465 protein-coding genes, 23 tRNA genes, 3 rRNA genes, 1 other RNA gene, 7 pseudogenes and 1 riboswitch (1 of these 500 cut by a window edge) are annotated in these 459,626 nt (G+C 42.6%); of the genes and pseudogenes, 387 read left to right on the forward strand and 112 right to left on the reverse strand.

All coding sequences use genetic code 11. From position 1 onward, the window contains the following. Positions 1–42: 42 nt before the first annotated feature. Positions 43–489: an Hsp20/alpha crystallin family protein gene (locus OKIT_RS03715; protein ID WP_007745441.1), complete on the reverse strand. Its 447-nt coding sequence runs from the start codon at positions 487–489 to the stop codon at positions 43–45. A gap of 166 nt (positions 490–655) precedes the next feature. On the opposite strand from OKIT_RS03715, the gene OKIT_RS03720 reads away from it, so the two are divergent. The 5 genes from OKIT_RS03720 to OKIT_RS09630 all read left to right on the forward strand — a co-directional run bounded on the left by OKIT_RS03720 (position 656) and on the right by OKIT_RS09630 (position 11,801). Continuing rightward, positions 656–4,126: a PD-(D/E)XK nuclease family protein gene (locus tag OKIT_RS03720; RefSeq protein WP_007745443.1), complete on the forward strand. Its 3,471-nt coding sequence runs from the start codon at positions 656–658 to the stop codon at positions 4,124–4,126. Further along, positions 4,123–7,701, forward strand: coding sequence for a helicase-exonuclease AddAB subunit AddA (addA, locus tag OKIT_RS03725; protein ID WP_007745444.1), 3,579 nt, complete (start codon positions 4,123–4,125; stop codon positions 7,699–7,701). The genes OKIT_RS03720 and addA overlap by 4 nt, the downstream gene beginning before the upstream one ends. Positions 7,702–8,018: 317 nt before the next feature. Continuing rightward, positions 8,019–9,227 carry a tryptophan synthase subunit beta gene (gene trpB, locus OKIT_RS03730; RefSeq protein WP_007745445.1) on the forward strand — a complete coding sequence of 403 codons (1,209 nt, stop codon included), beginning with the start codon at positions 8,019–8,021 and terminating at the stop codon, positions 9,225–9,227. Positions 9,228–9,358: 131 nt separating this feature from the next. After that, positions 9,359–11,584 carry an alpha-galactosidase gene (locus tag OKIT_RS03735; protein WP_007745446.1) on the forward strand — a complete coding sequence of 742 codons (2,226 nt, stop codon included), beginning with the start codon at positions 9,359–9,361 and terminating at the stop codon, positions 11,582–11,584. A gap of 61 nt (positions 11,585–11,645) precedes the next feature. Further along, positions 11,646–11,801, forward strand: a complete 156-nt coding sequence (locus OKIT_RS09630) for a hypothetical protein (RefSeq protein ID WP_007745447.1) — start codon at positions 11,646–11,648, stop codon at positions 11,799–11,801. Here the strand turns inward: OKIT_RS09630 and OKIT_RS03740 are convergent. Beyond that, positions 11,798–13,201: a DHA2 family efflux MFS transporter permease subunit gene (locus OKIT_RS03740; RefSeq protein WP_007745448.1), complete on the reverse strand. Its 1,404-nt coding sequence runs from the start codon at positions 13,199–13,201 to the stop codon at positions 11,798–11,800. The genes OKIT_RS09630 and OKIT_RS03740 overlap by 4 nt on opposite strands. 22 nt (positions 13,202–13,223) lie before the next feature. Then, positions 13,224–13,643, reverse strand: coding sequence for a MarR family winged helix-turn-helix transcriptional regulator (locus tag OKIT_RS03745; protein WP_007745449.1), 420 nt, complete (start codon positions 13,641–13,643; stop codon positions 13,224–13,226). 123 nt (positions 13,644–13,766) lie between these two features. On the opposite strand from OKIT_RS03745, the gene OKIT_RS03750 reads away from it, so the two are divergent. From OKIT_RS03750 to OKIT_RS03765, 4 genes are all read left to right on the forward strand, one after another. Further along, complete coding sequence (locus tag OKIT_RS03750) at positions 13,767–14,435, forward strand: 2,3-bisphosphoglycerate-dependent phosphoglycerate mutase (protein ID WP_028291883.1); 669 nt, start codon at positions 13,767–13,769, stop codon at positions 14,433–14,435. A gap of 131 nt (positions 14,436–14,566) precedes the next feature. Then, a complete protein-coding gene (locus OKIT_RS03755) occupies positions 14,567–14,845 on the forward strand; it encodes a hypothetical protein (protein WP_007745451.1) in 279 nt (92 codons plus the stop codon). Then, positions 14,846–15,457, forward strand: coding sequence for a DNA-3-methyladenine glycosylase I (locus OKIT_RS03760; protein WP_007745452.1), 612 nt, complete (start codon positions 14,846–14,848; stop codon positions 15,455–15,457). It begins immediately after the preceding gene. A 138-nt stretch (positions 15,458–15,595) separates the two neighbouring features. Beyond that, a complete protein-coding gene (locus tag OKIT_RS03765) occupies positions 15,596–16,630 on the forward strand; it encodes an AI-2E family transporter (protein WP_007745453.1) in 1,035 nt (344 codons plus the stop codon). A 5-nt stretch (positions 16,631–16,635) separates the two neighbouring features. Here the strand turns inward: OKIT_RS03765 and OKIT_RS03770 are convergent, their stop codons facing one another. After that, on the reverse strand, positions 16,636–16,926 hold the full coding sequence (locus tag OKIT_RS03770; RefSeq protein WP_007745454.1) for a GNAT family N-acetyltransferase: 291 nt from the start codon (positions 16,924–16,926) through the stop codon (positions 16,636–16,638). Positions 16,927–17,034: 108 nt separating this feature from the next. On the opposite strand from OKIT_RS03770, the gene OKIT_RS03775 reads away from it, so the two are divergent. From OKIT_RS03775 to OKIT_RS03820, 10 genes are all read left to right on the forward strand, one after another. Then, a complete protein-coding gene (locus OKIT_RS03775) occupies positions 17,035–17,217 on the forward strand; it encodes a hypothetical protein (protein ID WP_007745455.1) in 183 nt (60 codons plus the stop codon). Between the two features lie 73 nt (positions 17,218–17,290). Further along, positions 17,291–17,743 carry a dCTP deaminase/dUTPase family protein gene (locus OKIT_RS03780; protein WP_028291884.1) on the forward strand — a complete coding sequence of 151 codons (453 nt, stop codon included), beginning with the start codon at positions 17,291–17,293 and terminating at the stop codon, positions 17,741–17,743. Positions 17,744–17,745: 2 nt separating this feature from the next. Then, on the forward strand, positions 17,746–19,152 hold the full coding sequence (gene radA, locus OKIT_RS03785; RefSeq protein ID WP_007745457.1) for a DNA repair protein RadA: 1,407 nt from the start codon (positions 17,746–17,748) through the stop codon (positions 19,150–19,152). 26 nt (positions 19,153–19,178) lie between these two features. Continuing rightward, the gene (pgmB, locus tag OKIT_RS03790) at positions 19,179–19,850 is read left to right on the forward strand and encodes a beta-phosphoglucomutase (protein ID WP_007745458.1); all 672 of its coding nucleotides are present in this window, start codon (positions 19,179–19,181) and stop codon (positions 19,848–19,850) included. Positions 19,851–19,899: 49 nt separating this feature from the next. Further along, complete coding sequence (gene rdgB, locus OKIT_RS03795; RefSeq protein WP_007745460.1) at positions 19,900–20,481, forward strand: RdgB/HAM1 family non-canonical purine NTP pyrophosphatase; 582 nt, start codon at positions 19,900–19,902, stop codon at positions 20,479–20,481. Positions 20,482–20,503: 22 nt separating this feature from the next. Then, entirely contained in the window at positions 20,504–21,997 is a 1,494-nt protein-coding gene (gene gltX / locus OKIT_RS03800; RefSeq protein ID WP_007745462.1) for a glutamate--tRNA ligase, read from the forward strand. Between the two features lie 79 nt (positions 21,998–22,076). Then, on the forward strand, positions 22,077–22,895 hold the full coding sequence (locus OKIT_RS03805) for a phosphoribosyltransferase (RefSeq protein ID WP_007745465.1): 819 nt from the start codon (positions 22,077–22,079) through the stop codon (positions 22,893–22,895). Positions 22,896–22,923: 28 nt separating this feature from the next. Further along, positions 22,924–23,484 (forward strand): hypothetical protein, encoded by a 561-nt coding sequence (locus tag OKIT_RS03810; RefSeq protein ID WP_007745468.1) that lies wholly within the window; start codon positions 22,924–22,926, stop codon positions 23,482–23,484. A 107-nt stretch (positions 23,485–23,591) separates the two neighbouring features. Next, positions 23,592–23,870, forward strand: a complete 279-nt coding sequence (locus OKIT_RS03815) for a hypothetical protein (protein WP_241778174.1) — start codon at positions 23,592–23,594, stop codon at positions 23,868–23,870. 182 nt (positions 23,871–24,052) lie between these two features. Further along, positions 24,053–24,262 (forward strand): hypothetical protein, encoded by a 210-nt coding sequence (locus OKIT_RS03820; protein ID WP_007745478.1) that lies wholly within the window; start codon positions 24,053–24,055, stop codon positions 24,260–24,262. Between the two features lie 381 nt (positions 24,263–24,643). Here the strand turns inward: OKIT_RS03820 and OKIT_RS03825 are convergent, their stop codons facing one another. The 8 genes from OKIT_RS03825 to OKIT_RS03855 all read right to left on the reverse strand — a co-directional run bounded on the left by OKIT_RS03825 (position 24,644) and on the right by OKIT_RS03855 (position 28,282). Beyond that, on the reverse strand, positions 24,644–24,964 hold the full coding sequence (locus tag OKIT_RS03825; RefSeq protein ID WP_007745480.1) for a hypothetical protein: 321 nt from the start codon (positions 24,962–24,964) through the stop codon (positions 24,644–24,646). Positions 24,965–25,015: 51 nt separating this feature from the next. Beyond that, a complete protein-coding gene (locus OKIT_RS03830) occupies positions 25,016–25,273 on the reverse strand; it encodes a hypothetical protein (protein ID WP_007745482.1) in 258 nt (85 codons plus the stop codon). A 40-nt stretch (positions 25,274–25,313) separates the two neighbouring features. Beyond that, positions 25,314–25,517: a hypothetical protein gene (locus OKIT_RS03835; protein WP_007745484.1), complete on the reverse strand. Its 204-nt coding sequence runs from the start codon at positions 25,515–25,517 to the stop codon at positions 25,314–25,316. 144 nt (positions 25,518–25,661) lie between these two features. Then, positions 25,662–26,042 carry a hypothetical protein gene (locus OKIT_RS03840; RefSeq protein ID WP_007745485.1) on the reverse strand — a complete coding sequence of 127 codons (381 nt, stop codon included), beginning with the start codon at positions 26,040–26,042 and terminating at the stop codon, positions 25,662–25,664. 153 nt (positions 26,043–26,195) lie between these two features. Continuing rightward, entirely contained in the window at positions 26,196–26,369 is a 174-nt protein-coding gene (locus tag OKIT_RS09635; protein ID WP_007745487.1) for a hypothetical protein, read from the reverse strand. A 105-nt stretch (positions 26,370–26,474) separates the two neighbouring features. Next, entirely contained in the window at positions 26,475–26,870 is a 396-nt protein-coding gene (locus tag OKIT_RS03845; RefSeq protein WP_007745489.1) for a hypothetical protein, read from the reverse strand. A 3-nt stretch (positions 26,871–26,873) separates the two neighbouring features. After that, the gene (locus OKIT_RS03850) at positions 26,874–27,278 is read right to left on the reverse strand and encodes a hypothetical protein (protein WP_007745491.1); all 405 of its coding nucleotides are present in this window, start codon (positions 27,276–27,278) and stop codon (positions 26,874–26,876) included. 122 nt (positions 27,279–27,400) lie between these two features. Further along, positions 27,401–28,282, reverse strand: coding sequence for an Rgg/GadR/MutR family transcriptional regulator (locus tag OKIT_RS03855; RefSeq protein WP_007745493.1), 882 nt, complete (start codon positions 28,280–28,282; stop codon positions 27,401–27,403). A 391-nt stretch (positions 28,283–28,673) separates the two neighbouring features. On the opposite strand from OKIT_RS03855, the gene OKIT_RS03860 reads away from it, so the two are divergent. Then, positions 28,674–28,967: a bacteriocin immunity family protein gene (locus OKIT_RS03860; protein ID WP_007745495.1), complete on the forward strand. Its 294-nt coding sequence runs from the start codon at positions 28,674–28,676 to the stop codon at positions 28,965–28,967. Between the two features lie 175 nt (positions 28,968–29,142). Here OKIT_RS03860 and OKIT_RS03865 read toward each other — a convergent pair whose 3' ends face one another. Further along, entirely contained in the window at positions 29,143–29,736 is a 594-nt protein-coding gene (locus tag OKIT_RS03865; protein ID WP_007745497.1) for a TetR/AcrR family transcriptional regulator, read from the reverse strand. A 108-nt stretch (positions 29,737–29,844) separates the two neighbouring features. On the opposite strand from OKIT_RS03865, the gene OKIT_RS03870 reads away from it, so the two are divergent. From OKIT_RS03870 to OKIT_RS03885, 4 genes are all read left to right on the forward strand, one after another. Beyond that, the gene (locus tag OKIT_RS03870; protein ID WP_007745498.1) at positions 29,845–31,326 is read left to right on the forward strand and encodes an MDR family MFS transporter; all 1,482 of its coding nucleotides are present in this window, start codon (positions 29,845–29,847) and stop codon (positions 31,324–31,326) included. Positions 31,327–31,672: 346 nt separating this feature from the next. Further along, positions 31,673–32,641, forward strand: a complete 969-nt coding sequence (locus tag OKIT_RS03875) for a D-2-hydroxyacid dehydrogenase (protein ID WP_007745502.1) — start codon at positions 31,673–31,675, stop codon at positions 32,639–32,641. A gap of 108 nt (positions 32,642–32,749) precedes the next feature. Continuing rightward, the gene (locus OKIT_RS03880; RefSeq protein ID WP_007745504.1) at positions 32,750–34,456 is read left to right on the forward strand and encodes a glycerophosphodiester phosphodiesterase; all 1,707 of its coding nucleotides are present in this window, start codon (positions 32,750–32,752) and stop codon (positions 34,454–34,456) included. 24 nt (positions 34,457–34,480) lie between these two features. Continuing rightward, on the forward strand, positions 34,481–36,274 hold the full coding sequence (locus OKIT_RS03885; protein ID WP_007745505.1) for an ABC transporter ATP-binding protein: 1,794 nt from the start codon (positions 34,481–34,483) through the stop codon (positions 36,272–36,274). Here the strand turns inward: OKIT_RS03885 and OKIT_RS09490 are convergent, their stop codons facing one another. From OKIT_RS09490 to OKIT_RS03900, 3 genes are all read right to left on the reverse strand, one after another. Continuing rightward, positions 36,275–37,555, reverse strand: coding sequence for an MFS transporter (locus OKIT_RS09490; protein ID WP_007745506.1), 1,281 nt, complete (start codon positions 37,553–37,555; stop codon positions 36,275–36,277). Positions 37,556–37,736: 181 nt separating this feature from the next. Continuing rightward, positions 37,737–38,027: a hypothetical protein gene (locus OKIT_RS03895; RefSeq protein WP_148126053.1), complete on the reverse strand. Its 291-nt coding sequence runs from the start codon at positions 38,025–38,027 to the stop codon at positions 37,737–37,739. 191 nt (positions 38,028–38,218) lie between these two features. After that, entirely contained in the window at positions 38,219–39,067 is an 849-nt protein-coding gene (locus OKIT_RS03900) for a helix-turn-helix domain-containing protein (RefSeq protein WP_007745508.1), read from the reverse strand. Positions 39,068–39,490: 423 nt separating this feature from the next. Between OKIT_RS03900 and OKIT_RS03905 the strand changes: the two genes are divergently transcribed. Beyond that, positions 39,491–41,152, forward strand: a complete 1,662-nt coding sequence (locus OKIT_RS03905) for an ABC transporter ATP-binding protein (protein ID WP_007745510.1) — start codon at positions 39,491–39,493, stop codon at positions 41,150–41,152. On the opposite strand, the gene OKIT_RS03910 is transcribed toward OKIT_RS03905, so the two are convergent. Beyond that, positions 41,109–41,930, reverse strand: a complete 822-nt coding sequence (locus tag OKIT_RS03910; RefSeq protein WP_007745516.1) for an alpha/beta fold hydrolase — start codon at positions 41,928–41,930, stop codon at positions 41,109–41,111. The genes OKIT_RS03905 and OKIT_RS03910 overlap by 44 nt on opposite strands. 328 nt (positions 41,931–42,258) lie before the next feature. Between OKIT_RS03910 and lplA the strand changes: the two genes are divergently transcribed. The 14 genes from lplA (at position 42,259) to OKIT_RS03980 (ending at position 57,592) form a co-directional block, all read left to right on the forward strand. After that, positions 42,259–43,278, forward strand: a complete 1,020-nt coding sequence (lplA, locus tag OKIT_RS03915; protein ID WP_007745518.1) for a lipoate--protein ligase — start codon at positions 42,259–42,261, stop codon at positions 43,276–43,278. Beyond that, positions 43,271–44,407 carry a thiamine pyrophosphate-dependent dehydrogenase E1 component subunit alpha gene (locus OKIT_RS03920; protein WP_007745519.1) on the forward strand — a complete coding sequence of 379 codons (1,137 nt, stop codon included), beginning with the start codon at positions 43,271–43,273 and terminating at the stop codon, positions 44,405–44,407. The genes lplA and OKIT_RS03920 overlap by 8 nt, the downstream gene beginning before the upstream one ends. A gap of 1 nt (position 44,408) precedes the next feature. Continuing rightward, a complete protein-coding gene (locus tag OKIT_RS03925; RefSeq protein ID WP_007745520.1) occupies positions 44,409–45,389 on the forward strand; it encodes an alpha-ketoacid dehydrogenase subunit beta in 981 nt (326 codons plus the stop codon). After that, positions 45,382–46,680, forward strand: a complete 1,299-nt coding sequence (locus OKIT_RS03930; protein WP_007745521.1) for a dihydrolipoamide acetyltransferase family protein — start codon at positions 45,382–45,384, stop codon at positions 46,678–46,680. The genes OKIT_RS03925 and OKIT_RS03930 overlap by 8 nt, the downstream gene beginning before the upstream one ends. 2 nt (positions 46,681–46,682) lie before the next feature. Beyond that, positions 46,683–48,092, forward strand: coding sequence for a dihydrolipoyl dehydrogenase (lpdA, locus tag OKIT_RS03935; RefSeq protein ID WP_007745522.1), 1,410 nt, complete (start codon positions 46,683–46,685; stop codon positions 48,090–48,092). Positions 48,093–48,153: 61 nt separating this feature from the next. After that, complete coding sequence (locus OKIT_RS03940) at positions 48,154–48,954, forward strand: tyrosine-protein phosphatase (protein WP_007745523.1); 801 nt, start codon at positions 48,154–48,156, stop codon at positions 48,952–48,954. A gap of 137 nt (positions 48,955–49,091) precedes the next feature. After that, positions 49,092–49,949: a helix-turn-helix domain-containing protein gene (locus OKIT_RS03945; protein WP_007745524.1), complete on the forward strand. Its 858-nt coding sequence runs from the start codon at positions 49,092–49,094 to the stop codon at positions 49,947–49,949. Positions 49,950–50,076: 127 nt separating this feature from the next. Continuing rightward, complete coding sequence (locus tag OKIT_RS03950) at positions 50,077–50,940, forward strand: ABC transporter ATP-binding protein (protein ID WP_007745526.1); 864 nt, start codon at positions 50,077–50,079, stop codon at positions 50,938–50,940. 2 nt (positions 50,941–50,942) lie between these two features. Further along, complete coding sequence (locus OKIT_RS03955) at positions 50,943–51,884, forward strand: hypothetical protein (RefSeq protein WP_007745527.1); 942 nt, start codon at positions 50,943–50,945, stop codon at positions 51,882–51,884. After that, entirely contained in the window at positions 51,881–53,161 is a 1,281-nt protein-coding gene (locus OKIT_RS03960) for a hypothetical protein (protein WP_007745528.1), read from the forward strand. Before OKIT_RS03955 ends, OKIT_RS03960 begins: the two co-directional genes overlap by 4 nt. Before the next feature lie 247 nt (positions 53,162–53,408). After that, a complete protein-coding gene (locus tag OKIT_RS03965; protein ID WP_007745530.1) occupies positions 53,409–54,617 on the forward strand; it encodes an aminotransferase class I/II-fold pyridoxal phosphate-dependent enzyme in 1,209 nt (402 codons plus the stop codon). 43 nt (positions 54,618–54,660) lie between these two features. Then, positions 54,661–55,695: a PTS sugar transporter subunit IIC gene (locus tag OKIT_RS03970; protein WP_007745532.1), complete on the forward strand. Its 1,035-nt coding sequence runs from the start codon at positions 54,661–54,663 to the stop codon at positions 55,693–55,695. Positions 55,696–55,736: 41 nt separating this feature from the next. Continuing rightward, positions 55,737–56,831 carry a YibE/F family protein gene (locus OKIT_RS03975; RefSeq protein ID WP_007745533.1) on the forward strand — a complete coding sequence of 365 codons (1,095 nt, stop codon included), beginning with the start codon at positions 55,737–55,739 and terminating at the stop codon, positions 56,829–56,831. Then, positions 56,828–57,592 (forward strand): YibE/F family protein, encoded by a 765-nt coding sequence (locus OKIT_RS03980; protein ID WP_007745535.1) that lies wholly within the window; start codon positions 56,828–56,830, stop codon positions 57,590–57,592. Before OKIT_RS03975 ends, OKIT_RS03980 begins: the two co-directional genes overlap by 4 nt. Before the next feature lie 10 nt (positions 57,593–57,602). Here OKIT_RS03980 and yidA read toward each other — a convergent pair whose 3' ends face one another. After that, positions 57,603–58,433, reverse strand: coding sequence for a sugar-phosphatase (yidA, locus tag OKIT_RS03985; RefSeq protein ID WP_007745537.1), 831 nt, complete (start codon positions 58,431–58,433; stop codon positions 57,603–57,605). A 37-nt stretch (positions 58,434–58,470) separates the two neighbouring features. Here yidA and OKIT_RS03990 point away from each other — a divergent pair, with 37 nt between their 5' ends. The 3 genes from OKIT_RS03990 (at position 58,471) to OKIT_RS04000 (ending at position 61,881) form a co-directional block, all read left to right on the forward strand. After that, positions 58,471–60,168, forward strand: a complete 1,698-nt coding sequence (locus OKIT_RS03990) for a phospho-sugar mutase (RefSeq protein ID WP_007745538.1) — start codon at positions 58,471–58,473, stop codon at positions 60,166–60,168. Positions 60,169–60,302: 134 nt separating this feature from the next. Next, positions 60,303–61,280, forward strand: coding sequence for an alpha/beta hydrolase (locus tag OKIT_RS03995; protein ID WP_007745539.1), 978 nt, complete (start codon positions 60,303–60,305; stop codon positions 61,278–61,280). A 43-nt stretch (positions 61,281–61,323) separates the two neighbouring features. Further along, a complete protein-coding gene (locus tag OKIT_RS04000) occupies positions 61,324–61,881 on the forward strand; it encodes a cysteine hydrolase family protein (RefSeq protein ID WP_007745540.1) in 558 nt (185 codons plus the stop codon). A gap of 34 nt (positions 61,882–61,915) precedes the next feature. Here OKIT_RS04000 and OKIT_RS09380 read toward each other — a convergent pair whose 3' ends face one another. Beyond that, entirely contained in the window at positions 61,916–63,985 is a 2,070-nt protein-coding gene (locus OKIT_RS09380; protein ID WP_007745541.1) for a GW dipeptide domain-containing protein, read from the reverse strand. Positions 63,986–64,220: 235 nt separating this feature from the next. Between OKIT_RS09380 and OKIT_RS04010 the strand changes: the two genes are divergently transcribed. The 10 genes from OKIT_RS04010 (at position 64,221) to OKIT_RS04055 (ending at position 77,778) form a co-directional block, all read left to right on the forward strand. Beyond that, entirely contained in the window at positions 64,221–65,402 is a 1,182-nt protein-coding gene (locus tag OKIT_RS04010) for an NAD(P) transhydrogenase subunit alpha (protein WP_007745542.1), read from the forward strand. Then, positions 65,399–65,707: an NAD(P) transhydrogenase subunit alpha part 2 gene (locus OKIT_RS04015; RefSeq protein ID WP_007745543.1), complete on the forward strand. Its 309-nt coding sequence runs from the start codon at positions 65,399–65,401 to the stop codon at positions 65,705–65,707. The genes OKIT_RS04010 and OKIT_RS04015 overlap by 4 nt, the downstream gene beginning before the upstream one ends. Beyond that, a complete protein-coding gene (locus tag OKIT_RS04020; RefSeq protein WP_007745544.1) occupies positions 65,704–67,116 on the forward strand; it encodes an NAD(P)(+) transhydrogenase (Re/Si-specific) subunit beta in 1,413 nt (470 codons plus the stop codon). Before OKIT_RS04015 ends, OKIT_RS04020 begins: the two co-directional genes overlap by 4 nt. Positions 67,117–67,185: 69 nt before the next feature. Then, positions 67,186–69,231 carry a glycosyltransferase-like membrane protein gene (locus OKIT_RS04025; RefSeq protein ID WP_007745545.1) on the forward strand — a complete coding sequence of 682 codons (2,046 nt, stop codon included), beginning with the start codon at positions 67,186–67,188 and terminating at the stop codon, positions 69,229–69,231. Positions 69,232–69,302: 71 nt separating this feature from the next. After that, a complete protein-coding gene (gene uvrB / locus OKIT_RS04030) occupies positions 69,303–71,324 on the forward strand; it encodes an excinuclease ABC subunit UvrB (RefSeq protein WP_007745547.1) in 2,022 nt (673 codons plus the stop codon). A gap of 72 nt (positions 71,325–71,396) precedes the next feature. Then, entirely contained in the window at positions 71,397–72,128 is a 732-nt protein-coding gene (locus tag OKIT_RS04035; RefSeq protein WP_007745549.1) for a glucose 1-dehydrogenase, read from the forward strand. An 82-nt stretch (positions 72,129–72,210) separates the two neighbouring features. Next, a complete protein-coding gene (uvrA, locus tag OKIT_RS04040; RefSeq protein ID WP_028291887.1) occupies positions 72,211–75,084 on the forward strand; it encodes an excinuclease ABC subunit UvrA in 2,874 nt (957 codons plus the stop codon). A gap of 134 nt (positions 75,085–75,218) precedes the next feature. Continuing rightward, positions 75,219–75,854: an NAD(P)H-binding protein gene (locus OKIT_RS04045; RefSeq protein ID WP_007745551.1), complete on the forward strand. Its 636-nt coding sequence runs from the start codon at positions 75,219–75,221 to the stop codon at positions 75,852–75,854. A gap of 155 nt (positions 75,855–76,009) precedes the next feature. Next, a complete protein-coding gene (locus OKIT_RS04050) occupies positions 76,010–77,284 on the forward strand; it encodes a solute carrier family 23 protein (protein WP_007745552.1) in 1,275 nt (424 codons plus the stop codon). Between the two features lie 113 nt (positions 77,285–77,397). Next, the gene (locus OKIT_RS04055; protein WP_007745554.1) at positions 77,398–77,778 is read left to right on the forward strand and encodes a hypothetical protein; all 381 of its coding nucleotides are present in this window, start codon (positions 77,398–77,400) and stop codon (positions 77,776–77,778) included. A gap of 16 nt (positions 77,779–77,794) precedes the next feature. Here OKIT_RS04055 and OKIT_RS04060 read toward each other — a convergent pair whose 3' ends face one another. Next, the gene (locus OKIT_RS04060) at positions 77,795–78,439 is read right to left on the reverse strand and encodes an NAD-dependent epimerase/dehydratase family protein (RefSeq protein WP_007745556.1); all 645 of its coding nucleotides are present in this window, start codon (positions 78,437–78,439) and stop codon (positions 77,795–77,797) included. Beyond that, positions 78,436–79,077 (reverse strand): carbonic anhydrase family protein, encoded by a 642-nt coding sequence (locus OKIT_RS04065; protein WP_007745562.1) that lies wholly within the window; start codon positions 79,075–79,077, stop codon positions 78,436–78,438. Before OKIT_RS04065 ends, OKIT_RS04060 begins: the two co-directional genes overlap by 4 nt. 369 nt (positions 79,078–79,446) lie before the next feature. Between OKIT_RS04065 and OKIT_RS04070 the strand changes: the two genes are divergently transcribed. The 3 genes from OKIT_RS04070 to OKIT_RS04080 all read left to right on the forward strand — a co-directional run bounded on the left by OKIT_RS04070 (position 79,447) and on the right by OKIT_RS04080 (position 81,090). After that, positions 79,447–79,851, forward strand: a complete 405-nt coding sequence (locus tag OKIT_RS04070; RefSeq protein WP_007745564.1) for an MAG6450 family protein — start codon at positions 79,447–79,449, stop codon at positions 79,849–79,851. A gap of 146 nt (positions 79,852–79,997) precedes the next feature. After that, entirely contained in the window at positions 79,998–80,447 is a 450-nt protein-coding gene (locus OKIT_RS04075; protein ID WP_007745565.1) for a GNAT family N-acetyltransferase, read from the forward strand. Between the two features lie 307 nt (positions 80,448–80,754). Continuing rightward, complete coding sequence (locus OKIT_RS04080; protein WP_241778173.1) at positions 80,755–81,090, forward strand: hypothetical protein; 336 nt, start codon at positions 80,755–80,757, stop codon at positions 81,088–81,090. A gap of 167 nt (positions 81,091–81,257) precedes the next feature. Here OKIT_RS04080 and OKIT_RS04085 read toward each other — a convergent pair. Then, positions 81,258–81,330 (reverse strand) — tRNA-Arg (locus OKIT_RS04085). Between the two features lie 214 nt (positions 81,331–81,544). On the opposite strand from OKIT_RS04085, the gene gap reads away from it, so the two are divergent. Together gap and secG are read left to right on the forward strand one after the other, a co-directional pair. Beyond that, a complete protein-coding gene (gene gap / locus OKIT_RS04090) occupies positions 81,545–82,570 on the forward strand; it encodes a type I glyceraldehyde-3-phosphate dehydrogenase (protein WP_007745567.1) in 1,026 nt (341 codons plus the stop codon). A 120-nt stretch (positions 82,571–82,690) separates the two neighbouring features. Then, positions 82,691–82,927 (forward strand): preprotein translocase subunit SecG, encoded by a 237-nt coding sequence (gene secG, locus OKIT_RS04095; RefSeq protein ID WP_028291888.1) that lies wholly within the window; start codon positions 82,691–82,693, stop codon positions 82,925–82,927. Between the two features lie 39 nt (positions 82,928–82,966). Here secG and OKIT_RS04100 read toward each other — a convergent pair whose 3' ends face one another. Then, entirely contained in the window at positions 82,967–84,205 is a 1,239-nt protein-coding gene (locus OKIT_RS04100) for an aminopeptidase (RefSeq protein ID WP_007745572.1), read from the reverse strand. A gap of 101 nt (positions 84,206–84,306) precedes the next feature. Here OKIT_RS04100 and OKIT_RS04105 point away from each other — a divergent pair, with 101 nt between their 5' ends. The 15 genes from OKIT_RS04105 to rbfA all read left to right on the forward strand — a co-directional run bounded on the left by OKIT_RS04105 (position 84,307) and on the right by rbfA (position 100,571). Beyond that, positions 84,307–85,194 (forward strand): GH25 family lysozyme, encoded by an 888-nt coding sequence (locus OKIT_RS04105; RefSeq protein ID WP_028291889.1) that lies wholly within the window; start codon positions 84,307–84,309, stop codon positions 85,192–85,194. After that, positions 85,191–86,195 carry a Gfo/Idh/MocA family protein gene (locus OKIT_RS04110; RefSeq protein ID WP_007745577.1) on the forward strand — a complete coding sequence of 335 codons (1,005 nt, stop codon included), beginning with the start codon at positions 85,191–85,193 and terminating at the stop codon, positions 86,193–86,195. Before OKIT_RS04105 ends, OKIT_RS04110 begins: the two co-directional genes overlap by 4 nt. Positions 86,196–86,202: 7 nt before the next feature. Continuing rightward, positions 86,203–86,275, forward strand: a tRNA-Arg gene (locus OKIT_RS04115). Between the two features lie 220 nt (positions 86,276–86,495). Next, positions 86,496–87,674 (forward strand): PTS sugar transporter subunit IIC, encoded by a 1,179-nt coding sequence (locus tag OKIT_RS04120; RefSeq protein WP_007745578.1) that lies wholly within the window; start codon positions 86,496–86,498, stop codon positions 87,672–87,674. A 56-nt stretch (positions 87,675–87,730) separates the two neighbouring features. After that, entirely contained in the window at positions 87,731–88,726 is a 996-nt protein-coding gene (locus OKIT_RS04125) for a D-2-hydroxyacid dehydrogenase (protein ID WP_007745580.1), read from the forward strand. A 126-nt stretch (positions 88,727–88,852) separates the two neighbouring features. After that, positions 88,853–89,527: a glycoside hydrolase family 73 protein gene (locus tag OKIT_RS04130; protein WP_007745581.1), complete on the forward strand. Its 675-nt coding sequence runs from the start codon at positions 88,853–88,855 to the stop codon at positions 89,525–89,527. Between the two features lie 83 nt (positions 89,528–89,610). Then, a complete protein-coding gene (pcrA, locus tag OKIT_RS04135; RefSeq protein WP_007745583.1) occupies positions 89,611–91,860 on the forward strand; it encodes a DNA helicase PcrA in 2,250 nt (749 codons plus the stop codon). A 2-nt stretch (positions 91,861–91,862) separates the two neighbouring features. After that, the gene (gene ligA, locus OKIT_RS04140; RefSeq protein WP_007745586.1) at positions 91,863–93,920 is read left to right on the forward strand and encodes an NAD-dependent DNA ligase LigA; all 2,058 of its coding nucleotides are present in this window, start codon (positions 91,863–91,865) and stop codon (positions 93,918–93,920) included. Next, positions 93,907–95,076, forward strand: coding sequence for a CamS family sex pheromone protein (locus OKIT_RS04145; RefSeq protein WP_036593739.1), 1,170 nt, complete (start codon positions 93,907–93,909; stop codon positions 95,074–95,076). Before ligA ends, OKIT_RS04145 begins: the two co-directional genes overlap by 14 nt. A gap of 101 nt (positions 95,077–95,177) precedes the next feature. Next, positions 95,178–95,648, forward strand: a complete 471-nt coding sequence (locus tag OKIT_RS04150; protein ID WP_028291891.1) for a ribosome maturation factor RimP — start codon at positions 95,178–95,180, stop codon at positions 95,646–95,648. Between the two features lie 2 nt (positions 95,649–95,650). Continuing rightward, positions 95,651–97,072 (forward strand): transcription termination factor NusA, encoded by a 1,422-nt coding sequence (gene nusA, locus OKIT_RS04155; protein WP_007745591.1) that lies wholly within the window; start codon positions 95,651–95,653, stop codon positions 97,070–97,072. A 6-nt stretch (positions 97,073–97,078) separates the two neighbouring features. Continuing rightward, entirely contained in the window at positions 97,079–97,420 is a 342-nt protein-coding gene (rnpM, locus tag OKIT_RS04160; RefSeq protein WP_007745593.1) for an RNase P modulator RnpM, read from the forward strand. 28 nt (positions 97,421–97,448) lie between these two features. Then, a complete protein-coding gene (locus tag OKIT_RS04165) occupies positions 97,449–97,706 on the forward strand; it encodes a ribosomal L7Ae/L30e/S12e/Gadd45 family protein (protein WP_007745594.1) in 258 nt (85 codons plus the stop codon). After that, positions 97,703–100,213 (forward strand): translation initiation factor IF-2, encoded by a 2,511-nt coding sequence (gene infB, locus OKIT_RS04170; RefSeq protein WP_007745599.1) that lies wholly within the window; start codon positions 97,703–97,705, stop codon positions 100,211–100,213. Before OKIT_RS04165 ends, infB begins: the two co-directional genes overlap by 4 nt. Next, positions 100,206–100,571 carry a 30S ribosome-binding factor RbfA gene (rbfA, locus tag OKIT_RS04175; protein ID WP_007745601.1) on the forward strand — a complete coding sequence of 122 codons (366 nt, stop codon included), beginning with the start codon at positions 100,206–100,208 and terminating at the stop codon, positions 100,569–100,571. Before infB ends, rbfA begins: the two co-directional genes overlap by 8 nt. A gap of 66 nt (positions 100,572–100,637) precedes the next feature. Here the strand turns inward: rbfA and OKIT_RS04180 are convergent, their stop codons facing one another. Beyond that, positions 100,638–101,963 (reverse strand): LCP family protein, encoded by a 1,326-nt coding sequence (locus OKIT_RS04180; protein ID WP_007745602.1) that lies wholly within the window; start codon positions 101,961–101,963, stop codon positions 100,638–100,640. A 72-nt stretch (positions 101,964–102,035) separates the two neighbouring features. Between OKIT_RS04180 and OKIT_RS04185 the strand changes: the two genes are divergently transcribed. The 6 genes from OKIT_RS04185 to OKIT_RS04210 all read left to right on the forward strand — a co-directional run bounded on the left by OKIT_RS04185 (position 102,036) and on the right by OKIT_RS04210 (position 107,966). Beyond that, on the forward strand, positions 102,036–102,704 hold the full coding sequence (locus OKIT_RS04185) for a phosphatase PAP2 family protein (protein ID WP_007745604.1): 669 nt from the start codon (positions 102,036–102,038) through the stop codon (positions 102,702–102,704). 93 nt (positions 102,705–102,797) lie between these two features. Continuing rightward, positions 102,798–103,442 carry a deoxynucleoside kinase gene (locus tag OKIT_RS04190; RefSeq protein ID WP_007745606.1) on the forward strand — a complete coding sequence of 215 codons (645 nt, stop codon included), beginning with the start codon at positions 102,798–102,800 and terminating at the stop codon, positions 103,440–103,442. Between the two features lie 86 nt (positions 103,443–103,528). Then, the gene (locus OKIT_RS04195) at positions 103,529–104,830 is read left to right on the forward strand and encodes an ABC transporter permease (protein WP_007745607.1); all 1,302 of its coding nucleotides are present in this window, start codon (positions 103,529–103,531) and stop codon (positions 104,828–104,830) included. 11 nt (positions 104,831–104,841) lie between these two features. Next, positions 104,842–105,513 (forward strand): ATP-binding cassette domain-containing protein, encoded by a 672-nt coding sequence (locus tag OKIT_RS04200; RefSeq protein WP_007745610.1) that lies wholly within the window; start codon positions 104,842–104,844, stop codon positions 105,511–105,513. 46 nt (positions 105,514–105,559) lie between these two features. Then, complete coding sequence (gene serS, locus OKIT_RS04205; protein WP_007745611.1) at positions 105,560–106,876, forward strand: serine--tRNA ligase; 1,317 nt, start codon at positions 105,560–105,562, stop codon at positions 106,874–106,876. Positions 106,877–107,009: 133 nt separating this feature from the next. Next, complete coding sequence (locus OKIT_RS04210) at positions 107,010–107,966, forward strand: Dyp-type peroxidase (protein WP_007745612.1); 957 nt, start codon at positions 107,010–107,012, stop codon at positions 107,964–107,966. Between the two features lie 91 nt (positions 107,967–108,057). Here the strand turns inward: OKIT_RS04210 and OKIT_RS04215 are convergent. Then, positions 108,058–108,131: transfer RNA gene (locus OKIT_RS04215), tRNA-Thr, on the reverse strand. A 250-nt stretch (positions 108,132–108,381) separates the two neighbouring features. Between OKIT_RS04215 and OKIT_RS04220 the strand changes: the two genes are divergently transcribed. Both OKIT_RS04220 and OKIT_RS04225 read left to right on the forward strand, forming a co-directional pair. Continuing rightward, on the forward strand, positions 108,382–108,618 hold the full coding sequence (locus OKIT_RS04220; RefSeq protein WP_007745613.1) for a hypothetical protein: 237 nt from the start codon (positions 108,382–108,384) through the stop codon (positions 108,616–108,618). A 12-nt stretch (positions 108,619–108,630) separates the two neighbouring features. Continuing rightward, positions 108,631–109,329, forward strand: a complete 699-nt coding sequence (locus OKIT_RS04225; protein WP_028291893.1) for a hypothetical protein — start codon at positions 108,631–108,633, stop codon at positions 109,327–109,329. A gap of 89 nt (positions 109,330–109,418) precedes the next feature. Here OKIT_RS04225 and brnQ read toward each other — a convergent pair whose 3' ends face one another. Further along, positions 109,419–110,783: a branched-chain amino acid transport system II carrier protein gene (gene brnQ / locus OKIT_RS04230; RefSeq protein ID WP_007745615.1), complete on the reverse strand. Its 1,365-nt coding sequence runs from the start codon at positions 110,781–110,783 to the stop codon at positions 109,419–109,421. 355 nt (positions 110,784–111,138) lie between these two features. Continuing rightward, positions 111,139–111,220: transfer RNA gene (locus OKIT_RS04235), tRNA-Leu, on the reverse strand. Between the two features lie 287 nt (positions 111,221–111,507). On the opposite strand from OKIT_RS04235, the gene rpmB reads away from it, so the two are divergent. The 12 genes from rpmB (at position 111,508) to OKIT_RS04295 (ending at position 126,890) form a co-directional block, all read left to right on the forward strand. Then, on the forward strand, positions 111,508–111,708 hold the full coding sequence (gene rpmB / locus OKIT_RS04240; protein WP_007745617.1) for a 50S ribosomal protein L28: 201 nt from the start codon (positions 111,508–111,510) through the stop codon (positions 111,706–111,708). Between the two features lie 87 nt (positions 111,709–111,795). Then, positions 111,796–112,146: an Asp23/Gls24 family envelope stress response protein gene (locus OKIT_RS04245; protein WP_028291895.1), complete on the forward strand. Its 351-nt coding sequence runs from the start codon at positions 111,796–111,798 to the stop codon at positions 112,144–112,146. Positions 112,147–112,155: 9 nt separating this feature from the next. Continuing rightward, positions 112,156–113,820 (forward strand): fatty acid kinase ATP-binding subunit FakA, encoded by a 1,665-nt coding sequence (locus OKIT_RS04250; protein WP_007745622.1) that lies wholly within the window; start codon positions 112,156–112,158, stop codon positions 113,818–113,820. Positions 113,821–113,929: 109 nt separating this feature from the next. Continuing rightward, positions 113,930–115,960: an ATP-dependent DNA helicase RecG gene (gene recG / locus OKIT_RS04255; protein ID WP_007745624.1), complete on the forward strand. Its 2,031-nt coding sequence runs from the start codon at positions 113,930–113,932 to the stop codon at positions 115,958–115,960. Position 115,961: 1 nt separating this feature from the next. Then, positions 115,962–117,008 (forward strand): phosphate acyltransferase PlsX, encoded by a 1,047-nt coding sequence (plsX, locus tag OKIT_RS04260; protein ID WP_007745625.1) that lies wholly within the window; start codon positions 115,962–115,964, stop codon positions 117,006–117,008. After that, entirely contained in the window at positions 117,005–117,256 is a 252-nt protein-coding gene (gene acpP / locus OKIT_RS04265; RefSeq protein WP_007745627.1) for an acyl carrier protein, read from the forward strand. The genes plsX and acpP overlap by 4 nt, the downstream gene beginning before the upstream one ends. Before the next feature lie 86 nt (positions 117,257–117,342). Then, positions 117,343–118,038 carry a ribonuclease III gene (gene rnc / locus OKIT_RS04270; RefSeq protein WP_007745636.1) on the forward strand — a complete coding sequence of 232 codons (696 nt, stop codon included), beginning with the start codon at positions 117,343–117,345 and terminating at the stop codon, positions 118,036–118,038. Further along, a complete protein-coding gene (gene smc, locus OKIT_RS04275) occupies positions 118,035–121,577 on the forward strand; it encodes a chromosome segregation protein SMC (protein WP_007745638.1) in 3,543 nt (1,180 codons plus the stop codon). Before rnc ends, smc begins: the two co-directional genes overlap by 4 nt. A 1-nt stretch (position 121,578) precedes the next feature. Then, positions 121,579–122,685 (forward strand): signal recognition particle-docking protein FtsY, encoded by a 1,107-nt coding sequence (gene ftsY, locus OKIT_RS04280; RefSeq protein WP_007745639.1) that lies wholly within the window; start codon positions 121,579–121,581, stop codon positions 122,683–122,685. 1 nt (position 122,686) lies between these two features. Further along, entirely contained in the window at positions 122,687–123,001 is a 315-nt protein-coding gene (gene ylxM, locus OKIT_RS04285) for a YlxM family DNA-binding protein (RefSeq protein WP_007745640.1), read from the forward strand. Beyond that, positions 123,001–124,506 carry a signal recognition particle protein gene (gene ffh, locus OKIT_RS04290; RefSeq protein ID WP_007745641.1) on the forward strand — a complete coding sequence of 502 codons (1,506 nt, stop codon included), beginning with the start codon at positions 123,001–123,003 and terminating at the stop codon, positions 124,504–124,506. The genes ylxM and ffh overlap by 1 nt, the downstream gene beginning before the upstream one ends. Further along, positions 124,503–126,890 (forward strand): endonuclease MutS2, encoded by a 2,388-nt coding sequence (locus OKIT_RS04295; protein ID WP_007745642.1) that lies wholly within the window; start codon positions 124,503–124,505, stop codon positions 126,888–126,890. Before ffh ends, OKIT_RS04295 begins: the two co-directional genes overlap by 4 nt. Here the strand turns inward: OKIT_RS04295 and OKIT_RS04300 are convergent. Next, a complete protein-coding gene (locus OKIT_RS04300; RefSeq protein WP_007745643.1) occupies positions 126,887–127,330 on the reverse strand; it encodes a flavodoxin domain-containing protein in 444 nt (147 codons plus the stop codon). The two genes, OKIT_RS04295 and OKIT_RS04300, sit on opposite strands and share 4 nt — an antisense overlap. 521 nt (positions 127,331–127,851) lie before the next feature. On the opposite strand from OKIT_RS04300, the gene thrS reads away from it, so the two are divergent. The 9 genes from thrS (at position 127,852) to OKIT_RS04345 (ending at position 139,114) form a co-directional block, all read left to right on the forward strand. After that, positions 127,852–129,840 (forward strand): threonine--tRNA ligase, encoded by a 1,989-nt coding sequence (gene thrS, locus OKIT_RS04305; protein WP_007745645.1) that lies wholly within the window; start codon positions 127,852–127,854, stop codon positions 129,838–129,840. Continuing rightward, positions 129,837–131,177 (forward strand): C1 family peptidase, encoded by a 1,341-nt coding sequence (locus OKIT_RS04310; protein ID WP_007745646.1) that lies wholly within the window; start codon positions 129,837–129,839, stop codon positions 131,175–131,177. The genes thrS and OKIT_RS04310 overlap by 4 nt, the downstream gene beginning before the upstream one ends. Positions 131,178–131,399: 222 nt before the next feature. Then, positions 131,400–132,614 (forward strand): SAM-dependent methyltransferase, encoded by a 1,215-nt coding sequence (locus tag OKIT_RS04315; protein ID WP_036594064.1) that lies wholly within the window; start codon positions 131,400–131,402, stop codon positions 132,612–132,614. Between the two features lie 160 nt (positions 132,615–132,774). Further along, positions 132,775–133,308, forward strand: coding sequence for a hypothetical protein (locus OKIT_RS04320; RefSeq protein WP_007745648.1), 534 nt, complete (start codon positions 132,775–132,777; stop codon positions 133,306–133,308). 490 nt (positions 133,309–133,798) lie between these two features. Next, positions 133,799–134,740 (forward strand): ABC transporter ATP-binding protein, encoded by a 942-nt coding sequence (locus OKIT_RS04325; RefSeq protein WP_007745649.1) that lies wholly within the window; start codon positions 133,799–133,801, stop codon positions 134,738–134,740. Between the two features lie 108 nt (positions 134,741–134,848). Then, a complete protein-coding gene (locus OKIT_RS04330; RefSeq protein ID WP_148126054.1) occupies positions 134,849–135,529 on the forward strand; it encodes a hypothetical protein in 681 nt (226 codons plus the stop codon). A gap of 288 nt (positions 135,530–135,817) precedes the next feature. Next, positions 135,818–136,720: a SagB family peptide dehydrogenase gene (locus tag OKIT_RS04335; RefSeq protein WP_007745651.1), complete on the forward strand. Its 903-nt coding sequence runs from the start codon at positions 135,818–135,820 to the stop codon at positions 136,718–136,720. Positions 136,721–136,739: 19 nt separating this feature from the next. Continuing rightward, complete coding sequence (locus OKIT_RS04340; RefSeq protein ID WP_007745653.1) at positions 136,740–137,738, forward strand: hypothetical protein; 999 nt, start codon at positions 136,740–136,742, stop codon at positions 137,736–137,738. Positions 137,739–137,770: 32 nt separating this feature from the next. After that, positions 137,771–139,114 carry a YcaO-like family protein gene (locus OKIT_RS04345; RefSeq protein WP_169311634.1) on the forward strand — a complete coding sequence of 448 codons (1,344 nt, stop codon included), beginning with the start codon at positions 137,771–137,773 and terminating at the stop codon, positions 139,112–139,114. Positions 139,115–139,207: 93 nt separating this feature from the next. Here OKIT_RS04345 and OKIT_RS09700 read toward each other — a convergent pair whose 3' ends face one another. Further along, a complete protein-coding gene (locus tag OKIT_RS09700) occupies positions 139,208–139,549 on the reverse strand; it encodes a hypothetical protein (RefSeq protein WP_028291897.1) in 342 nt (113 codons plus the stop codon). Between OKIT_RS09700 and OKIT_RS09850 the strand changes: the two genes are divergently transcribed. After that, positions 139,506–139,742, forward strand: a complete 237-nt coding sequence (locus tag OKIT_RS09850; RefSeq protein WP_422385585.1) for a hypothetical protein — start codon at positions 139,506–139,508, stop codon at positions 139,740–139,742. The genes OKIT_RS09700 and OKIT_RS09850 overlap by 44 nt on opposite strands. Before the next feature lie 236 nt (positions 139,743–139,978). Here the strand turns inward: OKIT_RS09850 and OKIT_RS04355 are convergent, their stop codons facing one another. Further along, entirely contained in the window at positions 139,979–140,488 is a 510-nt protein-coding gene (locus OKIT_RS04355) for a recombinase family protein (protein ID WP_007745659.1), read from the reverse strand. 422 nt (positions 140,489–140,910) lie between these two features. Between OKIT_RS04355 and OKIT_RS04360 the strand changes: the two genes are divergently transcribed. From OKIT_RS04360 to OKIT_RS04450, 19 genes are all read left to right on the forward strand, one after another. Beyond that, on the forward strand, positions 140,911–141,672 hold the full coding sequence (locus OKIT_RS04360; protein ID WP_007745660.1) for a class I SAM-dependent methyltransferase: 762 nt from the start codon (positions 140,911–140,913) through the stop codon (positions 141,670–141,672). Positions 141,673–141,860: 188 nt separating this feature from the next. Next, positions 141,861–142,136 carry a hypothetical protein gene (locus OKIT_RS04365; protein WP_007745662.1) on the forward strand — a complete coding sequence of 92 codons (276 nt, stop codon included), beginning with the start codon at positions 141,861–141,863 and terminating at the stop codon, positions 142,134–142,136. Between the two features lie 124 nt (positions 142,137–142,260). Beyond that, positions 142,261–144,327: a MobQ family relaxase gene (mobQ, locus tag OKIT_RS04370; protein WP_007745664.1), complete on the forward strand. Its 2,067-nt coding sequence runs from the start codon at positions 142,261–142,263 to the stop codon at positions 144,325–144,327. A 72-nt stretch (positions 144,328–144,399) separates the two neighbouring features. Further along, a complete protein-coding gene (locus tag OKIT_RS04375; RefSeq protein WP_007745666.1) occupies positions 144,400–144,687 on the forward strand; it encodes a type II toxin-antitoxin system RelB/DinJ family antitoxin in 288 nt (95 codons plus the stop codon). A 3-nt stretch (positions 144,688–144,690) separates the two neighbouring features. Next, entirely contained in the window at positions 144,691–145,005 is a 315-nt protein-coding gene (locus OKIT_RS04380; RefSeq protein WP_007745667.1) for a type II toxin-antitoxin system mRNA interferase toxin, RelE/StbE family, read from the forward strand. Positions 145,006–145,150: 145 nt separating this feature from the next. Then, positions 145,151–145,765, forward strand: coding sequence for a hypothetical protein (locus OKIT_RS04385; RefSeq protein WP_028291898.1), 615 nt, complete (start codon positions 145,151–145,153; stop codon positions 145,763–145,765). Between the two features lies 1 nt (position 145,766). Further along, the gene (locus OKIT_RS04390) at positions 145,767–146,102 is read left to right on the forward strand and encodes a CagC family type IV secretion system protein (RefSeq protein WP_007745670.1); all 336 of its coding nucleotides are present in this window, start codon (positions 145,767–145,769) and stop codon (positions 146,100–146,102) included. A 20-nt stretch (positions 146,103–146,122) separates the two neighbouring features. Next, positions 146,123–146,485, forward strand: coding sequence for a hypothetical protein (locus OKIT_RS04395; protein ID WP_007745056.1), 363 nt, complete (start codon positions 146,123–146,125; stop codon positions 146,483–146,485). Beyond that, positions 146,454–147,113, forward strand: coding sequence for a TrsD/TraD family conjugative transfer protein (gene trsD / locus OKIT_RS04400; RefSeq protein ID WP_007745057.1), 660 nt, complete (start codon positions 146,454–146,456; stop codon positions 147,111–147,113). The genes OKIT_RS04395 and trsD overlap by 32 nt, the downstream gene beginning before the upstream one ends. 11 nt (positions 147,114–147,124) lie before the next feature. After that, positions 147,125–149,143: a VirB4 family type IV secretion system protein gene (locus tag OKIT_RS04405; RefSeq protein ID WP_007745671.1), complete on the forward strand. Its 2,019-nt coding sequence runs from the start codon at positions 147,125–147,127 to the stop codon at positions 149,141–149,143. Then, positions 149,136–150,557: a type VII secretion protein EssB/YukC gene (locus OKIT_RS04410; RefSeq protein WP_007745672.1), complete on the forward strand. Its 1,422-nt coding sequence runs from the start codon at positions 149,136–149,138 to the stop codon at positions 150,555–150,557. The genes OKIT_RS04405 and OKIT_RS04410 overlap by 8 nt, the downstream gene beginning before the upstream one ends. After that, the gene (locus OKIT_RS04415) at positions 150,558–151,712 is read left to right on the forward strand and encodes a phage tail tip lysozyme (protein WP_007745673.1); all 1,155 of its coding nucleotides are present in this window, start codon (positions 150,558–150,560) and stop codon (positions 151,710–151,712) included. Positions 151,713–151,726: 14 nt separating this feature from the next. Next, on the forward strand, positions 151,727–152,344 hold the full coding sequence (locus OKIT_RS04420) for a hypothetical protein (protein ID WP_007745674.1): 618 nt from the start codon (positions 151,727–151,729) through the stop codon (positions 152,342–152,344). Beyond that, positions 152,331–152,699 (forward strand): thioredoxin family protein, encoded by a 369-nt coding sequence (locus OKIT_RS04425; protein WP_028291900.1) that lies wholly within the window; start codon positions 152,331–152,333, stop codon positions 152,697–152,699. The genes OKIT_RS04420 and OKIT_RS04425 overlap by 14 nt, the downstream gene beginning before the upstream one ends. Next, the gene (locus OKIT_RS04430) at positions 152,700–153,170 is read left to right on the forward strand and encodes a hypothetical protein (protein ID WP_007745676.1); all 471 of its coding nucleotides are present in this window, start codon (positions 152,700–152,702) and stop codon (positions 153,168–153,170) included. 1 nt (position 153,171) lies between these two features. Continuing rightward, positions 153,172–154,683 carry a VirD4-like conjugal transfer protein, CD1115 family gene (locus OKIT_RS04435; RefSeq protein ID WP_007745677.1) on the forward strand — a complete coding sequence of 504 codons (1,512 nt, stop codon included), beginning with the start codon at positions 153,172–153,174 and terminating at the stop codon, positions 154,681–154,683. 23 nt (positions 154,684–154,706) lie between these two features. Continuing rightward, positions 154,707–155,579 (forward strand): conjugal transfer protein TrbL family protein, encoded by an 873-nt coding sequence (locus tag OKIT_RS04440; protein ID WP_007745685.1) that lies wholly within the window; start codon positions 154,707–154,709, stop codon positions 155,577–155,579. 262 nt (positions 155,580–155,841) lie between these two features. Continuing rightward, on the forward strand, positions 155,842–156,057 hold the full coding sequence (locus OKIT_RS04445; protein WP_007745687.1) for a hypothetical protein: 216 nt from the start codon (positions 155,842–155,844) through the stop codon (positions 156,055–156,057). A 3-nt stretch (positions 156,058–156,060) separates the two neighbouring features. Next, the gene (locus OKIT_RS04450) at positions 156,061–157,185 is read left to right on the forward strand and encodes an ArdC-like ssDNA-binding domain-containing protein (RefSeq protein ID WP_007745688.1); all 1,125 of its coding nucleotides are present in this window, start codon (positions 156,061–156,063) and stop codon (positions 157,183–157,185) included. Between the two features lie 43 nt (positions 157,186–157,228). On the opposite strand, the gene OKIT_RS04455 is transcribed toward OKIT_RS04450, so the two are convergent. Then, positions 157,229–158,098, reverse strand: a complete 870-nt coding sequence (locus tag OKIT_RS04455) for a LysR family transcriptional regulator (protein ID WP_007745689.1) — start codon at positions 158,096–158,098, stop codon at positions 157,229–157,231. 100 nt (positions 158,099–158,198) lie between these two features. On the opposite strand from OKIT_RS04455, the gene OKIT_RS04460 reads away from it, so the two are divergent. The 5 genes from OKIT_RS04460 (at position 158,199) to OKIT_RS04475 (ending at position 161,303) form a co-directional block, all read left to right on the forward strand. Next, positions 158,199–158,678: a YbaK/EbsC family protein gene (locus OKIT_RS04460; protein WP_007745690.1), complete on the forward strand. Its 480-nt coding sequence runs from the start codon at positions 158,199–158,201 to the stop codon at positions 158,676–158,678. A gap of 17 nt (positions 158,679–158,695) precedes the next feature. Continuing rightward, positions 158,696–159,478: a PhzF family protein gene (locus OKIT_RS04465; protein WP_007745691.1), complete on the forward strand. Its 783-nt coding sequence runs from the start codon at positions 158,696–158,698 to the stop codon at positions 159,476–159,478. Positions 159,479–159,534: 56 nt separating this feature from the next. Continuing rightward, positions 159,535–160,230: an aspartate/glutamate racemase family protein gene (locus OKIT_RS04470; protein ID WP_007745692.1), complete on the forward strand. Its 696-nt coding sequence runs from the start codon at positions 159,535–159,537 to the stop codon at positions 160,228–160,230. A gap of 591 nt (positions 160,231–160,821) precedes the next feature. Beyond that, entirely contained in the window at positions 160,822–160,890 is a 69-nt protein-coding gene (locus OKIT_RS09855; RefSeq protein WP_081466759.1) for an SHOCT domain-containing protein, read from the forward strand. Positions 160,891–160,964: 74 nt separating this feature from the next. Further along, positions 160,965–161,303: a DUF898 family protein gene (locus tag OKIT_RS04475; RefSeq protein WP_007745695.1), complete on the forward strand. Its 339-nt coding sequence runs from the start codon at positions 160,965–160,967 to the stop codon at positions 161,301–161,303. Between the two features lie 61 nt (positions 161,304–161,364). On the opposite strand, the gene OKIT_RS04480 is transcribed toward OKIT_RS04475, so the two are convergent. Further along, positions 161,365–161,943 (reverse strand): PBECR4 domain-containing protein, encoded by a 579-nt coding sequence (locus tag OKIT_RS04480; RefSeq protein ID WP_007745697.1) that lies wholly within the window; start codon positions 161,941–161,943, stop codon positions 161,365–161,367. 318 nt (positions 161,944–162,261) lie between these two features. Here OKIT_RS04480 and OKIT_RS04485 point away from each other — a divergent pair, with 318 nt between their 5' ends. After that, positions 162,262–163,302 carry a site-specific integrase gene (locus OKIT_RS04485; RefSeq protein WP_007745699.1) on the forward strand — a complete coding sequence of 347 codons (1,041 nt, stop codon included), beginning with the start codon at positions 162,262–162,264 and terminating at the stop codon, positions 163,300–163,302. Between the two features lie 145 nt (positions 163,303–163,447). Here OKIT_RS04485 and OKIT_RS04490 read toward each other — a convergent pair. Then, positions 163,448–163,519 (reverse strand) — tRNA-Glu (locus OKIT_RS04490). Positions 163,520–163,629: 110 nt separating this feature from the next. On the opposite strand from OKIT_RS04490, the gene ssrA reads away from it, so the two are divergent. The 3 genes from ssrA to OKIT_RS04500 all read left to right on the forward strand — a co-directional run bounded on the left by ssrA (position 163,630) and on the right by OKIT_RS04500 (position 166,651). After that, positions 163,630–163,977, forward strand: a transfer-messenger RNA (tmRNA) gene (gene ssrA / locus OKIT_RS09505). A gap of 206 nt (positions 163,978–164,183) precedes the next feature. Further along, positions 164,184–164,432: a hypothetical protein gene (locus OKIT_RS04495; RefSeq protein WP_028291903.1), complete on the forward strand. Its 249-nt coding sequence runs from the start codon at positions 164,184–164,186 to the stop codon at positions 164,430–164,432. A gap of 1,778 nt (positions 164,433–166,210) precedes the next feature. Continuing rightward, a complete protein-coding gene (locus tag OKIT_RS04500) occupies positions 166,211–166,651 on the forward strand; it encodes a hypothetical protein (protein ID WP_007745703.1) in 441 nt (146 codons plus the stop codon). A 775-nt stretch (positions 166,652–167,426) separates the two neighbouring features. Here OKIT_RS04500 and OKIT_RS04505 read toward each other — a convergent pair. From OKIT_RS04505 to OKIT_RS04530, 6 genes are read right to left on the reverse strand one after another with little or no spacing between them, the layout of a single operon-like run. Next, a complete protein-coding gene (locus OKIT_RS04505) occupies positions 167,427–168,746 on the reverse strand; it encodes a virulence-associated E family protein (RefSeq protein WP_007745706.1) in 1,320 nt (439 codons plus the stop codon). A 2-nt stretch (positions 168,747–168,748) separates the two neighbouring features. After that, positions 168,749–168,964, reverse strand: coding sequence for a hypothetical protein (locus OKIT_RS04510; protein WP_007745708.1), 216 nt, complete (start codon positions 168,962–168,964; stop codon positions 168,749–168,751). 1 nt (position 168,965) lies between these two features. Next, complete coding sequence (locus OKIT_RS04515) at positions 168,966–169,238, reverse strand: hypothetical protein (protein WP_028291641.1); 273 nt, start codon at positions 169,236–169,238, stop codon at positions 168,966–168,968. After that, positions 169,231–169,794, reverse strand: coding sequence for a hypothetical protein (locus OKIT_RS04520; protein WP_007745712.1), 564 nt, complete (start codon positions 169,792–169,794; stop codon positions 169,231–169,233). Before OKIT_RS04520 ends, OKIT_RS04515 begins: the two co-directional genes overlap by 8 nt. Next, positions 169,794–169,985, reverse strand: coding sequence for a hypothetical protein (locus OKIT_RS04525; RefSeq protein WP_007745713.1), 192 nt, complete (start codon positions 169,983–169,985; stop codon positions 169,794–169,796). Before OKIT_RS04525 ends, OKIT_RS04520 begins: the two co-directional genes overlap by 1 nt. Beyond that, positions 169,975–170,163, reverse strand: a complete 189-nt coding sequence (locus OKIT_RS04530) for a hypothetical protein (protein ID WP_007745714.1) — start codon at positions 170,161–170,163, stop codon at positions 169,975–169,977. The genes OKIT_RS04525 and OKIT_RS04530 overlap by 11 nt, the downstream gene beginning before the upstream one ends. 176 nt (positions 170,164–170,339) lie before the next feature. On the opposite strand from OKIT_RS04530, the gene OKIT_RS04535 reads away from it, so the two are divergent. From OKIT_RS04535 to OKIT_RS04565, 7 genes and pseudogenes are all read left to right on the forward strand, one after another. After that, a complete protein-coding gene (locus OKIT_RS04535; protein WP_007745715.1) occupies positions 170,340–171,425 on the forward strand; it encodes a helix-turn-helix domain-containing protein in 1,086 nt (361 codons plus the stop codon). Between the two features lie 41 nt (positions 171,426–171,466). Continuing rightward, complete coding sequence (locus OKIT_RS04540; protein ID WP_007745716.1) at positions 171,467–172,636, forward strand: tyrosine-type recombinase/integrase; 1,170 nt, start codon at positions 171,467–171,469, stop codon at positions 172,634–172,636. Between the two features lie 404 nt (positions 172,637–173,040). After that, positions 173,041–173,637, forward strand: coding sequence for a helix-turn-helix domain-containing protein (locus OKIT_RS04545; protein WP_028291642.1), 597 nt, complete (start codon positions 173,041–173,043; stop codon positions 173,635–173,637). 100 nt (positions 173,638–173,737) lie between these two features. Next, on the forward strand, positions 173,738–174,592 hold the full coding sequence (locus OKIT_RS04550; RefSeq protein ID WP_007745718.1) for an aldo/keto reductase: 855 nt from the start codon (positions 173,738–173,740) through the stop codon (positions 174,590–174,592). Between the two features lie 40 nt (positions 174,593–174,632). Then, positions 174,633–175,049 carry a cupin domain-containing protein gene (locus OKIT_RS04555; RefSeq protein ID WP_007745719.1) on the forward strand — a complete coding sequence of 139 codons (417 nt, stop codon included), beginning with the start codon at positions 174,633–174,635 and terminating at the stop codon, positions 175,047–175,049. Next, complete coding sequence (locus OKIT_RS04560) at positions 175,049–175,366, forward strand: carboxymuconolactone decarboxylase family protein (protein WP_007745720.1); 318 nt, start codon at positions 175,049–175,051, stop codon at positions 175,364–175,366. The genes OKIT_RS04555 and OKIT_RS04560 overlap by 1 nt, the downstream gene beginning before the upstream one ends. A 42-nt stretch (positions 175,367–175,408) precedes the next feature. Continuing rightward, a pseudogene (locus OKIT_RS04565) lies at positions 175,409–176,145 on the forward strand (SDR family oxidoreductase). Between the two features lie 126 nt (positions 176,146–176,271). Here OKIT_RS04565 and OKIT_RS04570 read toward each other — a convergent pair. From OKIT_RS04570 to OKIT_RS04580, 3 genes are all read right to left on the reverse strand, one after another. Continuing rightward, positions 176,272–176,919, reverse strand: a complete 648-nt coding sequence (locus tag OKIT_RS04570) for an NAD(P)H-binding protein (protein ID WP_028291643.1) — start codon at positions 176,917–176,919, stop codon at positions 176,272–176,274. Between the two features lie 71 nt (positions 176,920–176,990). Continuing rightward, positions 176,991–178,328: an MFS transporter gene (locus tag OKIT_RS04575; RefSeq protein WP_007745724.1), complete on the reverse strand. Its 1,338-nt coding sequence runs from the start codon at positions 178,326–178,328 to the stop codon at positions 176,991–176,993. A gap of 115 nt (positions 178,329–178,443) precedes the next feature. Continuing rightward, positions 178,444–179,856, reverse strand: coding sequence for an NAD-dependent succinate-semialdehyde dehydrogenase (locus OKIT_RS04580; protein ID WP_007745726.1), 1,413 nt, complete (start codon positions 179,854–179,856; stop codon positions 178,444–178,446). Positions 179,857–180,056: 200 nt separating this feature from the next. On the opposite strand from OKIT_RS04580, the gene OKIT_RS04585 reads away from it, so the two are divergent. From OKIT_RS04585 to OKIT_RS04605, 5 genes are read left to right on the forward strand one after another with little or no spacing between them, the layout of a single operon-like run. Further along, a complete protein-coding gene (locus tag OKIT_RS04585; protein WP_007745727.1) occupies positions 180,057–180,320 on the forward strand; it encodes a hypothetical protein in 264 nt (87 codons plus the stop codon). Beyond that, positions 180,317–181,303 (forward strand): aldo/keto reductase, encoded by a 987-nt coding sequence (locus tag OKIT_RS04590; protein ID WP_007745729.1) that lies wholly within the window; start codon positions 180,317–180,319, stop codon positions 181,301–181,303. The genes OKIT_RS04585 and OKIT_RS04590 overlap by 4 nt, the downstream gene beginning before the upstream one ends. An 11-nt stretch (positions 181,304–181,314) precedes the next feature. Then, the gene (locus OKIT_RS04595; protein WP_007745730.1) at positions 181,315–182,184 is read left to right on the forward strand and encodes an alpha/beta hydrolase; all 870 of its coding nucleotides are present in this window, start codon (positions 181,315–181,317) and stop codon (positions 182,182–182,184) included. Between the two features lie 29 nt (positions 182,185–182,213). Next, entirely contained in the window at positions 182,214–184,745 is a 2,532-nt protein-coding gene (locus OKIT_RS04600; RefSeq protein WP_007745731.1) for an ATP-binding cassette domain-containing protein, read from the forward strand. A 24-nt stretch (positions 184,746–184,769) separates the two neighbouring features. After that, complete coding sequence (locus tag OKIT_RS04605) at positions 184,770–185,225, forward strand: flavodoxin (RefSeq protein ID WP_007745732.1); 456 nt, start codon at positions 184,770–184,772, stop codon at positions 185,223–185,225. 63 nt (positions 185,226–185,288) lie between these two features. Here the strand turns inward: OKIT_RS04605 and OKIT_RS04610 are convergent, their stop codons facing one another. The 3 genes from OKIT_RS04610 to OKIT_RS04620 are packed head-to-tail and all read right to left on the reverse strand — an operon-like array spanning position 185,289 to position 187,988. Next, a complete protein-coding gene (locus OKIT_RS04610) occupies positions 185,289–186,593 on the reverse strand; it encodes a ferric reductase-like transmembrane domain-containing protein (protein WP_007745733.1) in 1,305 nt (434 codons plus the stop codon). 16 nt (positions 186,594–186,609) lie between these two features. Next, positions 186,610–187,296, reverse strand: a complete 687-nt coding sequence (locus OKIT_RS04615; RefSeq protein ID WP_007745734.1) for a flavodoxin — start codon at positions 187,294–187,296, stop codon at positions 186,610–186,612. 53 nt (positions 187,297–187,349) lie between these two features. Then, positions 187,350–187,988 (reverse strand): NAD(P)H-binding protein, encoded by a 639-nt coding sequence (locus tag OKIT_RS04620; protein WP_007745736.1) that lies wholly within the window; start codon positions 187,986–187,988, stop codon positions 187,350–187,352. Positions 187,989–188,522: 534 nt separating this feature from the next. On the opposite strand from OKIT_RS04620, the gene OKIT_RS04625 reads away from it, so the two are divergent. Then, the gene (locus tag OKIT_RS04625) at positions 188,523–188,936 is read left to right on the forward strand and encodes a MerR family transcriptional regulator (protein ID WP_007745737.1); all 414 of its coding nucleotides are present in this window, start codon (positions 188,523–188,525) and stop codon (positions 188,934–188,936) included. A 60-nt stretch (positions 188,937–188,996) separates the two neighbouring features. Here the strand turns inward: OKIT_RS04625 and pdxT are convergent, their stop codons facing one another. The 3 genes from pdxT to OKIT_RS04640 form a co-directional block, all read right to left on the reverse strand. Next, the gene (pdxT, locus tag OKIT_RS04630) at positions 188,997–189,575 is read right to left on the reverse strand and encodes a pyridoxal 5'-phosphate synthase glutaminase subunit PdxT (protein WP_007745738.1); all 579 of its coding nucleotides are present in this window, start codon (positions 189,573–189,575) and stop codon (positions 188,997–188,999) included. A 10-nt stretch (positions 189,576–189,585) separates the two neighbouring features. Then, complete coding sequence (gene pdxS / locus OKIT_RS04635) at positions 189,586–190,470, reverse strand: pyridoxal 5'-phosphate synthase lyase subunit PdxS (protein ID WP_007745739.1); 885 nt, start codon at positions 190,468–190,470, stop codon at positions 189,586–189,588. 99 nt (positions 190,471–190,569) lie between these two features. Next, positions 190,570–191,367 carry an AAA family ATPase gene (locus tag OKIT_RS04640; RefSeq protein ID WP_007745741.1) on the reverse strand — a complete coding sequence of 266 codons (798 nt, stop codon included), beginning with the start codon at positions 191,365–191,367 and terminating at the stop codon, positions 190,570–190,572. Between the two features lie 294 nt (positions 191,368–191,661). Between OKIT_RS04640 and OKIT_RS04645 the strand changes: the two genes are divergently transcribed. The 10 genes from OKIT_RS04645 to adhP all read left to right on the forward strand — a co-directional run bounded on the left by OKIT_RS04645 (position 191,662) and on the right by adhP (position 202,022). Continuing rightward, complete coding sequence (locus tag OKIT_RS04645; protein WP_028291644.1) at positions 191,662–192,456, forward strand: hypothetical protein; 795 nt, start codon at positions 191,662–191,664, stop codon at positions 192,454–192,456. Between the two features lie 14 nt (positions 192,457–192,470). Then, entirely contained in the window at positions 192,471–193,844 is a 1,374-nt protein-coding gene (locus OKIT_RS04650) for an MATE family efflux transporter (protein ID WP_007745744.1), read from the forward strand. A gap of 73 nt (positions 193,845–193,917) precedes the next feature. Further along, positions 193,918–194,400, forward strand: a complete 483-nt coding sequence (locus OKIT_RS04655) for a CtsR family transcriptional regulator (protein ID WP_007745749.1) — start codon at positions 193,918–193,920, stop codon at positions 194,398–194,400. Beyond that, entirely contained in the window at positions 194,393–196,858 is a 2,466-nt protein-coding gene (locus OKIT_RS04660; protein ID WP_007745750.1) for an ATP-dependent Clp protease ATP-binding subunit, read from the forward strand. Before OKIT_RS04655 ends, OKIT_RS04660 begins: the two co-directional genes overlap by 8 nt. Positions 196,859–196,909: 51 nt before the next feature. Next, positions 196,910–197,356, forward strand: a complete 447-nt coding sequence (locus tag OKIT_RS04665) for an NUDIX hydrolase (RefSeq protein ID WP_007745751.1) — start codon at positions 196,910–196,912, stop codon at positions 197,354–197,356. Between the two features lie 114 nt (positions 197,357–197,470). Beyond that, positions 197,471–198,817 (forward strand): ABC-F family ATP-binding cassette domain-containing protein, encoded by a 1,347-nt coding sequence (locus OKIT_RS04670; RefSeq protein WP_007745752.1) that lies wholly within the window; start codon positions 197,471–197,473, stop codon positions 198,815–198,817. After that, on the forward strand, positions 198,814–199,665 hold the full coding sequence (locus OKIT_RS04675; RefSeq protein WP_007745753.1) for an aldo/keto reductase: 852 nt from the start codon (positions 198,814–198,816) through the stop codon (positions 199,663–199,665). The genes OKIT_RS04670 and OKIT_RS04675 overlap by 4 nt, the downstream gene beginning before the upstream one ends. Before the next feature lie 267 nt (positions 199,666–199,932). After that, positions 199,933–200,322 (forward strand): DUF488 domain-containing protein, encoded by a 390-nt coding sequence (locus OKIT_RS04680; protein WP_007745754.1) that lies wholly within the window; start codon positions 199,933–199,935, stop codon positions 200,320–200,322. Then, the gene (locus tag OKIT_RS04685) at positions 200,303–200,836 is read left to right on the forward strand and encodes a DNA-deoxyinosine glycosylase (RefSeq protein WP_007745755.1); all 534 of its coding nucleotides are present in this window, start codon (positions 200,303–200,305) and stop codon (positions 200,834–200,836) included. Before OKIT_RS04680 ends, OKIT_RS04685 begins: the two co-directional genes overlap by 20 nt. Before the next feature lie 133 nt (positions 200,837–200,969). Continuing rightward, positions 200,970–202,022, forward strand: a complete 1,053-nt coding sequence (gene adhP / locus OKIT_RS04690) for an alcohol dehydrogenase AdhP (protein ID WP_007745756.1) — start codon at positions 200,970–200,972, stop codon at positions 202,020–202,022. A gap of 50 nt (positions 202,023–202,072) precedes the next feature. Here the strand turns inward: adhP and OKIT_RS04695 are convergent, their stop codons facing one another. Further along, positions 202,073–203,248: an AbrB/MazE/SpoVT family DNA-binding domain-containing protein gene (locus tag OKIT_RS04695; protein ID WP_007745757.1), complete on the reverse strand. Its 1,176-nt coding sequence runs from the start codon at positions 203,246–203,248 to the stop codon at positions 202,073–202,075. 135 nt (positions 203,249–203,383) lie between these two features. Here OKIT_RS04695 and OKIT_RS04700 point away from each other — a divergent pair. Continuing rightward, positions 203,384–203,471 (forward strand) — tRNA-Ser (locus tag OKIT_RS04700). Between the two features lie 269 nt (positions 203,472–203,740). Here OKIT_RS04700 and OKIT_RS04705 read toward each other — a convergent pair. After that, entirely contained in the window at positions 203,741–204,100 is a 360-nt protein-coding gene (locus OKIT_RS04705) for a helix-turn-helix domain-containing protein (protein ID WP_007745758.1), read from the reverse strand. A 29-nt stretch (positions 204,101–204,129) separates the two neighbouring features. Here OKIT_RS04705 and OKIT_RS04710 point away from each other — a divergent pair, with 29 nt between their 5' ends. The 4 genes from OKIT_RS04710 (at position 204,130) to OKIT_RS04725 (ending at position 207,525) form a co-directional block, all read left to right on the forward strand. Next, a complete protein-coding gene (locus OKIT_RS04710; RefSeq protein ID WP_040610075.1) occupies positions 204,130–204,426 on the forward strand; it encodes a DUF739 family protein in 297 nt (98 codons plus the stop codon). Positions 204,427–204,482: 56 nt separating this feature from the next. Next, positions 204,483–205,475: a hypothetical protein gene (locus OKIT_RS04715; RefSeq protein WP_007745762.1), complete on the forward strand. Its 993-nt coding sequence runs from the start codon at positions 204,483–204,485 to the stop codon at positions 205,473–205,475. Positions 205,476–206,223: 748 nt separating this feature from the next. Further along, positions 206,224–206,745, forward strand: a complete 522-nt coding sequence (locus tag OKIT_RS09385) for a GNAT family N-acetyltransferase (protein ID WP_007745764.1) — start codon at positions 206,224–206,226, stop codon at positions 206,743–206,745. A gap of 465 nt (positions 206,746–207,210) precedes the next feature. Further along, positions 207,211–207,525, forward strand: a complete 315-nt coding sequence (locus OKIT_RS04725; RefSeq protein WP_028291648.1) for a hypothetical protein — start codon at positions 207,211–207,213, stop codon at positions 207,523–207,525. Between the two features lie 69 nt (positions 207,526–207,594). Here OKIT_RS04725 and OKIT_RS09770 read toward each other — a convergent pair. The 11 genes and pseudogenes from OKIT_RS09770 to OKIT_RS04765 form a co-directional block, all read right to left on the reverse strand. Further along, positions 207,595–207,684: pseudogene (locus tag OKIT_RS09770) on the reverse strand (restriction endonuclease subunit S); the annotation flags it as partial. Beyond that, positions 207,653–207,760, reverse strand: a pseudogene (locus OKIT_RS09515) (helix-turn-helix domain-containing protein); the annotation flags it as partial. The pseudogenes OKIT_RS09515 and OKIT_RS09770, both read right to left, overlap by 32 nt. After that, positions 207,757–208,179 (reverse strand): sigma-70 family RNA polymerase sigma factor, encoded by a 423-nt coding sequence (locus tag OKIT_RS04730; protein ID WP_007745766.1) that lies wholly within the window; start codon positions 208,177–208,179, stop codon positions 207,757–207,759. The pseudogene OKIT_RS09515 and the gene OKIT_RS04730, both read right to left, overlap by 4 nt. A gap of 329 nt (positions 208,180–208,508) precedes the next feature. Then, positions 208,509–208,697, reverse strand: coding sequence for a cysteine-rich KTR domain-containing protein (locus OKIT_RS09520; protein ID WP_081466745.1), 189 nt, complete (start codon positions 208,695–208,697; stop codon positions 208,509–208,511). A 21-nt stretch (positions 208,698–208,718) separates the two neighbouring features. Next, complete coding sequence (locus OKIT_RS04735; protein WP_007745767.1) at positions 208,719–209,369, reverse strand: ABC-2 transporter permease; 651 nt, start codon at positions 209,367–209,369, stop codon at positions 208,719–208,721. Then, entirely contained in the window at positions 209,369–210,103 is a 735-nt protein-coding gene (locus OKIT_RS04740) for an ABC transporter ATP-binding protein (RefSeq protein WP_028291649.1), read from the reverse strand. The genes OKIT_RS04735 and OKIT_RS04740 overlap by 1 nt, the downstream gene beginning before the upstream one ends. Position 210,104: 1 nt before the next feature. Then, a complete protein-coding gene (locus OKIT_RS04745) occupies positions 210,105–210,320 on the reverse strand; it encodes an AbrB/MazE/SpoVT family DNA-binding domain-containing protein (RefSeq protein WP_007745769.1) in 216 nt (71 codons plus the stop codon). Between the two features lie 238 nt (positions 210,321–210,558). Continuing rightward, a complete protein-coding gene (locus tag OKIT_RS04750) occupies positions 210,559–210,795 on the reverse strand; it encodes a restriction endonuclease subunit S domain-containing protein (RefSeq protein WP_028291650.1) in 237 nt (78 codons plus the stop codon). After that, on the reverse strand, positions 210,788–210,967 hold the full coding sequence (locus tag OKIT_RS04755; protein WP_007745770.1) for a PDDEXK family nuclease: 180 nt from the start codon (positions 210,965–210,967) through the stop codon (positions 210,788–210,790). Before OKIT_RS04755 ends, OKIT_RS04750 begins: the two co-directional genes overlap by 8 nt. 32 nt (positions 210,968–210,999) lie before the next feature. After that, positions 211,000–211,518, reverse strand: coding sequence for an HTH domain-containing protein (locus OKIT_RS04760; RefSeq protein WP_007745771.1), 519 nt, complete (start codon positions 211,516–211,518; stop codon positions 211,000–211,002). Then, positions 211,511–212,074: pseudogene (locus OKIT_RS04765) on the reverse strand (replication initiation protein); the annotation flags it as partial. The pseudogene OKIT_RS04765 and the gene OKIT_RS04760, both read right to left, overlap by 8 nt. A gap of 268 nt (positions 212,075–212,342) precedes the next feature. On the opposite strand from OKIT_RS04765, the gene OKIT_RS04770 reads away from it, so the two are divergent. Continuing rightward, positions 212,343–212,675, forward strand: coding sequence for a hypothetical protein (locus OKIT_RS04770; protein WP_007745774.1), 333 nt, complete (start codon positions 212,343–212,345; stop codon positions 212,673–212,675). 546 nt (positions 212,676–213,221) lie between these two features. Here the strand turns inward: OKIT_RS04770 and OKIT_RS04775 are convergent. Next, entirely contained in the window at positions 213,222–214,088 is an 867-nt protein-coding gene (locus OKIT_RS04775; RefSeq protein ID WP_050804051.1) for a virulence-associated E family protein, read from the reverse strand. 1,155 nt (positions 214,089–215,243) lie between these two features. Here OKIT_RS04775 and OKIT_RS04780 point away from each other — a divergent pair. The 4 genes from OKIT_RS04780 (at position 215,244) to OKIT_RS04795 (ending at position 223,318) form a co-directional block, all read left to right on the forward strand. Then, complete coding sequence (locus OKIT_RS04780; RefSeq protein WP_007745779.1) at positions 215,244–215,819, forward strand: PASTA domain-containing protein; 576 nt, start codon at positions 215,244–215,246, stop codon at positions 215,817–215,819. A 242-nt stretch (positions 215,820–216,061) separates the two neighbouring features. Next, the gene (locus OKIT_RS04785; protein WP_007745780.1) at positions 216,062–220,813 is read left to right on the forward strand and encodes a type ISP restriction/modification enzyme; all 4,752 of its coding nucleotides are present in this window, start codon (positions 216,062–216,064) and stop codon (positions 220,811–220,813) included. Positions 220,814–220,876: 63 nt separating this feature from the next. After that, positions 220,877–222,640, forward strand: a complete 1,764-nt coding sequence (locus OKIT_RS04790; RefSeq protein WP_007745786.1) for a DUF262 domain-containing protein — start codon at positions 220,877–220,879, stop codon at positions 222,638–222,640. Between the two features lie 60 nt (positions 222,641–222,700). Continuing rightward, positions 222,701–223,318 (forward strand): HI_0787 family protein, encoded by a 618-nt coding sequence (locus tag OKIT_RS04795; RefSeq protein ID WP_007745787.1) that lies wholly within the window; start codon positions 222,701–222,703, stop codon positions 223,316–223,318. A 250-nt stretch (positions 223,319–223,568) separates the two neighbouring features. Here the strand turns inward: OKIT_RS04795 and OKIT_RS04800 are convergent, their stop codons facing one another. From OKIT_RS04800 to OKIT_RS04820, 5 genes are read right to left on the reverse strand one after another with little or no spacing between them, the layout of a single operon-like run. Next, positions 223,569–224,126, reverse strand: coding sequence for a hypothetical protein (locus tag OKIT_RS04800; RefSeq protein WP_007745788.1), 558 nt, complete (start codon positions 224,124–224,126; stop codon positions 223,569–223,571). After that, entirely contained in the window at positions 224,116–225,015 is a 900-nt protein-coding gene (locus tag OKIT_RS04805; protein ID WP_007745789.1) for a hypothetical protein, read from the reverse strand. Before OKIT_RS04805 ends, OKIT_RS04800 begins: the two co-directional genes overlap by 11 nt. Then, a complete protein-coding gene (locus OKIT_RS04810) occupies positions 225,015–225,569 on the reverse strand; it encodes a hypothetical protein (protein WP_007744868.1) in 555 nt (184 codons plus the stop codon). The genes OKIT_RS04805 and OKIT_RS04810 overlap by 1 nt, the downstream gene beginning before the upstream one ends. Before the next feature lie 19 nt (positions 225,570–225,588). Beyond that, the gene (locus OKIT_RS04815) at positions 225,589–225,780 is read right to left on the reverse strand and encodes a hypothetical protein (RefSeq protein WP_007744870.1); all 192 of its coding nucleotides are present in this window, start codon (positions 225,778–225,780) and stop codon (positions 225,589–225,591) included. Further along, on the reverse strand, positions 225,770–225,958 hold the full coding sequence (locus OKIT_RS04820; RefSeq protein ID WP_007744872.1) for a hypothetical protein: 189 nt from the start codon (positions 225,956–225,958) through the stop codon (positions 225,770–225,772). The genes OKIT_RS04815 and OKIT_RS04820 overlap by 11 nt, the downstream gene beginning before the upstream one ends. 756 nt (positions 225,959–226,714) lie before the next feature. Between OKIT_RS04820 and OKIT_RS04825 the strand changes: the two genes are divergently transcribed. Both OKIT_RS04825 and OKIT_RS04830 read left to right on the forward strand, forming a co-directional pair. Then, positions 226,715–227,665, forward strand: coding sequence for a hypothetical protein (locus OKIT_RS04825; RefSeq protein ID WP_007745790.1), 951 nt, complete (start codon positions 226,715–226,717; stop codon positions 227,663–227,665). A 93-nt stretch (positions 227,666–227,758) separates the two neighbouring features. After that, positions 227,759–228,922: a tyrosine-type recombinase/integrase gene (locus OKIT_RS04830; RefSeq protein WP_007745792.1), complete on the forward strand. Its 1,164-nt coding sequence runs from the start codon at positions 227,759–227,761 to the stop codon at positions 228,920–228,922. Positions 228,923–229,339: 417 nt separating this feature from the next. Here the strand turns inward: OKIT_RS04830 and OKIT_RS04835 are convergent, their stop codons facing one another. Genes OKIT_RS04835 through OKIT_RS04840 form a run of 3 tightly spaced genes read right to left on the reverse strand, consistent with a single transcriptional unit; the run spans position 229,340 to position 230,426 of the window. After that, positions 229,340–229,960: an NAD(P)-dependent oxidoreductase gene (locus tag OKIT_RS04835; protein ID WP_007745794.1), complete on the reverse strand. Its 621-nt coding sequence runs from the start codon at positions 229,958–229,960 to the stop codon at positions 229,340–229,342. Between the two features lie 35 nt (positions 229,961–229,995). Further along, positions 229,996–230,196 carry a nuclear transport factor 2 family protein gene (locus OKIT_RS09810; protein WP_341348851.1) on the reverse strand — a complete coding sequence of 67 codons (201 nt, stop codon included), beginning with the start codon at positions 230,194–230,196 and terminating at the stop codon, positions 229,996–229,998. Continuing rightward, positions 230,106–230,426: a nuclear transport factor 2 family protein gene (locus OKIT_RS04840; RefSeq protein ID WP_007745796.1), complete on the reverse strand. Its 321-nt coding sequence runs from the start codon at positions 230,424–230,426 to the stop codon at positions 230,106–230,108. The genes OKIT_RS09810 and OKIT_RS04840 overlap by 91 nt, the downstream gene beginning before the upstream one ends. 109 nt (positions 230,427–230,535) lie before the next feature. Between OKIT_RS04840 and OKIT_RS04845 the strand changes: the two genes are divergently transcribed. The 21 genes from OKIT_RS04845 (at position 230,536) to OKIT_RS04945 (ending at position 248,469) form a co-directional block, all read left to right on the forward strand. Then, the gene (locus tag OKIT_RS04845) at positions 230,536–230,919 is read left to right on the forward strand and encodes a MerR family transcriptional regulator (protein WP_007745797.1); all 384 of its coding nucleotides are present in this window, start codon (positions 230,536–230,538) and stop codon (positions 230,917–230,919) included. A gap of 159 nt (positions 230,920–231,078) precedes the next feature. Beyond that, on the forward strand, positions 231,079–231,300 hold the full coding sequence (locus tag OKIT_RS04850; protein WP_007745798.1) for a hypothetical protein: 222 nt from the start codon (positions 231,079–231,081) through the stop codon (positions 231,298–231,300). A gap of 124 nt (positions 231,301–231,424) precedes the next feature. Then, a protein-coding gene (prfB, locus tag OKIT_RS04855; RefSeq protein WP_148126086.1) for a peptide chain release factor 2 occupies positions 231,425–232,544 on the forward strand; the annotation gives its coding sequence in 2 pieces (ribosomal slippage) (positions 231,425–231,496 and positions 231,498–232,544; 1,119 coding nt in all). 113 nt (positions 232,545–232,657) lie between these two features. Then, positions 232,658–233,548: a phosphate ABC transporter substrate-binding protein gene (locus tag OKIT_RS04860; protein ID WP_007745804.1), complete on the forward strand. Its 891-nt coding sequence runs from the start codon at positions 232,658–232,660 to the stop codon at positions 233,546–233,548. Between the two features lie 35 nt (positions 233,549–233,583). Continuing rightward, complete coding sequence (locus tag OKIT_RS04865) at positions 233,584–234,486, forward strand: phosphate ABC transporter substrate-binding protein (RefSeq protein WP_007745805.1); 903 nt, start codon at positions 233,584–233,586, stop codon at positions 234,484–234,486. Between the two features lie 3 nt (positions 234,487–234,489). After that, positions 234,490–235,449 (forward strand): phosphate ABC transporter permease subunit PstC, encoded by a 960-nt coding sequence (gene pstC, locus OKIT_RS04870; RefSeq protein WP_007745806.1) that lies wholly within the window; start codon positions 234,490–234,492, stop codon positions 235,447–235,449. Next, positions 235,449–236,345, forward strand: a complete 897-nt coding sequence (gene pstA, locus OKIT_RS04875; RefSeq protein ID WP_007745807.1) for a phosphate ABC transporter permease PstA — start codon at positions 235,449–235,451, stop codon at positions 236,343–236,345. Before pstC ends, pstA begins: the two co-directional genes overlap by 1 nt. Before the next feature lie 2 nt (positions 236,346–236,347). After that, positions 236,348–237,202: a phosphate ABC transporter ATP-binding protein PstB gene (gene pstB, locus OKIT_RS04880; protein ID WP_007745808.1), complete on the forward strand. Its 855-nt coding sequence runs from the start codon at positions 236,348–236,350 to the stop codon at positions 237,200–237,202. Continuing rightward, complete coding sequence (pstB, locus tag OKIT_RS04885) at positions 237,202–237,966, forward strand: phosphate ABC transporter ATP-binding protein PstB (RefSeq protein WP_007745809.1); 765 nt, start codon at positions 237,202–237,204, stop codon at positions 237,964–237,966. Before pstB (OKIT_RS04880) ends, pstB (OKIT_RS04885) begins: the two co-directional genes overlap by 1 nt. Positions 237,967–237,993: 27 nt before the next feature. After that, on the forward strand, positions 237,994–238,680 hold the full coding sequence (gene phoU / locus OKIT_RS04890; protein ID WP_007745810.1) for a phosphate signaling complex protein PhoU: 687 nt from the start codon (positions 237,994–237,996) through the stop codon (positions 238,678–238,680). Positions 238,681–238,694: 14 nt separating this feature from the next. Next, positions 238,695–239,039, forward strand: a complete 345-nt coding sequence (locus OKIT_RS04895; RefSeq protein ID WP_007745811.1) for a phage holin family protein — start codon at positions 238,695–238,697, stop codon at positions 239,037–239,039. Positions 239,040–239,042: 3 nt separating this feature from the next. Then, positions 239,043–240,002 carry an HPr(Ser) kinase/phosphatase gene (hprK, locus tag OKIT_RS04900; protein ID WP_007745813.1) on the forward strand — a complete coding sequence of 320 codons (960 nt, stop codon included), beginning with the start codon at positions 239,043–239,045 and terminating at the stop codon, positions 240,000–240,002. Beyond that, positions 239,983–241,005, forward strand: coding sequence for an NAD(P)H-dependent glycerol-3-phosphate dehydrogenase (locus tag OKIT_RS04905; protein WP_007745815.1), 1,023 nt, complete (start codon positions 239,983–239,985; stop codon positions 241,003–241,005). The genes hprK and OKIT_RS04905 overlap by 20 nt, the downstream gene beginning before the upstream one ends. 5 nt (positions 241,006–241,010) lie before the next feature. After that, on the forward strand, positions 241,011–241,886 hold the full coding sequence (gene galU / locus OKIT_RS04910; RefSeq protein WP_007745816.1) for a UTP--glucose-1-phosphate uridylyltransferase GalU: 876 nt from the start codon (positions 241,011–241,013) through the stop codon (positions 241,884–241,886). Positions 241,887–241,989: 103 nt separating this feature from the next. Then, positions 241,990–242,931, forward strand: coding sequence for a thioredoxin-disulfide reductase (trxB, locus tag OKIT_RS04915; RefSeq protein ID WP_007745817.1), 942 nt, complete (start codon positions 241,990–241,992; stop codon positions 242,929–242,931). A gap of 25 nt (positions 242,932–242,956) precedes the next feature. Then, positions 242,957–243,388 (forward strand): RapZ C-terminal domain-containing protein, encoded by a 432-nt coding sequence (locus OKIT_RS04920; RefSeq protein WP_007745818.1) that lies wholly within the window; start codon positions 242,957–242,959, stop codon positions 243,386–243,388. Continuing rightward, entirely contained in the window at positions 243,385–244,365 is a 981-nt protein-coding gene (locus tag OKIT_RS04925; protein ID WP_007745819.1) for a gluconeogenesis factor YvcK family protein, read from the forward strand. Before OKIT_RS04920 ends, OKIT_RS04925 begins: the two co-directional genes overlap by 4 nt. Next, a complete protein-coding gene (gene whiA / locus OKIT_RS04930; RefSeq protein ID WP_007745820.1) occupies positions 244,365–245,312 on the forward strand; it encodes a DNA-binding protein WhiA in 948 nt (315 codons plus the stop codon). The genes OKIT_RS04925 and whiA overlap by 1 nt, the downstream gene beginning before the upstream one ends. A gap of 53 nt (positions 245,313–245,365) precedes the next feature. Further along, complete coding sequence (locus OKIT_RS04935; RefSeq protein ID WP_007745822.1) at positions 245,366–245,968, forward strand: ATP-dependent Clp protease proteolytic subunit; 603 nt, start codon at positions 245,366–245,368, stop codon at positions 245,966–245,968. Positions 245,969–246,093: 125 nt separating this feature from the next. Continuing rightward, a complete protein-coding gene (locus tag OKIT_RS04940; protein WP_028291664.1) occupies positions 246,094–246,318 on the forward strand; it encodes a hypothetical protein in 225 nt (74 codons plus the stop codon). Between the two features lie 15 nt (positions 246,319–246,333). After that, positions 246,334–248,469 (forward strand): AAA family ATPase, encoded by a 2,136-nt coding sequence (locus OKIT_RS04945; protein WP_007745824.1) that lies wholly within the window; start codon positions 246,334–246,336, stop codon positions 248,467–248,469. Positions 248,470–248,521: 52 nt separating this feature from the next. Here OKIT_RS04945 and OKIT_RS04950 read toward each other — a convergent pair whose 3' ends face one another. Together OKIT_RS04950 and OKIT_RS04955 are read right to left on the reverse strand one after the other, a co-directional pair. Next, the gene (locus OKIT_RS04950; protein ID WP_007745826.1) at positions 248,522–249,487 is read right to left on the reverse strand and encodes a LacI family DNA-binding transcriptional regulator; all 966 of its coding nucleotides are present in this window, start codon (positions 249,485–249,487) and stop codon (positions 248,522–248,524) included. Between the two features lie 108 nt (positions 249,488–249,595). Then, positions 249,596–250,705: an aminopeptidase P family protein gene (locus OKIT_RS04955; protein ID WP_007745830.1), complete on the reverse strand. Its 1,110-nt coding sequence runs from the start codon at positions 250,703–250,705 to the stop codon at positions 249,596–249,598. Positions 250,706–250,745: 40 nt separating this feature from the next. Here OKIT_RS04955 and OKIT_RS04960 point away from each other — a divergent pair, with 40 nt between their 5' ends. Genes OKIT_RS04960 through OKIT_RS05020 form a run of 13 tightly spaced genes read left to right on the forward strand, consistent with a single transcriptional unit; the run spans position 250,746 to position 264,109 of the window. Next, complete coding sequence (locus tag OKIT_RS04960; protein ID WP_007745831.1) at positions 250,746–251,711, forward strand: phosphoglycerate dehydrogenase; 966 nt, start codon at positions 250,746–250,748, stop codon at positions 251,709–251,711. Beyond that, positions 251,711–252,622 (forward strand): proline iminopeptidase-family hydrolase, encoded by a 912-nt coding sequence (locus OKIT_RS04965; RefSeq protein ID WP_007745832.1) that lies wholly within the window; start codon positions 251,711–251,713, stop codon positions 252,620–252,622. The genes OKIT_RS04960 and OKIT_RS04965 overlap by 1 nt, the downstream gene beginning before the upstream one ends. A 50-nt stretch (positions 252,623–252,672) precedes the next feature. Then, positions 252,673–253,257 (forward strand): Holliday junction branch migration protein RuvA, encoded by a 585-nt coding sequence (gene ruvA / locus OKIT_RS04970; protein ID WP_007745833.1) that lies wholly within the window; start codon positions 252,673–252,675, stop codon positions 253,255–253,257. Beyond that, entirely contained in the window at positions 253,254–254,273 is a 1,020-nt protein-coding gene (gene ruvB / locus OKIT_RS04975; protein WP_007745834.1) for a Holliday junction branch migration DNA helicase RuvB, read from the forward strand. The genes ruvA and ruvB overlap by 4 nt, the downstream gene beginning before the upstream one ends. A gap of 17 nt (positions 254,274–254,290) precedes the next feature. Then, positions 254,291–254,908, forward strand: a complete 618-nt coding sequence (locus OKIT_RS04980) for a pyroglutamyl-peptidase I (RefSeq protein WP_007745836.1) — start codon at positions 254,291–254,293, stop codon at positions 254,906–254,908. Beyond that, positions 254,901–255,980, forward strand: a complete 1,080-nt coding sequence (gene queA / locus OKIT_RS04985; protein WP_007745838.1) for a tRNA preQ1(34) S-adenosylmethionine ribosyltransferase-isomerase QueA — start codon at positions 254,901–254,903, stop codon at positions 255,978–255,980. Before OKIT_RS04980 ends, queA begins: the two co-directional genes overlap by 8 nt. A 57-nt stretch (positions 255,981–256,037) precedes the next feature. Further along, complete coding sequence (locus OKIT_RS04990) at positions 256,038–257,021, forward strand: choloylglycine hydrolase family protein (RefSeq protein WP_007745840.1); 984 nt, start codon at positions 256,038–256,040, stop codon at positions 257,019–257,021. Positions 257,022–257,075: 54 nt separating this feature from the next. Further along, positions 257,076–258,926 carry a translation elongation factor 4 gene (gene lepA / locus OKIT_RS04995; RefSeq protein ID WP_007745844.1) on the forward strand — a complete coding sequence of 617 codons (1,851 nt, stop codon included), beginning with the start codon at positions 257,076–257,078 and terminating at the stop codon, positions 258,924–258,926. Beyond that, complete coding sequence (locus OKIT_RS05000) at positions 258,923–259,621, forward strand: hypothetical protein (protein ID WP_007745845.1); 699 nt, start codon at positions 258,923–258,925, stop codon at positions 259,619–259,621. Before lepA ends, OKIT_RS05000 begins: the two co-directional genes overlap by 4 nt. Next, positions 259,614–260,675 carry a zinc-binding alcohol dehydrogenase family protein gene (locus tag OKIT_RS05005; RefSeq protein WP_007745846.1) on the forward strand — a complete coding sequence of 354 codons (1,062 nt, stop codon included), beginning with the start codon at positions 259,614–259,616 and terminating at the stop codon, positions 260,673–260,675. Before OKIT_RS05000 ends, OKIT_RS05005 begins: the two co-directional genes overlap by 8 nt. Positions 260,676–260,696: 21 nt before the next feature. After that, positions 260,697–261,458: an RsmE family RNA methyltransferase gene (locus OKIT_RS05010; protein ID WP_007745850.1), complete on the forward strand. Its 762-nt coding sequence runs from the start codon at positions 260,697–260,699 to the stop codon at positions 261,456–261,458. Positions 261,459–261,461: 3 nt separating this feature from the next. Next, a complete protein-coding gene (locus OKIT_RS05015; protein WP_007745851.1) occupies positions 261,462–261,863 on the forward strand; it encodes a hypothetical protein in 402 nt (133 codons plus the stop codon). Further along, on the forward strand, positions 261,863–264,109 hold the full coding sequence (locus OKIT_RS05020) for a RelA/SpoT family protein (protein WP_028291667.1): 2,247 nt from the start codon (positions 261,863–261,865) through the stop codon (positions 264,107–264,109). Before OKIT_RS05015 ends, OKIT_RS05020 begins: the two co-directional genes overlap by 1 nt. Positions 264,110–264,140: 31 nt before the next feature. Here the strand turns inward: OKIT_RS05020 and OKIT_RS05025 are convergent, their stop codons facing one another. Continuing rightward, on the reverse strand, positions 264,141–265,073 hold the full coding sequence (locus OKIT_RS05025) for an N-acetylmuramoyl-L-alanine amidase family protein (RefSeq protein WP_028291668.1): 933 nt from the start codon (positions 265,071–265,073) through the stop codon (positions 264,141–264,143). Between the two features lie 61 nt (positions 265,074–265,134). Between OKIT_RS05025 and hisS the strand changes: the two genes are divergently transcribed. The 48 genes from hisS (at position 265,135) to OKIT_RS05260 (ending at position 299,891) form a co-directional block, all read left to right on the forward strand. After that, complete coding sequence (gene hisS / locus OKIT_RS05030; RefSeq protein ID WP_007745854.1) at positions 265,135–266,403, forward strand: histidine--tRNA ligase; 1,269 nt, start codon at positions 265,135–265,137, stop codon at positions 266,401–266,403. Beyond that, the gene (gene aspS / locus OKIT_RS05035; protein ID WP_007745855.1) at positions 266,400–268,175 is read left to right on the forward strand and encodes an aspartate--tRNA ligase; all 1,776 of its coding nucleotides are present in this window, start codon (positions 266,400–266,402) and stop codon (positions 268,173–268,175) included. Before hisS ends, aspS begins: the two co-directional genes overlap by 4 nt. Before the next feature lie 64 nt (positions 268,176–268,239). After that, positions 268,240–270,138, forward strand: coding sequence for an acyltransferase family protein (locus tag OKIT_RS09530; RefSeq protein ID WP_007745856.1), 1,899 nt, complete (start codon positions 268,240–268,242; stop codon positions 270,136–270,138). A 160-nt stretch (positions 270,139–270,298) separates the two neighbouring features. Continuing rightward, the gene (locus OKIT_RS05045; protein WP_007745857.1) at positions 270,299–271,072 is read left to right on the forward strand and encodes an aggregation-promoting factor C-terminal-like domain-containing protein; all 774 of its coding nucleotides are present in this window, start codon (positions 270,299–270,301) and stop codon (positions 271,070–271,072) included. Positions 271,073–271,301: 229 nt separating this feature from the next. Then, on the forward strand, positions 271,302–271,610 hold the full coding sequence (rpsJ, locus tag OKIT_RS05050; protein ID WP_007745858.1) for a 30S ribosomal protein S10: 309 nt from the start codon (positions 271,302–271,304) through the stop codon (positions 271,608–271,610). Positions 271,611–271,629: 19 nt separating this feature from the next. Beyond that, entirely contained in the window at positions 271,630–272,361 is a 732-nt protein-coding gene (gene rplC, locus OKIT_RS05055; protein ID WP_007745859.1) for a 50S ribosomal protein L3, read from the forward strand. Between the two features lie 14 nt (positions 272,362–272,375). Then, the gene (gene rplD / locus OKIT_RS05060) at positions 272,376–272,999 is read left to right on the forward strand and encodes a 50S ribosomal protein L4 (protein ID WP_007745860.1); all 624 of its coding nucleotides are present in this window, start codon (positions 272,376–272,378) and stop codon (positions 272,997–272,999) included. Continuing rightward, the gene (gene rplW / locus OKIT_RS05065; protein ID WP_007745861.1) at positions 272,999–273,298 is read left to right on the forward strand and encodes a 50S ribosomal protein L23; all 300 of its coding nucleotides are present in this window, start codon (positions 272,999–273,001) and stop codon (positions 273,296–273,298) included. Before rplD ends, rplW begins: the two co-directional genes overlap by 1 nt. 14 nt (positions 273,299–273,312) lie before the next feature. Then, positions 273,313–274,152 (forward strand): 50S ribosomal protein L2, encoded by an 840-nt coding sequence (rplB, locus tag OKIT_RS05070; protein ID WP_007745863.1) that lies wholly within the window; start codon positions 273,313–273,315, stop codon positions 274,150–274,152. Between the two features lie 12 nt (positions 274,153–274,164). Next, on the forward strand, positions 274,165–274,446 hold the full coding sequence (gene rpsS, locus OKIT_RS05075) for a 30S ribosomal protein S19 (RefSeq protein WP_007745865.1): 282 nt from the start codon (positions 274,165–274,167) through the stop codon (positions 274,444–274,446). Between the two features lie 10 nt (positions 274,447–274,456). After that, a complete protein-coding gene (gene rplV, locus OKIT_RS05080) occupies positions 274,457–274,819 on the forward strand; it encodes a 50S ribosomal protein L22 (RefSeq protein WP_007745867.1) in 363 nt (120 codons plus the stop codon). A gap of 2 nt (positions 274,820–274,821) precedes the next feature. After that, complete coding sequence (rpsC, locus tag OKIT_RS05085; protein ID WP_007745869.1) at positions 274,822–275,637, forward strand: 30S ribosomal protein S3; 816 nt, start codon at positions 274,822–274,824, stop codon at positions 275,635–275,637. After that, entirely contained in the window at positions 275,637–276,068 is a 432-nt protein-coding gene (rplP, locus tag OKIT_RS05090; RefSeq protein WP_007745872.1) for a 50S ribosomal protein L16, read from the forward strand. The genes rpsC and rplP overlap by 1 nt, the downstream gene beginning before the upstream one ends. Beyond that, entirely contained in the window at positions 276,068–276,277 is a 210-nt protein-coding gene (gene rpmC / locus OKIT_RS05095; protein WP_007745874.1) for a 50S ribosomal protein L29, read from the forward strand. Before rplP ends, rpmC begins: the two co-directional genes overlap by 1 nt. A 10-nt stretch (positions 276,278–276,287) precedes the next feature. Further along, positions 276,288–276,554, forward strand: coding sequence for a 30S ribosomal protein S17 (gene rpsQ / locus OKIT_RS05100; protein ID WP_007745875.1), 267 nt, complete (start codon positions 276,288–276,290; stop codon positions 276,552–276,554). A 21-nt stretch (positions 276,555–276,575) separates the two neighbouring features. Then, positions 276,576–276,944, forward strand: a complete 369-nt coding sequence (gene rplN / locus OKIT_RS05105) for a 50S ribosomal protein L14 (protein ID WP_007745876.1) — start codon at positions 276,576–276,578, stop codon at positions 276,942–276,944. Between the two features lie 11 nt (positions 276,945–276,955). Then, on the forward strand, positions 276,956–277,225 hold the full coding sequence (gene rplX / locus OKIT_RS05110) for a 50S ribosomal protein L24 (protein ID WP_007745877.1): 270 nt from the start codon (positions 276,956–276,958) through the stop codon (positions 277,223–277,225). Positions 277,226–277,243: 18 nt separating this feature from the next. Then, positions 277,244–277,786 (forward strand): 50S ribosomal protein L5, encoded by a 543-nt coding sequence (rplE, locus tag OKIT_RS05115; protein WP_007745878.1) that lies wholly within the window; start codon positions 277,244–277,246, stop codon positions 277,784–277,786. 120 nt (positions 277,787–277,906) lie between these two features. Then, on the forward strand, positions 277,907–278,308 hold the full coding sequence (rpsH, locus tag OKIT_RS05120) for a 30S ribosomal protein S8 (protein ID WP_007745880.1): 402 nt from the start codon (positions 277,907–277,909) through the stop codon (positions 278,306–278,308). A gap of 39 nt (positions 278,309–278,347) precedes the next feature. Then, positions 278,348–278,884, forward strand: coding sequence for a 50S ribosomal protein L6 (gene rplF / locus OKIT_RS05125; protein WP_007745882.1), 537 nt, complete (start codon positions 278,348–278,350; stop codon positions 278,882–278,884). A gap of 31 nt (positions 278,885–278,915) precedes the next feature. After that, the gene (rplR, locus tag OKIT_RS05130; RefSeq protein WP_007745884.1) at positions 278,916–279,272 is read left to right on the forward strand and encodes a 50S ribosomal protein L18; all 357 of its coding nucleotides are present in this window, start codon (positions 278,916–278,918) and stop codon (positions 279,270–279,272) included. An 18-nt stretch (positions 279,273–279,290) separates the two neighbouring features. Continuing rightward, the gene (rpsE, locus tag OKIT_RS05135; RefSeq protein WP_007745885.1) at positions 279,291–279,788 is read left to right on the forward strand and encodes a 30S ribosomal protein S5; all 498 of its coding nucleotides are present in this window, start codon (positions 279,291–279,293) and stop codon (positions 279,786–279,788) included. A gap of 10 nt (positions 279,789–279,798) precedes the next feature. Then, on the forward strand, positions 279,799–279,981 hold the full coding sequence (rpmD, locus tag OKIT_RS05140) for a 50S ribosomal protein L30 (RefSeq protein ID WP_007745886.1): 183 nt from the start codon (positions 279,799–279,801) through the stop codon (positions 279,979–279,981). Then, complete coding sequence (rplO, locus tag OKIT_RS05145; protein WP_007745887.1) at positions 279,982–280,443, forward strand: 50S ribosomal protein L15; 462 nt, start codon at positions 279,982–279,984, stop codon at positions 280,441–280,443. It abuts the gene before it with no gap. Between the two features lie 4 nt (positions 280,444–280,447). After that, a complete protein-coding gene (gene secY, locus OKIT_RS05150; RefSeq protein WP_028291670.1) occupies positions 280,448–281,794 on the forward strand; it encodes a preprotein translocase subunit SecY in 1,347 nt (448 codons plus the stop codon). A gap of 1 nt (position 281,795) precedes the next feature. Continuing rightward, the gene (locus tag OKIT_RS05155) at positions 281,796–282,362 is read left to right on the forward strand and encodes an adenylate kinase (RefSeq protein ID WP_007745890.1); all 567 of its coding nucleotides are present in this window, start codon (positions 281,796–281,798) and stop codon (positions 282,360–282,362) included. Between the two features lie 68 nt (positions 282,363–282,430). Beyond that, complete coding sequence (gene infA / locus OKIT_RS05160; protein ID WP_007745892.1) at positions 282,431–282,649, forward strand: translation initiation factor IF-1; 219 nt, start codon at positions 282,431–282,433, stop codon at positions 282,647–282,649. A 41-nt stretch (positions 282,650–282,690) separates the two neighbouring features. After that, the gene (rpmJ, locus tag OKIT_RS09535) at positions 282,691–282,810 is read left to right on the forward strand and encodes a 50S ribosomal protein L36 (protein WP_011677525.1); all 120 of its coding nucleotides are present in this window, start codon (positions 282,691–282,693) and stop codon (positions 282,808–282,810) included. 57 nt (positions 282,811–282,867) lie between these two features. Then, complete coding sequence (gene rpsM / locus OKIT_RS05165) at positions 282,868–283,239, forward strand: 30S ribosomal protein S13 (RefSeq protein ID WP_007745894.1); 372 nt, start codon at positions 282,868–282,870, stop codon at positions 283,237–283,239. 27 nt (positions 283,240–283,266) lie between these two features. After that, positions 283,267–283,665, forward strand: coding sequence for a 30S ribosomal protein S11 (gene rpsK, locus OKIT_RS05170; protein ID WP_007745896.1), 399 nt, complete (start codon positions 283,267–283,269; stop codon positions 283,663–283,665). A gap of 24 nt (positions 283,666–283,689) precedes the next feature. Next, the gene (locus tag OKIT_RS05175) at positions 283,690–284,637 is read left to right on the forward strand and encodes a DNA-directed RNA polymerase subunit alpha (RefSeq protein WP_007745898.1); all 948 of its coding nucleotides are present in this window, start codon (positions 283,690–283,692) and stop codon (positions 284,635–284,637) included. Between the two features lie 26 nt (positions 284,638–284,663). After that, positions 284,664–285,059: a 50S ribosomal protein L17 gene (gene rplQ / locus OKIT_RS05180; RefSeq protein WP_007745900.1), complete on the forward strand. Its 396-nt coding sequence runs from the start codon at positions 284,664–284,666 to the stop codon at positions 285,057–285,059. Positions 285,060–285,152: 93 nt separating this feature from the next. After that, the gene (locus OKIT_RS05185) at positions 285,153–285,953 is read left to right on the forward strand and encodes an ATP-binding cassette domain-containing protein (protein ID WP_007745901.1); all 801 of its coding nucleotides are present in this window, start codon (positions 285,153–285,155) and stop codon (positions 285,951–285,953) included. Continuing rightward, positions 285,929–286,744 (forward strand): energy-coupling factor ABC transporter ATP-binding protein, encoded by an 816-nt coding sequence (locus tag OKIT_RS05190; protein ID WP_007745902.1) that lies wholly within the window; start codon positions 285,929–285,931, stop codon positions 286,742–286,744. The genes OKIT_RS05185 and OKIT_RS05190 overlap by 25 nt, the downstream gene beginning before the upstream one ends. After that, positions 286,737–287,528 (forward strand): energy-coupling factor transporter transmembrane component T family protein, encoded by a 792-nt coding sequence (locus tag OKIT_RS05195; protein ID WP_007745904.1) that lies wholly within the window; start codon positions 286,737–286,739, stop codon positions 287,526–287,528. The genes OKIT_RS05190 and OKIT_RS05195 overlap by 8 nt, the downstream gene beginning before the upstream one ends. A gap of 4 nt (positions 287,529–287,532) precedes the next feature. Next, a complete protein-coding gene (gene truA, locus OKIT_RS05200) occupies positions 287,533–288,291 on the forward strand; it encodes a tRNA pseudouridine(38-40) synthase TruA (RefSeq protein ID WP_007745906.1) in 759 nt (252 codons plus the stop codon). Further along, entirely contained in the window at positions 288,275–289,126 is an 852-nt protein-coding gene (locus OKIT_RS05205) for an SseB family protein (protein WP_007745908.1), read from the forward strand. The genes truA and OKIT_RS05205 overlap by 17 nt, the downstream gene beginning before the upstream one ends. Before the next feature lie 93 nt (positions 289,127–289,219). Continuing rightward, positions 289,220–289,666 carry a 50S ribosomal protein L13 gene (gene rplM / locus OKIT_RS05210; protein ID WP_007745909.1) on the forward strand — a complete coding sequence of 149 codons (447 nt, stop codon included), beginning with the start codon at positions 289,220–289,222 and terminating at the stop codon, positions 289,664–289,666. An 18-nt stretch (positions 289,667–289,684) separates the two neighbouring features. Continuing rightward, the gene (gene rpsI, locus OKIT_RS05215) at positions 289,685–290,077 is read left to right on the forward strand and encodes a 30S ribosomal protein S9 (protein ID WP_007745910.1); all 393 of its coding nucleotides are present in this window, start codon (positions 289,685–289,687) and stop codon (positions 290,075–290,077) included. A gap of 118 nt (positions 290,078–290,195) precedes the next feature. Further along, a complete protein-coding gene (locus tag OKIT_RS05220) occupies positions 290,196–291,302 on the forward strand; it encodes an ABC transporter ATP-binding protein (protein ID WP_007745911.1) in 1,107 nt (368 codons plus the stop codon). Then, a complete protein-coding gene (locus tag OKIT_RS05225; RefSeq protein ID WP_007745912.1) occupies positions 291,299–292,120 on the forward strand; it encodes an ABC transporter permease in 822 nt (273 codons plus the stop codon). Before OKIT_RS05220 ends, OKIT_RS05225 begins: the two co-directional genes overlap by 4 nt. Then, positions 292,117–292,923 (forward strand): ABC transporter permease, encoded by an 807-nt coding sequence (locus tag OKIT_RS05230; protein WP_007745914.1) that lies wholly within the window; start codon positions 292,117–292,119, stop codon positions 292,921–292,923. Before OKIT_RS05225 ends, OKIT_RS05230 begins: the two co-directional genes overlap by 4 nt. Beyond that, positions 292,920–294,008, forward strand: a complete 1,089-nt coding sequence (locus tag OKIT_RS05235) for an ABC transporter substrate-binding protein (protein WP_007745921.1) — start codon at positions 292,920–292,922, stop codon at positions 294,006–294,008. Before OKIT_RS05230 ends, OKIT_RS05235 begins: the two co-directional genes overlap by 4 nt. Continuing rightward, on the forward strand, positions 294,008–294,910 hold the full coding sequence (locus tag OKIT_RS05240; RefSeq protein WP_028291671.1) for a DMT family transporter: 903 nt from the start codon (positions 294,008–294,010) through the stop codon (positions 294,908–294,910). The genes OKIT_RS05235 and OKIT_RS05240 overlap by 1 nt, the downstream gene beginning before the upstream one ends. Positions 294,911–295,018: 108 nt before the next feature. Further along, positions 295,019–296,824: a glutamine--fructose-6-phosphate transaminase (isomerizing) gene (glmS, locus tag OKIT_RS05245; RefSeq protein WP_007745925.1), complete on the forward strand. Its 1,806-nt coding sequence runs from the start codon at positions 295,019–295,021 to the stop codon at positions 296,822–296,824. A gap of 10 nt (positions 296,825–296,834) precedes the next feature. Next, positions 296,835–298,151, forward strand: a complete 1,317-nt coding sequence (locus OKIT_RS05250; RefSeq protein WP_007745927.1) for a glucose-6-phosphate isomerase — start codon at positions 296,835–296,837, stop codon at positions 298,149–298,151. A 35-nt stretch (positions 298,152–298,186) separates the two neighbouring features. After that, the gene (locus OKIT_RS05255; RefSeq protein WP_007745928.1) at positions 298,187–298,504 is read left to right on the forward strand and encodes a heavy metal-binding domain-containing protein; all 318 of its coding nucleotides are present in this window, start codon (positions 298,187–298,189) and stop codon (positions 298,502–298,504) included. A 172-nt stretch (positions 298,505–298,676) separates the two neighbouring features. Next, a complete protein-coding gene (locus OKIT_RS05260) occupies positions 298,677–299,891 on the forward strand; it encodes a phosphoglycerate kinase (protein ID WP_007745929.1) in 1,215 nt (404 codons plus the stop codon). A 56-nt stretch (positions 299,892–299,947) separates the two neighbouring features. On the opposite strand, the gene OKIT_RS05265 is transcribed toward OKIT_RS05260, so the two are convergent. Together OKIT_RS05265 and OKIT_RS05270 are read right to left on the reverse strand one after the other, a co-directional pair. Further along, positions 299,948–300,295, reverse strand: coding sequence for a DUF1516 family protein (locus OKIT_RS05265; RefSeq protein WP_241778165.1), 348 nt, complete (start codon positions 300,293–300,295; stop codon positions 299,948–299,950). Positions 300,296–300,384: 89 nt separating this feature from the next. Beyond that, positions 300,385–302,508 carry an ATP-dependent Clp protease ATP-binding subunit gene (locus OKIT_RS05270; protein WP_007745932.1) on the reverse strand — a complete coding sequence of 708 codons (2,124 nt, stop codon included), beginning with the start codon at positions 302,506–302,508 and terminating at the stop codon, positions 300,385–300,387. Positions 302,509–302,685: 177 nt separating this feature from the next. On the opposite strand from OKIT_RS05270, the gene OKIT_RS05275 reads away from it, so the two are divergent. The 3 genes from OKIT_RS05275 (at position 302,686) to OKIT_RS05285 (ending at position 303,936) form a co-directional block, all read left to right on the forward strand. Next, positions 302,686–303,375: a hypothetical protein gene (locus OKIT_RS05275; protein ID WP_007745933.1), complete on the forward strand. Its 690-nt coding sequence runs from the start codon at positions 302,686–302,688 to the stop codon at positions 303,373–303,375. Continuing rightward, a complete protein-coding gene (locus OKIT_RS05280; RefSeq protein ID WP_007745934.1) occupies positions 303,372–303,560 on the forward strand; it encodes a protein YkzS in 189 nt (62 codons plus the stop codon). Before OKIT_RS05275 ends, OKIT_RS05280 begins: the two co-directional genes overlap by 4 nt. A 112-nt stretch (positions 303,561–303,672) precedes the next feature. Next, a complete protein-coding gene (locus OKIT_RS05285) occupies positions 303,673–303,936 on the forward strand; it encodes a phosphocarrier protein HPr (RefSeq protein ID WP_007745935.1) in 264 nt (87 codons plus the stop codon). A 141-nt stretch (positions 303,937–304,077) separates the two neighbouring features. Here OKIT_RS05285 and nagB read toward each other — a convergent pair whose 3' ends face one another. After that, complete coding sequence (nagB, locus tag OKIT_RS05290) at positions 304,078–304,785, reverse strand: glucosamine-6-phosphate deaminase (RefSeq protein WP_007745937.1); 708 nt, start codon at positions 304,783–304,785, stop codon at positions 304,078–304,080. A gap of 291 nt (positions 304,786–305,076) precedes the next feature. Between nagB and OKIT_RS05295 the strand changes: the two genes are divergently transcribed. The 23 genes from OKIT_RS05295 to OKIT_RS05410 all read left to right on the forward strand — a co-directional run bounded on the left by OKIT_RS05295 (position 305,077) and on the right by OKIT_RS05410 (position 333,306). Further along, positions 305,077–305,877: a Cof-type HAD-IIB family hydrolase gene (locus tag OKIT_RS05295; RefSeq protein WP_007745938.1), complete on the forward strand. Its 801-nt coding sequence runs from the start codon at positions 305,077–305,079 to the stop codon at positions 305,875–305,877. A 214-nt stretch (positions 305,878–306,091) separates the two neighbouring features. Then, positions 306,092–307,819, forward strand: a complete 1,728-nt coding sequence (ptsP, locus tag OKIT_RS05300; RefSeq protein WP_007745939.1) for a phosphoenolpyruvate--protein phosphotransferase — start codon at positions 306,092–306,094, stop codon at positions 307,817–307,819. A gap of 54 nt (positions 307,820–307,873) precedes the next feature. After that, on the forward strand, positions 307,874–309,169 hold the full coding sequence (locus OKIT_RS05305) for a glycosyltransferase (RefSeq protein WP_007745941.1): 1,296 nt from the start codon (positions 307,874–307,876) through the stop codon (positions 309,167–309,169). A gap of 13 nt (positions 309,170–309,182) precedes the next feature. Further along, complete coding sequence (locus OKIT_RS05310; RefSeq protein ID WP_007745943.1) at positions 309,183–310,214, forward strand: LTA glycolipid anchor biosynthesis glycosyltransferase, IagA/BgsA family; 1,032 nt, start codon at positions 309,183–309,185, stop codon at positions 310,212–310,214. After that, positions 310,211–311,239: a lysylphosphatidylglycerol synthase transmembrane domain-containing protein gene (locus OKIT_RS05315; protein ID WP_007745945.1), complete on the forward strand. Its 1,029-nt coding sequence runs from the start codon at positions 310,211–310,213 to the stop codon at positions 311,237–311,239. Before OKIT_RS05310 ends, OKIT_RS05315 begins: the two co-directional genes overlap by 4 nt. After that, the gene (locus OKIT_RS05320; protein ID WP_007745948.1) at positions 311,226–311,480 is read left to right on the forward strand and encodes a YkuJ family protein; all 255 of its coding nucleotides are present in this window, start codon (positions 311,226–311,228) and stop codon (positions 311,478–311,480) included. Before OKIT_RS05315 ends, OKIT_RS05320 begins: the two co-directional genes overlap by 14 nt. Continuing rightward, complete coding sequence (locus OKIT_RS05325; RefSeq protein ID WP_007745958.1) at positions 311,480–313,714, forward strand: LTA synthase family protein; 2,235 nt, start codon at positions 311,480–311,482, stop codon at positions 313,712–313,714. The genes OKIT_RS05320 and OKIT_RS05325 overlap by 1 nt, the downstream gene beginning before the upstream one ends. 404 nt (positions 313,715–314,118) lie before the next feature. After that, positions 314,119–315,684 (forward strand): 16S ribosomal RNA (locus OKIT_RS05335). A gap of 95 nt (positions 315,685–315,779) precedes the next feature. After that, positions 315,780–315,852, forward strand: a tRNA-Ala gene (locus OKIT_RS05340). 212 nt (positions 315,853–316,064) lie between these two features. Then, positions 316,065–318,952: ribosomal RNA gene (locus OKIT_RS05345) — 23S ribosomal RNA — on the forward strand. Positions 318,953–319,025: 73 nt separating this feature from the next. Further along, a 5S ribosomal RNA gene (gene rrf, locus OKIT_RS05350) occupies positions 319,026–319,142 on the forward strand. Together the 16S, 23S and 5S rRNA genes with 1 tRNA gene alongside form the textbook arrangement of a ribosomal RNA operon. A gap of 192 nt (positions 319,143–319,334) precedes the next feature. Continuing rightward, positions 319,335–320,186, forward strand: a complete 852-nt coding sequence (gene kdsA, locus OKIT_RS05355; RefSeq protein ID WP_007745963.1) for a 3-deoxy-8-phosphooctulonate synthase — start codon at positions 319,335–319,337, stop codon at positions 320,184–320,186. After that, positions 320,173–321,126 (forward strand): KpsF/GutQ family sugar-phosphate isomerase, encoded by a 954-nt coding sequence (locus tag OKIT_RS05360; RefSeq protein WP_007745965.1) that lies wholly within the window; start codon positions 320,173–320,175, stop codon positions 321,124–321,126. The genes kdsA and OKIT_RS05360 overlap by 14 nt, the downstream gene beginning before the upstream one ends. Positions 321,127–321,256: 130 nt before the next feature. Beyond that, positions 321,257–321,880, forward strand: a complete 624-nt coding sequence (locus OKIT_RS05365) for a helix-turn-helix transcriptional regulator (RefSeq protein WP_028291766.1) — start codon at positions 321,257–321,259, stop codon at positions 321,878–321,880. Between the two features lie 132 nt (positions 321,881–322,012). Continuing rightward, positions 322,013–324,649 (forward strand): pyruvate, phosphate dikinase, encoded by a 2,637-nt coding sequence (ppdK, locus tag OKIT_RS05370; protein WP_007745968.1) that lies wholly within the window; start codon positions 322,013–322,015, stop codon positions 324,647–324,649. A gap of 131 nt (positions 324,650–324,780) precedes the next feature. Next, positions 324,781–326,082, forward strand: a complete 1,302-nt coding sequence (locus OKIT_RS05375) for a GntP family permease (protein ID WP_007745970.1) — start codon at positions 324,781–324,783, stop codon at positions 326,080–326,082. Between the two features lie 30 nt (positions 326,083–326,112). Further along, positions 326,113–327,270 (forward strand): glycerate kinase family protein, encoded by a 1,158-nt coding sequence (locus tag OKIT_RS05380; RefSeq protein ID WP_007745972.1) that lies wholly within the window; start codon positions 326,113–326,115, stop codon positions 327,268–327,270. Between the two features lie 7 nt (positions 327,271–327,277). Next, positions 327,278–327,772, forward strand: coding sequence for a phosphatidylglycerophosphatase A family protein (locus tag OKIT_RS05385; protein ID WP_007745973.1), 495 nt, complete (start codon positions 327,278–327,280; stop codon positions 327,770–327,772). A gap of 42 nt (positions 327,773–327,814) precedes the next feature. Further along, on the forward strand, positions 327,815–328,624 hold the full coding sequence (gene thiD, locus OKIT_RS05390) for a bifunctional hydroxymethylpyrimidine kinase/phosphomethylpyrimidine kinase (RefSeq protein ID WP_007745974.1): 810 nt from the start codon (positions 327,815–327,817) through the stop codon (positions 328,622–328,624). Between the two features lie 20 nt (positions 328,625–328,644). Next, a complete protein-coding gene (locus tag OKIT_RS05395) occupies positions 328,645–329,511 on the forward strand; it encodes a YitT family protein (RefSeq protein WP_007745975.1) in 867 nt (288 codons plus the stop codon). Between the two features lie 198 nt (positions 329,512–329,709). Next, positions 329,710–332,376, forward strand: a complete 2,667-nt coding sequence (locus OKIT_RS05400; RefSeq protein WP_007745976.1) for a cation-translocating P-type ATPase — start codon at positions 329,710–329,712, stop codon at positions 332,374–332,376. Between the two features lies 1 nt (position 332,377). Beyond that, a complete protein-coding gene (locus OKIT_RS05405) occupies positions 332,378–332,821 on the forward strand; it encodes a hypothetical protein (protein WP_007745977.1) in 444 nt (147 codons plus the stop codon). 2 nt (positions 332,822–332,823) lie between these two features. Further along, positions 332,824–333,306, forward strand: a complete 483-nt coding sequence (locus tag OKIT_RS05410) for a SprT family protein (RefSeq protein WP_007745978.1) — start codon at positions 332,824–332,826, stop codon at positions 333,304–333,306. A 36-nt stretch (positions 333,307–333,342) separates the two neighbouring features. Here the strand turns inward: OKIT_RS05410 and hpf are convergent, their stop codons facing one another. Continuing rightward, entirely contained in the window at positions 333,343–333,915 is a 573-nt protein-coding gene (gene hpf, locus OKIT_RS05415; RefSeq protein ID WP_007745980.1) for a ribosome hibernation-promoting factor, HPF/YfiA family, read from the reverse strand. Between the two features lie 184 nt (positions 333,916–334,099). On the opposite strand from hpf, the gene OKIT_RS05420 reads away from it, so the two are divergent. Further along, positions 334,100–334,183 (forward strand) — tRNA-Leu (locus tag OKIT_RS05420). 114 nt (positions 334,184–334,297) lie between these two features. Here OKIT_RS05420 and pnuC read toward each other — a convergent pair. Further along, complete coding sequence (gene pnuC / locus OKIT_RS05425) at positions 334,298–335,032, reverse strand: nicotinamide riboside transporter PnuC (RefSeq protein WP_007745982.1); 735 nt, start codon at positions 335,030–335,032, stop codon at positions 334,298–334,300. A 243-nt stretch (positions 335,033–335,275) separates the two neighbouring features. Here pnuC and OKIT_RS09645 point away from each other — a divergent pair, with 243 nt between their 5' ends. Then, complete coding sequence (locus OKIT_RS09645; RefSeq protein ID WP_148126082.1) at positions 335,276–335,455, forward strand: hypothetical protein; 180 nt, start codon at positions 335,276–335,278, stop codon at positions 335,453–335,455. 12 nt (positions 335,456–335,467) lie between these two features. Here the strand turns inward: OKIT_RS09645 and cysE are convergent, their stop codons facing one another. From cysE to OKIT_RS05440, 3 genes are read right to left on the reverse strand one after another with little or no spacing between them, the layout of a single operon-like run. Next, complete coding sequence (gene cysE, locus OKIT_RS05430) at positions 335,468–335,980, reverse strand: serine O-acetyltransferase (protein WP_036593866.1); 513 nt, start codon at positions 335,978–335,980, stop codon at positions 335,468–335,470. A 32-nt stretch (positions 335,981–336,012) separates the two neighbouring features. Continuing rightward, the gene (locus OKIT_RS05435; protein WP_007745987.1) at positions 336,013–337,152 is read right to left on the reverse strand and encodes a trans-sulfuration enzyme family protein; all 1,140 of its coding nucleotides are present in this window, start codon (positions 337,150–337,152) and stop codon (positions 336,013–336,015) included. Between the two features lie 25 nt (positions 337,153–337,177). Continuing rightward, on the reverse strand, positions 337,178–338,089 hold the full coding sequence (locus OKIT_RS05440; protein WP_007745989.1) for a PLP-dependent cysteine synthase family protein: 912 nt from the start codon (positions 338,087–338,089) through the stop codon (positions 337,178–337,180). A gap of 89 nt (positions 338,090–338,178) precedes the next feature. Here OKIT_RS05440 and OKIT_RS09815 point away from each other — a divergent pair, with 89 nt between their 5' ends. The 3 genes from OKIT_RS09815 (at position 338,179) to OKIT_RS05450 (ending at position 341,562) form a co-directional block, all read left to right on the forward strand. After that, on the forward strand, positions 338,179–338,313 hold the full coding sequence (locus OKIT_RS09815; RefSeq protein WP_277868710.1) for a hypothetical protein: 135 nt from the start codon (positions 338,179–338,181) through the stop codon (positions 338,311–338,313). Positions 338,314–338,385: 72 nt separating this feature from the next. Further along, positions 338,386–339,567, forward strand: a complete 1,182-nt coding sequence (locus OKIT_RS05445; protein WP_007745994.1) for a serine hydrolase domain-containing protein — start codon at positions 338,386–338,388, stop codon at positions 339,565–339,567. A 234-nt stretch (positions 339,568–339,801) separates the two neighbouring features. Next, positions 339,802–341,562, forward strand: coding sequence for a thiamine pyrophosphate-binding protein (locus tag OKIT_RS05450; RefSeq protein ID WP_007745997.1), 1,761 nt, complete (start codon positions 339,802–339,804; stop codon positions 341,560–341,562). Positions 341,563–341,641: 79 nt separating this feature from the next. On the opposite strand, the gene OKIT_RS05455 is transcribed toward OKIT_RS05450, so the two are convergent. After that, positions 341,642–342,571, reverse strand: coding sequence for an L-lactate dehydrogenase (locus OKIT_RS05455; RefSeq protein ID WP_007745999.1), 930 nt, complete (start codon positions 342,569–342,571; stop codon positions 341,642–341,644). Between the two features lie 233 nt (positions 342,572–342,804). On the opposite strand from OKIT_RS05455, the gene OKIT_RS05460 reads away from it, so the two are divergent. The 4 genes from OKIT_RS05460 to secA all read left to right on the forward strand — a co-directional run bounded on the left by OKIT_RS05460 (position 342,805) and on the right by secA (position 348,656). Beyond that, positions 342,805–344,166 carry an FAD-dependent oxidoreductase gene (locus OKIT_RS05460; RefSeq protein WP_007746001.1) on the forward strand — a complete coding sequence of 454 codons (1,362 nt, stop codon included), beginning with the start codon at positions 342,805–342,807 and terminating at the stop codon, positions 344,164–344,166. A 76-nt stretch (positions 344,167–344,242) separates the two neighbouring features. Beyond that, the gene (locus tag OKIT_RS05465; protein WP_028291763.1) at positions 344,243–345,544 is read left to right on the forward strand and encodes an ATP-dependent helicase ComFA; all 1,302 of its coding nucleotides are present in this window, start codon (positions 344,243–344,245) and stop codon (positions 345,542–345,544) included. After that, on the forward strand, positions 345,534–346,217 hold the full coding sequence (locus OKIT_RS09775) for a ComFC family protein (RefSeq protein WP_007746003.1): 684 nt from the start codon (positions 345,534–345,536) through the stop codon (positions 346,215–346,217). Before OKIT_RS05465 ends, OKIT_RS09775 begins: the two co-directional genes overlap by 11 nt. A gap of 69 nt (positions 346,218–346,286) precedes the next feature. Beyond that, positions 346,287–348,656: a preprotein translocase subunit SecA gene (gene secA, locus OKIT_RS05475; protein ID WP_007746004.1), complete on the forward strand. Its 2,370-nt coding sequence runs from the start codon at positions 346,287–346,289 to the stop codon at positions 348,654–348,656. A 24-nt stretch (positions 348,657–348,680) separates the two neighbouring features. Here the strand turns inward: secA and OKIT_RS05480 are convergent, their stop codons facing one another. The 3 genes from OKIT_RS05480 to OKIT_RS05490 all read right to left on the reverse strand — a co-directional run bounded on the left by OKIT_RS05480 (position 348,681) and on the right by OKIT_RS05490 (position 351,161). Continuing rightward, positions 348,681–348,962 (reverse strand): hypothetical protein, encoded by a 282-nt coding sequence (locus tag OKIT_RS05480; RefSeq protein ID WP_007746006.1) that lies wholly within the window; start codon positions 348,960–348,962, stop codon positions 348,681–348,683. Between the two features lie 277 nt (positions 348,963–349,239). Next, positions 349,240–349,875 (reverse strand): YigZ family protein, encoded by a 636-nt coding sequence (locus tag OKIT_RS05485; RefSeq protein WP_007746008.1) that lies wholly within the window; start codon positions 349,873–349,875, stop codon positions 349,240–349,242. Continuing rightward, positions 349,872–351,161 (reverse strand): replication-associated recombination protein A, encoded by a 1,290-nt coding sequence (locus OKIT_RS05490; protein ID WP_007746009.1) that lies wholly within the window; start codon positions 351,159–351,161, stop codon positions 349,872–349,874. Before OKIT_RS05490 ends, OKIT_RS05485 begins: the two co-directional genes overlap by 4 nt. 238 nt (positions 351,162–351,399) lie before the next feature. On the opposite strand from OKIT_RS05490, the gene rpsL reads away from it, so the two are divergent. The 5 genes from rpsL (at position 351,400) to ribF (ending at position 356,383) form a co-directional block, all read left to right on the forward strand. Next, positions 351,400–351,813: a 30S ribosomal protein S12 gene (gene rpsL, locus OKIT_RS05495; protein ID WP_007746010.1), complete on the forward strand. Its 414-nt coding sequence runs from the start codon at positions 351,400–351,402 to the stop codon at positions 351,811–351,813. 12 nt (positions 351,814–351,825) lie between these two features. Next, positions 351,826–352,296, forward strand: coding sequence for a 30S ribosomal protein S7 (gene rpsG, locus OKIT_RS05500; protein WP_007746011.1), 471 nt, complete (start codon positions 351,826–351,828; stop codon positions 352,294–352,296). 14 nt (positions 352,297–352,310) lie between these two features. Then, positions 352,311–354,422 (forward strand): elongation factor G, encoded by a 2,112-nt coding sequence (gene fusA / locus OKIT_RS05505; RefSeq protein WP_007746012.1) that lies wholly within the window; start codon positions 352,311–352,313, stop codon positions 354,420–354,422. Positions 354,423–354,534: 112 nt separating this feature from the next. Beyond that, positions 354,535–355,431 (forward strand): tRNA pseudouridine(55) synthase TruB, encoded by an 897-nt coding sequence (truB, locus tag OKIT_RS05510; RefSeq protein WP_007746014.1) that lies wholly within the window; start codon positions 354,535–354,537, stop codon positions 355,429–355,431. Continuing rightward, on the forward strand, positions 355,418–356,383 hold the full coding sequence (ribF, locus tag OKIT_RS05515; RefSeq protein WP_007746016.1) for a riboflavin biosynthesis protein RibF: 966 nt from the start codon (positions 355,418–355,420) through the stop codon (positions 356,381–356,383). The genes truB and ribF overlap by 14 nt, the downstream gene beginning before the upstream one ends. Here ribF and OKIT_RS05520 read toward each other — a convergent pair whose 3' ends face one another. Continuing rightward, a complete protein-coding gene (locus tag OKIT_RS05520) occupies positions 356,384–356,914 on the reverse strand; it encodes a GNAT family N-acetyltransferase (RefSeq protein ID WP_007746021.1) in 531 nt (176 codons plus the stop codon). Positions 356,915–357,006: 92 nt separating this feature from the next. Between OKIT_RS05520 and grpE the strand changes: the two genes are divergently transcribed. The 4 genes from grpE to OKIT_RS05540 are packed head-to-tail and all read left to right on the forward strand — an operon-like array spanning position 357,007 to position 360,736. Continuing rightward, positions 357,007–357,588, forward strand: a complete 582-nt coding sequence (gene grpE / locus OKIT_RS05525; RefSeq protein ID WP_007746022.1) for a nucleotide exchange factor GrpE — start codon at positions 357,007–357,009, stop codon at positions 357,586–357,588. A gap of 12 nt (positions 357,589–357,600) precedes the next feature. Further along, on the forward strand, positions 357,601–359,445 hold the full coding sequence (dnaK, locus tag OKIT_RS05530; protein ID WP_007746026.1) for a molecular chaperone DnaK: 1,845 nt from the start codon (positions 357,601–357,603) through the stop codon (positions 359,443–359,445). Between the two features lie 33 nt (positions 359,446–359,478). Beyond that, entirely contained in the window at positions 359,479–360,414 is a 936-nt protein-coding gene (locus OKIT_RS05535; protein WP_007746030.1) for a DnaJ C-terminal domain-containing protein, read from the forward strand. Between the two features lie 16 nt (positions 360,415–360,430). Continuing rightward, positions 360,431–360,736, forward strand: a complete 306-nt coding sequence (locus OKIT_RS05540; RefSeq protein WP_007746031.1) for a DUF7671 family protein — start codon at positions 360,431–360,433, stop codon at positions 360,734–360,736. Here OKIT_RS05540 and OKIT_RS05545 read toward each other — a convergent pair. After that, the gene (locus OKIT_RS05545; protein ID WP_007746032.1) at positions 360,725–362,680 is read right to left on the reverse strand and encodes an alpha/beta hydrolase family protein; all 1,956 of its coding nucleotides are present in this window, start codon (positions 362,678–362,680) and stop codon (positions 360,725–360,727) included. The two genes, OKIT_RS05540 and OKIT_RS05545, sit on opposite strands and share 12 nt — an antisense overlap. Positions 362,681–362,897: 217 nt before the next feature. Between OKIT_RS05545 and OKIT_RS05550 the strand changes: the two genes are divergently transcribed. The 5 genes from OKIT_RS05550 to OKIT_RS05570 all read left to right on the forward strand — a co-directional run bounded on the left by OKIT_RS05550 (position 362,898) and on the right by OKIT_RS05570 (position 368,729). After that, positions 362,898–363,386, forward strand: a complete 489-nt coding sequence (locus OKIT_RS05550) for a toxin-antitoxin system YwqK family antitoxin (RefSeq protein ID WP_007746033.1) — start codon at positions 362,898–362,900, stop codon at positions 363,384–363,386. Between the two features lie 67 nt (positions 363,387–363,453). Continuing rightward, complete coding sequence (locus OKIT_RS05555) at positions 363,454–363,909, forward strand: nucleoside deaminase (RefSeq protein ID WP_028291761.1); 456 nt, start codon at positions 363,454–363,456, stop codon at positions 363,907–363,909. A 95-nt stretch (positions 363,910–364,004) separates the two neighbouring features. Beyond that, positions 364,005–365,657 (forward strand): glycosyltransferase family 4 protein, encoded by a 1,653-nt coding sequence (locus OKIT_RS05560; RefSeq protein WP_007746035.1) that lies wholly within the window; start codon positions 364,005–364,007, stop codon positions 365,655–365,657. After that, the gene (locus OKIT_RS05565) at positions 365,657–367,189 is read left to right on the forward strand and encodes a glycosyltransferase (protein ID WP_007746036.1); all 1,533 of its coding nucleotides are present in this window, start codon (positions 365,657–365,659) and stop codon (positions 367,187–367,189) included. Before OKIT_RS05560 ends, OKIT_RS05565 begins: the two co-directional genes overlap by 1 nt. A 127-nt stretch (positions 367,190–367,316) precedes the next feature. Further along, entirely contained in the window at positions 367,317–368,729 is a 1,413-nt protein-coding gene (locus OKIT_RS05570; RefSeq protein WP_007746037.1) for an NAD-dependent succinate-semialdehyde dehydrogenase, read from the forward strand. Between the two features lie 76 nt (positions 368,730–368,805). Here OKIT_RS05570 and OKIT_RS09390 read toward each other — a convergent pair whose 3' ends face one another. The 4 genes from OKIT_RS09390 to OKIT_RS05595 all read right to left on the reverse strand — a co-directional run bounded on the left by OKIT_RS09390 (position 368,806) and on the right by OKIT_RS05595 (position 372,206). Further along, the gene (locus OKIT_RS09390) at positions 368,806–369,150 is read right to left on the reverse strand and encodes a hypothetical protein (RefSeq protein ID WP_007746039.1); all 345 of its coding nucleotides are present in this window, start codon (positions 369,148–369,150) and stop codon (positions 368,806–368,808) included. Positions 369,151–369,174: 24 nt separating this feature from the next. Further along, complete coding sequence (locus OKIT_RS05585; RefSeq protein ID WP_007746041.1) at positions 369,175–369,699, reverse strand: MarR family winged helix-turn-helix transcriptional regulator; 525 nt, start codon at positions 369,697–369,699, stop codon at positions 369,175–369,177. 143 nt (positions 369,700–369,842) lie between these two features. Beyond that, entirely contained in the window at positions 369,843–370,904 is a 1,062-nt protein-coding gene (locus OKIT_RS05590) for a branched-chain amino acid aminotransferase (RefSeq protein ID WP_277868709.1), read from the reverse strand. A 30-nt stretch (positions 370,905–370,934) separates the two neighbouring features. Beyond that, positions 370,935–372,206, reverse strand: coding sequence for a PTS sugar transporter subunit IIC (locus OKIT_RS05595; RefSeq protein WP_007746043.1), 1,272 nt, complete (start codon positions 372,204–372,206; stop codon positions 370,935–370,937). 367 nt (positions 372,207–372,573) lie between these two features. Between OKIT_RS05595 and OKIT_RS05600 the strand changes: the two genes are divergently transcribed. Next, positions 372,574–372,783 carry a hypothetical protein gene (locus OKIT_RS05600; RefSeq protein WP_007746044.1) on the forward strand — a complete coding sequence of 70 codons (210 nt, stop codon included), beginning with the start codon at positions 372,574–372,576 and terminating at the stop codon, positions 372,781–372,783. On the opposite strand, the gene OKIT_RS05605 is transcribed toward OKIT_RS05600, so the two are convergent. After that, on the reverse strand, positions 372,784–373,449 hold the full coding sequence (locus tag OKIT_RS05605; RefSeq protein ID WP_007746045.1) for a histidine phosphatase family protein: 666 nt from the start codon (positions 373,447–373,449) through the stop codon (positions 372,784–372,786). A 40-nt stretch (positions 373,450–373,489) separates the two neighbouring features. Here OKIT_RS05605 and OKIT_RS05610 point away from each other — a divergent pair, with 40 nt between their 5' ends. Together OKIT_RS05610 and OKIT_RS05615 are read left to right on the forward strand one after the other, a co-directional pair. Further along, complete coding sequence (locus OKIT_RS05610) at positions 373,490–374,263, forward strand: alpha/beta hydrolase (RefSeq protein ID WP_007746046.1); 774 nt, start codon at positions 373,490–373,492, stop codon at positions 374,261–374,263. 18 nt (positions 374,264–374,281) lie between these two features. Then, complete coding sequence (locus OKIT_RS05615; RefSeq protein WP_007746047.1) at positions 374,282–374,611, forward strand: hypothetical protein; 330 nt, start codon at positions 374,282–374,284, stop codon at positions 374,609–374,611. A gap of 1 nt (position 374,612) precedes the next feature. Here OKIT_RS05615 and OKIT_RS05620 read toward each other — a convergent pair whose 3' ends face one another. Beyond that, the gene (locus tag OKIT_RS05620) at positions 374,613–375,527 is read right to left on the reverse strand and encodes an NADP-dependent oxidoreductase (protein WP_040610081.1); all 915 of its coding nucleotides are present in this window, start codon (positions 375,525–375,527) and stop codon (positions 374,613–374,615) included. A 117-nt stretch (positions 375,528–375,644) separates the two neighbouring features. Between OKIT_RS05620 and OKIT_RS05625 the strand changes: the two genes are divergently transcribed. From OKIT_RS05625 to OKIT_RS05650, 6 genes are all read left to right on the forward strand, one after another. Continuing rightward, positions 375,645–376,559 carry a lactate/malate family dehydrogenase gene (locus tag OKIT_RS05625; protein WP_007746049.1) on the forward strand — a complete coding sequence of 305 codons (915 nt, stop codon included), beginning with the start codon at positions 375,645–375,647 and terminating at the stop codon, positions 376,557–376,559. A gap of 42 nt (positions 376,560–376,601) precedes the next feature. Further along, positions 376,602–377,747: a tRNA guanosine(34) transglycosylase Tgt gene (tgt, locus tag OKIT_RS05630; protein ID WP_007746051.1), complete on the forward strand. Its 1,146-nt coding sequence runs from the start codon at positions 376,602–376,604 to the stop codon at positions 377,745–377,747. A gap of 36 nt (positions 377,748–377,783) precedes the next feature. Beyond that, the gene (yajC, locus tag OKIT_RS05635; RefSeq protein WP_007746053.1) at positions 377,784–378,167 is read left to right on the forward strand and encodes a preprotein translocase subunit YajC; all 384 of its coding nucleotides are present in this window, start codon (positions 377,784–377,786) and stop codon (positions 378,165–378,167) included. Between the two features lie 39 nt (positions 378,168–378,206). After that, a complete protein-coding gene (locus OKIT_RS05640) occupies positions 378,207–378,899 on the forward strand; it encodes a metal-dependent hydrolase (RefSeq protein ID WP_007746055.1) in 693 nt (230 codons plus the stop codon). A gap of 18 nt (positions 378,900–378,917) precedes the next feature. Then, positions 378,918–379,865 carry a DHH family phosphoesterase gene (locus OKIT_RS05645; protein WP_007746061.1) on the forward strand — a complete coding sequence of 316 codons (948 nt, stop codon included), beginning with the start codon at positions 378,918–378,920 and terminating at the stop codon, positions 379,863–379,865. 139 nt (positions 379,866–380,004) lie between these two features. Then, positions 380,005–381,375 carry a DEAD/DEAH box helicase gene (locus OKIT_RS05650; RefSeq protein WP_007746063.1) on the forward strand — a complete coding sequence of 457 codons (1,371 nt, stop codon included), beginning with the start codon at positions 380,005–380,007 and terminating at the stop codon, positions 381,373–381,375. Between the two features lie 52 nt (positions 381,376–381,427). Here the strand turns inward: OKIT_RS05650 and rpsT are convergent, their stop codons facing one another. Beyond that, entirely contained in the window at positions 381,428–381,694 is a 267-nt protein-coding gene (rpsT, locus tag OKIT_RS05655) for a 30S ribosomal protein S20 (RefSeq protein ID WP_007746065.1), read from the reverse strand. A gap of 18 nt (positions 381,695–381,712) precedes the next feature. Further along, positions 381,713–381,982 (reverse strand): 30S ribosomal protein S15, encoded by a 270-nt coding sequence (rpsO, locus tag OKIT_RS05660; protein WP_007746067.1) that lies wholly within the window; start codon positions 381,980–381,982, stop codon positions 381,713–381,715. Between the two features lie 228 nt (positions 381,983–382,210). On the opposite strand from rpsO, the gene OKIT_RS05665 reads away from it, so the two are divergent. The 6 genes and pseudogenes from OKIT_RS05665 to OKIT_RS09835 all read left to right on the forward strand — a co-directional run bounded on the left by OKIT_RS05665 (position 382,211) and on the right by OKIT_RS09835 (position 386,599). Beyond that, entirely contained in the window at positions 382,211–384,109 is a 1,899-nt protein-coding gene (locus OKIT_RS05665) for a ribonuclease J (RefSeq protein ID WP_007746070.1), read from the forward strand. Beyond that, a complete protein-coding gene (locus OKIT_RS05670; RefSeq protein ID WP_007746072.1) occupies positions 384,102–385,061 on the forward strand; it encodes a hypothetical protein in 960 nt (319 codons plus the stop codon). Before OKIT_RS05665 ends, OKIT_RS05670 begins: the two co-directional genes overlap by 8 nt. Before the next feature lie 103 nt (positions 385,062–385,164). Further along, a pseudogene (gene infC, locus OKIT_RS05675) lies at positions 385,165–385,808 on the forward strand (translation initiation factor IF-3). Then, complete coding sequence (rpmI, locus tag OKIT_RS05680) at positions 385,789–385,986, forward strand: 50S ribosomal protein L35 (RefSeq protein ID WP_007746074.1); 198 nt, start codon at positions 385,789–385,791, stop codon at positions 385,984–385,986. The pseudogene infC and the gene rpmI overlap by 20 nt, the downstream one beginning before the upstream one ends. 22 nt (positions 385,987–386,008) lie before the next feature. Beyond that, a pseudogene (gene rplT, locus OKIT_RS05685) lies at positions 386,009–386,410 on the forward strand (50S ribosomal protein L20); the annotation flags it as partial. 108 nt (positions 386,411–386,518) lie between these two features. Continuing rightward, positions 386,519–386,599: a HeH/LEM domain-containing protein gene (locus OKIT_RS09835; protein WP_341348852.1), complete on the forward strand. Its 81-nt coding sequence runs from the start codon at positions 386,519–386,521 to the stop codon at positions 386,597–386,599. Between the two features lie 71 nt (positions 386,600–386,670). Here the strand turns inward: OKIT_RS09835 and OKIT_RS05690 are convergent, their stop codons facing one another. From OKIT_RS05690 to OKIT_RS05700, 3 genes are read right to left on the reverse strand one after another with little or no spacing between them, the layout of a single operon-like run. Continuing rightward, the gene (locus OKIT_RS05690; RefSeq protein WP_007746077.1) at positions 386,671–387,687 is read right to left on the reverse strand and encodes a peptidylprolyl isomerase; all 1,017 of its coding nucleotides are present in this window, start codon (positions 387,685–387,687) and stop codon (positions 386,671–386,673) included. A 58-nt stretch (positions 387,688–387,745) separates the two neighbouring features. Next, complete coding sequence (locus tag OKIT_RS05695; protein ID WP_007746078.1) at positions 387,746–388,012, reverse strand: hypothetical protein; 267 nt, start codon at positions 388,010–388,012, stop codon at positions 387,746–387,748. Positions 388,013–388,019: 7 nt separating this feature from the next. Continuing rightward, positions 388,020–388,442, reverse strand: a complete 423-nt coding sequence (locus OKIT_RS05700; RefSeq protein ID WP_007746079.1) for an HIT family protein — start codon at positions 388,440–388,442, stop codon at positions 388,020–388,022. A 41-nt stretch (positions 388,443–388,483) separates the two neighbouring features. Here OKIT_RS05700 and OKIT_RS05705 point away from each other — a divergent pair, with 41 nt between their 5' ends. The 3 genes from OKIT_RS05705 to trmB are packed head-to-tail and all read left to right on the forward strand — an operon-like array spanning position 388,484 to position 390,919. After that, complete coding sequence (locus OKIT_RS05705) at positions 388,484–389,215, forward strand: ABC transporter ATP-binding protein (protein WP_007746080.1); 732 nt, start codon at positions 388,484–388,486, stop codon at positions 389,213–389,215. After that, on the forward strand, positions 389,212–390,270 hold the full coding sequence (locus tag OKIT_RS05710; RefSeq protein ID WP_007746082.1) for an ABC transporter permease: 1,059 nt from the start codon (positions 389,212–389,214) through the stop codon (positions 390,268–390,270). The genes OKIT_RS05705 and OKIT_RS05710 overlap by 4 nt, the downstream gene beginning before the upstream one ends. Continuing rightward, entirely contained in the window at positions 390,254–390,919 is a 666-nt protein-coding gene (trmB, locus tag OKIT_RS05715) for a tRNA (guanosine(46)-N7)-methyltransferase TrmB (RefSeq protein ID WP_007746085.1), read from the forward strand. The genes OKIT_RS05710 and trmB overlap by 17 nt, the downstream gene beginning before the upstream one ends. Here trmB and OKIT_RS05720 read toward each other — a convergent pair whose 3' ends face one another. Further along, a complete protein-coding gene (locus OKIT_RS05720) occupies positions 390,920–391,243 on the reverse strand; it encodes an LPXTG cell wall anchor domain-containing protein (protein ID WP_007746086.1) in 324 nt (107 codons plus the stop codon). Between the two features lie 39 nt (positions 391,244–391,282). Between OKIT_RS05720 and ytpR the strand changes: the two genes are divergently transcribed. The 5 genes from ytpR to OKIT_RS05745 all read left to right on the forward strand — a co-directional run bounded on the left by ytpR (position 391,283) and on the right by OKIT_RS05745 (position 396,285). Further along, the gene (gene ytpR, locus OKIT_RS05725; RefSeq protein ID WP_007746088.1) at positions 391,283–391,891 is read left to right on the forward strand and encodes a YtpR family tRNA-binding protein; all 609 of its coding nucleotides are present in this window, start codon (positions 391,283–391,285) and stop codon (positions 391,889–391,891) included. Between the two features lie 6 nt (positions 391,892–391,897). After that, positions 391,898–393,223 carry a UDP-N-acetylmuramate--L-alanine ligase gene (gene murC / locus OKIT_RS05730; RefSeq protein WP_007746096.1) on the forward strand — a complete coding sequence of 442 codons (1,326 nt, stop codon included), beginning with the start codon at positions 391,898–391,900 and terminating at the stop codon, positions 393,221–393,223. A gap of 68 nt (positions 393,224–393,291) precedes the next feature. Continuing rightward, positions 393,292–394,014 (forward strand): Bax inhibitor-1/YccA family protein, encoded by a 723-nt coding sequence (locus OKIT_RS05735; protein ID WP_007746097.1) that lies wholly within the window; start codon positions 393,292–393,294, stop codon positions 394,012–394,014. Positions 394,015–394,125: 111 nt separating this feature from the next. Further along, the gene (locus tag OKIT_RS05740; RefSeq protein WP_007746098.1) at positions 394,126–395,640 is read left to right on the forward strand and encodes a peptide chain release factor 3; all 1,515 of its coding nucleotides are present in this window, start codon (positions 394,126–394,128) and stop codon (positions 395,638–395,640) included. Between the two features lie 57 nt (positions 395,641–395,697). Then, the gene (locus OKIT_RS05745; protein ID WP_007746099.1) at positions 395,698–396,285 is read left to right on the forward strand and encodes a hypothetical protein; all 588 of its coding nucleotides are present in this window, start codon (positions 395,698–395,700) and stop codon (positions 396,283–396,285) included. A gap of 39 nt (positions 396,286–396,324) precedes the next feature. Here the strand turns inward: OKIT_RS05745 and OKIT_RS05750 are convergent, their stop codons facing one another. Continuing rightward, a complete protein-coding gene (locus OKIT_RS05750; protein WP_007746102.1) occupies positions 396,325–396,801 on the reverse strand; it encodes a ribonuclease H family protein in 477 nt (158 codons plus the stop codon). Between the two features lie 53 nt (positions 396,802–396,854). On the opposite strand from OKIT_RS05750, the gene OKIT_RS05755 reads away from it, so the two are divergent. The 15 genes from OKIT_RS05755 to gloA2 all read left to right on the forward strand — a co-directional run bounded on the left by OKIT_RS05755 (position 396,855) and on the right by gloA2 (position 409,881). Next, positions 396,855–398,078, forward strand: coding sequence for an FtsW/RodA/SpoVE family cell cycle protein (locus OKIT_RS05755; RefSeq protein WP_028291757.1), 1,224 nt, complete (start codon positions 396,855–396,857; stop codon positions 398,076–398,078). Beyond that, positions 398,075–398,647 carry a 16S rRNA (guanine(966)-N(2))-methyltransferase RsmD gene (rsmD, locus tag OKIT_RS05760; protein ID WP_007746107.1) on the forward strand — a complete coding sequence of 191 codons (573 nt, stop codon included), beginning with the start codon at positions 398,075–398,077 and terminating at the stop codon, positions 398,645–398,647. Before OKIT_RS05755 ends, rsmD begins: the two co-directional genes overlap by 4 nt. Then, positions 398,640–399,113: a pantetheine-phosphate adenylyltransferase gene (gene coaD / locus OKIT_RS05765; RefSeq protein WP_007746109.1), complete on the forward strand. Its 474-nt coding sequence runs from the start codon at positions 398,640–398,642 to the stop codon at positions 399,111–399,113. The genes rsmD and coaD overlap by 8 nt, the downstream gene beginning before the upstream one ends. Beyond that, positions 399,110–400,204 carry a SepM family pheromone-processing serine protease gene (locus OKIT_RS05770; protein WP_028291756.1) on the forward strand — a complete coding sequence of 365 codons (1,095 nt, stop codon included), beginning with the start codon at positions 399,110–399,112 and terminating at the stop codon, positions 400,202–400,204. The genes coaD and OKIT_RS05770 overlap by 4 nt, the downstream gene beginning before the upstream one ends. Positions 400,205–400,278: 74 nt before the next feature. After that, positions 400,279–401,253 carry a competence type IV pilus ATPase ComGA gene (gene comGA / locus OKIT_RS05775; protein ID WP_007746112.1) on the forward strand — a complete coding sequence of 325 codons (975 nt, stop codon included), beginning with the start codon at positions 400,279–400,281 and terminating at the stop codon, positions 401,251–401,253. Further along, positions 401,186–402,232: a type II secretion system F family protein gene (locus tag OKIT_RS05780; RefSeq protein ID WP_241778169.1), complete on the forward strand. Its 1,047-nt coding sequence runs from the start codon at positions 401,186–401,188 to the stop codon at positions 402,230–402,232. The genes comGA and OKIT_RS05780 overlap by 68 nt, the downstream gene beginning before the upstream one ends. After that, on the forward strand, positions 402,229–402,558 hold the full coding sequence (gene comGC, locus OKIT_RS05785) for a competence type IV pilus major pilin ComGC (protein WP_007746116.1): 330 nt from the start codon (positions 402,229–402,231) through the stop codon (positions 402,556–402,558). The genes OKIT_RS05780 and comGC overlap by 4 nt, the downstream gene beginning before the upstream one ends. Further along, a complete protein-coding gene (locus tag OKIT_RS05790) occupies positions 402,545–402,961 on the forward strand; it encodes a type II secretion system protein (RefSeq protein WP_007746117.1) in 417 nt (138 codons plus the stop codon). The genes comGC and OKIT_RS05790 overlap by 14 nt, the downstream gene beginning before the upstream one ends. Beyond that, positions 402,954–403,136, forward strand: a complete 183-nt coding sequence (locus tag OKIT_RS05795) for a hypothetical protein (RefSeq protein ID WP_007746118.1) — start codon at positions 402,954–402,956, stop codon at positions 403,134–403,136. The genes OKIT_RS05790 and OKIT_RS05795 overlap by 8 nt, the downstream gene beginning before the upstream one ends. Then, complete coding sequence (locus OKIT_RS05800) at positions 403,126–403,560, forward strand: competence type IV pilus minor pilin ComGF (RefSeq protein WP_036593609.1); 435 nt, start codon at positions 403,126–403,128, stop codon at positions 403,558–403,560. Before OKIT_RS05795 ends, OKIT_RS05800 begins: the two co-directional genes overlap by 11 nt. Before the next feature lie 169 nt (positions 403,561–403,729). Next, positions 403,730–404,527 (forward strand): class I SAM-dependent methyltransferase, encoded by a 798-nt coding sequence (locus OKIT_RS05810; RefSeq protein ID WP_007746121.1) that lies wholly within the window; start codon positions 403,730–403,732, stop codon positions 404,525–404,527. Positions 404,528–404,533: 6 nt separating this feature from the next. Next, a complete protein-coding gene (locus OKIT_RS05815) occupies positions 404,534–405,727 on the forward strand; it encodes an acetate/propionate family kinase (RefSeq protein ID WP_007746122.1) in 1,194 nt (397 codons plus the stop codon). 130 nt (positions 405,728–405,857) lie between these two features. Further along, positions 405,858–408,554 (forward strand): bifunctional acetaldehyde-CoA/alcohol dehydrogenase, encoded by a 2,697-nt coding sequence (gene adhE, locus OKIT_RS05820; protein ID WP_007746123.1) that lies wholly within the window; start codon positions 405,858–405,860, stop codon positions 408,552–408,554. A gap of 70 nt (positions 408,555–408,624) precedes the next feature. Beyond that, entirely contained in the window at positions 408,625–409,485 is an 861-nt protein-coding gene (locus OKIT_RS05825; RefSeq protein ID WP_028291754.1) for a glycoside hydrolase family 73 protein, read from the forward strand. A gap of 15 nt (positions 409,486–409,500) precedes the next feature. Beyond that, on the forward strand, positions 409,501–409,881 hold the full coding sequence (gene gloA2 / locus OKIT_RS05830) for an SMU1112c/YaeR family gloxylase I-like metalloprotein (RefSeq protein ID WP_007746125.1): 381 nt from the start codon (positions 409,501–409,503) through the stop codon (positions 409,879–409,881). A 50-nt stretch (positions 409,882–409,931) separates the two neighbouring features. Here gloA2 and greA read toward each other — a convergent pair whose 3' ends face one another. Beyond that, positions 409,932–410,420, reverse strand: coding sequence for a transcription elongation factor GreA (greA, locus tag OKIT_RS05835; RefSeq protein ID WP_007746126.1), 489 nt, complete (start codon positions 410,418–410,420; stop codon positions 409,932–409,934). Positions 410,421–410,499: 79 nt separating this feature from the next. Next, on the reverse strand, positions 410,500–413,121 hold the full coding sequence (locus OKIT_RS05840; protein WP_007746127.1) for a YfhO family protein: 2,622 nt from the start codon (positions 413,119–413,121) through the stop codon (positions 410,500–410,502). Positions 413,122–413,179: 58 nt separating this feature from the next. Between OKIT_RS05840 and OKIT_RS05845 the strand changes: the two genes are divergently transcribed. Together OKIT_RS05845 and OKIT_RS05850 are read left to right on the forward strand one after the other, a co-directional pair. Next, positions 413,180–415,231 carry a penicillin-binding transpeptidase domain-containing protein gene (locus OKIT_RS05845; protein WP_028291753.1) on the forward strand — a complete coding sequence of 684 codons (2,052 nt, stop codon included), beginning with the start codon at positions 413,180–413,182 and terminating at the stop codon, positions 415,229–415,231. Continuing rightward, positions 415,231–416,193, forward strand: a complete 963-nt coding sequence (locus OKIT_RS05850) for an ADP-ribosylglycohydrolase family protein (protein ID WP_007746129.1) — start codon at positions 415,231–415,233, stop codon at positions 416,191–416,193. The genes OKIT_RS05845 and OKIT_RS05850 overlap by 1 nt, the downstream gene beginning before the upstream one ends. Positions 416,194–416,226: 33 nt before the next feature. Here OKIT_RS05850 and rnjA read toward each other — a convergent pair whose 3' ends face one another. Next, positions 416,227–417,942, reverse strand: a complete 1,716-nt coding sequence (gene rnjA / locus OKIT_RS05855) for a ribonuclease J1 (protein ID WP_007746131.1) — start codon at positions 417,940–417,942, stop codon at positions 416,227–416,229. 114 nt (positions 417,943–418,056) lie between these two features. On the opposite strand from rnjA, the gene OKIT_RS05860 reads away from it, so the two are divergent. Genes OKIT_RS05860 through recN form a run of 9 tightly spaced genes read left to right on the forward strand, consistent with a single transcriptional unit; the run spans position 418,057 to position 424,954 of the window. Further along, positions 418,057–418,653, forward strand: a complete 597-nt coding sequence (locus OKIT_RS05860; protein ID WP_007746134.1) for an LOG family protein — start codon at positions 418,057–418,059, stop codon at positions 418,651–418,653. 42 nt (positions 418,654–418,695) lie between these two features. Further along, the gene (gene efp, locus OKIT_RS05865) at positions 418,696–419,259 is read left to right on the forward strand and encodes an elongation factor P (RefSeq protein ID WP_007746135.1); all 564 of its coding nucleotides are present in this window, start codon (positions 418,696–418,698) and stop codon (positions 419,257–419,259) included. 1 nt (position 419,260) lies between these two features. Further along, positions 419,261–419,797, forward strand: coding sequence for an Asp23/Gls24 family envelope stress response protein (locus OKIT_RS05870; protein ID WP_007746137.1), 537 nt, complete (start codon positions 419,261–419,263; stop codon positions 419,795–419,797). Between the two features lie 4 nt (positions 419,798–419,801). Next, the gene (nusB, locus tag OKIT_RS05875) at positions 419,802–420,194 is read left to right on the forward strand and encodes a transcription antitermination factor NusB (RefSeq protein ID WP_007746138.1); all 393 of its coding nucleotides are present in this window, start codon (positions 419,802–419,804) and stop codon (positions 420,192–420,194) included. A gap of 6 nt (positions 420,195–420,200) precedes the next feature. Next, positions 420,201–421,418, forward strand: coding sequence for an exodeoxyribonuclease VII large subunit (gene xseA / locus OKIT_RS05880; protein ID WP_007746139.1), 1,218 nt, complete (start codon positions 420,201–420,203; stop codon positions 421,416–421,418). After that, entirely contained in the window at positions 421,402–421,632 is a 231-nt protein-coding gene (xseB, locus tag OKIT_RS05885; protein WP_007746140.1) for an exodeoxyribonuclease VII small subunit, read from the forward strand. Before xseA ends, xseB begins: the two co-directional genes overlap by 17 nt. Further along, positions 421,622–422,449: a polyprenyl synthetase family protein gene (locus OKIT_RS05890; protein WP_007746141.1), complete on the forward strand. Its 828-nt coding sequence runs from the start codon at positions 421,622–421,624 to the stop codon at positions 422,447–422,449. The genes xseB and OKIT_RS05890 overlap by 11 nt, the downstream gene beginning before the upstream one ends. Beyond that, positions 422,446–423,276: a TlyA family RNA methyltransferase gene (locus tag OKIT_RS05895; RefSeq protein ID WP_007746142.1), complete on the forward strand. Its 831-nt coding sequence runs from the start codon at positions 422,446–422,448 to the stop codon at positions 423,274–423,276. The genes OKIT_RS05890 and OKIT_RS05895 overlap by 4 nt, the downstream gene beginning before the upstream one ends. A 22-nt stretch (positions 423,277–423,298) precedes the next feature. After that, a complete protein-coding gene (recN, locus tag OKIT_RS05900) occupies positions 423,299–424,954 on the forward strand; it encodes a DNA repair protein RecN (RefSeq protein WP_007746143.1) in 1,656 nt (551 codons plus the stop codon). Between the two features lie 24 nt (positions 424,955–424,978). Here the strand turns inward: recN and OKIT_RS05905 are convergent, their stop codons facing one another. Further along, positions 424,979–425,299, reverse strand: a complete 321-nt coding sequence (locus OKIT_RS05905) for a hypothetical protein (RefSeq protein WP_007746144.1) — start codon at positions 425,297–425,299, stop codon at positions 424,979–424,981. Between the two features lie 178 nt (positions 425,300–425,477). On the opposite strand from OKIT_RS05905, the gene gmk reads away from it, so the two are divergent. Both gmk and rpoZ read left to right on the forward strand, forming a co-directional pair. Further along, entirely contained in the window at positions 425,478–426,089 is a 612-nt protein-coding gene (gene gmk / locus OKIT_RS05910; protein ID WP_028291752.1) for a guanylate kinase, read from the forward strand. Position 426,090: 1 nt separating this feature from the next. Then, on the forward strand, positions 426,091–426,414 hold the full coding sequence (gene rpoZ, locus OKIT_RS05915; RefSeq protein WP_007746146.1) for a DNA-directed RNA polymerase subunit omega: 324 nt from the start codon (positions 426,091–426,093) through the stop codon (positions 426,412–426,414). Here the strand turns inward: rpoZ and OKIT_RS05920 are convergent. Then, positions 426,411–427,064 (reverse strand): VTT domain-containing protein, encoded by a 654-nt coding sequence (locus OKIT_RS05920; protein WP_007746147.1) that lies wholly within the window; start codon positions 427,062–427,064, stop codon positions 426,411–426,413. The two genes, rpoZ and OKIT_RS05920, sit on opposite strands and share 4 nt — an antisense overlap. 61 nt (positions 427,065–427,125) lie before the next feature. Between OKIT_RS05920 and OKIT_RS05925 the strand changes: the two genes are divergently transcribed. The 20 genes from OKIT_RS05925 (at position 427,126) to OKIT_RS06020 (ending at position 433,917) form a co-directional block, all read left to right on the forward strand. Then, entirely contained in the window at positions 427,126–427,521 is a 396-nt protein-coding gene (locus OKIT_RS05925) for a S1 RNA-binding domain-containing protein (protein WP_007746148.1), read from the forward strand. Positions 427,522–427,610: 89 nt separating this feature from the next. After that, a tRNA-Val gene (locus tag OKIT_RS05930) sits at positions 427,611–427,683 on the forward strand. Between the two features lie 34 nt (positions 427,684–427,717). Continuing rightward, positions 427,718–427,790: transfer RNA gene (locus OKIT_RS05935), tRNA-Thr, on the forward strand. A 22-nt stretch (positions 427,791–427,812) separates the two neighbouring features. Next, a tRNA-Gly gene (locus OKIT_RS05940) sits at positions 427,813–427,884 on the forward strand. A 21-nt stretch (positions 427,885–427,905) separates the two neighbouring features. Further along, positions 427,906–427,989 (forward strand) — tRNA-Leu (locus OKIT_RS05945). A gap of 73 nt (positions 427,990–428,062) precedes the next feature. Then, a tRNA-Arg gene (locus tag OKIT_RS05950) sits at positions 428,063–428,136 on the forward strand. A gap of 64 nt (positions 428,137–428,200) precedes the next feature. Beyond that, positions 428,201–428,274, forward strand: a tRNA-Pro gene (locus OKIT_RS05955). Positions 428,275–428,295: 21 nt separating this feature from the next. Beyond that, positions 428,296–428,369 (forward strand) — tRNA-Met (locus OKIT_RS05960). A gap of 13 nt (positions 428,370–428,382) precedes the next feature. After that, positions 428,383–428,456: transfer RNA gene (locus tag OKIT_RS05965), tRNA-Ile, on the forward strand. 18 nt (positions 428,457–428,474) lie between these two features. After that, positions 428,475–428,564 (forward strand) — tRNA-Ser (locus tag OKIT_RS05970). A gap of 26 nt (positions 428,565–428,590) precedes the next feature. Then, positions 428,591–428,664, forward strand: a tRNA-Met gene (locus OKIT_RS05975). A 56-nt stretch (positions 428,665–428,720) separates the two neighbouring features. Next, positions 428,721–428,795 (forward strand) — tRNA-Asp (locus OKIT_RS05980). A 29-nt stretch (positions 428,796–428,824) separates the two neighbouring features. Beyond that, positions 428,825–428,897: transfer RNA gene (locus OKIT_RS05985), tRNA-Phe, on the forward strand. Positions 428,898–428,916: 19 nt separating this feature from the next. Further along, positions 428,917–428,987: transfer RNA gene (locus OKIT_RS05990), tRNA-Gly, on the forward strand. A gap of 2 nt (positions 428,988–428,989) precedes the next feature. Then, positions 428,990–429,063: transfer RNA gene (locus OKIT_RS05995), tRNA-Ile, on the forward strand. 68 nt (positions 429,064–429,131) lie between these two features. Continuing rightward, positions 429,132–429,221, forward strand: a tRNA-Ser gene (locus OKIT_RS06000). Between the two features lie 215 nt (positions 429,222–429,436). Further along, positions 429,437–429,970, forward strand: coding sequence for a hypothetical protein (locus OKIT_RS06005; protein ID WP_007746149.1), 534 nt, complete (start codon positions 429,437–429,439; stop codon positions 429,968–429,970). A gap of 250 nt (positions 429,971–430,220) precedes the next feature. Next, complete coding sequence (locus tag OKIT_RS06010) at positions 430,221–431,267, forward strand: acyltransferase (RefSeq protein WP_028291750.1); 1,047 nt, start codon at positions 430,221–430,223, stop codon at positions 431,265–431,267. A gap of 192 nt (positions 431,268–431,459) precedes the next feature. Next, entirely contained in the window at positions 431,460–432,848 is a 1,389-nt protein-coding gene (locus OKIT_RS06015) for an FAD-dependent oxidoreductase (protein ID WP_007746152.1), read from the forward strand. 94 nt (positions 432,849–432,942) lie between these two features. Continuing rightward, the gene (locus tag OKIT_RS06020) at positions 432,943–433,917 is read left to right on the forward strand and encodes a GMP reductase (RefSeq protein WP_007746154.1); all 975 of its coding nucleotides are present in this window, start codon (positions 432,943–432,945) and stop codon (positions 433,915–433,917) included. 7 nt (positions 433,918–433,924) lie between these two features. Here OKIT_RS06020 and OKIT_RS06025 read toward each other — a convergent pair whose 3' ends face one another. Both OKIT_RS06025 and OKIT_RS06030 read right to left on the reverse strand, forming a co-directional pair. Beyond that, entirely contained in the window at positions 433,925–435,256 is a 1,332-nt protein-coding gene (locus tag OKIT_RS06025) for a nucleobase:cation symporter-2 family protein (RefSeq protein WP_007746156.1), read from the reverse strand. Beyond that, on the reverse strand, positions 435,246–435,842 hold the full coding sequence (locus tag OKIT_RS06030; protein ID WP_028291749.1) for a xanthine phosphoribosyltransferase: 597 nt from the start codon (positions 435,840–435,842) through the stop codon (positions 435,246–435,248). Before OKIT_RS06030 ends, OKIT_RS06025 begins: the two co-directional genes overlap by 11 nt. A gap of 60 nt (positions 435,843–435,902) precedes the next feature. Further along, a riboswitch (purine riboswitch) is annotated at positions 435,903–436,000 on the reverse strand. 222 nt (positions 436,001–436,222) lie between these two features. Here OKIT_RS06030 and OKIT_RS06035 point away from each other — a divergent pair. The 16 genes from OKIT_RS06035 to OKIT_RS06110 all read left to right on the forward strand — a co-directional run bounded on the left by OKIT_RS06035 (position 436,223) and on the right by OKIT_RS06110 (position 450,870). Further along, positions 436,223–436,693 carry a DUF2975 domain-containing protein gene (locus OKIT_RS06035; RefSeq protein ID WP_007746158.1) on the forward strand — a complete coding sequence of 157 codons (471 nt, stop codon included), beginning with the start codon at positions 436,223–436,225 and terminating at the stop codon, positions 436,691–436,693. Next, the gene (locus tag OKIT_RS06040; RefSeq protein ID WP_007746159.1) at positions 436,690–436,920 is read left to right on the forward strand and encodes a helix-turn-helix domain-containing protein; all 231 of its coding nucleotides are present in this window, start codon (positions 436,690–436,692) and stop codon (positions 436,918–436,920) included. Before OKIT_RS06035 ends, OKIT_RS06040 begins: the two co-directional genes overlap by 4 nt. Positions 436,921–437,274: 354 nt before the next feature. Next, positions 437,275–438,012, forward strand: a complete 738-nt coding sequence (pxpB, locus tag OKIT_RS06045; protein ID WP_007746160.1) for a 5-oxoprolinase subunit PxpB — start codon at positions 437,275–437,277, stop codon at positions 438,010–438,012. Beyond that, positions 438,009–439,034 (forward strand): 5-oxoprolinase subunit C family protein, encoded by a 1,026-nt coding sequence (locus OKIT_RS06050; RefSeq protein ID WP_007746161.1) that lies wholly within the window; start codon positions 438,009–438,011, stop codon positions 439,032–439,034. The genes pxpB and OKIT_RS06050 overlap by 4 nt, the downstream gene beginning before the upstream one ends. 2 nt (positions 439,035–439,036) lie before the next feature. Next, complete coding sequence (locus tag OKIT_RS06055; protein WP_007746162.1) at positions 439,037–439,459, forward strand: acetyl-CoA carboxylase biotin carboxyl carrier protein; 423 nt, start codon at positions 439,037–439,039, stop codon at positions 439,457–439,459. Then, positions 439,456–440,775, forward strand: coding sequence for an acetyl-CoA carboxylase biotin carboxylase subunit (locus tag OKIT_RS06060; protein WP_007746164.1), 1,320 nt, complete (start codon positions 439,456–439,458; stop codon positions 440,773–440,775). Before OKIT_RS06055 ends, OKIT_RS06060 begins: the two co-directional genes overlap by 4 nt. 11 nt (positions 440,776–440,786) lie before the next feature. Next, a complete protein-coding gene (locus tag OKIT_RS06065; protein ID WP_007746165.1) occupies positions 440,787–441,587 on the forward strand; it encodes a putative hydro-lyase in 801 nt (266 codons plus the stop codon). Positions 441,588–441,598: 11 nt separating this feature from the next. Further along, the gene (locus OKIT_RS06070; RefSeq protein ID WP_007746166.1) at positions 441,599–442,348 is read left to right on the forward strand and encodes a LamB/YcsF family protein; all 750 of its coding nucleotides are present in this window, start codon (positions 441,599–441,601) and stop codon (positions 442,346–442,348) included. A 24-nt stretch (positions 442,349–442,372) separates the two neighbouring features. Further along, positions 442,373–443,617, forward strand: a complete 1,245-nt coding sequence (locus tag OKIT_RS06075) for an NRAMP family divalent metal transporter (protein ID WP_007746167.1) — start codon at positions 442,373–442,375, stop codon at positions 443,615–443,617. A 129-nt stretch (positions 443,618–443,746) separates the two neighbouring features. Then, positions 443,747–444,763, forward strand: coding sequence for a LacI family DNA-binding transcriptional regulator (locus OKIT_RS06080; protein ID WP_007746169.1), 1,017 nt, complete (start codon positions 443,747–443,749; stop codon positions 444,761–444,763). Between the two features lie 234 nt (positions 444,764–444,997). Continuing rightward, positions 444,998–446,161 carry an acyltransferase family protein gene (locus OKIT_RS06085; protein WP_007746176.1) on the forward strand — a complete coding sequence of 388 codons (1,164 nt, stop codon included), beginning with the start codon at positions 444,998–445,000 and terminating at the stop codon, positions 446,159–446,161. Next, positions 446,137–447,690 (forward strand): AMP-binding protein, encoded by a 1,554-nt coding sequence (locus OKIT_RS06090; protein ID WP_007746177.1) that lies wholly within the window; start codon positions 446,137–446,139, stop codon positions 447,688–447,690. Before OKIT_RS06085 ends, OKIT_RS06090 begins: the two co-directional genes overlap by 25 nt. Next, the gene (locus OKIT_RS06095; RefSeq protein ID WP_007746178.1) at positions 447,690–448,706 is read left to right on the forward strand and encodes an aliphatic sulfonate ABC transporter substrate-binding protein; all 1,017 of its coding nucleotides are present in this window, start codon (positions 447,690–447,692) and stop codon (positions 448,704–448,706) included. The genes OKIT_RS06090 and OKIT_RS06095 overlap by 1 nt, the downstream gene beginning before the upstream one ends. Beyond that, positions 448,706–449,473 carry an ABC transporter permease subunit gene (locus OKIT_RS06100; RefSeq protein ID WP_007746179.1) on the forward strand — a complete coding sequence of 256 codons (768 nt, stop codon included), beginning with the start codon at positions 448,706–448,708 and terminating at the stop codon, positions 449,471–449,473. Before OKIT_RS06095 ends, OKIT_RS06100 begins: the two co-directional genes overlap by 1 nt. Continuing rightward, entirely contained in the window at positions 449,473–450,189 is a 717-nt protein-coding gene (locus OKIT_RS06105) for an ABC transporter ATP-binding protein (protein WP_007746181.1), read from the forward strand. The genes OKIT_RS06100 and OKIT_RS06105 overlap by 1 nt, the downstream gene beginning before the upstream one ends. A 117-nt stretch (positions 450,190–450,306) precedes the next feature. Continuing rightward, on the forward strand, positions 450,307–450,870 hold the full coding sequence (locus OKIT_RS06110; protein WP_007746183.1) for a dihydrofolate reductase family protein: 564 nt from the start codon (positions 450,307–450,309) through the stop codon (positions 450,868–450,870). A gap of 34 nt (positions 450,871–450,904) precedes the next feature. On the opposite strand, the gene OKIT_RS06115 is transcribed toward OKIT_RS06110, so the two are convergent. Next, positions 450,905–451,129, reverse strand: coding sequence for a hypothetical protein (locus OKIT_RS06115; RefSeq protein WP_007746184.1), 225 nt, complete (start codon positions 451,127–451,129; stop codon positions 450,905–450,907). Positions 451,130–451,221: 92 nt separating this feature from the next. Continuing rightward, complete coding sequence (locus tag OKIT_RS06120) at positions 451,222–451,944, reverse strand: GntR family transcriptional regulator (protein ID WP_007746185.1); 723 nt, start codon at positions 451,942–451,944, stop codon at positions 451,222–451,224. 204 nt (positions 451,945–452,148) lie between these two features. On the opposite strand from OKIT_RS06120, the gene OKIT_RS06125 reads away from it, so the two are divergent. The 3 genes from OKIT_RS06125 to OKIT_RS06135 all read left to right on the forward strand — a co-directional run bounded on the left by OKIT_RS06125 (position 452,149) and on the right by OKIT_RS06135 (position 456,133). After that, the gene (locus tag OKIT_RS06125; RefSeq protein ID WP_007746187.1) at positions 452,149–453,519 is read left to right on the forward strand and encodes a glycoside hydrolase family 1 protein; all 1,371 of its coding nucleotides are present in this window, start codon (positions 452,149–452,151) and stop codon (positions 453,517–453,519) included. A gap of 16 nt (positions 453,520–453,535) precedes the next feature. Further along, positions 453,536–454,864 carry a PTS sugar transporter subunit IIC gene (locus OKIT_RS06130; protein WP_007746189.1) on the forward strand — a complete coding sequence of 443 codons (1,329 nt, stop codon included), beginning with the start codon at positions 453,536–453,538 and terminating at the stop codon, positions 454,862–454,864. A gap of 117 nt (positions 454,865–454,981) precedes the next feature. Then, on the forward strand, positions 454,982–456,133 hold the full coding sequence (locus tag OKIT_RS06135; RefSeq protein ID WP_081466746.1) for an MFS transporter: 1,152 nt from the start codon (positions 454,982–454,984) through the stop codon (positions 456,131–456,133). On the opposite strand, the gene OKIT_RS06140 is transcribed toward OKIT_RS06135, so the two are convergent. Together OKIT_RS06140 and OKIT_RS09650 are read right to left on the reverse strand one after the other, a co-directional pair. Further along, positions 456,130–458,145, reverse strand: coding sequence for a KUP/HAK/KT family potassium transporter (locus tag OKIT_RS06140; RefSeq protein WP_007746192.1), 2,016 nt, complete (start codon positions 458,143–458,145; stop codon positions 456,130–456,132). The two genes, OKIT_RS06135 and OKIT_RS06140, sit on opposite strands and share 4 nt — an antisense overlap. A gap of 181 nt (positions 458,146–458,326) precedes the next feature. Then, positions 458,327–458,644: a MarR family winged helix-turn-helix transcriptional regulator gene (locus OKIT_RS09650; RefSeq protein ID WP_241778168.1), complete on the reverse strand. Its 318-nt coding sequence runs from the start codon at positions 458,642–458,644 to the stop codon at positions 458,327–458,329. Positions 458,645–458,665: 21 nt separating this feature from the next. Here OKIT_RS09650 and OKIT_RS06150 point away from each other — a divergent pair. Then, positions 458,666–459,289, forward strand: a pseudogene (locus OKIT_RS06150) (alpha/beta hydrolase); the annotation flags it as partial. A gap of 49 nt (positions 459,290–459,338) precedes the next feature. Here OKIT_RS06150 and OKIT_RS06155 read toward each other — a convergent pair. After that, positions 459,339–459,626, reverse strand: the end of a protein-coding gene (locus OKIT_RS06155) for a heavy metal translocating P-type ATPase (RefSeq protein ID WP_007746195.1). 1,509 nt of this gene lie beyond the right edge of the window; 288 of the gene's 1,797 nt are visible here — the last part of the coding sequence; its start codon lies off the right edge, out of view; it ends in the stop codon at positions 459,339–459,341.

Consider the following 459,626-nt stretch of genomic DNA (forward strand, 5'->3'; position numbering starts at 1 on the left):
ACAAACAAAAAGCCGCTGCTCATCACAGTGGCTTTTTTGGATTTACTGAATTTCAATATGATGTGCTTGATTCTCATCAGACTTTGGTAAAACAAGCTTCAAGATGCCATCTTCATACTTAGCGCTGATCTTGCTTTCATCAACACCAGGGAGATAGTAGCTGCGAGAATAACTGCCAGAGCGGCGCTCACTGGCAACGAGATGATTTTTCTTATCTCTTTGCTCCGAATCACGATTCAGCGTGCCCGATACGGACAGATTATTGTTAGCGTAATCTATTTTAATATCCTTTTTGTCTAATCCGGGCAGTTCAATCTGTAAAGCGTAAGCTTTGTCATCCTCGGAAATATCGGTCCGCATCAAAGGATTACTCCGACGCATACCGTTCCAAAACTCATCACGCGGGCCAAAGAAATTATTCATCAAATTTCCCATCATATCGCCGACGTCCATCAGTCCATCATTCCTATCAATTAAATCATTTGCCATATTCAATACCTCCTATTGCTAAGTGATATATCATATCTATCGCTTACACCTATTATAATAGTCAGTATTGGTCAGAAAGTCAATAAAGGTCAAACAAAAAAATTAAAAAATACTTTACCAGCCTACATAAATCGAGCAAAAATCTGTACGATGCTAAAATTGGCTTATGACCTTAAAGATTATCCGAGCCTTTGCTGATAGTGATTTTCGCTCCGAGTTATTGGCTCGTATACATAAAAAATATCAGGCGGATCCGCAGGCACGTTTTTTCTATGTGGTACCCAATCATATTAAATTTTCGTCAGAGGTCGGTGTTTTAAAAGATTTTGGGACTCTGTTGGGTGCTAAAACTCAAGATAACCAGGCCTTTTCACGCTTGCAGGTTTACTCTTTCTCACGCCTGGCTTGGGCCTTGACCAAACAAGAAGAGGGGAAAACGGCGCTGACTGATTTATCAATCGCCATTCTAGTTGGACAAGTCTTGCGGGATCTGCCCTTAGCACAATTGGGAATTTTTGCGCGTTCTGCCCGTTTGCCAGGGTTTGTGGCCAATGTTGCCGCACAGCTGCAGGAAATTTGGGATTCCGGATTGACTGCCGCTGAGTTAGGGGTAACACATAGCGGCCAAGATCGTTTAGCTGACAAAATTCATTTTCTGGCGATTATTGAAGCACAAGTTCTGCCTTTACTGGCAGACTTTGAGCTGCCTGAGGATAAGCTGAAAAATTTTGCTGAAGATTTGGCAGATTTAGACTTATCGCACGCAAATTTCTATTTTGAAGGTTTTTCTAATTTTACCAATACTGAGATGTCTGTTTTACAAGCAATTATTGCCTTGGATAGACAAGGCAGTGATTCTGAAGTGACGGTCGCTTTGATCGGCGATAGTGCGAGTGATCGTTTTGGGGATGGCAATCTCTTTTTTAAGACGAACCGCTTGATTAGAGAAAATTTTCCTGATGCCCAGATCGAACGGATTCATCGCGATCGAAATTTATCTATGTCGCAGCAGAATTTTGAAAAGAGCTGGCGTGAATTAGAAACGCAGGGTTTTGCCCAAGAAAAACGCCCATTGCCTCAGATGTCGATCAGGACCGTCAGCAGCCAGGAAAACGAAGCGGCTTTTGTTGCCCGCTCGATTCGCCGCAAATTGGTCGACGATCCAACTTTGCGGGCACGTGACATTTTGGTGATTGCTCAGCGTTTGGACAATTACAAAGATATTCTGCCGCACTTTTTCCAGCGCTATGATCTGCCTTATTTCTTGGACAGTGATACCCGCATGTCTGATCATCCTTTAGCTTCTGTTTTAGAAAGTTTGTTGACACCAAGTGCAGAATTCGATTACGAACGGGTTATGCGGATTTTAAAAAGCGGCCTATTCCAATGGGAATCCGAAACGAATTTTCAAGAGTCTTTTGATTATCTGGAAAACTTTGTTCTGGCAGCTAACCCTAAAGAGGCTCTTTGGCGTAATGGTGATTTTCAGTATGTCGCGGTCAGTGATGAACAGGATGTGGCCAAAAGCGATCCACAAGACCAGCGAATCAACCAAATGGTTAATCAGATGCGTGTCTATATTGTGCAGCTGCTGGATAGTTTTAAGGACCGTTTTGCCAAAGTGACTACTTATGAGCAGGCGGTCAGGGCCTTAATGGCTTGGCTGCTGGATTTTAAAGTCGATCAGGTCTTTATTGCACAAGCCAATCGCGGCGATGACCGAGGCGTTCAGGCTTGGAAAATGCTGATAAACAGCCTGGAACAGATCGATCATTTGATTGCCGACAAGGAATTTGTTGGCCAGGATTTTTTGCAGATGTTAAAAGATGGTTTTGCGGCGGCCACGTTTTCAGGCATTCCGGCCAGTCTGGATCAGATTACAATTTCAGAAAGCGGGATTGTTCAGCGGCAGGATTATCGTTTACTGTACTTTATTGGTGCGACTTCAGACAGCCTGCCGGCGCAGATTGATTCTAAAAGCCTATTGGATGACTCTGATCGTCAGCAATTAATCAGTGATTTTGCTGAAGCCAAAAAGGATTATTTTTTGCAGGACACAAGTCGTCAGCAAATGGCTGCCGAGAATCTGCGTTTTTATTCGACCGTCTTATCCGCCACAGAATCAGTTGTCTTCAGTTATCCAAAATTTAGAAGCGATGGCAAAAAAAATGAGCTTTCGCCATATTTGTCCCGCCTGTCATTGCCGGAAGTCTCGGACTTGCACGAAGTCAAAGTGCCGGATCTGCCTGAAAAGAAGGCGGATCTCGTTAATTATTTGGGCAATGCCAATAGCTCGGTTACTGCCGTCAGTCGTAGTGCAAAAGCATATGGGACTGCTTTTATTGACGGCTTATATTCGTTAATTTCCTTGCGAAACGGCAACTTTAAGAAAGTTTTGGCTGCTAGTCATTATGAAAATCAAGTCGTGACTTTGAGAAAAGATCTGGTCGATAAGCTTTTTGGCAAAGATTTGCGTTTATCAATTTCTCAAATCGAACGCTATTTCAGTAATCCTTATGAATATTTTCTGCAGTATGGCCTGCGTTTGAAAAAACGGAGCCAATTTACCCTGGATCCTGCGCTTTCAGGCAGTTACTATCATGCGATTTTTGAAAAAGTCGTTGATAGGATGATCGAAAAAAAAGTCGCATTTCGCGATTTAAGCAATCAAGAACTGGATGAAAGCAGTCGTCAGGCTGCTGAGAGCCTGCTGCAGCAAGAAGATTTTCAGATTCTGGATTCAGATGACCATTTCCAGGCTGTTGCTAAAAGCCTCACACAGGATGTTGCATTGACTTTCCGTCTGATGCGGCTGTCCAATGCCTTTAACCAATCACGCCCTATCCGCACTGAGGCAGCTTTTGGCCGCTTGGATCAGGATAACAAGCAGGCGCCTTTGATTGGTCTGGATTTCACTTTGGAAAACGGCAACCGCTTATATCTTCGCGGGAAAGTCGACCGCATTGATAGCCAGGATCAGAATCATGATTTTGCGACAATTATTGATTACAAGTCCAATGGCAAACAATTTAATTTTCGCGATGCTTATGTTGGCAGTGAGCTGCAGTTGTTGACTTATTGGATGGATCTTTTAAAAAATACACAGCAGCTGGGATTTCGCCAGTTGGGCGGGGCTGTTTTCGCCCAGATTAAAAATCAGCCGGCCACAATCGCAGATATGCTGTCCAAGGGTGTGCCGCTGGACCAGGTCTTTGGCCAAAATGCACAGTTTCAGCGGCCGGATTTCCAATTCCGTGGTCTTTTACTGGACGATTCAGCCTATTTGGATAATTTGCAGCATCTGGAAGCTGGCGAGAAGGCCGATTTTTATCATTTTTCGTTAACAAAAAATGAACAGCATGCTGTTAGCGATGATGTCTTATCTAAAGAAGATCTGCAATTATTGATGAAACATGACCAGGATAAACTGGTCCAAGCCGGCAATGCCATTAGTCAAGGGCGTTTTCCTTTGTATCCTTTGCGGGAGGGCGACCAGAGATCTGCACTGACTTATTCCGATTATAAGGAAGTTATGAATTTCGATCGTTCTTTTGGCGATCGTTATCATGATTTGAATGTTTATCCCAATAACAGAAAAGGCATTTTGGCCTTATTGAAAAAGGAGCAGGAAAAATGAACTATTCTGAAAACCAAAAAGCTGTTATTTTTCATGCTCCTGATGAAAATCTGCTGGTTGCTGCTTCGGCTGGTTCTGGCAAGACAACTGTTTTAATTGAACATGTCTACCAGCAGCTGTTGGCAGGCCAGGATATTGATCGTTTTCTGATTTCGACTTTTACAGATGCCGCAGCTTCGGAAATGAAAAGTCGTCTGGAAAAACGCATTCGTCAAGGGATCGGAGAGACTAGCGCAAAGGCCGATAAAAAACATTTACAGGCGCAGCTGCTATCGTTGAATAGTGCGGCAATCGGGACTTTAGACGCTTTTTCATTAAAAATTATCGAACGATATTATGCGGCAATCGGCTTGGACCCGCGCTATCGCATTTTGGCTGATCAGACCGAAAAAGATTTGCTGATTCAAGAAGTGATTGATAATACTTTTAATTCGTCATATAAAGACAGCCGTTTTCTGGAACTGCTCGCGAATTTTTCTTCAGCCAGCCGAGATCAGGATTTGAAAAAACTGGTCATTAGATTGAATTCGATGGCCGAAGCGCGTGCAGAAGCCGATGAGTGGCTGGATTCGCTCGGCCGCCATTATCGCTTGGGAAATAGTTTGACTGCTGGCGATTTTTGGCAGCGCTTATTAGCGCCCCAATTATCCGATAAGGTTGTTGAAGCTTATTACCAGATCGTCTCAGCCAAAGAGAAGATTGAAAAATTGCAGGATTATGGCAGTTACGAACCTTATTTGACTGATGTTGCCGCCATGATGCAGGGACTGATTAACAGTTTTAAAAGTAATGACTGGCAGCAGATACGCAATTATTATGATCAGCATCCTTGGCCGAAATCCGCTCGCAAAAAGGGCAATACACCTGGTGAAGCTGAGTATTTCAAACAATTCGTCGATAAGCAGATCAAGGCTGCTCGGGATTCGTATCGCTCAATTGCCACGGATTTCCTGCTTCTTAACGAAAAACAATGGCTGCTGATTAGCCAAAATGCCGATAAAATTGTCACAGAATTAGTTGAGCTGACAAAACTATTTCGGAAACATTTTGCTGCTAAAAAACGCGATCTATCGCTGCTGGATTTTTCAGATGGCGAGCAGTTTGCCTATCAGATTCTCAAAGTTCCCAGTATTCGTGAAGAAGTTCAAAGCAGTTATCATGAAGTGCTTGTCGATGAATACCAAGATATTAATGATTTGCAGGAAAGTATTCTCACGAGTGTGGCAAACAGCCACAATATGTTTATGGTTGGCGACTTAAAACAGAGTATTTACGGTTTTCGTCAAGCTGACCCGAAGAAGTTTACGGAAAAATATCGTGCCTATGGTCGGCATCAAGGCGGTCGTCTGATCGAATTAGCTGATAATTATCGTTCAGAAAAAAATGTCACGCAGTTTTCGAATTCCGTTTTTGATCAATTAATGGACCAGAAATTAGGCGGAATTGATTACAAAGGGGATGTCCAATTAAAGGCGGCCAATAAAGATTATCCGGCTGACTTGAAGAAAGTGGCTGAAATATCGATCGTGATCGATGACGGCCAACAGACAGAGGCGGATTTTGGCAAGACTGATGCCGAACTGGAATTGATTGCGGCTAAAATTCAGGATTTAGTTGGCCACGAGCAGCTTTTTGACCGCGACTCAAAAAGCATGCGGCCAGTTCAATTTAAAGATATTACCATTCTTGGGCGCTCGCATGCTTGGGAAAACGAGCTGCAGGCTGTTTTTGCCAAACACAATATTCCAGTGAATGTCGCGGCTGGTAATTTTCTGCAGGAATTTGAAATTTCTGTGATTTTAAGTTTCTTAAAAATTATTGACAACCCGCATCAGGATATTCCTTTGGCAGCTGTTTTGCGGTCACCGATTTATGGCTTGGACGAAAATAAATTGGCCGAGATTCGCACAGTGGATTTAAAACACGATTATTTTACAGCCGTGAAAACGTATGCTGAAACCGGCGCCGACGCTGATTTAAAAGATTTACTGGTCAACTTTCTCCAGCAGCTGAATCGTTATCGGGAAATCGCGGCTGATAACCGGATTGTTGATTTGATTTGGCAGATTTACGATGACACGAATTGGCCAGAATATGTTTCGGCGATGGTCGGCGGAACACAACGTTTAGCCAACTTGCACGCTTTATACGAATACGCTCAGCAATTATCAGACAATCGTTTTGTTGGTTTATTCAGTTTTATTCGCTATGTCGAACAGCTGATGAACGCGACTGAAGATTTTTCCCAAGCGCCGGCGGATATGGGCGAACAAGCTGTCTCAGTTATGACAATTCATGCAGCCAAAGGTTTGGAATTTCCAATCGTCTTTCTGCTGAATCTCGACAAAAAAATTGATGCACGCGATACACAAGGTGTGATGGTAGCGGATTTTGACGAAGGTGTCGGGATTGATCTGGTTGACCCTGTTTCACGCGTGAAAATTCCAACCTTGCAAAAAATGGTTGTTGCAGAAAAGATCAAAGAGAAAAACTGGGCTGAAGAGATGCGGCTCTTGTACGTTGCTTTAACGCGTGCCGAACAGCGCCTGTATCTAATTGGTGCTAGCGGATCGCAGACTGATTTAGCTTTATCTTGGGAGACACCTGTTTCAAAAGACCCGGCCGTGCTGGCTGTGCAGGATCGATTGCGTGCGACGAGCTATCAGCAGTGGATTGGTATGGCTTTAGCTAAGACTGGCCGGATTGATTTGACGGATTTGGTCAAACAAGCTGATCAATCCGACTTGGTATTTTCAATCAAACTGGTCGACTATAGCCAAATTATAGACATGGCTGCACAAGAAACGGAAAACGATACGGCCGCAGTGACGGCTTCAGATATTAAATCCGACCCGGAAATTAATTTATCACGGGCAGAAAAAATTCTCGATTACCGATATCCCTTTCAGACGGAAAGTAATCTGGCGGCCTATCATAACGTCAGTGAATTAAAACGTGTTTTTGAGGATCCAGACGCTTTGCTTTTGCCGGAAATGGATGATCAACCAGCTGCAGAAATCACGGAATTGCCTAAGCCGGATTTCGCCCAGTCCAGCCAGGGAACACATATTAGTTCGACAGATAAAGGGACTGCCACGCATTTAATCTTGGAAAAAATTGACTGGCATAAAGAACTGACCACAGATTACCTAACGAATTTAATTCATCAGACTATTAGCGATTCGGACCTGGCCCAAGCGATTGAATTAGACAAGCTGGAATGGCTGATACATTCTGAGTTAGGCAGGCAGATTCAAGCGCATGTTGACAGTCTCAGACGTGAGGAAACGTTTGCCATGCTCCTGCCGGCCGAAAAACTCTATCAGGGTATCAGTAGCGGCGATCAAGTCTTAGTTCACGGTATTATTGACGGCTATTTTATTGACGGTGATGATGTTATCTTGTTTGACTACAAGACGGATCGTTTGACGAAAAATTATATGGCTGATTTGTCGGCGCGTTATGCCGGGCAGCTGAATATTTATGCAACTGCTTTGGCAAGCATGTATCCAGGCAAAAAGGTGGCTGATCGCGTGATAGCAGGCTTAGAAGGCGAGAAACTGATTCACTTATAAACAACTATTTTTAATTTATTGTTTTTTCCCTTGACTTTATGATCAAAACGGTTAAAAATGAACACATCTTTTAAGAAAGGAAATCTGATGATGGCAATTACTTTGAATCGTTGGCAAAACTGGCGTAGCAGAAAGTAAGTTTACTCTAAGCGTAGACTTGCTTTGATTTGTATTGAAGAGAGTCTATGCCGTCACGATTTCCTTTTGAATCGAATTCAGCCGCATAGCTAAGATGAATCAATCGCTATGCGGCTTTTTGTATCTAAATGGTCGTCCGTCTAGACTCCGTAAAAATAAAAATAATGAGGAATTAGACAATGACAGAAGAAAATACAGCAGCACAAGTAAAAAGAACCGGCTATTTTGGTGATTACGGCGGACAATATGTCCCTGAAGCCGTCAAAACAGCTTTGAATAAATTGGAAAAGGTTTATCTGCAATATAAAGATGATTCAGAATTCCGCACAGAGTTGGCTGGATATTTAAAGGACTATTCCGGCAGGGAAACGTCGCTCTATTACGCCGAATCACTGACCAAATATTTGGGCGGCGCAAAAGTCTACTTAAAACGCGAGGATTTAAACCATTTGGGTGCCCACAAGTTAAATAATGTTTTGGGACAAATTTTATTAGCACGGCGCATGGGCAAAAAGAGGGTCGTGGCCGAAACAGGGGCTGGCCAGCATGGTGTCGCTACAGCCGCGGCAGCTGCTAAATTTGGTATGTCCTGTGATATTTTTATGGGTGCCATGGATATGCAGCGGCAAAAATTGAATGTTTTCCGCATGGAAATGATGGGCGCAACGGTTCATTCTGTTTCAGCCGGTACAGCCACCTTAAAAAACGCAGTTGATGCAGCCTTAGGCTACTACGCTCAGCACCTAGACGATACTTTTTACGTCTTAGGTTCAGCAGTCGGCCCGCACCCTTATCCGACGATTGTCAAAGACTTCCAGAGTGTCATCAGCAAAGAAGCTCGTCGCCAGATTCTTGAAAAAGAAGGCCGCCTGCCCGATGCGATTATTGCCTGCATTGGCGGCGGATCAAATGCCATTGGTGCCTTTGCAGAATTTATTCCTGACAAAAATGTGCGTTTGATTGGTGCTGAGGCAGCCGGCAAAGGTGTTGATACGCCAGAAAACGCTGCCACGATGACTAACGGCCGCCCTGGCATTGCTGATGGTATGTTTTCCTATCTTTTACAAGATGCACAAGGCGGCGTGCTGCCAGCTTATTCAATTTCTGCAGGTCTTGATTATCCAGGCGTTGGTCCTGAACATTCATTTTTGAAAGATACGCATCGCGCTGAATACTACGCAATCACGGATAAAGAAGCCGTTGACGCATTTCTATTGCTGTCGAAGCTGGAAGGCATTATTCCGGCCCTTGAGAGTTCACACGCTGTGGCCCAAGCTGTCAAGATGGTGCCAAAAATGTCTAAAGACCAGATTGTGATTATTAATCTGTCGGGACGAGGCGATAAAGATGTTGAACAAGTTGCCCACTATATCGGCCGGGACTTGTGAAAAAAGGATTATGGCTGCTGAATGATTGAAATTAAACCCTAGGTTCAATACAATAATCATATACGGTAAGCGCTTACTTATTTTGCAAGTATTATGTAAGCGATGCTTTAAATGATTATAAGGGGTAATTCATGTCAATTAGTGTCAATCAGCAAGCAAAAGTGTTTCATCTGCAGACAGCTCACAGCAGCTATATTTTTCATGTGATGGCAAACGGTGATTTAGGCCAATTATACTTTGGCCGCAAAATCCATGTTAAAGATCACTATGACAATCTGGCCAAACGCGAGCGGCGCGAAGCGATGGTTGCCTGGGGAAAGGACTTTGATGATTTTCAGCCCGATAATTTGAAGACCGAATATGCTGCTTTTGGCCGCGGCGATTTTAGAGATCCCGCTTATCAGATTGCAGCAGAGAACGGCAGCCGAATCAGTGAATTGGCATATGCCGGCTATCATATCGAAGACGGTAAGGCACGTTTGTCCGAACTGCCTTCAGCATTTAGCCAACCATCTGAAGGTGTGCAGACGTTGACGATTGATCTTGCTGACCCATTGACTGGTTTGCAAGCCAGCCTGCATTACAGTGTCTTTGAACAGGAAGATGTGATCGTCCGAAGCACGACTTTTAGTAATTTAAGTGACAACAAAATTATTTTAAGGCGGGCTATGAGTGCACAATTGGATCTGCCGGACAGCCGTTTCCAGATGATTAGTTTTGCCGGTTCTTGGGCGCGAGAAAGACAAGAAGTCAAAAATGCTCTAAAGCCCGGTATCCAGAGTGTCGGCAGCCTGCGAACCGCTTCGAGCCATCAGGAAAATCCTTTTATCATGCTGGCACGGCCAGAAACTAGCGAAGATACAGGCGACGTCTTTGCCTTTAATCTAATTTATTCTGGTAATTTTCTTGATCAGGTCGAAGTGAATCATTATGATCTGACACGTGTTTTAATTGGCATTCACCCTGAAGAGTTTGCTTGGACGCTTGATCCCAACGAGAGTTTTCAAACACCTGAAGCCGTCTTGAGCTTTTCTAAGCAGGGTTTTAACCAATTGAGCCAGCAGCTGACGAATTTTTATGCCAATCATTTAGTCAATCCGCGTTTTGCCAAACAGCCGCGGCCGATTTTAGTCAACAATTGGGAAGCGACTTACTTTGATTTTAATGAAGATAAATTATTGGCAATCGCCAAGAAAGCTGCTGAATTAGGCATTGAGCTTTTCGTCCTGGATGACGGCTGGTTTGGCCATCGCGATGACGACCACACGTCTTTGGGTGATTGGTTCGTCGACAAAAAGAAACTGCCTCAAGGCTTGCCTCATCTAGCTGACGCTGTGCACGGGCTGGGTCTGAAATTCGGTCTCTGGTTTGAACCAGAAATGATTTCCATGGCCAGTGAGCTTTACAAAAAGCATCCAGACTGGCTAATCGTTTCGCCAAAACGTCAGCCAATCGCTGGCCGCAATCAGTATGTTCTCGATTTTACGCGTAATGAAATTGTTGACACTGTTTTCCAAATGATGGCGCAGCGCATTGAAGAATCGCATCTGGATTATGTGAAATGGGACATGAATCGCTACATTACTGATATGTTCGGCAGCCAATTACCAGCTGACCGGCAATTAGAAATGGCACATCGTTACATCTTGGGTGTTTATCATCTATACCAGCGTCTGATTGATCGTTTCCCAGATGTCTTATTTGAATCCTGTGCTTCGGGCGGTGGCCGCTTTGATTTGGGCATGATGTATTACGCACCGCAGGCTTGGACCAGTGACAACACCGATGCACTTTCACGGATCCAAATCCAATATGGGACTTCTTATGGTTATGCACCGTCGATGATGGGGGCCCACGTTTCTGACGTACCTAATTATCAGACTGGTCGCATCACGCCGCTATCGACACGGGGACGCGTTGCCTATTTCGGTGATTTGGGTTACGAACTGGACATCACAAAGCTGTCCGAAAAAGAACAGCAGGAAATTAAAAAACAGGTTGCTTTTTACAAACGGCATCGGCAGCTTTTCCAATTCGGTACTTTTTATCGCTTACAGAGTCCTTTTGCCGGCGATAAAAATGTCGCCAGCTGGGAAGTTGTCAATGCTGACCGGACACTAGCAATTGCGGCGAGATACCAGTTTCTCAATCGGCCTAATCCAGCCTATCTGCGCCTGTATTTTATGGGCTTATCGCCAGATCGCCTATATCGCATCAATGGCAGTGAGGAAACATTTTTCGGTGACGAACTGGAAGACGCCGGTTACGCCGTTGATCAGATTTTAGACATTAATCAGCCAATGACTGCTTCAGCAGATTTCAGTGCCCATCTATTCATTGCACAAGCTGTCGAGTAAAAACCTCAACGATTATTTTCGTTGAGGTTTTTACTATATATAATGAGAACAAGGAGCCCTTATGACGATAATCATTGTTCTGGCACTGTTGCTGATTGCGGTTGTTTTGTTGCTCGTTTTTGCAAGAAGGTCATACAGAGAAGCTCGACAGGCTGGCAAAAATCCGATTATTGCAGCTTTTTCGGCCATATGGGATTTACTTTTAGAGCGTCTTTAAGCGGTTTGCCTGCTAGTCTTGTCCTTGCCTTTGATTTGAAAGGCGACGATTAGAATCAGAACAGCCAGTACAAAAGCGAAAATAAAGGCAAAGCGCGAAGCAGACATGAATCTGGCTGCTGTGTTTTGCAGCGGATGCAGTGTCCCGCCGAAGACCAGCAGGCTATTTGTAATTGAAGTTGATAAAGCACCCATAATCTGCTGACAGGTATTCATAATTGTGCTGCCGTCACTGGAATGTGCGGCTGACAGGCTTCTCAGTGAATAACTTTGAGCCGGCGGAAACAGCATGGCCGAGCCTGACAGCAGCATACTTTGGGCAGAGATAATATAAGGAATGCCGCTTTTTAAATTGATGATCGACATCATAATCAAGCCGGCGATAAAAATCACAGTACCTGTCAAGACGAGATATCGAGCACCGAAACGGTCAGATAGACGGCCGGCGATCACGGAAATCACGGCGTTTAACACACCGGCTGGTAGTAAAATCCAGCCCGTCGTATTTGCTTTCTGGCCTAAACCGTTTTGCAGCATTTGCGGCAATAAGTACATGGCGGCCAGCACAATACCGAAGTTAAAAATAACAATCAAAGTGCCATTGCGATAGCGCGAATTGGTTAGTATTTTGAAATTCAAGATGGGACGGTTGATACGCAATTGCCGATGGATATAAATAAACAAAATCAATAGGGATAGCAAAATCAGAATGATCACGATCGGAGAGGCGATGCCTAAGTTGCTGATAAGGCCGACCGAACTGACCAGCAAGCCGAAACCAAGCATAGACAAGATAACCGACAGCCAATCAACTCTTGGATGTGTCTGTTCGATCACATTAGGCATCGTGAAAATCGTCAAGAGCAGTGATAATAGCAGAAAAGGCAAAAAGAGCCAAAAAATCCAGCGCCAAGACAAAGAATCAATAATAATTCCTGATAAAGTCGGGCCGATGACTGGTGCAAAACCCATAACGACACCAATCACACCCATGACGCTGCCGAATTTATTGCTGGGAAAAATAATCGTGGCAATTGTGAACATAAGGGGAATGAAGAGACCGGTAGCGATTCCTTGGATGGTTCGGCCGATCAATAAGACGGTAAAACTGTTTGCGCAGGCCGCAATCACCGATCCTAGAGCGAAAATAAAAATCGCAAAAATAATAATATCTTTGGTCTTAAACCAGTGTGAAATTAGAGTCGATAGTGGTAACGCTAAACCGATCATCAGCATATAAGCGATGACCAGCCACTGTATCGCTGCTGACGAGACCGAAAAAGTCTCGCGCAAGACGGGCAGCGCGATGTTAAGCGAAGTCTCGGAAAATAATCCGAGAAAATTAACGACTAAAATACCTAAAATGACCACAAAGGGCCGACGAACTTGTTTATTTGCCATTTTTTGCTCCTGAAAGATAGATTTATGATTGATCGCTGATTTTATTTAATAAATCAGCGAGCTCCTGCTTTTGCTGGTCATTGAGCCGATTTAAAATTGTCCGGCCGGCCTGGCTGCCGTTTATCTGCAATTCATGACACAGCTGGCGGCCTTTTTCTGTCAGATAAACTTGTTTGACACGCTTATCTGCGCTTGAAATACCTGTCTGAAGCAAAGATTTGCTTTTTAGGCGCTCAATCATTCGGCATGCAGCCTGATGACTGATTTTGAGATAATTTTTTAGATCAACAATATCCGCATCCGGATGTGCACGAAAGTAAAACAAAGTCTCTGATTGGTTGGACGTCAACTGATGCTTTTTGAGGTCGACGCTGCGCCAAGCAATCAGCTGATGACCCAGTTTTAAAATTTGGCGTTCAAGTGTAAAGTCCTGGTCTGACAAAGGAACCTCCGTTCAAGAATTATACAACAGGTTGTATAATTTGAGAAACAGTTCGCAGTCAGAACCAACCAGCTTCACGTTTGATACTGCACAATCCAGATGAATTTTCGTTACTATTTAACTATGAGTAAACTTGTTTTAATTCGTCATGGCCAATCAACCGCTAATCGTGATAATGTCTTTACGGGTTGGTCGGATGCACCTTTGACTGATAAAGGCATTGCCCAAGCGCATATTGCCGGGCGTGAGTTAGCAGAATCGGACACTCAATTTGATATCGTCCTCACTTCAGTCCTGCAGCGCGCAATCGTTACCAGCTACATTGTGATGGACGAAATTCATCAGCCTTGGCTGCCGATTATAAAAAGCTGGCGTTTAAATGAACGCCATTATGGCGCTTTGAAAGGCTTAAACAAGGCTAAGACTGCCAAAAAATATGGCGACCAGCAGGTTCGTGAATGGCGCCGCAGCTATACCTTGATGCCGCCGCTTTTACAGCATCCTGATCAGGACCGCCGTTATCGGGCATCGGCCGTGATCGAACCTTTGGGCGAATCAGCTGAGATGTCTTGGCAACGTGTCAAACCTTTTTGGGAGGACCAAATCGCGGCAAACTTAAGGGCATCGAAAAATGTTTTGCTGGTCGCTCACGGCTCTTCCATTCGCGTTCTTTTAAAATTCTTGGATCGGGTTAATGATGCGGATTTTATGAATGTCGAAGTTGGAAACGGTGAGCCGATTGTCTATGATTTTGATAATCAATTGCACATTCTCTCTAAGACCAATCTGTAAAATTAGTACCGAAAATGCCCACAGACATTGTTTTGCAGATACAGCTTTCGATTGATTAAAGTTCAAGTCCCTATATTTTAATTTATTTTCATGCAATACTAGGCAGTATAAAATGAATTGAGGAGGTAATTATGGATGATCAAACATTAATGAAGAAAGCGCTGCTGTCGACGGCCTTGCATTTTTCTTATAAAAATCTGAATCTGCCTGTCTGGATTTCGGCCATCAATGGTGAATTTATTTCTGCAGCCGAATCTTACGACGCCGATGTGACGGATGTCCAATTGTATTTCACAGGATCTAAAAGCGGCGATAATTACCACGCATCGGGTTCCTTTGAATTTGCAGGCGGTACTCAGACGGCTGATCTTGATATTCCGCTTAGTGATGGCCAGGCTGAGGCTGAATAAGTGACGGTTTTATCGACACAATCTTTAAAAGCCGATGATGGCAAACGGCGTTGTCAATGGCTGACAAACTATAAAGTTTGGGACGATATGACTGTTTATCATGATAATGAGTGGGGCCGTCCTAGCCATAATTACCGTTATTTATTCGAGCTGCTTTGTTTGGAGACTTATCAGGCTGGTTTGAGCTGGGAAATTGTTTTGAAAAAACGCGCTGCATTTCAACGTGCTTTTTTTAATTTTGATATTCAAAAGGTCGCCGAATTAACCTCAATCGATTCTTTGATGGCTGACAGCGGCCTGATTCGCAACCGCCTAAAACTACAGGCGACAATTAACAATGCGCGTGCCGTTTTAAACACGCAGAAGCAGTATGGCTCTTTTGATAACTATCTTTGGCATTTTACCGATGGTCAGATAATTGACCACCACATTACCGATCCTGTCCAGATTCCGGCACAAAATGATTTATCGCAGTTGGTAGCCAAACAGATGAAAAAAGATGCCTTCAAGTTTACCGGCCCGGTGACAATATACTCTTATCTGCAAGGCGCCGGCGTTATCAATGATCATGAAGCTGTTTGTGCTTTCAACCCGAATCGGCAATTAGACTAATTATCATTTTTCTATTCAAAAATTAAAATATTGTCAAATATCCGTTTGCTGCAGTGAATTTTTGTTCTAATTGTGCGTAACAGCCCTTTCGTCCTTTGGACCGTCAAGTGACAAAAAATATGAAAGCAGGTCATATATATGGATGATTTTATCCAATTTTTAAAACGGAAGAATGTCAAGCTCTATCTGACACTAGCACTTTTAATTCTTGTGATTTACTTTTTACGTGCTTTCATGGGGATTGTTCTATTGACAACAATTTTCGCTTATTTAGCCATTAAATCCAGCTTGTATTTTAAAAAACGCTTTCAAGTTCCTTATCTGCTTGCCGTGGTGTCCTTGTACATATTGATCTTGGGATTATTGGCGGCAGCTATTTCTTACGCTGCGCCTTTGCTAGTCGACCAGCTTAAGGTCATTCCACAAATGGTTTCCAAAGCGATCATTAACCACCCGCTTTTAAATCGCAGTATTAACCGATTAGTGAATCGCTTCATTCATAGTAGCGAGATGGTGTCCAATAGCCGGAACGTCGTGGTAACGGGTTTTCGTGAAGCCGGCCATGTCGGCCGCGGATTGACACATTTTGTGCTGGCTGTTTTTCTTAGCTTTGTTTACAGCATTTCCCGCCCACGGATTCTTTCATTCGGCAAAGAATTTTTGAAATCGCCTTATCACGAATTTTTCGGAAATGTGCATTTTCTGGCACGCAAATTTGTGTTGATCTTAGGCAAAATTATCGAAACGCAGCTGCTGATCTGTACGATTAATACTTTTTTAATGACTATCGGTCTTTTCTTTTTGAGAATGCCTGACTTGCTCCTGCTGGCAATTATCGTCTTTCTTCTTGGCCTGATACCCGTTGCAGGCGTTTTAATTTCTGTCATTCCACTGACAGTGATTGCTTTTGCTTCTGGCGGCCTTATTCGTGTTGCCGAAGTGATTGTGCTGGTTATCGTGATTCACATGTTCGAATCATATTTTCTGCATCCACGCCTTATGGCCGACCGGACGGATTTACCTGTCTTCATTGCTTTTATTACCTTAATCGTGATGAGCAAGCTAATTGGTGATTGGGGACTGATTGTGGGATTACCGATTGTCTCCTTTTTCTTGGATATTTTTGGTATTCACAGCTCTGAAAAAAGCCGCAAGCCGAAAAATAATGGTTGAGTATTTTATGCTTTAAAAGTAAGTTTGGCGTATTCGGGATTTTTTAAAAATGCTGCTTTAGCATAGGGACAAACAGGCTTGACGCGTTTTCCTGCAGCAGCAGCATCGCTTACTGCCTGTTTGAGTATTCTGCTCGCTAAGCCGTGCCCGCGATAGTCGGGATCTACTCGAATACTGTCGATACTGATCGCATTCTTTCCAGCGATTTCGCTGTATAACAGCTCGGCTATTGTTTTGCCATCCGAATTTTCAATGAAATAGCGGCCATGTTCCTGCTTAATTGCATTTTCTGTCATAAGTCTATTTTACAAAGCTTCGATGGCTTTTATAATGGGGTTGTAGCTATTAATTTTGGGAACAAATAAAAAATCTCCAATCAGATTTATCGCAATAGGGAGAGCAATATGAACATGAAATTTGTCAAACGCGGTCATTATACGGCTGAGGAGTTACGGGATATTCATTCTGGTACGGCTCAGCAAATGGACTACTTGAACAAACACATCGAGAGCATGGAACAAACCTACGAGCGGCATATGCCTAGTGGTGATCATATGCTGGATGAGTATTCAGAAAACAGCAAGTAAATTAACCGAAGACAGCTTCGGTTTTTATTTTGGCCTTTTTTAAATAATCAGCTGATTCCGTATAATGAGTTATATGACAAAAGAACGCGGATTTGAAATTGTTACAAAATACGAGCAGGCAGGTATTCAATTACCAAAAAGAGCCACTGCTCATGCCGCTGGCTATGATATCCAAGCAGCTGCTGATATGCTGATCCCGGCAGACGGCACAATCAAATTGGTTCCAACCGGTTTGAAGGCTTATATGCAGACGAACGAAGTCCTGTATTTGATCAATCGTTCTTCAGGACCGTATAAGCGCGGCCTGGTGCTGCCTAATTCAGTCGGTGTGATTGATGCTGACTACTATAATAATGAAAAAAATGAGGGCGAGATCTTTGTGCAGATACAGTCAATCTCTGGCCAAAATGTTCAGATTAAAAAAGGCGACCGGATCGTGCAGGCAATCTTCATGCCCTTTTTGACTGTGGACGATGATCGTGCAGCCGGCCTCCGTCAAGGCGGATTTGGTTCGACAGGGGAGTAAAGTTGGCAAAACAAAAAACACAATTTGTCTGTTCTAACTGTGGATATACGAGTGCCGGTTATTTAGGACGCTGCCCGAATTGTGGTCAGTGGAATACGTTAGTCGAAGAAAAAATTGTGCCGGATACCGTTGTTAACCGCAAGGCTAGAATCAGTCTTGATGGCCGCGTGGCCAAGCCGCAACGTATATCGGAAATTTCCGGCAACGAAACACCGCGTGTTCAGACCGGCATGCAGGAATTAAATCGTGTCCTAGGCGGTGGTATTGTACCGGGCAGCCTGGTTCTAATCGGTGGGGATCCTGGCATTGGCAAATCTACCTTGATGCTGCAGGTATCCGGCCAGCTGACCGAGACCGGTGGCAGTGTTCTCTATGTTTCTGGTGAAGAATCGGCCAACCAGATTAAACTGCGAGCTGATCGGCTGGGTGTTGGTTCTGACGATTTTGTTGTCTATCCGGAGACAGATATGCAGCAGATCGAATCTGTGATTCAGCAGATGGAGCCTGATTTTTTGGTGATTGACTCTGTTCAAACAATGCAGGAACCCGATTTGCAGTCTCCAATCGGATCTGTTGCCCAAGTTCGTGAAGTGACGGCTGATCTGATGCAGATTGCCAAGACGAACGGAATTACGATTTTTATTGTTGGCCATGTGACAAAAGACGGTGCAATTGCCGGGCCGAAGATTTTGGAACATATGGTGGATACGGTTCTTTATTTTGAAGGGGATGCCAATTACAAATACCGTATTTTAAGAACGGTCAAGAATCGTTTTGGGTCAACCAACGAATTAGGTATTTTTGAGATGCGTGATCGCGGCCTGCGCGAAGTATCTAATCCTTCAGAAATTTTTCTAGAAGAACGCTTGGCCGGCGCGACAGGGTCCTCAATCACGGCCAGTATGGAAGGCACGCGACCGATTTTAGTTGAAGTACAAGCTTTGGTCGCGCCGACTGTCTTTGGTAATGCACAGCGTGTCACGACTGGTGTTGATCGTAATCGTGTCGCTCAAATCCTGGCTGTTTTGGAAAAACACGCTAATCTGCTGCTGCAGAACCAAGATGCCCACGTGCGGATTACAGGCGGCGTCAAAATTGATGAACCGGCGGCTGATTTGGCAATTGCACTAGCCGTGGCGAGTTCTTATCATGAAAAAGCGACCAGCCCTTCGGATGTCTTTTTAGGTGAAGTCGGCTTGGGTGGTGAAGTCCGCTCGATTTCATTGATTGAAGATCGTCTCAAAGAGACAGCCAAGCTGGGTTTTAAGCGTGCGATTATTTCCAAAAATAATCTTCCGGGAACGATTCTGCCTGAGGGTCTGCAAGTGATTGGTGTCGCGACGCTGGAAGAAGCGCTGAAAATCGGGCTGGGCTTGCAGCGTTATACGAGGCAGGACAATTTGAACTGATTTATAATAGCTTTGCGAGGTAATTTATGGCAGTTTTTTCTGATATCAAAGGAATGACTTTTGATTTGGATGGCGTCATCACAGATACGGCCAGTTTTCACGAGAAGGCTTGGCACCAGACAGCTAATGAAGTTGGTACTGTTTGGACACAAGCTTTGGCTGATCAGCTTAAGGGTCTATCGAGAATGGATTCTTTGGCTTTAATCTTAAAAGCTGGTCATCATGAAGACGACTATACACAGGCCGAGAAAGTATCATTGGCTGAGAAAAAGAATCGTTACTATCAGCAACTGATTACAAAATTAACCGCCGATGATTTGCTGCCGGGCATTGGGGCTTTTTTAAATGAATTGAGGTCGGCCGGATACCGAATGAGTATTGCCAGTGCTTCTAAAAATGCAGTCACTATTCTCAAACAACTGCAGATCACGGATTATTTTCAAGGCATTGTCGATCCAGCTAGTCTTAGTGCCGGCAAACCCGATCCGGAGATTTTTATCAAGGCTGGAGAATTGCTTGCGCTTCCGCCAATGGCTCTGATTGGGTTGGAGGATGCGGCCGCTGGTGTCCAGTCGATTAAAGCGGCTGGTCAAACGGCTTTAGGCATTGGTTTAGCAGCTAAAAAAGCTGAACCGGACTTATATTTTGACCGAACTCAAGACATTACTTTGGCAGCCATTCATGACAAAATGAATTGATTGCATTAAAAGCGCCAAAGACAGGCGTTTTTTTACTATCATAAAACATATGAATAAAATAATTCTCGCAAGCAAAAACGCTGGTAAGACAGAAGAAATTCAATCTTTGCTGGGAGATCAATTTCAAATTGTTGATCTCAACCATTTGAACAAAGTTCCTGAAATTAATGAAACTGGTCGCAGTTTCAAAGAAAATGCTCAAATCAAAGCACGTGCTGTAGCTCAAGCCTATCCGAATAATTTTGTCATGGCTGAAGATACGGGCTTGGTCATTGATGCTTTGGATGGCCGACCGGGTATCTACTCGGCCCGTTATGCTGGTGATCACGATGACAAAGCTAATATTCAAAAAGTGCTGACCGAATTAGAAGGCGTCCCAGCAGAAAAACGCACAGCTCATTTTACAACCGTGATCGTTTTAATCGGCTTGGCAAAAGAAATTGTTGCCCAAGGTCACAGTCAAGGCCTGATCTTAGATCATGAAGAAGGCAAAGATGGTTTTGGTTACGATCCGATTTTCTTCTCGACAGAGTTGCACAAGACTTTCGGCCAGGCCACGACAGCAGAAAAGAACACAGTTTCTCATCGCGCCAGAGCCTTAAAAGATTTAATTTCGCAAATTACAGCTTGATCGCGTAAACTATACTATTGTTATGACTGAAAAAATTCGTGTTAGATACGCTCCTAGTCCGACGGGGCACTTACATATTGGTAATGCTCGGACAGCGATTTTTAATTGGCTTTTTGCACGCCATTATCAAGGGCAATTTGTTATTCGTATTGAGGATACTGACTTAGCCCGCAATGTGGCCGGCGGAGAGAAAAGCCAGCTGGATAATCTGAAATGGTTAGGCGTTGATTGGGACGAAGGGCCGGACAAACCAAATCCGGAATATGCGCCTTATCGGCAGACCGAACGCGCTAAATTAGGCATTTATGACCGTTACATCCAGGAACTTTTGGATCAAGGCAAAGCCTATAAATCCTATAAGACTGAAGAGACTTTAAAGGCTGAACGAGAAGCACAAGCCGCTGCTCATCAGGCACCACATTATGTCTATGAATATGCAGGCATGGACGCTGACCAGATTAAAGCTGCTCAGGTAAAAGATGAAGCCGCCGGCTTAAAAGCCGTTGTCCGTTTTCGCGTGCCTGAAGATCACGACTACCAGTGGCAGGACATTGTTAAGGGCAAAGTCAAAATCAATTCCAAAGAGATCGGCGGCGATTGGGTTATTCAAAAAGCCGATGGCATGCCGACTTATAATTTTGCCGTTGTGATTGATGATCATTTGATGGAAATTACCCATGTTCTGCGCGGCGATGACCATGTCAGCAATACGCCTAAACAGCTGATGGTTTATGATGCTTTAGGCTGGCAAGCACCTAAGTTCGGTCACATGGCACTGATTATTAAAGCCGAGACGGGTAAAAAACTGTCCAAACGTGATGAAGATACGCTGCAGTTTATTGAACAATATCGTGAACTGGGTTATCTGCCGGAAGCCATGTTCAACTTCATCGGCCTGCTAGGTTGGTCGCCGGTTGGTGAAAATGAAATCTTCACACGCGAACAGTTTAAGGACATGTTTGACGAGACACGTTTTACAAAAGCCAATGCTAAATTTGATGCCAAAAAACTGGCTTGGGTCAATAACCAGTGGATGCGGGCTGAAAAAGACCGTGTCATGCCGCAATTGATCGCTGAATTGGTCAAAGCTGGATTGATCAGCCAACAAGAAGCGGATCAACAAGCCGATCATTTGGCCAAGATTATTGAAATTGCCGGCGTTGATGGGATTAAAGCCACGAGTGAAATTGCGCCTTTGGCCACTTATCCATTTTTCAAATTACACGGAATTTCAGACGAAGATAAAGCTGCCTGGCTGGATACCGAAGCAGGTAAACAAGTGACGTCCGCTTTTGCAAAGGCTGCTGCTGCATTAACCACTGGTGACTTCACAGCTGAAAATCTCATGAAACTAATTCGTCAATTACAAACTGACCTGGCGATTAAGGGCCGTCCCTTGTGGAATCCGATTCGCTTGATCACGACACACGAAGTGCAAGGACCGAATCTGCCGGAAATTCTGGCTGTGATGGGCCGGGATTGGACCTTGAAAAACATTCAGGAAACATTGGTCTAATTCATACCCTAAGGCAATATAATCCGATCTTGCAACTGTTCGTAATGGCTTACTTTATAATAGTTAAGAAGGAGGAATTATGCCAAAGTATTTTTACCGCACGATTGATGATTTAAACAATTTAATTAAGGAAAATTTGGCCAGACTGCAGTCTTATAATTTTGATTTGATTGTCGGTTTACCAAGACGAGGCATGATTCCGGCCACTTTGATTGGTTTGTTTTTAAATAAACCGGTTGTCAGCTTTAACGAACTAAATGCCAATATGGCTAGTGAAAAAATTGGTTATCGTTTGCAGGAAGAATCAGCCAAATTTCCGAAATCCTACAGCAATATCCTGTTAGTTGACGATTCGACCGACGAGGGTACCGTCTTTGAACAGGCCGCGGCTAAACTAGATGACGCGACAGCTAAAAAAGTGACGACTTTATCTGTCTATGCGACGGAAAAAGGCGGCCATCGTGTCGATCTTCACTTGGAAACATTAGAAGAACCCAAACTTTACGAGTGGAATATCCTGCACAAAAAAGCCGCTTTAGCCGATGCCGCGATGCGTTTTGAAGGAATTATTGCGACAAATGCCTTGACTGGCGAATGGATTCCGGTCACTTTGCCCAGTTATCCGATCAAAGTCATCTATTCTGGATTGCGGGAAAAGCACCGCGACAAGCTGGAAAGCTTTTTGAACCGCCATGGTGTTCATTTTGATGAATTGAAGATGGAGATTGTTTCATCCCGTCAACTAAAGCAAATCGTCGCTGATGAAAAAATTGATTTGGTTTACGAAAACGATATGTTTATCACGCGTGATTTGGCTGACACAGTGGCCGTATACAACGTTGCCGGCAATTTCTTGGATAACGCCAATACCACTGATGAATTGAGTTATGACGATTAAAGCGGACTAGTTGACTAGGTAGGATGCGATGAATAAAGCCGAGTGGATAGAAGAATTCAAAAAAATCAACGGTCGCGATCCCAGGCCTAGCGAGTTTCGCGAAGCTTTGAATCGTCAGGAGTTCAGCCTTGATGATAGTGGCGCTGATCAACCTTTGCCTGCTGTTGGCGAAGATGAGAGTCAATTAAGCCGCAAAGAAAAACGCCGTTTGGAAAAAGCGGCGCGTGGCAAGAACCGGCACAATGGCATTAATGCCTTAATCTTATCAATGCTAAGCCTACTGTTTACGCTGTCGCCAATTCTGATTGTGCTCAATCCCCGTGTAATTTTAAACGCGGGCAGCGTCAGCAGCAATGATAATACCGGGTCATTTGTGGCCGCTTTATTCTTCTTTGGCGTGCTGCTTTTGCTGCTATCATTACTGTTTGCGATCATGAGCCTCTTTGAGAGCCCCAGGCAGATGGCTATTATTGCTTTTGTGTTTTCTCTGATCAACGCTTTTTATGTGTATACAGTTGTAAACTTTACACAGTTTTCTGCCATGGACTTTCAAAAGGTCGTTAGCATTTTCCAAAATATTTTCCGTTAAATTGAACGAAATTGAAAAAGGATATCTTTAACAACGATTAAGGGTATCTTTTTTGTTATTCTTAAATTGCTATTGGTGGTTCATACTGTCGCTGGAAAGGGCAAAATATGGCAGCAGATGCAATTCAATCAATTCGTTCATATTTTCAAACGTGGGTTGATCGAGATTTTTTAAATATTGACTGTCTCTTTGACTGGGATATTTATTATCGTGAATGTTACGGTGCATGTTATAGAAATTTAGATGAACTTCATTTATGGATCGAAAGTCAGCTAAAAAAACAAGTAGTGTTAGACTGGCACATTCACGATGTCTATGAGGATGGCCATTATTTTTTTTGTCACATGGACTTTTCGAGCAAAAGAGAAGGAAACATATGTTTTTGATGGTTTGTCCAAAATAAAATTTAACAGTCAAAATAAAATTTCGGAGATTATTGAATATGAGACAAAACATGACGTATTTTATCCCTTTAAAAAGAGTTCCTATGGTCGACAATGATGACGATAGCAAAAAAAGAAGTTGAAAATCTGAATCAATTAATTAAGCAGAATGGCAGTAAGAACTGATGAAAAAAATTATTTACAAAAAAATTCTTGGCCAAGCCATGATTATGTGGCTGTTGCAGATTTTATTTGCAAGCTTTGTGGCAATCTATAGGCTCAATGTTTTTAAAATGTCTATCGATTTTGCTTTTACCGTGGGAACTGTGTTGATCATCGCTTACGCATTAAGCGTAGCTGGATATCTCGGTTATCGCAGAAACACTGCTAAATGATGAATGATGGATAATACGCGTTGCCTATACCAAAGAAAATCACTTTTTAAAGTAGAAAGAAAAGTTATAAAACTTGTCCGGATTGCCGAACATATGAACTTATATTTTAATTTTAAGCAAGAAAAACCTATCTAGTTGGAACTAGATAGGTTTTTCTGGTCTTTAGGACCGTTTAACTCTGCCAATGATAATCCAAATAACCAGGAAAGCAATGATGTAGATAACAGACTTTGTTGAAAGGGTAAAAGCAGAGCGCTAAAGCTGAAAGCGCTGCTAAGAAGCCACTAAGGCCTTTTTTATTTTGATGTCATGACGATACTTTCCTTTCGTTTTCACTGAATTTTATAAAAGTCTATGCTGTTTGCTACGTGCTGACTTGGTTCAATATTTTCTTGTCAAAACTAGGCCATCTGGCTTTCCGCTGATGTCATATGCTCTGAGAATCTGCAGCAGGACATCAGCGGATAGCAGGCGAATAACTCGATAAGCTTGCAGCAAGGGGATGCCGGCCTCAGTGAGGACTCGGCGTAGTTGATGATCAAGACTGATATTGGCTGAAGGGGAATCATTGATTTTTCCAATGTTGCCGGCTTTGACTTTTGTTAAACAACTCAGCTTTTTAGCTAGAGGGCCAGTCACTTGAATCTCTGTTTCTTTGTTGTTGATCTGCAATTGTAAAATTTGTTTGTCTTGTCTGATCAATAATCAGCTCCTATGACTAAGGAATTATCTAGATCATTCTTCTGTCAGTTTTCATTTAGGATTAGTGTTACTGGCAAGTGCTCGTTTTTTAGCCTGGTGTTTTCGATAAGAATATTCGACCCAGCCCCAAAAGAAAAAGAAGATAAAAGTGCTGGGCATGTCTAAGATACTTCGTTTGACATAAGTAGCAACTTGATAACCGTGGCCGGCTACAAGGTCGATGATGCCGCGCAGACCAAAAGAGATCACTAAGTCAAAAATCAGGAAAAAGAGGACATAGCCTAAAGTTGTCTTGATCAGTTTTTTCAAATTTGCGTTTCCTCTTTTCTTAGACAAGTTGTATCAAGGATTACTTCTCTTGATGATCTTTATTATCTAGATGTTCAGCTGTATAGCCCGCAAGGAAAGCCGCAATCAAGACAACGATGATTTGTGTGATGAACAACCAAGTACCCTTTAAGAACGTGTTGAGGAAAAATTCATTGATGCAGCCAGCAATTAAGACACTGATTCCAGCTGCTAAAGCCGCTGCTTGTGCATTTTTGTTTTTCATTCGCATTCCTCCTTATTTTGGCGAAGAGATGATAATCGGTGACCAATTTTTTTGAATAGACTATCTGGAGAAGGTTAACCAAGAATCTTACTAGTGGATATATTTACCCATAAATTCCACCATGGTCAATGCCATTTGCTAACATCACGATACCGCCTTTGCCCTTCTAACGAAGGCCACAATCAAATTCAGTATGATCCAGATCACCAAGACAGCAGCATAACTAAGAAGAGTCAAAGCCCAATGATCAATATGAAAAATGGCCAAGGCTTCTGTAGGCAGATAGAGACACAAGAAGATAATCAGGCCTGCTTTTGTCTTGCCTAAACGCTGGAAACTATGGTCCAGTCTCATAAACAATAGAGGAAAAGCAATCGTAAAACTAACAAAAGCAGAATTGAGTGAAACAGTTGATTGCCCTTGAATCAAAAAGACAGTTAAGCCTATTAATAGCCAGACGAACAAGGCTGTTTGACAGACCATTTTCACGTATTGAACTGGCTGAAATTTGCTTGTTGTTTCCATGATGGCACCTTAGTAGGTTCGTTACTCTGACCTGATTAGGCTTTCCCTTCTTAGAATTAAGTTCAGATTAGCACTTTCAATATGCGTTTAAGCAAAACTAGCTAAATGAGCGAATTAGCAACTCTGTTCGTCACTTATTTTACGAACAGCGTTTTATTTTTTATTTTGACGATCCAGATGGCTACCCCAAAAACCAACTAACACGCCAAGCACGATCAATACATAGCCGGCTAAGTCATGATAGGGAAGCTTAAGACGATTACTAACCCATAAGATGACTAACAGAATGATCACTGAGATTGTGCGAAAGCAAAAACCTTTTTTCATATCCTATCATCCTTCAATGAAATTACCTCTGTTATCCTCTCTGAATTCTGATTTGGTACAGAAAAACCCATCTTTAGATGGGTTTTAATAGATGAAACCTTAATATTAGTAGCGGTCTAGGAAGAACAAGTTCCTAAACCAGTGTTTAAAATTTGCTTTGAACCAGGCTGGGCTGGGCATAAAGATCATGATCGATAGATAAAAAGACAAATAGAGTAAGAGCCCTGTCATAAATTGGCCGACCGGCTGGATTTGTAAGAAGGAGATTGGCAATAAGACCAAAGCGACAACATCCGAGATGATCGTCCACAGTAAGCGACGAGACGGGTTATAACTGTTGTACAAGAAATAAAAACGTGCCACAGCCCATAAGGTAAGTAGGATAAAAGCGATACTAGCCAGATTGGTTGGTCTCAGTATTTTCGGCCCGCTGATCATGGTGAGCAAAAACAAGACTAAAGCCAGCCATTTACCTATAATTGTTACTTTTGATAAAGTCATTTTCTACCTCACTACGTGTATACCATAGAATTTATGTGTTTTGTAATTGAAAGATAACTCTACATATTTATAGTTTACTTGAGAAACATTATAACCAATTGCACCAATAATAAAACTTAGAGCAGGTGCGGCCTCACCTGATGCAAGCCCAACAATTGTGCCACCGATATAAAATAGCTGATCCACTTGGCTTTTAGTCATTCTAATAGAAACGTAACCAGATGTTTTTTCTAGAACTTTGCCTACCGCGGCTCCTTGCCCAACATTCGGGCTCATATAAGGCTGATTATAAGTTGTGGCTATGTTGCTATTAATCGGACTAGCAGTGTCCGCAAAGGCTGCTAGTGGCGTGACTGCTGTCGACAGTGTTACTGCAACCAAGGCTGAAGCTAGAATTTTCTTCTTCATTTTTTAATTTTCTCCCTTTCTTAGAATTAAGTTCAGACTACTGCTTTTAATATGCATTCAAAAAAATTCGCTAAATAAGCGAATTAGCAACTCTTTTCATTACCTTTTTTGCGAGTAAAGCTTCATTTGTTAGAGCTTAAGTATTTTTGAAGATAATCTTCATAGGAAGAAGCTAGGCGATCAGCGCCTAAGTCACGAAGCTGTTGGATCAAAATGCGATTCTTGTCACGACCTTTTTCGATGTCTAGCTCAAATAAGTTTTCTAGAAATTGGACTTTGAAACGTACAAGCAGCAGAGGCTCATCTTTACCTAATAGGTGTTTGACCTTAGCGAGCATTGCTTTCGCCTCTTTTTGTTGGTTTTTTCTGAATAAAAGGTCAACAATATTAGTCAAAGTAGTCAAAATATTGCTATGTAAAGGGCCTACCTGATCCTTATAAACGAGTTCTTTTGCGACCACTTCTATCATTTTAGTGGAAGCCAGGGGTGCTGTATTATTAAAAACTGATAAATTGAAGGCATCCCAATTTTGAAGCTGCATAAAATGGTCTTCTAATTGCTCAACGATTGTCTCTTTAAGATGGAACCGCCCTTCTGATTCTTTAATTAATGCAGCAAGCGTTGTTAATTCGATCAGATTGAGCACATTACCATCGTGTCCAAAATCTTCTTGCAACTGCTTGGCGTTAGTTTCTATCGTACTTAAATCGTTAGCCTCGTAATCACGTCTGACTTCTCTTAGAAATTGCCCATACCGACCCCTGAGACTTAAATCAATTTCCTTTGTCGAAGAAACTTGTTCGTAAAAGGAATCTAAATCTACATTCATCCTTTTTAAGAGCCGGGCTAAATCCAAAAAGGTAAGATGATTTTTGCCCACTTCAAATTTGTTTAACGAGGAATAAGAGATGATTCCTTGAGCTAGTTCCTGTCCTGAAATGTGATTGCCTTTTCTAATTTCTCTGAACAGCTTGCCGGCTTTTTTAAAATCTTCCTCGTACATTTGGAATTATTATGACATATATCTGATAGTATGGTAAACAAAAAAGGGCTAATATCATGAAAAAACTAATTCGAAATTTCCAATTATTATTTCTGACCATTTTGGGTGTATATATCATTATCGATCCAGATGGACAAGGAAGTGAATATATTAAAAATGCTTTTAATATCTTGATTATCAAGTAAAATTTTCGCACAAGCAGATGGGGTTCAAGTTAGATTTTCGGCCTGCCTGTCTTTTGCTTGTCTTCAAACAGAAAAGTGCTATATTATTAAGCTAATGGCTGGATATACTCAAAGCATATAGATGGTCACATACGGTTAGCTGCTGGATACAGTTTTCAAAAGCGTGCGAAAGATTAAATCATTCAATCGAGAGAAAGGGCACAATCATGAAAAAAGATAAGGGTTTGAGTAATGAAGACCACATCCTGCAGGAAATCAATCTGATTTTAACAACCGATATTCGTGATGACGAACGATCACTTTTGGTTGATGGTCAGCATGCCTTGGAAAAGAAACAGTATTTTCCCAGAATTGTCAGTAGGCTGCAAGGTGGCCTGACACCTCTGGCTGTTAGCCGAAAAATGTCAGAGAGCGTCAAGGGACTTTATCTAGAACTGATGAAATTTAGTGATAAAGGCTTTGGTCATGGCATGTTTATGGTTTGGGGAAATTCTTTTTAAGTAACACGTGAATCTTAGCGGTCTCGCGCCTGCATTGGAGAAATGATTTTGATCATGCACAGGAAAAATGATTTCTAACTAAAAAGCGTTTAGTTGCCGCCGAACGCCATTCAAAATGAACCGGCAGTTGCTAGCTTAACGGTGTAACATTGCGTTTTTTCAAAAATAAACATAGTCACTCATGTTCTAAATAAATCGGTAGAATAATCTCATCGATGAGCAGTTCTAGTGCGGCTTGATCGGTATTTTCTCTAACAAAGACGCGATAGCGCAGCCAATCAAAAGGAAGCAATTTCAGTGTTCTTGATAGATTTTGTTTGACGGGTTCTCCACGATTAGCTGCTCGTTGCAAAACACGGTCAATCGCATGAATATCAATGTCGGAATTTTCGCCGATGATCCCAGGAAGAGAATCGGTATACATATCGGGCTCGGTCAGAATTTCTCTGATCAGGCTTTTGCCAATGACATCCACACTAACCAAAAAACGCTTCATCACTTGGAAAAGATCTTCGCGCAGATCGCTGCCGCTAAGGGTTACTTCATCCACTTTACCGTTGTTTTCCCGGCGAATTTGGTCTTGGAGTGCGGCTAAAGCCAGTTCAAAAGGTGTCTTCCAGCGACGATAAATAACCGGTTTGCTGGTTGCAGCCTGCTGAGCGACTCGCTCAAATGTTAAAGCCCGAAATCCATCTTCATTAATAATTTTTCGTGCGGTAATAAATATATCTTTTTCTAGTTCCTGCCCGCGTCGTCTTTTTTCAGCCATAATTTTCCTATTAAGAAACTTTAAGTATCTTATTGACTTTCCGTCCTAAGAGTAATATAACATTTCTTGTTAAGAAACTTTTAGTATCTTAAACAAAAAGGAGACATCATGCAGAAAAGAGAAAATACCATTTCCAAATCCACGATGGTAACTGCTTGGATTTTGGTTTTGGGAGCGATTGCACCTTTATTAGATTCGACAATGGTGAATATCGCAATTCATAGCCTGGTTAAAAATTTGAACAGCTCAATTTCAACCATACAGTGGACTATTACAGGTTATGTGTTAGCGACAGGAATAGCTGTCCCTTTTTCCAGCTGGTTGTTAAACAAATTTGATGGCAAATTTGTTTTTGTATCCGGTGAAATACTATTTGTCCTGGGTTCTATTCTTTCAGCTTTAGCTGGCAACGCACAATTTTTAATTGGCGCGCGCTTAGTGCAAGGATTTGCTGGCGGCATTATCATGCCTTTATTGACGACTTTACTGGTTCAAACGGCTGGTCAAAAAGTTATGGGGCAAATGATGGCAACTGTTGGGCTGCCGATTATTCTAGGGCCTTTGGTGGGGCCGGTAATTGGCGGCGTCATTATTCGATATTTATCTTGGCAGTGGATTTTTTGGGTTAATGTCCCTGTAGCACTGATTGCGATCATTTTGATTCTGTTAAAAATGCCGAATTACCCGGCACAAAATAAATCGGCCAAAATGGATTTTGTCGGTATATTTTTCATTGCTGCAGCGACAACGAGTATTATTTATGCGATTGTGCGTGCAGCACGAGATGCCAGTTTCTTAAATCAAAGCACGCTCTGGTTCATGGGCTTGGGCCTGATTTTATTGCTTTTGTACTTAGCTTGGGCCTTTCGGCTCAAAGAAAAAGCTGTTTTGCCTCTCAGTTTATTTAAATATCGTTCGTTTAATGGATCGGTGCTTGGGTTATTAATTGCTGGCACTGTTTTAAATGGCGCTATGCTGGTATTACCTTTGTTTTTTCAAAACATCCGCGGTATGAGCGTGATGGCAGCCGGGCTGGCTCTGATTCCACAAGGCATTGGTATGCTGGTCTCTAGGACGCTCACTGGCAGATTAACGGATAAGATCGGAGCTAAGTATGTGGTTTTAGCGAGTCTGGTGGTCACTTTTGCCGGTACAATTCCTTTTTATTGGATTGATGGCCAAACGCCATATTGGCTGATCGCTTTTGTTCTTTTAATTAGAGGAATCGGTGCTGGCGGTATCTTGATGCCTCTAATGGCTGACTCGTATACAGGTATGGAGGGCCGATTCATTCCGGCCGCTTCGATTGGTTCGCGTACCATTCAAAACATTGGCAGTGCCTTTGGATCGGCGATTGTCACGACCTTAATGACGGCTTACTCGCACACTCAGATAAAACAATTCAAAGTGAATTTAGCGAATGGCCACTTTCAAATGAAACCGTTAAAGATGCACCAATTTATTCTGCAGCACTTGGATTTGATCCAAGCACATTCCTTTCAGTATGCCTTTCTGTGCATTGCGATCGCTGCTTTATTAATTGCTTTGCCATGTATTCTTTTAACCAACAGAATGAAGAGCGACAAATGAACGGCTTATGATGACCGTTAATGGAGTGATAAAAAAAGACCTCAAGCGGTCTTTTTATTATGATTCGTTAATTTTTGTTTAGTTGTTTGCTGCTTAATTTGGTGTCGCTTCTGAACTTTTCGAAGTTTTGCCTGTTCAAGTATTTCTGCCGAAGCAGTCTTCGTATTTGTCTGCATAATTGATTTGACTCCTTTATTCATCAACTCAAAGCCAGACAACAGTATAACAAGCCGAAATTAAACCATGATTAAGATCTGTGAAGTCACGATATCTCGTTTGCGCTGTTCGCCTGACGCCCAGGTATAAAATTAAGCTAATGCGATTAATAAAGTAGAGGCAAACAGTCATGAAAATAGTCCTTTTAGATGGTTATGCTTTAAATCACGATCTTGATTGGCAGCAACTAGATCAGCTGGGAGAGCTTGACCATTATGATCGAACGGCCGTTAATAATAATGAAGAAATTCTCCAAAGAATCGGTCAAGCAGAGATTGTTCTGACACATAAAACGCCTTTAAACGACCGGGTGATTAGCCAGGCGCCCCGATTGCGCTACATCGGTATTATGGGAACGGGCTATGATGTTGTCGATATTCAGAGTGCTGATCGTAATCATGTTGCCGTGACGAATGTGCCCACTTACGCCACTGATGCGGTGGCGCAATTTACTTTTGCCTTATTGCTTGAAGTGGCGAGCCAAGTAGGCCTGCATAACCGTTTGGTACACGAAGACAAATGGCTGTGCGTCCCTAATTTTACTTTCTGGGAACGGCCTTTATTCGAGCTGCAGGGCAAGACTTTGGGGCTGATCGGTTATGGCCATATTGCAAAAAAAGTTGCCGAACTGGGGCACGCTTTTGCCATGAAAGTCATTTTTTACAATCATCGCCCGAAAAAAGACCACCCATCATGGGCTGGACAGGTGGATTTGGATGAGCTGTTGACAAGGTCCGATGTCATCAGCCTGCATACTATCCAGACCCCGGATACAGTTAATTTAATCGATCGCAGCAGCCTGAAAAAAATGAAAAAGAGCGCGATTTTGTTAAACACAGCACGTGGCAAACTCGTGAACGAAACTGATCTCGCTAAGGCGCTGAATCGGGGAGATATTTATGCTTTTGCTACTGATGTCGTCGGCACTGAACCAATTAGTGCTGATAATCCCTTGCTGAAAGCTAAAAATTGCTACATCACGCCGCATATTGCTTGGGCACCCTTTGAGACCCGAAAGAGGTTGCTGGATATCACTGTTAGTAACTTGACCAATTACTTGGCTGGCAAGCCAAGTAATCTTGTGCATTTTTATAAGTAAAAAAAGACATTTGACTTGTAACACCAATCATTAACACATGTTTTGTCAGCAGCCGGCGCTGCAAAAATACGCACAAAAGCACAAACTTATCGGGTGAGGATAAACAGAATGCCTTTTAGACAAGCACACAAAAGAAAAATACCTGGCAGCATGGACATGACGATCATCGTTATTTTAGTTTTTCTGCTGGTTTTTAATTGGTTGGCAAATTTTCTGTTCCAATTCGCTAATCAATTGATGCCACAGATAGACCATATTTTGAGTTGGCCTTTAAGCAACTGGCTTAATTTATTTTTAGGCTTAGCTTGCTATATCCTCATCTGGCTGGCTTTTGTTTGGTCAATCCAATTGTTCTTTTTTTATTTTCTTGCCATTAAGCATCGCAATACCCGCTGGTCTGGCATGCGGCTGCGATATTTTCATCCAGGCCTGCACATGATGTGCTTGTGGCTATTGTTAGCTGCCTTACCCTTAGCAAACATTGGTTATAAATTGCCTTTGGCAACTTTGATTAAACTGCCTGATTTTATCATTCAGCCATTTGCTGGCAACATTTTTCTGATAGCTGCTATTTTATTAGGTCTGATATGTTTTTGGCTATTCACGATCAAATTTCTTCAGGTCATTCCGGCTGTGATGTCGGGCCAGTCTTTCTTTCAAGCTCTCCGATATAGCTGGAAAGAGATGCCGACTAAAAAAATCCTTCATTTGTGTTTGATATTATTTATCAATGTCATCGTGCTGTCTGTCATAACAGGAATTGTGTTTGCCGTCCAGACTCTCGTTGATCACTTGGTATTTTTATCGGCCCGCCTGTTTGCTAATAGCCTGATGATTTTATTCACAGCTATTTTATATGCTGCGACTTATGAATTGCTGAAAAATATTTTTAAACAATCTTTTCCTGTCGAAAATCATTTTCTTTATCAGAAACGCCGCCCTCGTATTTCTTTTCAGCAAGCCGCTGCAGCTGTCTTGGCTACGGTCGCTGTTGGCGCGGCTTCTTGTCTATTAGCTGATAATTTCTTTCCCCGACTGGACAGAATACCTCTTGTAATCTCACATAAAGGTTCCAATGGCAATAACGGTGTGCCAAACAGCCTGCAAAGCCTCGTATCAACGGTGCGTGTTAAGCCTGACTACATCGAATTAGATGTTCACTATACAAAGGATCACCAATTTGTTGTAGTGCACGATGATAACCTGAAGACTTTGACTGGCCACAAATTGCAAGCTGAGCATGTGACTTTAAAGCGATTGAAGAGGCTTACGATGACCTACCGTGGTCATAAAGCGAAAATGGTTTCTTTGCGCGAATACATGAATCGCGCCCAAGACCATCAGCAAAAATTACTCGTCGAGATTAAAACACCACCCATGGTGCAACAGTCTTCGACCTTGACAAAAACTTTCTTGCGTCAGTATGGCAGTGCTTTGCTTCGACATGGTGATTTATTGCATTCTTTGAACCAGAATGTGATGCGTCAGATCCACACGAAGCAGCCACGCTTAAAAGTTGGCTTTATTGTTTCTTATAATACGGAGTCTTTGCCAGGAGGAGACAACAATTTTTATACGACCGAGTACAGTACTTTGAATAATATGCTCGTGAAAAAGATTCACAGACAGCATAAACGTATTTTTGCTTGGACGGCCAATGATCGACAAGCTATGCAGTGGCTCAGTGTCATGAATGTGGACAGCATTATTACGGATTATCCACAAAGACTGAAAAGCATTCTAGCGGCCCCCAGGCGTCTATCATACAATCAAGCCTTGTTGCGTTATATGCTGACTATTCGCCAAGTGTATTAATTAGGTGTATTTTTATTCTTAGACATGGCAAAAAGAAAATCTCTAACAAAATATTTGGGCCTGTATTTTAAAAGTCTGCTGCTTTTTTGGCGGGCTGATAAACTCGATAGCAGTATTTTAATTTTAGTCATTCCGTTAAAAGCGCTGATACCGTCACTGCTGACTTTTTTTGCCCAAGAGATGCTCAATCAGCTGAGTGTTGGCCGTTTAAACTATGAAAATTTCTTATTTTGGGGAATTAGTTTTTTTGTCTCTTTGATCACGATTCCGTTGGCAACTAATGTTCAGGGAGTTTTGACAGACCGCTTGATTGCTTTTGTGAATACGAGCCTCATGAACAAGACGAAAGAACTGCAAGGCTTGGCTAACTTTGAAGATGCTGATTTTTACGATCAGGTTCAAGTCATTAATTCGCAAAGTTCTTGGCGGCCGGTTAACTTGATTGTGTTTGGAACCAGCGTGATTAGCAGCTTTATTACGATTGTTTCCATGGGTGTGCTGTTGGCGACTTACAACCCACTGATTGCCTTACTGATCCTGGTCTCAATGATTCCTGAGAGCTTGGTTTCATATCGTGTACAGCAAGAAGCTTTTGAAACAATGGTCGGTGCAAGCAGTGACGCGAGAAAAATGCAGTACGCCAGTCAAGCCGTGCTGAACAAGGACTTTACAAAAGAAATTCGCTTGTTTAATGCTTTTGACTTTTTTATTAAACGCTATCAGAGGATTTTTTGGCAGATTCATCATGCTGTTAACCAAAGAAGAGCCAAGAAAATGATTATTGCTTTAGCTTCCATGACGGTTAGCAGCTTGATCAGTATTTTGGCTCTTTTATGGTTTGTTTTCTCGATTCAGGCTGGCCGTTTTCGCGTGGGTGCCTTATTAACACTTACCAGCGCGATTGGTTATATCGCCGAGAATATTTTTTCAATGATCGAAGACAGCAGCTTGCTGTATGACACTTTGCTCTACATGGAGAAGTATTTTAATTTCCTGAAAAGCAGCGATACGATCGATAAAAGAGGCACAACCAAAGTCGGCACAGTCAAAGGCATCAGTTTCAAACATGTTAGTTTTACTTATCCTCATAGTCCGCGGCCCGCTCTGAACGATGTGAATTTCGATGTGACTAAAGGCCAGAAAATTGCGATTGTCGGCGAAAATGGTTCCGGTAAAACAACTTTGATGAAATTGCTGCTGCGTTTTTATGATCCTAATCAAGGCCATATTCAATTGAATGGCCAGACCGTCCAAGAATTTGATTTATTCAGTTATCGTTCTTTGTTTTCAGCCGTATTTCAAGATTATGCGAAGTTTTCACTGACGGTCAAAGAAAATATTGCCATCTCAGACCTGGACAAACAAGATGACAGTCAGGCTTTAATTGACGCCATGAAAATATCTGGCTTTGATCCAAATAAGGGTGTATCGGAAAGCTCCTTGCTCGATGTGCAGCTGGGTAAAGAATATGAAAATGGCACTGAGCTGTCTGGCGGAGAGTGGCAAAAATTAGCTTTGGCCAGGGGCATTTTTGCCAATCGGCAAATCTTAATTCTCGATGAGCCGACAGCTTCGTTAGACCCGAGAAGCGAATACTCGCTGTTTCAAAAATTTGTCCGTATTGGCGCTGATAAAACTGTGTTCTTTATTACGCATCGCCTGAATTCTGTGACGATCGCTGATAAGGTCTTGGTTCTGAACAAAGGGAAAGTCGTGGCTTTTGATACGCATGAAAATCTTTTAAAAAATAATGATTATTATCGCGATTATTATTCAATTCAAAATAAAGCTTTAAAGAAAGAAGCGGATACTAAATAATTATTTCTGTTCCGATATTAGGGCCGTTTCCCGGTGATGATTAATTACGACAAAGGCCCAGCAGGAGAGCAGCAGCATCATAAACCCGCCAAAGATAAAGACGGCAAAAACATCTAATCGGTCAAACAAGATCCCGAAGACAATCGTTCCGGCTGGCATCAGCACTGAGCTGAGCGTCTCGTCCATGGAGAAGACGCGTCCCTGCATCTCTTCTGGGATATGCTGCTGCATGTAGACTTCAACCGGTGTGTTTGAAAATACGAGCAGGAGGCCCAGTACAAGATTAATTGTGATAAACACTAAAGCATAAGCGGCTTTTGGCAAAGTCAACAGCGATGGCAGGCCAATCAGGGCAATGATTAAGGAAAAGACAGCCAAACTGAAGTAAGCCACTTTTAATGATTGGTTTTTCAAGGGCAGCCGGCTCAAAACCAGACCACCGAGGAACATGCCGCCAGCAAAGGCTGATTCTGTTAATCCATATTGTGTGTTGCTGAGATGTAGTCTGTCCACTAAAAAGAAAGGCAGGCCAACATTGATCGTTGCAAAGAAAAAATTGATGACGCCAGAGGATCCGGAAAACATCAGATATAATTTGTTTTCCCACAAGAATCTAAGGCCTGCCATAAAATTGGATCCGAGATGGTTTTCTGTGCCTTCAGTCTGCATGCCTTGATTGCTTATCGGACGACGAATCTTGGTAAACTTGAGAACTAGAATTGCGATCAAGGCAACGGTTTCAAAAATCACTTCTAAATAAGCGAAGACATTTAGTGTGACAAGTGTGTACACCACAGCCCCGAGAACCGGTGCTAAAAACTCGGCCAGTGACGAAATCGACTGGTTCAGTGAATTCGCTTTTTGAAGATCATCTTTATTGAAGAGCTGCGCCAGACTTGCCTGCACGGCTGTGGTCAAAAAACCATCAGTGATCGCTAGCAAGGCAATTAAGACGACCAGTATCAGGAAATAAGCTTGTGGAAAGGCAGTGAAACAAAAAGCAAACAATAATAGCGAGATAATCGTACCAAGCTGCGATGCCACCATGATTTTTTTATGGCTATAGCTATCAACAGCGTAACCGACAAAGGGCGTCAGGCATACGCTGATTAGCGGCCCCGTGATCAAACTGACTCCCATGCCTAAGGCCGAGCCTGTTCGCCGCAGAATATACAAGCTAATCGCAAAGGAAAGCATTTCACTGCCAAAAGTACCAAAAAATTTGATAATCAAAGTCTTGGTTAGATTGTTATTTACTGGCTGCATAGACATTGATTTCATACTAACAGTTTAGTCTGCAGGAGGCATTTGGCTCGTTAATGGAGCGACTTCGTCTGTGTGCCGTGAGCCTGCGATTCAGATCATAGTTATATTCTCATTTTGAAAAAGGCCTTAATTTTAAGCATTAATTCTAAATCACTCATTTCTGTGATTCCTTCATTGATACAAATAGACTGGTTCTTTATCTCTTGCGATAGTTGACGAGATCATAGCCAGCTTGTATCAGCAAGGCGATCAAAGAGACAAGGACAATGGCTAAAAAGTAATGAGGAGAGTGAGTGTTCACATGGAGTAGCAAACTAAAAATCAGGACATTCAATAACCAAGAGAAGGCAAAAAGTAAATCATGCTCAAGCTGCTGGGCAAGACCAGCCTGGATAATCGGAAAAGCGATATTAACCGTTAACACCGTGGCCGCACAACCCAGCTGCCAAAGGAACCAGAGCAGGTCGTTATGAATGAATAATGCCAAAAGAGCTATAAAAACGATGTAAACAATTAGAACTTGATTCCGTCGATTGTTCATCCTATTGGACGTATTATTTTTCCTCCCAGTTAAAAATTGAATTAATCGTAACTCATTATTTTTCTTTTGGAAGAAAGCTATCTTATAGTCGTTATGTTCACCAAATTGAAAGTTTTTAACGCAAATACTACGCAATTCTAAGTATTCGGAAAGGAATGTTTGGTCATATAGACCTCAAAAGTAGAAGCCAAACTGTTTGAACCCAGAGATCTGAGCGACCCATCAATTAATTGCTGGTTCCTAACACGAGCTGTCGATGCATCTAAAGTTAAGAGATTCTTCATGAAGAGGAACTTAAAACGCGTAACTAGATCGTTTTGATTCAAGCGTAAGTTTTCAACTTGCTTCACGATTTCTTTAGCCAGTTGATACTCCTGTCTCTGGTACATTAAATCAGCAACATTGATGAGCGCCAGCGCTGATACGCTTTGCGAATAAATTAATTCTTTAGTAATCGTTTTAACCATTTGAGAAGTTAGCAAAAAGGAACAATTGTTGAAAATGGCAACTTCTAATTTCCCCCAATAGTTAACTTTTAACAGGTATTCAGTGATTCTTTGAGTAATCAGTGGATTTGTTTCATAACTTTGGTCAACACTTTTGGTTAAAGAAATTGCTGTCGCAGCCTGGATTAAACTTTGAAAATTCTGATCCTTTTCGTAAACGGCACACAATTCTTGACTCGCTTTTTTAAGAGTTGGCAGATCATTTTCCTGATAAATGCTTTCAAAACCATCGAGAAATTTTCTGTAGGACGCCGATGCAGAGCTTGTTTGCACTTGATTGTAAAAATCGTCAAGACTATAATCCATTTTCTGCAACAAAGGAGCCAAATTAAAAAAAGAGAGCTGAATCGTTCCGGCTTCGAATTTGTTAATCGTTGACGGAGAAAGAATCCCTGATGATAGTTGAGCAACGCTGAATCCTCGGTTGTTTCTAATTTTATGAAATAATTGACCAGCGTTTGTTTTTGATAATCTATCCATTTGCAGGTTATTATTACATAATCAGAATTAAAAAGAAAAGGACCTCTTAAAAGCAGGAATGAAGACATCATTACCTTTACTGGTGTTGGAATCAGTTATTATCAATTTTTTTGCATAATTATGAAACGCTGTGTATATCAACGAGTACAATAAAGCCATGATTAACTGACAACAACTTAACTGAGAAGGTCTCATGATTTTATCTTCATCGTGTTTGGAACATGCAAACACAAGAGATTTTTCAGAAGATGAGTTCTCAAGTGTAGTTGAGGTGTTGTTACATAAGTTAATAGATCTATCGTTTCATTTACATAAATTTATTTTTTCTAAGCGGACCTTTTCTATCCTGACAGACTCATTTTTTTAAACAGTTGCGGCTCTTCATAAATATAGTCAATCAAGAAAAGAAAGTGTGGTTTATCGGTGCCTTTAGCTAAATATATTCGTCGAGCTTGGAAAGAAAATTTAATCGTGTTGTTTTGGGTCGTGATCGGGTCATCCTGTACGACTTTGTATGGCCTCAGTACTGCTAATATTTTAACCAGCGCTGTTGCCTTCAAATTTCGTGCTGTCATCATCTGGGTCGTGGTCCTGTTATTGACCAGCGTGATTTGGTCGCTGCAAATTTATTTTGAAGCGGTGACCTTAACTAAGTCGATCCAAAAAATGGATACCTTAATTCGTCAAGATATTACGAGTTCCTTATTGAACAGGTCTGTGAGTGCTTTTCATGAGAAGAGCAGCTCCGTCTACGTCTCTTGGCTGACAAATGATATTTCAACCATTAATGAATTCGGTTTTGGTAATCTGGAAATGGCCCTGAGCCAATTTTTAACGATCCTCATGAGTATCGGTGCCATGCTGAGTTTTCATTATTCGATGATTATCACAATTATCGTTTTATCTGCTTTGATGTTGTTAGCTCCGAAGATTTTTACAGCTAAAATGAATCAGGCATCTTTAAAGGCCACACAAGCAGCTGAAAGAGCGACGAGCAAAATGTCTGATTTTTTGTTGGGCTTTGATGAATTAGTCATGATTAATCGTCCGCACCTTATCCATCGTGAAATCACAAAAGCTTCGCAGGATTTGGCCGATAAAAGAGTGAAATTTGCTAAAGCCAGTGCAACCATGTCTGCCAGCTCGAATTTCACGAGTCTGATTAGTCAAGTGATTTTAGTGGCCCAAGCTGCGCTGCTGTTTTTTATGCATCTCGTCTCAGCTGGTGCGATTAGCGGTGCCCGTTACTTTTCAGCGACGATTTTTGCTAGTCTCACTGGTATGATTGCTAACTTGGTTGAGGTGGGGACTGTGAAACCCGTGTTTGCTAAATATGGACAATTGCCTGAGATAAAAGAAGAGCCAAGTAGTGTTCGCATGACGCCAACGGCCAATTTGAGCAACGCTGTTGATAGTGATGCTGCGATTCAGTTAACGAATTTGTCTTTTAGCTATCCGAATAAAGAATCAGATATTCTTCACGGGCTGACGCTAAGCTTTCAAAAAGCAAAAAAATATGCGCTGGTCGGTGAATCCGGTAGTGGGAAAAGTACGTTGCTGGATTTGATTGCCGGCAAACTTGATCATTACCGTGGTGTGATTGCGGTCAATGGGCAAGATTTGCAAAACATGACGCCAGCAGATCTGCGTAAACAACTGGTTTATTTAAATCAGAAACCACATATTTTTAATGAGTCGCTGCTTTTTAATCTCACTTTAGGCGAGCCAATTAACAAGAGCAGCCTGCAAAATGTACTTTTCAAAAGCGGCTTGATCAGCTTGATTGATTCCTTACCAGAAGGTTTGGATACGATCATTAGTGAAAACGGCCGCAACTTATCCGGCGGGCAGCAGCAGCGGATTGCCATTGCTCGAGGCCTGATTGAGCAGGGCAGCATTTGGCTTGTCGATGAAGCAACTTCATCTTTGGACCGTGAGTCAGCCATTCAGATTGAACAGACTTTATTTAAGATCCAGGATATTACTTTAATCATCGTGACGCATCAGTTACACGATGCATCATCACGTTTGTTGGATCAAATTATTTATCTGAAAGATGTGAATCAGCCGGTCGATGCCGATTGATAAAGTCAATCACTACCTGGTTGAATTCGGGAGCTAGTTCCAAATGAGGGATGTGGCCCGCGCCTGCAAAGACATAACTTTCAGCTAGCGGATTCATCTCGGCTGCTGCTTTAGCCTGTCCGGCCGGCCATAATGGCGATTTTTCACCGGCTAAAAACAAGTGCGGCTCAGTTTCTAAAGGAATTTGATCCCGCCAATCTTGGCTTAAAGAATCGATCAAGAGCGGTTCGTTGAAGTCAAAATCGAAAGGTCGATAGACTTTGCCTAAGGCGATTTTGAATTGCTGGTCAACGGGAATGCGTGTGAATCTGGTCGTGCGGATTTTCTTGACTAACTCCAAGAAATTTGACCAACTGCTGTCATATTGTCCAAATTGCCAGCCCTTGTCGTTAATTGCCTTGGGTGATTGATCTTCCGTGACAACGGCCTGCAGGCGCTGGCTGCCGAATAAAGACAGATAGGCAAAAATAGTTGAAGCACCCATGGAGTGGCCAATCAGGACAATTTTTTGTTTCAACTGCAAATGGTCAATTAATTCAGCTAGATCCATGGCGTGACGAGAAATTCGCATACCGAAAGGGACGCTCTGGCTTTTGCCATGATTGCGCCGGTCATAAGTGATCACATGAAATCCAGCCTTCGTGAAATCAGAAATCTGTCCGACCCAAGTCATCTCGCTGCCGGAATAGCCCTCAATTAAAATCACAGGCAGTCCGGATGGATCACCGAGTTCGTGATAATCAAGTTTGACATGGTCATTTGTATAAAAAAAGCTCATGACTACAGTATATAAATTCTCGCGCCGGCTGTTTCAATTCGAGCGGCCTTTCTTGTGAAATGCACATTTCTGATTTTAAAAAATATAATTTATGATTTAAAAATATTACTTTTCAAGGTACTTGTGTTGGATATGCTTTCCGATGTGAAACGCGGACTGATTGCCTGAAACATCGCTCATTTATGAACAATCACGCCGGTTAGAAAATTTTTTTAAAAGTCTTTTTATGAGCATGATGGCAGACTTATCTTGCAGTGTTAGAATTGTCTTGTGAGATGAAAACGCTTACAAAAAGGGCAGACTGCATTTCACAAAGTAGAGGTAATCAATGCAATATATTAAATATTTTGGCACAGATGCTTACACAAATATCGCAATGGACAGCTGGCTTTTATATCATTTAAAGCCTGACCAACCGGTCTTCTCGCTCTGGCAGAATCGCAACGCTGTCATTGTCGGTCGGAATCAGAACACCTTTGCCGAAGTAAATCAGGATTTTATTGATGAACACCACACACAGGTAGTCCGGCGGGTTTCTGGCGGCGGCGCTGTCTTTCATGATTTGGGGAATATTTGTTTCACTTTTTTTGTACCGGTCAAAAGTAGTGCTGAAGTCGATTTTCATAAGTTTGTCCGCCCGATGTATGATGCTTTGCACGAAGTCGGCATTGAGGCAGAGATCAGCGGCCGAAATGATTTAACGATTGACGGTAAAAAAATCAGCGGCAATGCACAGCGCTATGCCGGCGGTTACTTGATGCACCACGGGACTTTGCTTTGGAATTCTGATGTTGACAGTATGGTGCGTTCGTTGAATGTTGCTGATGAGAAATTCATCTCAAAAGCTGCTAAATCAGTGCGCGCGCGAGTGGGCAATATCAAAGACTACGCGCCAGCTGATTTAACGCTGGAAAAATTCTGGCAGGCTTTGCAATATTATCTGACAGATGAAGGCCGTGATACAGAATACGTCTTATCTGATCAGCAGAAAAAAGGAATTTTGGATTTGCGCGATCAGCAGTTTGCGACTTGGGATTGGAATTACGGCACGAGTCCGAAATTTAATTTTACGAACCATGAAAAGTTTACGGGTGGCGCCATTGATGTTTCTGCCAATGTTGACCAAGGCCGTATCCAGGCAATTGATTTTCGCGGTGATTTTCTCGGCGTACGGGATTGGCGCGAAATCAAGGATCGTTTTATCGGATTGCCCTTTGATCCGGATGCTGTTTATCAAGTATTGCATGCAAACGCCGGCGGGCATTATTTCGGATCAATTGACGATCATGGTCTAGCCGCCATGTTCTCTGCTGGTGCTAAAAATGTTCAGGAGGAAGAAAATGTCTAACATCTCAAATCTTAATCACCAGATTTTGGATTTTGCAACTCAGCTCAAGGCACAGGATGATAATTTTCCGACATTGTCCGTCTTAAATAATGATGGCCAGATTGTCGATGAAGAGGCTTTAAAGCGTGCTGATCTGAGCAATGACGATCTCGTTAAATTGTTCAGCAGTATGCTGTTGAACCGCCAATTGGATATTCGATCGACAAAATTGGCTAAACAGGGCCGTTTCGGTTTCTTTGCGCCGACTGCCGGTCAAGAGGCTTCCCAGATGGGGACGGCTTTTGCGTTTCGTGCTGAGGATTGGCTGTTCCCGGGCTATCGGGATATTCCACAGGTTGTCGCTAAAGGCTGGCCGATTTATAAAGCCATTCTTTGGAGCCGCGGGCATGTGCTGGGCAATGAATTTAAAACAGAAGATGGCCAGCCGGTTAATTCCTGGTTTCCGCAAATTATTATCGGCGCCCAATACGTGGAAGCAGCCGGTGTCGCTTTGGGCTTGAAAAAACGTGAACAAAATGCAGTCGCTTATGCCTACACAGGAGATGGTGGCAGTTCGCAAGGCGACTTTTACGAGGCACTGAATTTTGCCGGCGCCTATCACGCTAATGCCGTCTTCTTTGTTCAAAATAATGGTTATGCAATCTCAATGCCGCGTGCTGATCAGACAGCAGCAGCGCATTTGGCAGCAAAGGGCTGGGCAGCTGGTTTGCCAAGTATCGTCGTTGACGGCCAGGATGCCATCGCTGCTTATTTAGCGGCTAAAGAGGCACGCGCTTGGGCTGTTTCCGGCAAAGGCCCTGTTCTGATTGAACTGCTGACAAATCGTTTTGAAGCACACTCAACAGCCGGTGATGATCCGCTGCGTTACCGCAGCAAGGAAGATATTGCTGATTGGTGGAAGAAGGATCCTTTAATTCGCATGCGCAAGTATCTGACGGACCAAGGATTGTGGAGTGAGGATCAAGAAAAAGAGACGATTGCTCAGATTGACGCGCGGATTGACGCGGATATTAAAAAAGCCGATCAGGTTGATAAGCAGAAAATCAGCGACTACCTTAAAAATACGCTGGAAGTACCTAGTTATGTGATGCGCGAACAGATAAAGAAATTTGAAAGCGAGGGCAGATAAAATGGCTGTGAAGAGTTATATCGAAGCTGTGAGAGATGCACAGGATCTAGCGCTGGGCCGTGATGAGAATGTGCTGATTTTTGGGGAAGATGTTGGTAAAAACGGTGGTGTTTTCCGTGCAACTGACGGCCTGCAGACTAAATACGGCGTTGACCGCGTTTTCAATACGCCTTTAGCCGAATCGGGCATTGGCGGACTGGCAATCGGACTGGCCTCACAGGGTTTTCGCCCGATTATGGAAATCCAGTTCTTCGGTTTTGTCTATGAAACGATGGACTCGATTGCCGGGCAAATGGCTCGTAACCGTTTTCGTTTTAATGGCACGCGCCAGATGCCGATTGTTGTACGTGCGCCCTATGGCGGCGGTACAAAGACACCGGAAATGCATGCTGATAACCTAGAAGGCCTGGTGGCACAAAATCCAGGCCTGCGAGTTGTGATGCCGGCGAATCCGGCTGATGCCAAAGGTTTGCTGCTAAGTGCGATTGCATCAAATGACCCTGTTGTTTTCCTGGAAAATATTCATCTCTACCGCTCTTTGAAAGGCGAAGTCGCAGACGGTTATTATACGACTCCATTGGACAAAGCCGCGATTGCACGTGAAGGCAAAGACGTTTCGATTATTACCTATGGCGGCATGACACCGGTCGTCTTAAATGCGGCTGAGAGCCTAGCTAAAGAAGGCATTGACGCTGAAGTTGTCGATTTGAGAACTGTTTCGCCTTTGGATATCGAGACGATCGGGAAGTCAGTAGAAAAGACCGGCCGTGTTGTTGTGGCTCAGGAAGCTCAGCGGATTGCCGGAATTAGTGCGTCAGTGATGGCCGAAATTTCCGAAAGATTTATTTTGAGTTTGAGGGCACCGATTGGCCGTGTGTCCGCTCCGGATACCGTTTATCCATTTGCTCAGGCTGAAAACGACTGGATGGCCAACGCAGATGATGTCATTGCCAAAGTCAAGGAGGTAGTCAACTATGACTGAAATTTTTAAAATGCCGGATATTGGTGAAGGCATGGCTGAAGGCGAGATTTCAAATTGGCTGGTCAAAGTCGGCGATCAAGTAAAGACCGATGATTCAGTCGCCGAAGTACAAAATGACAAACTGCTGCAGGAAATTCTATCGCCTTATTCCGGTAAAGTGACAAAGTTATTTGTCGATGCTGGAACCACAGTTCAAGTGGGCCAGCCCTTAATCGAATTTGATGGTGACGGCAGCGGCAGCAGCGCTGAAACGCCAGCTGCGGGAGCCGCCGTACAAGACAACAGTACTACCAGCACGCCTGCTCCAGCACCTGCACCTGCACCTGCGGCTAGTGAACAGCCGCAAAGTTCGGCACCAGCAGCACCGGTAGCTTCTAACGGTAACGTTTTGGCTATGCCTTCTGTCCGCCACTTTGCTTTTGAACATCATTTGGACCTGGCACAAGTGCCAGCCACCGGCCGCCATGGCCACATCACGATGGCTGATGCGCAAAAAGCTGTTGAGCAGCCTCAGCAGACAGCTGCACCGGCCGCTAGCGCTGCGCCAGTTTCAGCTAGTCCGGAACCAGCTCCAGCACCAGTCGAAGTTAAAGAAGGCCGTGTTGCGATGACGCCGATCCGTAAAGCGATCGCAAAAGCCATGGCGACACAAAACGCGACGATTCCGACGGTTACGAATTTCGATCAGATTGAAGTTTCTAAACTGGTTGAGCATCGCAAACAGTTCAAAGCCATGGCAGCTGACCAGTCGATTCATTTGACTTATTTGGCTTATGCTGTGAAGGCTTTAGCCGCGACTGCCAAGAAGTTCCCAGAGTTGAATGCCTCAGTCGATATGGATAAACAGGAAATTGTTTATCATGACGATATCAATATCGGCGTTGCGGTTAGCGCGCCAAACGGCCTCTTCGTGCCCGTAGTTGCACAAGCTGATCGGAAGTCTATTCTGACAATTGCCCAAGAAATTGAAGATTTGGCTGCCGCTGTTCGTGACGGATCAATTAAAGGTAACCAGATGCATGGCGCGACGATTACGATTTCCAATCTTGGTTCGGCGCGCGGTACTTGGTTTACGCCGATTATCAATGCTAAAGAAGTGGCAATTCTTGGTCTGGGTTCGATTGTCAAAGAGCCGATTGTGGCTGATGATGGCTCGATTGTCGCCGGTCAAGTGATGAAGTTCAGTCTTAGTTACGATCACCGTTTGATTGACGGCATGTTAGGGCAGACATCTTTGAATTATTTCAAGACGCTCATGGCTGATCCAGCTTATATGCTGATGGAGGTGTAAGGATGGTTGTTGGTGCACAAGCTACTGAAGTAGAGACGGTTGTGATTGGTTCGGGCCCTGGCGGCTATGTTGCGGCGATTCGGGCAGCTGAATTAGGTCAGAAAGTGACCTTGATTGAAAGCGGCGAGATTGGCGGTGTTTGTTTAAACGTTGGCTGTATTCCTTCTAAAGCTTTGATTAATATCGGCCACCATTATCGCGATGAAATGACTGAGCAGCCTTTCGGATTGCACGCGACCGGCGTCAGCTTGGATTGGGCCGCGACACAGGATTGGAAACAGAAAAAAGTCGTCGAGCGTCTGACTGGCGGCGTGGCCATGTTATTAAAAAAACATCATGTCGATATCGTTCGCGGAACGGCTTCTTTCAATGATAATGAACAGATTAATGTCATTGAAGGGGACAACCACGAATTGTTCCAATTCAAAAACTGCATCATTGCGACTGGTTCACGTCCTGTACAGATCCCTGGATTCGAGTTCGCTAATCGGATCGTTGATTCGACCGGTGCCTTGAGTCTGCCAGCTGTTCCCAAACATTTAATTGTGATTGGCGGCGGCGTGATCGGGTCGGAGTTGGGCGGCCTCTATCTGAATTTGGGAGCCAAGGTGACGATCATCGAGGGCTTGGATCACGTGTTAAACGGCTTTGATGCTGAACTAATCAAGCCTGTTTTAGATGACTTTAAAGCCCAAGGCGGCGAAATTTATACGAGTGCCAAAGCCAAGTCGGCTGTTCAGACCGACAATGGCGTGGCTGTGACCTTTGAAGCTGATGGTAAAGAACAGACTGTGACCGGTGATTATCTGCTGGTTTCAGTAGGACGCCGGCCTAACACAGATGAACTGGGCCTGAATAATACGAACGTCAAGCTTGATGAACATGGTTTGATTCAAGTTGACGACCGCATGGCAACAACGGCTGCGCATATCTACGCGATCGGGGATGTCACAGCTGGGCCGGCCTTGGCACATAAAGCCAGTTTCCAAGCCAAGATTGCCGCGGCTGCCATTTCTGGCGATCCGCAAGCACGTGATTTACACTACTCGCTGCCTGCTGTTGCTTATACGAATTACGAATTAGCTACGACCGGCGAGACACCTGAGAGTATCAAAGAAAAGAACTTGGATGCCAAAGCCTATAAGTTTCCTTTTGCTGCTAACGGACGTGCGCTGGCGATGAATGCCGGAACTGGTTTTATTCGTTTGATTAGCGATAATCAAAGCAAGGCACTGATTGGGGCTCAGATTGTCGGTCCGGGTGCTTCGGATTTGATTTCGGAGTTATCTTTGGCGATTGAAAATGGGCTAACAACTGAAGATATCAGTTTGACGATTCATCCTCATCCGACTCTTGGCGAGGCAATTATGGATGCTGCAGAACTAGCTGACGGCCTGCCGATTCACATTTAGAAATCTTTTAGGACAGCACCGCTGGCAAGTTTTATTTCTTCAAATTAGTTAAGATTAATTTATGGATAAAAGACGCGTTTTGCCGGTAATCGGCGGTTTTAATTTCAGAGATATTGGCGGTTATACCTCTTTTGACGGACGCAAAATCAAGTGGGGCAAGGCTTTTCGAACGGCCGGTATGGCAGACTTGTCGCCTGAAGATTTGAAATATTTAGAAGATCGGCAAGTGGACACGATTATTGATTTTCGCACTGAAGCTGAAGTGGCTAAAGGCCCCGATCGTGTACCGGCACATGCTGTTGATATTAATATTCCAGCTATGGATTTTGACCGGACCGAATCGACTGTGGATTACGCACAGTTGAGCAAAGAGTACGATCAAAAAGGCTACGGCTATTTGAATATGATCAATAATTATGAACATCTGATTTCAGACGAGTATTCCAATATTGCTTACCGCAAGTTTTTCGATCTTTTAATGACGGAAAACAAGACTTTGGCTTATCACTGCACAGCTGGCAAAGACCGGACAGGGGTTGCCTCTATGCTGCTGATGTCAGCCTTGGGCATTAATGAGGCTCAGATCAAACACGATTATTTGATTACGGACCGCCTGTCGACTGAAGTTGTTCGTAATAAAATTGAGCACATGAAAGCCGAGGGTGCTACACCTGACGAAATTGAAAACATCCACTCTATGTGGTCGGTGAACATTGATTATATTCAGCGTTCCATTGATACAGTCAAACGCTTGTCTGGTGATCCGATCACTTATTTGCAAAACTATCTACAGCTTCAGCCGGCTGATATTCAGCTGCTGCGCGATAAATATTTATTCAGTGAACCAACGGGCAAGCAATAATCACGGTGAGATATTCATAAATCCCTCATTCAATCATGAGGGATTTTTTGCTGTCGTAAACGCCGTTAGTCCATCAAATAATTAATGGGAACAATATATTTATCTTTATTTTAGTATAAATGATAATATAGTCATATATGATCAATGGTCGTCTAATTAAAGAAGCGCGAGAGAAACTAAATTTAAGTCAAGGGGAACTGGCACGTGGAATCACGAATCAAGCTTCAATTAGTCTCTTGGAGAAAAATAATCGAGCACCGAGTGTCAAAGTGCTTTCGCAAATCTCCGACCGTTTAAATGTTGATTTGAATGATTTATTAGGTAATCCCAACAAAATTAAATTTCAAGATCAGCTTTCAAAAGCCGAACAAGCAGCCCAACAGTATAACTATCAGGCGGCGCTGGACATTTTGGATGGTATTGACATCTCTACCATTCACAACGATAGAGATAGAGCGAGGTATGGCTTTTTAAGAACTGTTTCCAAAATGTGGATCAGCCAAGATTTTAAGTCGGCAATTTTCGCTTTTTCTCTTTTATTGGAGAATACGCCGAAACAGGATGATATTTATTACTTTTTGCTGCTCAATGGGATTGGTGTCGCTTATTATCAAAATGACAATCATCAAGAAGCTGCCGTTTACTTCCATCGGATCGTTGAACAAATAGGCCATTTCAACGCAGATCATGCACATTTTTATTGGGCATTATTCTTGCTGAGCAATTTAGCGAAATTTTATTCTCGAGAATCTGATTTGCCTCTCAGTAATCAATTAGCTGAACAAGGTATCCGAATAGCAAAGAGCCATTCAACTACCTTGTTTGTAGAAGATTTTTACTACGTTTATGCTTTCAATTTATCTGAAAACGGGGCTGATACAGCAAAGGTAATTTCCTATTATCGCCTGGCAGAAAGCTTCTCAGTATTCAATCAAGATTCGATAGTGATGAATAAAGCTCGTGAAAAAATAACTCGCCTCGAAAAAAAGATATAAACAGGTTTTTCTTCCAAAAAATAGTTAAAAGCAATATTAAAACTAATTTTTTTATTTTTAATAGACATATATAAAGATTTTTGTGAGTAATTTGCCTATAATGTAAACAACAAGCGAGGGGATTGGCATGATTCTGGAAATCACTCATTTATCTTTTAACTACAAAAACGTCGATATTTTTAAAGACGCATCTATGCAGATTGAAAAACCCGGTGTTTATGGTTTGGTGGCTCCTAATGGTTCTGGGAAGACGACGCTGCTGGACTTGATTGCTGGTTTTTTATCTCAGCAGCGAGGCGAGATTAGGATTTTCGGGCAGTCTAATAAGCAGTTGAAATCCCTAGCGCCGAAGATTAGTTATGTCCAGGACAACCGCGTCCTCTATCAATACCTCAGTGCACAAGAACACCTGAATATGGTAGCGGATCTGTATCATGTGTCAAAAGAGCGTGTCGCGCAATTAGTGAAACAGTTTGCTCTGACCAATTTTCTGACACGTCCAGTCTCCAGCTATTCGCTTGGTCAAAAACAGCGTATTTTGATTGCGATGGCCATGGTCACGGATCCACAACTGATCTTTTTAGACGAACCCCTCAATGGCCTCGATCCAGACAGCGTGATTATTATTAGAAATGTTTTAAAGCAGCTGGCCTTGGAAAAGAAGACGGTTTTGGTCTCTTCTCATAATTTGGATGAACTGGCGAAAACCACAGACACTTTCTTTTACGTGAAAAATAAGCAGCTTTTTTCAGAACAGATTGAGCATTTTGCTAACCTGTCATTTAAGACTGACCAGCCTGAACAAATGCAGCAATTCTTGGAGGATGCTGATTTTCAAGTTAAACGGGACGATGGCCGGCTGGTCATTTTGGTTGCTTCGGATAGAATCATTGACTTAATCAGAAAGATGGATCAGCAGCATTTAGATTTTTCCGATCCTAAAATTTATGTCAACAGCCTAGAAGACCAATATCAAAGGATCTTTGATTAATCATGACCCGCGCCAAAGTACTTTCTCATGTAGCAGAAATAAGCTTCTTTAAAAGCTGGTTTTTCTTCATTGATCTGGCTTTTATTGTCGTTTATGTGATCCTTTTTGTTATTTCGATGTTTTTAGGTGTTCAACAGCAGACTTTAGCCTCTGACAGGCAGTTTGATGCACAGCGTTCAACCATTGGCAGTGCCATGTATGGTGTTGCCCAACAAATTAACGACAATCCCGAGATGCCGAAAAAACAGCTGGCTTATCTACGGCATGGTCTGGAGTTAGCTGCCAACGTATCCAATGCGATCAAAAAACAAGAAAACGCTTTGAATAACCGTCAGGGAAATTACTTGCCATTAACGATTCAAGTATCTCGCCAGGCCGATATTTTAAATCAGAGTCAAGGGCCGATCCAAGCCAGTGATGCTGATATTTTTCGTGCGAACGCTGCTGAAGCCCGTCGTCTGATGAAAGCACATTTGAGTTTTGAGTTTAACGATGCCAGTTTTAATTTTCCGAATGTTTTCTTCCTTTTCACGAGTTATTTCTTTAATCCGCTAAGTATTTTGCTGTTTTTGGTGATCCAGCTGGCCTTCTTTCTGCTGGAAAAGGAACGGAAAAATGAGCGTTTGTTGCAGACGCTGGCTGATGAAAAATCCTTAGCTTTGGGAAAAATGTTATTTGCCTTAAAACGTTTTATCACCGATCTGCTTGTCATCTACATTCTAGCTAGCAGCACTTTTCTCATCTTGGATCACCCGCTGCTCAAGTCTGGATCCAGCAGTTTTGCCTATCCGATGACTTTCCTTGGTATGACTCAGCCCTTAATTAAGTTATTATGGCCCTTGTTTGTGATTGGCCTACTGCTGGCTTTGCTGGTCAATGCCTTACTGCCGCTGATTTACCAAAAGGTGGTCAATCGGCCTTTGTCGAGGGGGATGAGACTATGAAATTTTTAAAGCTCGAATTTCGCAAACTGTGGATTTCCAGTCATTTTCTCAAGGCTGCTATCGTGATTTTCTTACTGCTTTTCGCCTATTTAGCTTATGAGAAAGGCAGCCAGCTGCTTTTTTTAAATCACTATCGCCAGACTTTGGTTCCAAACACACACTATAAATCCTCAAACAAATATCTCGGTATTAATTCAGCCATCGTACGCAAGGATACACGAGCAGAATTAGCCGCGCTGGATCGCGGGCAGCATGCCTATTTCCATTGGTTTTCCACGACCATATTTGATCAAGCCCACCAAATTAATTCCTACGGTTTCCAGCCTAACCAAGCGACGGATTATGTCTTGCTAGAGCAGCACCGGCGCTTTTTATATGGCGGCGGCCCTAGTACTAGTTATGCTCAAGACACGCTAGACTATTTAACTTACTTACAGGACCACAATATTCAAGCGTTGTATCCTTATGGTTTTTTCTTGCATTATGATCTTTTTTTGGATAGCCAAAGCCGGAGTAGCAGGCAGATACGCGATTATTTACAGTATTGGAACCATTATTTTTTCCTGAAAGGCTGGTATCTGCTGTATGCCTTTTTACAGAGCAGCTATGGGCCTTTGCTGCTGCTGATAGGGTTGATTTTCCTGTTTGGTGGTCGATTCGCATCAGAATTAGATCATCACCATCCTAATTGGCGTTTACTAAAAACTTACGGTCAAAGCCGGCATGCTTTATATGCTGAGCAGCTATTATCTCAGGTTATTCTGGCTATGACCGTCATTTTTCTGCCGTTAGCAGTCTTCTTGCTGCTGATGGCAATCTTTGGTCAAGCTGGCAGCTTGCGATATCCGGTTTGGATGGTGACCTATAATCACGCCTTCTCGATGTTCAATCTCGGGAAATTGTATCCTTTGTACCAGTATCTTTTAACAGCTTTGCCCTTGTTATTGTCCTTGATTATTTTTGTGTTTGCCTTGAATGGTATCTTGTCGCTTCTGATCAAAAATCAAAAATTAACCAATGTGGCGACTTGCTTGTTTTTGCTGGCCGGTCAGATGATACCGCCGAATTATTTGAATATTTTTTCTTATTTCCAGATTGACCATATGGTGACAGGCTACTTCGCTAATTTAACGGAAAATGGCCAGTATTATGCTGGATTTGCTAGCGAGCTGCTGCTGATGGCCAGCCTGCTGCTGTTTGTGATTGAATTTTCCGTCCTTTATCTTCTTGATCGGCGGGCTAACCGCGGCCACAGTCTCTCTAAGTCAGTCATGTGAGTAAGTTTGTGAATCATTGAAAATGTCACAAAAAATGATTGACAGACTTGTTTTTTTCCGTTAAGCTTAGCAGTAATTTCGATGGCAGATCAGATGTCACAAATGCACAGTTACTATTACTGGTTTACGCGCTAACCCGTGTTGCCAGTTTGGTCGCGGGTTTAAATCCTGGGACCGCTAAGATTTTTTAAGCACTCTTGGGATGAACTCGGAGTGCTTTTTTTATTCGAAATTAAGGAGAGAGAAGATGCCGCAAGTTAGAAAAAATTTAGAGAGATTGACCAACACCGTGGTACAAGGCACAAAACCGAGTATGATCTTGGCTTTGAATCAAGAATTCAAAGGGATTGACGATATTGTCATGCTGACGATTGGCGAGCCGGATTTCAACACACCAGAACACGTTAAAGCAGCTGCTGTCGCTGATATTCAGGCTGATGATTCTCATTATGGGCTGTCTAAGGGAACAGCTCTTTTGTTGAAAAACGCTGCCAGCTTTTTGAAGGATCGTTATGGCTTGGATTATGATCCTAAGACTGAATTGCTGACGACCATCGGCGTCACAGAAGGGATTTTTGACACGATGAAGACGCTGCTGAATCCTGGCGACGAAGTGATTATTCCACAGCCGACGTTCCCGGTCTATGGTGCTGCAGCCACTGTATGCGGGGCAAAAGTTGTTCCTGTACCAACGGTTGATGACGACTTTTTGTTGACCCCTGCTAGGCTAACGGCTGTTTTGGCAGAGCATCCCAAGGCTAAAGCGATTGTGCTGGCAAGTCCCGGAAACCCCACCGGTGTCGCTTATAGCGAAACTCAGATTGCAGCTTTGGCAGCCGTCTTAAAACAGCACGATATTTTCGTGGTTTCCGATGAGATTTATTCCGAGCTGACTTATGACCGGCCGCATGCCTCTTTTGCAAAAGCCCTGCCAGAACAGACGATTTTGTTCAACGGTGTTTCTAAGTCTCATGCTATGACTGGTTACCGTTTGGGCATTATTGCTGCACCTGCTGCGATCATTTCTCAATTAGCCGTAATCCATGAATTAATCACGACGACTCAGCCTAACGTTGTCATGGCCGCCGGTGCTGAAGCTTTCGGACCGGGTGAAAATGACGCTGAATCTATGCGGGCTGAATATAAAAAACGACGTGCATTTCTCATATCGGCTTTTGATCAAATGGGTCTGCATTACGTGTATCCGGATGGTGCTTTTTATTTCTTTGTCAAGATTCCGGATTATCTCGAGCAGGATGGTTTCAAACTGGCACGGCAGATTGCCAAAGAAGCCAAAGTTGGTTTGACACCCGGTGTTGCTTTTGGACAGGCCGGTTATATGCGAATCTCCTATGCGACATCTTTGGCGCAATTAAAAGTGGCTGCTCAACGTCTATCTGCATTTTTAAAGATGCAAAAAGCCAAACAGCCAAGCGTTACTGACGCTGATATGTAAAAAAATTCCATCAATAAGCCCTCAGGGCGTTAAGCAGGTTTATATGAAAAAAGAAAAAAATTCATTTATTTTAAATATTTTAAACGGCCTCAGCATCGGCGTTGTGATTACGCTGATTCCTAGTGCGGTTTTAGGTTCTTTGATGCGAGCTTTCGGCAGCAATCCCGCCGCCTTGTCCGTGATTCAAATGACTAGCATGGCACAAAGCTTGCTCGCAGTGATAGCGGCATTCGCCGTTGGACAGGCTTTTCGTTTTTCAATGATTGATACGGGTTCAATGGCTTTAGCAGCTTTTATGGGTTCTGGTGCTGCCAGCATTGGAGCTAAAGGCAGCTTCGTGATTGCCGGTACCGGCGACATTATCAACATTGGTGTGACACTGGTGATTGCGGTTGTGCTGATCAAATTAATCCAGTCGCATTTGGGCCAGCTAAAGGTCATTTTATCCCCGATTCTTGTCTTGGGAATTGCCGGCGGCTTGGGCCGATTCTTATTTCCCTACGTTCACTGGATTACAACCGAAATTGGGGCCGGCATTAATCGCTTGACTGATCTGCAGCCATTAGTTATGGCACCGTTAATGGGACTAATCTTCGCTGTCCTAATTCTGTCGCCAATCTCATCAGCCGGCATTGCGATTGCAATCGGTTTGACTGGCATCGGATCCGGCGCGGCTAATTTAGGTATCACGACTGCCAGTTTCACCTTGGCGATCATGGGTTCTTCTGTCAACACTTTCGGTGGGACAATCAGTCATTTTATCGGCACACCAAAAATTCAAATGGCGAATATGCTCAGCAAACCTAAATTGTTCATTCCGATCATGATTGTCTCTGCGCTGGCTGGTTTGGAGGCCGCAGTATTACAAGTCGGCGGTACGCCTATGTCAGCCGGCTTTGGTATCTCGGGACTCGTTGGCCCCCTGGGTGCCTTTCAAACGGGCACAACCAATATCCTGCTGCTGATCGTGGAGTTTGTACTTATTCCAGCGCTGCTGGCTTTTGCCACTCATTTTATTTTTGTTAAGAAAACTGCATTCATTAAAGCATCGGATTTGAAACTACCTGATGCTGCATAAAAAGCGCGTGCGCTTTTTTTATTTGCGCTAAAATGCAGGTAATGTCTTTTTCCCGCAGCAAACTCCTCAAATGGGCCATTCTTTTGTTGGCTGTCATCGGCTTAACAGCCTTGACACACTTTGATACTGTTTTCTATCAGACGCCTATTGCCCAAGTTGTTCGAGTTAAAGAGAACGACAGCCATCGTACGCGAGATTATTTTGCTAATGAAGACCGTAGCGCGACACAGCAGCTGACGGTTAAATTTTTAAATACGAAGCGCAAGAATCAGAAGATAACGATTAGCAATCAATATGTTGCTTCGGAAGTGCTGACGCAAAAATATCGTGTTGGTCAGCGTTTGCTGTTAAGTCATAAAAAATGGTGGAGCATCATCGGCCAAAAGCGGGATACTTTTCTTGTTTTCACGATTACTTTGATGCTGGCTTTGACCATCGGGCTGACAAAAAAAGTCAGCTTGCGGATTATCGGCAGTTTGGGCCTGAATTTTATCTTCTTTATTCTAGCGATTTTGTTGGACATCAATTTTGAAGACGCACCAGCTGTCTTCATCTTCGCGATTTTGACCATCGTTTTTGCTTTTATTACTTTATTGTTGGTGCTGGGCAGGCGCAAGCAATTTGTGATTGTCTTTTTGTCGACAATTCTGTCAACGGCCGCCGGTGTTGGGATTGGCGCGATCACGATTGCAGTCAATCATGCTAGTGGGATTCATTTCGAATACATGGACTTTATCACACAATTTCCGATCCCACTCTTTTATTCGGAACTGATGATTGGCGTGTTAGGCGCAGCTATGGACGAGTCCTCAGATATTACGGCCATGATGTTTGGTATGCAGCGTGAACGGGCAGACCGTTCCTTTGGCGAGTATTTTGTTTCCGGCATGCGTGTTGGTCGGGATATTGTTGGCTCTTTAACGAATGTCTTATTCATGGTCTTTATCGCCAATACATTGCCGATGGTCTTCCTATATTTAAGAAACGGCAATACCTGGTCCTACACGATTGATATGACCATGATGCTGGGATTATTATCCACGGTGATTTCTGCGATTGGCATTGTCCTGACTGTGCCGATCACATCTTGGCTGTCGGCCAGTTTGTTGTCAGCTGAAAAGAGGCTTGCCCGATGACGACTTTTGTTTGGTTAATTATCATTTTGTTTCTTCTAATGATTTTGGTGGCGGGGAAACACGGTTTTAAGGCCTTTATCGGCCTCATCATCAATCTTGCCGCAATCTTTCTGCTGATTATTCTGATTAATTGGCAGTTTAATGTTTATATCGTGACGGTTGCGATCAGTTTTATAATTCTGGCCGTTTCCATTTATCTTTCCGCTGATAATCAAGAAGTGACGAATCATGCCTTTGTGGCTAGCCTGATTGTCTTATTAGCGGTTGTGCTGCTGATTATTCCGATTAATTATTTAGCAAACGTCCAGGGGTTTTCATCTGAGTCGTCAGAAGAATTGGAGGGGTTGCTGTTGGCTGTAGGCTTGAACTTTCATCGTATTGCTTTTATTGTGACTGTAATTGCCAGCCTCGGTGCAATTGCTGAGGCTAGTATGGCGATTTCAGCCGATCTGCATGAATTGATCGAAAGCACGCCTGATATTACAAACGCCAATCTGTATAAGCAGGGCAACATTATCGGTGCTCAGATTATCGGGACGGCTTTGAATACGCTTTTCTTTGGTGTTTTGGGCGAGAATTTAACCTTGGCTATTTTCTACATTCGCCTGCATTACAGTTTTGCTCAGTTAATTAATGGCAAACTGCTGGTGGCTGCGATTATTGATTTATTCATCGCCATGATCGGGGTGTTGTTAACGATTCCGGTCACGACTTGGATCGTTGCCCATGTTCATGCCAAAAAAAATAAGCTGCAGAATTGATTGCTGCAGCTTATTTTTCTAACTGTTCTTGATTTAAGACAAACTTCTCAATTGCAAAAGCGACGCCGTCTTCATCATTGCTCTTCGTGATGAATTGAGCCTTCTCTTTGGCTTCGTCAATCGCGTTAGCCATCGCCACACCAACACCGGCAGCTTCGATCATAGAAATATCGTTTCCCTGATCACCGATAGCCATCACATCGCTGATGTCGATATTTAATTTCTCAGCCAAGGTCTTGACCGCACTGCCCTTTGAGATCCCTTTATGAATGAATTCCAAGAAAATAGGCGAACTGGGGACGACTGTAAAACGATCATAAACCCACTGCGGCAATTCTTTTTTGACTCTTTCGATGATTTCAGGCTCATCGATGAACATAATTTTGGCTAGGACGTCAGATTCTTTTAAGTCCTGCATGCGGACGTGACGTACTTGACAGTTAGTTAATTTAGACTCGTATTTTGTATATTTCGGTGCTGACAAATAGGGCGTATAAATATAATCGGCTGTTTCAGCGTGGACCTTGACACCGATTTCACCGGCCAATTTATAGATATCGCGATAGTCCTGAATGCTGACAGGCGTCTGGGCAATCATTTTTCCGGAAGTGGTTCTGATAGTTGCGCCGTTGTAATTAATTGCATATTGGTCATCGCGACCAGCGATCCCGAGCTTAGCATAATAAGGTTCGGTGCCTGGCAGTGGACGCCCGGAAGTAATTACGGGTTTGACTCCCTGCTTGATCGCTTCTTCCAAAACGTCGATTGTATGTTTGGTTAATTCGTTTCTGCTGTTCAGCAGAGTGGCATCTACATCAATTGCTACTAATTTTATTGTCATACAACTATTTTAACCAAGAAAAATTTACAATGATCATATGGTTAAAGAAAAAACAATACAAGAGAAAATAAAAGACTGGGAAGTCGCAGATCTTCCCGAAGGATTACGTTTAGAGTTTGCTAACGCCAGCCAGGCACAGCTGGAAGATGCCTTCTATCAGGATCTTAATTTTGGGACGGCTGGCATGCGCGGTCTGCTAGGAGTCGGTAGTAACCGCATGAATATCTACACGGTTGCCCAGACGACAGAAGCGTTGGCGCGGCATATGGAAAAGCAGGGTGATGATGCTAAAAAACGCGGCGTCGTGATCTCCGGTGATTCGAGAATTAATTCTGAACTATTCAAAAAGGTATCAGCTGAAGTTCTGCGGGCGCATGATATTACAGTTTATTTGTTTAATGGACCGCATCCGACGCCGGAATTAAGTTTTGCCGTTATGAACCTGCATACTTATGCCGGCATCATGATCACGGCCAGCCACAATACAAAAGAATATAACGGATATAAATTATATGGTGAAGACGGCGGCCAGTTACCACCAAAACCCGCAGATGAAATTGTCGCAGAGCGTGCTGGTGTCACAGATATCTTTCATATCAAACAGGTAGCTGGTGGAATTAAAAAAATCGGTGCCGACATGGATAAGGCTTATTTGGAGCATGTCAAGACCGTCACGATTAACCCAGAACTGATCAAAAAGTGGGGAGATAAATTAACGATCAGTTTCACACCGCTCCATGGTGCCGGTGGTGATTTGGGTTCGCGTGCTTTAAAGCAAGCTGGCTTTAATAAAGTCTCAATTGTTAAAGAACAATTCGAGCCGGACGGCACTTTCCCAACCGTGAAATATCCAAACCCTGAGTTCCATGAAGTCTTCAAGCTTTCCGAAGGTTATCAGACAGATTTGGAATTGGCTGTTGATCCTGATTCGGATCGGATGGGTGTCGGCTATCGTAAAGCAGATGGCAGTTATGCCTATCTGACAGGCAACCAGATCGCGGCTTTGATGGTCAATTATATTTTGACGGCTCAACAGCAGGCTGGCACGTTACCGAAAAATGGCGCGATTGTAACCTCCAATGTTTCCTCTAATCTGCCAGGTCTGATTGCTGATTCCTTTGGTATTAAGCAATTTACGGTGCTGACCGGCTTTAAATATATTGCTGATAAAATCGTTGAATTTGATGCCAAACAGGATTATCAATTCGAATTTGGTTTTGAAGAGTCTTACGGTTTTTTGATCAAGCCTTTCGTGCACGATAAAGATGCTGTTCAAGCGATTACTTTAATGTCTGAACTGGCAGCCTATTATAAGGACCGCGGCATGACGATCGGCGACGGCTTGGATGAAATTTATGCTAAGTTCAGTGCCTTTGCCGAGTCTTCTGAAGCCACAGAGTTCCCCGGCGAGCAAGGCCAAGCTCAGATGGCAGCTGTGATGACGCGCTTTAGAAATCAAGGGCCGAAAAATTTTGGCGAAGTCGCTGTAAAGACCGTTGAAGACAATGAATTGCGCGTCTCCAAAGATTTGACGACTGGTGCCAGCAAACGCATTTCTCTGCCTAAGGCTAACGTGATTAAATACTGGCTTGTCGATGGTTCTTGGATTGCCCTGCGGCCATCTGGTACAGAACCGAAATTAAAGGTCTATATCGCGGCTAAAGGTGAGGATATGGCTGCTGCCAATAAACAGTTAACCTATTTAAAAGATCAGATTAATCAGCTTTTGAAATAATCGTTACCCAAAAATCCCAGTTGCAAGCGGGATTTTTTTGTGTCCAGTTTTCCAAAAAATAGCGCCTTTTGGTCGTAACTGTTAGAATGTCTTTCAAGTGCATGGATTGCCTTAATTTATTTTACGAGGTGCTAATGGCAAAGAAAAATTTTAAAAATACAAGCCGGCTGCTGCTGGCTTCGGCCGGGATTGTGTCGCTGTTTTTTTTGGCCAGCGAGTATTTATTTCGCTTGGCTTTTAAGCGGGTTGATTACGTACCCGAAACATCGGCCGATAAGCAGAAATACGCTGATGACTATTGGCGCTATGTGGATTGGTTTAAAAAAGTCGATAAAGAGCACTGGACTTTTACAATTTCCGGTGAAAAAGAAGATATGTCGGCTTATTTTATCCCGGCCAAAGACGGTAGTTCCGATAAATCGGTGATTATTTCCCATGGCTATAAAGGTAATGGCGAGACCATGTCAAATTATGCGCAAATGTTTTACGACATGGGTTTTTCAGTGCTGCTGCCCGACGATCGTGGGCATGGCGAGAGTGCTGGGAAATATATCAGTTTCGGCTGGCTGGACCGGCTGGATTATCTGCGCTGGCTGCAGAAATTAATTGTCCGTCTCGGCGACAAGACGAAAATCGTCCTGTTTGGTGTCAGTATGGGCGCTTCAACGGTTGAGATGCTCAGCGGAGAAGACTTGCCGCCGCAGGTACGTTGTATTATTGCTGATTGCGGTTATTCCAGCATTGACGAAGAACTGGTTTTCCTGCTGAAACACCAGTACCATCTGCCGAAATATCCCTTTTATCCCTTTGTCAGCACGATCAATCACCATCGCTTAGGCTATTATCTCGGGGATGTCTCCTCAGTGACGCAATTAAAGAAAAACAAGCTGCCGATTTTCTTCATTCACGGCGAGAAGGACCGCTTTGTACCCAGTTATATGGCGCTGGAAAATTATCAAGCAGCACAGTCAGCTAAAGATTTGTGGATTGTTGAAAACGCCAGCCATGCTGAAAGTTTTTGGGTTGATCCTGAAAATTATAAACGGCACGTTGAACACTTTTTGCATCACTATTATGAACCTAACGCGCAGGTACCCAAGACAGTTCAATGAAAAGATTATAATTGTTTTAACAGCAAAAGGAGAATCTTGTCAGATGGCTAAAAATGAAGCATTACTGATTATTGATTACACGAATGATTTTGTTGACAATAAAGGCGCTTTGACCTGCGGCAAACCGGCCCAAGTTCTTGACAGCCGGATTGTTGAACTAGCTGACCAAATCAAAGCTGACGGTGGTTGGGTGATTCTGCCAACGGATCTGCATAAGAAAGATGATCCTTATCATCCTGAGACTAAATTGTATCCGCCGCATAATTTAGCCGGCAGCTGGGGTCGGGAATTTTATGGCAAGCTGGCACCTTGGTATGATGCTAACAAAGATGACCCACAGGTTTATATGTATGATAAGACGCGTTACAGTGCCTTTGCTGGGACTGACTTGGACTTGCGTTTGCGTGAACGACATGTTGATACACTGCATCTAGTTGGCGTCTGTACGGATATCTGTGTCCTGCACACGGCTGTTGATGCTTACGATTTGAATTATCAACTGATCATTCATGAAAACGCTGTTGCCACGCTCACACAAGCGGCACAGGATTGGGCCTTGGCACATTTTAAAAATGTGATTGGCGCGAAGGTAGTTGATTAATATAAATAAAAACCGCAACCTTGAGTCGCGGTTTTTATTTAACAACAATATTCATGCTTCTTGGTGTGCTGAAGCCGATTGTTTTTTCATTTTGGTTAACATTTTGCCAGGTTTTCGTTGAAATCCAGTAAGAATTGCCCCAAAAAATTGGATCTGAGATTTGGAAGTATCCTGGCCGATAACCGACAATGCACATGACATGAAAATTAGCCGGATTGACAGTCCAAGTATAAGATGCCCAGGTAACAACTGGATTACCTTGTTGCAGCTGGTAGATAACATCATTCACATTAGCACCGGTCATGTTGCTAATACCGTTATAAAATTTCTTGGTCGCACGTGCCAACGGTTCAGCATAGACTGTCTGTGTTTGAAAAGTGCCGCCGCCAAAGGGATTGCCGTGAAAACCGTTATAAGGGGAAATGGACCAGCCATAGCCGGTGGCATTATAAATTTGGCGCAAGGATAGGTACCTGCCCTTGACTGACAAGGCTGTTTGCAGAGAAGCCCCTTCACACCCTTCGGGTGCGCCTTCTTGGTTTTGATTAAAATGGTGAAACGATAAAGTTACTGATTGATTCGGGAACAAGAAGGCACGCTTATCCAGCCAATAAATGGTAATACCATCTTGAACTTTTAGATAGGTATAACGGTTACCATCGCCTCGAAGTGTATAAGCTTCTTGCAGAACCTGAACTTTATGACCATTACGATTACGGTCGCTGCCGTTGGCGGAGAGCGTTTGCCAGTTCGTTAGAGCTGGATTATTGAAGTAAAAATCATCCGTTCGGTTAATCGTATTAATAATCGCCTGATAGCTGACATTCTTGTATGAAACACTAGCTAAAACAGCTCTTTGATCTATCCAATATGTCTGATTACCATCTTTAATTTGGTCATAATCATATTCTTGTCCGTTAGCCCTGCGTGTTCTGACAGCGTTTAAAATAATTACTTCACGGCCATTAAGCTTCTGTCCCTGATTGCTAGCTGCTAAGGTATTGATGTTTGTTAGAGCAGGACCGTTATTGTAGACGGCATCATTTCTGGACGAGTCGCGAATAGTAGCAGTTTGATTTATCGGAGTCTGGTTGATGATACTTGCAAAATCACTTATCGCTAATGATCGGCTGTCAATCCAAAAACTTTCTCCGTTTTCAGGATTAGTAACTTTGGCATATTCATAGCTTTGGCCTGTTGCGCGTTGTGTCACGGCTAATTCGGTTACCTGCAGATAAAGGCCGGCATATCGGTTTCCATAGCCTTGGGGAGAGAGGCTGGCCGCATTTGTTAAGGCTGGGCCATTATTGTAAATGCCGTCATTCCGCTGATTTGTTACCTCTGCATATTGATTGACATTTTTTTGACTAGTGATCACAGCATATTGGCCCAGAGTTAATGCTCTGCGGTCAAGCCAATAATCTTGGTTTGAGACCGGATCATGCACTTGGACATAATAATAATACTGGCCGTTTCCTCGCAGTGTCTCTGCTTCTTTTAGGACGGTCACTTGACGACCATCAACATTTTTTGCTGAATTATCTGCTTTTAGAGCGGCCCAAGTGCTGAGAGCTGGGCCGTTGTTGTAAATACCATCATTGCGTTGTCCTGAAATGATAATTGCCTGGTATTGCACATCTTTTTGGCTGATCATGGTGGCTAAAATTGCTCTTTCGTCAATCCAGAAAATTCTTTGATTGGCCAGATCCTGTACTTTAGCATAATCATATCTTTGACCGTTGCTGCGGACTGTATTGACAACTGCTAGAACATTAACAGAACGGCCGTTAAGTTGGCTCCCATTACTTTCTGGAGCCATAGTGTCTGCACTTGTTAGGGCCGGCCCATTTGCAAAAACACCGTCATTACGGCTGCTATCAAGAATTTCGGCTGTCTGGTTGATATTTTGATTGCCGGTAATCGTAGCTGGGAAAGTAGGTGGATTTGGTTTGTCGGCATGGCTCGTGGTTTGTGTGCTTTGCCGAGTTGGCGCTGAGGAAGCTTCACTGCTAGAAGATTGCATATTACCGGCAGTGTCAGCGTTCACGAAAAATTGACCGTTGATACCGAGACATGCGGCAAGAATTAATCCTGCAATCACCATTTGGACTATCTTATTTTTTTTAAACACAATTAAGCGACCCCCAAGAAGCTATGCAACTGTTTTCTCAATTTAAAAAACCGAAATCTTCTTTAATTATGCGGTGTTTGGCAGCGGATTGACCAAAAAAATCCAAAAATGTGCAAATGAAAATTTATTTTTCACAAGAATGTAATAGAATAGGAAAGCGTGGAAGCGTTTGCAAGTGATTGCAGCTTCAAACACGAAAGGGGGTTTTATGGCAATTGTTGTTTCTGCTCTTAAAGAAGCTGCCGGCGAAAATCGTGTCGCATTGACACCTGATACGGCCGCAAAACTGATTAAGAGCGATTTTGAGGTGAGCATCGAAAAGGGAGCTGGCGAAAAGGCTTTTTATAATGATGATTTATATGCAAAGGCTGGTGTCAAACTGGTCACGCGAACAGAGGCATTAAAGGCCGATATTGTCACAGTCGTTAACGAACCTAGCGAGGCAGTTTTATCCAAATTGTCTCAAGGACAGACGATTATCGGAATGCTGAATCCGCTTGGAGATAAAAAAGGGATGCAGCAGCTGGCCAAGGCGGGTGTCAGTGCCTTGGCTTTTGAACTGCTTCCGCGAACTGTGTCAAGAGCTCAGAATCTTGATGCCAATTCATCGCAGAAATCGATTGCTGGATATAAAGCGGCTCTACTGGCTGCTGATACCTATCCGCAATATTTTCCAATGATGATGACAGCTGCCGGAACGGCGCGTCCAGCCAAAGTATTAGTTATTGGTGCAGCTGTGGCTGGCTTGCAAGCCATTGGTACTGCCCATCGTTTAGGTGCAGTTGTTTCTGGTTATGATATTCGTGAAGATGCCCGTGGCCAGATTGAGTCGCTGGGTGCCAAAGCATTGATTTCCAAAGTCCAGGTGAAAGATGAAAATGGTTATGCCCGTGCCTTGAATGATGATGAAAAACAAGCACAACAGGCTGAATTAGAAGGCTTTATTGCGGAGAATAATGTCATTATCACGACAGCTCAAGTCCCTGGAGGCAAGCCACCGGTTGTTGTTTCAAAGAAAGCTGTAGATGAAGCGAAAGCCGATACGGTCTTCATAGATTTGGGGTCATCAAAATTGGGTGGCAATGTAGCCGGATCCCAACCTGGCGAGACCATCGTCACAAAGACTGGTGCAATTATTGTTGGTGCTGGTGATTTAGCGAGCCGTGTAGCTCGATCAGCTTCGGATATGTATGCCAAAAATGTCCAGAATACAATCAACTATATTGTCAAAGACGGCCAGATTCATTTTGATCTTGATGATGATGTTTTGACAGACCTGCTGGCAACTTATGGCGGCCAGATCAATTCGAATTTTCTGCGCAGCCGTATGGGTATGGAAAAAAGGCCAGTACAGCCAAAGCAGGAACAGGGAGCGGAGGAAGAAAAATGAGTGAAGAATTATATGCCAATTTGGCTATCTTTGTTTTAAGCCTGCTGGTTGGTTTTGAGGTTATGTCGAAAATTCCATCCACGCTGCAGACACCGATGATGTCTGGTGCAAACGCGATTCACGGTGTGGTTGTCGTTGGTGCCTTTGCTATTGCAGCCGAGGCCAATAATTGGCTGTTGTATGTGCTGACTTTCTTTGCTGCACTATTTGCTGCAATCAATGTCGCCGGTGGCTATACGGTAACAGACAGAATGCTAGGTATGTTTGACCGCAAGCCAGCTAAAAAAGAGGAGGACAAAAAATGACAGGTCTGACAACAACTGCATCTCTCATTTATCTGATCTCGGCCTTTTGCTATGTGATTGGCGTGCATTTGATGCGCAGCCCTAAGACGGCTAAAAAGGGGAATGGCCTCTCATTTGTCGGTATGATTCTGGCTGTCATCATGATTTTGATTGAAATCCTGGTCTCTGGCCGTGTCCAAGTTGGCGCCTGGATTGCTTTGGCTGCCGGATTGGCTTTGGGTATTTTTTATGGCTTTAGCAAGGCAAAAAGAGTACCGATGACCGATGTGCCGCAGCTGGTTTCATTATTTAACGCCGTTGGTGGCGGTGCAGCTGCTGCGATTGGCGCTTTTGATTACATGACAGCTAATGGGCACTTGCCGCTTGTTTTATCAATTCCGGTGGTCTTAGATATCGTCATTGGCGGGATTACATTTTCTGGTTCTTTGATTGCCACTGGCAAACTTTCCGGGAAGGTTTCTGGAAAACCGATTACATTTCCAGGTTCAAAATTTGTCAATATCCTGGTCGTGATTGCGATCGTGGCTGCTGCCATCTTAATGATCACGCAAGTTGACAATAGCTGGTACCTTGTCTTGGCTTTGCTGGCCAGCTTGGCTTTTGGGCTCTTGATGACACTGCCGATTGGCGGTGCAGATATGCCGGTCGTTGTATCATTGTTAAATGCCTTTACTGGCCTAGCAGTTGCTTTTGCCGGATTCGTGATTAACAATCAGGTTTTGATTATTGCCGGTGCGCTTGTTGGTGCTGCGGGCACGATTTTGACCTTGCAGATGGCTGATGCGATGAATCGGTCAGTCGCTAATATTCTGGCAGGTGGATTCGGGACAGATGATTCTCAATCCGTTTCCCCTGCTGGCCAGACGGATGTCAAAGTGGTCGAAACATCAGCTGACGATATTGGTTTGCAATTAGCCTATGCACATAATGTGATGATTGTTCCTGGTTATGGTTTGGCGGCCGCTCAGGCCCAGCATGAAGTAGCTGAGTTAGCCAAACTGCTGACTGATAACGGGATTAATGTTGATTACGCCATCCATCCGGTCGCTGGACGTATGCCTGGCCATATGAATGTGCTGCTGGCTGATGTCAATGTGCCTTATGACCAATTGAAGCAGTTGGATGAAGCTAATTCCATGTTTGAGAATACCGATGTTTCCTTGGTTATTGGTGCAAATGACGTGACGAATCCATTGGCTCGCGAATCGGGGAATGATATTTCCGGAATGCCTATCTTGGATGTTGATAAGTCTAAGTCGGTTGTTGTTATCAAACGCTCGATGAGCAGTGGATATGCCGGTGTTCCAAATCCATTATTCTCTTTGCCGAATACAAAGATGTTCTTCTCGGATGCTAAAAAAGGTCTGCAGGATATTATCGCTTCAAGCAAGGAATATATCAACCAATAAAATTTTATTGGCTATGTTGAACAAACGTCTCATTTTTGAGGCGTTTTTTTATCCTATACTTTAATTATTGTGAGTCAGGAAAAGAATTCATTTCGGTATATATACCGGGCGTTAACCGCTATTTTACTGTTTATTTTATTAACGGGTGTCGTTGTTAATACTTTTATGTCCGGAAATGGCAGCTTTTTGCCAGGCAACTTCTTAGTCTTGCTGCTGTCTGCATTGCTGCTGCTATTATTCAGAAAAGCCGATCAGTTTTTTAAAAAATGCAGTTTGACGGCCAACCGCGGCATTTTAATTGGCCTGTTGTTGCTATTTGCCTTATTGGAAATCTATTTGTTGCGGAACTTTATTCCGTCACTTATTCATGACCCTTTCCGCCTGCGCTCGTTCGCCTATGATTTAGCAAACGGCAGGCAGGGACGGTGGGGGATTTATTTTGCCCAATATCCGCAGATTGTTTCGCCAACTATCTTTTACAGCTGGGCCGTCCGCTTGGGCCATTTCATTTTATTGGATAAATTTGCGATTCAGTCAGTCATTTCCTTTACATTATTGAATGTATTCTTGGCTTTGTGTCTGTTGAATGTTTATCAGGCGACGAAAAAAATTCGGTATTTGAATTTGACCGCCATGCTTTTTTTCTGTCTGCCGATGCTTTACAGCTATAATCTTTGGATTCTGTATACGGACCTGCCGGCGATGATTACTTGGGCACTGGCTCTTTTTTTACTGCAGTATGCGATCGAAAAGAAACGCCTGCCATGGAAACTGCTGCTGCCGTCAGCTGTGATTTTTTATTTTGGTATGAGCAGCAAAGCCAGCTTTATTGTGGTTCTGCCGGCAATTCTGCTGTTGATGTTTTTCTTGTTTTGCTGCCGGAATCATGCTTTTGCGCCCGTACTAAAACTTTTTTTGGTCCTTTTTGCTGTGATCGCGCTCTCTTTTCCAATTAATACCAGGTTGGCAAACAGTTACCATTTTTCCAGCAGTTCTCGTTACGAATTTCCCATCACGCATTGGATGTCAATGGGGCTTAATCAAGTTTCTGCGGGCCAGTATAATCAGCAGGATGTCAACCAAATGGCCGCCCTGCCTAACAAGTCTCAGCGCAGCCGCGTCGCCGGCCGCCGTCTGCTAAATCGGATCAAACAGGAAGGCCCCCTTGGCCTTTTAAGACAATTTATTCAAAAATTCGCTGTGCTGCTTTATGCGGGAAATATTTTTGATCGTTATCATACGGGTTTTATTCTCGCGCCGCCTTTTTATGAAAATCATGCCCAGCTGATCAACAATGCAGTATCGACATTGTCCCGTGCATCTTATATCGCGATTTTTGCACTGGCTTTTTGGAAACTTAAAAAACGTCTGTTTCAGTCACAATACGACGATCAGGCTTCTGCGGCCGCTTTTGTCAACATCATTCTGCCCTTAGCCGGGCTGTCTTTTTATGCGCTGCTTTGGGAAGTGAACGGCCGTTACGGTGAAATTGCCATTTTGCCGATTCTGCTGCTGGCCATCCAGCCAACCAAAGAGAACACAACAGCGAACAAATTATCGGAATCTAGATTAACTTTGATCACGCTCATTTTGCTGACTCTTGTCTCTGCTGCTGGAGCAGCAGCGGCAGCCTTTGATATTGATTTGGTTAATTTGAATCAGCAGGTCATCGACGGAGATCCTGATGATCGTTTGGCCAAACAAACTTTTCTGCCGGTTTTAGGCAACTATTCTAATTACGGTGCCGGCTATGATCGGGAAGACAAAAGAATCCGTCCTGGGCAGTCGGTGTCGCAAGCAGTGACTATTTCTGGAAGCCGTTTTACGCGTCTGCGTATCATGCGTGAACAAAAACAGTTCGGCGAATTAACCATTCGTTATCAAGGCAGAATCATTTTTAAAAAAGGTCATTTTGCTAAGAATAAAACTTGGGTTCATCTTCAATATCGTTTCCGGCCTGGCCGTTATCTGATAACTTGGCACAATAACACCCGTCATGCGATTGGGATCGTTTCGCAGGCCGGACACGGATATCCTTTATCAATGCAGCCAATGTCAGGTAGTCATTTCCAAGATCGTTATCTGATCTATACCTTTGAAGTTCTGAAAAAATAATTTCGTTAAATTTAATATGTGGTAGGGGAACGCCAGTTCAAAGCTCTAACGAAAAATGCGATAATGGAACTATGGAATTGGAAACGCGTTTACCTGGAAATTTTAAATTAAATAGTCAATACCAGCCGACTGGTGACCAGCCGACCGCGATTAAGCAGCTGACTGACGGACTTAAAAATGGTATTAAAGAACAGATTTTGTTGGGTGCTACAGGCACAGGCAAGACTTTTACGATTTCAAACGTGATTGCTGCTGCCAACAAGCCGACTTTGATCTTGTCCCATAATAAGACCCTGGCCGGCCAGCTTTATGGCGAGATGAAAAGCTTCTTCCCGGATAATGCAGTCGAGTATTTTGTTTCTTACTATGATTATTACCAGCCGGAAGCCTACGTGCCTTCTTCGGATACCTATATTGAAAAAGATGCCAGCATTAATGATGAGATTGATAAGCTGCGAAACAGTGCCACCAGCAGTCTCCTGTCGCGTAATGACACAATTGTCGTAGCTTCTGTTTCGTCGATTTTTGGTTTGGGCGATCCGCGCCAGTATAAAGATCACGTGATCAGCCTGCGTGTCGGGGATGAATATGGGCGCGATAATCTCATGCGCCACTTAATCGACATCCAATATGTGCGAAACGATATCGATTTTGCCCGTGGCACTTTCCGTGTCCGCGGAGATGTCGTCGAAATATTCCCGGCTTCAGAAGATGAAAAAGCGATTCGTGTCGAATTTTTCGGGGACGAGGTTGACCGTATTCGAGAGATTAATCCGCTGACTGGCGAGATTTTATTGGAGGATGACTTTATTTCAATATTCCCAGCCAAACATTTCATGACTAACGATGATATTTTAAAGACGGCTACCGATGGCATCCGCCAGGAAATGGTTGAATCGGTGAAAAAATTTGAACAGCAGGGAAAATTGCTGGAAGCGCAGCGTATCAAGCAGCGGACTGAATACGATATCGAAATGCTGCTGGAAATGGGTTATACAAACGGCATTGAAAACTATTCGCGTTGGATGGATGGCCGCAAACAAGGGGAACCACCTTTCACACTGTTGGATTTCTTCCCGAAGGATTTTCTTTTAGTTGTTGATGAGAGTCATGTGACAATGCCGCAGGTTCGCGGTATGTTCAACGGCGATCAGGCACGAAAAAAGACCTTGGTGGATTATGGTTTTCGTCTGCCCTCGGCTTTGGATAATCGCCCGCTCAAATTAAATGAATTTGAAAAGCATGTGAACCAGATTATTTATATGTCGGCAACACCTGGTGATTATGAACTAGCACGTGTGGCTCCTGAACATATTGCTGAACAGATTATTCGGCCGACTGGTCTTTTGGACCCGGAAATTGAAGTGCGGCCGATCATGGGCCAGATTGATGATCTCCTTGGCGAGATCAATGAACGTGCCAAAAAAGACGAGCGTGTCTTTATTACGACATTGACCAAGCGCATGTCCGAAGATTTAACTTCGTATTTGAAGGAAAATGGCGTGAAAGTTCAGTACTTGCACAGCGATATTAAGACCTTAGAACGATCGGAAATATTGCGTAATCTGCGTTTGGGCAAATTTGATGTGCTGGTCGGGATTAATCTGCTGCGTGAAGGTTTGGATGTTCCTGAAGTCAGCCTTGTTGCAATCTTAGATGCTGATAAAGATGGCTTTTTGCGCAACGAGCGGTCATTAATCCAGACGATCGGGCGTGCCGCGCGTAATTCGAACGGGCATGTGATTATGTATGCGGACAAAATCACAGAAAACATGCAAAAAGCCATTGATGAAACCGCTCGACGCCGGAAGATCCAAATTGCTTACAACGAAAAACACCACATTACGCCGATGACGATCAAAAAACCAATTCGCGGTGCCATTGCTATTTCACACGAAGTTGCTTCAAGTGATGAGTCCAAGATGGATCTCACTCAGGTCGCCTTTGCTGATATGCCTGCTGCTGATCAGCGGGAAATGATCCAAAGCCTGACTGATCAGATGAAGGCTGCTGCTAAGCGTATGGACTTTGAAGAGGCTGCTCAGTTGCGGGATGCTGTTATCGAGTTCAAAAACAAGCTGAAGAAAAAGTAAACGCTGGATTTAGGCAAAGCTGTATAATTAGACCGTAAAGTAAATTTATTCACAAATTCGGAGGATACAGCTATGGTTGATCGTTTGAAAGGCAAAGTAGCGATTATTACGGGTGGCAATGGCGGCATCGGCGAAGCAATTGCGGCCGATTTCATTGCGGAAGGCGCGAAAGTCGTTATCACAGGACGCAATGGCGAAAAGGGCCAACAGGCAGCTTCAAAACTCGGTCCTGATGCCTTATTTATTCAGCAGGATGTCAGCAAAGAAGCTGACTGGAAAAAAGTTGTCGACAGTACGATTGAGAAATTCGGCAAATTCGATATTCTTGTGAATAACGCCGGTGTTGGTGGTGTGGGGAAACCTTTGGCAGAAATGTCATTGGCCGAATTTAACTGGACACAGTCTATCAATTTGTCCGGGAATTTTCTTGGCGTTCATTTTGCTTTCAAACAAATGTCTGAGCCGGGTTCAATTGTTGACGTCTCTTCGGTTGCAGGTTTGCGAGGTCTGCCTGGTGCCGCTGACTATTCTGCATCGAAAGGCGGCACGCGCTTATTGACCAAAGCTGCTGCTTTGGAAGCTCTGCAAATGGGCAAAAAGATTCGTGTCAATTCCATTCACCCAGGTTGGATTGATACAGATATTATTCCTGATGAGATGCGGGCAAGCGTGATTGCTATGACCCCGATGCGCCATTTGGGACAGCCGAAAGATATTGCCAAACTGGCGACTTATCTCGCCTCCGACGAAAGTGCCTTTACGACTGGCGCTGAATTTGTTGCCGATGGCGGTATCATGGCCTAGTTTCTGCGAATAATCATCAATGATTTCTTAAAGCGAACAAATGTTCGCTTTTTTTGTAGCAAAAAGCCTTAAAATATTATCTATGGTGAAGAAATACATTTCGATTCGCGGGGCGCGTTCCCACAATTTAAAAAACATTGATGTTGATATTCCGCGCGACAGCCTGACTGTCCTGACCGGCCTATCTGGATCTGGCAAGTCCAGCTTGGCTTTTGACACCTTGTATGCTGAGGGGCAGCGCCGCTATGTGCAGAGTCTGTCAGCCTATGCTCGGCAGTTTTTAGGTCAGATGGAAAAACCCGATGTCGACTCGATTGAAGGACTGTCGCCGGCCATTTCTATTGATCAGAAGACGACCAATAATAATCCTCGGTCGACGGTCGGAACTGTCACGGAAATTAATGACTACCTGCGTTTGCTGTTTGCACGTATCGGCCGGCCGGATGCACCTAAAGACGGTACAATCGTGATGGTGACTGTCGACCAGATGGTTGAAAAAGTGCTAAAACTGCCTGAGCGCTCCCGCTTGCAGATTTTTGCGCCAATTATCGAAAATCAGCCCGGTACGCATGAACAATCTCTGAAAAATGCCAAAAAATTGGGTTATATTCGTGCCCGTATTGATGGTGAGATTGTTGAGCTGGATGAAGAACAAAACTTGTCTTTGAATCGTGAAAGCAGTCATACGATTGAGATCATGATTGACCGCATCATCTTAAAAGCTGGTTCGCGATCCCGCCTTTATGATGCTATGGAGGCCGCAACTCGAATCGCGGATGGCAAGGTAACCGTTGAAGAAGTCGACGGGCCAACGATGAAATTTTCTGACCATTATTCGGGTGCTTTAAAGGATTTTCGTGTCGGCCGTTTGGAACCGAGATTGTTTTCTTTTAACGCACCAATGGGTGCCTGCCCAGTCTGCCAAGGGTTGGGTGTGCTGCGCAAAGTTGATATTGATCTTGTGGTCCCGGATGACTCGCTTTCGATTAGGCAAGGCGCAATTGCGCCTTGGAACCCTATTTCTTCTAATTACTATCCGTCTATGTTGTCACAGTTTGCCGAGCAGAATGGTATTAATGAAGACACACCTTGGCGTAAATTACCAAAAAAACAGCGTGACATGGTGTTGAACGGCACTGGCGAGAAGACATTTCATTTCCATTATGAAAATGATTTCGGCGGAGTCCGTGATGTTGATACTGAATTTGAAGGCGTTTTGAATAATATTCAGCGGCGTTTTAACGACTCTAATTCTGAATTTACAAGGGATGTGATGAGTCAATATATGGCTGAGATGTCTTGTCCGGCTTGTGGTGGCTATCGTTTGAACCCGGCGGCGCTGTCAGTGAAAATTCATCATTTGAATATTGGGCAAGTGGTGGACCTGGCAGTTTCCGATGAATTGTCTTTTTTCAAAGCATTGAAATTAGGTAAAAACGATCAAGAAATCGCCGCACCGATTGCCAAAGAAATTTCCGACCGTTTGGGTTTTCTCGTGTCAGTTGGCTTGGGCTACTTGACGCTTTCCCGTTCTGCCGGGACCTTATCAGGTGGAGAGAGCCAGCGAATTCGTTTGGCCACCCAGATTGGATCGAATTTATCAGGTGTCCTTTACGTACTGGATGAGCCGTCTATCGGACTGCATCAGCGAGACAATGATATGCTTTTGAATTCGCTCAAAAAGATGCGCGACCTTGGTAACACACTCGTTGTTGTCGAACATGACGAAGATACGATGCGGGCGGCTGATTATTTGATTGATATTGGCCCGGGTGCCGGCGACAAAGGTGGCGAAGTGATGGCCGCCGGTACGCCTAAACAAGTAGAACGCGTGGCTAAATCCATTACAGGCCAATACCTGTCGGGGAAGAAATTTATTCCAGTACCGGAAAAACACCATCCAGGCAATGGCGAGTTTGTCGAAATAGATGGGGCAGCGGAGAACAACTTAAAAAAGATCAACGTTAAATTTCCCTTGGGCAAATTCATCGCTGTGACTGGTGTTTCTGGGTCGGGTAAATCCACGCTAGTCAATTCGATTCTAAAACGCGCGCTGAAACAAAAAATTAACGGTAACTCAGAAAAACCCGGCGCCTATAAGTCAATTAAAGGTTTTGAACACATTGAAAAAGTGATCGACATTGATCAATCACCGATTGGTCGGACACCGCGGTCAAATCCAGCAACTTATACGGGTGTTTTTGATGATATTCGCGGCTTGTTTGCTCAGACTAATGAAGCGAAGATGCGTGGTTATGCCAAGGGACGTTTTTCTTTCAATGTGAAAGGCGGCCGTTGTGAAAACTGTCAAGGCGATGGCATTATCAAAATCGAGATGAACTTCCTGCCGGATGTCTACGTCACGTGTGAAGTCTGTGGCGGTACGCGTTACAATTCCGAGACTTTGGAAGTTACCTACAAAGGTAAAAATATTGCCCAAGTGTTGGATATGACGGTTGATGAAGCATTGCCTTTCTTTTCTGCAATACCAAAAATTGCTCGTAAACTGCAGACAATTAAGGATGTCGGCCTAGGCTATGTCCAATTAGGACAGTCTGCGACGACTCTTTCGGGTGGTGAAGCTCAGCGCATGAAATTAGCCAGTGAACTTCATCGTATTCAATCTGGCCGTAATTTTTATATTTTAGATGAGCCGACCACGGGCCTGCATACTGATGATGTTAAACGGCTCTTAGAAGTACTGCATCGTTTGGTTGATGCTGGAAATACGGTGCTTGTCATCGAACATAATCTGGATGTCATCAAGACAGCCGATTGGGTGATTGATTTAGGCCCTGAAGGCGGCCAAGGCGGCGGCCAAGTCATCGCTACGGGAACACCTGACGATGTTGCTCAAGTTAAAGCCTCTTATACTGGCCAGTATTTAGGACCGATTATGAAGCGTGATCGCGACCGCCAGGCCAAATTAGATAAACAAAAAATTGCAATGAGTTAAAATGTTGGCATGAGTGCGTTTTCACGATGCTAAGCGGCTCTGGGTGTCTTAATCAGTTTCTTTTAAAATCAAATTTTGTTTTTGTTTTTGTTTTTGATGATTAATTCGCGAACGAAGAAAAGAGGTTCGAGGAGATGAAGATTGCAATTATTGGTGCGACCGGCATGGCAGGAAGATCGATCTATCGCGAGGCAGCCGGACGCGGGCACGAGGTGACAGCTTTTGTGCGGGATTTAAATAAGGCTGAGGGACTCCTTGGCCCAGGCCGTTTTATTAAAAAGAGCCTCTATCAAATTGGTGCGGCAAACTTGCACAGCTATGATGTTGTGATTAATGCTTTTGCCAATCATACACATCCGATTGAAAATTTTGATGCTTTGAGTTATTTATTGCGGATTGGCCGCAAAATTGATAGTCGTTTTATTTTTATTTTAGGTGCTGCCTCGCTTAAAAGAGAAGACGGGCAGCTGTTATATGACAGCTTGTCTAAGCTGGCTAATAACGAGGCCTGGATTGATGAGCCGAAATTTGGTGTCGATGCACTTTATGTTTTACAGCACGATGCTCAAAATGTGAATTGGACGGCGATCTCGCCGCAGCAGGAATTTGTCGACGGGCCAGCCTCCGATTATAGAACAGGCCGAGATGAATTAATTTATGCTGAAGATGGCAAATCCCATGTGACGACAGGCAATATTGCAAGGGCCATTCTCAATGAAATCGAGGAACCGCGTTTCATCGGCGAACGTTTTACAGTTGCTGACAAATAACTATTGACAAGCTGGGATTGGACTGTTTTAATTACTCTCAGTGCAAAAAAATAGAAAACAAGTGATTCAGATGCTTTAACGCAGCCTTGCCCATTTATTGGGTAATGGTTGCGTTTTTTCTTATTTAGCACAAAAACGAGAGGAATTGAGAAATTATGGAAGAGAAACACGCGAATGGCGCGATTTATGACTTGTATGAACGGCCGCCATTTCCAGCTTTATTTGGTTTAAGCTTGCAGCATTTGTTCAGTATGTTCGGAGCGACTGTGCTGGTTCCGTTGCTGGTCGGCTTAAATCCTGGTGTGGCAATTTTTTCGTCAGGTGTTGGTACACTGCTTCACATGCTGATAACTAGAGGAAAAATCCCGGCTTACATGGGCTCGAGTTTTGCCTTTATCATTCCAATGGGCAGTTTGATGAAAGCTTTCGGCTACCCAGCTGTTGGGCAAGGTGTTTTGTCAGTTGGTGTTGTCTACCTGATTGTGGCTTTGATTGTTGCTAAAGCCGGATCTGCTTGGATTGACAGAATTTTTCCGGCTTCGGTCGTTGGCCCGATTGTCATGGTGATCGGTCTATCTTTGGCATCTACCGCTGCTCAGAATGCCACGATCAACTCCGCAACAAGTAAATACGACATTAAGATTTTTATCGTTGCTTTGCTAACACTGGCTGTCACGATTTTATACAACATGTGTTTCAAAGGCTTTATGGGGATGATTCCGGTTCTGTTAGGGATTATAACCGGATATATTTTCGCGGTGTTGTTTGGCTTGGTTGATTTTAGTCGCGTGATGACCGCACCTTGGTTTGCGCTTCCGAACTTCAACTCGATTTTTGAAAGCAGTAGGTTTTATCCTTCAGCTGTATTAAGTATGGCGCCGCTAGCTCTGGTTACTATTTCCGAGCATTTGGGCCATATCATGGTGCTGAATAAAATCACAGGCCATAATTTCTTTAAAGATCCCGGACTCAGTCATACATTGGCTGGTGATGGTACAGCTTCAATTGCAGCATCATTGGTTGGCGGCCCATCAGTAACTTCATACGGGGAAAACATTGGCGTTATGCAGATGAGCCGTGTCTACTCTGTGTGGGTCATTGGTGGCGCAGCTGTCCTGGCTGTTCTATTGAGTTTTATCGGTAAATTGTCCGCTTTGATTGAGACGGTTCCTGGCGCTGTCATCGGTGGCGTTGGATTCATGCTTTATGGTGTGATTGCGGCAGCCGGCCTGCAGGTGATTGTTGATAGTAAAGTTGACTATTCAAAAAAACGCAATCTAATGGTAGCAGCGCCAATTCTTGTGATCGGCATTGGTAATTTCCATCTGCAGCTGTCAAACGGATTGGATTTTTCCGGTGTTGCTTTGGCAACGGTGATCGGTATCCTCTTGAATTTGATTCTGCCTAAAGTTGCTGCATCTGAAAAGTAAAATAGTTATTATAAAAGCCCGAGAAATCGGGCTTTTTTGCTAGACAGCACTTTTGCACAACCCATATAATAAGAGTAGATACAGGTTGAATTTCCTGAGAAAGCAGGCCCAATATGTATAATGACAAGACACTATTCAAATTCTTTCTGTTGTTTATGAAATTGATTGTGGCCATTGGCCTACTGCTGATTATTTATCCACTTGTTGTAACGGCAAGTGATAATTATGCTTTGATGTCTTCGGGAAATTTACTGGCAAAGTCGTCGATCGTGATTGCTTTTCTGACAGCCCTGTTAAACATTTTTCAAATCGTTTGTCTCTTCGTTAATTTGGGGGCAAAGATGCGGGTTGTCTATATCGTCAGTGTGTTTGTCAGCAGTATTTTATTGATTTTCGTTTCGGCCGTCTGGTTGAGCATTTATTCCTTCATGTTTTTGGGCCTGAGCTTGGGGATTCTCGGTTTGATTCTAATCTCTTTGCAAGCACGAAAATAACAGCCTCTTAATCATGTTATGGCCGCCGTTGCGTCAAAATTGATTTGCCGCCCCGCATGACTTTGGTAATTTCGTCGGCTAAGATTGTCCGTTTGATGGGCAGATAGCCGCTGATCCATTTTTTTAAAAAGGGTAGACGGTACAGCAGGTGAATGCCCCATTCAGCAATCAGCGTGCTAGGTTTAGCAGCATCAATGACCAGCCCTGGATAGATAATGACACTTTGTAGTTTGGCAAAATCGGGCTGCTGCAAAAATCTTTCAGCCGCGATCTTATGTTGCATGTACTTTTTCAGGACAAGAGGCGCTTTGTTAGCAGAAATAAATATCAGTCTGGCTGGCTTTGATTGTTTAAGCAAAAAATCAGCAATATTCTGCAAGGGCAGTACAATCGCGTTCTCGTAGGTGATGCCTTGTTTGGGTTTTTCAAACAAAATACCAATCGCATCAATGATCCAATCGGCATTTTTAGCAGCATCCTGCCAAGTCTGATCTTTTGTCACATCAGATTTGATCCAAGTCACTTCATCAGCCCAGGCCGCTTGACCTTTTTTCGGTCGGCCGTGCCGTGAAACACTGATCGTTTGCCAGCCTTGTGCTTGAAAAGTTTTCAGTAATTGCTGCCCGACAAAACCACTGCCGCCAAAGACCAGTACTTTCATGATGGCTCCTTGGCTTGAAAATAAAGCAGCGGCCGGTCATTCATGGCTTGGATTTTTCGGTTGTTATGTTCATAAAGCTGGTGGAATTCTTTGAGCTGCAGGGCCGATAATTCGACAGGGTGCGTCATCACATACCATTCGACTGTTTCAGTCAATGGCGGCGTAGTCAAAGAACCTAAGTAATGAAAGTAAGAACGGTCTTTTGGCAGCAGTTTTTCGACATCACAGGCAAATTTCTCTGAGGCACCTAGTTGATGCAGGATCGAGGTAATTGCTGGGGATGTTTGCCCAACAGTCAGGAAAACGGCAATCACTGCCAGCTGGCCATCTGCTGCTTCATGAACAAAATGAACTTCGGCCGGAAAATCCTGTCCGTCAAGCAAGTGTTCGCTGGGTGCGTGAAAATGAAACTGCTGTAAACTAAATGGCCGCTGATTAATCATGGCTTGGCCAGATGATCCAACTTCGATGCCGCGCCCCGTATCTTTAGCGTAGCTGGCCACTTGACTGTAGGCCAGCTGCAAATCCGCAGCTGATGGCATTTTTTTAGCTTGAGCAAAGTGCAAATCCATCGGCGACTGCCGTTTCCCACTTTCAAATGGCCAACTCTCTTGATCTTCATAATTAAGTTTTGCCATGCGGCGCCCTCCAATTTGAAAAACAATCTATTTGTTGCCAAAAATCAGTACTTGATATCTAAATTATGACACTTGTTTAAGGATTTAGACATTTTACCAGGTCGCAGACAGAACTCATAAATTCGCCCCAATACTTCCAAATCTCTAGATGTATATTCTAAAAAAGGAAGAGGACCTATTGGAATCTGTTTGAGAAACTTATAAAGATTATTCACCCAATGAGATTGAAAATTTAACTCATCAGGAAAAACCATGGCAAATTGCACGAGAGAAATCCGGTGCTAAAGATGGTGAAAGATCTTCGGAACCTCTTGATCCCAATGAAATGGCATCGTTTTACAAGAATGAATATGCTAGCGATGACATTTAATGGATAAACGTAACTTAAGAAAGCAGCAGAAGAAACACGATAAAGGGAACAAAGGTACAAAATTAACCAAAGCGACTGATCGCGGTAAAGAGAAGTTCGAAATATCTATTCGCGAATCTTTAAATAATAATTTCGATTTTAATTGTCTGAGTAAAAAGGGCAATAGGTTGTTCAATAATTTTATAAACAAGACTGTTGGCCAAGGTCTATATTGGGAAACCGTTGAGGATAACTTTTTAGAAGATAAACATGGAAGCCCATTTAGAGATGAAGATGTTAATGGGCAATCTAGAAGAGTGACTCACTATCAAATGAATAAAGGCGGTCGACTCTTTGGATATAAAGAAGGTAATGACTTCATTTTGTGGAAAATAGATGAAGGACACGATGTTGATGGCGAATAAAGTATTTTTTATTGGTTAACTTATAAATCAAAGCCCACCGGATTAACTTTCGATGGGCTTTTTTGTTGCACTTGAATTGTAAATTCGTCGCTTAAATTGTATGTGGCACAGCTCTTTGCTATACTTGCGAATGAGGTGGAAGACACATGGAGCTCCGCATTGAACCGGTAACGCATGATAATTTTCGAGCAGTAATGGCGCTGACTGTTTCGCCGAGTCAGTGTTCATATATTGAGCCTAACGCTAAATCACTAGCGGAAGGGCAGTACGATCCGCAGTTTGATTGGCATCCGTTTGCTTTAACACGTGACGGGACTGTCGTCGGGTTTGCAATGATTGGTGCATTCAATGCCTCGAAAAAATATATTTGGCTTGACCGTTTCATGATAGATGCGAACCAGCAACATCAGGGACTGGGTGCACAATTTTTAGTCTTGCTCAAAGCATTTATTCCAGCGCACTGGCCCGTCCAAGACATTGTGTTAAGTTACTCGGCAGATAATTTAGTCGCAAGACAACTATATCTGAGTCAAGGATTTGTGCTGTCACCATTGCATGATGGAGACGATCCAATGATGGTTTACCATATCGAGTAGTTTCACGAAAGTAGGAAACTTAATCTAAACCCTGATCGAAATTTTGATGTTCGAGAAGATCTTAATTATGGAACTATGGAAAAATAAACAAGCAATCTCCTTGAGCGTAAATTTAGGAAACATTAGGAATATCTGGAATCATAAATAGTTCAAACACCTTCGATTAATTTCGAGGGTTTTTGTTATACAATCGTTAGGTCTAGAGGCAATAAATAAATGGATGAAATTTTTTCAACTCAATATTTGTATCCAGGAATTATTAGTTTGTTCGTTTCCATCATCACGACTTATCTAATTTCTTTTATTAATGAATTATGGAACATTAGAAAATTTAAAAAAGTACTTACGAGTCTACATTAATCCTCTAATTGAACAGATAAAACTTTTTGATCCTAGTAAGGGAATTAATGATCTCAAAACTTCTAACCTTGCAAATGGATATTTAAGAAGAATCAAATATTCACTTGAAAATGAATTAAATAGATTGCATACTTCTTATGCTTTTCAAGACATGAGAATTTCTGAATACACTTTATCTAACTTAAAAGATGTAATTGATCTTTCGCAAAAATATGAGTTTATAGGCATTAATCCAGGAGGACAAAAAATGAATTTTTGGAAGTCAAGAAAAGCAAAATGTTAAAAATCCTAAATAACTGGGAGACGAATGTTAAAGAATTATTACAAATTAAAGATTGATTAAAGATAAATTAAAACCGCCGGACTGATGTCTGGCGGTTTTTTGTGTCTGAATATGCACGTTTATTTGCCACACATACGCTACAAATGCCCATATATCGGCATAAAAAATGCGCAAGGAGGGAATCGAACCCTCATCTCAGGAACCGGAATCCTACGTGATGATCCATTACACTACTCGCGCGAACATTACTATTATACTAGATAAGCAGGGAAATCTATTTTTGTTTTCAGGCTTTTGGACAAAGTGGTATTTCCAATAAGATTTTGTGAAATGTATAACCTGTGTCAAGGCAAAAAAAGCTTGTCAGACGGGCTAATGGTCAAGCTTTGTCAAAAGCCCGTGTTATACTATTTACGGACAATATCCAAATATTCATAAGAGGAGAAAATTTTCTATGACTGTAAAGATTGGTATTAATGGATTCGGACGTATTGGCCGTTTGGCTTTCCGTCGGATCCTTGAGTTACCAGATGAAGCCTCTGATATTGAAGTTGTTGCGATCAACGATTTAACAACGCCTTCAATGCTGGCTTATCTGCTCAAGTACGATACCACTCATGGCACATTGAACGCCGATGTTTCAGCTAATGATGAGACAGCTACTTTGACGGTTAACGGCAAAGACTATCATATCTATTCTGAAAGAGATGCTCACAACCTTCCTTGGGTTAAGAACGATGGTGTTGAATATGTTCTTGAGTGTACTGGATTCTACACTTCCAAAGAAAAAGCACAGGCTCATATCGATGCCGGTGCTAAGCGTGTATTAATTTCTGCCCCAGCCGGCGCTGTACCAACAGTTGTTTACGGTGTTAACCAAGACATTCTGACATCTGCCGATACAATTGTTTCTGCTGGTTCTTGCACGACCCAGTCATTGGCACCAATGGCACGTTTGCTGCAAGACAAGTTTGGTGTTGAAGTTGGTACAATGACGACTGTTCATGCCTACACTTCTACTCAGATGATCCTTGATGGACCTCGCGGTTCTAAGAAGCGTTCTAACCGTACAGCTGCTTCCAACACGATTCCTCATAGCAGTGGTGCTGCCAAGGCTATTGGTTTGGTTGTTCCTGAAGTTGACGGCAAGATGAACGGTCATGCTCAGCGTGTTCCAGTTATCGATGGTTCTGTGACTGAATTGACAAGTATTTTGTCAAAGAAAGTTACTGTTGAAGAAGTGAACGATGCCTTTAAAGAATATACAAAGGGTAACGAAAGCTTTGGTTGGAACGATGATGAAATTGTCTCTTCTGATATCATCAACGATACTCACGGTGCTGTTTTTGACCCAACTCAGACTCAGATTGTCGCTGGCGGTGATTTCCAGTTGGTTAAGACTGTTTCATGGTATGACAACGAATACGGTTTCACATCCAACATGGTCCGCACTTTGCTCCACTTTGCAAAATTAGACTAATTTTATATAGATAAGATGAGCCATAAATTGTATTGATTAGAACCTCGGTTTTTCCGAGGTTTTTTGTTTCTGCACAATGCTCTTTGTCAAACGGAATCAATCTGATATACTGAATGGAGTATGGCACAGTTGATTTTAACAGCATTAGTCGTTATCGGTATCGTCTTGATTATTTGTATTATGATGCAGCCCAGCAAACAGCAGGACGCATTGAATGCTTTGTCAGGCGGCGCCAGCGACCTCTTTCAGGCACAAAAGTCACGTGGCTTTGAGGCTGTCATGAAAAGAATTACAGCAATCCTTGGCGGCATTTGGTTGATCCTAGGCTTGCTGTTAATGCTTTTGCAAAATAGATAATAAGCAAATTAAAAGCGATTCCATTCAGAATCGCTTTTTTTATGCCCAATCACCATTTCTGAATACTGGAATAATACGGTCGTCTTGTGTGACACCGTCAATAGCCATATCGCTAGAACCGATCATGAAATCCACATGTACATCGCTTTGATTCCAGCCATATGATGCAAGTGTCCTCTCATCAAGTTCTTCACCCTTTTGAATATTAGTGTTGTATGCCTGGCCGATAGCAACATGGTCTGAGGCATTTTCGTCAAATAATGTGTTATAGAACAAGACACCTGCATCATTAATCGGCGAGTGGAAGGGAACGAGACTAACTTCGCCAAAAGAATGCGAGCCGGTATCTGTAGCGATCAGGTCTTTTAATACGGCCTCACCGCTTGAAGCTTGTGCCTTAACAATCTGGCCATTTTTGACTTGCAGAACAATATCTCGAATCAGATTGCCACTGTAGCTTAATGGCAGCGTTGAAGCAATTGTACCGTCAATATGGCGGTTATCCGGCGCTGTAAAGACTTCTTCAGTTGGCATATTAGGAATAAAAGGATTACCACTTTGATCGACTGAACTAGCAGCCTCCCAACGATGGTGCTCTGCTAAGCCAATCGTAAAATCACTTTTGGCCGACTTGTAACGCAGTTCTTTAAAATTCTGTTCTGTCAGCCAATCAGCATGGGCTTTTAATTCAGCGACATGCTGATCCCATTCGGCGATTGGATCATTATCTTCACTGATGCGGACTGTTTTTAAAATTTCCTGCCAAAGGCGTTCTGCAGCTTCTTGACCATGCAAATCCGGAAATACTTTTTCTGCCCAAGCAATCGAAGGCGCTGCCACGACAAGCCAGGAAATAACATCGGCAGTCGTTTTTTGAGCGACCGTTTTTAACGCCGGCCGTAAAGCTTGCCGCCTATTAGCAATCACTTGAGGGTCAATACCGCTTAAATTATCAGGGTTGTCAGACATAATTGAAATTCTTGTCGCGTTTTTCCGACCAATCAGATCGTCGCCCCAGACTTTTAAGTATTCGGGCGTTTCACTAATGACTGCCGGACTCGCATGCAAATAAAATTCCCTTGTTTCTAGTGCATTGTGCCATTGAACCTGTACCTGCACAGCACCGGCTTGATAGGCGCGCTTGACCAATTTTTCAGCAAAATAATCAGTTTCTGTATTCGAGTAGATAACGACTGTCTGCCTGGGCGCTACATGAGCACCTTTCTTGATAATCAGATCAGCAAACTTGTCGATTTGTTTATTCAATGCTGGAAACATATTTTTCTCCCTGACGGCAACGTTTTGGTTGGATACCTGGTCTGCCTGGTAACCATCAACATAATTATAGCGGACGCCAAGACTTAGTTATAATAAGAAAGGTGCAGAGGAAACGGAAAAATAAAAAGAAAGGGATGCTGGATTACATCTTTTACATCCTTGTTATTGCAGGTTTTCTTTGGACGGTCAGTTTGTGGGTCTTTGCAAGTGTTCCTAGCCAAAAGAGCCGGCCTGCTGTGCAATCATCTTCTAGTTCTAAGCCAATCAAACAGGCGCTTTCAAAAAGTGAAGTTTCAAAAAGTTCTAAACGTCAATCAAGCCGCGCCTCGAGCAGTTCTGATAGTCAGAGTGGCGGCAGTACTCGGTCTAAATTGGCTAGCGGCAAGTTTGCTAGAGGAACAACTTTGAGCTCGGATCAGCCCTATAGCGATTATTCTTATTTGCGTGCGCAGGGATTAAGTTTTGTCTATTTTCGCGCCACGACTGGCGGCAGCGATTTTGATGATCTGTATATGTCATCTCTGAAGTCGGCGCGGGACGCAGGTCTGTCGGCCGGCGCGGTGCTGATCTATGATTCTTTCACGACAGCTTATGCAGCTTATTTATATTTCGTGCAGAATGTAGGCCGTCAAGTAGGGAACTTACCGATCGCTATTTCTGTAACCGATGACGATATTACTGACAACAATTCAATTGCCAATCTGCGTGGCCTGATTTTGGATCTGAGGTCCTATTATCCAAAAAATTCTGTCATTGTCCGCTGCGACAAGGCAGTCTACGATCGGATTCAAGCACAGCTGGCGCCATTGAATATGAGGTATTGGCTGCTAGAAAACAGTCTGGACAACACCAATACGGTTAATCAATTTGTACAGTATAATGCCAATGGGAAGGTTGGTTCCGGTATTCGTTCTTTCCGCCTGCCTTTGTCGATTTTTAACGGCAGCCTATCTGATTTAAAAAACCTATCAAGGGAGATTGAAAAATGATAAAGCTCGGTCTTGTTGGTACACACTGGATTACCGCACAGTTTGCTCAAGCGGCTATTGAATCACAAGGATTTATCATATCGGCTGTCTACTCGCGCAGCAAAGAGACGGCTGATGATTTTATTAAACAGATTGGTCAGCCAGCCGCGGCATTTGACAATTTTGATGCATTTTTAGATTCCGGTATACAGGCAGTCTATCTTGCATCCCCAAATTCATTTCATTTTCGGCACGCACAGTCTGCTCTCAAACATGGTCTTGATATCATTGTTGAGAAACCAAGTTTTTCAAACACACATGAATTTCAGGAAATTATGAAGCTGTTGGCTGAAAATCCTGAGCGCCGTTTCTTTGAAGCGGCTCGGAACGACCATGATCCTATTTTCAAGATTATCAAAGACAAGATTACCGATTTGAAGACAATACAAGGTGCCAACTTGGTTTATGCCAATTATTCAAGTCGTTATGATCAATATTTAGCTGACCCGCTGCATGCACCGAATGTTTTTACTAGGAAATTCTCCGGTGGTGCCCTATACGATTTAGGCGTTTACCCGCTTTACGATGCCATTGGCTGGTTCGGTTACCCTGACAAAGCTGTTTATCATCCGCGTCTGCTTGAAAACGGCATTGATGGTTCTGGTATCATCAGTTTGGATTATGCTGCTTTTACGGTGAACATTCTGATTTCCAAGATTTTTACGTCTTCGGCACCAAGTGAGGTCTTCGGATTAAAGGACCGTTTGTTGATTGACAGTCCCTCAGAATTAAATCGTGTCGAGCTGATTGACGGTCAAGGCCATCATGAGCAATTAGCATTAGGGACAGAGCAAAATCCATTGCTGGCAGAAGCACGGGATTTTGCTCGGATACTGAGTGATCGACATTCAGAAGCTAATCTTGTAGAATATGAGAATTGGCTTGTAACCGCGTCTCAGATTAATCAGCTGATGTTTGATCTGAGAGAAGGCGCTGGCATCCACTTTGCCGCCGATGATTGATTTTTTTGGCTCAGTAGTTTAACGGGATAAAACACGGACCTCCTAAGTCTAAGCTCCCGGTTCGAGTCCGGGCTGGGCCATTATGACAATAAAACCGCCATCGTTGAAGTGGCGGTTTTTGTTTGCAACGAACATTTCTTGAATCGAATCTTCTTTTAGTCCTTTAAAAACGTTTTAATTGTAAGCGTTTTGGTACATGAGCGGCAAGGCTTAACGAAATTGTTTTATAATATGTTGTTCATATACTTCACAAGCATTTGTGAGTAAAATAACATTGAAGGATTAAAGGAAGGATAGTAGATGAGTGGGAAAGAAAGTAGCCCGGTGGCTGTTTTTTCTGGTGCCAAATCGGATTTACGCGGTTTTGGTGTCAAGATATTAACAGGATCGGCACAAGGAATTTTAATTGGTGTTTTACCAAGCGCTGTGATGCGCTATATTTTGCAGTATTCAGGTTTATTGCAGACCCATGCTGGTGCAAATTTTAACGCAATTCTGAATTTGTTTATGGTGTTTATTCCATTTTTGATTGGTATGGCTATTGCCTTTCAATTCAAAATGAATGCCCTGAGTACAGGTGTTATCGGAATTGCCGTAGCGGCCTCTTCCGGGTCGATTCGATGGATTGCCGTTCACAGTTATTTATCGCCTATTGCTAAAGCGGCTAAATCGGCACCCTTGACTGGTACGTTTTATCAAGCACAAGGTGCTGGTGATGTCATTAATGCGATGGCTGTGTCTGCAATTGCTGTTTTGGTAACTTGGTTGGTTGCAAGATATTTGAAAGGCTTTGGCTCAGTTGCCATTATCTTGGGACCGATTCTGATTGGCGGCGGCGTTGGTTTAATCGGTACGATGATTGCGCCTTATGTTGCTGATATTACGACTTGGATTGGTGATATTGTCCGCTGGGCATTTGATCAGCAGCCATTTATTATGGCACCCTTGGTTGCGGCTCTGTTTGCTATGATTATTGTGACCCCTGTGTCAACAGTGGGTATCGCCTTGGCAATTAATTTGAATCAAATGGGTTCTGGTGCAGCTGCCATGGGCGTTGTTGCAACGACTGTGGTATTGATGATTAATTCTTGGTTTGTCAATAAAAAAGGTGTCACCGTCGCAATCTTTTTGGGCGCGATGAAGGGCATGATGCCATCGGTGTTTAAAAAGCCGATTACATTAATTGCTTTTGCGCTTTCTGGTGCAATTTCAGGCCTGACAGTTGCTTTGTTTAATATTCAGGGAACTGCGACAACAGCCGGTTTCGGCTGGATTGGTATGGTTTCACCCATTCAATCATTTGTGAATAATAATGCTGAAAAAGCTGATACGGCCAACTATATCAGCAATTACATCAATCCGTTTCTGGCTTTGATTGTCTGGTTTGTGGTCCCTGTAATTGTTGGCTTCTTAGTTGATTTTCTGTTTAGAAAAGTTCTGAAACTTTACCGTGCGGCAGATTTTCAGCAAGAGTTATAGTAGGAACTTTGTGAATTTTTAGATATAATGAGAATTGTACTTTTATGGAGGAAAGAATGAAAATTTTTGCTTACGGAATTCGTGATGACGAAAAACCATCTCTTAAAGAATGGGAAGATGCTCATCCTGATGTTGAAGTTGGATATACCGAAGAATTACTGACACCTGATTCAGCTAAAGAAGCAGCTGGATCTGATGGCGTTGTTGTTTATCAGCAGCTGCCATATACGCGTGAGACTTTGCAGGCATTAGCCGACCAAGGTATTCACCAAATGAGTTTAAGAAATGTTGGTATCGACAACATTGATCTTGATGCTGCTAAGGAACTTGGTTTCAAGATTTCAAATGTTGCTGCTTATTCGCCAAATGCGATTGCTGAACACGCCGCTATTCAATTAGCACGTGTTCTGCGCCGCAGCAAGGAACTGGATGCCAAAGTTGCTAAACGTGATTTGCGTTGGGCACCAACAATCGGACGTGAAGTTCGCATGCAGACAGTCGGTGTTGTTGGTACTGGCCGGATTGGTCGTGTTTTGATCCAAATTCTTCAAGGATTTGGTGCCAAAGTTGTTGCCTATGATATTTTCAAGAACCCTGAGATTGATAAGCAGGGACTGTATGTTGACAGCTTGGATGAGCTATACGCACAGTCTGACGTTATTTCTTACCATGTGCCATCTGTCAAAGAAAATATCCACATGATCAATAAAGACACTATTTCTAAGATGAAAGACGGTGTTGTGCTGGTCAACGTTGCCCGTGGAGATCTGATGGATACAGATGCCGTTGTTGCTGCTTTGGATTCCGGCAAAGTATCTGGTTTGGTTATGGATGTTTATGAAAACGAAGTCGGTATTTTCAATGAAGATTGGGAAGGCAAGAAGTTCCCTGATGCCCGCCTGGATGATTTGATTGATCGTCCAAATGTTCTTGTTACACCTCATACAGCCTTCTATACGACGAAAGCCGTTTTGGAAATGGTTCACCAGAGTTTCGATGCCGCTGTTGCCTTTGCCAAGGGTGAAGAGACAAGAAACGCTGTTAAATTCTAAAAAATACGAACGATTGTTTTTTGAAAATCCGCATAAATGCGGATTTTTTTATTTATTATTTATTAGACTTAATCTTTAAATAGCTTTGATTATGTAGACTTATCATTTGAAGGTTATCACTCCGCTATGAAGCGTTTGCTCAAATATTTTAAATTATTTTTCTTTCGAATCGGTCAATTTGTGAAAGGAAACAAAAAAATACATCTGATTTTGTTTTTTCGTCTTGGCCTAGCACTTACGGTCTTTACGACTTCTTTTGTACTAACTTATTATGTATCGGTTCAGCAGCATCTGCCTGGCAGGCACGCAATACCTAAAAAAGAAAAGCAAGTCCTGTCGCAGCAGCGTTTTATTGATCGTGTCGCACCTTATATTCAAAAACGACAGCGAACAGATCATATTCTGTCGTCAATTACAATTGCTCAGATGATCCTAGAATCTGATTGGGGTAAAAGCAGGTTAGCCGCACAATATCATAATTATTTTGGTGTGAAAAGCTGGTCCCGGAATCCTAAAAAAAGTGTTGATCTCCAGACACGCGAATTCAGCGGCAACAAGTGGGTGACTGTGACCGGCCGTTTTTCTGTTTACGAAAATTGGCAGGAATCTGTCCGTCAGCATAATCAGCTATTTCTTAAAGGAACCAGCTGGAATAAAAATCAATATCAAGATGTTTTGAAAGCCGAAAATTATCATCAGGCTGCACACGCTTTAGTCAAAAATGCCTATGCAACCGATCCGGACTATGCTGACAAATTGATTACTCTGATTGTGAAATATCATTTAGATATCTACGATTGAGCTTTTTAATCCATTAATTTTTACACAGCGACTTTGTCTGAATAGAGAAAATTATTTGAAAATTCAATGTTAAAATAATTTGAGTGAATGATTTATTAGCAGGTTTGAATGATAAACAAAAAGAAGCGGTTCTAACTACCGAAGGGCCGCTTTTGATTATAGCTGGCGCCGGTTCTGGCAAGACGCGTGTTTTGACGCACCGAGTTGCCTACTTGGTTCAAGAAAAACAAGTGACGCCTTGGTCGATTTTAGCGATTACTTTTACAAATAAGGCGGCCGCCGAGATGAAGGAACGAATTGCCAGTCTCGTTGATGAAGAGGATGCACGTGCTATTTGGGTTTCGACTTTTCATGCACTTTCAGCACGGATTTTGCGGCGTGATGTTGAGAAAATCGGTTTTACGAGCAGCTTTTCTATCTTGGATACAAGCGGCCAAAAAGTCTTGATCAAGCATGTTTTAAATGATTTAAATTATGATACGAATCAATACGATCCAAGATCAGTATTAGCTGCGATCTCTAATTTTAAAAATGCACTGCAGACGCCTAATGACGCGAGAAATGCCGCCAAGACCGTCTTTGACGAAGCAGTTGCGGAATCTTATGACCTGTACCAGCGTCGTTTGACACAGTCTCAGTCGATGGATTTTGATGATTTAATCATGCGAACGATTCAGCTTTTTAAACAGGCGCCAGATGTACTCCATTATTATCAGCATAAATTCCGCTACATTCATGTCGATGAGTATCAAGACACCAATGATGCACAATATAAACTCGTAGAAATGCTGGCAGCCGGTGATTTTGGTTCTAGGAACCTGGCTGTCGTAGGTGATTCTGACCAAAGTATTTATGGCTGGCGCGGCGCAGATATGAATAATATCCTGAATTTTGAAAAAGATTTCCCTGGTGCCAAGACGGTTCTGCTGGAACAAAATTATCGTTCGACGAAAAATATTTTAATGGCTGCTAACCAGGTAATTAAAAATAATATTGAACGCAAGGCTAAAAATCTCTGGACTGACAATGACCAAGGCGATTTGATTCACTATTATCGCGCGCAATCTGAATCCGATGAAGCCCGTTATGTCTTTAAAAACATTCAAGCCGGCGTCCAAAAGGGCCGCAGTTTAAACGATTTTGCGATTCTTTTCCGAACCAATGCCCAGTCGCGTGTTTTCGAACAAGTTTTTAATGCCAATCAGATGCAGTATACGATTGTAGGCGGTACGCGTTTCTTTGAGAGAAAAGAAATTCAAGATATCGTTGCCTACCTGCAGCTAGTGGCTAATAGTGATAACGATACGGTTTTTGAGCGGATTATTAATGAACCTAAGCGTGCCATTGGTGCAAGTTCGATTGAAAAACTACGTTCTTTTGCTGTCAAAAAGGATCTGTCCTTCATGCAGGCAATTGCCGTTTTGACCGATGAAAGCCTGTTATCGGCCAAGGCACAAAACAATTTTCGCAAGTTCGCGGCCATGATCAAGGGATTTATGGATCAGTCTCATTTTCTATCTGTTACCGAATTGACCCAGGAAATTTTTGACAAGACGGGGATCCGAGAACAATATGTACAAAAAGATGACCTGGAGTCTCAGGCGAGAGTCGAAAACTTGGATGAGTTCTTGTCTCAGACTAAGCAGTTTGATGATGATTATGATCCAGAAGTTTCCGAGACGCAGAATCAGTTAGTGGATTTTCTTGGGCAGACAGCTTTGGTCAGTGATTTGGACTCCTACGATGAAAGTGCCGGCCAAGTTACCCTTATGACTGTCCATGCTGCAAAAGGTTTGGAATTTCCAGTGGTCTTTATTGTTGGCCTGGAACAAGGTATTTTTCCATCAGCTCGCTCGATGATTGAAAGAGACGGCTTGGAAGAAGAACGGCGTTTGGCTTATGTCGCTATTACGCGAGCACAGCAGGAACTGTATTTAACGAACGCATACGGACGCCTTTTGTACGGCCGGACACAAAGTAACGACCCGTCAATTTTTATTGATGAGATCGATGATGCCCTTTTGGACAAAGAAAATCCCACACCGACCGTACCATCCTATAGCAGCTATGATCAGCCGATGCCTTTTGACCGTAAGAGCGATACGACAAGCAGCCATCGGGAATATCGGCCGGCTTTTGCGACGACCTATAAAGGGACCGGCGCTGAAAAAAAAGATTGGCAATTGGGAGATCAAGTTAAACATAAAACTTTCGGTATTGGACGAATCGTAGCTATCAAACAGGATGGTGATGATAAATTGCTTAAAATTGCATTTGCATCGAAGGGTATCAAACAGCTGATGGCTTCCTTTGCACCGATTGAGAAAATATAATCATGAATCCAGAAATCAATTTCACACCAATCGAACAGCTCAGCTTCACTCAGGCTCAGCAGGAGATCAAGGATCTTTCTGACGAACTGATCAAATGGGGCCGCGAGTATTACGAAGACGATAATCCCAGTGTTGAGGATTATGTTTATGATGCAAATTATGCTCGTTTGGTGGCTTTGGAAAAAGCTTATCCGACACTCGTGATGCCTGATTCGCCTACACAACGGGTAGCAGCGGGCAATGCAGCGGATAGCGGGTCGCGTGGTCTGGCTAAAGTTGTCCATCCGGTTCCTATGCTGTCTTTAGGGGATGTTTTTTCGATTCAGGAATTAATGGATTGGGACGCTGTGACGACGAAAAATGCCTCAAGCCAGCAGCACTATAACTTGGAATTAAAAATTGACGGCTTGGCTATTTCTTTGAAATACGAAAATGGCCGTTTGATCCAGGCTTCGACACGAGGGGATGGTTCGATCGGTGAGGATGTTACAGCAAATGTCCGCACGATCAAAGAAATTCCAGAAACTTTATCTGAGCCTTTGACCATTGAAGTACGCGGCGAAATTTATATGGGAAAAGCTTCATTTGCCCGTTTGAACCAGGAAAGAGACGAGGCAGGTGAAGCTGTATTTGCTAATCCGCGAAACGCAGCCGCCGGCAGCCTGCGCCAGTTGGATCCGAAAATCACCGCAGCTCGTCAATTATCATCATTTATTTATTACACAGCTCAAAATGATGTTATAGGCACTGACACACAGTCAGGTGTGTTGGCACGTTTTCGGGAATTGGGTTTCCCTGTGAACGCTGATAATCGCGTGATTACGAAAATGGCAGATGTGAAAACTTACATTGATGAATTCACGGCCAAACGCGATCAGCTGCCCTTTGGCATTGACGGGGTAGTCGTGAAAGTCAATGATCTGAATATGGAAAACGAACTTGGCAATACCGTCAAGATTCCGCGCTGGGCCATTGCATATAAATTCCCGCCAGAAGAGGCTTTGACCGTTGTTCGCGACATCACTTGGACTGTTGGCCGGACTGGCGTTGTCACACCGACTGCCGTGATGGATCCGGTGCTCTTGGCGGGCACGACTGTCCGTCGAGCCAGTCTGCATAATTCTGATTACCTGCAGGAAAAAGATGTACGTCTTGAAGATACAGTGACACTGCATAAAGCTGGCGATATTATCCCTGAAATTGGTCAAGTCATTTTAGATAGGCGACCAAAGACAGCTGACCAGCCTTATCCGATTCCCAGTCGCTGCCCTTCTTGCGGTTCTGAATTAGTGCACGTGCAGGGTGAGGTCGCTTTACGATGTATCAATCCGGAATGTCCGGCACAAATTCAAGAAGGATTAACACATTTTGCTTCTAGAAACGCGATGAACATTGATGGCTTGGGTCCGCGTGTGATTCATCAGCTCTTGGATAAAAAACTTATTAGAAAAATTTCTGATTTATACTCCCTGACTGAGGTACAGCTGACCAGCTTAGATAAATTCGCTGAATTATCGGCTAAGAATTTAATTGCAGCTATTGACCGTTCCCGCCAAAATTCAGTTGAACGCTTATTAACAGCCTTGGGTATTCGCGGAGTTGGCGCTAAAGCCGCCAAAGTGCTGGCCGCCCATTTTAAAAATCTACGCAATCTGCAAAACGCTTCAGCAGAAGAGATAGCTGATATTGATGGCGTCGGACAGGTCATGGCGGATGCTGTGGTGCAATATTTCAATACGGAATCGGTTGCCCAGTTAATCAATGAACTGGAAAATTTCCAGGTTAATTTTGATTATTTGACCAGCAGCAGTATTGATGAAAACAATTATTTCTTCAATAAAAAGGTCGTTCTGACTGGGAAATTGGATCATTGGACGCGCCCACAAATGCAGGCTTGGCTGGAAGAACATGGTGCAAATGTTTCTTCTTCTGTGTCATCTAAAACTGATTTATTAATCGCAGGGCGCGATGCAGGTAGTAAACTAGATAAAGCGAACAAATTAGGTATCAAAATTATTAACGAACAGGATTTTAGTGATTTAAGCAATGCAGCGGAATAGACGCAGACTTACAATTACACAATTTTTAATTCTTCTTTTTGCCGTTCTGATGGTGATTGTCGGCGCACTGTATTTTTTCAATAGTCGTCAGCCTGTCAGCACGAGCAGCAGTTCATCCAGCCCAAGCAGCGTACAGGTTATTAATCAAAATAATCAGCAGGGCGAGTACCGGTCAGTGATATCAAACGGCAACTATCTGACGTCCTCTGCACGCGGTATGACTGTGACCACGGAATCGAATTTTAATGCTCAGTCCTTTGAATTATCATTAAATGAATTGTCAAAACGTTTCTTTTCGACTCGCAGATATATTTTTCAAGAGGGACAGTATTTGTCATCCGACCTGCTGAGTTCATGGCTGGATCGATATTCCAACAGTAATCGTAGCGGCCTGAATCCCCCAGATAACGGCCGGACAGATGATAGCCGCAATCCCTACTATTTGCAGTCGATTGAAGAAAATGATTTTATGAATCAAGTGAACGGCAGCAAATTGAATTTGGAAGGCATGACTATCGGCCTGGCTATGAACCGAATCGACCACTATACCCGCACCCCGGGAGGTCCGGAATATACGCAAAATATTTCTCGTGCTGAGATGGTTGCACAAGGTCGGACGGCAGCTGCTAAAGTATTACGGCGCTTGCGGGCAATGAATCAAATCCCTAAAAATTTACCCATTTTGATTGTGATGTATGAGAACGCACCTGAAGATTCGCTGGCAGGCGGTGCACCATATGCTTACTATCTATCAAAATCCGGCAATACCATTGGTAATTGGACCAACGTTAATTTCCAAAATATTGTTTTCCCTAAATCCGACACTGACCGGTCGCCGATCGGCACGCAGGATAATACCAATTTTGTGAATTTTAAAAACGAAATTCAAAACTTTTTCCCAAATATTTCCTATGCAACTGCCCAGGCTCACTATGAAAACGGCAGTCTTAACGGGCTAAATATCAATATTAATACGAGTTTCTATTCTGTTTCGGAAATCAAGGCTTTTGCCACTTACATTTCGGAAACAGCGCCGAAATATTTTAACAACAGTATTCCGATACGAATTTCATTAAGTGCTTCCAACCAGCTAATGGCAGTCATTACAAAGGACGCTAATAGCAGTTACAGAATTATTTACTTATATAGTTATTGATATATCCTTGCAGGCAAGTTATAATAGACGTAACTTGATTTACTGAAGTAAATGAGTTGGCATCTGCCAGCTCATTTTTTATGGGTCAAGCCAATCCGAAAATGAATTCAAAACAACTAGAAATAATTAAAGAACGCATCAGTCCAATTATCGAAAAACGTAAATTGATGTTGTGGGACATTAGTTTCTTTGGTGCTGCCTCTCCGGTATTGACGATTTTAATTGATCGCCAGGACAAGACACCCATCGCCATGAATGAAATTTCCGAGGTCACGCCTTTTATCAGTGAAGCAATGGATCAGATTGAACCTGATCCATTTCCAGACCATTACAATCTGGATATTTCCTCTCCAGGAATTGACCGTACGATTAAAAGTGATGACCAATTAGCTTGGGCTGTCAGTGAACCAGTCAAAATCAATTTTTTCGAAAAAATTGATGGCCAGAAGAATGTTGAAGGTATTTTACTCGACTACTCAGATTCTTATATTGAGCTAAAAAATTCAGCAGAACAAATTGAAGATTTTCCGAGAGACAAAATTACAAAAATCTCGTTAAACCAGGAGGTATAAACATGGCATCAGATTATAGAAAAGAATTATTTTCTGCTTTGCAGGCACTGCAAGCTGAAAAGGGAATTAGTGAAGAAGATGCAATTGCTTCTTTAAAGGATACGCTGGTAACGGCTTATAAAAAGAATTTTGAGGGCGAGACTAATGTTGAAGTTGATGTTGACCCTGAAAAACAAGAATTCAATCTTTTGCAGATTAAAGAAGTCGTTGCTGACGGCGACATGATCGACCCTTATTCAGAAATTTATCTAAAAGATGCACGTGAAATCAATTCAGCATATGAGGTCGGTGACCAGATCAAATTTGAAATCAATCCACGCAACTTTGGACGTTTGGCTGCACAATCCGGCAAAAATAAATCAACGCAATTAATTCGTGAGAAAGAAAAAGAAGCGATTCATGCACGTTATGAAGGCTTCGAACACGAAATTGTTTCTGCACGTGTTGCACGCGAAGACCAACGCTTTTTGTGGGTAACGATGCCTGATGGCCAAGAAGCGGCTATGGGTGAAAAAGACCGTATTCCGGGAGAGACCTATAAAGTAGGAGATCCGATTAAGGTCTTGATCAACCGCGTCGAAGATTCAGCAACTCGCGGCCCCCAAATATATGTATCACGAACTAGCCCTGAATTGGTCAAGCGTTTGTTCGAACAAGAAGTGCCGGAAGTTTATGACGGTGTTGTTGTGATCGAATCTATTGCGCGCGAGGCTGGCGATCGTTCTAAGGTGGCTGTCAGGACCACTGATCCCAATCTTGATCCAGTGGGAACTTTGGTTGGTCCTCGTGGTTCTCGTGTGCAAGCAGTCGTTAATGAACTCCACGGTGAAAATATGGATATTGTGGAGTGGGTTGAAGATGAGGCGCAGTATATTGCTAATGCTTTGAACCCAGCCGAAGTTGTGGACGTTATCTTTAATCCTGACAATGACAATGAGGTAACTGTGATTGTGCCTGATTATCAATTAAGCCTGGCTATCGGTAAACGTGGGCAAAATGCACGTTTAGCAGCCAAATTAACCAAATTCAAGATTGATATCAAATCGGAGACACAGGCAGAGAACGATCCTCAGCTACAAGCAATTTTGGAAGAATCTGCTAAATATGCTGATGAAGATGACGAGTCTGTTGATGAGAATACAGCAGATGATTTGGAAGATGAGACAGAGTATGCTGATGCGGGCGATTATTTTGTTTCAGATGATGAAGATGGCCAAAGCGAAGACGCTGATGATAGTATCGATGCTTCATCAAAAGATGAAAATGATTCAGATGAGACTGCCGCTGCAGCGAAAAAAGATATGAGTGCTCAAGAGACCAAAGAGGCGCAGGATGAATTTGCAGCTGCTTTGAATAATGTTGATTTCGACGCTGTCTTAGAAGAAAAAGAAGGCGAAGAAAAAAGGACGAGGACAAGTAATTAGTTTTTAATGGCGAAAAATAAGACACAATTCCGTAAACGCAAAATCCCGATGCGCCAAGATATTGTCAGCGGTCAAATGTTGCCCAAAAAGGATCTTTTGAGAATTGTCAAAGCTGATGATCAACTTTTGCATCTTGATCCCAGCGGCAAAGTTAATGGCCACGGCGCCTATATTAGCGTAGATGTTACACTAGCTAAGAAGGCAAAAACGGAAAAAATTCTTGATGCTGTCTTCGAGATGCCTGTGCCGAATGATTTTTATGACCAGCTAATTGACTGGGTGGATCATCAGCAAGCCAGAAAGGAACTTTTCAGTCACGAACAAATTATCAAAGCAAAAAATTCTTAATTATTTCGGTTTAGCGAGAAGGGCCGGATTGCTTGTGACTGGACAGGAATTAGTTGCAAAAGCTATTAAGAAGCAGAATATTGCTATCGCGATCATCGCTTCTGATGCAAGTGAAAACACAAAAAAAGATTTTAAAGATTTAATCCGAGGAAGAATTACTATAGTTAATCAATTTTCAAGTACAGAAATCAGCCAAGCAATTGGAGAGCCCAGAAAAATTCTCGGCATTACTGATCTTGGCATAGCAAGAAAAATCAAAGAGTTATTAAAGGAGGTGACTTTATGACTGAAGAAGAAAAGAAACGACGTCCATTAGTCCACCACATTCGAAAACAATCTGCTTCACAATCTGAATTACCGGCATCTCAGCGTCGGCATTCAGCAGGTCTTTCGAGCCGTGCACAAGGTGAGAGAAGAGGAGAATCAAGCCAAAATTCGCCAGAGCCTCGTCAGCGTCGCCGTGTTAGTTTTGAATCCAATACTGGTCGTCCGGCACCAAAAGATCATCGCCCCATTAGAGCGGGATCTGCCAGTGCGCCAACCGGTACTCGCAGCAATGAGCCGCGCAGTCAGCAGAGAAGGCCTCTAAGCCAACGCCCACGTGGAAATGGCAGGCCGATTTCTGCTAATAACAATGTAAGCGACCCACTGCATCGTACACATACACATAATCCTTTGCCAAATCAGCATCCGACGACCAATCAGCGCAATAATCATCGCAGCACTAATCGTCCGTTTAATGCGCAGAACAGCCAAAATAGAAATAATAACACCCACAAACCGAATGCAGCACAAAACGGCAGTGGTCGTTTTGGTGGCGCCTTAGCTTCTGGCAACAATTCAGCTCGGAACAATACACGTCGCCGTAACCAAACAACACCTGGTACGACAGGTGCGCATTTTGTTAGTGGTCCAGCAAGGGGCACACAGAGGAAATCTGAACCAAAAGGATCAAAGAAAGCACAGCGCATTGCAGCCGCAACGGCAGCAAGAAATCGTCAAAACGAGCGTAAAGAACAGCCGTTACCACAAGTTTTGGAATATCGTCTTGGCATGAATGTTCAGGATATTGCCAAAATCATTCATCGTGATGTTGCTGAAATTCTTAAGAAACTCTTTTTGCTCGGCGTGGTTGTTAATCAAAACCAGAGTTTGGATTCTGATACGATCGAATTATTGGCAGCTGATTATGGCATTGAATCCAAACAAAAAGCAGAAGTCGATGTTGCTGATATTGATCGTTTCTTCAATGAAGATGACAACGATATCGATCCAGCTAAGCTAGTTCCTCGTGCACCAATCGTCACGATTATGGGACATGTTGACCATGGTAAGACGACCCTGCTTGATTACTTGCGCCACACGCATGTGACTGCGGGTGAAGCAGGCGGCATTACGCAGCACATCGGTGCTTATCAGGCTCGATTGCACGATCGACTGATCACATTCCTTGACACACCTGGACATGAAGCCTTTACGGAAATGCGTGCACGTGGTGCTAATATCACGGATATCACGGTTCTGGTTGTCGCTGCTGACGATGGTGTTATGCCGCAGACTATTGAAGCGATTCATCATGCACAGGCCGCAAAGACTCCAATCATTGTTGCAATTAATAAAATCGATATTCCAGGTGTTGACCCGCAAAATATTGTGAATGAATTAATGGAATATGATTTGGTTCCGGAAGAATATGGGGGCAGCACGATTGAAGTGCCAATCTCGGCCAAAACAGGTGAGAATGTTGATAAACTTCTTGAGATGATCCTGCTGCAGGCTGACGTTATGGAATTGAAGTCCGATCCAACGGCGAAAGCCCGGGGTTCTGTTATCGAAGCCCGTTTGGATAAAGGCCGTGGTGCTGTTGCTAGCTTGCTCATCCAGCAAGGTACTCTGAAGACCGGTGACCCAATTGTTGTTGGCAATACGTTTGGGCGTGTTCGGACGATGAACGACGCTTCTCATCACAATATCAAGTCGGCGCTTCCAGCTACTCCGGTCGAGATTACCGGTCTAAATGAGGTACCTCAGGCTGGCGATCACTTTGTTGTTATGGATTCTGAAAAAGAGGCCCGTGAAACGGGTGAGTCTCGTGCTAAAACCGCGATGGAAGAAGAACGTAACAATGGCACGGTTGTAACATTGGATACTTTGTTCTCGACAATGGCTAAACAGGAGATGAAGACCGTTTCTTTGATTGTTAAAGCTGATGTGCAGGGTTCTGTCGAGGCACTGACTTCTTCACTTAAAAAGATTAAGGTCGAAGGCGTTCGAGTGGAAATTATCCATGCTGGTGTTGGTGCTATCAATGAATCTGATATTAATTTGGCCGAAGCCTCTGGCGCCATTATTATTGGCTTTAATGTCCGCCCAGTAGGCCAGGCTAAGTCCGATGCAGAGCAGAAACATGTCGATGTTCGTCTGTATAACGTCATTTATGATGCTATCAATGAAGTTGAATCCGCTATGAAGGGTCAGCTGGAACCGGTATACAAAGAAAAGAATTTGGGCTCTGTTGACGTTCGACAATTATTCCACTTTTCTAAAATTGGCACGATTGCTGGTGGTATGGTAACTGATGGTGTTATTACACGTGATGCTAAAATCCGCTTGGTTCGTGACGGTGTCGTTGTTTATGATGGTGTGCTTGCCTCACTCAAACATGAAAAAGACGATGCTAAAGAAGTCAAAAAGGGCTTTGAACTTGGTTTGACAATTGCTAACTTCAATGATGAAAAGGTTGGCGATGTGATTGAAGCTTACACAATGGAAGAGGTTAAGGCAAATGCCTAAACGTGAAAAATCACCGCGGCTTCTGCGTGTAGAAGGTACGATTCAGCGTGATCTGGGTCAGATCCTTGTCAAACAGGTATCTGATCCCAGATTAGATGATGTCACGATTACCGGTATTGATATGACGGCAGATTTTTCCATTGCCTATGTCTATTGGACAATTTATTCGGATCTTGCCAGCTCTGGCCAAAAAGCAGCTGCTGGGTTGGAAGCTGCTAAGGGTCTCATCAAGCGTGAATTGGCAAAGAAAATGACGACTTTTAAGATCCCTGATTTGATCTTTAAACGTGATAAAGCAATTGAGTATGGTGACCATATTGAACAGTTGATTGCTAAACTAAATAAACAGTCTAAGTAAAATGATCAAAATGAAAACCGCAGGTAAACGCCTGCGGTTTTTAATACACTTTTTTGATAAAAATACTTAATTCCCTGTCTTAGTATCACTGGCTGGTGGTGTCGAACTTGAGGATGACGACGCAACAGATGGAGCGGTACTGGAAGCAGCGGGCGCTGTATAAACTGGTGGCGTATAGCTGGAAGAGTAACTGGCCGCTGGTGCAGCAGGCGGTGTATAAGTATACGACTGCTGGCTCGCAGCTGTGGCAGTTGAGTCTTGTGTGCCATCATCAATCACGACGCCATTGGTGACGGTTCCAGCGAACCGAGGTCCAGTTTGTGCAGCGGGCAATCCCAAAAACTTTCTAATTTTATCAGTCGCGCGCTGTTTTTCTTTGTTCGGAATAATCTCAAAAGAAATTAGACCATACTTATAACCGACCCCTTGCATGTGGTCAGAATCAATTCTTCTAATTGCGCTGCGATATTTTGATCCCAATGCCAGCATGTCGTTAAAACTCAAATCGGTCTGGGCCTGCTTTGATATTGAGTTCAAAAAACGTTGATTGATAATCTGTGGAATCAAACTGCCGGCTTTTTTAGCGATAGCTTCCAAAATTAAGCGTTGACGCAAGGTTCGACCGTAGTCGCTTAGCGGGTCTTCGTAACGCATCCGGGCGAAAGCCAAAGCAGCTGTCCCGTCCATTACACGCGAAGTTTTAGTGAGGTTGATACCATCAGCATAATAACTGTATTGATCAGAATCTTTTGTAAAACGGTAAAGATGTGCGCCATATGCGTGTGCTGTATCTGATGAAAAAGCAAATGATAGCGGTGATTTCACGCTGATACCACCAGCCCGATTAACGACCTGTTCAAGTGCGCCCATGTTGACAATGGCGTAAAAATCAATTGGCACGTTTAGCCATTTTTGAACTGTTCGAATAGTGGTTTCAGGGTGCCCTTGACCGTTGGCCGGATATTCATAGGCGGCATTTATTTTTTGCGGGAATGTGTCTTCGTAACCAGGAATGGCGATCATTGAATCTCTGGGAATTGACATAAGCAAGGTTCGCTTTGTTTTCGGATTGATGGTCACTAGAATCATTGAATCAGTTCGGCCAACCCAGCTTCGGCCAAGCTCGCCTGTATCAGTACCCATCAGTAGGATGGAAACAGGCCGCCCGTCATTTAACACGGAATTAACGTCACGACTTTTTTTCAATTTTGTCGGCACAAACGTATTGGTATTGATAGCGCCCTTGATATTAGAATAGGCAATGAAAAAAGTAATGCCGATAGCAATAAAGAGCACACCGAAGATGGTGAGGAGAATATTTCTGATTAGATGTCTATTTTTTTTGCCGGGGCGACGTTCTCTCCCGGCTCTTAATGGTTTGGTTTCTGGCATATCTTACATTCTATCTAAAGTTTTAATTTAAAACATTAAAGATTATGGCTTTGTTACAATAAGTGATGAATTATGATTGTAGATCGGGATAGAGCGAGAAAACCCTTAATTTTTATTTTTGTTTTTTTATTTTTAATCATTGTTTTTTTGCTGTGGCGTTCGTCACTTTTGATTAACGTGTTTGATGAGTTCGCAACACGTTTTCTCTCGCAGTCCCATGGCCTAGTCTGGTATTTAATTCTGTGGCCGGCAGCTCATTTAAGCCGTCCCTTGATCATTGTACTTTTTATTTTGGCAATCGCTTTCTATATGTGGGGCAGCAACTTTAAAATTCCGGCTCTTTGGTTTTTATTGACAACTTTGACTGCATTTCCTATTGATGCGTTGCTCACCTTGTTGATCCATCGGCCGGCGCTAGCAGGAAGGCCGGTATCGATTGGACAAACTTTTCCCAGTCTGCCTGTATTGCTCACTTTCCTGCTGCTGCAATTCTTCTTTGTTTTGCTGGTTCCAGAATTCAATAAAAAGGCCAGAAAGGCTAAAAATCGTACGATTACGTTTATGATTTTCTGGCTGCTTCTGGTCTGCTTGTCAGTTATTGCTTTCCACTACAATAGTGTGCTGGATGTTGTGAGTGCACTGCTTCTGGGCTACGCCTGGTTTCTTTTTTCAGAAGAAGTTTATTTTGAATATGCAGGCCTTTTCTCTCGTTTGAAAACTTTTCGCGGCAGCTGGATTTGATTCGCGTTTACACGTTTTTATGTATTTCATAAAAAGATTTGACTTTATCTGCTTAAATTGTCAAATTATATAAAGTAGCGTTTAGGAGGAAAAATGATCGTTTTAGCAGGAACTATTGGAGCCGGAAAAACAAGCCTGACTACTTTGCTGGCTAATCACCTAGGAAGTAAAGCAATCTACGAAAGTGTGAGCGACAATCCAATTTTGCCGCTATTTTACGACGATCCGAAGAAGTATGCCTTCTTGCTGCAGATTTATTTTTTAAACAAGCGTTTAGATAATATTAAAAATGCACAAGAGAATAAATTGGATGTCATCGACAGATCTATTTTTGAAGATGCGTTGTTGTTTCAATTAAATGCAGACCTTGGCCGTTCCACTGAGACCGAAGTACAGATTTACAAGTCACTGCTGACTAATATGATGGAAAAACTCACAGAATTGCCTTCTAAAGATCCAGGCCTGCTAATCCATGTCCGTGTCTCTTTTGATACGATGCTGGATCGGATTCAAAAAAGAGGACGGTCGTTTGAACAGATTTCGGTTCACCCTGACTTATATACTTATTACGAGGAACTCAACAAGCGTTATGAGGCTTGGTATGCTTCATATGATCGCGGCCCCAAGATGGAGATTGATGGTGACAAGTACGATTTTGTGGAATCCAAGCCTGCTGCTGATGAAGTTTTGAAACAAATAGATGCAAAATTATTCGATCTTGGCAGCCTGGTGGGATAAGCCAATTATGGGATTAATTTTCATTTAATACTTATTTAAGCACCCTTTAATTTTCCAATAATAATCTGCTACTGTTAGGAGTTTTTATGGATTACATAAAACGTGCTTTTTTGTATCTTCGACGAAGAATCGGAAAAAGCCTTTTATTGATTTTGGTCACCACCACAAGCTTGATCGCGATATTAACCGGTCTAACCATTCAGAATGCACTTCTCAAATCCAGCGAAAATAATAAAAAGCCCCTTGGCAGTACAGTTATTTTATCGTCTCGTCAGCATCAGCTAACACAAAGGGCTTTATCAAGCGGTTTTGATAGTACGGACTTTTGGTCGTATCCTATCGCCGATGCTGGGCGAGCACAAGTCAGCCGAAAAATCGCTAAACGGCTGGCGCGTCTTAGCAACGTTGCCAGCTATCAGATTCACTCTCAAGCACAAGTAGAAGCTGCCTCATTTCGAGTGCCGCCTTTGAACACTGATAGTAAGCAGTCAGCAACGGCAAAGGGGCTGCTTTCAAACAATCAAGTCACGATTTTCGGCATATCCGCAAATTTGGATGATCCGAATTTTCAGGCAAAAAAATATTCAATTATCAGAGGACGCGGCATTTATAATTCTGACTTAGGCAGCCATAATGTTGTAATTGAAAGAAGCCTGGCTTTGGAAGATGATATTGATATTGGTCACATCATCAAGGTACGAAATTCCCAAAACCGCGTCAGCAGTCTTAAAGTGGTCGGCATTTATACTGCTAAAGGTGCTAATGGGCATTTGTTTCGAGCCCTTGAGGATCCATCAAGAACTATTTTTGCAAGCTATAGTTTGGCCTCAAATTTAGCAGGCAATGCTGGCATGGTTACCCAAGCAGCTTATACTTTAGCGAATCGCCAACAGGAGCATGCGTTTATAGAAAAGGCCAACCAACTTATTCCATCTCCTTTGCAGCTAACAAGCACTGACCGGCTCTATCGAGCTGTAACTACTTGGATTCAGGCACTATCAAGAATTGCACTTCGTTTTATCTGGTCGGCCGTCATTGCAGGCAGCTTGATTTTATTCATCATTTTAGCCGTCATGGCCAAAACACGGCAAAAAGAAGTGTGTTTGCTCATAGCCTTGGGCGAGAAAAAAGGAAAAATAGCTGGACAGTTTTTTATTGAAACGGGTTTGGTTTTATTGATCTCCTTGATTTTAACCGGGGCATTCGGCAATTTCTTTAGTAGTTTAATCGGTGCACAGATTATTACCCATACAGCCATTTTTTCGACCCCTCTTGGCATCAGCAGTTTAATCATTTTAGTTGTGTTAGGTATCATTATGGTGTCTGTGGCCACTGGACTTTCCTTGTTTATCGTCCTTCGTTCCAAATTCAATCAGGTTGTATTTTAAAAAAGTATTTAATGACATTAACAGTTCAAAAATTGACGCAATACGCTGATCACAGCAAAAAATATCTTTATAAAAATGTCAGTCTTAAATTTGATAACGCTGGTTTCTATGCTGTTGTCGGCCAGCGGGAACTGATGCTGTTTTTGGCTGGTCTCAAGTCCCCGACTTCAGGAACTGTTAACTTTAATGGCAAAAATATCCAAAAAATCGGATTAAATAAATATCGTAATGAAAAAATTTCTTTACTGTTTTCTGATGGCAACTTGATTGATTACATGACACCTGTTGAAAATATTATGTCAGCATTATCAATTACCAATTCCAAACATGCTGGCAGCAAACGCTATGCGATGGACTTGTTATCTCAGGTTGGTGTTGAAAATAGTTTTCTAAAACGGGTCGTCTCTGATCTTTCGTTAGAACAACGACAGCTGATTGCCTTAGCACGCGCTTTAGCAGTTGATGCACCAATAATTTTGGCTGATAATCCGACAGAAAAATTAGATACAGCCGCTGCTAAAAGACTGTTGACGGCTTTTGCTGCAGCTGCACATGAATGGAAAAAAACCGTCATTATCAGCACAGATAGTGAGGAACTTGCTAGTCGAGCGGATGTCAGAATTAAATTTCAAGATCACCATTTTGTAACAGAGAAATTATCGTCCCTTCAAAGCACTAAATAAGAATGCTTTTTAAGATTTTTTCTATCGCCAATGTATAATCGAATATATGTTAGATATTAAGTATTTGAGAAATAATCGCGATGAAGCAAATCAACGTTTGCTGGACCGCAATGTTGCTGATGGTGTTTTGGATCAACTGCTAGCTGATGATGAAAAAAGGCGTTCGCTGATTAAAGAAGTTGAGCAGTTAAAGGCAAAACGCAACCAAGTTTCTGATCAAATCGGTGCGGCCAAGCGTGAAAAAGATGACGTTTCCGCTAAAAAAGCCATCGCTGATATGCAGCTCGTTTCTGACCAGATTAAAGATCTCGATCAACAAGTAATGGCAATCGATAAAATTGTTCACGATCAAGAGGCACAGTTACCGAATTTAGCCGATCCTCGTGTCCCAGTGGGGCCTGATGACAGCTATAATGTGGAACAAAGGACTTGGGAACCGGCTAATTTGTCGGGCCGTCCGGCTGCTTTCTCAAAAACGCCTGATTGGCTGAAGCCACATTATGATATCGGCGAGGATTTGGGAATTTTGGATTTTGAACGAGGAGCCAAAGTTTCTGGAGCGCGTTTCCTATACTATGTCGGTGCTGGTGCCCGCTTGGAACGCGCCATTTATAATTTTATGCTTGATGAACACCGTCGCGAAGGTTACACGGAATTGCTGACACCCTATATGGTGACCAATGAATCAATGTATGCGACTGGTCAATTCCCGAAATTTGTCGATGATGCTTATGAAGTCGGCAAAGACCAGGCTATGACAATGATTCCGACGGCCGAAGTTGCTTTGGTTAATTGGCGCCGTAATGAAATCATGGACGAATCTGAATTGCCGCTTTATATCACGGCTTTGTCACCGGCTTTTCGTCAAGAAGCTGGAGCTGCTGGCAAAGATACGCGCGGATTAATTCGTCTTCACCAATTCAATAAAGTGGAGATGGTTAAGTTTACAAAACCAGAAGATTCTTATGATGAATTGGAAAAGATGACTGTGAATGCGGAAAATATTCTGCAAAAACTGGAACTGCCTTACCATGTAATTCGCCTCTCGACTGGCGATATGGGCTTTGGGTCGGCCATGACTTATGATCTAGAAGTCTGGTTCCCGACGCAAAATAAGTACCGCGAAATTTCTTCGGTATCGAATGACGAGGATTTTCAGGCTCGTCGTGCGCATATTCAGTATCGCGATGGGGATGGCCGTTTGCATTTTGTCCACACGTTAAATGGCTCTGGACTCGCTGTCGGCCGTACAGTTGCTGCTATTTTAGAGAATTATCAAAATGAAGATGGTTCGATCACAATTCCAAAAGTTCTGCGTCCTTATTTCGGCGAAGATAAGATCGACCAAGAACATCGCAATTAAGTAATGAAGCCTTATAGTGAAGGCTTTTTTTATTTTGAAAGAAGAGTTTAATTTGCCCTTTCAGATATGATACGGTGGAATTATCCTTTCAATATTTATTGAATCGCCGAATTTGTAAAAAAAGAGGTAGAAAATGACAATCAATCCAGATAGAGCACAAGATGTATGGAAAGATGTGGGCGAACATGTGCAGTTTACGGTTTTGCGCCTGCTGAGAAAAGATCAGCAAAAAGATCAGCAGGCCATTGCAGAATTCGCTGATCGGTCGCAAGCGATTATCCGTTCATTAAAAATTCGTGATGCCCATTTAGCCACAGAATCAGGTTTGAAAGTGGCTTTTGGTTTTAGCAAGAAGGCTTGGGAATATTTGTTTCCCAATGCGTCTCAGCCAAAAGAATTGGAAACGTATGAAGGCTTAACGGGCCCGGAGTACGCCATGCCAGCTAGCGAGGGCGACATATTTTTTCATATTCGTGCCAGTAATGAGGCCGTCGTCTATGAAGCGCAGACACAATTTCGCCGCTTTTTGAAAGATATCACTGAAGTTGTTGATGAGACAAAGGGTTTTCGCTATTTTGAAGGGCGGGCTATTATCGGCTTTATCGATGGGACAGAAGCACCGGCCGTACAGGATGCCGCCGGTTACGCTTTAATCGGTGATGAAGATCCTGATTTTATCAATGGTTCGTATGCTTTTGCCCAGAAATGGCAGCACGATATGGATTTTTGGAATCATTTGAAGACCGAAGATCAGGAAAAAGCCGTTGGGCGCGAAAAATTCAGCGATCTGGAATTAGAGGATGCTGATAAATTTAAAAATGCGCATAATGTGAGCTCTAAAATCGAAATTGATGGGCAGGAACAAAAAATTATTCGTATGAACGTGCCTTTTTCCGATCCGGCTTCAGGTAAAACAGGTACCTATTTCATGGGATACGCTAGGCATTGGCATATCACTAAGATGATGCTTCAGCAAATGTTGGATACATCGGATTTCCTTTTGAAATTCTCCACAATTTTGTCAGGCCAACTCTTCTTCATTCCATCACGGGATCTGATTGATAAAATTGCTGCTGGTGAGTTGAATTAAACAATAAAAAAAGGAATCCTGAATTGGATCCCTTTTTTTGTCTGAATTTGCACAACAACATGCTAGAAACGCACCGATATGGATTTTAATATGCCGACTAGAGGATTCGAACCTCCGACCCCCTCATTACTAGTGAGGTGCTCTAGCCAACTGAGCTAAGTCGGCAATCAATTGACTAAAACAGTTTAACAAACTTTAGTCTATATGGCAATTTTCACTGCTGCTTTGCTTTTTGAAATTCTAAAACTCTATTTGTTTTTTATCTTTTAAATTTAATTTTATTTTCGAAAATGAATTCCGAATAACTTTCTAGAGGAGATTAATTGCGACAATCTTATTAATCATCTTTACGTCGTTTGCGATCATCAAATCATAGAAGACACAACATGGCGACAGAAAGGAATGGCACAGACATATGAAAACTACTTTTTTACAAGAAAGTCTGTATCTGCTGAAAAGTAAGATATCGCGCGTCGTTCTGGTGATTATTTGCTTGCTGGTCGCTTTTGCTGGATTTCAAGCCGTCAATACTCAGGCAGATTCTTGGCAGACCTTTAAGATAACTCGTGGAATGTATCAGAGTTCGGCCGAATTCAATCAAGATATTCAAAAGCCTTACCATATCCATCAAGAATCGAATCCCCTAGGCTAAGTCAGTACGACAGTGGATAATAGTGCACGCTATAATTACGAAAACGTGATTCATTCTCAAAATCAACTCCACTCCATTGAATTCACGCGATTTTTATTTGGCTCATTGGGATTAGTTCTATTGCCGCTCCTGACAGGCATTTTGGGAATTTCAATTGCCACACACGATTTTGCCAGTGCGACTTATAAAAGAAAACTGGATAATCACACTTGGCTAGTGATTTTTTCAGGCAAAGTGCTGACTCTTTTTGCAGCAACTGCCGCCATTTATGTGCTCGCTGCTGTTTTAGCGTCTTTGTTAGGCCTGATTCTGCCGCATCTGGTTAAATTACGAGATCTTTCGGAATATGGTATTTCTCTCCAAGCGTTAAATGCCGGAGATATGATCCTTACAGTCTTGGTGGCCTGTTTGATCGGCGTGGTCACTGCCTTGATTTGGTTTTCTGTTGGCCTGATATGCAAACGTTCATCAATTGCCATTGTTATTTTTCTGATTTATCAGGCGGTAATACCGAATTTGGGTAGAACGGATTTTAAGAATACGATCATGTCCTTATTCTCCCGATTTACAAATCAGCTGGTCCTGCAGCCCTGGCCATATCGAAGTATCAGTCTGTCGCTTTCTTTAGGACTGATAGCTGAGTATGTTTTTGGGGCCTTGATATTGGGATATTTTATTTTTTCAAAAAAGCATATAAATTCGTTATCTTAAGTAATGATTTCATTTCTGATTGTTATGCCACTCAAAAAAGGTCCCCAAATGGGGACCTTTTTAAAATATATTCAATACACAAACGATACTCAGTTTGCCTCTGTTTGACTAACCGCGGCTCTTTGCCCTTTGTCAAAAAGCAGATAAAGGCAAGTACCAACAACAGCACCGACCAGGGCCGGCAGCAGCCATCCTAATCCTAGAGACGCAAGTGGCACGGATTGATGGTAAGCCGTAACTAGATCAGATAAGACTGGCAATTTTCCGGTTGGCAGGCTGGCAGCACTATCCAGCAGCGCAGCGGGCAAAGTCATAAATACAACTGATCGGCAGACATACTTGGACCGTTTGAAAAATTTTGCGCATAGAGACAAGCCGATTAAAACCAATGCCAAGGGATACATGAGCATCAGTACTGGGATTGCCCAGGCTACGATATTTGTCAGGCCTGCATTGGCAGTGACCAAAGACCCAACCGTTGTGATTTTCAGCCAGGTTGCATAACTCAATTTTGGAAAAGTCCGGTGCATATCTTGAGCAAATGAGGCACACAAGCCCATCGCGGTTGTAAAAACGGCCAAAGTGACCAAAACACCTGTGAAGACAATGCCGACATTACCCAAAAAGTGCTGAACAATTTGTGCAAAGGCTGTTCCACCATTTGCTGCGACCTTGAACAGACCCAGACTGCTGGTGCCAAGAAAAACCAGTCCTGCGTAAAGAACTGCTTCGGCTAAAATACTGAAGAATCCAGATTTGGCCAGCATCTTGGGTACTTGTTCTTTTTGATAACCCAGTCCTCGCACGGCGTAAACCACTGTGACCGCAAAGGCTAAGAGAGCTAAACCATCCATTGTGTTATAGCCGTCCAGAAAACCTTGGAAAAAGGGATTGCCGCTATAACTCGGCTGAACTGCCTGATGCAGACTGCCCATCGGTAGTACTAATGCTAATAGAAGGACGATGACTAATAGTGCCAAAAACAGAGGATTGAGATACTTGCCGATCCATTTAACCAGATTCTTTTGTTTAATCGTCAAAAAGTAAGCCAAGCTAAAGAAGAGAGCTGAAAATATCAGCATACCAAGACCTTGGAAATTCTTAGGTAGAAAGGGTGCTGCACCCATAGAAAAAGCTGTTGCTGCAGTTCTTGGCGTCCCGAAAAAAGGCCCGATTGTTAGATGAAGCAAGACGAGAAAGACTGCTGCAAACCAAGGTGCGACTGGTTTTGCAACGTCGTATACACCTTTACTATTGGTCACGCTGACGGCCAGCATAGCCAAAAAGGGCACGAGTGTGCCTGTGATTAAAAAACCAAGAGTCGCCGTGACCCAATTGCTGCCAGCATTCTGACCCAATTGAACTGGGAAAATCAGATTGCCGGCCCCGAAAAACATTCCGAAAATCAAAGACGCCAGCAAAACTGTATTACGTCTTTTTTCTTTTTTTGTCATAATTCATTTTCTCCTTTGTTACCATAAAAAAATCGGCCAACTGTTTTTGCAGTTGACCGATTTGAAAAATTTCCAATCTCTCAGCTGCTCGTCTTTAATAAATGACGAGCAGCTCAATAACAGCTCATCATTAAGACAAAATAATGACGACGCTGATAATGACTTGTTTAGTTAAAAAAAGACTAGACACTGGAAATTCTCCCTCTAAATATTGGTTACATGAATTAAAACAATTAATGTAATGATTGTCAAGTGATATTTTGCACTTAGAGATAAAAAAAATAGCCGATTAAAATCGGCTATCGCAAATTTGTTTATAAAACACTTAGTAACGCCTCTAAATCGACGTTTTTTATGCGGATGACAGGAATCGAACCTGCACGAGTTGCCTCACAGGAACCTAAATCCTGCGCGTCTGCCAGTTCCGCCACATCCGCAGAACTTGTATATTTTAGCATGTTGTCCCAACTGATAGCAATAAAAAACACCGACGCTGGTCGGTGTAAGGGATTTTTATAAAGAGAGTTTTATAATTTTGGAAGGGATAGTTATTTATGAAAATCGTTCCTCTGGGGCGTCCTTTGGAACAAGATCATTATTGAAATCCAACATTAAAACAATTTAAAAAACAAGTTAAACGAATATTAAAGCTTTTCAGGACTTAAGATTTGCAATTCAGGCACAAATCATATAAAATTTAAAAGTTACATGTAAGGAGGACGCCATGGCAAAAGATGCTATCACCGGCGCGCGGACTCGTTTTGGTAATCAGCGTTCGCACGCTTTGAATGCCAATCGCCGTTCGTGGAAGCCGAATTTGCAAAAAGTGACCGTTAAGATTAACGGCGACGCTCCCAAGACCGTTTATCTGACTGCTCGTACTTTGCGCGCAGGTTTGAAGAATGGTTCTATCGAACGCGTATAAATTGGGCCGCTGAAAGCGGTTTTTTTATATCTTAAAGCGAAAAGCCAAATTCGAAAAGACTGTTAAAATTTAATCAGAGGTAAAATCATGAGCCTAAAGATGAAGACCAAGATTGGCCAAGTAAATATTGATGATGATGTTATTTCGACGATTGTCGGAACTGCTGCTTCTGAATCCTTTGGTGTGATTGGTATGGCATCAAAGTCTTTCAAAGATGGTGTGAATCAGGTTTTGCAGCGCCCGAATTATGGACGCGGTATTCTAGTATCCGAAGAGAAGGATCAGCTTACCATTGATGTTCATATTGTTGTTGAATATGGTGCAAAGCTTTCCGAAGTTTCAAAAGCCGTTCAAAAGCAGGTTCGCTATGCTTTGGAGAAAAATCTGGGTGTTGTCATTAATCAAGTAAATGTCACTATCGAAGGCATCCGCGCCTAAGGAGATCAAATGGAAATAATTACGAATGTTGAATTTGGTCGGATGATCAATGCTGCTGCCCAAATTTTGACGAAAAATGCGCAGCATATAAATAAATTGAATGTGTTTCCGGTGCCGGATGGCGACACAGGCACTAATATGAGTCTGACGATGCAATCCGGAGCTCAATACGAGCGTGATTCTACGGAAACATCTGTCGCCGCTTTATCGGCTGCGATGTCAAAGGGGCTTTTGATGGGCGCGCGTGGCAATTCTGGTGTTATTTTGTCGCAAATCATGCGCGGTTTTACAAAATACATTGCTAACTTCGATACCTTGGATGCACAGCAGTTTGCTAATGCGTTGAAGGCTGGTGCTGAAGCGGCCTATAAATCTGTTATGAAGCCGACCGAAGGCACGATTTTAACGGTTATTCGCGAGTCGGCAGCCGCAGCTGGGCAGACTGCAGCTAAATCCAATGATTTAATTAAAGTCAGCAAGGCGACTTACGATGCTTCAAAAAAAGCATTGGCTAAGACACCTTCGTTGCTCCCTGTTCTAAAAGAGGTTGGTGTCGTTGATTCCGGCGGCCAAGGATTAGTCTTTGTTTTTCAATCTTGGTATGAGGTGCTTTCCGGCAAGACTACACAAGATGATTTGGATACGCCGCCAGATATGGCTCAGTTCGATGAAAAGAGCGATGAGTTTGACGCACAGGTTTCCTTGGATCCTAAAGATATTAAATATGGTTACTGCACGACAGTTCTTTTTGAGACTGGTAAGGGAACAACTTATGATCGTGACTGGAGTTACGACGATTTTTACAAAGATTTGAGTGAATTGGGTGATTCTTTGCTTGTTATCGCTGACGATGGTTTGGTCAAAACACATGTACATACAGAAAATCCTGGTGCTATTTTGACTGAGGCAACGCATTATGGTTCGATTCGTTGGGTCAAGATCGATAACATGCGCGATCAGCAGCAGGCTGTGATCGATCGTGTTGCTAAAGAACAGACTGAGAAAAAAAGAGAACCTGTTGAGACGGCTGTAATTACGGTTGCTTCTGGTCATGGTGTGGCTGAACTGTTCGAGTCAATGGGTGTGACTGATGTAATTACAGGCGGCCAGACCATGAATCCATCAACCAAGGATTTATTGAATGCAATCAAAGTTAGTGGTGCCAAAAAAGCGATTATTCTTCCTAACAACAGCAATATCTTTATGGCAGCCAGCCAGGCCGCTGAGATGGCAAAAGTACCTGTTGAGATTGTCAAATCCAAGACCATTCAGCAAGGTTTGACAGCCATGTTGGGTTATAATCCGGAGCTTGATGTTAAAGAGAATGCCAAGGAAATGATTGATCAGCTGGATACGGTCAAATCAGCTGAAATTACAAAAGCTGTTCGCGATACTGTTTTAGATGGCAAAGATATCAAACGTGGTGAGTACATTGCGATTGTCGATGGCAAGATTCAGGCGAATGGTCGAAAGATTCGTGATGTGGCTGTTAATGCAGTCAAAACAATGCTTGATGAAGATTCTGAAATTGTCACAGTTATCTATGGCAGTGAATCTAATGAAAAAGAAGCTGACCAATTAGTAAAAGCAATTTCTAAGCTGAATAGTGATTTGGAAACTGAAGTTCATGAGGGTGATCAGCCTTTATATCCATTTTTGATTTCGGTTGAATAATTTTTTAGTTCATAACACAGCATCAAAATCCGTCCTAGGCGGATTTTTTGTTTGGCCCGCCACAAGAGCTCTTGGCAAAATTGAACAGTGGAAGTAATATAATCTTTCTGTGAGTCTTTTTGATCCAATTACAAAACTTTCTGGTGTTGGCGATAAACGCGCTGAGGCTTTGAAGCAATTAGGAATTGAAAACATTGAGGATCTGCTGACTTATTATCCCTTTCGCTATGATGACTTTGAGACACGTCTGCCCAGCCAAACGGATGATGGCCAAAAAGTTACTTTTAAGGGTATTGTCAGTTCACCCCCGGTCTTGACACATTTTGGTTATCATAAATCCCGGCTCTCATTCCACTTGCTGATTGCCCATGATAATATTTCTGTTTCTTTTTTTAATCAGCCATGGTTGGAAGAACGTGTTGAAGTAGAGCAGGAAATCGCTGTTTTTGGGACCTATGATGCGATTCACGCATCGTTAGCCGGCCAAAAGATTATCAATTTGGCTGAGAATTCGTTGGCAGCTGTTTATCCTTCCAGCCAAGCGATTCATGCAAAAACAATTCAGCAGCTGATTCAAAAAGCTTACAGTCTCTATGCCAACCAAATTGAAGATCTGATACCAGCTGATTTACGTCAGCTATATCGTTTGCAGCCTCGGAAAAAACAGATTCACGATATGCATTTTCCAAATGATGCCGAGGAGGCTCGTCTGGCACGCCGTTCTGCTGCTTTTGAGGAGTTCTTTATTTTTCAAATGCGTCTGCAGCTTTTGAAGTTATCTGCTCAGGAACACCAAGGACGAGCAGTCAATTATGATAACCAAGTCCTACAGGATTTTGTTGAGCGGCTGCCATATCGCCTGACTGATGCTCAACAGAAAGTGCTGGACGAAATTCTTCAGGATTTAAGCGCACCGATTCATATGAATCGCCTGCTGCAGGGGGATGTCGGGTCTGGTAAAACGATTGTGGCCGCTATTGCGATGCTGGCTGCCTATAGCGCTGGTTTTCAAGCTGCGATTATGGTGCCGACCGAAATTTTGGCCCAGCAGCATGCCATTAATTTGAGCAATTTATATGAATCCTGCGGCCTGCATTTACGTGTTGAGCTACTCACGTCTGGATTAAAGGCAGCTGCCCGCCGACAGATCCTGCAGGATCTGCAATCTGGCGAGATTGATATTATTGTGGGTACTCACGCTCTGATTCAGCCAGACGTGCATTTCCATAACTTGGCTTTAGCTGTTGTTGATGAACAGCACCGATTCGGTGTCAAGCAGCGTGCAGCTTTACGGGAACAGGGACAGAATCCGGATATTCTAGCCATGACCGCCACGCCCATTCCACGCACTTTGGCCATCACAGCTTATGGCGAGATGGATGTTTCAATAATTGATCAGCTGCCAAGCGGCCGGAAGCGTATTGTCACACGATGGGTTAAATCCAATCAAACTGATAATGTTTTTCAATGGGTTAAAAAGCAAATGGTTGCTGGTGCACAAGTCTATGTGGTGACGCCTTTAATTGAAGAATCGGAGACGCTGGACGTACAAAATGCTTTATTGGTTTATGATCAGCTGCAGACAGAAATGGCACCTTATCATGTGGCTTTATTGCACGGCCGTATGTCAAATGAGGATAAACAGCAAGTGATTTCAGATTTTGCTGCTAATAAGACACAATTACTGGTTACAACAACGGTCATTGAAGTGGGTGTAGACATTAAAAACGCGACCATTATGATTATCTTGGATGCGGATCGTTTCGGACTGGCGCAGCTGCACCAATTACGCGGTCGAGTCGGACGAGGTGATAAGCAGTCCTATGCGATTTTGATTTCCGATCCCAAGACGCAGTATGGGATTGATCGGATGACAGCCATCGAGTCCACGACAGATGGTTTTCAATTAGCTGAAAAAGATTTACAATTACGCGGTCCCGGCGATATGATCGGTGTCAAACAAGCTGGTCTGCCGGAATTCAATGTAGGCGATCCGGTGCATGATTTAAAAATGATGGAGATCGCTCAGCAAGCCGCAATCGAGATTACGAGGCAGCCGCACTGGGATTCTGACAAAGACCATGCCGGACTGGTAAAATATTTGTCGTTGACTATGTATCGATATAAGGACTTTGACTAAGATGAGTAAATTATATACAATTGCGATCGACGCAATGGGGGGCGACAACGCTCCTGAAGAAATTGTGAAGGGCGCTTTAATCGCTAGAGACCGGTATGATAATCTGCAATTGGATCTATATGGGGATAAAGGCCGGATTCTAGAGATTATTGGCGATAGTGATCAAAACAGGCTGACAATCATCAATACCACTGAGAGCATTGAAATGGGCGAAGAGCCAGTTAAGGCAGTTCGCCGGAAGAAAGATTCTTCGATGGTCGTGGCTGCTAATGCAGTTAAAGACGGCAAAGCGGATGCACTGTTTTCAGCTGGTAATACCGGTGCCTTGCTTGCGAGCGGCATTTTTATTGTTGGCCGGATTGATGGCATTCAACGACCTGGTTTGTTGACTGTGATGCCTTCTGTGGATGATCCGCAGCGTTCATGGGTGTTTATGGATGTTGGTGCTAACGCTGAAGTAAAAGCACCGTACTTGGTGCAGTTTGCCGTTTTGGGTGATTTCTATGCCACACATGTCTTAAAACGCCCGAACCCTGAGGTCAGACTTTTGAATAATGGCGCTGAAGAAGATAAGGGCGATAAGATTCATATTGAAGCGCACCAACTATTAAAGCATGTCAAAGAATTGAATTTTACCGGCAATATTGAAAGTCGTGAATTATTAAACGGTCACGCCGATGTTGTTGTGGCTGACGGTTTTTCTGGCAATGCAGCACTTAAAGCGATTGAAGGGACGGCTTTAACGATGTTTGCCGGGCTGAAAAATGTCTTGGTTCACAGCGGTTTAAAGACTAAAATCGGGGCCGCACTGGTCAAGCCGGCACTGAAAAAATTCGCTTCTGTTCTGGATTATAATAATGCTGGGGGTGCGGTTATTGCTGGTTTAAAAGCACCAGTGGTTAAAACGCATGGTTCAGCCAAAGCAAAGGCTGTCGCAAATACGATTGGTCAAATTAAAACGATTCTTGAGGTTAATTTGGTGGCGGATATCACGAAATATGTTCAGGAAAATAAAGACCAGTTCGAAGTTCATGTGGAGGAAAAATGACAAAAGAAGAAATTGCTGCTCAGTTAACAAAAGAAGTATCAACACGTTTTAATTTACCGGAATCCAAAATCACACCAGATTTGGATTTTACAAAAGATGTCGATGCCGATTCGATTGATTTTGTCGAATTAGTCATGGAATTAGAAGACAAGTACGATATTGAGATTTCTGACGATGATGCAGCCAAATTGATTACCTTTCAGTCAACAGTTGATTATTTGTACGATCACGTGAGTAAAAGATCATAAAAGAGTTAGTTTGTTGCAATTAATCAGACGTTAAAACTTTCATGCCTCCTTGTCTGGGGGGGCTTTTTGATATAATTAACAAGTTAATGGCTAGTATTCAAGAATCGATTAAAAAAGACTTCGGAATTGAGTTTTCCGATCAAAAATTATTATTAGAAGCCTTCACACAAGGCAATTATCTCAATGAGCATCCTGAGGAAGGAGGGCGTGATTATCAAAGACTCGAGTTTTTGGGCGACTCTGTCATGCAGCTGATTGTGGCTGATTATTTATTTACGCGTTATCCGGATTGGGAAGAGGGCCAATTGACCGAGATGCGTATTGCGATGGTCCAAAGCAAGTCTTTTTCACATTTTGCCAGACTGGCTCATTTTGACCGTTATATTAGATTGGGCAAAGGCGAAGAGCTGTCCGGTGCGCGTAATCGTGATGGTTTATTGGAGGATATTTGGGAGGCTTTTGTAGGTGCTTTGTATAAAGACCAAGGTGCGAAAGCTGTTTTTGATTTTTTGAATCAGATTTTTTTCCCAGCTGTCGATGCAGGGTTTTTTGAAGAGTTCATCGATTATAAGTCCAAATTACAGGAACTATTGCAAAGAGACGGTTCTGTCGATATCGAATACAAAGTGGTCAAAGAAGATTTGTCTGACGCACAAAAGCCGCACTTTGAGGTTGCTGTCTTTGTAGACGGTCAGCCATTGGGTTCTGGTTCGGGCCGGTCAATTAAAATTGCTGAGAAAAAAGCGGCTAAAGTGGCCTATGGGGATGTTCTTCCGAAATGAGACTCAAGTCGCTGGAAATTAATGGTTTTAAATCTTTTGCTGATAAAACAGTCATTGATTTCATGCCTGGCATGACCGGTATTGTCGGTCCAAACGGCTCGGGAAAGTCCAATATCATTGAGGCCATCCGTTGGGTAATGGGCGAACAATCTGCAAAGGGATTGCGCGGCAGCACGATGTCTGATGTCATTTTCGGCGGTTCAAAAAATCGCCGAGCACTCGGCCGCGCTATGGTCACGATGACGATTGATAATTCGGATCATTTTTTACATACAGATTTTGATGAAGTACAGGTATCCCGGCGTCTATACCGCGATGGCCAAGCCGAATATTTAATTAATGGGGTTAAATCTCGTTTAAAAGACATTACGGATTTATTTGTTGATACAGGATTGGGTCGGGAATCGTTTTCGATTATCAACCAAGGCAAAGTAGAAGAAATTTTTAATGCCAAAGCTGAGGACCGACGAGCGATTATCGAAGATGTCGCTGGTGTTTTTAAATACAAGCAGAATAAATTAAAAAGTCAGAATGAGTTAGCACAAACACAGGAAAATCTGGCTCGTTTATTAGATATTGTTAAAGAGATTTCCGATCGTCTTCAACCCCTTAAGGATCAAGCTGCAGAGGCGGAGGCTTTTTTGGCGCTTCGCAAACAGTTCGACCAGCTTAATTTGGTTAAATTAGTTCGCAGCCGGGCAGAATTGTCGCAAAAAGAAAAGCAGTTTACAGATGATTTGCAGCAACTCTTGCTTAAAATTCAGAAACAGGAAGAAGCTCTCAAGGATCAAGACCAGCAACAGACGGACACGAATTTACGTACCAATGGCTTGGATCATGATTTATTAGAATTGAACCGTACGATTGAGACTTTGACCCAGCGCTATGAGCATGCTATCGGGCAGCATCAGCTTCAAGAACAAAAAATCGCTTCTTTGACACAGAATAAGCAGAATCTTGATGAAGACGGGGTCAAGAACACGCAGCGCCTAGCACAGCTGGACCATCAAATTGATGGTTTGCGCACCGATACCGCTAAACTGCAGGAGCAATTGATTCAGGCTCAGGATGCTGTCCATAATATCAGCCAGGAATTAGCCGATAGCGGGGATTTAACGGCTCAGGATCAATTGGAAAATACGCGCAGCCAGTATCTGCAATCTATGCAGGATGCTGCTACATTGTCCAATCAGCTGACCAATTTAGATCGGGATCAGATGCGTATGACTTCTCGACTGGATAGCTTAAACCTTAACCGCCAGCAGGTAATGAAAGAAATTGCTGAAAAAAAACAGGCTGTTAATCAAGGCAAACAGCAGGATGATGATCAGAATTCGGATTTAGAAGCTCAGTCTCAACAGGCGCAAAAAGCGTTAAATGAGAAAAAAACTCACTTATCGACATTAAATCAAAAGCATAGTGATTTGGTTAGCCAATATAATCAGGTGCGTGTACGGGTGGAATCGCTACAAAATGCCAATGAAAATTTGGATTTGTACGTAGGCGTTCGGAATTTATTAAATAGTCGTAACCAATTTCCTGGATTGTTCGGAACTGTTGCTGAATTGATTAAAGTTGCGCCGGCATACGCACTTGCCATTGAGACGGCACTGGGCGCAGGCTTACAGAACATCGTGGTTGATACACAGGAAACGGCAAAAAACGCGATCAGCTTTTTGACTGAACGTCGTTTGGGCCGCGTCACTTTCCTACCGATTGAGACGATTAAAGCGCGTTGTCTGCCTGAAAATCTTTTACAGCGTCTAGACGGTGAATCCGAGTATGTTGGCCTGGCTGCCGACCTAATTGAACGCGATCATCAATTTTCAGCTATTATTGAAAATTTACTAGGGACAACAGTTATTGCCGAGAACCTACCAGCTGCCTTTCGTCTTTCAAAGGCGGCTAACCAACGCTGCCGGATTGTCACACTTGATGGACATGTGGTTAACGCCGGCGGATCAATTACCGGTGGTGCCAATCGCCATCAAAGCGGATTATTGTCTAAAAGAGCTGAGCTGGACCGTTTATCAGCGCAATTAGACCAAATTAAACAGCAGGGCATTCAAGCTAATCAGGATGTGCTGACAGAGCAGCGCGAAATTGCGGCAGCAGAAGCAGCCTTTGTTAAATTACGCAACCAGCTGTTAGCGGATAAAGAACGTTTGCAGCTTCAAAGTGCTCAGAAGGGTTTACTTGAAGAATCGCTTCAGCAAATGGCTAAGCAGTTAAAAGCTAATCAGCTAGAAGAAGATACCTTGAAGACGGATTTATCCCAAGCCAAACAAAATCGGCAATCGGCCGCGGTTCGTTTGCAAAAATTGCAGCAGACAAATGATCAGCTGCGTCTGACGATTCATCGTTTAACAGATAATCTGGCTGATGCACAATCTTCGGCACACCAGCAAAATGATCGTCTGGCTTCTGCCAGAGAACAACTGGCTGCCTTTAAAGTACAGAAACAGGCCGATGAGAAACGTCTTAAAGAACTTGATGATGAGCGTGTACTGCTTATTCAAGAACAGAACCAGCAGGCAGCTAAAAGCCAAACACTTGATCAGCAGCTGCAGCAGCTTCAAAGACAGATACAGCTCTCTTCGGACGCTGGCCAAGCTTCACAAGCCTTAAAAGAAGCTAATGACAAACGTGAACAGCTTCTTGTCGAACAGTCTGATTTAAAGCAGCAGGCCGATGTGCTGAGAAAGGCTATTTCTGAGCAGCAGCAGCAATTGCGGCATCTATTAGATCAAAAAAATCAGCTTGATTCCAAAAAATCAGCTGTCGTTAGTCGTTTGACTGAGCTAGACCAGCAGTTGCAGGATTTAGGAAATCCAGATATTGATCACTTGGATTTGCATTCCGATGAAAGTCTGGCTGATATTAGCCGCCAGTCAGCCGCTTTGAAGGAGGAATTAGCTAAACATAATAGTGTGAACTTAGCCGCCATTGATGAACTTAAAAGTGTTCAAGACCGTTACGATTTTCTGATCAGCCAGCGTGATGATCTGATCAAGGCTTCTGAGAATCTGCAGACCGTGATGGATGATATTGACCGAGAAGTGGTTCGACGCTTTAAAAAAACTTTCGATGCAGTTGCAGAACAATTTAAGACGACTTTTTCTGAATTATTCGGCGGCGGCCAGGGCAGCTTGGAATTAGACAACCCGAAAGATCTTCTGACGAGTGGTATCGAAATTCGCGTTCAGCCGCCTGGAAAAAAACTGCAGCGTTTGTCCCTACTTTCTGGCGGTGAAAAAGCACTCACGGCCATTGCACTGCTGCTGGCGATTTTAATTGTTCACCCAGTACCTTTTGCGATTTTAGATGAGACAGAAGCGGCTTTGGATGAAGCAAATGTCGACAATTTCGGCCGTTTTCTGAAGGATTTTTCTAATAAGACGCAGTTTATCGTGATTACGCATCGTAAAGGCACAATGCGTTACGCTAATGTATTATATGGAGTGACAATGCAGGAACCGGGTGTTTCGACAATGGTTTCTGTGGATTTAGAACAAGCCAAAGCTGCATTGGAGGGCTGATATGAGTTTATTTGACCGCTTATTAGGACGAAAAAAAGACGAAGAAACCCCGCAGAAGACCTTTTTAGGTAAAGTTAAAGATGCTTTGGCGCCTTTATCGGCTGATGAAGATCAGACCTTAGCAGAGAACAAACCAGCTTCGACGCCGCAAAAGCCCGCAGAATCTGATTCTGCCAGCAGCGAAGATCATTACGAAGCTGGTTTAACCAAAACACGGTCAAGTTTTGCTGAAAAATTCCAGTTGTTAATGGCCAATTTCCGCGCCGTCGATGAAAATTTCTTTGATGAGTTGGAGGAGACTTTGATTGCGGCTGATGTCGGTTTCGAAATTGCCTTAAAAATATCAGATGAACTCCAAGATGAAGTGCGTTTGAAAAACGCGACCAGCAAAAAAGAAGTTCAAGAAACGATCATTGAAAAATTGGTCGACGTTTATGACCAAGCCGGCAATGGTGAAGATAACAGTATGCACATGGCTGCCGCTGGTAATCCTTCGGTCTTCTTATTTGTCGGCGTCAACGGCGTTGGTAAGACAACTACGATTGGCAAAATGGCTCAATTGTACCGTCAGCAAAGCAAAAAAGTCTTATTGGCCGCTGCTGATACCTTCAGAGCTGGCGCGACCGAGCAATTAGTTGAATGGGCAAAACGTGATCAAGTCGATGTTGTGACGGGAAAAGAAAAATCCGATCCAGCTGCTGTGGTATTCGACGCTGTTAAACGAGCTGTTGACCAGCACTATGATATCTTATTCGTGGATACAGCCGGTCGTTTGCAAAATAACGAAAACTTGATGCGTGAATTGGAAAAGATGAAAAAAACGATCACGCGCCAGCTGCCGGAAGCCCCGCAAGAGGTATTGCTGGTCTTGGACGCGACGACTGGTCAGAATGCCTTGCAGCAGGCGCGCCTTTTCAAAGATTCGACTGACGTGACCGGCTTGGTGCTGACTAAATTAGACGGCACGGCTAAAGGTGGTATTGTTTTAGCTATCCGACAGGAATTGCATTTACCGGTCAAATGGGTCGGTTTGGGTGAAAAAGTCACAGATTTAGCGCCCTTTGATGCTGATCAATTCGTTTATGGTTTATTTAAGGATTTAATTTAATTTGAAATTAGCGGAAAAACAATTATCAACAGAACTGTTAGCTTTTTATGGCCCTTTGTTGTCCGATAAACAACAGGACGGCCTGCAGGCATTTTTAATTGATGATTTAAGCGTGTCGGAAATTGCTGAAAACGACGAAATCAGCCGCCAGGCGGTGTTTGATCAGTTAAAACGCGCGCTTGATAGCCTGCAGGAATTTGAATCTAAGCTGCACTTAAGAGAAAATTATCTTGCACGCAGAAAAATCGAAACACAGCTGCAAGAAAAATTTGATCCGCGTTTACTAACTACTTTAATTGATTTGGAAGAAAAATAATGGCATTTGAGAATCTAACATCCAGAATTCAAACAGCAATGAAGAACCTGTCCGGCAAGGGCAAAGTTTCTGAAGGCGATCTTGATGAGACCTTACGAGAAATTCGTCTGGCTTTATTAGAGGCCGACGTTAATTTAAAAATTGCCCGCAGTTTTATTGCTCAGGTACGAGAGAAGGCTTTAGGGGCCAAGGTTCTTGAGGGTTTAAATCCGTCAGAACAGATCATTAAAATTGTTAACGACCAACTGACTGATATGATGGGTGCTCAAGCGGTGCCTCTGAATAAGTCGCCAAAGATTCCAACGGTGATTATGATGGCTGGGCTGCAAGGTGCTGGTAAGACGACAACTGTTGCTAAGCTGGCTAATAAGTTGAAAAACGACAACCATGCTCGTCCACTATTAATTGCGGCCGACGTTTACCGTCCAGCTGCGATTGAACAGTTACAGACTTTGGGTCGCCAGCTGTCAATCCCTGTTTTTGATCAGGGTACTGACGTTGATCCGCGTCAGATTGTCAAGGATGGTTTAAAACAAGCTGATCAAGAAAAAAATGATTATGTTTTCATTGATACGGCTGGGCGTCTGCAAATCGATGAACTTTTGATGCAGGAATTAAAAGACATCGAAAAAATTGCCAAACCTGACGAAATCCTGCTGACTGTCGATGCCATGACCGGACAGAACGCGACCGAGACAGCTCAGGGCTTTAATGATGCTTTGGGTATTACGGGTGTCGTTTTGACCAAGCTGGATGGCGATACACGTGGTGGCGCTGCGTTGTCGATTCGTGAAGTCACTGGTAAGCCAATTAAGTTCGTCGGTGAAGGCGAAAAAGTGACTGATCTGGATGTTTTCTATCCTGATCGTATGGCCAGCCGAATTCTGGGCATGGGCGATATCCTTTCTCTGATCGAGAAAACACAAAAAGATGTTGATGCAAAACAAGCAGCGGCGCAACTACAAAAGCTGCAGGAAAACAGTTTTGATTTCAATGACTTTTTAGATCAGCTCAAACAGGTTCAGAACATGGGCCCAATGGAAGACATGCTGAAAATGATTCCTGGTATGGCCAATAATGCGGCTTTGGCGCAAGTTCAAGTTGGTCCCAAAGACTTCGCTCACATGGAAGCGATTGTTTATTCGATGACACCGGCCGAAAGATTGGACCCGGAACTGCTATCACCGGCACGCCGCCGCCGGATTGCTGCAGGATCTGGACGGCCTGTGATTGATGTCAATAAAATGATCAAGCAGTTTAAACAAATGCGGCAGATGATGTATAAGTTCACGAATGGCAAAGGCGGATTGCCTGCCGGCATGGAAGATATGCTTTCGGGCGTTGATCCCAGTGCGTTAGGTGCTGATCCAGCACAAATGGGCGGTATGATGCCGAGTTTTCCTAACCAGGGCGGGTTTGGTGGTAAAGTCGCCGATTTCGCCATGAAGCGTGCCTTTAAAAAAATTCAAAAAGCTAAGAAAAAGCGAAATAAAAGACGCAAATGAATACAAAAATTTTAACAACTTTAGAATTTGATGAGATTAAAAATCGACTCGATTCTTTTTTAGTAACAGCTAAGGGAAAGGAAAAACTCGCTCAGCTGCTGCCATCCGGAGATGCACAGCGAGTCAGTATTCTGTTAGGGCAGACTGACGATGCTTTGTTAATCGACCGTCGGCGTGGTGGATTGCCAATCAGGGCGACTAACGACCTCACAGAAATTTTCAAACGTATCAAGCTTAAAGCAGTGCTGGCTTCCAGTGAATTGGCTGACTTAAATGCTTCATTGCAATCCAGCCAAGCCGTGATTGATTTCTTTCAAACGATTAAAGACGAAATCTGGTTTGACAATCTGCAGCAGATTTTGTTTCTCGTGAATCGTTTGACTGATTTTTCTCAATTGTCCCAAAGACTGGATCAAACGATTGATGATCAAGGAAAAATGTTGGATACCGCATCGAAAAAGTTGGCGCATATTCGCAAAAACACTCAATTAACCGAAACAAATATTCGTGAACTGCTCTTAAAAATGACCAAGGGCAATGATGCCAAATATCTTTCAGAGAACGTGATAACGACAAGAGACGGTGTTTTGGTGCTGCCTGTTAAAGCTGAAAATAAAAAACACTTTGGCGGTGTTGTCCATGACCAAAGTCAGTCGGGCCTGACTTTGTATATCGAACCTGAAGCAGCTGTTTCGCTAAATGACCATTTGCATGATTTGGAAATTGATGAACGGCGTGAAATTAATGCCATTCTGATCGATATTTCTCAGTCGCTTTTCCCGCTGTATGAACAATTGAAATTAAATAACGAGCTGATTGGCGAACTGGATTTGATTCAGGCAAAAGCACGGCTGGCCAATACAATGGACGCAATCAAGCCGCAAATTAATAGCGAAAAAGAGATTGATCTGCAAGCTGCGCGTCATCCTTTGCTGCCTAGTGATGCCGTGGCAAATGATATCAAATTAGGCCATGATTTTATTTCTCTGATTATCACAGGGCCTAATACCGGTGGTAAAACAGTTCTGATGAAAACATTGGGCCTGTTGCAGCTGATGGCGCAATCCGGTATTTTCATCACGGCTGATAAGAATTCGTCAATTTATGTCTTTGATAATATTTTTGCCGATATTGGGGATGAACAAAGCCTGGAACAATCCTTATCGACTTTCTCATCGCACATGATGAATATTAAGGAAATTATCGCTGATTCTGATACTGATTCCTTGGTCCTGCTGGATGAATTGGGGGCTGGAACGGATCCAAGCGAAGGTGCTGCCCTAGCCATGGCCATTGTCGAGAATTTATCCGAGCGGAAAATTCTGAATCTGACGACGACTCATTACCCGGAATTAAAAGTTTTCGCCGATCAAAAGCCCTTTGCCGTCAATGCCAGCATGGAATTTGATTTGAAAACTTTGAGACCGACTTATCGTCTCTTGATTGGCATTCCGGGCCAGTCTAATGCGATTACGATTGCTCGCCGTTTAGGCGTTGATAAACGGGTATTGGAGCGGGCTGAAGCCTATGTCGATCCCAAAGATCAAGAATTGAATAATTTGATTCAGGGGCTGGTTTTTCAAAGACAGGATCTCGATCAGCAGCAAGAGGACTTGCAAAGACGCCTAGCTGATGTCAATAGCGAAAAAGAGAATCTGGATCGTCAAAGTAGTGAACTGGAACAATCCAAGGCTAAATTACTGCTGGACGCAAAAAATGAGGCGAATCACATTGTGGCTTCTACTCGCAGTGAATCCAAAAAATTACTGGACCAAATTCGCAGCGAGCGTTTAAAAGCCGGCCAAGGATCGGGAAAAAATGAGCAGGAACTGAACCGGATCGTCAATCAGTTTGACAAGCTTAGGCAAAATGATTCCCTTGAAAAGAATAAGGTGCTGCAAAAAGCTAAGCGTGCCAAACAGTTCCGTATCGGTGAGGATGTCATGGTAACTAGTTATCATCAGCCTGGCCGGATTACGGACAAGGTTTCCAATCATGAATGGCAGATTCAAATGGGTATTTTGAAAATGACCGTCCACGAAAACGATTTGGAAAAACTACCGGAAAGCCAAGTAGAAAAAATAGCCAAAAGCAAGCCGGCCATGCACAATACGCGTGTCGTCAAAACGGCCTCACGCAATGTTTCCGGACATATTGATCTGCGCGGCGAGCGTTACGAACAAGCGATGATGGATTTGGATCATTATATTGACCAAGCCATGCTGAATAATATCGACACAATTGAAATCATTCATGGCAAGGGCACCGGCGCATTAAGAGAAGGTGTCACTCAGATGCTGCGCTCAGACCGCCGCATCAAGCATTATGAATTTGCCAATGCAAACGGCGCTGGGGATGGTGCTACAATCGTTGAATTAAATTAATTTTTGGCGGCCAGTAGTTCGCTGACAAATTTATGAATCGTTGGCAAATCATCATCGTCAATTGCCAACTGGATTTTCACCGGTGCTGTCGCGAGATTAGCGCCGGCTTTTTTGACTTGATCGGCAAACTTTTCGACCGCTTTGCCGTAGTCTTTGCCATAAAATTTATCCCCGGATCCGATGACACCGCAGACCTTGTTTGACCAGTCTGCTGTATTTAAATCGTCAAAAAAGTCCATTGATTCATCGGGCACGGTGCCTTTATCGTAAGTATAGGGAACGATAACAACGATATCCGACTTGTTTAAGTCGGAAAGCTCAGTCTCCTCAAATTCATGAATATCGGCCTCATAACCTTGTTTGAAAAATTCATCGTCCAAGGCTGTGACGATGGTTTCACTATTTCCTGTAATCGTTGTGTAAATGATATCTATCTGCATAGTTTCAATTTTAACGAAGAGCAGTCGATTTTAAAAATTGCAAGCGCTTACAAAATATGTTATATTAACAACAGGCAATGAGTTGGTGCATCAACTGATAACTGATGCGATCCTAGTAGCCGGCAATCTGATAACTTGACTATTTCGAAATACTGTTTTTCGACCAAATGATACCTGGATGATTGCAAGGCTGTTAAGCATGATAGAGCTCATTGCAAAATCTATCTATAAAATAGTGCCTGCCTTCGGGCAGGTTTTTATTTGCGCAATTAAGGGCTTGCAAAGGTGTCATTCCGGGTTATACTTATAGACATCGAGACCAGAAGCCGCAGTTGTTTGTTACAGAAAATCGGGATTGATGAAAGCCGATACAGATCAACGCGAAACTGACTAGCTCTAATAAATCACAAATAAAAGACCAAAGAGGTCGCCGTTGTCATGGCGATGAAGTTGGGTGGTACCGCGTTGAAAGACGTCCCTCACTAGTTTTAGCGAAGGGCGTTTTTATTTTTTGAGGAATTATGGCAGATTTTAAATTAACGATGCCCGATGGCAGCATTAAAGACATCAATCAAGAAACAACTCCAATGCAGATTGCTCAGGCAATCAGCCCGTCACTGGCCAAAAAATCAGTAGCAGCTCGAGTGGATAAGCACTATGTCGGCATGAACGAAGCAATTCGCTTTAGCGGTCAATTTAAATTAGTCACAAAAGACGAAGACGAGGCTTTGGACATTTTGCGGCACTCAACCGCGCACTTGCTGGCTCAAGCTTTGCGCCATCTGCACCCGAAGATCCATCTAGGTGTCGGCCCATCGATTTCAAACGGCTTTTATTACGATACAGATGATTCTGGTGAATCAGACAAACAAGTTGCGGCAGACGAATTCCCGGCTATCGAAGCTGAGATGGCTAAAATTGTCAAAGCAGATTTGCCGATTAATAATCGTCCCGTTTCACGTCAAGAAGCTTTGCAAATTTTTGCTGATGACCCATACAAGGTAGAGCTGATTAATGATCTTCCTGAAGACGAAGAAATTACAATTGCTGTTCAAGGCGATTATACAGATCTTGACCGTGGTGGTTTGGTGCCGTCGACAGGCTGTATCAAACATTTTGCACTGTCTTCAGTGGCCGGCGCTTATTGGCGCGGCAAATCGGATAACCCAATGATGCAGCGTATTTACGGTTTGTCTGAATGGACGGCTGAAGATCTGCAGGCTCAACAGACAGCTATTACAGAGCGCAAAGAGCGCGATCACCGGACGATCGGCCGGCAAATGGAGCTGTTTTTCACGAACCAGGAAATTGGTGCCGGTTTGCCTGTCTGGCTGCCAAATGGTGCTGCGATTCGTCGTACGATTGAGGACTATGTGGCTGAAAAAGAGCGTGAGAATGGTTATCTGCATGTTTACACGCCGGTTGTTTCCAACCTTGATCTCTACAAGCGTTCTGGACACTGGGATCATTATCGTGATGACATGTTCCCGCCGATGAAAGCCGATGATGGCGAGGAGTTGGAGCTGCGTCCGATGAACTGCCCATCGCATATCGAAGTCTTCGAACATGAACCGCGTTCATACCGCGACCTGCCTTACCGCATTGCTGAATTCGGCCAGATGCACCGTTGGGAGAAATCTGGTGCCTTGACTGGCCTGTCGCGTGTTCGTGAAATGACGCTCAACGATGGCCACACGGTTGTCGCACCTGAACAAGTTGAATCTGAATTCAAGGAAATTCTGCGTTTGATCCGTGAAGTTTATGCTGATTTTGGTTTCACAGACAAAGATTATCGTTTCCGCCTTTCATACCGCGATCCGAAGAATACGAAGAAATATTATGACGATGACGCCATGTGGGAGCATGCACAAGCCGCTTTGAAACGCGCGATGGACGACATGCACTTGGATTATTTTGAAGCCGAAGGCGAAGCTGCTTTCTACGGGCCAAAGCTTGATATTCAGTTCCGTACAGCTCTGGGCAACGAAGAAACCATGTCAACGATCCAATTGGACTTCTTATTGCCAGAACGCTTTGACATGAAATATACGGGTGAAGACGGACAAGACCATCGTCCAGTTCTGATTCACCGTGGCGTTGTCGGTACGATGGAACGTTTTGTGGCTTTCTTAATTGAAAAATACAAGGGTCAATTCCCGACTTGGCTGGCACCTGTACAGGCTGTGATTATTCCAGTTAATTACGGTGCTCACGGCGATTACGCGCAAAGTATTTACAGCCGCTTGATGAAAGACGGCCGCCGGATTAAGTTTGACAAGCGTGATGAAAAACTGGGATATTTGATTCGTGACGCGCAAGTCAGTCTGAAAACACCTTATATCCTTGTTGTTGGGGACCAGGAAGTGCAGAATGGGACGGTCACAGTTAGATTACGCGGCAGCGATAAGACACAAGAAATGTCTGTCGACGAGTTCGAAAAGCTGATTAATAGCGATGTGGCTAATTACTCAAAGGGTAGCGAAAAAGTGCAGGAGATGTTAAGTAAATGACAGAAATTTCATTGGAGCAGATCAAAGATTTCGACAAAGGTTTGAAAAGTTTTCCAGCCGCTAATGCGATTCATCGTGCCATCAGCAGCAACGGTATCAATAAAGCGACTTTAGACCCTAAAGCGGCGATTCAGTCCCAGCCGGTTTTTTCAGTCGAGGTTAAGACAGGAAAAGTTGCCAATCAGATGGCCTCAGGCCGCTGCTGGATGTTTGCGGCTTTGAACACGATGCGGCATCATACAGCTGATTTATTCAATATTTCAGACAAATTTGAATTGTCGCAGAGTTACACTTTTTTCTGGGACAAATTTGAAAAAGCGAATTATTTTTACAATAATGTTGTGAAAACAGCTGATTTACCGCTTGATGACCGCAAAGTTTCCTATTTGATGGCAACGCCTCAGCAGGATGGCGGCCAGTGGGATATGATTTGTGCCATTATTGAAAAATACGGCCTTGTGCCACAGAGTGTTTTTCCTGAAAGCTATGATTCCAGCCACTCATTTCCTCTGAACCGGCTTTTTAATCGTAAATTGCGCAAAGATGCTGTCGAATTGCGTTCCTTGGCTGCACAGAAGTCTAATCAAGCTGAAATTGATGAGAAAATCAAAGAATTCAATTCAGATAACTATCGTTTGCTGAGTTTGGTTTTTGGCGATCCGGCTGATGTTGCTCACTTTGACTTCGAGTATCGTGACGAAGATAAGAATTATCATCTAGAAAAAGGTTTGACACCAAAGAGCTTTTTTGAGAAGTTTGTGAATCAGAACTTAGAAGACTACGTCTCGATCATTAATGCGCCGACGGCCGACAAGCCATACAACAAGACCTATACGATTGAAAATCTTGGCAATGTTGTTGGCGGCCGTGAGGTCAAACATTTAAATGTTGAGCTGGATACTTTCAAGCAATTGGCTGTTTCTCAATTGAAGGATGGCCAGTCTGTCTGGTTTGGTGTCGATATGGGTCCTCAGGTGGATCGCGATTCTGGCATCATGGATTTGGATAACTTTGCTCAAGAAGATGCCTTGGGGATTGATTTAGGACTTTCTAAGGCTGAGCAGTTAGATTACGGTGATTCTTTGATGACCCACGCCATGGTTTTAACTGGTGTTGATTTGGATGAGAATGGCAAGCCTTTGCGCTGGAAGGTGGAAAATTCCTGGGGCGAAAAAGCCGGGAAAAACGGCTACTTTGTCATGTCTGACGCCTGGATGAGCTTGTATGCCTATCAAGTTGTTGTCAATAAAAAATACTTGTCGCCAGAGCTTGTTCAAGCTCAAAGTGCCTCACCGAAAATTCTCGATCCGTGGGATCCAATGGGTGCGCTGGCTTAAGTAGATTCTTCTAAAACCGCACCGTTGTGCGGTTTTTTTATTTGCTAGAATTTTATGGTTTGCAGTCTTGCCGCCCTTGGCGTTAGAATAATCTCATGCCTGATGCTAAATGGGCGACTATCCAAAAGTAAGATGGCTGATATTTTTAATATTCAGTCAAAGTTTTTATCAAAAATGAACCAAAGTAGATCTTTGAAAGATTGCTTTTTTGATAGATTCATCATGAAAAATATAAATGGAGGAAACGATTTGGTACTTGAAAAAACATTATATCGTGAGCTGTTCAATCACGCTTTTGCTAAAAGCATCAAAGTGAATTATTGGGATGATACGACAGAGTCATATGGAGAAGGTGATCCGCTTGCAACGATATCTATCCATAAACCTATTCCGATTTCCGATCTCACGAGTCAACCGACACTGACCTTAGCTGAAGCTTACATGAGTAAGCAGATTGAGGTTTCTGGATCGGTTCAGGAATTGATTGCGGCTGCTTACCAGGCCCACGGCAGTTTTTTGACCAGTGCAAAATTTGCTAAGTTTTTGCCAAAAATGTCTCATTCAAGAAAAGCCAGCAAAAGCGAAATTCAAAGTCACTACGATATTGGCAATGATTTTTATGCTAAATGGTTGGATCCGACCATGACCTATTCCTGTGCCTACTTTAAATCCGACAGCGATTCATTGGAAGAGGCACAGTTGAATAAAGTTCATCATGTTTTAAATAAATTGGACGCTCAGCCGGGCCGTCGCTTAGTTGATATTGGCAGTGGCTGGGGCACGTTGATTATGATTGCGGCCAAGGAATATGGTTTAAAAACACTTGGCGTGACCCTTAGTCAGGAACAATACGACTATACACAGGCTCAGATTAAAAAAGAAGGTCTGGAGAGTCAGGTTGAAGTACGATTGATGGATTACCGTGATCTGAAAGGCGAGAAATTTGATTACGTGACCTCGATTGGCATGTTTGAGCACGTGGGTAAAGAGAATTTAGCTGAGTATTTGCAGGTTGTCAAAGATATCTTAGTGGATAACGGTGTTGCCTTGATTCACGGGATTACCGGTCAGCATAAAGGTGTGGGTGTCGATCCCTTCTTGAATAAGTACATTTTCCCAGGCGGATACATCCCTAACGTCGAAGAAATGCTGGGCCATGCGATGGACGCTGGTTTACAGTTGGACGACCTTGAACCATTACGGCGCCATTATCAAAAGACTTTGGAAATTTGGCATGCTAATTTTAAAAAAGTCTACGATCAGGTCATTGATTCCTATGGTGAGCCCTTCGCTCGCATGTGGGATCTGTATTTGCAGGGGGCTGCTGGCTCTTTTGAAGGCGGTAATATTGACGTGATGCAGTTCTTGATTTCAAATGGCGCTAGTTCGACCGGCTTGCCGATGACACGCAAGTATATTTACGCAAAAGAAGATTGATTTGGTAAACACTCTGGGAAGAGTGTTTTTATTTGCTCAATTTTCACAAGTTGGTTAATAAATTATATAATGAACGTGGAACCTGAATTGTTAGCGCTTACATAAGAAGAAGTGCCTACGTGTCGGGTAATTATTATTAAACGGTATCTCGGAGGTCCACATGAACTTTATTCGTGACCATACAATGTATGCCGCCATTTTTGGATTTTTTGCTTTTGTCTGGTTTGGCTGGGCACAGGAAAATCCTCGCCCGGAATGGCGTTGGTGGCTGGCTATTTTGTCAGTTGTGGCTTTAGGAATTGCGATATGGGGTGGTATTTTAAGCGTGTACCATTGGCATGATGCTTCGGCTTTAAGTGAAGGAAAAAATTTTGTTTGGTATCTGATTTTTTTCTATGCGGAACTGTTGTTTGCAGTCGTTGGTGTCATACTGCTGGTGTATTTGAAGCAAATGAGTTGGACCGTGGTTTGGGTCAGTGCGGTTGTAGCGATTCATTTTATTGCTTTGGCTTTTGTTTTTCAGGATTCAGGATTATTTATTCTGACGGCGGCGATGCTGTTGGTAACGCTGCTGGCTCATCCTATTGCGACCTATTTTCAGGTTGCTAATAGCGCAATAACGGGTATTGGAAACGGTATTCTGCTGGTTATCTTTGCTGTAAGAGGGCTGATTTTGTTTTTCCGGGCCGGCTGATAAGTCAACAAAAAAGCGTTCTAGACGAACGCTCTTAATGTTTGATATAGCTCCAATGGGAATATTAAAACGCTTATATACCAACGTTTTCAAAGATTATGTGCAGAAAGTGTGCAGATTCAGATACAAAAACCGGTCAATGTTGCCTTTGTTCTTCAAGAACCCACCAAGCCCCCTGTGGATATTTAGTCGAAGTACGACATTCTTGCAAATAGGCTGCAGCAGTTTGCTGCTCGCCCCAGGCATCATAGCCCATCATAAAATTGGAATGAGTTCGGTTGATAGTGCTTTTCTTAGTTTTTGCAATAGAACATTTTCCTCTTGATACTAGATTATTTAATAAAAAAATTCCCAGATTAATCTGATTATATACACCTATGAGGCAGATTAGACTTATCAATGTAGATCTAATCAGTTATTTTATCTTTTAACAATTCTTTGTGCTTTAATAGAACTAATTAACAGAGGTAAGTTAGGTGAGAGGGTGACGATGACTTTGGATAATACTGCGGAACTGTCTAATGAAGAAAGTGGTTTATCAGTTAAAAATCTGAACAAGAGTTTTAAGGCCAAAAAGCAGCAAAAAGCTATTCTTAAAGATCTTAATTTTATGATTCCGGAAGGGCAAATAACAGCCTTTTTGGGACCAAATGGCGCCGGAAAAACAACAACGATCAAAATTCTTTTGGGATTGATCAAACCAAGCTCCGGAGATATTCGATACAAGGGCAACGAGAAATATTTAAAATATACAGGAGCAGTTTTAGAGGGCAGTCGAAACATTTACTGGCGGCTTTCAGCAGTTGAGAATTTTGAGTATTTTGGTGCTTTAAAGGGATTGAACAGAAAAAAATCCATAGATAACGGTCTCTATTTCTTAAAACTATTCGACCTTTATGATAAAAAAGATATTGATACCAGGTCCCTTAGCCGTGGTCAACAACAAATAGTAGCTATTTGTTGTGCGCTGCTCAATTATCCGAAAATTCTCTTTTTAGACGAACCAACATTGGGGCTGGATCTAAAAGCATCTGAAAAAATTCAGCTGATCCTTAAAGAATTGTCTCAGAAAAATAAGATGGGTATTTTCTTGACGACCCATGAAATTAAAATTGCACAAAATATATCTGATCACGTTATTTTTCTGGATAAGGGCAGCATCATTTATAAAAACAAGACCTCGCAAATCAAGGATAAGGCTGAGCGGACTGAATATTTGCTTGATTTTAAAAGACCACTCTCAAACACAGAACTAAAAACTATTCGATCCTTTGGTCAGCTGGCTGTTGATGAAAATAAGAAATACCTAATCAGCTTAGATCATCAAGTCAGCTTTCAAACCTTCTTGATGGCAGTCAGCCGGCTTCCCGTTTGCGCTATGCAGCAGAAGAGTTTAGATTTAGAAAGTTTATTTAAAAGATATATCAAGTGATTTTTCTAGGAGAAGAAAATGTTGGGACTTATCAGCGGAGAATTCAGACTAAGTAAAACGATTTATTTTAAATACCCTCTTAACAGCATCAGCATGCTCGTTTCGTATGTGGCAATTTTTTATGGCATGATCGGCGGTAGCTACCTGGCATCTGGAAGTCCTATCTTAGGGTCTAATTTAAACGCACTGGTGGTGGGCTATTCTTTATGGATCCTCATTCAAAGGACCATTGATGAAATGGGTCTTTCAATTTCCCAAGAGGCCAATAATGGTACCTTAGAACAAATATATATCTCGAATTCTATCAGCAAAGTGCTTTTTGCCAGGGGGGTCGTTAATATGATCTTTTCAAGCATTTTTATCTTGGTCACGGTAGCTGTAATTTTATTTTTTACAGGTCACCAGATCGTTTTGGATCCAAGGGAGATCATCCCGATAGCTTGTGCCTTGTTTGCCTCGCTGGGCTTGGGTTATGCCGTTGCGGGAATAACCATTTATGCCAAAAGGATCGATAATCTATTGCAAATAATTCAGTACTTGTTTTTAGCCCTGCTTTTGATTCCCTATGATAATGCCGGTATCTATCTTCGAATTGTATCGTATTTTGTGCCTTTGGCGCCGATGGTGTCGGTCTTAAAACAATTGACTAACGGTCCGGCGATGGTTTCCTACAATGATCTGCTGGTACTTCCTTTGATAAATGCATTGTTTTGGTTTGTGCTGGGATATTTAGCCTTTAACTTTTGTAATATTCAAGTTCAAAAAAGGGGTACGATCGGACATTACTAATATCCTAATTAAACGTTGTTTTTTACATAAAAACTACTATGATAGACAATAAGATATTACAAAGGGAGGGTACTATGAACATTAAAAAAGCAGAAAGAAGTTTTGTTTCGAATAACGTAAAGCTAAATGAACTTCCAGTAGCTGGATGCTGTTGTTGCAGTTGTTGTTTTAAAGTAACAATAAATAAGGGTGACTAATAACTAATATAATCAGGCTTATTTTTTATTGAGCTCTAGATTCCATTAGTCCGGTCAGCAATGTGGTATTAAACAAAAAGGAAAGTTTAATTTGGTAGATAAAAAAGTTATACCCATTAAAATTAGGGGAGCTCATAGCTTTTTATCCGAGGATAATGTAATATCGGCGGATAAGCTTAAGCTCTTAAGTGAACCGGATATTAATAAATATAAATCTAGATTTTTTGAGATAAATAAATTACAGGATTTTATGTTGAATCTTCCTGATAGTTTTGATAATTTAGAATTTTTATCAAACGTAGAAAGGCTATCAACACAATCTTCAGCAGATGTTATGGAAACTTTATATCTTGAAGAATCTACAGACGAACAGGTGATTTCTTTACCAGACATAAAAACTGTTGGAATTAAAGAAAATATTTTTGATATTTTAAACAGAAGGGAAAGCAAAAGAAATTTTAGTTCTGCCGTAGTACCCTTAATTAAATTGTCGGCTTTTCTAAAATTTTCGATGGGTATAAACTCAGAAACAATAAACAATAAAAGCGAAAAATATTTCTTGCATAGGACATATGCTTCTGCCGGCGCTCTTTATCCCGTATCTTTATATTTGTTTTTGAAAAAAGTGCAGTCGGTTCCTACGGGTTTCTATAAATATCAGCCGTTTCACAACAGCCTACTTCCTGTAAATCTAGAAAATAATGAACAGTCAAATTTAATGAGCCTAATGAATTTTTCAATTCAAAAAATACCAGTATTTGGCTTTCTCGTTTGGGATATTAGAAAAAATTTTTTCAAGTATGGAGAAAGAAGTTTGCTTTTTTCTTTAATAGAAACCGGTGAGATAAATCAAAATATGGATTTGATTTCTAGTGCTTTAGACTTAGGTTTTTGCCAAATAGGAGGATATAAAAAACATTTAGTTTCTTCTAATATTAAATTAGACGAAATGAGCGAACATTTAGTTGCTTCGTTTGTTTTAGGCTGTATCTAAATTGTCGGAGAGTGATAACATGCCATTTGTTAAATTAAATTTAAGAAGTTTAAAATTTAAAATTTCGGATGATAAGGTCAATATTAGGTTTGGTGTTTGGGATTATGTTGAATTAAGTTTTGAAAAAAAAATTTTCGAGGAAAATGACGCTGATTTTAAATATTTTTTAAATTTTTTTTGTCTTTTATTAAAAGGAGATACAGTAGATGAAAAATATTTTTTAAAAAACAAATTTTATGAGTCTATTCTTGATGAATTAATAAATTATAAAATTATTTCAAAAGAATCGTCTAAAGATAGTTTAAAACAGGAAGAAAATAAGCTATTAATAACTGATTACAATGAATCGCCTCAATATGTTCAGTACTTTTTTAGTAAGTACAAAAAAGTATTAGATATTAAAACCTTTTTCAATGAAATAAAAAAATTTAATTATGATTATTCATCAGAAAAACTTGTTAAATCATTATTAGCGAAAATCAATTTAAAAAAATTTAATTATGTAACTGTGATTATGCTTAATCCTAATATAAATATGTTGAAAGTTTTGAATAGAATGTTTCTACATGATGGAATTAATTGGGAATTGGGTTTTCTAGATAATCAATTTATACATTTTATGGCTTTTTCTCCATTTAAGACTGCATGTTTTGAATGCTTAGAGCAACAAAACAGTCTTAGGATTGCTGATTACGAAAATTATTTAGATTTTATGTCGGAAGAAAAAAAATTCCAATCTAATCTAAATTCGTCATTAGATATCTTTCCATATATTGCTAATACTTTTTTAATGATTGATTCTTCCAACCACCCTAGAATTATCAATCCTTTGGAAGGCAGAATAATGACTATATATATACCAAATTTGGAAATTAATGTCGAAGACTTGCACCGCTCTCCAATTTGTCCTGCTGATGGTTATCAATCTATTAAAGTTTCTGAAGAATATAATAATAGTGCTATTGAGTCTGTTAAGGAACTATTCTCGATTGAAAAAAATAAGGACTACAAAAAATGAGTTATTTAAATAACTCTTTTAATAGGCAAGTTATGAATTTGCAAAAAATGGTTGGTGCTTATACAGGCATATTAAGTAACCCTATCGTTTATAAAACAGGAACTTCTAGTGGATCGTTATTAAATATCATTAATGGTAATTTACCTCAATATACTAAGATAACGGTTAATCCAACGAGCCATATTAATTACCATTTATCGGGATACGGATTTAATTTTAAAGAAAGTCTTGCTAAATTTGAGGGAGAGGCGCTTGAAAGATATGCGACCGTAATAGCACACGAATATAAAAAAGACGATATATTAATAAGCAGTTATTCTAAATTAATTAAGCAAAAGAAACATGTCGTAGACTTATCCTTGATTAATTTATTTGATAATAAGCAGTTACAAACATTACATGAATATGCTGGATTTAGAGATACCCCCCTTAAAAGGGATGACATAATATCTTGGACCAGAACAAACTCTATTTTTGATCCTAATTGTAAAATATTTATACCAACATCTATGTTTTTTATTGGTTTCCAAGAAAAGAACAATTTTTTTACTGCATTTTCAACAGGAACTGCATCACATGAGTCTTTTAATGTTGCTTTTTTAAATGCCATCATCGAATATATACAAATTGACGCATTCATAACATCTTGGTATTCTAATGATTCTTTACAAATGATTGATTATGATTCCTTTCCAGAACAAACTAAAATAAAAATAAATTATCTTCTTGGAGAAAATAGGAATAAGTACAATATTTATTTTATAGATTTTTCAAGGTATTCTGTTGACCTTATTCCAGTAATAGGCACTTTTTTAGTTGCAAAAGATAATTTAACTGTACCTGCTATTTCATTCGGCCTACAGGGCGGTATGGAAATAAACAGAGTAATAATTAGAAGTTTATCGGAATCTATTGCTAATCTCGAAATGAGTGCGTTTAATTACTTAACGGATAAAACTTATATTGATCAGAGAGAAGATAGTATGATTCTTGATGTAGATAATAATGTTAAGTTTTTTGCAAGTCCTTATAATATGGAAAAGAATTTAAATTATTTAAATTCTAGATTCTCAAAAAAAAGAATTAGATACGAGACCCTTAAAGCAGAAAATAAGTTAAATTCAACTTTATTGGATGGTAAGAGTAGCATCGAGGGCTCATTAAGGTGGTTAATACATTCTTTGTATAAAAACTCCAAGTATGCTTGTTTTATGGATATAACACCTCCCTTTATTACACCTAAAGATATGAGAGTTGTAAAAGTATTTATACCTGAATTACAGGCTATGTGTTTGCCATCAGAACCATTCAAAAAACATCCTAGATTCAAAGGAGACAAAAATGGTTCTAATTTCTATATCCATCCTTTGCCTTGATTTTTTAATAGCTCCTATTTTGTCTGAAATAAGTGGTTTTTTATGTATTACATTAATAAAGTTTTTTCGTTTTAAATGGAAATACAATATATTTTATTTGGTGTATAGCATTCTTCTAATAATTACTATAATATCCACTTGGTTTTTTTCTTTTAATCTAGGATTATCTACCCAGCCACCGATGTCTGCAGAAAGAGCATTATCTCTAACCAAAATTAGTTTAGTAATGACTATATCATTGGTCTTTCCATTATTATTAATTAGTTTAACAAAGCTAATTAGTGACAAAAAATTCAAAGAGCCAATTTTAGTTGGGTCTGATGCTAAATATCCTCTTCTTTTTATAGCATTTTTGGAAGAAATTCTTTTCAGATGGGCTTTGTTAATTCCTTTGTATAGCTTAACAAATAATATTTTTCTGTCTTTATCCGCCACTGGAGTTCTTTTTTTATTTAATCATGGATTTATAATACTTAACTCAAAAAATAAATTATTAACATTAATGCCGATATTAATTCTAACTGTTTTTCTTTCATTGATTTATATATACAGTGGATTAATTTATTGTATCGTTACTCATGTAACATATGATATGTTGCTAATTATAATAAAAAATCATTTTCAATAATCTAATACTTTTTAAATTTGGAATTGTTTATGCTACAACAAAAACGATAAATCAATCCTGTCCTAGCATTTGGTACATAAATATTGATATGTTGTGATAAATTGTTTTTAATCATTTTCTTAGTACAATTCCGCCATCTTATCAATAACAAATTTATTATAGTGAAATATTTCTACCTATTATGTATCGTCTATAAGGCAGATTAGGCTTCTCAATATTTAGCTATAATCAGTTAATCAGTTATTTTGTTTTAACAGTAAGTAGCGTCTTTTCTGGCTACTGACAGAAATCCCGGTCTTGGCTTCGATCATCTTATAGGTCATACCCTTTTGGTGTAGTTGGTAGGCAAAGCTGATCTGTTCATCACTATAAGTCTTAGGTCGGCCTTCTTTAAAGTGCTGATCATGTAATTTGGCATAGGCCTTGCCTTCTTGGGTCCGGGTCACGATCATATCGCGTTCAAACTGGGCAAAGGCAGAAAAGATGGTAAAGATCAATTGACCCGTTGGAGTATTGTCGATGATACCCATGTTGAGGATGTTTACTTTCACATCACGGTTAAACGATTCTTGGATGATCTCTAGGGCTTCTTTGGTATTACGAGCAAAGCGATCCAGTTTGGTAATGATCAAAGTATCATCTGCTTTTAAGACTTTTAGTAGTTTATTGAACTCTGGTCGTTTAGTCGTTGTCTCGGTAAACTTCTCCTGGTAGATTTTTTCTGCCCTGGCATATCCGTATTGCATGTTTATCTCCTATTAGTTAAAAGCTGTCTCGATCAACAGCTCTTTTATGTTATCTTCTTATTTTGTTGTTGGTGGGAAGATCAGCCGACTTTTTAGCTACTTCAATGGTCAGTGTGCCATAACCATGTTGTTTAGAAAAGAGTAAAGAATCTTCAAAGGAGGTTCTGAAGGAATCTAATCGACTCTTTGTTTGTCGATTAATAGATTGGCTAATAAGAAAGTTCTGTCATACTTACTCCCTTTAAAGTTTGTTTGCTTCTATGTTATATAGAGCTATGAGATACAAATGACCGGCCTTGACAGGTCTACTTATAAACCTAAGTTACAGGCTGCTAGAGCCCCCCTATCATAGGCCTGTTAAAAAGAGCCCACAACTTTTGATTTTTGAAATAGATATCGAATAGAAAGCAGTTTAAATAAAAATGAAAAATAAAGATTTACTCCAACAGTGGCTAAACGAAGAGAAACTGGCTAAACACTTCACGGGATGGGATTTTAGCCACTTGGCTCATAGATGGTATAACGAGCAGCTTCCTTGGAATTATCCTGAGATTGTCAAACAGCATCTGAAAAATACAGATCAGCTGCTAGATACCGGGACTGGTGATGCCGAACTACTGTTAAGTTTTGGCCATCCATATGATCACACTGTCGTTACGGAAACCTGGCAGCCAAACATTGATTTGTTAAAAAAGAAGCTGGCACCGCTGGGTATTCAGTTATATGCTTCTGAGCAAGAAAACGATATGCCAGATATGCCAAATAGTTTTGATATTATTACCAATAGCCATGATGGCCTCAATTTCACAGGTATTGTGCGTTGTCTAAAACCCAACGGTTTGTTTATTACGGAACAGGTTGGTGCCACCAACAACTATAGCCTCTCTAGCTTTTTGTCTGATAACTATGTTCCTGCTTATCCTCAAAATACCTTGGTTAAGGTCGCTTCTAACTTTGTCGAACGTGGTTTTCAAATTCTTCAAAGCGATGTTGCTTATCCAAAAATCAGGTTCTACGATGTTGGTGCCCTAGTTTACTACGCTACGATTATCAGTTGGGAATTTCCCGCTTTCTCAGTTTTAAAGTGTCAAACAAAGCTCCAACAGTTACAAAATATCATTGATCAAATTGGTTTTATTGAAAGCAATGAAGATCGTTTTCTTTTAGTGGCAAAAAAACAATAAACAAATGGCAGTCCTTGGGCTGCTTTTTTATTTGGCTGAATCATCTAAAGAGCTCAAAACCAATCAAATCGAGGTCAAAGTGAGATCACATCGAGGTCAAATATTTTATATATTAGTAGTATCGCAAGATTAAATAAAAGAGCACCCAATTACATGGCTGCTCTTTTTGTTTATGGAGAAGAGATTGATTGAACAAATATGAACGCACAATTAAATTTTATATCGAAGATCTAAAACAATTGCGCCGTGCTGGCGGAACACTTGAGGCGATTGCGGCGCAATTTAAAATATCCAGAACGAAGAAACACAAAGAACTTGATCATGCTCTAGAAGCTTCTGGCTCAATTTTTGCAACTTTCCATAAGACGGTCAGTTTGGATGTTTATCGTGGTGCCTTTGACTCAAATACGGCTAGCAATGATCATCGTGTGCATAGCTTTATTAGGGACAAAACGCAAAACTAGGTCAATGCGCACTTACACCCCACCAAAATCTTGTGGGGTAAATCGTGCTAAAAGCTTGTATCAGAAGTCGCCGTTGGCGACAACAAAATCAAACCCATAAGCCCAAAGAAAGGCGGTGATCAACATGGCAATTTTCCACATGAGTTTTTCTAATATTAGTGCTGGTAAGGGTCGAAGCGCCATTGCCAGTGCTGCCTATCGTTCTGGTGAGAAACTATTCGATCAAAGAGAAGGCAAAAGCTATTTCTTTGCTCGGTCAGTTATGCCAGAAAGCTTTATTTTGATACCAAAAAATGCACCAGAATGGGCGAATGATCGTGAGAAGTTATGGAATGAAGTCGAAAGAAAAGATCGTAAATCAAACTCGCGCTATGCCAAAGAATTTAACGTGGCCTTACCAATTGAATTAAACGAAAGTGAACAGAAAACCTTATTGACCAACTATGTACAAGAAGACTTTGTCGATTCCGGTATGGTAGCTGACGTCGCAATTCACCGCGACCACCCAGACAATCCGCACGCTCATGTGATGTTGACTAACCGGCCATTTAACCCAGATGGCACATGGGGGATTAAAAGTAAAAAGCAATATATATTAGACAAAAATGGTAACAAAACATACACCGGAACAAGCAAGTATCCTAAGAGTAGAAAAATGCTTCTAATTGATTGGGACAAGAAAGAGAAAATTGACGAATGGCGCCATAACTGGGCAACTAGTGTTAATCAAGTTTTAGCACAAAAAAACTTGCCCGACCGAATTAGCGAAAAATCGTTCGCAGGTCAAGGGATTGATGCCGTGCCAACCCAACATATAGGCATCAATAGTAAGCGACAAGAAAGAAGGGCATTTAACCAGCAAGTTCAAGATCAAAAACGGGCACAAGCTAAATACCATAACCTTACTGAGAAGATTAGAAATCACGAACACTTTGATGCTTTGACTGATGGGCTATCATTCTCGGAAAAACACACGATTCGTGATCTAAGCCAACAGCTGAAAACCTATGTTGATTTGGAACACCTAGATGATAAAGCTCGCATGCTATTCAATTGGAAAAATAGCCTCTTGATTAAACATGCTGTCGGTGTTGATATAACGAATCAGTTGCTTACTATTGACCAACAAAGTATGTCATTAAACCAGGCCAATCAATTATTAAATCAAGTGGTTGATCGGGCAGTTAAAAAGTTATATCCGGGAGTTAATTTTAAACGAACCACCGCAGCCGAGCGACGTGAATTAATTAAAGAAACTAATAGTGAGCAAACCATTTTTAAAGACAACGAGTTAACAGAACGTTTAGCAGATATTCGGAGTGATTTATTGACCCAACAGTTATTAAGCTTTACCAAACGACCATATAGTAGTTGGCAGTTAGTTAGCCAACAGGCCAAGGAGATTAAAAAGCAGTTAACTGCGGTTTTGGCAAAACACGGGCAACAGTTGGCCGATCTAGAAAAGACCTATCGTGGAGTTCTAGTCAATTATCAGCCTAATGAGCTTGAATTAATTTCTAAGGGTTTAAAAGACTTACGGGTTATTAACGAGATTAAAGCTGTTGTCCAGACTCAATACAATAGTATTTTAATGACAGCTTTTCCGGATAGTGACCTAGATAAGCTAGCTACGATTGACAAAGAGCAGCTCTATACGGCTGTGGTTTACTATGATCCAGAATTAAAACCATTAAATGTGAACGATCTTAGACAATTACAACACCAGCCACCCGTGGTCTTTACTAGACAACAGCACCAGGCGGGCTTGAATTACTTGTTAGGCACGATCGAATTAAAAGATGTGAAGGATCATCGGCTACAGCGCGTCCTACAACATGATGGCACCCGACAACTATTTTTAGGTGAATGCAGCCAAGACCCGCAACTAGATCACGAACAAATTGAAGCCGTCCAAACCCGACTCAAGCAACAAACGACCCGGTTCGATCAATATAAACAAGAACAAGTCAAGAACTATCAGGCCATTAATTACTATCCAACTAGTCCTAAAAACTATCTGATTAGTATTTTAGATGACGCCTTAATGACCATCTTATATGCAAAAAATTCGGATTATCTAAGAAAGAAACGGTTGCATGGCCTTAAAGAGATTGAATGGGAAATGACTAAAAAGAAACGGCAACACCAAACGAAAAACCGACATTATCCGGGTCCACTTTTTAGAGGTTAAGCATGTATTAGTTGGCATATGTATTATATTAGTTAGTATATGTATTATAATAACAGGTGAATAGGAGGCTTTATGCCAGTAACAAAACAAAAAAAAGTCGTTCAAGCTAGAGTTGAAAGTGAAGTTAAAGAACAGGCTAATGCCATCTTTAAAAGTCTGGGAATTGATGCCTCAACGGCGATTAACATCTATTATCATCAGGTTATTATCAATGGCGGCTTGCCTTTTCTCGTACAAAAAAAAGAGGTTGATCCTCAATTAGAAAAAGCTATGGTCAAAGCTCAGGCTGAAGAGTTGGGGCTGATCCAAGATGATGCTTTAAATTTAACTAAAGAACAAAGGCGCCAGCGTTGGGCTTGACCGATGTATGAGATCAAAATCGAAGACCATTTCGATAAGCAGATGAGCAGTTTAAATAAGCTGACGCCCTATGGAGATAAAAGAAATAAAGAAGTGCGCGAGGAAATTCTAGATAGTATTGATATTTTAGAGGATCAAGGCTCTTTGCCGGACAGCTATCGGGATCACATTTTAACTGATCGACCCTGGACGGGTTTTCATGAATACCATATTCTCGATGATCTTTTGGTTGTTTACTACAAAGTCGAGAAGAAAAAGCGTATTCGAATGATTGCTATCACCAACCACGACCAGCTGAGAACTGGAAAAAAACAATAGTTCAAACGTTTAGATAGACCAGCTTGATTTAATTCCAAGCTGGTTTTTATATACGTTTTTTTAAAAGCTGTGTACAAAACAGCTTTTTATGTTAGTTTAAACACGAACATATGTTCGTGTTTAATTTATGAAAGGAATTGATATGATTCAGATTGAAAATTGGCAAGGCATTAACGGCAAGCTCGTTCATGATGACCAAAAGGCGATTGTGGTGGATGATGACCAAGATTTATCTGACCGAAAAGCATTACAAATGCGTTTGGAAAGTGATGGATTGCCAATTGATAAAGTCCGGCAAGCCATGATCAAGAAGACCGTTAAACGCCAGTTGAAGACTGAGCCGTTAAAGCTTAGTGGTTGGTTTAATCGCCACCAAGACAGTCAAAATGCTAAAAAGGCCGAAAAATTGGTAAGTGATAAACCGACTCATCAATATAAGCAGATCAAAAATGAAATGACCTTTTTTGGTGAAAGCTTTTTAGAAGGCTTTTTAGGCTTCTATGGTTTAGAAGTCGATAACGCTTTAGGTCGATACGAACATCACTTGCATGTGTTAGAAACCCAAGAACTGGGTCATCCGGAAAAAGAATATTACTTAGCCAATAGCCAAAGCGGCAGTTTGCAACTAGTTTCTGATCCGCTGCCTAGTCAGCAATTAGCTGAGGAACAATTGACTAAGTTCTACCAACGCGAATCCGGGAAAACGCAAGCAGAAAAAGTTCCATTGCGGTCACAAAAAGATGAAGGAAAGGAAGAATGACATGATCTTAAACAAAGTAAAAGTGTTAGCAACTACTGGAGCTACTGCGATTTATTTGGGCTTGATGAACGCCCAGGTTGTTTTGGCGGCGGACGGTGGCGAAGTTAAAAGCAAGCTAACCAGCGCTGGTAAGACGATTCAAGGTATTTTAACTGGCTTGGTCGTTTTAGTTGGGATTTGTGTCGCGCTATTTATTATTATCAAAAGAATGCCTGACGCAGACGATCCGCGAGAGAAATCAGAAGTTTATCACGCGGTTGGMCGKGTKGCTGGTTTAGTGGCCTTAGCGGCGGCCATTATCTGGCTATTACCTTGGGTTTACAGCCTATTCACTTAATTTAAAAAGGAGCCTGCCAAATGAAGAAAGGAAAAGAATTTATCTTCCCAGAAAACGTGGATAAAGACTACGGGATCTGGAAAGACTACACCTTGAAGGATTTTGGCGTAGCGGGACTGGCGGGCCTAGTGGGCTTAATTTTTATTGCAATCCCACCCTATGGTCTGATCTTAGTCCTGATGAAAATAGTGATTGTTGTCTTAGCCATGACGATTGTCATGGCTATTTTAACAATTCGGCCAGTTGCGGCGCGGAAGAATATTAAAGTGCGGGATAACTTTAAGCTGAAACGCCGCTATGCCAATGGTCAGAAACTGTTTTATTTAAAACCGAAGAAGCGAGGTGAACTAAATGCGTTTGAAGAAGAACAAAACCGCCAATAAATCAGCCAGGCTAGATTGGGATTACCAACCGCCCAAAATCAATGGTGGCAAAGAAACCATTGATGACATGAGCTTGGTGGTGGGTATGTATGGTAACTACGAAGTTACCAAAACGGGTAATCTCGTTGGCATTTTGGAAGTTAGTGGGATCAACCTGGATCTACTTAATGAAACCGAACAGCAAGACGTCTTTGAGGACTATGGCGCTTTTCTGATGAGTACGTTAGGTGAAGGGGTTGATGACACCTTACAGTTCTTAGAGCCGACAATTCCCGTCAATATGACAGCTTATCTCAATGGTCTCAAACGGCGGTATCTCGCTTTACAAAAAGATCACCCCGAGCAACAGTTCAAAATCAAGCTCATAGCCAGTTACTTGGATCACTTTACTAAAGTCCAGGAATCCAAAAACATGACAACTAAGCAACATCTGCTAATCGTTAAGGTACCGATTAAAGACAAGAGCGTTAAAAGCTTAAACTTAGCCGTCACTCATTTAGACGAAAAGATCGAACAGGTTAAACGAGACATTGAAAATGCGTTAACGGATTTTGATGTGACGGCCAAAGTTTTGACCAGTCAAGAAGTCCAAGAGATTTTAAAGAACTTGATCAATTTTAATGGATAGGGGGCAACAGTATGAGTTTTGGTGATAAGGTCATTGATTTATTTATGCCAACTAAAAAAGAGCATAACCAAGGCAACAGCGACCAAACGGGTAGTAAGCTCAAACCGGAGGCTGAGGATTTTACCAAGCTGATTGATCGCGACAGTTTGCATTCACTATTTCCGTTCAGCTGGGAACAGTACCCCACCTACGTCCAGTCGGGCGAGAATTTTATTCGGGTGTTAGCGATYGCTGAYTATCCMAARCGGGTGTATGGCAACTGGYTRTCAGAATTRAAGCGSAAAAAAGGCGTTATCGATATTGTGCAATATATCGACAGCGCCAGTAACAATTCAATGATTACCTATTACAAGAAGACGATTCAAAATAAGGAAGCGCAGAAGTTAAATACGTTCGACCCGTATAAAAAGAAGATTCTGCAAAATTATGTTGATTCAGCCAACATGCAACTAGATAAATACCTCGACAATTCTACCACATTTGTCTATCAACATATGCTGGTTTATCTGCGGGCCAACAGTTTAGCAGAACTAGACGACTTAACCGAAAACGTTAAGAATACGTTGATTAAACTACAAATGAAGCCTTTAGTGCCCGTTAAAGCAACCTTTCAAGCTTTTTGGTCAACCATGCCGATTAATGAAAATCTCATGGGAGATTATACCTATAAAGAGAGCAATACCGAAGTTGCTAGCAGCATGTTTCCGTTTGATGACGCCGAGATTTTGGACTTAAAGCCACGAAGCGATATTGAGGGTGTCAATAAAGATACAAACTCATTGATTGCCGTTGATATGCTTGATAGAAATAAGACATTGAACCAAAACATGGTGGTCATTGGGACATCTGGGGTTGGCAAGACGACCTATATGATTCAAAAGATCTTACGCTATGCCATTCAAGACTACCAAATTTATATCATTGATCCAGAAAATGAATATACCAAGATTGTCGAAGCCTTAGATGGCGCAGTCTTGCACCTAACTTCTAATGCTAAGTACAAAATTAACCCACTACAAATTTTTTCCGAAGAAATCCTAAGCGCTGATGAAGCGGTCACAAACCTTGATGAACTGGTTAAAGATAAAATTCAGCGATTAAAGGGGTTCTTTGAAGTCCTCAAAACCGGGATCACCCAAGTTGAACTGGCAATCTTAGACGACGTGGTCAAGCAAGCTTATATCAACAGTGGTGTTTTGAAATACAGCCGCTTAAAAGAGATTAAAGACGATCAGTGGCCGACCTTATCCAATGTTTATGACGAGTTGGAGAAACTGGCTGATAAAGACGAAGACAAATTTAATCGGGTCAAAGACTTCTACTACATTTTAGGCAGTTATACCCATGGCTCTAACAGCCTATTTGACGGCCATACCAACGTTAACCTCAAGGGCAAGATTATTTCCTTTGATCTCAAACCGCTGCAAAGTGAACAGGAAGTCCAATCAGCTGCCTATCTGAACACCTTTCAATACTTATGGGACGAAATTACCAAAGATCGCCACAGTCGCAAGAAATTGTTTGTTGACGAATTTCACTTTTTAACCCTGCACAAAGCCGCCGCCACTTTTTTCCATCAAGCGTACAAGCGCTTTAGAAAGTACAATGCTGGAGCGATTGCTGGCACCCAACAAATCCAAGATGTGATTGAAGGGACCACTGATACTGGACAAAACATCGGGGAAGCTATTATCGGTAATTCCTATACGAAAGTCTTTTTCGGGCTAGACGGCAAAGGCGTTGATGATGTGATTACCAAATTACGCATGACCTTTTCAGATAAGGAAAAGAAGTTACTAGAACGCCGTAGGCAAGGTGAAGCCCTGATGATTTATGGTAGCCAACGTGCCTTTATGAAAGTCGAGTTGACCGAAGAAGAACTCCGGCTCATTGACCCCGAGGCCTATGAAAAGAAGTATCAGCGGGAAACAACTACCCAACCAGATTATCAAAAGCGCGCGATTCTGACCCCAAGCGAGATTGATGCCTTAGCCACGACGGCAGAGGAAGGAGGCACTTTAAATGAGTAAGTCCAATCGACAACTATTCAATATTGAAGTTGGAACCTTCAAACGGCAAGCAAACAAATTGATTTTGGAGCTCAATCACAATCAATTTCGTTATGACCAACTAAGTGAACTTAATGAATTGAAACAGCCTGATCCAAATTTCTTGCAGTTAGTTAACGTGGTTGAACAAGACCAGAAGGTTGTTTTAACTTATACCTTGCCGGATAAGGTCAGATCATTAAAGGAATTACCACATGAAAATAAAGCAATCCGGTCAGCAATTGCCAAGGAAATCATGGCGCAAAATGTGGTTAACGATAGCCAGTATCACGTTGCCTTAAACCCAGCTAATCTGTGGTATTTTCCTATGCAGCATGTCTGGTATGCCTACCGGGCTAACGAACTCATGCCCTTTGATGATAAGCATAGCAATTTAGCTAAATACAAAGCGCTGGTTCTGTTTTGCTTGACGGGGACGCCCTATGAACGACTTTTAAATGATCCCCAGGAGATAGTGGCCAAGCACGATGACGATTACTTACTGCAGGTAGCCAAAGCTGTTTCAATCACTGAACTCAAAGAAGTGGTGAATGGCATTGAGGATTTTGTGAGCTATCACGAATGGCAAGCAGTTGAACAGGATCGGCAGAAAAATAAGCAACGATTTTGGTTGAGTATGGCCGGGGTGGCGATTGTGGCCGTTTTGGCCGTCGGCTTAGTCCATAAAAGTGACGAACGAAAGTATCAAAGCTTAGCTAACCAGAACCAAGCCCAGGTCACGCGATTAAAATATAGCGGTCAAATTCAGACTGCTTTAAATGATCAGAAGTGGTCAGAAGCCCAAAAAGCCATGAAACGGGCCGGCTATCCTTCAACTAAGCAAGTCAGCGTCTTTCTAGAACATGGTCAGTACCAGCAAGCCTTAAAGCTTGACCCAAGTCAGTTAAACAAGGTTATCAATGCGGCTTATGCCAACAAGGATAGTGAACAAGTTACCAAGTGGGAATTACCAAGCAATGCAACGAGTAAGCAAAAAGACCAATTATCGTTAGAAAAGGCCATCGTTAACTACGACACCAGTACGCTCAACAACCAATTATCCTTTACTACTAATGCTGATGTTTTATTGAGAATGGGCCAAGCCTTTCTAGCGCATAACGATACGCAAGACGCCCAGACCGTCCAAACCAAGTTAGCCGGCGTGAACAGTCCTAAAGCTAAGTATTTAAAAGCATTGTTAAGCCTCAATTCAGCTAAAAAGGCAGTTAGCGACGCGCAAAAGAAATTAGATGACGCCAACAAGATTGACGGCAGTAAAGATAAGGACAAAGACAAGAAGGTGGATTCGGCGAAGGCAGATTTAAAGAATGTGCAAAGCGACCAAGCGGCCGCGCAAAAACAGATCGATCAAGCCAAGCACAAAGTGGGTGATTAAATGCAGGTATTGTCGTTTCAATATGAGAAAAAGAAGTGGAAGTTAATTGCTTATGTTGTGGGCGGCACCATTCTGCTTATCGTTTTATTGATTGCAGCTATCACTGGCCAGTTACAAGAAAACAGTTGTGATAACTCAACCACTACAGAAACGCAATTAGATAGTAAGAGCATGACGGAAAATGCTCAAAATATCTATGCGCACTGGAAACAGAAGTATGGTGCAACGCCACAAGCGGCAGCCGGTATCTTGGGGGTCTTACAACTAGAAAGTCGCCTTGATCCTAAGTCCGTCAATTCAAGCTCTGGGGCCATGGGCTTAGCCCAGTGGTTGGGTGGTCGAAAAGATAAACTGGAAGACTTGGCCCACAAAGAAAACAAATCAGCGACCAATCTCGGGGTGCAGTTGGATTATCTCGACCAAGAATTAAACAGTAGTTACTATGCATCAAATAAACAGATTTTTAAGTACACGGACGTGCATAAAGCGACCAAAGCCTGGTTAATGGATTATGAAGGCATGAGCAAGAACTCGGAACAATGGTATTTAAGCCAAAGATACGGATATGCCGATCACTGGTATTCCGTGTTGGGTGCGAGTGATCCAGTGGCCGGAAACACCTTAGACAATGCGAGTTCCGGCGATCTAACCGAGTTAGGTTGCGATAGCGACCCGAGCTATTCCGGCGGTAGTATTGTTAAAAATGCGGAAAGTATGAAAGGTGATTTCTACTATGTTCAAACCCACCCTAGCCCCGATTTAGGTAGCGATTTAAAGAATCCTAATAAAACCGGTGGCACAGATTGTTCCGGCTTTGTCTGGTTAGCCCTGAATAAGGCTGGTTACAAGGTACCCGCCAACATGGGTTGGTTTACCGGTACGATGGCCAGTGACGCCAAAGGCAGCCATCAATATCTGAAACAGATCAGTAAAAATGACGCGAAAGCCGGCGATATTGTCATCGTTAATCAAGGCGCCGGTGCGGGCAACAACGGTCACACCGCCATTCTGCTAGGCAAATGGCAAGGCAAAGCCACCAAAATCATTGAGCAAGGTGGTGTAGGCAACAAGGTTAACGAAAGCACATTTGGCACCGCTTTTTATAGTTTATTGAACGGTAGCGATGTAACGTTAGCCCGGCCAATCAAGAAGTAAGGAGGGACAAACAAATGAAGCGTAGCGTGGTTTTAAGTGTCGCAGTAGGTAGTTTGATCTTAGTTATGTCATTAGGGGCGAATGCCTATCAACATAGCCAAGTGAAACAGGCGCAAGGGCAGATTAGTCGCTTACAGCAACAGAAGCGACAAGTTAGCCAGCAATTGGCTAAAAGCAAGCAGCAAAAGCGGTTATTGAGCACCCAAATTGGCAGTTATAAGACCTACCAAAATAATAAGGACAAAAGTCCGGCTGAACTTAGTTTTAATACGGTGGTCACCAAGTTCTTTGATGCCATGAATAACTTTAAGCCCAAGACCTACGGTCAGCGTCAAGATGGCGTTAAAGATTTGATTTCCGACAAATTGTACCAGCAATACTTTTCCAATAAAGGAACTTATGGCGATAGTAATAGTGCTTCAGCCAAGTTAAACCAACTGAACCTGTATACGCAAAGTAAGCAGGGGCAAAACATGCAGGGTTTGGCCGTCGTCAGTTATGAAAGCAAGAGTGGTAACAACGACTGGCAAAAGGCGACGGTCCTTTACCAGGTGACCTTCGATACCACCACGGATCGAATCACCGCGGTACAAAATTTAGGCAGTAGCTTTAAAGCCAGTGACCTTAATTAAACGGGTTGGCAAAGTCCTAGCGGTGATCGTGGTGTTTTTAGCCGTTAGTGATTTTGCTAGTCATCAATACGTGAATCACGTGGAAAAACAGCGACTAGTCGTGACGTTAGCTAAGCACCCTAAAAAAGTGTTGTTCTTCTATCGCGATGATTGCCCGGATTGCCAAGCTATTTTCCATCAGATTTATTGGCATAACGTCATTAGTCACAACATCGTTTTTATTAATATGAATCAGCCAAAGAATCGCCAGTATATTCAGAAATATCAACTAACGTCGGTCCCAACCTTGATCCATGGCAAGCAACGGTATACCGGTACTAACCAACAAAGAATTAAACAGATAGTAGGTGATTAGATGAAAAGTAAACTCTTAAATGCCGTTAAAGCCAGTTGGCCGTATCTACTAACGCTAATCATTGGCTTGTATTTAGCGGAGATTTTAGCTGGCTCTGTCATGGCCTTGTCGCGCTATAAACTAACTTTTGCCGATCATATGCCAACCGTATTAAAACAATTAGTCTTACACCCTTGGCACTATTACAACTTGTATTTAGGCCAAAAGAATCCGGTATTAATGATTGTCAGTGTAGCCGTAGTCCTGTGCACCATCTACTTTGTCTTGAAGCGAAACAGTAAGCACAAAGCTTGGAAAACAGCCGATACAGAGACCCATGGGAGCGCCACCTGGGGGGATTTAAAAGAATTGAGTGACCATTACTTTAGTCTCAATACTAAAGACCTGACAACGGCGTTTAACAACCATACCCAGGCAGCAGTTCTCAAATCATTAGTCGACCGTGAGAAATCATCGAAGGGGGTAGATTAACATGAATGGCACAATTTTAGGAATCGTGGATAAGCAGGTTGTTTATCAGAATAACTCAACCAAACCCAACCGGAATATTTTTGTGGTCGGGGGTCCCGGTTCGTATAAGACCCAATCAGTCGTCATTACCAACCTGTTTAATGAAACGGAGAACAGTATTGTCGTCACCGATCCGAAGGGTGAATTATACGAAAAAACGGCCGGGGTTAAGTTAGCCCAAGGTTATCAAGTGCATGTCGTCAACTTTGCCAACATGGCGCACAGTGACCGCTACAATCCCTTTGATTATATTCAACGGGATATTCAAGCCGAAACCGTCGCAACCAAGATCGTCCAGAGTGAAAACGCCGAAGGTAAGAAAGATGTTTGGTTCAGTACTCAACGTCAACTTTTGAAGGCGCTAATCCTGTTTGTCATGAATCACCGGTCGCCAGAACAAAGGAATTTGGCGGGTGTAACGCAAGTCTTGCAAGAAAATGATGTGGAAGCCGAGGAGAAAGGCACAGATAGTCCGTTAGATAGCTTGTTTCTTGATCTAACCATGTCTGATTCAGCGAGACGCGCTTATGAATTAGGTTTCAAAAAGGCCAAAGGGGAAATGAAAGCCAGTATTATTGAGAGTTTGCTGGCAACCATTTCGAAGTTTGTCGATCAAGAAGTGGCCGATTTTACCAGCTTTTCGGATTTTGATTTAAAAGAAATTGGCAAAGCCAAAGCTGTCCTGTATGTGATTATTCCCGTTATGGATAGTACTTATGAAAGCTTCATCAATCTGTTTTTCTCACAATTATTTGATGAGTTATATAAACTAGCCGCTGATCATCACGCTAAATTACCCCATCAAGTCGACTTTATCCTTGATGAATTTGTTAATTTAGGCAAGTTTCCGAAGTATGAAGAGTTCCTAGCAACGTGTCGCGGCTATGGCATTGGCGTGACGACGATTTGTCAGACCTTAACTCAATTACAAGCCTTGTATGGCAAGGATAAGGCCGAGAGTATCTTAGGGAATCACGCCGTTAAAATATGTTTAAATGCCGCTAATGATGTCACCGCTAAATACTTTAGTGATCTGTTAGGAAAATCGACCGTGAAAGTTGAAACGGGAAGTGAGAGTACCAGTCATAGCAAGGAAGACAGCCACAGTAAGAGCGATAGTTACAGCTACACGAGCCGTTCTTTGATGACTCCTGATGAAATTATGCGGATGCCCGAAGATCAGAGCTTATTAATCTTTAGTAATGCGCGGCCGGTCAAAGCGACAAAAGCATTCCAATTTAAACTATTTCCAGGCGCCGATCATTTGGTTAACTGGTCACAGAACGAGTATCAAGGCCAACCAGAAGCCAGCCAAGAAACGAATTTTAAGAATAAGGTAGATAAGTGGAATCAGACAGTTAAAGCTCAACAACAAGTTGAACAAAGCGAAGAAGAAGATCAGAACAAAGAAGCAGATCTGCAGGATAGCATGGATCAAGCTTTAAAAGCAAGACACAAAAAAATGTTGGGTTAATGATTAGAAAAGGAGGCCAAAATATGAAAAATCTTGATTTTCACCCGGTTTTAGCAAGTTTCTTAGGCGATAAAATTTCAGAAGCAATTAATGACTGGCTTAAGGGTGTTTTTACAGCTGTTATGAATTTCATGACTTCTGGCTGTCGCGCTGTCTTTGATCAAATTGATCAACATGAGTCCGTTTTAGATCAATGGTATGGCATCTTCCTTACCTTCGCGACTTCCTTAGTGGTCGTGGTTGTCTTGGGAAGAATTATAGGAACTTTGCTAAAAGAAGCTGACGAAAGTACCGATGTTACTTGGGCCAACATTGTGATGGACAGTCTTAAATCAGCCGCTGCCATTCCTGTCATGGTCTTTTTACAAGGCTTTTTACTTAAAGCAATCGTGTTTCCACTTGGTAAGTTTATGTTTTCAATGAACAGCAACTATACAGCTTCAATGATTACGGGTTCAAAAAACATCGCCGGTACACTGGCCATTGGTTCAGTTATGTCACTTATCCTATTAGGATTTTTTGCGATTGTGACTGTCTTCTTCTTCTTTAAAATGTGCATTTTTATGGCGGATATGGCCTGGTTTTATTTAACCATTCCATTTGCAGCAATCAGTATCGCAACCGAGACATGGGATTATAGTGGCACCTGGTGGAAAAAATTAATCTACCTAAACGCGTCTATGCTCTCACAAATTTTGTCAATGACTTTATGCGTTTGGGGGGTTACCCATTGGGTTAGCAACGGAATTGGCGCTTTTGCTTTATCACTTGGTATGGGTTGGCTAGTCTTGCATACACCGAAAGCTATCGAAGATTTTTGGAGTTCAACCGGCGCTACCAAAGCTGGTTTAACTGGGGCAATGAGAATGCTAAAAAGTAAAATGAGCACTAGTTAGAGGAATACTGGTCAACGACACGGAGTCATCAGACCCTTGGTAAAATATCAATCAAAGTGCTAGTCACAAAAGTCGAAAAGGGAAGTTGTTTGATGCTAAGTTACAGCCTGACGATTTTCGATGGCACTTTCATTTTAATTGGGCATCGTCTATCACCCTATACCTTGTTCCAGTTGGTAAATCGGCCATTTGGGTTCACTTTACGGTTAAAAAAATCATCCCAAACAATGGCCGATATTAGAAAAGCAAAGGAGATTAGGAAATGAATAATGAATTAGAAGTCATTGCTAGCGAATTACCAGTTTTGGAAGTGAATGGCGCCTACAAGTATTTAGCAGAAATCAGTGGGAATGGCGCTTATTATCAAGTGGCCTGGCAAAGCTTGGCCGAAGGCTATGTTGCCCTTTATGGCACAACGCCGGTTCCAATGACCAGCCTTCCCACACTGAATGATATTTTTGAAGATGAGGAGGGATAGCTCATGCTGAGTAAAGCAGCAGTTTCATCTTGGAAAGCGCAATTAGTTACCCAAGCTGAACAACAAATCCTAGAATTAACCGATAGTGATCAATTCAAACAGTATCTTAATACGCTGGCCAAGTTTCATTATTATAGTGCCAGAAATATTAATTTAATCTATGCCCAGAATCCTAAAGCGACCCAAGTCTCGGGTTTTAAGCAGTGGCAGACTGATTTTAACCGCACCGTCAATCAAGGTGCTAAAGCCATTCGGATTGCAGCACCAATTATTAAGAAGTTAACACCAGCTGATCAAAAGCGGCTTGATACCACCGACGAACGTGCGATTGTTGGTTATCGCTATCTCCCCGTCTTCGATATCTCACAAACCAGTGGTCAACCAGTTTTAAATGCTAGTGATTTTGTCAAAGAAAATTTGGTCGATCATCAGAATGTCACGAGCTTGTATATCGCGTTCAAGGATTATCTAAACCAGAAAACTGATCTTCAAGTTAGTGAAGTGCCTTTAGTGAAGCTAAATGGTGCCAAGGGGTACTTTCAACCCAGTACGAATGAAATCGTGATTGGCGGTGATGAAGCAGATAATGCGCTAAAACTAAAGACGTTATATCACGAATATGCACATAGTCAGCTACACGGGTTAAAATCAGCCTTTAAAGATCACCCACGAGCCTATCAGGAAACGCAAGCCGAAGCTGTTGCCTATGTGGCGATGCAAAGTATTGGCGTTAATACCGGTAACTATTCACTCGGTTATGTGGCCACCTGGGCTAAAGACAAAGCCGTTATCCATAGTGCTTTAAGTGAGATCCAGCAAGTGAGTAACAAAGTGATTGAGCTTAGTGATGACTTAACCAAGCAATTGGGATTACAGGAAGCACAAAAAGATCCTGAACATGATTTAAAACAGCTATCAGCTAAAGCGCTGAATCAGTCTTATCAAGTTTTGCAGCAAGAAATTAAGCAAGCAATTAATCCACAACCAAAAGCACCATTAAAAGACCAACTGCATGATGTGCAGCAAGAAATTAGTGACCGAACTCAAAAACAGTTACAAGATTTTGTTAAACAATACCCAGAAGTTAGACAGCCAGAAGAACAATCATTTCAACGGATCCACAGATAGTTTATAAGCCCCTATTCATGGAGAATAGGGGCTTATTATCCTGTTAGGGTAATATATCAACATTTTCCATGATAAAGTCAATAAAAAACTGGCTGGCAATGGGTAACATGGCTGATTTTTGACTAATAATACCAATCTTTCGGGTTAGTTCGGGTTGGACTGGTAAAATAGCAACTTGGTACGCTGTTTTTTGTAAAACAAGTTCGGGTAGGATGCTTACACCTAAGCCCAATTCAATCATAGAGAGAATAGAATAATCATCATGTATTCTAATTTTGACATGTGGATCTAAATTAGCGGCCTTAAAAGCAGATATGGGTTCACTATAAGAACCCTCTTCTAATTCTAAAAAGGGTTCAGAGACCAGATCAGTCAAGGTCACAAATTTTCTTTGTGCTAAGGGGTGATTAAGGGGTAGCACCGCTCTTAAAGCACCTGATTTAACAAATTGAACTGCGGTATTTGGTAGGGCATCGGGACTAATAAAACCGAAATCAGCTTGATTAGTTCTCACCCACTCAGGAATAGTTGTGTAGTCACCTTGATGCAAAATGAACTTAACTTGTGGATATTTTTCTTGGAATTTTTGAATTAATACCGGTAACCAATGGGCTGAAATACTCGAAATTGTCCCAATTCTAATGGTCCCAGAACTTAATCCTTTGATTTCCTGCACCTTTTCTTGCATCGCTTGGTATTGGCGAATGGCGTTTTGGATTAAAGGGTACACTTGTGTGCCCTCTAAAGTTAACTGAATTCCTGCATGTGACCGATAAAGCAACTTAATTGAAAACTCATCTTCCAATGCAGCAACCATATGACTAACAGCTGATTGGGTATAACCAAGCGCTAAAGCCGCTTTGGAAAAGCTGCGAAGTTCAATGACTTTCTGCAAAGCTAAGAGGCGTTTCATTAATATTAATTCCTTTCATACTGGTATGACTATTATTTGTTTTACTAATGATTGAATTTACTATACATTAATCTTATTAAGATAACAAGGAGTTGAGCAAATGTCTTACCAAACTGCCAAACAATATTTTGATCAACTAGGACTCGCCGAACGGGTGACCCACCTAGATGAATCGAGTGCCACTGTTTTAGAAGCTGCCCAGGCTTTGAACTGTGAACCAGCGCATATTGCCAAAACACTTTCTTTTTTAGTCAATGAACAACCAATTTTGGTGGTCATGGCTGGAGACACGAAAGTCGATAATCACAAGTTCAAAACTGAATTTCGACAACGACCACGAATGATGCCGGGGGCTCAAGTTGAAGATGCAATTGGACATGCGCCCGGCGGAGTTTGCCCCTTTGTTACTAAACCAGGAGTGAAGATTTTTTTAGACGCGTCGTTGAAACGTTTTGCAACCATTTATCCAGGTGGTGGTGACGATCACAGTGCTGTTAAATTATCACTAGATGAGCTTGAAAAATACATTGATGTCGAACGATGGGTTGATGTATGTAAGGGTTGGTTAGTGAACGCGTAAAAAAGGAGGGTCTAGTCATGACCAAGAGTTATGTTGTTGATGCTTTTACAGATAAAGTTTTTAAAGGAAATCCAGCAGCGGTGTTGTTTTTGCCCAAATATCCCAGCGACCAATTAATGCAAAATATTGCGATGGAAAACAAATTATCCGAAACTGCCTTTGCTGTTAAACAAGATGCTACTCATTATGATTTACGGTGGTTTACCCCAGGTGGTGAAATTGATCTATGTGGGCATGCGACTTTAGCAACCGGTTTTTTAGTCTTTAAATATGCGGCTCCTGAAACTGGTGATACCGTCACCTTTAAAACCAAAAGTGGTGATTTAACGGTGACTAAGAAGGGAGAATTATATGAAATGAACTTTCCTTCTTATGACTTGAAACAGGTACCAGTCACTAAAGAAATGACTCAAGCGTTTGGCGCGCAACCAGAGGCCGCCTATTTAAGTAGAGATCTTTTATGTGTTTTCCCTGATGGCACTGATATTGAACAACTGAATCTCAATATGGATAAATTGAGTCACTTAGATGGTTTATTGCAGCATGCGACAGTTGCCAGCGATCAATATGATTGTGCTTCCCGCTCCTTTGGTCCCAAATTAGCGGTACCAGAAGATCCAGTTTGTGGCAGTGGTCACTGTCATATTGTGCCTTATTGGGCTAAGCGCTTAGGTAAAAACAAGTTAACGGCCTATCAAGCTTCACCACGGTCAGGAGTCTTATATTGTGACTATCAGGGTTCACGGACGTTGTTAAGTGGTCAAGCTGCCCTTTATTCGGTGAGTGAGATTTACGTTTAATCACGGGTCACTGACGTCAGGCGACTGAAATACTATTTGGGCGAGGATAAGAGATCATGAAAAAGTTAGGTATCATTGGCGGAATTGGTCCCGAAGCAACAGTTAATTATTATTTAGATGTGATCAAGGGAACCCAAAAAACCTTAGGAACCAATAAGCAGCTACCAGAAATCGTTATTAACAGTATTAATATGTATCATATGTTTGACTTACTAGAGCAAAAAGATTATCTCGCCGTTGTTGCTTATCTAGTCAAAGCGGTCAATGAGTTACAAGCCGCTGGCGCTGATTTTGGTTTAATGTGTGGCAATACGCCACACATTGTCTTTGATCAAATTCAACAACAAACTTCATTACCATTATTAAGCATTGTCACAACGGCTTTAAAACGAGCACAAAGCTCACACTTAAGCCGCTTAGCTCTTTTAGGCACCAAATTTACGATGCAAAATACATTCTTTAGCCAACCGTTTATTGATGCTGGTATTAAGGTGGTTTTGCCAAATCCTGACGAACAAACTTGGTTACATCAAAAAATTGTTGATGAATTGGAAAACGGCGTCGTTAAAAGAGAAACTAAGCAACAATTACTAAAAATGACACAACGGTTAATTCAACAATATCAATTAGATGGTTTGATTCTCGGTTGTACAGAGCTTCCTTTGATTCTTCAGCCAACTGATTTCTCTATCGCAGTTTTGGATATTGCCAAAATCCACATTGAAACGGCCATTCAAACTAGCTTAAATTAAGCCATTAAGGCTGGGGATTACCAGATTAAACTTACTAATAAATTGGTCATAAGCTCCATTATTCGAGCAGCTGATCGATTTTTGATTCTTAGGAGGATATCTTATGAAAACCATTGCTTATGGGGTTCGCAATGATGAACGCCCATTTTTCCAACAATGGGCCCAAGCCCATTCAATAAATGTTACGCTATGAAAAAGACAATAAAGAAATTGGTTTAAATTTTAGGAATCGCTTAGCTCATTGGTTTGCTATATCTGATAATGATATGGGTGACAAATTAGTAGGGAATATCCTTTATCTATACGCGAGTGTGCTAAATTCTATTCTTATTTTCTTATTGATGTCTGATCCGGAAAAACGGAGTAGCAAATCAACTAGACCAGCCAGATAGTTTTAATCCCGCAAATAAACCATTTTCTTATCGAAATGACGAAGACGTTAGTATCAAAATAATTGGTAGGTTAATTTATATAGCACAAGATTTGGGATAAGCACTGTGCATCGTCACGTTAATCCGTTTGTGAGAGAAAAAATGAAGAAAGAAAATAAATTGATTATAAGGAGACTAGTAGCAGGGATACTACTGTTAGTTGCTTGATTCTGGTGTAATTACTCAAGCTGATTTTGATGCTAAGAAAAAGCAACTACTTGGCTTATAGTTGCTAGCCACTTTGTGTAGCAGGGATACGTGCTACGTCCACGTTAATCCGCTGGGAATTATTTAGAGAGAATTATGCAGCAAGCTCAAACTTTAGAATCAAGGCACGGACGTAAATCATTTTTTGATGGCGGACTAGCACAGTTTATTGGCTATAAAATCCTTGGTGCCATTGTTACTTCCTGCACGCTGGGAATATGTTATCCATGGGCTATTACAATGATTTACGGTTGGCAAGCTAAACATACGGTTATCGAGGGACACAGGCAACAGTTTGATGGTTCAGCAGTCGAATTGTTTGGAATGTGGATCAAATGGCTTCTGCTATCAATTTGTACATTTGGAATTTATGCTTTTTGGGTCAATATCAAATTGTTAGATTGGCGTGCTCGGCATACTTATTTTCAAAACTAACTTTAGCCACCTTTCGTGGCGTACATACGTGCAGCAAGCCGTAATCACGTTAAAAGGTGAGCTATTGAACAATTTTAATTAGGCCTGTTTTGTTGTTCAAAAAGATAATTCGGTTAATATCAAAGCCACGTTTAATTTGAAAGCCCGTTTTTCTGGTCGATGAAATATCTAATAACGACTCCATAATTTGGTTAGATCCATCGAAAGCTTTGGTGGCAATAGCCAACGTCTCTTTGTCAGATCTAATTAAATAATCCGCAACTAAACGGTATGTATGATATTGATAAACAATTCGACATTGCAAGGAAACAACTTCAGGCAAAAAATCTAACATATGAATCTTATTCTTTAAAATATCAATGTTGCCATGAACCGGCGTTAACTCACTAAAATCTAAATTGCATTTTTTTAGATCATTCCAAAAAGATTGTGCTCCCTTTGAATATTTCAATCCTAGTAGGTGCATGAATTGATTTTCTTTAAATTTAACTGCAAGCGCTCGGTCGTTACCAATTTTGTCCTTGTAAAAATAAGTAATCGTTTGATTCAGAAAAGTATCTTCAAAAAAACGTTGTCCAGATCTCAAACTATGCAATGTGTCGCTATATCTAATGAAATTAGTAAATGATCTTCTTTTCATAAAAATAAAACGACTAAATTAATAGTCGTTCTCAATATGTAGGATGGCGTTTAAGGTGTCCTAGTCCACCATATTCTATTTTTTCCGTCTTAAGATTGACAGCTGGTAAGCGAATTCCAGCAACTCTAGGTTTTTAAAGATGCGCCAACATCTGCCAAGGAGTTAAACAATGGACAAACACGAGCAATGTCTGTCTTTGATTAGTTTAGCAAAATTAATTAAAAAAGTACGCTAATTTATAAAAAATTCTTTACAAATAGTAGACTATCCGATAATAGATATAGTTCACTCTATCGGTACAGTACATAAGGAGTTCTCATGGCTTCAATTAAAAAACGTGGCAATTACTGGCAAGTAAGAGTCACCTATAAAGATAAAGGACAGTATAAAACAAAAAATAAATCCGGATTCAAGTTTAAAAATGATGCTGTGATCTGGGCTTCCAAGATGGAATCAGGAGAACACGATTTATCAGAAACAAATACCACTAGTATTCTTTTCTCTGATTATTTTAAGCAATGGTACGAGACTTACAAATTAAATCTAGAAAACCAAACACTATCTGCATATAAGTCGACTTATCTGTTATTAAAGAAATATGAACCAGATACTTTATTGATAGACTTTAACAGAATTAAATTTCAACAATTAATTAACTTATATGGAAAAGATCATGCTATAAATACCGTTCGCAAAAGAAAAGTTTTAATCGCTGCCTGCCTGAAGGACGCTTACGCAGATAAACTAATAAAAGAACCAGTGGATTTGAGGATCAATCTTGTCTACAGCAACAAAGGCAAAGCATCAGACCTGAAATTCCTTGAAAAAGAAGAAGCACACAAATTGATAGATTACTGTCTCGAAAGCCACTCTTTAAGCAATTTTCTACTATTAACTTGTATTCTATCGGGCGCAAGGTTTGGAGAGATTAGCGCTCTGCAATCTGATGATATGGACAATAAAAAGAGAACCATTTCAATCACAAAATCAGCTGAACAAAAGACTGACAAAATAAAGGGCCCGAAGAACGAGACATCTAACAGAACTATTTCAATGCCAAAAGTATGGTTTGATGAATTAAGTAAATACGATTTTAATGACCAAAGATTGTTTCCCTATACAAACCAATCCATGAATCGACATCTTAAGATTTTGTGCGATAAATTGAACATAAAATCAGTGACTATCCACGGTTTAAGGCATACTCATGCAAGCTTGCTTTTAGCAAATGGTGTTTCGATGCAGTATGTAAGCAAAAGATTAGGGCATGCGAATTTAATGATTACAGAAAAAGTTTATTCTCACCTCTTGGAATCAAAAAGAAAAGAAGATGATGCGAAGGCTATGAGCATATTTTAGTGTGCAGAAAGTGTGCAGAATGTGCAGAACAAACATATTCATTCGTAGCGTAATGAAGTGTTATGGAAACAGCTGAAAGCCTTGATATAGAGCCTTTTAAGTACAAAAAAGGCTTCATACCAATAACTGGTACAAAGCCTATTAGTAGCTCCAATGGGGATCGAACCCATGATTCCGCGCTGAGAACGCGACGTCTTAGCCACTTGACCATGGAGCCAAAGCACGTTTAATATTGTAACAAAAAAAACAGCGAACAGCTCGTTTGCTAAGCAGGATACCCCAATCTTAGCGACAAAAGCGGCATGTTATAATAGATATGTGTCATTCGGGGTAGTTCCGGAATTCGACAGGTTATTACAAACATGGACGGCGTTTCCGTTTGTCGGGTCATAGACTGCAGAAATAACTGCAAAAAATAATGAACCATCTTACGCATTAGCTGCTTGATCGCAGTCGCGTAGCCCTTTGTTGAGTCCACGGCAACATTTTCGGCTTGATAGTGGATCTGCTGACAAGGTTTCTGTTCGGAGCCGACTTGGTGAAAACGAATCGAACTAGTCTTTTATCTAGAAGTTAGCAACTTGATCTAAGGCGAATTTGCTTGTTAACTATAAGCGTAGATGTTTATGTGATTGAATAATTTGGACATGGGTTCGACTCCCATCTACTCCATTGTGTTATGTTCTAAGGGCGTATAAAGCCCGTGGTTGAGGCATTTCTAAGTTTTACAGGGTTGTGGATAAGTCCTGATATTACTTACAAAAGTAATACGAAAAGTAATATCATTTTTAAGCAAAGTGAGGTTATGAATATGACTTTACACACACCATCAGTCTCTTAACTAAATTAGAAAAGAGATAAAAAGATGTCGTACACAGTAAATGAAGATACTTTTGACAGCACAGAAGATAAGGCTAATCATGATTGAAAATGAAGCATGGGACTTACTCGATAGAGCCACTCAGTACAGCACTCGACTAGAGAAAATGGTCGGCAGTCTGAAACTCGATGAGCTAAGCAGCAAGCAAGCCATTATCCGATTGAGTCTGATCTTGTCACTGTCGCAAGCGGTCAGAGATGATATCAAGACCTTTAAAGACGTGACTGAAATAGCCAGACCGACTAAGTAAACCTTATAGCAGACTAAAAAAGCGTCCATTATGGGCGTTTTTGTTTGCTTTATGGGGATGTTGTGGGCGTGTTTGCATGCACGCTTGTACACATTGCTGACGAAAGATATAGGTAAATGAATTAATAAATAAATAAGTTAGTCTGTATATATTTTGACCCCCGCCCCCTACTTGCTATTAGGAAGAGCGCACACATTGCCCTTTGCTTGTGTCAAAGCAAAATTTTTAAAACTTTTTGCCTACGGGGGATGTGGATAACTCGCCTATTTTTGCCTGAATCTAGCCTATTTTAACTGTTTTAGTTCGTGATTAAGTCATAAATATTATGAAATAACTGCAATTAATTGCCATAAAGCGAACGATTTTAACCGTTTTTCTATTGGGTGTAGGTTTATAGCCAGTCATAGCAAGGGTTTAGGGCGTTTTAAGCGATAATGTGGTGCTTATTCCAACCCTAAAGACGACCACGCTCTGATTAAATAGTGGCAAAGTGGGCGATATCTGTCGATTATTGACCTGTTTTAAGCCATTTTTACGCTGTTTTAGCTCGATTAGAACCACTTTCCTGTTACTTGGTAAGCAGTGTGATAGGCTTGATCTGCCGCTGCTGTCAACACTGCACAGGACCTATCATCAAAGCAACCTGTGTCCCGTCATAAGACGGTGGTTGATTAATGATCTTATCGGGCGTGACTAACGTCCACCCGTTCAAAAGTCCTGTCAGAGAACCTTAGATAGTTGTCTGCTAATCAGTCAAAACGACGGCTTAGGCAAGGCAAAGTGTCCTCATTCTTGTGCTGTCCTACTTTAGGACGATTGTTCAGAGTTCACAAGCGTAGCGATTTGCGACTGGTCACACTGCAAAATACTGAATTGAAAACCTGTCATCAAATCATGGCTAAGACTTGCTCATATAGATAAGCTGACTCGGCTGTTTACCGACTCAGAGAACCATTGCCCTGTCAGAGGGTAGTGGATTGGATCATCACTATTGTTTATCTGCGGTACTGATTTGGTACTGTGGCCATCACTGAAAGGGGGTACTGCTCTGTTATGCCCTTATAAGTGCAGGTTTTGCTGCCTAAATAGAGTCATTTTGCCTCGTTATTGCATACATTTCAGCTATTTTTGTTAGGTTTTAGGCTAGCAAAAGCAAGCATTTAGACTAGCATTTACTAGCATTTATGCCCTAAAATGCCATGATTTCATGTTGTGTTTTGTTAGGCTGTTTAATAACAATTCCCAACCTTTAGGCCATCCTTTGCCATCATTTAACCTTAGGGTTTGCAAGGGCGCTAGACCATCAAATACCATTATTTAACCTTATGAATTATCAGCATTGAACCTTAGCAATTCTTAGCATGTAAGCCTGATCCAACGGCTTTATAACGCTGATATAACGGCTTGCAACCTTTGCAACCTTTTGTTTTTAGGGTGCAACGTTTGTGTGCAACGTTTTTAGATTGTGTTGCAGTAGATTGACCCTCTAAATTTCATTTTTTGGCAATTTTTTACAAAGCGCCATCTATGCGCCGTTCTCTCTTTGACAACACCTTAGCCCCCATCAACCGATTATCAAAGCCGATCTATCTGCTAGCTTGCGTTTTTAGCTGAAAAACACCAGCGGTTGCTCACGTTTTTAGAGCTTTCCTGTCGATCTGTCGATCTGGTCAATACACCCGAACAGACGAAAGAGCTTCTCAGGGCTGTTTATTGCCCTGTATGGGGATGGCCGCTAGCAATTTGATAGTAATCTGCTATCAGATTAAAATAGACTTATGACTAAGCCAGTGATTGATAAGTTTGTGATTAAAACGATCCGTATTCTTGGCCAGAGTCTGCATTACTGCCAGACCTTTCCTGAACGGCCTTTTCTCTTGGCTGATGGGAATGTGTATCAGTGCAGTGAGTTGGCTGCTGCCATTGTTTCGGCTTTAAAAGATTGTCCACTGCTCACAGTAAGATATACCAGTCCTGAAGCCAAGAATACCTTTAAACTTGCTTTGTCCTTAAAGGATATTCAAGCCATGATCCATCGAGGCCGAACACAGACCTGTATCATGCTAAATATTGAACGGGAAACATTCATCAAAGCTCTAACCTTGGTGGATGTAGTAGCAGTGGCCGAGGCAGTTAAAAAATCGCCTATACAAAGAGTTTGCATACTCGATCATGTTTTTGCCTATAACCCGAGAAAGACCTTGATGAAAGTTGACTGAGAAGGCGATAAACAGAGCCATTGACCTTGTCTGTCGTCAATACTTTTTCTTAGCTTGTCGGCGTTTGTGGTGTTTTAAGGATACGTTCAGCCCTTATTTTGCCTATCTAAAAGCCCGTAGAAGCACTGATGACTATGAATCGTTTGCTAGACAAGACGAGCTGTTGAGAGTGTTATACCATCTCTTTCAGGCCTGCCCTATGTTAAAAGCTAAGTATCGCAGAAGAACTTTATCAATCAAAGAACTCTGCACAGTCTGCCATTGTTCAGAGGCTACTGTTAACAAACGGTTAAGAAATGAGCGGGCTTATTTTGCTGCCCATTTTGATCTGTTTGATCTAAATCAGCTAGGCAAACAGATACAAGATAGGAACTATAAAGGCATTGTGCTGCATATTTAGCGCATCCCCGCTGAGGGTATTTTTAACATATCGGGTCAAAAACTAACATAGATAACATGGCAACTAACACGGACAAACCTAGCAACCACGGGCATTAGAAGGGTAAATGTTAGTATGTTACCTATTTTTGCCCAAACTATCTATAATCACTTTTTATTTTTTTATTTTTTTATTTTTTCTATCTCAAGACTTTTAGAGAAAAATAACTAACATTTTAACATGAATGTCTTAAAAACGCCTGTATAGCAAGGCTTGCGCAGTTTTCACAATGTTAGTTTTTTGCATTTTGTGTTAGTTTTTAGCCGTTTTATGTTAGTTTTTTGGGGGTAAATGTTAGTTTTTTTAGTTCAGACAATAAAAAAAGACCTTTCGGTCTTAGGCTTTCATTTTTGTGTAGCCTGGTTTATTTTTCCAGTTAGCATATTGCCAATCGGGTTTAGTTGCCATAATCATGTTGATTTCATTTCTTATCGTTGTCCTTTCTTTTGGCTTGAGATATTGCTGATCTGTACGAACTATAACCTGTTCTAATAATTCTCTTAGCGAGAAGTGTGTACCGACTGTTGTCCCTGCTAAGATATCATCCAAGCTGTCTGTCACGTCATCGCTTGCCAGATAATCATTTTGCAAACTTTCGATCTGTTTGGTTTCGGCTTTGGTCGGGAAGATTGTATATCCATCACGATACAGAGAAACGGCTTGTCCCCAGAGCTGTGTTATCTCGTTATGAAGCTGATCTGTTTGACTAGGGTCTGTGATATCGGCTGTGCGCTTATCAGCGTTAGGATGTAAAACAAAGTATCTACGGTTACCAGTCCGATCCTTTAACGGTAGCGGGTCATTAGTCGTCATGCCGATAACAAAGTTCTTAGCGTACTTACGGGAAGTTCTTTCATAAGGTGCTCTGAACTGCAAAGTTGTTTCTGTGATAAAACTCTTCGTATCTTCAAAGCCTGTATGCTTGCTTGCCTTCATCTCATCATCGTTCACGATCCAAGCACCTAACATAATGGCTTGATTGTCTTTGTCCTTAAAATCGCTGACATTATCTGTATACCATTCAGGACGAACGGCTAACTTATTGAAGAAGGTTGTTTTGCCAGTGCCAGGAGCACCCTGCAAAAGTAAAACAAAGTCGAATTTAGCTGTGGGCTGAAAAACCTTTGTGACTGCGCCGACTAGCCAAATAGCAAACATTCTTACATTGATGTCTGTCTGTTCCACGCCTAGCCATTTAGTCATAAAGCCTGTGAGATGGTCTTGTTGATCCCAGTTATGAAACGCTTCATTTAGATAGTTTTTTAGCGGGTTGTAATGGTTAGCGTGTGCTAAGTCGTTAATGGCCTGATAAGCCAGGTCAGTTCTGATCTGATAGATAAATTGTGAATCAGCATAGGAGATTAAAGCACTTATTAAGTCATCATTGAAAGCGCCTGTGTGAATTGTGAATGAACCGATTTGTAAGTCTGTGGGATAAACCATTTCGATCTGTTCGGCAAAGTCATTGTATTTAATCACGGTTTGGCCAAAGGGGCGCAGCATCACAGATAGAATTTGCTTGGCATTGGTCAGGTCGTTGGCTTTCAGCGAACCGTCCATGTTGCGATGAAAGGAATCATGAATCGGGGATGCTGCTAATGACTTGATTTCATCATCGCTCGGTAAGGCCTGAATTTGTGGCTTGACAATTTTCATTGTTACCTGGTATCTGCCTTTTGAGTCAGCTCATAGAATGAGGCCAGCAAGGTCATTAAGTCAGGGTCTTGGTCTGGTGTATTCAGATAGCCAGCAACTTGATTGTTCAATTCTGCCAATGCGTGCTGATAGGTCTCTGCCAATATTTTCAGCCCTTTTAAGGAATATTTGTCAAAGAACTGTTTATCTTTAGACTCGATTGTTTTGTAGTCTGCCATGTTAATTTACCTCTCGATCAATCGCTCGAATATCTACCAGCTCATCCCCAGAATGGCATTCTATGTGCTGAGCAAGTTGTTCGATGACGGCATAATTTTCTAGCTGCCGATAATACTTAGCTGCCAGTTTTGGATAACCTTTTGCTAGCAAGGACTCATATTCAGCAGATAAGAACTGCTGTCCGAATAACGCTCTTAAGTTGATCCGATGTAGATACACCTCTAAGCTCCTATATAAGGCCTTATAATTTGTCTCTGTTAAACCGTTAATCATGCTGCTTGGCCTCGTGGAATAAGCGCTTGATCTTGTTTAAAATTCCCTCTTTAACACCATTTTCAACAGCTTCCCTAGCTTCAATACTTTCGTTTTCTCTTGATCTTGCCTGCTGAGTATATGCTTCCACCTCAAGCGAGCTCTGTGCAATGAACAAACCCCGATATTCGCCATAAGTAAAACTGACAACAGGAATATGGTACTTAACCCGCAAGTCGTGGATCTCATCGAATAAACGTCTGACTGAGATATTTAACTGGTCTGCAATTAGAGTAGATGGTCGAGCGTAAAAACGTCCCAAAGTCAACGAATTAGCTAATCTCTTTAAGGACTCAGACATATCCAGCCAGCCATCAAAAATATGTGTATTAATATTTTTTAGATCAACGAGATCAAACTCAGTATCATTGAAAAGGCGCTCTTGTTCGCTACCATGCTGATTTAAGTTAGAATGAGTATAGATATCGTCTTTGATATCCCATGTATTAAGTCCGTTTGCGTTGCTACTTTGGTCGGTGCGTTCGCTAACGGGCTTTTTTGTATCTTCATTTTTCATTATTTAACCTGCTTTCTTTCCAGATACGCCAGCATTTCATCCGTGCGATAAAGTTTTAGTGATCCGAATACAATCGGTTTGATTTTTCCTTGATTGACCAGTGTGTCAAAGCTGCGAACGTTAAAGCCGAATAATCTGGGGGTGTCTTTGCGCCTGAACGTAATAGGGAAGAACTTGCTATCATTTTCCATTGCTTAACTCCTGAATCGCTGTGAGAACCTTGCTTTTCTGATCTGCTGTCATATCATCTTCAAACTTGAGCCATCCCCACAAGGTAGCCCGATTGATACCTGCTTGATGTGCGACTTGAAAATAGTTTAATTTGTTGCTTTTGATTAACTGGTTGAGTGATTGTGTTTGTACTGCCATTTCTGACCTCCATATTTATGATTTTTGTAGTCCTCATAGCTTGATGTCTTTGCTGATGTTGATTACAATGAATAATGTACAGTATTAAATAAATAGATAAAACTACAGTGCTGTATAAAATTGTTACTGTACATACAGTCTCACAAAATGTCATTGCTGTAGGTAAGGAAGAAGTTATGTCTGAGAAAGAGCCATCATTTACAGGAAAAAAAATTGAAAAGTTGCGCCATAAAATGGGCATTTCACAGGGAAAACTTGTTAAGCGCTTTAATGATTTGCATATTGCTGAAGGTCATAGCCAGCCTCTAACTTTGACTGACAAAGCTGTTTCTAACTGGGAGAAGGGTCAAAATCGTGTAGATGGCAAATATATTCGAGGACTATCTCAAATTTTCGATAGACCGCCGTATGAACTTTTATTTGACGCTGATGAATTAATCAAGCCGATCAAACTATGTCTTGATATGTATTTAGAAAAACTAAATGATGTTGATTTTAATGAGTATGCGGATTATTCAGAACATGAGTTTGATTATATTTTTGAAGATTTGAGTGTTAAAAAAAGAAAAATCATTCAAAGGAATATTGAGGGGATTTTTGGACTAGTCGGCGAATTTGATGTAAATACCTACTTTTTGATTAATGATTTTAGGTTTCTGAAAACTCCAGAATCTATACAGTTTGTTAAAAACCAATTAAAAGATGAAGCATACAAACGCTTAGATGTTATTAAAGTATCTATGTATGGGTGGTCAAAAAAAGATGAAGTATCTGACATGCAATCATTTAATGGTGATAATCCCTTTGACGCCTATATATCGCGAAAAATGCATCGGATTTTTTCTTTAGGGATTTTTGCACCATATTTTCTTGACATGGCGCGTATAACAAGTAATTACATTGGTTTTCTTAAATTCATGTCATCTTGTGGATTAGGGAACGATGGTACAGAAAATATACATTATTCATCTTTAGATAAGGACCAGAACGGCGATTATTTCACTTACATAGGGAGCCGAGTACCAAATTTTGAAGTCAGCTATTACCATAGTTTCAAAAAAATTATGTTGGAAACAAAACAGCAATTACAAAAAAATTTTAGAGATATATTCGAGTTACAAAAAAAAGAAGATTATCACAAGATAATCGAAAGCCTAGAACAAACAGAGAAAAGGCTAGACAATATTAGCGATAAAGTTGATGAAAATGATATTTCAAGGGCTTTGCATGAGGCTTACTTATCAGAGAAAGACAACTCTTAAAAACTCTCGTGACTGATGATGTGTGTACTGCCATTGAATAAATGACAATGAAAATTAGAAGTAAAACATTGAAAAACGGACTGAAGTCCTATTATTTTAGAATCGTCTTGAATGGCAAGCCAACCATGAAAAGCGGTTATATCAGCAATAAAGAGGCTGTAAACGCCTATCGGGCGTATAAAGTGGCGGAAGCTAACGGCCAATTAGAAAGCCAGCAAGTTAAGCGAATCAAGTTTAATGAGCTTGCTAAAGAATGGCTAACCATGAAAGCTAAAGATGTGAAGCCATCCACTTACAAGAAAATTGAAGAGCGCTATAAGCTGCATATTCAACCTTATTTCAAGGGGATGTATCTAGACGAACTCACGCCGATCAAAGCCCAGCAGTTTGTTAATGGACTTGCAGCTAAGTTAGTCGGTTATACCGACTCTTTAGATATCGTGAATCAGGTCTATAAAAAGGCTGTGCAGTATGGCTATGTGAAAGACAACCCCTTTGCTAACGTGGATAAACCGAGAGCTAAAAAAGCACCATCTAGCATCTCTGTGAAGTTCTATGATGTCGAACAACTCAGACGGTTTCTAAACAGTGCTTATCAGCTATATTCCAAAGACCATTATAGCCGATACTTATTCTTCAGACTCTTAGCTTTTACGGGCATGCGAAAAGGCGAGGCCTTGGCTTTAAGCTGGGAAGATGTGGACTTGGCTGATAAAACACTGTCGATCTCTAAGACGGTAGTCACGACTACAAACGGCGAACTGATCTCTGAAGCGCCAAAGACTAAAGCGGGCAACCGATTAATGACGCTTGATGATGATACGATTGCTGTTTTGGCTGAATGGAAGCTCAGGCAGCACGAACTGTATCAGGCGCTTGGTTACGGTTCATCCCCGTGTGAGTTTGTCTTTAATAGCTCGGTTAATTCCTTTGTGACTTTAGGCAAACCGAGGCAATGGTGTCGGGCAGTGGCTAAAGCGGCTGATTTACCGCCGATCATTATTCATGGCTTTCGGCATACTTATGCGACCTTAGCGGTGCAGTCAGGCATGGATATCAAGCAACTCCAGTACCAGCTTGGCCATCGTGATGTGCATACCACCTTACAGATTTATGCAGAAGTGACGAATCAGCAGAAGAAAGAAACGGCTAGTATTTTTGCTAATTTCGTTAACGAAAGTAATATTAAAAGTAATACCGGAAAGCCTTGAATTTCTAAAGCCTTGCAGGACAAGGGATAGAGCGTTTCAGGTTCGACTCCCATCTACTCCATTTAGGCCCCTTGCCAGTAAAAGCTGGTAGGGAGCTTTTTTGCGTCTAAACGCAGTCATGGCAAGGATTCCAGCCTTCTCTATGTTTCCCTATTTTTCTCTGATTTTTTGCCACTTTTGCCACATTTTAAATTTTTTTGCCACATTGATCACACTGTGAACTGAAAAAAGTTTTTTCATGGCGTCTGGTATGCTCATTCACGCCATTAAAAATTCCGTGAAAAGTGTTTGGATGAATTGCTGCACATTATGCTAAAAAATTTTATTACCGCATTTAAAAAAATCAGATATATCTGGACGCAATAAATACTTGCTAGGTAAAGTTGGCCAATCTCGTTATGCTTATGTTGAAGGAGAAAATCGTGGCCTTTAGCGAACTTATTTCTAAGAAAAGAAAAGAGCTGGGGATGACTCAAGAACAAGTAGCTCAACTGCTCCACGTTAATCGCCAGGCCGTTTCGAACTGGGAGAGGGGCAAAAATTATCCCGATTTGGATGTTCTGATTGAATTGAGTCGGGCCTATGATCTGTCTCTGGATTTATTAATTAAAGGAGATGTGGGTATTTTGAAAAAAGTCAAAGAAGATGCACAAGAACTTCGTCGTCAAAGGAAAATTAGAAAGCTGGAATTTTCGTTACTGACTGTGACCCTGCTTTTGATTGTCATTCCTGTATCGTTCAATTTATTTAAGGTGCACAATATTTGGAATTCTCATTTGATAAACGCGCTACTTTTCGTACTGGTCATGTTTGTCATGATTGCTTCTTGGGTACTTTACCGTTTTATCTATCCAGGTCCCATCAATAAAAACGCGCCAATATTTGTGCCGAAACAAATCGGCATTGGTTTGACAATTAACCCGCAGAACCCGATCGGCCTGATCATTTGGATTCTGCTGATGATTGTGTTAATTATTATCTTTGTACCGAGGATTTTTTAATTTTTCTCTCCCAGATTCTCTTTTTTTCTTTTTCCCCTTGACTTGAAGTGGACTTTAAGGTGTTTACTGAATGGGTAAGTTAAAAAAGGAGTTATTCATAATGGAATTTAAAACATTAAATGATGGCAACAAACTGCCTGTACTTGGTTTTGGGGTCTTTCAGATCCCGGATCCAAAACAAGCGGCCCAGGCCGTGGTTGATGCCATTAGTAGCGGCTACCGCTTGATTGATACAGCGGCTTCCTACGGCAACGAAGAAGCGGTTGGCAAAGGCATCAAGGAGTCTGGTGTTTCTCGTGATGAGCTGTTTATCACGACTAAGCTCTGGGTCTCTGATACAGGTTATGACGCCACGAAGAAGGCTTTTGAGACTTCGCTTAAAAAGCTGCAGTTAGACTACCTGGACCTGTATTTAATCCACCAGCCTTATGGCGATGTCTATGGTTCTTGGCGGGCCATGGAAGATCTAAAAAAAGAAGGCAAGGTCAAATCCATTGGCGTGTCCAACTTTGATTCCGACCGTGTCATGGACTTGATGCTCTATAACGACGTCACCCCAGCCGTGAACCAGATTGAGACCAGTCCTTGGACCCAGCAAAAAGACGCGGTGGCCTTCTTAGAAGATCACAACATCCAGCCGGAAGCCTGGGCGCCTTTTGCCGAAGGCAAGCATGAGATCTTTACCAACCCGGTCTTGTCTGAAATCGGTGCTAAGTACAACAAGTCGGTGGGCCAAGTGATCTTGCGCTGGCTGACTCAGCGCGGCGTCATTGCTTTAGCCAAGTCCACGCATCAGGCTCGTATGGCTGAAAACTTCAACAGCCTGGACTTTAAGCTCACGGATGACGAGCTGACTCAGATCGCTGCCTTAGATAAAAAAGAGTCTCAGTTCTTTGACCACCGTGACCCAGCCGCTGTTGAACGTATCCACAGCCTAGTTCGGCACGTGGACTAAGGGAAAAGATTCAGAAACAAAATATTAGAGGGAGATTTCAATGGTTGAAAATGAAGCTGTCAGCCAAGGCGTGATTTTTCCGCTTGGCGATAAGAATGAAGCTTTTGCTAAGTATTTCACGGGGCAAAGCTATCTGGAAGGCTTGGTTAATGACCCGGACGTAAACGTTGGTGTGGGTGTCGTTACTTTTGAACCAGGTACGCGTAATCATTGGCATATTCATCATGATGGTTTCCAGATTCTTTTGGTTACTGGCGGTACAGGCTGGTACCAGGAAGCTGGCCATCCAGCCCGCTTGTTAAAGCCCGGTGATGTCGTTGTGACTCATGATGGTGTCAAACATTGGCATGGTGCAACGAAAGACAGTTGGCTCAGTCACATCGCAATCACAGCCGGCCATCCAGAATGGTTGGAAGCTGTTTCCGATGAAGACTATAACCGTTTGGAGGAAAACTAATGGCAGAAAAACAAACCGCTGGTCAAGATCGCTTAGGCGATTTCGCACCGCAATTTGCCAAATTAAATGATGATGTTCTTTTTGGCCAAGTCTGGGATAAGGAAGACGAGTTAAGCCGTCATGACCGCAGTATGACCACGGTGTCCAGCTTAATGTCTTTGGGCCTTTTTCCACAATTAAAAGATCATATGGCATTAGCCAAGAAAAACGGCGTCACGAAAACTGAAATCGTCGCTTTGATTACCCAACTGGCTTTTTATGCTGGTTGGCCAAAGGCCTGGTCAGCTTTCACACTGGCTAAAGAAATCTGGGACTAATTAGTCTTATTGTCATATACAAAAATATCAAATGGAGATTCTATGTCAAAAGTCATCGTCATTACCGGTGCCTCATCGGGTATCGGAGAAGCCACAGCTAAGCTGCTGGCTTCTAAAGGAAACAAACTGGTCTTAGCTGCTAGAAGAGAAGCGCGTCTTCAAGAAATCGTTCAAGACATTACTGAAGCCGGTGGACAGGCTGTCTATCAGGTCACAGACGTCGCTGACTTAGATCAGGTGAAAGCCTTAGCTGATAAAGCGGTGTCTAGTTTTGGCCGCTTGGATGTCTGGATGAATAACGCTGGTCTCATGCCGCACTCTGAATTTATCAAGGGCCGGGTGGCAGACTGGAACCAGATGATTGATATCAATTTGCGCGGGGTGCTTTACGGCATTGATGCGGCTTTGCCCATCATGCGCCAGCAGTCAAGCGGCCAGTTTATCAATATCGCTTCCGTCGCCGCTCATGCGGTCCATGCTGGTGGTGGCGTCTACAGTGCCACCAAAGCTGGTGTCTGGATGATCTCTGAAGCCTTAAGGCAAGAAGAAGTGGCGGCTAAAAGCCATGTCAGAGTCACAGTCGTCTCTCCTGGCGCTGTGGATACGGAACTAGTCAACCATGTCACAGATCCGGACACAAAAAAGCCTTAACCGACTTCTATGCCCATATCTCCATGCCGGCCCAGCGTGTAGCAACGGCGATTGCCTTAGCTGTCGACCTGCCAGTTGATTCAGACATTAATGAAATTGTCATGCGTCCTAGCAACCAGCAGGGCTAAGCACAACAAACAACACACAGTCAACTCAAGCAGGGAAACCTGCTTTTTGTGTGGGGGAAAATAAAAACACCTGAGAATTTCTTTAAAAGATTCTCAGGTGTTTTTTAAATAGCAGCTAATTGTTGTTTAATAGACGGGTTTATCTAATCCGGCAGTCGCTGGATCTGCAATACCAAGGCTGGCTTTGCTGCCAAAAGATGGGTCTGCAACAATTCTCAAAACGACATCAGCGATGCTTTTACGCGAACCGGATGTGCCTGGGAAGGTTTCACCTTTTTCAGTCAGCACGTATTTAACTTCGTCACGGTTATTCAACCAAGGTAAACGCAAAGTGGTGTAGTCTAAACCGGATTTTTCTAATAATGCATCGGCTTGGAAACCAACTTGGATACCGGCACCGATAATCTGCTTGTTCCAAGCACCAAACTTGCCAGGAACCTCATCGTAGATGCCTAGGTCATTGATTTCGACTACACGCTTAACTTGATTTGCTTGCATTCCGTTAACGACGTTCTGTGTCATCTGAAGATTGCTAGTCGCACCAAAGGCGATGAAAACCAAATCTTGGCCAGCAGCGGCGGCATTTACGTCGCTTGCGTTCGACAAGTCGCCTTCAACCAGTTTCACACGTGCATTATCAGCCAGGTCGCTCAAACGCGATTTATTGCGCAAAAACAATGTCAACTGAACGTCTTTATATTTTGCATCACTGAGGATTTTTTCTTCGACCAAACGTGCGATCGCACCGTTAGCCGCTAGTATTAACATATTCATTTTTTTCTCCCTTTAATTGAGTCGATCTGTGTCAACAAACCAACTTGATAACTCTATACTATCAAAACTTCTTAATCGTTCTTTTCGATACGCACTAACAGCAGCGTCGCGATATATGCAAGGCCCACCAAAACAGTGGCCACAATCATTGAGATGCGATAACGGAAAACCTGATTACCGATACTTCCTGCTAATAGTGTGATTAAGGCCAAACCGACAGCACCACCAATTTGGTGCACGGCGTTTACTAATCCGGAAGCTGCACCGGATTCTTCACCGCGAGTCCTGACAACGCCGGAAACTGTCAAAGGACTGATTACCATGCTTTGCCCGGCCCCAACAAGAATCATTGGCGCGGCGATGCCAAACCAGTAACCGAAACCGCTTTGAAAGCAGCAAACCCAAATCATACCCAATAACGTTAATACCATACCGATACGCAGAATACGGGCATTGCCGATTTTTTCAGTCATGATTGGCAGGCGCATTGCAACAATATACATGACCATGGTCATAGGAAAGAAGCCGAATCCGACCCATAGAGGCGTGAAGTTCATTGTGTTCTGCATCAATTGCGGCGTGAAAAACCAAAAACTCATCATCGCGGCCATGTAAAAAAATCGTGCAATATAAGCGCCAATACGTTCCGGATCCTGAAAAAGTGTTATCGGCATAATCGGCCTTGAAATTTTTTTCTCTAACACAATAAAGGCAATTAATAAGACGATGCCGATAGCTAAGAATATTAACTGATTACTGTCAGCGGTCATCGCATATAAGATACTGGCTACCGCCAAAATTGACAACAAACTACCGCCAAAATCAATTTTAGAGCCTTCGTGCTGCGCTTGCGACGACACGTATTTCAAAACGAGATAGAGCAATACGGCAGCAATCGGAAAATTAATTAAAAAACCAATCCGCCAAGTCCACAAGCTGGCAAACAAGCCGCCCACCACGAGTCCGACGCTGGATCCGATGCCGGCTGTTGCACCATAAAGAGCGATTGCTTTTGTCCGTTCGGCGCCGGCAAAAGTATCTAGCAGAAGCGCCGATGAAGTCGGCGCGATAATCGAGGCACCAATACCTTGAACAGCTCGCGCTAAGATCATCAAACCACTAGTATTAGCAATCCCGACCAGCAAGGAACTGATACCAAAGACGACAATCCCGATAATGAAAATCAGTTTTTTCTCAAAAATGTCTCCCAATCTGCCAGCTAACAGCAGTAGGCCGCCAAAAGTTAATGAATAACTGTTGCTGACCCATGGCAATGCTTTAGCTGATAGTGATAGATCGCGTTGGATGTTTACCACTCCTGTAAAGATCACTGAATTACTCATAATAATCAGGAAATAGCTGATCAAGACAGCTGTCAGAATGATCCTTTGTTTTTTAATTTTTTCCATTTTACTCTCCAGATTTTGAAAATGACACAGTCTGTTATAAAAACACAAAAGGAGTAGCTTTGTCTACTCCTGAAATTAATATTATCTACTGTATCGAGTGTGCAAATAATATTGATTACATAACTGCCAGACCGCCGGCACCGTTTGTGTAGTCAGGTGCTTGTGCAGTCAGGATTAATTTCTCATTCACGAAGGCCATCAGGCCAAGCGAACTTAATTCTCGACCATAACCAGAGCCTTTTACTCCGCCAAAAGGCAATTCTGGTAATGAACTCAAGAAGGTATTAACGAAAACCATGCCAGTCTCGATTTGTTTAGCAACTTCTTTACCATGTTTTGGATCAGCAGAGAAGACAATACCGCCCAAACCAAGTTCTGAATCGTTGGCTAATTCAATCGCTTCTTCATCACTGTGAACCTTGTAGACTTGGGCGATTGGGCCAAACATTTCTTCGTAATAGGCAGGATTTTTTTGATCAATATTGGTCAAAATAGTCGGCTGCAGGAACTGTCCTGGCAGGTCAATCGGCTGATTGCCATAATACACTTGAGCACCGGCTTGTACGGCTTGATCAACTTGTGCCTGCAGCTTGTCTTTAGCTCTCTTAGAGTTCATTGGTGCCAAAGTTGTCTTGGGATCCATGGGGTCGCCAGGTTTAACTGCGGCAAACTTGGCCTTTAACTGTGCCAAGAAGTCGTCGTAAAGATTATCAGCCACGATAAAACGTTTAGAAGAAGTGCAGACTTGTCCGGCGTTATACAAACGTGCGCGCCAAGCTAAGTCAACGGCTTTTTTGACATCAGCATCACTTAAGACGATAAAGGCATCAGTGCCGCCCAATTCCATTGAGTTTTTTTTCAAACTTTCACCAGCGGCTTTGGCAACAGACTGGCCGCCACGCTTAGATCCAGTTAAAGCAATGCCTTGAACACGTGGATCAGAAATAATATCGCCAACTTGATCATAATCAAGGAACAAATTGATCAGGCTGCCTTTAGGTGCACCTGCTTCTTCAACAGCTGCTTGAAAGGCCGCAGCGGAACCGGGTGTGTTAGAAGCGTGTTTTAAAATCATTGGATTGCCAACGATAAAGTTGGGAGCAAAGACACGCATGATTTGATAATAAGGGAAATTCCATGGTTCAACAGCCATGATGACACCGGTAGACTGTTTTTCAATCTCGGCAGCACCAGTTGCTCGTGTTGCAATGGGTGTTGGTGCCAATAATTCTTCACCATGATCAGCGAAGTAATCAGCGATCAAAGCACAAAGCTCAACTTCGCCTTTGGACTCTTTAAAGAGTTTGCCCATATCAGTGGTTGCGATTTTGGCCAATTCATCTTCTTTTTGACGGAAGATGTCAGCGACCTTGTGCAAAATTTTGGCCCGGTCAGCAATGGGCTGATTGCGCCATTCTTTATATAAACTGTGAGTCGTTGCTAGGCTCTCTTGAATTTCTTCTTTAGTTGCGAAGTCATATGTCTTAACGACTTCATTCGTATATGGATTTACTGTTTGATATGCCATTCAATGTCTCCTCATTTTTTTCATTGATTACTAACTTTTCATTAGCGAGCGGTCAACAGAAATGATCATATTCCTTGGAGCTAACTCTAAGTCAAGAAAAAATACAATAAAAATGAATTACTTTTTTCACAAGGAAAAATGCTTGACTTGAAGTGGACTCCAAATGATAGTCTGAATTGAGGCGTGTAAAAGGAGAAAAGATGAAATCCAGATCACTACTGATCGTACTTGCTTCTTTTGTAGTTATTACAATGGTCGCTTTAATTGTTAAGCGGGGAACACGCGGCAATCTTGCTAATATGGATTCTGCTAGTGCACAAAGCGATATAGCTTCTTCTGGTACTGTAAACGGGCGTGATTCATCTGCGGCTATCAGTGGCCAGCTTCCGATCAACGCTAGCCGGCCTTCATCGCAAGCTCCAATAGAACAGCTGCAATTCATAGAAAAGAGGAATAACAAATGAAAGAAAAACGCGAATTAGGCCGTAACGGCTTACTAGTTGATGCCATGGGCCTTGGCTGCATGGGGATGAGTTTTGCTTATGGCGATCCTAAAGATCCCAAAGAGATGACTTATCTGCTTCAGCAAGCGGTCGAATTAGGCGAGACCTTCTTTGACACAGCTGAAGTTTACGGCCCCTTTACTAATGAAGCACTGTTGGGTAGGGCTTTAGCACCTTACAAGGATCAAGTCACAATCGCCAGCAAATGCGGTATTTGCATTGAAAACGGCAAACAAATTGTCGATGCCAATTTAGACGGTATTAGAAAGTCATTAGAGGGTTCGCTTAAGCGCCTAGATCGCGACTCGATCGACCTTTACTTCCTTCACCGGGTAGATCCTAAAGTACCGATTGAAGATGTGGCCGAATTAATGGGCCAATTCCAAAAGGAAGGCAAAATTAAGCATTGGGGTCTCTCTGAAGCTGGCTTGGAAACGATTAAACGCGCTAACGCTGTGACGCCTTTGGCTGCTGTCGAAAGCGAATACTCGCTTTGGACCAGGGAACCTGAAAAGGAACTTTTCCCATTATTAGAGCAGCTTGGCATCGGATTTATCCCATTTAGTCCCTTGGGTAAAGGCTATCTGACTGGTGCTATCAGTGCTAATACTCAGTTTGCTGAGAATGACGGCCGCAGTAATCTGCCTCGTTTTACCAAAGAAGCAATTGCCGCCAACGAAAAACTGCTTGATCTGATTGATCGTTTTGCCAAGTCTAAGCAGGCAACGCCAGCACAGATTGCTTTGGCTTGGATTCTGGCGCAAAAGCCATGGATTGTGCCGATTCCTGGTACGACCAAGTTATCTCGTTTGAAAGAAAATCTTGGTGCTTTGGATGTTAAATTCACAGAGGACGAATTAAATAATTTGAATGAATCCTCCAAAGAGATTAAAATTACCGGCAATCGCTATTCTGCCGAACTTGCCAAAAGGGCTGGGAAGTAATCTATCAAAGGATGGTTCAAGCTAAAGGACACAATAAAAAAATTCTTCTGATTATAACAGCAGCAGTTCTGCTGCTGTTTCTTTTTGTTCTTGCTTATTTCCTGATTTATGGCCGACCGGCTAAAGCTGGTAATCGTGCTAAAAGTGTACCGACTTTGTACTTGCATGGTTTCGGCGGCACGGCCAATTCTAGCAATGACATGATTGCTTATGCTGTCAAGCATCAAGGCGCGACGAAGGTCCTGACTGCCCGCGTTTCGCCTTTTGGCAAAGTTCACTTACAGGGCAGCTGGCCTAAAAATGCCAAGCAGCCTTTGATCCAAGTTCTGTTCCAGAATAACCGCAATGGCAACTACAATGAAGACGGCCGTTGGCTGCGCAATATTCTTCAGGATTTGAGAAAGAATTATCAGATCAAGCGCGTCAATGTTGTGGCTCATTCAATGGGTAATTTGGCGCTGATGTATTATCAATTAGCTGATGGCAATAATCCGCGTTTGCCGCAAATTAATAAACAAGTTGACATTGCCGGGCACTTTGACGGCATTGTTGGAATCGACGATCAGCCAAACCGTAATCGTTTATTGGCTAAGGGTCGGCCGCGTTACTTGAATAGTTATTATCGAGTGATGCTCGCCCGCCGTAATCGCTTTCCTGAAAATCGTGTTGATATTTTAAATATTTTTGGTAATTTGGAAAACGGCAGCAATTCTGATGGGGATGTCACTAATGTCTCGGCACGTTCTTTAAAATATTTGTTGAATGGCCGCTATAAAAGTTATCGCGAAGTCGAGATTAAGGGCCGTCAAGCACAGCACAGCCGGCTGCATCGCAATAATCAGGTTAATCGTTTGATCGGGCGTTTTCTTTGGAACAAATAAATTGGAATTGATTAAAAGGGGCAATACAGGTGAGTGAGATCGATCATATTGAAGTGCGGGGCGGTAACGTCAATAATTTGAAAAATATTGACGTTGATATTCCGCTGAATAAATTTGTGGCCATTTCCGGGCCTTCGGGTTCAGGAAAAAGTTCATTAGCCATGGGCATTCTCTATTCGGAAGGTTCTAAGCGTTATCTTGATGCTTTGTCGACATATACCAAGAATCGTATTGGACAGGCCAAAAGTGCTCAGGTACGGTCTGTCAAACATATCCCTTCAGCTTTGGCCTTACGCCAACGGCCAAGCATTCCTTCGGATCGTTCAACAGTTGGTTCAATGAGCGAAATTTTTAATGTTGTTCGTTTGATTTTTTCTCGTCTAGGTTCGGTCGTCTGCCCCAACGGACATCGTTTGGAACCAAGTATGGCGATCGCTCAAGCAATGGCTATGTCGGGCGAGAAAATGGGACAGATAACATGCCCGGTCTGCGGTGCTGCTTTTATGGCAAAAAGTGCTGAGGATTTTTCGTTTAATTCGACCGGTGCTTGTCCCGAATGCCATGGCTTGGGGCGTATCCGCGAACTTGATCCGGAGAAAATTATTGACGATGAGAATAAGACGCTAGCTGAAGGCGCTGTAGCTTCTTGGCGTTTGCCAGGACGGAATTTTATGCCGACTGTGGTTGCTAATATCGGCGTTCGCACGGATGTCCCTTATAAAGATTTGACGGATAAAGAAAAAGATATCGTCCTGCATGGTGAGAAAAAACAATACAAAGTCGATTTCAGAAGCAGTACAGGCCGCGTGTTCCATACGGACAAAGCTCTCTATGAAAATGCCTATGATGCAGTCTATGATTCTGTTAAAAGTTCTAAAAGCGATCGGTCAGTAGCTCGATTAAACGCCTTCTTTCATTTTTCAACTTGTCCAGTTTGCCATGGCACACGCTTGAATCCGGACTTATTAACGCAATTAGTAGCTGGCCTGACGATTGTACAAGTTGGCAATCTGACTTTAAGCCAATTACCCGAATGGGAGCGCCAAACTAAAGCCCAACTGCCAGCGGATATGCAAAAGATGGCCGGGGCCTTGTTTGCCGATCTTGATAATAATCTGCAGCCTTTATTAGAGTTGGGCCTTAGCTATTTGACTTTATCTCGAAACGGCAACAGCCTGTCAACGGGTGAATTACAGCGGATTGAACTTGCCAGAACGCTCAGAACGGAAACAACTGGTGTTTTGTATGTCTTGGATGAGCCTTCAATTGGCCTGCATCCGGACAATATTCGCGGTCTGATTCATGTCATGCGTGCCTTGATTGCACAAGGCAATTCACTTGTCGTCGTGGACCACGAGAGCTCGATTATTGCGGCAGCAGATTGGGTGATTGAGATTGGCCCGGGATCTGGGGATGCTGGCGGCCGCGTGATTGCTGAAGGGACGCCTGAATCTTTGACACATAATCCAAAATCTTTGATTGGCCCCTTTATTTCAGGCAAGGCTCAGATTTTGCGGCCCAAACAAGCAGCATTGACAGATTTGTCGAAAAAATTGCACGAAACGCATTTAACCGTATCGAATTATTTTAATCTGCATAATGTTGCTATCGAATTTCCTGATAATCGTCTGACAGCCGTCACGGGTTTTTCCGGTGCTGGCAAGACTAGTTTGATTTTAGATAGCTTGGTCAATGCGATCCAAGATAAAAAACGCGGTCTCAAATTGCCAAAACAGGTGACTGAATTAAATACTGATCTGCATGAAGTGATCAGTGTGGATTCATCGCCAGTTGGTAAAAATGGCCGTTCGACCTTGGCCACATATACAAGTATCATGGACAATTTGCGGCATATTTTCGCGTCATTACCAGCCGCAAAGGCCAAACATTTCGGTATTTCTTACTTTTCATACAACAGCAAAGAAGGCGCTTGCCCACACTGTGGCGGAACTGGCACAATGACTCTAGACATTCAATATTTACCAGATATTGAAGAGGTCTGTCCCTATTGTCATGGCACACGTTTCATTGATGATGTTCAAAAAATACTCTGGCACGGTTATTCAATTGTTGATTTATTGAATCTGTCTGTCGAAGCTGCTTTACCGGTTTTTAAATCGGAGACGACTATTGAGCGGCAGCTTCAGCTTTTAGCAGAGGTTGGTCTGGGTTACCTGCATCTTGGTGAAAGTACCCCGAGCTTGTCAGGTGGTGAGGCCCAGCGGCTAAAACTAGCCAAACATTTAACGCGCGGCCAAAAAGGGACACTGTTTGTCTTTGACGAGCCATCCATCGGCCTTCATCCTAGGGACGTTCAGATCCTGCTAGGTGTCTTAGACAAGCTGAAAGAAAATGGTGCAACGATTATCGTGATCACACACGATATGACTATTATGATTAATTCTGATTATTTAATTGATCTGGGGCCAAAGGGCGGCAGTGACGGTGGCAAAGTGATGGCATTTGGACAGCCCTTGCAATTAATTCAGCATCCTACCAGCATCACTTTGACCTATTTACAGAAGTACTGGGATCATTTTCAGGCACAGACAAGCGTATAAAAGAAAAGAAGAGGAATTTTAAAAATGATTATTGTTTATTTTTCACAGTCCGGCACGACGGCTCAAGCAGCTAACGAGTTGCACAAGCTGACTCAGGCAGCGATTTATCGTTTAGAGCCTGTGAAGGCTTATCCAAGTGATTTTTCGACACTTGCTGATCGGGCTAAATCTGAAGTTGAACAAGATGTTCATCCGCAACTTCAAGATCAGAAACTTGATTTATCCGGAGAAACGAAAATCATGCTTGGCTTTCCGACTTGGTGGCATCAAGCACCAATGATTATCGCTAGTTTCTTTGATAATTACGACTTAAAGGACAAGGAAATTCTGCCCTTTACGACAAGTGGACAAAGCTCGATCAAAGAAAGTCTGCCTTCAGTCAAAAAGTGGGCGATTGCATCAGGAACACATGTCGGTGCTGCTTTAACAGCTAATGCAACAGCAGCTATTACGAAATTCGTCAATGAGAATGACCTTTAAATGGCCAGCGTGATATTAAAAAAGCCAAGAGCAATAAAAACTCTTGGCATTTTTAATAGGTATTCACATTGTGAGGCGTTCATCGATTAAACGATTACCAGCTACCCCGATCTTTCTTAAATTGCTTTCGACATTTAGGACGATAGCGGCAGAACCAACAATAATAAATCGTGCAGCACTGATTTCCGTTTTGTCTAAAATTGACGTCAGATTTTCTTGTGTGAAACGAGCTTTTTTGACGTCGTATTTGAAATGGGCATCATTATTTTTTAACGAAAGAAAGTCCTCATCATAGTAAATTTCTGAGTTGCGATGCGTACTCCAGATTACATGTATTGCTGCCTTGTTAGCGTATTTAACTGCCAAACTTCGTAAAGGTGCAATACCAGTGCCCAAACCATATAAAACCACTGGCTGTTTTTTCTTGGCACTATCAGCTACAACTGCGTCCAACATACCGAATGGCCCTTCTAATTGCACATCGCTGCCGATAGCAACGCGATTAATTGCTTTGGTGAAGTCCCCCAAACGCTGAATTGTAAAAGTCACAACCTTGTGTGATTCGTCTGGAGAAGAAGTGACAGAAAAGGGGTGTGCCTCGCTAGATATAACGGGGTTCTTTTTGAATTTCAAAAAGAAAATATCGCCAGCTCGGTAATCCGCGGCCTTCTGTCCCAATTTAATAACCAATTGCTGCGTGGTTGCATCTAGTGGGAAGTTGCCAATTACCTGTCCGCTATATTTCTTTTGATCATATGAAATGAATTGATGCCAAGCATAAGCAGACAGAGCGAAGATCGTATAAATATCAAAAATGATGATGAAGTTTGTAATACCGCTGATTCGTCCGATCAAGTGAACGTGCAGCCAAATGAGTCCGATGATGACGAAATTCAATCGGTGAATCCACAAAGATAGTTGGTGTTTGAATATAAAATGAAGCTGGTTTTTGATTCTTTTAAGAAACCTCATCCGATCCACTAGCCAGCCTGACATGAAGAAAATAGCATAAGCAATGCTGAAAATTGACAAATACCAGGCATAGTTACCAAGATTTTTAATTGTTTCATCAATCGAAAAAGCCTGTAATTTGTGCAGTGTTGCAAAGGATAAAGCCAAGACGCCCAATAATGCGTGAGCAAAATACATGCTTGGAAGCCCGATCAAACGATCTAACCATCTTGGCCTCGTCGATAAGAAGACAATTGTCAGCCACCAGACATAAGCAACCACGCCGAAACTATAGATTAAAATATTTTGTCTGGTATCAACCAAATTTTGATTTAGGAAATAAACAAGCGGCGCTGGAATGGCTACTAGGATGATCAGCCAAGTTGCGTACAGGGCCGCTTCATGTCTCTTTAACATAATTCACCTCATAATTTTAGTATCCAAGTGACGTAAGCCAACGATCAACTCTGCCTTGGACGTCGCCGCGGGAATATGCAACATCGCTTCCTCGAATGGCCAAACCTTTCAAAATACGGGCTTTGGGATATTGCCTGCGTAGTACTTCGGGGTAGTTAGCTAAGCCGGACCCCTCGTGTGTCGAGAAGGGAACGACATTTTTGCCATTCAAATCCACTGCGTCCAAGAATGTATGAACGACCATTGGATAATCTCCCCACCATACTGGTGCACCGATAAAGATTGTGTCATACTGACTGACATCAGGGATAGGATTTTTAATTTTCGGTCGTGCGTTGTCATTTTGTTCCTGCTGGGCAACCTCCGATGTTCTGTCAAAGCTCTTTGGATAGTCTTTGACAGGGACTATTTCATATTCGACGCCATTGGTTTTGCTTTTGATCATACCGGCGATCTGCTTCGTATTTCCGATTTTTAAAACTCTATCCTTGTAAATACTGGATGCAGCTTCACGCCTAGAAAAATAAACGATCAGTGTTTTCTGTTTTCCTTTAACTTTGCCGCCTTGATTATTAGATGATACATTTTGATTGACGGTTGTGGTTGGTGAATTTTTGTTCTGGCCGCGCAGAAGATCGAATCCGATAACGGCGGTCGCGATAATGGCGATAGCGGCGATAAATAGGGTAACACGGGTTTTCATGAGTAACCTCTTTCTAAAATAGGATGGGGGTCCGCTCTTTTTAAGAACGCGATTTAGTAAAAACTTGGTTTGGGATAGTCCTCGGTTCCGGGCTCTGCAATTCCAACCGAAGCTCGAAGATCCCGTGTTGGATCGGCGATTAAATCTAAGACATATTGCGTGATCGCCTGTCGTGTGACCTGTGCACCGCGAAATTGTTCTCCCTTTTGCATTGTAAAGTATCTTGTGTTGCCAATTTGGTTATATAACCAAGTCATGCGCATATAGGTATAGTCCAAATCGCTATTTTCAATCTTATTGATCATTTCGCGACGTTCAGGCGAGATTTCACCCATCATGCGTTTATTCCAACGCCCGAATTCACCAACAACTTCGTTATAGATACTCAAAGCACCAGCAATGATCAGACGCTTCACATGGTTAGTATCCATTGCCGAAATCACTGTGCTGACTACTGGCAAACGATCAAAGTCCAAGTAAACCAAATCTTGTTTTGCGATTGCATTAGTGACGGCTTGCTGATCGGTCAGATCACCGGAAATAAGTGTGACACGATTGCTAGCTGCGTAATCTTGCAAACGCGTATCAGCGTTTCGTGCAAATAAAGTCAAATCGTGCGTTGTTTCTTTTAGCAATCGTTCTGTTAATTGCCGCGAGATTTGACCCGCAGCCCCAAGAATAATAATTTTCATGTATTGCTCCTTTTTGATCTAATTACCAAATGATAAACCTTGGAGTAAACTCCAGGTCAAGGTCTTGAAGGAAATCAGTTGTTTCATTATAAGCACCTGGTTAGGACTATGTTCATTGCCTTAAAAAATCTTAAAAATTAAAATGTTGCTGACAAAACTCGTCAAATTCATTTTTTTCTAAACACTTAAAATAGTCGGATTGACTGGTGTCAGTTAAAAAATAGAAGGCAGCGGATTGGTTAGGTGGCAGATAAGACAGTCTGAATTTAGTGGACTATAATATTTCTCGACTGGGCCAGATAAGTTACGAGGATCAGTACAGCACATTTGAGAGCTTTATCAAAGAATATCAGTTAGTGATGATTGTTCAGGAAACGTTTCGGACGATACTTTCAGGCTAATTGACCGTATTTTTGCAAATTTCTCATCTCATTTTGCAATGAATTATTCTGGCATAATCGCAATTAATATTGCTGGCTCGATAGTATGTCATTTGATCGGCCTAAAAGTTAATACGGAAGGGACAATTATTTTATGAATATAAAAGAGGCAAGTGAAATAACTAAAGTTAGTTCTGATACAATCCGCTACTACGAAAAAATTGGTTTGATTCCGCCAATTAATCGGACGAGTTCCGGTATTCGCGATATAGATGAGCGAATTATTGGCAGAATAACCTTTGTTCGTCAGATGCGGTCGGCTGGTATGAGTATTGAAAATCTATTGCTCTATATTCATTTAGTAGATTCCAGTGAGGATCATATCGCTGAACAAAAAGATTTGTTAAAACAACAGTTATCAGTCATGGAAGAAAAACGAGATGATCTGCAGGCTGCAATCGATCATTTGACCTGGAAATTGGATCATTATGAAGATCATATGGTCAAAGCTGAAGCGGAATTAACGCGCTTGGAAAAAAAGCATGTTCAAGATCAGGCTATTGATTAATTAAATCTGAGTACAAAAAAACACGCCGGATTGGCGCGTTTTTAATATGGAAAAAAGCAGTTATTGCTTTTCGTTTTCGACCATTTTCACAAAATAATCATGAAAACGACTATCACCAGCTAATTCAGGATGAAAGGCACAAGCTAAGAATCGGCCTTGCCGGCAGGCCACTATATGTTCCTCATAGGTTGATAGTACTTGTACATTATCCTCAACGCTCTTGATATATGGCGCGCGGATGAAGATACCGTCAAAGTTTTCTGCAACATCCTTGATCTGCAATGTTGTCTGGAAACTATCTACTTGGCTGCCGAATGCATTGCGCTTAACATCGATATCCAATAAAGCCAAATGAGGGCCTTTGCGTCCTTCTATTTGTTTGGCCATTAAAATTAATCCGGCACATGTCCCAAAGACAGGTTTGCTTTTGGCGAAGTGTTTAACAGCCTTAAACAAACCGCTTCGGTCCATTAAACGCCGCATAGTTGTACTTTCACCACCAGGCAGCACCAGACCATCCAAATCAGAAAGTTCTTCAGGATGCTTAACTGTGACTGCTTGTGCGCCGGATTTTTCTAATGCTTTCACGTGTTCGCTAACAGCACCTTGAAGCGCCAGGACACCGATTTTGACTGTCATGGGCAACTCCTTAAATCCCACGTTCCTGCATGTGTTCAGCCGGTGTCAGAACACTCATATCGATGCCCTTCATCGGGTTGCCCAGTCCCTTAGAGAGTTCAGCAATACGAGCATAATCTTTATAATAAGTCGTGGCCTCAACGATTGCTTTAGCGAACTTTGCTGGATTTTCAGATTTGAAAATGCCCGATCCAACGAACACGCCATCAGCACCCAACTCCATCATCAAAGCAGCATCCGATGGTGTCGCCACACCGCCGGCAGCAAAGTTAACAACTGGCAGGCGGCCGGCTTTTTTAATTTCCATCAAAACTTCATAAGGTGCGCCTAATTCTTTTGCATAAACCATCACTTCATCTGATGACATGCCGACCAATTTGCGAACCTGGCTGTTGACCAAACGCATATGGCGGACAGCTTCTACGATATTACCAGTACCTGGTTCTCCTTTGGTACGAAGCATTGCAGCGCCTTCACCGATTCTTCTGGCAGCTTCGCCTAAATCACGGCAGCCACAAACAAAGGGAATCGTAAAGGCCTTCTTATCAATATGATAGACATCATCGGCGGGTGTCAAAACCTCACTTTCGTCGATATAGTCAACTTTCATAGCCTCTAGAACCCTAGCTTCGACAATATGCCCGATTCGCGCTTTAGCCATGACTGGTATCGAGACAGCATTTTGTACTTGTTCAACGATAGCCGGATCAGCCATTCTTGCAACGCCCCCAGCTTTTCGAATGTCTGATGGGACGCGTTCCAATGCCATAACAGCTGTTGCACCAGCCTCTTCGGCGATCTTAGCTTGTTCTGCATTGATGACGTCCATGATGACGCCGCCTTTTTGCATTTCAGCCATGCCTCTTTTAACGATTTGTGTTCCTTTTTCTTCCAATTTCTACCTCCGAATAATTGTCTTTAATAATAGCTTAAACATTACCTAGTTTAAATATGTACAAGCAAAAAGTATGCATTTGCTCATGATGTTTTGAAATCACAAATCATCTGAGTCAGAAAAAAGTTTTGAGAAATACCTTTCCGGCGAATCCAAGAAATTGCGTAAAAAAGATACTTGCGGAATTTGGTCGTAACTGATTTTTTTCAGTCCGGTATCCGATAGCTGCATGATGTCCGTTTTTGGGTAGGCCATGATAATCGGCGAATGGGTCGCAATGATGAATTGAGCTCCTTGCAGGACAGCTTCGTGAATGAGATAAATAAGTGACAGCTGGTTTTCAGATGTGAGTGGCGCTTCGGGCTCATCTAATAGGTAGAGAGCATTAGGCCTGAAACGTGTCTTAAAAATTTCCAGAAACGCCTCAGCATGCGATACCTTATCCAAATCAATCGGATACAAGCGTGCCAGATCGTATAATGTATGCAGATAGGGGATTCGAGCCAAGCTATGCGGATCTTGAATCTGGCTTAGTTCCTGCTGTGCATCATATTTTCTTTGCTGCGTCTCCCTGATAAAAGAAATAAAATCGTCGGCTCGAAAAAAGAAACCACGCTTATTCTGTTGCTGCCAGTGTAAGCTGAGGTATGGTTCGAGTTTTTCGATTGCGGCATATTCAGGGTTATGCAGTAGTGGTTGTCCAGTCATTGCTATCGCTTGATTCGATAAGGCAATGGCCTCCATGAGCGAAGATTTGCCGGATCCATTGTCGCCCACGAGAATTGTCACGGGAGTCGAGAAACGTATTTTGTCCGTTTGCAAAAACCAGGGCAGATTAAAAGGGTAGGTATTTTCCTTCTTGGCACTTGTCCTGAAAATAATTTCTTTTAGCAACATAAACTAAGTTTAAAACTCGAGCGGCGACCTATGACAACAAAAATTCCAACAATCGTCCCTAAAGCAAGTCATTAAATTTCAGCAATAGCGAATAGCTGAGATTGTTTTGCGGCTACAGTGATATCGAAAATATTGTGATAAAGATTGCTTTTAAAAACACTGTCATTTGTCTCTCAAAGCGAGTAAAAAACTCTATAATATATACTTATTGCAGTTAGGATAATGCGTCGTTTGCAAGGCTCCATAGGCCGGAGAAATTCTTGGCAAGAGAACGCAAATAGTCAACAAAAAGTTATGAAAGCCGCAATAACTAAAACTTATGACAATTCTGATCAGGCACTCAATGAGTATTCACTAGAAAATGCAAATGGTACTCGAATTTCGGTCAATGGTCTTACGGCGTCTTTGGACGAGTATACTTTCTCTCCTTCCACCAACCGACTTGTCTTTTTTGATCAGGTTGTATTTGATGCACACCTGAAAGCCCATCAACGGAATGCAGAGGTGACTGTTCACGAGAACTCATTGACATTCGCGTTTCTTCCACAACTGCAGCAAAAAATCAGCGAACCCGTGAAACAAATTTCGTATAGTTTATTTGAGGATGATTCTCTATCGGCTAAATTTAACAATGGCCAATCCGCTGATCAGAACTTGGATGTAGTACGTGATCATTTATCTCAATTTCGGCTGCAGGCAGAAGGCTATCAAGCAATAAAACTGTCTGGGTCGTCTGTTAATCAGATTCTTGCGCAATCTGCCAAAAGCAAAATGTGGCCTTGGCTTGACCGAACGCGTTTTTTGGATTGGCAGAGTTTTTTTGGTCAACCGGATCGTGATCAAGTACCAGCATTATTGTTTACATTGGCTGCTCGGGATGAGCGGAAACAAGCAGCATTGGTGTTTCGAAACCAAACCAAAACACAACGCTTAGAAATCTACAGTAATGCGCAGCGGCTTATGTTTCAAAAAAAATCATATGCATCACATTCATTTTTAACCCTAAATTTTTTCTTAGCATTCAGTCAGAAGCAATCAGCACTACCTTCAAACCGGGATCTTTGGATTAATTACAAAATTTACACATAACAAAGGACAACTTTATGCATAGCCTGACTGAAGGAAAACCTCTTAAATTAATAATTTTCTTTACGATTCCGCTGCTTTTAGGGAATCTCTTCCAGCAGTTATATACGCTGACAGATACGGTTATTGTCGGGCGCACGCTGGGTGTTAATGCCTTGGCTGCAGTCTCCTTAGCTACAACTCTCAATTGGCTGTTGGTAGGTTTTGCACAAGGTTTTACTGCGGGTACTGCAATTATCACAGCTAAACGTTTCGGTGCAGGAGATTTAAGAGGCGTTCGCCAGTCTATGGTAACGACAATTATCTGTACAGCCGCACTGACTGCTATTATGACCTTTATTGCTGTTGTATTTAATAAGGAAATTCTTCAATTAATGCAAACACCACAAGCTGTCATGGAACAGGCAAATATTTTCCTTACTATCTTGTTAGGATTTATGTTCACAACCATGAGTTATAATCTCGCGGCCAACGCTATGCGTGCGGTTGGCAATTCGCGTGCGCCGCTGATTTTTCTCATTGTGGCCGTCTTTTTCAATATTGTTCTCGAATTACTCTTTGTTGTTGTTTTTTCCTGGGGAGTTGCCGGTGCGGCTTTTGCTACTGTGATTGCACAACTTATTTCCGGCGCCATCAGTTTTGTCTATATCTATCGGGTTCTGCCCGTTTTGCAAGTTCATCGTCAGGATTGGCATACAAGCTGGTCAGATATCAAAGAGCATCTTCACTCCGGGTTGCCGATGGCTTTTCAGAATTCAATTATCGCGATTGGTGCTGTTATCCTGCAAACAGCTTTGAATACCTTAGGCACTGATTCTGTTGCGTCTTCAGGCGCGGCTTCACGAATTGACCAACTGGCAACTTTACCAATGATGAGTGTGGGGATCACAATGGCCACTTTTACAGCTCAGAATCTTGGCGCAAAAAAATACTCACGAATTTTGGAGGGAGTTAAACAGGCCCTGTTTGTTAGCGGCAGCTGGGCGGTCTTAATGTCGATTTTGGAAATTAATTTCGGCCATTATCTGATTCAGTTTATTTTGGGCGCTGGAAGTCAGCAGAACAATGTATTGGCACTTTCACGTACCTATTTTCTGGTTAACGGAGGGCCCTATATCTTGCTGGCCACTCTATTCCTGATACGGTATACCTTACAAGGCCTGGGTAATGCATCGGTACCCACGGTAGCCGGTATCTTTGAATTATCTATGAGAGCTTTCGCCGGCCTCGTTCTTGTTGGCTTGTTTGGTTATACCGGTGCAGTTCTTGGATCACCTTTAGCTTGGGCAGGATCTTTGCTAGCTTTGACGCCAGCTTGGTTTTCGGCACGACGAAAATTGACTAAATTAAAAGATGGTCAGGAAGTCGATATACATCTGGAAGGCCGCTAAACAAGAGCCAACTTTTTAGGGTTGGTCTTTCCGGCCGTTTCCGTTTATAATAATAGTCAGGAATGGTCAAATAATGGCAGAAGCGAATATATCAGATTTAATTGAACAATACTTAAAGGAAATCCTCAGTCAGGATGATTTTGCTGAAATTAAACGCAGCGAAATCGCCAGTCGTTTTGCTGTTGTGCCAAGCCAGATTAATTACGTGATTAATACACGATTTACACTGCAAAACGGTTATGTTGTCGAATCCAAGCGAGGCGGCGGCGGATATATTCGTATTGAACATGTTGACTTGGTTGACGATACCAAAATTTTCGATGAACTGATCGATTATATCGGTGATTCGATTGGTGAGAATAATGCTGGACAAATTATTACGGCACTATTGAATGATAAAGTGGTCAGCGAACGTGAGGCAAATCTGATGGCGGCAGCCATTGACAAGAATTCTTTGCGGATTTCTGATAAAGTATCTGAAAACACAGTTAGGGCTCGTGTCCTTGTTGGCATGGTCAATCGACTGAGATTTGAGAGTACAAACACACATGGATAATCAATACACAACTTCAGCAAAAAATGTTTTACTTCTGGCCCAAGAACAGGCGAAGTATTTTAAACATGAAATTGTCGGTTCCGAACATTTGTTATTGGCTTTGGCACTCGAAAAAGATGGCTTGGCCAGCAAAGTTCTTCAAGACTATAACGTTACCGATGATGACATTAGAAATGAAATCGAACAATTTACAGGTTACGGTTCACATGAGAATGTGACAGCCGGCTTTTTGGCTTATTCGCCGAAGGCACAGGAAATCCTGAAGAACGCTGCCTTACAGGCACAAAGCTTGGGTGCAAAAAAAATCGCCACAGAGCATCTGTTGTTGGCTCTGCTAAATGATGAGTCTATTCTTAGTTCGAGGATTTTAGTCAGCCTTGATGTTCGTCTGCAGGATTTGACGAAAGCTGTTTTCAAGCGAATTGGTGTTGATCCAACGCAGCAGCGGGCAGCTCAGGTACAAAATCAGTCTAATCAAGCTGGAACACCGACACTTGATTCAATGTCTCGGGATTTAACCGCGATGGCTCAGGCGGGTCAAATTGATCCAGTCGTCGGACGAGACCAAGAAGTCCATCGGGTGATTCAGATCTTGAGTCGCCGAACGAAAAATAATCCTGTCTTGATTGGTGAACCTGGTGTCGGAAAGACAGCGATTGCCGAAGGATTAGCCGAGAAAATCGTCAGTGGCCAAGTACCTTTTGATTTAGCTCATAAGCGTTTAATGGCATTGGATATGGGCGCTTTGATTGCCGGTACGAAATATCGTGGTGAATTTGAAGATCGTTTAAAGAAAATTATTAACGAAATTCACAACGATGGGCAGGTCATCCTGTTTATTGATGAATTGCACACGTTAATTGGTGCCGGTGGTGCCGAAGGCGCATTGGATGCTTCAAATTTGCTGAAGCCAGCTTTAGCTCGAGGTGAACTGCAGACAATCGGTGCGACGACCTTTGATGAATATCAGAAGTATATTGAATCTGATCAGGCTTTGGAACGGCGTTTTGCCAGTGTAACGATTGATGAACCGAATGAAGATGACTCAGTGCAGATTTTAAAGGGTCTGCGCCCTCGATATGAAGAGCACCACCATGTGAATATTTCTGATCAGTCGATTGAAGCAGCGGTCAAATTAAGTTCACGTTATATCACGGATCGATTCTTGCCGGATAAAGCGATTGATTTGATGGATGAGGCGGCAGCAAAAGTCAGAATCGACACAGTTCAGCCTGAAGACAAAAAAGCCGAATTGGAAAAACATCTGGCACAGTTGCGTGACCAATTGGATGATGCCGTTTCCTCTGGAGATTTCGATAAAGCTACTAAAATCCGCCAGGATGAAATCAAGATTAGAAAACAGTTAGCCTTAATTGAGACAGATACTTTGATCAACGGCAGCAAAGGGCATGGCTATGGCTTGACCGTTACTGAAAAAGATATTGCCGAAGTTGTCGGCCAGCAAACTGGCGTACCGGTAACACAGTTGCAGAAGTCGGAATCTGATCGTTTGCTGCATTTGGAGGCGATTCTGCATCGTCGGGTTGTCGGCCAAAATGAAGCTATTTCTGCTGTGGCACGGGCTATTCGTCGCGCACGGTCTGGTATCAAAGATCCTAGTCGACCAATTGGTACCTTTATGTTCCTTGGGCCGACTGGTGTTGGAAAGACTGAATTGGCTAAAGCACTAGCTGAGGCAATGTTTGATTCGGAAGATAATATGATTCGTGTTGATATGTCTGAATACCAAGAGTCATACTCTGCTTCGCGTTTAATCGGTTCAGCACCCGGCTATGTCGGCTATGACGAAGGCGGACAATTAACTGAGCGCGTTCGCAACCATCCTTACTCAGTTGTTTTGCTAGATGAGGCTGAAAAGGCGCATCCTGATATCTTTAATTTATTGCTTCAAGTATTTGATGATGGCTATATGACGGATTCTAAAGGACGCAAGGTTGATTTTAGAAACACGATCATTATTATGACATCGAACTTAGGTGCAACGCGTGTGCGTGATAACAAGCATGTTGGTTTTGGTGCTATGGAACCGCAGGACAATTATCAGGCGATGTCCAGTGAAATTCGTGCAGCCTTAAAAGAAAGGTTCCGTCCAGAATTTATCAATCGAATTGATGAGACAATTATTTTCCATTCTCTGAACAAGACTGAACTGCATAAAATTGTTGAACTAATGAGTCATGGAATTTTGGAGCGGGTTGCCGAACAAGGCATCGCGATTAAAATGAGTAAAACGGCCATTGACTTAGTCGCGCAAGCTGGATTTGATCCCGAATATGGTGCCCGCCCAATTCGTCGGGCTTTCCAAAATAATGTCGAAGATGTAGTGTCTGACGCATTATTATCCGGCAGGATCAAAGCTGGTGACTCGGTTACTGTAGGTGCCAAAAGAGGGAAAATCGACCTCTTAATCCATAAACAAACCGAAAAAAGTAAATGAGTGATAAAAGCCTGCCACTAGTTGGCAGGCTTTTTGAATATAATGGAAACTATGGCTGATTATGTCAAAGATATTCGTGCAAAAGTCGGGCATATGCCGCTCGTTATGGTTGGTGTTGGTGGGGCATATATTAAAGATGGCAAAGTTCTGCTGCAAGAACGTGCCGACACCGGCGGTTGGGGTTTGCCAGGCGGCTATATGGAATATGGCGAACGTGTTGAAGAGACGCTCAAACGGGAATTTAAAGAAGATGCCGGCTTGGAAATTTTGTCCTATCGTTTCCTAACTAATTTTGATCAGGAATTTTTCACTTATCCAAACGGTGATCAGACACAAGTATTGACACCTTTTTATCTCGTAACAGCTGTTAAAAATCAGCCAGCTGCATTTGATAAACATGAAACAAAAGCCATCGCTTTTTTTGATTTTGATCATTTGCCTGAGATCCATTTCGCATCACACAAAAAAATTCTAGCCTATCTGAAGACTTTGTTATAATAATTTTAAAGAGGTAAGTCCAGTGAAGAATACATTGATTTTAAATAGATAAAATTCGAGATTGGTGTATTTTTAATATTGTTTGAAACCACCGATTTCTAAAAGGTGGTTTTTATGTCTCTAAATATTACAAAATTAGAAAAAAGAGTTGATGGCCAACAGCTATTTACGGTTGACAAAGCGTTTATCAAAAATCGGGCACGTATCGGTGTGATTGGTGATAACGGCCAAGGTAAGACGACGCTCTTAAATATAATTGCTGGCCGAGATAAGGATTTTAGCGGGCAGTTGTACGTTAGCGGTTCTTTGGCCTTTGTTGCTCAAATAAATGATTTTGATCAATTATCAGGCGGTCAGCGTGTCAGACGTTTGATTGAAGAAGCTCTCTTGAAGCGTCCGGATTTATTGATCTTAGATGAACCCACGACACATTTGGATCAGGAAAATGTCAATTGGCTGTTGGGCAGATTAAAAAAGTTTTCCGGCAGCGTACTGGCTGTTTCTCATGACCGATATTTTCTTGACCAGTTTGCTCAAGAAATCTGGGCTTTTCAGGATCATCAGCTAACGGTGTTTCCGTCAACTTTACAAAATTTTTTGGACACACGGGCAGCACAAGCTGAAAGTCAAGCCGCGGCATTCAAGGAAAGCCGTAACAAGAAAAAGAAGCTCCAGAAGGCGGAAAACAGGGTTCGTGGCGAAGCACAAAGGATTAGCAATCATAGTGTACGGGATCCTTTTCATGCTAAAGTCGCCAAACAGATGTTTCAAGTGGCGAAAAATCTGCACCGCCATATGGATAATTTGAATGACGTTTCAAAACCTTTTGTCCAAAAGAAGCTGAAGCTGCAGCACCCGCTTCACATGGCTGCTGGCAAAAACCTTATAAAAGTTTTGAATCTAGACATTGTTCGAGATGGGCAGACGCTGGTTTCCGATCTAACTTTTTCAATCGCCGCTGGTGATAAAGTAGCTTTAATTGGCGAGAATGGTTCTGGCAAGACGACTTCTGTCGAAAGAATTTTACAAGCTCAGCCGCCGCGGGTCACGAGAGCCGATAATCTGAAAATCGGCTACTTTCATCAAGACCTCAGCCAAATACGTAATGATCGCAATCTCTTAGAAAATGTGCTTGATGGTTCTTTGGAAAATGGACAGACAGCGCGAGACTTTTTAGGCGCTTTTGGTATACGCCGAGATAAAGTTTTTCAAAAAAGCGGCAGTTTATCAGGCGGTGAGAAAATCAAATTAGCTTTGATTAAAGTCCTATTATCGGATGCTAATCTGCTGATTTTAGACGAACCGACAAATTTTCTCGACTTATCGGCGATTGAGGCTTTACAAGATTTCTTGACGGATTATACGGGCGGTTTACTGATCATTTCTCATGATTTGACTTTGATTCAGGCAGTTTCAAATAAGATTTTAAAAATCGAGGCACAACGTATAATTAAGGTATGAGTATTTTAGACGAAACTTTTCAATTGAATAATCAAAACAAAATTCCGAAAATCGCCTTTGGCACCTGGCGATTGGCTGATGGGGATGAAGCCTACAATGCTGTTACGGAAGCTTTGAAAATCGGTTACCGGCACATTGATACGGCTTTTCATTATTTTAATGAGCCTTCAGTCGGACGCGCCATTAAAGATTCCGGCGTTGACAGGAAGGATATTTTTCTGACAACTAAACTACCGGCTGAAATCAAAAATCATGATGATATTTTGAAAAATTTTCAAGAATCTTTGGACCGTTTGCAGACCGATTATGTTGATCTTTACTTGATTCATGCACCATGGCCATGGTCTGATATCAATCTAGATTATCGCTATGATGGTGCTAATCAGGAAGCTTGGCGGACGATGGAGGAGATTTATCATTCCGGTCGTGCCAAGGCAATCGGTGTATCTAATTTTGATATCCACGATTTGAAAAATCTGCAAGCTATTTGGACCGTTAAACCAGCTGTCAATCAGATTGAGTACTATATTGGCTGGACACAACCAAAAATTACGGCCTTTACGAAATCACTCGGTATCCAAGTCGAGGCCTATTCACCGCTGGCGACTGGAGGTCTGGCAACACAAGACGAGATTCAGAAAATTGCTGATAAATATCAGGTTTCTGTCCCGCAAATTGCCCTTAAATATGTGCTTCAAAAAGATATTCTGCCTTTGCCGCGTGCAACGAAGGCTGAGCATGCCAAATCCAATGCTACACTTGATTTCCAACTTTCGGACGCCGACATGGCTATTTTGGATCGGATTCCCGATACAGGCCAGGCCCGTCATAATGTGACAATGGGATGAGCCAAACGGTTGAAGGAAATTTTATTAGTCGAATTTATTAGACATAAAAGCCGGCAACATCTCAAAGAGAACTTGAAAACGAGCGATTAGTTGGAACAGCCTTTTTCAAGCAGTGTTTTTAATTTTAAGTAAATCTTTCTTTATTTCATGCGTTACGAGCAATACATGTTAATCTTGATTGGACTTTCTTTTTAATGTTTTTGGCAACCTTAATTGGTCTGATAAATGATTAGCCAAAAAAAATTTGCAAGCTAGAATAAGGAGTATATGATCAAATTTGAGAGAATTTACGGATCTGAATCAAAAGGGTATCGGGTTTTAATTGATGGGCTTTGGCCTCGCGGCGTCAGCAAAGAGAAGGCCGCAATTGATCTTTGGGCGAAAGATATTGCGCCTTCTGAAGATTTGCGGCAGAAATATCATGATGGAGATTTGGATGAAATGGCTTTTCGTGCAATCTATTTGACAGAATTATCCAGCAATCCAGCCACAGCCGAATTTCTACAGACTTTGAAGGATCATCCAGACAGTATTTTGCTGTATGCATCTAGAGAAAACCATGAAAATAATGCCAAAGTTCTCGCAAATTACCTAACACGTCAGGGAGTTGCTTTTGAAACGGGTTCAAGCAGCACAAATGAAACAACACAAGCCTGATTATCAGCACGTTGTTCATCCATGGCCGCCACTTTATGACGAACACTCTAAAGTTCTCCTACTTGGGTCGCTGCCATCACCCAAATCTTTATCTTTCGGTTTTTATTATGGCAGTCCGCAAAACATTTTTTGGCAGACTTTAGCTAAAGTCCTCGATCAAAAAGAAGCTGATAAGACTATAGAATCGCGTCGCAATTTTGCTTTAAGGAATCATATTGCTATTTGGCAGACGCTCGCAGAAGCCGATATTATCGGTTCCCAGGATGCAACAATTAAAAATCCCGTTGCAAATGATTTTTCAAATTTATTAGCAAGCTCACAAATTCAAACGATTTTTACCGAAGGCAAGAAGTCAACAGAACTCTTCAATCGATTAGTAGCGCCAGCAATCGGTCAAGAAGCAATTTATTTGCCTTCAACATCGCCGGCTAATCGGGCCACACAAGCGAAGCCGATTTTCATGGCTCGTTGGTCATTGGTTAAACAAGCACTGGAAGGTCAGACCTTAAAATGAGGCGGCCTTTTTATTTGCAGTTTTCACAATGTTTTTATTTTCACAAATGTATGCTATATTGAGTTTGTAAATTTTTGTACAAACTAATACAAAAATCGAAATAAACTACCTAAAAAAGAGGTCGGAGACAAAAATGAAAGCAGCTCTTGTTCGAGAAAAAAATGATGGATTTGTTGATTTAGTAGATGACTGGGAGCCTCGTAAACTGGCTTTTGGTGATGCTTTGGTCGATGTTGAATACTGTGGTTTATGCCACACGGATTTGCATTGTGCAAGTGGAGATTTTGGTGATCCTAATACCATGGGAACGCGCAACGGCAGTTGGCGCCGTGTTATCGGTCATGAAGGTGTCGGTATTGTTTCTAAACTTGGTGAAGGTGCGGATCAGTATTTGAAAGTCGGTGACCGTGTTTCAATTGCTTGGTTCTATGATGCTTGTGGTGTGTGTGATTATTGTGTTTCAGGCAATGAGACGTTCTGCCGTAAGGTAAGAAATTCTGGCTATACTGTTGATGGTGCGATGGCTCAACAAGTTGTTGTGAACGCAAAATATGCCGTGAAGGTGCCATCCGATTTGGATCCAGCGGCTGCTTCTTCCATCACGTGTGCCGGTGTCACGATGTATAAAGCATTGAAAGTCGGTGAGACGAAGCCTGGCCAGTGGGTATCAGTCCATGGTGCTGGCGGACTTGGTAACTTGGCTGTTCAGTATGCACACAATGTTTTCGGTGCACATGTTGTTGCTATTGATGGCAACCCTGATAAATTGGAAGCCGCTAAAGAAAACGGTGCCGATATTATTGTTAATCGCAAAACTGAAGATGTCGTTGCTAAAGTTAACAAATTAACTGGTGGTGTTCATAATGCCCAAGTAACGGCTGTCAATGATGCAGCCTTCTCTCAAGCTGTTAACGTTCTTCGCCCATTGGGCAAACTAGTTGCCGTTGCATTACCTCAAGGCGATATGGCTTTGAATATTGCTAAGACAGTCTTAGATGGTATTGAAGTTCGCGGTTCTTTGGTTGGCACACGTGCAGATTTGAAAGAAGCCTTCCAGTTTGGCGCTGAAGGCAAAGTCACACCAATCGTTGAAAAAGTTGATTTGAAAGATATTAATGATGTGATTGAAGAGATGAAAGAAGGTAAAATTACCGGACGTAAAGTCTTTGATTTTACTCATATGTAAATCTAAAAAGAATGATTAAAAAAGCTCTGGTGATTTCTTGCCAGAGCTTTTTATTTTATTTCAATCGTGAAGATTTCGGCGTTTTCCAGGTAGAGGTTATTTAAATTCTGCATTAGTAAAATTAACCAGCCAAAAGCTAGCCCAAATGAAATGATTTCAAAAGCCGTTAGCGACAGGTAATGAACCCACTGAAACAAGATTTCCGATAAGGCTAGCAAGCCGGCAAAACCATAGGCTGTTAGCAGAAATTCTTTTGTAATACCTGGCAGCAACCAGCGAATACCAATAATTATCAGTAGAATAAATACAACAAGCAGATTGGATGTCCACCAATGCAGCTGATGCAGCCAATCGATGGCGCGATTATTTTGAAAAACACCGACTAACCCGAAGGCGATTGACGAGCCTGTCAGCAAAATCCGTAGAATCCGTGTTTGAATTGTGATGAATTTAGGAATTAAAGACAGCAGTGAAAAAATATAATCAATCAAAGTCAGCATAATCGAGGCTGAAAAAATGAGGGTGAAATTAAACTGCCACCAGTTGTTTGATAGATTAGAACCGAGGTAGGAGAAATTAATTTGCCACCAATTTTGCTGTTTATTTGTAATCATGGATAAAAAGATGCCGCCCACTAGGGTCAAAATCAGCGTAGTCGTGATTGTAGAGAAATTAATCGATAATGCAGCATTCATCATTAAATAACAGGAAATGCCCACAAAACCGGCTATTAAGGCTGAACTGGTATAACGATCAAGCATGACGCCATGGAAGGCTAAATCGATGAAATAAAAGCAGAATGAAGTGATTGAGAAGTTCAAAATCGTAAATGCGATTGATAATGTCAGAACGGATCGAATTTTGCTCCAAAGGCTGGCCATGACTAATTGTTTGCCGCCTAACAGAAGCAGTGCAGCTAAAAAGACAACAAAACCAAAAACGACAGCTAGATAGATGGTTATTTGACTGATCGAATTTCCACCTGATAGTTTAACGTAACGTGTTTTTTGAATGAAAAAGTTGATTAGTGCAACAACGCCAGCCAACAGAGCAGGCAGCATAAACCATCGCAGTGATTGTGTCTGGCTATTGGCTTTTTCAGGTTTTGGTTGAATAATGATTCGGTCACGATCAATTTGAGCCAGCAATTCATCACCGTAATTCAGGGACAATTTATCCAAAGCTTTCTTTGGAATTGAAATATGTATTTGCTGATTTTCTACCACGCACTAATTCTAAACTATTTATGACTTCATTTAGGCTCAGGATGAGGCGTGCCTGATTCCTTTTATCAAGCTTTTTTGAAAATTTGGACGATTAGCTGACTTTTGATAGACTAAAAGTGTAGAATATTTAAGTTCGGATGGATACCCAAGTGGCTGAAGGGGTCGGTCTAGAAAACCGATAGGTCGTGTATGCGGCGCGAGAGTTCGAATCTCTCTCCATCCATAGTGATATGTTGACAAGGCGCTTTAACCGCATGGTTGAGCGCTTTTTGTTTATATAAGGGTTATGGATAAGTTCTTTGGTTACGAAGAAAAGTAATCAAAAAAGTAATCAAATTTATTAAAAAGAAAGGTCAGTAAATGGCTTCATGGATATGGTCATATCCCAATATTAGTAAAAAGACAGGAAAAATTTTCTTGTCTTTTTACTTTCCATATAATATTGGCAACAACTCACAATTAAACAAATTAATAGTTAGATTTTACCGAGTCTCATGAATCTGCTTGTCCTTGTTTATCTTGCACGAAGCGGATGTATGTGAGAATTTGTTTCAGATCTTCTTCACTAATGGCAGGATCAATCGTATTTGCAATGAGTAATTGTGCTTGATTTAAATTGGCAATCTGAGCCTGATTAACAGAATGGTCAATAAAAAACCAACTAGGCTCTTTGTTAAGAGTACGTGCAATATGGATGATTTTGGATTGAGTTGGTGAGCTAACTCCTTTTAGCCACTTAGTGATGGTCGAACGACTTACATCAATTCTTCTCGCAATTTCCGCGTTTGAGAGATTAGATTCTACTACTGCGTCAAATAAATTTTTCCTGAAAAGGTCTTCCGTATACTGCATGCCTACAGTTTAATATATTCAACTTGTGTGTGGTAATTTCAACAATTTTTGCTATAAATGTTGAATTAAACGAAACATTATCTTATATTAGTTACAGTCGAAAGAAGGTGATAGAGATCGAGGGCTCTGATTTAAAATCCAGTTTAGTGAATAAGTTTGGCACACAGGAAAAAGCTGCGAAAGCCTTACATATCAGTCGTTCATCGCTGAATCAGAAACTTAACGGCAAACAAGAATGGACAGCTCAGCAAATTCAGGTTTTAATTCACACGCTTGACATCTCTGATCAAGATATCGAGATGCTTTTTTTTGACGGAAAATGTTGAATTAAAAGAAACGTATTTTTCAGAATATTAATTGGAAACATAGTGAAAGAGGGATAATGGACAAACATAAAAAACCGTTATACAAGCAATTCTGGCTCTGGATTGTTTTGGGACTAGTGACTGTCTTCTTGATATTTCTAAACATGCCAATCGGTAATGTAACACAAAAAAATCAAACTATTTATCGTGTGAACGTTACATCAAGTAAAATTACGCGTCAGGGAGACTATTTATTGCGAGGAACGACTACAGCGCCTGACGGTTCTAAGATCATCGCCACTCCTTACAGCAGAACTAATAAGCATTACACTTCGGTTGCATCGGCAAAAAATTCTGCACTGAAAAGTTGGGCTACCGTACATGGCAAGAAATTTACAGCGTTCATTGATTCGTTTGATGTGATTAATGCTAAAAGACCATGGGTTGGTTATCCAACTAAAACTCTGGTTTTTGCATTAGCTGACTATAAAAAACCTTTTAAGACAAGAAAAATTTCAAAGCAAATAATTGGAAGGGCTAGAAAATACGGTTCTATAAATCTTGGGGTAGATAATAGAGTGGTACAGCATATTACTAAACTCAACGATTTGCTTCAGTCGATTATTAAGAGATCTCACTCCAATTCTTCAACGGATTCATCGTCTAGTGATGATAGCGCCGACAGTTCCTCCACCAACGAAGCGGCCTCATCGTCTTCAGTGACATACCGAACTGACATTACCTATGATCAATTAGCCCGGACACCGGAAAATTATAAATATGCTGATCTTACACTCACAGGCAAAGTCATTCAAGTGATGGAAGGTACTAATGAGACTGATCTGCGCGTAGCCATTGACGGTAATTATGATGATGTCGTTTTTTTGGCTTATGATCCATCCATTATGAACGGATCGCGGATAATAGAAAACGATAAAATTCAGTTTTACGGAACGAGTCAAGGAACCACCACTTATACCTCAACTATGAGCGGAGACATCACAGTGCCATTAATTTTTGCTGATAAAATTAACGATCAAGGCCCAGCACCGGACGATTACGGGGATTAAAGCTTTCCCTAGATAGAAATATGAACATGAACAAGTTGTCCGATTAGAAAAACAGAATATGTAAGAATCAAAAAGTTCTCATTTATTTGAGGGCTTTTTATTTATTGAATAAGTATTTAAATTGGTTTAGTTTTCTAAAATCATTAGCGGATGGAACAAAAAATAAATTCCGGAATTATATCTGGCAAAATCTGAGAAAGTCTTAGAATATATACCACCAATCTTTTGAACTGCATATTAATTAAAAAATAAAACGGGCTTATCACACAGGTACTTGCACACCGTTCAAATAAATTTGGTATGAGTTCAGAAAAAAAGATAGGGGGGTTACCGTGTCTAATAGAGCGTTCATATAACCGTCTGTCTGTGTTAAAATGCCAAAATTAAAACTTTTTTATAGGCTGATTTAGCGCTATAAATGCCCATATAACGGCGTTTGATTGTCTCTAGGGGTCACACAATCTTTAGCTGTTGCTAGTCTATCTGCCTTCACTAAAGACGCTATGAGATCAATCAGATAAAAAAATAAATAAAGGGGATGCCAATGCCTTAACAGCGGTCTTAGTAGCCATAAAATACACAAAAAACAGCCAAAAATAAGCGATTATTTGCCATTATTTGCCATTATTTCCAGTTTTTCAGCACTTTTCTAGATTAAAATTAGCGGCAATGTAAGATTAAATTTTTTTGATTATATCTTTAGAAGATAGCTGCCCATATTTATATAAATTTATTTGAAAGGCTGGTAATGGAAACAATGGGGATCCATGTCGCAACTAAACGATTATATCTGCGTGAATTTGTAGCGTCTGACTTGGATGCGTTGTATGAAATTCTAGGCGATCAGGAAGTCATGTACTTTTGTGAGCCCGCTTATAGCAAAGAAAAGACCAGCCGGTTTTTACAGGACTTTTGTATTGCCCGTCAGCCGAGGGCTGCCTACGCCTGTATTGAAAAAACTAGTAATAAATTGATTGGGTATATTTTATTTAACGAATATGAAAAACGTGTTTATGAGGCTGGCTGGTTTTTTAATAAACGTTATTGGCGACAAGGCTATGCCTTTGAAATATGTTCTGCCTTATTTAACTATGCTTTTGCTCAATTAAAAGCACATAAGATCTTTGCCGAAACTATTGACCCTTTAAAGTCGGCTGGCATGATGAGAAAGCTGGGTATGCAACTTGAAGGCATACAGCGTTTGCAAACACACAATCATGAGGGTGCTTTTGTGGATCTATATTTGTATGGTTTGTTAGAAAAAGAATAATTTTTTGAAATCAGATTTTTTACCAACATAGATCCAATAGGGACTTTTATTATTAGCTTGTAAAAATTCTGGGTGTTATGTTCTAAAACGGGTAAAATATTACGGCATGTTTAAAACAAGAATGCCATTAGATAGGCGTTTGTAGGCTTGACGCCCCCTACCTAAAAAATTTTGCAAAATTGATATTTTTTGCAAGTCAGGCATGCTGAGTACGGTCCCCTTTTGAAACGCACTCCCGGGGGCTTAAGTTTATTAGCAGTCTATTTTATGAATTGACCCCCTAAATTTCATTTTTTGGCAATTTTACGTAAGGCGGTATCTATGCACCGTTCTCTTTTCAGCAGCACCATAGCCCCCGTATGGCTCTATATCATGACTTTTTTCTTAAAGATGTATAAACACACGCGAATGACCTAAACGTGCTGTAATCGCCATTTTTTGCCTTCTGCGAATTAAAATAGACTTATGAGTGATAAGTTTGTTATTAAAACTGTTCGCATCCTTTGCCAGAGCCTGCACTTCTATCGAATTTGCCCTTGGTATGTGATTGGCTTTGCTGACGGCAGCACTGCATCCTGTCCTGACTTAGCTGCAGCTGTTAGTGGTGCTTTAAAAGATTGTCCGCTGCTCACAGCAAGATATACCAGTCCTGAAGCGAAAAACACCTTTAAACTTGCTTTGTCCTCAAAGGATATCCAAGCCAAAATCGTTCTAAAAGGTATCGAAAAAATGACGAATAGAAGAAGTCATTTTTATAATATGAAAATAAATAACCCCTGATATCTACATTATAGATATTAGGGGTTATTCTTTCAATGTTTTCGAGGGGTGATTTGTAAGTTATAGCCCCTATACAAACATATTTTGTAAAAAGCCTTTTTTCTGTTCTTTCAACAAATCTAACTTACGTTGATGAAGAGCGATAGTGCCGGATAATCTGATTGATTGCTTCCGCATTGCCGTCAGTAGCCTTTACAATGAGAGGAAAGGGAACAAGAGGATAATGCTTTTTCATTCTTCAAATTCCTCCATAAACTTTTTCATCATGGCAAGTCCGCTGGTTCTGTGTCGGTAAACAGTGGAACGGTTAAATTTTAGCATGTCAGCAATTTCTGAATCGCTCATATCCATAAAATAGAACAGGAGCAGAATATCCCGTTTGTTGCTTGGTAAAGCCCGTAATGCTTCACTTAGCAGGTCATTCTCAATCCCGATGGATATGCCATTCAGCATAAAAACCTGAAAATCCGTTGAATAACTGTCTGTTGTGGCAAACTGGTTGACAAGATAATCGCCAATTTCCGAAAAGGACACTTCATGCTTTGCCAGTCTTGAAAGCTGTTTGAAATAGTCTTTTCGTTCATCTTCCATAGCTCGTTTGCAGATATAGTCAAACTGATTTTCTATCGTTGCCTGAAAAGATGATGGTTTCATTTTCTCACCTCCTTTCTTTGGATTGAAAGGAAGTGAGTTTTGCTCCTTTGCCTCCTTTCACTCTTAGTCCCGACGTGAAAGGGGGATTTGTTGCATTGCCGGTCAAAAAATTTTCGGACAAATAAAAAACACACAAACAGATTGCTCTCTGTTCATGTGCTTTGCCGGTTTTGATTATGATTGTTAAAAAATATGGAGGATTCTTTTGTATAGATTGTGGTGTGTTATGTTCGTAAATAATCGCCGTATAAAATCGGCTTGTAATATATATTTTTCATGGTAATTCTCCTGATAAAAATAGCCGATAACATAAGATTTTATATCTTACATTATCGGCTCTGCGTCTTTGCGTCCGGCTCTTTAATGATTGTGGTTTTTAACTCTTTTATATTGACCAAAGTTTCTAATTTACACTTAGGACAGTAAAGAGGAAAATTTTTTAATTCGGTATCTTTTCGTAGTTTTATCCTCGTTTTACTTTTACAAATAGGGCATAACAGCCAGTTTATTGTATCCAATCACTACCTCCAGCATTTTGATTACAAATCGATTTCTTCAAAGTTTTTAATAGATTTTTTATATGATAACCATGTACATAACATAAATAAGACGACACCAATTACGAATACAACAATTTGTGCTGTACTCACGTTTGAAAGCTCATTCAGACTCTTTAAAGTAGGAATATGATGCAATATTTCCCCCATAACTACTACAATAAAACTTACTATGCAGAATATTACAAAAGGCTTTCCAATCTTGTAAGCTGTTTTAAAAAAACCTGCGAGAAAAATGCTGTTAAATGCTGCAAATACAATCATTACATATCCAAGATAAGCCGCATTTGCACTCATCAATGGATTTATATCATAAGGAGCAGTATTCCCTAAAAATTTCATCCTAATAATCGTTAGCAATGTACATAAGATAAAAGCCATCAATTCAATAAATAAAACAAATAGATATTTGGCTGTAACCACGTCTTGTTTCTTAACCGGCAACATAACCGTATATGTTATATCATCATATTCTCTCAACTGCTGGTAAGTATAGAAAATGCCAAGGCAGATAAAAAAGGAACCGACAAGAATGGGGTAACGTGGAATCATCGTCATAGCCGAAAAAATAATAAACCAATAGCTCAAAGGATTTGCTGTTAGTTTCAATTCCTTATAAAAAAGTTTTTTCATCACAAATTCACCTCTTCTCTTTCGATATGCACCATAATATCTTCAAGTGACGGTGTACCACCTATTTCTTTTGTGTAATAACGGATAAAATCTTCTTTTTTCGTAGATAAAAGCAATTCTCCATTTTTGATGTAGGTAATCGTATCTGCACATTTATCTAAATCACTGGTGATATGGGTAGAAAATAAAATTGCTACACCTTTTTCAGCAAGCTTCCGGAAAATTTCATTCATTTCATCTCTGGACACCGGGTCAAGTCCACTTGTCGGCTCATCCAAAATTAAAAGCTTGGCATGATGAGAAAGAGCCAAGGTAAGATAAAACTTCACCTTCATACCCTCAGAAAGATCCATAAGCTTTTTATTTTCGTCAAGATTAAATGCAGTGAGATAATGATGATACTCCTCGTCATCCCAACTATCATAGAAAACACGAGTAATTGCCACAATTTCTTTTATCTTTTTCCTTTTATAATAGCTGACTCCACCTACTGCATAGCCAATCTGCTGTTTAATTTTATCCTCATTATCTAGATAGTCCATTCCAAGAATACGAACACTGCCCGCATCGGGATGTACAAGATTTAGAATAGATTTAAGCGTTGTTGTTTTACCTGCACCGTTTCTACCTATGAATCCCATAACTTCACCAGCTTCAATATGAAAGTTAATGGGTTTTAGTTCAAAAGTTGGATAAATTTTCGTGAGGCTATTCACTTCCAGTATATATCCCATATCATTCATCCCCTTTCTCTTCAAAAGCCTCTTCCATCAGGTATGTGAATGCTTCTTTAGGTGGTATAGCGATACCTCGTTTTTCATCGCCAAGAAGCAAGATTGTATCACCGGGTTTGATATTAAATACTTCTCGTGCCTGTTTCGGTATTACTATCTGCCCTTTTTCTCCAACTATTGCTGTCCAAGCATATTTGCCTTTTGGTATTTTCGTCATAACGGTCTCCTTTTTGGTATGTTTAGTATGATTTGTATTACTTATTATACCATTTAAAATCTCAAAAAAAAAGCCCTGATGATATCATAAAACTCACTACGACTACACCAGTATACTTAACAATTTCAAAAAATTCTGTAGTCTTTGTCCTATAGACTTTCCTTAAAAAAACATAACTACCTTTTTCAAATGCTTTTGTTTGAATCTAATGTCATTTTTTAAAGTTCTGTTGATAAAACTATCTTGAATAAATTAAGACTTCTATTCTCGTTGTAGCGAAAAAGAATAGAAGTCTTACAATTTTAAAACTCTTTATTTCACCAGAACGAATAAATGGAATATCGCCTTTATAGTAACTAGAATTTCCAGCTGAAGGAGTCCCCCCAGAAAATGAAGTTGTAAATTCCCCTAACTTACGTTCTTCCCAATCATCACTGTAACCATTAAAGCGAATTTGAGGCACTTTATTACTCATGATTGCCCCCCAACGGAGTATTTTCTAGTCGTTTACGATTGTTGGCATTCAGAATATCTCGCCAGTGATCATATAACCGATCAACTGTTACACCAGAATAATCTGTTAGATATTCCCAACCTTCACTCTTTAGCTTGTCAATTACAGCTTGTTCAAATTTATCTTCCGCCATTTAACTAGTCTTCTTTTCTTTTTTAGTTGTAACTATTTACCAAAACGCCACCACTTTTTAGGTTTAGGTTGTGACTCCGGGGTGCTATTTTCAGGTTCCGGTTGTTTGTCTGACGTCACTTCTTTTTCACCATCATCATGCGGTGCCATCGTTAAGGCTTTCAAGTCCTTAATTTCTGCCTTGTATTCTTCGAGCAGTTGTTTGTCCTGTAAGGCCAATCTTTGTTGCTGATCTAGTAACTTATGTAACTCTTTCTTTTCAGATTGCATTTCTGATACTAAATTTCGAAGGAATTTCACTTCATCTTGTCCATCAACCGCATCTTTTTTGTTGTCGTCAACATCATCTTTTTGTTGACGGTATCTTGTTGACGAATCGTTTGAGAACATTGCTTTAATAGCTTTTTGCCCATCAACATCAACGTAAACAGTATTGCCTTTTGTTGATGTAAATTGACGTAAATCGATTGACGCATCTCTTTTTATCTTTTGCCATATAGCCTGCTTTGAAACGCCCAATTCATCAGCAAGTTCTCTAATAGTTTTAGGCATGATTTCCAAACCCCTTTCGGAGTTCAGCAAGTGCTTCTTTTCGTGCTTGATCTCTTATTTTTTTATCGTGCTCGGCCTGTTTATCAGCCAATGCTTGTTTCTCAGTGGAGCCTAAAGTCAACCCCTTAACTTTGTCAATGGCACGCCATTTTTCCTGCTCTGTTAATTCACCATTATGCTGAATGTTAAATAGTTTTTGACGTTCATCTTGAAATTGACCTTGTGAGAAGTCGTTAGCGTCTTTCTTTTCAGGCTTCCAAGTAAAAGAATACCCAATCACTGGTTTCCCGCGGCCTTTACCATATTTCTTTCGAACAGTTAGGCCTCTAAAAAGAGGGGTCAATTCTTCTCTGATTGGTTTAAGAACGTATCTGTCAACGTCTCCCGGTTTTTTCCAATAACTTTTAGGAATATCAAGTAACTCAAAAAAATCTTCTTTTGATAAAAAAGCATAACCGGTTGTTCTGAAACCTTTTAACAATCTAAAAGCAGTTTTAGCATAACTGCTTCGAAGATCTCTAAATTCCGCTAAAGCATATCTAACCCACGTGTCTAATTGGATTGAAGTCAATATTTGAGACAGATTTTAAGAGACATTCAGAACCGCGTTTACCTTCCACAGCTCAAATAAATCATTAATCGCGATTAATAACTTATTTGAACCCTGGAAAGCATTAAATCAGGCGGCCATTTGGCTCGTAAGTGTTGCAATTTCAACTTGTAAGGGGGTCTGGTAGCCCAGTGAACTATGAATTCTCTTCCTAGAAAATAAGAATTATCTAAATGAAGGAAACACTATCTCGTTTGGGCAAGATACCGCAACAATGTTTTATCAAGAAAAACCATATTTTACTGCTGACAAAATAAAAATAGTTGTGCCAAAATTTACAGGATTTGATAATACTATTGCACAATTCTTTATCACGTCTATGTCAAAGAGCTTTTCAACATTTACTTGGGGTAGTTCCAGCTATAATGTGAAAATCATTAATGCGCAAAAAATAAAGATACTAATTAATTCGAACGGGCAACCAGACTATGACAGGATGAGATTATTCATTAGAGCTATGCAAAAATTGATAATCAAAAATGTTGTTCAATGGCAAGATAAACAGATTGAAGCTACTAAGCGTATTGTCAGCGAAAAAAATAAATAAAAAGAATTTTGGAAGTTATCAAATAAAGGCAATGAAACTATGCCTGGTATCTTACATAAGAGTCTAGTTGCTGTTTTAATAAGTCCTTTCCTACATCCGCTTTGATCTGAATCAGTTAGGCAACGAGATACAAGATACGAACTATAAAGGTATTGTGCTGCCTATTTAGCGCATCCCCATTGAGGATAATTTTTAACATATCAGGTCAAAAACTAACATGGCTAACATGGCAACTCACACGGACAAACCCAGTAACCACGGGCATTAGAAGGGTAAATGTTAGTATGTTACCTGTTTTTGTCCAAACTATCTATAATCACTTTTTATTTTTTTATTTTTTTATTTTTTCTATCTCCAGACTTTTAGAGAAAAATAACTAACATTTTAACATGAATATCTCAAAAACGCCTTTATAGCAAGGCTTGCGCAGTTTTCACAATGTGAGTTTTTTGCATTTTATGTTAGTTTTTAGCCGTTTTATGTGAATTATTTGATCTTTTATGTGAGTTATTTTGAGTTCAGACAATAAAAAAAGACCTTTCGGTCTTAGGCTTTCATTTTTGTGTAGCCTTGTAAATGACTCCAATTAGCATATTGCCAATCGGGTTTAGCTGCCATAATCATGTTGATTTCATTTCTGATTGTTGTCCTTTCTTTTGGCTTGAGATATTGCTGATCTGTACGAACTATAACCTGTTCTAATAATTCTCTTAGCGAGAAGTGTGTACCGACTGTTGTCCCTGCTAAGATATCATCCAAGCTGTCTGTCACGTCATCGCTTGCCAGATAATCATTTTGCAAACTTTCGATCTGTTTGGTTTCGGCTTTGGTCGGGAAGATTGTATATCCATCACGATACAGAGAAACGGCTTGTCCCCAGAGCTGTGTTATCTCGTTATGAAGCTGATCTGTTTGACTAGGGTCTGTGATATCGGCTGTGCGCTTATCAGCGTTAGGATGTAAAACAAAGTATCTACGGTTACCAGTCCGATCCTTTAACGGTAGCGGGTCATTAGTCGTCATGCCGATAACAAAGTTCTTAGCGTACTTACGGGAAGTTCTTTCATAAGGTGCTCTGAACTGCAAAGTTGTTTCTGTGATAAAACTCTTCGTATCTTCAAAGCCTGTATGCTTGCTTGCCTTCATCTCATCATCGTTCACGATCCAAGCACCTAACATAATGGCTTGATTGTCTTTGTCCTTAAAATCGCTGACATTATCTGTATACCATTCAGGACGAACGGCTAACTTATTGAAGAAGGTTGTTTTGCCAGTGCCAGGAGCACCCTGCAAAAGTAAAACAAAGTCGAATTTAGCTGTGGGCTGAAAAACCTTTGTGACTGCGCCGACTAGCCAAATAGCAAACATTCTTACATTGATGTCTGTCTGTTCCACGCCTAGCCATTTAGTCATAAAGCCTGTGGTTGAGGCATTTCTAAGTTTTATAGGGTTGTGGATAAGTCCCTTGGTTACTTAAAAAAGTACCCAAAAAAGTACCCACGTTTTTTAAGAAAGTGAGGCAAGTAAATGACTCACAATGACAATCAATCTCTAAATTAAATTGAGCAATCATGCCAAAAAGAAGCGTCCATTAAAGGGCACTTTTTTTGTTTATAATCGGTCAACTTTAAGTTCATTGGATGTCAACCCAGAGTTCATAAATATGGCCTTAAAACACGATAAACGCTTAGCCGATACACATTCAATCGTGATAGAAAGCCGATATCAAGGCGTTATTAGCCAATATGCGCTTGGTCTTGTTCACAAAAGCAAACATTTTCTGCATATAGCGTAGCGGTCAACCTATTTGATAAACGTTAAACAATATATTGCAAAGACCTAGAGATATGAAGTCATTACGTATATGGGTATAGGCTGATATATACAACATTTACCAACATTTACCATGTCATCATTGCCGAAACGAATACCAGTTAATCGAATGATCCAAGGCTAAAAATCACGATAAAAATCTTGCCTATAAGTCTCGGGTAACTCATGAATTATCGGACACCAAAATTGCTTATAAACGCCTAAATAGAGCGGTTTTTTCTGAATTAGTGGAGGCAAGTTAGATACCTTTAAAATCTCTAGTAATTCATGAATTACTTAACGAAAAAAAGCAGTCTTTAAAGTCCTCTTAGTTCAGTTCTCACGGTTGATAGCGCTATTTTATTTTTGAATTACTGTATGCTTACAGGCGAGTTTTTGAAACACTCACAGGTTTAAAAAACTCGTTCAATGGGTCTCAAAATTTCTATGGAAAACGACATAGATGAATAGAACTTGTTAATGTATCTTATCTTCTGCAATTATTGACTTTGACTTTTTCTTTACGAAAGATTTATGAGCAAGAATCATCCTATTCCTTTATAGACTGCGGATTCTTTAGAATGGCTGAGCAACGGCATGAAACTGTTGAATAATTTAACTTGAAAATATCAGGGGAAGTACCTAACCAACAAAGCCATTATCTGTGTATAGCTTTGAGTCAGAGTGTTGATTAGAATTTAAAGAACATAGTAAAATTGTTATATCAATTGAAATAAGAGATGTTGGGGAAGAGATATGTCCAAAGTAAGCATGGTGAGTAAACTGTTAAGCAAAGGTGCAACCAAGGTTGCTAAAAAAACCGTGAAATCAGCGGTTGAAACAGCCGGTTCAGCCGCTCTAGGAAGTCTGTTTGCTGCAGCTGCCTCAGGAACAAAAAATATGGTTACTGATCAAGTACATAAGTTTAAAGATAAGATTTATATCCCTGATATCGAAGGTATCCCGGTTGAGGAAGCTCAAAAGATTTTAACCGATTTTCATTTCAAATCAATCAAATTATTAGTGGATGCCAACAAACACTATGCCAATAAAAGAACTGGCATCGTCCTAAAGACCAAACCGAAATTAGGCAGCAAAGTATCGCCAGATACCTTTATCAAGGTTTTCTATGCTGATGAGACTATTATTGCCTCTAGCCAAGCCTTGCTAAAAGCGAGTCAAGATCGGCAAGCCGCTAAAAAAGAGGCACACAAAATTTTGGCGCACAAAATGGTGGCTAATTCCAAGTCTGAAGCTGCTCTGTTGTCGCATAAGCTTGCCTCTAGTTTCCACCACAAGAAGAATAACGAGGCAAACAGAGAAACTAAATGAAAACCGTTACAATTTGGCGTTCATTCGATCAGCAACTAAGCGGGCGTGGCTTAATGATTTTGCAAACGTAATTAGAAACGAATTCACACTTATGAGTTAGTCGAAGTGGGTTTTGATTAATGGATTTTTTGTAATCATTTGTCAATCTGGCTCATCGATATAATCATTTAGATTTTGTGTCTGCCTTTCTTGTATTCATCTATAATCAAATTAGTGTTTTTGGTTTAAAGGGAGCTATTTTCGTGAATGCTAGTACACAGAGTTTTGATCGCTTAGTTGAGGAAATTAACCAAACAGCCGGGGATGTGCAACGAGATCGTGGCACGCTATTTGAACGCCTAGTCGTGACCTATCTGAAAAATGAGCCGCTCTATGCCAATAAATTTGATCATGTCTGGATGCTGGCGGATGTGCCAGATCGTTATGGGATTCCTAAAAAAGATACGGGTGTTGACATTGTCGCAAGCGATAAACTGACAGGGGAATTAACAGCGGTTCAGGCCAAGTTCTATCAAGGCAAAGTTGGGAAAGCCACGATTGATTCCTTTATGGCTGAGATGAATAAAAGCTATTATGCCACAGGTTTGATTGTCTCAACCATTGATGATTGGAACAAAAACGCCGAAGCCGACTTTGAAAATACGACCAAGCCGATTTCTCGCATTGGCCTGGCTGATTTAAAGAACGCGCACTTTGATTGGTCGCAGTTTTCCTTTGCCAAAAATGAAAATCCGATTCAAAAAACACATAAAGCCATTCGTCATTACCAGCAAGAGGCCATTGACAAATCATTGGCTTATTTTAAGAACCATGATCGTGGCCAATTAATCATGGCGCCAGGGACTGGCAAGACTTTTACAAGTCTAAAGATTGCTGAAAGCCTGATGAGTCAAGAAGAAAAACAAACTTTTTATTTGCTTTATTTAGTGCCTTCTATTCAGTTACTAACCCAAACTTTGTTTAGCTGGAATGCCGACGTCTCTGATGAGCTAGAACTGGTTTCTTTTGCTGTGACCTCAGATAATAAAGCCACGAAACTCAAAAATGACGATGAAGACTTAGCTCCTGAAGATATTGGTTTTCCAGCCACGACCGATGATCAACAGCTGTTAAAAAATCTCCATAGCTTAAAAGCCAGCAGCCAAAAACGCTTGCTGGTCGTTTTTAGTACCTACCAGTCCATTGATGTGATTCATCGTGCCCAAAAGCAAGGTTTTCCTGACTTCGATTTAATTGTGGCCGATGAAGCTCATCGAACCACTGGTGCCCACGCCCTAGGTGAACAAGCTAGTTTTACAAAAGTTCATGATAATGCTAATGTTTCGGCTAAATTACGTTTGTATCAAACGGCCACACCTAAAATCTATGGTCCAGATGCCAAGAAAAAAGGGGCTGATAGTAGTATTGAAATTTCTTCCATGGATGATGAAGCTCTCTATGGACAAGAAATTTATCGACTGGGTTTTGGCACGGCTGTCAGCCAGGGAATTTTAACCGATTATAAGGTCATGGTTTTAACGGTCTCAGAGCAAGCTATTCAAAAAGATATGCAGCAGAGTTTGTCCGATGCCGAGAATGGTTTAAATATCGATGATATCGGGCGGATCATCGGTGTCTGGAACGCCATGATCAAACGTAAAAGTTTCTCGGATGCCGTTAGTGGCCAACCGATGAAGCGCGCGATTGCCTTTACCAACACGATTGCCAATTCTAAAAAGATCGCCAAGGAATTTAATCAAGTGGTCAATGACTATTTAGGGGATAAAGCGGATGACAGTTATGCCATTGATGTGAGACATGTTGACGGTACTTTAAATGCTTTGCAGAAAAAAGACGCCTTAGACTGGCTGGCCGATGACACGATCGATGATAACCAAGCCAGAGTCTTATCGAATGTGAAGTTTTTGACTGAAGGGATTGATGTGCCGAACCTAGATGCGGTGATTTTCTTTGCTCCGAAAAAATCACAAGTCGACATTGTTCAAGCCGTTGGCCGGATCATGCGCCGTTATGAAGACAAAGAGTACGGCTATATTATCTTGCCGATTGTCATTCCAGCTGACGTCACCCCTGAAACTGTTTTGGACGACAATAAGACCTATCAAGCTGTCTGGCAGGTCTTAAACGCTTTAAGATCCACCGATGAGCGTTTTAACGCCATGGTTAATAAATTGCAGCTGAATAAAAAGAAGCCAGATAATTTAGACATTATCGGGGTTGGCGACGCACCCGATGAAGCCATTGATGGGTCAGGGGAAGCTGTTGAAAGTGCTAGTGGCTCAGATTCTGAACAGTTATCTTTGGAGCTGGACTGGAAAGAGATTGAAACAGCCATCTATGGCAAGATCGTTGAAAAAGTCGGTAACCGTCGTTACCTAGAAGACTGGTCTCAAGATGTAAGAAAGATTGCTAACCGCTTTATTTCAGCCATCAATTTAACGTTAGAAGATAAGCAAAGTGCGAGTTCGATTGCTTTTGCTAAGTTCTTAAAAAGTCTCCAACACAATATCAACCAAGAAATTGATCAAGACCAAGCCGTTGAGATGCTCGCTCAGCACTTAATCACCAAGCCAGTCTTTCAAGCTTTGTTTGATCAATATAGCTTTGTTAACGACAATCCGGTCTCCAAAGCCATGGAAGCCATTGTCACACAAATCTCTGATCCGAGTTTTGAAAAAGAACTCACCAGTTTACAGCCCTTTTATGAATCTGTAAAATTACGTGCGCAAGGGATTGATAATGCGGCAGCCAAGCAGCAGTTCATTGTGACCTTGTATGACAAATTCTTTAGTACAGGCTTTTCAGAAACTACCCAGCGTTTAGGGATTGTCTTTACACCGGTTCAAATTGTCGACTTTATTATTAAATCCGTCGATTTTGCTTTGGACAAATATTTTGGTAAACACTTAGCAGATCAAAATGTGCATATTTTAGATCCCTTTGTTGGCACGGGCACTTTTATCGCCGAGACCTTAAATTTTCTAGCTACGCAGATGAAAGCTGGCAAGATTACCTTAGCTGACATTACGCGTAAATATACCCAAGAACTCCATGCTAACGAAATTGTCCTACTGAGCTATTACATTGCCGCGATTAATATCGAAGCGGTCTTTGATGAAATTAATGGACCGGAAAAATACATTCCCTTTGATGGGATCGTCTTAACTGATACCTTTGAATCTACGGAGAACATGGAAACCTTAGATAACGACCTTTTTGGTGGCAATAACGAACGTCTGAAAAAGCAACAAGAAGTACCTATTACAGCGATTATCGCTAATCCGCCTTATTCTGTCGGCCAGAAGAACCAGAACGATGACCAGCAAAATGTGCATTACCCAAAGCTTGAATCTCGTATTGCCGAAACTTATGTTAAAAATAGTACAGCAAAATTGACCGGTGGTTTGTATGACAGTTATATTAAAGCTTTCCGCTGGGCGTCAGACCGTATTGGTACTAAGGGCGTAATTGGTTTTATAACTAATAATGGTTTTATTGATTCAAGGTCCGCAAGTGGCTTCCGAAAATCTCTTTTTAATGAGTATAATTACCTCTATATTTTTAACTTGCTTGGTGGCATTAGAGGAAAGAGCAGGGAAAGCGCAAAAAAGGAAGGCCAAAATGTCTTTGATATCATGACCGGAGTGTGTGTAAGCATTCTTGTGAAAGATGGAAGCGACCATCACAAACTTTTCTATCACAACATTGGCAATTATCTGTCCCGCAAAGTCAAGCTTGAGCAAATTACTAATTTACAATCCATCCAAAACATTAATTGGCAACAACTGTTTCCGGATATTAATAATGACTGGATCAATAAAAAAGATCCAAATTATCAGAAGTATTTGCCTTTGGCTAGTGATTCGAGACGTGGGATTTTTCCAAAAAATGCTATGGGCATACAAACCAATCGTGACGCTTGGGTCTATAGCTTTTCAAAGAAACAAGTCATGATCCATTCTCATGATTTAATTGATCATTATAACGCCGAAAGAAAACGTCTGACGCAGTTTCTAGGCAGAGATAAACTGGTCCATTTGAATCGAGATGGAACTTATGTTAAATGGACTGCTAGATTAGAAGCACAGCTTAGCCAAGACAAAAAGCTCACATATAATTCTGACAAAATTGTTATTGGTTTATATAGGCCTTATACAAAAAAGTGGCTTTATTATGATGACCCTGTTATTGAGAGAACTCGTCTCTATTATAAGCAGTTGGGCACACACAATGAAGTGATCTTTACAACTGGTCGAGGAGCCAGCCGAGAGTTTTCAGCCCTTGCTACTGACTTGGTACCTAATATGGATACTTTAGAGAAAGCTCAAGGCTTTATGCGCTATAACAATGAATCTATTGATGGGTCTTTAATTCCTGTGGAGCGTGACAACGTGTCTGAGGAATTTGCTGAAAAGCTTGGTATGACGACAGACGAAACTTATGCTTATGTTTATGGTGTTTTGAATTTACCAGCTTATCAGACAAAATACGCCAATGATCTTAAAAAAGACTTGGCTCGTCTTCCCATTCTAAAAGGTAAAGAACAGTTTGCTAAGATCGGTCAAGCTCTATTGGATTTGCATATCAATTATGAACAAGTAGAATCTTATCAAGAGGTGCTGATTAATGGCCTCCCTTATAGTGAGTTTATTCATGGCCAGCATGATTACACAGTTAAGGAAATGAAACACGAAAAGATTCGTAATGAAGCCGGTAAATCCGTTTCCGACTTATCGACGATTATCTACAATGCTGGAATTAAGATCACGAACATCCCCTTAAAAGCCTATGACTATGTTGTCAATGGCAAACCCGCGATTGAATGGATCTTAGACCAATATCAGATCAAAACGGACAAGGCTTCAGGGATTGTTGATGATCCTAATCAATTTAGTGAAGACAAACGTTACATCTTTGATCTGTTGTTGAAGGTGATTAATGTCAGTTTGAAGACACTTGATCTAATTGAGCAGTTGCCTAGTATGAACGCATAAAGATTTAAAATTATTTTTAGCGAAGACATAAAATTAATCTGAATTTTTTGAAAGAAGAAACTAATGAAGAATTTTGCTAGTATTCCACAACCATCTCAATCTGTTCTTGGAGAGTTATTTGAGCACAACAATTTTATTATTCCCAGATATCAAAGAGACTATGCATGGGAAGATAACCAATTGCTTGACCTCTGGTCGGATCTTTTCGAGGTTGTTCAGGATCGCCAAGACAACCATTTTTTTGGACAAATAGTGACATTTAAAAATGATAGTCAAGGTGAATTCAGTCAAGAAGTGATTGACGGACAGCAAAGATTAACAACCAGTTGCATTTTAATGGCTGTTATTAGAGATATAGCAGATAACATGTATAAGAAAAATTTCGTTGGAAAGAATCTGAATATCGAAGCTGGCGATGCTTTAAGGGACATAAAAAGAGATGTTGATAAATCTCTCAGAGGCACTAAGCATGGTGATGCACCTTCTCTGGTGCTCCAACAAAATGAAGCATTAGAGAATGGGATCAATGACTTTTTTTATGGTCTAATTCACAGTAGAAGGGCTTTATCATTAACCAAAAAGAGTTCTCCCATTAAGATGATGGATAATGCTTATGATTTCTTCTTTCAAAAAATTACAAACAAATTAAATGAGGACAGTACATTAGACGCAAGAATAGAATTACTGCAAACAATTTATGAAACTTTTGTCAGCAATTTTTATGTTGTCATGATTACCGCACCTAGCAGAAAAGATGCTTTCACTATTTTTGAAACACTGAACAGCAGAGGAAAAGACCTCAAAGCGTCGGACATTATTAAAAATCATCTTCTTTCGCAGATGGATCAAGGTAATATGGAACTATCTAGCAAGGTCTGGAATGCGATTGCAAAAAAGCTTTCAAATGATGGTGATCGGATTACGAGATTTATTCGGACTTACTGGGCATCAAAAAATAGTTTAGTCTCTGAGCGCCAGCTTTACCGTTCTATTAGCAAATACATTACGCTCTCAAATGACTGCAAGAGATTTCTAAATGATCTGAGTTCTCTGTCAAATGTTTATGATGTGCTAGAAAATCCAACAGATGGCAAATTCAATATTAATTTCTTCAAAAAAAGGGAGCTTTATTGGAGACTTGATATTTTGAATCGCATGGGAGTTAAGCTCTATTATCCGATAATCTTGTCTATGTATCATAGCCATTATTCGGAATCCGATATGTTGATTGTGGTCAACAAAATTATTAGTGTGTTCATGCGGCATCGAGCCATTATGGAAAAAGGGACCAACATCTTAGAGACAGGTTTTGCTAATCTAGCAATCAAAATATGGAAATCAAATAACCTATCTGTCGATGAAATAGTTCAAGAATTAAGAAACAATTTGCTGCCATCTGACGAAGACGCTAAGACAAACTTTATGGTTCTGAAAAAAGAGGGAGGACTAAGAGGCTCTAAAAAATGGTCATTGGCCTACATTCTTGCTGAGCTATATCAAACATCTTTTCACGATTTTGAAAATCAGGATCAAAGTACCTTGTATAACGATGTTTTTGCTCAAGACTTTTTTGAGTTAGCCCAGATTGATGAAAAAAATGTTTCGGATGATTATAGGACTCGTATTGGTAATTGGACTATCGTTGAGAAAGGTTTGAGATCAAGTCGAGGAAATCAAAATGACGGTATGTATAGCATCCTTTCAAAATCTAGTCTAAAGGCTAATCAAGAAATATGTAAGATAATTCAGACCACTGGATGGGATGATCAACAAGTCAAAAATAGGCAGATTGCGTTGGCGAATGTTGTTAACGTGACCTGGATCTAAAACCTTTTGGTGTGACAAATAATCTTGTATACCTTTCATTACGATTAACTAAGCCTACGGATGATTAAAATTACAATCGAACAATTAAATAAGGCTGTTGAAGTAATTGATGATGACGAGAAGTATGGTGGTGATGAAATAGCCCTGCAGAAATTTTTTCAGCAATTTCCGTTAAATACGCCTGATGACATACCGGCTGTAGCAGCAAAAATTGGTCTGATCGATACTTTTTATTCAACCAATTTAAGGATGCAGCGAATGTCAGCTACGCATTTAGCTAGGATTATTTCAGATCCAGAACTTCACTTTGATGAACGGATTGAAGCTGGTGATACGAGCGTTGTCGACGACTTGCTGCAGAAACCTTCTTCCAATTTATTTTCATTCTTCTCTAAATACGCAACGCTGCATAATTATTTGATTTATGACAGAGATGATTTTGCTATTTACGATCGGTCAGTCTCTAAAGACATTTACAAATATACGAATAATCCGCGAATTAAATCAGTTAATTCAGCTGAAGATCAATATAGAAAGAAACGAGATTATAGCGGCTGGGTTCAGCTGATTACAGGTATTTTAGAGGCTAACCAAATTGACGATCCTCATGCCAAAAGAAAATTAGACTGGTTTATTTGGAGCGAAAACAAGTCAGACTACTTTGGGACTAAACGGTAATTTGATGGATACATGTGTTGGGTTGCGTTGCCATAAAGGAATAATCTTTCAAGCTTCTAAACTGGCTGGCTTCTTGCCTTGAGTTAATAACAACTATTACTAAAGCTATAACTACTACTACAACGCGTATATTTTTTGTGACGATTGCGGTTTGATGCGATTGTATCAAGCTTTCGGCGCTTCACAAAGTTTTTCAAAAAATGCTATTGGCAAAAGTTTAAAAAGCCGCCTCACTTGAGACGACTTTTTACTAGTTTAGATGTTGTGATGCTGCCTTTTTATCTACAGAAGCCTGATAAATGAGTCTTAATCTGGCTTGCATGGGCTGACTTATTAATTGACTATTGTCAGTTGCCCAAACAGCTAGAGCGTTGAAGTCAGCTGACTTCTTGTAAATACGTTCTATCAGCAGTTTGTGGTGTTTAACAAAGTCATGATTGGCATTATCAGCGTGATCTTTGAAAACGACTTGGCCATTGGCACTAATGAAGAGGTTAACCAGCATGGCTGTATTGGCTAAAGCGGATAGCTGGAAGTACTGAAAGCTTTGATCCCAATCCCTAAAGTAATAGTATTGGTTTTCTTGAAAGTCCGCTTCTCCAATAAAGCCAACCTGGAGTAAACTGTCTATCACGCTTTCTGGATAGCCAAGAGAAGTCACTACACTGCGTGGACTCTTAATGATACCGAGATCATCGGTATTGAGAAAAAAGGGAGTATAGGTTGCTTGAGCTTGTGGTTGACCTTTTAGTCCAACATAATAGCGATCGCCTAATTGATCCAATCTAATCTTGCGACTATTCGCCATTGGCCTGTTGCTTACTTTCTGCTGTTCTACTCACGGATTGAATCGTGCGCAACAACTCGTTTTCGGCTAGCGGTTTATCCGAGTGAGCGTTTGACCAGCTTAGCAGCGTTTCAATCACAGGCTGATCTAATTTCATAAACAAGAGCGAACCAACTAGGGAACTGAAATAAAGATGACGGTTGATACTGGGCGGGTTAATCAGACTAGTCAAAGTTCGGTTAGCCATATCCTGCCAAGGCTGACGATCAAGCGGGACTGTCTGCCTGTCAGGGGATGAAGTGTGTGCCTTGATTGAAAGAATCTTTGTCTGTGATAAGACTTGATGAAGGCTTAAAAAGGGTGCTGTATGGCTAATCGACTGATAATCATGCGCTAATGAATAGGCGTTTAAGATAGGCAAGCCGGCTAATTGTGACCAATTAGAGCGATAACTGGTCAAGTCTGTTTCCCAGTCCTCAGGCAATAAGTCAGCCAGATAAGTGCCAAGCTGTGCCCGTTGTTGGGCATTGAAGGGCTGATCTATGGGAACGGCTACTCTCAGCCGTGTGCCTTTATAGCCGTTTGAAATAGTCGGGTAAATTAGATAAGCCATTGCTTTCAAAGCTGTTTGAATCTTGGCTACAGCAGTCGGGTAGTCATCCCCATTAGTGCTGTCGATATCAAAGAACAAAATTGACCGGTTGATTAAGTTAGCATTCTGCCGAATGGTTTTTGTCATTGTCCCAGCAATTACAAAGGTGGCTTTGTCCCGTTTATAGCTTTTAGCTTTCACAGCACTGTCAATCTCGGGGACTTTTGAACCCACTATAGCCAATAACTCCTGCCAGTCGTTGACTGTGTGCCTAGTCCGCAGACGATTAGTGACTATCCCAGTCTGTAGATACAGCATTAGCTTGCCCTCCGTTGGCTGTTTGCCAGGGCTTGAATGGCTTTTTGATAGAGATTGTAGCCAGCGATCACGCCGTGCATACGTTCATTACTGTGATCTATTCGTGCTTGCGCTTGGGCAACAAACGCAGCCAACTCGTTATCATCAATCAGGATATAGTTGCCTTTGTTATCTCCGACTGTGATGGTGGCTAAGGGTAGATGATACTTAGCTGTCAGAATGTGCGTATAAGCCGAGAATGTACGAGGTTGTAGGTGCAGCGGTTTAGCCAGTGTGTCCACTGTGCGGGCATTAGCTAAACCTAAAGGAATACTATTAGCCACTGCCTTGAGATAAGTGGGAATCTTGAAATTATCAAAATAACCGTGTGTCTTGATTTCCGGCATACCGGCTAATTCAAGCTGTTGGAACTTGGCAGCCTGCTTTTCGCTGATGTTTTCGTTATTATTAAAGGTAGTTAGACTCTTTTTGTCTAGCTGTTTCTTCGATCTGTTAGCGCCAGTGCCGTGCAAAGCTGAAGCGTTAGCAGATTTTTTTATATCTTTATTTGTCATGATTGTTTATCCTGATTTCTTATTTGATTTGTTTTTTATCCAGATACGCCAGCATGTCGCTAGTCTTATACAGCTTTAAGCTGCCGAAGACAATCGGGTGTAGCTTACCCTGATTAACCAACGTATCGAACGCTCGAACGTTAAAGCCGAATAATTTCGGTATATCTTTACGTCTGAATGTCACAGGCCAGAATTTACTTTCATTGTCCATTGCCTAGCTCCTGAATCGCAGTGAGAACTTTGTTTCTCTGATCCGCTGTCATATCGTCTTCAAACTTGAGCCAGCCCCATAAGGTAGCCCGATTGATACCTGCTTGATGTGCGACTTGAAAATAGTTTAATTTGTTGCTTTTAATTAACTGATTGAGTGATTGTGTTTGTACTGCCATTTCTGACCTCCATATTTTAATTTTTTGTTTGGTTTTTTCTTGAATTAAGAGTTAGATAAACTTATCGGTCTACTGAAATTATTGTCTGAATTTCATCTTATTAAGATTTTAGAAAGTGATTTTAATGATCATATCCGTGTGTCATTGCGTTCCCTCTCTTGATTAATATCGTTATACATATAGGCCAGTGCTACCCTTGGTAATTTCAAGAAAATATTTAAATTGTAAATGGGCCGCTTTGAACTAGAATTGAGCCAACTGCCTTGCTTTGCTATTCATAATCGTAAAAATAGAGATTATGTATATATATTTTTTACGATTATGAAAGCAAAAAAATATAATGACAAGGAAAATCACTCAAACAAATCCTATCCAGACAAATCATGTCTTTGACCCAAGCAACGTTGCATTCACTGCTATCTAAGGAAAAACTTACATTGAGAATTTTCTACAATAATATAGCCTTGATATTTTTGAGTTATTCTGTCTTCTCTTTAAACGATCGTGAGTTGTTTTTTTGTTGACTAGATTCAATAATCTTTATTCTGCAAAACTTTCATCTTCTTTCTTCTGTATTTAAATCAATTAGAAATATGTTGCCATATGACTAAATACGTGGTAAAATAGCAATAGCTAAGATATTTTTAATGCTATCATATTTTTTTTATTTTGTCAAGTTGGTTTTTTTGTACTATACTAATCGTATTAAAAATTATTTGTAGTTATACTTAATTACGAATTAACTTAAATACGATTATGACAACAAAGTCTCCTCTACAATTAAATGAGAGTAATGACTCTTTCAAACGAGTTAAAGGCAACCGCAAGTATTTTAGCCAGCTGCTCAAGGGCCTAATGGCCAAACACGGCCAAGAAATCAAAGATCTCTTAGCTCCGGTATTAGGTCTCTACGAAGGTACTAGCCCATCAGACAGCTACCAGAATGGTATCTCTAAAATTAGTAATTGGCGGGTCGGTAAGACCTTGCCCTCTAATTTAGAGTTAAAAGCACTTCGGGATTTTTATACTAAACAAGGTGATCACCTTACCTATTTTGCTATGCTCTATCCTGATCCGCTTTCTAGCTATCTCCAGCGATTTTTCCAAGATCTGCATCGTGCCATTGAACACGAATTCTTTACTATCCAACGAGAGAAATCATCGTCCTACTGGCTTTTAGACCAAAAGTTCAAACCAAAAGATATTCGACTTTTAGCGATGAAATTTGACGATCTGTTTTCTCAGGATTTTTCATATATGAAAGCCACCGTCTCAGAATACGAAACAGACCCAGAAACCAACCAATCGCTGTCAGAAGAAGAACTAACTAATTTTTTTAAAGAGCACATTCTCAATAAGCCTCGTTTCAGTGATGACTTTGATCATTACTTAGTGGCACAAACCTTTTACAGCTTTAAAACCTTATCCAGTAGCTTAGGTAGCCTGATTAATGAGCACTTACTCGCTTATATTGGGGAACTCATAATGGCCGCTAATAGCCACATTCAAAATGAACTCAGTCAATTATATAGAAACACTGCTCAACATTCACCCCTTTATGATCTTACCCAACGCGACTACTTAGATGATCACAGCGACGACTCGAAAGCAGATGCCTTGCAGCAAAAAATCAACAAAGCAACACAAGCTTTTCTCTCGCAACTGGAAGATTTTAACAAAGAACGAATTGGCTTACACATCAATTAAAAAAAGAAAATCAAATAAATCCGTCAGGCAAAGACAAGCCGTTAAAACTCCCGTCAATGATCATATCCGTGATTGTCATTGAAATAAAAAACAATGAAAATCAAAAATAGAACGCTTAAAAATGGCGTTAAATCATATTATTTTAGAATCGTTTTAAATGGTAAACCCACGACAAAAAGGGGCTTTAGCAGCCGAAAAGAGGCTGTCAACGCCTATCGGGCTTACAAAGTCGCCGAAGCTAACGGCCAATTAGAAAGTCAGCAAGTTAAGAGAATTAAGTTCAATGAGCTTGCTACAGAGTGGTTGGCCATGAAGGCTAAAGAGGTCAAGCCATCCACTTACAAGAAGATTGAAGAGCGCTATAAACTGCACATTCAGCCTTATTTTAAAGGGATGTATTTAGATGAACTCACGCCGATCAAAGCGCAAAAGTTTGTTAATCAGCTTGCCAGTAAATTAGTTGGTTATACCGACTCTTTAGATATCGTGAATCAGGTCTATAAAAAGGCCGTTCAGTACGGTTATGTTAAAACTAATCCCTTCGCTAATGTAGATAAACCAAAAGCTAAAAAAGCACCATCTAGCGCCTCTGTGAAGTTCTATGATGTCGAACAACTCAGACGGTTTCTAAACAGTGCTTATCAGCTTTATAACAAAGACCATTATAGCCGATACTTATTCTTCAGACTATTAGCCTTTACAGGGATGAGAAAGGGCGAGGCCTTAGCTTTGAACTGGGATGATGTGGACTTGGCTAACAAAACCTTATCTATCAGTAAAACCGTTGTCACGGTCGATAGTGGCGAGATCATCTCGGAAGAACCAAAGACTAAAGCCAGCAACCGCTTAATGACTTTGGATGATGATACTGTCTCTGCGCTTGCTGAATGGAAACTCAGGCAGCATGATCTGTATAAAGCTCTAGGCTATGACTCATCCCCATGCAGCTACGTTTTTAACAGCGAGGTCAATTCATTTATCAGTTTGAGCCGTCCCAGGGCGTGGGCGAGGGCGATTGCCAAAGCGGCTGATTTACCGCCGATTATCATTCATGGTTTTCGCCATACGTATGCGACTTTGGCTGTCCAGTCAGGTATGGATATCAAGCAATTACAATATCAGCTTGGCCATAATGATGTTCATACCACTTTGCAGATATACGCCGAAGTAACCAATAAGCAGAAAACAGAAACAGCGAAGATTTTTGCTAATTTTGTTAATCAAAGTACCCAAATAAGTACCCAAGAAAATAATTAAATTTCTAAAGCCTTGCAGGACAAAGGATAGAGCGTTTAGAGTTCGAATCTCTCTCCATCCATATTGATATGTTGACAAGGCACTTTATCCGTACGGTTGAGCGCTTTTATTTTTACTGATTGCATTCAAAGTTCCGTTTACTACTTTGCCTTGTTTTTGCAACTGTTGAAGTCGGTCATATATAAATTTGCTTAGTACTATGGCAACCTTCATTACACACGGTTCAACCTCTGTCTTTTTTGTTGGCTCAACGTTTTATGTTGATCTGACCGTAATCAGCATCAACTCGAGTTATGAGATTTCAATGTGATATATCTGGAATCTGATAGTTAAATTTAAAATTGGCTCCTTTGAGGATATACAAAAACGATCTGCCTTGTGATCCCAGTGCCCCAGGTAGATCGTCTTTGCCAGTATCTAGTTTTCGGATATTGTCATCATGCTATTGATAAATTTAGGTGATTTAATTTCGTTAACTAGTGCAGTTGTATAATCCTGATAGCCGATAATTGATTCGCTATTTTGGTTTGTTAGCACAACATCGGTTCCGAGTGAATAGTCATCCGTTTCTGGACGGGAATACTCAAAATTGACAGCTGGAGCAAAAAAGGTCCATGGGAATTGGGCATTTTCTTTGAGATATCGATAGGCTTTTTCAAAATTAATTGAAGGTGTCCTCATAAATCCTAAATTATCGTAGATTTTGCCGGTCCTCGAGTCGTCCGTATATAAATGGCCAGCAGAGCCCACTACTAATAATCTAGTCTGAGATCCATTTAATATCGAGACCAGATGCTGAGCTACGTCAATATGCTTTTTCTCATCACCTATGGGAAAACCGATTGCATTGATGAGGATATCTAAATCGGATACATCCTTTTTTGAAATATCGAAAATATCCCGCTTCTGATAGGGCACATTTTTTACTAATTTCTTAGGGTGCCGAACAAAAGCCGTGACATCCATACCTGCTTGTAAACATTTGTCGGTGATGAGACTACCAGACTTGCCGCTTGCAGCAATAATTCCAACTTTCATGAATTGCTTCTTTCTTTTTCATTTCTCTTAGCAAGTTACTTTAAACTTCTATTTTCAATAAAATCAATGTGTAAATCACGTTCTTTAAACAGCCAGCGATTATCTTTTTTTATCAAGGTGTCCTCATATCGGATATACATGACCATTAGACTCTTTGCGTCTTTTCCCTCGTTTTTAATATGATGCGCAATTGTGTAAACGTAAGCCTTGGCCTCATTTTCGTTTTTGATTGTGATTTTCTTTTGGCCGATAAAATGGAAGGTTTTTCGTATTGGTTTAGTCCCGAAAAACCATCTAGTAAAGCTTGGGATCCTGAAATAATTTGCGGGTCATTCGGTTTTCCAGGGAAATAAACAGCTGTTTTTGCATCATCAGTAAATAAAGCCAACTGGGAATCAGCCTGTCTGGTGTCGGCAAAAGTTGCGTAATCATCAATTAAATTTTCTATTTCTTGAGTATCGTTCATAGCCAGTGCCTCTTAAGATTTTGATTTCTAAAATTTATTATCATTTTCCAAATGACAAATTGATGCTAGCATGCTAGAGTTGGTCTAGTGCAAGAGAAAAAAAGAGATCATGACTAGTAAAGTTGAAAAAAATAGATATATTGGAGACGTATCAGCAGAATTCGGGCTTAGTATTTATGCTCTACGATATTATGAAAAAATCGGTTTATTAAATGTCCCTAGAGATGAGAACGGCATCCGTTTATTTGATGCTGATAATCTAGCGCGTGTAGATGCGATTGTGCACTATCGGCGAGCCGGTTTAACAATTAAACAAATTCAACATATTTTTGTGACTCCCGATCAGGATGAACAGCATCTACAAATTCTTTTCAAAGCCAAGCGGGATCTGAATCAGAAGATATCTGATTTGATGGAGACAATGAAATATTTGAATTTCAAAATAGATTATCATCAAACACATTTAAATGAAAAAGAAAGCCACACGCGATAAGCGATATAGGCCAGTTTCGATTTGTTGCTTACTCTTTGGGCGCTAATTTATCAATGTAACGCTTGCTTTATTGATCGTATTCCTTGTTTATTCACTTAGGTGGCAGCGTCTCTTGATTGCTTGAATCAAAACGCTTATAAATAAAAGAAAGAAGGCATGATGAAAAATCCCAAAACGAGACGTCAACTCTATATTGCGGCCGATTCTGTTTGTGCCGTAGCTTTTTTCTATATGCTGATCATGGGAACTGTGACTTTCGTGAGAGCTTATATGCATGGGCATAGCGTGACTTTGTCAGCGATTTACGTGATTGCTGCTTTGCTGGCACTTTATTGGACAGCTAAAAATTTAAAACGGGATTTCAAAATGAATCACCATTAAATTCTGCAATTATCCCGAGGAAAGCATGTATTCTATTGGCATCGCCTTCAATGATTGTTAAAGTTAAAATATGGCTATACCGTTGGTAACAAGGAGAAGCTAGACGCTTGTATAAGGAGAAATAATGGAATTAGCAGAAGCAAAAAAGAGTATTGGGAATATGCAAAGCCGGATTGACGGTTTTAGGGGGTCTCTTTGACCTTGATGCCTTAGATGCATCCATTGCAGAGAATGAAGATAAAATGAGCCAGCCGAATTTTTGGGACGATAATGAAGCGGCTCAAAAAGTCATAGATGAGACAAACGTTCTCAAAGATCGACGTGATTCCTTTCTTAATTTGGACAAGCAAGTCCAGGATTTAACAGCACTGATTGAATTGCTGTCCGAAGAGGATGACCCGGAAATGCACGCTGAGTTGGAGAGTGGTATTGAAAAAACGGAAAAGGATCTGCAGGCATATAATCTTCAACAGTTGCTAACCGGTAAGTATGATGCCAATAATGCGATTTTGGAAATTCATCCCGGCGAAGGCGGTACTGAATCTGCAGACTGGGCCGGCAATCTCTATCGCATGTATACGCGTTGGGCACAATCACATGATTTTAAAGTAGAAGTAACTGATTACCAGTCTGGTGATGTAGCCGGTCTCGCTTCGGCAACTTTACGTATCATCGGCCATAACGCTTATGGCTTTTTGCGTAGCGAAAAAGGGGTTCATCGCTTTGTGAGAATCAGCCCTTTTGATTCAGCTGGTCGCCGCCACACTTCTTTTGTGTCAATTGATGTGATGCCAGAATTAGATGACGACGAGATTGAAATTGAAATTCGTCCCCAGGACATTAAAATGGACGTTTACCGTTCAGGCGGAGCCGGTGGGCAGAACGTCAATAAAGTTTCCACTGCCGTACGACTCACTCATCTGCCAACCGGTATTGTGGTCGCTTCTCAAGTAGAGCGTACACAATATGGCAACCGTGATATTGCAATGAAAATGCTGAAAGCCAAACTCTACGAGATAGAGGAACAGAAACGTGCTGAAGAACATGCGAAAATTTCTGGCACGAAGTTAGAGGTCGCTTGGGGATCACAAATCCGTTCGTACGTTTTTCAACCTTACCGCATGGTTAAGGATTTACGATCAGGTTATGAAACAGGTGATACTGACGGCGTCATGGATGGGAATTTAGATCCGTTCATAAACGCCTATTTGCAATGGCAATTAGCCGAAAAAAATCCTGACTAGTTTGCATCTCTGAAACATATGAGACCCTATTTTGTGGTATCTTTTATGTGCGGAGGCATTCGTTCCCGCACATGAAAACTGAATATTAATAAGACACAAGGAGTTTCATAATTATGAGGAAATGGTTATTGAGTTTACTTGCGTTGGTTGCTATTAGCGGTGCGTCATTGACGAGCGTTAATCATGGTACAAGCGCCTTCGCAGCTTCTAAGTCAAAGTTGACTGGAAAGGTCTTAGCTGTTGGTTCAACAGCGCTTCAACCCCTTGCCGAGCAGATCGGCGAGCGCTTTTCAAGTGCACATCCTGCAGTACAGGTTACCGTGCAAGGTGGTGGATCCGGTGCTGGCTTGACACAAGTTCAAGCTGGTTCGGTCCAAGTAGGTAATTCTGATGTTTTTGCTGAAGAAAAGGATGGTATTGATGCCAGTGTTTTAGTTGACCACAAAGTCGCAGTTGTTGGAATTGCACCAGTGGTTAACTCAGATGTAAGTGTTCGAAGTCTGACGAAGAGTCAATTAAAAGATATTTTTACAGGAAAAGTTACAAATTGGAATCAGGTTGGTGGAAAAGACGAGAAGATTGTCCTGATTAACCGAGCAGCTGGTTCTGGTACGAGAGCTGTTTTTGAAAAAGCTGTGCTGGGAGATGCCACTGCAGCAACGGCTCAGGAACAAGATTCTAATGGTACGGTTCAAAAAATAATTTCAACAACACCAGGTTCTATCTCATATTTAGCTTTTGGCTACATTAAGGGACAGACTGGTCTTAGGGCTTTGAAATTAAAGAAAATTGCGCCAACAGCTAAAAATGTGCGCACGAATAAGTGGCCAATCTGGGGATATGAGCATATGTATACCCGGGGCAAAGCCAAGGGTGCTACAAAAGCCTTTATCAGTTATTTTCATAAAAAAAGTGTCAAAGGCATCATTCGTCAATTAGGTTATATTCCGCTTTCTGAAATGAAAGTGACTAAAGACGCAGATGGTGTGGTAACAACTAAGTAACAATTATCCGGGGGCCGGCCTCGGACTACATAACTATGACTAGAAAAAAACTTTTGACAAGAATCGGTATCATCGCAATCGTTGTTTTAGCACTATATTACGGGTCGACCCACCGCGGCCTGACCAGTAATTCTGCTGTCTCGCCTAATGCGACGACTAAAAATATCTTGATCGTAGGCTCAACGGCGCTGCAGCCTTTAGCAGAACGCGCCGGTGCCGAATATGAAAAAGCCAATCGCAACACCCAAATTACTGTTCAAGGTGGTGGATCCGGTGCTGGCTTGACACAGGTAGCAGCAGGTTCTGTGCAAATAGGCAATTCCGATATTTTCGCGGAAAATAGTGACGGAATCGATACCAGCAAGATCGTTGGCCATAAAGTTGCTGTGGTGGGCATAGCCCCAGTGGTCAATAAAGGCGTGGGCCTTAAGAATTTAACATCAACTCAGTTGCAGGATATTTTTACAGGCCGCGTGACAAACTGGAAACAGCTTGGGGGCCCAAATCTCACGATTACAGTGGTCAATCGTTCAGCTGGTTCGGGAACGAGATCGGTTTTTGAAGGAGCGGTGTTAGCCGGACAAGCTGCCACCAAAGCACAGGAACAAGACTCGAACGGCACGGTACAAAAGATTGTTTCTGCGACTCCGGGCGCTATTTCGTACCTAAGTTTCAGCTATATGTCTGCTCAGAATATACAAGCTTTGGATATCAACGGTGTTAGTCCGACCAGAAGCAATGTCGAAACTAATAGATGGCGAATTTGGGGTTATGAGTTTATGTATACACATGGCAAAGCACAAGGTGAGACTCGCCGTTTTATTACATTTTTCCAATCCAAAAGAATTCAGCAGGGCATTGTGCAGCAGCTCGGTTACATTCCGCTAGCTGGCATGAAGGTTGATAAAAATGCGCAAGGAAAGGTTTCGGACAGATAAGCTATGCCAAGAAGAAACAACAAGAGTAATCAGGATCCAATCAGGGAATCATTATTAAGAAAGTCTATTTCAGCTAAAAAAGACAAATTTGGGAGTCGTCTGAGTCTTTCGGCACTGACTCTCATTAGTCTTGTTGTCTTATCTATTTTCTTCTTTGTTGTCAGCCGGGGCTTGATGACCTTCACTTTAGACCATATCAACCCCTTCAGGTTTATTTTCGGCACTGTCTGGAATCCAACGGCACCTGATGCACAAGGGAACTTGCAATTTGGCGCGTTGCCGATGATTGTCGGTTCTTTTCTTGTTACTTTTCTCAGTGCACTTGTTGCCACACCATTTGCAATTGCCACTTCTTTATTTATGGTTGAACTCCAACCAACGCTAGGCAAAAAAATTATGCAGCCCGTCGTTGAATTATTGGTTGGTATTCCTTCGGTTGTGTATGGCTTTATTGGCCTCACTATAGTGGTGCCATTTTTACGCAGCATTTTTGGTGGTTCTGGATTTGGTATTTTAGCAGGCACGATTGTCCTGTTTGTTATGATTCTGCCGACAATTACATCAATGACTGTTGATGCGCTAAAAAATGTTCCCAATCATTATCGGGAGTCTGCACTTGCGATCGGTGCAACACGCTGGCAGATGATTTATAAAGTCATTTTGCGGGCAGCAACACCCGGAATCCTGACGGCTATTGTATTTGGCATGGCTCGTGCGTTTGGTGAGGCATTAGCTGTGCAAATGGTTGTCGGCAACGCGGCGATTATGCCAACTGGTTTGATGAATTCTGCTTCAACGCTTACTTCTGTGTTGACTCAGGGAATCGGCAATACTGCCGACGGCTCTGTGCAAAACGATGTTTTATGGACTTTAGCGATGCTGCTATTGATCATGTCTCTTATCTTTAACCTAGTTATTCGGATGATTGGAAAAAGGACAAATATTTCTCGAGGAGCGAAATAATGAATACGAAGTCAACAAATAAGATTGCTATCGTGACGATTTATTTTATTTCGGCTCTAGTAGTTGTTATTCTAGCAGCTTTACTGGTGTCGATTCTTGGCAGAGGGCTGCCAAACGTCAGTTGGCATTTTTTGACTAGCCACTCATCTGCTTTTACAGCCGGCGGTGGTATTTCTGATCAACTGTTTAATTCCTTTTATCTCTTGATATTGTCGATGCTGATCTCTTTGCCCATTGCTTTGGGTTCAGCAATTTATTTAAATGAATTTGCTAATCAGCAATCAGAGTTTATTTCGATTTTTCGTTCTGCAATCGAAGTTTTGAGTTCCCTCCCATCGGTAGTAGTTGGCTTGTTTGGCTTCTTACTCTTTGTTTTAAAGTTTCATTTTGGGTTTTCTGTTTTATCCGGCGCGGTTGCCCTCACTTTTTTTAATCTGCCTCTTTTGACCAGCTCCATTGAAAATTCGCTAGCTGCTATTCCAAATCTTCAAAGAGAAGCAGGCCTGGCTTTGGGCCTTTCAAAATGGGAAACGACTGGCAAAGTGATTTTGCCGGCCGCTGTTCCTTCGATCGTGACTGGTATTGTTTTGGCAGCTGGACGTGTTTTTGGTGAAGCGGCTGCTTTACTGTTTACAGCAGGCCAATCGGCTCCACAATTAAATTGGCTAAATTGGAATCCTTTTGATTCCAATAGCCCTTTGAATCCAATGCGGCCAGCTGAAACTTTAGCCGTACATATTTGGAAAGTTAATTCCGAAGGTACGATGCCGGATGCAGCTCGAATTTCCGCTGGTGCGTCTGCTGTGCTGATTATCATGGTTCTGATTTTTAATCTGTTGGCGAGATACCTAGGAAGTAAATTGTACAAGAAAATGACATCGGGATCGGCGAGGTGATCATGGCTAAATCAAAAACACCTGCAATTAATTATGTGAAAGATATAAAAAAACTGATTCGCTTGGATAATCCGGATAGTTACATTTCCGAACCTGATCCCGCGAGACATGAAGTAGCTTTGAAAACTGAAAATGTTTCAGTTTTCTATGGGGATAATCAGGCCTTAACAGATGCGAATCTCGCTTTTGAGCGTTTTAAAATTACGACTTTAATTGGGGCATCCGGCTCAGGGAAGTCTACTTTTCTGCGTTCTTTGAATCGTATGAACGATGGTGTTGCTCGTGTGACGGGTAAAATTATGTATCGCGGGTTAGACCTGAATTCTCCGGATGTTGATGTTTACGAAGTGCGTCGACATATTGGCATGGTTTTTCAGATGCCCAATCCCTTCGCAAAGTCTATTTATAATAACATTGCATTCGCTTTGACGCAGCGGAAAAAATATAGCAAAGAACAGTTAGACGAAATTGTCGAATCGGCCTTAAAGCAAGCTGCTTTGTGGGATCAAGTGAAAGATGACTTGCAGAAATCAGCGCTTGAATTGTCAGGCGGGCAGGCTCAAAGGCTGGTCATTGCGCGTGCGCTTGCATTGAAACCTGATATTTTATTGATGGATGAACCAACCAGCGCTTTGGATCCAAAATCGACGATGCAGATTGAAGAGACGATGATGGAATTAAAGAAAAAGTACACGATCATCGTTGTCACACACAATATGCAGCAGGCTGCCCGGATTGGTGATTACACGGCTTTCTTTCATTTGGGCAAAGTCATTGAATTCGATTTAACAAGAAAAATCTTTACGAGACCAAAAGTCAAATTGACGGATGATTATGTTTCGGGGAATTTTGGCTGATGGCAGACGAAAAATATCTATTAACAACTGAACATGTCAAGCTTTTCTACGGTGAAAAAGAAGCACTGCATGATATTAGTCTTCATTTTCCGAAAACAGGTATCACGGCTCTAATCGGACCATCCGGGTCCGGAAAATCAACATATCTTCGTGCAATAAATCGTATGCATGATTTGACGCCTGGTGTTCGTGTGGAAGGCAAGTTTTTATTTCACGGGCAGGATATTTACGCCGATAATGTCGATTTGGTTGATTTACGCAAGCGTATCGGGATGGTCTTTCAGCAACCGACGCCTTTTCCATTCAGTGTTTATGAGAACGTTGCTTTCGGACTTAAATTAGGAAAAAAAATGCCGAAACACGAATTGGATGAGGAAGTTGAAAAGGCGCTGACGCAGGCTGGCGTCTGGAATGAGGTCAAAGATCGTTTGGGTTCCAATGCACTTGGTTTATCTGGCGGTCAGCAGCAGCGTGTGAGTGTGGCACGTGTGTTGGCGACCAAACCGGATATCTTGTTGCTAGACGAGCCAACCAGCGCTTTGGATCCAATCTCCAGCCGTGTGGTTGAAGACTCGTTGCTGGATTTACGCGATCATTATTGTTTAATTATTGTGACGCATAACATGCAGCAGGCTGCTCGTATCAGCCAGACAACGGCCTTTTTAAATGAAGGGCGATTGGTCGAAGTAGGCAACACTCGTGATATTTTCCTGGATCCTAAAGAAAAGGAAACTCAGGATTATGTGAGCGGCCGTTTTGGATAAAATGAATAGAAAAGGAGATGATGGGGAATGAGCCGAATTTTTGACATCGAAATGGAAGATTTGGACGACCAGTTCCGCAGCATGGGGAAGATGGTTGCACGGACGATTGATAAATCAGTCGTGGCTTTTATGGCACATGATACCAAGGCCGCTGATGAAATTATTAATCGTGATCATGAGATTAACGAACGCGAGTCTGCCATTGAAAAAAAGACTTTTGAAATGATTGCGTTGTATCAGCCTGTGACAACCGATTTACGTGAAGTCGTGACTATCTTAAAAGCTGTTTCTGTTCTTGAAAGGATGGGCGATTATGCACGCGATATTGCACAATCGACCATTCGTATTCATCACCGGCAGAATGGCGATCGCAGAATGCCTGCGATTGAAAGAAAAATTTCTGAGATGGGCTTGATGGCAACAAGAACTGTCGATGAAATACTGGATGCCTATGTTTCTGATTCGATTGATGATGCTCAAAAGGTTGCCACGCACTCGCAGCATGTTGGCCAGCTATCATCAACGATTCGAAAAGATATTTTGGCTTCCATGAAGGATGATGCTGACACAGTTGATACTGGCGCTGATTACTTAGTGGTAGTTGGTTATCTTAAGCGGACCGCTGATCATGCGACTGATATTGCCGAGTGGCTGGTCTACAAGAGAAGCGGCAAAATTGTGGAATTAAATCCGGGATCTTCCAGTTTTATTTAAGGAGAAGTACCAATATGCATTTTGTTTATAGGCTGATTGTCAATACATTAATTTTTGTTGTGTTTCACTATTTGTTTCCTAATGCTCTGACAGTTAAAGATTGGACAGCTGCAATCGTAGCAGCGGTCGTCCTTGCTTTATTGAATACCTTTTTAAAACCTTTGCTGCATATTGTGTCCTTTCCGATCACAATTTTGACGCTTGGCCTTTTTAGTATTGTTATCAATATGGTTGTTTTAGCCGTTGACGATGCTTTAGTTTCTGGCGTGACGATTCATGGTTGGGGCTGGGTATTTGTACTGAGTTTGATTTTTAGTTTTGCACAAAGTTGGATCACAAGTACTGAGAAAGTGAGGTAAAAAATGGATGAACAAATAACAGTTACGGTTAAAGATTTGGTACAGAATACTGCGTTGCGCGTGGTTTGGGGAGAAGATGATTTGGACCGACCGATCACGGTTCCTGATATTGCGCGTCCCGGTTTGCAATTAACGGGATTTTTGGATTACTTTGAACCAAAACGCGTGCAGTTATATGGTGTTAATGAGACGGAATATGCTAAGACGATGTCGCATGAGCAGAAAATGTATGTTTTTAAAAAAATGTCAACGCCATTGACTCCGGCTTTTGTTGTCTCAACTGATCTGCAAGTCCCTGATGAATTGATTGATGCCGCTAAGGCCGCAAAAATTCCAGTTTTGACCAGCTCCTTAACTTCGTCTAGACTACTGTCGAATATGACTTATTATTTAGGTGCTCAGTTATCGGAAAGAAAAGCTGTCCATGGCGTGCTGATCGATATCAACGGCATAGGTGTGTTATTGACGGGTGACCCTGGAATTGGGAAAACTGAAGCTGCTTTGGAACTGATTCAACAAGGAAAAGCTCGTTTGATTGCTGATGACCGGGTTGATATATACGCCGAAGATGAACAGCGTCTAGTGGGGGCTCCTTCTGAAGTTCTCGCCAATTTGATGGAGGTACGCGGTATTGGTATTATCGATGTTCTTCAAACATATGGTGCTGCTGCAATTCGTGACCATACAACGATTGTGCTGAATATCGATTTAAAGCGTTCTAATGAGAAAGTGTCAAACTTTGATCGCTTGGGTGACGGCGGTGCTAGTTTTGAAATTCTTGGGATAAAAATTCCCAAAATGGAGCTGCCGGTTACTTCTGGGCGTAATACAGCCAGCGTGATTGATGCGGCGGCTTTAAAGTATCGTACCGAACGGATGGGTTTTGACGCATTATCCACATTAGAAGAACGCCAGCGCAAGCTGATTAAGGAAAATGAAGTCCATGACCAGCAAAACAACTAAAATAGCCGTCATTGGTGCTGGATCTTGGGGCACGGCTCTGGCTTCAACATTCTCTGGCAACGGCAATCAAGTGATGCTTTGGGGCCATAATGCTAATGATGTTGACGAAATCAATCGTTCTCATCACAATAGCCGTTATTTAAAAGATGCTCTTTTAGATGATAAGCTGCAGGCGAGCACTGATCTAGCAGCAGCGTTAAATGGCGCTGAAATTGTTTTATTTGTCGTACCAACGGTAGCAATTCGTGAGGTCGCACGTGAAGTTGGGAAATTGTTGTCTTTGACTGCCCCTGATGCATTTTTCGGCCATGCAATAAAAGGTATTGAGGTTGATTCTAATAAACGTATTAGTCAGATGATTTGCGAAGAAATGCCATTGTTAAATGAGAGCGATTTATTTTTTATTTCCGGTCCTTCACATGCTGAATCGGTGATTCGGCATGCGATCACTTTGGTAGCTGTTGCAAGTGCTAATAAAGGAAATGCACAAAAAGTTCAACAGGCATTATCCAATTCGTTTTTCCGTGTTTATACAAATTCTGACTTACCGGGTTCGGAGTATGCTGCGGCCCTGAAAAATGTGCTTGCGATTGCTGGGGGCATACTACAAGGCTTAGGAATGGCTGACAATACGCAAGCAGCCTTGATTACACGTGGATTAGCAGAAATGCGTCGTTTGGGTATCGCTTTAGGCGGCCAGCCAGCCACTTTTGATGGTCTAGCCGGCCTCGGTGATTTGATTGTGACTGCTACTTCAGCCAATTCTCGCAATTTTCGCGCAGGTGTCGCATTGGCCGGTAACAAAAACATAGAACAAGTTCAAAAAGAGATGGGTATGGTCATCGAAGGCGTTCGAACAGCTAAAGCGGTAGACCAATTGTCAAAAAATAACAAAATTAGTATGCCAATTAGCCAGTCTGTCTACAAAATTCTCTATGAAAATGCGAAAATAGAAGATGTTGTTGCCGATCTAATGAATCGACCACTGATTTCGGAGGAATAATCGAGATGCTTAAAAAAGTTAAAAAGGCCGTGATTCCAGCAGCTGGTTTGGGAACGCGTTTTTTGCCGGCTACAAAAGCCTTGGCCAAGGAGATGCTGCCAATTGTCGATACACCGACAATTCAGTTCATTGTTGAAGAAGCAATCAAATCTGGTATTGAAGATATTTTGATTGTCGATGGTAAATCAAAACGGTCTATCGAAGACCATTTTGATTCCAATGCTGAACTTGAAGATAATCTTTCTGCAAAAGGCAAGGATAAACTACTCAAACTGGTCCAGGACACAACTGATTTGAATATTTACTTTATTCGTCAATCGCATCCGCGTGGCCTTGGGGATGCTGTCTTAAAGGCCAAATCATTTATTGATGATGAACCATTTGTTGTGATGCTGGGTGATGATTTGATGACGGATGAAGTGCCTTTGACTCGTCAGCTGATCGACCGCTATAACGAAACTGAACAATCGACGCTAGCCGTGATGCAGGTACCTCACGAAGAGACTTCCAAGTACGGTGTGATTGATCCTGCTAAAGAAGTTAAACCGGGTTTGTTTGAGGTGAAAAACTTTGTTGAGAAACCGCGTCCGCAAGATGCACCTTCTGATTTGGCGATTATTGGACGTTACTTGTTTACGCCGACAATCTTTGAAGAACTGGAAAACACGATGCCAGGTAAAGGCAACGAAATTCAGTTAACCGATGCGATTGAGTCTTTGAATCACAAAGAGCATGTTTACGCTCATCAATTTACAGGTAAAAGGTATGATATCGGTTCTAAAATCGGTTTCTTGGAAACAAATATTGAGTTTGGATTAGTTCATCCGGATACTGGTGACGAGCTTCGCAAGTATATCAAAGAGCTTGCAAAGACTCTGTAAAGTTTGCCATATCTGTCATTGATCGTCCGTTAGGACGATTTTTTATATATTTGAGCAAATGACAGCTCTGTGATAAACTAACAAATAGTAAGCAGGAGATTTTATGGCACAGAAATATGATGTGATCATTATTGGTGCAGGCCCAGCAGGCATGGCAGCAGCTACATACGCCAGCCGAGCTAATTTATCGGTTCTCATGATCGATAAGGGCATCTACGGCGGACAAATGAATGATACGGCCGAAGTTGAAAATTACCCTGGTTTTGATTCTATTTTGGGTAATGAATTGGCGGAAAAAATGTATGCCAGTTCGACGCGTTTTGGTGCTGAATATGTTTTTGGCGAAGTCGAGAATGTGATTGACCATGGTGCCAGCAAATTGGTTGTGACTGACGACGAACAGTATGAAACCAAGGTTGTTGTCGTTGCCAGTGGCGCTACACATCGTCATTTATCAGTGCCCGGCGAAGAGGAGTATGCCGGCCGCGGGGTTTCCTACTGTGCTGTTTGTGATGGTGCCTTCTTTAAGGGTGAACAAGTAACGGTTATTGGCGGTGGTGATTCAGCGATTGAAGAAGCGACTTACTTAGCTAATTTGGCTAAACAGGTGACAATTGTTCATCGCCGTGATACGCTTCGTGCCTCTAAAATTGCTCAAAAACGGGCGTTTGATAAAGCAAATATCGATTTTTCTTGGAATAAGGAGACCAAAGAAATCCTGGGCGATGGGGAAAAAGTCACTGGTATTCGCGTGTTTGATAAGGACAAGCAGGAAGAATCGATTATTAAAAGCGATGGTGTCTTCATTTATGTCGGGATTACGCCTAATACGCAAGGCTTAGAGAAATTGGGTATTCTGGATGATAAGGGCTGGGTGCTGACTGACGAGAATATGCAGACGAAAGTGAACGGTGTTTTTGCTGTTGGCGATGTCCGCAAGCCTTCCATTCGTCAAATTGCTTCGGCAGTTGGTGATGGCGCGGTTGCTGGCAAACTGCTGTTTGATTACATTCAAACTTTGACCGATTCGCAGGTTAAGGCTTGAAGCTGATGATATAATTTGACTTAGCATGAAAATTAAGGTTATTTCGTTTGGCTATAAATACGAAAATATGCCAAAAGCGTCTTTTGTTTTTGACTTGCGTTTCCTAAAAAACCCATATTGGCAGCCTGGCATGCGTACTTTGAGCGGTTTGGATCAGGCTGTTTTTGATTTTGTCATGTCAGCTGCCGGCTCTGAGGATTTTTATCAGCAGCTCAAGCAGATGGTCGGCCTGGCTTTAAAATTAGCTCAGGCCAAAGAGACAGCTGGTGGCCATGTCGCTGATGAAGTAACGATTGCCTTTGGCTGTACCGGTGGCCAACATCGTTCAGTTGCTTTTGCCCAAAGATTAGGTCAAGATTTAGCTGCTGAAGGATATGACGCAGCCATTTGTCATCGGGATTTAGCAAAATCTCAAAAACGCGAGATCGCGCGGCTAAAAGAGGAGACCAAAGCATGAGTGCTGGCAAAAAAAGAAATGTCGTCGTGATTGGCGGAGGCTCCGGATTACCGGTTATTTTACGTCCTCTGCGCGATTGCAATGTCGAAGTGACTGCCGTTGTGACCGTGGCTGACGATGGCGGTTCGTCAGGTGTGATACGAAACTTTATGAATATTGTACCGCCTGGAGATATTCGCAATGCGCTGGTTTCTTTGTCATTATTGCCGGATGATTTTTTGAAGATTTTCCAATATCGTTTTGAATCTTCTGATGAGTTTTTTAAAAATCATGCTCTAGGAAATTTAATTATTGCGGCCATGACCGAAATGTCTGGTGATATTTTCGGTGCCGTGCAGAAATTAGGGCGTTTCATGATGATTTCCGGTAAGGTCTATCCTGTGGCCACAGATCCCTTAGTGCTGCACGCTGCGTTTACAGACGGTACACAGGGCAGCGGCGAACATGAGATTACAGTTGCTCACAAAGTGATTGAGCGTCTATCAATCACGACGGAAAAAGGCGAGCAGCCGACACCGACTTCTGAAGTACTTTTGGCAATTGACCATGCGGATATAATTGTGTTCGGTCCAGGCTCTCTATATACATCGATTCTGCCCAACCTTGTGATTCCATCTGTCGGCAAAGCAGTTAAGGCTAGTCCGGCCAAAAAGGTCTATATTGCCAATATTATGACGCAAAAAGGCGAGACAGACCATTATACGGATGCCAGCCATATCAAAGCTATCTATCACAATGTGACGGATGGGATTATTGATTATGTTTTGACAAATACAGCAATTGTGCCGGAAGATTATATCGACTTTCAAAAGTGGGATGAGATTTCGACACAAGTCAAAGTGGATCTGGCCGAGGATAAAAAGCTTGGCGTCACGCCGATTACCGGAGATTTTTTGGAGTTACGCGATCAGGGTGCCTTTCATGATGGTCAGAAAATTGCTGAGAAACTGCTGCAAATCCTTGATGGCAAAGTCTGATGACCTTTACGCAAGCTGTAAAAAAAGAACTTTCAATTCTGCCGATTAGTTTGGATACCGCCAAATCCGAACTATCGGCGGTTTTGCGCTTAAACGGGATTTATCATCTTGGCGGCAGCCGGCACAATACGCTGGAAATTCAGACACAGAATCCGGCGAGTGCCAGACGAACCTACCAATTGCTCGCACAATGCTATCAGGCCGATATCCAGACCAATATTGAGCAGGGACGGTCTTTCAAACAGGCTGGCCGCCATAGTTATGGTGTGATCATTATGACGGATGCTGATACAATTTTGGCCGATTTAAAGCTAGATCCCTTTTCTGTTTCGCGTCTTGTGCCGCGGACTTTTCTGGATACACAGGCAAAAAAACAAGCTTTTTTACGAGCGGCTTTTTTATCTACTGGATCAGTTAATGCGCCGCATTCCAAAAATTATCACTTGGAAATTGCTTCAGCCGATGAGGATTTAATCGAGCAGATTTTGTCAATTATGAATGACCCTCTTTTCAACTTAGGTGCCAAGATTGCTCAGCGTCGCGATAGGCTGATTGTTTATCTGAAAACCGGTGAACGTATCTCTGATTTTTTGTCGATTATTCAAGCAACTGCCTCGATGCTGCAGTTCGAGGATGCCCGAATTATGTCAGACATGCGCAATTCGGCCAACCGTTTGGCTAATGCTGATAATGCCAACGTCAGCCGCATGGCCGAGGCCGCTCAAAAGCAATATGACGCGCTGCTGCTTTTACGCGAAAAAAATTATTTTGATTCGCTGCCGGACAAATTAAAAGAGGTTGCTTTATTACGGCTGAATAACCCGGAGGCCAGTCTCAGTGATATGGCTGACATGGTAGCAGGCCAAGAATTAACTAAATCAGGTATCAATCATCGTATGCGTAAATTGATGCAATTAGCATCGGAAATTGAGCAGGAAAAAGTTTGACCTTTCTTGACCAATGAACTATACTTACTTTATTAAATTTAAGGAGGCATGATATGTGGCCTGGAGTTATTGAACAAACTGCTAACGGACGCGAAAGTTACGATTTGCCGAGCCGGCTTCTCAAGGACCGAATTATTTTGGTTCAGGGCGAAGTCGAAGACCAAATGGCAACTAGTATCGTTGCGCAGCTGCTTTTTTTGGATGCACAAGATCCAAATAAAGATATATATATGTATATTAATTCACCTGGTGGATCTGTGACAGCCGGTATGGCGATTGTCGATACGATGAACTTTATTCGTTCTGATGTCCAGACAATCGTGATGGGGATGGCTGCTTCTATGGCAACAATTATTGCGTCGTCTGGTACGAAGACAAAGCGCTTTATGCTGCCAAATGCCGAATACTTGATTCATCAGCCGATGGGTGGTGCCGGTGCTGGAACGCAACAGACAGATATGTCGATTATTGCTGACCAACTGTTAAAGACCCGTAAGCGTTTGAACCAAATCTTAGCTGACAATTCTGGTCAAAAATTGGCCAAGATCGAGCAGGATACGGAACGTGACCATTGGATGGACTCTGATGAGACACTGAAGTATGGCCTGATTGATAAGATTTTGATCAACAAAGAAAAAGCTGATAAGAAAAAGTAAGAGTGAAGAGAGCTGGAAAAGCTCTTTTTTTGTGGTCTATTTAGCAGATTGGTTCACATTTGTGGTATCTCACACTTGTCATTGTTTCACATATGTGATATATTAGATAACGAAAGGAGGTTCTTATGGAGATCGATATCAAGGCCTACCTCGTTGACCACGACTTAACAATTTATCAGGTCGCTAAGGCGGGCGGATATGGTTATACCACAATTCACAAGTCTTTTAATAAACCGCAAACAGAGGCTACCAGTCTTAACCTGAGGGACCTCGATGCATTAGCACAGGCAACTCAGTCCAGTATGTGGGAAGTATTAAGAGAGTTGGAAACACACTATTTACAAGATTAATTGGAGGAAAAAATAATGGCAGATCGTAATTATTTTGATAATGACCCCTTTAATTCGATGGATGATATATTCAATAATTTAATGGGGCGGATGAACGGTTTAAATTCTGAATCACACTATCTGATCAATGGTCAGCAAGTGAGTCCGGAAGAGTTTGCCGCTTATCGTCAAAAAGGCGGCCAGCCTCTGGAAGGACAATTCCAGGAAATGGCAGATGGCCAGACAGCTGTTGCACAGCGGCCTGAACAGATTAAGAAAACAGGAATTTTGGCCAAGTTAGGCCGGAACCTGACTGAAGAAGCACGTCAAGGAAAATTGGATCCCGTCATCGGGAGAAATAAAGAAATTCAGGAAACGGCTGAAATATTAAGCCGGCGGACGAAAAATAATCCCATTCTTGTGGGAGATGCCGGTGTTGGTAAGACGGCTGTTGTCGAAGGATTGGCACAAGCGATTGTGGCTGGTCACGTGCCCGCTGCAATCAAGGGCAAGCAGATTTACTCGATTGATATTTCATCTTTAGAGGCCGGCACGCAGTATCGCGGCAGTTTTGAAGAAAATATTCAAAAAATGATTCAAGAAGTCAAACAAGCCGGAAATGTGATCTTGTTCTTTGATGAGATTCATCAAATTCTCGGTGCCGGCAATACGGGTGACGAATCCGGATCCAAGGGCATGGCCGATATGCTCAAACCGGCTTTAAGCCGAGGTGAAATTTCTGTGATCGGTGCAACGACACAAGACGAGTATCGCAATACGATTATGAAAAATGCGGCTTTAGCACGTCGTTTTAATGAAGTCACCGTTAATGCACCAAGTCCGGAAGATACGCTGGCAATTTTGAAAGGTGTCCGTTCCCTTTACGAGCAGCATCATCACGTTAAGTTTCCTGATGCAGCCTTAAAGGCAGCTGTGGATTATTCAATTCAGTATATCCCACAGCGTTCGCTGCCGGACAAAGCCATTGATTTGGTTGACATGACAGCTGCACACTTATCGGCACAGCACCCGGTCAGTGATAAAGTCAGCCTGGAAAATGATTTGAAACGGGCTCAAAGTGATCAACAACAGGCTGTTGCTAAAGAGGATTATCAGCAGGCTGCCAAGGCTAAGAAACAGGTCGAAAAAATAGAAGAACAATTAAAAACGGCCAGCGAACAGAGCAAACAGACTGAAGTTGTTGTGACGGCAAACGATATTGCCCAGTCCGTTGAACGTTTGACTGGTATTCCTGTTGCCAAAATGGGTGCCAGTGATATCGAACGTTTAAAAGGCATTGCTGGGCGCTTGAAAGGCAAAGTTATCGGTCAGGACGAAGCTGTCGAAGCTGTGGCACGCGCTGTTCGGCGGAATCGGGCTGGATTTGATGAAGGCAATCGGCCGATCGGCAGTTTCCTATTCGTCGGCCCGACTGGCGTTGGCAAAACGGAACTGGCAAAGCAGCTGGCTTTGGACATGTTTGGTTCTAAAGAGGCGATTATTCGTTTGGACATGTCTGAATACTCTGATCCGACAGCTGTTTCTAAATTGGTTGGTACAACGGCTGGTTATATTGGTTATGATGACAACCAGAATACCTTAACGGAAAAGGTGCGCCGTAATCCTTATTCGATTGTGCTGCTTGATGAGATTGAGAAAGCCAATCCGCAAGTGCTGACGTTATTATTGCAGGTATTGGATGATGGTCGTTTGACAGACGGACAGGGGAATGTTGTCAACTTTAAGAATACGGTCGTGATCGCAACTTCTAATGCCGGATTTGGCAATGAGAAGCTGATTGAAGCAACCAAAAAAGAAGCGATTATGGATCGTTTGGCACCATATTTCCGCCCGGAATTCCTGAATCGTTTTAACGCGATTGTCGAATTTAGTCATTTGAGCAAGACGGATTTGAAACAGATTGTTAATTTGATGTTAACAGAAGTTGATCAGACGCTTGCTAAAAAAGATTTGACGCTCGAAGTGACATCTGCAGCTAAGAATTATCTGATGGAACAAGGCTATGATGAAGCGATGGGTGCGCGTCCGCTGCGCCGTGTGATTGAGCAGCAGATTCGCGATAAGGTCACTGATTTTTATCTGGATCACCTGGATGTGAAACATTTGAAAGCTGATCTGGTAGATGGCAGCATCAAAATTACAGCTAAGTAATCATCTGGATATAAAAATACGTTGTTTGTTGAAAAAACAAGCAGCGTATTTTTTAATTTGCAAATAAAGTCACAGGCAAAACTTCTGGATTATCGAAATGCTCAGCTGGTTTTGCGATTCTTTTAAACAGCAGCTCAATCAAATTATCAGCGATTTGCGGAATTGGCTGCACGATTGTGGCAATCCCGGTGATATAACGGCGAATGAAAGTTGTACCGTCATATCCCACCACAGGCAGGTCTGGCAAATGGTTCTCTTTAAGTATTTTTTTGATCAGGAGGGCAGTTGTGTCGTTATTTGCAAAAAAGCCGTCAAATTTTTGCTCAGCTAATATTTTTGTTAAAGTTTCGACTTTTTCATCTTCACTGTAAAGTTTATCTGACATCGGGATAGTCTCGCTTTGAACATCATGATCCTGCAGGACTTTTAAGGCACCAGCAGCGCGTAGAGAGGTTGGCGACTGCGAATTATCATTATCGGCAATAATGGCAATATGCTTGGCACCTTGCTTAATGAGATAGCCTGCTGCCAGTCTGCCGCCTTGTAAATTATCTGAAGAGACAATCGGAATTTTGTTAGAGAGAAAGCGGTCAAAGGAAACAATCGGCATATTAACTTCATCATATTCCTCAATGCCCAAATTGTGCGAACTGGTGATAATACCTTCGACCATATTAGCAGCCAGCATTCCCAAATAACGGCGTTCAGCTTCGATATTATTGGCCGAACTGGCGATGATAATCTTATAGCCCTTGGACGAAAGCTTGGTCTCTAGTTCATTTAATAGCTCAGAGAAAAAGGGATTGGCAATTTTCGGAAAAATCAAACCGATAAATTTGGAAGACTTCCCCTGCAGTGAACGAGCCAAAGCGTTAGGATGATAATTTAATTCACGAATAGCTGCATAGACTTTATCGTGGGTCTTTTTGGAAACATGCGGAAAATCATTTAACACACGAGATACTGTCGTGATCGTCACGCCAGCCTTCTTAGCAACATCCTGCAACTTGGCAACCATAAAATCTCCTCTTGTTATATTTTAACAATTTTTGCAATCCTTGTTAACGTTTGACAGCGTTTACCTTTTTTGGGTTAAAAAAACAGGCTGTGAAGCCTGTGTGCCGGATTAGAACAGCTGCAGTTTTTTATCCATGTGGGTAAAGGGCAGGCATCCGTCGGCTGTCACGTGAATACAATCTTCAATGCGGACACCCAAATCTCCTGGAATGTAGACACCTGGTTCAATGCTAAAGCACATACCTGGTTCCAAGATCAAATCATTTCCGGCCATGATTGATGGATATTCATGTTCGGACATGCCCATGCCATGACCGAGGCGATGGATAAAGTATTGGCCGAAACCAGCTTTAGTGATGATGTCGCGCGCGATTTTATCAATTGAAACAGCGGTCACGCCAGGTTTAACGGCTGCCTGTGCGGCTAGTTGAGCTTGCAAGACAACTTCATGAACTTCGCGCATGTGGTCAGTTGGCTGGCCTAAAGCGACAGTCCGGCTGGCATCAGAAATATACCCTTTATAGACTGTTCCTAGATCAAACAGAACTAACGCATTGTCCTTTAATGGCAGGTCGGAAGTCTCGCCATGCGGATCGGCGGCGTGTTCAGCTGTTTGAACCAAGGTGCCAAAGGACATTTCTGTCACGTTGCGGTTCTTTGTTGCAAATTCCAGTTCGGCAGCAATCTGCAGTTCCGTCTTGCCGGCTTTTAAGGCTTTAAAACCAGCTGCAAACGCTAGATCAGCGTCTTTCCCAGCTTGATCCAGTTTGGCAATCTCGTCAGCATCCTTGATCAGGCGCTGATGTTCGACGATAGGTGTCAGGTCAAAACTGTAATCAGCCTCTGGGAAATTGTCATGCAGGCGGCTGAAGCGTGCTAAGGTAAGATTCCCTTGCTCTGTGGCAATTCTTTTGGGATTAGCAACACGTTCTTTGATATGGTCGTAAATCATCTGCAGGCCATCTTCGTTATCCTGATAACCATATAAATCATATGGCCAGCCGCTGGATTTAACGACCTCGATTTCCAAAGCCGGTGCAAAAATGAAGGGGTCATGGTCGGCAAACACAATCATGGCCAAAATTCTTTCATAGGGATTGGAGCCGAAAGTCGTCAGATATTGAATTGTTTTAAAGTCGGAAATATAGGCGAAATCAAGCTTGTTGTCAACGATGGATTGGCGCAATTTGTTCAGCCGTGTTTCATTGAATTTTGTCATAATTCGAGTATAGTGCAAACAACTTTTGTAGAATGTAGGTATGACAAAATTATTGCTATTGGAAAAAATCAAGGAAGAGAATGCGGCTCAAATTCGTCGGGATTTTCCTGATTTGGAACTTATTAATGTTGATGAGATGCGCGATGACCTGATTGACCAGATCGATATTGTTTATGGACAGTTTGCTAAGGGCCAGGGATTCAGCCCTTGGTTTAAAAAAGTGGTGCCGAACGGCAAATCACTGAAATGGCTGCAGACAATTTCTGCAGGTATTGATTTTCTGCCTTTAACTGAGTTGGCAAAACGCGGTGTGATTGTCTCTAATATGAGCGGCCTGCATTCTGAGGCAATTTCTGAAAATGTCTTGGCTTATATCTTGATACTGAATCGCGGCATCAAGCAGGCCCTTTCTAATCAGGCCAAACATGTTTGGGATTTGAATCTATCGGGAATTAGACAATTGCAGCAGAAAAAAATAGCTATTTTTGGAACTGGTGCAATTGGTTCGGCTGTGGCCAAACTGTTGAAGCCTTTTGATGTGAGGGTTATCGGTGTTAATCGTCACGGCCAGCCTTTGGCGAATTTTGATCAGGTTATTACGCATGATCAGCTAGATGCGGTTAGAGATGCAGATTATGTCATCAACGACATGCCCTTGACCGATCAGACGCGGGGATATTTTAACGCGGACTTCTTTAAAACGTTAACGGCGGCACCGGTGTTCATTAATGTTGGCCGCGGCCCCAGTGTCGTACAAGCTGATTTGGTCAAAGCTTTAGATGCTGGCTTAATTTCCGGAGCAGCTTTGGATGTGTTTGAAAAGGAACCGCTTGAATTGGATTCGCCTCTTTGGGATCGCGAAAATGTGATTGTGACGCCGCATTCATCGGCTTTGTTGGAACACTATCGCCGGGATGCTTACAAAATTTTTGGTAAAAATTTGACAAGTTATTTGAAGACTGGAAAACTAGCCATTAATCAAGTTAATTTGAAAGAGGGCTATTAATGAAACACGAAACAAAAATTCTCCATTTAAAAAACGGTTATGATATCTGGTCAGCATCTTTTGGCAATCCCGATGCGCCGATCAAACTCTTAGCTTTACATGGCGGCCCCGGCGGCACTTCAAAAGAATTTTGGCCATGGGCCGAAAATTTCCAAAAATACGTTGGTATGGATGTTCAAGTCTTCACTTATGATCAGCTGGGTTCTTTTTGGTCTGAATCGCCTGATTGGAGCAAGCAGGAAAACGTTGATAAATATTTGAATTACGAGTATTATTTGGACGAATTAGAAGAAGTGCGCTCTTTGATGGGCCTGGATCACTTTTATCTGCTGGGCCATTCCTGGGGTGGCGTGCTCACCTATGAATATACGTTGGCCCATCCGGAGCATTTAAAAGGATCGATCGTCTATTCAATGACCGATAATATTAAAGATTATGTGACTTCGATTAATCAGGAACGTTTGGATTTATTGGGCCAAGATGAAGTTGATTATATGAAATCGATTGAAGCGAAAAACGATTTCACGGATCCACGCTATCACAAAGATGTCAATAAACTCTACCATGAGAATATTGAGAGAACCGATAGTTACGATCCTGATGCTGGGCCGGATTTGCTGGCGACAGACGTTTACAATCATTTCCAAGGAAACAATGAATTTGTCGTCACTGGTATTTTAAAAGATTGGAATATTCGTCCACGTCTGCATGAAATCACACGCCCAATGCTGCTGACCACGGGCGAAAAAGATACGATGCCGGTCTGGTCCATGGAAGCCACGGCTAAAGAGATTCCTGGCGCCGAATTGTTTGTCAATAAAGATGGCGGCCATCATCACGCGGTCGATCACCCTGTTGCTTTTTATAATAATTTAGCAGCTTTTCTCAAACGTGTTGAAGCTGCACAATAATTTTTTTAGATCCGCCTGCGGGTCTTTTTTATTACCGCTATAATTTTCATATGTATGATTTTCTGATCGGCCAGATCAAAACACATGGCGCCAATTATATTGGGCTGGACGTTAATGGTGTCGGCTTTAAAATTTTTACGCCTAATCCATACGGCTACAAGCAAGAGAGCCAAACGACGATTTTTACTGAACAAATTGTTCGAGAAAATGAGATCAGTCTTTATGGTTTTGCGACAGCTGATGACCGCAATTTGTTTCAAAAATTATTAAATGTCTCGGGTATCGGGCCAAAATCGGCTTTGGCGATTATTGCTGGTGGTGATCGCAATGGCCTGATCGCAGCTGTTGAACAAGGAAAACCAGACTATCTGACTAAGTTCCCTGGGATTGGCAAAAAGACGGCCCAGCAAATTGTGCTGGATTTGAAGGGTAAATTAGGCGCTTTACTGAGTGATCAAACAGATTTAGCTGTTGCCACGACCATGTCTCAAGCACTAGAAGATGCTTTAGCTGCTTTAGTCGCTTTAGGATTTTCCGAAAAAGACGTGCATCGGATTAACAAAAGTTTGGCAGCTTTGCCTGACTTAACAACGGACGCTTATATTCAAAAAGGGCTTAAACTATTAACTAAATGAATGAAGATGATAAAAAAATTTTAGATGCACAAGCATTGGCCGATGATAATGACGCCGAGTTGACTTTGCGTCCCCAGTATTTGAGCGAATATATCGGACAAAAGGAAATCAAAGATCAGCTGTCAGTCTATTTAAAAGCGGCCAAACAGCGCAAGGAAGCATTGGATCATGTTCTGCTTTTCGGGCCGCCTGGATTAGGCAAGACAACTTTAGCTGTCGTGATTGCTAATGAAATGGGTGCCAATATTAAGACGACCTCCGGCCCAGCGATTGAAAAGGCCGGTGATCTGGTGGCACTGCTTAATGAGTTGGAAGCTGGCGATATTTTATTTATCGATGAAATTCATCGTCTGCCCAAAAGTGTCGAAGAAGTTCTTTACTCTGCCATGGAAGATTTTTACGTCGATATCGTGGTCGGCCAAGGCGAAACGGCGCACGCGATCCATTTCCCTTTGCCGCCTTTTACTTTGATTGGTGCTACGACGCGAGCCGGCATGCTGTCGGCACCTTTGCGTGACCGCTTTGGGATTGTCGCTCACATGCGTTTTTATCCGGTCAGCGATTTGCAGCTGATTGCCCGGCGCTCGGCTGAAATTTTCAATACCTCGATTGCGGCTTCTGGTGCAGCTGAACTGGCTTTGCGTTCCCGGGGTACGCCGCGTATCGTTAATCGTTTGTTAAAACGCGTGCGGGATTTTGCTCAAGTGGCCGGCAAATCTGAAATTGACCAGCAGACGGTTAACTCGGCTTTAAATAAATTACAAGTGGATGGCTGCGGTCTTGATGAGACGGATCTCAAGTATTTGAAAACTTTGATTCAGCAGTATAAGGGCGGCCCGGCCGGTGTGAATGCCTTAGCCTCTAATATCGGTGAAGACACCGAGACTGTCGAAGAAATGATTGAGCCTTATTTATTGCAGATTGGTTTTATCCAGAGAACGCCGCGCGGTCGGCAAGCTACTGAAGCCGCTTACGAGCATCTGCATATCCCATATCAAACAGGGCTGCAGGCATAATTAAAGGGAGCCAAACGATGAAAATTTTGGTTACAGGGTTTGATCCTTTCGGCCCGGATAAAGTTAATCCTTCCTGGCAGACTGCAGCAGCCTTGCCGGACAAGATTTTTGGCAGTCAAATTATTAAAAAAATGCTGCCGACAGTTTTTGCTGAGGCAAAAGATCAGCTGGAAGCGGATATTCACGAAATCCAGCCGGACTTGGTTTTATGTTTGGGCCTGGCAGGCGGACGTTCTAAAATCACTTTGGAAAAAGTCGCAATTAATTATGTTGATGCTCGGATTCCGGATAATAGCGGTGCACAGCCAATTGGAGCCTTGGACCCGCTCGGTCCGGATGCTTATTTTGAAAATTATGAAGTTAAAGAACTAGTCGATCGTTTACAGCAGCAGCATCTGCCTGTGGCAATGTCTTTGTCAGCTGGGTCTTATGTCTGCAATGCGACAAGCTATTTTTTGTTAAACATATTGCATCATCAGTATCCAAAAGCGGTTGGCGCCTTTATTCATATCCCATATACGCCAGAAATGGGTTACGTTGATCAGCCCAGTTTGCCCTTAGCAGTTGATGCACAGACAATCACGGCTTATTTAACAGAAATGATTCAGGATTTAAAAGAGGAGAAACATGACTGAAGAAAAAACACCACACTACACTTTGAGCGATTTTGATTATGATCTGCCCAAAGAATTAATCGCCCAGACACCCTTAAAGCAGCGTGACAGCTCCCGCATGCTGGTTTTAAACGCTGACAGTGGTGCTTATGAGGACAAACATTTTTATGACATTCTTGATTATTTAAATCCCGGTGATGCTTTGGTGATGAATAATTCGCGTGTGATTCCTGCACGCTTGCACGGCTGGCGTCCTGATACGAAAGGGCATGTGGAGGTCTTGTTATTGCGTCAGGATCACGGTGATGTTTGGGAGACATTGATCAAGCCAGCCAAAAAATTTCCAATCGGTTCGACAATTGATTTTGGTGACGAAAATCAGACGGTCATGACTGGTGAAGTTGTAGGCGAACTCGAGCACGGCGGACGTTATGTTGAATTTCATTATGATGGCATTTTCATGGAATTACTGGATAAATTAGGCGAGATGCCCTTGCCGCCATACATTAAAGAAAAACTAGCTGACCAGGAACGTTATCAGACAGTCTATTCCAAAGTCGAAGGTTCTGCCGCTGCACCAACTGCCGGCCTTCATTGGACGCCGGAACTACTGGATAAAGTCCGTGCCAAGGGTGTTAAGACGATTGAACTAACTTTGCACGTTGGCTTAGGAACTTTTCGTCCAGTCGAAGAAGAAGATATCGATCATCACAAGATGCACTCGGAATTCTATCAGTTGAGTCAGCGGGCAGCCGATGAAATCAATCAGGTCCGCAAGCAAGGCGGAAAAATTGTTGCTACGGGAACTACCACGATTCGGACTTTGGAGACCATTGGCCATAAATTTAATGGCGATCAATATGGACAGGAATTAAAAGCTGATTCTGGCTGGACCGATATTTTCATCAAACCCGGTTTTAAATGGACAACTGTCGATGCCTTTATTACGAATTTCCACTTGCCTAAATCGACCTTAGTCATGCTGGTCGCTGCCTTTACAGGTCGGGAAAACATTTTGAACGCCTATGCCCACGCGATTAAAGAAAAATATCGTTTCTTCTCATTTGGCGATGCGATGTTCATTCACAGATAAATCCTGCTAAACAGCCGAAAAGCTGTTTTTTATTCGCTGCGATTCTAAAATAGAAGCATGTGCACATCGATTTTCCAAACAGCTGAAAATGGCCAGCATTTGTTTTCTCGGACGATGGATTGGGAAGGCCTATATGCTTTTCCAACGTTTTTATCGCGCAACTATCAGTGGCGCTCTGCTTTTGATGGGAAAACCTACAATTCCCGCTATGCCTTAATTGGCAGCGGTCATGCAGTTGCCGACCGTGCCGATATTTCTGATGGCGTCAATGAGCGCGGGTTATCAGTCCAGAAACTCACTTTTTCAGCCGGTAAAGATCATTTTGCTCAGAGCCGTAAAGCTGATCGTACACAAATTGCGCCTTTTGAGTTTCCTTTGTGGGCCATGACACAGTTTGATTCGGTCGCCTCCTTGCTGGCAGCTTTGCCGACATTGGAAATTATGAATGATCAAGAAGCTGTCCGTGAGTATGGAGAGGCTGATCTTCATTTTGCCGCGGCTGATCCGACTGGCCGTTTTGTGATTATCGAGCCCTTAAGCATGCCGATGCGCGTGATTGAAAACCCACTAGGCGTTGTGACGAATGCCGGTGATTTTCAAAAAGAGGCTGCTAAACTAGCTGATTATATGACACTGCTTCCGGAATATGCAGCTGGTCGGCTGCCATATAATTTGCAGCACGTATCGACTGGTGATTTTTCCGGAAAAAAGCAGTTTCCCGGCGGTTATACACCCAGTGCCAGATTCATTCGCGCAGCTTATTTAAAAGAACGCATGACGGCAGCTGCAGACGAACAGCATCAGCTAGTCGCAGCTTGGCATATTTTAAATGCTGTGACTGTGCCGAAAATGCCAGCTCGTTCGCAGACTTACACAGTTTACCGTTCGGCAGTCGCACTTGAATCAAAAACACTTTATTATGAAAGCTACGATAGTCAGCAAATTTACAAAATCGTTTTGGATGATCATTTGGCAGCTCAGACAAAAGCGATATCTTTTGAAAAACAAATTCGTGATTTTCATGTACAATCATTGGATTAGCTTGCGACGGCTGCGAGTTTTTGTTTTCCCGAATGGATTGATAAGATTAAGATAATGAGTTCTCTTGAAAAACAATTAGATCGTCAAAAACATATTCGAAACTTTAGTATTGTTGCCCATATTGATCATGGTAAATCCACGATTGCTGACCGCATTTTGGAAATGACGCATACGGTCGCTGAGCGGCAAATGAAGGCTCAGATTCTTGATGATATGCCCTTGGAACGCGAGCGCGGCATCACGATCAAAATGAATGCTGTTGAGGTACATTATGATGCCAAAGATGGCCAACGCTACATCTTTCATCTGATTGATACGCCTGGGCATGTCGATTTTTCCTATGAAGTTTCCCGGGCACTAGCGGCTGCTGATGGTGCTTTATTGGTTGTGGATGCAAGCCAGGGCGTGCAGGCACAGACTTTAGCCAATGTTTATTTGGCTTTAGATAATAATCTGGAAATTCTGCCGGTTATCAATAAGATTGATCTGCCTTCAGCGGATCCGGCCGGTACCAAAGCAGAAATTGAGGATGATATCGGTATTGATACGAGCGAAGCTGTCGATGTCTCAGCTAAAAGCGGCTTAGGCATAGACCGTTTATTGGAACAGATTGTTCATGTAATCCCGGCACCTAGTGGAGATTTATTAGCACCGCTGCAGGCTCTAGTGTTTGATTCAAAATATGACCCTTATCGCGGTGTTGTTTTGTCTATTCGTGTTAAAGAAGGGCAGGTACATGTCGGTGATAAGATTCGTTTGATGAATTCACAGACGGATTATGAAGTGACTGAGTTAGGGGTTTTCTCGCCTGATGCACGTCCTTTAGAGGAATTGATCGCCGGGGATGTCGGCTATTTGACAGCAGCGATTAAAGATATTCACAGCGCTCGTTCTGGTGATACGGTTACCTTGGCAGATCGCCCGGCAGCGCATCCTCTAAAAGGGTACCGGCCGATGACATCCATGGTTTATGCTGGTATTTATCCCAGTGACAACGCTCGTTATAACGATTTGCGCGATGCACTGGACAAATTAAGCTTAAATGATGCCAGCTTGGAATATGAACCGGAAACTTCAACAGCTTTAGGCTTTGGTTTTCGTGTTGGTTTTCTAGGCCTGCTGCACATGGATGTTGTCCAAGAACGTCTGGAACGCGAATTTGATTTGGAAATTGTCATTACAGCGCCGACAGTCACTTACCATGTGCTTAAAAGTGACGGTAGCGAAGTCGATGTTTCCAATCCATCTGAATTACCGGATGCCAGCCAAATTAAAGAAATTCGCGAGCCCTTTGTTCATGCGACAATCATGGTACCCGAGGAATTTGTCGGGCCGGTCATGGAATTAGCTCAGGCCAAACGCGGTATTTTTATCACGATGAATTATCTGGACAAATCGCGTGTCAATGTTGAATATAAAATACCCTTGTCGGAAATTATTTTCGATTTCTTTGACAAACTGAAATCATCGACTAAGGGCTATGCCAGCTTGGATTATAGTTTGGATGGCTTTGTGGCCAGCGATTTAAAACGGATTGATATCCTCTTAAATGGCGATAAAATTGATGCCTTGAGCTTTATTGCATACAAAGATTTTGCCGAGAATCGTGCTCGCGTGGTGACAAGCAAACTAAAAGAGACGATTCCGCGCCAGAATTTTGAGATTCCGATCCAGGCAGCTATTGGATCAAAAATCATCGCGCGGACCAATATTAAGGCTTACCGAAAAGATGTGACGGCCAGAATTCATACAGGAGATCCTGATAGACGTGCTAAATTATTGGACAAGCAGCGTCGAGGCAAAGCGCGTATGAAGTCAGTTGGTAAAGTCGATATTCCGCAGACAGCGTTCATGTCTATTCTGAAAAACGAAGATGATGAGCAATATAATAAGGGGCTTTCGTGATTGGCCATGTTAAAAAATTAATCATGTTTGCTTCGGGGATGATTTTTTTGGTCGTCCTTTTTTCACTTTTTTTCTATCTTTACAATCAGCCAAACAGTCAATTAGCCAGGCGCGATGCGGCTATTATTTACCGCGGGGCTTTAACGAATCGCTTAGATTCGGCCTACATTTATTCCGGTCGTCCAGTCAACAAGTCTGACTATATTCATAGTATTCAGATTAATTTGGGACGCAATCTTGTTTTAAGCCCATCTTTAACCTATAAAAAAATTCACTACCAGAGGCAAGCGGTACTGCATGATATTGCTGGTAAAATGTATCGTCTGCAATTTTCTAAAAGGCCAGTCAGTCTCGGCCGTATACTACTAAACAATACACATACAGCACGTGTTGATTATCAGGTCCAGAAAATCGATCTGGGCCGGATTTTAGATCATTTGATTAGTCTCTCTGAAAACGATTTGACAAAAGCACAGCGAAGCCCGCGTTTGTCAAATTTAAGCCAATCGCAAATTGCATTGCTTCAATATATTCTGATCTCAAACAACTGGCGGCGTTATATTGCCACTTATAATGGGAAGGCCCCAATTGTCCGATCAAGTTTTACAATGGTCTTTGATCCGAGAAAAAAGCGCTTTGTGATTGACCGCAAAACGCTGCAATTAATTCAATCAAGTGGGGTGTCTGATGAATAATCATATTTCAAATCAAGTTCGGCAGGCTGCTAAGAATCTTGTTTCGGAAAAACAAACTGCCTATTCTTTTAATCCTAAATTGCCTATTCCACAAGAAGGTGCTATTTTCAAAAAGGAAATCGGCCTGCCTGCTATTGGCGAGCATGATATTTTTGTCCAGGTGCAAGCAGTTTCTGTGAATCCCGTGGATGGCAAATTACGTACTGTCACAAATCCAAAAAAAGTTGCCGTTCTTGGTTACGATGCTTTTGGAAAAGTCCTTCAAGTCGGTAAAAGCGTCACACGCTTTCATGTTGGCGATCTGGCTTACTATGCAGGAACAACGGCCAGAAACGGCAGCAATGAACAATATCAGTCTGTTGATGAACGTCTGGCAGGCCATCCAGCTCAAAAACTGACCGCAACGCAATCAGCTGCTATGCCGTTAACCAGTCTGACTGCTTACGAAATTTTGGTTGACCATTTGGGGCTTGATTTTCAAAGCAAGTCGGCGCAAGGCAGCAAAATGCTGGTGATTAACGGTGCTGGCGGCGTAGGCTCGATTTTGGTACAGATGGCAGCCTATTTAGGCATTGAAGTGTCTGTCACTGCCCATTCGGAAGCTTCGATAAATTGGCTCAAACAATACCCGATTGACCGAATTTACGATTATCAGGATTTGAATGAGAATTTAGCCGACCAAAAGTTTGATTACATTGTTTTCCTGTATAACCCGGCGCCATATTGGCAGACAGCAATCGGACACATCAAGCCTTACGGCAGGCTGGTTTCAATCGTTGGGACAGAAACACCTCTAAATATGGGTCCCTTGAAGAATATTGCTGCCCAATTTAGTTGGGAATATATGTTTGCAAAGTCGGATTTCAATCACGATCCCTTGAGCCAAGGGCAAGCTCTGGACGAAGTAGCGCTGCTGTTAGATGCTGGTGTTTTAAAATCAACTTTGAATCAGACTTTTGATCATTTGAGTGCTGGCAACTTGATTCAAGCCTATGCACCGCTGGATTCAGGAAAAACACAAGGAAAGATTGTCTTAACGGCACCTTTCCAATAATTATTTTGAAAGTGAGCAAGCATGACAGCACGTTTTTTTCTTGAAGATCCCGCCGAGTTTAGTAGGGAAGCTTCAATTACACAAACACATAATCCGGATGTTTTTCATCATCTTAAGGATGTTTTGCGTGCTCGTGCTGGCGACCAAGTCGAATTAGTAGCGCAAGGGGCCGCTTATTTGGCATCGGTCAGTGATCTAACGGTTGATCGAATAAAATTCCAAAGCATTACTGCCATTGCTAAGAATCCGGAAATGCCCAAGAAGATAACTTTAGTGCTGCCGCTGCTTAAATCTGATCATCTCGACTGGTTGATACAAAAAGCGACTGAACTTGGATGCGGGCAAATTATCTTGACGAACTTTGTTTATAGTGTGGCTCAGGCTTCTAAAATTGATCGCAAGCTGCCTCGCTGGAAAAAAATTATTAAGAATGCTGCCGAACAGTCGCATCGCTTAGTGCTGCCGGATCTCTCTTTTCAAAAAGATTATCTTCAGACAGTTCGGCTTTCGGCCAGCCAGATTGGCCTTGTTGCCTGGGAAGAAAGCGCTAAATCCGGTGAAACCAGTAACCTGCACGCCTCCTTGCAAAAAGCCGCCCAAAATCCCGCTATTTCAGAGCTTGTGGCGGTATTGGGGCCAGAGGGAGGCATTAGCCGAAACGAAATCGCGCTTCTTCAAAATGCCGGTTTTATTTGTGTTGGTCTTGGTCCCAGAATTCTGCGGGCGGAAACCGCGCCACTTTATTTGCTCTCTGCAGCCAGTCTTTTGATAGAATTGAGCTAACTTATGGCGAAATTGATTAAAAAACGGTATTTATTCTGGTTTATCCTTTCTGTTCTTCTCAGTATTTTTGGGCCCTTGTTTTTTAGGCTGAATTTTTTAGACGGTTTTAGACGGATTGTTATTTTGTTGGGGTTGATTTTCGGCGGCTTTTCTCTTTATTCGGGCTTTTATTTCCGTCGTTATGGTTTAAAATTTTGGGGAATTTTTATTTTCCCACTCACTTTCAGTACAATTAATTTGCTTTGGCGCGTCTTGTTTGGCGGATCGCTGGTTTCGCGTAATTATGCCTATTTTTTTGCCGCATTTTACCTGGTACTGAGTTTATTTACTTTTGTCAGTGATGCAGATGATAGTGATAGCCACAATGATATGCCGGTTGATGGCGGATTTAAGGAGGTGAAATGATGGCACAAGTTGAGAATCGTTCTTTTCAAGAAGTTCATGATGTGTATAAAAGCTACTTGCCGGCGGATCAGGTCAAACGAATTGACGCAGCATATGAATTAGCAAAGAAGATGCATGCCGGCCAGAAACGCAAGACTGGTGAAGACTATATCTATCACCCGATTCAGGTTGCTGGTATCCTAGCTGATTTGAAAATGGATCCAGATACAATTATTGCTGGCTTTTTGCATGATGTCGTTGAAGATACGCCGGAAACAAATGAAGAAATTCAAGCAGCTTTTGGCGATGATGTCGCTCAAATCGTGGATGGCGTGACAAAATTAGGCCGTATTCACTATGAATCCACCGAAGAAAATATGGCTGAAAACCACCGCAAACTGTTGTTAGCGATGGCCAAAGATGTTCGTGTCATCATTGTGAAACTAGCTGACCGTTTGCATAATATGCGGACCCTGCAGGTTCATCGTTTGGAAAAACAGCACCGGATCGCCAGTGAGACATTGGATATTTATGCGCCCTTGGCTCATCGCTTGGGCCTTGCTAATATCAAATGGGAGCTGGAGGATCTCAGCCTGCGATACTTGGACCCAGACGAGTATCACCGGATTGCCAAAATGATGCATTCTCGCCGTGAGGAAAGGGATGCTGATGTCGCTGCTGCAACCAAACAAATTGATAAAGCGATTGCAGACTTAAAAATCGGTTCATACGAAGTGACCGGTCGTCCTAAACACATCTATTCGATTTATCGTAAGATGACCGATAAGCACAAACAGTTTTCAGAAATCTATGATCTACTGGCTATCCGCGTGCTGGTCAGTACGGTCGCTGATTGTTATGCTGCTTTAGGCGCTATTCATGCCAAGTGGAAGCCGCTTCCGGGACGTTTCAAAGACTATATTGCGCTGCCCAAGCCTAACGGCTATCAATCTCTGCATACGACGATTATTGGGCCAAACGGCCACCCCTTGGAGGTTCAGATCAGAACCTTTGAGATGCACCGCGTTGCCGAATTCGGAGTTGCCGCGCACTGGGCCTATAAAGAGAATAAAGGTTCCGACAAACGCGCCAAGGTTGCTGATTCCGATCAGCAGCATTTAAACGCTATCCAGGGCATTTTGGAATTACAGGAAGGCACCACGAACGCTGAGCAATTTGTTGATTCGGTCAAGGGCGATTTATTCTCTGATCGTGTCTACGCTTTTACGCCTAAAGGGGATGTTTTTGAGCTGCCGGTCGGGTCCAAACCGATTGATATGGCCTTTGCGATTCACTCTGATGTTGGCCTGCATACGGTCGGCGCTAAAGTGAATGGCAAAATAGTTCCTCTGGATTATGAAATCAATACAGGCGATATTGTTGAAATCATTACAGCACAGACACCGAAAGTCTCACGTGACTGGTTGAGTTTGGTTGCCAGCCGTCGTGCTCGCAACAAGATTCGCGCCTACTTCAGACAGCAGGATCGCGCCAGCAATATTGAAGGCGGTCGGCAGATGTTGGAGAAATATCTTCAAGACAAGCAATTGCCTGTTGAAGAAGCTATGACTGATGAGAACTTGACCCTAGCTGCATCTAAAATGCATCTTTTTTCCGGTGAGGATCTATTGGCCATGATCGGTTATGGCGAAGTTTCTTTGCAGCAAGCTGGTAATCGGCTGACAGAAGATATTCGAAAAAAATTGGCCGAAAAGAAAGCTGAAGAGGTTCAAGAAGCTTTACTGGCCGGCAAGGAAGATGCTGCTAAGGGCTTGATTCGCAAGGGCAGTGCTCCTGCAAAAAAGAACCGGCCTGAAGAGGATATTACGATTGCCGGCATCGATTCTTTGCTGATTCACTTGTCTAAGTGTTGTACGCCAATTCCAGGGGATGAAATTACGGGTTACATCACGCGCGGCAGAGGCGTGACGGTGCACCGTGCAAATTGTCCGAATATCAAAAAAACTCTGGAACAAAATGACCGAATTATTGCAATCGATTGGAATAATCCCGATGGCAACCGGCCCAATTACGATGCTGACCTGATTGTGACTGGTTCGGACAGGCCAGGGATTCTCAATGACGTGATTCGTTCGGTCAATGCTAATACTCATTATTTGAACGCTGTATCGGCTCGCAACGAAAAAGATGGTGCTGTGATAATTAGCTTAACTGTCGGTGTAAAGAATGTTGACCAGCTGCAGCATATTATTGATGCCATCGTTGGTGTCCATGATGTTTATGAAGCAGCTCGCGCATTCCATTAAAAAAACGATTTCTCTTAGGGGAAGTCGTTTTTTATTCGGTCTTCTTTAATTTCGGTTGGACATTATTAAACCAATCTTCTAAGGCGTTTCTTAGGTCATTAGCCACTGTTTGCCGGTAACTGTCGGACTGGATGTACTGGAAATCATTAGTATTATTTAAATAACCCATTTCCAATAGGACTGAAGGCAGATAACTTTCTCGAATCACATAGAAATCGCCAAATTGCGCACCGCGGTTGGCAATTGGTAAATTGGTAAAATGATCCTTAATAGTATTTGCTAATTCATAGGAATTGCTTGTATCTCGATGATAATAATATTCGGTGACGCCTGACGCCGCGTTTGCTACTTGGAAATTATCGTAATGAATACTGATAAAAGCGTCAGCATGATACTTTTTAGAAATATCTGTGATCTTGGATAAAGGCCAGAGCAAACGATCACTGTTGCGTGTCAAAATAACACGAGCACCTGTTGATGCTAGGGCATCTCGAATTTGACGGACGGTCTTTAAAGTATATGTTTTCTCAAAATATCTGGGATCTGTTGTACCGTCGACAGCCAAAGATCCCGGATCGGACCCGCCATGCCCGGCATCTAGTACAATGGTCGCCTCTGCCATTCGATCAGTTGTGCCGCTGGTACTACTGTTGTCCAAATGCCAACCAGCAATCCAGCCTTCATCACCTCTGGCACCAATTCGTACCTGCAGCCAGCCATGTGCCCGATTTAGGACGGTTAGACGCTGATTACGAGGTAGGATGGCCAGCTGATCATACATGGGCCCAGGACCGTTTCTTACAACCGTACGTGCGGCTTGTAAGCGGATTGTGTTGGCGCTAGAAAAAATTTTAAGTGTTGGCGAATCAGTCGCATACAAGGACATGATTAGCAGCGCGCAAGCAAAAACAAAGCCGGCAGAGATAAGTAAAGGTACTGGTTTTTTTAAAATTTGTTTCAGCACATGCAAATTATATCTCATGCCGCCTTTGGCAAATATTATCGCAGTGTTAAAATTCATATGTATGTCTGAGAAACTTTTTCAAAAACCTAAAGGGACGGCGGACCTGCTTCCGTCTGTCCAGCCGATTTGGCAAAAAATTACAGCTATTGCAAAGGAAATCTTCGAACACCGATATAATTTCGGCCGTATTGATACACCTTTATTTGAAAATTACGATATTTTTGAGCGGACATCTGGTGATTCATCCGATGTTGTCAGTAAGGAAATGTATGATTTTTACGATAAAGGCAAACGGCGGATGGCTTTGCGTCCGGAAGGGACTGCCGGTGTTGTCCGTGCCTACGTGGAAAATAAATTGTACGGACCTGAATATGAAAAGCCGGTAAATCTGTATTATCTGGAATCGATGTTTCGTTATGAACGGCCGCAAGCTGGGAGAATGCGGGAATTTCATCAACTCGGAGCAGAAAGCTTTGGATCGGATTCGCCATTTTTGGACGCGCAAGTGATTCAAATGGCAATTGATTTCTTCCAGGCTTTTAAGCTGACCAACTTATTGGTCAAGATTAATTCGCTGGGAAACGATGCCTCGCGTGCAGCTTTTCGTCAGGCTTTGGTCGATTACTTAAGTCAATATGAGGAACAGTTGAGCCAGGATTCGAAAGTCCGTTTGAAGACCAATCCTTTAAGGATTTTGGATTCAAAAGATGCCAATGATCAAAAGCTGCTCGTTGGTGCGCCGCAGATCTTGGATTATCTCGATCAGGATTCTAAAGACCGTTTCAAACAAGTGACGGATGCGCTAGATGCTTTTGGTGTTAATTATGAAATTGATGAGAAGCTGGTTCGTGGTTTGGATTACTATAACAACACGATTTTTGAAATTGAGACTCAGGATCCAAAACTCAAATCAGCAGCTACGATTTGTGGCGGCGGCCGTTATTCGGGGATGGTCGAAGAATTTGGCGGTCCGGATACACCGGCGATTGGTTTCGGCATCGGTCTGGAACGTTTGATTACTTTAATTGGCGAAGTCGAAGAGCGAGATCAGGTGGATGTTTATATCGTACAGACGGATTCCTCTGTGAGTGCTTTTGCTAATTTGTTGGCAAAACGTCTGCGTGAGACTTTTCATTTTTCTGTCCTGCTGGACTATACGAACCGCTCGATGAAATCGCAATTCCGGTCTGCTGATCGGACTAAAGCGAGCTATTCGATTGTGATTGGCGATCAAGAAGTGCAGAGCAAAGAATTGACATTGAAAAAGATGGCTGATGGCAGTCAGAAAAAAGTATTATTGGATAATTTAAGAATTGAGGATTTTTCATGACGACAAAACAAAGAACAATTTATGCCGGTCTGGTCGATGAAACATTGGCGGGACAACAGGTCACATTAAAGGGCTGGGTACAAAAACGCCGTGATTTAGGCGGCTTGATTTTCGTGGATTTGCGTGACCGCGAGGGAATTGTTCAGCTCACTTTTTCTGATGAATTTTCTGCTCAAGCTCGACAAACAGCTGAGAAAGTTCGCAGTGAATTTGTCATCGCTGTAACTGGCACAGTTTCATTAAGAGCTGATTCGGCTATTAATCCTAAAATGAAGACTGGCAAGATCGAAATTCTGGTTCACGAAGCAACAATTCTGGCTGAGTCGAAAACGCCTCCTTTCGATATTGAAGATGGCGTTGATGTGAATGAAGAATTAAAATTGAAATACCGTTATTTGGATTTGCGTCGTCCTGAAATGCAAAAAGGGCTTGTCCTTCGTTCAAAAATCATGTTGTCGACGATGCGTTTTATGGAAACGAATGGTTTTTTGAACATTGAAACGCCTTATTTGGCTAAAAGTACGCCAGAGGGTGCCAGAGACTATCTGGTGCCATCTCGTGTGTATCCGGGCAGCTTTTATGCACTCCCGCAGTCGCCACAATTGTTCAAGCAGCTTTTGATGGGTGCTGGCTTTGATCGTTACTTCCAAATCGCGCGTTGTTTTCGTGATGAAGATCTGCGTGGCGACCGCCAGCCGGAATTCACACAACTGGACATGGAAACTTCTTTCATGAACCAGAGTGAGATCAGGGATTTGGTCAATCGTTGGGTCGCACAGGTAATGTCGGATGTGGTTGGTGCTAAGGTCGATCCAGCTAAGTTCCCGATCCTGCATTGGCAGGAAGCAATGGATCGTTTTGGATCTGATAAACCTGATCTGCGTTTTGGCATTGAATTGCACGATCTTTCCGGCATTATGAAGCAGACTGATTTCTCTGTCTTTACTTCTGCCATCGAACAAGGTGGTTTTGTTAAAGCAATTGTGGCGCCAAATGGTTCTCAGCATTTTACGCGGAAAATGATCGACGCGCAAACGGATTACATCAAACGATTTAAGGCTAAGGGTTTGGCTTGGGTCAAATATAATAATGGTGAACTGACTGGACCGATTGCTAAATTCCTTACAGCCGTCAAAGATCAGTTAGTGGCTGCATTGTCTCTTAAAGATGGTGATATGGTCTTCTTTGCTGCTGGTACTTTTTCCGTTGTTTCTGATACTTTGGGTTATTTACGCAAGTATGTGGCTGAAGAGCTGCATTTGATCGATGAAAATAAATGGGATTTTGCTTGGATTGTCGATTGGCCGCTATTTGAATATTCAGAAGATTTCGGTCGTTGGATTGCTGCGCATCATCCTTTCACAATGCCTAATGAGGAAGATCTCCACTATTTGGATGATGATGAAGATCCGCATAAAGCTCACGCCCAATCATATGACCTGGTGTTAAACGGTTACGAGTTAGGGTCAGGTTCTATTCGTATTCACACAATGGATATACAAGAAAAGATGTTAAAAGCATTGGGCTTTACGCCTGAAAAAGCCGAACAGGCCTTTGGCTTTCTACTTGAAGCCATGGAATACGGTTTTCCACCAATGGGCGGTATCGCGTTAGGCTTGGACCGTCTGAGTATGCTGCTGGCTAAAAAGGATAATATTCGCGAAGTTATTGCCTTTCCAAAGAATTCAAATGCCACAGAACCTATGACTAAAGCGCCGTCACGGGTTTCTGAGAAACAGCTTCAAGAATTAGGCCTGCGTGTTCCCGATTAATTGGTATGTATGTCACATTTGGTTAATAATTGATACTGTTTTGTAAAATTAATGTAATATTAGAATGGTGAACAGAGAAGCAAAAAAGACAAGTTTTATTCCCGGAATTGAGGGTCTTCGGACACTTTCTGTTCTTGGAGTAATTCTTTTTCATTTGTGGCCGAAAATCTTTTCTGGTGGTTTTTCGGGCGTGACGGTCTTTTTTGTCGTCTCTGGTTTTTTGATGACTAGCATTGTTTTAAGGGATCTTGCAACATTTGGACACCTCCGCTTGAAGCGTTTCTATTTACGGCGCTTTTGGCGTTTATATCCAGCATTTGTTGTCATGATTTTATTGACCACGGCGCTTCTGTTTTTCTTTTTCCCAGCAGGATTATTCGGCATTCGTGGGACACTGATTAGTAATTTGTTTTATGTGAATAATTGGTACCAAATTCTTCATCAAGTCTCATATTTTGCTGCCGGTGCCCATTGGTCTGTTTTCACTCATTTGTGGTCCTTGTCTGTTGAGGCACAGTTTTATCTGATTTGGCCTCTGATGATTACTGCAATTCTTTATCTTGCCGATAAAAAATGGCAGTTTTCTTTGCTGATACCGGCATTTTTGGCACTTATTTCTTCATTTCTCTTGGCTGTATTTTATTCACCAGCTTCCACCAATCGTGCTTATTATGGAACGGATTCACGGGTGTTTTCGTTCATTATAGGAGGCATGGCGGCTATTCTCATCACACTGCTGCGTTCTCAGGCCTGCCCAGAAATACTGAGGCGCTTTCAGAAACTACTTACCAAGTATTCGGTATGGATTATTTCGGTGAGCTTTAGCGGCACATTAATACTTTTCGTGATTGCTAACGGTGTACAGGCATGGGTTTATGATTTTGGCATGCTCTTGTTGAGCATCTTCACAGCTTTATTAATTTACTATTTTGTGATGTTGCCGAAAAATCATTTTAACCTCATTATGGGAAACCGTTTCTTCAGATATATCGGATCTCGTTCGTACTCGATTTATCTCTATCAATTGCCGGTATTTGTTATCCTAGAAGAAATCTTTCGTAATTTTTCGCCTTTGGTTCATTTTTGGGTTGCGCTCTTCAGCATATTGCTGATTATGCTTTTTGCCGATTTGTCTTATCGTTGGATTGAGATGCCTTTTCGGCACGGCATGATTCATATGACAAGGCAGTCGTTGATGAGCCTGAAGAATGTGCTCACTGCGCTTTTAATAGCCTTGGCTTTAACGGGAACTTTTCTGGGCTTTATTTCTAATGATGCAACACATTCAAAATCGGCTGATCAGCTGCGTCGGCACTTGAAAAGTGAATCCAAAAAAATTTCGCGGCAAAATAGTCAGGCTGTATCAGCACGGCAAAGTGCCGTATCCAGTCAATCCGCCAAATCATCGCAATCTAGTGCAGCCCAAGGCCAAGATCAGCAGTTAGCAGGGATTTTCCAGACGAGTTCTGAGAATATTGCCAAAGTGCGCCAGCTAAGCGTTACAGCGATAGGCGACTCTGTTTTACTGGATGTGGGCCCAGATCTGCAGATGGCTATGCCTAAAGCAATTGTTAACGCCAGGATTGGCCGGCATACACAAGAGGCTATCGACTCTTTACAGACTTTGAAAGATGAAAAGAAGTTGGATCCGATTATTTTAATGGTCATTGGTACTAATGGCGAGATTTCAGCTGATAATATTCAGCAGGTACGGCACATCGCTGGAAACCGTCAAGTTTTCTGGGTTAATTCTTTTTCGGGCGGAAAGCCTTGGGAAGGGCCGAACAATAGTCTCTTGAGTAATTTTGATAAACAGGATTCGAATCTGCATGTGATTGATTGGTATAGCGGTGCGCATGCACACCCAGAGTGGTTTGCCCCTGATGGTGTCCACCCCCAACGAGCGGGAAATCGAGCCATGACCACCATGATTATTAATTCAATCGCAGACAGTGTTAAATAAAGATTTACATTTTTATCACAAAAAAATAGTAGAGCCTTGTTAACTAATTCTTTTGATTCCCTTTTTGTATTCTGCAATTTTACAAAATTATTGCATAGGAATCGAAGTGAATGTTTTTTGAAATAATTAAGAAAAGATTAAAAGCCACAATTTGTATCATATGAGGGAAGCTAGACAGTTAAAACGAAAAAGGCAAAGATGTTTAAAAGCGCTTTGTGTCCTAATCTTTTTCGGTTTGATTACCTTGTTCTCACCATCTTCAGTTGGATCGGCAGAAAAAGGATCTCCGTCGGCAGCACTTTCAGCCGCGAGAGGGATGGCTCGATCTATCGAACAAACCTCAACTACGTTTGCTGCCGCACCCGTCCAGCAAGTTAAAGTCAAAAAAATGTTGCTTGACCAGGATTATGCCAAAACTGCAGCCAGCTCGTCCGCTCCTGCCAGCAGCTTTTCTGCCACTCCTGCCAGCACGGCTAGCAGCAGCGTTGCTGCACCTGCCAGCGCACCGATTCGCAGTTCCTCATTGAGTTCTTCGACAACTGCATCAAATTCTGGATCTCAGGCTGCACCAATCCAGAATCCCGTCCCTGTCAAAGCTGCTGCACCTGCCAAAGTTTCAATACCTGCAAAACCATCTGCTCCGCTTCAATCACCAGCGCCTGCCCAAAGCAGCACGTCCACCAATCCTGTAATTACTGATATTAATTGGTTGATTCAAAAAGAATCTTCAGGGAATCCAGATGCTGAAAACGGTAGTTATAAAGGTATTGGCCAATTATCAGAATCTGCTTATCAGCAATATTTAGGCCGTAGTTGGGAACAAGTCAAGGGCAATTATGCGTTACAACTGCAGGCAATGCAGGCCTACATCCAGGATCGTTACGGATCTGTTGCGAATGCAATTGCATTTTGGCAGCAGAATGGCTGGTATTAATGCCTATCACAGAAAATTTTAAAAGTCCTTGCTCTGCAGGGACTTTTACTGTACTATAGACAGGTATGCCTTTTACGTTTTAAGGTTTAATACGGCCAAAAACGCCGGTATATCAAGGTTTAGTGATGATATTCAAGGTTGCGACACGCTCGGCACCGTTGCCATGGCGTCCAGATGTCGGTTTTTGAATGGAGCGAGCTGATTTTGAAAATCAACGAAAGGATAAATTATGGCAGAAAGAAAAATTCGGATCCGGTTAAAGGCTTATGAGCATCGTACGATCGATGTCTCTGCAGCGAAGATTGTCGAGACAGCAAAGCGCACTGGTGCTCAAGTTGTTGGGCCAATTCCTTTGCCAACTGAACGCACACTCTATACGATTCTGCGTTCACCTCATAAGCATAAGGATTCACGTGAACAATTCGAAATGCGTACACATAAGCGTTTGATTGATGTTGTTAACCCTACTGATAAGACGGTTGACTCTTTGAGAAAACTGGATCTTCCAGCAGGCGTCGCAATCGAAATCAAATTGTAATTTATAAAAGGAGAAAGTCATGACAAAAGGTATCTTAGGCCGAAAAATCGGTATGACTCAGGTTTTCACCAGCAAAGGTGAACTAGTTCCTGTCACTGTCATTGAAGTGCTGCCTAACACGGTTCTTCAAGTCAAGACTCCTGAGACGGACGGCTATTCAGCTGTTCAGCTTGGTGTCTTCGACAAGCGCAAGATTGCTGCTAACAAACCTGAACAAGGTCACGCAAAAAAAGCTAACGCGACCCCTAAGCGCTACATTCGCGAAATTCGTGACGCGGAAGGCGATTACAAACAAGGAGATCAAGTTGAAGTCAGCATTTTTAATGCTGGTGAATATGTTGATGTTCAAGGGATTACAAAGGGACATGGATTCCAGGGCTCAATTAAGCGTTTAGGACAGTCTCGTGGACCAATGGCTCACGGATCTCGTTATCACCGTCGTCCTGGTTCTATGGGCGCTATTATCAACAAAGTTTTCAAGGGCAAGCTGCTTCCTGGACAAATGGGTGGCGACATTCGCACCGCTCAGAAGCTGTTGGTTGTTGCCATTGATAAGAGCAGTAATTTAATTTTGATTAAAGGCAACGTCCCTGGTGCTAACAAGAGCTTTGTCACAATCAAGTCTACAGTGAAAGCTTACAAAGCAAGTGACATTAAATTGGCCGGCGCTGTTGGCCAAGAGACAACAAAAGAAACTACTACACAAAATACTCAAGCAGATGCTGATAATGGCGCTGCTTCCGCGAAATGAGAAAGGAGAACCAAATGACTAAAGTTGCTTTATTTAAACAAGATGGTGCCAAAGCTGGCGAAGTCGAATTAAACGATGCTGTTTTTGCGATTGTACCTAATGAAGCTGTTGTGACAGATGCCGTTTTGATGCAGCGTGCTTCAATGCGTCAAGGTACTCACTCAGTCAAAAATCGTTCTGCTGTTTCTGGTGGCGGAAGAAAACCATGGCGTCAGAAGGGAACTGGTAATGCCCGTCAAGGATCCATCCGTGCTCCTCAGTGGCGTGGCGGTGGTATCTCAATGGGACCTACACCTCGTTCTTATTCTTATAAGATCAATCGTAAAGCTTATCGCTTAGCACTAAAAAGTGCCTTATCCGATAAGGTTGCACAGCAGAATTTTATTGTTGTTGATAAATTTGATTTTGATAAGCCATCTACGAAACTCTTTGCGGAGAATTTGTCTAAATTGAATTCGACAAAGAAGACTTTGCTGGTCATTGATGCAGCAGATGAAAATGTCAAATTATCAGCAAGAAACCTGCCAAACGTGCAGGTTGTGACTGCCCAAGGTGTAAACGTTTATGACTTGGTTCGCGCACAAAAAGTGGTTATCGCAGAATCAGCCGCAAAGCAGGTTGAGGAGGGATTGAGCTAATGCAAGCACGCGATGTTATTTTACGGCCAATTATCACTGAAGCTTCTATGAGCGGCGCTGATAAAAAGGTTTATGTTTTCGAAGTAAACCGCAAAGCAACAAAGACTGATGTTAAAGCTGCTATTGCTGAAATCTTCAACGTTACAGTGAAAAAGGTTAATATTGCCAACGTTCGTGGTAAAAACAAGCGCATGGGACGATATGAAGGACTTACTCGTAACCGTAAAAAGGCTACTGTTAGTTTGACATCAGATTCACAAGCTATAGAAGTATTTCAAAATCAAGAAGAAAAAAAATAAGAAAGGAGTAACGCATGGCTATCAAGACTTATAAACCAACAACCAATGGTCGTCGTAATATGAGCGGATTTGATTTTTCCGTTATTACAAAGAAGACTCCGGAAAAAAGTTTGTTGGCAAAGAAATCAAAGACCGGAGCAAGAAATGCTGAAGGTCGAATGACCGTTCGCCATCATGGCGGCGGACATAAGCAGCAATACAGAGTTATTGATTTTAAGCGAACTAAAGACAGTTCTACTGCTTTGGTTAAAGCGATCGAATATGATCCAAATCGTACCTCTAATATTGCATTGCTTGTTTATGAAGACGGTGTAAAGAGCTACATCTTGGCGCCTAAGGGTCTGGAAGTTGGTACTAAAATCCAATCTGGTCCCGATGCCGATATTAAGGTCGGTAATGCGTTGCCGTTGAGCAACATTCCTGAAGGAACTTTAATTCATAACATTGAATTGAAGCCTGGAAAAGGAGGCCAGTTAGCTCGTTCTGCTGGTACCTCTGCACAAATCCTTGGTAAAGATGACGCTGGCAAATATGTAATTGTCCGCCTGTCTTCCGGCGAAGTTCGTATGATACTCGCTACCGCCCGTGCTACGATTGGCGAAGTTGGCAATGCAGAGCATTCATTAATCAGTTGGGGAAAAGCAGGCCGTTCACGCTGGCGCGGTAAGACACCGCATGTTCGTGGTTCAGTTATGAACCCGAATGACCACCCACATGGTGGTGGTGAAGGTAAAGCTCCTGTCGGTCATCCGAGTCCTATGAGCCCGTGGGGCAAGAAGTCTTATGGGAATAAGACTCGTGATAAGAAGAAGCCATCTACTAAGTTCATTGTTCGTGGACGGAAGGGTAAGTAATCGGAGGTTTAGATGAGTCGTAGTTTGAAAAAAGGACCTTTCGCTGATCCGTCATTATTGAAAAAGATTGATCAGTTCTCAGGCCAAAATAAAAAACCAGTCATCCGTACTTGGTCACGTCGTTCAACAATTTTCCCAAGTTTTATTGGATTTACAATTGCTGTTTATGATGGACGCAAGCACGTTCCGGTTTATATCCAAGACGATATGGTTGGTCACAAACTCGGTGAGTTTGTTCCAACTCGTACCTTCCGCGGTCATGCCGGTAGTGATGATAAGAAGACAGGAAAGTAAGGAGTAAGTTATGGCTGATAATGTTACATCTGCAAAAGCCACCGCTTATCAAGTTCGGATCGCAGCCCGTAAAGCACGATTGGTTCTTGATACAGTTCGTGGAAAGAGTGTCAACGAAGCTTATGCAATCCTGAAATTCCTGCCCAATACAGGAACCGAGCCAGTCTATAAGGTGCTCAATTCAGCGGTTGCTAATGCTGAGAATAATTTTGCCCTTGATCGGGCAGATCTTATTGTTAAAGAAGCTTACGCCAACGAAGGACCAACTCTCAAGCGTTTTCGTCCTCGTGCCAAGGGTGTTGCCTCAAAAATAAATAAACGTACAAGTCATATTACAATCATCGTTGCTGAGAACGATAAGAAAGGAGCTTAAAGATGGGCCAAAAGATTAATCCTATTGGATTCCGTGTTGGAATCATTCGTGATTGGGATGCCAAGTGGTATGCCGACAGAAAAGAATATGTTCCAACTTTGCAAGAAGATCTGCGTATTCGTAAATATCTTGAAAAGAATTTAAAAGATGCTGCCGTTGATCGTGTGATGATCGAGCGCACTGAACCAACTCGTATCAACTTGACAATTCATACTGCAAAGCCTGGTATTGTCATTGGTCGTGGTGGCGCAGACGTTGAACGCCTGCGCAGCGAGCTTTCCAAGTTAACGACGCCTTATAAAGGACAGCCAAAGCGTGTCAACATTAATATTGTTGAGATTCGCAAGCCTGACTTAAATGCTCATCTTGTTGGACAGCAGATTGCCTCTGATTTGGAGCGTCGTGTTGCTTTCCGTCGTGCGATGCGCGGTGCCATCCAAAGAGCGCAAAGAGCTGGTGCGAAGGGTATTCGTACCATGGTTTCCGGTCGTTTGAATGGTGCGGATATCGCTCGTAAGGAGCAATATACCGAAGGAACTGTCCCACTTCATACTCTGCGTGCAGATATTGATTATTCTTGGGATGAGGCTATGACATCATATGGTAATTTGGGTATCAAGACCTGGATCTACCGTGGTGATGCTGAGCACGGCCAGTTTATCAAAGATGAAGATGCAGAAGCTTCGGCTAATAGTCGTGGTTCTCGCAGCGGATCTCGTGGACGCGGCAATGCAGGTAGCCGTCAAGGCAACCGTCCCCGTCGCCCTCGTGCTGAACAGTCTGCTAATCAAGCAAGAACACAAGGAGGTAATAACTAATGTTAGTTCCTAAACGTGTTAAATACCGTCGTGTTCATCGTGGCCATATGCGCGGTGAAGCTAAAGGCGGTCGTACTGTTGCCTTTGGTGATTACGGTTTACAGGCAATTGAAAATAATTGGATCACCAATCGTCAAATCGAAGCTGCCCGTGTTGCGATGACTCGTTACATGAAGCGTGGCGGTAAAGTTTGGATTAAGATTTTCCCACAGAAATCTTACACTTCAAAGGGTGTAGGTGTTCGTATGGGTAACGGAAAAGGTGCTCCAGAAGGCTGGGTTGCACCAACTAAACGGGGAACAATTATGTTCGAAGTTGGTGGCGTAAACGAAGCTACTGCTAAGGAAGCTTTGCGTTTGGCAATGCATAAATTGCCAATTAAAGCTAAGATCGTTAGCAAAGCTGAAGCAGCAGAGGAGGTAAGCGCATAATGAAAGCTTCAGAACTTAAAGGTCTGTCTCGCGATGATTTGTTGAAGCGTGAAAAAGATGCAAAAACTGAGCTCTTCAATTTGCGTTTCCAACAAGCTGCTGGACAGTTAGAAAACACTGCTCGTCTTTCAACAGTTAAAAAAGACATTGCAAGAATCAAAACAGAGCTTCGTGCTCAAGAAATCGCGGCTGGAAAGGCTAAGGCATAAGGAGGTTATTATGAGTGAAGAACGTAATGCACGTAAAGTTTACCGTGGACGTGTCGTTTCCGATAAGATGGATAAGACGATTTCTGTCGCAGTTGAAACTTATAAGAATCATCCTGTATACGGCAAGCGAGTTAAGTACACGAAAAAGCTTAAGGCACATGATGAGAACAATACTGCTAAGTTGAATGATATTGTTGAAATCATGGAAACCCGTCCACTATCCGCTACTAAACGTTTTCGTTTGGTTCGTGTAGTTGAAGAAGCAGTGATCTTATAATAATTTGAAAGGAGCGGAACTATGATTCAGCAAGAAAGTCGCCTAAAAGTTGCAGATAACTCGGGCGCTCGTGAAATTTTAACAATTAAAGTTCTTGGTGGTTCAGGTCGGAAGTTTGCTAATATCGGTGACATGATTGTCGCTACGGTTAAGCAAGCTATTCCAGGCGGTACTGTCAAGAAAGGCGATGTCGTTAAAGCTGTTATTGTTCGTACGGTACGTGGTATTCATCGTATTGACGGATCTTATATCAAGTTTGACGAAAACGCCGCGGTTATTGTCAGAGATGATAAGACGCCTGTCGGCACGCGTATTTTCGGCCCTGTGGCTCGTGAATTACGTGATAATGAATATATGCGTATCGTTAGTCTTGCGCCGGAAGTTCTATAAAGGGGGATCACATGAATATTAAAACCGGAGATAAAGTCCGCGTGATCGCTGGTAAGGACAAAGGCAAAGAAGGAACGGTTACCAAGGTTATCTTGAAAACTGATCGTGTCGTTGTTGAAGGCGTGAACAAAGTAAAAAAGCATCAAAAGCCGACTCAGGCAGAGCCTAAGGGCGGTATCGTTGAGAAAGAGGCTGCTTTGCATGTTTCTAATGTGAAGCTGGTAGATGCCTCATCTCAAAAGAATCATCGTGTTAACAAAAACGATGAGAATAAAAAATAATCGGGAGAAATCATTTTCATGGTAAATGCATTAAAAGAGAAATATGTTAATGAAGTTCAACCGGCTTTGATCTCTAAGTTTAGCTATCAGTCATCAATGCAAGCACCAAAACTCGAGAAGATTGTCTTGAATATGGGTGTTGGTGATGCTGTTACTAATTCAAATAACTTAGACGAAGCTGTTGCTGAACTCAGATTAATTGCTGGTCAGCAGCCGGTTATCACAAAGGCTAAGAAATCTATTGCTGGTTTTCGTCTTCGTGAAGGTATGAGTATTGGAAGCAAAGTTACATTACGCGGTGACCGCATGTATGATTTTTTGGACAAACTGATCAATGTCGCTCTGCCTCGTGTGCGTGATTTTCGTGGAACTTCAAAGAAGTCTTTCGATGGTCGTGGAAACTACACATTAGGTATCAAAGAACAACTCATTTTTCCCGAAATTAATTATGATGATGTTAATCGTGTTCGTGGACTTGATATCGTTATTGTTACTACGGCCAACACTGATGAAGAAGGCTTGGCATTGCTGAGTCAGCTCGGTTTGCCGTTTGCAAAATAATCATTAAGAACAGAAACAAAGTACCGCTATTGGGCAAGAGTGCTTTTTAGATAGATTATCCAAGGATGTTTTGTCTAAAAAGTTATTTGCTACGCGACAACTGTAGGAAGGATAAAAATTATGACAATGACTGATCCCATCGCAGATTTTCTGACTCGTATTCGTAATGCGAACATGGTTCGCCATGAAAACGTCGAGGTGCCTGCTTCAAAGATCAAAGTTAGTATGGCTCAAATCCTCAAGGATGAAGGCTTTATTAATGATTACCAAATCGTCGATACACCAAATAAGCAAGGCTTGATTTCGTTAAACTTAAAATACGGTCCTAATCGTGAACGTGTTATCACAGGATTGAAGCGTATTTCAAAACCCGGTCTTCGTTCTTATGTATCTTCGGATGCTGTTCCCAAAGTTTTGAATGGCTTGGGAATTGCAATTTTATCAACATCGGAAGGTGTTTTAACAGATAAGGCAGCTCGTGCAAAGAAAATCGGTGGCGAAGTTATCGCTTTCGTCTGGTAATTTAGTACATGGTTCATTTATCTAGAAAAGGAGAAAACCATGAGTCGTATTGGAAATAAAGAAATCACCGTTCCTGCCGGTGTTGAAGTTAAGCAGGATCAAGAAATTGTGACCGTGAAGGGACCGAAAGGTGAAATTTCTCGGCCTATTGCTAGTGCAATTTCGATGACAATTAACGGTAATGAAATCAAGTTTAGTCGTCCCGATGATTCAAATCGCAACAAAGCTTTGCATGGTACAACACGTGCAAATGTTGCTAATATGATTGAAGGCGTTTCTAATGGCTTCAAAAAAAATCTTGAACTCGTTGGTGTTGGATATCGTGCTTCTAAACAAGGTGACAAACTTGTTTTGACAGTTGGATTTTCACATCCAGTGGAGTTTGCTGCTCGTGATGGGTTGACCGTTAACGTGCCTGACTCTACTCATATTTCTGTGGAAGGTATTTCTAAACAACGTGTTGGAGATTTCGCTGCAGAAATTCGTGGTGTCCGTCCTCCTGAACCTTATAAAGGTAAGGGAATTCGTTATGAAGGCGAAGTTGTACGCCGTAAGGAAGGTAAGACTGGTAAGTAACCGGCCTTAAATATAAAAAGGAAGCATTGCTATGATCACAAAACCAGATAAAAACAAGACGCGTCAAAGGCGTCACGCGCGTGTGCGCGGAAAGATTTCTGGTACTGCACAGCGCCCCCGTTTGAGCGTATTCCGTTCGAATTCAAACATCTACGCACAAGTAATTGATGACGTAGCGGGTGTAACGCTAGCAAGTGCCTCTACTTTGGATAAAGAAAACCAAGGTGGAACAAAATCTGAACAAGCTGCAAAAGTTGGCGAATCTGTTGCTAAAGCGGCTACGAAAAAAAATATCACGGAAGTTGTTTTTGACCGTAGTGGATATCTCTACCATGGTCGCGTTGAAGCATTAGCTGATGGCGCTCGTGAAGCAGGTTTGAAATTCTAAAGGAGAGGAGGAGAAGTTATGGCAGAATATATTAACCCAAATGCACTTGGTGATCTTGAAGAAAATGTTGTTTCGATCAACCGTGTTACAAAAGTTGTTAAAGGTGGCCGGCGTTTGCGTTTTGCTGCGTTGGTTATCGTTGGTGACAAAAATGGCCATGTTGGTTATGGTACTGGTAAAGCACAAGAAGTCCCAGAAGCAATTCGAAAAGCAGTTGAAGATGCTAAGCGTCATTTAGTTGAGGTGCCAACTGTTGGAACAACGATTCCTCATGATGTCCTTGGAGTTGATGGTGGCGGAAAAGTGCTTTTGAAACCCGCCTCTGAAGGTTCTGGAGTCGCTGCAGGTGGTTCTACTCGGCCGATTATGGAACTAGCCGGTGTTGCCGATGTTACGGCTAAGTCACTTGGTTCATCTACGGCGGTCAACGTTGTTCGCGCAACTTTTGATGCTTTGACAAATTTGAAGGAAGCCAAGGTCGTCGCTGCATTACGCGGTGTTGATCTTGGACAATAATGGAGGAGAAATGGCTGATTTAAAAATTACTTTAATTAAAAGTATTGCACATCGCGAGCCTAGACAAAGAGTGATTGCGAAGTCCCTTGGTTTGGGTCGTGTGCACTCCTCTGTTGTTCGCCCCGATAACGCTGCGACTCGTGGCATTATTTTTAAGATCGCTCATCTTGTAACAGTTGAGGAGGTTAACTAAATGGATTTATCAACTTTAAAACCAGTTGCTGGCTCTAGAAAAGCGGCTACTCGTAAGGCCCGTGGTTTTGGCGGTAAAGGTAAGACTGCTGGTCGTGGTCAAAAGGGCCAGAAGGCTCGTGAAGGAAAGAAACTTCGTTTGAGCTTTGAAGGTGGTCAAATGCCTTTGATGAGGCGTATGCCAAAAAGAGGTTTCAATAATTTTTCTCGTAAAGAGTTTGCCATTGTTAACTTGGATATGCTGAACAAATTTGATGACGGTGCCACGGTTTCAGCTGCTTCCTTGGTTGATGCAGGTTTAATTAAAAAAGAGTTGTCAGGTGTAAAAGTATTAGCATCTGGTAAACTAGAGAAGAAGCTTACGATCCAAGTAAGCAAAGCCTCTAAGGCTGCTCAAACTGCGATTGCACAAGCAGGCAGTACACTTGTATTCACAAGTGCTCAGGATGATTCAGAAAACTAATTACATGTTTAATTTATTATCAAAAGCCTTTAAACAAAAGGAAATTCGCGTTCGGATCTATTGGACCTTGTTTATCTTACTCGTCTATAGATTTGGCGCATACATAACGGTCCCAGGGGTTAATGCAAGTGCCTTGACCAGATTGATGAATCAGACGTCTTTGCTGTCTATTCTGAATTTATTTTCAGGTGGCGGCTTGTCAGCATATTCATTGTTTGCACTTGGTGTTAGCCCATACGTTACGGCTCAAATTGTTATTCAGCTGTTGCAAATGGACATTGTACCAAAATTAGTCGAATGGTCGAAACAAGGTGAGACAGGGAGACGCAAGACAAACCAAATTACAAGGTATTTAACAATTGTTTTGGCCTTTTTCCAGTCTATTGGTATAACTGCTGGTTTGAATGCTCTTGGACAACCCATCGGTGTAACTTTGCTGAAAGACAGCTCATTTAATTCATACTTCGTGATAGCTATCATCATGACTATTGGCTCCATGTTCTCTGTATGGCTTGGGGAGCAGATTCAAGATAAAGGGATTGGCAATGGTGTATCAATGATTATTTTTGCCGGAATCGTTGCCCAGCTTTTTCCTAGCCTTTGGCAGCTTTTCCGAGCTGATGTGATTGAGGGACCGGGCGTAAATGGATGGATCAGTTTTGGCGTTCTTTTCTTAGCTCTGTTGATCGTGGTTACTATAGTCACATGGTTCTATGGTGCTGTTCGCCGTCTGCCAATGCAGTATACACGATCAGAACGCGACTATGGTGACGAGAGTTATTTGCCTCTACGTGTCAACGTTTCCGGTGTGATTCCTGTCATCTTTGCTTCATCTTTGATTACGACACCTCAAACAATTTTGCAGGCTTTTGTTGGATCGTGGGGCAATCAGCCATGGTACCGCGTTGCATCTAATATTTTTAGTTTGCAAACCTGGGAGGGTACGTTTGCGTACGGTATTATGATTGTGTTATTCACTTTCTTCTATGCTTTTGTCCAGGTTAACCCTGAGAAAGTTTCCGAGAATTTGCAGAAGCAGGGTTCGTACATCATTGGTGTTCGGCCCGGCGAAGAAACGAAAAAGTTCCTAAGTCGTCTGTTAAATCGTTTGTCCGGCCCAGGATCTGTATTTTTGGCTGTTGTTGCCGTCGTGCCGCTCCTTGCTCAGAACTTTGGTTTTTTGGATGCAAATTCTGGAATTGGTCTCGGCGGAACAAGCCTCTTAATCGTCATTGGTGTCGCTGTTGACTTAATGCGCCAGATCGAAGGACTCACCGAGAAGAAAAACTACATTGGTCTGATCCGTTCTCATCCTTATTTTGATAAAGAAATTTCGGAAGGAAGAATTTAGAATGTCTAAAAATATTGTAATGCTTGGTCTACCCGGGGTTGGCAAAGGAACCAATGCTGAAGTATTGTCTCAAGATTTTAACTTGCCACATATTTCAACGGGCGATATTTTTCGTGCAGCTATGTCGAACCACACTGATTTAGGTGACAAAGCAAAGTCTTTTATAGATGCAGGAAACCTAGTTCCTGACGATGTGACAAATGGCATCGTTAACCAACGCTTAAACGAAGCTGATGTTTTATCTGCTTCGGGCTTTATTCTTGATGGATATCCTAGAAATCCTGAACAAGCTGACTCTCTTGAAGCTTTTTTGGAGAAGAGGAACCAAAAAGTCGATGCAGTTATTTATCTTCAGGCATCACAAGGGCTGGTGACTGAAAGAATGTTAGCACGTGGACGGGCAGATGACCTGCCAGAGGTGATTGCGCATCGAATCGAGGTTGCCAAATCAGAAACAATGCCTCTCGTTGAATATTATCGTCGTAAGGATAACTTGTTTGTTGTAGAGGCAGCCGGTGAAGTTAAGGATGTTTATGCTAAAGTAAAAGAAGTTATCTCAAATCTATAAAAGGTTTGATTTTTTTGCTATTGGCTGATATAATTTGAAGGTTGACCGTATAAAATTTGGAGGTAAGAGTGGCAGGTAACGATGTTATTGAGATTGAAGGAGTAATTAAGGAAACAAAGCCGAATGCTAACTTCATTGTGGAGTTGGAGAATGGTGCTCAAATACAGGCCGGGGTTTCTGGCAAGATTCGAAAGAATTACATCCGTATTCTCGTTGGAGATCGTGTAACGGTTGAAATGTCGCCATACGATTTGACTAAGGGTCGAATCACTTATCGTCACAAATAAGACGAGACAACAATCAGTTAACCGAATAGGAGGAATAGATTGTGAAAGTACGTCCATCTGTAAAGCCGATGTGTGATCAATGCCGTGTTATTAAGCGGAATGGTCGTGTTATGGTCATTTGTTCAGCAAATCCCAAGCACAAACAGCGTCAAGGCAAGTAATTTTATTGGCAGGCCGGTGGCATAAAGAACCGACATACATAGAAAGGAGGAATTGTTATGGCTCGTATTGCAGGAATAGATTTACCACGTGATAAAAGACTCGTGATTGGTCTTACTTATATATATGGAATCGGTAATACAACCGCTGAGAAAATCTTAGCGGAAGCTGGTGTCAGTGAAGATGTTCGTGTGCGTGACCTTAGCCCTGAAGATGAGGATAAGGTTCGTGCAACAGTTGACAAATTGAACTTGACACTTGAGGGCGATCTTCGTAGAGAAGTCAGTTTGAATATAAAAGGACTTCAAGAGATTGCATCATACCGAGGCATTCGTCATCGTCGTGGCTTGCCCGTTCGCGGACAGCATACGAAGAATAATGCGCGTACACGCAAAGGCCCAGCTAAAGCAATTGCTGGCAAGAAGAAGTAATTAATTAAGAAAGGAGATTTTTTCAATATGGCAAGTCGTACAAGTCGTACAAGTAGTCGTAAACGCCGTGTTAAAAAGAATATCGAAAAGGGTGTTGCACATATCCATTCAACTTTCAATAACACGATCGTTATGATTACCGATGAAGTTGGAAACGCCGTTTCCTGGTCATCAGCTGGTTCGCTGGGCTTTAAGGGTTCTCGTAAGTCTACTCCTTTTGCTGCTCAACTTGCTGGTGAAGCTGCTGCAAAGGCTGCAATCGAACAAAATATGCATAGCGTTGCAATCAGTGTGAAGGGACCTGGTCCTGGACGTGAATCTGCAATTCGTGCCGTTGCTGCTGCTGGTCTTGAAATTACTGCGATCAGTGACGTAACCCCAGTTCCTCATAACGGTTCTCGTCCACCGAAACAGCGTCGAGCATAATAAATATATAGGAGAGGCAAATATATGATCGAATTTCAAAAGCCAACAATTTCGACCGTCGAAGAATCAGAAAAATATGGAAAGTTTGTTGCCGAACCTCTTGAGCGTGGCTATGGCACGACTCTTGGTAATTCTTTGAGAAGAGTCTTACTTTCTAGCCTCCCGGGTGCAGCAATTAATTCCGTACAGATCGATGGCGTACTTCACGAATTCACAACGATTGACGGCGTAACGGAAGATGTTACGCAAATCATTTTGAATCTTAAGAAGGTCGCTTTAAGAATTGACTCTGATGAACAGAAGACGCTTGAAGTTGACTTTAGTGGCGCTGGAGAGTTAACTGCCGGTGATATCAAGGGTGATGGTGACGTTGAAATTCTGAATCCTGACTTGCATCTAGCAACTGTTTCGGCCGGAAAAAGTCTGCATATGACTTTGACTGCCGTTCGTGGCCGTGGATATGATTCGGCGGAAGAAAACAAGGCAAAAATGGAACTTGGTATTGGTGTACTTGCAATTGATTCTATCTATACACCAATTTCTAAAGTAAACTATACTGTTGAAAAAACGCGTGTTGGTCATCGTGATGATTATGACAAACTGAGTCTAGAAGTTTGGACTGATGGATCTGTTACACCAAGCGAAGCTTTGAGTCTTGGCTCAAAAATATTAACAGAACATCTTTCTTTGTTTATCGACCTTAGCAATGCTGGTCAAAAAGAGATGATGTTAGATCCTGATGCGGTTGAAACTGTAATGGAGAAAAAGGAACCGATTGAAGAGCTTGAGCTCTCAGTTCGTTCTTTCAATTGCTTAAAACGTGCTGGAATTAACACGATTGAGGATCTTACGAATAAAACTCTTCATGATATGGGTGAGGTGCGTAATTTGGGCCGTAAGTCACTTGAAGAGATCATTCAAAAGCTCGCCGAGCGGGGACATTCGTTTAAGCAGGATGTTGAAAACCAATAATTGAAGTAATTCAGAAAGGAGTAATCATGGGATATCGTAAATTACAAAGAACCAAATCTCAGCGAAAAGCGCTTTTGCGTGATTTAACGACAAATTTAATTCTTAATGGACGAATTCAGACAACTGAAGCTCGTGCAAAAGAAGTTCGTCGTCAAGCTGAAAAAATGATTACGCTTGGAAAACGTGGCGATCTTGCTGCTCGACGTTTAGCTGCAGCATATCTTCGCGATGTTGAAGATGAAAATAAAATCAAGAATGCGACTAGTGCAGAGGATGTTGTCGAACAAAAGGCTGTAAAGACTTTGTTTGGTGATGTGGCACCCCGTTTTCAGAGTAGAAATGGTGGTTACACTAGGATTTATAAGCTTGGACAGCGTCGTGGTGACGCTGCACCAATGGCTTTGTTAGAATTAGTTGATTAAAATATCATAAGCGTAATTCAAAGGCTTCTAATGAGAGGCTTTTTTATTACGCTTTTTTGTTTTTTCAGGTCAGCCTTTGTTAAAATTCTAGTGATGGCTTCAGCAATTGCAATTAATGATCTATCTTTTACATTTGAAGATGGGTTGCCGCTCTTCCATAATCTTGTTCTTACCGTAGAGAAAGGTGAGTGGCTTTCGATTGTAGGCAGAAACGGATCAGGCAAAACAACGCTCATGCGTTTAATCCTAGGATTAGAGACCGCTAGTGCGGGGACTGTTGAAATTAATGGTCGATTGGGAGCTGTTTTTCAGAACCCAGAAGATCAATTTATCGGAGCGACTGTTGAGGATGAGTTGGCATTTGGATTGGAAAACCAAGAACTGAGTCCTGATCTGATGCCTGAGAAAATTGATCGTGTCTTAAATGAAGTTGGTATGTCGGGATATGGTAAAAGTTTGCCGGACCAATTGTCCGGTGGCCAAAAACAAAGGATCGCGATTGGATCGGCTCTGATCATTGATGCTGATATTTTGATCTTCGATGAAGCGACTAGTATGTTGGACCCCGTCGGCAGAAAATCGATTCTGCATTTGTTGTCCGACCTGCACCGGCACGATCCTAATCTCACAATCATTAATATTACCCATGATGCGGACGAAATCATTTCGAGCCAACGTATCCTGGTCCTCGAGGATGGAAAAATTATTGCAGACAGACCAACGATTGAGCTGATGACTGATAGGCCTTTTTTAAAGGAGCACCACTTAGCCGAAACTTTTGCATCAAAATTGGCAGACCGGCTAAACAAAAATCGACCGAGTCAAACCCAAATTCCAAGGAATGTGATTTCAAACGATCAATTAATCTCATGGCTATTGAATTTCAACAAGTAAATTACCATTATAAAACGCTTCCTCAAGAGAAGTTTTTTTCGCTAAAAAAATTATCATTGCGCATTAACGAAGGGGATTTTATTCTCGTTGCTGGTTCAACTGGTTCAGGAAAAACCACATTCCTAAAATTATTGGATACGTTAATTTTGCCTAGTGATGGTCAAATCATTTTTCAAGATCAGGTCGTCAATCGTAGAAGCTCTGAGAAAGCTCTAATGAGAATCCGCCGTTTTTTTGCCTTTGTTTTGCAGTTTCCGCAACGCCAACTTTTTGCAAATACAGTTTTAGAAGATGTTGCATTCTCTGCTTTAAATTTTGGGGATAGCAAAGCAGTCGCTGAAAAAAAGGCCGCTGAAATCTTAGAGCGTGTCGGATTAGAAAAAAAACTTTGGCAGCGGCCAGTCTTTAATTTATCAGTGGGGCAGATGCGCAAAGCTGCTATTGCAGGTTCTTTAGTGAATCACCCACGATATTTATTATTAGATGAGCCGACCGCTGGAATGGATGAATACGCTAAAAAGGATTTGCTGGAACTTTTGGAACAGCTTCATAAAGATGGTTCGACCATTATTGTTGTGAGCCACGATTTGGATATTTTTGTGCCTTTTGCAAGCAGGATGTTTTTCTTTTCTGATGGCCAATTGCTTTTCGACCAAAGCCCTGCGCAGCTATATTCCCAAAAAAATATCCAGGGTCTTCAAATACCGACTGCCGTTTATTATGCGCGTCAACTGGGATTGAAAAAGACGCCTTTGTCACTGGAAGAGCTAGCTGAGGCAATTAATGAATAGTTTATTTGGACGCTTTATACCAACTGATTCTTTTATTGCCCGTTTGGATCCTCGAACAAAAATTATTATTGATTTCTTTTTTGTGATTGTTCTATTTTTAACCCAATCCTGGTTGGATTACGCCCTATTAGCTTTATTTGTCATTTGTGGGATTATTTTTTCCAAAATCCCCTTCAAAATTTATTTGTCGGGTTTGAAATCAATTATTTTTCTAGTTATATTCATGATTTTGGTTCAATTTTTACTGACGCCACCAATTAATCAGGCGGACATTCTTTTCAAATTTGGCTGGTTTAAAATTTCAATGTCCGCATTAAACAATGCGGCCATATTTGCACTGAGATTCTTTTTTATGATTTTGGTGACAACGTTAATGACGGCCACCACTGCACCAACGGCCATTGCCGATGGTATTGCGAGCCTTTTAAAACCACTGGGTAAGTTAGGGCTGGATACAAAAACATTTGCGCTTTTAATTTCAATGTCTTTGAGATTTGTACCAATTTTGTCGGATGAATTTGCAACCATTGTTGATGCCCAACGTTCTCGAGGCCTTAGCCTCCGAACGGGCGGGCTGATCAAAAGAGTTAAAGCTCTTATTCCTATGATAATTCCCTTGATCAGCGTTGCTTTTAATAAGGCTTTGGCTTTGGCTGATACGATGGAGGTACGCGGCTTCGTCAATGCAAAAAATCGAACAAGTTTTCATCATTTGCATTTTCAGATTTTGGATTGGTTAATTTTAACTGTTTTCTTTGTTATGCTTTTTTGGATTGTTATTTAAGTCTATGCAAAATTATAAGGTCACAATTTCATATGATGGGCATGCTTTTGAAGGTTTTCAAAGTCAAAATCGTCCCGGCAGCCGGACTGTTCAAGATGAGCTGAATAAAGTGGTCTCGAAGATGGCCAAACGACCAATGAAAGTTGTTGGTGCTAGTCGAACTGATGCGGGTGTTCATGCCAACGGACAAGTCGTTAATTTTGTTTTTCCCTTTAACTTAAGCGAACGGGCGATATTGATGGGGATGAACAGTCAATTGCCATTGGATATTCTGGTTCGAAAGGTTGAATATGCGCCTCTTACCTTTAATGCTCGTCGGAGCAGCCATGAAAAACGCTACTTGTATCGTGTGTCAACGAGTAAATTCGTCGACCCTTTCAAAAGATTTTATACTGGCCACTATTTTTGGCATTTGGATTTAGATAGAATTAATCAAGCACTTCCTGATTTATTAGGCGAACATGATTTTGCTTCCTTTGCAGCTTCAGGGAACCAGACTGCGACGACGATTAGGCGGATAACGTCTGCCCGTTTGCAAGCGATCCCAGATCGAGATGAGCTATTATTTATTTTTCAAGGCAATGCATTTTTGTATAACCAGATTAGAATTATGGTCGGTGTGTTATTAGAAATTGGCAACAAAACACGTCCGGTTCATGATATTCGGCGTTTAATCGAAGTGAAAGACCGCCAACAGGCACGTTTTACAGCCCCAGCATCTGGGTTATACTTAGACGAGGTTTACTATGAGCCAATGGATTAAAACAATCGAATATTTTGTCGGTCAGGATGATCAGACACCCAATATTGCTGTTATCGAGATTAATCATCCTGAAGATGATCCCGATGGCCGCCAACTTGATAAGTTACTGGAAGACTCCCAATTATTTTCACCTTTCAATGACGAAACCAAAAAATATGATCGCTTTTTGACCATGACAATGGCGGAAGATTTTTTTGCACAAGTAGGTTTAGAAGTATTTAGTCGACTGAGTTCTGATCCTGTTTACGATGTTGTCATATTTTTCGATACGACTATTAAAGGTTTCTTGCCTGTACCCACAACACAGTTAGCACAATTTGTTCAGCAGGTGATGGCCAAAGATCAAGAAAATGCTGGCTTAACCGTTCAGCAGCCCAGTCATGAGGCTTTGAATCGTTTTTACAAACTGCAGACCAAGGATACTGAAAAAATTGAGAACCCGGCTTTACAAACGGCACTAGATGCCGACCAATTGGACGACACAAATATTAATACTCTTCTTTCAAATGCTGTTTTCCTGATGCCGACACGTATCAAAAAGAGGAGGATCCGACAGGAAAAAATAGACTTTTTCTTATTGTCTCAGCAAGATCAGCCTCAAATCAGTTATCTGCCAATTTTTTCTGATTGGGATCACTTGGCACAGTGGTACTTCTCTGAGAGTGCGAACGGTTATAACGAAGATGACAATGCCGAAATTATCGCAGTTCCTGCCGAAGGATTGAAGGAAATTCGTGGTAACATAGGAGATGCTGTTTCGAATATCGTTTTGAATCCGACAACGAACGATTTTATTTTGGATCTGTCTGATTCGGATCAGAAAGATAACGCCTGAGGCTTGACATTAAGGGGTAAAGACTAGTATCATATTTATCGGTCTTATTTACTCCAAGCCCTGGTACGGATGTAGTGAAAAGGATAAAAAATTATGCGTAGTACATTTTTAGCAAAACCACAAGAAATTAAACGCGATTGGTATATCGTTGACGCTACTGACGTGCCTTTGGGTCGCCTAAGCAGCGTTGTTGCAACAGTTCTTCGCGGTAAGAACAAACCCACTTTTACTCCTTCGGTTGATACCGGTGATTACGTCATTGTTGTCAACGCTGATTTGGTTCGTTTGACTGGAAAAAAGGTGACAGATAAGTATTATTATCATCACTCTGGTTTTCCTGGGGGACTTAAAGCACGTCAAGCTGGCGATCTTCGCGAGAATAATCCAAAAAAGCTTATCGAACTTGCTGTTCAAGGCATGCTGCCAAAGAATACCTTGGGACGCGCTCAAGGATTGAAGCTGCATGTTTATGCAAGTGGTGAAAAGGTTGGTCAGACAGCCCAGAAGCCTCGCGAATTAGATATTAAGGATTTACTCTAAGAAAGGAACTGGTAAATAATGGCAAATAATCAATATGCAGGAACTGGCCGACGCAAGAATTCTGTTGCACGTGTGCGTTTAACGCCTGGTAGCGGCAAGATTACAATTAACGATCGCTCATTTGAAGAATATATCCCAGCTGCTAACCTTAGAGCTGTCGTGACTCAACCCTTTGCAGTCACATCTACGGATGGTACTTACGATGTCAACGTTAATGTGATCGGTGGCGGCTTTGCTGGTCAAGCTGGCGCAACTCGTCATGGTATTGCACGAGCATTGCTTCAAGTTGATCCGGATTTCCGTCCAGCCTTGAAGTCAGCAGGTCTGCTGACTCGTGATTCTCGGATGGTTGAACGTAAGAAGCCTGGTCTCAAAAAGGCTCGTCGTGCTTCTCAGTTCAGTAAGCGTTAATATATACAGATCATACTCGGCCCTTGCCGAGCTTTTTTGTGCTTAAAAATATGACAATCGATTAAATATTCTTTATACTTGTAATCATCTGAATTTATTTGGACTAGGGGATTAATTAATGACTGAAGAAACAAAGCAACCATTGATTGAATTTAAGGATGTCAGCTTGGATTATGGTGAGACCAAGGTTTTAAAAAAGGTCGATCTCGAGATTGAGGAAGGTAAATTTTACACACTTCTAGGTCCGTCGGGTTCAGGAAAATCGACCATTTTGAGTCTAATCGCTGGCCGTTTGCAGCCAACCGAAGGGGATATCCTGATTGAAGGCCAAAAAGTTAATGGTTTACCCTCTGATCAGAGAAAAGTAAATACTGTTTTTCAAAACTACGCACTTTTTCCGAATATGAACGTCTATGACAACGTGGCTTTTGGCCCATCGATTAAAGGATTTTCCAAAAAGAAGATCGACGATTTAGTTAAATCGATGCTAAAACTTGTGAAAATGGATGATTTAGCCGATAGAGAGATCTCGGAAATTTCAGGTGGACAGCAGCAGCGTGTTGCGATCGCAAGGGCTCTGGCAAATGAACCGAAAGTTCTTTTATTGGATGAACCCTTGTCAGCCTTGGATTATAAATTACGTAAAGAAATGCAGTATGAATTACGTGAACTACAGCAGCGTTTAGGCATCACATTTATTTTTGTGACACATGACCAAGAGGAAGCTTTGGCCATGTCGGACTGGATTTTTGTTATTGACGATGGCCGCATACAGCAGTCAGGTTCGCCTGTGGACATTTATGATGAGCCGATCAATCATTTTGTGGCTGACTTTATTGGCGAGGCTAATATTGTCCCCGGCATTATGAAGGAAGACAATCTAGTTAGTTTTGCAGGAAAAGATTTCAAGAATGTGGATGCTGGTATGCGCCCCAATGAGCGTGTTGAAGTAGTGATTCGTCCTGAAGATTTGGATATCGTTGTTCCGAGTCGTGGCAAACTTCAGGTCACGATTGATGATCAATCATTCAGAGGAGATTTTTATGAAATCACTGCCATTGACGATGCTGGCAATGAGTGGGCCGTTCAGGCGACAAATCCGGCCAAAATTGGGCAGAGACGTGGGCTTAAGTTTGATCCTGAGGATATACACATTATGCGTTTGAATGAGTCAGAAGAGGATTTTGACGCTCGTTTGGAATCCTACGAGGGCGAAGATCAATGAAAAAAGAAAAACTGCTTTTTTCAATTCCATATACCTTATGGCTGGCTTTTTTTGTGGTCATTCCATTACTGCTTTTATTTTTTCAGGCCATGACCAATGCCTCAGGACATTTGACTTTGGCTAATTTTGCAGCTTATTTTGCTTCTGGTACCTATCTGAGAATGACGCTGAATTCGGTCGTGTATGCATTTTTGATTACGGTTATCACGTTAGTGATTTCATACCCGACAGCTTATTTTTTGGCAAATTTGAAAAACCGCCAATTTTGGCTTCTGCTGGTCATTTTGCCCACCTGGATCAACCTATTGTTGAAGGCTTATGCTTTTATCGGAATTTTATCGCGAGATGGCACCGCTAATTCGTTTATCGCCTTACTCGGAATTGCGCCGCAGCAGCTGCTGTTTACAAATGCCAGTTTTATCCTAGTCTCGAGTTATATTGAAATTCCCTTTATGATTCTTCCTATTTTTAACGTTTTAAACGATATGGATAAGGACCTGATACAGGCCAGTCGTGATTTGGGAGCTAACTCTTGGCAGACTTTGTGGCGTCTTATCGTGCCTCTATCTATGCCGGGAGTTAAGTCTGGTGTGCAGTCTGTCTTTATTCCGTCATTAAGTCTCTTCATGATTACGCGCTTGATTGGTGGTAATCGCGTGATTACATTAGGTACGGCGATTGAGGAGCATTTTTTAACCACTCAGAATTGGCATATGGGTTCTACAATTGGTGTGATTCTGATTATTGCTATGGTTGCAACTATGATACTGACACGCGATCGTAAAAAGACCATTCTGCGTCGAGGAGGCCGTTTATGAAAAAATTTAAATTCAGCAACCTTTATCTTTTTGTCATTTTCGTTCTCCTGTATGCACCTATTTTTTATCTCATCCTATATTCGTTTAATTCAGGCGATTATATGACGGGCTGGAACGGTTTTTCGCTGGTACATTACAATGAGCTCTGGGCTGATACACGCATGATCGAAATTTTGGTTGATACATTGATCGTCGCCTTTTTGTCCTCTTTATTAGCAACGGCGATTGGAACGCTTGGTGCTCTGTGGATCAAGTATGCCAAAAAGCAGATTAATAAAAACATTTTGCTCAACTTGAACTCTGTCTTATTGGTGAGCCCGGATGTTATTATCGGTGCTAGTTTTCTGATCTTTTTCACAGCTGTCGGCTTATCCTTGGGCTTTATTTCGGTGCTGTTAAGCCATATTGCTTTCAGTATTCCGATTGTCGTCTTAATGGTTCTGCCAAGGCTGCAAGAAATGCCACCGGCATTAGCTGAAGCTGCTGAGGATTTAGGAGCTAGTCCGTTGCAAGTTCTTAGCAAAATCACACTGCCTTACATTTCTTCCGGTATAATGGCTGGATTTTTCATGGCTTTAACCTATTCTTTGGATGATTTTGCGGTCACTTTCTTTGTCACGGGCAATGGTTTTTCAACTTTGTCAGTCGAAATTTATTCTCGTGCCCGAGAGGGGATTAGTTTGGAAATTAATGCGTTATCTGCACTCATGTTTCTTGTCAGCCTAGCTCTAGTTCTCGTTTATTATTTTATTTCTAGGTCTGGGAATAAAAAAAGAACACCTGATTTGGAGGTCACGAAATGAAAAAAATTTTATCGGCCTTCTTTGCATTAATTTTGGTTATTTTGGGACTTTTTGCTTTTCAACGCTATCTTGTTGCTAAAGAAAATGCTGCAGCAGGATCATCCGGCAAAACAAAAGTTTTGAATATTTACAATTGGGGCGATTATATTGATCCGGCTTTGGTTAAGAAATTTACGAAAGAAACTGGTTATCAAGTCAACTACGAGACTTTTGATTCCAACGAAGCCATGTATACAAAGGTTCGCCAAGGCGGCACAGCGTATGATATTATCGTTCCTTCGGAATATATGGTTGAAAAAATGCGCAAGGAGCATTTGCTTGTTCCAATTGATAAAAAACGTTTTACAGGTTTTAAATATTATGATCCGCGTTTCTTAAATGATGCTTTTGATCCGCACAATAAATACTCAATTCCATATTTTTGGGGGACCTTGGGGATCATTTACAACGATAAATTTGTCAAAAAATCTGAGGTTTCGCATTGGGATCAATTATGGTCAAGCCGTTTTAGAGATAAGATCCTCTTAGTTGATTCGTCGCGTGATGCTTTCGGTTTGTCTTTGATTTCGATGAATAAGTCTGTGAATAGCAAGCGTATGCCGGATGTTTTGGCTGCCAAGGCAAAACTGGACGCCTTGATGCCGAATGTCAAAGCTATTTTAGCTGATGAAATGGTTATGTATTTAGCTCAAGAAGAAGCACCTATCGGCATCAGCTGGTCTGGACAGGCGGCTGAGATGATTGCTCAAAACAAGCATTTGCATTATGTGGTTCCTAGCGAGGGATCGAATTTATGGTTTGATAATCTTGCCATTCCCAGGACTGCAAAGCACTTTACAGCCATCTATAAATTCCTGAATTTCATGTCTGAACCAAAGAACGCTGCCCAAAACGCTGAGTATGTTGAATATGCGACTCCTAACAAAGGTGCAGTCAAGCTATTGCCTAAATCAGTTACGAGTGATCGGCAGTTCTATCCAGACGACCAGACAATTAAACACTTGGAGGTTTATTCAGATTTAGGTTCACGCTGGACTCAGATTTATAACGACTTGTTCTTGGAATTCAAGATGACGAATCGCTGATGGTAAGTAGTCGAAAGCGGTTCGGTCTGTTTTACGCCGTGTTGGGACCTTTTTTATGGGGCTTAAATGGTGTTGTCACACAATATTTGTTTGATCAGGTTGGAATGGATGTTAATTGGGTTTTATCCATTCGCCTGTTTTTTGCTGGGCTGGCTTTATTTATCTATGTATTAGTCTTTGATCGTCAAAATTTGTTTAACTTGATCAAAGATAAAAGCGTTCGTTGGCGTTTAATTGTTTTTATGATTTTTGGCGACTTCATGTCGCAATATAGTTACATTATTGCGATTTCTGAATCAAACGCGGCATTGGCAACTATCTTGACTTCTCTCAGCCTGCTATTTGTCATTTTCTTTTACGTGATTGTTCAGCACCATTTGCCGCAAAGGATCGACTTGCTTTCACTAATTGTTGCACTAGCGGGTACATTTTTATTGGTCACCCATGGTCGGATCGGCCATTTGCAATTATCTTCAGCAGGCTTGTTCTGGGGACTTTTTGCCGCTTTAGTCTACGCCTTTGCTACTATCTATCCGATTAAACTTGTTAGCAAATACGGTCCGCTGCCCGTTACAGCATTGTCGCTATTCGTTTCAGGTATCTTGTTTAATTGCTACCGGCCTTTTTTTGAGCATGTTCCCAAAATGTCGGGAGTTAATTGGTTTTTGTTGATTTTCTTTACGATTGTCAGCACAGCTTTTGGAACGGCAATGTGGTTTTTAAGCCTGCATTTAGTTGGTGCCACAACGATGAGCCTGCTTTCGGCAGTTGAGCCATTAACAGCAGCAATCTTGAGTATCACTCTCCTGCATTTGGCCGTTCAAGGGATTGACGTGTTAGGATCTGGCTTAATTCTCTTAATGATGTGTCTGCAGGCATTTAAGCATCAACGTGTTCGCTAACGGACTATACCAATGTTTCTTTAAGTTCCATGTTTTCTGATTTCTTCTTTTTTTTCCGTTATCCTAAAAGGCGGTATTCGAAAGAAATTTTTATTTAGGAGTTAAAATATGTGCGGAATCATTGGATATACAGGTATTAATGAAGCATTGCCGTTCTTGTTAAGCGGACTGGAAAAGTTGGAGTATCGCGGTTATGATTCGGCCGGTGTTTATGTTCATACAGATGATGGACGCGATATGCTGGTCAAAGAAAAAGGCCGGGTTAAAGACCTTGAGGATAAGACTAAGCATTATCAATTACACGGCACTTCAGGAATTGCGCACACACGTTGGGCAACGCACGGTGAGCCGAGTGTTGCTAATGCACATCCTCACGTTAGTGATGATGGCAGATATTATTTGGTACACAATGGCGTGATCGAAAACTACAAAGAACTCAAGCAAACTTATTTGTCGGATGTGGTTTTTAAATCCCAGACCGATACAGAGGTTGCAGTACAGCTGGTTGGCAAGTTCGCAGCAGAGGGGTTATCGACATTAGCTGCTTTTCGCAAAATGATTAATCTGCTAAACGATGATTCGTCATATGCTTTTTTGCTAGTTGATACGAAAACACCTGATTTGCTATATACGGCAAAATCTAAGAGTCCTTTATTGGTTGGTGTTTCAAAGAGTGCAAATGTCGTGACGTCAGATGCAACGGCGATGCTGAGTCTGACAAAAGATTTTATTGAGCTGCAGGATGGCGAGATTGCGATTGTTTCAAAAACAGATGTGAAATTATATAACGAGCAAGGCAAGTCGTTTACACGCAAACCCTTTCATTTAAATATTGATCCGCAGGCTGCTGAAAAGGGTGCTTACCCCTTCTTTATGCTAAAAGAGATTGATGAGCAGGCAACTGTCGCGCGCCATTTAATCAAGCATTATTTTGTTGACGGCATACCGCACATTGACGCTGCAATTTTAAAAAGCATTAAGCAGGCAGATCGTTTATATATTATCGCTGCCGGTACTAGTTATCATGCTGGATTGATTGGCAGGCGTTTCTTCGAAAAATGGGCGGGGATTCCGACTGAAGTTCATATCGCCTCTGAATTTGCTTACGATCATCCTTTGATTTCTAAAAATCCATTTTTCATTTTTATCAGTCAGTCTGGTGAAACAGCTGACAGTATTCAGGTGCTGGAATTCGTCAAAAAAGCACATTATGCAAGTCTGACTTTGGCCAATGTGATGAATTCGACTTTGACGCGTGATGTGGATTTTGCTCTGCCTTTGTTAGCCGGCCCTGAAATTGCTGTGGCCTCAACCAAGGCCTATACTGCCCAAATTATTACTCAAATCATTTTAGCTGCAGCTTTGGCAGGTGGACACACTGACCTACAGGGGCAGCTGAGCCGTTTAGCCGTTGATATGCAGGCGGTGATTGATGGCAAAGACCATATCAAAGCTTTAGCAGATGATTATTTGGTAAACGCAGATCGAGCTTTTTACATCGGCCGTGGTGCAGATGCCGATGTAACTTTGGAAGCTGCGTTAAAACTGAAAGAAATATCCTATACTTTAGTTGAGGGTTTTGCAGCCGGAGAGTTAAAGCACGGAACGATTTCCCTGATTGAACATGGCACGCCGGTAATTGGCTTGATTTCGCAATCGAAAACGGCTGGTTTGACGCGGTCTAATCTTGAAGAGACGATAGCTCGCGGTGCGAAAACAATGACGATTGCGACCAAAAATCTTGCTAGTGCAAATGACGAAATTATTTTGCCGGAGTTAACTGGCGAGATGGAAATGTTTGGTCCGATTCTGGAAGCGATTCCAATTCAGCTTTTGGCATATTACACATCATTAGGCCGAAAGTTGGATGTTGATCATCCGCGCAACCTAGCAAAATCCGTAACTGTACAGTGAGGATAAATTTATGAAAGTTACTTTCAAAAAAGATTATTTAAAGGGGTTTGTCGATGATTCTGAAGTCGAATTGTTAAAGCCTGCAGCTGGCTTAGCTCGGGACACATTGTTGGCTCGCAGCGGAGTTGGCAATGAGATGGAAGATTGGTTAACTCTACCGACAGATTATGATCAAGATGAGTTTGCTAGAATCTTGAAAGCTTCGGATAAAATAAAATCTGATTCAAAAGTTCTCGTTGTGATCGGGATTGGCGGTTCTTATTTAGGGGCGCGTGCTGTTATTGAATTTTTGAAGTCCGAATTTCATAACGAGCAGGCGGCTAAAACCGGTCTGCCTGAGATTTATTTTGTCGGCACCTCGGCTTCTGGCAGATATATAGATGATGTCATTGATTTGATTGGGGATCGCGATTTTTCCATCAATGTTATTTCGAAGTCAGGTACAACAACCGAGCCTGCGATTGCTTTTCGTGTTTTCAAAGCTTTAATCGAAAAGAAGTATGGCAAGGATGCTGCTGCAAAACGAATTTTTGCTACAACTGATGCACATAAGGGCGCTTTATTGGATGTGGCCAAGGAAAACGGTTATGAACGCTTTGTTGTGCCTGATGGTATTGGCGGACGTTATTCCGTTCTCAGTGCTGTTGGCCTTTTGCCAATTGCTGTTGCTGGGATTGATATCAAAAAATTGATGGATGGTGCTAAAGCTGCTCAAGAAGATTTCGCCAAAGACGAAGACATTTTGGCCAAACCTTCAATTTTGTATGCGATTTACCGCAATATCCTTTATCGCAAAGGATTTGATGTTGAGACGATCGTTGGCTATGAACCACAATTCAGATATTTGTTTGAATGGTGGAAACAATTGATGGCTGAGTCCGAAGGCAAGGATAATAAGGGTATTTATCCAACTTCAGCTATTTTCTCGACTGATCTGCATTCAATTGGTCAGTATATTCAGGATGGCAAAAAGATTCTTTTTGAGACAATTTTGGATATCACAAAGCCAATCAGTGACCGTGTTGTGCCGCAGGCTGACGATAATACAGACCATTTGGATTATATACTGAATAAGCCAATGAAAGAGGTGAATGAAGCTGCTTTGACTGCGACGGCTCAGGCACATACTTCAGCTGGAGTTCCCAATATCCTGCTGCAACTGGATGATTTGGACGAATTTAATTTAGGGAACCTCATTTACTTCTTTGAAGCGGCGGTTGCAGTTTCTGGTTATTTGAATGCTATCAATCCTTTCAATCAGCCTGGTGTTGAGGTTTACAAGACAAACATGTTTAGAATTTTGGGCAAACCCGGTTATACTGACTAAAAATTTTAATGCATTTAAAGCATCTGGAGGGTTCGATGATTGTTGCTACTACTGAAAATATTGCTGGTTACCAAATTGATGAAACATTAGGCGAAGTCTTTGGATTAACTACCAGGAGCAGAAATATTGTCCGGACATTCGGAGCTGGTTTGAAGACGTTAGTTGGCGGCGAGGTCGTCACTTGGACACAGTTGCAGGATCAAGCGCGCCAGGAATCGATTGGGCGTTTAAAAGATAATGCCGCTGCGATGGGTGCAGATGCCGTCACGATGATGCGTTTTGATTCCAATGAAGCTAACGGCATTATGAGTGTTGTTGCTTATGGAACAGCGGTTAAAGTGTCAAAATTGTAGTTTTTAATTATTTTGCTTGAAAAGGCTCCTGGAAAAATAGGAACCTTTTTTCTAAGCATTATTTTCGGTTTAAATTATGATGAAACGCTAGAATCTATCACTACGATTTTTTGTAAAAGTTTCTGAATTGTGAGTTTTTACACTATAATAGAATAGTATGCAAGGAGGCCAAATGGCAAAATTAACTGTAAAAGACCTTGATTTAAAAGGTAAAAAAGTTTTAATGCGCGTGGATTTCAACGTGCCGATCAAAGATGGTGTAATTGGTAATGATAATCGTGTCGTGGCTGCACTGCCGACGATTAAATACGTTCTGGAACAAGGCGGCAAGGCCATTTTGTTCAGTCATCTTGGCCGTGTGAAAAAGGCTGAGGATAAGCCGGGGCTGAGTTTGGCTCCAGTTGCCAAGCACTTGGGCGAGCTGCTTGGACAGGAAGTTGTTTTTCCCGGAAAGACTGAAGGCAGTGAACTTGAAGATGCTGTTAACGCTTTAAAAGAAGGCCAGGTCCTCATGGTCGAAAATACCCGTTATGAAGATGTTGATGCTGATGGCAACTATGTCAAACGCGAATCTGGCAATGCGCCTGAGCTAGGAAAGTATTGGGCAGGTTTGGGTGATGATGTGTTTATCAACGATGCTTTCGGTACAGCTCATCGGTCACATGCGTCTAATGTCGGTATCGCCTCTAACGTTTCAAAAACGGCTGCGGGCTTCTTGATGGAAAAAGAGATTAAATATCTTGATGTTGCCGTTAATCAGCCAAAGCGTCCTTTTGTAGCTGTTTTGGGCGGTGCGAAAGTTTCAGATAAAATTGAAGTCATCAAGAATTTGCTTGCGAAAGCCGACCAAGTGATCGTTGGCGGCGGCATGAGCTATACCTTCTCTTCTGCTCGCGGAGTTTCTATTGGAAATTCGTTGTTTGAGGCAGATAAAGTTGATTTAGCCAAAGAAATTATGGCTGAAGCTGGCGACAAACTGGTGCTTCCAGAAGATTCTGTTTCTGCTGAAAGTTTTGCTAATGATGTGCCAACCAAGGTATTTGAGAATGGCATTGCAGATGGCTGGATGGGTCTTGATATTGGGCCTAAGACGATCAAAAAATTTGAAAACACGTTAAAGGGTGCCAAAACAGTTGTTTGGAATGGGCCTATGGGCGTTTTTGAAATGAGCCACTTTGCAAACGGCACATTGGAATTAGGCAAGTTTATTGGTTCCTTAACTGCTGAGGGAGCAACGACTATTGTCGGCGGTGGCGATTCCACTGCTGCTGTTGCACAGTTAGGTATTGCTGATCAGTTCACTCATATTTCAACTGGCGGCGGTGCTAGCTTGGAATATCTGGAAGGTAAGACACTTCCTGGAATTGCTGCGATTTCGGATAAATAATAATTTAAAAACCCGTGTGAAGCATAGCTCACACGGGTTTTTATTTGCCCTTAATTTCAATTAAAGAAAAGAATAATGCCGAATAGGGCTGCTAAGAAAAATAATGCTGCAATTAGCGTCAAGAAGATGACACCAGGTCGATGCTTCAATTTATTGGCTAGGGTAATTTCTAGCAAAGCCACAAAAGCAAGCACAATTGCTATTTTCAAAATTGTCATGACTGGCTGTGTGTGGACGGTTCGAAATGCCAATATCAGCCCTGTGATGAAGAGTGGCAGATAAATAATTCTGCTGATTAAAACGACCATGTGATCTTTCTCAAGTGGCAGAATTAATGAAGCCGTAGCGAAGACTGCAATCGCAAGAGCAGAAAGAATATGGATCCCAAGTATTGTTTGCATCATAATAAGTCAATTTTAACCCTTTATTAGGAACTTCTGCCCAAATAAAAAGCATCCGCGAAAAACGAATGCTAAAGCGATGAGAAAATTCTTCAGTTATTGTTCGGCAAATCTGCTGATATATTTTTCACAGAAGCCGCGGATCTCTCTGCTTTTAAAACGATTTCACCATTCTTGTCAAGAACTGCTTTCAAATTATGCGCATCTTGATGATCCAAATAAAAGTCAGCAACTTTATCCTCGATTTGTTCTTCAACAACACGGCGTAGTGGGCGAGCTCCCATTTCTGGATTATATCCAAGCTCAACTATCTTGTCCTTTGCTGCAGGCTCAACATCGACATGCAGTTTGTTCTCAGCTAGCATTGCGTTCATATTAGCCAGCATCAGATCAGCAATTTTATTTAACTGCGGCTTGCCTAATTCTTTAAATTCAACAATGGCATCGAAACGATTCAAGAATTCTGGTTTGAAGTAATTCTTCAATTTCTCCACTAATTGATGTTCGGCGGAGATGCTTTGAGTCTCTGCAGCGAAACCAACAGTATTGTTGCCAACATCGCCCGTTCCGGCATTGGATGTTGCGATGACAATCGTATCTTTGAAGCTGACTACGTGTCCTTGAGAATCAGTCAACCGGCCGTCATCAAGAATTTGCAAAAACATATTCATAACATCTCGATGGGCTTTTTCGATTTCATCAAGCAAAATAAGCGAGTAGGGATGACGACGAACCTGTTCAGTTAATTGCCCAGCTTCTTCGTAACCAACATAACCAGCAGGTGCACCGATTAATTTTGAGATACTCTGAGGTTCCATATATTCTGACATATCGAAACGAATCATGGCATCGGTCGAGCCAAACATTTCTTTAGCTAGTTGCTTGGCCGTCTCAGTCTTGCCGACGCCAGTTGGTCCAACAAATAAGAAAGAACCAATTGGACGGCCGGATTTAGTCAAGCCGATTCGATTGCGCCTAACAGCCCTAGCAACACGTGCGACTGCTTCGTCTTGCCCAATGACATGTGCTTTTAAGTGGGCATCTAAGTCTTTGAGTTGTCCGGCTTCATTCTTTTTAAGATCACCTACCGGAATGTGTGTCTTTTCTTCGATAATTTTTGTGATGTCGCTAACTTGAACACTCGCTGCGTTTGCAACATTTTCGGGATTTGCCTCAGCTGCGATCTTCTGCTTTTGGAGCGTGTCTACTTGATCACGCCAATAACTAGCTTTCTCGTAGTCTTCCTTTTCAATCGCCTGCTGTTTCATTGCTTCGGCATTATTGATTTTCTGCTGAATTTCTTCAGGATTAACAAATTCCAGATGAAGATTTTTCCGCGAACCTGCTTCATCAATTAAATCAATTGCTTTATCCGGCAAAAAACGCTCAGGAATATATCGGTCAGACAAGTCAACCGCGGCCTTGAGAACTTCATCTGAATATTTAACGTGATGAAAATCCTCGTATTTGGAGCGCAGACCCTTTAAGATTTCAAAAGTCTCATCTTTGCTTGGCTCTTCAACCATGACTTCTTGGAAACGACGAGCAATCGCGCCATCTTTTTCGATATTGCGATATTCCTTCAATGTTGTTGCACCGATTAACTGAAATTCGCCACGAGCCAAAGCAGGCTTTAAAATGTTTCCAGCATCCATCCCGCCTTCAGCATTACCAGCACCCATGATTTCGTGAATTTCATCGATGAATAAGATGATTTCATCACGAGACTCGACTTCCTTCATGAGCTGCTGCATCCTAGCTTCGAATTGACCGCGCATGCTGGTACCTTGAACCAAAGAAACCATATCAAGCCGAATAACTTCTTTATTTAGAAGTTTTTCAGGCACTTTCTTTGCCACAATTGCTTCAGCTAAACCTTCAACAACGGAAGTCTTGCCGACACCAGGTTCACCGATTAGGACTGGATTATTTTTTGTGCGGCGATTTAGGATTTCGATTAGACGTTCTACCTCAAGATCGCGGCCAATTACTGGATCCAACTTGCCTTTACGGGCTTGATCCGTGATATTGATACCATATTGTTCAAGTAAACCATGTTTCTTATTATTGTTGTTCCCGCCGGAATGGCTTGGAGCAGCTGCCGGATTTTGATTTCCGGGCTGCTGCATATTCGCCATTTGGCCATTCAATTGACGAAAAATATCATCTACGTTCATGTTTCCAAAAACGAAGGGATTTTCATTGTAATCAGCCATTTTTCCTCCGTCTAATAAAGGTTGATTTTCAAGCATTTTTTGATTTTAAATGTTTGACCTTTATTGACCTTTGCAATAAATTATACACCATCCTTTTTAATAGTCAATAAAGGTCAGAGTGTGTCAAACAGCTGATAGGTCTACTTTTTTTCTGGTTTCAGTTATAATTCAGTCAAGATGAAAAAGTTTTTTATTTTTCTCGGGCTGCTGCTCGTCGTTGCTTCTGGCGTGTATTTATACGCTAATTATTTGACACGATCCCGGTCCGATAGGTTTCAACAATTACAATCTCAGGCAAGCGAGGACGTGACTCATGCGCGATATCCGGAAGCAAAGCGGGCATTATCAGATTCACTGGATTTTGTGGTAAAACAGGCACCAGTAGAAAAACGCATTAGGCAGATCAGCAGTTTTCAACTGGGTTTGAATTTTTTGCGTGTTCAAAATTATAATGATGCAATTACCACTTTTCAAAAGGTCGCGTCATATCGAAATGGTTACCAGGTTCTGGCTGAACGGTCCAATGACAATATTAAGCAGGCTCAAATGGCCATTGACAAGCAAAAAGCTGCGGCCGCAGCAGCTGAGCAGGCTCAAAAAGATGCAGCCGCTGCCGTTTCGTCAGCTGCTGCAAGCAGCGAAGCCGCCGCTAAAGCTGCGGCCGCCAATATCTGGACACGCCAGTATACGGATCCGGCTAGTATCCCAACCGTTGTTGTCGATCAGGCTCGTAAAAATCTTCAAGAAGCGGGTGCTGATATGACTGGTATGTCAGATGAAAATATTCGGAAGCTGATTGTCGCCGCTGCTGGGAAACATGAAAATATTGTGACTTACGTTAAGGAGAATCAAAACAAAAAGAAATGACTATTGATTTTAAGAACAAGTTAGAAGCTTTGCGAAAGGGCGAAATTGACGAGTTTGAGGTTGATCGCGATACCTTCTCAGATTTCTATAAAATCTGGAATGTTTATAACTATCAATCTGGTGTCAAAGGTTTTGCACAAAAAGGCGGAAAAGTTATTTATCGACGCAAAGAAAAGGTAAAATAATGTCAGAGCGTTTTTAAAGCTTTGTTCTGAACTTGGTCTAGAGAGCTTTCGTGTAAGCGCTTGCATATTATAAGATTACTGATAGACTTAGAATAGAGGATATGGAGGAATTATGGTTTCAAAAGAATTTACGATTACCGCTGATTCAGGCTTACACGCACGCCCAGCGACGATGCTTGTTCAAAAGGCTTCTGAGTTTGATTCAAAGTTGACCTTGAAATATGATGGCAAAGAAGTCAATTTGAAGTCCATCATGGGTGTGATGAGTTTGGGCGCCGGCAAGGGTGCTAAAATCGAAATCGTTGCAGAAGGCGGTGATGATCAGGCTGCCCTTGATGGTGTTGAAGGTACACTCAAGAGCGAATCTTTAATTTGAGATCCTATTTGCTAGCAGCGCTTTGGCGTTGTTTTTTTGTACGTTTTTTTTAGTTAACAAATGATTTGGCAGAAATATGATCATCAAGATATAAAACAAGCGTTAAGACTGTTTTCTTAACGCTTGTTTTATGATTCTAATTCATTTTTTCAATAACGAGGCCGCTGCCGGATCCAAAATAACAATGACATTGGGGTGCTTTTGTAAGACTGAAGCTGGAACTGCCTCAGTTACTGGACCTTGGATGAAGTCTCTGACGGCCTGAGCCTTATTTTGGCCATAAGCTGCAATCAAAATTTCTTTAGCTTGTAAAATTGATGCGATACCCATAGAAATGGCTTGCTTTGGTACTTGATCTTCTGATTCGAAAAATCGTGAATTAGCACGAATGGTATTTTCCGTTAAATTTACGATATGTGTTTTAGAAGTAAAAGACGTTCCGGGCTCATTGAAACCAATATGGCCGTTTTGTCCCAATCCTAATAACTGCAGGTCAATTGGGTGGTCATTGATAATTTTATCGTAGCTTTCAGTCTCAGATTTTAGATCTGCAGCTTGACCATTTGGAACAAATGAATGAGCGAAGGGCTTCTTGCCAAAAAGATGTTCGCGCATAAAATAGTGGTAGCTTTCTGGATGATCCGCGGATATACCGACATATTCGTCCAAATTGATTGAAACTGTTTTTGAAAAATCAAGATTTGAAGCGCTGATTGCCTCATAAATGCTGATTGGAGTTGAACCTGTAGCTAACCCAAAACTATTTGCACCTTTCAAAAGAGCTTCTTTGAATATCTGAAGACCAATTTGGCCACCCTCTGTTTGTGACTGAACTAATTTAATTTCCATTATTTGATCACCTCAACAACTAAATTATAACTTTTAGTTTTGTCAAGTTCAATAAGTTAATTGGTATATAAATTGGTATATCATTGATCGTTTCGTCCACATTTAAAGATGAAAAATAAATTAGTTCTGTTCATATTGAGGGTTTTGGTGAACCAGAATCAAGCCCCTAGCTATCCGAGCTATATAATAAAAGCAAAACGAGATTTTTTTAATATTAACAAAATGTTGACATCGATTTAATGAATAAATTGATTGAATAAATAATTTTGCTAACTAGATAAGGGGGTTCCATTGACGATTAAATTAATTGCACTAGATTTAGATAATACGTTATTGAACGGACAGAGCCGAATCAGCTCGAGAAATGAGCATGTTTTAAAACAGCTGCACGAAGGTGGGGTGAAAGTTGTCTTAACAACCGGTCGGCCTATTAAAGGTATCTTGCCATTCATCACACAATTAGGATTAACCGCCGATGAAGATTATTCGATTAATTTTAATGGTGGGCTAGTTGAACGGAATTCTGATCGGAAGGTGATTTTCAGCCGTTATATTACCAAGAATGATATTCGTCCAATTAATCAGTTAGCACAGGAAATGCGTTTTCCATTGGATGGTATCACCATCGATCGCGCGTTTTCTGTGATAGATATCAGAAAGTCGGGTTATCAGTCTTTTATAGGAGATTTGATGCCATTTACCGATGTAACATTTGCCGCTTTGCCTGAGAAAAATTTTTTCAAGTTCGTCAGCCAGACGGATGCCGCACAAGTTCAAGCCATTCAGAACGCGACTCAAAGTAATTTAGATCTGACTATTGTAAAAAGTCGTCCTAATTTGCTTGAATTTCTCCCTAATGGTGTGAATAAGAGCCTTGGTCTAGGAAAATTGTTGGATCATTTTGGTTGGACCTTTGAAAATGTCATGTCTTTTGGAGATGAAGAAAACGATTTGCCAATGATCAAAGCTGCCGGTATGGGAGTCGCAATGGAAAATGCAATTCCTGCGGTTAAAGCCGTTTCTAATGCCACGACCAAAAATAATTTGGAAGATGGTGTGGCAGTGTTTCTGGAACATTATTTTGATTTATGAAGCAGTTTATGGCATGCGAATCAGGTATTCCAATTATTTAACTGCAATTAATGAAAACGGTTACGTTACAAATGTTAAACTAATAGATGATGAGATTCATGGTGATTACTTGACTGGTTTTACCTGCATTTGTCCGATTTACTTGAATAATACCTGGTCGAATGAACCACTTGCGAAAGTAGAACAAATCTCATGTTAATAGTTGGGGGTAACAATGACTGAAACAGAAAAATTAAGCGGCATTGCCGCATCAGATGGTGTTGGGATTGCTAAAAGTTATTTGTTGGTTGATCCGGATTTAGCTTTTCCCTACAATCAGACAATCACCGATGTAGATGCCGAACAAGCGCGTTTGGACCGAGCACTGGACGCTTCTAAAAGTGATCTGGAAAAGATCAAAAACAAGGCGGAGGAGACTTTGGGCAAAGAAGAAGCCGAGGTTTTTGAGGCACATATTACGATGCTTTCCGATCCTGAACTGGTTTCTGCAATTAAAGGGCAGATTAATGATAAAAAAATCAATGCTGAATCTGCTTTGAAAAATGTGACTGATAATTACATCGCGACATTTGAGGCTATGACTGATAATGCTTATATGCAGGAACGAGCAGCTGATGTCCGAGATATTGCAAAAAGGGTGACGAGCCACCTTTTGGGCGTCGAGTTACCAAATCCGGCTTTGATTGATGACGATGTCATTGTTGTCGCACACGATCTAACGCCTTCTGATACCGCTCAGCTTGATCCAAAATTCGTTAAAGGCATCGTAACTGACCTTGGCGGCAGGACAGCTCATGCCTCGATCATGGCACGATCTTTGGAGATTCCAGCTGTCGTTGGTACTGGAAACGCAATTGCTGAAATCGCAAATCATATTAATCTCATTGTTGATGGTGATGCTGGCCAGGTCTTAATCTCTCCCAATGAAGATGAAGAAGTCGCTTACGCAAAAAAAGTCGGTGAATATTTTGCTAGAAAACGTGAGCAGGCACAACTCCGCGACGAGAGAACTGCTTCGGCCGATGGTGTCCATTTTGATATTTCGGCTAATATCGGTTCCCCTAAGGACCTGGATGCAGTTGTTGCGAGTGGTGCTGAAGGTATTGGTTTATTTCGAACAGAATTCTTGTTTATTGATTCAGACCATCTTCCAACAGAGGACGAACAATTTGAGTCTTATAAGGCTGCACTGCAGGCTTTGAAAGGCAAGCCTGTAACTGTTCGGACGATGGACATCGGCGGTGATAAACAATTGAGCTACTGGAAACTGCCGAAGGAAGCTAACCCATTTCTAGGTTATCGTGCTATTCGAATTTCCCTGAAACAAGATAATATTTTTCGGACGCAATTGAGAGCTCTGCTGAGGGCTTCTGTTTATGGGGATTTATGGATCATGTTCCCAATGATTGCAACTCTTCAAGAATTCCGTGCTGCAAAGAAGATATATGAAGAAGAACGGTCAAAGCTGATTGAAGCAGGTACAAAAATTTCGGACCACATCAAATTAGGCATTATGGTCGAGATCCCAGCTTCGGCTGTGTTGGCTGATAAATTTGCTAAAGAAGTTGATTTCTTCTCGATTGGTACGAATGATTTGATTCAGTATACGATGGCTGCTGACCGGGGCAATGATAGTGTATCTTATTTGTATCAACCCTATAATCCGTCTATTTTGCGGCTAGTTCACAATGTGATTGATGCAGCGCATCATGAAGGGAAATTCGTTGCCATGTGCGGTGAGATGGCTGGTGACCCTATCGCGGTACCGATCTTAGCTGGATTAGGCCTCGATGAATTTTCCATGTCCGCTTCATCCGTCCTGCCGACTCGGTCATTGATCAAACATTTGAAGGTTTCCGATTTAAAGACACTTGCAAAGTCAGCTTTAGATCAAGATAGTAATCAGCAGGTCATTGATTTAGTCAAAGCTTCAACAAAATAATTTTCCTTAAAAAGGCCGTTAGGTCTTTTTTTGTCATACCAGTATAATGTAGACATGAATATAGGACTTTTTACCGATACTTATTTTCCTCAGGTGTCCGGTGTTAGTACCAGCACGCAGATTTTAGCCCAGCAGCTGGAAGCTCAAGGCAACAACGTGTACATCTTTACTACCACCGACCCTAAGGTGAAGAGATCTCAATATGGCCGGGGTCCGGAAAAAAATATTTACCGTTTTTCATCCATCCCATATACAGGTTTTAAAGATCGCCGAATTACTTTTCGGGGGTTTTTTGAAGCGATTGAAATTGCCAGAACGCTCCGCTTGGACATTGTCCACACACAAACGGAATTCAGTCTTGGCTTGATGGGTAGAATTACGGCTCGGGAATTAAAGATTCCGCTTGTGCATACTTACCATACAATGTACCAAGATTATACACATTATGTTATGAATGGCCGTCTCATCAAAGCTGGCGGTGTTGAGGTCATTATTCGAGCATTTCTTAAATCTGTTAATGGCGTGATTGCGCCCAGCCAGCGAGTTTATGATACCTTACGCGGATATGGTGTTTCAGCCCCAATGCCGATCATTCCGACTGGCGTCAGTTTCCCTAAAAACCAACTGGATCGTTCGGCTGAATTGCGCAAAGAACTTGGCATTCGGCCCAAACAGCCGGTCATCTTGTCCTTGGGCCGAGTTGCTTTTGAAAAAAATTTAGAGGAACTCATCAATATATTGCCAGATGTTATTGACCGTTTTCATAATGTTATTTTGGTTGTTGCAGGGGATGGACCCGCTCGTGAAGAACTGACAGAACACGCTAGGGCACTTGGGCTTGCTAAACATGTGAAGTTTGTCGGCATGGTTGAACACAAAAATGTCTATTCGTATTATCGAATGGCTGATGTTTTTGCAAGTCCCTCAACTTCCGAATCGCAAGGTTTAACCTTTATCGAAGCGGTTAATGCTAACCGACCTTTTGTTGCGATGCCGAATCTTTATCTACAGCAGATTACAAAATCCAAGATGATCGGCACAATTGTTGAAAATAACGAGGAAATGGCTCAGGCAATTGAATATTATTTAGCAGACGCCAAAAATAAAAATAAGGATCACGACTGTCAAGAAGTATTGCGAGAAGTTGGAGCTGAAAAATTCGGCGAGGATGTTTTACGTTTTTACACACAGATAATCGCTGAATACCGGCCGCCGCACGCTAAGGATACAGATGAGCCGACTGATGATGAGATAGGTTATGCCCGCCAATTATTGGGGCGTTTGCCTTTGCCTAAAGTGGCGAAACGCAGAATTTTGAAGGGCAAAAAAGAAGTCGACAGCAATAAATAGTAGAATTAACAGAATGAAAGTTTTGCAGTATTTTGAAAACCCGGGACTGATTAGCCGGTCTGGTATCGGACACGCTCAGAGATTGCAGCAAGAGGAGCTGTCATATACAGACGTTGTTCTCGACACAAACCCTTTTTCCAAGGATTATGATTTAATTGATGTTAATACTTATGGGCCGAAATCGGCAGCAATGGTTGCAAAAGCGCGTTTGCAGAGCAAGACAATTGTTTATCATGCTCATTCAACCTATGAAGATTTTCGAAATTCCTTTATCGGCTCTAATTTAATTGCTAAACCTTTTAAAAGATATTTAGTCAACGCTTATAAACAGGCTGATCTGATTATTACGCCTACGCCTTACGCCGAATCTCTTTTACGGGGATACGGCCTGACACAACCGATTATTCCTATATCAAACGGCGTCAGAGTCGCTTCCTACCGAAAGAACCAAGCTAAAATTACTAAATTCCGTCAATTTTTAAACTTGGGGCCTGAAGACAAGCGCAAAATTATTATCTCAGTTGGTCTCTATTTTGAGAGAAAAGGGATTGCGGATTTTGTTGAGTTAGCCAGACGGAATCCTGATTATTTATTTGTTTGGTTTGGTTACACGGATTTACGCATTATTCCCAAAAAAATTCGTAATATTATTCGAACTGATCACCCAGCAAACTGTCTTTTCGCTGGATATATCACCGGTGATGTTCTCCAAGGTGCATATTCAGGTGCGGATTTATTCTTATATCCAAGTTTTGAGGAGACTGAGGGTATTGTTGTTCTAGAAGCACTGGCGAGTTCACAAAAAGTATTGGTTAGAGATATTCCTGTATATGCTGATTGGTTGAAAGACGGTGTCAATTGTTACAAGGCGAAGAACCTGGATGATTTTGACGATAAATTGCATCAAATTTTATCCAACCAGGTAAAAGACGTTTCTAAAGCAGGTCACCGTGTCGCATTGGCGCGTGATATCAGTAAGATCGGGCAAGAGTTGAAAAATGCGTACGAACGGGCTTTATCACTACCTAGCAAGGAGAGCAAATGACAACGAGACAACGAATTTTTTGGATTTTATTTACTCTTTTTATCGGTGCAGTTGTTTTTATTTATAGTTTTCACCAAGTTAATTTAAAACAATTTTGTCAGCAAATTTCCAAAACAAATTACGGTTGGCTGCTCTTTGCTTTTGTATTAGTCATTTTCTATTACTTGACTATGGCTTGGATCCTAAAAGTTTTAATTGCTCCTCATAAGGCCAGCCTGTGGGGAATTGTGCGTACACCGTGGATGGAACAATTCGGTAATGGTATTACACCTTTTTCTATTGGTGGCCAGCCAATGCAGATCTTGGGGCTGCGCCAAGCCGGCATCTCGGTTGGGGAAGGAACCTCTGTTTCATTGATGAAGTTTGTGATTTATCAAGGGATGATTGTGGTAGCTTTCTTGATTTGCTTGCTTTTTGGCTATCAGTACGTTGCTAATCATATGTTGTCAATGACAAGCCTGGTTATTTTTGGTGTCGCAATCCATGTATTGGTTCTTTTAGGCCTCATTTTTATTATGTTTTTTCCACCAATAACAGAAAAAATAGCCAATCTCGTATTAGCACCTTTTCACTGGTTCCTTTCCGAAAAACAAACAGCTGGTATTGCAAAGAAACTAGACCAGCGAATTCTGGAATTTCATGTCGTATCTAACAAGCTGGCTAAAAACCCAAAGAAATTGATTGCTGCTTCGTTACTGACTTTGCTGCAGCTTTTTATATATTACGCAATCCCTTATTTCATTTTATTAGCCGTTGGTGCCCATAATGCTGATTTTATTTTCATTGTGGCACTTAATGTTATCCTAACCTTGGCGATATCGATTTTTCCGGTTCCAGGTGGTAGCGGTGGAGCTGAAATTGGCTTCTCATTACTGTTCTCGAGTTTTCTGGCCAACCATACAGTCACGATTTTTGCGATGCTGATTTGGCGAATTCTGACCTACTATTTCGGTATTTTTGCTGGACTGATAGCGTATAATTTAGTACCGAGTCATTACGATGGAAAAAATAATGTCAAAAACTGAATCCGAAATTCTACCAATTATCAGCCGTTTAGAAGCAATGGTTAAGGACGAAAGCAAACGTATCCAGGTTCGAAATTTTGACTTATACGGACTAAACTTGGCGCGAGTAACTTTTGATCACGAGACTCGAATATTTACTTTGAAGGAGTTTCGCGGTAATCAACTTTTTGAATTTGATAATATTGATTTAGCTGCAATTGATATTTATGAGACACTTCGTGATTTGAAATTAACTTTTTAATGATTAGACAGTTACTGATTAAAACTAAATATTTTTTTTCTAAGCGCCAAATTAGGCCATTAGTTGCCTTTTTTTTGATCAATCTTTTTTTTATTGAACTCAAGACTGTGATTGAGTATTTTATTAGTTTCAACTTAGGCATCACAGGTACGATGCAACTATTGATTGCTTTGCTTAACCCGCTCCCGACCGCAATTATTCTGCTCAGCCTGGCTTTATATTTTCGTGGTTATCTTGCCTATTGGATTATGATCGTCATGAATTTCATTCAGACGATTTGGCTGTTTGCCAATATGCTGTATTACCGGGAATTCAGCGATTTTCTTTCGTTGTCAATCATGTCATCTGGGTCATCGGTTGGCGAAAATTTAAGTAAATCCATTGCAGGGATTGTCCATCTTAGTGATTTCTTGGTTTTCTTAGATATTTTGGTATTAATTCTACTGCTTCTTTTTCGCCAGATCACCTCTGACAAAAAAGGTTTACGCAGACGGTTTGCCGTTTTAACTTCGACACTTGGTTTGGTTTTGGTGTTTTTGGTTTTTGGTCTCGCCAGTGCCAATCGATCAGGCCTTCTGACACGTTCTTTTGACAATAATTATATTGTGAAGTATTTGGGCTTGAATGAGTATGCAGCGTTTAATGCTGTTCAGACTCATAACCAGGCAGTTAGCAGGGATAAAGCTAACGCATCAGAACTAAAACCGATTGCCAAATGGATTCAAAAACATCGAGCACCAGTCAATGTTAAATATTTTGGCATTGATAAGGGCCGTAATGTCATTGTTTTCCATCTTGAATCTTTCCAGCAGTTTTTAATTGACTATCGTGTGAATGGCCGGGAAGTAACACCTAATTTGAATAAATTTTTTCATGATCAGCACACACTTTCGTTTGATAATTTTTATAATCAGGTCGGTCAAGGGAAGACTTCCGACGCTGAAACGATGCTTGACAATTCGCTCTTTGGCTTGCCCTCAGGCTCAGCTATGGTGAAGTACGGCACTAGCAATGTCTTTCAAGCAGCACCAGCGATTTTAAATCAAATGGGTTATACAACGGCAGCTTTTCATGGCGATGTACCGACCTTTTGGAATCGAAATAATACATATAAATCTTGGGGATACAATTATTTTTTCAGTAAGCAATTTTACCCGCAATCGACGAAATCTCAGAATAACGTTGGATACGGCATGCTGGATAAAATATTTTTACGCGATTCAGCTAGGTATATTCAACAGCTGCCACAACCTTTCTATGCAAAGATCATTACAGTTACTAATCATTATCCTTATGAGACCAATAAAGAAATTGCCAGCCAATTTCCTGCAACAACTACAGGAGACAGGACTGTAGACCATTATGTACAAACGGCTCATTATCTAGACTCTGCTTTTGGCGAATTTATGAATTGGATGAAGGCAACGGGTTTATACAATAATAGTCTCATTTATGTGTATGGGGACCACTATGGCATCTCAGAAAACCATCAGCCCGCTATTGGACAGCTTCTTCAAAAAGATCGGATTACAAATTACGATCTAGCACAGTTCCAAAAGGTTCCCTTTATGATTCATGCTAACAATTTAGCTGGCGGGATCAATCACACGTATGGCGGTGAAATTGATGTATTGCCTACATTATTTGATCTCCTCGGTGTTCCAAATGATGGCACCATTCAATTCGGGGATGACCTGTTGTCTGACCAAAATCGGCAAATTGTCAGTTTTAGAAACGGTGATTTCGTCACTCCAACAATTATTAAGATGAATGGCAGCTATTGGCAGACCGATAATGGGCGAGCTATTAGTTACAAGAACGCATCGAAAAAAACCAAACGCTTCATTGACCAGACTCAAAATTTTGTAGACCAGCAGTTGGCATATTCTGATCAAGTCGTTTCTGGTGACTTATTACGTTTCGACAAGCGCAATAATTTCAAAAAAGTTGATAAAAAAAACTATGACTATACGCTTGGGCCTAGTTTAGCATCCTTAAAACAAGCACAGATCAGCAATCCCAGTTCATTACGTACTAAAAATGGCGGAAAATCGCTTTTGAAATTATATAAGAGTTCAGAAGTGATGCTTTGGTCTCCTTCCAAAATCAAGAAATATCTTCAAAGATTAGCAGCAGAAAAAACGGCATCGCAGGGAAGCAACGCCGATAGCAGTTCTTCAGCTTCAGTTCAGCCTGCCTCATCCAGCAGCAGTTCCTCTGCCCCTACCAAATAACACCCTTTCTATCCCCGTTTTTCAGCCTTTTGACTCGCTGAAAAGCGGGTTTTTTATTTTTTTGAAGAATTCCCTTGACCTTCGCGTGCAGGGGTTGTAAGATATTTAAGTCAGCTCGGGAGTGAGCGTTTGGCTGCTTGAAACGATCAAGATTGATTGAAAAAAAGCTTGACATTCGTTTGATTCTCTGGCATGATATAAAAGTTGCTTTTGTAAGTGACGCAGCACTTTGAAAACTGAACAGAACAAAGACAAACAAATTGTGTAGGGTTTTGTTCTTACTATGTAAGAACAAACAAAATTAATTAATTTGCGAAGTCAATTCGTAAGTAACAACAATAAATTATTTAACGTTTGGTAAAACAAACAGTCAGTAATTCATGTGAACGCTAAGTTCAAACTTTTAAAATGAGAGTTTGATCCTGGCTCAGGATGAACGCTGGCGGCGTGCCTAATACATGCAAGTCGTACGCTAGCCGTTAACCTGATCTCTTCGGAGTGACGGCTGACAATGACTAGAGTGGCGAACGGGTGAGTAACACGTAAGAAACCTGCCCTTTAGTGGGGGATAACATTTGGAAACAGATGCTAATACCGCGTAACAACTTTGAACTCATGTTCTTAGTTTAAAAGGTCCTTTTGGATCGCTAAAGGATGGTCTTGCGGCGTATTAGCTAGTTGGTAGGGTAATGGCCTACCAAGGCCATGATGCGTAGCCGAGTTGAGAGACTGGCCGGCCACATTGGGACTGAGACACTGCCCAAACTCCTACGGGAGGCTGCAGTAGGGAATTTTCCGCAATGCACGAAAGTGTGACGGAGCGACGCCGCGTGTGTGATGAAGGCTTTCGGGTCGTAAAGCACTGTTGTAAGGGAAGAATGACCGGATTCAGAGAAAGTTTCCGGCTTGACGGTACCTTACCAGAAAGGGATGGCTAAATACGTGCCAGCAGCCGCGGTAATACGTATGTCCCGAGCGTTATCCGGATTTATTGGGCGTAAAGCGAGCGCAGACGGTTGATTAAGTCTGATGTGAAATCCCGGAGCCTAACTCCGGAACTGCATTGGAAACTGGTTTACTTGAGTGCGATAGAGGCAAGTGGAACTCCATGTGTAGCGGTGAAATGCGTAGATATGTGGAAGAACACCAGTGGCGAAGGCGGCTTGCTAGATCGTAACTGACGTTGAGGCTCGAAAGTATGGGTAGCAAACGGGATTAGATACCCCGGTAGTCCATACCGTAAACGATGGGTGCTAGTTGTTAAGAGGTTTCCGCCTCCTAGTGACGTAGCTAACGCATTAAGCACCCCGCCTGAGGAGTACGGCCGCAAGGCTAAAACTTAAAGGAATTGACGGGGACCCGCACAAGCGGTGGAGCATGTGGTTTAATTCGAAGATACGCGAAAAACCTTACCAGGCCTTGACATACCAGTGACCGCTTTTGTAATGAAAGCTTTTCTTCGGAACATTGGATACAGGTGGTGCATGGTCGTCGTCAGCTCGTGTCGTGAGATGTTGGGTTAAGTCCCGCAACGAGCGCAACCCTTGTTATTAGTTGCCAGCATTCAGTTGGGCACTCTAATGAGACTGCCGGTGATAAACCGGAGGAAGGTGGGGACGACGTCAGATCATCATGCCCCTTATGGCCTGGGCAACACACGTGCTACAATGGGAAGTACAACGAGTTGCGAACCGGTGACGGCAAGCTAATCTCTTAAAACTTCTCTCAGTTCGGACTGGAGTCTGCAACTCGACTCCACGAAGGCGGAATCGCTAGTAATCGCGAATCAGCATGTCGCGGTGAATACGTTCCCGGGTCTTGTACACACCGCCCGTCAAATCATGGGAGTCGGAAGTACCCAAAGTCGCTTGGCTAACTTTTAGAGGCCGGTGCCTAAGGTAAGATCGATGACTGGGATTAAGTCGTAACAAGGTAGCCGTAGGAGAACCTGCGGCTGGATCACCTCCTTTCTAAGGATAATCGGAAACTACACTGATTTAGATATCAGATTTATTTGTTTGAGTTCTGTTCGGTTTTCAGAGCGCCGCCCTGAAACTAAGCAACTGGGGAATTAGCTCAGCTGGGAGAGCACCTGCTTTGCAAGCAGGGGGTCATCGGTTCGAACCCGATATTCTCCATTGGCGGCTTTAGCCGTCAATTGTACATTGATAACTGAATAGTAATTTAATTTCTTGTTAATTAAAATCCTCGTGTCTATCGACATCGACACGAGGTAAATTGAACCGAGAAATTCACTTCGATAAAAATGTCATTTTTAAAATGACCGCTAATAAAATCTGGAGACAGATCTCATAATTTTTATTGGTTAATCGCGAATCGAAAGATTCCAGGTTAAGTTAATAAGGGCGCATGGTGGATACCTTGGCACTAGAAGGCGATGAAGGACGTGACTAACTACGATATGCCTCGGTTAGCTGTAAGTAAGCTTACCCGAGGATTTCCGAATGGGGCAACCTGGTCTTAATGATCATCATTTAACTGAATTCATAGGTTATTTGAAGCAAAACGCTGTGAACTGAAACATCTCATTAGCAGCAGGAAAATAAAGAAATTTCGATTCCGTCAGTAGCGGCGAGCGAACGCGGAAGAGCCCAAACCTGGATGCTTGCATCCAGGGGTTGTAGGACTGATGTTGAGTTACAAAGGCTGCAGATAGCCGAAGCAGTTGGGAAACTGCACCATAGCAGGTGATAGTCCTGTAGGCGAAATCTGTAGCTCTCTAATCAGGATCCTGAGTACGGCCCAGCACGTGAAATTGGGTCGGAATCTGGGAGGACCATCTCCCAAGGCTAAATACTAACTAGTGACCGATAGTGGACAAGTACCGTGAGGGAAAGGTGAAAAGAACCCCGGAAGGGGAGTGAAATAGTTCTTGAAACCGTGTGCTTACAAGAAGTTCGAGGCCGTTAATGGCTGAGAGCGTKCTKTTTGTAGAATGAACCGGAGAGKTACGATTGCGTGCAAGGTTAAGGTGCAAAGACCGGAGCCGTAGCGAAAGCGAGTCTGAATAGGGCGAATCAGTACGTAGTTGTAGACCCGAAACCGAGTGACCTATCCATGGTCAGGTTGAAGGTGGGGTAATACCTACTGGAGGACCGAACGAGTGGGTGTTAAAAAACCCTTCGATGAACTGTGGATAGCGGTGAAATTCCAATCGAACTCGGAGATAGCTGGTTCTATCCGAAATACATTTAGGTGTAGCCTTGCAATGAGCTTACTGGAGGTAGAGCACTATTTGGTCTAGGGGCCCTTCAAGGGTTACCAAAATCAGATAAACTCCGAATGCCAGATAAGTATGTGCAGGAGTCAGACGGTGAGTGATAAGATCCATCGTCAAAAGGGGAACAGCCCAGATCACCAGTTAAGGTCCCTAAATATATGCTAAGTGGAAAACGTTGTGAAGGTGCATAGACAACTAGGAGGTTGGCTCAGAAGCAGCCACCCTTTAAAGAGTGCGTAATAGCTCACTAGTCGAGTGCTCTTGCGCGGATAATGTACCGGGGCTAAGCATATTACCGAAACTGTGGATGCGTAAGCATGGTAGGATAGCGTAGTTAAGGCGATGAAGCATGATCGTGAGGACATGTGGAGCGTTAACTAGTGAGAATTCCGGTATGAGTAGCGAAAGATAGGTGAGAATCCTATCCACCGAATGAGTAAGGTTTCCCCCGGAAGGCTCGTCCGCGGGGGGTTAGTCGGGACCTAAGGCGAGGCTGAAAAGCGTAGTCGATGGCCAACAGGTTGATATTCCTGTACCAATATTGAATTGCCGAAGGAAGGACGCAGAAGGATAACACAGGCCACGATTGGATTGTGGTTTTAAGCAGTTAGTCTGTATGAGAGTCAAATGCTTTTGTACTGAGGATAAGCTGTGAAGGTACCAAGTTTACTTGGAAATTGTGTGAGTTCACGCTGCTGAAAAAAGTTTCGTAGGAAGAAAATATTGCCCGTACCGCAAACCGACACAGGTACTCGAGTGGAGAACACTAAGGTGAGCGAGTGAACTATTGTTAAGGAACTCTGCAAAATGAGTCCGTAACTTCGGAAGAAGGACTGCTGATTTTATATCAGCCGCAGCGAATAGGCCCAAACAACTGTTTATCAAAAACACAGGTTTCTGCAAAATCGTAAGATGAAGTATAGGGGCTGACACCTGCCCAGTGCTGGAAGGTTAAAAGGAGGACTTAGCTTCGGCGAAGGTCTGAATTGAAGCCCCAGTGAACGGCGGCCGTAACTATAACGGTCCTAAGGTAGCGAAATTCCTTGTCGGGTAAGTTCCGACCCGCATGAAAGGTGTAATGATTTGGGCGCTGTCTCAACAATAGACTCGGTGAAATTTAAATTCCAGTGAAGATGCTGGGTACCCGCGACAGGACGGAAAGACCCCGTGGAGCTTTACTGTAGCTTGATATTGAATGTTTGTGCTGCATGTGCAGGATAGGTAGGAGACTTTGACGTCGGAACGCTAGTTTCGATTGAGTCACCCTTGAGATACTACCCTTGTTGTATGAACGTTCTAACTCTGATCAGTTATCCTGATCGAAGACAGTGTCTGGCAGGCAGTTTGACTGGGGCGGTCGCCTCCTAAAAGATAACGGAGGCGCTCAAAGGTTTGCTCAGAATGGTTGGAAATCATTCGTAGCGTGTAAAGGCATAAGCAAGCTTGACTGTGAGACTGACAAGTCGAGCAGGTACGAAAGTAGGACTTAGTGATCCGGTGGTTCCGTATGGAAGGGCCATCGCTCAACGGACAAAAGCTACCCCGGGGATAACAGGCTCATCTCCCCCAAGAGTCCACATCGACGGGGAGGTTTGGCACCTCGATGTCGGCTCATCGCATCCTGGGGCTGTAGTCGGTCCCAAGGGTTGGGCTGTTCGCCCATTAAAGCGGTACGCGAGCTGGGTTCAGAACGTCGTGAGACAGTTCGGTCCCTATCCGTCGTGGGCGCAGGAAATTTGAGAGGATCTGTCCTTAGTACGAGAGGACCGGGATGGACATACCTCTGGTGTACCAGTTGTTCTGCCAAGAGCACTGCTGGGTAGCTACGTATGGATTAGATAATCGCTGAAAGCATCTAAGTGAGAAACTAACCTCGAGATGAGATTTCCCATTCTTTGAAGTAAGACCCCTGAGAGACGATCAGGTAGATAGGCTAGAAGTGGAAGTGCAGCGATGTGCGGAGCGGACTAGTACTAATAGGTCGAGGACTTAACCAAGTAAGTGGTTTGGTTCAATTGCTTTTTTAACAGAGATAAATTACTATTCGGTTATCAGTGCGCAAGTACTGAGTGTCGTGTTGATTCCGGCAAGGCCACACCTGTTCCCATTCCGAACACAGTCGTTAAGCTTGCCAGGGCCCAAAGTAGTTACAGGAACGCCTGTTGCAAGATTAGGTCGATGCGATGCCAAAGCACCCGAGAGGGTGTTTTTTTGTGTCTGCTTTTGCCTTTTTTCCCGCCTCCTTGTCAGCAAGGCTGACAAAAGAGGAGAAATTTTCATTTAATCTATCTTTTGTATAGTTATTGCTGTGCATGGGTTTTATTGCTTTAAAATGAACTAAATTTTTTTGCAATTTTGTCCGCCCGAGGAGGCGCTGCAATGGAGAAAATTTCTAATATTTTTAAAGAATTCGCTTTTAAGGATTCTCAATTAACACTATTGGCTGGGCCTTGTGCGATTGAGTCCTATGAAACTTGTGCCGAAGTGGCAGATACACTTAAAGAAGTGTGCGAACGATTACATATTAACTATGTTTTTAAATCATCTTTTGATAAAGCAAATCGTAGTTCTGTAGAATCGGACCGAGGTCAAGGATTGGAAAGAGGCTTAGCTATTTTAAGTCGGATCAAGCATGATTATCATGTTCCAATTGTGACTGATGTTCACGAGTCGTATCAATGCGAGCCTGTTAGCCAAGTTGCTGATGTTCTTCAGATTCCTGCTTTCCTTAGTAGACAGACCGACTTGTTAGTTGCAGCTGCGAAAACTGGTAAAGTGGTCAATATCAAGAAGGGCCAGTTCATGGCGCCTGAGGATTTGATCCCAGCTACACGGAAAATTACAGATTACACGTCCAAGATTCTATTGACAGAACGTGGCAGTAGTTTTGGTTATCATCGTCTCATTGTTGATATGACTGGATTAATCGAAATGAGAAAAGCTGGATTTCCTATTATTTTTGATGCGACGCATTCCGTTCAGGTTCCTGGTGGGTATGGCGGCCATTCAGGTGGCAACAGAGATTATGCGTTTCCCTTGATGCGGGCAGCCTTAGAAATTGGTGTGGCTGGTATTTTTGCAGAAGTGCATCCAAACCCGCCCGAAGCTATTTCTGATGCTGATAATCAAATTTACTTGAGTAAGATCACACCCATTTTAGAAAATGCCAATCATATTTTTCAAGAACATCGCAAGGATGCCGAGGAGATGGCTGCTAATGGCTTATTATGAGATTGCGCGAGAGGTGTTTTCCCAGGAATCTGAGGAATTGGCAAAAGTAGCTGATCGTTTGGACGAAAAATTTGATCAATTAGTTAATTTAGTTGGTCGAACCAGTGGCCGCATCGTTTTCGTTGGAATTGGCAAGTCCCAAATCATTGCTGAGAAAATTTCAGCATCTCTATCATCTGTCTCTATTCATAGTTTTACGGTGGACGCAGGCACAGCTTATCATGGTGATTTGGGGCGAATTTCGTCTGATGATTTATTGATTTTCGTTTCCAATAGCGGAGAAACACAAGAAGTGCTTCAGACTTTGTTTTCTTTGCAATTAATCTTTCCGGAAGGCTTAAAGACTGTTTCTCTGACTGGCAATTTGAAGTCGACTTTAGCAACCAATACAGACCTTTCTTTTGATGTTGGCGTTGCTAAAGAGGCTGATACGACGGGACTTGCACCAACATCTTCGACTACAGCTACATTGGTCTTTGGTGACGCTTTACTGGTGGCTTTGGAAAATCGCCAGGATTTTACCCGCAATAAATTTGCGTTATACCATCCGGGTGGCACGATTGGCCGCTTATTATTGCAGCGGGTAAAGCAGGCAATGCATAGCAAAGTACCATATGTTGATGAAGATACGCCGATCAATGAAGTTATTTATCAAATTAGTGATTTTGGTATCGGGATGACTTTGGTTAAGGACAAAATCACTGGGAAGGCGATTGGTATTGTGACTGATGGCGACATTCGAAAAAAATTTCTTTCCATTAATTCGGTTAAAAAGTCCGTGGCTTCTGACTATATGACGAAAGGTTTTATAAGCATTAATCAGGATAAGCGTAATAAAGCTGCCTGGCAGTTAATGGCGAATTATGGTATTTCCAACTTAGTTGTTGTCGATGATGATGAAAATGTGGTCGGTGTCGCGACGGTTCATGATGTTCTATAAATTAAAAACAGCCATATCTTTGAAGAGGTTTGCGCGATTAAAAGTGGGCTCATGCTATAACTAATGTGTATGGATGAATCTGGTTTTTGGTATAGTAGCATTAAAATAATTGGATCGGTGGGGTTTAAGCATGGATTTAACGTTGCGGCAACGAGAAATTGTGAGGATGCTAAAAGAACGCAGCCCATTAACTGGCGAAAAAATCGCTGAAGATTTGAAACTTAGCCTACCGACAATCCGCCCGGACTTACGTTTTTTGACAGGTATCAATTTGTTGACAGCGCGGCCCAAGGTTGGATATACCTATCAGGGTGGTCAATTGATAAATCTTGATTATGAGCATCTGTATGACGAAACAATTGCAGCGATTTTATTGCCGACGACCGAGATCAAGGCTGATGATACTTTGCAGGACGCTGTTGGCCAGCTATTTTTAAATGATGTCGGATCGCTTTATGTTCTGGATGACCAGGAAAACCTAGTTGGCCTGATTTCCCGTAAAGATTTGCTGCGTGCCAGCCTAAATAATAGTCATGTTCAATCTATGACGGCAAGTATGGTTATGACAAGGATGCCTAATTTGATTACCGCCACGGCAGATATGTCGATTCTTGAAGCTGGGCGTCTGCTGTTGCGCCACCAAGTTGATTCGTTGCCTGTGGTGGACAAACAAGCACCAAGGCACGTGATTGGCAAGATTACAAAAAACCGTATTTTTCAGCATTTTATTGAATCGGCGCTGGAAAATTCCTAATTAGCAAAAATACCGCATAAAAGTGCGGTTTTATTTTAAATATCTTTGTAAGCGCTTGCAATTTGATTGAATATATTATAAATTATATATCGAACAAATAAGACGTATTATTTGTTCCGAAAGGGTGCATATATGACCAAACAAATATATAACTTTTCAGAAGGCAGCAGCCAAATGTCTAATCTGTTGGGTGGAAAAGGTGCAAATCTCGCTGAAATGACACGGATGGGACTTCCTGTACCACACGGCTTTACGATTACGACTGAAGCTTGCCATGAGTATCAGCTGCGGCATAATCTCAGTGCTGAACTGTTGCAGGAATTAGACCAAGCTTTAGACAGCCTGAGCACAGTTACGGGCAAAAAATTTGGTGCAGCCAAAGACCCGCTGCTCGTGTCAGTTCGATCTGGTGCTGCCATTTCCATGCCCGGCATGATGGACACGATTTTGAATATTGGCCTCAATGACGAGAGCGTTAGCATACTGGCTCGATTAACTGGCAATGAAAGATTTGCCTACGATAGCTATCGTCGTTTGCTTGCCATGTTTGGCAACGTAGTTTTTGGTCTGCCGGAAACAGCTTTCGATCAAATTCTGACAGATATCAAGAAAGCTAAGAACTATGATTCCGATTTGGATCTGACCATTGATGATCTTAAAGAAATCGTGAGTCGTTTTAAGGAAATCTATGCTGATTCCGACCAAGGGGAATTCCCTCAAGATCCCAAAGAACAGCTTTTGGCAGCGGTTAATGCAGTTTTTGATTCCTGGAACAACCATCGTGCCCAAATTTATCGTCAAGAGAACCATATTTCAGAGGCGTTAGGGACAGCAGTCAATATCCAGGAAATGGTTTTTGGCAATTTTGGGCAGGATTCCGGAACGGGTGTCGCCTTTACGCGTAACCCATCGACTGGGGAGGCTGGTTTATTTGGTGAATATTTAATCAATGCGCAGGGCGAGGATGTTGTTGCAGGCATTCGAACGCCACAGCCTGTGAGTGTACTACAGGTATCGATGCCGGTTTTATATGCACAGCTCCTGGATACGGCTAAAAAAATCGAGGCACATTACCGAGATATGCAGGATATGGAATTTACGATTGAACAAGGCAAAATGTATCTGCTCCAGACGCGAAGCGGGAAACGTACGCCGACAGCCGCGGTTAGAATTGCTGTTGATATGGCTCAGGAAGGCTTATTGACAAAAGAGGACGCCATTTTAAGCGTTGAGGCCGAATCAATTGCCAAGATGCTGCATCCGGAGTTTGACCCGGAGGATCTAAAAAAACACCAAGTACTCGCAAGCGGTTTGCCAGCTTCACCTGGTGCAGCTACTGGACAGGTCTATTTCACCTCTGCAGATGCAAAAAAAGCCAGTGATCAGGGTATTAAAGTCGTTTTGGTACGCTCGGATACATCACCGGAGGATATTGAGGGAATGATAGCCAGCCAGGCAATTGTGACATCTCGCGGTGGCATGACCTCACATGCAGCAGTTGTTGCACGCGGCATGGCTTCGACAGGCGTTGTCGGGGCACACGACTTAGAGGTTGATTATGATAGCAAGACAGCTAGCGTCAAAGGCCAAATGATTCATGAAGGTGATTGGATTTCGGTCGACGGCAGCAGTGGTAACTTATATCTTGGACAGATTAAAAGCCGCGATGCTGTGATCCGAGGTGAATTATCTCAGCTTCTCGATTGGGCCAAACAGACAGCTCGAATGGGTGTTTATACGAATGCAGATACACCAAAAGATTTCCAAAAAGCACTTGATTTTGGTGCTGATGGCATTGGATTGACTCGTACGGAGCATATGTTTTTCAAGTCCGAACGCCTGCTGCAGATGCGCCGCTTGATTTTAGCGGAGAACAAAATTGACCGCCAAGATCCTTTATTAAAACTTCTAGCTATGCAGCAAGGCGATTTTTACGAAATTTACCGATTGGCGGCCGGAAAAGAAGTCACAATCAGATTACTGGATCCGCCTTTGCATGAATTTTTGCCGCATGACGAAAAAGAAATTGCGGCTGTTTCTCAGCAAACTGGTCTTTCCGTCGAGAAACTGCGCGCCCGCATTGAATCATTAAAGGAGTCCAATCCGATGCTGGGGCATCGAGGCGATCGCTTAGCCGTGACTTTCCCAGATATTTACGAAATGCAGGTCCAGGCGATTATGAACGCTGTCCTGCGTTTGCATGACCAGGGGATTGAAGTGACGCCGCATATCATGATTCCGTTGACGAATTCTAAAGCTGAGATGGGTTGGGTACGCCGCTTAGTGGTTAACAAAATTGAGGAAACAATGGTGAAACATAAATTGTCGATGGCTTATACTGTCGGGACGATGATCGAGACACCACGCGCCTGTGTGGTTGCTGACGAAATTGCAGAGGTATCAGATTTCTTCAGTTTTGGCACCAATGATTTGACTCAACTGGCACTGGCTTTCTCACGTGATGACGTTGCCTCATTTATGCCTGATTATTTAAAAAAAGGCATACTTCCGGCAGATCCCTTCCAAACAGTCGACACACAAGGTGTTGGCCAATTAATGAAAATCGCCATCGATAAAGGCCGTCGGACTAAACCGAATTTAGATATCGGCGTCTGTGGCGAAGTTGGCGGGGATGCGGCCTCGATTGATTTCTTTGAAAAGATTGGTGTCAGCTATGTTTCATGCTCGCCTTATCGTGTGCCGGTAGCTCGTATGGCTGCTGCCCAAGCACACATTCGTAATAGGGTACAGGAAATAGATTTAGTCTAAATGAAACGAAATTTAGGTACTGATTAGTGTACCTATTTTTTTGAAATTTATTTGTGAAAAAAAGAACTTATAGGTATTTTTATTTATAATTGAAAGCAGTATCATTTTCGGTTATTTGGGAGGAACTTCATATGACAGTGGCTTCGGTAAATTGGATTGGTGCGTTGATTGGGCTGGCTTTGGCCATTGTCCTGATTTTAAAAAAACTCAATCCAGTATATTCGTTATTATTAGGAACGGTGGTGGGTGCCATCGTTGGCGGTGCCAGCTTATCACAGACATTAGCCATTGTTGTTTCCGGTACTCAAAGCGTAATGGGAACCGTAGTGCGTGTCCTAGCAGCTGGTGTCTTGGCGGGTGTCATGATGGAGTCGGGTGCTGCCAATACGATTGCGAGAACGATTGTTGCTAAGTTCGGTGCGAATTTAGCCATTTTTTCCTTAGCTTTAGCCACGATGATTATTACTGCTGTGGGTGTTTTTATTCCAGTGGCAGTTTTGATTGTTGCACCAATTGCAATTGAAGCTGGTAGCCGGATGCATATTTCTAAGCTGGCACTTTTGGTTGCTTTATCCGGCGGCGGCAAAGCTGGAAACATTATCTCGCCTAATCCGAATACGATTGCAGCTGCTCATGGATTTAATATTGGATTGAGTCAATTGATGGTTGCTGATTTTATCCCGGCTCTGTCTGGCTTGGCTATGGCGGTATTTTTAGCTACTGTACTTCGGCATCGTGGCAAAATCGCTTCACTATCAGATTTAGAGAACAATTCAGCAGATCAAAACACTGCTCATGAAGAACCTTCATTTGCTTCAGCGATTGTGGCGCCGGCTTTAGCTGTGGTATTGCTGCTGATTGACCCCATTGCGAGCATTCTGCATATTACTTTTTTGGAAAAATTCCAAGTTGATGCGATGTACATTCTGCCTTTAGCCGCTGTCGTTGGCATGGTAGCTATGGGAATGAGCAAAAAAATATTGATGTTTACTAAAGCTGGGTTAGCACGTATGACAGATGTCGTTTTAATTTTAATTGGTGCCGGTGCGATTGGCGGACTGATTACCAGCTCTAGCCTACCGGTTATGATTGTTTCACTGATTCGTTCATTAGGAATTTCTGGTACTTTCTTAGCACCGATTTCCGGGATTCTCATGGCTGCGGCCACTGCGTCAACTTCGACGGGCGTTATCTTAGCGACCGGTTCATTTGGCAAAACGATCCTTGCTTTCGGGACATCCCCGCTAGCGGCTGCTGTCATGGTCCACACGGGCGCAACAGTCATTGATCATTTGCCGCAGGGCAACTATTTTCATGTCACGGCCAACGCGATGAATATGGATCTTAAAGAGCGTATGCATTCAGTACCATACGAGGCTCTAGTCGGATTGACCATGACGGTAGTTGGCAGCCTGCTCTACGGGTTTCTATAAAAATTCAATTGGTAAAACAGGAGATAACATATGAAAATTGTGATTGCACCGGATTCTTTTAAAGGCAGTTTAACAGCCAAACAAGCAGCAGAATCCATTCATGCTGGCCTACTTCAGGCATTGCCCCAAGCCGACTATGAGTTGATTCCGATGGCTGACGGTGGTGAAGGAACTGTGCAGTCTTTAGTTGATGCAAAAGGAGGCACCTTTCAAAATGTCGATGTTCTAAATCCTTTTGGAGAAACTGTTTCAGCTCGGTACGGCTTGATTGAACATGGTAAAACGGCCGTGATTGAAATGTCTGCAGCCAGCGGTATCCAATTTATTCGAGAAAATCAAACTGACCCTTTGGCGGCCAGCAGCTATGGAACTGGCCAGCTCATGCTGGATGCCATGCATCGCGGTGCTCGTGAACTCATTATCGGTATCGGAGGCAGTGCGACGACAGATGGCGGCCAAGGAATGGCAGCGGCTCTAGGTGTTCGTTTTTTAAATAAACAGAATCAAGAAATTCATCTTGGTGGAGGCGGCCTGGGTGACCTGGATCATATCGATGTTAGCCAGATTGACTCTTTGGTATCCGATACGCATATTCGCATTGCCTCAGACGTGACCAATCCTTTGGTCGGCCCGAATGGGTCAGCATTTGTTTTTGGTCCGCAAAAGGGCGCAAATCCGCAGATGGTACATCTTTTGGACGAAAATTTGCGTCATTACGCAGCAATTATCCAGCATGATTTAGGAAAGAAGCTGGCTGATTATCCCGGAGCTGGAGCAGCTGGCGGCTTAGGGGCTGGATTGTTGGCTTTTACGAATGCCGTCATGGCTAAAGGCATTGAAATTGTTGTTGACACAACTGATTTTAAAAAATGTGTTGAAAACGCGGACTTCATCATTACAGGTGAAGGCTCAATTGATTTTCAAACGCAATACGGCAAGACGCCAATCGGCGTTGCTCAAGCTGCAAAAGCTGTTTCACCACAGGCGACAGTTCTTGCTTTAGCTGGCCATGTTGGTGAAGGAATTGATCCATTATATAAGCTCGGTATTGATGCCGTTTTCAGCATTCTGCCAGGTGTTCAAACTTTGCCGGAGGCAATTGAGAAGGCGGCCAGCAACTTATCTCGGGCAGCTGAAAACATCGGCCGCTTGATAGCCGAAACAACGATGCCTCCAAAAGGATTATGATCTAAGTATGATTTCTTATTCAAAATTAGCCCAGGCAAGTATCAAAGAGTTATCAAAAAGAAGTGTCGCATTATCTGACATCACAACGCTGACGACTGAATTTTTGCAAACCCACTATCATTTTGCTGCCGATGGCAAACGGCTGGAAGAAGCTCTGTCGATGGTTTTAAAGCGCGATGAAGTTAATGATATTATTTTAACAGCTTTATTTATGGATGAGTCTGCTGAAACGATGTCCGATGAAAATCCACTCAAGGCACGTCTGGCACGGGATGCCAATGGGCATAATGTCGATGAGATTTTAGCGATTGGATTGGCTGGTCAATTTGGTGCCGCTGCAACAGTCCATTATGGCTGGCTGGATAATGAAAAACCCGGCCTGATCGGTGTTTTGAATGATAAAACTGATTCCGTCAATGTCTATATTGACGATATTCTGGCTGCACTTGTTGCAGCTTGTGCCATGAGCTATTTGGAGCTAACCGGCGGAAATCATTTCTAAATAAGTATTTGCTTTGTTTACCACACCCACGAGGAGATATTAATGATTACTAATTCATTCCCACAAGCTTTGACGATTGCCGGCTCGGATTCCGATGGATCAGCAGGTGTGCAGGCAGATCTGCATGCCTTTTTTTCTCGGCATGTCTATGGCAGTTCGGTTTTAATTGCGGCTGTAGCAGGAAATTCTTATGGTATCCATGCCAGCCATAGTTTTCCTCTTGATTTTATTGATGCTGAATTCAAGGCTTTAGCTGAAGATTTTCAGATTAAAGCTGCTAAAACAGGCATGCTCTCAGATAGCAGCTTGATTAAAAATATCGTGGAAAATTATCAGCGTTATCATTTCGGTCCTTTGATTGTCGATCCGGTAATCACGACTAAGCACGGTGCAAAGCTTCTCGAAGACGCTGCGATTAATACATTAAGGGAAAAATTGCTTCCCTTAGCGTTGGTAGCGACGCCGAATTATTCAGAAGCCCAAGTCATTGTTGATTTTGAGTTTCACGACCAGGCAGACGTTGCTAAAGCGGCTGCTCAAATTCAAAAACTTGGTGTTAAAGACGTTGTTATAAAGGGATCGCATGTCTATCAAGGCGATCAGGAGACTGTTTCTGATTATGTCCTTTTAGCTGATGGCAGCCATTATCTACTATCTGAAAAATATGTCGACACCACACATATCAATGGGACTGGCGACACCTTTTCGGCGATTATCACAGCAGAAATTGCGAAAAATAAATCTGTGAGAGATGCGATCGCGATTGCCAAAAGGGTTACCTATGAGGCGATCAGCAATCAAATCGCTGTTGGCCATCAATTTGGGCCGATAAATCACTGGGCGATTAAGTAACTGGTTTATAATTTAATTCGATGGATCAGCTGAGAAACTACTTATCAAAACATGCGATCGCAGCCCGCGGCGGTGCTGCGATTCTGTATGGTGTCCTCGTTGCTGTTGCGATGAATTTTTTCTGGAAACCAGGGAACATTTATTCCGGCGGCTTTAATGGCCTTGGCCAGCTGGTTGGCTTTTTTTTCGCAAGCAGTTATCTGCCGCTGATTATTTTACTGATTAATCTGCCGATGGTGTTTCTGGCGATTATTTTGATTAGTCGTCGTTTAGCGTTTTTTGAAATTTCGGCAATTGCCTGTTCTTCAATCTTTATTGCGATTATCATACCGCCGGCAAAACCTTTGATTTCAGATCCTTTGATGTGCGCTGTTTTTGGCGGAGCCATCAATGGTTTCGCCACGGGATTTGCTTTAAAAAACGGTGTCGCCACCGGCGGCTTGGATGTGCTGGAAATTATCAGCAAACGTTTTTGGAATATTAAAGTGTTCCCGATTAATGTCGCCTTTAATTCCTTTGTCATGCTGGGATCTGGTTTTCAGCACGGCTGGAGTCATGCTTTTTATTCCATTATCGGTATCGTCATTTCTGCCTGGATTACCACGATTGTTTATACACAGCAGCAGCAGATGCAGGTCATGATCGTGACCAACAACAAAGACAAAATGATCGAAGCGATTCAATCTCGCTTGCGGCGTGGCATTACAGTGGTCGACGATGCTCAAGGCGGCTATCTGCACGATTCCAAGCACGTCATTTTCACAGTTATCACATTAGAGGAGCGTTACGAACTTCATTTGGCCATCAAACAGGCCGATCCGAAGGCTTTTGCATCCATGTGGAAAGTAGATCATACTTTTGGCAATTTTTATGAAAAACAGGTCTGATTCATGTTGCCAGAACTATTAATAGTGGTTTAAACGCTTTATTTTTTTCTTCTGTATAATTAAGTTATTAAATGAGGGAGTAACGGCGGTCGTATGTTTCATTTGATCTGCGGGAAAACCAAGTTGCACGAGCGAATAACTCTGGCGACCCTTAATCAGTGAGACTCATTTTAATAATAATTAGAGGAGTCTTTTATTTTGTCTGAAAATAAATTTTATGATCAGTCCGCTAAAGATGTTATCAAGCTTTTATCATCTGATAAAGATCAAGGTTTGACGGCTGCGGCTGCGGCTGATCTCTTGGCTAAATACGGCCATAATGCGTTAAATGAAGCAAAGCGGACAACGCTGCTGCAGAAATTCATTAACCAGTTCAAAGATTTTATGATTGCTATTCTGGCTGTTGCGGCTGTTGTTGCAGCGCTGACCGGTGAGGTTGTTGATGCGATCTTTATTTTGCTGGTTGTTGTCCTGAATGCGATTTTCGGCGTTTTTCAGGAATCCAAAGCAGAAGATGCGATTGAAGCTTTAAAACAAATGTCGACTCCCAATGCCAATGTCTTGCGTGATGGCAAAGTGCTTTCTGTGCCGGCAACTGATCTGGTGGTCGGAGATATTGTGCTTTTGGAAGCTGGTGATATTATCCCGGCCGATCTGCGACTGATAGATGTCAGCTCGCTCAAGATTGAAGAAGCCGCCCTAACTGGTGAATCAGTTGCAGTTGAGAAAAGCGCAGGTGTCTTGCGGGCTAAGAATCCGGGTCTTGGCGACCGGCACAATATGGCCTTTATGAACACAAATGCGACTTACGGCCGTGCGACTGGTATCGTGGTCGCAACAGGAATGCAGACTGAGGTCGGCCACATTGCTAATATGCTGGAGCAGACCGAAGAGACGGCAACGCCTTTACAAATGAATTTGAAGCAGTTGGGAAAAACGCTGACTTACCTGATTCTTGTGATTTCGCTGATTGTGTTTGTCATCGGCATGTTAAAAGGTGCCGAGAACTTCATCAATATGCTGTTAACGGCGATCAGTATTGCTGTCGCAGCTATTCCAGAAGGCCTGCCGGCGATTGTGACGATTACGCTGGCTTTGGGTACGGGACGTTTGGCCAAGAAAAATGCTTTGATGCGTCGTTTGGCAGCTGTTGAGACACTGGGCTCCACGCAGATAATCGGATCTGATAAGACTGGTACCTTGACTCAAAACAAGATGACCGTCGAAAAGTATGTCGTAGACAATCAAGTCTATGATGCTGAGCGAAGCATCGAAGGGGATGCAACAGCCGAACGTCTAGCTGTTGTGATGGCTTTGAATAACGATACGAAGCGTACAGAAGAGGGCCTGATTGGCGATCCAACCGAGACGGCTTTGATTACCTTTAATGAGAAACAAAACCAGGATCTGGATAGTCTTTTTGACAGAATGGGCCGTGTGGCAGAGATTCCGTTTGATTCGGAACGCAAGCTCATGACGACTGTTAATAATCATCACGGCAAGTATCTGATTACCGTGAAAGGTGCGCCGGATGAATTGCTGCGACGGACATCTCAAATTGAGATTAAGGGTAAAATTCAGCCTCTGACTGAAGAGAATCGCCAGCAGCTGCTGGAAATTAACCATGAATTGGCTCAGCAGGCACTACGTGTTCTGGCATTCGCCTTTCAAAATAGCGATGAAGTGCCGGGTAAAATGACCAGCAAACTTGTTGAGCAGAACCTCGTCTTTGCAGGGTTTGTAGCCATGATTGATCCGGAACGTCCGGAAGTCGCACAAGCTGTTAAAGAAGCACGACAGGCAGGAATCCGGCCAATCATGATTACGGGTGACCATCGTGATACGGCGGCTGCGATTGCAATTCGTTTGGGCATTTTAACTAAAGAGCAGGGACCGCAGGCTGTTATTACGGGTGCCGAACTGGATAAAATATCTGATGAGGATTTCAATGACCGCGTGACACAGTACAGTGTCTATGCGCGTGTTGCACCGGAACACAAGGTTAGAATCGTCCATGCATGGCAAAAACGCGATAAGATCGTTGCGATGACCGGGGATGGTGTCAATGATGCACCGGCTTTGAAAACGGCTGATATCGGTGTTGCCATGGGTATTACGGGAACCGAAGTTTCCAAAGGTGCTTCCGATATGGTCTTGGCGGATGATAATTTCGCCACTATCGTTAATGCTGTTAAAGAGGGCCGTACTGTATTTGCGAATATTCAAAAAGCACTCCAGTATTTGTTATCATCTAATTTGGCAGAGGTTATGACCCTGTTTGTTATGACGATTATGGGCTGGAATTTGTTCGTGCCTGTCATGATTCTGTGGATTAATTTGGTAACGGACACATTTCCGGCGATTGCTTTGGGTTTGGAACCGACTGAACCTGGCATTATGCAGCGCCCGCCACGCGGTAAATCATCTAGTTTCTTATCAGATGGTGTCGGGCCGGCGATTGTCTGGCAAGGAATCATTCAATCCCTAACCGTGCTGAGTGTTTATGCTTTGGCCGTTGCTTTTCCTGATCATCCGGGAAGCCAGATGTTGATTCACCGCGATGCTTTGACCATGTCATTTATGACGTTGGGTCTGATGCAGCTAGTCAATGCCTTTAACGTTAAGTCAGTTTATCAGTCGATTTTAAGGGTTGGCCCATTTAAGAACAAATATTTCAATGGCGCCATCTTGATCAGCTTGTTATCAATGGCGATTGTGGTTTTGGTTCCAGGCCTGAATGGTATTTTCCATGTATCCGATCTGAATTTGCACCAATGGTCGATTGTTCTGGCCGCCTCCTTCTCGATCATCGTGGTCGTGGAAATTGTCAAATTATGCCAGCGAAAGTTTTTTAAGAAGATATAATATGAAACCAGTTAAAACACAACAATTTGCTTATCAGTTACAAGAGTTTTTAAACCGGGTCGATCAGATTAACGAAAAAGTTAATCCGTCTTATATTAAATTGAAAGCCGCTTTGGACGATCATAAATTGGCTGAAATGCCTGATGCTGATTTTAAAGAAATTGCGGCTGATTTTTATGATGCGAGTGAAGCCTATGAAAAAGAGGCTCTCGTTTTAAAAGATCTGCAGGTTCCAGTACAGCTGTTAGGCATGAAAACCAATCTAGTTGGTCATTTTCATGATTATGTTCTTTCAACACAAGAGATGGCTGAATCCTTGGACCCAGGCGAAAAGCAGGTGGATATGGCCAAATTTTCGAAATCGGAAGAAGATCAAGAACATTTTATGACTCAGATCAATCACACAATGACTCGCATTTTGACGGCTCCAGGACTTAGGCGTTAATTTTGACAGAAATCAATCAGATAGACTTGCAGGCGCTCGCAGAGCGCCTTTCGCTTACATATTTTAAAATGCCATTTCAGCATCAAGTACGTTTCAATTCCCGATTGCGCTCGACGGGCGGCCGAGTCGTGTTTCCAAGGCGCGGATCGCGTATTTTAGAAGCAGAGATTTACATGGAAGTTAATCCAAAATTATCTAATGAACAGCTTCCCGGCATCATTAAACATGAACTGGCACATTACATGATTTATCTCCAGAAGGGCCTGCATCATGAAAATGACCGTGATTTTCAGCGTTTATTAGTCAAAGTCGCGGCGCCAAAATACTCGCCCTTGGTGTCTGTACATAAATCAGCCTATTTGTATCGCTGCCAGGGCACACAGCATCATGAATTCAAGCGCAGCCGTAAAGTCGATATCAGACGTATGCGTTGCGGAATTGACGGCAGCCGCCTCATGCTAGTTTCCGAATATCATGCTAAATAAAAACCAGCTCCAAAAGGCTGGTTTTTTGTATCTATATTACTTGGAGCTTTCAACGTTTTCTGTCTCAATCAAACCATACTTGCCGTCATCTCTTTTATAGATGATATCAAGCTGATTTGTATCGGCATTTAAGAAGAGGAAGAAGTCGTGATCCAGCATTTCCATCTGGAGGGCTGCTTCTTCAAGATCCATCGGCTTCAGCGACAAAGTCTTGCGGCGGATAACTTCCAGCTTCTTATCCTCAGCTTCTTCAGGAACCAAAGGATCTACCTGCTCATTGAAGTCGATGCCCTTGAAACCTTTTTCTCGAGATTTACGATTGACTCTCGTTTTGAACTTACGAATTTGACGCAGCAGTTTGGCAGAAACTAAGTCGACAGCACTATAAAAATCACTTTGTGTCTCCTCGGCACGCAGGGTCAAGAAAGGCAGCGGCATGGTAACTTCGACTTTAAAAGTCTTTTCGTTGTATTTACGCAGATTGACGTGCGCAATCGGATTATTGTTGGCATCAATGTAGTTATTCAGTTTTTCCAAACGCATCTTGATATAGTTCTCAATTGCTTCTGTTGTGCTAATATTCTCACCACGAATTTGATAATCAATCATAATTTTCCTCCTACCTAAATTTTAAACTAGTCTAACACTCAATTTGTCTTTTTGGACGAAAATTAATTGGAAACGTTTTCTGAAACAGTTTTTAGCTTAACTTTGGCGGGATTTCAAGAGAATTTTCTTTAAATTCGTCTTTTCCAAGCAGTTCGTGTCTTTTTCAGGTATAATATTTTTGTTCGCGGACGTGGCGGAATTGGCAGACGCGCAGGATTAAGGATCCTGTGGTAGAAATACCGTATGAGTTCGACTCTCATCGCCCGCATGTGAGCCTTTTAATCCTGGTTAGACGATTAAAGGCACAGGACATCACATTTTAAGCACAAAATAAAAACCAAGTCGATACCGTAATGAATAGTGGCAGACTTGGTTTTTATTTTTACGCTTTTTCCGTACCGCCTTCGTTGTCGGCTTCGCCGCTACCCCAGACTTTAATAGCATAGACGCTGTTAAATAGCAGCGCGGCCTGCAGGGCAACTTGTGAAAGGTTTGCACCGAGATTGCCGATACTGCTGGCACCCGTGGCAACTTGGATGGAGAGAATCGACCAATAGATGATGTTGGCAAAATTGACCACGATCCAAAGAGACCAGTTTTCCTTGTATTTTAAAATATACAAGGTCTGAGCAATAATGCTGACGACAAAGTTAATACTGTCCAGATAGGGAAGTTGGCCGTGTAGCAGTGACAAGACCCACCAGCCGATTGCCCAGGCAACAAAAGCACCGAGGAAGACGCCGTTTCTCACATTCTTAGAAAATGAATGCGTTGCTTCATCATGACCCCACATGAACCAGCCGATCGGCTGTGAGACGACATACACGATATCCATGGCAAATGACCCGTATGCGTGGCTGATCCAAGCCACGTAAGTCATCGCCAGACACTGAATCAGGCCGAAAATAAAATTGATTTTGCGGCCTTTCATGCCGTAGATCAAACAGAGCACACCAGCAACACCTGAAATCATGCCGATGATTGAATCAGGTGCAATTGCATAGACGACAAATTGCAATAAAATAAGACAACTGATATAAATAACTTCAAACTTTTTCCAGTTTGCAAAGAGCTGAATGTAGAGCCAATTGAAGATTCCTTTGGATTCTGTGGACATAGTCGCGACCTCTTTTCGCAGTTAAAATAAAGCACTTGTACTTTGGATGAGTATTAAAAATAAAAAATACTTTATTTCAGCAATAGATTATCATGTATCTGCGAGAATAACAACAATTTTTTTCTCCAAGAAAACAGGATTTCGTGAAAACGCTTCCTTTTATCGAGAAAAGGTGTTATGATCTAATCAGGGTACAGCGAGATCATAAAACGGTAATTAGATTTACCAGCAAGTTTGATGCACGTGCGAATTGGATCTCCAGTGACCCGATCAGCGATATTATCAGCTTACCAACAGTATGAGCCGCCAGGTTTGATTCCTGGGACCAACAGCTATTGGCAGGTATACAGCGAGAAGCGTTCGGGTGATGCTGAATTAATCACGACTGTTGATAATATCGTTTTTTGTTGTCCAGAAGTTTAAAAAACCGTTTTTCTATTTTAGAGAAACGGTTTTAATATCTGCTTTTTTATTGATAATCCGTCCCGGATTGCCGACAACTGTCGCACCATCCGGCACATCATTTAAGACAACTGTGCCAGCGCCTACTTTAGCTCTTTGGCCAATTACGACTGGACCGAGAATTTGTGCACCGGCACCGATGAAAACGCCGTCCTCGATTTTTGGATGGCGTCGTCCGTCTGTGGCCTTGCGTGATCCTAGTGTGACGTTATGCAAAATGGTTACTTGGTTGCCGATGATCGTCGTTTCACCTATCACGACCCCATTTCCATGATCGATAAACAAAAATTTGCCAATTGAGGCGCCTGGATGAATGTCCACGCCTGTGGCACGTTTGCCCCAATGTGCGATGATCACTGCCAGCAAATAATGCCGGCGGCGATAGAGGAAATTGGCCAGCTGGTGATAGGCCAGCGCATGAAAACCAGGATAAGTTAAAAGTACTTCCCAGATACTGTGTGCGGCCGGATCACGCTTTTGGATCATGCCAGCCGCTTCAATTATATTTTTCAGGTGGCTCAAATTTGGTCAAAAGCTCCTTTTAAATCATTCAGCAGATCATCAATATCTTCTAAGCCGACTGATAAACGAATCAGTTCGTCTTGAATGCCGTTTTGAATGCGGATTTCACGGGGGATGGCTGCGTGAGTCATGACAGCTGGTACCTCGATCAGGCTTTCGATACCACCAAGGCTTTCAGCCAGATCGATAATTTTTAAGCTCTCGACAAATTTTTGAGTGTCGAGGCTTTTGTTAAGTTCAAAAGAAATCATGGCGCCAAAACCAGTCATTTGTTTTTTAGCAATGTCATAGCCGGCTGAATCTGGATCGCCGGGATAATAGACTTTAGCTACTTTTGCATTGCTTTTTAGGTAAGTGAATATCGTCCGAGCATTTTCTTCATGTGCCCGCATGCGGACGCCTAAAGTTTTAATGCCGCGCTGCAATAGCCAGCTGTCGTCAGGACTCAGAACAGCACCGATGGAATTCTGCAAAAAGGCCAGCTGCTTGGCGATTTGATCATCATTAGTGATCGCTAATCCGGCGATCAAATCGCTGTGGCCGCCCAGATATTTCGTGGCACTATGGACGACAATATCCGCACCTAATGCCAGAGGCTGTTGATTATAAGGCGTGGCAAAGGTGTTGTCGACAATCGTTCTCAGGCCATGAGCTTTGGCGATTTGGGCAAGAGCCTTGATATCACTGATATTTAACAGGGGATTAGTCGGTGTTTCTAAATAAATCGCCTTGGTATTGGGCTGGATTGCATCAGTAACAGCAGTCAAGTCACGCGTGTCAACAACTGTGAAAAGCAGTCCAAAGCGTTTTAAAAACTGATTGATCAAGCGAAAAGTGCCGCCATAAACATCATTTCCGACAATGATATGGTCACCGGCCGAAAAGAGTGAGAAAACCGTATGGATAGCGGCTGACCCGGAGGCAAAGGCAAAAGCAGCTGTGCCGCCTTCGATTTGTGCGGCCAATGATTCAAGTGCAGCGCGTGTTGGATTGCCGCTGCGGCCATATTCCCATTTAGGGCCAGCACTTAGCGCGTGTTGGTGAAAAGTCGAAGCACGATAGATTGGGATTGAAACGGCACCTGTCTGGGGATCTTCGCTGCTGCCGCCATGGATAAGTTCTGTATTAAAGTTCATAAGTCATTCTCCTAAAAATAAGCATTTAATCGTAAATGTGTTTGCTGAGGTAACGCTCGCTTGAATCCGGAAAAACAGTCACGATCGTTGATTTTTCCGGTAAGTCTTCGGCTAACTGCAGACTGGCTGCCAAGGCTGCTCCGCTAGAACTGCCGGCAAACAGGCCCATGTTTTTTGCCAGCCAATCGACATATTGAAAGGCTGTATCGTCAGAAATTGTCTTGACTTGGTCAACATGGATCTGTTTGAAAAAAGGCGGAACAAATTCAACGCCAATGCCTTCGATGCGGTGGGGATGCTCGGGTCCGCCGTTTAAAATCGAGCCTTCGGGTTCGACTGTGACAGCTTTCATGGCCGGATATTTTTCCTGCAGTGCCCGTGTTGTACCGACAAAAGTGCCGCCACTGCCAGATCCGGCGACAAAGGCATCAATTTGCTGATTACCCAGGTCTTGAATAATTTCCGGCCCCAAAGTCCGGTAATAAACGTCTGGATTGGCTGGGTTCTGAAACTGCAGTGGCACATAAGAATTGGAAATTTCCTCATGTAAGGCCTGAGCTTTTTTTATGGCGCCCGTAATCCCTTGTTCTGCGGGTGTATTAATGACTTGGGCGCCTAAGGCCCGCATCAGTACCTGTTTTTCAAAACTGAATTTTTCCGGCACGACTAATTTAACCGGCAGCTGGTACTGCTGAGCGGCTAAAGCGACGCCGATGCCTGTATTTCCGGCCGTGGGTTCAATAATCGTTGTGTTTTCTTTGATAGCACCAATTGCTCTGCCGCGCTGGATGAGGGCCATGCCTAAACGGTCTTTGACGCTGCCGCCGGGATTGAACATTTCTAATTTGGCGTAAATTCGGCTGTGTTTCGGCACCTGGATATTGATCTTTAAAAGTGGTGTCCGGCCGATTAATTGGTACACATTATCTACTAGCATTTTTAGCTCCTACTAAATTTCTTCAAAATAAAAGACGCAGATTCTTTTTCGGAATTTGCGTCTTGATAACTGATTCTTTGATTATTTTATTGGCTAAAAGTTATAAACAACAATTTTCAGGACAACAAGAAACAACGAATCGCTCAAGACGCGATCCGCAGCAGCAGCTGACCATGGATAAAGTTGTTTTGTTAGATAATAACATGCTGGTTAATTTCACTTGACATCTTATCGGAACGCTGAGGGCTTGTCAATAGGGTTCACTGCCGTCAAAAAGTTTTGTTAAGATACTCAATGTGTTTGTTAATCCGAAAACAACTAGGTCTCAGCGTTCAATGATGCATGTTTCCTCATCTGAATTAACGTCTGTATTTTTTAGCCTGCTGCTTTCTTTTGCATCTTGCTATGTCATGACCGGAAAGGCTGCCAGAACCGTTTTTGCCAGCCAGCCGCGAAATTCGTTTAGCCAAATGACCGTCAAGGGGAGCAGCGGGCTTTACGAAGAACAGCTGGCTGCGATTCAACAATTGGTTCAATCACAGCATATGCAAGGAGAATTATTGGTGAGCAATCATGGGCGGTCGGGCCTGCAGTCAATGGCTTTTGGCCAGGCTGATAATCTTGCTAAGACACCGAATAGTTTAGACGGCCTGTTCCCAATTGCTTCTTTGCAAAAAGCTGTAACAGCTTTGATTGTTGGCCGTCTGATAGACCAAGGCAGGCTCAATCTTAAAGACAGGCTAAGCGATTTTTATCCCTCGGTTCCTTTTTCTAGTCAGATCACGATTGAGATGCTTTTGGAACACAAATCTGGTATTTGGATGGGGGAAATGCGTCCAAACGCCCTTTTGACTGATGAAAATCAGCAGATTGCGTTTTGCCTGAGCCACCTTGTCTCGACAGGACGATTCTACTGGCATTATACGGATGCCAATTATATTCTGCTGGCTGGCATTATTGCACAGCGGACACAGCAAACATATTCTCAGAATGTGATTGAAGATTTGATTCGTCCTTTGCATCTGCAACATACTTTTTTCTGGAATCGGTTGCCTGCTAATACAGCTTTGGTAAAACCGGCCGGTATCAGCAGCCAAGGACAGGCCGGCTGGCAGCGGTCGCGCGACTTGTTGTTGTCCAGTGATCTTGGGGCGGGCGATATGTATGCCAATGTTTTTGATTACTACAAAATATTGGATGCGATTCTGCAATCCAAACTGTTATCGCCTGAAACAACAGCCTCGCTGCTGCCGAATCGTTTTGTGAAGTATCGTGCCGGACTGTATTATGGTGCTTCTGGCCATTTTTATGCGCATGGTGCTGACAATGGTTTTTATTTGCTGGTTGATATTTCGCCAGACGCACAAAAACTCGCTATTTTCTTTATTAATCAAGGCAATTGGCAGCGCGCAAAGGTAATTAACCAACAAGTTTTCAACAACTTATCGACTGAATCTATTTATCGTTTGAAACGCTGAATTTTAGCCTTTTCAAAAATTTTTCTGTTACAAAGTGCACATTATTGACAGCGCTTACATATGAGCTATACTTTTCCATGTCATTGGAGATGTGTTTGAAAATAGCACAAGCTGTTTTCCTAGTTACCAATTTTTAAATACCTCGCATTGACCGCTTTGCCGTTCTAACTGACGGCTATCTGCTTTGAAATTGGCAGAATATGATATTTTATTTTTTTTAATAAGGAGATAAGTATGACAAAAATGATTGCTGGTCAAGCACTGATTAAGACTTTGGAAGATTGGGGCGTGGACCACGTTTACGGTATTCCGGGCGGTTCGATTAACCATACGGTCGAAGGGCTCTTTCTCGAAAAAGCCAGTGTCAAGTATATTCAGGTACGCCATGAAGAAGTCGGCGCCATCGCGGCTTCGGCTGATGCTAAATATACGGGTAAAATTGGTGTTGCGTTTGGTTCTGCCGGCCCTGGCGCAACACATCTATTCAACGGCCTTTACGATGCCAAAATGGATCACGTGCCTTTGTTGGCTTTGGTTGGCCAAGTACCCCAAGCAACAATGAATACGAACTATTTCCAAGAATTCGATGAAGTACCCATGTTTAGCGATGTGGCCGTTTACAATCGGACAATCACGACCGCCGAACAGATTCCCTATGTGATTAATCAGGCGATTCGCGAGGCTTATCGGCAAAAGGGTGTTGCAGTCGTTGTGATTCCTGAAAATCTAGCTGAAGCCGAGATTGATTACGAGCCGGCCAAGACGCCGAAAGTGGTTGCCAATAATTTTTCTCAGACAGTCGATCCTAAAGCGATCACGGATACGCTTGCCATGATTAAAGCAGCCAAACACCCTTTGATTTATGCTGGCCGTGGTTTGCTGGGCGCACGAGATGTTTTGGAAAAGTTTTCTGAGCAATTCTCGATCCCGGTTATCAACACAGTTCCGGCTACAGGCGTCATTAGCACAGATCACCCTAATTCCATCGGTACTTTTGGCCGCTTGGGAAGCAAGTCTGGGTTTGAAGCCTTGCAGCACGCGGATTTAATCCTCTTTTTGGCATCCGAATTTCCATTCGCGCGTTTCTGGCCGAAAAATATTAAGATTATTCAAGTTAACAACAATCCCTTTGATATTGGTAAAACGGTTGATGTCGATTATGCCGTTATTTCCGATGCCAAAAGCTATCTGCAGGATTTGATTGCGACAGGTGAGACACTGCCTGAAGGCGTTTGGCTGAAAGCTAATCGCGAAAACCGGAAAAATTGGTTGACTTGGCTTGATGATCTCGCTGAAGATGACAGTCATGGCTTAAACCCGGAGACGGTAATGAAAAAAGTTGCTGAAATTTCCGGGCCGAAAGACACATTTGGCGTTGATACAGGAAATGTGTCTGAATGGGGTGTTCGCGGCGTTCCGATGAACCACGAGCAGCGTTTTGCCATTTCTGGATTGTTTGCCACGATGGGATTTGGCCTGCCTGCTGGTCTTGCAGGAGCTTTGAGTGTGCCGGACAGCCAGGCCTGGTCATTTTCAGGGGATGGCGGTTTTGCAATGGTTGCCCCTGACTTGATCACAGAGGTTCGTTATCAGCTGCCTGTCATCAATGTGGTCTTTTCAAATCAGCGTTTTGGTTTTATTTACCATGAGCAGGTCCAGACCAAGCAGCATTTTTATGGTGTTGATTTGACTGATGCCGACTGGGCCAAGGTTGCTGAAGGTTTTGGCGCGATCGGTTTCACTGTTAAAACAATTGCTGATGTTGCAAAAACATTTGCTGAAATTCAAAAACTGCAGGCTGCCGGCAATAAAAAGCCGATCGTTGTTAACGCGGTCATTCAATCAGATGATCCGATTCCGACCGACTTTATGCCTCTAGATCCTGAACTTTATGATCAAAAAACAGTTGATCAATATGCAACAGCCTTCCATATTGATCCGAAAAAGCAGCCTTCACTGGGCGCACTTCTTCGTGCACAAGGCGATACTTTATAAAATCGCGGCATCTTTATTTGGCCAAACAAAAAACCGGTTAACGTTCTCACGAATCAAACGCTGACCGGTTTTTACTTGCTTATTTTGCGTTCATTGTTTCGGCATACTTCGACTTGATAAAGTTAGCAGAAACTTGCAGCTTGTCCAGCTCGTCTTGAGTCAGATCTAATTGGAGCTGAGCGACGATGCCATCGCGTCCAACGATTGCTGGGTAGGACAAATAAGATCCGTATTCAGCACGGTAGTTAGAGACCGGCAATTCTGTCAGAGCATTGCTCATAATGACGGAATAGAGCCGTGTGGCAGCACTGGCAATACCATAATTCGTGTATTTCTTTCCGCGAAAGACTGTAAAACCGCCATGTTTGGCTTCATCGTTAATAGCATCCAAATCCAAATGGCTTTTTTCAGCGATACCGAGGATCGGCTTGCCCAATACGCGGACAGTTGACCAAGCTGTGAATTGCGAGTTACCGTGTTCGCCTAAGTTATAGCCAACAACGGAACGTGGATCGATTTTCAGGCTTTTGGCAACAGACCGTTTCATACGAGATGAATCCAGCAGGGTACCAGTGCCAAGAACATGATTTTTCGGCAGCCCGGTTACTTGCTGATAAATAGACGTAATTACGTCAACAGGGTTGGTAATTGTGATAATTAAGCCCTTGAAACCGGAATTTTTGATTTCGTTAGCAACACCGATCACTTCTTGACTTGTGAAAGGCAGTTCGGCAAAACGGTCGTCATTTTTGTTGTCTTGCAAACTGATTTTGCCCAATGACGAAATAATAATATCTGTATCCTCCAACTGGCTGTAATCGTTCACAAAAATATTTGTATGATATGGCAGATTTGCCATAGCATCTTCAAAATCCAGTGCATCTGCTTGGACTTTGGCTTCATTCGTATCAATCAAGACCAAATCATCAGCCAATCCGCCGGCAACGATCTGATGAGCGACCGTTGAACCGACATGACCAACGCCGATGATTGCAAGTTTACGTGACATATGACCTCCTAGTTAATTTTTTCACTTATTTTTATGTAAGTAGTATTAAACTAACACTTTTGAACGCCTGGTTAAAGGCTTTTCGGCAGTTTTTTGAAACTCGTGCTTGCGTCAAGCGTGATCTTGAATGTTTGCGCTTTCATTATGACTATGAGAAAATTAAGCTGTGTTGGGAAACGCACATAACTAAAGACATAACAAATCGTTAAGCGATTTTGTTGAGGAGCATTGCTATGAAAGTAATCGTAATTGGCAGTACGCATGCCGGAACGACGGTTGTTGAACAGATACTTGCAGACCACCCCGAAACAAAAGTAACTGTTTATGAGCGCCATGATAATGTATCGTTTTTGTCTTGCGGCATTGCTTTATATTTAGGAGGCGAAATCAAAGACCCGCAGGGACTCTTTTACTCAAGCCCGGAAGCTTTGACTGAACTTGGCGCAGATATGAAACTGCGGCACGATGTCTTGGCTGTCGATAACAGTCGGCATACTGTCACAGTTAAAAATCTGCAGACCGGCGAAGTCTTTGAGGATCACTACGATAAATTAGTCGTTACCACAGGTTCTTGGCCCATCGTGCCGCCAATTGACGGTATTGATCATCCAGATATTTATTTGTGCAAAAACTGGGAACATGCCCAGGTTCTCTGGGAAAAGGCCAAGGATGCCAAGAGAATTGTCGTAATAGGCGGCGGCTATATTGGCACAGAATTAGTCGAAGCCTTCAATAAGACTGGCCATGAAGTCACACTGATTGATGGCCTGCCAAGGATTTTAAATAAATATTTTGATTCCGAAATCACGGATCGTGTTGAAGAAGATTTCAAAGCACATGGCATTCGACTAGCGCTTGGCCAAATGGTGAAGTCTTTTTCTGACAATGGCGAAGAAGTTGTTGTCGAAACAAATCAGGGCCGTTATGCAGCCGACATGGTGATTCTGTGTGTTGGCTTTCGACCAAATACCGCTTTGGTCAAAGGGTTGGTTGACATGAATCAAGACGGCTCGATTGTCACAAATGTCTACATGCAGACATCGGACCCTGATATCTATGCAGCTGGGGATGCCGCTGCTGTCCGCTACAATCCAAGCGGCCGGCAAGCCTATATTCCACTAGCAACTAATGCTGTCCGCCAAGGCATTCTCGTAGGCATTAATTTGTTTGGCAACACTAAAAAAGACATGGGTACCCAATCCACATCCGGTTTGATGCTGTTTGATAAAACAATTGTATCTTCCGGCATGACTTGGGAATTGGCCTCAGCGCTGAACATTCCGGCTGCCTTTGTTATCTTAGAGGATAATTATCGGCCAGAATTTATGCCATCAACGACACCTGTCCTGATGGAATTAGTCTACAATCCGGAAAACCGGCGCATTCTAGGCGCACAGCTGATGAGTGATTATGACGTCTCACAGTCGGCTAACACGATTTCCGCGATGATTCAAAATCAGAATACAATTGATGACCTGGCTTTTCTCGATATGCTTTTCCAGCCACAATTCGACCGGCCCTTCCATTATTTGAATCTTTTAGGGCAGGCAGCTGTTGCTGACGCCGACAAAAAGACACCTGTCGACATGACTTAATTTAAGATAAATCTTCCGAAACTGGGAGATTTTTTTGTCTACGGCGTTTTTTTGCGTACTAAAGATTGTGACAGACATTTCAGATTATTATGGCCGTTTATGTTTGAAATCGCGTTTTGATTCAGCCGAGGACGCTAAAATCCAAGTTCTGCCGCCTTTTGATAAACAGGGACATTGTTATCGCTGCGGCCAAAAAAATCACGCTGATTTACCCAATGGCGAATTTTTCTGTACAGTTTGTCTGCAGATGGGCCGCAATAGCAGTTTGGCCTGTTTTCACTGGGCCAAAGAACCTGCAGCTGATGCCCGAAATGGTCAAAGCTGGCTGACTTGGCAGGGAACTTTAACTGGTAAACAGCAGCAGGTCGCTTCTGAAATTATTGAATCAATTGATTCGGGGCAGGACAGGCTGGTTTGGGCAGTAACAGGCGCAGGCAAGACGGAAATGATCTTTCCGGCTATTAATCACGCTTTAAAACAAGGCAAACGAGTTGCCATGGTTTCACCGCGGATTGATGTCATTTTAGAACTGGCTCCGCGTCTGCGGTCCGCTTTTTCAGACTTGGATCTCCTGCTTTTATATGGTGATACACCCGAAAAATATCATTATACAAAGCTTGTTCTGGCAACGACTCATCAACTGCTAAAGTTCAAAGAAGCCTTTGATCTGCTGATTATAGACGAGGTTGATTCTTTTCCTTTTCGCGGCGACCCAATGCTGGCTTTTGCAGCTGAAAAGGCCAAAAAGCCCCAATCGTCCACGATCTATCTAACAGCGACACCGACTGCACAACTGATCAAAGAGTATCGTCAAAAACAGCTGCCCGCTTCTTTTCTGCCTCTGCGTTTTCATGGCCACTTATTGCCAGTTTTAACTTTTACTCGGATCGGAGATTGGCACAAACAATTAACCAAGGGCCGGCTGCCCAAGAAATTAGTTGATCAAATTCTGCTTTACGCAGGCAGCGGACAGCGTTTTCTATTGTTTTTGCCGCGGGTGAAAGATTTAGCACCAGTTTTAAAAGCGATTAGCAAGATTACTGATATTAAAGGCCTGGCCGTGCATGCAGCCGACCCGCAACGCAAGGAAAAAGTGCAGCAGATGCGGGATAAAAGCGTGCAGTTTCTTGTCACAACGACGATTTTAGAACGGGGTGTGACTTTTCCCGGTATTGATGTGTTAATTCTTGGTGCTGATGATGAGATTTTTTCGACCAATGCAATTGTACAGATTGCCGGCCGTGTTGGGCGCAACAATGATCGCCAAACCGGCCTCGTGTTAGCTTTCATAGAAGAACAGACACGTGCTTTAAAGGCGGCTGCAGCGCAGATTGTTTTCATGAATCAAAAAGGGCAGGCACAACGTGATGGTCAGTAGTTATTGTCTGCTTTGCGGTAGTGCGTATCAGACTAGCGGCAGTTTTTCAGACTGGCTATTTGGAAACAGCGTGATTGACCCGCTATGTTCGCCATGTAAAAACCGCTGTCATTACATTCAAGGGCCTATTTGTCAGGATTGCGGCCGTCCCAGCCAAGTTGAGTTATGTGCTGATTGCCGGATCTGGCGGACAAAATACGATTTCGTTTTAACCAATCGCGCACTTTTAAGTTATGACAGTTTTCTAAAGGATTTTATGCATCAGTATAAGTTTGTAGGTGATTATCGCCTTCGAAGCGCGTTCTCTTCAGAACTCAAAGAGAAATTTGGCAAGCAAATTTCACAATCTGCATTAGTCATATCGGTCCCGGTTAGCCGTCAAACGATGCGCGAACGCGGCTTTAATCAAGTAAAAGGACTATTTGCATTCGCTGAAAAAAAGATGCGGAACGATATCCTGTATGTAGCTGATAAGAAACAGACTTCAAAATTAGACCGTCGGGATCGTCTAAATAAAGCCAATCTATTTTTCTTGAAAAACAAAGATTGTGCTGAGAATGAGATCATCCTACTGGATGACGTTTACACAACAGGGACGACGCTGCATCAGGCTGCAGCTTGTTTATATGAAGCTGGCGCTAAGAAAATATCAACGATCAGCCTAGCACGTTAGGATAATCAGCCAAGTCTTGCTATAATATTTATCAGTGAAATTGTGCCAATTTTTGGCAGGGGGGCAAGTTTGGTAAATCCAGTTAGAAAAATAATTGAAAATCCAAAACGCCAGTTACGCAAATACGAGCATTTGGCTGATTTGACAGAGGCCTATGCTGATCAGATGGCAGCTTTGTCCGATCAGCAGCTGCAGGCTAAGACAACAGAATTCAAGCAGCGGCTGGCTTCCGGGGAGACGTTGAATCAGCTCTTGCCAGAGGCTTTTGCAGTTGTGCGCGAAGCTGACAAACGTGTTTTGGGTCTTTATCCCTTTAGAGTTCAGATCATCGGCGGTGCCGTCCTTCATGGCGGTAACATTGCTGAAATGAAGACTGGTGAAGGAAAGACGCTGACAGCCACGATGCCGGTTTATTTGAATGCTTTGCCGGCTCAAGGCGTGCATGTTGTCACGGTCAATGAATACTTAACACAGTATCAAGCTGAAGAAATGGGGCAAGTCTATAAGTGGCTTGGTTTGACGATTGGCGTCAATTTAAACGATATGTCGCCAGAAGAAAAACGTGCCGCTTTTGCCTGCGACATCACTTATACGACCAATTCTGCGATTGGTTTTGATTATCTGCGAGATAATATGGCACAGTCTTTGGACGAGCGTGTCATCCGTTCATTGAATTATGTTCTGATCGATGAGGCTGATTCGATTTTGATTGATTCAGCTAGAACACCTCTGATTATCGGCGGTTCATCTGATAATGTAAATCTGCTTTACCAGCGTGCCGATCGTTTTGTCAAGACTCTGGATGAAGGCGAAAATCAGGATTATACAGTCGATGAAGAACAAAAGACAGCCATGCTGACGAATCAAGGTATTCACAAGGCCGAAGTATTTTTCAACACGGACAATCTGTATGGGGACGATAACGTTGCCTTAGCTCACTTTATTGAGACGGCCTTGCGGGCCAACTATTCCTTCTTCCGTGATAAGGATTATGTTGTTCGTGATGGCGAAGTTAAGTTAATTGATCAGTTTACTGGCCGTATCTCTGAAGGGACGCGTATGTCAGACGGCCTGCACCAAGCTTTTGAAGCTAAAGAAGGCGTTCAGATTCAAGGTGAAGGTACGACGCTGGCTTCAATCACACTGCAGAATTTCTTTAGAATGTATAAGAAAATTTCCGGTATGACCGGTACAGCTAAGACTGAAGAAGAAGAGCTGAAAGAGATCTATAACATGGATGTTGTTCAGATTCCGACCAACGAACCAGTCCGTCGTGTTGATGAACCAGATGTTCTGTATTTTAGTTTGAAAGGCAAGTTTAAGGCTGTTGTTGACGAGATTGAGCGTTTGCATGCTAAAGGACAGCCTGTTCTTGTTGGGACTGTGTCAGTCGATACTTCAGAGCTGCTTTCTCAGATGCTTGTTAAAAAAGGTATTCAGCATAATGTGCTGAATGCGAAAAATAACGCTCGGGAAGCCGAAATTGTTGCTCAAGCCGGCCAGCGCGGTGCTGTGACGATTGCGACCAACATGGCCGGTCGTGGTACTGATATCAAATTAGGTCCCGGCATTGCGCAATTAGGTGGTTTGGCTGTCATCGGTACTGAACGTCACGAATCCCGTCGAATTGATAATCAGCTGCGTGGCCGTTCCGGCCGTCAGGGGGATCCAGGATTTTCCCGTTTCTATTTGAGTTTGGAAGATGATTTGATGGTTCGTTTCGGTGCCGACCGTATCAAGAAATTGATGCAGCGCATGAACATGGATGATGATGACTCAGTTGTTAAAAATCCGATGATTTCACGTTCTGTCGAATCCGCCCAGCGGCGTGTTGAAGGCAATAACTACGATACACGTAAACAAGTGCTCCAATATGATGATGTCATGCGCCAGCAGCGCGAAATCATCTATGATGAAAGAACTCAGATTATGAAGTCCACTGAATCTTTGAAGGGGATTTTCCTGCCAATGGTCTATCGGACGATTGACCGCGTGGTGAATGCTCATACGACTGGTGCCGAAAAAGATTGGGATTTGCTGGCGATTGTTGATTTTGTTGATAATGCTTTGGATAACGAAGGCCAAGTTACGGTACCTGATTTGAATGGTAAAACAGCTGACCAGATTAAGCATTTGCTATATGAACTGGCTAACCGTGAATTCTTTGCTAAGCAGGATACACTGACCGATAAGACGCAGATGGTCAATTTTGAAAAGACGATCATGCTGCGTGCCATTGATCAGCATTGGATGCAGCATATTGATGATATGGATCGTCTGCGCCAATCTGTCATGGTACGTTCTTATGGCCAGTACAACCCATTAATCGAGTATCAGACAGCTGCCTTCAGTACTTATAACAAGATGATCGATGATATCGAATATGATGCCACCCGTCTCTTCATGAAAGCCCAGATTCGCCAGAATTTGCGGTCATAAAAAAAGAAGCCTCAAGCTTCTTTTTTATTTTGGCGTATTGATTAATTTATTTAGTTGATAGAGAAAAACCCAGGCAAATATCATACTGGCAATTGCCGTCAATAGCAGCAGGATACGATTGTTAGTTAAAACGCCCGCGATAGCCACGAGCGCTAAGAGAAGCAAGGGGATACCATTATGCAAGGTGATTTTTTTGATCTGTGGAAACTGTTCAACATCCCAAATGAATAATTTTTTCTGCTGGCTAACCAGATAACCGCCCAAAGCCAAATCGATGCATACGAGAATAATACCGACAATAATCATAACTTTGATTCTACATTTTCAGATAAAAAAAAGCACCCGTCCATAGACGAATGCCGCACCGATGCTGCCGTTAGCCGGCTTGCAGATTTTGACCCCTAATTGAAAAGTGGGAACTAAGTTCATGCTGCAGGTTTCCAAGTGAAAAGGCCTGCCTTGGACAATCACCGCTGTTCCCGGGTCAGTAGTTGTAAGGCAAAAACTGAAAGTTAAGCCAGACGCGTACAGCCAAGCACGTGTTCTATTATATCAGCTTGTTTGGACAAATGTTTTCTCAGAACTAGTGCTTGATCGGCGTGGGGGACAAAATTTCAGCTATTTTTTTAATACCTATTCTAGCCGAAAACAAATTGATCAGTTCCTCTTGAAAACGACTGCTGTCTGCCGTCGGGATCAATAAAGTGACGTTAACCTGTTGACCATAATCGCTTTTAGTTATTTCAGCGTGATGCTGCTGGATAAAATATTGCAAACGATCCAAAGATGCATAATCAGCTGTAACAGCTAGCTTGTCTTGCAGCACTAACTGAAAAATCTTTGTCTGTTCAACGACTTTGGCAGCAGTTCCTGAATAAGCGCGAATCAAGCCGCCGGCACCTAATTTAATCCCGCCAAAATAACGCGTCACGGTGATTAACACATTCACTAAATTATTTTTCACAATAACATCCAAAACGGGTTTGCCGGCTGTGCCGCTGGGTTCACCGTTGTCGCTTTCCCTTTGGGTTTCTGATTTTAATCCTAATGTATAGGCGAAGACGACATGGTTGGCTTCGCGATTGTTCTGCTGTACATTTGCAATTGCATTTTTAGCTGTTTCTTCACTTTCAATCGGAAAGATTTCGGCTATAAAACGTGATTTCTTTTCGATGAGTTCAAAACTATTGTGGCTTGTGACCGTCAGCAGTTCCGTCACTGTTTCAGACCCTTTCTTTGGCTTTCCTTTAAGCGCTTATAGGTATCAAACAGTCCTTGTTCGAATTTGGAATTGCCTTTAGCTTGGAAAAACTGCTGGTTTTTGATCTTATCAGGCAGGTATTGTTGGGCCACCCAGTCATTGGGAAAATCATGCGGATAGAGGTAATCGATTTGTTCGTCTTTGGATTTGCCCCAATTACGTGTGTTTTTCAGATGAATCGGCACATCGCCAGTGCTGCTGCTTTCAATTTTTTCCATCGCCTGGTTAATCGCCATGTAAGCGGAATTTGATTTAGGCGACAAGGCCAGCTCGATAACCGCGTTTGCCAAGGGGATACGCGCTTCGGGAAGACCCAATTGCAAAGCAGCGGTAACGGCTTGAACAGCGTGTGCAGCTGCATTGGGGTTAGCCAAGCCGATATCTTCATAGGCGATAACTAGTAGGCGTCTGGCTGCGATGGCCAAGTCGCCGGCTTCTAAAATTCGGCCTAAATAATAAATGCCGGCATCAGCATCCGAACCTCGTATTGATTTTTGAAAGGCCGAAATGACATCGTAATGGGCGTCGCCGTTTTTATCACCTGACATTGATTTGCGTTGGATCGTTTCTTCGATGATTGGCAGAGTGATGTGAATTTCTTTCTTATCGCCAACGGGCTTAGTTGAAAGCACAGCTAGTTCCAAACCATTGAGCGAGCTTCGCAGATCGCCGTCTGTGGCGGTAGCCAATTGGTTTTCAGCGTCAGGATCCAATTTAACATTATAATTGCCCAGGCCTCTTTTTTTATCGGACAAAGCACGATCGACAGCCTTTTTAATATCGTCTTTAGATAGGGGCTGGACTTGGAAAATCTGGCAGCGGGAGCGGATGGCCGGCGTGACAGATAAATAAGGATTTTCTGTAGTCGCACCGATTAAAATAATTCGTCCAGATTCCAGATGGGGCAGCAGAAAATCTTGTTTCGTCTTGTCCAAACGATGAATTTCGTCCAATAAAAGCACGACCGATCCAGACATTTTGCCTTCTTCGGCCACTTCCTGCAATTCTTTTTTGCCATCTGTGGCAGCATTTAAAATTCGAAAGGAGAGATCTGTAGAACCGGCAATCGCCGAAGCGATAGAAGTCTTTCCAGCCCCAGGAGCGCCATATAGTATCATAGAAGATAGACGATGTGCCTGTACCATGCGCCAGATAATTTTACCTGGCCCGATCAAATGCTGCTGGCCGACAACTTCTTCGATTTTTTCCGGCCGCATGCGATAGGCCAATGGTTGTGTATTCATAGCTCTATTTTAGTGGAAATGGGCCATTATGAAAAATTTGCGGTCTGCTAATGTTTAATGGAAACAAACGGTTGACGGCTGAAGGCCGGGTGTTATATACTAGTTCCGTGCTTTCTTGCGCTTTTGTGCGGTTTAAAGCATTTTTTAAAGTCCAAATTAGGACACGCCTGGTACTGTGGACAGGCACTTAAAAAAGCAAGAAATACCCAGTATTATTCAATTATTTTAGGAGAAATATATGCCAACTATTAACCAATTAGTTCGCAAGCCTCGTAAGCCCAAGACATTCAAGTCTAAGGTCCCAGCTTTGAACTTTGGATATAACTCAATGTCCAAAAAGCAAACTAGAAATACTGCGCCGCAAAAGCGTGGTGTTGCGACACGTGTCGGAACCATGTCGCCAAAAAAGCCGAACTCTGCTTTGCGTAAGTACGCTCGTGTTCGTCTTTCCAACCAATATGAAGTGACAGCCTACATTCCAGGAATCGGCCACAACCTTCAGGAACACTCCGTTGTTCTGATTCGTGGCGGACGTGTTAAGGATCTTCCTGGTGTTCGTTATCATATTATTCGTGGTGCCCTTGATACTGCCGGCGTTGACGGCCGTATGAATGGACGCTCTAAATACGGCGCAAAGCGTCCAAAGAAGTAAAGGAGTAGACCAATGCCTAGAAAAGCTTATACAAAGCAACAAGAAGTGTTGCCAGATCCAATTTATAATTCAAAACTTGTTAGTCGTTTGATCAACAAGTTAATGCTTGATGGAAAGCGCGGTACGGCCTCATCGATTCTTTACAAATCTTTTGAGCGTATCCAAGCTGAGACTGGTAACGATCCAGTCGAAGTTTTCCAGCAAGCCATGGAAAATGTGATGCCTGTCTTGGAAGTTAAAGCACGCCGTGTCGGCGGTTCTAACTATCAAGTACCTATCGAAGTTCGTCCAGAAAGGCGTACGACCTTAGGACTCCGCTGGATTGTGCAGTATGCGCGTTTGCGTTCTGAGCGGACAATGGAAGAGCGTTTATCCAAAGAAATTCTAGATGCCGCCAACGGCACCGGTGCTTCAGTCAAGAAGCGCGATGACACGCATAAAATGGCCGAGGCGAACCGTGCCTTTGCCCATTATCGTTGGTAATAAAAGGAGATAATATGGCTGCTACTCGCGAATTCCCTCTAGAGAGGACCCGCAATATTGGGATCATGGCTCATATCGATGCCGGTAAGACGACAACGACCGAGCGTATCCTTTATTACACGGGTAAAATTCATAAAATTGGTGAAACCCATGATGGTGCTTCACAGATGGACTTCATGGATCAGGAAAAGGAACGTGGTATCACGATTCAATCCGCTGCCACGACTGCCATTTGGCATGGTTTCCACGAACAATGGAAGGATACGCCTTACCGTGTCAACATTATCGATACACCAGGACACGTGGACTTCACGATTGAAGTTGAACGTTCTCTGCGTGTTTTGGATGGTGCGATCGCTGTTTTGGATGGTGCGGCCGGTGTTGAACCACAGACTGAAACAGTTTGGCGGCAGGCAACGACTTATTCGGTACCGCGTCTTGTGTTTGTTAACAAAATGGACAAATTGGGTGCCGATTTTCAGATGTCTGTCGATTCCTTAAAGGAACGCCTGGATGTTAATGCCAAAGCTATTCAGTGGCCAATCGGTGCCGAAGATGATTTCGCTGGTGTGATTGATCTAATCGAGCGTCAAGCCTGGTATCCGGATGATAAATTGGGAACGGAGTGGGAGACCCGCCCAATTCCTGATGATTTGAAGGATCTAGTTGAAGAAAAGCGTGAAGAGTTAATTGAAGCGGTTGCTGATGTTGATGATGAATTGATGGAGAAGTACCTTGGTGAGGAAACAATTTCTGTTGCCGATCTGAAAGCTGCTATCCGTCGTGCCACTTTGGCTTTGAAGTTCTATCCAGTACTTGCTGGTTCTGCTTATAAAGATAAGGGTGTTCAGCTGATGCTGGATGCGGTGGTTAACTATTTGCCATCACCATTGGAAGTCCGTCCTTATACGGCGACTGATCCTGAAACGGGCAAAGAAGTCGACTTAATCGCCGATGATAAGAAGCCTTTCGCTGCTTTAGCCTTTAAGATTATGACAGACCCTTATGTCGGCCGTTTGACTTTCTTGCGTGTCTACACAGGAACTTTGAAGTCTGGTTCTTATGTGCAAAATACGACCAAAGATACGCGTGAACGTGTCGGCCGTCTGTTGCAGATGCATGCCATTACCCGTACTGAGATTGATGAGGTCTTTTCCGGTGATATTGCTGCTGCAATTGGTTTGAAGTCAACATCTACCGGAGATTCACTCACGGCTGTTGACCATCCGCTGGTTCTTGAATCAATGGACTTCCCTGACCCCGTTATCCAAATGGCTGTTGAGCCAAAGACAAAGGCTGATCAGGAAAAGATGGCTGAGGCCCTGCAGAAGCTTTCTGAAGAAGACCCTTCCTTCCATGCCGAGACTAATCCAGAGACTGGCCAAACATTGATTTCTGGTATGGGTGAACTGCACTTGGACATTATGGTTGACCGTATGCGTCGTGAGTTCAATGTTGATGTCAATGTTGGTACGCCGCAGGTTGCTTACCGTGAGGCCTTTACAAAGACTGTTCAGGCGCAAGGCAAGTACATCCGCCAGTCTGGTGGTAAAGGCCAGTATGGTGATGTTTGGATCGAATTTGGTCCTAATGACGAAGGCAAGGGCTTTGAATTTGATAATGCCATTGTCGGTGGTGTTGTTCCGCGTGAATACATTCCAGCCGTCGAACAAGGTTTGAAAGAAGCCATGCAGTCTGGTCCTTTGGCCGGCTATCCATTGGTTGATTTGAAAGCCAAGCTCTATGATGGAAGTTACCATGAAGTCGATTCTTCTGAAGCTGCCTTTAAGATTGCTGCCTCCATGTCTTTGCGTGAAGCAGCCAAGACTGCCGGTGCTGTGATTCTTGAACCGATTATGAAGGTTTCGATTGTGACACCAACTGACAATCTGGGTGACGTGATGGGCCATGTTTCAGCTCGTCGCGGCATGATTGAAGACCAGGAAACACACGGTAATTCAGTGACTGTGACTGCTAAAGTGCCTTTGGCCGAAATGTTCGGTTATACAACGACTTTGCGTTCAGCAACTCAAGGACGTGGTGTTTTCCAGATGTTCTTCGACCATTACGAAGCCGTACCTCGTAATGTGCAAGAAGATATCATTAAGAATGCTGGAAAAGAATAACTTTTTCCAAATTAAAAGCGGGATTGATTCCCGCTTTTTTCTTTGGCTGAATTCGCTTTTGAAGTAATATTGTATCGTAGATCATTTTTAGATCATCAAGGAGAAAGACCGCGTGTACAACGGAATTGTTTTAATCGATAAACCTGCCGGCATGACGAGCTTTGATGTCGTTTCAAAAATGCGGCAGGTTTTTCATCAGAAACAAGTTGGGCATACTGGGACTTTAGATCCCTCGGTCACTGGGCTGTTAGTCATTGTTTTGGGAAAAGCGACTAAATTGATCGATTTTCTTCAGCAATCCGAAAAACAATATTGTGCTGATATGATTTTGGGTATCAAGACCGATACGCAGGATCTTGATGGCCAGATTATTGAGACGCTGCCGTTAAAAAAGCCAATCAGCGAGCTGAAGCTGCAACAGACTCTGACCACTTTTCTTGGGCAAAATCTCCAGGTGCCGCCCATGTATTCAGCGATTAAAATCAATGGCAAAAGACTTTACGATCTTGCTAGAAAAGGGCAGACTGTTGAACGGGAGGCTCGGAGTATTACAATTAGCCAGCTCGACCAGATTGGCGCGTCGCATTTTGATCAAGGCGCTGGCCGGCAGTACCTGAGTTTTACGGCAACTGTTTCAAAAGGGACTTATATTCGAACGCTGGTCGAAGATATTGGTGCCAGCATGGCTGTACCGGCCGTGATGAAAAAATTGCGTCGGCTAGCTGCCGATGGTTATCGTGTTGATCAAGCTGTGCCGCTAGAAGAATTATTGAAAAATCCCCATCCGGATCAATTCATTATCCCCCTGGAAAAGTTGTTAAAACAGCTGCCAATGGTGGCAATTAAGCAGGCTGATTGGCAATTAGTCCGGCATGGTGCTTGGCTAAGGGACTTGGAAACGGATGCGCCGCTTGTTAGAATTTTTTATGATCAATCCATGCAGGCAATTTATAAAAAGGATCAGGGCCTGTACCGGCCTGAAAAAATGCTGCTTCATGAAAGTCATTAATTTACAATTTCCCAATATTTATCAATCGGACCAAGATCATCAATTTGTTTTAGCGGTGGGTTATTTTGATGGGCTGCATTTGGGCCATCAGGCTGTTATTCGGCGTGCTCAGCAAATTGCCGAGCAGAGATCTTTGAAATTGGCGGTGCTGACTTATCGGCAATCGCCTGCTAGTTTTTATCAGGACGACGCTAGTTTAAAAGCACCAATTCTGCCGTTGCCGGAAAAGTTAAAGAAGTTTGCCGAGATGCAAGTTGATACAGTTTTTCTGATTGATTATAGTTTGGCTTTCGGCCAACAACCTGCACAGACTTATGTCGATCATTACCTTGCAAAAATGGGCTTGGCAGTGCTTGTTGCTGGTTTCGATCATACATACGGGTCAGTCAAAGAAAAGGCTGATATGGCTCATTTACCTATTTATGCGAAGAAGCGCTTTGAGATAGTCTCGGTCTCCGAACAAGATGATTCTGGCGGCAAGATTTCATCTACACGTATCCGCTCTTTGATCCAATCTGGCAAAGTCAGTGATGCAAACCGGCTCTTGGGATATGATTATCGGACGATCGGGCGAGTTGTTTTAGGCAATCAAATCGGCCGGACTTTGGGTTTTCCGACCGCGAACCAGCAGTTAATTGAGCCGCAGCTGCTTCCAAAAGCGGCTGTTTATGCCGTCAGAGTGAAGATTTTGACTGGGCAGTTTGCAGGGAAAATGCTGAACGGCATGGCTTCAATCGGGCACAACGTGACTTTCGGAGACAATAATCCGATGACAGTCGAAATCAATTTATTTGATTTTTATGGCAATATCTACGATGAAACGATTGCAGTTGATTGGATTGATTATGTCCGCGACCAGGAAAAGTTCGATTCGGTCAGAGGACTAGTCAACAAACTGCACGAGGATCAATCTGTGATCAAAAAAATTCTGGCCGCTAATTCGCCAGTCTGATCAAGGGCGCAAGATCAGCTGATAGGCAAAACGCGCGTTATCCTGATAATCTTGAACGCGAATAATGCCGCGTTTTTCAAAGGCAAATTTGGCAGCTAAATGCTGCATGGCATAATTCAAGCGATGGGTATCGAAACGAACCTGATTAAATCCAAGTCGTCTGGACTCTTTAATTAATAAATCAAAGAACGTATTAGCCAGATGTTGGCCGGAGAATTGATCAGAAATGGCAATCCGATGTATTGTTGTATAATGCAAATTGTTTGCCTCCCGCCAACTGCCATCTTCGATTTCGGCATAACTGGGTTCAGCTTCTTGCATTAGGGCAGCGATACCAGCTATCTGGCTATCGACAAGCAGGACATAGGACCAATTTTTGGCAATATCATGTTTGAAAGAATCTTCATTGGGGTATCCGCCTTGCCATTGGGGAGATCCAGCAGCTTTCAAACGCGCTTTGGCTTGATTAATAATTTGCATAACTTCTGGCAGATCGGCCAGTTTTGTTAATCTGATAGATAACTTAGGCATGATTCTCGATTATAGCAAAAAAAATGTTTGACCAATCTTGACTATTTGACCAATATTGTTTATTATTTTCAGGTACGAATTGAGGTGAACTTTTGGTAGAAAAGAAGAAATCACAAGCTAAGAATCAAGAGAAATCCGCGAGCGAAGAAGAAATCGAGCGGGCCGTCAAAGGGTCTAAGGAAGAGCCTAAGACAGAGGCAGCCGCTAAAGAGGCAGGTCAGCCGGCTAAAAAAGAGGCACCAGCTGTTGACTATGAGGACAAATTTTATCGTGCAGAAGCAGAGTTGCAGAATGTTCAGCAGCGATTTAGCAAGGAACGTGCGACGATGCTGAAGTATGAAGGACAAGATTTGGCGAAAAGTATTCTGCCCGCACTTGATAATCTAGAACGCGCTTTAGCTAATGATGGTGATGACCAAGGATCTAAAGAGATCCGCCGCGGCGTTGAGCTTACCTATAAATCTTTGAGCAATGCGCTGCGTGATAACGGCATCACAGAGATTGGCAAGAGTGGTGACCAGTTCGATCCAAAACTTCACAACGCGATTCAAAAGACACCGATTGATGATCCGGAAAAACAAAAAGCCGATACGATTGCAGTTGTTTTGCAAAGGGGATATCAATTGCATGACCGGGTTTTGCGTCCGGCAATGGTTAGTGTTTATACAAAATAAGGAGGACTTAAAATGTCAAAAATTATTGGTATCGATTTAGGAACAACAAACTCAGCTGTTGCCGTCATGGAAGGCAATGAGCCGAAGATTATTACAAATCCGGATGGCGGGCGGACGACACCATCAGTTGTCGCTTTTAAAAACGGTGAAATTCAGGTCGGTGATGTTGCAAAACGTCAAGCAATCGTCAATCCTGATACGATTTCATCAATCAAGCGTCACATGGGCGAAAGCAACTATCGTGTGAAGGCCAACGGCAAAGAATACCGCCCTGAAGAAATTTCAGCCATGATTCTGCAATACATCAAAAAATATGCGGAAGATTATTTAGGAACACCCGTTAGCGATGCTGTTATCACGGTGCCTGCCTACTTTAACGATGCTCAGCGTCAGGCAACAAAAGATGCTGGAAAAATTGCTGGTTTGAATGTTCAGCGTATCATTAACGAACCAACGGCGGCTGCTTTAGCCTTCGGCCTGGATAAGCTTGATAAGGATCAAAAGATTCTTGTTTATGATTTGGGTGGTGGTACTTTCGATGTTTCCATCCTTGAATTAGGTGATGGTGTCTTTGAAGTTTTGTCAACTAATGGCGATACACACCTTGGTGGTGATGATTTCGATCAGAAAGTGATTGACTGGCTAGTTAGTGACTTCAAAAAAGAAAATGGTGTTGACCTGTCAACTGATTCGTTAGCTCTGCAGCGTTTGAAAGATGAAGCTGAAAAAGCTAAGAAGACCTTGTCTTCAGCCAATGAAGCTCAGATTCTGTTGCCATTTATTCATCAGAACTTGAACATTGATAAGACTTTGACGCGCGCACAATTCAACCAGCTGACTGCTGACTTGGTGGACCGTGCTAAGGCACCAGTCCAAAATGCCATGAAGGATGCCGGATTGAGCTTCTCTGATATTGATGAAGTGATCTTAAATGGTGGTTCGACACGTATTCCAGCTGTTCAAGAATCAGTCAAGGAATTGACTGGTAAAGAACCTAACCACTCAATCAACCCTGATGAGGCCGTTGCTTTAGGCGCTGCTGTTCAAGGTGCTGTGATTACTGGTGATGTGAAAGATGTTGTTCTGCTTGATGTCACACCTCTGTCATTAGGTATTGAAACAATGGGCGGCGTTATGACCAAGCTGATTGACCGCAACACAACGATTCCGACTTCTAAGTCGCAAGTCTTCTCAACGGCTGCTGATAATCAGCCGGCAGTTGATATTCACGTTCTGCAAGGTGAACGTCCTATGGCTGCCGATAACAAGACTTTGGGCAATTTCCAATTGTCTGATATTCCTGCCGCACCGCGTGGCATTCCACAGATTGAAGTGACATTTGATATTGACCGAAACGGTATTGTATCTGTTTCCGCTAAAGATAAAGGTACTGGCAAGAGCCAAAAGATCACGATCCAAAATCCAGGAAGCATTTCTAAAGAAGAGATCGACAAGATGGTGAAGGACGCTCAGTCCAACGAAGAAGCCGATAAGAAAAAGAAGGAAGAAGTTGATTTGCATAACGAAGTTGATCAGTTGATCTTCTCTAGTGAAAAAACTTTGACTGATGTTGGCGACAAGCTGGGCGATGCTGATAAAAAGCCGGTTCAAGACGCTTTGGACGAATTGAAGAAGGCCAAGGATTCTAACAATCTTGAGACCTTAAAAGAAAAGAAGGATGCTTTGGAAAAGGCAGCGCAAGCTTTGGCAATTAAGCTCTATCAGCAGTCTGCACCACAGTCTGGTGCAGCTGGCCAAGCTGGTCAGGCCGGACCTGATAATGGCGGCAAGTCAGGCGACGATGGCAAGACTGTCGATGGTGACTTTAAAGAAGTTAATCCTGACGACAAAAAGTAATCAAACTGCCGGGGGAATCCCGGCCTACATATTATGGATAATGAAGAATATTACAACACACTAGGAATTGATAAAAACGCGAGCCAAGATGAGATCAAGCATGCCTATCGGAAGCTTTCAAAGAAATATCATCCTGATTTAAATCACGAGCCCGGTGCCGAAGATAAATATAAGCAAGTACAAGAAGCTTATGAGACCTTAGGCAATCCGCAAAAGAAGGCTGCTTATGATCAGTACGGTAAGGCTGGCGCAAACGCTGGTGCCGGACAGAATGGTTTTGGCGGTGGTTTTCAGCAGGGTGGATTCAGCTTTAATGGCCAGGATTTTGGTGATTTTGGTGATATCTTTAGTCAAATGTTTGGCGGCGGCTTCAACCCTAACGGACCGCGCAAAGGACGTGATTTACAATATCGTGTTAATTTGACATTTGAAGAAGCTGTTTTCGGTAAAGAAACAGAAATCAAATATGTCCGTCAAGAAAAGGGCGGGAGTTCTAAAGAACATGCCGTCAAAGTCACGATTCCAGCAGGTGTTGAGACAGGCCAGCAGATGCGTTTGTCTGGTCAAGGGGAGGCTGGTGTTAACGGCGGCCCCTATGGTGATTTGTATGTGTCTTTTGTTGTTGGCAAATCAGCAGATGGCTTTCAAAGAGAAGGTGCGGATATTTATTCTGAAAAAGGCATCAGCTTTGTGCAAGCGGCTTTGGGCGATAAGATTACAGTCAAGACAGTCCGCGGCGAAGTTGAGCTGACCGTGCCGGCTGGTACGCAGACCGGAACCGAGTTCCGCTTGCGCGGTAAAGGGGCAGCTTATGTTAATAATCCCAACCGAATCGGCGACCATTATGTCAAAGTTGTTGTGCAGGTACCGAAGAGATTGAGTGAAAAGGAAAGAAAGGCCTTGCAGAACTACGCGGAAACACGTGGGGAATCCGTGACGCCGCAAAAGAAAAGAGGGCTATTCGGCTAATCGTTAGCCTTTTTTTATGAAAAAAAATCAGTACAAAGTGCAGCTTTTTTATGGGTTGCCAGTCAGTCAAAATGATCAGGGACAATTTATCTTTGCTAAAAATCGCAAAGAGATGAGTGTCTGGCGCACTGGGAAACATACTTCTGGCCGCTTTACGGAAATCGGTCAGCTTTTTTTGACTGAAAATAAATTGACGGTAGTGATTTTAAAGGCGGTTGATCTGCCTTTTAAAGATCGTCATCAATTTACACCGCTGGCACGTTTTTTGGATAAAAAAATAGACGATTCTGAATTGAATCGTCTAAAAAAATTATTTGTGTGAATCCAGCCAGCTTTCAATGTCTGACAATCTCTGCATCCGAAGACTCGGCAGTCCGTCGCGGGAAAAACCATGAAAACTTTGCGGGTAGCGAATAAACTTGGTTTCGCCGCCATGCTGTTTGACAGCTGTGTAGAATTGCTCAGATTGTTCGATTGGGCAGCGCATATCCCATTCGCCAGCCTGAATCAAGAGCGGTGTCGTGACATTTTGTGCATAGGCAAGTGGAGACCGTTTCCAATATTCAGCTAAGCCGCCTTCATCATATAGTCCTAGGCCAAGTTCGGACTCATTAAAGAACCAGCCGATATCTGAAGTACCCCACATAGAAATCCAGTTAATCACCGACCGCTGTGTCACAGCTGCTTTAAAACGCTGAGTGTGCCCGACGGCCCAGCTGGTCATAAAGCCGCCATAAGACCCGCCGGCGATGTATTGGTGATCGCGGTCTAATTCGGGAAAATGATCTAAAGCATAGTCCAGGCCAGCCAAAACATCGGTATAATCGCCTTCGCCATAGTGGCCGATCACAGCAGACTCGAATTTTTGGCCATAAGTTGTTGAACCACGCGGATTAACGAAAACAATTGCATATCCGTGGCTAGCGTGCACCTGAAATTCATGGAAGAAAGTCTCGCCATAAGCACCGTGTGGGCCGCCATGAACATAAAGCAGAACAGGGACGTTTTCTTTATCTTTTGGATCAAGTGCATGCATATACCAGCCATCATGATCCCAACCGTCTGCAGTTTGAAAAGTGAAACGGTCCACTTTGGCATAATCGTGTTCACTTTCAAACTTTAGATTGGGGTTGTAGAGCTGAAATTGGGCATTTGCTTTTAAGTCCAATTTGACGATTTCGTTGGCTTTGCTTTGTGCCGAAACTGAAAAAGCCACTTGGGCATTCGGTAAAAGGGTGAAATCGTAAATCTGGTTTAATTCATTGTAGACAATGCGAAACTGACTGCCTGACCCCGTAAATGCCTGAGAATGGCCATGATAGGCGGCTGTGAAAAAGTAATTGGCATTATCAATCCAAGCTAGTACCCGGCCTGATGATTGCTGCTCAAAATCAGCTGCTAAATGGCTGCTCAAATCAAAATCAGCTTCACGCGTCAAATTTGTGAGTTTTTGTTCGCTCACATCGTAGAGATAAAGTTCCTGTTTCGTATTATTTCTCAGATGTTCGTCATCGCCGGCCAAAAGAATTTTGTTGGCATCCGGTGAGAAACGTGCGTCAAAAAACTGGCCTTTAGCTTCATCCTTTGTAATAAAACTGCTTTTTTTACTAGCAAAGTCATAGGCATAAATACCTTCGCCGAAATCCTGTTCATCGTCCGGCAGATTTTTGGCACTGTACAAGAATTGCCGGTCATCTGATGAAATATCCAATAAACTGATCGGATACTTCCCTTGAAATAGCTCAACACTGCTTTTAGTGCTGGGATCAAAACTAAAGGTTGCATAAACGGCTTGGTCATCAATCCATCCCAAACCGTCAAAACGGCTGATTAATCGCTTCATTTGACGTGTTTTTGGAAAATCTTCTGTCTTAAATTTACTGGGGATATCGGATTTCTTAGTCTGAAAAAGCAGACGGTGTCCATCAGATAAGGCTAAAACATCGATGACATCCGTTTTTTCAAAAGTCACTTGTGTTGCAACACCGCCTTTTAAGTTAATTGTAAACAACTGATTTTTCTTGCTGCGATCATCCTTGGCGGTAAAATACAATGATTCCCCCAAAATAACCGGATTGCTATTGATTCCCTTGCCGTTTGCCCAGGTCTGTACCAAGCCTGATTCATCGACCGACTTGATTGTGCTGTTATAACTGTTCGACTTGGCATCAAGGAAATTCTCGACAAAGAAAATTTTGCCATCGCCATAAGTGAGCTGAGACGCTGATTTTAATTTAAATAAATCTTGTGATGTGATTCCTGACATACTTACTCCTCTATATTTCTTTTAATTTTAGCGGTTTATCCATGCAATCACACGAGTCATTCATTAAAATGAAGCGTAAGGAGTTGTCAACTTAAGATCGTTGCAAGAAGCCTGTTTTAACTAACTTGTTTGCAATGTCGCTGATCCAATTAGGCTATCACCTTGATAGCCATCGAAACCGGCAACTCATGATTCAATGATTGGAGCTGGATTAAATATGGACGAGGACAATATCATAAAAAAAGAAAAAAATCTTGGTATGCCTGTTACTGGGATTTTGAAGCGCAAAAGCCGGAAAGCCGCGATGGCGGCAAATAAAGCTGCCCGAGAAGCGAAGGCTAAAGCCGCTTTAAAGCTGGTCGATGAAACACCCGAAACATCGCAAAAAGTGGACCAGCCGGCTCCTTCTGTTTCAAAAAGCGTTAAACCAGCCGAAAACGATGATTTTTATCGAAACGGCCAAGCCAAATTCCAAGATGCTGATGGCCAGCGGACGTATTATTTTTCGGATGGCACAGTCAAAGCTCGCGGATCTTTTGATGGCAAAATGCAGGGTGAGTGGCAGTTTTTTAAAAACACAGGCCGTCTTTGGCAAATCGGTCATTTAAAAGATGACCTCAAAGATGGGAAATGGCTGCGCTTCTCTGATGCTGGCATTATTGAAAAGTCTCAAAATTTTAAAAACGGCGAATTACTGAAAAATTAACGCCATCATCACTCTTAACGATCGCGTGAATGATTGTTAAACTTAATATATGACTGAAATCGAGTATATGAAACTTGCCGTTGAGCAGGCCAACGAAAACATTGTTTTAAAAGAAGGTGGTCCCTTTGGTGCTGTGATTGTCCGTAATCAGGAAGTCGTTGCTGCCGCGCATAATCGCGTTCTCGTCGAAAACGATCCGACAGCGCATGCTGAGATTACGGCGATCCGCAAGGCTTGCCAATATCTGAACAGCTACGATTTATCGGAATGCGTGTTATATACCAGCTGTTATCCCTGTCCAATGTGTTTATCAGCTGCTATTTGGGCTAATATCAAGACGATTTATTATGCCAATACAGCTGAAGATGCTGGCCAGATCGGTTTTCGCGATGATTTTATTTACCATTTTATTGAGAATGGCGCTCACGATGATCAGATTGTGAAGATGAGTCAAATCGGGCGTGAACAGGCGATTGAAACTTTTAATGATTATGTCAAAGACCCCAGTCGCGAAAGTTATTGATTATCGTTGTTTTTAAAGGAATCGCAAATACATCATCATCTGCAATTCATAGGCACACCCGGAGTTGACCGATAAGGCCACGATAAGGAGCGGCAATGATTTTTTTTATTAATGCAAATATGCAAAAAAACAAATCTGGCATCGAACACGCCGAGCTGAAACGTGCTGATTTGTTTCGACATCATCAGACTGCTTTTAAAGTTCTGCTGCGTGATTGGTCGCCAACGCTCCACCAAGATCTTGCTGATAGTTCTCTAAGTGATGATGAAGTAATCAACTTATTCGATTATTTTCAAGGTACGGAGAAAGTGAACGGCCAGGTCGTTTCGCCGCGATCAGTCGACTTGGGTTGTTCTGTCGATTTTTATGAAGATGATCCGGCGAATAATCGACTGTTGGCCTTTCAAAAGGTGCCTGACATACAAGGCGGCGCTGCCAAACAGAAATTGTTGGCGCGCATCAACTATTTTGCTGATAGCAAGCCTCGGCGTGTTCGCAGCACGGAGTTATTTGATGCCTTTGGCAACTTGTATGCGGTAGATTTTTATGATACTCGTGGCTTCGTTTCCATGACGCAATGGTATTCGCCGGACAACAAGATTGCCAACGAGGCTTGGCAGACACTGGACGGGCGGCCTGTAATCGAAGCTTTTCATAAATTTAATGCCATTGGCGAACAGTCGCTGTCATCGTGGCGCCTTTGCGATCCTGACGGCAGCATTCGTATCTTTGATAATCTTGATCAGCTGTACAAACATTTTTTGGATTTGATTAATGCGGCTTATTTCAGCCCAAAAGAAGCGAATATTTTTATCTTAGACCGCAGCGATTTAGGAGACTGGGCTTTAACGGAATTAAAACAGCCGGCTTATACGGCTCTGCATCTGCATAATTCGCAGACTGTCAATCCTAATGACGAGCAGCATGCATTATTGAATAACCATTATGAATATTCGCTTTGGCAGGCTAACAGCTATGATGCCATTATTAGTGCGACTGCCAAACAAAGCCATGATATTCAAGCACGTTTTAAGCCGCAAGTTCCGTGTTTCACTATTCCGGTCGGCGTGATTCCAGACGCTCATTTCCAATCTCAGACAATCAAGATGGCTCAAAGGCAGCCGCATTCCGTCATTGCTTTAGCACGTATTGCACCTGAAAAACAGCTTGATCAGCTGGTAAAGGCCATTGCCATTGCTCAAAAACAAGTCCCTGATATCACGCTGGATCTGTACGGCTATCGTGATGCCAGCAATAATTATGAAGCTTACCGTGAAATTGTGGCTGTCATTAAAGAGAACCAGCTTGAAAAACAAGTGTATGTACATGAGTATACGACTCAAGGTAATCAAATTGAGCAGCAAGCGCAGGTGTTTGCCGTTACTTCGGCGATGGAGGGCTTTAATCTGTCGCTCATGGAAGGCTTGGCTCAAGGTGATGTCGGCCTGACTTATGATGTGAATTACGGCCCTAATGAGCTGGTTGTTGATGGCAAAAACGGCTGTATTCTGCCTTATGGCGATTACCAGGCTCTAGCAGAGAAATTAGTCTGGCTGTTTCAGAATCCCGATCAATTGCAGCGGATGTCTGATCAGGCTTATCGTTTGTCGCAGCGGTATTCAGAAAAACAGGTCTGGCAAGCTTGGTCGGCATTATTTGACGATGCCAAACGCAGCTGGCCGGCAAAACTCGCTGTCTATCGGCCAGCGGTCACGGACGGACTAGGTGAACAAGGAGAGAAAATCTAATGTTTTACTTTGTTTCTGAAAATATTTTTTCTTTCAATTCGGGTACTGAATTTTCTCAGGCCAAGCGCGTGCAGTTATTCAATGCAAAGGGCCAACAAGCTTTTTATGTTGCTCGTGATTACAATCCTTCTTTTCATCAGTCGGCCAAACAACTTGGTGTGCCTGACAACCAGCTATTGAATATGTACGACTATTTCCAAAAGGCCTTGTTGGTCAAGCACCGACAGATACCTGTCCGTTTTGCTAGAACAATTCCTAAACGGGATTATCATATTGACGGCATTGATGCGAATTATTCACTGATTAAATTTCATGGCAGGATCATCGCGCGTGCAACAATCGCGCCGTTGACAGTGGGATTGATGGGAAATATGATTTATTATGATCGTTTTGGCAACACGGTCGCGACTGATTATTGGGACTGGCGCGGCTTTAAATCCTCGACACAATATTTCCATCCTGACGGGCAGCCTGGTCCGCAGATTTTCTTTGATCCAGCAGGCCGCAAAGTCATGGAAGTTATCCGGATGAACATCAGCGGCCAATTGTTTCCCACGATGTATCGACTTTTTAATTACCATGGTCGCGATTGGCGCTTTGATTCGGAAAATGATTTATTTATTTTCTTCATGAATGAAATTTTGTCACAGCAGTCAGAATCATCTGTCATTATCAATGACCGGCCCAGCATGATTGATGCGGTAGCGCATATCCATGGTGCGATGGCCAAATTTCAGTATTTGCATGATGGCCATACTGTGGATTCCGATAATCCGCTGCGAGGTCGTTTAAGCGATGTCTTAACGCCACTGTTTACGGCTGATGCCCCGGCTTTTACGGGTGTGATTACAGCCACTGAGGCGCAAAGAAAGATTTTAGCGCGCCGTTTTCCCAAGATGGCTTTTTATTGTGCGCCGGATACTTTTGTCCCACAGCAGCTTTTGCAGACACGACCACAGTCTCTAACAGGACGCCGATTGCATCATCTGATTTATTTTGGCCGATTATCAGAAGAAAAACATCCGGAGCAGGTCATCTATGCCTTATCAGCTATTAGAAAAAAAATTCCTGATGCGAGCCTAGAATTTCGCGGTTATGCCAGTTCGTCTGATTTTTTGGCCAGCCTGAAGAAAATTGTGGCTGACAAGGACCTATCAGATGCGGTTGTCTTTGCTGATTATGCAGTCGGGCCGGTGCTCTGGCAATCCTTGGATCAAGCACAAATGGTCATTCAGACTTCGACTGGCGAGGGCTTTAGCATGTCTTTAATCGAAGCAATGGCACACGGCCTGCCAGCAGCTGCTTATCACGCGAATTTTGGACCGGATGTGATTATTCAAAACGGCGAAAATGGTTTTTTGGTCAAAAACGGCAGTTACGCTGACTTGGCTGCGGCCGTTGTTAAAGTGTTTCAGGATAATGCTTTATGGCAGCATTTGTCTGCTGGTGCCTATCAAACAGCTCATCGCTATGATGCTGATTCTGTTTGGCGAGCTTGGCAGCAAAGTGGTGTTTTGCCGGATGAACGTTAATATTAAAGTTTAATTATTCACAATCATTGCCCTTTCTAAGATTGAATCGCTTAAATGATTGCACTAACATAGAAGGCGACCACAGCAGTTGCGATCAAAAATCAAGAGTGATACGAGGAGAAATTAAATGGCATACCAAACGATTAATCCCTACACGAACGAAACGATCAAAACATACGACTTTTCAACGCCAGCCGACATTGAAAAAGCCTTAACGTTAGGGTACGGATTGTATAAAAAATGGCGTGATGGACCAGTTGATGAACGGGCTAAAATCTTACATAAAATCGCTGATTTATTCCGGCAGCATGAAGATGAGCTTGCCAAGACGGCTGTTAACGACATGGGCAAATTAATCGGCGAAGCCAAAGGGGAAGTTGAACTTTGTGCGATGATTGCTGATTATTATGCTGATCATGGTGCAGATTTGTTAAAACCGACGCCCATCACGACCCGGGCGACCGGCGAAGCACAAATAGAAAAGCATTCAACCGGCGTGATTCTGGCCGTTGAACCTTGGAATTTTCCATATTATCAAGTGATGCGTGTCTTTGCGCCAAACTTTATCGTAGGGAATCCAATGGTATTAAAGGGTCCGTCAAATACACCGGGATCCTCAGATGCTTTTGGCAAAATTGTGACTGAAGCCGGTGCACCAGAAGGCAGTTTCACGAATCTTTTTGTTAACTATGATCAGGTCGGCACCATTATTGCAGATCCCCGTGTGCAAGGCGTGGCTTTGACTGGTTCTGAGCGTGGCGGCCGGGCAGTTGCTAAAGCTGCTGGCGAGAATTTGAAGAAAAACACGATGGAACTTGGCGGCATGGATGCCTTTATCGTTTTGGATGACGCTGATATTGATCAAGTTGCTGATATTGCATGGCGGGCTCGCCTTTATAATGCTGGCCAGGTCTGCACATCGTCAAAACGCTTTATCGTGGCTGATAATTTGTACGATCAGTTCCTGACAACGCTCAAGGCACATTTTGCTGCTGTTACGCCTGGTGATCCAATGGATCCTAAGACAACTTTTGCCCCCATGAATTCTAAGCGGGCCAAAGACAAGCTCCAAGATCAGATTGACCGTGCTGTCAAGGCTGGTGCCAAGGTTTATTACGGTAATGAAAAAGTTGATCTTCCCGGTCAATTTATCCAGCCGACTATCTTGACTGATATCAGTAAAGACAACCCGGCTTATTCTGAAGAAATGTTTGGCCCTGTCGCACAGGTTTACAAAGTTTCCAGCGAACAAGAGGCTGTTGATTTGGCCAATGACTCAGACTTTGGTCTTGGTGGGATTATCTTCTCTGGCGATCCTGACCGTGGTGCACGAGTCGCTTCAAAAGTGGAAACGGGCATGATGTTTGTGAACAACTTTATGACTTCGTTGCCTGAACAGCCGTTTGGCGGCGTGAAAAAATCTGGATACGGCCGCGAGTTAAGCCAGTTAGGCATGATGGCCTTTGTTAATGAAGAGCTGATTGTTAAGGCACAAAAACCAGATTTGAGTAATCCCGCTGGCGGTCTAGCGGTCGTTTGAGTATAAAAAAACGGGTGACTGCAACATTCTCAAAATGATTTTGAGAAACGGATCAGTCATCCGTTTTTTGTTTGCCTTAATGCAAGTTCTGTGCAAGCCAATAGCCGAAATACAGCCAAGACAATAAACCATGCCAGATTGTTGTCCAGACATCATGGTGGCTGACAAACCAGGTGATGCCGGCAGAGAGCATTAGCCCCAAACTATAAAAATCAGCACCGTTATTAATCACATAGCCATGATGGCCGTGACGGTGATGGCCGTTTTCCACAACAATCTGCTGGGGATGGTCTTTAGCCCAATTTTTGAATTTACGATCAATTTTTTCACTGATACGATCGCCTAAATCATCAGCCTCACTTCCGAAATCATCAAAATCGTCGTCTAAATCTTTGAAATCGCCATCTGTTACTTTTGCCATAATCTTTCTCCATTTATCCTTGTTTTATAGGTTGATATGAATATCGCCATCATCGAATCTAAAGTGGCGGCCAATCGAGTCGTTCACCATCTGGCTGATATAGTCTCCAAAATCCATATCACTCAAGTTTTTAGAAACACGTTTTAATAAGTGAAGTAGTGTTGCTTGTTCTTCGTCGGTCAAACCAGCAAAAACTTCTTCACTCAGATCATCGGCCTCGTCTTTTTTGCTTTGTAAAAAGTCGTGGCCCTTTTTAGTTAACTTAATCAGTGTGATGCGTTTGTCGCGCTCGTCGGGGATCCGATCAACTAAGCCATTATCTGCCAGCTTATCAACCAGTCCTGTCACGGAACTGGGACGCACATCTAATATCTCGGCGATTTCGCCGACCGAGAGGCCGTCATATTTGTCCAATAAACGCATTAACCGAGCTTGGCCGCGGTGGTGGCTGCGCCGGCTATCATGACGCGGCCCGACCATGAGATAAAAATTTGGGTTCTTAGCTAAACCACCAATTGTTCGCATGAGTTCATTTGTTACTTCTGACATATCGTTTTCCTTTCTTATGTTTTCATTAATGATATTATTTTGTTTAGTTTTTGTCAATAAAAACTAAACAAAATATAAAATAAAATCGTTTCAATTTAGAAACGATTTAATCATCTATTATCTTAGAAATCTAGAAAGGCTGATTAATCCAAAGGCACATCAACTTGCCAGCCGTCAGGGCCCTTGATGTCGCCATCTTGGATACCACTAAGGCGATCATAAAGTTTTTGTGTGTATGGACCAACTTTGGTCTCGCTGTAAAAGACATGTTTGTTGCCGTTATGCGTAATTGAACCAACAGGCGAGATAACCGCAGCTGTACCCATGGCGCCGGCCTCTGAGAACTGATCCAAATCATAAATGCTGATTGTGGTTTCTTCGGGTTCCATTCCGAAATCACTAGCCAATTTCAGCAAAGATTTCTTCGTGATTGAAGGCAGAATAGAAGGCGACTTCGGTGTTTTGAACTTGCCATCTTTCGTGATACCAAAGAAGTTGGCGCCACCTAATTCTTCGATGTTTTCATGCAAGCGAGGATCCAAGTAGACAACGTCCGAAAATCCTTCTTCATGTGCGATAGAACCAGGGAGCAGACTAGAAGCATAGTTTCCTGAAACTTTTGACTGGCCAGTTCCACCATGAGCGGCACGGTCATAAGGGCTGGTGACGTAAGCAGTTGGCTGCATGCCGCCTTTATAGTAAGGGCCAACTGGCGTTACGAGAATATGGAATTGGAACTGATTGGCCGGATGGACACCGATAACTTCACCGGTACCGATCAAAAACGGACGGACATACAATGTTGCGCCAGAACCGTATGGCGGAACAAAGTCTTGATTGGCTTTGACAACTTCTTTAACGGCTTGAACAAATCGATCCTCTGGGAACGGTTCCATCAGAAGGCGCTCAGCTGATTTATGCATCCGTTTGGCATTCATATCCGGCCTGAACAAGTTAACACCGCCATCTTTTCGGCGATAGGCCTTCAAACCTTCAAAAGCTTCCTGTCCATAATGAAGGACATTGGCAGCTTCAGACATTGTGATTGTCGAATCTTCAGTCAGATGACCTTCATCCCAATGGCCATCCTTAAATTCTGCATGAAAACTATATGGCAAATCATGATAATTAAAACCAATATTCGGCCAATCAAAATCTGTCGCTTTTGCTTTTGTCATTTTTGTAAATCTCTCCTTTTCTAACATGAATCATTGATATGTGAAACAAATTATTAATCAAACAACATCAAGGTGTAAATCATTTTCGCGTGTCTTGCCAACGCGCTTTAAGAACTGATACCAAACCCAAGAAATTACTGCCGGGCCAACTAAACCGAAGAAAAGCATGACTGCTAAACCGCCCCAGCCATTTGAGAAGCCGGATGTTTTAGGCATTGACAGAATATTTAACGGTGCAGTAAATGATGAGAAACCAAGTCCGCCAAGGGCAGCTGGTACTCTAAAACCGCCAACTGTTACTGCAAATATAGCCATCACAACAGCTGAGATCATTGGTCCAACCGCTGTTAACGGTGATTTGATGATGTTTGGAAACTGGACTTTCGGTGTTACGAGCCCTTGGGCAATATTAGCACCGGAATTATTTTGTGTAAAACTCATTGCTGTATAGCCGGAAAATGCGGCACAGCAACCGATTAAGGCGGCACCGGCAGACATTGGATCAAGCCCGACTGCTACGGCTAATGCAGCCGACGAAGCGGGTGTCATTAAGAACCAGAACCAAGCAAACGAGACAACGGCCGCGCCAAGAATCGGGTTGACTGACATTGTGTCTGCCAGTCCTTTTGATACCCAATTTAAGAATGGCGTCGTTACAGTTGCGGCACCAAGGCCAACGACCGAACCAACAAAAGTGGCACAGAAAGGTACGATAAACATATCAAGCGGTGTCTTACCGGTCATCCACTTGCCTAATAGGGCAGCTGCAAGACCGGCAATCACGGCGGAAATCGGTTGGCCGACAGTCATGATCGTGGCGCCAGCTAATTGAGGTGCAACCCAGCCAGTAGCTGTTGTAGCAGCTTTGATTGCGCCGCTTGTAAAGTACATAGAGTTGGCGCCAACTGTGGCTGCGATCATAGCTGAAAAAGTTGTTAAGGTCGTTGATCGAAGCTGAATGGCGATACCGGCACCAATAGCAGGTGCTAGCAGATGCTGGCCTAAGACGCCAACCATCTGCATAGGCGCCCAGTGAAGCAAATTGCCAGCTGTATTCAAAAGAATGGAAATACCAAGAATAACCAAAACCGCATTGGAGATTCCTTGACTGACTGTATAGACCCAGTCAGACATTTTCATTTTTTTCTCTGGGCGGGTCAAAGGACCTGAACCTGGCCGCAGCTCTTCAGTCTGAGCTCGGTCGTTTTTGAATTTAGTTGCCGCCGACATCGCTTGCGAATAAGCCTCGCTGCGTTGTTCAGGCGTCATGGAAGCCGGGTCTTGATCAAAAAAATCAGCCTGGCTTTTTGGAACGTTGTTTGCTGTCATATTTCCTCCTTAAGTAATAAAAAAACCGCTCTAGTAAGCAACTAACTAGAACGGTTTTGAAATCTTCAACCATGCCAGCCAGCCATCTTTTGACGGCTGACAAAATGATCAGTCGTCACTGTGTAATCAACAACACGACGCTGACCAAAATAATGGATGCACTCATCTTCATTTGTGAACTATTATCTCGCATGTACTCTCTTTGAGTTGTTACTTAGGTTACTAGGAGCTGAATTAAAAGTCAAGGTATTTGATTTTTGTCATCAAAATGTAATATTACAAAAATTTTCCAAACTCGTCTTCTGAACGGTTAAAATGAGATTAACTGTTAAAAAAAATAACTATGCTTTGCGGAGGAGCTGTACTGATGCTCGTATTTTTTATTCTTTTACTCATCTTGGCCGCCGTTTTCGGTGTCATTTCTGTGGGTGTGACAGCAGTGCTGCTGCCAATTCTGCTTCTGATCCTGGCGATTGGCCTGATCTTTTCACTAATTAATCTGCTTTGGCACGGCATTGTCATCATTTTAATTGTTGTAGCCGCACTCGCTATTTATGATTGGCTTAAAAAGCGCTGATTAATCGACCGCTTGGTCATTAAAAGTAAGGAAACGGTAATGACCGTTTTCATATTGTAATTTGGACACAGAGCCATTGCTTGGCCGCGTATGCAGACCAATTTTATCTTGTCCGTAACGATCTGCTAAAGAAAGCAGCGTATTGCCATGCGAAATCAAAAGGACTTGGGATTGATCACCAATCTTTGGATTTGCCAGAATTTTTTCAAAGCCTTCATCCAGACGTGCCCAATATTCATCATTATTTTCAGCATCGTGCCAGGGATCAGCTGCTTTTAAAAAATCTTTGGTTGAAGGCAGGCCAAAATCATCAACGATCTCAGCATAGGTTTTTAACCCATAAGGTGCACCAGCTGCCAGCCAAGCAGCATCCATATTTGTGCCTTCATATGATCCATAAAATTCTTCTCGAAAATTTGGAAGGCTAAGCAATTCTGGCTGCTTATCAGAACTATTTTCGGCCAAAATCAAATCGGCCGTCTGAATAGCACGTGTTGTATCTGACGAATAAGCTGCGTCAAAAGAGATTTCTCTAAGTTTGCGCCCGGCTTTTTTTGCATCGCTAATACCGTTTTCAGTCAGTGGAGAATTGCTCCAGCCTTGTAATTTGTTGTATCGATTAAAGTAGGTCTGGCCATGACGGATCAGATAGAATGTAATTTTCATAAGCACCTCAAGCTCTATTTTAGTCTGCTAGAATGTCCGTATGGCAAAGTTTTTTGATATTAGTTACGGAAATAATGAAAAACAAAAAATGGACTTATACCTGCAAAAGGATGCAGAGCCATTAATTTTCTATATTCATGGCGGCGGCTGGTGGCAAGGTGACAAAAACAAAGATACACAAGTTTATGAGGCACTGTTTGCAGCTGGTTTTTCGATTGCTTCGATTAACTATCGCTTAGCTGACGCTCAACATGTTTATCCAACTCAATTAGATGATGCACGTCTGGCTTTAAAATGGCTGAAACAGAGCAATTATGTATTTAACCACAAGCGAATTGCCTTATTCGGCTCATCCTCGGGCGCACATATCGCACTTTCTCTATCAATTGAAAACGGGTACCCGACCGTTTCTTGGTCGGGACAATTTGATTTTCAAGGTTTTTTGAGCACACACACTGCAATCAAAGGGCGCAAAGCAGCGGATAATCCCGACCCGGATAAAGGCAGCAAGATGGCTTCTTACTATAAATGGATCTTGGAACGTCTATTTAACGGTGACTTATCACGTGCTAAAAGTGCCAGTCTCCAGCATTTGGTCAGCCCAACGACAGGCCCAATGCTGATGTTTAATTCCGCGGCTGAACTGGCACCGGTCAGTGAGGTTTACACGATGCAGCAGGCCTTTGTTGAAAATGGTTTACCAATTACAAGCATTATTCTCCCTGGAGACCGGCATGCACAAGCCTATGCTAAAGATGCCCTGCCAGCGACAATCAGTTTCTTAAAGAACAGCTTGAAAATCGCAAAAAGATAGAAGGGGCCAGATAAATTCATGGATGAAAATAAAGTACCGGCAACCATAGAAGCTGTCAGAGACCGCGTGACTTTGATGAATGCGCGCGGATTTAAAATTACCGAAGATGAGGTCATCGATCAGTCTATCAAGGAAGGTCTGCAAGCGATTGTTGATGAATTGTTAGACGGGGATTATTTCACGGTACAACTAATCGATCCAAAGACTTTCGACATCCTTGGTTTGAAAGGCAACTTGGAAGGGCAGATTTTTGCCAAAGGCACTAGTTTCACGCAGGACTTTAAAAATAATGCGGACCAGGTCTGGGATTCTTTATGGGATCAGGCTGACAAAATTGTCGGCAGATAATTTAAAATTCTAAGACCAATTTGCCAAGAGGATGCCCTTCTTGAAAAATTGTGTGAAACTTTTTTAGGTTTTCCAGATTAAATTTGTCGCTTTGATTAATCTTGACAATGATGCTGCCGGCACTAATATCGGTCAGCAGATCTGCTAAGGTTTGACCTGAATTCAAGTAGAAGGCTCGGCTATCAAACGGCGCTGATTCAGCTTTTGCTGTTAAATCCTTTGTCGTGACTAATTTTCCCTGCGCTTTCAATAGCTGCAGGGATTTTTCTTGTGTTTGACCGCCGATCGGATCCACAATGGCATCAACTTTGTCAGTCATTTGCGTGAAGTCTTCACTATGATAGTCAAAAACATGAATGGCTGGGTCATATTGCTGCAAAAATGTCTTGCCCTTACTGCTGGCTGTGGCGTAAATTTGGCTGGCACCGATCTCTTTGGCCTTTTGAATGGCGGCAAAGCCAACCGAACCGCTCCCGCCGTGGACAAGGATGCTTTGGCCCTTTTGGAAATCCAGTTCCTCTGTAACTGCTTGATAGCCCGTCTGATAGCCTAATGCGACGGCTGCTGCTTGGACAAAAGTCACATTGTCTGGGATTATAGCTGCTTGTTTTTCTAAAACGGTCAACCGCTCTGCATAACTACGCAGATGGGGGCTGGCAGCGATACGGTCACCAACGGCAAAATTTGTGACTTCAGACCCGATTGCCAACACGATACCGGCCGTACTAGAACCAAGAACCGTTGGCAGTTTGTCTTCGCCACCATATAAACCCTGCCGKTAGGCAACATCATATGGATCAATAGCCGTGGCGTAATTTTTGATTAATAATTGATGCGCTTTGAGCGGCGGCAGTTCCTTACTGCTTTCATAAAAAACATCCACATTGCCAAATTGATTAATTTCGATTACTTTCATGCCAAAACCTCCTGATATGATCATTCTGTTTCCAACCATAATTATAGTTGGATCATTTTTAAGTAAGCGGTAACATTAATCACCATTTTCACTATAATTGAAAAAGGGGTTAAACTCATGCGCAAAATTGGAATCATTGGAATGGGGCACGTTGGATCGACGCTGGCTCACATTATCACTGACCGAGGACTTGTCGACGAGCTTGTCTTGTTGGACATTAACAAACTGCATTTGCAGGCAGAGCTGCTGGATTTTTTGGATGCGCAATCTTTTCTTCCGTCGCATACAAAGATTATCGCTGGCGATTATGCAGATCTTGGCGACGCCGATATCGTTGTCAGCACTTTCGGAAATGTCCATTTGACCGCTCAAAGCAGTGATCGTTTCGCCGAGCTGGCTTTTAATCTGAAACAAATCAAATCCATGGCTGCCCAACTTCGTGCAGTCCATTTTCACGGTGTTTTCTTAACCATTACAAATCCCGTCGATGTGATTACAGGCGTCTATCAAAGAGAACTCGGCCTGCCCAAAGAACAGGTATTTGGCAGCGGGACTTATCTGGATACATCGCGATTAAAGCGAGAAATCGGCCAGCGCTTTGATCTGGACCCGCGTTCAGTCACGGGCTTTGTCGTTGGCGAACATGGCGACTCTCAGTTTCCGGCCTGGTCATCAATTCGGATCTTGGATAGGCCTATTCTAGAAATTGCCCAAGAACGCGGTATCGAAGTTAAGGATTTAGCGCTGGCAACAAAAAAAGATGCTTTTCAAGTTGTTCAAGGCAAGGGCTATACAAATATTGCTGTTGCAAGCGCTGCTGCCAGTTTGATTGAGTCGGTGCTGACTGATAGCCATTATGAAGTGGTAGTGTCGCGTTACAATCAAAAATTCGGTATTTACATCTCTTTGCCGGCGATTATTGGCCGAAAAGGGATCGTCAGTGAGGTTTATCTGCCTTTAAATCCTGAAGAGACGGCCAAATTAAAGCAGAGTGCCCAGTCGATTATTGAAGAGACAAAACTGTTTCAATGAATTTTCTAACGAATTCTGTGGCTTTGTCATACAATAAAAGCTATGACTAAATCTCCCGTAAGCTATGAATTATTGCATGTCGACAAACATAGTGGTGCCCGTCGAGGCATTATCCATACGCCTCATGGTGATTGGCAGACGCCGATGTTTATGCCGGTGGGCACCCAGGCAACGGTCAAATCAATGCAGCCGCGTGAATTAAAGGAAGTCGGGTCGCAGATTATTTTGGCAAACACTTATCATCTTTGGATCCGGCCTGGGGATGAACTGATTAAAAAGGCTGGCGGCCTGCACAAATTCATGGATTGGGATCAGGCTATTTTGACCGATTCCGGTGGTTTTCAAGTATTCAGTTTGGCAGACACACGATCGATTACAGAAAAAGGCGTCACTTTTAAAAACAATGTCGATGGTTCGACAATGTTTCTTTCACCGGAAGTTGCCATGAAGATTCAAAACAATCTGGGCCCGGATATCATGATGCAGTTGGACGAAGCGGTTCCATATTTTGAAACCTATGATTACATCAAGGAATCGACCGAGCGGTCTGCACGTTGGGCATTAAGGGCTTTAAAAGCACATAAGCGCCCTGATGAACAGGCCTTGTTCGGAATTGTTCAAGGCGCTGGTTTTAAAGAACTGAGGCAAAATTCCGCCAAGGATCTCGCATCTTTGGATCTGCCCGGTTATGCGATTGGCGGTCTTTCGGTTGGTGAATCAAAAAAAGAAATGAACCGTGTTTTAGATTTTACAACGCCTTGGCTGCCAGAAGATAAGCCGCGATATCTGATGGGTGTGGCCGCACCGGATTCGTTATTTGACTCGGTAGCACGCGGTATTGATATGTTTGATTGTGTGCTGCCAACGCGAATTGCTCGTAAGGGCAGCCTCATGACACGCTTTGGCCGGATTGTGATCACAAATCATAAATATAAAGACGATTTTAGTCAATTGGATCCGGATTTAGATGATTATGCTTCCACACATTTCACAAAAGCCTATCTGCACCATCTCTTTAATACCAATGAATTACTGGGTTATAATTTGGCTTCAATGCACAATCTGCGTTATCTGTTAAAATTAATGGCAGATATGCGGACCGCAATCGAAAATGACCAATTTTTGGATTTTCGGGCTCAAGTGTTAGAGGAATACGGTTATAACAAGCCCAATGCACGCCTTTTCTAAGGCAATTTTGCTAAAATTGTTATCTGGAGGAAATTTATGTTCGAAAATTTGATCGTCTTGGCGGCAAGGTCAGGATTTTCATCTTGGCTGCCAATGATTCTTATCTATGCCGTCTTGATAGGTGGCATGTTCTGGTGGACTTCTCGTCGCCGCAAGCAGATGGCTCAGCGCCAAGAAGAGATGCACAATGGTCTCGTTAAGGGCGCGTCAGTTGTCACGATCGGTGGTCTTCACGGTATTGTGGATTCGGTTGATAATGATAAAAAAATTGTCACACTGGATGTTGAAGGCGTTTTCCTACCCTTTGATCTTCGTGCGATTGCTAAAATTGGACCTGTCGCATCTTCGACTGATACAAAAATTACGGCTGATGTTAAAAAGCCTGATGAAGAAGATAAAGATACAGATAAAGAAAAGTAACCAGCTGACGTTTAGTCAGCTTTTTTTGAGGAGACAATCATGAAAATTACTTATTTTGGACAGAATGCTTTTCAAATCAAAAGTGGGCAGACGACGATTCTGATTGACCCTTTTCTGACTGGTAATAAACACACACATGTGGATCCCAACAGTCTTAATCCAGATTATATTTTGTTGACTCACACGCATGGCGACCATGTTGGTGATGCTTTTGATATTGCACGTCGGACTGGCGCTTTGATCATCACTCAGACTGATTTCGCTGATTATATTAACAATACTCTGCCCGAAGCCAAAGGCTGTCACGCTGAGAGTGTTAATTTTGGCGGTACTTATACCGGCCGGGATTTTACAATGAAAATGTATCCGGCTTGGCATACCGATGCGCGCTTGGTCAAAGGCTTGCTAGTTCCTTTAGGGACGGCCTGCGGCATGGCACTGACGATTGAAGATAAATTGATTTATAACACAGGCGACACAGCCTTGTTTTCCGATTTGAAATTAGTCGCTAGAAAACGGCCTGTTGATCTGGCTATGATCTGCATTGGTGGTCATTTTACAATGGACGCTGATGATGCCGTCGTGGCAGCTGAATTTTTGCAGGCCAAACACGTCATTCCGACACATTACAATACTTTTCCGGCTATCCAGGCCGATCCGCAGAAGTTTATCGACAATTTGCCAGCAGGAAGCGGTCTATTGCCTGCATTTGATGAGGAATTTGTCTTCTAATTCAGATAGACTAGAGACATGGACTTTCAAGAGCAAGTATTAAAACAAGTAGAAAAATATCAAACCATTATTATTCACCGCCATCAGCGGCCTGATCCTGATGCTGTTGGTTCTCAATTAGGTTTAAAAGCCGGGCTCCAAGCGGCTTTTCCTGAAAAAAATATTTATGCCGTCGGTAAAGAGATCACAGGTCTGAGCTGGGTCGGACAAATGGACAAAATTGCCGATTCAGTTTACGAAAACGCCCTCGTGATTGTGATTGATACAGCCAACCGTGATCGCATTGATGATGATCGTTATAAAAAAGCTGATTATCTGATCAAGATTGACCACCATCCCAACGATGAGCCTTTTGGCGATTTGATGTGGGTCGAGCCGGAACGTTCTTCAAGTTCAGAAATGGTGGTTTATTTGCTGGATGGCAATGCACCACTCTCACTGACAGAAGAGGCGGCACGTTTTCTCTACATTGGCATTACGGGTGATACTGGGCGCTTTATGTATGCTTCGACACCAGAGACTTTTATTGCTGTCAGCAAGTTGTATCACTTTCATAATGATTATTCAGCGATTAACCGGCAGATGTCTTCAATCAGTTTGGTACAGGCACGCTTCTCCGGTAAAGTTTATAACGACATGAAGGTAGAAGACCAGGTTGGATGGATCACTTTGTCGCGAGCCGAGATCGAAGCCGGGCATTTAGGCAGCGAAGGCAGTAATTTTATTGTTGGCATGTTTGGCTCGATTAAAGAAGTGCTTGTTTGGGCCAATTTCATTGAAAACGATGATGGCACTTACCGTGTTCGTCTACGCTCAAAGGGGCCGAACGTCAATGAAATTGCTAAACTGCACAATGGTGGCGGCCATGATATGGCTAGCGGTGCCAAAGCTAAAGACTTAAAAGAAATTGACCAGATTGTTTCCGAACTTAAAAAAGCTGCCGCTGATTTCAAAATTTTGGCTTGATTTTTTATGATCACTGATAATTTATTCTGAAACTGTTAGACTTATGAGTGCTGGTCTGAAAAGACTAAACGCTTTTACATCATTTAGTAATTTTAAATAGCGATCAGAAATGCGGATTTTTTCGCAGTAAATAAAGTTAATGACAAATCAATTTGGACAATTCAATTTAAAAAAAGAAATCGTCGCGGCAATTGACGGTATTTCTTTTATAAAACCAACTAAGGTACAGCAGCGTTTAATTCCTTCTATTTTAGCTGGCCGTGATGTCGTTGGACAATCGCAGACAGGGTCGGGTAAGACACATGCTTTTTTGCTACCGATTTTTAATGCTTTGGATCCAGCGCTGGATGAAGTACAAGCTGTGATTACATCGCCTTCGCGTGAACTGGCTGAACAATTATATGAGGCATTTCGTGCTTTTCAAAAAGCTCTGGCAAAACTTGATCCGCGATTCGATGCTTTACGAATTGTGGATTACGTTGGCGGCAGCGACCGTGTCAAACAGACACATCAATTGGAAAAAAAGCAGCCGCAGGTTGTCATTGGCACACCGGGCCGTTTAAAAGATTTTTTGAGCCAGAATTTGCTTTTAGTGAATCATAATCGTTTTTTCGTTGTTGATGAAGCTGATATGGCTTTGGATATGGGCTTTTTGGGGGACGTTAATACAATCGCCAGTGCGATGCCAGCGGATTTGCAAATGCTGGTCTTTTCAGCGACAATCCCTGATAAGCTCACGCCTTTCTTAAGAAAGTACATGAAAGAACCGATAATCGAAGAGATTCCAGTTTCGACAGTTGTCAGCGATACAGTCGAGAACTTACTGCTGGCTACTAAATCAAAGGACAAAAATGAGGTTATTTATGACTTGCTGACACGCGGCGAGACATATCTGACAATTGTGTTTGCTAATACCAAGGAGCGTGTTCGTGAATTGGCCAAGTTTTTAGAAGCACAAGGATTAAAAGTAGCTGAAATCCGTGGCAATATTGAACCGCGTGAACGTCGTCGTGTTATGCGGCGAGTCAAAAATCAGGAATTTCAATATGTTGTTGCGACTGATTTAGCAGCTCGCGGCTTAGATATTCAAGGCGTCTCAGAAGTTATTAATGATGATATTCCAACCGATTTGGAATTTTTCATTCATCGTGTTGGGCGTACCGGTCGTAATGGTATGTCTGGAACTGCAATTACCTTGTATGGGCCAGACGAAGAGAGCAAAGTGGCTGAACTTGAAAAATTGGGAATTCATTTTCAAGCCAAGCAGCTGAAGAATCACGAACTTGTCGATGCCAAAGATCGGAATCGCCGTCACGTACGTCGTCTAACCCCCAAAAAGTTGGATCCTGAGATGATCGGATTGGTTAAGAAGAAAAAGGCGCACGTGAAGCCTGGTTATCGTCACCAAATTAAGGGCGCAATTAAATTTAAACAATTAAAAGATAAAAAAGTCAGTCAGCGCACAGCAGCACGTATTTCACGCAAAGAGCGCCGTTCTGAATCAAGATAAAATAAAAACCCGGCCTGTATAAGATCGGGTTTTTATTTATGCTTGAACAGCTTTACTTACTGCTAGCAGACTTGAGCAATTTGTACAAGCGAGCCTTATCACGAGCTGCTTTGTTCTTTTTGATCAAGCTTTTGCTTTCAGCTTTGTCGATTGCTGCACTGGTCTTGCTGTACAAACTTTCCAGATTGTCAGCACCAGCAGCAACGGCTTTTTCAAAGTTTTTGACGGCAGTCCGATAAGCACTGATTTGTGGGATACGGACGGCACGTTCTACTTTGGTCAAGCGCTCGCGCTGAATTGAAGATTCAATAATTGGCATTTTTTCCTCCTAAAAATATTAACGACGAAGTCCGAGCTTCGAAATAAGTTCACGATAACGAGCGACATCATTTGTGCGCAAGTAACGCAGCAAATTACGACGATGTCCGATTTTCTTCATGAGACCACGCTGTGAAGAAAAATCGTGCTTGTTAGCGCTCATGTGGTTATTCAGTTCGTTAATGTCAGCAGTCAAAACAGCCACTTGAACTTCTATAGAACCGGTATCACCCTCGCTGCGGGCATATTCTTTAATGATCTGGTTCTTTGCTTCTTGAGTTAAAGCCATGTCTACCTCCTCAATATTTCCGATTACCGGGTTGTTCGTAAGGGTAAGTCCGCGAACAACTAAGCAAAGGGATCGCTGTCCTGTATAAGACAGCTCCTACATTGTATCAAAAGATGAAAGATTTTACATCCTTGGTCAAGTCCTGTAAAATGAATTTAACGAAACTCTCTTGGACTAACGGCTAACGCGTCCGGAAAACAGATTCGCAATTAAATATTGAGGTTATTAATGGTAAATACTAGTTTAAGTATCATTCCCTTCGGCGGTGTCCGTGAAAACGGAAAGAATATGTATGCCGTGACCGTGAATGACGAAATTTATATTTTGGATGCTGGATTAAAGTATCCTGAAACAGATCTTTTAGGGGTTGATGTTGTCGTCCCTGATTTTAATTATCTGATTGATCATGCTGATCAAGTTGTTGGTGTCTTTTTGACACATGGCCATGCTGATTCGATTGGTGCGCTGCCATACCTATTGGAAGCATTGCGTGTACCGGTCTTTGGTACGGAATTTACTTTAGCTTTGGCCAAAGAGCAGGTAGCAAAACGGCCTTCTTTGTCCGATTTTAATGATTATAATGTCATCACGCCAGATTCAGTTGTTGAATTTGGTAAGACAAAAGTGTCCTTTTTCAGCACAACACATTCAATTCCGGAGTCTGTCGGGATTGTCTTGGAGACTGAGTACGGCCAGGTTGTCTACACTGGCGACTTTAAGTTTGATAATACGGCACAAGTTCCTTATAAAACCGATTATGCCCGTTTGACACAAATCGGCCAGCGTGGCGTGCTGGCACTCTTAGCTGATAGCAATGGTGTTGAATTACCAGGCGAGTCTGCAAATGAGTCTGCCATCGACGAATTTGTTTTCCAGACATTTCGTGAAAATGCCGATCGCCGGATTATTGTTGCGACGGTTGCTTCTAATGTCCAGAGGATTCAAGAAGTGATCAATGCTTCTTTTCAGACAGGACGTAAAATCGCTATTTCTGGCAATGACTTAGAACAAGTTGTCAAGACAGCTTTGGATTCTAAACGTCTGCAGCTGCCAACCAGCTACAATAAATTGTTTACAAACATCAAGAATTTGAAGTCGGTTGAACCGAACAAATTAGTTATCTTAGAGACGGGGAAGATGGGTGAACCAGTTCGTGACCTGTGGCGGATGGCCAATGGTGATGATCGTTACGTTTCCTTTAACGACAAGGATCTGATCTTTATTGCGACGACACCGTCTGTTGCCAGCGAATCAATTATGGCCAAGACGCGCGATATGATTTTCCGTCGTGGTGCCAACGTGATTTCAATTAAGGATCATGTTCATTCATCTGGGCATGCTAGTCAAAACGATCTTCAGTTTATGCTGAACTTTATGAAGCCGACTTATTTCTTCCCAGTTTCCGGTGAATATCGTGTTTTCTCAGTTGCTGATTTTCTGGCTCAGGAAGTTGGTATCAAAAAAGAAAATATCTTCCTTTCAATGAAAGGGGATCAGTATAAATTAAATCCAGAGACCAAGCAGTTCAAGCTCGAGGATTCCTTTGAAGTCGACGACACGATGATTGATGGCTCTGGCAACACTGATGTCGGAAATATTGTCCTTCGTGATCGCAAGATGTTGTCTGAAGACGGCGTAGTCATTGCAGCCGCAACAATTGACCGTAAGAAGAAAAAGGTGGTTGCAGCGCCAAGAATTACGACTCGCGGCTTTATCTTTGTTAAGACTAATCGTGATTTGATTCATGATTCCGCTAAAGCAATGGTGGACCAGATCGAGTTGTATTTGGCCAACAGTGAAGACTTTGACTGGAACGATCTAAAATCAGGCGTTAAAGAAGCCCTATCTAAGTTCTTCTATGAAAAGACCAAGCGCCGTCCGGTTGTGATGCCTGTTGTGATGGAAGTTAATCAGAACCGTCGCCCTAACAATAAAAAGAAGGGCGATAACGCTAGTGCCAAAAAAGAAGCAGCCGAAGATACCAAGAAACCCGCTGGCAGCAAGAATCGCAAGCCGCGTCAACGTGTCAAGTCGACACCACGTTCCATTCGTCCTAAGAAGGAGACGATGGAGAAAATTAACGCACAATTAGCCGAAAGGAAACAATTAGAAGAAAATAATGTCTGAAAACCCTCAAAAACTGAGTTTTGATCAATTGGTTCAGCAGGGGCAGCTAGAATTTGACCACCAAAATTTCCATCAAGCTGCCTCTTTTTTTGAGATGGCCTACAACCAAAAGCAGGAAATCGACTTGAACCGTATTTTGGTTGGTACTTTATATGAAGACCAGCAGTTTAGCTTGGCTAATGTTTATCTGCAGGATTTTTTGGATGATTATTTGAACACAGAGCGTTTATTCAAGCTGGCTATTAACGTTCTTTTAAAGAATCAAAACTTTATTTATGCACGGGAAATGGCGGGTTTTGCTGACCCGATTTGGGCTGCGGCAGCCATAGAGCAGATCGAAAACGAAGAAAGACTTATTCGTACTCAAATGGCGGTGACGCAAAAAGAACTGGCACAGTCCTTTTATCACTTGTCGGATGGCGATTTTGCCAAACAGCGTCAACGTTTTGAAAGTTCGTTCAAATTACCTTTGCATGAGTGGTGGAGCGGCAGTAAGTTTTTGTTGTTGGATCCTTACATCAATCCCTTAATCCGATCTAGTCTGATAGAGACAGCACAAAAGCTGCAGATTGACGAAAAGGTGGACTTTTATTGGATTGATCATAAAATTTATCAGGTAAATCCCAGCAAAATCAAGCCGCTATTGGCATTGCCCGAATACACTAAACTCAAGAAACGTTTGGATGAGGAACTAGGTGCGGATGATCCAATTGCTAACGACATGCTGACTTCAAATCTCAGAATGCAGACGAGTTTGTTGTATCCCAAAATTTCCGCAGGTATTTTTGAAGGGAACTATTGGATCGATGAGATGATCAATCAATATCAGGGTGCCGATCGTCTGTCCCGCATGTCGGATAGTCAGCGCAGAATTTTTGATCAAGTTGAAAAAACCATTGATGAAATTGTCCGCAGTGAACATGCAGCGGATGATCATGCACCAAAAAGGTAAATGTGGTATTATAGTAGGGTTGAATTAAGTAGAGGTACCCGCCTCTCGCCTCATGTGGAACACCATGTTGGCAAATCATTCTTTTGAGGCGGGTTCTGCATGTTTGCATGACTCGCTTTTTCTAACTAAAAATGGAGGATTTTTCTTATAGCACGACCACAGCAACGGCCCAAGCGCCAAATAGATCTTGTCAATGAAAACATTCACTTTCACGAAGTGATGTTAATTGATGGGGGATCACAAAAGGTTATGAGTACTCGCGATGCTCAAAAAATCGCTAGTCAAAGGAATCTTGACTTAGTCATTGTTCAAGCGAAGGCACAACCGCCTGTCGCGAGAATTATGGATTGGGGCAAGGTTAAATTTGAACAGCAGAAGAAGCTTCGTGAGAACAAAAAGAAGCAGGTTATTGTTCAAACCAAAGAAGTTCGTCTGAGCCCGGTTATCGGAGAAGGCGATTTCGAGACTCGGCAGAAGGCAGCAACGAAGTTTTTGAGTGCTGGCAATAAGGTTAAATTGAATTTACGTTTTCGTGGACGAATGATGACACACCAAGATGTTGGCCGTAAAGTGCTGCTTAAAATGGCAGACCAGCTCAAAGACTTGGCTAATATTGACCAAATGCCCCAGTTATTGGGCAGACAAATGTCGCTTCTGCTTTCACCGAAGCCTGAGGTTATTAAGAAAGTACAATCCGAAAAGAAAAGCAAGATAAAGGAGAATCAAGATGCCAAAGATGAAGACTAGTCGCGCTTCAGCAAAGCGTTTTAAGAAAACTGCGTCAGGTGGTTTTAAAAGTGGACAAGCTTTTACTTCTCACCGTTTTCACGGTAAGACTAAGAAACAGCGTCGCCAATTGCGTGGCACTGCCATGATGAACAGAATTAACGTTAAGCGTTATGCAAAAGTTTTAAGTAACCTATAATTTTTGGTCAAGGAGATAAACTATGCGAGTTAAAGGAACAAATGTTACGCGTATTCGTCGTAAAAAAATGATCAAGTTGGCCAAAGGCTATCGTGGTCAGCGTCATATTAATTTTAAAGTTGCCAAACAACAGGTTTGGAAGTCTTATCTGTATTCTTATCGTGATCGCAAGAACGTTAAACGTGATTATCGTAAGATCTGGATTGCACGTATCAATGCGGCCAGCCGGATGAATGGTATCTCATATTCTCAGTTAATGCACGGCTTGAAATTGGCTGGTATTGATTTGAACCGTAAGATGCTTGCTGAATTAGCTGTTACTGATTTTGCTACTTTCTCGAAACTAGCTGATGCAGCTAAAAAGCAGGTAACAGCGCCAATACGTAAAGCTGCCACTTTAGCTGTTGACATCAAGGTTGAAAGAATTGAAAACGGTGGAGCAAAGCCTGTCGTTCTTGAACCTGGCAAGAAAGTTGAAGAAGCAGAAGTAGCCACACTTGTTAAGCCTACGGCAAAATCAACAGTAGCTGATATTAAAGCTTTTCTCGATGCAAGTAATATTAAATACCCAGCATCAGCAAAGAAAGCCGACTTATTAGCTTTAGTTAAGTAAGCTAAGCTTACATAAATTAAAAGCCCGATCTCATTATGAGATCGGGCTTTTAATATAGTTTCATCAACTTATTATTTTTTACTAGATGAAGTACTAGAACTTTCAGAAGATGAGCTGGAAGAGGTTGATGAGCTGTTTTTCGAAGACGAACCGCTTGGAGCCGGCAAACTGCTAGATGAACTGCTATTGCTAGATGTATTAACCAGATATTGCTGTATGGCATTTTGCAATGCTGGATATTGCCTTCCCTTGAATTGAACATCGTTTCTGTTTAAGACACGGCTGATAACTCGCTGTACTTTTTGAGTGTTGTTGCTGTTGTTAACCCAACTATTAATCAGTGAATTAGTCAGAATAGTGCGATAGCTGTTTAAAGACTGTTTTTTTGCTTTTGAGTTCAAACGGATAATCGCATATTCGGAGCCAGTCTGGACTGCACTAGTCGTATAGGTACCGACTTTAAGTTTTGCAGAAGCGCTGACAATTGCAGGAGCAAGTGCCGTCGAAGTTGAATCAAAGCTTGGCATTCTGCCACCCTTGGATGCGGTAGCGGTGTTAGTCGAATGGCTTTTGGCCTGTGAAGCAAAGCTGTGACCTGCTTTTAAGTTTTTCAGGACCGTATCGGCATCTTTGCTATTGGCTACTGTGATGATAGAGACGTTCATTCTTGGCGTGTAATTCTTATAAGCTTTCTGGAGCTGTGAAGCGCTGATTTTATGGTAATTTTTGGCAGCTTCAACCAGCAGCAGTTGAGTACGAATTTGTCCTCTGAATTGGCTGGCTGTAGTTCCTTGTTGTGACAGGAAAGCGGACCAGGAACTTCCATATTGGGCTCTCTGTTCTTGATAGGCCCGGTTGACTTCTGTGCTGGAGACTGAGTTCCCATAGAGATGCTCCAGCGAATTGTTGATGACCATACCGACAAAGGTCTGCTGGCCAGTCGGTGTCGCAGTTACAGATGACATATATTGAGCTTCTGTCACTGCACCGCCTCGAGAGGTGACCAGGACTTTTGAAGTATTTAAAGTAAGATAGGCAACGCCGGCTAAAAATAAAAGCACGACAGCTGTCCAAACAAATTTACGCATAATTCCCCCGTTAATTTATAACCCTTTAATTCTAACGGAACTTAGCATGTAACTCAAATCATTTTTTGTGAAACGGGTATTTGACAGTTGATAGCTCGTCCTGCAAACTTTGCTGGTCTTTTGTCAACTGAGATTGCAGCTGTGTCATTTTATCTTGCGTCTGTTCTAGTTCGTCTGACATGTCTTGGATATTTTGTTTCTGCTCAGGCATGATCTTGATCAGCATTTTGACGGCAGAAACAGCTTTTTTTATAACATCAAATTCTGATTTCATGCTGGCTGAAAAGGTATCAAGCAAGTCTTTTAAGAAGTGTTTGTTTTTCATAGGCTAGTCATTTGAATTGGGCGCGAATAGCGTCTGCAATTTCCTGATATTTTTTATCGTTGTAATCACCGGAATTATCAACTTCTTTTGGCCGGTTCAAACCGTCCCCTTCAAAACGCGGAATTAAGTGCCAATGGGAATGTGGTACCGATTGACCAGCAATGGCGCCGTTATTTGAAAGGATATTCATGCCAATAATTTTTGGATTGGCTGCCTTGATGGCACGCGCAATCTTCGGCAGCTTGCCGAGAACTTTGGCCGCCAATTCGTCATCGTAATCAAAAATGTTGTCAACGTGCTTTTTAGGCACGACCAAAGTATGACCTGGTGTCGATTGCGCTAGATCCAAAAAAGCTAAAACATCCTCATCTTCATATACTTTATAGCTGGGAATTTCACCAGCAATGATTTTATCAAATACATCTGTCATGCCTATATTATATCGGTCTGTTAGAATTTAATCGAATAACTATGACATTAGAAGTTTCCCATTTGACCGGTGGTTATGGTCAAACAAATACAATTGAAGATATTTCTTTCACGGTGGCATCTGGTACTCTGACGGCCTTAATTGGTTTGAATGGGTCTGGCAAGACGACGACGATCAATCATCTGATTGGTATTATGCAGCCCAAGGCGGGCCAAATTATTTTTGATGGTATTGATAGTCAAAAAGAACCCGTTCGCTATCAATCTGCTTTGTCCTATATTCCGGAATTACCGGTGGTCTATGAAGACCTGACACTCAACGAACACGTCCAAACAACAATTTCAGCCTATCATCTCGATGAGAAAAAAGCCGAAAGCGACGCCCAGCGTCTATTCAAGATTTTTCGCCTGGAGGATAAAGGGAACTGGTTTCCGATTGATTTTTCAAAGGGAATGCGCCAGAAAGTTATGATCGTGATGGCACTTTTGGCCGATACGCCGCTGCTGGTCATTGACGAACCTTTCATTGGCCTGGATCCATTGGCTGTTGCTGATTTGATTGATCTGCTAAAAGAAAAAAAAGCCGCTGGTAGCACAATCCTCATGAGCACACATGTTATCGCCGGTGCTGAAGAGTTTGTGGATCAATTTTTGTTATTGGATCAAGGGAAAATTCATATTCGTGGTCATTTGAAGGATATTTTTCAGGCCTTTCCCAAACAGAAGACAATCGACGGCGTTTACTATCAGTTAGCCAAAGAGGCTGAAAAATGACGCGATTATTCGCATCTCGCCAGCAAAGGTCTTTTCAGCGAAACATGCGTTATTTAAGCCGGGCTTTTAACGATCAGTTTATTGCGTTTTTATTTATTGCCTTGGTTTTTGGCGGTTACGAGTACCTGCATCATCTCTCAGCTATCGGGCATAGTTTTTTCACTTTGCCGGTGCTGCTAATAATTAGTCTGGTTAGTTTGTTTTTGGGACGATTGGCTACTTTTTTTCAGGAGGCAGATCGGATTTTTCTCATTTCTGATCTTCGTGAGATCAAGCAATATCTTAAAGCAGCTCTGATTCGGTCGATTTGTGTTTCAGTTGTGATTCAGCTGATGATTAGTGTAGTAATGCTGCCAGCACTTTTAACCATTTTAAATGTTTGGGTAACCTGTTTATATGTTGCATTTTGGCTAGTTATCAAAATTTTTTTACTGCTTCTTAGTTATCGAAAAATTTGCTCTGACAGTAGAATTGCTTGGATTTACGCCATTGATTTAGAAAAACGACGTGTTAATCAGCTGAACCTTTTCTTGAACTTTTTCACCGATGTCAAAGAAATCAAACACGACAACCGGCCTAGCCGCCTGTGGGATTGGCTGATTAAACGTTTGCAGAAATTTAATCGGAGTTTTTACTGGATTTTATTTACCAGGTATTTTTTCCGCAGCCGCCAATTAATTGGGCCTGTGTTTTTTGTCAGCCTTTTGGGAATTATGCTGACGCTTTTTCTGCCTTCACTTTTCTCAGCTGCCTGTGCCGGCCTGTTTATCTTATTTGCGCTAGCTTACCAGCTGAAAAGTGTTTTTCATCATTTTGACCACCATTTGATGGTCCTAAGTTATCAAACAGATCTTGAGGCTAAATTGGCCGATTTTCAGCTTCTTGCAGTCAAAATCTATTCACCGGTGGTTCTTTGTTTATCCCTGTCCTTGCTGCTGACACATCGAACAACTGCATCTGCGTATGCCATCTTTGCTTTTATCTTATTTGCATGGTTGATTATCAAGGGTTATCTGCCGCGTCTGGTAGGATTTAAATATGCGACTAAGAAGTAAAAAATGGGCCAAGCCCTTTATCAGCAGCCATCCGGAATTGGTCATCGAAAATGATCAGGCTGGGCAGTTAAGAGGGCGGTGGCAGGCACGCTTTAAAAATGATCATCCAATTTATCTGGAAATTGGATCGGGAAAAGGGCAATTTATTTTGGAAAACTCCCTGGCATATCCGAAAATCAATTTTATTGGTTTGGAACTCCAACCGACCGCTGTGGCGATTGCTGGCAAAAATGCTTTGGAAAAAGATCCAGAAATCACGAATCTCAAATTAATTTACGGTGATGGTGCCGATGTCAGCCATTATTTCGCCGATGGCGAAATCGCGGGTATTTTCCTGAATCATAGCGATCCCTGGCCAAAGGCCAAACACGAAAAAAGGCGCTTGACGGCAGCGAATTTTCTGGCTTCTTACGCTCGAATTTTGCGGTCCAAGGGTACTTTGGAATTTAAAACGGATAATTTCGGCTTGTTTCAATACTCTCTAAGCAGTTTCAAGGACGCCGGCCTGAATTGGTCAGCTGACGATATCAGCTATGATCTGCATCATGAATTAGCCAAACATCCCCACAATATCGAGAGCGAGTATGAACAAAAATTTGCTGAGATGCATCAGCCGGAATACTGGGTCAAAGCCTCCTTTCCGTCTTAATTAATCTTTTGCATTTTTAACGAAAAGAATTTCACTTGTATCGGCGTTAGCAATAAAGTCGATTTTTTTTGTTTCCCCAGCATCGCTTGTAATCCAAGCACCGCCCATATAGACAGCTTTGACATCATAATCATCACTGCCGGTGCGCTGGCCGTTTATCCAAGCATGCGAGACTGTTCCTTGTGCCGATAGCGATTGTTTAACCTGATCCAGAACCTGATCAGCATTGTTATTTTTAATTTTCTTAGCTAGGAGCCAGGAAAGCCCGCCAGCGAGGGCAAAACCAATTCCGGCCGCAATTAAGTTGTTGTGATTTTTACTCATGCCAATAATTATATGGTTTTTTTGTTTTAAGATATAAATATGCTCGTTGCGGACTATAATTCGGGGACTCTGATCGTTTTTCTGGCAGCAGAAAAACCCGATTCAGTTGTCGAAACAAAAGACAATATCATACGAATTTCAAAAGAAGGAAAGACACTGGCCTATCATTTTACTGATCTATCATTTCCTAAATCAGGGCCTGTCACGCTAGATTCCGACACAATTAAAAAACTTAATCAAAAGTTAACTGATGCTGGATTTGAGGCAGAACTATCTCCTGATTTGCAGCCGAAGTTTGTGATTGGATTGGTTCAGTCGATTGAAAAACATCCAAATTCCGATCATTTGGCGATTGCTCAAGTGGCTATTTCCAAGGATAAAAGCATTCAAATCGTCTCTGGCAGCCCGAATCTGCGCACAGATGTTAAGACGGTTGTCTGCCTACCGGGTGCCATTCTGCCATCCGGTAAGATTATCTGGCCGGGTCAGTTGCGTTCTGTCGATTCTCAGGCTATGATGGCCGCACCAAGAGAATTAGGCCTGAAAAACGCCCCAGACCGCCCGGGGATGATTATTTTGCCGGACGACTTTGGTGACGTTGGCGATCCTTTGGATTTTAATAGAGCAAATGAATTGGAGTTTGATTAGGCAATCATGACAACATATTATTTTATCGGAATTAAAGGAACTGGTATGGCCAGCCTGGCATTGATTCTGCATGACCAGGGCAATACAGTACTAGGTTCGGATATCGACAAAGAAACTTTCACGCAGTTTCCACTCCTCAAAGCTGGGATTCGGATTACTGCTTTTGACCCGGCTCTCATTCAGGCCGATTATACCGTCGTTAAAGGCAATGCTTTTCCCGATAACCATCCACAGGTTTTAGCTGCTAAAGCACTTGGGGCGCGTTTGCTAACCTATCCAGAGGCTGTTGAAGAAGTCATTTCCCGTCACTTTTCGATTGCTGTTGCTGGTGCTCACGGCAAGACAAGCACGACCAGCCTTTTAGCACACATTCTTTCCGGCCGGCCGGAAGGCGTCAGTTATTTGATTGGGGATGGTGTTGGCAAAGGTATTGCTGACTCTAAATATTTTGTCGTCGAAGCCGATGAGTATGAACGTCACTTTCAGCCCTATACGCCGAATGTTGCGATCATCACGAATATCGATTGGGATCACCCGGATTATTACGAGAACTTAGATGATGTTGAAAAAGCTTTTTCGGAGTTCTCTGATCATGTAAGTCAGACTATTTTTGCCTATGGTGAAGATCCTCAAGTTCGCCGCCTTCAGCCTAAAAGAGCCAAAATGCTTTATTACGGCCTAGAACAACACGATGATATCTATGCTGATGATGTAGTAGAAAAACCTGAAGGAAGCTATTTTACTGTCTTTAATCAGGGAAAAGAACTTGGTCGCTTCTTTACGACGATTGAAGGGCAGCACGGCATCTTGGACAGCCTGGCTGCGATTGCTGTGGCCGACAGCCTGGGCTTGACTGTTGAAGAAATCCAAGACAAAGTCGCTTCTTATACAGGTGCCAAACGCCGCTTTGCTATAAGCCAAGTTGCCGATTTGACTATTGTCGATGATTACGCCCACCATCCTAACGAGATTAGAGCAACAATCGATGCGGCGCGTCAGAAATTTCCAGACAAACGGCTTGTTGCCGTCTTCCAGCCACATACTTACACACGTGTGAAAGCTTTTAAATCTGAATATATCAGTGTGCTTAGAGCCGTCGATAAAGTCTACATCACGCCGATCTTTGGGTCTCTTAGGGAAAAAGCAGGACAGGCTAAAAGTGAAGATATTTTAGAAAAATTGCCTAATGCAGCGACAATTTTGACTGAAAAGAATGCTTTCCATGAGTTGAGTGCCGAACATGGTGCTGTTTTGCTGTTTATGGGGGCTGGTGATATTGAAAAGTATGAGGACGCTTTAACGCAGGGCTATCAAAAGATTCAAGAAAAATAAAAAAGGTCAGTAATAGTCAGACAAAATTTTTGAGATCCTGTTATAATTAATTTCAAAAGGAGGTTAGAATGCAAAATTTTTCTAACAATCGAGTTTTGAAAGATGTGACAGATTCGACCAGACAAGCCGGGTTAGCTGCTTTCTTTCAAAGGACTTATGCCTATATGGGCGGTGCCTTGCTGATTACCTTCGGCTTGGCCTACCTTTTGGCATATCCGCTGGCTTCACAGATATCTAGTTTTTATCAGAATAGCGGCATGCTGACCTGGATCATTCTGGCAATTGCACAATTTGCGGTTGTGATTATGATTGGGCGCAATGCCTTGAAGAATCCTGCTTTAGCATTAGCCGGTTTGTTGGTTTATGCCGTAATTGAAGGCCTCTTCTTCGGTATCATTTTCGCTGTCCTCAGCTTATCGTCAATTGTCTCAGCATTTCTGGTGGCGGCTGTCGATTTTGGTGCTATGTCCTTATATGGCTTTATCACAAAAAAGAATTTGGCCTCTTGGGCACCGATTATGTTTGGTGCACTGATTGCTTTATTTGTTGGCATGATTATCAGCATATTTGTTCCCGGCTTTAGTTTGATTATCTCAGTCTTGGGTATTCTCGTCTTCAGTGCGTATGCTGCCTATGATAATAATCGTTTGAAGCAGATGTATTTTCAGCTTCAAGGCCAGGGAAACGAAACCACTAATGGTTTGGCTATCGCTGGTGCGTTGAATCTTTACTTGGATTTCATTAATTTGTTCTTGTTCCTGCTCAGACTGTTTGGTAATCAGAGAAACTAGTGAAATTAGTTTATCTTGAAATTCCGCTCGCAAAAGCGGAATTTTTTTGCTGTTATCAAAGAAGAATAGTTAAAGTTAATTAAGAGAACTCATAGAAAACGGAACAAATAAATGGTTAAAACAACGAATGAATACAAAAATCGCGTGACATTCGCGATTATTTCCCACCCGGATGCCGGGAAGACCACTTTGACTGAGCAGCTGCTGCTTCATGGCGGCGTGATCAGACAAGCTGGAACAGTCAAGGGCCGCGGGTCAAACAAGATGGCTTCTTCAGATTGGATGGCTATCGAGCAGCAGCGTGGCATTTCTGTCACTTCTTCAGTACTGCAGTTTGATTATGCCGGCAAGCGAATTAATATTTTGGATACACCTGGACATGAGGATTTTTCAGAAGACACCTATCGAACATTGATGGCTGTGGACTCAGCTGTCATGGTCATCGACTCTGCCAAGGGTATTGAACCTCAGACGAGACGATTATTTGAAATTGTAGCAAAAAGAAAAATCCCGGTTTTCACTTTCTTTAACAAATTAGACCGTGACGGCCGCCAAGCCTTTGATTTGGTTGATGAGCTTGAAAAGACCCTAGGCATTGAAGCCTGCCCGATGAATTGGCCGGTTGGATCTGGTCAATTGTTGCAAGGCATTTACGACTTGCAAGCGGACAAATTAATTAAATACAGCCATACAAAAGAGCTTGATCAATCAGTCTATGATGAGGCTCAGACCGAGATTGAGCTATTAAAAGAGGCTGGAAACAAACTGGACGAGGACAAAGTGATGTACGGGCGGCAGACTCCTGTCTTCTTCGGTTCTGCTTTGGCCAATTTTGGTGTTGAACAATTTTTAAATGAATACCTGAAGTATGCGCCGGCACCTTCGGAAAAACCAACGATTGATCAGCAGGAAATTCAACCTGATGATCCGCAATTTACAGCTTTTGTGTTTAAGATCCAAGCTAATATGAATCCGAATCACCGAGACCGTATTGCTTTTGTCAGAATTGTGTCGGGAAATTTTGTCAAAGGCATGGAAGTGACCTTGGCAAGAAACGGAAAAAAACTGAAATTGAGTAATGTGACTGAGTTCCTAGCTGATGAGCGGGAAAACATTCAAAATGCTGTTCCCGGGGACATTATCGGCTTATATGATACTGGTAATTTTCAGATTGGCGATTCTATTTTTTCGGGTAAAAAGAGAGTCGAATTCGAACCATTGCCAACATTTACACCAGACCTCTTTAATCGTGTTCTTGCTAAAGATGTCATGAAGCAAAAAACTTACCACAAAGGGATTAATCAATTAGTACAGGAAGGTACGGTTCAGCTTTTTCAATCTTGGCGGGGACAAGAATATATTTTAGGTGCCGTTGGTCAATTGCAGTTTGAAGTTTTTCAGTTTAGGATGGCCAATGAATACAATTCACAGGTAATTTTTGAACCAATTGGCAAAAAAATTGCACGCTGGATTGATCCTGAGGATTTAGATGAAAAAATGAACAGCAGCCGGTCGTTATTAATGCGCGATCGGAAGGGCGACCCGGTTATTTTATTTGAAAATCAATTTTCATTGAATTGGTTTGCTGATAAATATCCCAACGTCAAGCTGCAGGCAAAGCTGTAACTATTTGTCACATTTATCATTTTTTGCTAAAATTTGTCACGTTAGCAAGGAGAGAAAATGCCAGAGAAGAAAACGACGACTGCTAAAAAAGCAGCTGTAAAATCTACAGAGCCAGTTAAGAAGGCTGCTGCAAAGACGGTTGCCGCAAAGAAAACAGCCGTAGAAGCATCATCAACCGCAAAGAAGACGGCTAAGAAAGTGCCTACTGCAGCTAAAAAAGGGACTGCAAAGGCATCTGCAGCCGCTAAAAAAACAACCGCCAAGGCTGCAAATACTAAAAAAGCAGCAAGTAAAACTGCCACAACTGCTAAAAAGACGGTTACCAAATCTGTTGCAGGCGGAACAAAAACTGCGGTGAAAACAATCGCCAAGGCTGCAAATACTAAAAAAGCAGCTGCCCCAAAGGCAAAAAAAGTTGTTAAAAAAACAACCGCTGTTAAGCCTGCTGCTAAAAAAGCAGCTGAAAAAGTTTCAGAAAAAACTGATCAGACCGCACAGGCTATTAAGGAAACGGCTAAACCAGTTGTCGATCAAGCCAAGGAAACAGCTGCTCAGGCGACAGAAAAAACTGTCGACAGTGCCAAGACAGCTGTTAAGGAAAGCAAATCCTGGTTTGCTAAATTATTAGATAAATTCAGAAAATAATTCACAATAAAAAAAGCCTTAGGGCTTTTTTTATTACTGTTAATGATGCCGATCCATTTCGCTATTTAGCATGTCGTCCACTCGGATGTTGCCAGAGGTATTTTGATGTCCTTTCACCCATTTGAGGGTTAGACGAGGTTTTAGCTTGATATACAGCGGATAAAGAGCTCGCCAGAGATTGATATTAGGCCGATCCTGTCCGCTTTTAATCCAGTTGTTCAGCCAGCCTTTTGACATCGGATCCAAAACATAATGTGAGTCGCTAATGAGAAGAATCGGTTTATCATCAAGTTTTTGGCTGCTGAGAATGTCTTTAAAAGCTTCTAAAATCGCGGTTAATTCCATGGCATTATTGGTTGCGCCGAGCTGAAAGCCAGAGGCAGTTAATTCTTGATCCTGGTATTTGATCAGATAAGCCCAAGCGGATAAATCATTATTTTTAACATGCTGGCCTAATTTATTGCCTGTGTTGCGGTTTCCGCCATCAGTGTAAACCGTAATCTGTAAATCATTCATGATTTTATCTTGCCACAGTTTTAAAAGATAAATTCGATTGTTAGAATAAATGAGTGAATAAAATATTGAAACAAATAGATTGGCTGCTCATTGGACCTTTTTTATTTTTGAGTGTGATTGGTATTCTAGTTGTTTTCTCGGCTTCCTCTGCATTTCCAAGCGGGGCTTTCGGTTTTTTGTTCAGGCAGTCTTTGTTCGCGCTGCTGGGTATACTGACAGTTGCCATCTTTGATTTTTTCATAAAAATAAGATGGCTCGCATCACCAAAATTGGCTTCGATAGCCTTGGGTGTGACTTTTGTTTTACTAGCATTTGCACGGTTTATTTCTTCGAGATCCGCTGGTACTGGTGCTCATGGCTGGATTGCGCTGCCTTTTTTTAATATTCAGCCGGCAGAAATTTTTAAAATTACGGTCATTTTGTATCTATCTTCTCTGGCCGCCCGCCGTTTGGACAAATCCGAGCGCCGGTCAAGTAAAAATATCCCGTCCAAAACGACTTTGCCTGCTGCCCGCCGGTATTTTGGATTTTTACCATCGCAAATTGCCTTTGTGATGGCTAATTTGCTTCTAGTGCTGATTATGCCTGATTTGGGCAATTCTTTGATTGCGTTTTTCTTGATTTTACTGATTGTTTTTGCTTCCGGCGTCCATTTAAAATGGCTGCTGCTCATGCTGCTAACAATCACGGCGCTTTATCTGTTGCTGCCAACTCTGCTGAATCTGCTGCCGGCCTCTTTTTTAAATGGCAACTTTCAGGCGCGCCGTTTTTTGATTTTTTTAAACCCATGGCCTTATTCCAGCAGCTACTCTATGCAGCTGATTAACTCCTTTTATGCGATCGCCCACGGTGGCCTTTTCGGTGTGGGACTGGGAAATTCAATTGAAAAAATGGGCTATCTCCCTGAAGCAAATACCGATTTTATCATGTCTATTTTTACTGAGGAGTTAGGTGCGCTGGCCTTATTCTTAGTTGTTGCTGTTTTGATGCTGATGATCGGCAGAATGTTTTACATCGCTTTTCACATTAAAAATAATTTTGGCCGCTTGGTTTTGTATGGTATTGGCAGTTATTTCTTTATACAGGCATTGGTCAATCTTGGTGGTATTATTGGGGCGCTGCCGATGACTGGTGTCACATTTCCATTTATATCTTATGGTGGTTCGTCTTTTTTGATAAGCTCTATCTCAGTCGGAATTGCCTGTACCGTATCAAGAGAATATAGTCGTCAGCAGGCAAGGCAGAAACAAACAAGCAGGGCAGGAGTCGTAGTATGAGAGTTGTAGCTGGAAAAAATCGCGGTATGCGTTTAAAAATGGTGGCCTCTAAATTGACAAGGCCGACAACTGATAAAGTCAAAGAGGCGCTTTTTTCGATTATCACACCATATATTAAAGCTGGTTTGGTATTGGATTTGTATGCTGGTTCTGGTGCTTTGGGTATTGAAGCTGTGTCTCGAGGTTATTCCAAAGCCTATTTGGTTGACCATGCTCGTCCCGCGATCGATGTGATCAAGGCCAATGTTGCAGCCACAAAAAATCCCCAGGCATTTGAAATAATGAGACTGCCGGCCAGCCAAGCTTTGACTAAAATGGCCGAAGACGGTTTGAAATTTGATTTACTAATATTTGACCCTCCCTATGCCAAACAGCATATTGCAAATGATGTCAAACAATTACAGGATGACGGGCTGTTGGCCGAAGATGCTTTGCTCGTGGCCGAGACAGATGATCATGGTTTTCACTCGCTCAACGATAATCTTCCGGCTGGTTTTACGGTTTTAGCGCAGAAGAATTACGGTATTACATATTTGACGATTTTTAAGAAGGACAAAATCAATGGTTAAGGCAGTATTTCCAGGATCTTTTGACCCGCTCACATTTGGACATCTGGATGTTATCCAACGGGCGGCCAAGTTGTTTGATGAATTGATCATTGCAGTTGGCATTAATACGAACAAAGCAGCTATGTTTGCCACTGACGAAAAGATTAAATTAATCCAAGATAACGTGACGGATTTGAGCAATGTCATGGTACTACCCATGCCCGGCTTGACTTTTGAATTTGTTAAAGAAATGTCTGCTCAAGTTATTGTTCGCGGCATTCGCAGTGTCAGAGACTATGAATATGAACGGGATATTGCAGAATTGAATCATCGTTTAGGCGATATAGAGACGGTCCTACTGCCCTCGAAGGCCATTTACCAAGATATTTCTTCTTCTAATTTAAAGGAAGTTGCCAAGTTTGGTGCGGATATTAGCCATTTTGTTCCCGAAAATGTTGCAGAACTGATAAAGTTGAAGACTAAATGAAGAGAAAATCATTAGTTACAATTTTATGTAGCTTTGCTGTTACCATGCTCTTGGTAATCGCTGCTGCGGCCTTTCTTTTATTGCCGACCAGTGACTATGTTGAGACGCCTGGAGAAGCTGATAACATTCGTAATTTCATGACTGTTGACGGCCAACGGGATCAGACTAAAGGTTCCTTTCGTCTCGTGTCAGTCTATTTATCGCCGGCTAATCGTTTAGACTGGCTAATCAGTCGTGTGAATGATACATACTCAATTACGCCTAGAGAAGAAATTCAAGGCGGTGTCTCGAATCGCGTTTATGCAATGATTAGCGAATATCAGATGAAGACGGCTATTTTATCAGCTGAGCAGGTCGCTTTTAAAGCTGCAGGTATGGCTGATCAGCTACACACCACTTATCGTGGTATTTACGTAGCATCAATTGCAAAAAATTCCCGTTTTGCAAAAAAAATTAGAATTGGCGATACGATTACTAAAATAGATGGCCGCCACTTTAATAATGCCAGCGGTTATCAAAAATATTTAGCTAATATGCCTAAGGGCAGAATGATTGAACTGACAGTTTTGCGGCAAGGCAAAATTTTGACCTACACTGGGAAAACCGTACACTTGGCAAATACTAAGGACAAAGATTATCCTAAGGGCCGTAGCGGTATCGGTATTAGTCTCGTTGATAATGTTGATGTGATGACACAGCCGGCTGTTGCAGTCAATGTCGGTCAGATTTCCGGCCCTTCAGGCGGTTTGATGTTCAGCTTGCAGCTATATTCTCAACTGACTTCAGAAAATATTAAAAAAGGCCGTAATATTTCCGGTACTGGCACGATTGATGATCAGGGCAGAGTTGGTGAAATTGGCGGTATTGACAAAAAAATTGTTGCTGCACAACGGGCGGGCTCGACAGTTTTTTTTGCACCCTATGTCAAGCCCAGCAAAGCACTGGCAAAATTAACCGGCGGGCCGACAAATTGGCAGGTAGCACAGAAAGCTCAGAAAAAACACGCACCGAAAATGGTTTTGGTACCGGTTCGAAATTTTCAGGATGCTCTGAACTATTTAAAAGACGGTACCATTATCAAAACGAAGTAATATAAAAGTCTCAAAGCCTCTCGGGGCTTTTTTATTTTGCTCAAGAAGTTCGTATAACTACTTCGGGAGCGGAAATGCAAACATATTTTGAACACATGATACAAGCTGCTTACGAGCAAAGAGCCTCTGACATTTATTTGCTGCCGGAACAGGGACGCTACCAGATTAAGTTTCACAATGGCAGCCAGCCGATTGGCTATCGTATTATCAGCTCCCAACTAGCAGATCAACTTTTCAGCTTTTTAAAATTCAAAGCCCAGATGAATATTGCTGAAAATCGCAGGCCTCAGGTGGGCTCGATGATAATGGCGTTCGGTCAAGAAAATTTGTCGCTTCGCGTTTCCACGGTGGGAAATTTTGCCAACAAGGAGACAATGGTGATTCGTATTCTCTATGATCAATCCTTTCACGAACTATCTTGGCTCATCGACCAACAATTCGATCAGCTGGAGAAGGCAATACCGCAGCAGGGGCTTGTTGTGGTGGCTGGTCCGACTGGCTCTGGCAAGACTAGTACCATTCACCAGCTTCTAAATAAGCAGAGTGATCGAAAAATGATTTTGACCATTGAAGATCCTGTTGAGATCAGAGATGAAAAAATCGTGCAGCTGCAAGTCAATAATGAGGCAAATATGTCTTATTTGGATTTGATCAAAGTGGCTTTAAGACATCATCCAGATATTTTGCTGATTGGTGAAATTCGAGATGCTCAAACCGCCCAAGCAGCCGTACAGGCATCTTTAAGCGGTCATTTGGTTTTTTCCACTCTGCATGCCAATTCGTCTTTGGGCGTTATCAGTCGTTTATTAGAAATGAATGTCAATCCAGTCTTGTTAAAAGACGTCATGCGTTTGGCAGTTTATCAGCGTCTGCTTCCAAGAAATGACGGCCATCAGGCAGCTTTAGCAGATTGGCAATTCTTTACAGACGGTTGGGATCAATCGGCACCGGCTTTCACATCAAAATGGAAGGAGAATTTAGATGATGCGTATCACCATTCCTGGATTTCAAAAGAAGTCTATGAGGCCTATCTCAAGATTGCCTCGTAAACGACAAGTCGCATTTTTTAGTCTATTCGGCCAACTCATTCAATCTGGTTATTCGATCAATCACGCGGTTCAGTTTATGCAGCAAACTTCTCCTGACGAGATATGGATTCAGAAATTAGCCAGTAGCTTGGAACAAGGACAAAATTTTGCTAATGCAATCGCTCCCTATTTAAGTGCATCATTAAATTTTCAGATTAGTATGGCAAACAAATATGGTCATTTAGAAGATGTGCTTTTGCAACTGGCTGATTTTTCGTCAAAGCAGCTTGATCAGGAAAATAAAATTAAACAAGTTTTACGTTATCCGATTATCCTGGTCTGTTTGTTAGCTGTCATGGCGCTTGTAGTCAAGATCTTTCTGCTGCCAATTCTATCCAGTTGGCAAACTGATCAGAGCGATAGCACCTCCCAGAACGGCTTGCTCTATTTTGAGTTAGGGGGCATATTGATGGCCTGCTTGTTTTTAGCGTTCTACTACTGCCGACGTTTTAAAAGCAAACCCCGTCTTAAGCGCTTGGAAAGTTTGGTCAAAATTCCTATCTTTGGGAAGACACTTGCCTTTTTGATTAATTATGAGTTCAGTATCCAACTTTCAATGCTCTTGTCGTCAGGTTTGCAGCTGGCTCAGGTAGCCGAAGAGGTCGCATTATCGCAGGACGACTCGCTAGAGGCTGATTTTGCAAAGAAAATGGTTGAAACTTTCACGAGTGGTTCCAATCTTTCAGGCTATTTTCAAAAGCTGCCATTCTTGGATCGCACGATTGCTGTTTATTTCCAGCAGGGCTCTGATTCAGAGCTGTTAAACAAAAATTTAAAAACTTATTCACAAATTACTTACCGAAAATTTTTGGCAAGTGTCGACAAAATAATCGCACTAATTCAGCCGCTGAGTTTTGCAGTAGTGGGAATTGGCATTGTTTTCCTTTATTTGTCGATGCTGATGCCGATGTACCAAACTTTAGGAGGAATGAATCAATGAAGAAATTAATTATGAAAATGAAACAAAAAAGAGGTAAAGAAAGCGCTTTCACTTTAATAGAAATGGCTGTCGTCTTGTTTATTATCGGCCTACTGATGCTTCTGGTATTGCCGAATTTGAACTCGCAAAGGCAAAAAGCGGCCGATACACAATCTGATGCAATGGTTTCGATGATTCAAACGCAGGTCAATCTTTATGAAAACGATACGGATGACACGAGTGTTAGTTATTCTGATTTAGTTTCTGGACGTTATTTGACTGATAAGCAAGCGGCCAAAGCACAATCATTGGGTATCACAATCAACGGTGATAATGTCACAAAGTAAATCTTTTACTTTGCTGGAATCGGTGATTGTATTGTCTGTTCTCGCTGCATTAGCCATTTGTGCCTTATCAGTACCGAAGGAATCTGAAGCAAAAATGCAGACCCGATTTTTAAAAAGCTATGGATCCTTTTTTAATCAGGCACAGCTTTTAGCTCAACGTGAAAATCATGATGTTGATTTCATTTTTCAACATCAAGTGATCAGCTTTATAAGTCCAAAAGGACAGAAACGAGAGCTGGACATTCCCAAGGGAATGCATACCGAGCCGCGCCGTCTTTCATTGAAAGCCAATGGCTATGTTGCCCCAACGAGTATCGTCTTTTTAGATGACCGTGGAAAACCGCGGTTTTCGCTTATTTATTCTTTAGGTTTTGGCAACTATCGGGTAGCTGATTATGATTAAAAGAAAATCCTTTGTTTTGGCAGAGGCAATGCTCGCTTTAACAATTACAACGGTGGCAATTCTTTTTATTTCTGATTTGCAGCTACGGCAGCAAACACAGATTTCTGAATTGCAAACAAAAATTAGGCAACATCGCGAGCAGTTAACGGAGCTTTATGATCACAATGAGCCATAAACAAACAGCCTTCACATTGGCTGAAACCATGATTGCACTGACTGTTTTTGCATTCATCATATCGATGTTTCATTTTGCATCACAATTTGTTCAAAATGAAAAAAAGACGGCGAATTTGATCAATTATCAGCGTACTTTGATGCAGCTGGAAAATCCCGATCGGCAGTATGAGTGGGATCGGCAAGGAAATCAAATTTATTTTGTCTCAGCTCGCCATGAAGATCAAAGGGTGCGCTTTCGTCTGAACAAAAATGTTCTTCAATTAACAACTGATCAAGGTGGTACCATGCCGATTGTCTCCGGCGTTAGTGATTTTGAACTGCTGGAGAATCAGGGCAGACTGCATTTTGTAATTATTTTTTCTCGAAAGGAGCACTATGAGACTGATCTTCTGCTTAAAAGGCATCTCGCGAGCAAAGACTAGCTTCGTTTTGCTTTCTACTTTAATTTTAATTGCTTTGATTAGCTCGATCATGCTTGGTATTTTTTTGATTCATGCTAACGAAATTGCCTCACTGCAAAATATTGATCATTATTATGAAAAACGACTTGAAGAACTTGTCCAATCTGAGCCAGATCCTTAAGATTGAAGTATGCAGCCAGAAAAATTGCTCGAAATTGTTCGTGTCTTAGATAATCATATTCCCGTTTCCGAAACTAAATTTAGTCAGATCATTGAAAAAATGCAATCTCTGGACTTCTCTAGTTATGATCAAACTGATATGGTCAATGCTTGCAACCTGTTTTTTGCCAAACACTTTTCTGAGAATCTTGTCATCGCCAATAAAATGACACCACCTGTGATTGGCGATTTGATGGCACTTGCAGCGTCTGAGCTTGGGCTTTCAGGCCAGTTCATTATTGATCCACAGGTTGCATTTCCAGATTTGATTTTCCAGTTCGCTAGCCATTTTCAGCGGCCTATTTTTGCCGAATCAGCTGATGAAGAAGTATTGAGTGCTTTATCTAATTTAGCGCAAATTTATCGCTTTGATTTCACGCCTGCCGACTCAAAAGCCAGTAAGTTAATTGTCAGCCGATTATTGGGAATTGATTTTGCAAAAGAGTTGGATAGCTTAATTTATCTGTCTCAATTCCAGCCTGGACAAGCAGCGATTATTTTGGCTGACAATGTAGATCTGCAGTCAGGCGTGCTGCCATTGATGCTTAAAAGTCATCCGGAGTTGGAATTGCTGTCGATTATTAAATTGCCAAACGGGCTTTTTAAACATGCTGAAATGGCTTCAAGCCTTCTCATTCTTCGCCGAAAAGTGGATAATGAAAAGGTAGTTGCCCGGATTTTGCTTGCTCAAATTCCGGAGCTTTCAAATAAAGAAGATTTTTCCAAATTTGTTTCGCAGCTAAAGACATGGAAAAAGGAGAATTTGTGAGGTTTTATGACAAAAATTTTATCTGTTAACGCTGGTTCATCGTCATTAAAGTTCAAATTAATGGACATGCCGGAAGAAAAAGTCATCGCCGAAGGCATGATCGAGCGTATCGGTGTTGACCTTAGCCAAGATGATAATGTATCAATTAAATTCCAAGGGGAAAAACATAAGTCCCGTCATGCTTTTTCAAACCATGAAGAGGCGATTAACTTTACGCTTGCTCAATTTAAAGATTTGGGTATTGTGAAGGATTTTGATGAGATTAAAGGAATTGGCCACCGTATTGTGGCCGGTGGCGAATGGTTCAACAAGTCAGTCCTTATTGATGATGAAGTCCTGAAGAAAATTGAACGTTTGGCAGCCTACGCGCCGTTGCATAACCCAGCCAATGCATTGGGAATTAAAGCTTTTTCTAAAATTATTCCTAATGCTGTCGAAGTAGCCGTTTTTGATACGGCTTTCCATCAGACGATGCCTAAGGAAAACTATTTATACGCAGTTCCATATGAGTATTACACGAAGTATGGTGTTCGCAAATACGGGGCACATGGTACTTCACATAAATATGTGGCCGAGCAGGCCGCTCAAATGCTGCACAAACCGCTTGAAAGTTTGAAGCTGATTACCATGCATCTTGGCGCCGGCGCATCAGTTACAGCGATCAAAGACGGAAAATCCTTGGACACCTCGATGGGATTCTCTCCGTTAGCTGGATTAATTATGGCGACGCGGTCAGGGGATGTCGATGTATCGCTGGTTAATTATGTGAAAGGCAAAGAAGGGCTGTCTGATCAGCAGATGCTGGATATTCTGAATCATAAGTCCGGCTTGCTTGGTATTTCTACTTTATCTAGCGATATGCGCGATTTGCTCGATGTTTATGATACTAATGAACATGCTCGATTAGCTGTTAATATGTTCGTTAATCGTGTTGTTAATTATATTGCACAATACTATTTCGAGCTTCAGGGTGTTGATGCTTTGGTCTTTACAGCCGGTATTGGTGAGAATTCTGTGCCGATTCGAAAGATGATTTTGGAAAAATTGGCTTTTCTTGGTGTCAAATTGGATGAAAAAGCTAATGATCAGCATGGGGTTCAGACAGCGATTACACAACCCGATTCCTCGATTACGGCTTTTCTGATTCCAACCAATGAGGAGCTGGAAATTGCGCGTGATGTTCAAAATTTGATGAAATAAAGAAAAACGTCTTCGGGCGTTTTTTTATTATCTTTTTGCTTGACATTATAGTTGTGAAGTTTTACACTAATAATGTTAATAAGTTCACAAAGTTGTTTATGAGATCGGGCTTATTACAAAAGGAGAACTGATGGCAGTTGAAACTAAAAAAATCACTAAGAAACAGCTGACTCTAGAAGAAATTCAGGCTAAAAAGGATTTGGCTGCGCAGTACATTCAAGAGCTTGTTGATAAGTCCAAAGAGGCTTTACTGGAATTTTCATCTTATACACAAAAACAAGTCGACCAGATTGTCGCGGCTATGGCCTTGGCCGGCTCAGAGCATTCTTTGGAACTGGCACATTTTGCCTATAACGAGACTGGCCGTGGCATTGTCGAGGATAAGGATACAAAGAATCGTTTCGCATCCGAATCTGTTTACAATGCGATTAAAAATGATAAAACGGTCGGTGTCATTGACGAGGATCCCGTTACCGGAAAGGTCAATTTGGCCGCACCCCTTGGCATTCTTGCCGGAATCGTGCCGACAACCAATCCAACTTCGACGACTATTTTTAAGTCCTTGCTGACAGCTAAAACACGTAACACAATTATTTTTGCCTTTCACCCTCAAGCGCAAACATCTTCGGTGGCTGCTGCCGAAATTGTTTATCAAGCAGCTCGCAAGGCGGGTGCACCTAAGAATTTTATTCAATGGATTGAAACACCTTCGTTAGAAAATACGACTGCTTTAATGCGGAACCCTGGTATTGCTTCTATTTTGGCCACAGGTGGTCCTGCTATGGTACACGCGGCTCTCACATCAGGCAATCCGTCAATGGGTGTCGGAGCTGGTAATGGTGCCATATTTATCGACCATACCGCTCGTGTCCGCCGCGCCGTTGAGGACCTGCTTTTGTCCAAGCGTTTTGATAACGGTATGATTTGTGCCACAGAGAACTCAGCCGTGATTGAAGCATCTGTTTACGATGAGTTTATGGAACTGATGCAGCAAAAAGGTGCTTATCTCGTTCCAAAAAATGACTATAAAAAAGTCGCTGACTTTGTTTTCAATGATAAGCACGGTGTTAACGGCCCGGTTGCCGGTATGAGTGGTCGCTGGATTGCTGAAAAATCCGGTATTAACCTGCCAGAAGGCAAAGATGTCCTTTTGTTCGAACTTGATCAAAACAACATTGGCGAGAAACTTTCTTCCGAAAAATTGAGTCCCTTGCTTTCAATCTATAAAGTTCAGGACCGTCAAGAAGGTATTAAAGTTGTTCAGCGTTTATTGGCTTACCAAGGTGCCGGCCATAATGCGGCGATCCAAATTGGTACACAAGACGATCCTTTTGTTAAAGAATATGCGGACGCTATCAATGTTTCTCGGATTCTTGTCAATCAGCCCGATTCGATTGGCGGTGTTGGCGATATTTATACAGATGCATTGCGTCCTAGCCTGACGTTAGGAACAGGATCTTGGGGGAAGAATTCGTTGTCGCATAACTTGTCTACTTATGATTTGCTGAACATTAAAACTGTTGCACGCCGTCGTAACCGGCCACAATGGGTACGTCTGCCAAAGGACATTTACTACGAGAGAAACGCCATCACTTATCTGCAGGAATTGCCAAAAGTTGATCGTGCCTTTATCGTGACAGGACATTCGATGGTCAAGTACGGTTTTGTCGATCGCGTCTTAGAACAGTTTGCCTTGAGAAACGATCAAGTCAAGACCAGCATTTACAGTTCTGTACAGGCTGATCCCTATTTGAGCCAGGCCGTTCAGATTGCCAAGCAGATGCAGGAATTCCAGCCCGATACAGTTATTGCGCTAGGCGGCGGATCACCTTTGGATGTTGCTAAAATTTCACGTTTTCTGTATGAATATGCACAGCAATCAGGTCAGGACGATTTTCTGGACGACAATGATGCAATTAAAGACTTGTTTAAGGGCCTGCAGCAGAAATTCATGGATATTCGCAAGCGAATCGTTAAATTCGAACATCAGAATCTGACACAGTTGGTTGCGATTCCAACGACTTCCGGAACTGGTTCTGAAGTGACGCCTTTCTCGGTTATTACTGATGATGAAACGCATGTGAAATACCCATTAGCCGATTATGAATTAACACCGCAAGTCGCCATCGTTGATCCGGAATTGGTTATGACCGTGCCAAAGCGAACAGTTGCTTTGTCTGGCCTGGATACTTTGTCTCACTCGCTCGAATCGTATGTATCAGTCATGAGTTCTGAATTCACACGGCCTTGGGCGCTACAGGCAATCAAATTGATTTTTGAAAACCTGGTCGACTCTTACAACTATGATCCAAAACACCCGACGAATCGCGGCACACAGGCACGCGGCAAGATGCATTATGCTTCGACACTTGCTGGTATGTCATTTGGAAACGCCTTCTTAGGGCTGAACCACTCCTTGGCACATAAAACTGGCGGTGAGTTTGGTCTGCCACATGGCTTGGCTATCAGTATCGCAATGCCGCATGTGATTCGTTTTAATGCTGTAACCGGCAACGTTAAGCGGACACCTTTCCCACGTTATGAAGTTTACACAGCTCAGAAAGATTATGCCGATATTGCACGTCACATCGGCCTAACAGGTAAAGATGATGCTGAATTGGTTGAAAAACTGATTGCTAAGATCAAGGAATTGACTGATGCTTTGGATGTGGATATCACTTTAAGCGGTAATGGTGTTGAAAAAAAGCGCTTTGAGCAGTCATTAGATAACTTGGTGGATCTTGTTTATGATGACCAGTGCACAGCCGGTAATCCACGCCAGCCAAGCTTGACAGAAATCAGAAAATTACTGATTGACCAATTTTAAAAATTAAGAAACAGATCTGAAATAGGTCTGTTTTTTTAATTTAATAAAAAACGGTTAGAATACTGTAGGTATGCAAAATAGAAGATACAGATCCCCTAGGCGTCGTCCACGACAAAAAAGGCGTTCGCCCCTTCAATATATGATTTTTTTCTTAATCACACTCGTTTTAATCATTATTTTCGGCTCTTATGTCTATAACAGAATTCAGGCAAGTCAGTTGCGAGAGGCTTATTCGGCGATTAATCCTAGTGACCGGAGTTATCAGCTGGTTAGAATTCGCCAAGGGTCGACGGTTCAAGATATTGCTCAAGGCCTTAAAAAAGCTGGGCTGATTCGTACTGAGCTCGATTTTTCCCGCTATGCATTAACTCGCGGTGGCAATGGTTTGCAGGCAGGTGATTACTATCTGCAGCGTTCTCAATCGATGTCGCAAATTTATGCGCGCCTGTTAGAAGGGCCTAACACAGAGGTGTATCGTAAGCTGTTCATTAAAAAAAGGGCCCCGTATGCACGGCAGCTGCAGGGACAGTATCGTGTTTTGGCTTCAATTAATTTGGCGCAGACGATTCTGGAATCACAATGGGGCACCAGCACACTGGCCTCAAAATATAACAACTATTATGGGATTAAAGCACAAGGCAACCAGAGAAGCGTTGAAATGTCGACACGTGAATATCTAAATGGAAAATGGGTGACAGAAAAGGATCGCTTTGCCGTTTATGCTAACTGGCAGGCAGGTATGCTGGCACACGCACAATTCATTCGTAACGGCACGAATTTGAATGCTGGACAGTTTAAAGATGTCCTGGCATCTGGTAATTATCGTGATGCTGCAGCGGCTTTGGTTAAAGACGGCTATGCTACAGATCCGGATTATGCTCAAAAAATTGTGGCAATCATCGAAAATTACAAATTGAATCAGTATGACTAACAAAGGACAAGGAATATGAATTTTATTGGTGTCAATCATATTGCAATCATCGCGAGTGATCTGGCTCAAAGCAAAGATTTTTATGTTGACAAGCTTGGTTTTGAAATTGCCAGTCGGCATGACCGGCAGGAAAAACAGGATATTATTTTAAATCTCGTGAAAAATGGCCTTCGTTTGGAAATTTTTATCAAACCAAATGCACCGAAACGGCCTTCATATCCTGAAGCGACCGGTCTTCGCCATTTAGCTTTAACGGTGAATCATATAGAAGATATCGTTGCCGAGCTTAAATCTCGAGGCATTGCAGTTCAAGAGATTCGTCATGACAGCTTCACTGGCGAAAAAATGGTTTTCTTCACTGATCCGGATGGACTGCCAATTGAATTGCATGAATAAAAAACGGTATGAGAATCAATCTTCTCATACCGTTTTTTGTATTTATGAAATTATTTAGCTTTACCAACACGACTGATTTTAACGGTCATTGAATTATTTCCAGGCAAAGGTATTTCAACTGTGTCGCCCGTCTTATGATTCAAGAGTGCTTTACCCATCGGGGAATCGTTTGAGATTTTTCCGGACATCGGATCAGATTCTGCGGATCCAACAATCGTGTAGCTCTCTTCTTCACCGTCAGGCACTTCTTTAAAGGAGACCGTCTTGCCAAGAGTTAAGATATTTTTTGAGACTGAATTAGTATCAATGACTTCGGCAAACTGGATCATCTGCTGCAGTTGTATTACTCGTCCCTCAACAAAAGCTTGCTCGTCTTTAGCTGACTGATATTCCGAATTCTCGGAAAGATCGCCAAAAGCACGGGCCTCCTGGATTCTGCTGGTAATTGCTGGACGCTTATTTTTAATTAAATCGTCAAGTTCTGCTTGAAGTTTTGCAAGACCTTCAGCAGTCATGGGATATGTTTTTTCTTCTGCCATATCTATATCCTTTCAAAATTTACAGCAAAATCAGCGTACCACACGTTAACTCACTGTCAATAGTAAATTTAAATTCTTTTTAATCGATGGAAAAGCGCTTTCTATGTTTGAGAAGCAACGGAACAAATATTAACACAACCAGTGTTAGCAGACTGATCACGGCTGCTAATTTGAAATAGGGCTCTTGAAAGTAAATTTCGACTCGATGACGGCCTGGCTTAATAGCGGCTCCGAGAAAATACTCATCTATTTGGCGTGTATGAACTAATTTGCCATCAATGCGAATTTTCCAGCCGGCGGTATTGGGGATGCTTGTCATTAAAATCGGGTGCTGTTTGTCGGCTTCAATCCAGCCGTTCAAGTGGGTTTGATTGAATTTAAGGCCTTGCATCGCACGCCCTTGCATTTGCTTAGCAGCAGCTGCAACCTGTTGATTATTGAGAGTATAGAGAATCAGATTGCTGATAAACAATTGTGGCTGACGCAGATGGATACCGATTGTGACAGGAAAATTTTTATCATGATTAGCAACATTTAATGCTACGACATCACGGCGAGCACTGTATTGCGGAATTGTTTCGCCATTAACTGTAATCCAAACGCTATCGTTGGCAAAAGTGGTTGGCAGGGTCAGATAATAGGCATCATTGTCTTGGGGCGTAAATGTTAAGTACACGGTTCCGTCCTTGCTTTTGTCCGTTTTTTTGACTGTCTGCCCAACGAGATCACTGACTTTTGTCAAATTGTCTGTCCGAAAATCAAAGGGAATATTAGCCCGCATGAAATTGTTGCTGCCAGTCAGCCCTTGCCACAAAGAAGCTGCCGTCTGCATGGGGCTTTGATTGAAAATTTGGCTTTTTAGAACTGATACTGGGCTTGTAAAGGCTATCGGCAAGGCATTTTGATTTTCGACAGTCATAACTTGATCCTGGCTGCGCAGCAGATGGTAACCAGTCAGATCCGGGCGGTAAGAGTTAGCCATGCGTCTTGGCGAACCATTATCATCAGAGCTTCCGTAAACAGGTGCGATAAAATACCGCATGTTAAAAAATGCGTCGGTAATAATGGTGCCGTAGGAGTAGGAGGCATAGTAATCCCCAGCAACCTGTCCAAACGCACCGAATAGAGCAGGTGTTTGTTTGTCGACTGTTGAAGAGAAATGCATGCCCCCGTTGTACCCGCCGGCAAATGCGTCCCCTCGTGTACGTGAAAAAGTCTGTCCAATTCGATAGAAAGACTGCTTTGGCAGCAGGTTTGTACCTTGTCTAATGGCCGTAACTGTGCGGCGATATTCCATATCGGTTAAGTAACTAAAGTTGTTGGTCGACATATAGGCGTTTAAGGCCAAGCTCGTCAGTGAGACCAGCAAAGCCAAATAAGCCCAAAAGTCTCTTTCCACAAATCGTTTGATTAGATAGACAAATAAACTCGACAAGGCAAGAAAGAGGAAAAGGTAAATTTGATTCAGCGTCAAATAATTGGCTTGTTTGTAAATTCTAAAGCCGAGGCCGGCAATAAAAATAATCACAGCAAGGCTAATCAGAAAGCTACTCAGATGAGCCCGCTGCTGTCTTTCAAAGGCGATCGACCCCAACAGCAAGACAAAGAAAATCGGAATAAAACTGTATCTGTAGGGATACCAGACCGGGAACTGCATCATATGAAACAAAATATTCAGCGGCTGCCAGACAAAGCTTACTATGTATAAAGCTGTAATCAAAAATCCAATCAGTTTGGTGCTTCTCTTCTCCCTTTGTAGAGAAAAGTAGGCTGAAAATGCAATGACAGCTAAAAAGGGAATGAAAATGTTTGCCTGCCCAGTCTTCATTTCGTCAAAATTAAAGGATCCGGGTATCAGCTTAAAAGGCAGCAGATATGGCTTGCCGATTAGGCCCCAATTGATCTGCGTCAGTACATCCTGCCCTTTGCCTTGAAGAAGCTGGAAAGCCGTTGGTATTAATACGATTGCTGCAATCAGGACCGATATAAGAAGCGAGGACATAAAAAGCAGCCAGCGGCAGAGTTTGAACCGCATATCTTTTTGGATGCGGCTCAGCTGCCAGAGAGGGAATTGCAGCAGGAAAATACCAATCATGTAGGCAATGTAAAAGTTATCAATAATCGCGAATGCAAAAATCAATGTAAAAGGCAGATATCTTCCCTTATTGAGCAGTTCGATGGCCCAATAGATAATCAGCGGGAGCAGGATGATTTGGTCCTGCCAGAGCAGATTAACTTGATTAGCAATCATCCACCCGGATAAGGCGTATGCACAAGAAAAAAGCAGCGCTATCCGTTTTCCAGCAAAATTTTGTCTGACCAATAAAAATTGCATACTTAATCCCGCAAGCCCGAAGCGAAGGACCGTTAAGAATAAAATGCCAATCGGCAGATTTGCCTGATTAAAAAATAAAAGCAGCAGGTTCAATGGACTGAATAAGTAATAAGCCCACTCGGAAAACATCTCGCCGCCAAAATTTTTGCCAAAGCTATAAAAAAGCTGTTGCGGCTGGTGCAGAATCGTCTCCCGCATGCCGGAAAACATATCGATGTACTGCTGGCCCAGGTCGACTGTTAAAATAGAACTATTGCCAAAGGGTGCCATCTTTCGATATGCAAAATAGAGAAGCATGATCAAAAAAGGCAGCGCAAAACTTAGCAGATAGTGATTTGAAACAAATTTTCGGATTTTTTCAGGCATTAACTATAACTTATCTTACGATGATACAATAAAATTGCGACTTATTTGGACCTTAAAAGTGATAAACAAACCCGAATTCCAAAATTTTAATAAAAAAACCAACCGTCAGGACAACCGTTCGATTATTCCGACCAGATTGAACATTCTTTTAGGATTGAGTGCCTTTTTACTGGCTGCGCTGGTTGTCAGACTGGCCGTATTGACACTTGTTTCCGGCAATAGCTATCTGGCAATGATTAACCGTACTGATACAACTGTTGAAACCACTGAGGCGCCAAGAGGACTGATTTATGATTCTACGGGTCAGCTTTTAGTGGGCAATCGGTCGATTCCATCCGTTAGTTTTGAGCGGTTGCCGCAGATCTCAGCCAGCGAAATTTACAAGACCGCTGGCCGCCTTTCCCAGTATCTGGCTTTAGGCGCGCGCAATGTCACACAACGCCAGCAGATTGATTACTTCTTGGCTGATGCCAGAAACAATAGACAGACAGTTAAAAATTTAAAGCTTTCTGCACGCCGTTTGAATAAACTCAGCAATGCAGAAGTGTATCAGAGGGAAGTTCAGTATTTAGTTAAACGGAATTTTTCTTTGCCAGCCAATGAGCTGAATAGTGTCGCAATCTACACGAGAATGATGCAGACAACTAATCTAACTACTGGGACGATTAAATCAGACAACGTGAGTGATCAAGAAATTTCCGAGATTGGCGAACGCTTAGCTGAATTTCCTGGTATTCGTATCAATCAAGGTTGGGTTAGAGATTATCCGAATCAGCAGGCTTTGAGAACCGTTTTAGGAAATCTGTCGGGGTCCAACGGCCTTCCGGAGACACGTGTCAATACTTTTCTCTCTCAGGGCTATTCACGCGCGGATAATGTTGGTATTTCTGGGCTCGAGATGCAATATGAACAGACTTTGCGCGGCATCAGCCGGCAGACACGTATGACTACGAACAGCCAAAACCAGATCATCGGCAGCCGAGTGATTCAAAGGGGACAGGCAGGGCATAACCTGCAGTTGACCATTAACGCGAAGTTCCAAAATGATGTCTCCAACATTATTAGAAGCAATATTTTGAGTGATCTCTCTACTGGCGGGTATGGTGTCGTGATGAATCCCTATACTGGCGGTGTTTACGCAATGGCTGGTTGGGATCGGGATAATCAGACAGGTGCTTTGACTCAAAATGATATGGCTACTATTCAAGACCCGATTGTAATGGGTTCAGCTGTTAAGCCAGCTATGGTTGCTACGGCACTCCAGGCTGGTATCATCACACCGCAAAATTCGACTCAAGATGATCAAGCCATTAGGCTGGCTGCCAGTAATCCAATTTTTTCTTACTTCAACCCAAGCGGACGTATGATTCCACTGGATGCTCGTCAGGCATTGGAGAACTCCTCAAACACCTATATGGTGCAATTAGCGTTAAAAATGAACGGCACGCCTTATTCGCCGGGAATGCGTCTGCCTGTGAGCCCGACAATCTGGCAGCGCATGCGTAACGGTTTTGGCCAATTTGGTTTGGGTAGCCGTACAGGTATTGACCTGCCGGGAGAAACACCGGGATATCGCGGACGAATTACCGGCCCTCAAGCAACCTCATTCGTTGATGAAGCTTTTGGTCAATATGACACCTATTCAGTGATTCAAATGGCTCGTTTTGCCAGTGTGATTGCTAACGGCGGTTATTTAGTTCAGCCCCAAGTAGTCGCTTCTGTATTGAAATCCGGAAGAAACGGGACGAAGCCATCGGTTGCCAGCAGCATTCGTCCTAATGTGCAGGGGAGTGTTCATTTGACGCCGGCACAATGGGATGTGATCAAGGGCGGCATGTGGGATGTTGCTAATGGTTCCAGCCCTTATAACACGGGTGGACGGCTCATACATGCTCTAAATCCGAAAGTAGCCGCAAAAACAGGTACAGCTGAAACATTCACAAACGGCCAGCGAACACAAAATGATACTTTGATTATGTATTCGCCAGTTGCGCCCTTTGCGATTGCGCTGGCTTACCCAGGTGACAAGATCGGCAGCTATGGCAATGTCGAAAAAGCCGCTTCAGATATTTACAATGCTTTTTGGCGGGATGTGATGCCTAAACCATAATGGCAAAAAGATTATCAACAATTGGAAGATTACTATATGGAATAGCCATCGGCGATGCTTTGGGTAATTTGAGCAAACGAAACACTCATAATGCCATGAAAGCTGATTTTGATCTGTCTCAGGCTGATTTTGATTTTGTCTGGACACCAACGACTGGTCTGACTTTGGCGATTACACGAGCGATTTCGTTGGGCTATACGCGTGCGAACGTCATGCACAATTTTTCCGAATGGTGGCGCAATGGCCAGTTTTCGATGACAAATACATTGCAGACTGATCGTTTTGAGACTGAGATTCAATCGATTATTGATTTCGAATTAACGCGTGATTTAGACAGTATCGGTACAACTGATCCGGCTGCGGACGATGAGAATATTTTGATTCGTGTGATGCCAATTGCATTTTACGAGACAGCACGAATTGGTTCCAGCTTTATTAATGATGAAAAATCAATGGCCTCGATTCATAATATGGTTTCTTTGACGAATAATTATCCGGCGGCGATGATGTCAGCGGGGATGGTTTCTTTTCTGATTTCACAGATTTTAGGAAAAGAGTCATTGGACCAGGCCCTCGAAAATTCGATTGCGATTACTTATGAGTATTATTCTCAGCGAAGTATTTTTCAGCCTGATTTGATTAATTTTGCACGCATGAACATGCCGGATATGGCCAATTTAAAAGCCGATGACCTGATTCATAATGGCAATGCCATTCACACTTTGGAAAATGTTTATTGGGTTTTGTTTTCAACGGATAACCTCAAAGATGCTATTCGTTTGACCGTCAAGACTTTTTCAAAACAGCGCCAGACTATTTTGGCCTTTGTCTGTGGTGTCTATGCCATGATTGATCGTGGCAATTTAGACGAACGAATGATTGAACAAATTGATCGCAAACCCATTACGAATGCAATTCTTAGAGTAGCAAATCGATCAAATCGTTTCCATATGAGAACATAAAAAAAGACCTGATTAGGTCTTTTTTTATGTTCCTTACTTTACTTGAATCAAAACAGGGATGATAATCGGCTTACGAGCCGTTTTCTTGTAAAGATAGTGACTGAGTTCATCAATAACTGCTTGTCTGATCGAACCCTCATCTGCGTTATTTGCTAGCATGGCTTTTCGAATAGTGCCAAAGGCAACGCGTCGACCGTCATTAATCAAGTCGCCGGATTCACGCATATAGACAAAGCCGCGGCTCAAAAGATCCGGGCCAGAAAGAATTTCTTTGGTCTGCATATTGATTGTGGCTGTCACGATGACTAAGCCATCCTGGGATAGTTTTTGCCGCTCATGCAAGACAGCACTACCAACATCACCGATGCCGCCACCATCAACATAGGTGTCTTCAGCAGAGAAGTGGCCGGCTGGATGAGCATGTTCGCCGTCCAATGCCAAGACATCACCGTTGTCCATCACGAAAATGTGATCTTCAGGGACACCAGTGGATTGAGCCAAACCGCTATGAATTTTTAACATCCGGTATTCACCATGAATTGGCATGAAAAATTTAGGCTTCATTAATTCGAGCATCAGCTTTTGTTCTTCTTGACCACCATGACCGGAAGTGTGGATGTTATTCAGAGCACCATAGATGACATGGGCACCGCCTTCTTCTAGTTCATTGATAACTTTATTGACGGAAGCCGTGTTGCCTGGAATTGGATTGGAAGAGAAGACAACCGTATCATTAGGCTGAAGTTTGATCTGTTTATGTGTGCCATTTGCTATTCGTGCAAGGGCAGCCATGGGTTCACCTTGCGACCCAGTTGATAAGATCAGTGTCTCGTCAGCCGGCGTATTTTTCAAATCGCTTGGTTCTAGCAAATATTCGTCCGGAATGTTCAAATAGCCAAGCTCGCGACCATTAGTCACAGCTGTTTCCATGGAACGACCGAAAACAGCAATCTTACGACCATGTTCGACAGCGGCTTCCATCGCCATTTTCACACGGCTGACATTAGACGCGAAGGTAGCAAAAATAATGCGGCCCTTAGTGACACGACCAAAAATGCGTTCGACTGATTTTTGGACCCAAGCCTCAGATTTGGTAAATTGAGGTTTTTCAGCGTTCGTCGAATCTGACATCAGCAGCAGAACACCATCGCGGCCGATCTTGGCCATTTTCTGAATGTCGGGGAATTGCTTAGTGACAGGTGTCAAATCGAATTTAAAATCTCCGGTCTCGACAATTGTACCGACTGGCGTATGCACTGCTACACCAACAGTATCAGGGATTGAGTGGGTCGTCTGGAAAAATTCTACTTGCATTTTTCCAAAATCGAAATGATCATCGGGATGGAACTCATGCAGCTCTGTCTTCTTCAACAGGTTATGTTCTTCTAGCTTGCCCTTAATCAGTGCCATGGCAAATGGTGGTGCATAGACAGGAACGTTTACAGCCCGCAAGAAGTAGGAAATAGCACCGATATGATCTTCATGTCCATGAGTAATCACAAGTGCTTTGACCTTTTCTATATTCTCAACCAGATAGGTATAATCCGGAATCACGTAATCGACCCCTAAAAGATCGTCTTCAGGGAACATGATACCGGCATCAATTACGACGATTTCGTCTTGATATTGGATGGCGTAGGTATTTTTTCCAATTTCGCCAAGTCCGCCAAGAGCCATCACTCCGACTTCATTATTTTCAAGTTTAACTTTATGCGCAAAGCTCTCTACGCTTTGATCATTTTCTGACATATATTGCAAATTCCTTTTTATCAAAAATATTTTGTCCACGAATAGTTCATTAAAATGAACCAGTAGCTAAGATCCAGTATAGCAAAAAAATCAGGCACGGGTTAACATTAAATTATGTCGAAAATCAATCAAATTAGTTCGGTTGGCGTTTTTATGGGATCGGCCAGCGGGAACGACCCTATTTTTAAGGAAAGATCTGAAGAATTAGGACGTTATTTGGCTGAAAATGGTTATCGGCTTGTATATGGCGGCGGGCAGGAAGGGCTGATGGGTCTCGTTGCAAAAACAGTCATGGCAAATGGTGGCCAGGTCTTAGGCGTGACGCCCAAGAATCTAGCAGAGTTCTCAATACCGGCCGGTCAGATTACAGAATTGGTAGAAGTTTCCGATATGAACACGCGTAAACAACTAATGCTGCAAGAATCGGACGCTTTTATCGCTTTACCCGGCGGTTTTGGTACTATGGAAGAGATTGCGCAGACAATTAGCTGGGCAAAAATCGACTTGCATGAAAAACCTTTGGCTCTATTTGATATTGACGGCTTTTACGATACTTTTTGGGATTGGATCGAAGAGTCAGTACAGCGGGGTTTTGTTCCGCCGGTTGATATGAGATATGTTTTTCACGGAGAGTCTCTGACTGATATTTTTGACTACTTCGAAAGGTTTGAATTTCCTTCAGAATTCCAAAATCCCGAAAATTTTGTCTGAGCAATGATAAAATATTACAGTTAAGTAGAAAGTGAGAATAATATGGCTATTGATACATCAGATTTTAAGAACGGTTTAACCATTGAATATAACAAAGCAATTTGGCGCATATTGTCATTTCAGCATGTCAAGCCAGGCAAAGGTGGTGCTTTTGTTCGCTCGAAGTTGAAAAATTTACGGACTGGTGCTGTTAATGAAGTCACTTTCCGTGCCGGCGAACGAATGGAATTGGCCGATATTACGACTCGTCCGATGCAGTATTTATATGCAAATGGCGATAGCTACGTTTTCATGGATACAGAGACCTATGACCAGTTGGAAATTCCTGGCGAAAAAATTCAGGACTCTTTGAAGTTCCTATTGGAGAATATGGAAGTTCGTGTAACCTCGTATCATGATGAAATCTTGGACGTTGAGCTGCCCGTAACGGTCGAACTCACCGTGACTGATACTCAGCCTTCAATTAAGGGTGCAACTGTGAATGGCGGCGGCAAACCAGCTACAATGGAGACAGGTCTGGTTATTACCGTACCGGACTTCATTAATGCCGGCGATAAATTGGTTGTTAATACAGCTGATGGCGGTTCATACAAGGAGCGTGCTTAAAATGGCAAAAGCCCAAGAAGCAAAATATTTCGTTCTTGGTGGTAGTAAGCTCGATGGTGAGACAAAGATTTCCTCATCGACTCTGGAAACAATTGCGTCCATTGCAGCTAAAGAAGTTGATGGTGTCATTAGTTTGCAAGCACAGACTAAAGAGCGTTTTTCCGGATTTTTCTTTACGAAAAAATATCAGCAGACAAAGGGCGTTGTCGTCAAACAAAATGAGGGCGGCGATCTTTTATTTACTGTCTATGCTGTGTTCACATATGGCGTTAATATTCCGAAAACAGCTTTGGCAATCCAGAATGCTGTCAAATCAGCTGTTTCTGCGGCCACTGATTTAAAAATTTCAGATGTTGATGTAGTTGTTTCCAGTCTGTTACATGATAAGGATGCGAAGCCGGAAATCGATCCTAACAATCTTTTTGAAGAGGCAAAGCCTGAGCCTGTTAAGGCTGTTAAAAAGCCAGCAACACGCAAACGCGCAGTTAAAAAGACTGCAGTGGTTACTGACAAAAAAAACGAGAAAAAAGAAAACTAATATTTTGAATTTATCACGTCAACAAATTAGAGAACTTAGCTTTCAAGCAATTTTTGCTTTGGAAGTGAATTCGGAGCAGGATCGGACATTGTTAAAATCGACCTTGTTTCAGCAGAACACCCGAGATGATTATTTTGATGAATTGGTTGATGGTGTTGTTGCGGTACATAAAGAACTCGAGGCCCAATATGAGCCTTTTTTAAAGGACGATTGGTCATACGACCGGATTTCAAAGACGGCCAACGTTGCACTGCAGATTGGCCTCTTTGAATTAACTCAGAGAATCGATATCCCAAATAAAGTTTCTCTGGATCAGGCAACTGAATTGGCTAAAAATTTTGGCGATGACAGCGATGGCAAATTCGTTAATGGGGTCTTGGCGCATTTTGTCTCTTAACCGCTTATGGATGATGATCAAGCACAAGAATTTTTAACCGTTGGTGCACTCAATCGATATCTAGGTGCCAAGTTCAGCCATGATCCTTATCTGAAACAGGTTTCGGTCATTGGCGAGATTTTTGGTTACAAAATTTCCGGTTTTTCGGCCTATTTCGATCTCAGAGATGAGGATGAGTCATCAATCCGTGCTTACGTCTCGCCAACTGTTTTGCGTCGTCTTTCTTTTGATTTCAAATCCGGGGATAAGGTTAATTTGACCGGCAGTGTCCGTCTCTATGAAAAACGTGCATATGCCTCGCTGCTTGTGTTATCTATGCAGCCAGCTGGTCTTGGCGAGCTTTATCTGAAATTGGCTGAGATTAAAAATCGCCTGACTAAGGAAGGGTTGTTTAATAAACCGGTCAAACCGCTCTCTTTTTTTCCAAAAAAAGTTGCCGTTGTGACCTCAAAAACTGGTGCAGTTATCCATGACATACAATCCACGATCGGTCATCGAAATCCGAATCTGGCCATTCAGCTATATGAATCAGTCGTGCAAGGAGATAAGGCGGTCGCTGAGTTAATAGCTGCTGTTAAACAAGCCGACCAATCTGATGCCGATGCCATTATTATTGCTAGAGGCGGCGGCTCGATGCTGGATTTGTGGCCCTTTAATGATGAGCAATTGGTTCGGTTGGTTGCTAATCTTTCAAAGCCGGTTATTTCCTCCATTGGTCATCAGACTGATGTCACTTTGGTGGATTTAGCGGCAGACTATCGTGTGGAAACACCGACTGCCGCAGGTGTCAAAGTAACACCGGCAATCTCGGATTATCAAGCAATCCTGAATCAAATGACCGTATCGATGTCGAACAACATCCGTCGTTCGTTTAAAAATGCTGTTACACAATTCGATTATTTAGCGAATTCGGCCGCTTTAAAATCCTTTGACCAGGTTTTTATCAACCACGAACAAAAACTGCAAAATCTGAATCTGCAGATGCTTTCAGCTTTTAATAATCATTTTCAGCGGGCCAATCAGGGATTTTTGAACTTAGTCGGCAAATTAGACGCCCTCAGTCCTCTAAAGGTCTTGGATCGCGGCTTTTCTGTCACTTTCAAAGATGGCCTGGCAGTCAAAGATAGTCAGCAGCTTCAAGTTGCTGATCAGCTGAAGATCATTTTTGCCAAGGGTTCGGCGTTAGCAGAAGTAAAGGAGATCAACCATGACAGAAGCATTTGACTTTGAGAAAAATATGAAGGATCTGAAGCAGCTTGTCTCCAGCTTGGAGAATGGTGATTTGCCGATTGACCAAGCTTTAAAAAATTTTCAGCAAGGAGTCAAGATTTCGACGGATTTAAAAAAATATCTCGACGACTCGCAGAAAACAATTGATGAAAATCTCAGTCAATTGAATCTCGATTCTGAACGCAAAGGAGACCAAAATGAAGTTTGAGGTTTTTTCAGATCGTTATTTGCCAAAAATCAATCAGGAACTGAAGGCTTATTTTTCAGATCGCGATGATGACATTTTCGATATGATTTCTTATGCGCTGAACTCAGCGGGAAAACGTTTGCGGCCATTGATTACTTTGGCCGTTTATGCTGCTGCCGGCAAAGTGATTGATGATACTGCGATCAAGGCAGCTACGGCAGTCGAATTTGTGCACGCTTATTCTTTGGTACATGACGACTTGCCCGAAATGGATAATGATAGCAAGCGGCGCGGCCAGGACAGTGTTTGGAAAGCTTATGGTGTCGGCAATGCCGTTTTGGTTGGTGATGGCCTTTTGACAGAAGCTTTCAAAAAGCTGGCTGATTTGCCAATACCAGACAGTTTGCGTTTGCGTTTAATCTATAGTCTGGCTTTGGCCGCTGGCCCGGATAATATGGTACGTGGCCAGCAGTATGATCTTTTTTCCAAAGAGAAAGTGCAGTCTGTCGAAGATTTAGAATTTGTGCATTTAATGAAGACGGGATCTTTGATGACTTATGCAGCAACAGCTGGCGGTATTCTTGCTGGGTTGCCGGAAAATGCACTCCGCTATCTGAATGTGTATGGTGCTAATCTGGGAATTGCTTTTCAAATTAAAGATGATTTGAAAGATATCGAACAGGATAAAGCAGAACATAAAAATAGTTTCCCTAAATTGGCTGGTGTTGATGGCAGCCGGGCAGAACTCGCCGAACATGTCAAAGCTGCACGGGAAGCGATTGAAAAGATACCAAATTTCCAGCATTCAGTTCTGACTGATTTATTGGATCAGCTATGACCGAATTTCCTATCCGCCTAGACCATTATTTAATGACGACTGGTTTATTTTCTAGCCGCACACAGGCACAAAAAGCCATCAAAGCCGGTATTGTTGCCGATCAGCAGGGTCGTATATTTAATAAAAGCAGCTATCTTGTTGAAAACGAGACTCCTTTTCATCTAACGGCTGAATTGTCAGATTTTGCTTCCAGGGCAGCTTTAAAACTTGAAAAGGCCGTTCGCGTCTTCCATTTTCAATTAGAGGGTCAGACGGTTATTGATGTTGGTGCATCAACTGGCGGATTTACGGACGTATCGCTCAGGCAGGGTGCGACGCTTGTCTATGCAGTGGATGTTGGTCATGATCAGTTGATTGACCGTTTAAAAGAGGACCCGCGTGTTAAAAATATGCCGGGTTATAATTTCCGTTACGCCAAAAAATCAGATTTTGAACAACAAGTTCCGACGCGTGCGGTGATTGATGTTTCCTTTATTTCCTTGAATCTGATTCTGCCGGCCTTGTTTCCGATTCTCACTGCTGAAGGGGAACTAATTGCCTTATTCAAACCGCAATTTGAAGTGGGCAAAGAGAATATCGGCAAAAAAGGGATTGTCAAACACGCACGGCCAGTCTGGGAAGCATTTGAAAATCTGGTTAAGCATGCACAGCAGCTCGGTTTTTTTTCAGCGGCCTTTACCAGTTCGCCAATCAAAGGTGGGGATGGCAACCGAGAATTTCTGCTTTATTTGAAAAAGAGTGATACAAAAGTTGATTTTGCTTCTTTTTTGGCCAACAGCCGGAAAACTATTTTCAATAGTTATCAGAAGTCTTCATTAAAGGGCTGAAAATTTCGTACAATTCTTACAGATGCTAAATAATTTATCAATTAAAAATTTCGCCATCATTGATGATGCTCAAATTGACTTTGATAATGGATTTACGGTCATGACTGGGGAGACCGGCGCTGGCAAGTCGATCATTATTGATGCACTCAGTCTGCTGGTTGGCGAGCGTTCAGCGAGCTCGATGATTCGAAAGGGCGAAGAGAAGGCGACGATTCAAGGCGTCTTTGATTTTCCTGAGCAGGATTTAACGGCTTTTGGTATCGAAAAAGATGATCAGCTGATCATTCGGCGAGAAATTAATCGTAAAGGGCATAATCTCATTTCCGCTAATGGCGTCCTACTGACATTAAAACAGCTGACTGAGATCGGCCAAAACCTGATTAAAATTTCGGCGCAGTTTGACAATCGGCAATTGCTGGACAGCGATTTGCAGGCGGAATTGGTTGACCGTTTCGGATCGGCTGATTTTTCCGAACAACTCAAGCATTATAGAGAAAAGTATTCGGATTATGCTCAGTTAAGAAGAGAACTAAACCAACAAGACCAGAATGAACGCGACCGTCAGAGCCGTTTGGACTTTTTGACTTTTGAAGCGCAAGAACTTGGCGACTTGAAGATACAGCCCAACGAATTAGAACAGCTGCAGCAAAGAGATAAACAAATCAAGAATTTCGAAAAGATTTACGAACTGCTGTCAACGACGGTTCGTGATTTGGATGATTCCCAAGATAATTCAGCTCTAACCATGCTAGACGATGCTTTGACGAATTTGCGGTCTTTAAGCAGTATTGATAACAGCTATGCGTCATCATCGGCCGCCTTGGAATCTAATTATTTGGATTTGCAGGAATTAGCTCGTGATTTGAAAGTCCGTTTTTCCGATCTTGCTTTTGATGACCAAGAGGCCCAGCAAGTGGCTGACAGAATCAGTGAATTAAGAACGGCCGAGCGTAAATATCACCGCAGCAGCGACGATTTGGTTGACTATTTGGCCGAGATTAAAAAAGAAATCACGACCTTATCGAATTATGATCAGGACAGACAAGAAAAGCAGGCACGTTTTCAGGCCTTGCGCAAAGAAACCATTCAGCTAGCTAACCAACTACACGACATGCGCCTGCAAACAGCTGCCCGCCTAGAAAAACAAATCCAGGAAAACTTGTCTGATTTGCTTTTAGGCGAGGCTGTTTTTCAAATTCATGTCCAAGAAACCAAGAAACTGACGGCTAACGGCTTGGATGAAGTCGATTTTTGGATCCAGACCAATCCCGGTGAAGCAAATCTGCCAGTTAATCAGATCGCTTCTGGTGGTGAAATTTCACGTATTCTGCTTGCTCTGACTAATGTCTTTTCTAATGCAATGTCTGTTGCGACGATTATTTTTGATGAAGTTGACACGGGTGTCTCCGGACGAGCTGCTGTGGCGATCGCTAAAAAGATGAAGGCGATCAGCGAACATCGTCAGGTTATTTCGATCTCGCATCTGCCGCAAGTGGCCGCCGCCGCCGATCAGCAGCTGCAGATTGAAAAATCAGTTCATCAGGGCCGGACATTAACAAACATCCAGGCTTTGGATTACCAGGGGCGTATACTCTCAATTGCTAATATGCTTTCCGGCGAAAAAATTACCGACCAGTCCAAGGCCAACGCACAACAGCTTTTAGGGCAAAAAAAATAAACCCGAAGGTTTATTTCTAAAGATCTATTCGCGAATCAATTTAAGGTGCCGGATTTGTGCAGCGTGAATTTTGGTCAGATCGTTTTTAGATTGAATCAGCAGATTGCCATTATTGGTCTGGATGAGTTTTCCGGAAAAATTCATTACACGGTCTGAATAAGCTTCACAATTAATCTGCATCTTCACCGGGCGGTCAAAACTCAGAGCCAAGTTTAAACGTTCGATGATCGTATCGGCGTCCAGCTGTTCTTTTTTTTCGATCGGCATGATTTTCTTGAGATTTTTTAACAATTTCTTGAATGATTTACCGTTAATGATCTGATTGTTTACGATTGCGTTCTGCATTTTCTGTTCCCTCAACACTATTAATATACGAACGCCTGTTCTAAATAGCAACCATGTTTGCGAACAAAAGCTGCCTCTCCGGTGTTTGTAACATGCAATATCTGATCAAAATCCTTTAAAACAGATATTTAAGAATTGGTAAATCTTCCAAAGGTTTGACAGTGTTAAACTAGTTTTCATGAACGAACGAGGAATGTTATTTTTACTTTCGGGGCCATCCGGTGTTGGCAAAGGGACAGTCCGAAAGGCTTTATTTAAAAAAAACCCGCACGAGCTGCTTTATTCGATATCTGCGACGACTCGCAAGCCGCGGCGAGGCGAAGTGGACGGCCGGGATTATTTCTTTTTGAACAAAGAACAGTTCGAAAAGATGATTAATGACGGTCAGATGCTAGAATACGCGCAATACGTCAACAGTTATTACGGCACGCCGAAGACTTGGATTGACGAGCAGCGTGATCAGGGTAATGATGTCTTTATGGAAATCGAAGTGAACGGTGCCATGCAGGTACGTGCCAAGGTTCCTGATGCGATTTTGATTTTTCTGCTGCCGCCGGATCTGATGCAGCTAAGAAATCGTCTCGAATTGCGTGGTACCGAGTCTGATGAGGTGATTAATCAGCGCCTAAAAACGGCCCGTGAAGAGATTTTAATGATGACCAACTATGATTATGCGGTCGTAAATGATAAAGTGGATAAGGCGGTAAAAAAGGTCCAGACGATCATTGACGCAGAGCGTCTGAAAGCAAACCGTCTGGCCAACAGCTATATCAAAATATTGGAGGGTTAACATGAGCTTAATGTATCCGTCGGTCGACGAATTACTCGAAAAAGTCGATTCTCGTTATAAATTAATTGCGCTTGCATCAAAGCGTGCAAAAGAGTTGGAAGAACTGCCGCGCTTAAAAGAAGAATTATTGAAATTAAAGCGTGAAGAAAAGCCAACAGATCGTGATAAAAAAATGATGCAGGATATTTCTGCAAAATTGGATACAATGGTCGGGCCTACATTAGATTCCTATAAGTCGGTCAAGCCGATTGGACGTGCCTTAGAAGAAATTAATCAGGGCAACGTTCGAATTGATCCGGTTAATAAAGACGAAAGCGGAGATTAAATCTCCGCTTTTTTGCTGCTTATTTTCGTGTGCAAAAAGGCGATCACGGCTGGCAGGAGCGTGACGATGACGATGGCCAGAATAATCAGCGTAAAATGCTGATGAACAAAAGGAATGTTGCCAAAGAAGAAACCTGCCCAGACAGCAATCGTTGCCCAGGAAAAGGTACCCAAGACCGAATATTTCAAGAATTTCAAATAAGAATAATCCGAGGTCGCGGCCACGAACGGCGCCAGCGTTCGGATAATCGGCATGTAACGCGCTAGGATAATCGCCAGTGCACCGTGTTTCTCATAGAATTTTTCGGTATCTTTGACTTGCTGAGGCTTGATAAAACGGCCGCCGATCTTTGTTGCTAGAAAACGCTGGCCAATTGTGTGCCCGATCATGTAATTTAGGGAATCTCCGATCAGCGAAACGGCGAAAAAACCAGCCCATAGGGCCCAAACATTTAAAATGTTGTTACCAGCGGCTGAGAGGGCGCCGGCGGCAAATAAGAGTGAATCACCGGGTAAAAAAGGCAGGATGACTGCGCCGGTCTCTATGAGTACGATAAAGAACATCAGCGCATAGCTCCAAATGCCGAAACTGTTGACGATGTTGGCCAAGTGAACATCAATGTGGAGGATAAAATCAATTAAAGATTGCATACCGGTTAAGTATAACAATCGTTTCCACCAGTTTTTTTGAAAACTTACTATAATGTTATGTATGGATTACAAAATTGGTCAAAAGATTCAAGGAACCATTTCCGGTATTCAGGATTATGGCGTGTTTGTCCAATTGGACAGCAAGCACCAGGGACTCGTGCATATTTCCGAATGCAAAAGCGGTCGGATTACCGATTTGAAAGATGATTTTCACGTCGGCCAGCCGATCGAAGCGATTATTCTCGATATTGATGATTACAGCCATAAAATCAGCCTGAGTTTTCGCCAATTAGCCATTCCAGTTACGCATGCTAATCCGAAACCTGGCGAGAACCGTAATATTTATAAACATTTCTGGACATCGACACGTGTGAAGACCGCTTTTAAGCCAATCGCAGCCACCATTGATGCCAGCAAGAGTGAAGCATTAAGCAGAATTAGGCGGGTTAAGGAATAATTTTGAGAATTTTTCTGGAATAATGTTGACGTTCGTCGAAATATTATGTATTATATTTTAGTCGCGTGCATTACGGCGATGAAATAATTGGACGCTTAGCTCAGCTGGGAGAGCACCTGCCTTACAAGCAGGGGGTCACAGGTTCGATCCCTGTAGCGTCCATTGGGGATGAGAAATCATTTCCCGAAAGTTGATCGCCGACTTAGCTCAGTTGGCAGAGCACCGCTCTTGTAAAGCGGGGGTCGGAGGTTCGAACCCTCTAGTCGGCAGAGGGTTATCCTCAATATATATGCGAACGTAGTTCAGCGGTAGAACATCACCTTGCCATGGTGGGGGTCACGGGTTCGAGTCCCGCCGTTCGCTTTGCCACCTGCCGTGGCAGTTGCCGGCGTGGCGGAATAGGCAGACGCACAGGACTTAAAATCCTGCGGTAGTGATACCGTCCCGGTTCGATCCCGGGCGCCGGCATGTTTGCTTGATAAGCAAACAGTTGATTTACCCACGTGGCAATTCTGTTGGGTAGGTTGGCAGTTTAGAACATGCACCATTAGCGCAATTGGATAGAGCGTCTGACTACGAATCAGGAGGTTGTAGGTTCGACTCCTACATGGTGCATAGGTCAAGAAATTGACCGTCTGAGCACAAGCAAGCGATTGTTTGTGTACTGGGTGGAATTACTCGGGACATAGCTCAGTTTGGTAGAGCACCTGGTTTGGGACCAGGGGGTCGCTGGTTCGAATCCAGTTGTCCCGATTGGGCGCTTGCTCAATCGATCGCGGTGTAGCTCAGCTGGCTAGAGCGTCCGGTTCATACCCGGGAGGTCGAGGGTTCGATTCCCCCCGCCGCGATTGGCCCGAATGCGGACCTTTAGCTCAGTTGGTTAGAGCAAGCGGCTCATAACCGCTCGGTCGCTGGTTCGAGTCCAGCAAGGTCCATTTGGCCAATTGTTGTTTGGAGAATTACCCAAGTCTGGCTGAAGGGAACGGTCTTGAAAACCGTCAGGTCGGGAAACCGGCGCAGAGGTTCAAATCCTCTATTCTCCATTGCCGATGGGCAAATTTAATATTATCGCGGGGTAGAGCAGTCTGGTAGCTCGTCAGGCCCATAACCTGAAGGTCGTTGGTTCAAATCCAGCCCCCGCAATAGGCCACGTTAGTGGCCACCTGATTGTTTGGCTATTACATAGTGAACTTTCAAGAGGTTCCATGGTCTAGTTGGTCTAGGACGCCTCCCTGTCACGGAGGAGATCGCGGGTTCGAACCCCGCTGGGACCGGTCGGTAGCGATATCGATGCGGTGCGATTGGCTCGGTAGCTCAGTTGGTAGAGCAAAGGATTGAAGCTCCTTGTGTCGGCGGTTCGATTCCGTCCCGCGCCATTGGAGATATATCTCCCTTGCGAATGTAGCTCAGTGGTAGAGCTCCAGCCTTCCAAGCTGGCTATGCGGGTCCGATTCCCGTCATTCGCTTTGGACTATTAGCTCAGTTGGTTAGAGCGCTGTGTTGATAACGCAGAGGTCCCAGGTCCGAGTCCTGGATGGTCCATTAGCAAACAGGCATTTTGAATGAATGTTTGTTTGCTCATTTTTATATTCATAGACTTTTAATCAGTTGGAGATTTACTCAAGAGGCTGAAGAGGCGCCCTTGCTAAGGGTGTAGGTCGGTTTATCCCGGCGCGAGGGTTCGAATCCCTCAATCTCCATAGAGTCTAAAAGCGCTTTGCCATGAGGTGAGGCGTTTTTTGTTTGCTTGGGTGCTGCCTTGGTCCACTTAGTGATTACGATAATTTTTAAAAACAATGACTAGGCATAATTTATCTAACAAGGCAAATATTTTTTACTAGCGAAATTCAAAAAAGATAAAATATATTTGTTTAATAAAATACTTGTCTTGGATTAATTGAGGGAGATTAAGAAGATGAGACTAATGTCTACGCTCACTAAAGCGGCTAAAGCCGCCACAACTATTGGCGCGATATTCGATGCGGCCGATAAACTTGCTCCAACGGTCGAAGCAACCAAGGGAGTCATTAACGAGCATCATACTAAGCATGCAAATGATGTCAAGATACCTAAGCTTACAGAACTGTCATTGGATGATGCTCACGAGATTCTCACCAATTATCCTGTTAAATCAATCAATATTTTAGTTGGCCCAAATAAACATTTTGCTTATAAAAGACCAAATATGGTTTTGAGGACTGAACCGAGAACAGGCTCTGTGGTATCACCGGACACATTTTTTAAACTTTTCTATGCTGATGAGACTACTATTTTAGAAAGCAAAGAATTGCTCAAACAGGCTGATGATCAGAAGTCTAAGAAAAAAGAGACTCGCAAACAATTCACTCATAAACTGGTTAATAGTTCCAAAGCTGAAGCCGGCACGTTATCCCACAAACTAAGTTCGACTTTGCATCACGTGACTCATCATACTAAAAAGGGTATTTAACATACGAAACGCAAGTTAAAAAACATCTGGAAATCCTTGGTCTGTTGCAATGATTAACCAAATACTTTTATTCACCTTTTAATGCTGGTTTCTTACTAACTAATCTAACGTCTTTGAGTTAATTATTTATCGTTGAAAAGAAACTCTGTTCTTTCCGCTAAAAAAAGTTTTGAATATGTGAGATTCCAAATCAAAGAAGTATCCCTAGAACCGATGTTGATATTTAAGGCATTGTGATAGAACTATTATTATGGTCAAAAATAAAAGATATTCGTTTATAGACGTTTTGAATATATTAGCCATATTTATGGTTTTAATGTTGCACACTTCCCAAGCCATCTTCCATACGAACGCTGCTGATCCTTTGTTCAAACAAGTTAGAATGTTCCAAGCTCTCGCTATCCCGGCTGTCTTTATTTTCTTCATGATTTCTGGTGCCATGCTGATTGATTATCGATCACGGATGACGACAAGGGAATTTTTCAAAAAACGTGCGCTCAGAGTGGTTGTTCCGTTAATTTTATGGAGTGTTCTCTGGTATGGATATGATATCCGTTTTACTGCCTACCCAGGTCCTATTCCTCATCCTGATCCAAGTGTTTCGGATTTTTTGTTGAGCTTCGCCAGCACGAATATTAATACCTTATTCTGGTTTTTCTATGTTATTTTGACTCTTTATTTAGTGACACCTTTGTTATCTGCACTAGTGAGTCTGAAGGAAAGAGGCTATCTGTTCGTGCTAGTGTGCATCTATGTCGTAACTAATTGTTTTATCTTCTACCCATTAGAAATTTTAAAAATCTCAATTAACAATAATATGGTTAATTTTCCATTGGTCACTTTTTCCTATTTAGGGTATTTTATTGCTGGCTATTTGATCCATACAGATTATTTTTCTCGAAAACAAGAAAATTTAATTATTGGTATTGGTGTGATTATGTTTGTCATTCAAGTCTCTTTTGTTAGTTTGGGAATCGGGACCAATCTAGACATGAACAATTCCACTGGCCCGATCGTGTTCTTTTACTCAGCCGGTCTGTTTACTCTGGTTAAACGGCTTATGATATCTGTTAAAGTAACAGCTAGTGCCGCCAAGATATTAAAGACTCTTGCTAGTACTAGCTTGGGTATTTATATTATTCATCCTTTTTTCATTAAATTGTTTGATAAACTTTTGTCAATTACAGATCTCAGCCTAATTCACGTCTATCTTTTTCCTTTTATGGTCTATCTAGCTTGTGTGTTAGTTGTTTTGATCGTTAAGAAGCTGCCGGGAGGGAAATACATTTTTCCTTAATGGCACTGACAGCAAAGTTTTATTGTTCATAATTTCTGTGTAATTAGTTAATGCAGAATTCGAAATATTTAAAAACGAGTGGGATGGTGTATTCAAAGCTTTCATGGTTTTGGCAAATTTTTTCTAAGAACGTTTCCATTTCTACAACACATGTAAAATAATGACTGAGTCTACATCAGGAGAATCCATTTTATGGCAACCAAAACAAAAGTATTGCTTGTGATTGGCGGCAGTGATGCCGGTATTTCAGCCGCGCTGCGCGTCAAAGAGCTTAAACCGGAAATTGAGGTTAATGTTTTTCTAGAAGATGAATTTCCGAACTTGTCTATCTGCGGGCTGCCTTATGCAATCAGTGGTGATGTCGCTGATTGGCACGACTTAGCGCATCGCAAACTAGCAGAGCTAACTGCGACTGGCATTCATTTTTTTATGAACACGACCGTCGATAAAATCAATCCCGGCCAGCATGAAATTCTGCTGCATGCTCGCAAGGGCGAAACACAAATCTGTCATTATGACTTTCTGCTGGTTGCAACCGGCGCAAAACCTCAGCTATCCGGTATCACTGGGATTAACCAGGTTGATAGTCGCATTCACGTCATGCACACGATGGCTGATTATTTTGCGATTGAAAAATCCTTATCTTCACCTGATCAACACAAAGCCGCTATTATTGGCGCAGGTTATATCGGCATCGAAATGGCTGAAGCCCTGCGCAAACGACAGCTGGAAGTAACGCTTTTTCAGCGTTCTTCAGAAATTTTAGCTACGGTCGATGCCAATTTAGGGCATATCGTCCAAGAGAAGCTCACGGAAAATCAAGTTCGTGTCATCACGAATACGGCGATCAAAAAGATCCAGTCAACAGCCGCTGGCGTTTCCCTGACAGGACAAAAAGCTACTGAAATAAGGCATTACGATGATTTTGATCTGGTCCTGATTGTGACTGGTGTCCAGCCTAATTCGCAGCTGTTGGCGGATGCAGGCGCTAAAATTGGCACTAATTATGCCGTTGCCGTAGACGAATTTATGCACACGACCTTGCCAGATGTATGGGCCGCGGGTGATCTAGTCCAGACTTACCATCAGCTGCTTGGCATGACGTATCTGCCGCTAGGGACCACTGCCCACAAGCAAGGGCGCGTGGCCGGCAGCGTGATTGCGGGTTATCCGAGACCATTCAAGGGCATCGTAGGAACGCAAGTCTTAAAAGCTTTTGATTTAATCGTTGCACGAACAGGCTTATTGGATAGGGAAGCGGTTGAAGCTGGTTTTTCGCCGCTAAGTGTCACGAGTAATGTCGATGATCATAAAGCTTATTTCCCAGGTGCACACAAAATCAAGATCCGCATCACGGGTGATCGGCGTACCGGGCAGCTTTTAGGCGCACAATTAATTGGTCATTTCGGTAGCGAAGTGGCTAAACGCAACGATGTTTTTGCAACAGCCATCGCAAACAAGCTGACCGTTTCTCAGATTAGCGATTTGGATTTATCTTATTCACCGCCAGTCGGATCACCTTGGGACGCCATTCAAATTGCTGCACAAAATTGGGAAAAGGCTTCCTTGGAACAGGCTTAGTCCAGTTGTTTGACTTTCGTGAAAAAGACCGATATCGTAATATCGTTGGTGGAAAATTTGCCAGTGCGGCAGATTGAAAGAGGCATAAAACTTCATGGAAGTATTTGATTACGAGAATGTGCAGCTGATTCCGAATAAATGTTTGATCAACTCGCGTTCAGAAGCTGACACGAGCATTGAATTCGGCGGGCATCGCTTTAAATTACCTGTTGTACCGGCTAATATGGCCTCGGTGATTGATGATGACCTGGCGATTTGGTTGGCGGAAAACGGCTATTTTTACATCATGCACCGTTTTGAACCGGAAAAAAGATTTCATTTTGTGTCTGAGATGAAGGAAAAGGGTTTGATTAGTTCTGTCAGTGTTGGCGTGAAAGAGGAAGAATACCGTTTCATTGATGAACTAGCTGATGCCGGGCTGATACCGGACTATATCACGATCGATATTGCCCACGGCTACGCCAATACGGTCATTGACATGATTCATTATATTAAACGGCATTTGCCCAAAGCTTTCGTGATTGCTGGTAACATCGCGACTCCTGATGCTGTCCGTGAGCTTGAAGACGCGGGTGCTGACGCGACAAAAGTCGGCATTGGCCCTGGACGAGCCTGCATCACGAAGCTGAAGACCGGTTTTGGTACGGCTGGCTGGCAGTTAGCGGCTGTCCGTTTGTGTGCAAAGGCAGCCAGAAAACCGATTATTGCTGACGGCGGGATTCGTCACAACGGCGATATTGCCAAGTCTGTTCGTTTCGGTGCCAGCATGGTGATGATCGGTTCGCTGTTTGCCGGTCATAAACAGTCTCCCGGAAGCGATCTGGTGATTGATCACCGCCGTTACAAGCAGTATTACGGGTCGGCTTCGGCCAAACAAAAAGGCGTTTACAAGAACGTCGAAGGCAAGGACTTATTGGTTCCTTACCGTGGCGACATCGCAAACACCTTAAATGAAATGAAACAAGATCTTCAATCATCAATCTCTTATGCCGGCGGAAGTGATCTGCAGGCATTGAGAACTGTCAATTACGTAATCGTGCAAAACACAATTATGAATGGCGATTACTAAATAATTTTTAACTTTCCTGCTGTTTAACACTTTCAGCAGGATTTTTTATTTTATCCGGCTGAATGATCAGGTTCAAGAGGACGGCGCAGAGGCTGGCAACGACAACGCCGTTGCTGAAGATCAAACGGATTGTCTGCGGCAGGCCCTGGAAAATATTCGGCTCAACGCTGACACCGAGGCCGGCACCAATAGAAATGGCTGCAACGAGGATATTTTTGTTGTTGGAGAAATCGACTTTTTCCAGCATCCGGATACCTTGAATGGCGATCATACCGAACATAATCACGGTTGCACCGCCAATGACAGGCGTGGGGATGATTGTTGCCAAAGCACCAATTTTAGGCAACAGACCCAACAGCATCAGGAAACCGGCTGCATAATAAATAGGCTGCCGGCTTTTGATTCCGGATAACTGGACGAGACTGACGTTTTGCGAAAAAGTCGTGTAGGGGAAAGTGTTGAAAATGCCACCAAGAATTCCGGCTAAGGCTTCAGCACGATAGCCTTTTTTAAGATCTGTTTCACCAATTGGTTTTTTCGTAATATCTCCGAGGGCGAAAAAGACACCTGTCGATTCTACGAGTGAGACGAGAGAAATCGCGATCATCGTGAGAATAGATGAAAGTTCAAAACGCGGTGTACCGAAATAAAATGGCTGTGGGAAGTGGAACCAGCTGGCGTCGGCAACGGCTTGAAAAGAAACCATGCCCATAAAGGAAGCTAAAATCGTACCCAACAGCAGGCCGATCAAGACAGCGATACGGCTGATGAAGCCCTTGGCGTAGACACTGCAAACCAAGACAACTACAATCGTGAAGAGACCAACGATCAGATTATTGCTAGCACCAAAAGATTTTGCTGCTGCACTGCCGCCGCCAAGATTGACGAAACCGATCGGGATCAAAGTGAGGCCGATCACGGTAATGACAGTACCAGTGACCAAAGGCGGGAAAAACCTGCGGATTTTAGCAAAGACACCAGCGATCAAAAAGACAAAAATAGCTGAAGCGATGATGGCGCCATACATGGTGCCGATCGTAAAGTTTTGGCCAATCATCTGCAAAGGCGCAACTGCTTGGATGGCACAGCCTAGAACAACCGGTAGTCCAATGCCGAAGACGGGGTTCGTAAATAATTGCAGGAAAGTGGCTAATCCACACATGAAAATATCAATTGATATCAAATAAGTCATCTGCGCGGGACTGAATTTTAATGCACCGCCAATCAGCAAGGGAACCAGCACGGCTCCGGAATACATAGCCAGCAAATGCTGGATGCCTAGAAGGGCTGAATGAGAATTGCTGACGAGATTATTTTGTGTTTCCTGATTAATCGACATGAGAAGCTGCTCCTTCATTATTGAAAACGACTTGACCATCTTGGAAATGATCAATACTTGCTAGTGAAACAAGCGGAATGTTTTTTGACAGAATCAAATCATGACCGGCTTGAAAACGTTTTTCGATCACAATCCCGACGCCGACTGCGGTCGCGCCGGCTTGGCTGGTGATATCAAGCAGTCCTTGTACAGCTTGACCGTTTGCCAGAAAATCATCAATGATTAACACACGATCGTCCGCATTGATGAACTTTTTGGAAATGGCAATCTTGTTTTCCGTCTGCTTTGTAAATGAATAAACACTAGCAGTGTAAAAATTGCCGCTTAAGGTGCGGCTTTTGTGCTTGCGGGCGAATACCATCGGTACTTGCAGCTGAAGGCTGGTCATGAGTGCTGGTGCAATACCGGACGCTTCGATTGTCAGCACTTTTGTGATACCTGCCTGACTGAATTTGTCAGCGAAGGCCTGTCCGATTTGAGACATCAAAAAAGGGTCGACTTGGTGGTTCAAAAAACTATCGACCTTTAAAATGTCCGATCCGAGGACAACACCTTCGGATTTGATTTTTTCTTCTAAAATTTTGATGACTGATCTCCCATCCAATTGAGATAGTAGAAAAAGCTCCTCGGAGATCACGGAAATCAGCATAAGTACATGATTGCTTATAGTCCTGAGTTTGCGGCTCCGGGTAGAAACGGTCGTCCCTATTACGACCATATATAAGCTTTTTCAACATTCTGAATTTGTTACGTGTATCCTATCACAGGAAAAAAAGCCGTGCAAGAAGAAGGGGAGAGATTTCATTTATTAAAGGAAATTCTGTGATTCGCGGAGTGTACTAGTCATTAGTCAATTAGGACTTTTCGTCATATTATATATTGTAAAACAACAAATACATATTGAAAAACGATAAATTTTAGGATAAAATGACTCCTATGATGATTTAAAAAAAGGAACTCGAATATATGAAAATCAAAAGTTTGATTCTTAAGTTAGCCTTATTGGGGATTGCGGCGATTGTTGTCATGGCTGGAACGTTAGTCTCAATTCAGGTTTTTACAGCTGAAGGTTTGCATTGGAATTTTGCCATCGTCACGCTGCTGGCTGCCATTTATTTAGCCGTGATTTTTGCTTTCAGAGTTCTTTATCTGTTGTTTCGAGTTGTCAGTCTCATTGGCAAAAATCAGGCTTTCTCATCATCGACACTGCCGCTGGTCACAAAGATTAAGCACACTATTTTAGTTATCGCGATTGTCTTTTCGGGGATCATGCCTTTTGTCTATCAAGTCACACAGATGGCTGATGCACCGGGCCTCATGATTATGGGATTTTCACTGATTTCTTTGCCTTATGCGGCTTTTGTCTTTTCACAAATTGTTGAAGATCTTTTTAGGAGCGCGATCAGTTTAAAGACTGAACACGATTTGACTATATGACTAAAGGAGAAGAGACATCAATTATTGTTAATTTAGATATCATGCTGGCCAAACGGAAAATGTCCGTCACGGAATTATCGGAAAAAATCGGCATCACGATGTCCAACATTTCGATTTTGAAAAATGGCAAGGCTAAGGCGATCCGTTTTGAGACACTTGCGGCCATTTGCCGCGTCCTGAATTGTCAGCCCGGCGATTTACTGAGCTACGGAAAAAAAGAGAACTAAAACGTTAATTTCCTTGAAACAGAAGGAAATTAACGTTTTTTATCAAACTCTTTTAACTTTAATTGTTTGATTTGTTTTTTGAGCGGCTATTCTGTCTTGAACTTTCTCAAGAATAGCGGCTGAGGCTGATTTAATATTTTTGCTCATCACTAACTCCTCAGATTTAGATCTAGTCATTTTTAACTTACGAGATCATGATAAAACGGAATCCTGACTGTGACAGTGCTTATGCATAATTGGTAAATACCAATAATCGATCAAACGAAATTTTGATAACAAAGCCGACATATTTTTGAGAACTGTGAAAAAAATGTTGTACAATATCCACTAACATTTTATAAGCGGAGCGTACAAATGGCGGATTATTTTTTTGTACCGGTTGGTGAACAATCGCTTAATTTAATTTTTCCCAATTTGATCGATGTGAAACAGAATCAATTGATTCAGCACATCGCGAGATATTTGCTGCGGCCTGATACTGACCCGCCTGGCATTGTCGATGTCATTCCCGCTTATCACACTTTGACGGTTAATTTTGATCCGGCTTTGCTGCAGGCTGACGAGCTGCAGGATTATTTGGATCGATTAATTCAGTCAAAAAAATTAGAAGCAAGTGCGCCAGTGAAACACGTTTTGCTTTTACCGGTCTGTTATGACGAAGAATTCGGTCCAGATCTGAACAGTGTTGCTGCATATGGCCATATGACTGTGCCTGAATTAATCGACCTGCATAGCAGCCTTGATTATTTTGTCTATATGCTGGGCTTTCTGCCTGGATTTGCTTATATGGGCACGGTACCGGATCGGATTGCCATGCCGCGTTTGGACCAGCCGCGGGCAGTCACTGCAGCTGGCAGTGTCGGCATTGCTGGTCAGCAGACTGGCATGTATCCTTTGCAGTCTCCTGGTGGCTGGCGTTTGCTGGGGCGGACGCCGGTGAGGCTTTATGATCCTAAACGTCCTGCGCCCCTTTATGAAGCGGGTGACTATATTCGCTTCCAGGCAATTTCACGAGCGGATTATAACAAGATTCGGCAGTTGGATCAGGCCGGGAAGTTCCAGCTGGCGCAAAGAAATGAGGCGGACTCATGATCGGCGCGACAGTTATTGATAAGGGCCTTTCAGCATCCATTCAGGATTTAGGCCGTTTCCGCCACCAGATCGAAGGATTTCCGACATCGGGTGCGATTGATCAAGCGGCTTTTTGCTTAGCTAACGGCTTGGTGAACAATCCAGTTAATGCTGCGGCGATTGAATTTTGTCTTTTAGGCCCCAGCTTGAAATTTCATTGTCGGACTTTCATCGCGATCACAGGCGCTGTCTGCCCAGTCTTTATTAATGCCCAGCTGGCCGAAGAAAATCAGGTTCTTGAGATTTTTGAAAACGATGTCTTGACCTTCGGCCCGGTCACAAGGGGTCGATATGGTTACATTGCCTTTGCAGCTGGCGGCCTGTTAACAGTGCCTGTTTTAGATAGCCGCTCGACAACTTTACGAGCTGGTATTGGCGGATTGGATCGGCATCTGCTGCAAAAGGGGGACCAGTTGCCTTTGAATGAATGCTACCAAATGCCCAGTCTGCAGTCACGGCAATATGCAGTTGATGAGAAAAAGGTGGTAACGGGAATCAGAGTCGTCAAAGGGCCGCAGTGGTCCTTGTTTGATCCAGCAGCTCAGGAAAACTTGGTCAAGCAGACTTTTACCGTTTCCACACAAGCTGACCGTATGGGCTATCGGCTGACTGAAAAATTATTGCCGGCCGCACAAGTCAGCCTGCTTTCTGAAGGAACAGTTTTTGGCAATATTCAAATTACGCGAAACGGCCAGCCAATTGTGCTGCTGGCAGATCGTCAAACGACGGGCGGATATCCTGTGATTGCCACGATTATTGCTGCCGATTTTTCAGCTTTTGTGCAGATGCCGCTTGGTCAAAAATTTGCATTCACGCTCGTTGATCTACCAAAAGCGCAGCAGGAGTTATTGGTACGGAGGCAGCGATTTAAACGTTTGCTGGCATCATGGCAGCAGGCACGATATCAGTTTCCGATCGGCCCAGCCCGAAAAGCTGCAGTGAAAATTCAGGCTTTATTAGCATCGGAAAATGAGGGGGATTAGCAGTGAAAATTGCGCATTTGAAAAAAATCATTCAAGTATTCAATCAGTCCGGCCTCAACAGCCTGGAAATCAATGACTATCAGGGACAGATTCGTCTGACCAAAGAATCGGACACACATACTCAGACGCCGGTCGTGTCGGAAACGACCGATAAGTCGGTAACCCCGGATGATACTTTTACGATTAAAGCACCTTTCGTCGGTACTTTTTATACTGCACCCGGCCCTGATCAAGCAGCTTTTGTGAAAGTCGGCGATCAAGTGACAAAGGGGCAGACTGTCGCGATTATTGAAGCGATGAAAATGATGAATGAGGTAAAAGCCTTGCAAGACGGGCGAATTAACGATATTTTAGTCGTTGATGGCAGTACTGTCGAGTACGACCAAGCATTGTTTGCTTTGACAAAAACAGGTGATGCCTCTTGAAAAAGGTGCTAATTGCTAATCGAGGCGAAATTGCGGTCAGAATTATCCGTGCCTGCCGTCTGCTGAATATCGCGACTGTCGCTGTCTATTCGACGGCTGATCGGAGTGCTTTGCATGTGCAGCTGGCTGATCAAGCAGTCTGCATCGGGCCGGCTGATGTTCAGCACAGTTATTTGAATCAGGCAAGCATTATCGCGGCCGCTGAAATGACTGGGGCTGACGCGATCCACCCTGGTTATGGTTTTCTCTCGGAAAATGCTGAATTTGCTCAAGCCTGCCAGGATGCCGGCATTAAATTTATCGGACCAGGTGCCAAAGTGATTGCGACGATGGGCGAGAAATCAGCTGCAAGAAAAACGATGATTGCGGCTGGTGTGCCCGTTGTCCCAGGCAGCGGCAATGAATTTACCACGTTAGCGCAGGGGACGGCTGCAGCTGAGCAGATCGGTTATCCGATTATGTTAAAAGCCAGCGCCGGCGGCGGCGGCAAAGGTATGCGTGTCGTCGACAGCCCTGAAGTGTTCGGCCGTTTGTTTGCCTTAACGCAAAGCGAAGCTGAACATGCCTTTGGCGATAATCATATGTATTTGGAAAAATATCTGGCCCATCCACGGCACATTGAAATTCAGATTGCGGCCGATCAATTCGGGAATGCGATTGCCGTTGGCGAGCGGGACTGTACGATTCAGCAGCATCACCAAAAAGTGTTAGAAGAAGCGCCGGCCATTGCTCTTGATGAAGCCAGTCGACAGAAAATGTTTCAGATTTCGGTCACGGCAGCCAAGGCGATTCATTACGAAGGCGTTGGCACCTTGGAATTTCTCTTTGACGGCCCGGATCATTTCTACTTTATGGAAATGAATACGCGGATTCAGGTCGAACATCCAATTACAGAATTGACCAGCGGTCTTGATCTCGTGGATCTGCAGCTAAAAATTGCTGATGGGAAGCCACTGGCTATCACACAGGCAGATGTTTCTCGGCGTGGCTTTGCTTTAGAATGCCGTGTGACTGCTCGGACGGCCGGCAAGATTAAATTGCTGCATTTACCAGGCGGCCATGGTATTCGTGTCGATGATGCCCTGTACCAGGGTTATACGGTGCCGGCTAATTATGATGCCATGATTGCTAAGATCATCGCCTTTGGCCCTGACCGACAGAGCGTGATTCGGGAAATGCAGATGACCATTGATGAAACAGTCATTGACGGTATTCAGACGAATTTAGATTTTTTGATGCAGCTACTAGCTGAAAAGGATTTCCAGGCTAATCACACTGATATTAATTGGCTTGATCAGCTGACAGAAACAAGTTAGGAGTGATAGTGATGGAAACAAGTGAAGATTTAACACAGTTAACGCCAGTCGCATTACGACATTTGATTCGGTCCGGCAATTTTTCCGGCCAGACGAGCGGACTGGCAGCAGGATATACACAAGCAAATCTTGTGATCCTGCCGAAAGATTTGGCTTATGACTTTTTACTGTTTACACAACGGAATCCGCGTCCCTGTCCAGTCTTGGAAGTCAGCGACACGGGTAGCCGCAAACTTCATCAAATGGCTACGGACATTGATTTAGCCAATGATTTTCCGAAATACTGGATTTATCGTCATGGCCAGCTAGATGAAGAAGTAACTTCAGTTGAAAGTTTTTGGCGGCCGGATTTTGTCAGCTTTTTAATTGGCTGCAGTTTTTCTTTTGAATCAGAATTAATTGCTGCCGGTATTGAGGTTCGAAATATCACGGAAAAAGTCAATGTTCCCATGTACAATACGACAATCCCTTTGCAATCAGCAGGGCCTTTTCACGGCAACATGGTCGTCAGCATGCGCCCGATTCCAGAAGATCAGGTGATTAAAGCCGTGCAAGTAACAGCAGCCATGCCTAAAGTCCATGGTGCACCGATTCAAATTGGCAACCCGGCTCATATCGGTATTCATGATTTGGCACATCCAGATTATGGTGATCCGGTCACGATTAAAGATGGCGAACTGCCGGTCTTTTGGCCATGTGGGGTGACACCTCAAAATGTGATTATGCAGGTCAAACCGGATTTCGTGATTACTCACGCCCCGGGTCATATGCTGGTTACCGATGTTAAAAATACGAGCTTGAAATATGCATAAGGAGGAAATGAATGCAATCAATCGATCTTAATAGTGATTTAGGCGAAAGTTTTGGCCGTTATTCTTTGGGAAACGACGATCAAATCATCAAACTGGTTTCTTCTGTCAATGTTGCTTGTGGCTTTCATGCTGGTGATCCTGATGTGATGGCCCAAACAGTTGCAAAAGCACAAGTGTCCGGGACCGCAATTGGAGCTCATCCTTCTTATCCGGACCGTCAGGGATTTGGCCGTCGTTTTATGGCAATGACACCCGATGAAGTCAAACATCTTGTGATTTATCAGATTGGTGCTTTAAAGGCTTTTACAAAAAACGGCTGCCTGCATCACGTCAAACCGCACGGTGCTCTGTATAATCGAGCTGCCAAAGATCACGAGCTGGCTTTAGCAATTTGCCAAGGCATTCAATCAGTTGATCCTAGGCTGCCGATTTATGGTTTGGCTGGCAGCCAATTGATTAAAGCAGCACAAGAAATCGGCCTGCCTTATGCCCAAGAAGCATTCGCCGACCGCAATTATGAAGCGGATGGCAGTCTTGTAGCGAGAAGCCACGAAAATGCCGTGATTACAGACCCGGACTTGATTGCAAAACGTGTTTTAAAACTGATTCAAACCGAGTCGCTTCAAACGATTGACGGCAGTATCTTAAATTTAAAAGCTGATTCAATCTGTGTTCACGGCGACAATAAAGCCGCTCTGGAAATTGTGGAGAAAATCCGGAGCGTTTTGTCTGAAGCAAATATTCAAATTAAATCTTTTTAAAAATTATGTGAAAGAAGAGCATAAATGGCAGATAAAGAGGAAACAGGGACGGTCAAAGTGAGTGCTGACCAGCCCCAAACTATGAAACATTCAGCAAGATCAATCGCTATGGGCGCCGCTTTCTTAATGGCGATGGCGGCTGTCGGACCGGGATTTTTGACGCAGACGGCCACTTTTACGGGCCAGATGGGTGCTAATTTCGGATTCGCGATTTTGGTCTGCATTATTGTTGATATTATTGTTCAGATGAATATCTGGCGCATTATCGTCGTTAGCGGCAAGCGCGCCCAAGTGATCGCAAACGAAGTCCTGCCCGGGCTGGGTTACCTTTTATCATTTCTTGTTGCACTTGGCGGTTTGTTTTTCAACATTGGCAATATCGGTGGTGCCGGACTAGGGCTGAATGTCTTATTTGGTATTTCACCGGAAAACGGTGCCGTGATCGCAGCGGCCGTGGCGATCGGTATTTTCGTTGTTAAAAACGCACTGACCGTCATGGATCGCACGGTGCAATTATTGGCTATCGTTAAAATCGGTATCTTGATTTACATCATTTCTGTTATGGCAGTCCCGTACCAATCAGCAATTCAGCACACTTTTGTTCCGACACAGTTAAGTTTTTACGCGATTGTCACGATCGTCGGCGGCACAGTCGGCGGTTATATTTCATTTGCTGGCGGCCATCGTCTGCTTGAAGGCGGCCTAAAAGGCAAGGAAAACATTAAATATGTTAACGAAGGCGCTCTAACCGGTATTGGAATTGCTTCGGCTATTCGTGTGATGCTTTTCTTAGCCGGCTTATCGGTCGTTGTTTTAGGCGACAAACTGGATCCGACCAACCCAGCTGCTTCAATTTTCAGATACGCGGCCGGTAATTTTGGCTACCGTTTCTTCGGACTACTGCTTCTGGCAGCTGGCATGACCTCGACATTGGGTTCGACTTTTACGTCAACTTCATTTCTTGATTATGCCGTCAGCAGCAAAGGGCAGAGCAAATATAATCAGTATCGCAAATGGATCATCATTGGCTTTATTGTCGTTTCAACGGCTATTTTCTACTTTATCGGCAGCCCGGCACAAGTTCTCGTGGTTGTCGGTACATTGAATGGTTTTATTCTGCCAATTGCTTTGGCGATTTTGCTGCTGGCCTCGACCAAGGAAAAAATTATCGGTGATTATCACCATCCTCGGCTTTTAATTTATACCGGTTGGCTGGTCGTCATTTTTATGGCTTATGCCAGCATCAATACCTTAATCGGATTGTTCTAATAAGTATTGAAAAGCGCGCCAGACTTGGAACGCTTTTTTTGTTTGCCGAAATAATCGTCGCCCGGCCAATTTTTCGTTACAGTTGTAAGTATGCAAAACAGTCGCAAGAACTGTTTGACGGTAATACATATGGTAAATAATAGGAATAATTCAGAACATGTTTTCACAATCAAAGAGGTCGCACAATTGGCCGGTGTCTCCAGCGCGACAATTTCCCGCTTTATCAACGGCAAAATGAACCGTATGTCCAAAGAAACGGCCGCCAAAATTGCCGACATTATTGATCAGACCGGCTTTGTCGTGAATGCAACCGCGCGCCAGCTAAGTACACATAACAGCCAGCTGGTCGCTGTTGTCGCTGCGGATATTGACGATTACTTTTCGACAGAATTTTTTAAGGGCGCCAGTTCAGTCTTGGAACAGAATCAACTGACTGCAATTTTGTTTGATTCAAATTCAGATAAGAAAAGGGAACTGACCAATCTCAAAATCATTAATCATCAGGTGTTTGACGGCTTAATTATTCAGCCCTTAATTAACGAGCAATCCGAATTAAGACAGGAAATCAGGCAGGGATTAAAGACAATCATTGTCGACCGGGATCTGCATACACAAGATTGGACGATGGTCACCACCAATAACTACAGTATTTCTCAGCAGACAGCTGCCTATTTTCGTCAGCAGCAGTTTGATGATTGTATCGTGATTTCTGAAGCGGTTACCGGTACATCGACGCGTGAAGACCGCTCGGCCGGCATTCGTACTGTTTTCCCAAATGCTTCGCTGATAGAAATTGATAATTCACGGCCTTTTATCAAGGAGAACGAAAAGAAAGCACTGGCCATGATTGAAAAAAATCGTGCTGCCAAACGCAAAACGCTGTTCTTCTTCTTGAAGGAGCGTCTCTTGCTGGCTTTTTTCCCAACTTTTATGCATCACGACCTGCTTTCAGCCCCAGATATCGCGATCACGGCCTTTTCCGATACTGCGATTGTCAAACGGCTGCTGCCTGACTCAAAACTGATCAAACAAGATCCATTTTTGATGGGTGCGACGGCTGCTGAAATACTTGCCGATCGGATTAACAATCAGCAGACGCCAAATATTTCGTCCAATCAGATCGTGATTCCGGCCAAATTGCAATAATTATCTGCCCACCGTGTTAAGCCTCGATCTGCAATCTGATTGACATGGATTTGTCAAACAGCTATGGAAATTGAAAGATATGCACTTTTTACATAAATAATAGTCGGATATGCTTCCACTGACGATAGACCTATACTTTTTCGTTCGCTTTTCTGAGAATGCGGCCTGTAAAGTAATAAGAATGAGACAAAAATGTCACCAACGTGTACACAAACGTTAAGTAAGATAATATTAATGCCTGACAATCGTAGCAAACGTAAATATTTATATGGCGTGGACTTGATGCGGCTGCTGTTTATCGTCGGTGTCCTGACCATCCATACTTCGACACAATTCACTTTTAAATTCTCCATCGGCTCTGCGCCGTTTCTGCTTCTCAGTGCTTTTCACATGCCTATGCATTTCACTCGCATGGGTTTCATGTTCGTCTCAGGCTTGGTCTTATTTCTCAATTCCTATCGCCGGCCGATGCATCTTTTGAGTTTTTGGAAACGACGCTATTTTTGGGTGCTGATTCCTTATTTTTTTTGGAACATTTTTTACCATTTTCTTGCCCACTATCCTGAAAAAATCCTGACTTCAAATTGGTGGCTGCAATATTGGCATCTGTTAATTCACGGAAGTGGTTATTATATGTACTTTTTGCTGATTATGCTGCAGTTGTATCTGCTTTATCCCTTGCTGAGACTGCTCTTGAAAAAGACTGAGGGTAAGCATCTGCAAGTCTTTTTTTATGCCTTTGCCATCGAAATTCTGATTACCGTTTTTACAAAATTTGTCATGCCTCATTTATCGACGAGCAACTGGCCGTATCTGCTGCAAAGTTATGGCATGTTCGTCCTCACGTATGAAGGCTATTTTATCGCCGGTGCCTTAGCTGGTATCCATTATGAAGCCGTCGAAAAGTGGATTGTGGCAAACATTAAAAAGATTTTTATTGCGGCTCTGATCGGTATTCCGGTCATTTTTGCTTATTATTTTTACAACGTGAATCTGCTGCATCTCAGCTACAGCAAGGCTTATGAAGTACACCAGCCCTTGATTGTCGTGTACGCTTTTATCATTATTGCCAACATCTTTTATGTCGGTCATTTGTACGATCAATTAGTCATCAGCAACAAGCATCCCAAGTTTGTTGCCTTTATTTCCAAGGCACAGAAAATAGCTTTTGGCTTGTATCTGAGCCAGACCGTCGCCTTGACGATTCTGGATTTGATACTGGAACAGGTCACGACCAATTCAGCTTGGCTTTGGCTGATTTGGCCAGTGGCAACACTAGCAGTCATTGCTTTTAGCGGTCTTCTATGCTGGACAATCTATAACACGCCGGTAGCTCATTATGTTATCGGGAGACCATTAAATCAGAGGAATAAATGGAAAAGTACCAGTCACAATTAGTTGAAACAACATTTAAATGGATTGAAGAAAATCCAGAAAAGAAAAAAATCTACGATGCCGATATGAAAATCTGGCTGACTGATGCCCAGTTGCTGAAATCCGTTGAACAGGCACTGGCTACGATGCAGGATGCCGGTCTGGAGACTGGCGATCTGCTCTTATTAGCTTTGCCGAATTCTGCGGCCTATGTGATTGTTTATCTCGCGGCGATGAAGCTTGGCTTGGATATTTATTCGATGAATCCAACCATGCCTAAAAATCGCGCGATCGAGCAATTTAGAAAACGCAATTATAAAGCAGCAGTGCTGACGCCTGATTATGCAGGTTATTTTGCTGAAACGGCTCAAGGCATTTCCGAGAGGCTGCTGACAAAGTTCGGCCCGGACGACACGGAAATTAAATTGACTTTGTGGCAGCACATCGATCCCATCGATAAATTCGATATGATTCCGTCTCATTCAGGCATTCTCATGTACACGTCTGGTACGACCAGCGAGCCTAAGGGTGTCTTGTTGAGTCAGGAACAGATGGCCATAGCCGGTGAAAACATTATTCAAAGCCATTTGCTGACGGCTCAAGACCGGATTTATATCACGCTGCCATTTCATCATATTAATGCGCAGCATATTGGCTTGATTTCGACCTTGATTTCCGGCGGCTCGCTGATTGTTCAAAAACATTTTTCGGCTCATCGTTTCTGGCCGATTGCTGAAGAACAGGCCGCGACTTGGGTAACTGCTGCGCCAGCGATTATTTCAATCCTACTGAATACCGCGATTGATCCGGTACATTTAACGAAGATGCGTTTCATCCGTTCTGCTTCGGCACCATTACCGATTGCAGCCATGGAAAGATTCGAACGGCGTTTTGGCGTCTCAATTCTAAATTCATATGGCATGACAGAAGCACCGAGTCAGATTTCCATTGATCCGCTGCCGCCACTGAGGAGTCCGGAAGGGTCATCCGGGAAGCCTTTTAACATTAAAGTACGGATTGCCAATGCTGAATTGACAAAAGATTACTCGACCGGTAAGGACGGTTATATCTGGATTCAGGGGCCGGGGACAATTTCCGCTTACCTGCACGGCCGGGACAAAGATTCCTTTTTAAAGGGCTGGTTTAAGACGGGCGATATGGGCCATTTTGATGCTGACGGTTTCTTATATCTTGTGGGCCGAAGCAAAGAAATGATCAATAAATCCGGTGATAAGATCAGTCCTTATGAAGTGGAGAACGTGATTGACCGCCTTGATTTTATCGGAAGTTCGGCTGTTGTCGGCTATCCGGACGACATTTATGGCGAAACAGTTGCTGCCGTGATCGTTTTGAAGACGCCGGCTGAAGATCGCGACCAGTTGGCCAATTATGCGGATCAAATTCGCAAAATCGTTGCTGAAAACGAAGAAAAGTTCAAAATTCCGAAATATGTTTTCTTTATGACTGAACTGCCGCATGGCGCGACGGGCAAAATTCAACGCACGGCTCTGAAAAAGAAATTGAGCCAAGAAACTGGATTGGAAAAATACTAATGAAAAGGCATCGTGTAAAAAAAATAGTTTACGGTTTGCTGGCAATCTTATGGCTTGTTGTCGCTATAGAAGGTTTTTTCATCATTCAGTCTGAGAATCTGCGGGGCGGCAATCAGCAAAGCGGTAGTGCTGGTGATCGGAAACTGAAGGTGATCAATTTTGGTTACCAGCGTGGGGATGAAGCGGATCTGGTCAGGATTAATGGCCAGTTTGCAAGCGATGCCAGGAAATTAGGTTATCGTATCCGTTGGACTAATTTTCAGGATGGACCGACGATGCTGTCAGCTTTAACTAGCCACCACATTCGTTTTGCCCGTACCGGAAATACGCCGCCAGTCGTCTCGCAGGCAGGTGGTTCGGACATCGTCTATGTAGCGGCGACCGTTTCCAAATATCGTGCCTCGATGATTCTGGTCCCGAAAGATTCGACCATCAGCAATCTCAGTGATTTGCGCGGTAAACGGATTGCCTACGGCTTTGGTACAGCTTCGACTTATTTATTGTTAAAAGCACTGCAGAGTGCTGATTTAACACTGAGTGATGTCAATGCCGTGAACCTGAATCAATCTGCAGCTGGTACTGCTTTCAAGACCGGGCGGGTCGATGCTTGGGTCACTTGGGATCCCTTTTCTGCCGCCGCTCAGGTTGAAGATGATGCCCAAGTTCTAGCTAATGCTAAGGGCCTCTCAGGCGACCATAATTTCTTTACCTCGACCCGTTCTTGGGCAAACAAGCATAAAGATCTGCTGCGTTTATTGAATCGCGATGCTCAGACTACGATGACTTGGGCAAACAATAATCACGCACTGCTGATTCGGCAGTTTACAAAGGATCTTGGCTTAAGCCAGCGTGTTGCTCGCCTGCAGGTCGGCCGACGGACTTATGGCATGGCTAATTTGACCGATCCGGCCATTGTTAACGAACAGCAGGATATCGCTGATCTGCTTTATAAAAACAAGATGATCGATCGCCGTGTTCGGGTGAAAAATGCCTTTATCGATCTGGGGAGTGACTGATGAAAAAAACATTTTTGAAAATAATTCCCTACAGCTTACCGGTCTTGATTATTGTTCTTTGGCAAGTTTCATCCATGGTCGGTATTTTGCGAGATAATGTTCTTCCCAGTCCGCTGCAGGTGATTCAGCAGGCAATCACTTTGTGGAATAACGGCCGTCTGCCGCGTAATATCGCCGTGTCGCTGTATCGTGCGACTGCCGGCCTGCTGTTAGGCGGATCGATCGGATTTATCTTCGGCCTAGCAAACGGTTTGTCAAAAGTTTCCCGCTCAGTGTTTGATTCTTCGATTCAGATGATTCGAAACATTCCCCATCTAGCTTTAGTACCACTTTTCATTTTGTGGTTCGGCATCGGCGAACCGGCCAAAATCCTGTTGGTATCGTTGGGTGTTATGTTTCCCATCTACATCAATACTTATTCTGGTATCAAAGATGTTGATCCGGAATTAATTGAGATGGGACGTGTTTACCAGTTTTCCAAATGGCAGATGTTCAAAGATATTATTGTGCCGGCCGCTTTGCCGAACATTCTTGTCGGCCTGCGTTTTGCTTTAGGTGTCATGTGGACGACTTTGATCGTGTCCGAACAGATTAACGCGCGTTCCGGACTTGGCTATATGGCCATGGACGCTCAGCAGTTTGCTAATACTCGGACGATTATTCTTGTCGTAATCATTTATGCGCTGCTCGGCAAGCTGTCTGATTCGATTGCTAAATTCCTCGAAGACGAACTTCTGTCTTGGCGTGAAAGGAGAGTGGCTGCCTGATGACGAATTTAATCGAAATCAAAGACTTGACCAAGACTTACAGCAGCAAGACGGTTGTCGAGAAGGTCAATCTGGCTTTTCCGACTGGATCATTTACAGCGATTGTCGGTGAGTCCGGCGGTGGGAAAACAACTTTGCTGCGCATGATTTCCGGTTTGGAATCGGCGACAAGCGGTCAAGTCACAGAGCATGGCAACGTGTTGGAAACCGTGTCCAAGACGACCCGGATTATGTTTCAAAACGGCCGTCTGCTGCCTTGGAAAAACGTCCTGAATAATATTCTGCTGGGTTCACAAAATAGTACCAAAGAACGTGCTCTGGATTTGTTGGATGCTGTAGGATTAAAAGATAAGGCTGATGTTTTTCCAGTCAGCCTATCTGGTGGTGAACGGCAGCGTGTTGCTTTAGCCAGAGCTTTGATTTCTCAGCCGGAGCTGCTACTGCTAGATGAACCACTTGGTGCTTTGGATGCGCTGACCAGGCTGAATATGCAGAAACTGATTGAAAGTATCTGGAAAAAATACGGCTTTACTGCGATTTTAGTCACGCATGATGTCGAAGAAGCTGTCCGTCTGGCCGATCGTGTTGTCGTCGTGCACGATCATCAAGTCAGCCAGCCGATTGATTTGATCGATCTGCCGCGTCCGCGGAAACTAAATGACAGTGCCTTACAGAAAAATGTTGAATTGATCTTAGATCAGATTATGCAGCAATAAAAAATCCCCACTAGTACCAATATGCTAATGGGGATTTTTGTAAAATAGACATATAAGGGCAGAGACAGTCGGGATATTTAGATTGCGTCAAAAATGATGAATTAAGGACGTTATGATATGGCAAAACTGATCTATGCAATTAATGAATCTTTAGACGGCTACATTGAAGACCGCCAAGGAAGCCTGGATTGGTCAGTTTCAGATGATGAATTGTTTTCCTTCTGGACTGACTTTCAACGCTCGATTGGCACTTATCTCTACGGACGCCGCATGTATGATGCGATGGTTTACTGGGAAAATCCCAGTGGTCAGCCCTTTCACGATCCCAAGGCGAGTCAGGAATTTTCGCGCATCTGGCGCAATGCCCATAAGACTGTCTTTTCTCGGACGCTTGAAAAGGCGTCAACTGGCAATACTGAAATCGTTCACGCCTTTGACGCTGATCAAATCCGCCAATTAAAAGCATCTGCTGCCGAGGATTTGACAATCGGCGGCCCAGATTTTGCCGGTCAAGCCTTAAAAGCGGGCCTTGTCGATGACTGTTATTTTCTGGTTAATCCAATTATTTTAGGCGGCGGCAAACGCGCTCTGCCAGAAAATCATCAGATCCAACTCCAGCTGCTGGATCTGCGCCGTTTTCGCAGCGGGGTCGTCATGCTCCATTACAGAGTCGCACAATAATAAAAAGCATCGTCAATTTGGCGATGCTTTTTGATTAGTTCAAACGCTTATTATCGTGTCTCACACGAACGCGCACTGGCTGGTAGCTGTAGATGATGCTGATGGGAATAACATAGATTGTATTTTTGATAATCTCAATCAGCAATTCAATCCCGCTGACAATCTTTCGATCGGCAACTTGCAAAGTGGATCGGTCAAAAGCTGAGTTCTTTTCGTGATGAAACTTGTTTAATAAACGCATCGTGTTGATTAATTTCATGTGATTCTCCTCTCGTCAGTTGATCGCTGATGCAGATATTGTATGTGCCTAAAGTAAAATGGAGATTAAATATGATCTGAAATTGAGCAATTTTACTCTAGTTTTGATTTGACAAAAACAGTCACGCTGCCTTGATCATATCGGTGCCGCGTACTCGAAAACTCAAAAGGGATGCCTGTGTTGAGAAAAACGGTCTGTGTTACCTCTAAAACGGGATCCATGGGACCGCATTTCAGGTATTTTTCATCGTTTGAGTTTGCTTTATCTGCACTGATCTTCCTGAAGGCCGAGCCGATTTTTAACTTGAGATCATTCTGGATATAGCCATAAATAGATGCGTGCAGCACTTTATCATCAAGTCCCGGAATTACCTTGACAGGCATTTTACTGTATTCCAAAGCATAGGGTTCTTTATCAACAACTCGTTGACGAATAATATCATAGATTAATTCTTTGTCATTAAGACGCAGTGCAATCTGTTCGGAATCATTAGGATAACGAATTTCGAATTTAATTACTTGACTTTCAATTTGATGCCGGTCTCCTAAAAGTGTACTTGTGCCAACATACTGATCAACGCCGAAGTCAGATTGAACAATGAGATCAGCATTTTTTGAAATAAAAGTACCCGATCCTTGGCGACTATATATCAAACCTTCGGCGCGCAATATATTTAATGATTTTTGTACTGTCATTCTGCTTGTTGAAAATCGGTTGGCCAAGTCTAATTGATCGGGGAAAGGCTGATCTTGGCTGAATTTGTGTTGACTAATATCCGATCTTAATTGATTTGCGATTTCAATGTATTTTGCCATGCACTTAACCTTTCTACGATTAATTCTGCTCCATTATGACAAATAATTGATCAAAATCCAAAGAATTTATCTGATTTCAAAAATAAATGTATTTACAACATAAATAAAAGAGTTTACATATTTTTCACATGGTCATATAATTAATTTGTAATCATTGTAAGCGCTTCCAAAGAATGAATGAATGATTACAAAGAAGGAGGCAATATGGGGGAACTCAAGCAAGGCTTTTTCTGGGGCAATTCCACCTCTAGTATGCAGACGGAAGGCGCCTGGAACGAAGATGGCAAGGGCAGATCCGTTTATGACATTAAAAAGGCCGGTCCTAACCAATCTGATTGGAAGGTCGCGATTGACGAGTACCATCGTTATTCAGAAGATATTTCTCTGATGCAGGATTTGGGGATGAATTTTTATCGTTTTCAAATCTCTTGGAGCCGTGTTCAGCCCGATGGCGAAGGAGATTTCAACCAAGCTGGCATCGATTTTTATGATCGGCTGATTGACGAGCTTTTAGCTAAAGGCGTTCAACCAATGGTGTGTCTTTATCATTTTGACATGCCCTTAGCTCTTGCTGAGAAGTACAACGGTTTTGTTAGTAAAAAAGTCGTTGAAGCCTATACACGTTTTGCAAAAAAGATGGTTGATCATTTTGGTGATCGCGTGAAATATTGGCTTAGTTTCAATGAACAAAATTGTTTCAGCTTAAAATTCGCATTTACTAGCAGTGGCTATCTTCATGGCGAAGAAACGTTAAGGGAACTGTATCAGATTCAGCATAATACTATGTTAGCCCACGCTCGTTTGGCGAATTACATTCACTCGCAAAAACCAGATCTGAAAATTGGCGGCATGCTGGCTTTTCAAGAAGTGTATCCGGCATCTTCTTTGCCAGCGGATGTGGAAGCTGCGCGTAAATTTATGACTTTCGGTGATTTCAATCTGCTTAACGTGTTTGTTAAAGGCCAATATTTACCTGAAGTCACGTCCTTTATGGTTCAAAAACACCTCGATGACATTTTAGAACCGAGCGAGCTTGCTGAAATTGCTCAGACACGCAGCGATTTTATCAGCTTCAGTTATTACACAAGCACGACCATTTCTGCGGCAAAAATTCCGATCGCAACCGTACCGAATTTTTATGGTGATTTTGGTGCCGAACTCAATCCGGCTCTTCGCACAAATGAGTGGGGATGGCAGATCGATCCAGAAGGTTTTTATGGTATTTTGATGGACCTTTATAACCGTACCAATCTACCCATCTTTCCAATAGAAAATGGCATTGGTATGCGTGAGGTGTGGGATGGCGAGCATCAAATTGACGATGATTATCGCATCGACTATCATCGTTTGCACATTCAGGCATTGAAACGTGCTGTTAAAGATGGTGCTGATGTGATCGGCTATCTTGGTTGGGGCCTGATTGATATTCCGAGTTCAAAAGGGGATGTCGAGAAAAGATATGGCCTAGTGTACGTGAATCGCAGTAATCATGATCTTCGTGATTTGAAGCGGGTACCAAAGAAGAGCTATGCCTGGTTTCAACGAGTAACACGTTCCAATGGCGAAGATCTCTAAAAAGGAGGTAATTTCAATGAACGAATCTGGGAACAAAGCTCAAGGAAAACGATTTTTGGATAAGTTTTCTGAAGTTTCGGCTAAAATCGGTAACGAGGTTCACCTGCGTTCCTTGCGTGACGCTTTTGCGACAATTATGCCTTTGTTCATTTTAGCTGGATTAGCAGTATTGATTAATAATGTTATTTTTCCTTTTGTTGCAAAAGGACAGGCATTGGCCAATTTGCAGTTTTGGGGAAATATGGTTACTAACGGGACACTTAATATTGCTGGACTCGTATTGGCACCTGTGATTGGTTTTACTCTGGCACGAAATAAAGGCTTCACAAACGGATTGCTGGCTGCAGTCATAGCGCTCTCGAGCCTAATTATCGTCATGCCATTTACTCTTTCAGTCCTACCGAATGGTGCAAAAAAGGCCGTTGATTTGACTGGCGTGCTGAGTTTTTCAAATCTAGGCACGACTGGCATGTTCGCCGGTATTATTATTGGTTTGGTCGCGACTGAAATTTTTATTCGATTGTCAAAGATTAAGCATCTGAAGATTAATATTGGCGGTAATGTGCCGCCATCGGTATCAGCTTCTTTTAGCGACATGATTCCAGTCATTCTGACTCTCAGCCTCATGGCTTTGCTCTCAGCCTTGTTACTGGTTCTTGGGAAGACGAATCTCATTGCACTGATTACGAATATTATTCAGGAACCTCTCCGGAGCTTTAATACTAGCTTACCGGGCATGCTATTCATTTATAGCTGCGGCAATTTCCTGTTCACTTTGGGAATTCATCAAACAGTTATCAATGGTACCTTGCTGGATCCGGTTCTGTTGATCAACATGAATAAAAACATGGCCGCTTATGCTGCCCATCAACAGATTCCTTACATTTTGACAAACACTTTCCGTGATACATTTGGCATGATTGGCGGAACAGGATCAACTCTATGTTTGTTGATTGCGATCTTTATCTTTTCTCGCAACCGTGTCAGCAAAAACGTTGCAAGTTTGGCATCTGCACCTGGTATTTTCAACATCAATGAACCCGTCATTTTCGGTTATCCCATTGTCTTCAATATTCCGATGATGATTCCTTTTGTTCTCCAACCTGTTATCGGCATTTTGATTGCTTATTTCTTTACAACAATCGGTTGGATGAGTCGAGTAGTTGTCTTAATTCCTTGGACAACACCACCATTGCTGAGTGCCTATTTGGCCACTGCTGGTGATTGGCGAGCGGTCTTGGTGCAATTGCTGATCATTATCCTAGGTGTTCTTTTCTACATTCCTTTCATGAAAATCAGTGAAAGAGTCATGGCTAAAGAAGCTGCTTTGGAAACACAAAAGTAAGTTTCTGAAGAAATTAATTAAGGCAATCATACGATTGTCTTTTTTTATGCAAAAAGCTACACTGAGCTTATTTGTGTGACAACATTTCTGGGATAAATGGTCATCAAGCGGGGGAGTATGTTCAAAAATAAGCTGGTATTGTTAGCAAGTTTATTCATAAATATGGGCATTGTGCTGATTATGCCGATCACGACTTTGTTCATCCATCGGACACTTGGCAAAAGTCTGCTGATCGCCGGATTTGTATTGATGGCATTCTCGCTGGCTCAGATGGCCGGCAATTTGCTCGGCGGTTTTCTCTTTGATCGCTGGCAGCCCAAACAATCGATGTATCTGGGCGGGGCGATCACGGTTGTGTCACTGGCCTTGATCACGATCTTTCCGATCTGGCTGACATATTCCTTATTGGTTGCCACTTATGGTTTTGGCCTGGGCATTTTAAACGCGAGCGTTAACGGCTATCTGGCTTTTTTGAAAAAAGACGATCCGCAGATTTTTAACAACAATTATTGGCTGGCTAGTCTGGGATCAGGTCTGGCGAGTTTTCTTTCTGGTATTTTGTTTGGCATCAACGTCCGCCTGGTCTTTGGATTTTCGACAATTCTTTTCATTTTGACTTTAATTCTCGTCAGGTTGAGCATTCATCCAGTAGAGAAGAACACGAAACTAAATAATTCCAAAGCCCAAAAAACTCATTCTTTTCCGCACCTTTGGCCGGTTGTTTTAGTCTGCTTGAGCTTTGTGATTGCTTGGATGGGCTATGAACAGTGGGACACGAACATTTCCACTTTTATGATTTCACAAGGCATTTCAGTGCAGGCATATAGTGTGCTCTTCACGATTAACGCGATCGTGCTGCTGATTATTCAGCCGATAACGAAAATCGTTTTCAGAGATACTTTCCGCGCAGATAAATGGCGGATTATTTCCGGGATTGTCATGTTTTCCTTCTCGTACTTAGTCATCATTGATGCCAGCAATTATTGGCAATTTGTTGTGGGAATTGTCATTTTGACTTTTGGCGAAATCTTAGCTTTTCCGGCGATTCCGTCCATGCTGAACCGCTTTGCGACTGACGAAAATCGCGGTCGTATTCAATCTTTCGGCAGTCTGGCCGGATCATTAGGGCGTGCAATCGGCCCTGCAATTGGCGGCTTTTTGGTAACGAGTTTTAGCTATCCGAGCTTGTTTGTCACGGTTTTTCTGCTGCATATTCTTATCGCCATTGTCCTGCTGTCTTTAAAAAGACACAAAAAGGCTCCGGTTTAAGAGCCTTGGTCCTGATTTTTAGTTTCTGTTCGAATCAGATCAATTCGACTGCTTTCACTCATAAACAGCGGGACGGTTTCTTCAACGAATTCACTAAATTCTAGTCCATACCAAGCTGGCTGAGAGGCTGTGATCCGTTGCAAGAAAAGCCGGCCGGAAATTAAAAACTTATCGAGACGTTTGATATTCGGCAAAAAATTTAAGTCCTGTACACGCTGATTTAATAACACGAATCTGAAATCACCGACTTGCCGGTCAGGAATCGTCGAATAACGGGGAACCTGGCGGTCAATCACATCGGCCTCGATCAAGTCGTTGACAATCCGTCTTAGGTAACGTGTGATGTGCTGAGATTTTTTAAAACCCAAATACAGCTGAACGTCAACAATGTTTCTTGTACCCAGCATGTCGACTGTATAGCTGGCACCGTAAGGATAGTCAGTCTGATTGACTGTGAAGAACCAATAGACTTTAGCCCTTTTAGGCCGTTCATCAAAGATCGAGTACAAAACATGCCGTTTAATCTGGTAATTGTCTTTGACCCGGTTCATGTAAATCAGATTTGTTGCGTACAGAGGCAGCGAATTGTCATCACTAAGTTGCTGGAGCTTGGGCGTTGCTTCTTTTAAAGACAGGTATTGGCTGTCAGCGGTATAAGAACGTCTGATTTCGTTGCCAAAATGCCAGAAGATCATGACCATGAGAATGACAAGTGTGATTAGCAGAGTCAGATAGCCGCCGTGGACAAATTTGATCAGACTTGAAATCAAGAAGACGCCCTCCAAGAATCCAAAAAAGATCACGAAGACACTGGCTAACAGGCGATGTTTATTCATCATGAGAAACTGGTGAAGCAGCAGCGTTGTCATCAGCATCGTCACGGTGATGGCCAAACCGTAAGCGGCTTCCATATGATCCGAGGTCTGAAAAAGCCAGACGATTATCAGTGTCGTGAGGCACAGCAGCCAGTTTACGCTGGCAATATAGGATTGGCTTTTGATTTTGCCAGGATAGGTGATTTTAAGTCTCGGCAACAGTTTGAGGCCGATGGCTTCGCTGACTAGCGTAAAGGAACCCGTGATCAGTGCTTGTGAGGCAATAATCGCAGCAATTGTCGCAATAATGATTGCTGCGGCATGCCAATCAGCCGGCAGCATACTATAAAAAGGATTAGCTTCGCCGATACTGTTTTTATTCTGAGAAATAACCCAAGCACCTTGGCCAAAGTAACTGAGCATGAGGCTAAGATAGACCAGAGGCCAAGTACGATAAATGTTGGCTTTTCCGACGTGGCCCATATCAGAATACAAGGCCTCGGCACCAGTGGTCGCTAAAAAGATGCTACCGAGAATGAAAAATCCCATTTTATTATCAGGGCTGAATAAGACTTGGATACCATAAATTGGTGAGAGAGCTTTGAGTATTTCCCAGTGGCCGAACAGATTGATCAGCCCGAAAATGCCAATAAAAGAGAACCAAATCAGCATCAGAGGGCCAAAAAGTTTGCCGATTGACGAAGCACCTAAACGTTGGAAGAGAAAAACAAACAATAAAATGATTGTCACGGTCAAAATGACCGGCCACTGAGATTGGCCGAAACGAACGATACCAATCTGCTCGCCTTTTAATCCTTCAATTGCAGAAGTGACCGTGACGGCTGGCGTCAAAGTGCCATCGGCTAATAGGGCAGCTCCACCAATTAAGGCCGGCAGGATCAGCCATTTTGCTCTATTTCTGACAAGCGCGTACAAGGAAAAGATGCCGCCTTCATGGTGGTTATCCGCTTGCATGGCCAGCAGCACATATTTGATTGTCGTGATCAGCATTAGTGTCCAGAAAATGAGTGACAAACAACCGATGATGTAGGTACTGTCGGCGTTTTTCAAGCCACCTGCATCTGACACAATTGCATTCATTACATACAGAGGCGAGGTACCAATGTCGCCGTAGACGATGCCTAAGGCGATCAAACCACCAATCGTTTTTTTGCTGAAATGATTTTTATTTTTCATCCGTTAATCCTTAAATGAGATATCCAGAATATAGATCATATTAACACTAATTGCGATTAGACTAAAAAACAGCCGAAGCCGTTTTACTGTTTGATTAAGGCATCTTGATCGACATTTCCGAGTAATTTATTAGCAAAACGCATCAATTCTTGCCATTCTTGTGACGATAACTGGCTGCGGTCTAATAATACTTTTGGTGAATCCTGTGCTCTTCGCGCTTTTTTCTGCCGGCTTCAGTCAGACTCGCATAGACAATCCGTTCATCGTCTTGTTCGCGCGTCCGCGTTAGTAATTCGGCTTTTTCCATACGCTTCAGTAAAGGGGTAATTGTGCCGCTATCTAGTTCCAAATATTGACCAAGCCGTTTAACCGTTAAATCATCATGTTCGTATAAAATCACGAGTGCCAGATATTGCGGATAGGTTAGGTCCACCTCTGCCAAACTCGGGTGGTACAAACGCTGGATAGCTCTGGAAGTGGCATGAAGAATGGAACACAAGTGATCATCTAAAGGAAGTAAGTCGTCGTTTTTCCAGAATATTCTGGTTCTCCGGAAGCACAATATCCAACTGCAATCGAACAGAATTTCGCAACGCTGCAGAAATTATCTGATTGGCAGGACCAAGAGAATTTGGACTTGAGCCGTCTGACTGTAGCTGGCGATTCAGTCGGTGGCAATATGTCGACAGTCATGACAATTTTGGCCAAACAGCGTGGTGGCCAGAAAATTAATCAGCAGCTGCTTTATTATCCTGTGACCGATGCTGCGATGGACACAGTCTCTTATGACGAATTTGGTGATAACTACTATCTGACCAAAGAGGGGATGCTCTGGTTCCGGAATCAATATACGACTGACGAAAAAGCTCGTGCCGAAATTACAGCTTCGCCGCTGCGTGCCAGTTTAGAAGATTTGGCAGATTTACCGGCAGCCATGATTCTGACTGACGAAGCAGATGTCTTGCGTGATGAAGGCGAAGCTTATGCGCGCAGGCTGCGTGATGCTGGTGTTGAAGTAACGCAAGTTCGTTTTCAAGGTATGATTCATGATTTCGTGATGCTGAATACTTTGGATCAGACTTGGGCTGCTCGTGCGGCCATGGACTTGTCAACTGATTGGATAAACAAAAAGAATCAAAGGTAACTTCTTTATGCTTTTTATTAAAAAACTCCTTATTTGATTAAGGAGTTTTTTAATGATCTCTTCTGGCCCGCAAGGATGACAGGATGGAAACGGAATCAACCACTTCTTGCAAAGCGGCTCCAAATAAGGCGGGGATGACGCCGGTGCTGGCGACAAGCATCAAGAAAACACAGATGCCGATGCCGATCAGTACAGATTGCCGAGCGATTCTCATCGTGTCTTGCGAGATATCGACGGCTTCAGCAACACGCGACAAGTCGTCCTTTAAAATAACGGCATCAGCACTTTCGCTGGCGGCAGTTGATCCGTGAGCACCCATGGCGATACCGACATCCGC

This window comes from Oenococcus kitaharae DSM 17330, from assembly GCF_000241055.1.
Taxonomy (GTDB): domain Bacteria; phylum Bacillota; class Bacilli; order Lactobacillales; family Lactobacillaceae; genus Oenococcus; species Oenococcus kitaharae.

What these genes read in the sequence shown, in the direction of transcription:
- OKIT_RS03715 (WP_007745441.1), bottom strand. Translation starts at nt 489, where the DNA reads ATGGCAAATGATTTAATTGATAGGAATGATGGACTGATGGACGTCGGC.
- OKIT_RS03720 (WP_007745443.1), top strand. Translation starts at nt 656, where the DNA reads ATGACCTTAAAGATTATCCGAGCCTTTGCTGATAGTGATTTTCGCTCC.
- addA (WP_007745444.1), top strand. Translation starts at nt 4,123, where the DNA reads ATGAACTATTCTGAAAACCAAAAAGCTGTTATTTTTCATGCTCCTGAT.
- trpB (WP_007745445.1), top strand. Translation starts at nt 8,019, where the DNA reads ATGACAGAAGAAAATACAGCAGCACAAGTAAAAAGAACCGGCTATTTT.
- OKIT_RS03735 (WP_007745446.1), top strand. Translation starts at nt 9,359, where the DNA reads ATGTCAATTAGTGTCAATCAGCAAGCAAAAGTGTTTCATCTGCAGACA.
- OKIT_RS09630 (WP_007745447.1), top strand. Translation starts at nt 11,646, where the DNA reads ATGACGATAATCATTGTTCTGGCACTGTTGCTGATTGCGGTTGTTTTG.
- OKIT_RS03740 (WP_007745448.1), bottom strand. Translation starts at nt 13,201, where the DNA reads ATGGCAAATAAACAAGTTCGTCGGCCCTTTGTGGTCATTTTAGGTATT.
- OKIT_RS03750 (WP_028291883.1), top strand. Translation starts at nt 13,767, where the DNA reads ATGAGTAAACTTGTTTTAATTCGTCATGGCCAATCAACCGCTAATCGT.
- OKIT_RS03755 (WP_007745451.1), top strand. Translation starts at nt 14,567, where the DNA reads ATGGATGATCAAACATTAATGAAGAAAGCGCTGCTGTCGACGGCCTTG.
- OKIT_RS03765 (WP_007745453.1), top strand. Translation starts at nt 15,596, where the DNA reads ATGGATGATTTTATCCAATTTTTAAAACGGAAGAATGTCAAGCTCTAT.
- OKIT_RS03770 (WP_007745454.1), bottom strand. Translation starts at nt 16,926, where the DNA reads ATGACAGAAAATGCAATTAAGCAGGAACATGGCCGCTATTTCATTGAA.
- OKIT_RS03775 (WP_007745455.1), top strand. Translation starts at nt 17,035, where the DNA reads ATGAACATGAAATTTGTCAAACGCGGTCATTATACGGCTGAGGAGTTA.
- OKIT_RS03780 (WP_028291884.1), top strand. Translation starts at nt 17,291, where the DNA reads ATGACAAAAGAACGCGGATTTGAAATTGTTACAAAATACGAGCAGGCA.
- pgmB (WP_007745458.1), top strand. Translation starts at nt 19,179, where the DNA reads ATGGCAGTTTTTTCTGATATCAAAGGAATGACTTTTGATTTGGATGGC.
- rdgB (WP_007745460.1), top strand. Translation starts at nt 19,900, where the DNA reads ATGAATAAAATAATTCTCGCAAGCAAAAACGCTGGTAAGACAGAAGAA.
- gltX (WP_007745462.1), top strand. Translation starts at nt 20,504, where the DNA reads ATGACTGAAAAAATTCGTGTTAGATACGCTCCTAGTCCGACGGGGCAC.
- OKIT_RS03805 (WP_007745465.1), top strand. Translation starts at nt 22,077, where the DNA reads ATGCCAAAGTATTTTTACCGCACGATTGATGATTTAAACAATTTAATT.
- OKIT_RS03810 (WP_007745468.1), top strand. Translation starts at nt 22,924, where the DNA reads ATGAATAAAGCCGAGTGGATAGAAGAATTCAAAAAAATCAACGGTCGC.
- OKIT_RS03815 (WP_241778174.1), top strand. Translation starts at nt 23,592, where the DNA reads ATGGCAGCAGATGCAATTCAATCAATTCGTTCATATTTTCAAACGTGG.
- OKIT_RS03820 (WP_007745478.1), top strand. Translation starts at nt 24,053, where the DNA reads ATGAAAAAAATTATTTACAAAAAAATTCTTGGCCAAGCCATGATTATG.
- OKIT_RS03835 (WP_007745484.1), bottom strand. Translation starts at nt 25,517, where the DNA reads ATGAAAAACAAAAATGCACAAGCAGCGGCTTTAGCAGCTGGAATCAGT.
- OKIT_RS03840 (WP_007745485.1), bottom strand. Translation starts at nt 26,042, where the DNA reads ATGGAAACAACAAGCAAATTTCAGCCAGTTCAATACGTGAAAATGGTC.
- OKIT_RS09635 (WP_007745487.1), bottom strand. Translation starts at nt 26,369, where the DNA reads ATGAAAAAAGGTTTTTGCTTTCGCACAATCTCAGTGATCATTCTGTTA.
- OKIT_RS03845 (WP_007745489.1), bottom strand. Translation starts at nt 26,870, where the DNA reads ATGACTTTATCAAAAGTAACAATTATAGGTAAATGGCTGGCTTTAGTC.
- OKIT_RS03850 (WP_007745491.1), bottom strand. Translation starts at nt 27,278, where the DNA reads ATGAAGAAGAAAATTCTAGCTTCAGCCTTGGTTGCAGTAACACTGTCG.
- OKIT_RS03855 (WP_007745493.1), bottom strand. Translation starts at nt 28,282, where the DNA reads ATGTACGAGGAAGATTTTAAAAAAGCCGGCAAGCTGTTCAGAGAAATT.
- OKIT_RS03860 (WP_007745495.1), top strand. Translation starts at nt 28,674, where the DNA reads ATGAAAAAAGATAAGGGTTTGAGTAATGAAGACCACATCCTGCAGGAA.
- OKIT_RS03865 (WP_007745497.1), bottom strand. Translation starts at nt 29,736, where the DNA reads ATGGCTGAAAAAAGACGACGCGGGCAGGAACTAGAAAAAGATATATTT.
- OKIT_RS03870 (WP_007745498.1), top strand. Translation starts at nt 29,845, where the DNA reads ATGCAGAAAAGAGAAAATACCATTTCCAAATCCACGATGGTAACTGCT.
- OKIT_RS03875 (WP_007745502.1), top strand. Translation starts at nt 31,673, where the DNA reads ATGAAAATAGTCCTTTTAGATGGTTATGCTTTAAATCACGATCTTGAT.
- OKIT_RS03880 (WP_007745504.1), top strand. Translation starts at nt 32,750, where the DNA reads ATGCCTTTTAGACAAGCACACAAAAGAAAAATACCTGGCAGCATGGAC.
- OKIT_RS03885 (WP_007745505.1), top strand. Translation starts at nt 34,481, where the DNA reads ATGGCAAAAAGAAAATCTCTAACAAAATATTTGGGCCTGTATTTTAAA.
- OKIT_RS09490 (WP_007745506.1), bottom strand. Translation starts at nt 37,555, where the DNA reads ATGAAATCAATGTCTATGCAGCCAGTAAATAACAATCTAACCAAGACT.
- OKIT_RS03900 (WP_007745508.1), bottom strand. Translation starts at nt 39,067, where the DNA reads ATGGATAGATTATCAAAAACAAACGCTGGTCAATTATTTCATAAAATT.
- OKIT_RS03910 (WP_007745516.1), bottom strand. Translation starts at nt 41,930, where the DNA reads ATGAGCTTTTTTTATACAAATGACCATGTCAAACTTGATTATCACGAA.
- lplA (WP_007745518.1), top strand. Translation starts at nt 42,259, where the DNA reads ATGCAATATATTAAATATTTTGGCACAGATGCTTACACAAATATCGCA.
- OKIT_RS03920 (WP_007745519.1), top strand. Translation starts at nt 43,271, where the DNA reads ATGTCTAACATCTCAAATCTTAATCACCAGATTTTGGATTTTGCAACT.
- OKIT_RS03925 (WP_007745520.1), top strand. Translation starts at nt 44,409, where the DNA reads ATGGCTGTGAAGAGTTATATCGAAGCTGTGAGAGATGCACAGGATCTA.
- OKIT_RS03930 (WP_007745521.1), top strand. Translation starts at nt 45,382, where the DNA reads ATGACTGAAATTTTTAAAATGCCGGATATTGGTGAAGGCATGGCTGAA.
- lpdA (WP_007745522.1), top strand. Translation starts at nt 46,683, where the DNA reads ATGGTTGTTGGTGCACAAGCTACTGAAGTAGAGACGGTTGTGATTGGT.
- OKIT_RS03940 (WP_007745523.1), top strand. Translation starts at nt 48,154, where the DNA reads ATGGATAAAAGACGCGTTTTGCCGGTAATCGGCGGTTTTAATTTCAGA.
- OKIT_RS03945 (WP_007745524.1), top strand. Translation starts at nt 49,092, where the DNA reads ATGATCAATGGTCGTCTAATTAAAGAAGCGCGAGAGAAACTAAATTTA.
- OKIT_RS03950 (WP_007745526.1), top strand. Translation starts at nt 50,077, where the DNA reads ATGATTCTGGAAATCACTCATTTATCTTTTAACTACAAAAACGTCGAT.
- OKIT_RS03955 (WP_007745527.1), top strand. Translation starts at nt 50,943, where the DNA reads ATGACCCGCGCCAAAGTACTTTCTCATGTAGCAGAAATAAGCTTCTTT.
- OKIT_RS03960 (WP_007745528.1), top strand. Translation starts at nt 51,881, where the DNA reads ATGAAATTTTTAAAGCTCGAATTTCGCAAACTGTGGATTTCCAGTCAT.
- OKIT_RS03965 (WP_007745530.1), top strand. Translation starts at nt 53,409, where the DNA reads ATGCCGCAAGTTAGAAAAAATTTAGAGAGATTGACCAACACCGTGGTA.
- OKIT_RS03970 (WP_007745532.1), top strand. Translation starts at nt 54,661, where the DNA reads ATGAAAAAAGAAAAAAATTCATTTATTTTAAATATTTTAAACGGCCTC.
- OKIT_RS03975 (WP_007745533.1), top strand. Translation starts at nt 55,737, where the DNA reads ATGTCTTTTTCCCGCAGCAAACTCCTCAAATGGGCCATTCTTTTGTTG.
- OKIT_RS03980 (WP_007745535.1), top strand. Translation starts at nt 56,828, where the DNA reads ATGACGACTTTTGTTTGGTTAATTATCATTTTGTTTCTTCTAATGATT.
- yidA (WP_007745537.1), bottom strand. Translation starts at nt 58,433, where the DNA reads ATGACAATAAAATTAGTAGCAATTGATGTAGATGCCACTCTGCTGAAC.
- OKIT_RS03990 (WP_007745538.1), top strand. Translation starts at nt 58,471, where the DNA reads ATGGTTAAAGAAAAAACAATACAAGAGAAAATAAAAGACTGGGAAGTC.
- OKIT_RS03995 (WP_007745539.1), top strand. Translation starts at nt 60,303, where the DNA reads ATGGCAAAGAAAAATTTTAAAAATACAAGCCGGCTGCTGCTGGCTTCG.
- OKIT_RS04000 (WP_007745540.1), top strand. Translation starts at nt 61,324, where the DNA reads ATGGCTAAAAATGAAGCATTACTGATTATTGATTACACGAATGATTTT.
- OKIT_RS09380 (WP_007745541.1), bottom strand. Translation starts at nt 63,985, where the DNA reads ATGGTGATTGCAGGATTAATTCTTGCCGCATGTCTCGGTATCAACGGT.
- OKIT_RS04010 (WP_007745542.1), top strand. Translation starts at nt 64,221, where the DNA reads ATGGCAATTGTTGTTTCTGCTCTTAAAGAAGCTGCCGGCGAAAATCGT.
- OKIT_RS04015 (WP_007745543.1), top strand. Translation starts at nt 65,399, where the DNA reads ATGAGTGAAGAATTATATGCCAATTTGGCTATCTTTGTTTTAAGCCTG.
- OKIT_RS04020 (WP_007745544.1), top strand. Translation starts at nt 65,704, where the DNA reads ATGACAGGTCTGACAACAACTGCATCTCTCATTTATCTGATCTCGGCC.
- uvrB (WP_007745547.1), top strand. Translation starts at nt 69,303, where the DNA reads ATGGAATTGGAAACGCGTTTACCTGGAAATTTTAAATTAAATAGTCAA.
- OKIT_RS04035 (WP_007745549.1), top strand. Translation starts at nt 71,397, where the DNA reads ATGGTTGATCGTTTGAAAGGCAAAGTAGCGATTATTACGGGTGGCAAT.
- uvrA (WP_028291887.1), top strand. Translation starts at nt 72,211, where the DNA reads ATGGTGAAGAAATACATTTCGATTCGCGGGGCGCGTTCCCACAATTTA.
- OKIT_RS04045 (WP_007745551.1), top strand. Translation starts at nt 75,219, where the DNA reads ATGAAGATTGCAATTATTGGTGCGACCGGCATGGCAGGAAGATCGATC.
- OKIT_RS04050 (WP_007745552.1), top strand. Translation starts at nt 76,010, where the DNA reads ATGGAAGAGAAACACGCGAATGGCGCGATTTATGACTTGTATGAACGG.
- OKIT_RS04055 (WP_007745554.1), top strand. Translation starts at nt 77,398, where the DNA reads ATGTATAATGACAAGACACTATTCAAATTCTTTCTGTTGTTTATGAAA.
- OKIT_RS04060 (WP_007745556.1), bottom strand. Translation starts at nt 78,439, where the DNA reads ATGAAAGTACTGGTCTTTGGCGGCAGTGGTTTTGTCGGGCAGCAATTA.
- OKIT_RS04065 (WP_007745562.1), bottom strand. Translation starts at nt 79,077, where the DNA reads ATGGCAAAACTTAATTATGAAGATCAAGAGAGTTGGCCATTTGAAAGT.
- OKIT_RS04070 (WP_007745564.1), top strand. Translation starts at nt 79,447, where the DNA reads ATGGATAAACGTAACTTAAGAAAGCAGCAGAAGAAACACGATAAAGGG.
- OKIT_RS04075 (WP_007745565.1), top strand. Translation starts at nt 79,998, where the DNA reads ATGGAGCTCCGCATTGAACCGGTAACGCATGATAATTTTCGAGCAGTA.
- OKIT_RS04080 (WP_241778173.1), top strand. Translation starts at nt 80,755, where the DNA reads ATGAATTATGGAACATTAGAAAATTTAAAAAAGTACTTACGAGTCTAC.
- gap (WP_007745567.1), top strand. Translation starts at nt 81,545, where the DNA reads ATGACTGTAAAGATTGGTATTAATGGATTCGGACGTATTGGCCGTTTG.
- secG (WP_028291888.1), top strand. Translation starts at nt 82,691, where the DNA reads ATGGCACAGTTGATTTTAACAGCATTAGTCGTTATCGGTATCGTCTTG.
- OKIT_RS04100 (WP_007745572.1), bottom strand. Translation starts at nt 84,205, where the DNA reads ATGTTTCCAGCATTGAATAAACAAATCGACAAGTTTGCTGATCTGATT.
- OKIT_RS04110 (WP_007745577.1), top strand. Translation starts at nt 85,191, where the DNA reads ATGATAAAGCTCGGTCTTGTTGGTACACACTGGATTACCGCACAGTTT.
- OKIT_RS04120 (WP_007745578.1), top strand. Translation starts at nt 86,496, where the DNA reads ATGAGTGGGAAAGAAAGTAGCCCGGTGGCTGTTTTTTCTGGTGCCAAA.
- OKIT_RS04125 (WP_007745580.1), top strand. Translation starts at nt 87,731, where the DNA reads ATGAAAATTTTTGCTTACGGAATTCGTGATGACGAAAAACCATCTCTT.
- OKIT_RS04130 (WP_007745581.1), top strand. Translation starts at nt 88,853, where the DNA reads ATGAAGCGTTTGCTCAAATATTTTAAATTATTTTTCTTTCGAATCGGT.
- ligA (WP_007745586.1), top strand. Translation starts at nt 91,863, where the DNA reads ATGAATCCAGAAATCAATTTCACACCAATCGAACAGCTCAGCTTCACT.
- OKIT_RS04145 (WP_036593739.1), top strand. Translation starts at nt 93,907, where the DNA reads ATGCAGCGGAATAGACGCAGACTTACAATTACACAATTTTTAATTCTT.
- OKIT_RS04150 (WP_028291891.1), top strand. Translation starts at nt 95,178, where the DNA reads ATGAATTCAAAACAACTAGAAATAATTAAAGAACGCATCAGTCCAATT.
- nusA (WP_007745591.1), top strand. Translation starts at nt 95,651, where the DNA reads ATGGCATCAGATTATAGAAAAGAATTATTTTCTGCTTTGCAGGCACTG.
- rnpM (WP_007745593.1), top strand. Translation starts at nt 97,079, where the DNA reads ATGGCGAAAAATAAGACACAATTCCGTAAACGCAAAATCCCGATGCGC.
- infB (WP_007745599.1), top strand. Translation starts at nt 97,703, where the DNA reads ATGACTGAAGAAGAAAAGAAACGACGTCCATTAGTCCACCACATTCGA.
- rbfA (WP_007745601.1), top strand. Translation starts at nt 100,206, where the DNA reads ATGCCTAAACGTGAAAAATCACCGCGGCTTCTGCGTGTAGAAGGTACG.
- OKIT_RS04180 (WP_007745602.1), bottom strand. Translation starts at nt 101,963, where the DNA reads ATGCCAGAAACCAAACCATTAAGAGCCGGGAGAGAACGTCGCCCCGGC.
- OKIT_RS04185 (WP_007745604.1), top strand. Translation starts at nt 102,036, where the DNA reads ATGATTGTAGATCGGGATAGAGCGAGAAAACCCTTAATTTTTATTTTT.
- OKIT_RS04190 (WP_007745606.1), top strand. Translation starts at nt 102,798, where the DNA reads ATGATCGTTTTAGCAGGAACTATTGGAGCCGGAAAAACAAGCCTGACT.
- OKIT_RS04195 (WP_007745607.1), top strand. Translation starts at nt 103,529, where the DNA reads ATGGATTACATAAAACGTGCTTTTTTGTATCTTCGACGAAGAATCGGA.
- OKIT_RS04200 (WP_007745610.1), top strand. Translation starts at nt 104,842, where the DNA reads ATGACATTAACAGTTCAAAAATTGACGCAATACGCTGATCACAGCAAA.
- serS (WP_007745611.1), top strand. Translation starts at nt 105,560, where the DNA reads ATGTTAGATATTAAGTATTTGAGAAATAATCGCGATGAAGCAAATCAA.
- OKIT_RS04210 (WP_007745612.1), top strand. Translation starts at nt 107,010, where the DNA reads ATGACAATCAATCCAGATAGAGCACAAGATGTATGGAAAGATGTGGGC.
- OKIT_RS04220 (WP_007745613.1), top strand. Translation starts at nt 108,382, where the DNA reads ATGAAAACTACTTTTTTACAAGAAAGTCTGTATCTGCTGAAAAGTAAG.
- brnQ (WP_007745615.1), bottom strand. Translation starts at nt 110,783, where the DNA reads ATGACAAAAAAAGAAAAAAGACGTAATACAGTTTTGCTGGCGTCTTTG.
- rpmB (WP_007745617.1), top strand. Translation starts at nt 111,508, where the DNA reads ATGGCAAAAGATGCTATCACCGGCGCGCGGACTCGTTTTGGTAATCAG.
- OKIT_RS04245 (WP_028291895.1), top strand. Translation starts at nt 111,796, where the DNA reads ATGAGCCTAAAGATGAAGACCAAGATTGGCCAAGTAAATATTGATGAT.
- OKIT_RS04250 (WP_007745622.1), top strand. Translation starts at nt 112,156, where the DNA reads ATGGAAATAATTACGAATGTTGAATTTGGTCGGATGATCAATGCTGCT.
- plsX (WP_007745625.1), top strand. Translation starts at nt 115,962, where the DNA reads ATGAGTAAATTATATACAATTGCGATCGACGCAATGGGGGGCGACAAC.
- acpP (WP_007745627.1), top strand. Translation starts at nt 117,005, where the DNA reads ATGACAAAAGAAGAAATTGCTGCTCAGTTAACAAAAGAAGTATCAACA.
- rnc (WP_007745636.1), top strand. Translation starts at nt 117,343, where the DNA reads ATGGCTAGTATTCAAGAATCGATTAAAAAAGACTTCGGAATTGAGTTT.
- smc (WP_007745638.1), top strand. Translation starts at nt 118,035, where the DNA reads ATGAGACTCAAGTCGCTGGAAATTAATGGTTTTAAATCTTTTGCTGAT.
- ftsY (WP_007745639.1), top strand. Translation starts at nt 121,579, where the DNA reads ATGAGTTTATTTGACCGCTTATTAGGACGAAAAAAAGACGAAGAAACC.
- ffh (WP_007745641.1), top strand. Translation starts at nt 123,001, where the DNA reads ATGGCATTTGAGAATCTAACATCCAGAATTCAAACAGCAATGAAGAAC.
- OKIT_RS04295 (WP_007745642.1), top strand. Translation starts at nt 124,503, where the DNA reads ATGAATACAAAAATTTTAACAACTTTAGAATTTGATGAGATTAAAAAT.
- OKIT_RS04300 (WP_007745643.1), bottom strand. Translation starts at nt 127,330, where the DNA reads ATGCAGATAGATATCATTTACACAACGATTACAGGAAATAGTGAAACC.
- thrS (WP_007745645.1), top strand. Translation starts at nt 127,852, where the DNA reads ATGGCAGATTTTAAATTAACGATGCCCGATGGCAGCATTAAAGACATC.
- OKIT_RS04310 (WP_007745646.1), top strand. Translation starts at nt 129,837, where the DNA reads ATGACAGAAATTTCATTGGAGCAGATCAAAGATTTCGACAAAGGTTTG.
- OKIT_RS04315 (WP_036594064.1), top strand. Translation starts at nt 131,400, where the DNA reads ATGAAAAATATAAATGGAGGAAACGATTTGGTACTTGAAAAAACATTA.
- OKIT_RS04320 (WP_007745648.1), top strand. Translation starts at nt 132,775, where the DNA reads ATGAACTTTATTCGTGACCATACAATGTATGCCGCCATTTTTGGATTT.
- OKIT_RS04325 (WP_007745649.1), top strand. Translation starts at nt 133,799, where the DNA reads ATGACTTTGGATAATACTGCGGAACTGTCTAATGAAGAAAGTGGTTTA.
- OKIT_RS04340 (WP_007745653.1), top strand. Translation starts at nt 136,740, where the DNA reads ATGCCATTTGTTAAATTAAATTTAAGAAGTTTAAAATTTAAAATTTCG.
- OKIT_RS04345 (WP_169311634.1), top strand. Translation starts at nt 137,771, where the DNA reads ATGAATTTGCAAAAAATGGTTGGTGCTTATACAGGCATATTAAGTAAC.
- OKIT_RS04355 (WP_007745659.1), bottom strand. Translation starts at nt 140,488, where the DNA reads ATGCAATACGGATATGCCAGGGCAGAAAAAATCTACCAGGAGAAGTTT.
- OKIT_RS04360 (WP_007745660.1), top strand. Translation starts at nt 140,911, where the DNA reads ATGAAAAATAAAGATTTACTCCAACAGTGGCTAAACGAAGAGAAACTG.
- mobQ (WP_007745664.1), top strand. Translation starts at nt 142,261, where the DNA reads ATGGCAATTTTCCACATGAGTTTTTCTAATATTAGTGCTGGTAAGGGT.
- OKIT_RS04375 (WP_007745666.1), top strand. Translation starts at nt 144,400, where the DNA reads ATGCCAGTAACAAAACAAAAAAAAGTCGTTCAAGCTAGAGTTGAAAGT.
- OKIT_RS04380 (WP_007745667.1), top strand. Translation starts at nt 144,691, where the DNA reads ATGTATGAGATCAAAATCGAAGACCATTTCGATAAGCAGATGAGCAGT.
- OKIT_RS04395 (WP_007745056.1), top strand. Translation starts at nt 146,123, where the DNA reads ATGAAGAAAGGAAAAGAATTTATCTTCCCAGAAAACGTGGATAAAGAC.
- trsD (WP_007745057.1), top strand. Translation starts at nt 146,454, where the DNA reads ATGCGTTTGAAGAAGAACAAAACCGCCAATAAATCAGCCAGGCTAGAT.
- OKIT_RS04410 (WP_007745672.1), top strand. Translation starts at nt 149,136, where the DNA reads ATGAGTAAGTCCAATCGACAACTATTCAATATTGAAGTTGGAACCTTC.
- OKIT_RS04415 (WP_007745673.1), top strand. Translation starts at nt 150,558, where the DNA reads ATGCAGGTATTGTCGTTTCAATATGAGAAAAAGAAGTGGAAGTTAATT.
- OKIT_RS04420 (WP_007745674.1), top strand. Translation starts at nt 151,727, where the DNA reads ATGAAGCGTAGCGTGGTTTTAAGTGTCGCAGTAGGTAGTTTGATCTTA.
- OKIT_RS04430 (WP_007745676.1), top strand. Translation starts at nt 152,700, where the DNA reads ATGAAAAGTAAACTCTTAAATGCCGTTAAAGCCAGTTGGCCGTATCTA.
- OKIT_RS04435 (WP_007745677.1), top strand. Translation starts at nt 153,172, where the DNA reads ATGAATGGCACAATTTTAGGAATCGTGGATAAGCAGGTTGTTTATCAG.
- OKIT_RS04440 (WP_007745685.1), top strand. Translation starts at nt 154,707, where the DNA reads ATGAAAAATCTTGATTTTCACCCGGTTTTAGCAAGTTTCTTAGGCGAT.
- OKIT_RS04445 (WP_007745687.1), top strand. Translation starts at nt 155,842, where the DNA reads ATGAATAATGAATTAGAAGTCATTGCTAGCGAATTACCAGTTTTGGAA.
- OKIT_RS04450 (WP_007745688.1), top strand. Translation starts at nt 156,061, where the DNA reads ATGCTGAGTAAAGCAGCAGTTTCATCTTGGAAAGCGCAATTAGTTACC.
- OKIT_RS04455 (WP_007745689.1), bottom strand. Translation starts at nt 158,098, where the DNA reads ATGAAACGCCTCTTAGCTTTGCAGAAAGTCATTGAACTTCGCAGCTTT.
- OKIT_RS04460 (WP_007745690.1), top strand. Translation starts at nt 158,199, where the DNA reads ATGTCTTACCAAACTGCCAAACAATATTTTGATCAACTAGGACTCGCC.
- OKIT_RS04465 (WP_007745691.1), top strand. Translation starts at nt 158,696, where the DNA reads ATGACCAAGAGTTATGTTGTTGATGCTTTTACAGATAAAGTTTTTAAA.
- OKIT_RS04470 (WP_007745692.1), top strand. Translation starts at nt 159,535, where the DNA reads ATGAAAAAGTTAGGTATCATTGGCGGAATTGGTCCCGAAGCAACAGTT.
- OKIT_RS04475 (WP_007745695.1), top strand. Translation starts at nt 160,965, where the DNA reads ATGCAGCAAGCTCAAACTTTAGAATCAAGGCACGGACGTAAATCATTT.
- OKIT_RS04480 (WP_007745697.1), bottom strand. Translation starts at nt 161,943, where the DNA reads ATGAAAAGAAGATCATTTACTAATTTCATTAGATATAGCGACACATTG.
- OKIT_RS04485 (WP_007745699.1), top strand. Translation starts at nt 162,262, where the DNA reads ATGGCTTCAATTAAAAAACGTGGCAATTACTGGCAAGTAAGAGTCACC.
- OKIT_RS04495 (WP_028291903.1), top strand. Translation starts at nt 164,184, where the DNA reads ATGAAGATACTTTTGACAGCACAGAAGATAAGGCTAATCATGATTGAA.
- OKIT_RS04500 (WP_007745703.1), top strand. Translation starts at nt 166,211, where the DNA reads ATGACTAAGCCAGTGATTGATAAGTTTGTGATTAAAACGATCCGTATT.
- OKIT_RS04505 (WP_007745706.1), bottom strand. Translation starts at nt 168,746, where the DNA reads ATGAAAATTGTCAAGCCACAAATTCAGGCCTTACCGAGCGATGATGAA.
- OKIT_RS04510 (WP_007745708.1), bottom strand. Translation starts at nt 168,964, where the DNA reads ATGGCAGACTACAAAACAATCGAGTCTAAAGATAAACAGTTCTTTGAC.
- OKIT_RS04515 (WP_028291641.1), bottom strand. Translation starts at nt 169,238, where the DNA reads ATGATTAACGGTTTAACAGAGACAAATTATAAGGCCTTATATAGGAGC.
- OKIT_RS04520 (WP_007745712.1), bottom strand. Translation starts at nt 169,794, where the DNA reads ATGAAAAATGAAGATACAAAAAAGCCCGTTAGCGAACGCACCGACCAA.
- OKIT_RS04525 (WP_007745713.1), bottom strand. Translation starts at nt 169,985, where the DNA reads ATGGAAAATGATAGCAAGTTCTTCCCTATTACGTTCAGGCGCAAAGAC.
- OKIT_RS04530 (WP_007745714.1), bottom strand. Translation starts at nt 170,163, where the DNA reads ATGGCAGTACAAACACAATCACTCAACCAGTTAATCAAAAGCAACAAA.
- OKIT_RS04535 (WP_007745715.1), top strand. Translation starts at nt 170,340, where the DNA reads ATGTCTGAGAAAGAGCCATCATTTACAGGAAAAAAAATTGAAAAGTTG.
- OKIT_RS04540 (WP_007745716.1), top strand. Translation starts at nt 171,467, where the DNA reads ATGACAATGAAAATTAGAAGTAAAACATTGAAAAACGGACTGAAGTCC.
- OKIT_RS04545 (WP_028291642.1), top strand. Translation starts at nt 173,041, where the DNA reads ATGTTGAAGGAGAAAATCGTGGCCTTTAGCGAACTTATTTCTAAGAAA.
- OKIT_RS04550 (WP_007745718.1), top strand. Translation starts at nt 173,738, where the DNA reads ATGGAATTTAAAACATTAAATGATGGCAACAAACTGCCTGTACTTGGT.
- OKIT_RS04555 (WP_007745719.1), top strand. Translation starts at nt 174,633, where the DNA reads ATGGTTGAAAATGAAGCTGTCAGCCAAGGCGTGATTTTTCCGCTTGGC.
- OKIT_RS04560 (WP_007745720.1), top strand. Translation starts at nt 175,049, where the DNA reads ATGGCAGAAAAACAAACCGCTGGTCAAGATCGCTTAGGCGATTTCGCA.
- OKIT_RS04570 (WP_028291643.1), bottom strand. Translation starts at nt 176,919, where the DNA reads ATGAATATGTTAATACTAGCGGCTAACGGTGCGATCGCACGTTTGGTC.
- OKIT_RS04575 (WP_007745724.1), bottom strand. Translation starts at nt 178,328, where the DNA reads ATGGAAAAAATTAAAAAACAAAGGATCATTCTGACAGCTGTCTTGATC.
- OKIT_RS04580 (WP_007745726.1), bottom strand. Translation starts at nt 179,856, where the DNA reads ATGGCATATCAAACAGTAAATCCATATACGAATGAAGTCGTTAAGACA.
- OKIT_RS04585 (WP_007745727.1), top strand. Translation starts at nt 180,057, where the DNA reads ATGAAATCCAGATCACTACTGATCGTACTTGCTTCTTTTGTAGTTATT.
- OKIT_RS04590 (WP_007745729.1), top strand. Translation starts at nt 180,317, where the DNA reads ATGAAAGAAAAACGCGAATTAGGCCGTAACGGCTTACTAGTTGATGCC.
- OKIT_RS04595 (WP_007745730.1), top strand. Translation starts at nt 181,315, where the DNA reads ATGGTTCAAGCTAAAGGACACAATAAAAAAATTCTTCTGATTATAACA.
- OKIT_RS04605 (WP_007745732.1), top strand. Translation starts at nt 184,770, where the DNA reads ATGATTATTGTTTATTTTTCACAGTCCGGCACGACGGCTCAAGCAGCT.
- OKIT_RS04610 (WP_007745733.1), bottom strand. Translation starts at nt 186,593, where the DNA reads ATGTTAAAGAGACATGAAGCGGCCCTGTACGCAACTTGGCTGATCATC.
- OKIT_RS04615 (WP_007745734.1), bottom strand. Translation starts at nt 187,296, where the DNA reads ATGAAAACCCGTGTTACCCTATTTATCGCCGCTATCGCCATTATCGCG.
- OKIT_RS04620 (WP_007745736.1), bottom strand. Translation starts at nt 187,988, where the DNA reads ATGAAAATTATTATTCTTGGGGCTGCGGGTCAAATCTCGCGGCAATTA.
- OKIT_RS04625 (WP_007745737.1), top strand. Translation starts at nt 188,523, where the DNA reads ATGAATATAAAAGAGGCAAGTGAAATAACTAAAGTTAGTTCTGATACA.
- pdxT (WP_007745738.1), bottom strand. Translation starts at nt 189,575, where the DNA reads ATGACAGTCAAAATCGGTGTCCTGGCGCTTCAAGGTGCTGTTAGCGAA.
- OKIT_RS04640 (WP_007745741.1), bottom strand. Translation starts at nt 191,367, where the DNA reads ATGTTGCTAAAAGAAATTATTTTCAGGACAAGTGCCAAGAAGGAAAAT.
- OKIT_RS04645 (WP_028291644.1), top strand. Translation starts at nt 191,662, where the DNA reads ATGAAAGCCGCAATAACTAAAACTTATGACAATTCTGATCAGGCACTC.
- OKIT_RS04650 (WP_007745744.1), top strand. Translation starts at nt 192,471, where the DNA reads ATGCATAGCCTGACTGAAGGAAAACCTCTTAAATTAATAATTTTCTTT.
- OKIT_RS04655 (WP_007745749.1), top strand. Translation starts at nt 193,918, where the DNA reads ATGGCAGAAGCGAATATATCAGATTTAATTGAACAATACTTAAAGGAA.
- OKIT_RS04660 (WP_007745750.1), top strand. Translation starts at nt 194,393, where the DNA reads ATGGATAATCAATACACAACTTCAGCAAAAAATGTTTTACTTCTGGCC.
- OKIT_RS04665 (WP_007745751.1), top strand. Translation starts at nt 196,910, where the DNA reads ATGGCTGATTATGTCAAAGATATTCGTGCAAAAGTCGGGCATATGCCG.
- OKIT_RS04670 (WP_007745752.1), top strand. Translation starts at nt 197,471, where the DNA reads ATGTCTCTAAATATTACAAAATTAGAAAAAAGAGTTGATGGCCAACAG.
- OKIT_RS04675 (WP_007745753.1), top strand. Translation starts at nt 198,814, where the DNA reads ATGAGTATTTTAGACGAAACTTTTCAATTGAATAATCAAAACAAAATT.
- OKIT_RS04680 (WP_007745754.1), top strand. Translation starts at nt 199,933, where the DNA reads ATGATCAAATTTGAGAGAATTTACGGATCTGAATCAAAAGGGTATCGG.
- OKIT_RS04685 (WP_007745755.1), top strand. Translation starts at nt 200,303, where the DNA reads ATGAAACAACACAAGCCTGATTATCAGCACGTTGTTCATCCATGGCCG.
- adhP (WP_007745756.1), top strand. Translation starts at nt 200,970, where the DNA reads ATGAAAGCAGCTCTTGTTCGAGAAAAAAATGATGGATTTGTTGATTTA.
- OKIT_RS04705 (WP_007745758.1), bottom strand. Translation starts at nt 204,100, where the DNA reads ATGCAGTATACGGAAGACCTTTTCAGGAAAAATTTATTTGACGCAGTA.
- OKIT_RS04715 (WP_007745762.1), top strand. Translation starts at nt 204,483, where the DNA reads ATGGACAAACATAAAAAACCGTTATACAAGCAATTCTGGCTCTGGATT.
- OKIT_RS09385 (WP_007745764.1), top strand. Translation starts at nt 206,224, where the DNA reads ATGGAAACAATGGGGATCCATGTCGCAACTAAACGATTATATCTGCGT.
- OKIT_RS04725 (WP_028291648.1), top strand. Translation starts at nt 207,211, where the DNA reads ATGAGTGATAAGTTTGTTATTAAAACTGTTCGCATCCTTTGCCAGAGC.
- OKIT_RS04730 (WP_007745766.1), bottom strand. Translation starts at nt 208,179, where the DNA reads ATGAAACCATCATCTTTTCAGGCAACGATAGAAAATCAGTTTGACTAT.
- OKIT_RS04735 (WP_007745767.1), bottom strand. Translation starts at nt 209,369, where the DNA reads ATGAAAAAACTTTTTTATAAGGAATTGAAACTAACAGCAAATCCTTTG.
- OKIT_RS04740 (WP_028291649.1), bottom strand. Translation starts at nt 210,103, where the DNA reads ATGGGATATATACTGGAAGTGAATAGCCTCACGAAAATTTATCCAACT.
- OKIT_RS04745 (WP_007745769.1), bottom strand. Translation starts at nt 210,320, where the DNA reads ATGACGAAAATACCAAAAGGCAAATATGCTTGGACAGCAATAGTTGGA.
- OKIT_RS04750 (WP_028291650.1), bottom strand. Translation starts at nt 210,795, where the DNA reads ATGAGTAATAAAGTGCCTCAAATTCGCTTTAATGGTTACAGTGATGAT.
- OKIT_RS04755 (WP_007745770.1), bottom strand. Translation starts at nt 210,967, where the DNA reads ATGGCGGAAGATAAATTTGAACAAGCTGTAATTGACAAGCTAAAGAGT.
- OKIT_RS04760 (WP_007745771.1), bottom strand. Translation starts at nt 211,518, where the DNA reads ATGCCTAAAACTATTAGAGAACTTGCTGATGAATTGGGCGTTTCAAAG.
- OKIT_RS04770 (WP_007745774.1), top strand. Translation starts at nt 212,343, where the DNA reads ATGTTTTATCAAGAAAAACCATATTTTACTGCTGACAAAATAAAAATA.
- OKIT_RS04775 (WP_050804051.1), bottom strand. Translation starts at nt 214,088, where the DNA reads ATGACTAAATGGCTAGGCGTGGAACAGACAGACATCAATGTAAGAATG.
- OKIT_RS04780 (WP_007745779.1), top strand. Translation starts at nt 215,244, where the DNA reads ATGTCCAAAGTAAGCATGGTGAGTAAACTGTTAAGCAAAGGTGCAACC.
- OKIT_RS04790 (WP_007745786.1), top strand. Translation starts at nt 220,877, where the DNA reads ATGAAGAATTTTGCTAGTATTCCACAACCATCTCAATCTGTTCTTGGA.
- OKIT_RS04795 (WP_007745787.1), top strand. Translation starts at nt 222,701, where the DNA reads ATGATTAAAATTACAATCGAACAATTAAATAAGGCTGTTGAAGTAATT.
- OKIT_RS04800 (WP_007745788.1), bottom strand. Translation starts at nt 224,126, where the DNA reads ATGGCGAATAGTCGCAAGATTAGATTGGATCAATTAGGCGATCGCTAT.
- OKIT_RS04805 (WP_007745789.1), bottom strand. Translation starts at nt 225,015, where the DNA reads ATGCTGTATCTACAGACTGGGATAGTCACTAATCGTCTGCGGACTAGG.
- OKIT_RS04810 (WP_007744868.1), bottom strand. Translation starts at nt 225,569, where the DNA reads ATGACAAATAAAGATATAAAAAAATCTGCTAACGCTTCAGCTTTGCAC.
- OKIT_RS04815 (WP_007744870.1), bottom strand. Translation starts at nt 225,780, where the DNA reads ATGGACAATGAAAGTAAATTCTGGCCTGTGACATTCAGACGTAAAGAT.
- OKIT_RS04820 (WP_007744872.1), bottom strand. Translation starts at nt 225,958, where the DNA reads ATGGCAGTACAAACACAATCACTCAATCAGTTAATTAAAAGCAACAAA.
- OKIT_RS04825 (WP_007745790.1), top strand. Translation starts at nt 226,715, where the DNA reads ATGACAACAAAGTCTCCTCTACAATTAAATGAGAGTAATGACTCTTTC.
- OKIT_RS04830 (WP_007745792.1), top strand. Translation starts at nt 227,759, where the DNA reads ATGAAAATCAAAAATAGAACGCTTAAAAATGGCGTTAAATCATATTAT.
- OKIT_RS04835 (WP_007745794.1), bottom strand. Translation starts at nt 229,960, where the DNA reads ATGAAAGTTGGAATTATTGCTGCAAGCGGCAAGTCTGGTAGTCTCATC.
- OKIT_RS04840 (WP_007745796.1), bottom strand. Translation starts at nt 230,426, where the DNA reads ATGAACGATACTCAAGAAATAGAAAATTTAATTGATGATTACGCAACT.
- OKIT_RS04845 (WP_007745797.1), top strand. Translation starts at nt 230,536, where the DNA reads ATGACTAGTAAAGTTGAAAAAAATAGATATATTGGAGACGTATCAGCA.
- OKIT_RS04850 (WP_007745798.1), top strand. Translation starts at nt 231,079, where the DNA reads ATGAAAAATCCCAAAACGAGACGTCAACTCTATATTGCGGCCGATTCT.
- OKIT_RS04860 (WP_007745804.1), top strand. Translation starts at nt 232,658, where the DNA reads ATGAGGAAATGGTTATTGAGTTTACTTGCGTTGGTTGCTATTAGCGGT.
- OKIT_RS04865 (WP_007745805.1), top strand. Translation starts at nt 233,584, where the DNA reads ATGACTAGAAAAAAACTTTTGACAAGAATCGGTATCATCGCAATCGTT.
- pstC (WP_007745806.1), top strand. Translation starts at nt 234,490, where the DNA reads ATGCCAAGAAGAAACAACAAGAGTAATCAGGATCCAATCAGGGAATCA.
- pstA (WP_007745807.1), top strand. Translation starts at nt 235,449, where the DNA reads ATGAATACGAAGTCAACAAATAAGATTGCTATCGTGACGATTTATTTT.
- pstB (WP_007745808.1), top strand. Translation starts at nt 236,348, where the DNA reads ATGGCTAAATCAAAAACACCTGCAATTAATTATGTGAAAGATATAAAA.
- pstB (WP_007745809.1), top strand. Translation starts at nt 237,202, where the DNA reads ATGGCAGACGAAAAATATCTATTAACAACTGAACATGTCAAGCTTTTC.
- phoU (WP_007745810.1), top strand. Translation starts at nt 237,994, where the DNA reads ATGAGCCGAATTTTTGACATCGAAATGGAAGATTTGGACGACCAGTTC.
- OKIT_RS04895 (WP_007745811.1), top strand. Translation starts at nt 238,695, where the DNA reads ATGCATTTTGTTTATAGGCTGATTGTCAATACATTAATTTTTGTTGTG.
- hprK (WP_007745813.1), top strand. Translation starts at nt 239,043, where the DNA reads ATGGATGAACAAATAACAGTTACGGTTAAAGATTTGGTACAGAATACT.
- OKIT_RS04905 (WP_007745815.1), top strand. Translation starts at nt 239,983, where the DNA reads ATGACCAGCAAAACAACTAAAATAGCCGTCATTGGTGCTGGATCTTGG.
- galU (WP_007745816.1), top strand. Translation starts at nt 241,011, where the DNA reads ATGCTTAAAAAAGTTAAAAAGGCCGTGATTCCAGCAGCTGGTTTGGGA.
- trxB (WP_007745817.1), top strand. Translation starts at nt 241,990, where the DNA reads ATGGCACAGAAATATGATGTGATCATTATTGGTGCAGGCCCAGCAGGC.
- OKIT_RS04920 (WP_007745818.1), top strand. Translation starts at nt 242,957, where the DNA reads ATGAAAATTAAGGTTATTTCGTTTGGCTATAAATACGAAAATATGCCA.
- OKIT_RS04925 (WP_007745819.1), top strand. Translation starts at nt 243,385, where the DNA reads ATGAGTGCTGGCAAAAAAAGAAATGTCGTCGTGATTGGCGGAGGCTCC.
- whiA (WP_007745820.1), top strand. Translation starts at nt 244,365, where the DNA reads ATGACCTTTACGCAAGCTGTAAAAAAAGAACTTTCAATTCTGCCGATT.
- OKIT_RS04935 (WP_007745822.1), top strand. Translation starts at nt 245,366, where the DNA reads ATGTGGCCTGGAGTTATTGAACAAACTGCTAACGGACGCGAAAGTTAC.
- OKIT_RS04940 (WP_028291664.1), top strand. Translation starts at nt 246,094, where the DNA reads ATGGAGATCGATATCAAGGCCTACCTCGTTGACCACGACTTAACAATT.
- OKIT_RS04945 (WP_007745824.1), top strand. Translation starts at nt 246,334, where the DNA reads ATGGCAGATCGTAATTATTTTGATAATGACCCCTTTAATTCGATGGAT.
- OKIT_RS04950 (WP_007745826.1), bottom strand. Translation starts at nt 249,487, where the DNA reads ATGGTTGCCAAGTTGCAGGATGTTGCTAAGAAGGCTGGCGTGACGATC.
- OKIT_RS04955 (WP_007745830.1), bottom strand. Translation starts at nt 250,705, where the DNA reads ATGACAAAATTCAATGAAACACGGCTGAACAAATTGCGCCAATCCATC.
- OKIT_RS04960 (WP_007745831.1), top strand. Translation starts at nt 250,746, where the DNA reads ATGACAAAATTATTGCTATTGGAAAAAATCAAGGAAGAGAATGCGGCT.
- OKIT_RS04965 (WP_007745832.1), top strand. Translation starts at nt 251,711, where the DNA reads ATGAAACACGAAACAAAAATTCTCCATTTAAAAAACGGTTATGATATC.
- ruvA (WP_007745833.1), top strand. Translation starts at nt 252,673, where the DNA reads ATGTATGATTTTCTGATCGGCCAGATCAAAACACATGGCGCCAATTAT.
- ruvB (WP_007745834.1), top strand. Translation starts at nt 253,254, where the DNA reads ATGAATGAAGATGATAAAAAAATTTTAGATGCACAAGCATTGGCCGAT.
- OKIT_RS04980 (WP_007745836.1), top strand. Translation starts at nt 254,291, where the DNA reads ATGAAAATTTTGGTTACAGGGTTTGATCCTTTCGGCCCGGATAAAGTT.
- queA (WP_007745838.1), top strand. Translation starts at nt 254,901, where the DNA reads ATGACTGAAGAAAAAACACCACACTACACTTTGAGCGATTTTGATTAT.
- OKIT_RS04990 (WP_007745840.1), top strand. Translation starts at nt 256,038, where the DNA reads ATGTGCACATCGATTTTCCAAACAGCTGAAAATGGCCAGCATTTGTTT.
- lepA (WP_007745844.1), top strand. Translation starts at nt 257,076, where the DNA reads ATGAGTTCTCTTGAAAAACAATTAGATCGTCAAAAACATATTCGAAAC.
- OKIT_RS05005 (WP_007745846.1), top strand. Translation starts at nt 259,614, where the DNA reads ATGAATAATCATATTTCAAATCAAGTTCGGCAGGCTGCTAAGAATCTT.
- OKIT_RS05010 (WP_007745850.1), top strand. Translation starts at nt 260,697, where the DNA reads ATGACAGCACGTTTTTTTCTTGAAGATCCCGCCGAGTTTAGTAGGGAA.
- OKIT_RS05015 (WP_007745851.1), top strand. Translation starts at nt 261,462, where the DNA reads ATGGCGAAATTGATTAAAAAACGGTATTTATTCTGGTTTATCCTTTCT.
- OKIT_RS05020 (WP_028291667.1), top strand. Translation starts at nt 261,863, where the DNA reads ATGGCACAAGTTGAGAATCGTTCTTTTCAAGAAGTTCATGATGTGTAT.
- hisS (WP_007745854.1), top strand. Translation starts at nt 265,135, where the DNA reads ATGTCTGAGAAACTTTTTCAAAAACCTAAAGGGACGGCGGACCTGCTT.
- aspS (WP_007745855.1), top strand. Translation starts at nt 266,400, where the DNA reads ATGACGACAAAACAAAGAACAATTTATGCCGGTCTGGTCGATGAAACA.
- OKIT_RS09530 (WP_007745856.1), top strand. Translation starts at nt 268,240, where the DNA reads ATGGTGAACAGAGAAGCAAAAAAGACAAGTTTTATTCCCGGAATTGAG.
- OKIT_RS05045 (WP_007745857.1), top strand. Translation starts at nt 270,299, where the DNA reads ATGAGGGAAGCTAGACAGTTAAAACGAAAAAGGCAAAGATGTTTAAAA.
- rpsJ (WP_007745858.1), top strand. Translation starts at nt 271,302, where the DNA reads ATGGCAGAAAGAAAAATTCGGATCCGGTTAAAGGCTTATGAGCATCGT.
- rplC (WP_007745859.1), top strand. Translation starts at nt 271,630, where the DNA reads ATGACAAAAGGTATCTTAGGCCGAAAAATCGGTATGACTCAGGTTTTC.
- rplD (WP_007745860.1), top strand. Translation starts at nt 272,376, where the DNA reads ATGACTAAAGTTGCTTTATTTAAACAAGATGGTGCCAAAGCTGGCGAA.
- rplW (WP_007745861.1), top strand. Translation starts at nt 272,999, where the DNA reads ATGCAAGCACGCGATGTTATTTTACGGCCAATTATCACTGAAGCTTCT.
- rplB (WP_007745863.1), top strand. Translation starts at nt 273,313, where the DNA reads ATGGCTATCAAGACTTATAAACCAACAACCAATGGTCGTCGTAATATG.
- rpsS (WP_007745865.1), top strand. Translation starts at nt 274,165, where the DNA reads ATGAGTCGTAGTTTGAAAAAAGGACCTTTCGCTGATCCGTCATTATTG.
- rplV (WP_007745867.1), top strand. Translation starts at nt 274,457, where the DNA reads ATGGCTGATAATGTTACATCTGCAAAAGCCACCGCTTATCAAGTTCGG.
- rpsC (WP_007745869.1), top strand. Translation starts at nt 274,822, where the DNA reads ATGGGCCAAAAGATTAATCCTATTGGATTCCGTGTTGGAATCATTCGT.
- rplP (WP_007745872.1), top strand. Translation starts at nt 275,637, where the DNA reads ATGTTAGTTCCTAAACGTGTTAAATACCGTCGTGTTCATCGTGGCCAT.
- rpmC (WP_007745874.1), top strand. Translation starts at nt 276,068, where the DNA reads ATGAAAGCTTCAGAACTTAAAGGTCTGTCTCGCGATGATTTGTTGAAG.
- rpsQ (WP_007745875.1), top strand. Translation starts at nt 276,288, where the DNA reads ATGAGTGAAGAACGTAATGCACGTAAAGTTTACCGTGGACGTGTCGTT.
- rplN (WP_007745876.1), top strand. Translation starts at nt 276,576, where the DNA reads ATGATTCAGCAAGAAAGTCGCCTAAAAGTTGCAGATAACTCGGGCGCT.
- rplX (WP_007745877.1), top strand. Translation starts at nt 276,956, where the DNA reads ATGAATATTAAAACCGGAGATAAAGTCCGCGTGATCGCTGGTAAGGAC.
- rplE (WP_007745878.1), top strand. Translation starts at nt 277,244, where the DNA reads ATGGTAAATGCATTAAAAGAGAAATATGTTAATGAAGTTCAACCGGCT.
- rpsH (WP_007745880.1), top strand. Translation starts at nt 277,907, where the DNA reads ATGACAATGACTGATCCCATCGCAGATTTTCTGACTCGTATTCGTAAT.
- rplF (WP_007745882.1), top strand. Translation starts at nt 278,348, where the DNA reads ATGAGTCGTATTGGAAATAAAGAAATCACCGTTCCTGCCGGTGTTGAA.
- rplR (WP_007745884.1), top strand. Translation starts at nt 278,916, where the DNA reads ATGATCACAAAACCAGATAAAAACAAGACGCGTCAAAGGCGTCACGCG.
- rpsE (WP_007745885.1), top strand. Translation starts at nt 279,291, where the DNA reads ATGGCAGAATATATTAACCCAAATGCACTTGGTGATCTTGAAGAAAAT.
- rpmD (WP_007745886.1), top strand. Translation starts at nt 279,799, where the DNA reads ATGGCTGATTTAAAAATTACTTTAATTAAAAGTATTGCACATCGCGAG.
- rplO (WP_007745887.1), top strand. Translation starts at nt 279,982, where the DNA reads ATGGATTTATCAACTTTAAAACCAGTTGCTGGCTCTAGAAAAGCGGCT.
- secY (WP_028291670.1), top strand. Translation starts at nt 280,448, where the DNA reads ATGTTTAATTTATTATCAAAAGCCTTTAAACAAAAGGAAATTCGCGTT.
- OKIT_RS05155 (WP_007745890.1), top strand. Translation starts at nt 281,796, where the DNA reads ATGTCTAAAAATATTGTAATGCTTGGTCTACCCGGGGTTGGCAAAGGA.
- rpsM (WP_007745894.1), top strand. Translation starts at nt 282,868, where the DNA reads ATGGCTCGTATTGCAGGAATAGATTTACCACGTGATAAAAGACTCGTG.
- rpsK (WP_007745896.1), top strand. Translation starts at nt 283,267, where the DNA reads ATGGCAAGTCGTACAAGTCGTACAAGTAGTCGTAAACGCCGTGTTAAA.
- OKIT_RS05175 (WP_007745898.1), top strand. Translation starts at nt 283,690, where the DNA reads ATGATCGAATTTCAAAAGCCAACAATTTCGACCGTCGAAGAATCAGAA.
- rplQ (WP_007745900.1), top strand. Translation starts at nt 284,664, where the DNA reads ATGGGATATCGTAAATTACAAAGAACCAAATCTCAGCGAAAAGCGCTT.
- OKIT_RS05185 (WP_007745901.1), top strand. Translation starts at nt 285,153, where the DNA reads ATGGCTTCAGCAATTGCAATTAATGATCTATCTTTTACATTTGAAGAT.
- OKIT_RS05190 (WP_007745902.1), top strand. Translation starts at nt 285,929, where the DNA reads ATGGCTATTGAATTTCAACAAGTAAATTACCATTATAAAACGCTTCCT.
- OKIT_RS05195 (WP_007745904.1), top strand. Translation starts at nt 286,737, where the DNA reads ATGAATAGTTTATTTGGACGCTTTATACCAACTGATTCTTTTATTGCC.
- truA (WP_007745906.1), top strand. Translation starts at nt 287,533, where the DNA reads ATGCAAAATTATAAGGTCACAATTTCATATGATGGGCATGCTTTTGAA.
- OKIT_RS05205 (WP_007745908.1), top strand. Translation starts at nt 288,275, where the DNA reads ATGAGCCAATGGATTAAAACAATCGAATATTTTGTCGGTCAGGATGAT.
- rplM (WP_007745909.1), top strand. Translation starts at nt 289,220, where the DNA reads ATGCGTAGTACATTTTTAGCAAAACCACAAGAAATTAAACGCGATTGG.
- rpsI (WP_007745910.1), top strand. Translation starts at nt 289,685, where the DNA reads ATGGCAAATAATCAATATGCAGGAACTGGCCGACGCAAGAATTCTGTT.
- OKIT_RS05220 (WP_007745911.1), top strand. Translation starts at nt 290,196, where the DNA reads ATGACTGAAGAAACAAAGCAACCATTGATTGAATTTAAGGATGTCAGC.
- OKIT_RS05225 (WP_007745912.1), top strand. Translation starts at nt 291,299, where the DNA reads ATGAAAAAAGAAAAACTGCTTTTTTCAATTCCATATACCTTATGGCTG.
- OKIT_RS05230 (WP_007745914.1), top strand. Translation starts at nt 292,117, where the DNA reads ATGAAAAAATTTAAATTCAGCAACCTTTATCTTTTTGTCATTTTCGTT.
- OKIT_RS05235 (WP_007745921.1), top strand. Translation starts at nt 292,920, where the DNA reads ATGAAAAAAATTTTATCGGCCTTCTTTGCATTAATTTTGGTTATTTTG.
- OKIT_RS05240 (WP_028291671.1), top strand. Translation starts at nt 294,008, where the DNA reads ATGGTAAGTAGTCGAAAGCGGTTCGGTCTGTTTTACGCCGTGTTGGGA.
- glmS (WP_007745925.1), top strand. Translation starts at nt 295,019, where the DNA reads ATGTGCGGAATCATTGGATATACAGGTATTAATGAAGCATTGCCGTTC.
- OKIT_RS05250 (WP_007745927.1), top strand. Translation starts at nt 296,835, where the DNA reads ATGAAAGTTACTTTCAAAAAAGATTATTTAAAGGGGTTTGTCGATGAT.
- OKIT_RS05255 (WP_007745928.1), top strand. Translation starts at nt 298,187, where the DNA reads ATGATTGTTGCTACTACTGAAAATATTGCTGGTTACCAAATTGATGAA.
- OKIT_RS05260 (WP_007745929.1), top strand. Translation starts at nt 298,677, where the DNA reads ATGGCAAAATTAACTGTAAAAGACCTTGATTTAAAAGGTAAAAAAGTT.
- OKIT_RS05265 (WP_241778165.1), bottom strand. Translation starts at nt 300,295, where the DNA reads ATGATGCAAACAATACTTGGGATCCATATTCTTTCTGCTCTTGCGATT.
- OKIT_RS05270 (WP_007745932.1), bottom strand. Translation starts at nt 302,508, where the DNA reads ATGGCTGATTACAATGAAAATCCCTTCGTTTTTGGAAACATGAACGTA.
- OKIT_RS05275 (WP_007745933.1), top strand. Translation starts at nt 302,686, where the DNA reads ATGAAAAAGTTTTTTATTTTTCTCGGGCTGCTGCTCGTCGTTGCTTCT.
- OKIT_RS05280 (WP_007745934.1), top strand. Translation starts at nt 303,372, where the DNA reads ATGACTATTGATTTTAAGAACAAGTTAGAAGCTTTGCGAAAGGGCGAA.
- OKIT_RS05285 (WP_007745935.1), top strand. Translation starts at nt 303,673, where the DNA reads ATGGTTTCAAAAGAATTTACGATTACCGCTGATTCAGGCTTACACGCA.
- nagB (WP_007745937.1), bottom strand. Translation starts at nt 304,785, where the DNA reads ATGGAAATTAAATTAGTTCAGTCACAAACAGAGGGTGGCCAAATTGGT.
- ptsP (WP_007745939.1), top strand. Translation starts at nt 306,092, where the DNA reads ATGACTGAAACAGAAAAATTAAGCGGCATTGCCGCATCAGATGGTGTT.
- OKIT_RS05305 (WP_007745941.1), top strand. Translation starts at nt 307,874, where the DNA reads ATGAATATAGGACTTTTTACCGATACTTATTTTCCTCAGGTGTCCGGT.
- OKIT_RS05310 (WP_007745943.1), top strand. Translation starts at nt 309,183, where the DNA reads ATGAAAGTTTTGCAGTATTTTGAAAACCCGGGACTGATTAGCCGGTCT.
- OKIT_RS05315 (WP_007745945.1), top strand. Translation starts at nt 310,211, where the DNA reads ATGACAACGAGACAACGAATTTTTTGGATTTTATTTACTCTTTTTATC.
- OKIT_RS05320 (WP_007745948.1), top strand. Translation starts at nt 311,226, where the DNA reads ATGTCAAAAACTGAATCCGAAATTCTACCAATTATCAGCCGTTTAGAA.
- OKIT_RS05325 (WP_007745958.1), top strand. Translation starts at nt 311,480, where the DNA reads ATGATTAGACAGTTACTGATTAAAACTAAATATTTTTTTTCTAAGCGC.
- kdsA (WP_007745963.1), top strand. Translation starts at nt 319,335, where the DNA reads ATGGAGAAAATTTCTAATATTTTTAAAGAATTCGCTTTTAAGGATTCT.
- OKIT_RS05360 (WP_007745965.1), top strand. Translation starts at nt 320,173, where the DNA reads ATGGCTTATTATGAGATTGCGCGAGAGGTGTTTTCCCAGGAATCTGAG.
- OKIT_RS05365 (WP_028291766.1), top strand. Translation starts at nt 321,257, where the DNA reads ATGGATTTAACGTTGCGGCAACGAGAAATTGTGAGGATGCTAAAAGAA.
- ppdK (WP_007745968.1), top strand. Translation starts at nt 322,013, where the DNA reads ATGACCAAACAAATATATAACTTTTCAGAAGGCAGCAGCCAAATGTCT.
- OKIT_RS05375 (WP_007745970.1), top strand. Translation starts at nt 324,781, where the DNA reads ATGACAGTGGCTTCGGTAAATTGGATTGGTGCGTTGATTGGGCTGGCT.
- OKIT_RS05380 (WP_007745972.1), top strand. Translation starts at nt 326,113, where the DNA reads ATGAAAATTGTGATTGCACCGGATTCTTTTAAAGGCAGTTTAACAGCC.
- OKIT_RS05385 (WP_007745973.1), top strand. Translation starts at nt 327,278, where the DNA reads ATGATTTCTTATTCAAAATTAGCCCAGGCAAGTATCAAAGAGTTATCA.
- thiD (WP_007745974.1), top strand. Translation starts at nt 327,815, where the DNA reads ATGATTACTAATTCATTCCCACAAGCTTTGACGATTGCCGGCTCGGAT.
- OKIT_RS05395 (WP_007745975.1), top strand. Translation starts at nt 328,645, where the DNA reads ATGGATCAGCTGAGAAACTACTTATCAAAACATGCGATCGCAGCCCGC.
- OKIT_RS05405 (WP_007745977.1), top strand. Translation starts at nt 332,378, where the DNA reads ATGAAACCAGTTAAAACACAACAATTTGCTTATCAGTTACAAGAGTTT.
- hpf (WP_007745980.1), bottom strand. Translation starts at nt 333,915, where the DNA reads ATGATTGATTATCAAATTCGTGGTGAGAATATTAGCACAACAGAAGCA.
- pnuC (WP_007745982.1), bottom strand. Translation starts at nt 335,032, where the DNA reads ATGTCCACAGAATCCAAAGGAATCTTCAATTGGCTCTACATTCAGCTC.
- cysE (WP_036593866.1), bottom strand. Translation starts at nt 335,980, where the DNA reads ATGATCCAAAAGCGTGATCCGGCCGCACACAGTATCTGGGAAGTACTT.
- OKIT_RS05435 (WP_007745987.1), bottom strand. Translation starts at nt 337,152, where the DNA reads ATGAACTTTAATACAGAACTTATCCATGGCGGCAGCAGCGAAGATCCC.
- OKIT_RS05440 (WP_007745989.1), bottom strand. Translation starts at nt 338,089, where the DNA reads ATGCTAGTAGATAATGTGTACCAATTAATCGGCCGGACACCACTTTTA.
- OKIT_RS05450 (WP_007745997.1), top strand. Translation starts at nt 339,802, where the DNA reads ATGACAAAAATGATTGCTGGTCAAGCACTGATTAAGACTTTGGAAGAT.
- OKIT_RS05455 (WP_007745999.1), bottom strand. Translation starts at nt 342,571, where the DNA reads ATGTCACGTAAACTTGCAATCATCGGCGTTGGTCATGTCGGTTCAACG.
- OKIT_RS05460 (WP_007746001.1), top strand. Translation starts at nt 342,805, where the DNA reads ATGAAAGTAATCGTAATTGGCAGTACGCATGCCGGAACGACGGTTGTT.
- OKIT_RS09775 (WP_007746003.1), top strand. Translation starts at nt 345,534, where the DNA reads ATGGTCAGTAGTTATTGTCTGCTTTGCGGTAGTGCGTATCAGACTAGC.
- OKIT_RS05480 (WP_007746006.1), bottom strand. Translation starts at nt 348,962, where the DNA reads ATGATTATTGTCGGTATTATTCTCGTATGCATCGATTTGGCTTTGGGC.
- OKIT_RS05490 (WP_007746009.1), bottom strand. Translation starts at nt 351,161, where the DNA reads ATGAATACACAACCATTGGCCTATCGCATGCGGCCGGAAAAAATCGAA.
- rpsL (WP_007746010.1), top strand. Translation starts at nt 351,400, where the DNA reads ATGCCAACTATTAACCAATTAGTTCGCAAGCCTCGTAAGCCCAAGACA.
- rpsG (WP_007746011.1), top strand. Translation starts at nt 351,826, where the DNA reads ATGCCTAGAAAAGCTTATACAAAGCAACAAGAAGTGTTGCCAGATCCA.
- fusA (WP_007746012.1), top strand. Translation starts at nt 352,311, where the DNA reads ATGGCTGCTACTCGCGAATTCCCTCTAGAGAGGACCCGCAATATTGGG.
- ribF (WP_007746016.1), top strand. Translation starts at nt 355,418, where the DNA reads ATGAAAGTCATTAATTTACAATTTCCCAATATTTATCAATCGGACCAA.
- OKIT_RS05520 (WP_007746021.1), bottom strand. Translation starts at nt 356,914, where the DNA reads ATGCCTAAGTTATCTATCAGATTAACAAAACTGGCCGATCTGCCAGAA.
- dnaK (WP_007746026.1), top strand. Translation starts at nt 357,601, where the DNA reads ATGTCAAAAATTATTGGTATCGATTTAGGAACAACAAACTCAGCTGTT.
- OKIT_RS05535 (WP_007746030.1), top strand. Translation starts at nt 359,479, where the DNA reads ATGGATAATGAAGAATATTACAACACACTAGGAATTGATAAAAACGCG.
- OKIT_RS05540 (WP_007746031.1), top strand. Translation starts at nt 360,431, where the DNA reads ATGAAAAAAAATCAGTACAAAGTGCAGCTTTTTTATGGGTTGCCAGTC.
- OKIT_RS05545 (WP_007746032.1), bottom strand. Translation starts at nt 362,680, where the DNA reads ATGTCAGGAATCACATCACAAGATTTATTTAAATTAAAATCAGCGTCT.
- OKIT_RS05550 (WP_007746033.1), top strand. Translation starts at nt 362,898, where the DNA reads ATGGACGAGGACAATATCATAAAAAAAGAAAAAAATCTTGGTATGCCT.
- OKIT_RS05555 (WP_028291761.1), top strand. Translation starts at nt 363,454, where the DNA reads ATGAAACTTGCCGTTGAGCAGGCCAACGAAAACATTGTTTTAAAAGAA.
- OKIT_RS05560 (WP_007746035.1), top strand. Translation starts at nt 364,005, where the DNA reads ATGATTTTTTTTATTAATGCAAATATGCAAAAAAACAAATCTGGCATC.
- OKIT_RS05565 (WP_007746036.1), top strand. Translation starts at nt 365,657, where the DNA reads ATGTTTTACTTTGTTTCTGAAAATATTTTTTCTTTCAATTCGGGTACT.
- OKIT_RS05570 (WP_007746037.1), top strand. Translation starts at nt 367,317, where the DNA reads ATGGCATACCAAACGATTAATCCCTACACGAACGAAACGATCAAAACA.
- OKIT_RS09390 (WP_007746039.1), bottom strand. Translation starts at nt 369,150, where the DNA reads ATGGCAAAAGTAACAGATGGCGATTTCAAAGATTTAGACGACGATTTT.
- OKIT_RS05585 (WP_007746041.1), bottom strand. Translation starts at nt 369,699, where the DNA reads ATGTCAGAAGTAACAAATGAACTCATGCGAACAATTGGTGGTTTAGCT.
- OKIT_RS05590 (WP_277868709.1), bottom strand. Translation starts at nt 370,904, where the DNA reads ATGTTAGAAAAGGAGAGATTTACAAAAATGACAAAAGCAAAAGCGACA.
- OKIT_RS05595 (WP_007746043.1), bottom strand. Translation starts at nt 372,206, where the DNA reads ATGACAGCAAACAACGTTCCAAAAAGCCAGGCTGATTTTTTTGATCAA.
- OKIT_RS05600 (WP_007746044.1), top strand. Translation starts at nt 372,574, where the DNA reads ATGCTCGTATTTTTTATTCTTTTACTCATCTTGGCCGCCGTTTTCGGT.
- OKIT_RS05605 (WP_007746045.1), bottom strand. Translation starts at nt 373,449, where the DNA reads ATGAAAATTACATTCTATCTGATCCGTCATGGCCAGACCTACTTTAAT.
- OKIT_RS05610 (WP_007746046.1), top strand. Translation starts at nt 373,490, where the DNA reads ATGGCAAAGTTTTTTGATATTAGTTACGGAAATAATGAAAAACAAAAA.
- OKIT_RS05615 (WP_007746047.1), top strand. Translation starts at nt 374,282, where the DNA reads ATGGATGAAAATAAAGTACCGGCAACCATAGAAGCTGTCAGAGACCGC.
- OKIT_RS05625 (WP_007746049.1), top strand. Translation starts at nt 375,645, where the DNA reads ATGCGCAAAATTGGAATCATTGGAATGGGGCACGTTGGATCGACGCTG.
- tgt (WP_007746051.1), top strand. Translation starts at nt 376,602, where the DNA reads ATGACTAAATCTCCCGTAAGCTATGAATTATTGCATGTCGACAAACAT.
- yajC (WP_007746053.1), top strand. Translation starts at nt 377,784, where the DNA reads ATGTTCGAAAATTTGATCGTCTTGGCGGCAAGGTCAGGATTTTCATCT.
- OKIT_RS05640 (WP_007746055.1), top strand. Translation starts at nt 378,207, where the DNA reads ATGAAAATTACTTATTTTGGACAGAATGCTTTTCAAATCAAAAGTGGG.
- OKIT_RS05645 (WP_007746061.1), top strand. Translation starts at nt 378,918, where the DNA reads ATGGACTTTCAAGAGCAAGTATTAAAACAAGTAGAAAAATATCAAACC.
- OKIT_RS05650 (WP_007746063.1), top strand. Translation starts at nt 380,005, where the DNA reads ATGACAAATCAATTTGGACAATTCAATTTAAAAAAAGAAATCGTCGCG.
- rpsT (WP_007746065.1), bottom strand. Translation starts at nt 381,694, where the DNA reads ATGCCAATTATTGAATCTTCAATTCAGCGCGAGCGCTTGACCAAAGTA.
- rpsO (WP_007746067.1), bottom strand. Translation starts at nt 381,982, where the DNA reads ATGGCTTTAACTCAAGAAGCAAAGAACCAGATCATTAAAGAATATGCC.
- OKIT_RS05665 (WP_007746070.1), top strand. Translation starts at nt 382,211, where the DNA reads ATGGTAAATACTAGTTTAAGTATCATTCCCTTCGGCGGTGTCCGTGAA.
- OKIT_RS05670 (WP_007746072.1), top strand. Translation starts at nt 384,102, where the DNA reads ATGTCTGAAAACCCTCAAAAACTGAGTTTTGATCAATTGGTTCAGCAG.
- rpmI (WP_007746074.1), top strand. Translation starts at nt 385,789, where the DNA reads ATGCCAAAGATGAAGACTAGTCGCGCTTCAGCAAAGCGTTTTAAGAAA.
- OKIT_RS05690 (WP_007746077.1), bottom strand. Translation starts at nt 387,687, where the DNA reads ATGCGTAAATTTGTTTGGACAGCTGTCGTGCTTTTATTTTTAGCCGGC.
- OKIT_RS05695 (WP_007746078.1), bottom strand. Translation starts at nt 388,012, where the DNA reads ATGAAAAACAAACACTTCTTAAAAGACTTGCTTGATACCTTTTCAGCC.
- OKIT_RS05700 (WP_007746079.1), bottom strand. Translation starts at nt 388,442, where the DNA reads ATGACAGATGTATTTGATAAAATCATTGCTGGTGAAATTCCCAGCTAT.
- OKIT_RS05705 (WP_007746080.1), top strand. Translation starts at nt 388,484, where the DNA reads ATGACATTAGAAGTTTCCCATTTGACCGGTGGTTATGGTCAAACAAAT.
- OKIT_RS05710 (WP_007746082.1), top strand. Translation starts at nt 389,212, where the DNA reads ATGACGCGATTATTCGCATCTCGCCAGCAAAGGTCTTTTCAGCGAAAC.
- trmB (WP_007746085.1), top strand. Translation starts at nt 390,254, where the DNA reads ATGCGACTAAGAAGTAAAAAATGGGCCAAGCCCTTTATCAGCAGCCAT.
- OKIT_RS05720 (WP_007746086.1), bottom strand. Translation starts at nt 391,243, where the DNA reads ATGAGTAAAAATCACAACAACTTAATTGCGGCCGGAATTGGTTTTGCC.
- ytpR (WP_007746088.1), top strand. Translation starts at nt 391,283, where the DNA reads ATGCTCGTTGCGGACTATAATTCGGGGACTCTGATCGTTTTTCTGGCA.
- murC (WP_007746096.1), top strand. Translation starts at nt 391,898, where the DNA reads ATGACAACATATTATTTTATCGGAATTAAAGGAACTGGTATGGCCAGC.
- OKIT_RS05735 (WP_007746097.1), top strand. Translation starts at nt 393,292, where the DNA reads ATGCAAAATTTTTCTAACAATCGAGTTTTGAAAGATGTGACAGATTCG.
- OKIT_RS05740 (WP_007746098.1), top strand. Translation starts at nt 394,126, where the DNA reads ATGGTTAAAACAACGAATGAATACAAAAATCGCGTGACATTCGCGATT.
- OKIT_RS05745 (WP_007746099.1), top strand. Translation starts at nt 395,698, where the DNA reads ATGCCAGAGAAGAAAACGACGACTGCTAAAAAAGCAGCTGTAAAATCT.
- OKIT_RS05750 (WP_007746102.1), bottom strand. Translation starts at nt 396,801, where the DNA reads ATGAATGATTTACAGATTACGGTTTACACTGATGGCGGAAACCGCAAC.
- rsmD (WP_007746107.1), top strand. Translation starts at nt 398,075, where the DNA reads ATGAGAGTTGTAGCTGGAAAAAATCGCGGTATGCGTTTAAAAATGGTG.
- coaD (WP_007746109.1), top strand. Translation starts at nt 398,640, where the DNA reads ATGGTTAAGGCAGTATTTCCAGGATCTTTTGACCCGCTCACATTTGGA.
- OKIT_RS05770 (WP_028291756.1), top strand. Translation starts at nt 399,110, where the DNA reads ATGAAGAGAAAATCATTAGTTACAATTTTATGTAGCTTTGCTGTTACC.
- comGA (WP_007746112.1), top strand. Translation starts at nt 400,279, where the DNA reads ATGCAAACATATTTTGAACACATGATACAAGCTGCTTACGAGCAAAGA.
- OKIT_RS05780 (WP_241778169.1), top strand. Translation starts at nt 401,186, where the DNA reads ATGATGCGTATCACCATTCCTGGATTTCAAAAGAAGTCTATGAGGCCT.
- comGC (WP_007746116.1), top strand. Translation starts at nt 402,229, where the DNA reads ATGAAGAAATTAATTATGAAAATGAAACAAAAAAGAGGTAAAGAAAGC.
- OKIT_RS05790 (WP_007746117.1), top strand. Translation starts at nt 402,545, where the DNA reads ATGTCACAAAGTAAATCTTTTACTTTGCTGGAATCGGTGATTGTATTG.
- OKIT_RS05795 (WP_007746118.1), top strand. Translation starts at nt 402,954, where the DNA reads ATGATTAAAAGAAAATCCTTTGTTTTGGCAGAGGCAATGCTCGCTTTA.
- OKIT_RS05800 (WP_036593609.1), top strand. Translation starts at nt 403,126, where the DNA reads ATGAGCCATAAACAAACAGCCTTCACATTGGCTGAAACCATGATTGCA.
- OKIT_RS05810 (WP_007746121.1), top strand. Translation starts at nt 403,730, where the DNA reads ATGCAGCCAGAAAAATTGCTCGAAATTGTTCGTGTCTTAGATAATCAT.
- OKIT_RS05815 (WP_007746122.1), top strand. Translation starts at nt 404,534, where the DNA reads ATGACAAAAATTTTATCTGTTAACGCTGGTTCATCGTCATTAAAGTTC.
- adhE (WP_007746123.1), top strand. Translation starts at nt 405,858, where the DNA reads ATGGCAGTTGAAACTAAAAAAATCACTAAGAAACAGCTGACTCTAGAA.
- OKIT_RS05825 (WP_028291754.1), top strand. Translation starts at nt 408,625, where the DNA reads ATGCAAAATAGAAGATACAGATCCCCTAGGCGTCGTCCACGACAAAAA.
- gloA2 (WP_007746125.1), top strand. Translation starts at nt 409,501, where the DNA reads ATGAATTTTATTGGTGTCAATCATATTGCAATCATCGCGAGTGATCTG.
- greA (WP_007746126.1), bottom strand. Translation starts at nt 410,420, where the DNA reads ATGGCAGAAGAAAAAACATATCCCATGACTGCTGAAGGTCTTGCAAAA.
- OKIT_RS05840 (WP_007746127.1), bottom strand. Translation starts at nt 413,121, where the DNA reads ATGCCTGAAAAAATCCGAAAATTTGTTTCAAATCACTATCTGCTAAGT.
- OKIT_RS05850 (WP_007746129.1), top strand. Translation starts at nt 415,231, where the DNA reads ATGGCAAAAAGATTATCAACAATTGGAAGATTACTATATGGAATAGCC.
- rnjA (WP_007746131.1), bottom strand. Translation starts at nt 417,942, where the DNA reads ATGTCAGAAAATGATCAAAGCGTAGAGAGCTTTGCGCATAAAGTTAAA.
- OKIT_RS05860 (WP_007746134.1), top strand. Translation starts at nt 418,057, where the DNA reads ATGTCGAAAATCAATCAAATTAGTTCGGTTGGCGTTTTTATGGGATCG.
- efp (WP_007746135.1), top strand. Translation starts at nt 418,696, where the DNA reads ATGGCTATTGATACATCAGATTTTAAGAACGGTTTAACCATTGAATAT.
- OKIT_RS05870 (WP_007746137.1), top strand. Translation starts at nt 419,261, where the DNA reads ATGGCAAAAGCCCAAGAAGCAAAATATTTCGTTCTTGGTGGTAGTAAG.
- xseA (WP_007746139.1), top strand. Translation starts at nt 420,201, where the DNA reads ATGGATGATGATCAAGCACAAGAATTTTTAACCGTTGGTGCACTCAAT.
- xseB (WP_007746140.1), top strand. Translation starts at nt 421,402, where the DNA reads ATGACAGAAGCATTTGACTTTGAGAAAAATATGAAGGATCTGAAGCAG.
- OKIT_RS05890 (WP_007746141.1), top strand. Translation starts at nt 421,622, where the DNA reads ATGAAGTTTGAGGTTTTTTCAGATCGTTATTTGCCAAAAATCAATCAG.
- OKIT_RS05895 (WP_007746142.1), top strand. Translation starts at nt 422,446, where the DNA reads ATGACCGAATTTCCTATCCGCCTAGACCATTATTTAATGACGACTGGT.
- recN (WP_007746143.1), top strand. Translation starts at nt 423,299, where the DNA reads ATGCTAAATAATTTATCAATTAAAAATTTCGCCATCATTGATGATGCT.
- OKIT_RS05905 (WP_007746144.1), bottom strand. Translation starts at nt 425,299, where the DNA reads ATGCAGAACGCAATCGTAAACAATCAGATCATTAACGGTAAATCATTC.
- gmk (WP_028291752.1), top strand. Translation starts at nt 425,478, where the DNA reads ATGAACGAACGAGGAATGTTATTTTTACTTTCGGGGCCATCCGGTGTT.
- rpoZ (WP_007746146.1), top strand. Translation starts at nt 426,091, where the DNA reads ATGAGCTTAATGTATCCGTCGGTCGACGAATTACTCGAAAAAGTCGAT.
- OKIT_RS05920 (WP_007746147.1), bottom strand. Translation starts at nt 427,064, where the DNA reads ATGCAATCTTTAATTGATTTTATCCTCCACATTGATGTTCACTTGGCC.
- OKIT_RS05925 (WP_007746148.1), top strand. Translation starts at nt 427,126, where the DNA reads ATGGATTACAAAATTGGTCAAAAGATTCAAGGAACCATTTCCGGTATT.
- OKIT_RS06005 (WP_007746149.1), top strand. Translation starts at nt 429,437, where the DNA reads ATGAGACTAATGTCTACGCTCACTAAAGCGGCTAAAGCCGCCACAACT.
- OKIT_RS06010 (WP_028291750.1), top strand. Translation starts at nt 430,221, where the DNA reads ATGGTCAAAAATAAAAGATATTCGTTTATAGACGTTTTGAATATATTA.
- OKIT_RS06015 (WP_007746152.1), top strand. Translation starts at nt 431,460, where the DNA reads ATGGCAACCAAAACAAAAGTATTGCTTGTGATTGGCGGCAGTGATGCC.
- OKIT_RS06020 (WP_007746154.1), top strand. Translation starts at nt 432,943, where the DNA reads ATGGAAGTATTTGATTACGAGAATGTGCAGCTGATTCCGAATAAATGT.
- OKIT_RS06025 (WP_007746156.1), bottom strand. Translation starts at nt 435,256, where the DNA reads ATGTCGATTAATCAGGAAACACAAAATAATCTCGTCAGCAATTCTCAT.
- OKIT_RS06035 (WP_007746158.1), top strand. Translation starts at nt 436,223, where the DNA reads ATGAAAATCAAAAGTTTGATTCTTAAGTTAGCCTTATTGGGGATTGCG.
- OKIT_RS06040 (WP_007746159.1), top strand. Translation starts at nt 436,690, where the DNA reads ATGACTAAAGGAGAAGAGACATCAATTATTGTTAATTTAGATATCATG.
- pxpB (WP_007746160.1), top strand. Translation starts at nt 437,275, where the DNA reads ATGGCGGATTATTTTTTTGTACCGGTTGGTGAACAATCGCTTAATTTA.
- OKIT_RS06050 (WP_007746161.1), top strand. Translation starts at nt 438,009, where the DNA reads ATGATCGGCGCGACAGTTATTGATAAGGGCCTTTCAGCATCCATTCAG.
- OKIT_RS06065 (WP_007746165.1), top strand. Translation starts at nt 440,787, where the DNA reads ATGGAAACAAGTGAAGATTTAACACAGTTAACGCCAGTCGCATTACGA.
- OKIT_RS06070 (WP_007746166.1), top strand. Translation starts at nt 441,599, where the DNA reads ATGCAATCAATCGATCTTAATAGTGATTTAGGCGAAAGTTTTGGCCGT.
- OKIT_RS06075 (WP_007746167.1), top strand. Translation starts at nt 442,373, where the DNA reads ATGGCAGATAAAGAGGAAACAGGGACGGTCAAAGTGAGTGCTGACCAG.
- OKIT_RS06080 (WP_007746169.1), top strand. Translation starts at nt 443,747, where the DNA reads ATGGTAAATAATAGGAATAATTCAGAACATGTTTTCACAATCAAAGAG.
- OKIT_RS06085 (WP_007746176.1), top strand. Translation starts at nt 444,998, where the DNA reads ATGCCTGACAATCGTAGCAAACGTAAATATTTATATGGCGTGGACTTG.
- OKIT_RS06090 (WP_007746177.1), top strand. Translation starts at nt 446,137, where the DNA reads ATGGAAAAGTACCAGTCACAATTAGTTGAAACAACATTTAAATGGATT.
- OKIT_RS06095 (WP_007746178.1), top strand. Translation starts at nt 447,690, where the DNA reads ATGAAAAGGCATCGTGTAAAAAAAATAGTTTACGGTTTGCTGGCAATC.
- OKIT_RS06100 (WP_007746179.1), top strand. Translation starts at nt 448,706, where the DNA reads ATGAAAAAAACATTTTTGAAAATAATTCCCTACAGCTTACCGGTCTTG.
- OKIT_RS06105 (WP_007746181.1), top strand. Translation starts at nt 449,473, where the DNA reads ATGACGAATTTAATCGAAATCAAAGACTTGACCAAGACTTACAGCAGC.
- OKIT_RS06110 (WP_007746183.1), top strand. Translation starts at nt 450,307, where the DNA reads ATGGCAAAACTGATCTATGCAATTAATGAATCTTTAGACGGCTACATT.
- OKIT_RS06115 (WP_007746184.1), bottom strand. Translation starts at nt 451,129, where the DNA reads ATGAAATTAATCAACACGATGCGTTTATTAAACAAGTTTCATCACGAA.
- OKIT_RS06120 (WP_007746185.1), bottom strand. Translation starts at nt 451,944, where the DNA reads ATGGCAAAATACATTGAAATCGCAAATCAATTAAGATCGGATATTAGT.
- OKIT_RS06125 (WP_007746187.1), top strand. Translation starts at nt 452,149, where the DNA reads ATGGGGGAACTCAAGCAAGGCTTTTTCTGGGGCAATTCCACCTCTAGT.
- OKIT_RS06130 (WP_007746189.1), top strand. Translation starts at nt 453,536, where the DNA reads ATGAACGAATCTGGGAACAAAGCTCAAGGAAAACGATTTTTGGATAAG.
- OKIT_RS06135 (WP_081466746.1), top strand. Translation starts at nt 454,982, where the DNA reads ATGTTCAAAAATAAGCTGGTATTGTTAGCAAGTTTATTCATAAATATG.
- OKIT_RS06140 (WP_007746192.1), bottom strand. Translation starts at nt 458,145, where the DNA reads ATGAAAAATAAAAATCATTTCAGCAAAAAAACGATTGGTGGTTTGATC.